This window comes from Burkholderia glumae LMG 2196 = ATCC 33617 (assembly GCF_000960995.1).
Lineage (GTDB): Bacteria > Pseudomonadota > Gammaproteobacteria > Burkholderiales > Burkholderiaceae > Burkholderia > Burkholderia glumae.
This window is the reverse complement of the sequence record NZ_CP009435.1, coordinates 847,677-1,302,335: the sequence shown is the minus strand read 5'-3', so window position 1 is coordinate 1,302,335 and position 454,659 is coordinate 847,677. Positions and strand designations below refer to the sequence as shown.

427 protein-coding genes, 10 tRNA genes, 3 rRNA genes, 6 pseudogenes and 3 riboswitches (2 of these 449 running past the window's edge) are annotated in these 454,659 nt (G+C 67.4%); of the genes and pseudogenes, 249 read left to right on the top strand and 197 right to left on the bottom strand.

Annotated elements, in window-relative coordinates; translation table 11 throughout:
* From rpoB to KS03_RS18390, 18 genes are all read right to left on the bottom strand, one after another.
* Positions 1-1,077: the beginning of a DNA-directed RNA polymerase subunit beta gene (gene rpoB, locus KS03_RS18475; RefSeq protein ID WP_017423778.1), read on the bottom strand. 3,033 nt of this gene lie to the left of the window's left edge; only the first 1,077 of its 4,110 coding nucleotides appear in the window; its start codon is at positions 1,075-1,077; its stop codon lies off the left edge, out of view.
* 371 nt (positions 1,078-1,448) lie between these two features.
* A complete protein-coding gene (gene rplL, locus KS03_RS18470) occupies positions 1,449-1,823 on the bottom strand; it encodes a 50S ribosomal protein L7/L12 (protein WP_012734349.1) in 375 nt (124 codons plus the stop codon).
* Between the two features lie 60 nt (positions 1,824-1,883).
* Positions 1,884-2,381 (bottom strand): 50S ribosomal protein L10, encoded by a 498-nt coding sequence (gene rplJ / locus KS03_RS18465; RefSeq protein WP_012734348.1) that lies wholly within the window; start codon positions 2,379-2,381, stop codon positions 1,884-1,886.
* A 298-nt stretch (positions 2,382-2,679) separates the two neighbouring features.
* Complete coding sequence (gene rplA, locus KS03_RS18460; RefSeq protein WP_012734347.1) at positions 2,680-3,378, bottom strand: 50S ribosomal protein L1; 699 nt, start codon at positions 3,376-3,378, stop codon at positions 2,680-2,682.
* Positions 3,379-3,810 (bottom strand): 50S ribosomal protein L11, encoded by a 432-nt coding sequence (rplK, locus tag KS03_RS18455; RefSeq protein WP_012734346.1) that lies wholly within the window; start codon positions 3,808-3,810, stop codon positions 3,379-3,381.
* 143 nt (positions 3,811-3,953) lie between these two features.
* Positions 3,954-4,511: a transcription termination/antitermination protein NusG gene (nusG, locus tag KS03_RS18450; RefSeq protein WP_012734345.1), complete on the bottom strand. Its 558-nt coding sequence runs from the start codon at positions 4,509-4,511 to the stop codon at positions 3,954-3,956.
* Between the two features lies 1 nt (position 4,512).
* A complete protein-coding gene (gene secE / locus KS03_RS18445) occupies positions 4,513-4,893 on the bottom strand; it encodes a preprotein translocase subunit SecE (RefSeq protein WP_012734344.1) in 381 nt (126 codons plus the stop codon).
* A gap of 39 nt (positions 4,894-4,932) precedes the next feature.
* Positions 4,933-5,008 (bottom strand) — tRNA-Trp (locus KS03_RS18440).
* 57 nt (positions 5,009-5,065) lie between these two features.
* Positions 5,066-6,256 carry an elongation factor Tu gene (gene tuf / locus KS03_RS18435; protein WP_012734343.1) on the bottom strand — a complete coding sequence of 397 codons (1,191 nt, stop codon included), beginning with the start codon at positions 6,254-6,256 and terminating at the stop codon, positions 5,066-5,068.
* Between the two features lie 63 nt (positions 6,257-6,319).
* Positions 6,320-6,394: transfer RNA gene (locus tag KS03_RS18430), tRNA-Thr, on the bottom strand.
* 26 nt (positions 6,395-6,420) lie between these two features.
* Positions 6,421-6,494, bottom strand: a tRNA-Gly gene (locus KS03_RS18425).
* 38 nt (positions 6,495-6,532) lie between these two features.
* Positions 6,533-6,618, bottom strand: a tRNA-Tyr gene (locus tag KS03_RS18420).
* Between the two features lie 789 nt (positions 6,619-7,407).
* Positions 7,408-7,521: ribosomal RNA gene (gene rrf, locus KS03_RS18415) — 5S ribosomal RNA — on the bottom strand.
* A gap of 139 nt (positions 7,522-7,660) precedes the next feature.
* A 23S ribosomal RNA gene (locus KS03_RS18410) occupies positions 7,661-10,541 on the bottom strand.
* 304 nt (positions 10,542-10,845) lie between these two features.
* A tRNA-Ala gene (locus KS03_RS18405) sits at positions 10,846-10,921 on the bottom strand.
* Between the two features lie 40 nt (positions 10,922-10,961).
* A tRNA-Ile gene (locus tag KS03_RS18400) sits at positions 10,962-11,038 on the bottom strand.
* Between the two features lie 64 nt (positions 11,039-11,102).
* A 16S ribosomal RNA gene (locus KS03_RS18395) occupies positions 11,103-12,635 on the bottom strand.
* The 16S, 23S and 5S rRNA genes sit together here with 2 tRNA genes alongside, the layout of an rRNA operon.
* Before the next feature lie 558 nt (positions 12,636-13,193).
* Positions 13,194-14,483 carry an SGNH/GDSL hydrolase family protein gene (locus KS03_RS18390; RefSeq protein WP_012734342.1) on the bottom strand — a complete coding sequence of 430 codons (1,290 nt, stop codon included), beginning with the start codon at positions 14,481-14,483 and terminating at the stop codon, positions 13,194-13,196.
* 186 nt (positions 14,484-14,669) lie between these two features.
* Here KS03_RS18390 and paaA point away from each other — a divergent pair, with 186 nt between their 5' ends.
* From paaA to KS03_RS18350, 8 genes are all read left to right on the top strand, one after another.
* Positions 14,670-15,668, top strand: a complete 999-nt coding sequence (gene paaA / locus KS03_RS18385) for a 1,2-phenylacetyl-CoA epoxidase subunit PaaA (RefSeq protein ID WP_012734341.1) — start codon at positions 14,670-14,672, stop codon at positions 15,666-15,668.
* 38 nt (positions 15,669-15,706) lie between these two features.
* Positions 15,707-15,991, top strand: a complete 285-nt coding sequence (gene paaB, locus KS03_RS18380; protein WP_012734340.1) for a 1,2-phenylacetyl-CoA epoxidase subunit PaaB — start codon at positions 15,707-15,709, stop codon at positions 15,989-15,991.
* 7 nt (positions 15,992-15,998) lie between these two features.
* Positions 15,999-16,805 carry a 1,2-phenylacetyl-CoA epoxidase subunit PaaC gene (gene paaC, locus KS03_RS18375; RefSeq protein ID WP_012734339.1) on the top strand — a complete coding sequence of 269 codons (807 nt, stop codon included), beginning with the start codon at positions 15,999-16,001 and terminating at the stop codon, positions 16,803-16,805.
* A 35-nt stretch (positions 16,806-16,840) separates the two neighbouring features.
* Entirely contained in the window at positions 16,841-17,434 is a 594-nt protein-coding gene (paaD, locus tag KS03_RS18370; RefSeq protein ID WP_012734338.1) for a 1,2-phenylacetyl-CoA epoxidase subunit PaaD, read from the top strand.
* Between the two features lies 1 nt (position 17,435).
* Positions 17,436-18,524 carry a 1,2-phenylacetyl-CoA epoxidase subunit PaaE gene (paaE, locus tag KS03_RS18365; protein WP_012734337.1) on the top strand — a complete coding sequence of 363 codons (1,089 nt, stop codon included), beginning with the start codon at positions 17,436-17,438 and terminating at the stop codon, positions 18,522-18,524.
* 127 nt (positions 18,525-18,651) lie between these two features.
* Complete coding sequence (locus KS03_RS18360) at positions 18,652-19,473, top strand: DUF1835 domain-containing protein (RefSeq protein ID WP_012734336.1); 822 nt, start codon at positions 18,652-18,654, stop codon at positions 19,471-19,473.
* A gap of 63 nt (positions 19,474-19,536) precedes the next feature.
* Positions 19,537-20,169, top strand: a complete 633-nt coding sequence (locus tag KS03_RS18355; protein ID WP_012734335.1) for a TetR/AcrR family transcriptional regulator — start codon at positions 19,537-19,539, stop codon at positions 20,167-20,169.
* Positions 20,170-20,399: 230 nt separating this feature from the next.
* Positions 20,400-21,047 (top strand): GNAT family N-acetyltransferase, encoded by a 648-nt coding sequence (locus KS03_RS18350; protein ID WP_026051342.1) that lies wholly within the window; start codon positions 20,400-20,402, stop codon positions 21,045-21,047.
* Positions 21,048-21,143: 96 nt separating this feature from the next.
* On the opposite strand, the gene KS03_RS18345 is transcribed toward KS03_RS18350, so the two are convergent.
* Positions 21,144-21,650 (bottom strand): Lrp/AsnC family transcriptional regulator, encoded by a 507-nt coding sequence (locus KS03_RS18345; protein ID WP_012734333.1) that lies wholly within the window; start codon positions 21,648-21,650, stop codon positions 21,144-21,146.
* A gap of 166 nt (positions 21,651-21,816) precedes the next feature.
* Between KS03_RS18345 and hppD the strand changes: the two genes are divergently transcribed.
* Positions 21,817-22,914, top strand: coding sequence for a 4-hydroxyphenylpyruvate dioxygenase (hppD, locus tag KS03_RS18340; protein ID WP_012734332.1), 1,098 nt, complete (start codon positions 21,817-21,819; stop codon positions 22,912-22,914).
* A gap of 152 nt (positions 22,915-23,066) precedes the next feature.
* On the opposite strand, the gene KS03_RS18335 is transcribed toward hppD, so the two are convergent.
* A complete protein-coding gene (locus KS03_RS18335) occupies positions 23,067-23,249 on the bottom strand; it encodes a hypothetical protein (RefSeq protein ID WP_012734331.1) in 183 nt (60 codons plus the stop codon).
* Between the two features lie 310 nt (positions 23,250-23,559).
* Here KS03_RS18335 and KS03_RS18330 point away from each other — a divergent pair, with 310 nt between their 5' ends.
* On the top strand, positions 23,560-27,147 hold the full coding sequence (locus KS03_RS18330; protein ID WP_012734330.1) for an indolepyruvate ferredoxin oxidoreductase family protein: 3,588 nt from the start codon (positions 23,560-23,562) through the stop codon (positions 27,145-27,147).
* A 109-nt stretch (positions 27,148-27,256) separates the two neighbouring features.
* Here KS03_RS18330 and KS03_RS18325 read toward each other — a convergent pair whose 3' ends face one another.
* The gene (locus KS03_RS18325) at positions 27,257-29,533 is read right to left on the bottom strand and encodes an NADP-dependent malic enzyme (RefSeq protein WP_012734329.1); all 2,277 of its coding nucleotides are present in this window, start codon (positions 29,531-29,533) and stop codon (positions 27,257-27,259) included.
* Positions 29,534-29,992: 459 nt separating this feature from the next.
* Here KS03_RS18325 and KS03_RS18320 point away from each other — a divergent pair, with 459 nt between their 5' ends.
* The 6 genes from KS03_RS18320 to KS03_RS18295 all read left to right on the top strand — a co-directional run bounded on the left by KS03_RS18320 (position 29,993) and on the right by KS03_RS18295 (position 35,772).
* Positions 29,993-30,679, top strand: a complete 687-nt coding sequence (locus KS03_RS18320; RefSeq protein WP_012734328.1) for an orotate phosphoribosyltransferase — start codon at positions 29,993-29,995, stop codon at positions 30,677-30,679.
* 297 nt (positions 30,680-30,976) lie between these two features.
* Positions 30,977-31,549 carry a YbhB/YbcL family Raf kinase inhibitor-like protein gene (locus KS03_RS18315; RefSeq protein ID WP_167343611.1) on the top strand — a complete coding sequence of 191 codons (573 nt, stop codon included), beginning with the start codon at positions 30,977-30,979 and terminating at the stop codon, positions 31,547-31,549.
* A 212-nt stretch (positions 31,550-31,761) separates the two neighbouring features.
* Positions 31,762-32,709 (top strand): N-acetyl-gamma-glutamyl-phosphate reductase, encoded by a 948-nt coding sequence (argC, locus tag KS03_RS18310; RefSeq protein WP_012734326.1) that lies wholly within the window; start codon positions 31,762-31,764, stop codon positions 32,707-32,709.
* A gap of 458 nt (positions 32,710-33,167) precedes the next feature.
* Positions 33,168-33,578, top strand: coding sequence for a hypothetical protein (locus KS03_RS31530; protein ID WP_127913973.1), 411 nt, complete (start codon positions 33,168-33,170; stop codon positions 33,576-33,578).
* An 84-nt stretch (positions 33,579-33,662) separates the two neighbouring features.
* A complete protein-coding gene (locus KS03_RS18300; protein ID WP_012734325.1) occupies positions 33,663-34,919 on the top strand; it encodes a DUF2957 domain-containing protein in 1,257 nt (418 codons plus the stop codon).
* 16 nt (positions 34,920-34,935) lie between these two features.
* Complete coding sequence (locus KS03_RS18295; RefSeq protein WP_012734324.1) at positions 34,936-35,772, top strand: OmpW/AlkL family protein; 837 nt, start codon at positions 34,936-34,938, stop codon at positions 35,770-35,772.
* 228 nt (positions 35,773-36,000) lie between these two features.
* On the opposite strand, the gene KS03_RS18290 is transcribed toward KS03_RS18295, so the two are convergent.
* The 4 genes from KS03_RS18290 to KS03_RS18275 form a co-directional block, all read right to left on the bottom strand.
* Complete coding sequence (locus KS03_RS18290; protein WP_012734323.1) at positions 36,001-36,636, bottom strand: LysE family translocator; 636 nt, start codon at positions 36,634-36,636, stop codon at positions 36,001-36,003.
* Between the two features lie 62 nt (positions 36,637-36,698).
* The gene (locus tag KS03_RS18285) at positions 36,699-37,568 is read right to left on the bottom strand and encodes an NAD(P)-dependent oxidoreductase (protein WP_012734322.1); all 870 of its coding nucleotides are present in this window, start codon (positions 37,566-37,568) and stop codon (positions 36,699-36,701) included.
* Positions 37,569-37,740: 172 nt separating this feature from the next.
* Positions 37,741-37,884 carry an MFS transporter small subunit gene (locus KS03_RS18280; protein WP_012734321.1) on the bottom strand — a complete coding sequence of 48 codons (144 nt, stop codon included), beginning with the start codon at positions 37,882-37,884 and terminating at the stop codon, positions 37,741-37,743.
* A 10-nt stretch (positions 37,885-37,894) separates the two neighbouring features.
* Positions 37,895-39,298: an L-lactate MFS transporter gene (locus KS03_RS18275; RefSeq protein WP_012734320.1), complete on the bottom strand. Its 1,404-nt coding sequence runs from the start codon at positions 39,296-39,298 to the stop codon at positions 37,895-37,897.
* 444 nt (positions 39,299-39,742) lie between these two features.
* Here KS03_RS18275 and KS03_RS18270 point away from each other — a divergent pair, with 444 nt between their 5' ends.
* From KS03_RS18270 to KS03_RS30180, 10 genes are all read left to right on the top strand, one after another.
* A complete protein-coding gene (locus KS03_RS18270; RefSeq protein WP_012734319.1) occupies positions 39,743-40,156 on the top strand; it encodes a hypothetical protein in 414 nt (137 codons plus the stop codon).
* 564 nt (positions 40,157-40,720) lie between these two features.
* On the top strand, positions 40,721-41,809 hold the full coding sequence (locus KS03_RS18265) for a diguanylate cyclase domain-containing protein (protein ID WP_012734318.1): 1,089 nt from the start codon (positions 40,721-40,723) through the stop codon (positions 41,807-41,809).
* A 616-nt stretch (positions 41,810-42,425) separates the two neighbouring features.
* Positions 42,426-42,713, top strand: coding sequence for an MbcA/ParS/Xre antitoxin family protein (locus tag KS03_RS33210; protein WP_080942764.1), 288 nt, complete (start codon positions 42,426-42,428; stop codon positions 42,711-42,713).
* 883 nt (positions 42,714-43,596) lie between these two features.
* Complete coding sequence (locus KS03_RS30185) at positions 43,597-46,269, top strand: DDE-type integrase/transposase/recombinase (RefSeq protein ID WP_127913974.1); 2,673 nt, start codon at positions 43,597-43,599, stop codon at positions 46,267-46,269.
* A complete protein-coding gene (locus KS03_RS31525) occupies positions 46,269-46,658 on the top strand; it encodes a TniB family NTP-binding protein (protein WP_127913975.1) in 390 nt (129 codons plus the stop codon). Before KS03_RS30185 ends, KS03_RS31525 begins: the two co-directional genes overlap by 1 nt.
* Before the next feature lie 47 nt (positions 46,659-46,705).
* Positions 46,706-47,182 carry an IS66-like element accessory protein TnpA gene (tnpA, locus tag KS03_RS18255; RefSeq protein ID WP_012734051.1) on the top strand — a complete coding sequence of 159 codons (477 nt, stop codon included), beginning with the start codon at positions 46,706-46,708 and terminating at the stop codon, positions 47,180-47,182.
* Complete coding sequence (gene tnpB / locus KS03_RS18250) at positions 47,158-47,508, top strand: IS66 family insertion sequence element accessory protein TnpB (RefSeq protein ID WP_012732753.1); 351 nt, start codon at positions 47,158-47,160, stop codon at positions 47,506-47,508. Before tnpA (KS03_RS18255) ends, tnpB (KS03_RS18250) begins: the two co-directional genes overlap by 25 nt.
* Positions 47,509-47,539: 31 nt before the next feature.
* A complete protein-coding gene (gene tnpC / locus KS03_RS18245) occupies positions 47,540-49,096 on the top strand; it encodes an IS66 family transposase (protein WP_012732752.1) in 1,557 nt (518 codons plus the stop codon).
* 53 nt (positions 49,097-49,149) lie between these two features.
* Positions 49,150-49,926 (top strand): TniB family NTP-binding protein, encoded by a 777-nt coding sequence (locus tag KS03_RS28990; RefSeq protein ID WP_052690860.1) that lies wholly within the window; start codon positions 49,150-49,152, stop codon positions 49,924-49,926.
* Positions 49,916-51,355 carry a TniQ family protein gene (locus KS03_RS30180; RefSeq protein ID WP_080942762.1) on the top strand — a complete coding sequence of 480 codons (1,440 nt, stop codon included), beginning with the start codon at positions 49,916-49,918 and terminating at the stop codon, positions 51,353-51,355. The genes KS03_RS28990 and KS03_RS30180 overlap by 11 nt, the downstream gene beginning before the upstream one ends.
* Positions 51,356-51,459: 104 nt before the next feature.
* On the opposite strand, the gene KS03_RS18235 is transcribed toward KS03_RS30180, so the two are convergent.
* Positions 51,460-51,915: a hypothetical protein gene (locus KS03_RS18235; RefSeq protein WP_045678873.1), complete on the bottom strand. Its 456-nt coding sequence runs from the start codon at positions 51,913-51,915 to the stop codon at positions 51,460-51,462.
* A 190-nt stretch (positions 51,916-52,105) separates the two neighbouring features.
* Here KS03_RS18235 and KS03_RS18230 point away from each other — a divergent pair, with 190 nt between their 5' ends.
* The 5 genes from KS03_RS18230 (at position 52,106) to istB (ending at position 56,143) form a co-directional block, all read left to right on the top strand.
* A complete protein-coding gene (locus KS03_RS18230) occupies positions 52,106-52,393 on the top strand; it encodes a CopG family ribbon-helix-helix protein (protein WP_017432987.1) in 288 nt (95 codons plus the stop codon).
* Positions 52,394-52,522: 129 nt separating this feature from the next.
* Entirely contained in the window at positions 52,523-53,209 is a 687-nt protein-coding gene (locus KS03_RS18225) for a hypothetical protein (RefSeq protein ID WP_017432986.1), read from the top strand.
* A gap of 391 nt (positions 53,210-53,600) precedes the next feature.
* Positions 53,601-53,765 carry a hypothetical protein gene (locus KS03_RS32070; protein WP_017432985.1) on the top strand — a complete coding sequence of 55 codons (165 nt, stop codon included), beginning with the start codon at positions 53,601-53,603 and terminating at the stop codon, positions 53,763-53,765.
* Between the two features lie 118 nt (positions 53,766-53,883).
* Complete coding sequence (gene istA, locus KS03_RS18220) at positions 53,884-55,362, top strand: IS21 family transposase (protein ID WP_390886183.1); 1,479 nt, start codon at positions 53,884-53,886, stop codon at positions 55,360-55,362.
* Positions 55,355-56,143 carry an IS21-like element helper ATPase IstB gene (istB, locus tag KS03_RS18215; protein WP_017432983.1) on the top strand — a complete coding sequence of 263 codons (789 nt, stop codon included), beginning with the start codon at positions 55,355-55,357 and terminating at the stop codon, positions 56,141-56,143. Before istA ends, istB begins: the two co-directional genes overlap by 8 nt.
* Before the next feature lie 53 nt (positions 56,144-56,196).
* Here istB and tnpC (KS03_RS18210) read toward each other — a convergent pair whose 3' ends face one another.
* The 7 genes from tnpC (KS03_RS18210) to KS03_RS18180 all read right to left on the bottom strand — a co-directional run bounded on the left by tnpC (KS03_RS18210) (position 56,197) and on the right by KS03_RS18180 (position 64,551).
* Positions 56,197-57,783 (bottom strand): IS66 family transposase, encoded by a 1,587-nt coding sequence (gene tnpC, locus KS03_RS18210; RefSeq protein WP_012732733.1) that lies wholly within the window; start codon positions 57,781-57,783, stop codon positions 56,197-56,199.
* 99 nt (positions 57,784-57,882) lie between these two features.
* Entirely contained in the window at positions 57,883-58,236 is a 354-nt protein-coding gene (gene tnpB, locus KS03_RS18205) for an IS66 family insertion sequence element accessory protein TnpB (RefSeq protein ID WP_012732734.1), read from the bottom strand.
* A complete protein-coding gene (gene tnpA / locus KS03_RS18200; protein ID WP_012732735.1) occupies positions 58,236-58,691 on the bottom strand; it encodes an IS66-like element accessory protein TnpA in 456 nt (151 codons plus the stop codon). The genes tnpB (KS03_RS18205) and tnpA (KS03_RS18200) overlap by 1 nt, the downstream gene beginning before the upstream one ends.
* A 436-nt stretch (positions 58,692-59,127) precedes the next feature.
* Positions 59,128-59,541: a very short patch repair endonuclease gene (locus tag KS03_RS18195; protein WP_045678872.1), complete on the bottom strand. Its 414-nt coding sequence runs from the start codon at positions 59,539-59,541 to the stop codon at positions 59,128-59,130.
* Between the two features lie 46 nt (positions 59,542-59,587).
* Entirely contained in the window at positions 59,588-60,643 is a 1,056-nt protein-coding gene (locus KS03_RS30175) for a DNA cytosine methyltransferase (protein WP_045678871.1), read from the bottom strand.
* A 61-nt stretch (positions 60,644-60,704) separates the two neighbouring features.
* On the bottom strand, positions 60,705-62,588 hold the full coding sequence (locus KS03_RS30170; protein ID WP_017432251.1) for an ATP-dependent nuclease: 1,884 nt from the start codon (positions 62,586-62,588) through the stop codon (positions 60,705-60,707).
* A 13-nt stretch (positions 62,589-62,601) separates the two neighbouring features.
* Complete coding sequence (locus tag KS03_RS18180) at positions 62,602-64,551, bottom strand: Z1 domain-containing protein (protein ID WP_017432252.1); 1,950 nt, start codon at positions 64,549-64,551, stop codon at positions 62,602-62,604.
* Positions 64,552-65,424: 873 nt separating this feature from the next.
* Between KS03_RS18180 and KS03_RS31520 the strand changes: the two genes are divergently transcribed.
* Positions 65,425-66,156 (top strand): hypothetical protein, encoded by a 732-nt coding sequence (locus tag KS03_RS31520; RefSeq protein ID WP_127913976.1) that lies wholly within the window; start codon positions 65,425-65,427, stop codon positions 66,154-66,156.
* Between the two features lie 311 nt (positions 66,157-66,467).
* Here KS03_RS31520 and KS03_RS18175 read toward each other — a convergent pair.
* The 5 genes from KS03_RS18175 to KS03_RS18155 form a co-directional block, all read right to left on the bottom strand.
* Positions 66,468-66,543: transfer RNA gene (locus KS03_RS18175), tRNA-Ala, on the bottom strand.
* 107 nt (positions 66,544-66,650) lie between these two features.
* Positions 66,651-67,016: a c-type cytochrome gene (locus KS03_RS18170; RefSeq protein WP_012734317.1), complete on the bottom strand. Its 366-nt coding sequence runs from the start codon at positions 67,014-67,016 to the stop codon at positions 66,651-66,653.
* Entirely contained in the window at positions 67,013-67,825 is an 813-nt protein-coding gene (locus KS03_RS18165; RefSeq protein WP_012734316.1) for a BON domain-containing protein, read from the bottom strand. The genes KS03_RS18170 and KS03_RS18165 overlap by 4 nt, the downstream gene beginning before the upstream one ends.
* Before the next feature lie 18 nt (positions 67,826-67,843).
* Positions 67,844-68,428 (bottom strand): SIS domain-containing protein, encoded by a 585-nt coding sequence (locus tag KS03_RS18160; RefSeq protein WP_012734315.1) that lies wholly within the window; start codon positions 68,426-68,428, stop codon positions 67,844-67,846.
* 162 nt (positions 68,429-68,590) lie between these two features.
* Positions 68,591-68,998: a YraN family protein gene (locus KS03_RS18155; RefSeq protein ID WP_035983597.1), complete on the bottom strand. Its 408-nt coding sequence runs from the start codon at positions 68,996-68,998 to the stop codon at positions 68,591-68,593.
* Between the two features lie 241 nt (positions 68,999-69,239).
* On the opposite strand from KS03_RS18155, the gene rsmI reads away from it, so the two are divergent.
* A complete protein-coding gene (rsmI, locus tag KS03_RS18150) occupies positions 69,240-70,142 on the top strand; it encodes a 16S rRNA (cytidine(1402)-2'-O)-methyltransferase (RefSeq protein WP_012734313.1) in 903 nt (300 codons plus the stop codon).
* Positions 70,143-70,306: 164 nt separating this feature from the next.
* Here the strand turns inward: rsmI and KS03_RS18145 are convergent, their stop codons facing one another.
* Positions 70,307-70,936, bottom strand: a complete 630-nt coding sequence (locus KS03_RS18145) for a septal ring lytic transglycosylase RlpA family protein (protein WP_012734312.1) — start codon at positions 70,934-70,936, stop codon at positions 70,307-70,309.
* Positions 70,937-71,589: 653 nt separating this feature from the next.
* Between KS03_RS18145 and KS03_RS18140 the strand changes: the two genes are divergently transcribed.
* From KS03_RS18140 to KS03_RS18130, 3 genes are all read left to right on the top strand, one after another.
* Positions 71,590-72,237 (top strand): MBL fold metallo-hydrolase, encoded by a 648-nt coding sequence (locus KS03_RS18140; protein ID WP_012734311.1) that lies wholly within the window; start codon positions 71,590-71,592, stop codon positions 72,235-72,237.
* Positions 72,234-72,848, top strand: coding sequence for a 3'-5' exonuclease family protein (locus KS03_RS18135; RefSeq protein ID WP_012734310.1), 615 nt, complete (start codon positions 72,234-72,236; stop codon positions 72,846-72,848). Before KS03_RS18140 ends, KS03_RS18135 begins: the two co-directional genes overlap by 4 nt.
* Before the next feature lie 152 nt (positions 72,849-73,000).
* Positions 73,001-73,459: an Lrp/AsnC family transcriptional regulator gene (locus KS03_RS18130; protein WP_025101386.1), complete on the top strand. Its 459-nt coding sequence runs from the start codon at positions 73,001-73,003 to the stop codon at positions 73,457-73,459.
* Between the two features lie 54 nt (positions 73,460-73,513).
* Here KS03_RS18130 and KS03_RS18125 read toward each other — a convergent pair whose 3' ends face one another.
* The 3 genes from KS03_RS18125 to KS03_RS18115 form a co-directional block, all read right to left on the bottom strand.
* Complete coding sequence (locus KS03_RS18125; RefSeq protein ID WP_017423938.1) at positions 73,514-74,674, bottom strand: cation diffusion facilitator family transporter; 1,161 nt, start codon at positions 74,672-74,674, stop codon at positions 73,514-73,516.
* A gap of 267 nt (positions 74,675-74,941) precedes the next feature.
* On the bottom strand, positions 74,942-75,235 hold the full coding sequence (locus tag KS03_RS18120; RefSeq protein ID WP_012734307.1) for an H-NS histone family protein: 294 nt from the start codon (positions 75,233-75,235) through the stop codon (positions 74,942-74,944).
* Between the two features lie 391 nt (positions 75,236-75,626).
* Complete coding sequence (locus KS03_RS18115) at positions 75,627-76,301, bottom strand: HugZ family pyridoxamine 5'-phosphate oxidase (RefSeq protein WP_012734306.1); 675 nt, start codon at positions 76,299-76,301, stop codon at positions 75,627-75,629.
* 194 nt (positions 76,302-76,495) lie between these two features.
* On the opposite strand from KS03_RS18115, the gene KS03_RS18110 reads away from it, so the two are divergent.
* Entirely contained in the window at positions 76,496-77,701 is a 1,206-nt protein-coding gene (locus KS03_RS18110; RefSeq protein WP_012734305.1) for an MFS transporter, read from the top strand.
* Positions 77,702-77,860: 159 nt separating this feature from the next.
* Here KS03_RS18110 and KS03_RS18105 read toward each other — a convergent pair whose 3' ends face one another.
* Positions 77,861-79,003, bottom strand: a complete 1,143-nt coding sequence (locus tag KS03_RS18105; protein WP_012734304.1) for a branched-chain amino acid ABC transporter substrate-binding protein — start codon at positions 79,001-79,003, stop codon at positions 77,861-77,863.
* Positions 79,004-79,672: 669 nt separating this feature from the next.
* On the opposite strand from KS03_RS18105, the gene KS03_RS18100 reads away from it, so the two are divergent.
* Both KS03_RS18100 and KS03_RS18095 read left to right on the top strand, forming a co-directional pair.
* On the top strand, positions 79,673-80,368 hold the full coding sequence (locus tag KS03_RS18100; protein WP_012734303.1) for a dienelactone hydrolase family protein: 696 nt from the start codon (positions 79,673-79,675) through the stop codon (positions 80,366-80,368).
* Between the two features lie 109 nt (positions 80,369-80,477).
* The gene (locus KS03_RS18095) at positions 80,478-81,932 is read left to right on the top strand and encodes an amidase (RefSeq protein WP_012734302.1); all 1,455 of its coding nucleotides are present in this window, start codon (positions 80,478-80,480) and stop codon (positions 81,930-81,932) included.
* Positions 81,933-82,079: 147 nt separating this feature from the next.
* Here the strand turns inward: KS03_RS18095 and metF are convergent, their stop codons facing one another.
* The 24 genes from metF to flhD form a co-directional block, all read right to left on the bottom strand.
* The gene (gene metF / locus KS03_RS18090; protein WP_012734301.1) at positions 82,080-82,910 is read right to left on the bottom strand and encodes a methylenetetrahydrofolate reductase [NAD(P)H]; all 831 of its coding nucleotides are present in this window, start codon (positions 82,908-82,910) and stop codon (positions 82,080-82,082) included.
* Positions 82,911-82,929: 19 nt separating this feature from the next.
* Positions 82,930-83,283, bottom strand: coding sequence for a phage holin family protein (locus KS03_RS18085; RefSeq protein ID WP_012734300.1), 354 nt, complete (start codon positions 83,281-83,283; stop codon positions 82,930-82,932).
* A gap of 150 nt (positions 83,284-83,433) precedes the next feature.
* Positions 83,434-84,852: an adenosylhomocysteinase gene (ahcY, locus tag KS03_RS18080; protein ID WP_012734299.1), complete on the bottom strand. Its 1,419-nt coding sequence runs from the start codon at positions 84,850-84,852 to the stop codon at positions 83,434-83,436.
* A 100-nt stretch (positions 84,853-84,952) separates the two neighbouring features.
* Positions 84,953-85,022: riboswitch (S-adenosyl-L-homocysteine riboswitch) on the bottom strand.
* Positions 85,023-85,149: 127 nt separating this feature from the next.
* The gene (locus KS03_RS18075) at positions 85,150-85,911 is read right to left on the bottom strand and encodes an RNA polymerase sigma factor FliA (RefSeq protein ID WP_017433111.1); all 762 of its coding nucleotides are present in this window, start codon (positions 85,909-85,911) and stop codon (positions 85,150-85,152) included.
* Between the two features lie 25 nt (positions 85,912-85,936).
* Positions 85,937-86,749 (bottom strand): nucleotide-binding protein, encoded by an 813-nt coding sequence (locus KS03_RS18070; RefSeq protein ID WP_012734297.1) that lies wholly within the window; start codon positions 86,747-86,749, stop codon positions 85,937-85,939.
* Positions 86,742-88,466, bottom strand: coding sequence for a flagellar biosynthesis GTPase FlhF (gene flhF / locus KS03_RS18065; protein WP_012734296.1), 1,725 nt, complete (start codon positions 88,464-88,466; stop codon positions 86,742-86,744). Before flhF ends, KS03_RS18070 begins: the two co-directional genes overlap by 8 nt.
* A complete protein-coding gene (gene flhA, locus KS03_RS18060) occupies positions 88,463-90,565 on the bottom strand; it encodes a flagellar biosynthesis protein FlhA (RefSeq protein WP_012734295.1) in 2,103 nt (700 codons plus the stop codon). The genes flhF and flhA overlap by 4 nt, the downstream gene beginning before the upstream one ends.
* On the bottom strand, positions 90,562-91,788 hold the full coding sequence (gene flhB / locus KS03_RS18055) for a flagellar biosynthesis protein FlhB (protein WP_012734294.1): 1,227 nt from the start codon (positions 91,786-91,788) through the stop codon (positions 90,562-90,564). Before flhB ends, flhA begins: the two co-directional genes overlap by 4 nt.
* A gap of 356 nt (positions 91,789-92,144) precedes the next feature.
* Entirely contained in the window at positions 92,145-92,675 is a 531-nt protein-coding gene (locus tag KS03_RS18050; protein ID WP_012734293.1) for a VOC family protein, read from the bottom strand.
* Positions 92,676-92,861: 186 nt separating this feature from the next.
* Entirely contained in the window at positions 92,862-94,139 is a 1,278-nt protein-coding gene (locus tag KS03_RS18045; RefSeq protein ID WP_012734292.1) for a DUF3443 domain-containing protein, read from the bottom strand.
* Positions 94,140-94,155: 16 nt separating this feature from the next.
* The gene (locus KS03_RS18040; RefSeq protein WP_012734291.1) at positions 94,156-94,674 is read right to left on the bottom strand and encodes a DUF2844 domain-containing protein; all 519 of its coding nucleotides are present in this window, start codon (positions 94,672-94,674) and stop codon (positions 94,156-94,158) included.
* A gap of 265 nt (positions 94,675-94,939) precedes the next feature.
* Entirely contained in the window at positions 94,940-95,659 is a 720-nt protein-coding gene (cheZ, locus tag KS03_RS18035; RefSeq protein WP_012734290.1) for a protein phosphatase CheZ, read from the bottom strand.
* A 1-nt stretch (position 95,660) separates the two neighbouring features.
* Entirely contained in the window at positions 95,661-96,056 is a 396-nt protein-coding gene (gene cheY / locus KS03_RS18030; protein WP_012734289.1) for a chemotaxis response regulator CheY, read from the bottom strand.
* A gap of 39 nt (positions 96,057-96,095) precedes the next feature.
* Positions 96,096-97,172 carry a protein-glutamate methylesterase/protein-glutamine glutaminase gene (locus tag KS03_RS18025; RefSeq protein WP_080569281.1) on the bottom strand — a complete coding sequence of 359 codons (1,077 nt, stop codon included), beginning with the start codon at positions 97,170-97,172 and terminating at the stop codon, positions 96,096-96,098.
* Complete coding sequence (gene cheD, locus KS03_RS18020) at positions 97,169-97,864, bottom strand: chemoreceptor glutamine deamidase CheD (protein ID WP_012734287.1); 696 nt, start codon at positions 97,862-97,864, stop codon at positions 97,169-97,171. The genes KS03_RS18025 and cheD overlap by 4 nt, the downstream gene beginning before the upstream one ends.
* Complete coding sequence (locus tag KS03_RS18015) at positions 97,861-98,832, bottom strand: CheR family methyltransferase (protein WP_012734286.1); 972 nt, start codon at positions 98,830-98,832, stop codon at positions 97,861-97,863. The genes cheD and KS03_RS18015 overlap by 4 nt, the downstream gene beginning before the upstream one ends.
* A 10-nt stretch (positions 98,833-98,842) precedes the next feature.
* Positions 98,843-100,855, bottom strand: coding sequence for a methyl-accepting chemotaxis protein (locus KS03_RS18010; protein WP_012734285.1), 2,013 nt, complete (start codon positions 100,853-100,855; stop codon positions 98,843-98,845).
* A gap of 26 nt (positions 100,856-100,881) precedes the next feature.
* Positions 100,882-101,415, bottom strand: coding sequence for a chemotaxis protein CheW (gene cheW / locus KS03_RS18005; RefSeq protein WP_012734284.1), 534 nt, complete (start codon positions 101,413-101,415; stop codon positions 100,882-100,884).
* 34 nt (positions 101,416-101,449) lie between these two features.
* The gene (cheA, locus tag KS03_RS18000; protein WP_045678868.1) at positions 101,450-103,714 is read right to left on the bottom strand and encodes a chemotaxis protein CheA; all 2,265 of its coding nucleotides are present in this window, start codon (positions 103,712-103,714) and stop codon (positions 101,450-101,452) included.
* Positions 103,715-103,780: 66 nt separating this feature from the next.
* Complete coding sequence (locus KS03_RS17995; RefSeq protein ID WP_012734282.1) at positions 103,781-104,155, bottom strand: response regulator; 375 nt, start codon at positions 104,153-104,155, stop codon at positions 103,781-103,783.
* 21 nt (positions 104,156-104,176) lie between these two features.
* Complete coding sequence (motB, locus tag KS03_RS17990) at positions 104,177-105,226, bottom strand: flagellar motor protein MotB (RefSeq protein ID WP_012734281.1); 1,050 nt, start codon at positions 105,224-105,226, stop codon at positions 104,177-104,179.
* 16 nt (positions 105,227-105,242) lie between these two features.
* The gene (gene motA, locus KS03_RS17985) at positions 105,243-106,103 is read right to left on the bottom strand and encodes a flagellar motor stator protein MotA (protein ID WP_012734280.1); all 861 of its coding nucleotides are present in this window, start codon (positions 106,101-106,103) and stop codon (positions 105,243-105,245) included.
* A gap of 224 nt (positions 106,104-106,327) precedes the next feature.
* Entirely contained in the window at positions 106,328-106,894 is a 567-nt protein-coding gene (gene flhC / locus KS03_RS17980) for a flagellar transcriptional regulator FlhC (protein WP_012734279.1), read from the bottom strand.
* A gap of 97 nt (positions 106,895-106,991) precedes the next feature.
* Positions 106,992-107,312, bottom strand: a complete 321-nt coding sequence (flhD, locus tag KS03_RS17975; protein ID WP_012734278.1) for a flagellar transcriptional regulator FlhD — start codon at positions 107,310-107,312, stop codon at positions 106,992-106,994.
* Positions 107,313-107,854: 542 nt separating this feature from the next.
* On the opposite strand from flhD, the gene KS03_RS17970 reads away from it, so the two are divergent.
* On the top strand, positions 107,855-108,919 hold the full coding sequence (locus KS03_RS17970; protein ID WP_012734277.1) for a glycosyltransferase family 4 protein: 1,065 nt from the start codon (positions 107,855-107,857) through the stop codon (positions 108,917-108,919).
* Between the two features lie 114 nt (positions 108,920-109,033).
* On the opposite strand, the gene KS03_RS17965 is transcribed toward KS03_RS17970, so the two are convergent.
* The 3 genes from KS03_RS17965 to KS03_RS17955 form a co-directional block, all read right to left on the bottom strand.
* Positions 109,034-109,330: an H-NS histone family protein gene (locus KS03_RS17965; RefSeq protein WP_012734276.1), complete on the bottom strand. Its 297-nt coding sequence runs from the start codon at positions 109,328-109,330 to the stop codon at positions 109,034-109,036.
* A gap of 393 nt (positions 109,331-109,723) precedes the next feature.
* Entirely contained in the window at positions 109,724-110,545 is an 822-nt protein-coding gene (locus tag KS03_RS17960) for a Cof-type HAD-IIB family hydrolase (protein ID WP_012734275.1), read from the bottom strand.
* Positions 110,546-110,628: 83 nt separating this feature from the next.
* Complete coding sequence (locus tag KS03_RS17955) at positions 110,629-111,531, bottom strand: glucosamine kinase nucleotide-binding domain-containing protein (RefSeq protein ID WP_012734274.1); 903 nt, start codon at positions 111,529-111,531, stop codon at positions 110,629-110,631.
* 211 nt (positions 111,532-111,742) lie between these two features.
* Between KS03_RS17955 and KS03_RS17950 the strand changes: the two genes are divergently transcribed.
* Positions 111,743-112,441: a DNA-3-methyladenine glycosylase I gene (locus KS03_RS17950; RefSeq protein WP_012734273.1), complete on the top strand. Its 699-nt coding sequence runs from the start codon at positions 111,743-111,745 to the stop codon at positions 112,439-112,441.
* Positions 112,442-112,545: 104 nt separating this feature from the next.
* Here KS03_RS17950 and rpsU read toward each other — a convergent pair whose 3' ends face one another.
* A complete protein-coding gene (gene rpsU, locus KS03_RS17945) occupies positions 112,546-112,758 on the bottom strand; it encodes a 30S ribosomal protein S21 (RefSeq protein ID WP_006401410.1) in 213 nt (70 codons plus the stop codon).
* 592 nt (positions 112,759-113,350) lie between these two features.
* On the opposite strand from rpsU, the gene KS03_RS17940 reads away from it, so the two are divergent.
* The 12 genes from KS03_RS17940 to KS03_RS17885 all read left to right on the top strand — a co-directional run bounded on the left by KS03_RS17940 (position 113,351) and on the right by KS03_RS17885 (position 126,352).
* Complete coding sequence (locus tag KS03_RS17940; RefSeq protein ID WP_012733690.1) at positions 113,351-114,505, top strand: flagellin; 1,155 nt, start codon at positions 113,351-113,353, stop codon at positions 114,503-114,505.
* A gap of 235 nt (positions 114,506-114,740) precedes the next feature.
* The gene (gene fliD / locus KS03_RS17935) at positions 114,741-116,297 is read left to right on the top strand and encodes a flagellar filament capping protein FliD (RefSeq protein ID WP_012734272.1); all 1,557 of its coding nucleotides are present in this window, start codon (positions 114,741-114,743) and stop codon (positions 116,295-116,297) included.
* Between the two features lie 21 nt (positions 116,298-116,318).
* A complete protein-coding gene (locus tag KS03_RS17930) occupies positions 116,319-116,627 on the top strand; it encodes a flagellar protein FliT (protein WP_230674527.1) in 309 nt (102 codons plus the stop codon).
* Between the two features lie 258 nt (positions 116,628-116,885).
* The gene (locus tag KS03_RS17925) at positions 116,886-119,258 is read left to right on the top strand and encodes a tetratricopeptide repeat protein (protein ID WP_012734270.1); all 2,373 of its coding nucleotides are present in this window, start codon (positions 116,886-116,888) and stop codon (positions 119,256-119,258) included.
* The gene (gene vioA / locus KS03_RS17920) at positions 119,258-120,403 is read left to right on the top strand and encodes a dTDP-4-amino-4,6-dideoxy-D-glucose aminotransferase VioA (RefSeq protein WP_026051679.1); all 1,146 of its coding nucleotides are present in this window, start codon (positions 119,258-119,260) and stop codon (positions 120,401-120,403) included. Before KS03_RS17925 ends, vioA begins: the two co-directional genes overlap by 1 nt.
* On the top strand, positions 120,403-121,434 hold the full coding sequence (locus tag KS03_RS17915) for a ketoacyl-ACP synthase III (RefSeq protein WP_012734268.1): 1,032 nt from the start codon (positions 120,403-120,405) through the stop codon (positions 121,432-121,434). Before vioA ends, KS03_RS17915 begins: the two co-directional genes overlap by 1 nt.
* Positions 121,435-121,452: 18 nt before the next feature.
* The gene (locus KS03_RS17910) at positions 121,453-121,674 is read left to right on the top strand and encodes an acyl carrier protein (protein ID WP_012734267.1); all 222 of its coding nucleotides are present in this window, start codon (positions 121,453-121,455) and stop codon (positions 121,672-121,674) included.
* A gap of 2 nt (positions 121,675-121,676) precedes the next feature.
* Positions 121,677-122,777, top strand: coding sequence for a ketoacyl-ACP synthase III (locus KS03_RS17905; protein WP_012734266.1), 1,101 nt, complete (start codon positions 121,677-121,679; stop codon positions 122,775-122,777).
* Positions 122,774-123,538: an SDR family NAD(P)-dependent oxidoreductase gene (locus KS03_RS17900; RefSeq protein ID WP_012734265.1), complete on the top strand. Its 765-nt coding sequence runs from the start codon at positions 122,774-122,776 to the stop codon at positions 123,536-123,538. Before KS03_RS17905 ends, KS03_RS17900 begins: the two co-directional genes overlap by 4 nt.
* Positions 123,538-124,218, top strand: coding sequence for an acetyltransferase (locus KS03_RS17895; protein WP_045678867.1), 681 nt, complete (start codon positions 123,538-123,540; stop codon positions 124,216-124,218). The genes KS03_RS17900 and KS03_RS17895 overlap by 1 nt, the downstream gene beginning before the upstream one ends.
* An 8-nt stretch (positions 124,219-124,226) precedes the next feature.
* On the top strand, positions 124,227-125,285 hold the full coding sequence (locus KS03_RS17890) for an aromatic ring-hydroxylating oxygenase subunit alpha (RefSeq protein ID WP_012734263.1): 1,059 nt from the start codon (positions 124,227-124,229) through the stop codon (positions 125,283-125,285).
* Positions 125,286-125,725: 440 nt separating this feature from the next.
* Positions 125,726-126,352 (top strand): LysE family translocator, encoded by a 627-nt coding sequence (locus KS03_RS17885; RefSeq protein ID WP_012734262.1) that lies wholly within the window; start codon positions 125,726-125,728, stop codon positions 126,350-126,352.
* A gap of 173 nt (positions 126,353-126,525) precedes the next feature.
* Here KS03_RS17885 and KS03_RS17880 read toward each other — a convergent pair whose 3' ends face one another.
* Both KS03_RS17880 and KS03_RS17875 read right to left on the bottom strand, forming a co-directional pair.
* On the bottom strand, positions 126,526-128,193 hold the full coding sequence (locus KS03_RS17880) for an acid phosphatase (RefSeq protein WP_039203950.1): 1,668 nt from the start codon (positions 128,191-128,193) through the stop codon (positions 126,526-126,528).
* Between the two features lie 538 nt (positions 128,194-128,731).
* Positions 128,732-129,673 carry a LysR family transcriptional regulator gene (locus KS03_RS17875; RefSeq protein ID WP_012734260.1) on the bottom strand — a complete coding sequence of 314 codons (942 nt, stop codon included), beginning with the start codon at positions 129,671-129,673 and terminating at the stop codon, positions 128,732-128,734.
* A gap of 178 nt (positions 129,674-129,851) precedes the next feature.
* Here KS03_RS17875 and KS03_RS17870 point away from each other — a divergent pair, with 178 nt between their 5' ends.
* From KS03_RS17870 to KS03_RS17860, 3 genes and pseudogenes are all read left to right on the top strand, one after another.
* A complete protein-coding gene (locus tag KS03_RS17870; RefSeq protein WP_012734259.1) occupies positions 129,852-130,775 on the top strand; it encodes a carbon-nitrogen hydrolase family protein in 924 nt (307 codons plus the stop codon).
* 413 nt (positions 130,776-131,188) lie between these two features.
* Positions 131,189-131,521: a hypothetical protein gene (locus KS03_RS17865; RefSeq protein ID WP_017424819.1), complete on the top strand. Its 333-nt coding sequence runs from the start codon at positions 131,189-131,191 to the stop codon at positions 131,519-131,521.
* A 369-nt stretch (positions 131,522-131,890) separates the two neighbouring features.
* Positions 131,891-132,999 (top strand): annotated as a pseudogene (locus tag KS03_RS17860) (tyrosine-type recombinase/integrase).
* A gap of 113 nt (positions 133,000-133,112) precedes the next feature.
* On the opposite strand, the gene KS03_RS17855 reads toward KS03_RS17860, so the two are convergent.
* Both KS03_RS17855 and KS03_RS17850 read right to left on the bottom strand, forming a co-directional pair.
* Entirely contained in the window at positions 133,113-134,159 is a 1,047-nt protein-coding gene (locus tag KS03_RS17855; RefSeq protein ID WP_015877383.1) for an IS481 family transposase, read from the bottom strand.
* A gap of 374 nt (positions 134,160-134,533) precedes the next feature.
* Positions 134,534-135,298 carry a hypothetical protein gene (locus KS03_RS17850; RefSeq protein WP_017432135.1) on the bottom strand — a complete coding sequence of 255 codons (765 nt, stop codon included), beginning with the start codon at positions 135,296-135,298 and terminating at the stop codon, positions 134,534-134,536.
* Between the two features lie 285 nt (positions 135,299-135,583).
* On the opposite strand from KS03_RS17850, the gene KS03_RS31510 reads away from it, so the two are divergent.
* From KS03_RS31510 to KS03_RS17830, 4 genes are all read left to right on the top strand, one after another.
* Positions 135,584-136,228 (top strand): hypothetical protein, encoded by a 645-nt coding sequence (locus KS03_RS31510; RefSeq protein WP_127913977.1) that lies wholly within the window; start codon positions 135,584-135,586, stop codon positions 136,226-136,228.
* Between the two features lie 126 nt (positions 136,229-136,354).
* Entirely contained in the window at positions 136,355-136,882 is a 528-nt protein-coding gene (locus KS03_RS17840; RefSeq protein ID WP_045678865.1) for a PAAR domain-containing protein, read from the top strand.
* Complete coding sequence (locus KS03_RS17835; RefSeq protein WP_017432133.1) at positions 136,879-137,607, top strand: VRR-NUC domain-containing protein; 729 nt, start codon at positions 136,879-136,881, stop codon at positions 137,605-137,607. The genes KS03_RS17840 and KS03_RS17835 overlap by 4 nt, the downstream gene beginning before the upstream one ends.
* A gap of 9 nt (positions 137,608-137,616) precedes the next feature.
* Positions 137,617-138,729 carry a DUF3396 domain-containing protein gene (locus tag KS03_RS17830; RefSeq protein ID WP_017432132.1) on the top strand — a complete coding sequence of 371 codons (1,113 nt, stop codon included), beginning with the start codon at positions 137,617-137,619 and terminating at the stop codon, positions 138,727-138,729.
* Positions 138,730-138,788: 59 nt separating this feature from the next.
* On the opposite strand, the gene KS03_RS31505 is transcribed toward KS03_RS17830, so the two are convergent.
* Positions 138,789-140,132, bottom strand: coding sequence for an FRG domain-containing protein (locus KS03_RS31505; RefSeq protein ID WP_127913978.1), 1,344 nt, complete (start codon positions 140,130-140,132; stop codon positions 138,789-138,791).
* A gap of 376 nt (positions 140,133-140,508) precedes the next feature.
* On the opposite strand from KS03_RS31505, the gene KS03_RS17820 reads away from it, so the two are divergent.
* Positions 140,509-140,973, top strand: coding sequence for a Panacea domain-containing protein (locus tag KS03_RS17820; RefSeq protein ID WP_045678864.1), 465 nt, complete (start codon positions 140,509-140,511; stop codon positions 140,971-140,973).
* Positions 140,973-141,389: a hypothetical protein gene (locus KS03_RS17815; protein ID WP_017432129.1), complete on the top strand. Its 417-nt coding sequence runs from the start codon at positions 140,973-140,975 to the stop codon at positions 141,387-141,389. The genes KS03_RS17820 and KS03_RS17815 overlap by 1 nt, the downstream gene beginning before the upstream one ends.
* A gap of 421 nt (positions 141,390-141,810) precedes the next feature.
* On the opposite strand, the gene KS03_RS17810 is transcribed toward KS03_RS17815, so the two are convergent.
* The gene (locus KS03_RS17810) at positions 141,811-142,863 is read right to left on the bottom strand and encodes a phage portal protein (RefSeq protein WP_017432128.1); all 1,053 of its coding nucleotides are present in this window, start codon (positions 142,861-142,863) and stop codon (positions 141,811-141,813) included.
* Positions 142,863-144,614: a terminase ATPase subunit family protein gene (locus tag KS03_RS17805; protein ID WP_017432127.1), complete on the bottom strand. Its 1,752-nt coding sequence runs from the start codon at positions 144,612-144,614 to the stop codon at positions 142,863-142,865. Before KS03_RS17805 ends, KS03_RS17810 begins: the two co-directional genes overlap by 1 nt.
* Positions 144,615-144,758: 144 nt before the next feature.
* Here KS03_RS17805 and KS03_RS17800 point away from each other — a divergent pair, with 144 nt between their 5' ends.
* The 30 genes from KS03_RS17800 (at position 144,759) to KS03_RS17660 (ending at position 167,577) form a co-directional block, all read left to right on the top strand.
* Complete coding sequence (locus tag KS03_RS17800) at positions 144,759-145,583, top strand: GPO family capsid scaffolding protein (RefSeq protein WP_017432126.1); 825 nt, start codon at positions 144,759-144,761, stop codon at positions 145,581-145,583.
* Positions 145,584-145,619: 36 nt separating this feature from the next.
* Positions 145,620-146,639 carry a phage major capsid protein, P2 family gene (locus KS03_RS17795; protein WP_017432125.1) on the top strand — a complete coding sequence of 340 codons (1,020 nt, stop codon included), beginning with the start codon at positions 145,620-145,622 and terminating at the stop codon, positions 146,637-146,639.
* Complete coding sequence (locus tag KS03_RS17790) at positions 146,636-147,322, top strand: phage terminase small subunit (protein ID WP_017432124.1); 687 nt, start codon at positions 146,636-146,638, stop codon at positions 147,320-147,322. Before KS03_RS17795 ends, KS03_RS17790 begins: the two co-directional genes overlap by 4 nt.
* A gap of 104 nt (positions 147,323-147,426) precedes the next feature.
* Entirely contained in the window at positions 147,427-147,909 is a 483-nt protein-coding gene (locus KS03_RS17785; RefSeq protein ID WP_017432123.1) for a head completion/stabilization protein, read from the top strand.
* Entirely contained in the window at positions 147,909-148,145 is a 237-nt protein-coding gene (locus tag KS03_RS31500) for a hypothetical protein (RefSeq protein WP_034196661.1), read from the top strand. The genes KS03_RS17785 and KS03_RS31500 overlap by 1 nt, the downstream gene beginning before the upstream one ends.
* The gene (locus tag KS03_RS17780) at positions 148,145-148,357 is read left to right on the top strand and encodes a tail protein X (RefSeq protein WP_017432121.1); all 213 of its coding nucleotides are present in this window, start codon (positions 148,145-148,147) and stop codon (positions 148,355-148,357) included. The genes KS03_RS31500 and KS03_RS17780 overlap by 1 nt, the downstream gene beginning before the upstream one ends.
* Positions 148,358-148,359: 2 nt before the next feature.
* Positions 148,360-148,734, top strand: a complete 375-nt coding sequence (locus tag KS03_RS17775; RefSeq protein WP_012327676.1) for a putative holin — start codon at positions 148,360-148,362, stop codon at positions 148,732-148,734.
* The gene (locus KS03_RS17770; protein ID WP_017432120.1) at positions 148,734-149,054 is read left to right on the top strand and encodes a phage holin family protein; all 321 of its coding nucleotides are present in this window, start codon (positions 148,734-148,736) and stop codon (positions 149,052-149,054) included. Before KS03_RS17775 ends, KS03_RS17770 begins: the two co-directional genes overlap by 1 nt.
* A complete protein-coding gene (locus KS03_RS17765; protein WP_017432119.1) occupies positions 149,047-149,847 on the top strand; it encodes an N-acetylmuramidase domain-containing protein in 801 nt (266 codons plus the stop codon). Before KS03_RS17770 ends, KS03_RS17765 begins: the two co-directional genes overlap by 8 nt.
* Positions 149,844-150,335 carry a hypothetical protein gene (locus KS03_RS17760; RefSeq protein WP_017432118.1) on the top strand — a complete coding sequence of 164 codons (492 nt, stop codon included), beginning with the start codon at positions 149,844-149,846 and terminating at the stop codon, positions 150,333-150,335. The genes KS03_RS17765 and KS03_RS17760 overlap by 4 nt, the downstream gene beginning before the upstream one ends.
* Positions 150,332-150,742: a phage tail protein gene (locus KS03_RS17755; protein WP_017432117.1), complete on the top strand. Its 411-nt coding sequence runs from the start codon at positions 150,332-150,334 to the stop codon at positions 150,740-150,742. Before KS03_RS17760 ends, KS03_RS17755 begins: the two co-directional genes overlap by 4 nt.
* Positions 150,742-151,191 (top strand): phage virion morphogenesis protein, encoded by a 450-nt coding sequence (locus KS03_RS17750; protein WP_017432116.1) that lies wholly within the window; start codon positions 150,742-150,744, stop codon positions 151,189-151,191. Before KS03_RS17755 ends, KS03_RS17750 begins: the two co-directional genes overlap by 1 nt.
* Positions 151,192-151,244: 53 nt before the next feature.
* Positions 151,245-152,006: a GIY-YIG nuclease family protein gene (locus tag KS03_RS17745; RefSeq protein ID WP_042967162.1), complete on the top strand. Its 762-nt coding sequence runs from the start codon at positions 151,245-151,247 to the stop codon at positions 152,004-152,006.
* An 85-nt stretch (positions 152,007-152,091) separates the two neighbouring features.
* Entirely contained in the window at positions 152,092-152,799 is a 708-nt protein-coding gene (locus KS03_RS17740; protein WP_017432113.1) for a phage baseplate assembly protein V, read from the top strand.
* On the top strand, positions 152,796-153,161 hold the full coding sequence (locus KS03_RS17735) for a GPW/gp25 family protein (protein ID WP_017432112.1): 366 nt from the start codon (positions 152,796-152,798) through the stop codon (positions 153,159-153,161). The genes KS03_RS17740 and KS03_RS17735 overlap by 4 nt, the downstream gene beginning before the upstream one ends.
* Positions 153,158-154,063, top strand: coding sequence for a baseplate J/gp47 family protein (locus KS03_RS17730; RefSeq protein ID WP_017432111.1), 906 nt, complete (start codon positions 153,158-153,160; stop codon positions 154,061-154,063). The genes KS03_RS17735 and KS03_RS17730 overlap by 4 nt, the downstream gene beginning before the upstream one ends.
* Positions 154,056-154,607, top strand: coding sequence for a phage tail protein I (locus KS03_RS17725; protein ID WP_042967161.1), 552 nt, complete (start codon positions 154,056-154,058; stop codon positions 154,605-154,607). The genes KS03_RS17730 and KS03_RS17725 overlap by 8 nt, the downstream gene beginning before the upstream one ends.
* Before the next feature lie 5 nt (positions 154,608-154,612).
* Positions 154,613-157,720, top strand: coding sequence for a phage tail fiber protein (locus tag KS03_RS17720; protein WP_045678863.1), 3,108 nt, complete (start codon positions 154,613-154,615; stop codon positions 157,718-157,720).
* Complete coding sequence (locus tag KS03_RS17715; RefSeq protein WP_017432109.1) at positions 157,717-158,148, top strand: tail fiber assembly protein; 432 nt, start codon at positions 157,717-157,719, stop codon at positions 158,146-158,148. The genes KS03_RS17720 and KS03_RS17715 overlap by 4 nt, the downstream gene beginning before the upstream one ends.
* A gap of 57 nt (positions 158,149-158,205) precedes the next feature.
* A complete protein-coding gene (locus KS03_RS17710) occupies positions 158,206-158,544 on the top strand; it encodes a hypothetical protein (RefSeq protein WP_017432108.1) in 339 nt (112 codons plus the stop codon).
* A 149-nt stretch (positions 158,545-158,693) separates the two neighbouring features.
* Positions 158,694-158,876, top strand: coding sequence for a Com family DNA-binding transcriptional regulator (locus KS03_RS30165; RefSeq protein WP_080942760.1), 183 nt, complete (start codon positions 158,694-158,696; stop codon positions 158,874-158,876).
* Positions 158,854-159,603, top strand: a complete 750-nt coding sequence (locus KS03_RS17705; RefSeq protein WP_017432107.1) for a DNA-methyltransferase — start codon at positions 158,854-158,856, stop codon at positions 159,601-159,603. Before KS03_RS30165 ends, KS03_RS17705 begins: the two co-directional genes overlap by 23 nt.
* A 111-nt stretch (positions 159,604-159,714) precedes the next feature.
* Positions 159,715-160,887: a phage tail sheath protein gene (locus KS03_RS17700; protein ID WP_017432106.1), complete on the top strand. Its 1,173-nt coding sequence runs from the start codon at positions 159,715-159,717 to the stop codon at positions 160,885-160,887.
* A gap of 29 nt (positions 160,888-160,916) precedes the next feature.
* Positions 160,917-161,426 carry a phage major tail tube protein gene (locus KS03_RS17695; RefSeq protein WP_017432105.1) on the top strand — a complete coding sequence of 170 codons (510 nt, stop codon included), beginning with the start codon at positions 160,917-160,919 and terminating at the stop codon, positions 161,424-161,426.
* A 33-nt stretch (positions 161,427-161,459) separates the two neighbouring features.
* On the top strand, positions 161,460-161,771 hold the full coding sequence (locus KS03_RS17690; RefSeq protein ID WP_017432104.1) for a phage tail assembly protein: 312 nt from the start codon (positions 161,460-161,462) through the stop codon (positions 161,769-161,771).
* Entirely contained in the window at positions 161,771-161,890 is a 120-nt protein-coding gene (locus KS03_RS30160; RefSeq protein ID WP_017432103.1) for a GpE family phage tail protein, read from the top strand. The genes KS03_RS17690 and KS03_RS30160 overlap by 1 nt, the downstream gene beginning before the upstream one ends.
* Positions 161,887-165,138, top strand: coding sequence for a hypothetical protein (locus KS03_RS17680; protein ID WP_045678862.1), 3,252 nt, complete (start codon positions 161,887-161,889; stop codon positions 165,136-165,138). The genes KS03_RS30160 and KS03_RS17680 overlap by 4 nt, the downstream gene beginning before the upstream one ends.
* A gap of 13 nt (positions 165,139-165,151) precedes the next feature.
* The gene (locus tag KS03_RS17675; protein WP_017432102.1) at positions 165,152-165,580 is read left to right on the top strand and encodes a phage tail protein; all 429 of its coding nucleotides are present in this window, start codon (positions 165,152-165,154) and stop codon (positions 165,578-165,580) included.
* A complete protein-coding gene (locus tag KS03_RS17670) occupies positions 165,577-166,731 on the top strand; it encodes a phage late control D family protein (RefSeq protein ID WP_017432101.1) in 1,155 nt (384 codons plus the stop codon). The genes KS03_RS17675 and KS03_RS17670 overlap by 4 nt, the downstream gene beginning before the upstream one ends.
* 465 nt (positions 166,732-167,196) lie before the next feature.
* Positions 167,197-167,577, top strand: coding sequence for a helix-turn-helix domain-containing protein (locus KS03_RS17660; protein WP_042967159.1), 381 nt, complete (start codon positions 167,197-167,199; stop codon positions 167,575-167,577).
* On the opposite strand, the gene KS03_RS17655 is transcribed toward KS03_RS17660, so the two are convergent.
* A complete protein-coding gene (locus KS03_RS17655) occupies positions 167,568-168,059 on the bottom strand; it encodes a helix-turn-helix domain-containing protein (RefSeq protein ID WP_017432098.1) in 492 nt (163 codons plus the stop codon). The two genes, KS03_RS17660 and KS03_RS17655, sit on opposite strands and share 10 nt — an antisense overlap.
* A 75-nt stretch (positions 168,060-168,134) precedes the next feature.
* Here KS03_RS17655 and KS03_RS17650 point away from each other — a divergent pair, with 75 nt between their 5' ends.
* The 13 genes from KS03_RS17650 (at position 168,135) to KS03_RS17600 (ending at position 175,159) form a co-directional block, all read left to right on the top strand.
* A complete protein-coding gene (locus tag KS03_RS17650; RefSeq protein ID WP_017432097.1) occupies positions 168,135-168,362 on the top strand; it encodes a hypothetical protein in 228 nt (75 codons plus the stop codon).
* Between the two features lie 16 nt (positions 168,363-168,378).
* Positions 168,379-168,570 carry a hypothetical protein gene (locus tag KS03_RS17645; RefSeq protein WP_017432096.1) on the top strand — a complete coding sequence of 64 codons (192 nt, stop codon included), beginning with the start codon at positions 168,379-168,381 and terminating at the stop codon, positions 168,568-168,570.
* A gap of 28 nt (positions 168,571-168,598) precedes the next feature.
* Positions 168,599-168,790 (top strand): hypothetical protein, encoded by a 192-nt coding sequence (locus tag KS03_RS30155; protein WP_012734469.1) that lies wholly within the window; start codon positions 168,599-168,601, stop codon positions 168,788-168,790.
* A 27-nt stretch (positions 168,791-168,817) separates the two neighbouring features.
* Positions 168,818-169,066 carry an Ogr/Delta-like zinc finger protein gene (locus KS03_RS17635; RefSeq protein ID WP_017432095.1) on the top strand — a complete coding sequence of 83 codons (249 nt, stop codon included), beginning with the start codon at positions 168,818-168,820 and terminating at the stop codon, positions 169,064-169,066.
* Positions 169,067-169,154: 88 nt separating this feature from the next.
* Positions 169,155-169,349: a hypothetical protein gene (locus KS03_RS17630; protein WP_012734468.1), complete on the top strand. Its 195-nt coding sequence runs from the start codon at positions 169,155-169,157 to the stop codon at positions 169,347-169,349.
* A gap of 4 nt (positions 169,350-169,353) precedes the next feature.
* Entirely contained in the window at positions 169,354-169,548 is a 195-nt protein-coding gene (locus tag KS03_RS17625; RefSeq protein ID WP_017432094.1) for a hypothetical protein, read from the top strand.
* Between the two features lie 43 nt (positions 169,549-169,591).
* Complete coding sequence (locus KS03_RS17620) at positions 169,592-169,786, top strand: hypothetical protein (protein WP_017432093.1); 195 nt, start codon at positions 169,592-169,594, stop codon at positions 169,784-169,786.
* A 3-nt stretch (positions 169,787-169,789) separates the two neighbouring features.
* Positions 169,790-170,152 carry a hypothetical protein gene (locus tag KS03_RS17615; RefSeq protein WP_045678860.1) on the top strand — a complete coding sequence of 121 codons (363 nt, stop codon included), beginning with the start codon at positions 169,790-169,792 and terminating at the stop codon, positions 170,150-170,152.
* Positions 170,149-170,397, top strand: coding sequence for a hypothetical protein (locus KS03_RS17610; RefSeq protein ID WP_017432092.1), 249 nt, complete (start codon positions 170,149-170,151; stop codon positions 170,395-170,397). The genes KS03_RS17615 and KS03_RS17610 overlap by 4 nt, the downstream gene beginning before the upstream one ends.
* A gap of 2 nt (positions 170,398-170,399) precedes the next feature.
* Entirely contained in the window at positions 170,400-173,192 is a 2,793-nt protein-coding gene (locus tag KS03_RS17605) for a toprim domain-containing protein (RefSeq protein ID WP_017432091.1), read from the top strand.
* A 320-nt stretch (positions 173,193-173,512) separates the two neighbouring features.
* Positions 173,513-173,809: a hypothetical protein gene (locus KS03_RS32880; RefSeq protein ID WP_232252218.1), complete on the top strand. Its 297-nt coding sequence runs from the start codon at positions 173,513-173,515 to the stop codon at positions 173,807-173,809.
* A complete protein-coding gene (locus KS03_RS32875; protein WP_232252219.1) occupies positions 173,802-174,215 on the top strand; it encodes a helix-turn-helix domain-containing protein in 414 nt (137 codons plus the stop codon). The genes KS03_RS32880 and KS03_RS32875 overlap by 8 nt, the downstream gene beginning before the upstream one ends.
* Entirely contained in the window at positions 174,128-175,159 is a 1,032-nt protein-coding gene (locus tag KS03_RS17600) for a tyrosine-type recombinase/integrase (RefSeq protein WP_232252293.1), read from the top strand. Before KS03_RS32875 ends, KS03_RS17600 begins: the two co-directional genes overlap by 88 nt.
* A 54-nt stretch (positions 175,160-175,213) precedes the next feature.
* On the opposite strand, the gene KS03_RS17595 is transcribed toward KS03_RS17600, so the two are convergent.
* Positions 175,214-175,289: transfer RNA gene (locus KS03_RS17595), tRNA-Arg, on the bottom strand.
* A 255-nt stretch (positions 175,290-175,544) separates the two neighbouring features.
* On the opposite strand from KS03_RS17595, the gene KS03_RS17590 reads away from it, so the two are divergent.
* Positions 175,545-176,447, top strand: a complete 903-nt coding sequence (locus KS03_RS17590; RefSeq protein ID WP_012734211.1) for a c-type cytochrome — start codon at positions 175,545-175,547, stop codon at positions 176,445-176,447.
* A 105-nt stretch (positions 176,448-176,552) separates the two neighbouring features.
* On the opposite strand, the gene KS03_RS17585 is transcribed toward KS03_RS17590, so the two are convergent.
* Positions 176,553-178,637, bottom strand: a complete 2,085-nt coding sequence (locus tag KS03_RS17585) for a UvrD-helicase domain-containing protein (protein ID WP_012734210.1) — start codon at positions 178,635-178,637, stop codon at positions 176,553-176,555.
* Positions 178,638-179,063: 426 nt separating this feature from the next.
* On the opposite strand from KS03_RS17585, the gene KS03_RS17575 reads away from it, so the two are divergent.
* From KS03_RS17575 to KS03_RS17535, 9 genes are all read left to right on the top strand, one after another.
* Positions 179,064-180,116: an oxidoreductase gene (locus KS03_RS17575; RefSeq protein ID WP_012734209.1), complete on the top strand. Its 1,053-nt coding sequence runs from the start codon at positions 179,064-179,066 to the stop codon at positions 180,114-180,116.
* A 219-nt stretch (positions 180,117-180,335) separates the two neighbouring features.
* Positions 180,336-180,740: a hypothetical protein gene (locus tag KS03_RS17570; protein WP_012734208.1), complete on the top strand. Its 405-nt coding sequence runs from the start codon at positions 180,336-180,338 to the stop codon at positions 180,738-180,740.
* Positions 180,741-181,332: 592 nt separating this feature from the next.
* A riboswitch (glycine riboswitch) is annotated at positions 181,333-181,433 on the top strand.
* Between the two features lie 34 nt (positions 181,434-181,467).
* Positions 181,468-181,586: riboswitch (glycine riboswitch) on the top strand.
* Between the two features lie 96 nt (positions 181,587-181,682).
* A complete protein-coding gene (gcvT, locus tag KS03_RS17565) occupies positions 181,683-182,801 on the top strand; it encodes a glycine cleavage system aminomethyltransferase GcvT (protein ID WP_012734207.1) in 1,119 nt (372 codons plus the stop codon).
* A 58-nt stretch (positions 182,802-182,859) separates the two neighbouring features.
* The gene (gene gcvH, locus KS03_RS17560; protein WP_012734206.1) at positions 182,860-183,240 is read left to right on the top strand and encodes a glycine cleavage system protein GcvH; all 381 of its coding nucleotides are present in this window, start codon (positions 182,860-182,862) and stop codon (positions 183,238-183,240) included.
* A gap of 61 nt (positions 183,241-183,301) precedes the next feature.
* Positions 183,302-186,229: an aminomethyl-transferring glycine dehydrogenase gene (gcvP, locus tag KS03_RS17555; RefSeq protein ID WP_012734205.1), complete on the top strand. Its 2,928-nt coding sequence runs from the start codon at positions 183,302-183,304 to the stop codon at positions 186,227-186,229.
* Between the two features lie 87 nt (positions 186,230-186,316).
* Positions 186,317-187,435: an alginate lyase family protein gene (locus KS03_RS17550; RefSeq protein ID WP_012734204.1), complete on the top strand. Its 1,119-nt coding sequence runs from the start codon at positions 186,317-186,319 to the stop codon at positions 187,433-187,435.
* Between the two features lie 30 nt (positions 187,436-187,465).
* Entirely contained in the window at positions 187,466-188,854 is a 1,389-nt protein-coding gene (locus tag KS03_RS17545) for an L-serine ammonia-lyase (protein WP_012734203.1), read from the top strand.
* Positions 188,855-189,103: 249 nt separating this feature from the next.
* Positions 189,104-190,825: a thiamine pyrophosphate-binding protein gene (locus KS03_RS17540; protein ID WP_012734202.1), complete on the top strand. Its 1,722-nt coding sequence runs from the start codon at positions 189,104-189,106 to the stop codon at positions 190,823-190,825.
* A 206-nt stretch (positions 190,826-191,031) separates the two neighbouring features.
* Positions 191,032-192,108, top strand: coding sequence for a glycosyltransferase family 9 protein (locus KS03_RS17535; RefSeq protein ID WP_012734201.1), 1,077 nt, complete (start codon positions 191,032-191,034; stop codon positions 192,106-192,108).
* A gap of 199 nt (positions 192,109-192,307) precedes the next feature.
* Here the strand turns inward: KS03_RS17535 and KS03_RS17525 are convergent, their stop codons facing one another.
* Positions 192,308-193,369, bottom strand: coding sequence for a helix-turn-helix domain-containing protein (locus KS03_RS17525; RefSeq protein ID WP_012734200.1), 1,062 nt, complete (start codon positions 193,367-193,369; stop codon positions 192,308-192,310).
* A 336-nt stretch (positions 193,370-193,705) separates the two neighbouring features.
* Here KS03_RS17525 and adh point away from each other — a divergent pair, with 336 nt between their 5' ends.
* Positions 193,706-195,226: an aldehyde dehydrogenase gene (gene adh / locus KS03_RS17520; protein ID WP_012734199.1), complete on the top strand. Its 1,521-nt coding sequence runs from the start codon at positions 193,706-193,708 to the stop codon at positions 195,224-195,226.
* Positions 195,227-195,496: 270 nt separating this feature from the next.
* On the opposite strand, the gene eutC is transcribed toward adh, so the two are convergent.
* From eutC to KS03_RS17500, 4 genes are all read right to left on the bottom strand, one after another.
* Positions 195,497-196,285: an ethanolamine ammonia-lyase subunit EutC gene (gene eutC / locus KS03_RS17515; protein ID WP_012734198.1), complete on the bottom strand. Its 789-nt coding sequence runs from the start codon at positions 196,283-196,285 to the stop codon at positions 195,497-195,499.
* Positions 196,282-197,679: an ethanolamine ammonia-lyase subunit EutB gene (locus KS03_RS17510; protein WP_012734197.1), complete on the bottom strand. Its 1,398-nt coding sequence runs from the start codon at positions 197,677-197,679 to the stop codon at positions 196,282-196,284. Before KS03_RS17510 ends, eutC begins: the two co-directional genes overlap by 4 nt.
* Positions 197,680-197,740: 61 nt before the next feature.
* The gene (eat, locus tag KS03_RS17505; RefSeq protein ID WP_012734196.1) at positions 197,741-199,147 is read right to left on the bottom strand and encodes an ethanolamine permease; all 1,407 of its coding nucleotides are present in this window, start codon (positions 199,145-199,147) and stop codon (positions 197,741-197,743) included.
* Positions 199,148-199,655: 508 nt separating this feature from the next.
* Positions 199,656-202,097 carry a heavy metal translocating P-type ATPase gene (locus tag KS03_RS17500; protein WP_012734195.1) on the bottom strand — a complete coding sequence of 814 codons (2,442 nt, stop codon included), beginning with the start codon at positions 202,095-202,097 and terminating at the stop codon, positions 199,656-199,658.
* 82 nt (positions 202,098-202,179) lie between these two features.
* On the opposite strand from KS03_RS17500, the gene cadR reads away from it, so the two are divergent.
* Both cadR and KS03_RS17490 read left to right on the top strand, forming a co-directional pair.
* Complete coding sequence (cadR, locus tag KS03_RS17495; RefSeq protein WP_012734194.1) at positions 202,180-202,611, top strand: Cd(II)/Pb(II)-responsive transcriptional regulator; 432 nt, start codon at positions 202,180-202,182, stop codon at positions 202,609-202,611.
* A gap of 97 nt (positions 202,612-202,708) precedes the next feature.
* Positions 202,709-203,320: a PadR family transcriptional regulator gene (locus tag KS03_RS17490; protein WP_012734193.1), complete on the top strand. Its 612-nt coding sequence runs from the start codon at positions 202,709-202,711 to the stop codon at positions 203,318-203,320.
* Positions 203,321-203,347: 27 nt separating this feature from the next.
* Here KS03_RS17490 and KS03_RS17485 read toward each other — a convergent pair whose 3' ends face one another.
* The 6 genes from KS03_RS17485 to hemE form a co-directional block, all read right to left on the bottom strand.
* Positions 203,348-204,139 carry a transporter substrate-binding domain-containing protein gene (locus KS03_RS17485; RefSeq protein ID WP_012734192.1) on the bottom strand — a complete coding sequence of 264 codons (792 nt, stop codon included), beginning with the start codon at positions 204,137-204,139 and terminating at the stop codon, positions 203,348-203,350.
* 43 nt (positions 204,140-204,182) lie between these two features.
* A complete protein-coding gene (locus tag KS03_RS17480; protein ID WP_012734191.1) occupies positions 204,183-205,337 on the bottom strand; it encodes a pyridoxal phosphate-dependent aminotransferase in 1,155 nt (384 codons plus the stop codon).
* A 520-nt stretch (positions 205,338-205,857) separates the two neighbouring features.
* Positions 205,858-206,997, bottom strand: a complete 1,140-nt coding sequence (locus KS03_RS17475) for a branched-chain amino acid ABC transporter substrate-binding protein (RefSeq protein ID WP_012734190.1) — start codon at positions 206,995-206,997, stop codon at positions 205,858-205,860.
* Positions 206,998-207,082: 85 nt separating this feature from the next.
* Positions 207,083-211,006: a trifunctional transcriptional regulator/proline dehydrogenase/L-glutamate gamma-semialdehyde dehydrogenase gene (gene putA, locus KS03_RS17470; RefSeq protein ID WP_012734189.1), complete on the bottom strand. Its 3,924-nt coding sequence runs from the start codon at positions 211,004-211,006 to the stop codon at positions 207,083-207,085.
* 496 nt (positions 211,007-211,502) lie between these two features.
* Positions 211,503-213,755, bottom strand: coding sequence for a primosomal protein N' (locus tag KS03_RS17465; protein ID WP_012734188.1), 2,253 nt, complete (start codon positions 213,753-213,755; stop codon positions 211,503-211,505).
* A 433-nt stretch (positions 213,756-214,188) separates the two neighbouring features.
* Positions 214,189-215,283 carry a uroporphyrinogen decarboxylase gene (hemE, locus tag KS03_RS17460; RefSeq protein WP_012734186.1) on the bottom strand — a complete coding sequence of 365 codons (1,095 nt, stop codon included), beginning with the start codon at positions 215,281-215,283 and terminating at the stop codon, positions 214,189-214,191.
* Positions 215,284-215,606: 323 nt separating this feature from the next.
* Between hemE and KS03_RS17455 the strand changes: the two genes are divergently transcribed.
* Entirely contained in the window at positions 215,607-216,371 is a 765-nt protein-coding gene (locus KS03_RS17455; RefSeq protein WP_035981929.1) for a transporter substrate-binding domain-containing protein, read from the top strand.
* 612 nt (positions 216,372-216,983) lie between these two features.
* Here KS03_RS17455 and KS03_RS17450 read toward each other — a convergent pair.
* The 15 genes from KS03_RS17450 to mnmG form a co-directional block, all read right to left on the bottom strand.
* Positions 216,984-218,756, bottom strand: coding sequence for an AMP-binding protein (locus KS03_RS17450; protein WP_012734183.1), 1,773 nt, complete (start codon positions 218,754-218,756; stop codon positions 216,984-216,986).
* Positions 218,757-218,924: 168 nt separating this feature from the next.
* On the bottom strand, positions 218,925-219,350 hold the full coding sequence (locus KS03_RS17445; protein WP_012734182.1) for a F0F1 ATP synthase subunit epsilon: 426 nt from the start codon (positions 219,348-219,350) through the stop codon (positions 218,925-218,927).
* 143 nt (positions 219,351-219,493) lie between these two features.
* Positions 219,494-220,888 carry a F0F1 ATP synthase subunit beta gene (gene atpD, locus KS03_RS17440; RefSeq protein ID WP_012734181.1) on the bottom strand — a complete coding sequence of 465 codons (1,395 nt, stop codon included), beginning with the start codon at positions 220,886-220,888 and terminating at the stop codon, positions 219,494-219,496.
* 72 nt (positions 220,889-220,960) lie between these two features.
* The gene (gene atpG, locus KS03_RS17435; RefSeq protein ID WP_012734180.1) at positions 220,961-221,839 is read right to left on the bottom strand and encodes a F0F1 ATP synthase subunit gamma; all 879 of its coding nucleotides are present in this window, start codon (positions 221,837-221,839) and stop codon (positions 220,961-220,963) included.
* Positions 221,840-221,907: 68 nt separating this feature from the next.
* Positions 221,908-223,449 (bottom strand): F0F1 ATP synthase subunit alpha, encoded by a 1,542-nt coding sequence (gene atpA, locus KS03_RS17430; RefSeq protein WP_012734179.1) that lies wholly within the window; start codon positions 223,447-223,449, stop codon positions 221,908-221,910.
* 44 nt (positions 223,450-223,493) lie between these two features.
* Positions 223,494-224,033, bottom strand: a complete 540-nt coding sequence (locus tag KS03_RS17425; protein ID WP_012734178.1) for a F0F1 ATP synthase subunit delta — start codon at positions 224,031-224,033, stop codon at positions 223,494-223,496.
* 2 nt (positions 224,034-224,035) lie between these two features.
* Positions 224,036-224,506: a F0F1 ATP synthase subunit B gene (locus KS03_RS17420; RefSeq protein WP_012734177.1), complete on the bottom strand. Its 471-nt coding sequence runs from the start codon at positions 224,504-224,506 to the stop codon at positions 224,036-224,038.
* Positions 224,507-224,638: 132 nt separating this feature from the next.
* Positions 224,639-224,908, bottom strand: coding sequence for a F0F1 ATP synthase subunit C (gene atpE, locus KS03_RS17415; RefSeq protein ID WP_012734176.1), 270 nt, complete (start codon positions 224,906-224,908; stop codon positions 224,639-224,641).
* A gap of 74 nt (positions 224,909-224,982) precedes the next feature.
* Positions 224,983-225,834: a F0F1 ATP synthase subunit A gene (gene atpB, locus KS03_RS17410; protein WP_012734175.1), complete on the bottom strand. Its 852-nt coding sequence runs from the start codon at positions 225,832-225,834 to the stop codon at positions 224,983-224,985.
* Positions 225,835-225,987: 153 nt separating this feature from the next.
* The gene (locus tag KS03_RS17405) at positions 225,988-226,515 is read right to left on the bottom strand and encodes an ATP synthase subunit I (RefSeq protein ID WP_012734174.1); all 528 of its coding nucleotides are present in this window, start codon (positions 226,513-226,515) and stop codon (positions 225,988-225,990) included.
* A 267-nt stretch (positions 226,516-226,782) separates the two neighbouring features.
* Positions 226,783-227,916 carry an SLC13 family permease gene (locus tag KS03_RS17400; RefSeq protein ID WP_017432178.1) on the bottom strand — a complete coding sequence of 378 codons (1,134 nt, stop codon included), beginning with the start codon at positions 227,914-227,916 and terminating at the stop codon, positions 226,783-226,785.
* A 13-nt stretch (positions 227,917-227,929) separates the two neighbouring features.
* Positions 227,930-228,817 carry a ParB/RepB/Spo0J family partition protein gene (locus KS03_RS17395; RefSeq protein ID WP_012734172.1) on the bottom strand — a complete coding sequence of 296 codons (888 nt, stop codon included), beginning with the start codon at positions 228,815-228,817 and terminating at the stop codon, positions 227,930-227,932.
* A gap of 37 nt (positions 228,818-228,854) precedes the next feature.
* Complete coding sequence (locus tag KS03_RS17390) at positions 228,855-229,625, bottom strand: ParA family protein (protein WP_012734171.1); 771 nt, start codon at positions 229,623-229,625, stop codon at positions 228,855-228,857.
* 54 nt (positions 229,626-229,679) lie between these two features.
* The gene (gene rsmG / locus KS03_RS17385) at positions 229,680-230,372 is read right to left on the bottom strand and encodes a 16S rRNA (guanine(527)-N(7))-methyltransferase RsmG (RefSeq protein ID WP_080569279.1); all 693 of its coding nucleotides are present in this window, start codon (positions 230,370-230,372) and stop codon (positions 229,680-229,682) included.
* On the bottom strand, positions 230,369-232,339 hold the full coding sequence (mnmG, locus tag KS03_RS17380) for a tRNA uridine-5-carboxymethylaminomethyl(34) synthesis enzyme MnmG (protein ID WP_012734169.1): 1,971 nt from the start codon (positions 232,337-232,339) through the stop codon (positions 230,369-230,371). Before mnmG ends, rsmG begins: the two co-directional genes overlap by 4 nt.
* Positions 232,340-232,910: 571 nt before the next feature.
* Here mnmG and KS03_RS32065 point away from each other — a divergent pair.
* A complete protein-coding gene (locus KS03_RS32065) occupies positions 232,911-233,273 on the top strand; it encodes a hypothetical protein (protein WP_153477179.1) in 363 nt (120 codons plus the stop codon).
* 81 nt (positions 233,274-233,354) lie between these two features.
* On the opposite strand, the gene KS03_RS17375 is transcribed toward KS03_RS32065, so the two are convergent.
* The 6 genes from KS03_RS17375 to KS03_RS17350 form a co-directional block, all read right to left on the bottom strand.
* Positions 233,355-234,332, bottom strand: coding sequence for a branched-chain amino acid ABC transporter permease (locus KS03_RS17375; protein ID WP_035982934.1), 978 nt, complete (start codon positions 234,330-234,332; stop codon positions 233,355-233,357).
* 2 nt (positions 234,333-234,334) lie between these two features.
* Entirely contained in the window at positions 234,335-235,219 is an 885-nt protein-coding gene (locus KS03_RS17370; RefSeq protein WP_012734167.1) for a branched-chain amino acid ABC transporter permease, read from the bottom strand.
* A 102-nt stretch (positions 235,220-235,321) separates the two neighbouring features.
* Complete coding sequence (locus KS03_RS17365; protein ID WP_012734166.1) at positions 235,322-236,530, bottom strand: ABC transporter substrate-binding protein; 1,209 nt, start codon at positions 236,528-236,530, stop codon at positions 235,322-235,324.
* Between the two features lie 77 nt (positions 236,531-236,607).
* Positions 236,608-237,402, bottom strand: a complete 795-nt coding sequence (locus tag KS03_RS17360) for an ABC transporter ATP-binding protein (RefSeq protein ID WP_012734165.1) — start codon at positions 237,400-237,402, stop codon at positions 236,608-236,610.
* Positions 237,399-238,163 carry an ABC transporter ATP-binding protein gene (locus tag KS03_RS17355; RefSeq protein WP_012734164.1) on the bottom strand — a complete coding sequence of 255 codons (765 nt, stop codon included), beginning with the start codon at positions 238,161-238,163 and terminating at the stop codon, positions 237,399-237,401. The genes KS03_RS17360 and KS03_RS17355 overlap by 4 nt, the downstream gene beginning before the upstream one ends.
* Positions 238,164-238,536: 373 nt before the next feature.
* Positions 238,537-240,195: a GMC family oxidoreductase gene (locus tag KS03_RS17350; RefSeq protein WP_012734163.1), complete on the bottom strand. Its 1,659-nt coding sequence runs from the start codon at positions 240,193-240,195 to the stop codon at positions 238,537-238,539.
* 165 nt (positions 240,196-240,360) lie between these two features.
* Between KS03_RS17350 and KS03_RS17345 the strand changes: the two genes are divergently transcribed.
* On the top strand, positions 240,361-241,260 hold the full coding sequence (locus KS03_RS17345; protein ID WP_012734162.1) for a LysR family transcriptional regulator: 900 nt from the start codon (positions 240,361-240,363) through the stop codon (positions 241,258-241,260).
* Between the two features lie 214 nt (positions 241,261-241,474).
* Positions 241,475-242,002, top strand: a complete 528-nt coding sequence (locus tag KS03_RS17340; RefSeq protein WP_012734161.1) for a class IV adenylate cyclase — start codon at positions 241,475-241,477, stop codon at positions 242,000-242,002.
* A 56-nt stretch (positions 242,003-242,058) separates the two neighbouring features.
* On the opposite strand, the gene KS03_RS17335 is transcribed toward KS03_RS17340, so the two are convergent.
* Positions 242,059-242,550 carry an Lrp/AsnC family transcriptional regulator gene (locus tag KS03_RS17335; protein WP_012734160.1) on the bottom strand — a complete coding sequence of 164 codons (492 nt, stop codon included), beginning with the start codon at positions 242,548-242,550 and terminating at the stop codon, positions 242,059-242,061.
* A gap of 139 nt (positions 242,551-242,689) precedes the next feature.
* Here KS03_RS17335 and phhA point away from each other — a divergent pair, with 139 nt between their 5' ends.
* Both phhA and KS03_RS17325 read left to right on the top strand, forming a co-directional pair.
* Positions 242,690-243,595: a phenylalanine 4-monooxygenase gene (gene phhA, locus KS03_RS17330; protein ID WP_012734159.1), complete on the top strand. Its 906-nt coding sequence runs from the start codon at positions 242,690-242,692 to the stop codon at positions 243,593-243,595.
* Between the two features lie 112 nt (positions 243,596-243,707).
* Complete coding sequence (locus KS03_RS17325) at positions 243,708-244,019, top strand: 4a-hydroxytetrahydrobiopterin dehydratase (RefSeq protein ID WP_012734158.1); 312 nt, start codon at positions 243,708-243,710, stop codon at positions 244,017-244,019.
* Positions 244,020-244,268: 249 nt separating this feature from the next.
* On the opposite strand, the gene KS03_RS30135 is transcribed toward KS03_RS17325, so the two are convergent.
* Positions 244,269-244,499, bottom strand: coding sequence for a DUF3717 domain-containing protein (locus KS03_RS30135; protein WP_012734157.1), 231 nt, complete (start codon positions 244,497-244,499; stop codon positions 244,269-244,271).
* Between the two features lie 110 nt (positions 244,500-244,609).
* On the opposite strand from KS03_RS30135, the gene KS03_RS17320 reads away from it, so the two are divergent.
* Entirely contained in the window at positions 244,610-245,302 is a 693-nt protein-coding gene (locus tag KS03_RS17320; RefSeq protein WP_012734156.1) for a response regulator transcription factor, read from the top strand.
* Positions 245,303-245,411: 109 nt separating this feature from the next.
* Complete coding sequence (locus KS03_RS17315; protein ID WP_012734155.1) at positions 245,412-246,965, top strand: sensor histidine kinase; 1,554 nt, start codon at positions 245,412-245,414, stop codon at positions 246,963-246,965.
* Positions 246,966-247,016: 51 nt separating this feature from the next.
* On the opposite strand, the gene KS03_RS17310 is transcribed toward KS03_RS17315, so the two are convergent.
* The 8 genes from KS03_RS17310 to KS03_RS31485 all read right to left on the bottom strand — a co-directional run bounded on the left by KS03_RS17310 (position 247,017) and on the right by KS03_RS31485 (position 256,479).
* Positions 247,017-247,574 carry an SET domain-containing protein gene (locus KS03_RS17310; RefSeq protein ID WP_012734154.1) on the bottom strand — a complete coding sequence of 186 codons (558 nt, stop codon included), beginning with the start codon at positions 247,572-247,574 and terminating at the stop codon, positions 247,017-247,019.
* Between the two features lie 311 nt (positions 247,575-247,885).
* Positions 247,886-248,998, bottom strand: a complete 1,113-nt coding sequence (locus KS03_RS17305) for an NADH:flavin oxidoreductase/NADH oxidase (RefSeq protein WP_012734153.1) — start codon at positions 248,996-248,998, stop codon at positions 247,886-247,888.
* Positions 248,999-249,220: 222 nt separating this feature from the next.
* Positions 249,221-249,931 (bottom strand): glutamine amidotransferase, encoded by a 711-nt coding sequence (locus KS03_RS17300; protein WP_012734152.1) that lies wholly within the window; start codon positions 249,929-249,931, stop codon positions 249,221-249,223.
* Positions 249,932-249,968: 37 nt separating this feature from the next.
* Positions 249,969-250,610 carry a MarR family winged helix-turn-helix transcriptional regulator gene (locus tag KS03_RS17295; protein WP_012734151.1) on the bottom strand — a complete coding sequence of 214 codons (642 nt, stop codon included), beginning with the start codon at positions 250,608-250,610 and terminating at the stop codon, positions 249,969-249,971.
* A gap of 511 nt (positions 250,611-251,121) precedes the next feature.
* Positions 251,122-252,237 carry a YbdK family carboxylate-amine ligase gene (locus KS03_RS17290; RefSeq protein ID WP_012734150.1) on the bottom strand — a complete coding sequence of 372 codons (1,116 nt, stop codon included), beginning with the start codon at positions 252,235-252,237 and terminating at the stop codon, positions 251,122-251,124.
* A gap of 49 nt (positions 252,238-252,286) precedes the next feature.
* Positions 252,287-253,501 carry a cation:proton antiporter gene (locus tag KS03_RS17285; RefSeq protein WP_012734149.1) on the bottom strand — a complete coding sequence of 405 codons (1,215 nt, stop codon included), beginning with the start codon at positions 253,499-253,501 and terminating at the stop codon, positions 252,287-252,289.
* A gap of 774 nt (positions 253,502-254,275) precedes the next feature.
* Positions 254,276-256,264: a bifunctional tRNA (5-methylaminomethyl-2-thiouridine)(34)-methyltransferase MnmC2/FAD-dependent 5-carboxymethylaminomethyl-2-thiouridine(34) oxidoreductase MnmC1 gene (gene mnmC, locus KS03_RS17280; RefSeq protein WP_012734148.1), complete on the bottom strand. Its 1,989-nt coding sequence runs from the start codon at positions 256,262-256,264 to the stop codon at positions 254,276-254,278.
* A gap of 5 nt (positions 256,265-256,269) precedes the next feature.
* Positions 256,270-256,479, bottom strand: a complete 210-nt coding sequence (locus tag KS03_RS31485; RefSeq protein WP_127913922.1) for a hypothetical protein — start codon at positions 256,477-256,479, stop codon at positions 256,270-256,272.
* 168 nt (positions 256,480-256,647) lie between these two features.
* Between KS03_RS31485 and KS03_RS17275 the strand changes: the two genes are divergently transcribed.
* A complete protein-coding gene (locus KS03_RS17275) occupies positions 256,648-256,926 on the top strand; it encodes an HU family DNA-binding protein (RefSeq protein WP_006401505.1) in 279 nt (92 codons plus the stop codon).
* Between the two features lie 133 nt (positions 256,927-257,059).
* Here the strand turns inward: KS03_RS17275 and KS03_RS17270 are convergent, their stop codons facing one another.
* Together KS03_RS17270 and KS03_RS17265 are read right to left on the bottom strand one after the other, a co-directional pair.
* Positions 257,060-258,409 carry a GTP-binding protein gene (locus KS03_RS17270; RefSeq protein ID WP_012734147.1) on the bottom strand — a complete coding sequence of 450 codons (1,350 nt, stop codon included), beginning with the start codon at positions 258,407-258,409 and terminating at the stop codon, positions 257,060-257,062.
* Positions 258,410-258,721: 312 nt separating this feature from the next.
* Entirely contained in the window at positions 258,722-259,180 is a 459-nt protein-coding gene (locus tag KS03_RS17265; protein ID WP_012734146.1) for a lytic transglycosylase domain-containing protein, read from the bottom strand.
* A gap of 381 nt (positions 259,181-259,561) precedes the next feature.
* Here KS03_RS17265 and gspD point away from each other — a divergent pair, with 381 nt between their 5' ends.
* From gspD to gspF, 3 genes are read left to right on the top strand one after another with little or no spacing between them, the layout of a single operon-like run.
* Positions 259,562-261,880, top strand: a complete 2,319-nt coding sequence (gene gspD / locus KS03_RS17260; protein WP_035978573.1) for a type II secretion system secretin GspD — start codon at positions 259,562-259,564, stop codon at positions 261,878-261,880.
* A complete protein-coding gene (gspE, locus tag KS03_RS17255) occupies positions 261,877-263,361 on the top strand; it encodes a type II secretion system ATPase GspE (protein ID WP_012734144.1) in 1,485 nt (494 codons plus the stop codon). The genes gspD and gspE overlap by 4 nt, the downstream gene beginning before the upstream one ends.
* A gap of 4 nt (positions 263,362-263,365) precedes the next feature.
* The gene (gspF, locus tag KS03_RS17250; RefSeq protein ID WP_012734143.1) at positions 263,366-264,583 is read left to right on the top strand and encodes a type II secretion system inner membrane protein GspF; all 1,218 of its coding nucleotides are present in this window, start codon (positions 263,366-263,368) and stop codon (positions 264,581-264,583) included.
* 81 nt (positions 264,584-264,664) lie between these two features.
* On the opposite strand, the gene KS03_RS17245 is transcribed toward gspF, so the two are convergent.
* The gene (locus tag KS03_RS17245) at positions 264,665-265,075 is read right to left on the bottom strand and encodes a type II secretion system protein N (protein ID WP_012734142.1); all 411 of its coding nucleotides are present in this window, start codon (positions 265,073-265,075) and stop codon (positions 264,665-264,667) included.
* Positions 265,076-265,224: 149 nt separating this feature from the next.
* Between KS03_RS17245 and gspG the strand changes: the two genes are divergently transcribed.
* The 8 genes from gspG to KS03_RS17205 are packed head-to-tail and all read left to right on the top strand — an operon-like array spanning position 265,225 to position 271,185.
* Complete coding sequence (gspG, locus tag KS03_RS17240; protein WP_012734141.1) at positions 265,225-265,677, top strand: type II secretion system major pseudopilin GspG; 453 nt, start codon at positions 265,225-265,227, stop codon at positions 265,675-265,677.
* Positions 265,678-265,723: 46 nt separating this feature from the next.
* Positions 265,724-266,215 (top strand): GspH/FimT family pseudopilin, encoded by a 492-nt coding sequence (locus tag KS03_RS17235; RefSeq protein WP_012734140.1) that lies wholly within the window; start codon positions 265,724-265,726, stop codon positions 266,213-266,215.
* Positions 266,212-266,631, top strand: coding sequence for a type II secretion system minor pseudopilin GspI (gene gspI, locus KS03_RS17230; protein ID WP_012734139.1), 420 nt, complete (start codon positions 266,212-266,214; stop codon positions 266,629-266,631). Before KS03_RS17235 ends, gspI begins: the two co-directional genes overlap by 4 nt.
* Positions 266,609-267,286, top strand: coding sequence for a PulJ/GspJ family protein (locus tag KS03_RS17225; RefSeq protein ID WP_035978575.1), 678 nt, complete (start codon positions 266,609-266,611; stop codon positions 267,284-267,286). Before gspI ends, KS03_RS17225 begins: the two co-directional genes overlap by 23 nt.
* Entirely contained in the window at positions 267,283-268,419 is a 1,137-nt protein-coding gene (gspK, locus tag KS03_RS17220; protein ID WP_012734137.1) for a type II secretion system minor pseudopilin GspK, read from the top strand. Before KS03_RS17225 ends, gspK begins: the two co-directional genes overlap by 4 nt.
* 24 nt (positions 268,420-268,443) lie before the next feature.
* The gene (gene gspL / locus KS03_RS17215) at positions 268,444-269,856 is read left to right on the top strand and encodes a type II secretion system protein GspL (RefSeq protein WP_012734136.1); all 1,413 of its coding nucleotides are present in this window, start codon (positions 268,444-268,446) and stop codon (positions 269,854-269,856) included.
* Complete coding sequence (gene gspM / locus KS03_RS17210) at positions 269,853-270,356, top strand: type II secretion system protein GspM (RefSeq protein ID WP_012734135.1); 504 nt, start codon at positions 269,853-269,855, stop codon at positions 270,354-270,356. The genes gspL and gspM overlap by 4 nt, the downstream gene beginning before the upstream one ends.
* Positions 270,357-270,408: 52 nt before the next feature.
* On the top strand, positions 270,409-271,185 hold the full coding sequence (locus tag KS03_RS17205) for a type II secretion system protein N (protein ID WP_012734134.1): 777 nt from the start codon (positions 270,409-270,411) through the stop codon (positions 271,183-271,185).
* A gap of 113 nt (positions 271,186-271,298) precedes the next feature.
* On the opposite strand, the gene KS03_RS17200 is transcribed toward KS03_RS17205, so the two are convergent.
* Positions 271,299-272,822, bottom strand: a complete 1,524-nt coding sequence (locus tag KS03_RS17200; RefSeq protein WP_012734133.1) for an efflux transporter outer membrane subunit — start codon at positions 272,820-272,822, stop codon at positions 271,299-271,301.
* Between the two features lie 314 nt (positions 272,823-273,136).
* Between KS03_RS17200 and KS03_RS17195 the strand changes: the two genes are divergently transcribed.
* Positions 273,137-273,598 (top strand): MarR family winged helix-turn-helix transcriptional regulator, encoded by a 462-nt coding sequence (locus KS03_RS17195; protein ID WP_012734132.1) that lies wholly within the window; start codon positions 273,137-273,139, stop codon positions 273,596-273,598.
* A 112-nt stretch (positions 273,599-273,710) separates the two neighbouring features.
* Here the strand turns inward: KS03_RS17195 and KS03_RS17190 are convergent, their stop codons facing one another.
* A complete protein-coding gene (locus KS03_RS17190) occupies positions 273,711-274,655 on the bottom strand; it encodes a LysR family transcriptional regulator (RefSeq protein ID WP_012734131.1) in 945 nt (314 codons plus the stop codon).
* 451 nt (positions 274,656-275,106) lie between these two features.
* Here KS03_RS17190 and fliL point away from each other — a divergent pair, with 451 nt between their 5' ends.
* From fliL to KS03_RS17145, 9 genes are all read left to right on the top strand, one after another.
* Entirely contained in the window at positions 275,107-275,607 is a 501-nt protein-coding gene (gene fliL / locus KS03_RS17185) for a flagellar basal body-associated protein FliL (protein WP_012734130.1), read from the top strand.
* Between the two features lie 18 nt (positions 275,608-275,625).
* Positions 275,626-276,624, top strand: coding sequence for a flagellar motor switch protein FliM (gene fliM, locus KS03_RS17180; RefSeq protein WP_012734129.1), 999 nt, complete (start codon positions 275,626-275,628; stop codon positions 276,622-276,624).
* Positions 276,617-277,051: a flagellar motor switch protein FliN gene (gene fliN / locus KS03_RS17175; RefSeq protein WP_012734128.1), complete on the top strand. Its 435-nt coding sequence runs from the start codon at positions 276,617-276,619 to the stop codon at positions 277,049-277,051. The genes fliM and fliN overlap by 8 nt, the downstream gene beginning before the upstream one ends.
* Positions 277,048-277,641 (top strand): flagellar biosynthetic protein FliO, encoded by a 594-nt coding sequence (gene fliO, locus KS03_RS17170; protein WP_012734127.1) that lies wholly within the window; start codon positions 277,048-277,050, stop codon positions 277,639-277,641. The genes fliN and fliO overlap by 4 nt, the downstream gene beginning before the upstream one ends.
* Before the next feature lie 2 nt (positions 277,642-277,643).
* The gene (gene fliP, locus KS03_RS17165; RefSeq protein WP_012734126.1) at positions 277,644-278,444 is read left to right on the top strand and encodes a flagellar type III secretion system pore protein FliP; all 801 of its coding nucleotides are present in this window, start codon (positions 277,644-277,646) and stop codon (positions 278,442-278,444) included.
* Positions 278,445-278,457: 13 nt separating this feature from the next.
* A complete protein-coding gene (fliQ, locus tag KS03_RS17160) occupies positions 278,458-278,730 on the top strand; it encodes a flagellar biosynthesis protein FliQ (protein ID WP_012734125.1) in 273 nt (90 codons plus the stop codon).
* A gap of 34 nt (positions 278,731-278,764) precedes the next feature.
* Positions 278,765-279,544 carry a flagellar biosynthetic protein FliR gene (gene fliR, locus KS03_RS17155; RefSeq protein WP_012734124.1) on the top strand — a complete coding sequence of 260 codons (780 nt, stop codon included), beginning with the start codon at positions 278,765-278,767 and terminating at the stop codon, positions 279,542-279,544.
* Positions 279,545-279,892: 348 nt separating this feature from the next.
* Positions 279,893-281,905, top strand: coding sequence for a site-specific DNA-methyltransferase (locus KS03_RS17150; RefSeq protein ID WP_085962377.1), 2,013 nt, complete (start codon positions 279,893-279,895; stop codon positions 281,903-281,905).
* 44 nt (positions 281,906-281,949) lie between these two features.
* Entirely contained in the window at positions 281,950-284,994 is a 3,045-nt protein-coding gene (locus tag KS03_RS17145) for a type III restriction-modification system endonuclease (protein WP_045678944.1), read from the top strand.
* Between the two features lie 679 nt (positions 284,995-285,673).
* On the opposite strand, the gene KS03_RS17140 is transcribed toward KS03_RS17145, so the two are convergent.
* Entirely contained in the window at positions 285,674-286,462 is a 789-nt protein-coding gene (locus KS03_RS17140; protein ID WP_012734121.1) for an anti-sigma factor, read from the bottom strand.
* Complete coding sequence (locus KS03_RS17135) at positions 286,459-286,974, bottom strand: RNA polymerase sigma factor (RefSeq protein ID WP_012734120.1); 516 nt, start codon at positions 286,972-286,974, stop codon at positions 286,459-286,461. Before KS03_RS17135 ends, KS03_RS17140 begins: the two co-directional genes overlap by 4 nt.
* Before the next feature lie 202 nt (positions 286,975-287,176).
* Here KS03_RS17135 and KS03_RS17130 point away from each other — a divergent pair, with 202 nt between their 5' ends.
* On the top strand, positions 287,177-288,250 hold the full coding sequence (locus tag KS03_RS17130) for a catalase family peroxidase (protein WP_012734119.1): 1,074 nt from the start codon (positions 287,177-287,179) through the stop codon (positions 288,248-288,250).
* Positions 288,247-288,792 (top strand): cytochrome b, encoded by a 546-nt coding sequence (locus KS03_RS17125; protein WP_012734118.1) that lies wholly within the window; start codon positions 288,247-288,249, stop codon positions 288,790-288,792. The genes KS03_RS17130 and KS03_RS17125 overlap by 4 nt, the downstream gene beginning before the upstream one ends.
* A gap of 53 nt (positions 288,793-288,845) precedes the next feature.
* Here the strand turns inward: KS03_RS17125 and KS03_RS17120 are convergent, their stop codons facing one another.
* Complete coding sequence (locus KS03_RS17120) at positions 288,846-289,202, bottom strand: lysozyme inhibitor LprI family protein (RefSeq protein WP_012734117.1); 357 nt, start codon at positions 289,200-289,202, stop codon at positions 288,846-288,848.
* A 294-nt stretch (positions 289,203-289,496) separates the two neighbouring features.
* On the opposite strand from KS03_RS17120, the pseudogene KS03_RS30125 reads away from it, so the two are divergent.
* The 4 genes and pseudogenes from KS03_RS30125 to KS03_RS31480 all read left to right on the top strand — a co-directional run.
* Positions 289,497-290,621, top strand: a pseudogene (locus tag KS03_RS30125) (IS3 family transposase).
* Positions 290,622-291,396: 775 nt separating this feature from the next.
* A pseudogene (locus KS03_RS32870) lies at positions 291,397-291,907 on the top strand (transposase); the annotation flags it as partial.
* A gap of 99 nt (positions 291,908-292,006) precedes the next feature.
* Entirely contained in the window at positions 292,007-292,231 is a 225-nt protein-coding gene (locus tag KS03_RS17100) for a hypothetical protein (RefSeq protein ID WP_017432601.1), read from the top strand.
* 115 nt (positions 292,232-292,346) lie between these two features.
* A pseudogene (locus KS03_RS31480) lies at positions 292,347-292,484 on the top strand (IS5/IS1182 family transposase); the annotation flags it as partial.
* A gap of 195 nt (positions 292,485-292,679) precedes the next feature.
* Here KS03_RS31480 and gyrB read toward each other — a convergent pair.
* The 3 genes from gyrB to dnaA form a co-directional block, all read right to left on the bottom strand.
* Entirely contained in the window at positions 292,680-295,157 is a 2,478-nt protein-coding gene (gene gyrB, locus KS03_RS17095) for a DNA topoisomerase (ATP-hydrolyzing) subunit B (protein ID WP_012734116.1), read from the bottom strand.
* A gap of 237 nt (positions 295,158-295,394) precedes the next feature.
* Positions 295,395-296,501 carry a DNA polymerase III subunit beta gene (dnaN, locus tag KS03_RS17090; protein WP_012734115.1) on the bottom strand — a complete coding sequence of 369 codons (1,107 nt, stop codon included), beginning with the start codon at positions 296,499-296,501 and terminating at the stop codon, positions 295,395-295,397.
* A 185-nt stretch (positions 296,502-296,686) separates the two neighbouring features.
* A complete protein-coding gene (gene dnaA / locus KS03_RS17085; RefSeq protein WP_012734114.1) occupies positions 296,687-298,291 on the bottom strand; it encodes a chromosomal replication initiator protein DnaA in 1,605 nt (534 codons plus the stop codon).
* 419 nt (positions 298,292-298,710) lie between these two features.
* On the opposite strand from dnaA, the gene rpmH reads away from it, so the two are divergent.
* From rpmH to yidC, 4 genes are all read left to right on the top strand, one after another.
* A complete protein-coding gene (gene rpmH, locus KS03_RS17080) occupies positions 298,711-298,845 on the top strand; it encodes a 50S ribosomal protein L34 (protein WP_004198824.1) in 135 nt (44 codons plus the stop codon).
* Between the two features lie 16 nt (positions 298,846-298,861).
* Positions 298,862-299,335 carry a ribonuclease P protein component gene (gene rnpA / locus KS03_RS17075; RefSeq protein ID WP_015877349.1) on the top strand — a complete coding sequence of 158 codons (474 nt, stop codon included), beginning with the start codon at positions 298,862-298,864 and terminating at the stop codon, positions 299,333-299,335.
* Between the two features lie 68 nt (positions 299,336-299,403).
* Entirely contained in the window at positions 299,404-299,670 is a 267-nt protein-coding gene (gene yidD / locus KS03_RS30100) for a membrane protein insertion efficiency factor YidD (protein WP_015877348.1), read from the top strand.
* A gap of 8 nt (positions 299,671-299,678) precedes the next feature.
* The gene (yidC, locus tag KS03_RS17070; protein WP_015877347.1) at positions 299,679-301,340 is read left to right on the top strand and encodes a membrane protein insertase YidC; all 1,662 of its coding nucleotides are present in this window, start codon (positions 299,679-299,681) and stop codon (positions 301,338-301,340) included.
* A gap of 177 nt (positions 301,341-301,517) precedes the next feature.
* On the opposite strand, the gene KS03_RS17065 is transcribed toward yidC, so the two are convergent.
* Entirely contained in the window at positions 301,518-301,937 is a 420-nt protein-coding gene (locus KS03_RS17065; RefSeq protein WP_015877346.1) for a transcriptional regulator, read from the bottom strand.
* A 417-nt stretch (positions 301,938-302,354) separates the two neighbouring features.
* Positions 302,355-302,771, bottom strand: coding sequence for a transcriptional regulator (locus tag KS03_RS17060; protein ID WP_015877345.1), 417 nt, complete (start codon positions 302,769-302,771; stop codon positions 302,355-302,357).
* 334 nt (positions 302,772-303,105) lie between these two features.
* Here KS03_RS17060 and mnmE point away from each other — a divergent pair, with 334 nt between their 5' ends.
* From mnmE to KS03_RS30090, 19 genes are all read left to right on the top strand, one after another.
* On the top strand, positions 303,106-304,524 hold the full coding sequence (mnmE, locus tag KS03_RS17055; protein ID WP_015877344.1) for a tRNA uridine-5-carboxymethylaminomethyl(34) synthesis GTPase MnmE: 1,419 nt from the start codon (positions 303,106-303,108) through the stop codon (positions 304,522-304,524).
* A gap of 167 nt (positions 304,525-304,691) precedes the next feature.
* Entirely contained in the window at positions 304,692-305,924 is a 1,233-nt protein-coding gene (locus KS03_RS17050; RefSeq protein WP_017432202.1) for a tyrosine-type recombinase/integrase, read from the top strand.
* Positions 305,925-305,949: 25 nt separating this feature from the next.
* On the top strand, positions 305,950-306,138 hold the full coding sequence (locus KS03_RS17045; RefSeq protein WP_017432203.1) for a hypothetical protein: 189 nt from the start codon (positions 305,950-305,952) through the stop codon (positions 306,136-306,138).
* 176 nt (positions 306,139-306,314) lie between these two features.
* On the top strand, positions 306,315-306,911 hold the full coding sequence (locus KS03_RS32450) for a helix-turn-helix domain-containing protein (protein WP_174484818.1): 597 nt from the start codon (positions 306,315-306,317) through the stop codon (positions 306,909-306,911).
* A 150-nt stretch (positions 306,912-307,061) separates the two neighbouring features.
* Positions 307,062-307,355, top strand: coding sequence for a helix-turn-helix transcriptional regulator (locus tag KS03_RS17040; protein WP_042967235.1), 294 nt, complete (start codon positions 307,062-307,064; stop codon positions 307,353-307,355).
* On the top strand, positions 307,355-307,549 hold the full coding sequence (locus tag KS03_RS17035; RefSeq protein WP_017432205.1) for a hypothetical protein: 195 nt from the start codon (positions 307,355-307,357) through the stop codon (positions 307,547-307,549). Before KS03_RS17040 ends, KS03_RS17035 begins: the two co-directional genes overlap by 1 nt.
* Entirely contained in the window at positions 307,542-307,958 is a 417-nt protein-coding gene (locus KS03_RS17030) for a hypothetical protein (RefSeq protein ID WP_045678859.1), read from the top strand. The genes KS03_RS17035 and KS03_RS17030 overlap by 8 nt, the downstream gene beginning before the upstream one ends.
* The gene (locus KS03_RS17025; RefSeq protein WP_045678858.1) at positions 307,951-308,439 is read left to right on the top strand and encodes a hypothetical protein; all 489 of its coding nucleotides are present in this window, start codon (positions 307,951-307,953) and stop codon (positions 308,437-308,439) included. The genes KS03_RS17030 and KS03_RS17025 overlap by 8 nt, the downstream gene beginning before the upstream one ends.
* On the top strand, positions 308,436-310,376 hold the full coding sequence (locus KS03_RS17020; RefSeq protein ID WP_017432207.1) for an AAA family ATPase: 1,941 nt from the start codon (positions 308,436-308,438) through the stop codon (positions 310,374-310,376). The genes KS03_RS17025 and KS03_RS17020 overlap by 4 nt, the downstream gene beginning before the upstream one ends.
* Before the next feature lie 312 nt (positions 310,377-310,688).
* The gene (locus KS03_RS17015) at positions 310,689-311,048 is read left to right on the top strand and encodes a single-stranded DNA-binding protein (protein WP_017432208.1); all 360 of its coding nucleotides are present in this window, start codon (positions 310,689-310,691) and stop codon (positions 311,046-311,048) included.
* Positions 311,049-311,536: 488 nt separating this feature from the next.
* Positions 311,537-311,977, top strand: coding sequence for a hypothetical protein (locus KS03_RS17005; protein WP_017432210.1), 441 nt, complete (start codon positions 311,537-311,539; stop codon positions 311,975-311,977).
* A 14-nt stretch (positions 311,978-311,991) separates the two neighbouring features.
* On the top strand, positions 311,992-312,144 hold the full coding sequence (locus tag KS03_RS17000; protein WP_017432211.1) for a hypothetical protein: 153 nt from the start codon (positions 311,992-311,994) through the stop codon (positions 312,142-312,144).
* Between the two features lie 2 nt (positions 312,145-312,146).
* Entirely contained in the window at positions 312,147-313,973 is a 1,827-nt protein-coding gene (locus KS03_RS28980; RefSeq protein WP_127913923.1) for a phage tail tip lysozyme, read from the top strand.
* Positions 313,974-313,975: 2 nt separating this feature from the next.
* Entirely contained in the window at positions 313,976-314,710 is a 735-nt protein-coding gene (locus tag KS03_RS28975) for a hypothetical protein (RefSeq protein ID WP_017432213.1), read from the top strand.
* Positions 314,707-314,859 carry a hypothetical protein gene (locus KS03_RS32320; RefSeq protein WP_167343609.1) on the top strand — a complete coding sequence of 51 codons (153 nt, stop codon included), beginning with the start codon at positions 314,707-314,709 and terminating at the stop codon, positions 314,857-314,859. Before KS03_RS28975 ends, KS03_RS32320 begins: the two co-directional genes overlap by 4 nt.
* Positions 314,856-315,722, top strand: coding sequence for a baseplate hub protein (locus KS03_RS16985; RefSeq protein WP_045678857.1), 867 nt, complete (start codon positions 314,856-314,858; stop codon positions 315,720-315,722). The genes KS03_RS32320 and KS03_RS16985 overlap by 4 nt, the downstream gene beginning before the upstream one ends.
* Positions 315,712-316,467, top strand: a complete 756-nt coding sequence (locus tag KS03_RS16980) for an oxidoreductase (RefSeq protein ID WP_017432215.1) — start codon at positions 315,712-315,714, stop codon at positions 316,465-316,467. The genes KS03_RS16985 and KS03_RS16980 overlap by 11 nt, the downstream gene beginning before the upstream one ends.
* A gap of 123 nt (positions 316,468-316,590) precedes the next feature.
* Entirely contained in the window at positions 316,591-317,187 is a 597-nt protein-coding gene (locus tag KS03_RS30095) for a hypothetical protein (protein WP_017432216.1), read from the top strand.
* Positions 317,184-318,314, top strand: a complete 1,131-nt coding sequence (locus KS03_RS30090) for a helix-turn-helix domain-containing protein (RefSeq protein WP_080942759.1) — start codon at positions 317,184-317,186, stop codon at positions 318,312-318,314. Before KS03_RS30095 ends, KS03_RS30090 begins: the two co-directional genes overlap by 4 nt.
* Before the next feature lie 420 nt (positions 318,315-318,734).
* Here the strand turns inward: KS03_RS30090 and KS03_RS16970 are convergent, their stop codons facing one another.
* Positions 318,735-319,265, bottom strand: a complete 531-nt coding sequence (locus KS03_RS16970) for a hypothetical protein (protein ID WP_017432217.1) — start codon at positions 319,263-319,265, stop codon at positions 318,735-318,737.
* On the opposite strand from KS03_RS16970, the gene KS03_RS33205 reads away from it, so the two are divergent.
* Entirely contained in the window at positions 319,265-319,696 is a 432-nt protein-coding gene (locus KS03_RS33205; RefSeq protein ID WP_269671292.1) for a beta-ketoacyl synthase N-terminal-like domain-containing protein, read from the top strand. The genes KS03_RS16970 and KS03_RS33205 overlap by 1 nt on opposite strands.
* On the opposite strand, the gene KS03_RS16960 is transcribed toward KS03_RS33205, so the two are convergent.
* Both KS03_RS16960 and KS03_RS33080 read right to left on the bottom strand, forming a co-directional pair.
* Positions 319,693-320,826 carry a site-specific integrase gene (locus KS03_RS16960; protein WP_232252222.1) on the bottom strand — a complete coding sequence of 378 codons (1,134 nt, stop codon included), beginning with the start codon at positions 320,824-320,826 and terminating at the stop codon, positions 319,693-319,695. The two genes, KS03_RS33205 and KS03_RS16960, sit on opposite strands and share 4 nt — an antisense overlap.
* A gap of 111 nt (positions 320,827-320,937) precedes the next feature.
* Positions 320,938-321,072, bottom strand: a complete 135-nt coding sequence (locus KS03_RS33080) for a hypothetical protein (RefSeq protein ID WP_017432220.1) — start codon at positions 321,070-321,072, stop codon at positions 320,938-320,940.
* A gap of 676 nt (positions 321,073-321,748) precedes the next feature.
* On the opposite strand from KS03_RS33080, the gene KS03_RS31465 reads away from it, so the two are divergent.
* Complete coding sequence (locus KS03_RS31465) at positions 321,749-322,138, top strand: hypothetical protein (protein ID WP_124836205.1); 390 nt, start codon at positions 321,749-321,751, stop codon at positions 322,136-322,138.
* Here the strand turns inward: KS03_RS31465 and KS03_RS16950 are convergent, their stop codons facing one another.
* Complete coding sequence (locus KS03_RS16950) at positions 322,139-323,113, bottom strand: LysR family transcriptional regulator (RefSeq protein ID WP_015877339.1); 975 nt, start codon at positions 323,111-323,113, stop codon at positions 322,139-322,141. It abuts the gene before it with no gap.
* Positions 323,114-323,311: 198 nt separating this feature from the next.
* On the opposite strand from KS03_RS16950, the gene KS03_RS16945 reads away from it, so the two are divergent.
* On the top strand, positions 323,312-324,259 hold the full coding sequence (locus KS03_RS16945) for a cupin domain-containing protein (RefSeq protein ID WP_035981175.1): 948 nt from the start codon (positions 323,312-323,314) through the stop codon (positions 324,257-324,259).
* Positions 324,260-324,413: 154 nt separating this feature from the next.
* Here the strand turns inward: KS03_RS16945 and KS03_RS32310 are convergent, their stop codons facing one another.
* Positions 324,414-324,584, bottom strand: a complete 171-nt coding sequence (locus KS03_RS32310; protein ID WP_015877337.1) for a hypothetical protein — start codon at positions 324,582-324,584, stop codon at positions 324,414-324,416.
* On the opposite strand from KS03_RS32310, the gene KS03_RS31460 reads away from it, so the two are divergent.
* The 3 genes from KS03_RS31460 (at position 324,573) to KS03_RS16930 (ending at position 326,090) form a co-directional block, all read left to right on the top strand.
* Entirely contained in the window at positions 324,573-324,842 is a 270-nt protein-coding gene (locus tag KS03_RS31460; RefSeq protein WP_127913924.1) for a hypothetical protein, read from the top strand. The genes KS03_RS32310 and KS03_RS31460 overlap by 12 nt on opposite strands.
* 145 nt (positions 324,843-324,987) lie before the next feature.
* Positions 324,988-325,338: a surface attachment protein Sap1 gene (gene sap1, locus KS03_RS16935; protein ID WP_015877336.1), complete on the top strand. Its 351-nt coding sequence runs from the start codon at positions 324,988-324,990 to the stop codon at positions 325,336-325,338.
* Positions 325,339-325,535: 197 nt separating this feature from the next.
* A complete protein-coding gene (locus tag KS03_RS16930; protein ID WP_015877335.1) occupies positions 325,536-326,090 on the top strand; it encodes a YaeQ family protein in 555 nt (184 codons plus the stop codon).
* A gap of 94 nt (positions 326,091-326,184) precedes the next feature.
* Here KS03_RS16930 and KS03_RS16925 read toward each other — a convergent pair whose 3' ends face one another.
* Complete coding sequence (locus KS03_RS16925) at positions 326,185-326,601, bottom strand: VOC family protein (protein WP_015877334.1); 417 nt, start codon at positions 326,599-326,601, stop codon at positions 326,185-326,187.
* A gap of 509 nt (positions 326,602-327,110) precedes the next feature.
* Between KS03_RS16925 and ada the strand changes: the two genes are divergently transcribed.
* From ada to gshA, 3 genes are all read left to right on the top strand, one after another.
* Positions 327,111-328,199 (top strand): bifunctional DNA-binding transcriptional regulator/O6-methylguanine-DNA methyltransferase Ada, encoded by a 1,089-nt coding sequence (ada, locus tag KS03_RS16920; protein WP_015877333.1) that lies wholly within the window; start codon positions 327,111-327,113, stop codon positions 328,197-328,199.
* Positions 328,196-329,179 (top strand): DNA-3-methyladenine glycosylase family protein, encoded by a 984-nt coding sequence (locus KS03_RS16915; protein ID WP_015877332.1) that lies wholly within the window; start codon positions 328,196-328,198, stop codon positions 329,177-329,179. The genes ada and KS03_RS16915 overlap by 4 nt, the downstream gene beginning before the upstream one ends.
* 149 nt (positions 329,180-329,328) lie before the next feature.
* Positions 329,329-330,942, top strand: a complete 1,614-nt coding sequence (gene gshA / locus KS03_RS16910) for a glutamate--cysteine ligase (protein WP_015877331.1) — start codon at positions 329,329-329,331, stop codon at positions 330,940-330,942.
* A gap of 440 nt (positions 330,943-331,382) precedes the next feature.
* Here gshA and KS03_RS16905 read toward each other — a convergent pair.
* A tRNA-Lys gene (locus KS03_RS16905) sits at positions 331,383-331,458 on the bottom strand.
* Between the two features lie 189 nt (positions 331,459-331,647).
* Between KS03_RS16905 and KS03_RS16900 the strand changes: the two genes are divergently transcribed.
* Positions 331,648-332,052 (top strand): PaaI family thioesterase, encoded by a 405-nt coding sequence (locus KS03_RS16900; protein WP_015877330.1) that lies wholly within the window; start codon positions 331,648-331,650, stop codon positions 332,050-332,052.
* A 10-nt stretch (positions 332,053-332,062) separates the two neighbouring features.
* Positions 332,063-332,947, top strand: coding sequence for a patatin-like phospholipase family protein (locus tag KS03_RS16895; RefSeq protein ID WP_015877329.1), 885 nt, complete (start codon positions 332,063-332,065; stop codon positions 332,945-332,947).
* A 9-nt stretch (positions 332,948-332,956) separates the two neighbouring features.
* Here the strand turns inward: KS03_RS16895 and KS03_RS16890 are convergent, their stop codons facing one another.
* Positions 332,957-333,973 carry a D-2-hydroxyacid dehydrogenase family protein gene (locus tag KS03_RS16890; protein ID WP_015877328.1) on the bottom strand — a complete coding sequence of 339 codons (1,017 nt, stop codon included), beginning with the start codon at positions 333,971-333,973 and terminating at the stop codon, positions 332,957-332,959.
* Between the two features lie 382 nt (positions 333,974-334,355).
* Between KS03_RS16890 and KS03_RS16885 the strand changes: the two genes are divergently transcribed.
* Positions 334,356-335,414: a LysR family transcriptional regulator gene (locus tag KS03_RS16885; RefSeq protein ID WP_015877327.1), complete on the top strand. Its 1,059-nt coding sequence runs from the start codon at positions 334,356-334,358 to the stop codon at positions 335,412-335,414.
* A 160-nt stretch (positions 335,415-335,574) separates the two neighbouring features.
* Here the strand turns inward: KS03_RS16885 and KS03_RS16880 are convergent, their stop codons facing one another.
* The 3 genes from KS03_RS16880 to dprA form a co-directional block, all read right to left on the bottom strand.
* Complete coding sequence (locus KS03_RS16880) at positions 335,575-338,229, bottom strand: DNA topoisomerase III (protein WP_015877326.1); 2,655 nt, start codon at positions 338,227-338,229, stop codon at positions 335,575-335,577.
* Positions 338,230-338,459: 230 nt separating this feature from the next.
* Positions 338,460-338,840, bottom strand: coding sequence for a thioredoxin family protein (locus KS03_RS16875; protein ID WP_015877325.1), 381 nt, complete (start codon positions 338,838-338,840; stop codon positions 338,460-338,462).
* Complete coding sequence (gene dprA, locus KS03_RS16870) at positions 338,828-340,165, bottom strand: DNA-processing protein DprA (RefSeq protein WP_015877324.1); 1,338 nt, start codon at positions 340,163-340,165, stop codon at positions 338,828-338,830. The genes KS03_RS16875 and dprA overlap by 13 nt, the downstream gene beginning before the upstream one ends.
* A 230-nt stretch (positions 340,166-340,395) precedes the next feature.
* Here dprA and def point away from each other — a divergent pair, with 230 nt between their 5' ends.
* From def to KS03_RS16805, 13 genes are all read left to right on the top strand, one after another.
* Entirely contained in the window at positions 340,396-340,899 is a 504-nt protein-coding gene (def, locus tag KS03_RS16865) for a peptide deformylase (RefSeq protein WP_015877323.1), read from the top strand.
* A 23-nt stretch (positions 340,900-340,922) separates the two neighbouring features.
* Positions 340,923-341,906, top strand: coding sequence for a methionyl-tRNA formyltransferase (gene fmt, locus KS03_RS16860; protein ID WP_015877322.1), 984 nt, complete (start codon positions 340,923-340,925; stop codon positions 341,904-341,906).
* 225 nt (positions 341,907-342,131) lie between these two features.
* The gene (locus KS03_RS16855; RefSeq protein ID WP_015877321.1) at positions 342,132-342,776 is read left to right on the top strand and encodes a LysE family translocator; all 645 of its coding nucleotides are present in this window, start codon (positions 342,132-342,134) and stop codon (positions 342,774-342,776) included.
* A 133-nt stretch (positions 342,777-342,909) separates the two neighbouring features.
* Positions 342,910-343,767, top strand: a complete 858-nt coding sequence (gene htpX / locus KS03_RS16850) for a zinc metalloprotease HtpX (protein ID WP_015877320.1) — start codon at positions 342,910-342,912, stop codon at positions 343,765-343,767.
* A 256-nt stretch (positions 343,768-344,023) separates the two neighbouring features.
* A complete protein-coding gene (rsmB, locus tag KS03_RS16845; RefSeq protein ID WP_015877319.1) occupies positions 344,024-345,475 on the top strand; it encodes a 16S rRNA (cytosine(967)-C(5))-methyltransferase RsmB in 1,452 nt (483 codons plus the stop codon).
* Positions 345,472-346,062, top strand: a complete 591-nt coding sequence (locus KS03_RS16840; RefSeq protein ID WP_015877318.1) for a DUF4390 domain-containing protein — start codon at positions 345,472-345,474, stop codon at positions 346,060-346,062. Before rsmB ends, KS03_RS16840 begins: the two co-directional genes overlap by 4 nt.
* Positions 346,052-348,463 carry a sensor histidine kinase EsaS gene (gene esaS, locus KS03_RS16835; protein WP_015877317.1) on the top strand — a complete coding sequence of 804 codons (2,412 nt, stop codon included), beginning with the start codon at positions 346,052-346,054 and terminating at the stop codon, positions 348,461-348,463. The genes KS03_RS16840 and esaS overlap by 11 nt, the downstream gene beginning before the upstream one ends.
* Complete coding sequence (gene esaR / locus KS03_RS16830) at positions 348,464-349,153, top strand: response regulator transcription factor EsaR (protein WP_015877316.1); 690 nt, start codon at positions 348,464-348,466, stop codon at positions 349,151-349,153. It begins immediately after the preceding gene.
* 61 nt (positions 349,154-349,214) lie between these two features.
* Positions 349,215-349,290: transfer RNA gene (locus KS03_RS16825), tRNA-Phe, on the top strand.
* A 310-nt stretch (positions 349,291-349,600) separates the two neighbouring features.
* Complete coding sequence (queC, locus tag KS03_RS16820) at positions 349,601-350,335, top strand: 7-cyano-7-deazaguanine synthase QueC (RefSeq protein WP_015877315.1); 735 nt, start codon at positions 349,601-349,603, stop codon at positions 350,333-350,335.
* A 141-nt stretch (positions 350,336-350,476) separates the two neighbouring features.
* Entirely contained in the window at positions 350,477-351,109 is a 633-nt protein-coding gene (gene queE, locus KS03_RS16815) for a 7-carboxy-7-deazaguanine synthase (protein WP_015877314.1), read from the top strand.
* A gap of 19 nt (positions 351,110-351,128) precedes the next feature.
* The gene (queD, locus tag KS03_RS16810; protein WP_015877313.1) at positions 351,129-351,581 is read left to right on the top strand and encodes a 6-carboxytetrahydropterin synthase QueD; all 453 of its coding nucleotides are present in this window, start codon (positions 351,129-351,131) and stop codon (positions 351,579-351,581) included.
* A 451-nt stretch (positions 351,582-352,032) separates the two neighbouring features.
* Entirely contained in the window at positions 352,033-352,863 is an 831-nt protein-coding gene (locus tag KS03_RS16805) for a tetratricopeptide repeat protein (RefSeq protein WP_035979041.1), read from the top strand.
* Positions 352,864-352,940: 77 nt separating this feature from the next.
* Here KS03_RS16805 and rodA read toward each other — a convergent pair whose 3' ends face one another.
* The 5 genes and pseudogenes from rodA to KS03_RS16780 all read right to left on the bottom strand — a co-directional run bounded on the left by rodA (position 352,941) and on the right by KS03_RS16780 (position 359,337).
* A complete protein-coding gene (rodA, locus tag KS03_RS16800) occupies positions 352,941-354,089 on the bottom strand; it encodes a rod shape-determining protein RodA (protein WP_015877311.1) in 1,149 nt (382 codons plus the stop codon).
* A pseudogene (gene mrdA / locus KS03_RS16795) lies at positions 354,046-356,365 on the bottom strand (penicillin-binding protein 2); the annotation flags it as partial. The gene rodA and the pseudogene mrdA, both read right to left, overlap by 44 nt.
* Before the next feature lie 99 nt (positions 356,366-356,464).
* A complete protein-coding gene (gene mreD, locus KS03_RS16790) occupies positions 356,465-356,977 on the bottom strand; it encodes a rod shape-determining protein MreD (RefSeq protein ID WP_015877309.1) in 513 nt (170 codons plus the stop codon).
* Positions 356,974-358,116 (bottom strand): rod shape-determining protein MreC, encoded by a 1,143-nt coding sequence (gene mreC, locus KS03_RS16785; protein WP_015877308.1) that lies wholly within the window; start codon positions 358,114-358,116, stop codon positions 356,974-356,976. The genes mreD and mreC overlap by 4 nt, the downstream gene beginning before the upstream one ends.
* 177 nt (positions 358,117-358,293) lie before the next feature.
* Complete coding sequence (locus KS03_RS16780) at positions 358,294-359,337, bottom strand: rod shape-determining protein (protein WP_004189550.1); 1,044 nt, start codon at positions 359,335-359,337, stop codon at positions 358,294-358,296.
* Between the two features lie 396 nt (positions 359,338-359,733).
* Here KS03_RS16780 and gatC point away from each other — a divergent pair, with 396 nt between their 5' ends.
* The 5 genes from gatC to KS03_RS16755 all read left to right on the top strand — a co-directional run bounded on the left by gatC (position 359,734) and on the right by KS03_RS16755 (position 364,885).
* Entirely contained in the window at positions 359,734-360,033 is a 300-nt protein-coding gene (gatC, locus tag KS03_RS16775) for an Asp-tRNA(Asn)/Glu-tRNA(Gln) amidotransferase subunit GatC (RefSeq protein WP_017432877.1), read from the top strand.
* Between the two features lie 92 nt (positions 360,034-360,125).
* Positions 360,126-361,616 carry an Asp-tRNA(Asn)/Glu-tRNA(Gln) amidotransferase subunit GatA gene (gene gatA, locus KS03_RS16770; RefSeq protein ID WP_015877306.1) on the top strand — a complete coding sequence of 497 codons (1,491 nt, stop codon included), beginning with the start codon at positions 360,126-360,128 and terminating at the stop codon, positions 361,614-361,616.
* 3 nt (positions 361,617-361,619) lie between these two features.
* On the top strand, positions 361,620-363,092 hold the full coding sequence (gene gatB, locus KS03_RS16765; protein WP_017432876.1) for an Asp-tRNA(Asn)/Glu-tRNA(Gln) amidotransferase subunit GatB: 1,473 nt from the start codon (positions 361,620-361,622) through the stop codon (positions 363,090-363,092).
* Between the two features lie 127 nt (positions 363,093-363,219).
* Positions 363,220-364,059 (top strand): PPK2 family polyphosphate kinase, encoded by an 840-nt coding sequence (locus KS03_RS16760; RefSeq protein ID WP_015877304.1) that lies wholly within the window; start codon positions 363,220-363,222, stop codon positions 364,057-364,059.
* 55 nt (positions 364,060-364,114) lie between these two features.
* Positions 364,115-364,885 (top strand): exodeoxyribonuclease III, encoded by a 771-nt coding sequence (locus KS03_RS16755; RefSeq protein ID WP_015877303.1) that lies wholly within the window; start codon positions 364,115-364,117, stop codon positions 364,883-364,885.
* A 101-nt stretch (positions 364,886-364,986) separates the two neighbouring features.
* Here KS03_RS16755 and KS03_RS16750 read toward each other — a convergent pair whose 3' ends face one another.
* A complete protein-coding gene (locus KS03_RS16750) occupies positions 364,987-366,045 on the bottom strand; it encodes an NAD(P)-dependent alcohol dehydrogenase (protein WP_015877302.1) in 1,059 nt (352 codons plus the stop codon).
* Positions 366,046-366,267: 222 nt separating this feature from the next.
* On the opposite strand from KS03_RS16750, the gene KS03_RS16745 reads away from it, so the two are divergent.
* Complete coding sequence (locus KS03_RS16745) at positions 366,268-367,215, top strand: AraC family transcriptional regulator (protein WP_015877301.1); 948 nt, start codon at positions 366,268-366,270, stop codon at positions 367,213-367,215.
* Here KS03_RS16745 and KS03_RS16740 read toward each other — a convergent pair.
* From KS03_RS16740 to argB, 7 genes are all read right to left on the bottom strand, one after another.
* Positions 367,208-368,161 carry a M48 family metallopeptidase gene (locus KS03_RS16740; RefSeq protein WP_015877300.1) on the bottom strand — a complete coding sequence of 318 codons (954 nt, stop codon included), beginning with the start codon at positions 368,159-368,161 and terminating at the stop codon, positions 367,208-367,210. The genes KS03_RS16745 and KS03_RS16740 overlap by 8 nt on opposite strands.
* Positions 368,151-369,464 carry an AmpG family muropeptide MFS transporter gene (locus tag KS03_RS16735; RefSeq protein ID WP_015877299.1) on the bottom strand — a complete coding sequence of 438 codons (1,314 nt, stop codon included), beginning with the start codon at positions 369,462-369,464 and terminating at the stop codon, positions 368,151-368,153. Before KS03_RS16735 ends, KS03_RS16740 begins: the two co-directional genes overlap by 11 nt.
* Positions 369,465-369,470: 6 nt before the next feature.
* Complete coding sequence (metW, locus tag KS03_RS16730; protein ID WP_015877298.1) at positions 369,471-370,085, bottom strand: methionine biosynthesis protein MetW; 615 nt, start codon at positions 370,083-370,085, stop codon at positions 369,471-369,473.
* Positions 370,082-371,227 (bottom strand): homoserine O-succinyltransferase MetX, encoded by a 1,146-nt coding sequence (gene metX, locus KS03_RS16725; RefSeq protein ID WP_015877297.1) that lies wholly within the window; start codon positions 371,225-371,227, stop codon positions 370,082-370,084. Before metX ends, metW begins: the two co-directional genes overlap by 4 nt.
* Before the next feature lie 255 nt (positions 371,228-371,482).
* Complete coding sequence (slmA, locus tag KS03_RS16720; RefSeq protein WP_017433330.1) at positions 371,483-372,184, bottom strand: nucleoid occlusion factor SlmA; 702 nt, start codon at positions 372,182-372,184, stop codon at positions 371,483-371,485.
* Entirely contained in the window at positions 372,151-372,945 is a 795-nt protein-coding gene (locus KS03_RS16715; protein ID WP_015877295.1) for a pyrimidine 5'-nucleotidase, read from the bottom strand. Before KS03_RS16715 ends, slmA begins: the two co-directional genes overlap by 34 nt.
* Complete coding sequence (argB, locus tag KS03_RS16710; RefSeq protein ID WP_015877294.1) at positions 372,942-373,841, bottom strand: acetylglutamate kinase; 900 nt, start codon at positions 373,839-373,841, stop codon at positions 372,942-372,944. Before argB ends, KS03_RS16715 begins: the two co-directional genes overlap by 4 nt.
* Before the next feature lie 231 nt (positions 373,842-374,072).
* Between argB and KS03_RS33200 the strand changes: the two genes are divergently transcribed.
* Genes KS03_RS33200 through KS03_RS16700 form a run of 3 tightly spaced genes read left to right on the top strand, consistent with a single transcriptional unit; the run spans position 374,073 to position 376,204 of the window.
* Complete coding sequence (locus KS03_RS33200; RefSeq protein WP_080569349.1) at positions 374,073-374,339, top strand: cysteine-rich CWC family protein; 267 nt, start codon at positions 374,073-374,075, stop codon at positions 374,337-374,339.
* 12 nt (positions 374,340-374,351) lie between these two features.
* On the top strand, positions 374,352-375,635 hold the full coding sequence (locus KS03_RS16705; protein WP_015877293.1) for an ATP-binding protein: 1,284 nt from the start codon (positions 374,352-374,354) through the stop codon (positions 375,633-375,635).
* 26 nt (positions 375,636-375,661) lie between these two features.
* Positions 375,662-376,204, top strand: coding sequence for a response regulator transcription factor (locus KS03_RS16700; protein ID WP_015877292.1), 543 nt, complete (start codon positions 375,662-375,664; stop codon positions 376,202-376,204).
* 139 nt (positions 376,205-376,343) lie between these two features.
* Here KS03_RS16700 and hslU read toward each other — a convergent pair whose 3' ends face one another.
* The 9 genes from hslU to KS03_RS16655 all read right to left on the bottom strand — a co-directional run bounded on the left by hslU (position 376,344) and on the right by KS03_RS16655 (position 385,691).
* Positions 376,344-377,687, bottom strand: a complete 1,344-nt coding sequence (gene hslU / locus KS03_RS16695) for an ATP-dependent protease ATPase subunit HslU (RefSeq protein WP_017424738.1) — start codon at positions 377,685-377,687, stop codon at positions 376,344-376,346.
* Positions 377,688-377,697: 10 nt separating this feature from the next.
* Positions 377,698-378,234, bottom strand: a complete 537-nt coding sequence (hslV, locus tag KS03_RS16690) for an ATP-dependent protease subunit HslV (RefSeq protein ID WP_015877290.1) — start codon at positions 378,232-378,234, stop codon at positions 377,698-377,700.
* 343 nt (positions 378,235-378,577) lie between these two features.
* Positions 378,578-378,994: an RNA polymerase-binding protein DksA gene (gene dksA / locus KS03_RS16685; RefSeq protein WP_015877289.1), complete on the bottom strand. Its 417-nt coding sequence runs from the start codon at positions 378,992-378,994 to the stop codon at positions 378,578-378,580.
* Positions 378,995-379,532: 538 nt separating this feature from the next.
* Positions 379,533-380,621 carry a CobW family GTP-binding protein gene (locus KS03_RS16680; RefSeq protein ID WP_039202430.1) on the bottom strand — a complete coding sequence of 363 codons (1,089 nt, stop codon included), beginning with the start codon at positions 380,619-380,621 and terminating at the stop codon, positions 379,533-379,535.
* Between the two features lie 191 nt (positions 380,622-380,812).
* The gene (locus KS03_RS16675; protein WP_015877287.1) at positions 380,813-382,066 is read right to left on the bottom strand and encodes a class I SAM-dependent rRNA methyltransferase; all 1,254 of its coding nucleotides are present in this window, start codon (positions 382,064-382,066) and stop codon (positions 380,813-380,815) included.
* Between the two features lie 86 nt (positions 382,067-382,152).
* Positions 382,153-383,073 (bottom strand): tyrosine recombinase XerC, encoded by a 921-nt coding sequence (xerC, locus tag KS03_RS16670; protein WP_015877286.1) that lies wholly within the window; start codon positions 383,071-383,073, stop codon positions 382,153-382,155.
* 16 nt (positions 383,074-383,089) lie between these two features.
* Entirely contained in the window at positions 383,090-383,818 is a 729-nt protein-coding gene (locus tag KS03_RS16665; protein WP_015877285.1) for a DUF484 family protein, read from the bottom strand.
* Between the two features lie 39 nt (positions 383,819-383,857).
* Positions 383,858-384,724, bottom strand: a complete 867-nt coding sequence (dapF, locus tag KS03_RS16660; RefSeq protein ID WP_015877284.1) for a diaminopimelate epimerase — start codon at positions 384,722-384,724, stop codon at positions 383,858-383,860.
* A gap of 82 nt (positions 384,725-384,806) precedes the next feature.
* Positions 384,807-385,691, bottom strand: coding sequence for a lipid A biosynthesis lauroyl acyltransferase (locus KS03_RS16655; protein ID WP_015877283.1), 885 nt, complete (start codon positions 385,689-385,691; stop codon positions 384,807-384,809).
* A 268-nt stretch (positions 385,692-385,959) separates the two neighbouring features.
* On the opposite strand from KS03_RS16655, the gene metK reads away from it, so the two are divergent.
* Entirely contained in the window at positions 385,960-387,150 is a 1,191-nt protein-coding gene (gene metK / locus KS03_RS16650; protein WP_015877282.1) for a methionine adenosyltransferase, read from the top strand.
* 159 nt (positions 387,151-387,309) lie between these two features.
* On the opposite strand, the gene KS03_RS16645 is transcribed toward metK, so the two are convergent.
* Positions 387,310-387,651, bottom strand: a complete 342-nt coding sequence (locus tag KS03_RS16645) for a hypothetical protein (RefSeq protein ID WP_015877281.1) — start codon at positions 387,649-387,651, stop codon at positions 387,310-387,312.
* Between the two features lie 417 nt (positions 387,652-388,068).
* Between KS03_RS16645 and KS03_RS16640 the strand changes: the two genes are divergently transcribed.
* Entirely contained in the window at positions 388,069-388,839 is a 771-nt protein-coding gene (locus KS03_RS16640; protein ID WP_015877280.1) for a phytanoyl-CoA dioxygenase family protein, read from the top strand.
* Between the two features lie 37 nt (positions 388,840-388,876).
* On the opposite strand, the gene KS03_RS16635 is transcribed toward KS03_RS16640, so the two are convergent.
* The 4 genes and pseudogenes from KS03_RS16635 to KS03_RS16620 all read right to left on the bottom strand — a co-directional run bounded on the left by KS03_RS16635 (position 388,877) and on the right by KS03_RS16620 (position 391,562).
* Positions 388,877-389,083, bottom strand: a complete 207-nt coding sequence (locus KS03_RS16635) for a DUF3185 family protein (RefSeq protein ID WP_015877279.1) — start codon at positions 389,081-389,083, stop codon at positions 388,877-388,879.
* A 426-nt stretch (positions 389,084-389,509) separates the two neighbouring features.
* Positions 389,510-389,695: a hypothetical protein gene (locus KS03_RS16630; RefSeq protein WP_015877278.1), complete on the bottom strand. Its 186-nt coding sequence runs from the start codon at positions 389,693-389,695 to the stop codon at positions 389,510-389,512.
* Between the two features lie 288 nt (positions 389,696-389,983).
* A pseudogene (locus tag KS03_RS32860) lies at positions 389,984-390,175 on the bottom strand (hypothetical protein); the annotation flags it as partial.
* 115 nt (positions 390,176-390,290) lie between these two features.
* Positions 390,291-391,562, bottom strand: a complete 1,272-nt coding sequence (locus KS03_RS16620) for an MFS transporter (RefSeq protein ID WP_015877277.1) — start codon at positions 391,560-391,562, stop codon at positions 390,291-390,293.
* A 374-nt stretch (positions 391,563-391,936) separates the two neighbouring features.
* Between KS03_RS16620 and KS03_RS16615 the strand changes: the two genes are divergently transcribed.
* Both KS03_RS16615 and KS03_RS16610 read left to right on the top strand, forming a co-directional pair.
* Positions 391,937-392,149 (top strand): hypothetical protein, encoded by a 213-nt coding sequence (locus tag KS03_RS16615; RefSeq protein ID WP_006402972.1) that lies wholly within the window; start codon positions 391,937-391,939, stop codon positions 392,147-392,149.
* Between the two features lie 48 nt (positions 392,150-392,197).
* On the top strand, positions 392,198-393,229 hold the full coding sequence (locus KS03_RS16610; protein ID WP_015877275.1) for a serine/threonine protein kinase: 1,032 nt from the start codon (positions 392,198-392,200) through the stop codon (positions 393,227-393,229).
* Positions 393,230-393,272: 43 nt separating this feature from the next.
* On the opposite strand, the gene KS03_RS16605 is transcribed toward KS03_RS16610, so the two are convergent.
* Complete coding sequence (locus KS03_RS16605; protein ID WP_015877274.1) at positions 393,273-394,691, bottom strand: coniferyl aldehyde dehydrogenase; 1,419 nt, start codon at positions 394,689-394,691, stop codon at positions 393,273-393,275.
* 54 nt (positions 394,692-394,745) lie between these two features.
* On the bottom strand, positions 394,746-396,422 hold the full coding sequence (locus tag KS03_RS16600; protein ID WP_015877273.1) for an isovaleryl-CoA dehydrogenase: 1,677 nt from the start codon (positions 396,420-396,422) through the stop codon (positions 394,746-394,748).
* A gap of 229 nt (positions 396,423-396,651) precedes the next feature.
* On the opposite strand from KS03_RS16600, the gene KS03_RS16595 reads away from it, so the two are divergent.
* Positions 396,652-398,328, top strand: a complete 1,677-nt coding sequence (locus KS03_RS16595; protein WP_015877272.1) for a GMC family oxidoreductase — start codon at positions 396,652-396,654, stop codon at positions 398,326-398,328.
* A 181-nt stretch (positions 398,329-398,509) separates the two neighbouring features.
* Here KS03_RS16595 and KS03_RS16590 read toward each other — a convergent pair whose 3' ends face one another.
* The 6 genes from KS03_RS16590 to fliF are packed head-to-tail and all read right to left on the bottom strand — an operon-like array spanning position 398,510 to position 405,307.
* A complete protein-coding gene (locus KS03_RS16590) occupies positions 398,510-399,910 on the bottom strand; it encodes a flagellar hook-length control protein FliK (RefSeq protein ID WP_035980584.1) in 1,401 nt (466 codons plus the stop codon).
* A 19-nt stretch (positions 399,911-399,929) separates the two neighbouring features.
* The gene (fliJ, locus tag KS03_RS16585; protein WP_035980586.1) at positions 399,930-400,394 is read right to left on the bottom strand and encodes a flagellar export protein FliJ; all 465 of its coding nucleotides are present in this window, start codon (positions 400,392-400,394) and stop codon (positions 399,930-399,932) included.
* Between the two features lie 2 nt (positions 400,395-400,396).
* The gene (fliI, locus tag KS03_RS16580) at positions 400,397-401,839 is read right to left on the bottom strand and encodes a flagellar protein export ATPase FliI (protein ID WP_015877269.1); all 1,443 of its coding nucleotides are present in this window, start codon (positions 401,837-401,839) and stop codon (positions 400,397-400,399) included.
* 7 nt (positions 401,840-401,846) lie between these two features.
* Positions 401,847-402,530, bottom strand: coding sequence for a flagellar assembly protein FliH (gene fliH, locus KS03_RS16575; protein ID WP_015877268.1), 684 nt, complete (start codon positions 402,528-402,530; stop codon positions 401,847-401,849).
* On the bottom strand, positions 402,523-403,518 hold the full coding sequence (fliG, locus tag KS03_RS16570; RefSeq protein WP_015877267.1) for a flagellar motor switch protein FliG: 996 nt from the start codon (positions 403,516-403,518) through the stop codon (positions 402,523-402,525). The genes fliH and fliG overlap by 8 nt, the downstream gene beginning before the upstream one ends.
* Positions 403,508-405,307 carry a flagellar basal-body MS-ring/collar protein FliF gene (fliF, locus tag KS03_RS16565; RefSeq protein WP_015877266.1) on the bottom strand — a complete coding sequence of 600 codons (1,800 nt, stop codon included), beginning with the start codon at positions 405,305-405,307 and terminating at the stop codon, positions 403,508-403,510. The genes fliG and fliF overlap by 11 nt, the downstream gene beginning before the upstream one ends.
* Positions 405,308-405,597: 290 nt before the next feature.
* Between fliF and fliE the strand changes: the two genes are divergently transcribed.
* From fliE to KS03_RS16540, 5 genes are all read left to right on the top strand, one after another.
* Positions 405,598-405,936, top strand: coding sequence for a flagellar hook-basal body complex protein FliE (gene fliE, locus KS03_RS16560; protein WP_015877265.1), 339 nt, complete (start codon positions 405,598-405,600; stop codon positions 405,934-405,936).
* A 140-nt stretch (positions 405,937-406,076) separates the two neighbouring features.
* Positions 406,077-406,514 (top strand): flagellar export chaperone FliS, encoded by a 438-nt coding sequence (gene fliS / locus KS03_RS16555; RefSeq protein WP_015877264.1) that lies wholly within the window; start codon positions 406,077-406,079, stop codon positions 406,512-406,514.
* Positions 406,511-406,843 carry a flagellar protein FliT gene (locus tag KS03_RS16550; protein ID WP_015877263.1) on the top strand — a complete coding sequence of 111 codons (333 nt, stop codon included), beginning with the start codon at positions 406,511-406,513 and terminating at the stop codon, positions 406,841-406,843. The genes fliS and KS03_RS16550 overlap by 4 nt, the downstream gene beginning before the upstream one ends.
* Positions 406,844-407,134: 291 nt before the next feature.
* Positions 407,135-408,598, top strand: a complete 1,464-nt coding sequence (gene fliK, locus KS03_RS16545) for a flagellar hook-length control protein FliK (protein WP_015877262.1) — start codon at positions 407,135-407,137, stop codon at positions 408,596-408,598.
* Positions 408,595-408,984 carry an EscU/YscU/HrcU family type III secretion system export apparatus switch protein gene (locus KS03_RS16540; protein ID WP_015877261.1) on the top strand — a complete coding sequence of 130 codons (390 nt, stop codon included), beginning with the start codon at positions 408,595-408,597 and terminating at the stop codon, positions 408,982-408,984. Before fliK ends, KS03_RS16540 begins: the two co-directional genes overlap by 4 nt.
* Before the next feature lie 11 nt (positions 408,985-408,995).
* Here the strand turns inward: KS03_RS16540 and KS03_RS16535 are convergent, their stop codons facing one another.
* Entirely contained in the window at positions 408,996-410,624 is a 1,629-nt protein-coding gene (locus KS03_RS16535) for a rhomboid family intramembrane serine protease (RefSeq protein ID WP_015877260.1), read from the bottom strand.
* 431 nt (positions 410,625-411,055) lie between these two features.
* On the opposite strand from KS03_RS16535, the gene KS03_RS16530 reads away from it, so the two are divergent.
* Entirely contained in the window at positions 411,056-411,784 is a 729-nt protein-coding gene (locus tag KS03_RS16530) for a PepSY-associated TM helix domain-containing protein (protein WP_015877259.1), read from the top strand.
* Positions 411,785-411,837: 53 nt separating this feature from the next.
* On the opposite strand, the gene KS03_RS16525 is transcribed toward KS03_RS16530, so the two are convergent.
* The 6 genes from KS03_RS16525 to KS03_RS16500 form a co-directional block, all read right to left on the bottom strand.
* A complete protein-coding gene (locus tag KS03_RS16525) occupies positions 411,838-413,238 on the bottom strand; it encodes a branched-chain amino acid transporter BcaP (RefSeq protein ID WP_015877258.1) in 1,401 nt (466 codons plus the stop codon).
* A 238-nt stretch (positions 413,239-413,476) separates the two neighbouring features.
* Positions 413,477-414,130 carry a response regulator transcription factor RqpR gene (gene rqpR / locus KS03_RS16520; protein ID WP_015877257.1) on the bottom strand — a complete coding sequence of 218 codons (654 nt, stop codon included), beginning with the start codon at positions 414,128-414,130 and terminating at the stop codon, positions 413,477-413,479.
* A 9-nt stretch (positions 414,131-414,139) separates the two neighbouring features.
* Complete coding sequence (locus tag KS03_RS16515; RefSeq protein ID WP_015877256.1) at positions 414,140-414,979, bottom strand: sensor histidine kinase; 840 nt, start codon at positions 414,977-414,979, stop codon at positions 414,140-414,142.
* A gap of 424 nt (positions 414,980-415,403) precedes the next feature.
* Complete coding sequence (locus KS03_RS16510; protein ID WP_015877255.1) at positions 415,404-416,174, bottom strand: ferredoxin--NADP reductase; 771 nt, start codon at positions 416,172-416,174, stop codon at positions 415,404-415,406.
* A 285-nt stretch (positions 416,175-416,459) separates the two neighbouring features.
* Positions 416,460-417,266, bottom strand: a complete 807-nt coding sequence (locus tag KS03_RS16505; RefSeq protein WP_015877254.1) for an endonuclease/exonuclease/phosphatase family protein — start codon at positions 417,264-417,266, stop codon at positions 416,460-416,462.
* An 11-nt stretch (positions 417,267-417,277) separates the two neighbouring features.
* Positions 417,278-417,808: a hypothetical protein gene (locus KS03_RS16500; RefSeq protein ID WP_015877253.1), complete on the bottom strand. Its 531-nt coding sequence runs from the start codon at positions 417,806-417,808 to the stop codon at positions 417,278-417,280.
* A gap of 356 nt (positions 417,809-418,164) precedes the next feature.
* Between KS03_RS16500 and KS03_RS16495 the strand changes: the two genes are divergently transcribed.
* From KS03_RS16495 to KS03_RS16455, 9 genes are all read left to right on the top strand, one after another.
* Positions 418,165-419,145: an AAA family ATPase gene (locus KS03_RS16495; protein WP_015877252.1), complete on the top strand. Its 981-nt coding sequence runs from the start codon at positions 418,165-418,167 to the stop codon at positions 419,143-419,145.
* 156 nt (positions 419,146-419,301) lie between these two features.
* Positions 419,302-419,610: a high-potential iron-sulfur protein gene (locus KS03_RS16490; RefSeq protein WP_017425038.1), complete on the top strand. Its 309-nt coding sequence runs from the start codon at positions 419,302-419,304 to the stop codon at positions 419,608-419,610.
* Between the two features lie 184 nt (positions 419,611-419,794).
* Positions 419,795-421,093 (top strand): MFS transporter, encoded by a 1,299-nt coding sequence (locus KS03_RS16485; RefSeq protein WP_017924476.1) that lies wholly within the window; start codon positions 419,795-419,797, stop codon positions 421,091-421,093.
* A 392-nt stretch (positions 421,094-421,485) separates the two neighbouring features.
* Positions 421,486-423,102, top strand: coding sequence for an ABC transporter substrate-binding protein (locus KS03_RS16480; RefSeq protein WP_015877249.1), 1,617 nt, complete (start codon positions 421,486-421,488; stop codon positions 423,100-423,102).
* A 114-nt stretch (positions 423,103-423,216) separates the two neighbouring features.
* Positions 423,217-424,227 (top strand): ABC transporter permease subunit, encoded by a 1,011-nt coding sequence (locus tag KS03_RS16475; RefSeq protein WP_015877248.1) that lies wholly within the window; start codon positions 423,217-423,219, stop codon positions 424,225-424,227.
* A gap of 4 nt (positions 424,228-424,231) precedes the next feature.
* On the top strand, positions 424,232-425,143 hold the full coding sequence (locus KS03_RS16470) for an ABC transporter permease subunit (protein WP_015877247.1): 912 nt from the start codon (positions 424,232-424,234) through the stop codon (positions 425,141-425,143).
* Positions 425,144-425,145: 2 nt separating this feature from the next.
* Positions 425,146-426,141 carry an ABC transporter ATP-binding protein gene (locus KS03_RS16465; RefSeq protein WP_015877246.1) on the top strand — a complete coding sequence of 332 codons (996 nt, stop codon included), beginning with the start codon at positions 425,146-425,148 and terminating at the stop codon, positions 426,139-426,141.
* A complete protein-coding gene (locus tag KS03_RS16460) occupies positions 426,138-427,154 on the top strand; it encodes a peptide ABC transporter ATP-binding protein (RefSeq protein ID WP_015877245.1) in 1,017 nt (338 codons plus the stop codon). The genes KS03_RS16465 and KS03_RS16460 overlap by 4 nt, the downstream gene beginning before the upstream one ends.
* Positions 427,147-428,295 (top strand): TraB/GumN family protein, encoded by a 1,149-nt coding sequence (locus tag KS03_RS16455; RefSeq protein ID WP_039202879.1) that lies wholly within the window; start codon positions 427,147-427,149, stop codon positions 428,293-428,295. Before KS03_RS16460 ends, KS03_RS16455 begins: the two co-directional genes overlap by 8 nt.
* 571 nt (positions 428,296-428,866) lie before the next feature.
* On the opposite strand, the gene pxpA is transcribed toward KS03_RS16455, so the two are convergent.
* From pxpA to pxpB, 3 genes are read right to left on the bottom strand one after another with little or no spacing between them, the layout of a single operon-like run.
* Positions 428,867-429,619: a 5-oxoprolinase subunit PxpA gene (gene pxpA / locus KS03_RS16450; protein WP_015877243.1), complete on the bottom strand. Its 753-nt coding sequence runs from the start codon at positions 429,617-429,619 to the stop codon at positions 428,867-428,869.
* A 37-nt stretch (positions 429,620-429,656) separates the two neighbouring features.
* Positions 429,657-430,724, bottom strand: coding sequence for a 5-oxoprolinase subunit C family protein (locus KS03_RS16445; protein WP_015877242.1), 1,068 nt, complete (start codon positions 430,722-430,724; stop codon positions 429,657-429,659).
* Positions 430,721-431,377, bottom strand: a complete 657-nt coding sequence (pxpB, locus tag KS03_RS16440) for a 5-oxoprolinase subunit PxpB (RefSeq protein ID WP_015877241.1) — start codon at positions 431,375-431,377, stop codon at positions 430,721-430,723. The genes KS03_RS16445 and pxpB overlap by 4 nt, the downstream gene beginning before the upstream one ends.
* A 159-nt stretch (positions 431,378-431,536) precedes the next feature.
* Between pxpB and KS03_RS16435 the strand changes: the two genes are divergently transcribed.
* Positions 431,537-432,052, top strand: a complete 516-nt coding sequence (locus tag KS03_RS16435) for a winged helix DNA-binding protein (protein ID WP_015877240.1) — start codon at positions 431,537-431,539, stop codon at positions 432,050-432,052.
* Positions 432,053-432,080: 28 nt separating this feature from the next.
* Here KS03_RS16435 and KS03_RS16430 read toward each other — a convergent pair whose 3' ends face one another.
* The gene (locus KS03_RS16430) at positions 432,081-432,683 is read right to left on the bottom strand and encodes a 5-formyltetrahydrofolate cyclo-ligase (RefSeq protein ID WP_015877239.1); all 603 of its coding nucleotides are present in this window, start codon (positions 432,681-432,683) and stop codon (positions 432,081-432,083) included.
* Between the two features lie 33 nt (positions 432,684-432,716).
* Between KS03_RS16430 and KS03_RS16425 the strand changes: the two genes are divergently transcribed.
* The 4 genes from KS03_RS16425 (at position 432,717) to KS03_RS16410 (ending at position 437,785) form a co-directional block, all read left to right on the top strand.
* Positions 432,717-434,669, top strand: a complete 1,953-nt coding sequence (locus KS03_RS16425; RefSeq protein WP_015877238.1) for a lytic transglycosylase domain-containing protein — start codon at positions 432,717-432,719, stop codon at positions 434,667-434,669.
* Positions 434,670-434,780: 111 nt separating this feature from the next.
* A complete protein-coding gene (locus tag KS03_RS16420) occupies positions 434,781-435,740 on the top strand; it encodes an NAD-dependent epimerase/dehydratase family protein (RefSeq protein ID WP_015877237.1) in 960 nt (319 codons plus the stop codon).
* A 144-nt stretch (positions 435,741-435,884) separates the two neighbouring features.
* Complete coding sequence (locus KS03_RS16415; protein ID WP_015877236.1) at positions 435,885-436,517, top strand: glutathione S-transferase family protein; 633 nt, start codon at positions 435,885-435,887, stop codon at positions 436,515-436,517.
* 20 nt (positions 436,518-436,537) lie between these two features.
* Entirely contained in the window at positions 436,538-437,785 is a 1,248-nt protein-coding gene (locus KS03_RS16410; RefSeq protein WP_015877235.1) for a multifunctional CCA addition/repair protein, read from the top strand.
* 173 nt (positions 437,786-437,958) lie between these two features.
* Here KS03_RS16410 and KS03_RS16405 read toward each other — a convergent pair whose 3' ends face one another.
* The 3 genes from KS03_RS16405 to flgA form a co-directional block, all read right to left on the bottom strand.
* Entirely contained in the window at positions 437,959-438,399 is a 441-nt protein-coding gene (locus KS03_RS16405) for a flagella synthesis protein FlgN (protein WP_015877234.1), read from the bottom strand.
* A 66-nt stretch (positions 438,400-438,465) separates the two neighbouring features.
* Positions 438,466-438,801, bottom strand: coding sequence for a flagellar biosynthesis anti-sigma factor FlgM (gene flgM / locus KS03_RS16400; protein ID WP_015877233.1), 336 nt, complete (start codon positions 438,799-438,801; stop codon positions 438,466-438,468).
* A 128-nt stretch (positions 438,802-438,929) separates the two neighbouring features.
* Positions 438,930-440,462 (bottom strand): flagellar basal body P-ring formation chaperone FlgA, encoded by a 1,533-nt coding sequence (gene flgA / locus KS03_RS16395; RefSeq protein ID WP_015877232.1) that lies wholly within the window; start codon positions 440,460-440,462, stop codon positions 438,930-438,932.
* A gap of 215 nt (positions 440,463-440,677) precedes the next feature.
* Here flgA and flgB point away from each other — a divergent pair, with 215 nt between their 5' ends.
* From flgB to KS03_RS16330, 13 genes are all read left to right on the top strand, one after another.
* On the top strand, positions 440,678-441,166 hold the full coding sequence (flgB, locus tag KS03_RS16390) for a flagellar basal body rod protein FlgB (RefSeq protein ID WP_035984815.1): 489 nt from the start codon (positions 440,678-440,680) through the stop codon (positions 441,164-441,166).
* 43 nt (positions 441,167-441,209) lie between these two features.
* Positions 441,210-441,635 (top strand): flagellar basal body rod protein FlgC, encoded by a 426-nt coding sequence (flgC, locus tag KS03_RS16385; protein ID WP_015877230.1) that lies wholly within the window; start codon positions 441,210-441,212, stop codon positions 441,633-441,635.
* 107 nt (positions 441,636-441,742) lie between these two features.
* Positions 441,743-442,519, top strand: coding sequence for a flagellar hook assembly protein FlgD (locus KS03_RS16380; protein WP_015877229.1), 777 nt, complete (start codon positions 441,743-441,745; stop codon positions 442,517-442,519).
* 31 nt (positions 442,520-442,550) lie between these two features.
* Positions 442,551-443,789, top strand: a complete 1,239-nt coding sequence (gene flgE, locus KS03_RS16375; RefSeq protein ID WP_015877228.1) for a flagellar hook protein FlgE — start codon at positions 442,551-442,553, stop codon at positions 443,787-443,789.
* Positions 443,790-443,820: 31 nt separating this feature from the next.
* A complete protein-coding gene (locus KS03_RS16370; protein ID WP_015877227.1) occupies positions 443,821-444,573 on the top strand; it encodes a flagellar basal body rod protein FlgF in 753 nt (250 codons plus the stop codon).
* Positions 444,574-444,604: 31 nt separating this feature from the next.
* Positions 444,605-445,393, top strand: coding sequence for a flagellar basal-body rod protein FlgG (gene flgG, locus KS03_RS16365; RefSeq protein ID WP_015877226.1), 789 nt, complete (start codon positions 444,605-444,607; stop codon positions 445,391-445,393).
* A gap of 21 nt (positions 445,394-445,414) precedes the next feature.
* Positions 445,415-446,089 (top strand): flagellar basal body L-ring protein FlgH, encoded by a 675-nt coding sequence (flgH, locus tag KS03_RS16360; RefSeq protein WP_015877225.1) that lies wholly within the window; start codon positions 445,415-445,417, stop codon positions 446,087-446,089.
* Between the two features lie 5 nt (positions 446,090-446,094).
* Entirely contained in the window at positions 446,095-447,282 is a 1,188-nt protein-coding gene (locus KS03_RS16355) for a flagellar basal body P-ring protein FlgI (protein WP_015877224.1), read from the top strand.
* A complete protein-coding gene (gene flgJ / locus KS03_RS16350; protein ID WP_015877223.1) occupies positions 447,282-448,271 on the top strand; it encodes a flagellar assembly peptidoglycan hydrolase FlgJ in 990 nt (329 codons plus the stop codon). Before KS03_RS16355 ends, flgJ begins: the two co-directional genes overlap by 1 nt.
* 255 nt (positions 448,272-448,526) lie before the next feature.
* Positions 448,527-449,279 carry a flagellar brake protein gene (locus KS03_RS16345; RefSeq protein ID WP_015877222.1) on the top strand — a complete coding sequence of 251 codons (753 nt, stop codon included), beginning with the start codon at positions 448,527-448,529 and terminating at the stop codon, positions 449,277-449,279.
* 125 nt (positions 449,280-449,404) lie between these two features.
* Complete coding sequence (gene flgK / locus KS03_RS16340) at positions 449,405-451,399, top strand: flagellar hook-associated protein FlgK (RefSeq protein WP_015877221.1); 1,995 nt, start codon at positions 449,405-449,407, stop codon at positions 451,397-451,399.
* Between the two features lie 17 nt (positions 451,400-451,416).
* Positions 451,417-452,646: a flagellar hook-associated protein FlgL gene (flgL, locus tag KS03_RS16335; RefSeq protein ID WP_015877220.1), complete on the top strand. Its 1,230-nt coding sequence runs from the start codon at positions 451,417-451,419 to the stop codon at positions 452,644-452,646.
* A 381-nt stretch (positions 452,647-453,027) separates the two neighbouring features.
* Entirely contained in the window at positions 453,028-454,332 is a 1,305-nt protein-coding gene (locus KS03_RS16330) for a solute carrier family 23 protein (RefSeq protein WP_015877219.1), read from the top strand.
* 21 nt (positions 454,333-454,353) lie between these two features.
* Here the strand turns inward: KS03_RS16330 and KS03_RS16325 are convergent, their stop codons facing one another.
* Positions 454,354-454,659, bottom strand: partial view of a transcriptional regulator GcvA gene (locus tag KS03_RS16325; protein ID WP_015877218.1) — the 3' portion only. It continues 573 nt past the right edge of the window; the window shows 306 of its 879 coding nt (coding positions 574-879); its start codon lies beyond the right edge, outside the window; its stop codon occupies positions 454,354-454,356.

Sequence of the window (454,659 nt, the reverse complement as noted above, 5' to 3'; positions counted from 1 at the left end):
GACGCGCAGCGTCGAGGAGATGTACGGACCCTGATCCAGATCGTTCGTGTAGATCGTCTGGATGTCCTTGATCTTCGCTTCGCGCAGCTTGTCGAGCACGCTTTCCGTGATCTCGTCGTTCGCGTTTGCGATCACTTCGCCGGTGTCGCCGTCGACGACGTTCTTCGCCAGCACGCGGCCGAGCAGATAGTCCTCCGGCACCGAGATGAACTTCGTCTTCGCGGCCTCGAGATCGCGGATGTGCTTCGCGTTGATCCGCTTATCCTTCTGGACGATGACCTTGCCGTCCCGATCGGTGATGTCGAAACGCGCGACTTCGCCGCGCAGACGTTCGGGCACGAATTCCATCTGTGCGCCTTCGTCCATCAGCGTGAAGTTGTCGAACACGAAGAAGTTCGCGAGGATCTGCTCCGGCGTCAGGCCGATCGCCTTCAGCAGGATCGTGACCGGCATCTTGCGGCGACGGTCGACGCGGAAGTACAGCACGTCCTTCGGATCGAATTCGAAGTCGAGCCACGAGCCGCGGTAGGGGATGATCCGTGCCGAGAACAGCAGCTTGCCGGAGCTGTGCGTCTTGCCCTTGTCGTGCTCGAAGAACACGCCCGGCGAACGGTGGAGCTGCGATACGATCACGCGCTCGGTACCGTTGATGACGAACGAGCCGGTCGGCGTCATGAGCGGAATCTCGCCCATGTACACTTCCTGCTCCTTCACTTCCTTGACGACCGGCTTGCTCGGCGATTCCTTGTCGAGCAGCACCAGGCGCACCTTGGCGCGCAGGGCGGAGCAATAAGTGAGGCCCCGCTGCTGGCATTCCTTGATGTTGAATGCCGGCGGCGACAACGCATAGCTCACGAACTCGAGGCGAGCAAAACCGTTGTGCGAGACGATCGGAAACACGGAGGTGAAGGCGGCCTGCAAACCCTCGGACTTACGTTGCGCTGCCGACACTTCAGCTTGCAGAAACGTGCTGAATGATTCAAGCTGAGTAGCCAGCAGGAAAGGAACTTGGTGAACGATGGAGCGCTTCGCGAAACTCTTGCGAATACGCTTCTTCTCGGTGAAGGAATATTGCATACGATCTCCGAATCACGACGGGCGCTATCGAGGCGGGATACCTGGACGTGTCAAACCCGAGTGTTCACCGACTGAGACTCGATGGCCGTGCGGCGGCTCGAGCCGAGAAGCTTGGTGGTTGGCCGCTACCAACCGCTGGCTGACGGCAGCGGATGCCTGTGTTGCCCGCTACCCGACCAAACTTGCCTTCTGCAGTCGCTTCAGAAGACAAAGAGAATCGCCTGGCGCCGTTACCACACCGCGGGACGTTTTTCTTTGGCTTCTGGGGCCCTCCATCTTGACACGTTTATTGAGTGTCAAAACAGCGTCCCCACAAAGCACAAAAAGGCCGGCGGTATAACACCGCCAGCCTTCGCGCAGACTGTCGAACCTTACTTGATTTCGACCTTCGCGCCAGCTTCTTCCAGCTTCTTCTTCGCTTCTTCCGAAGCAGCCTTGTCCACGCCTTCCTTGACGGGCTTCGGTGCGCCGTCGACGAGATCCTTCGCTTCCTTCAGGCCCAGGCCCGTCAGCTCGCGAACGGCCTTGATGACGGAAACCTTGTTGGCGCCGACTTCGGCCAGGATGACCGAGAACTCGGTCTTCTCTTCGACTGCAGCAGCTGCGCCGCCGCCTGCCGGGCCGGCGACGGCCACTGCGGCTGCCGACACGCCGAACTTCTCTTCGAACGCCTTGACCAGCTCGTTCAGTTCCAGAACAGTCATGCCTTCGACTGCTGCCAGGATGTCTTCTTTTGCGATTGCCATGTGAAATACTCCTAAATTGAATGCGGGTACAGCCAGCGATCTGTGACGCGAATGCCGACGTTATGCAGCTTCGGCCTGCTTCTTCTCGGCCAGCGCAGCCAGGGCGCGCGCAAAGCCGGAAACAGGCGACTGCATGACGAACAGCAGCTTCGAGAGCAGTTCTTCGCGGCTCGGAATGGTGGCCAGCGCTTGCACGCCTGCCTTGTCCATTACCTTGCCATCGAACGCACCAGCCTTGATGATCAGCTTGTCATTGCTCTTCGCGAAGTCGTTCACCACCTTGGCGGCGGCAATCGCATCTTCCGAGATGCCATAGATCAGCGGGCCAGTCATCTGCTCTGCCAGCGGAGCAAACGGCGTGCCTTCGACGGCGCGACGCGCCAGCGTGTTCTTCAACACGCGAAGGTACACCTGCTTTTCACGCGCTTGCGCGCGCAGCTTGGTCAGATCGCCAACCGCAATTCCACGATACTCAGCTAGCACAACGGTCTGGGCCTTCGCGACTTGCGCGGAAACCTCAGCGACGACGGCTTGCTTGTCTTCTCTATTAAGCGGCACGGTCAGCCTCCAGAAACGATACGATCGGCGAGCGCCTCTCGTACCTCGTTCAACCACGGCGTCCGAGTCGTCAGGAGTATTTCCACCGCCGGTGCGAATCGATCCGCACCACCGGCTTCATCACTTCAAAACTTGTTCGGGTTCGCCATCTGCGTTGGCCTGTATTAAGGGACGGCCCGACTGCTGCCTCCCACCAACGGTCTTTGATAACCGGTCGCCTTGCGCTCGCGCGCCGGGCAACCGCCCAAAGCCCAGGTTGGGCCGCCACACCACGGGGTGAGCGGCCCGAATGCTTCGCTTACTGCGCCGCGAGCGAGGTCTGGTCGACGCGCACGCCGACGCCCATCGTGCTCGACAGGGCGATCTTGCGCAGGTAGACACCCTTGCTCGTCGCCGGCTTCGATTTCTGCAGCGCTTCGATCAGCGCGGTCAGGTTCGAACGCAGTGCCGCCGATTCGAACGATGCACGGCCGATGGTGGCGTGGATGATACCGGCCTTGTCGACACGGTACTGCACCTGACCGGCCTTGGCGTTCTTGACCGCGGTCGCCACGTCCGGCGTGACCGTGCCGACCTTCGGGTTCGGCATCAGGCCGCGCGGGCCGAGGATCTGACCGAGCGTACCGACGATACGCATCGTATCCGGCGAGGCGATCACGATGTCGAAATCCATCTGACCGGCCTTGATCTGCTCGGCGAGGTCTTCCATGCCGACGATTTCGGCGCCGGCCGCACGCGCCTGCTCGGCCTTCTCGCCCTGTGCGAACACGGCGACGCGCACCGACTTGCCGGTACCTGCCGGCAGCACGACCGAGCCGCGAACCACTTGATCCGACTTCTTCGCGTCGATGCCGAGCTGAACCGACACGTCGATCGATTCGTTGAACTTCGCGCTCGCGCACTCCTTCACGAGTGCCAGTGCGTCTTCGATCGCGTACAGCTTCTGACGATCGACCTTAGCGGCAAATGCCTGACGGCGCTTCGAGATCTTGGCCATTTACACGCCCTCCACGGTGATGCCCATCGAGCGGGCGCTGCCCGCGATGGTACGAACTGCCGCGTCCAGATCCGCTGCCGTGAGGTCAGGCATCTTGGTCTTCGCGATTTCTTCGGCTTGTGCGCGGGTGATCGAGCCGACCTTGTCGGTATGCGGCTTCGCCGAGCCCTTGTCCACCTTCGCCGCCTTCTTGATCAGGACGGTCGCCGGCGGCGTCTTCATCACGAACGTGAAGCTCTTGTCCGCGAATGCCGTGATGACCACCGGCACCGGCAGGCCCGGCTCCATGCCCTGGGTCTGCGCGTTGAACGCCTTGCAGAACTCCATGATGTTCAGGCCGCGCTGGCCCAGTGCCGGACCGACCGGCGGCGACGGGTTGGCTTTACCTGCAGGAATCTGCAGCTTGATAAAGCCGATAATCTTCTTTGCCATTTGAAAACCTCGTTGGAACGCCAGGCAGGCGTTCGGTGAGTGATAACGCGCGTTCACCGGCTCCGGCTACTGACGCTCCTCAACGGTCGATGATGCGGACCGTAAGCGCAATGATGGGCAGCGCGGAGGCTGCCCATCAAAACTCAGACTTTCTCGACCTGGCCAAACTCGAGTTCGACCGGTGTAGCGCGCCCGAAAATGGTGACGGACACGCGGACTCTCGATTTTTCGTAGTTGACTTCTTCGACAGTGCCGTTGAAATCGGTAAACGGACCTTCCTTCACCCGGACCATCTCGCCGACCTCGAACAAGGTCTTCGGGCGCGGCTTCTCCACGCCTTCCTGCATCTGCGACATGATCTTTTCGACTTCCCGCGGGGAAATCGGGCTCGGACGATTGCGCGCACCGCCGACGAAACCGGTGACCTTCGCGGTGTTCTTCACGAGGTGCCACGTTTCGTCCGTCATTTCCATCTCCACCAGCACGTAGCCGGGGAAGAAGCGGCGCTCGGTCACTGCCTTGTGGCCACCCCGGACTTCGACGACCTCTTCGGTCGGCACCAGGATCTGGCCAAACTTGTCTTGCATGCCGGCACGCTCGATGCGCTCTTGAAGCGCACGCTGCACGCTCTTCTCCATCCCGGAGTAGGCGTGCACGACGTACCAGCGTTTTCCGCTCGGAGATGCCGGAGTATCGCTCATATCATTTCCAACCCAGAATCGCCGAGAAAATCACCCATTCGATCGACTTGTCGCTAAGCCAAAGAAAGAGTGCCATAACCAGCACAAACCCGAAAACGACCAGCGTGGTTTGCGTGGCTTCCTTGCGCGTCGGCCAGACAACCTTGCGCACTTCCCGGTAGGAATCCTTGGCAAAGGCGATGAAGCTCTTGCCCGGCAGCGACATCAGGGCGACAGCCACACCGGCGATCACCCCCACTGCCAGCGCAGCGCCGCGGATGTACCACTCCTTGCCACCCAGCAAGAAGAAGCCCGCAAATCCGGCCAAGACCAGCAATACGCCCAGGCCCAGCATCAGCTTATCGCCGGAGGTATTTACAGTTTCGACGGATGGATTCGCCATAACACCTTAAAACAAATGCCACGTCTGGACGTGGCGATTTGGCAGGGGCAGAGGGAATCGAACCCCCAACCTTCGGTTTTGGAGACCGACGCTCTGCCAGTTGAGCTATACCCCTGTACCAATGGGACCGGACAACTCCGGCCCCAAAACTGTCGACCCGGAACTAACTGGCTTAGTCGAGGATCTTGGCGACGACGCCGGCGCCGACGGTACGGCCGCCTTCGCGGATCGCGAAGCGCAGACCTTCTTCCATCGCGATCGGCGCGATCAGCTTCACCGTGATCGACACGTTGTCGCCCGGCATCACCATTTCCTTGTCCTTCGGCAGCTCGATCGAGCCCGTCACGTCCGTCGTACGGAAGTAGAACTGCGGACGGTAGTTGTTGAAGAACGGCGTGTGACGGCCGCCTTCGTCCTTGCTCAGCACGTACACCTCGGCCGTGAAGTGCGTGTGCGGCTTGATCGAGCCCGGCTTCGCCAGAACCTGACCACGCTCCACTTCTTCACGCTTCGTGCCGCGCAGCAGAATACCGACGTTGTCGCCAGCCTGGCCTTGATCCAGCAGCTTGCGGAACATTTCCACGCCCGTGCAGGTCGTCTTCACCGTCGGCTTGATACCGACGATTTCGATTTCCTCGCCAACCTTCACGATGCCGCGCTCGACGCGACCCGTCACCACCGTGCCGCGGCCCGAGATCGAGAACACGTCTTCCACCGGCATCAGGAACGTACCGTCCACCGCACGCTCCGGCGTCGGAATGTACGAGTCCAGCGCGTCGGCCAGGTTCATGATCGCCGTCTCGCCCAGCTCGCCCTTGTCGCCTTCCAGCGCCAGCTTGGCCGAACCCTTGATGATCGGCGTGTCGTCGCCCGGGAAGTCGTACTTCGACAGCAGCTCGCGAACTTCCATCTCGACCAGCTCGAGCAGTTCGGCGTCGTCCACCATGTCGCACTTGTTCAGGAACACGATGATGTACGGCACGCCAACCTGACGCGCCAGCAGGATGTGCTCACGCGTTTGCGGCATCGGGCCGTCGGCTGCCGAGCACACCAGGATCGCGCCGTCCATCTGCGCGGCACCCGTGATCATGTTCTTCACGTAGTCGGCGTGGCCCGGGCAATCGACGTGCGCGTAGTGGCGGTTCGCCGTTTCGTACTCGATGTGTGCGGTGTTGATCGTGATGCCGCGTGCCTTTTCTTCCGGCGCCGCGTCGATTTCGTCGTACTTCTTCGCTTCGCCGCCGAACTTCGACGACAGAACCGTCGCGATCGCCGCCGTCAGCGTCGTCTTGCCGTGGTCAACGTGACCGATCGTGCCAACGTTCACGTGCGGCTTGGTCCGCTCAAATTTTTCCTTGGCCATTTTCAACTCCCGTAAGGAATTTCACATGTTGCGCCGCGCGCAAACAGACACTGACTAACCTGCTGGTGCCCATGGGCAGGATCGAACTGCCGACCTCTCCCTTACCAAGGGAGTGCTCTACCACTGAGCCACATGGGCGAAACAAGTACTTACTGCATGGAACGTGGAGCGGGTGAAGGGAATCGAACCCTCGTCGTAAGCTTGGAAGGCTTCTGCTCTACCATTGAGCTACACCCGCACGGGCTACTTTACGATCCCTTACCGCTCTTTATGTCTTGGTGGAGGAGGTTGGATTCGAACCAACGTAGGCGTAAGCCAACAGATTTACAGTCTGCCCCCTTTAGCCACTCGGGCACCCCTCCGCAGAGAACTGACGATTATGGTGGCATGCCGGCTTTGTGTCAAGCGATCGCCAGAGTTTTTTTGCTCTTCGACCGCTCACTGCTCGACATGCGCGACAAGCCGACCTGCCTGGCATTTCGTAAGCCAGCGCCCTGTAAAAGCGCCGCGTCTTGCCAGGCCGGCGACCGCACGGAAAACGACTTCCGCCCAGACCGTCCTTGCGATTGCCGGGTAAGCTCACCGGAAAATCGGAAGACGTGAATCATAAGGGGTCGCGACGATTAAGCCAATAGAAAAACCACTTTTTTTTAACTTTTTTTGATTTCCGGTTCGGCGAGCTGGCATGACCACGGCAAACGGACAACGGGCTCTGGCTCGTCGGACACGTAACGCCGAGGAGCATTGAAGCGAGGTTCGAGGTGTTGCAGTTAGCCGGAGCGTGGGGCGGGAGTCTCGATGACACGGTTCGAGAACTTTCGCTCTCGCCGCCTCAGAGCCGCGGCAATCCGCTCCCAGGCATGCAATCGACAACTGGCCCGAGTGAAGATGCTACGCGCACCGCCCGTATGCGTCGTCTATGCGGGGGAAGGTCCGCCCCATCGATGCAGGTGAAACAAACGAATGGCGGCCGTTTGGCGGTCAGCTGGGACCACAATTGAACTCGTCCTCGTCCCGGCGCGACGGATCGATCTTCAGCCCTCCTGAACGAGCATGACCGCGGCGAAACTTGTCAGTGGATGGCTCTGGATTTCCGAGCCTTGAAAGACAAAACCCCCACTGCGCTGGCAGCGGGGGTTTCGAATGAGGAAGCCTGACGATTACCTACTTTCACACGGGCAATCCGCACTATCATCGGCGTAGAGTCGTTTCACGGTCCTGTTCGGGATGGGAAGGGGTGGGACCGACTCGCTATGGTCATCAGGCTAAAGGGGTTGTCACGTCGCGACAGCGCGCCATGACCAATCTCGAAGAAGTAGTAGGGGTTGTGCTTGTACACCGGCACATTGCTCACTCAACCGCTGTTCGTCGACCTGTTGGTTCGACATGAAACAGACCGGTTATAGGATCAAGCCTTACGGGCAATTAGTATCAGTTAGCTGAACGCATTACTGCGCTTACACACCTGACCTATCAACGTCCTGGTCTCGAACGACCCTTCAAGGGGATCAAGTCCCCGGGGATATCTCATCTTAAGGCGAGTTTCCCGCTTAGATGCTTTCAGCGGTTATCTCTTCCGAACATAGCTACCCGGCGATGCCACTGGCGTGACAACCGGTACACCAGAGGTTCGTCCACTCCGGTCCTCTCGTACTAGGAGCAGCCCCCTTCAAATATCCAACGCCCACGGCAGATAGGGACCAAACTGTCTCACGACGTTTTAAACCCAGCTCACGTACCTCTTTAAATGGCGAACAGCCATACCCTTGGGACCGGCTACAGCCCCAGGATGAGATGAGCCGACATCGAGGTGCCAAACACCGCCGTCGATATGAACTCTTGGGCGGTATCAGCCTGTTATCCCCAGAGTACCTTTTATCCGTTGAGCGATGGCCCTTCCATACAGAACCACCGGATCACTATGACCTGCTTTCGCACCTGCTCGACTTGTCGGTCTCGCAGTTAAGCACGCTTATGCCATTGCACTATCAGCACGATTTCCGACCGTACCTAGCGTACCTTCGTACTCCTCCGTTACACTTTGGGAGGAGACCGCCCCAGTCAAACTGCCTACCATGCACTGTCCCCGACCCGGATCACGGGCCAAGGTTAGAACCTCAAACAAACCAGGGTGGTATTTCAAGGACGGCTCCACCGAAACTAGCGTTCCGGTTTCATAGCCTCCCACCTATCCTACACAGATCGGTTCAAAGTCCAATGCAAAGCTACAGTAAAGGTTCATGGGGTCTTTCCGTCTAGCCGCGGGGAGATTGCATCATCACAAACACTTCAACTTCGCTGAGTCTCGGGAGGAGACAGTGTGGCCATCGTTACGCCATTCGTGCAGGTCGGAACTTACCCGACAAGGAATTTCGCTACCTTAGGACCGTTATAGTTACGGCCGCCGTTTACCGGGACTTCAATCAAGAGCTTGCACCCCATCATTTAATCTTCCGGCACCGGGCAGGCGTCACACCCTATACGTCCACTTTCGTGTTTGCAGAGTGCTGTGTTTTTATTAAACAGTCGCAGCCACCAGTTTATTGCAACCCCTTCACCCTTCTGGCGCAGGCCAGTCAAGCTACAGGGGCGTACCTTATCCCGAAGTTACGGTACCAATTTGCCGAGTTCCTTCTCCCGAGTTCTCTCAAGCGCCTTAGAATACTCATCTCGCCCACCTGTGTCGGTTTGCGGTACGGTCACTGTTAAACTGAAGCTTAGAGGCTTTTCTTGGAACCACTTCCGATTGCTTCGCTTCCGAAGAAGCTCGCGCCACACCCTTGAATTCCGCGCCCGGATTTGCCTAAGCGCCTTCTCCAATGCAGCGACCGGGACTTCCAACACCCGGACAACCTTCCGCGATCCGTCCCCCCATCGCATTTAACAATGGTGCAGGAATATTGACCTGCTTCCCATCAGCTACGCATTTCTGCCTCGCCTTAGGGGCCGACTCACCCTACGCCGATGAACGTTGCGTAGGAAACCTTGGGCTTACGGCGAGGGGGCCTTTCACCCCCTTTATCGCTACTCATGTCAGCATTCGCACTTCCGATACCTCCAGCACACTTTACAATGCACCTTCGCAGGCTTACGGAACGCTCTCCTACCATGCGAGACTAGCTCGCATCCGCAGCTTCGGTATATGGCTTAGCCCCGTTACATCTTCCGCGCAGGACGACTCGATCAGTGAGCTATTACGCTTTCTTTAAAGGGTGGCTGCTTCTAAGCCAACCTCCTGACTGTTTTAGCCTTCCCACTTCGTTTCCCACTTAGCCATATTTGGGGACCTTAGCTGGCGGTCTGGGTTGTTTCCCTCTTGACACCGGACGTTAGCACCCGATGTCTGTCTCCCGTGATTGCACTCTTCGGTATTCGGAGTTTGCTATGGCGGGGTAATCTGCAATAGACCCCCCAACCATGACAGTGCTCTACCCCCGAAGGTGAGACACGAGGCACTACCTAAATAGTTTTCGGAGAGAACCAGCTATTTCCAAGTTTGTTTAGCCTTTCACCCCTATCCACAGCTCATCCCCTAACTTTTCAACGTTAGTGGGTTCGGACCTCCAGTACGTGTTACCGCACCTTCATCCTGGCCATGGATAGATCACTTGGTTTCGGGTCTACGCCCAGCAACTGAACGCCCTATTCGGACTCGCTTTCGCTACGCCTGCCCTATTCGGTTAAGCTTGCTACTGAACGTAAGTCGCTGACCCATTATACAAAAGGTACGCCGTCACCCCTTACGAGGCTCCGACTGTTTGTATGCATGCGGTTTCAGGATCTATTTCACTCCCCTCCCGGGGTTCTTTTCACCTTTCCCTCACGGTACTGGTTCACTATCGGTCGATCACGAGTATTTAGCCTTGGAGGATGGTCCCCCCATCTTCAGACAGGATTTCACGTGTCCCGCCCTACTTGTCGTACACCTAGTTCTTTCATACTGTTTTCGCCTACAGGGCTATCACCTGCTATGGCCGCACTTTCCAGAGCGTTCGGCTAACAATACAAATAAAGAGTACAGGCTCTTCCCATTTCGCTCGCCACTACTTTGGGAATCTCGGTTGATTTCTTTTCCTGCGGTTACTTAGATGTTTCAGTTCACCGCGTTCGCTTCACATGACCTATGTATTCAGTCATGGATACTCCAAAAGGAGTGGGTTTCCCCATTCGGACATCTACGGATCAAAGCTCGTTTGCCAGCTCCCCGTAGCTTTTCGCAGGCTACCGCGTCCTTCATCGCCTGTGATCGCCAAGGCATCCACCACATGCACTTGTTCGCTTGACCCTATAACGAGTCTGTCTCGCTCTCCCGAAGGAGATGACAGCCGCTACAGGTTGAGTTCTCGCATTTGTGCCGTATTCCAATTGAGCCGAACTTGCGTTCGAATCATCTTGAGATACATCGATACAATCACAACCCGGATAACTTCCACGCCCATCTCAAATAAGCGCTTCCGCTATCCACTTTACTACTTCTTCCAGATTGTTAAAGAACGACAGCCGATAAGCGCTACTTCTCGCTCATCCTCTGACTGGCTCAATCGCCAATGACAACTGCTCAGCATCCCTGAACGTTTGTCATTGAAGATTGGTGGAGGCAGACGGGATCGAACCGACGACCCCCTGCTTGCAAAGCAGGTGCTCTCCCAGCTGAGCTATGCCCCCTTCCCTACAGAGACTACCCAGGTGTTCCGTGTCAGACAATTGGTGGGTCTGGTTGGATTCGAACCAACGACCCCCGCCTTATCAAGACGGTGCTCTAACCGACTGAGCTACAGACCCCTGAGTCTGTCTTGATCAACAGCCGATAAGCGTGAACGCTCAATGTATGCGGAATAAGCTCGAGAAAGGAGGTGATCCAGCCGCACCTTCCGATACGGCTACCTTGTTACGACTTCACCCCAGTCATGAATCCTACCGTGGTGACCGTCCTCCTTGCGGTTAGACTAGCCACTTCTGGTAAAACCCACTCCCATGGTGTGACGGGCGGTGTGTACAAGACCCGGGAACGTATTCACCGCGGCATGCTGATCCGCGATTACTAGCGATTCCAGCTTCATGCACTCGAGTTGCAGAGTGCAATCCGGACTACGATCGGTTTTCTGGGATTAGCTCCCCCTCGCGGGTTGGCAACCCTCTGTTCCGACCATTGTATGACGTGTGAAGCCCTACCCATAAGGGCCATGAGGACTTGACGTCATCCCCACCTTCCTCCGGTTTGTCACCGGCAGTCTCCTTAGAGTGCTCTTGCGTAGCAACTAAGGACAAGGGTTGCGCTCGTTGCGGGACTTAACCCAACATCTCACGACACGAGCTGACGACAGCCATGCAGCACCTGTGTATCGGTTCTCTTTCGAGCACTCCCGAGTCTCCTCAGGATTCCGACCATGTCAAGGGTAGGTAAGGTTTTTCGCGTTGCATCGAATTAATCCACATCATCCACCGCTTGTGCGGGTCCCCGTCAATTCCTTTGAGTTTTAATCTTGCGACCGTACTCCCCAGGCGGTCAACTTCACGCGTTAGCTACGTTACTAAGGAAATGAATCCCCAACAACTAGTTGACATCGTTTAGGGCGTGGACTACCAGGGTATCTAATCCTGTTTGCTCCCCACGCTTTCGTGCATGAGCGTCAGTATTGGCCCAGGGGGCTGCCTTCGCCATCGGTATTCCTCCACATCTCTACGCATTTCACTGCTACACGTGGAATTCTACCCCCCTCTGCCATACTCTAGCCTGCCAGTCACCAATGCAGTTCCCAGGTTGAGCCCGGGGATTTCACATCGGTCTTAGCAAACCGCCTGCGCACGCTTTACGCCCAGTAATTCCGATTAACGCTCGCACCCTACGTATTACCGCGGCTGCTGGCACGTAGTTAGCCGGTGCTTATTCTTCCGGTACCGTCATCCCCGAAGGATATTAGCCCTCAGGATTTCTTTCCGGACAAAAGTGCTTTACAACCCGAAGGCCTTCTTCACACACGCGGCATTGCTGGATCAGGCTTTCGCCCATTGTCCAAAATTCCCCACTGCTGCCTCCCGTAGGAGTCTGGGCCGTGTCTCAGTCCCAGTGTGGCTGGTCGTCCTCTCAGACCAGCTACTGATCGTCGCCTTGGTAGGCCTTTACCCCACCAACTAGCTAATCAGCCATCGGCCAACCCTATAGCGCGAGGCCCGAAGGTCCCCCGCTTTCTTCCGTAGATCGTATGCGGTATTAATCCGGCTTTCGCCGGGCTATCCCCCACTACAGGACATGTTCCGATGTATTACTCACCCGTTCGCCACTCGCCACCAGGTGCAAGCACCCGTGCTGCCGTTCGACTTGCATGTGTAAGGCATGCCGCCAGCGTTCAATCTGAGCCAGGATCAAACTCTTCAGTTCAATACCTGTTACTGTTTTCGGTTCCGTTAAGAACCGGTCGCTCACTCAAAGCTGACAGGTTATGAATTGCTTCATCAACCTGACTTACTTTTGTGTGAGACTCTTGATACTTTTGCTTCCCGATCCGAAGATCAGGTCCGCGTCGATCAAGCGTCCACACTTATCGGCTGTTAATTTTTAAAGAGCATTTCCACCGATCCGACCGAACTGTTCGGCTTTCCCGGCAGCGCTGCGTTGTCAGCAGCAGAGAAGCGAGATTATGATCAACGTTTCGCAGCGCGTCAACTACTTTTTTGCTCGCCGCGATCCACTTCTTCGCTGATCACTTCCCTTCGGCCGGGTCCACTGGCTGCCCAACTTCGGCGCCTTGCTTCTCCCACCTCGCTTCCCTCTCCGCGCCGCGTTTCCGGCAGCGCGAAAGAGGCGTGATTCTAAGCAGCGAAACCCCATCACGCAAGTCATTTCTAAGAAAATTGCCAAGAAAACGGGCGCCGCCACGGCGCCCGTTTCGTCATCCCTCGCGTATCCCTTTGCGCCGGCTTGTCGGCGCCCGAAGCCTCAGTGCCGCTTGGCGGCCGCCAACAGCCGATCGATCGGTACGGCATCGGCCATCGCCGCATAGCCGGCGTCGCTCGGATGAACACCGTCACCGCTGTCGTAGCGACGCTGCAGCACCTGCGGCCGCGCCGGGTCACGCAGCGCCGCGTCGAAATCAACGACGCCATCTAACGCCCCCGAGGTCCGAATCCAGTTGTTCACCTCGGTGCGAATCGCTTCGCGCTCCGGCGGCAACGACGCCGGCGTCAGCGTGGCACCGAACAGGGCAACCCCGTGAGCATGCGCGCTCGCGATCACTCGACGGTAACCGTCTATCAGCATCCGCGCATCGACGCGTGTGTGCGGCGCGTCGCAGTCGAGCCCGGCACGCGGCGGCATCGCGGCGAAATTGATATCGTTGATACCGATCAGCAGCACCGCAGCCTTCACGCCCGAGCGAGCCAGCACGTCGCGATCGAAACGCCGCTCGAGCGCACTGCCGTAGCATGCCGAATCGCTAAGCAGCCGGTTGCCGCTGATGCCGAGATTGACCACGCTCCAGTCACGCTCGCCCGCCGCGTCGAGCCGGCGGGCGAGCCCGTCGGTCCAGCGGCGGTTGCGATTGAGGCTCGAACGCAGGCCGTCGGTGATCGAATCACCAACGGCCGCGATCGCGCCCGTTGCGGCCGAGCTCCCCTCCACCGCCAGTTCGCTGACCCAGGCCGACTGCGTGAAACGGGTACGGAACGCTCCACCATCGACGTCGGCGCTATGGTCGCCGGGCACCGACACGTAATTGACCTGGTTCGCCACGCGGTGCCAAGCCGTCATTTTCTGCTCGCCACGCACGAACAGGCTGATCGCATAGGGGGCGCCCGCCTCGAGCGGCAGCGCGACCGGATCGCTGTCGCGTTCCTCGCCGGCCGGCACCACCAGGTCGCGCCGGCCGCCAAACGTGACGAGCACGGTATCGCCGGGCCGCACCGCGGCGCCGGCCGCAGACCGGCCGATCCGCACGGCGCCGAGCGACAGCGGCGTGCGGCCATAGGCATTGCTGATCCGCAAGCGCAGGCGCGTGCCGCCGACGCTCGGATAGACGATTTGGCGAATCGTGCGGTTCGCGACCTCCGGCGCTCTATATAAGGGAGGCGGCGAAGCGAGCGCAGGAATCGGCTGCAGGGCGCTCGCCCAGGCCGCCACCCATCTCGGCAAACCGCCGGAGCCGGCGGCATCGCCGGCCGCAAACGCCGCGCCGGACAGACACAAGGCAAGACAGCCGGCCCAGACCGGCAAACAACGACGAAAACTCATGATTCGAGGGCGCACACGGAAAAGACTTTGATTGTGCCCGATATCGAGACCACGCCGCGTGTGCCCGGGCGGTAATCCCACCCGATTGGCCCCACGCACCGGCCTTCGCCTTCTCTAAAAATTAATTAACCGACCGGACGGTTGGTTTATACTTTGATCCACCTCATCCCGCACGAGACGTTTGTCATGTACACGCAATCCCTCGATCTTCCCGGCCAGCCCGCCGTCGGCGAGACGGCCAGCGCCGCGCCTGAGCAAGCCCGGTTCGACGCAGTGATCGCCGCCGACGGCAAGATCGAGCCGCAGGACTGGATGCCCGACGCCTATCGCAAAACATTGATCCGCCAGATCTCGCAGCACGCCCATTCCGAGATCGTCGGGATGCTGCCGGAAGGCAACTGGATCACGCGCGCGCCGAGCCTGAAGCGCAAGGCGATCCTGCTCGCCAAGGTGCAGGACGAAGCTGGTCACGGGCTCTATCTTTACAGCGCGGCCGAGACGCTCGGCGTGTCGCGCGACACGCTCGTCGACGCGCTGCACGCCGGCAAGGCCAAGTATTCGAGCATTTTCAACTACCCCACGCCGAGCTGGGCCGACGTCGGCGTGATCGGCTGGCTCGTCGACGGCGCCGCGATCATGAACCAGATTCCCCTTTGCCGCTGCACCTACGGCCCCTATGCGCGCGCCATGATCCGCATCTGCAAGGAGGAATCGTTCCACCAGCGCCAGGGCTTCGACGCGCTGCTGGCGATGATGGCCGGCACGCCGGCGCAGCGCGAGATGGTGCAGCAGGCCGTGAACCGCTGGTGGTGGCCGGTGCTGATGATGTTCGGCCCGAGCGACGCCGACTCCGTTCACAGCAACCAGTCGGCGAAATGGGGAATCAAGCGCATCTCGAACGACGACCTGCGCCAGAAATTCGTCGATGCGGCGGTCGAGCAGGCGAAGGTGCTCGGCGTGACCTTGCCCGATCCGGACCTGAAATGGAACGAGGCGCGCGGCCACCACGATTACGGTGCGATCGACTGGGACGAATTCTGGCGCGTCGTCAACGGCGACGGCCCTTGCAACCGTGAGCGGCTGGCGACGCGCGTCAAGGCCCACGAGGACGGCGCGTGGGTCCGCGAGGCCGCGCTGGCCCACGCCGGCAAGCGCGCCCGCCGGGCCGAGCGCCAAGCCGCCTGACGCCGCGTCCCTTTCGAATCCGATTCAGGAGACATGCAATGAAACAGGAATGGCCGATCTGGGAAGTCTTCGTGCGCAGCAAGCAGGGGCTCGACCACAAGCACTGCGGCAGCCTGCATGCAGCCGACGCGCCGATGGCGCTGCGCATGGCGCGCGACGTCTATACGCGCCGCCAGGAAGGCGTGAGCATCTGGGTGGTGCCGTCGGCCGCGATCACGGCATCCGATCCGAACCAGAAGGCGGAGCTGTTCGAACCGGCCGGCGACAAGATCTACCGCCATCCGACGTTCTACACGCTGCCCGACGAAGTCAACCACATGTGAGCCCGCGATGACGACGCCCCGGCCCTCCCATCTGTCCTACGTGCTGCGCCTCGCGGACAGCGCGCTGATCCTCGGCCAGCGCAACGCCGAGTGGTGCGGGCACGGCCCCATCCTCGAAGAGGACATCGCGCTGACCAACATGAGCCTCGACCTGATCGGCCAGGCTCGGCTGCTCTACGCGCACGCCGCCGACCTCGAACACGCGCTGCACGGCACCACCCGGACCGAGGACGATTACGCGTACTTCCGCAGCGAGCGCGAGTTCACGAACCTGACGCTGGTCGAGCTGCCGCATTACGGGCCGGTCAGCGGCACCGCGCACGCCAGCAAGGACTACGCCGTCACGATCGTGCGCAATTTCCTCTACGCGACGCTGATGCTGCACCTCTGGACGGCGCTCGAAGGCTCGGCCGATCCGCAACTGGCCGCGATCGCCGCGAAGTCGGTCAAGGAAACGCGCTACCACGAGCATCACGCGCGCGAATGGCTGATCCGCTTCGGCGACGGCACCGACGAATCGCACCGTCGCGCGCAGGCCGCGCTCGACTACCTGATGCCCTACACGCGCGAATGCTTCGCGGTCGACGCGGTCGAGCGCGAGGTCGCGGCGGCCGGCATCGCGCCAGCGGCCGACACGCTCGAGGCGGCCTGGCGCGCAGACCTCGATGCCGCACTGGCCGAGGCAACGCTGGCGGCGCCCGCACCGGGCGCCTACGTGCCGGCCGGCCGGCGCGGCGAGCATTCCGAGCACATGGGCTTTCTGCTCGCCCAGATGCAGAGCCTCGCCCGCCAGCATCCGGGCGCCAGCTGGTAATGCCCGCGGCGTCTTCGTTCCGGAGAGAACCCATGATGTCCGCGCCGCCCGCCTCCGTCGCCTCCGTCGCCAGCGTCGATGCCGACGCCGAGCTTGCGCGCGCGCGCGCCGCGCTCGACACGGTGCCGGACCCCGAGATCCCGGTCGTCTCGATCGGCGAGCTCGGCATCCTGCGCGAGGTGCGGCGCGCGGCCGACGCGACGCTCGAGATTGTGATCACGCCGACCTACTCCGGCTGTCCGGCGATGTCGCAGATCGCCGAGGACATCGGCGCCGCGCTCGACCGCGCCGGCGTGCCGGCCTACCGAATCGTCACGGTGCTGTCGCCGGCCTGGACCACCGACTGGATCACCGACGCCGCGCGTGAAAAGCTGCGCGCCTACGGCATCGCGCCGCCGGTTGGCAGCTGCGCGAGCGGCGGCGCGGCAGCTTGCGGCGCCGCAAGCGGAGCCCGCCCCGCCGCCGCGCAGGTGATCCGCTTCGCACCGAAGCCGGGCGCCGCCCCCGCATGCCCGCGCTGCGGTTCGCGCCATACCGAGCGGCTCGCGCAGTTCGCGTCGACCGCCTGCAAGGCGCTGTACCGCTGCCTCGACTGTCGCGAACCCTTCGACTACTTCAAGCCCTACTGACATGGCGACTCCGCAATTCCACCCGCTGCGCATTCGCGACGTGCAACCCGAGACCGCCGACGCGGTGACGGTCGCGTTCGAGGTTCCCGCCGAGCTGCGCGAGCAGTATCGCTTCACGCAGGGTCAGTTCGTGACGCTCAGGGCGCAGATCGGCGGCGAGGAAACCCGCCGCTCGTACTCGATCTGCGTCGGCACCACCGATTACGACCGCGACGGCGAGCTGCGGATCGGCATCAAGCGCGTGCGGGGCGGGCGCTTCTCGAACTTCGCGTTCGACACGCTGAAGGCCGGCGACACGATCGACGTGATGACGCCGGACGGCCGTTTCTTCACGCACCTGAATGCCGAGCACGGCAAGCACTACGTGGCGTTCTCGGGCGGCTCGGGCATCACCCCGGTGCTCGCGATCGTGCGCACCACGCTCGAGCTCGAGCCGCGCAGCACGTTCACGCTGATCTACGGCAACCGTAGCGTCGATTCGATCATGTTCGCCGAGCAGCTGGAGGACCTGAAGAACCGCTTCATGCAGCGCTTCTCGCTCTACCACGTGCTGTCCGACGAGTTGCAGGACGTCGATCTGTTCAACGGCGTGCTCGACCAGGCCAAATGCGCGGCCTTTCTCGACACGCTGGTGCCGGCCGCCTCGATCGACGAAGCGTTCATCTGCGGCCCAGCGCCGATGATGGACGCGGCCGAGGCAGCGCTCGGCGCGGCCGGCGTGGCGCGCGAGCGGATCCATGTCGAGCGTTTCGGCACGCCGCTGCCGCAGGCGGGCGCGCCGGTCGTGGAGATCACCGAGGCGACGCCGGCCGCCGCGCTCGAGATCATGCTCGACGGCAAGACGCGCAAGCTGCGCCTGCCCTACGAGGGCGTGAGCCTGCTCGACGTCGGCCTGCGCGCCGGCCTTGCGCTGCCTTATGCCTGCAAGGGCGGCGTCTGCTGCACCTGCCGCGCGAAGGTGGTCGAGGGCGAGGTGCGGATGGACAGGAACTACACGCTGGAGGAACAGGAGGTGCGCGACGGGTTCGTGCTGACCTGCCAGTGCCACCCGGTCAGCGAGCGCGTGGTGGTGAGCTTCGACGAGCGTTGAGCGACCGGGCGACGCGCCGGCCGCGGGATATCTCGTGGCCGGGCATCTCGCTTACACTAGGGGCCGCTTCTCGAGCCGGATCCGCGAATCCGGGCGAAAGCGGTCCTTTTTCGTTGACCTCTCGCTGATGAGCACTCTTCATGTCACCGTCGGCGGTTCCGCCGCCGAATCGCTGCGCGCCGCGCTGGCCGCAGCCGGCCGCGACAATGCCGTGGTCGAACTCCTCGACGATCTGGCCGTGGGCCCGCTGCGCGGCATCGACGACGCGCCCGAGCCGCGCGCCGCATTTTGGGAACGGATCTTCGCCGACACGCCGCCCGACTGGGACTCACGGCTCGCCGCCGAACTCGACAAGCTCGCAAGGCTCGCCGCCGGCTCCGGCCAGGTGGTGATTTGGCATGCGCAGAGCGCGGCCGACCAGCTGATGCTGCGCCGCGTCGCCTATCACCTGCGCCATGCGCCGCAACGTCTCAACGAGGTCCGGCTGTCGGCCGCCGACCTGGGTCCGCGCACGCATCCGCCCGGCCGCGAGGCCGCGGTCTCGGTCGACATGTTCGGCCCCGAACGGCTCCGCGCGAAGCTGCCGGAGGCGGCGCCGATCTCGGTGCTGCGCATCGGCCGGCTCGCGCTCGAATGGCAGGAGGCCAAGCAGGTCAACGCCGAGTTGCGCTATTGGATCGACAACACCTTCAAGAGCGGGCACTACGCCGACATCGACGCGCTCGCGCTCGAACAGGCCGGCGAAGCCTGGATGCCGGCCGCGCGCGTGGTCGGCGCCATCATCGCGCTCGCCAATCGCGGCCACCTCCGCCTCGGCGACAGCATCGCGTTCTGGCGCTGCCGCGAGCTGGCCGCCGCGGGCCGGCTCGAACTGCGCGGCGGCGCGCCCGGGCCCGACAATCTGCGCGCGGCCTCGCTGCGCGCGGTACCGGCCGCCGCGCCGCGCTGAGCGCCACCGCTGCCTTCGTCCACCGCGGCAGGCCCGCCGCCCCGATCCGACTCCACCAACGCCATGGCCCGCACCCGAGCGCCCGACCACGAATCCCAGCGCGAGCAGATCCTCGATCTCGCCGCCAGCAAATTCGCGCAAACCAGCTACCCGAGCACCTCGATGACCGACCTCGCCGCCGCGAGCGGTACCTCGAAGGCGCGTCTCTACCACTACTACGAAAGCAAGGAAGCGATCCTGTTCGACCTGCTCGACCGCTATACCAAGCGGCTGATGCTGATCATCGCGGAAGTCCAGGGCACCAGCCAGCGGCGCGGGCTCAGCGAGCGCGAGGCGTTCGCCGAACTGATCCGCGCATTCCTCTCCGAATATGAGACGTCGCACAGCCGGCATGTCGCGCTGCTCAACGACGTGAAATATCTGGAAAACACGCAGCGTCAGGTGATCCTCGACCGGCAGCGCGACATCGTCGCCGCGTTCACGCGCCAGATCGAGCGTGCCTATCCCGGGCGCGTGTCGCGCGAGAACCAGACGGCCGTCACGATGATGGTGTTCGGCATGATCAACTGGACCTTCACTTGGCTGAAGCCGGGCGGGCGCCTCGGCTACCGCGACTTCGCCGAGCAGGTGATCGGGTTGATCGAGCGCGGGCTCGGCGGCGAGAACGCGGGCGCGGACCCGACGCGCGCGGCCTGAACGGCGCCGTCCACGCCCAGGCAGGCCGGCGCCGAGCGTTGTGGCGAGGTCACACGCCGAATTTCGGTCGATGAAATAATTGCTTTTAAATCAACAACTTCCTTGATCATTGCGCTTCTCTAGAACGATTGCTCGAGGCTTGTCCGGGTTTTCCCTTATGAGATCGGTACCATTCGGTTAAAATGCTGCTGCATTGCACAACCGGCTGTATGGTCTTTGAGGAACCCACGATGAACGCGCACCCTCTCCGCCCTGCCGCCCCGACCGGCAACGTCGGGCAGGCACCGGTTCTCGTCAGGGAACTGCGATCCGCGGATCGTGAGTCGATGCTCACGCACTTTCTCGCGCTCGACGACGACGATCGTCTGCTTCGCTTCGGCCAGTTGGTGCCGGACCACGTGCTCGACAACTACGTCCGCACCATCGATTTCGGCCGCGATACCGTGTTCGGCGTGTTCGATCACGCGCTCGAGCTGGTCGGCGTCGGCCATCTGGCCTACCTGCCCGACGACGGCGGCAAGCGCACCGCCGAGTTTGGCGTGTCGGTCCTCGAATCGGCGCGCGGCCAGGGCGTCGGCTCGAAGCTGTTCGAGCGCGCAGCGATCCGCAGCCGCAACACGCAGGTTTCGACGCTCTACATGCATTGCCTGTCGCGCAACGCGACGATGATGCATATCGCGAAGAAGTCGGGCATGCGGATCGAATACGCTTATGGCGAGGCCGACGCCTATCTGTCGCTGCCGCCCGCCGACCAGTCGACCATCCTTGCCGAGATGCTGCAGGAGCAGGCGGCCGTGTTCGACTACGCGATGAAGCGTCAGGCGCGCCGCGCGACGCAGATCTTCGAATCGCTGCTGCCGGCAGGCATCGCGGCCTGAGCCGCGCCGCCGCCAGCCGGAATGCCAGCCCGAACGGGCGGCCCGCATCGTCGGGCCGCCCGTTTTGCCTTTGCGGTGCCGCCGGCGCGCGCCGGCTCAGCGGATCGGCAGCGCCGTGGTCTCCTTGAAGCTTTCGAGCGCGAAGCTCGTGCGCACGTCCACCACCGACGGGTGGTGCAGCAACTGGTCCTGCACGAATCGCGAGAAATGCGCCATATCCTCCACCTGCACGCGCAGCAGGTAATCCATCTCGCCCGTCATCGCGTGGCAGGCCACCACCTCGGGCCAAGCCTGCACGGCCACGCGAAACCGGTCGGCGTGAGTGGTGCCGGCCCGGGCGCCGCCGGCCGCCGCCGCCGCGCCGCCGCGCTTCTCGAGCCGCACGCTGATGTAGGCGAGCAGGTCGAGCCCGAGCCGCTTCGGATCGAGCAGCGCGACGTAGCCGGTAATCACCCCCATCTCCTCCAGGCGCCGGATGCGCCGCAGGCACGGGCTCGGCGAGAGACTCACGCGCTCGGCGATCTCCTGGTTCGACAGGCGGCCGTTCTCCTGAAGGATCGCCAGGATGCGGCGATCGATGGTATCGAGCTCGACTCGCGCCATTTTCTATCTCAATCACATTATTTTCGGGGTAGAACTTGCGCCATCGTAGCGATGGACGATTAATTTCGCAAGGAATTGCCGGTGCCGCGCGCCTACACTGTTTCGCATGCGGCACCCTGCCGCCCCCAACGACCGGCGACGCGAGCCAATACCGGAGACGAGCACCATGCAGATTCCCACCTGGGACAACCCCGTCGGCACCGACGGCTTCGAATTCATCGAATACACGGCGCCGGATCCGAAGGCGCTCGGCCAGCTGTTCGAGCGGATGGGCTTCACCGCGATCGCGCGGCACCGGCACAAGGACGTCACGCTGTACCGCCAGGGCGAGATCAACTTCCTCATCAACGCCGAACCGGATTCGTTCGCGCAGCGCTTCGCGCGGCTGCACGGCCCGTCGATCTGCGCCATCGCGTTTCGCGTGCGCGACGCCGCGCTGGCCTACCGGCACGCGCTCGAACAGGGAGCCTGGGGCTTCGACAACAAGACCGGGCCGATGGAACTGAATATTCCGGCGATCAAGGGCGTCGGCGATTCGCTGATCTATTTCGTCGACCGCTGGCGCGGCAAGCATGGCGCAGCGCCGGGCAGCATCGGCGACATCGGCATCTACGACGTCGATTTCGAGCCGATCCCGGGCGCGGACCCGGCACCCGTCGGCCACGGCCTCACCTATATCGATCACCTCACGCACAACGTGCATCGCGGCCGGATGCGCGAATGGGCCGAGTTCTACGAGCGCCTGTTCAACTTCCGCGAAGTGCGCTACTTCGACATCGAGGGCAAGGTGACGGGCGTGAAGTCGAAGGCGATGACGTCGCCGTGCGGCAAGATCCGCATCCCGATCAATGAAGAGGGTTCGGACACGCCGGGCCAGATCCAGGAGTATCTCGATGCGTACCGCGGCGAGGGCATCCAGCACATCGCGCTCGGTACCGAGAACATCTACGCCACGGTGGACGGCCTGCGCGGCAAGGCGGTCACGCTGCTCGACACGATCGACACCTACTACGAACTCGTCGACCGCCGCGTCCCGAACCACGGCGAGCCGCTCGACGAACTCCGCAAGCGCAAGATCCTGATCGACGGCGCCCACGACGACCTGCTGCTGCAGATCTTCACCGAGAACCAGATCGGCCCGATCTTCTTCGAGATCATCCAGCGCAAGGGCAACCAGGGCTTCGGCGAGGGCAACTTCAAGGCCTTGTTCGAATCGATCGAGCTGGACCAGATCCGCCGCGGCGTGGTGCAGGACAAGGCCTGATCGCGAGGCGCCCGCTGCCCGACTGCCGTGCCCCATCGAAGAAAAAGGCGAAAATCGCAGGATTTTCGCCTCTCTTTTGCAGGTATCGGCCAGCCGGCGCCGGCCGCACGCTGCCACGCTTGCGCGCCGGCCCGACGCCGGCGGCCTGGAACTCAGCGCTTCGGCGCGCCCGTGGTGACCGTCACGCCGGCCGGTGCGATCGCGTCACCGGCGATCCGCTGCATCTGCGTGCCCGCCGTGGCCAACGCGCTCGCGCCCTGCGAACGCACGGGCCCGGTCATCGCGAAGAACGCGGCGGACACCATCAGAAAATTCTGGATATTTCTCGTATTCATTGCACCTCCGTTGTCATTGCCGGCTGCGTCTCTGACAGCAGGGTCACTGAGATCCGACCATTACCGGCAGCGCAATAGACTAAACAAGAAGTGTGACAGTAGCTCGTGGCTTTACAGGCTTTTACATGATGTAACGCAAGCAATCGCCAGCCGCTCGGATTCATTAATAACAAAATTTGCAACAAAACGACGGGTTTCCACCAGTGCTACCATCAATGAAAACCCGCCAATATGGCGCCCGGCAGACGCGGCCACAAGACGCCGATGCCGAGAGTTTTGGTGATCCCAAACGGTTGGAGGAGACGCAGCCATGAACGCCCCACTCGATGCCGGCCAGCGCGCGACGCTGGAGGCCGCCCTGCAGTCGGTCACGCTCGACGACAAATACACGCTCGAGCGCGGCCGCGCCTATATGAGCGGCGTGCAGGCGCTGGTCAGACTGCCGATGCTGCAGCAGGCGCGCGACCGCGCCGCCGGCCTCAACACGGCCGGCTTCATCTCCGGCTACCGCGGCTCGCCGCTAGGCGGCCTCGACCAGGCGCTCTGGAAGGCGCAGAAGCACCTCGCCGCCAACCGCATCGTGTTTCAGGCGGGCCTCAACGAGGATCTGGCCGCGACCGCGGTGTGGGGTTCCCAGCAGGTCAATCTCTATCCCGGCGCGAAGTTCGACGGCGTGTTCGGCATGTGGTACGGCAAGGGCCCCGGCGTCGATCGTTCGGGCGACGTGCTCAAGCACGCCAACTCGGCCGGCAGCTCCGTGCATGGCGGCGTGCTGGTGCTGGCCGGCGACGACCATGCCGCGAAATCGTCGACGCTCGCGCACCAGTCCGAGCATCTGCTCAAGGCCTGCGGGCTGCCGGTGCTGTTCCCCGCCAACGTCCAGGAATATCTCGATTTCGGCCTGCACGGCTGGGCGATGAGCCGCTACTCGGGGCTCTGGGTTTCGCTGAAATGCGTGACCGACGTGGTCGAATCGTCGGCCTCCGTCGACCTCGACCCGCAGCGCGCGAGCATCGTGCTGCCGGCGGATTTCATGATGCCCGAGGGCGGCCTGAACATCCGCTGGCCCGATCCGCCGCTCGCCCAGGAAGCGCGGATGATCGACTACAAGTGGTACGCGGCGCTCGCCTACGTGCGCGCCAACCGCCTCGACCGCATCGAGATCGATTCCCCGCAGGCGCGCTTCGGCATCATGACCGCAGGCAAGGCCTACCTCGACGTGCGCCAGGCGCTGACCGACCTCGGCCTCGACGACGCCACCTGCGCGCGGATCGGCATCCGCCTCTACAAGGTCGGCTGCGTCTGGCCGCTGGAGGCGCAGGGCGCCCAGCAGTTCGCGCGCGGCCTGGACGAGATCCTCGTGATCGAGGAAAAGCGCCAGATCCTCGAATACGCGATCAAGGAAGAACTCTACAACTGGCCGGACGGCCAGCGCCCGCGCATCTTCGGCAAGTTCGACGAAAAGGACGGCGCGGGCGGCGAATGGTCGGTGCCGATGGGCAACTGGCTGCTGCCCGCGCACTACGAGCTGTCGCCGGCGATCATCGCCAAGGCGATCGCCACGCGGCTCGACAAGTTCGAGCTGCCGTCCGACGTGCGCGCGCGCATCGCCGCGCGCATCGCCGTCATCACGGCCAAGGAGGCCGCGCTGGCCCGCCCGCACGTCACCGCCGAGCGCAAGCCGTGGTTCTGCTCGGGCTGCCCGCACAACACCTCGACCCAGGTGCCGGACGGCTCGCGCGCGATCGCCGGGATCGGCTGCCACTACATGACGATCTGGATGGACCGCAACACCAGCGGCTTCAGCCAGATGGGCGGCGAAGGCGTGCCGTGGATCGGCCAGGCGCCGTTCACCGACGAGAAGCACGTGTTCGCCAACCTCGGCGACGGTACCTACTTCCACTCGGGGCTGCTCGCGATCCGCGCGGCGATCGCCTCGAAGGCGAACATCACCTACAAGATCCTCTACAACGACGCGGTGGCGATGACGGGCGGCCAGCCCGTGGACGGCACGCTGACCGTGCCGCAGATCACGCACCAGGTGGCGGCCGAGGGCGCGGCGAAGATCGTGATCGTCACCGACGAGCCCGAGAAGTACGAAGGCGCGCGCGAGCGGCTCGCGCCGGACGTGGCGATCCATCATCGCGACCGGCTCGACGCGGTGCAGCGCGAGCTGCGCGAGATCGCCGGCACCACCGTGCTGATCTACGACCAGACCTGCGCGACCGAGAAGCGCCGCCGCCGCAAGCGTGGCAGCTTCCCCGATCCGGCGCGCCGCGTGGTGATCAACGAGGCGGTCTGCGAAGGCTGCGGCGATTGCTCGGTGCAGTCGAACTGCCTGTCGGTCGAGCCGCTCGACACCGAGTTCGGCACCAAGCGGCAGATCAACCAGTCGAGCTGCAACAAGGATTTCTCGTGTGTGAAGGGCTTTTGCCCGAGCTTCGTGACGGTCGAGGGCGCGCAGCTGAGGAAACCCAAGGCCGTGGCGGTGGACGCCGCCTCGCTGCCGGCGCTGCCCGAGCCGACCCTGCCGGCGATCGCGCGCACCTACGGCGTGCTGGTGACGGGCGTGGGCGGCACCGGCGTGGTGACGATCGGCGCGCTGATCGGCATGGCCGCGCACCTGGAGAACAAGGGCGTGACGGTGCTCGACGTCACCGGCCTCGCGCAGAAGGGCGGCGCCGTGATGAGCCACGTGCAGATCGCGCGGGCGCCCGAGGACATCCACGCGACACGCATCGCGATGGGCGAGGCCGACCTCGTGATCGGCGGCGACGCGCTCGTGACCGCCAGCGACGAATGCACCTCGCGCATGCGGCTTGGCGAGACGCGCGTGGTGGTCAACAGCGCGAAGACCCCCACCGCGGATTTCATCAAGCAGCCGCAGTGGTCGTTCCCCGGCGCCAGCGCCGAGCACGACATCCGCGCCTCGGCCGGCGAGGCGGTCGATCTGGTCGATGCCAACCATTTCGCTGTCGCGCTGCTCGGCGACGCGATCTACGCCAACCCGTTCGTGCTCGGCTACGCCTGGCAACGCGGCTGGCTGCCGCTCACGCATGCCTCGCTCACGCGCGCGATCGTGCTGAACGGCGTGCAGGTCGAGAAGAACCTCGCGGCCTTCGAATGGGGCCGCCGCGCCGCACATGATCCGGCCAGCGTGCGGCAGGCCGCATCGTCGCGACAGCCCGGCAAAGGGGCCGACGGCGCGACGGTGATCGCGCTGCACACGAGGAAGGCGGTGGACACGCTGATCGCGACGCGCGTCGCGCAGCTGGGCGCGTACCAGAACGCCGCCTACGCGGCGCGCTACGCGAGCGTCGTCGAGCGCGTGCGCGAGGCCGAGCGCCGGCTCGACGGCGAGCATGCCCAGGAGCCGCTGACCGAGGCGGTGGCGCGCAACCTGTACAAGCTGATGGCCTACAAGGACGAGTACGAGGTCGCGCGCCTGCAGTCCGATCCGGCCTTCCTGGCGAAGCTGGCCGCGCAGTTCGACGGCGAGCTGACGCTGCGCTACCACCTCGCTCCGCCGATCTTCGCGAAGCGCGACGAGCACGGCCGGCTGGTGAAGCGGGCCTACGGCCCCTGGATGCTGAGCGCGTTCCGGCTGCTCGCGAAGCTCAAGGGCCTGCGCGGCACCGCGTTCGACCCGTTCGGCCGCACCGAGGAGCGGCGCACCGAGCGCGCGCTGATCGGCGAATACGTGGCGCTGGTGGATGCGCTCATCGCGCGGCTGACGCCGCAGCGGCTGCCGCTCGCGCTCGAACTCGCTAACCTGCCGGACGGCATTCGCGGCTACGGGCACGTGAAGGAAAACAACCTGCGCGCGGTCCGCGGCAAGTGGGACGCGCTGCTCGCGCGCTGGAACGGCCCCGAAACCGAGACGCGGCACGTGGCGTAAGGCCCTGCGCCGCCGGCCAACGCGCCTGCGGGGGCCGAAAAGAAACGCCACGGCCCGCGAGGACCGTGGCGTTTGTTGTTGCGGCGGAGCCGTGGCGCCCCGCGCGCGCTCAGCGCGCCACGCCGTTCACGTTGGCCGCGGTCACGGCCGTCATGTTGACGATGCGGCGCACCGTGGCGGCCGGCGTCAGGATGTGCACGGGCCGCGCCGCGCCGAGCAGGAACGGCCCGACCGTGACGCCCTCGCCGCCCACCATCTTCAGCAGGTTGTAGGCGATGTTGGCGGCCTCGACGTTCGGCATGATCAGCAGGTTCGCCTCGCCCGACAGCGTGGTGCCGGGGAACGCGGCCTTGCGCACCATTTCCGAGAGCGCCGCGTCGCCGTGCATTTCGCCGTCCACCTCGAGCTGCGGCGCGCGCTCGGCGATCAGCCGGCGCGCCTCGGCCATGCGGCGCGACGACGCCGACGGCGCGCTGCCGAAGTTCGAGTTGGACAGCAGCGCGGCCTTCGGCACGATGCCGAAGCGCTCGATCTCGGCCGCGGCCTGGATCGTCATGTCGGCAAGCTGCTCGGCGCTCGGCAACTCGTTGACGTAGGTGTCGCAAATGAACAGGTTGCGGCCCGGCAGCATCAGCAGGTTCATCGCGGCCAGATGCTCGGCACCCGGCGCATGGCCGAGCACCTGCTCGACGTACTTCAGGTGGCTGTGGAACGTATCGATCATCCCGCAGATCATGCCGTCGGCTTCGCCGAGGCGGACCAGGATCGCGCCGATCAGCGTATTGGCCTTGCGCAGTGCGGCCTTGGCCACCTCGGGAGTGACCCCGTCGCGCGCGCCCAGTTCGTGATAGGCCTGCCAGCACCTCTGGTAGCGCGGATCGTCCTCGGGATCGACGATCTCGAAATCGGTGCCGGCACACAGCTTCGAGCCGATCTTCTTCAGGCGCATCTCGACCACGGCCGGGCGGCCGACGATGATCGGCCGGGCGATCTTCTCCTGCAACACGAACTGCGCGGCACGCAGCACGCGCTCGTCCTCGCCTTCGGCGAACACGATGCGCGCCTGCTTCGCCTTCGCGCTGGCGAACACCGGGCGCATCACCATGCCGGTGCGGTAGACGGTGGCGCCAAGCTCCTCGCGGTAGGCGTCCATGTCGGCGATCGGGCGCGTGGCCACGCCCGAATCCATCGCCGCCTGTGCCACGGCCGGCGCGATCTTGATGATCAGGCGCGGATCGAAGGGCTTCGGGATCAGGTAGTCGGGACCGAACTCGAGCGAATGTCCTTCGTAGGCCTTCGCGACCTCCTCGCTCTGATCGGTTTCCTGGGCCAGCTCCGCGATCGCGCGCACGCAGGCGAGCTTCATTTCCTCGGTGATGGTGGTGGCGCCCACGTCGAGCGCGCCGCGGAAGATGAACGGAAAGCAGAGCACGTTGTTGACCTGGTTCGGATAATCCGACCGGCCGGTCGCGACGATCGCGTCGGGACGCACGGCCTTGGCCGCCTCCGGGCGGATTTCCGGTTCCGGGTTGGCCAGCGCGAGGATCAGCGGCTGCGCGCCCATGGTCTGCACCATCTCCGGCTTCAGCACGCCGGCGCTCGAGCAGCCGAGGAACACGTCGGCACCCTGGATCGCATCGGCAAGCGTGCGCGCCTCGGTGGTCGCGGCGTAGCGCTGCTTCGACGGATCGAGCTGGCCGCGGCCCACGTGGATCACGCCTTTCGAATCGGTGACCAGCACGTTCGCCTTGGTGAGGCCGAGGTTGACGAGCAGGTCCAGGCAGGCGATCGCCGCGGCGCCCGCGCCCGAGCACACCAGCTTGACCTCGGCGAGCGACTTGCCCACCACCTTCAGGCCGTTCAGGATCGCGGCCGAGGCGATGATCGCGGTGCCGTGCTGATCGTCGTGGAACACCGGGATCTTCATGCGCTCGCGCAGCTTCTGCTCGATGTAGAAGCACTCGGGCGCCTTGATGTCCTCGAGGTTGATGCCGCCGAGCGTGGGCTCGAGCATCGCGATCGCCTCGACCAGCTTGTCCGGATCGGACTCGGCCAGTTCGATGTCGAACACGTCGATGCCGGCGAATTTCTTGAAGAGGCACCCCTTGCCCTCCATCACCGGCTTGGCCGCGAGCGGACCGATGTTGCCGAGCCCGAGCACCGCCGTGCCGTTGGTCACGACGCCGACCAGGTTGCCGCGCGAGGTGTACTTCTGCGCGTCGAGCGGTTCGTCGTGGATCGCCATGCAGGCGGCCGCCACGCCCGGCGAATAGGCGAGCGACAGGTCGAGCTGGTTCGACAGCGGCTTGGTCGGCGTGACCGAGATCTTGCCGGGCTTCGGATTCTGGTGATACGCGAGCGCGCTCTGCTTCAGTTGTTCATCCATGATTGATCTGATCTGCGGGAAAGGCGAGGTGAGCGGCCCGGCATTCGGCCACCGGCAGGCGCCGGAACGAGGCAATCGAGGGGATGGTCGATGAGGACGGGCGTCGCGCCGGATCGGTGCGCAGCCGGGCCTGTCTGCGGGATAAGCAAGGAGGCCAAAGTACCGGGCGGATTCTTTGGGCACCAAGTGTACACCTGCCCCGGCACGCGCGATGCCGCAGCACCGGATACCCGATATTGCCGTGACAGCGTGCCGCGCGCGCCGCGCGGCACGCCTTATGCGGCCGGCCCGACGGCGGCGGCCGGGCCGGTTCCGATTCGGGTAAAATGTCGGCCCACGCGCGCAGCGATACGCCTCCGCCGCCGGCCGACCCGCCGGCCCGCCCTTCCGGCAGGAATTCCGTCGCCGCGCCACGGTGCCCCGCGCCCGGCCTCTGAGCTCATCACCCAAGGAATGCCCATGACAGGCTTCGATCGTCAAACGATCTCCGACACCACCGCCAAAATCCTGCTCGAAGTGCAGGCGGTACACTTCAACGCCGAAAAGCCGTTCATCTTCACGTCCGGCTGGGCGAGCCCCGTCTATATCGACTGCCGCAAGCTGATCTCGTATCCGCGCGTGCGCCGCGGCCTGATGGAGATGGCGGAAGCGACGATCCTGCGCGACGTCGGCTTCGAGCAGATCGACGCCGTGGCGGGCGGCGAAACCGCCGGTATTCCGTTCGCGGCCTGGATCGCCGACCGGATGATGCTGCCGATGCAGTACGTGCGGAAAAAGCCGAAGGGCTTCGGCCGCAACGCGCAAATCGAGGGCCATCTCGAGGAAGGGTCGCGCGTGCTGCTGGTGGAAGACCTGACCACCGACAGCCGCAGCAAGGTGAACTTCATCAACGCGCTGCGCACGGCCGGCGCCACGGTGAACCACTGCTTCGTGCTGTTCCACTACAACATCTTCAAGGAAAGCGTCTCGGTCCTGAAGGACATCGATGTCGATCTGCACGCGCTGGCCACCTGGTGGGACGTGCTGCGCGTCGCCAAGGCCTCGGGCTACTTCGAGACGAAGACGCTCGACGAGGTCGAGAAATTCCTGCATGCGCCGGCCGAGTGGTCGGCCGCGCACGGCGGCGCCACCTCGCCGAAGGAGTAAGCGGCCCGGCGCCAGCCGTGGCGCGCCGGCCGACGACGCCCGTCAGCGACGGGCGTTTTTTTTCGCGCATTGCGCACGCCCCGCGCGTAGCCCGTCAGCGGCAGCGGCCTTGCCGCCCGGGCCGCCGCGCCGGGCCGGGCGGCGCGGCGCAGCCCGGCTGAGCCGCGGCGGCGCGCGCCGCCGCCGGCCTCGCTAGGCGGCGCCGGTGCTAGACTGCCGCTTCACTGACACAGGGTCGCAACGCGAATTCGGCCGCGCGCCGCGTGGGGCGACGTGACGGGAGGGTCGCGGAAATGCGTGAAAGCAGGCAGGCGCGGCGTGAGCGCGTGGCGCCTGCTCGCCGTGCTGGCCGCGGCGTTCGCCAGCCTGGCGCGGCCCGGCGCGCAGACGCCGTTCTCGGTGACGAGTCCCGAGCTGCGCGACGGCGGCCGCGTGAGCGCCGCGCAGCGCTACGGGCGCGGCGCCTGCCGCGGCGAGAACCGCTCGCCGGCGCTGGCCTGGCAAAACCCGCCGCGCGGTACGCGCTCCTATGCGATCACGATGTTCGACCTCGACGCGCCGGGCCGCGGCTGGTGGCACTGGGCCGTGGCCGACATTCCGGCCTCGGCCTCCGGCGTGCCCGCGAACGCGAGCGGCTCCGGCTTCCTCGGTAGGCTCGGCGCGGTCGAGGCGCGCAACGACTTCGGCAGCGACGGCTACGGCGGCCCGTGCCCGCCGCCCGGCAAGCCCCACCGCTACGTGATCACCGTCTACGCGCTCGACATCGAGCGCCTGCGCGCGGACCAGGGCCGGCCGCCGCAGTTGTTCGACCATGAGATCAGCGTCTCCGCGCTCGCCTCCGCACGTCTGACCGTCACCGACGAACGCTAGCCGCACGGCCCGCACGCGCGGCTTCGCGGCCCGGTTCGCGTGCCGATGCACGGCCGGTCAATATGCCGTCACGCCGGTCCTGCACGATGAAGCCCGCCCGCCATCGAGGCCGGGCGGCTTTTTTGGCGGCCCCGCTTACGGTGCCGTCCACCAGGTCTTAAAATGACGGCTTTCCGGCGCTCGCGCCGGCCGCCCCGTTCCGTGAGAGCAAGATGACCACGAAAGTTTTTGTCGACGGCCAGGAAGGCACGACCGGCCTGAAGATCTTCGAATACCTGTCGGCCCGCAGCGACATCGATATCCTGCGCATCGACGATGCCAGGCGCAAGGACGTCGAGGAGCGCCGCCGCCTCATCAACGCGTCCGACGTCACGTTCCTGTGCCTGCCCGACGTCGCCTCGCGCGAATCGGCCTCGCTCGTCGACAACGACCGCACCACGCTAATCGACGCGAGCACGGCGTTTCGCACCAGCGCCGACTGGGCCTACGGCCTGCCCGAGCTGACCCGCGCGCAGCGCGAGCGGATCCGCGGCGCGAAGCGGATCGCGGTGCCGGGCTGCCATGCCTCGGCGTTCGTGCTGGCGATGCGCCCGCTCGTCGACGCCGGCATCGTCCCGGCCGAGTTCGCGGCGCACAGCTACTCGATCACCGGCTACAGCGGCGGCGGCAAGAAAATGATCGCCGACTACGAAGCGGGCGGCAACCCGCGCCTAGCCAGCCCGCGCCCCTACGCGCTCGGTCTCGCGCACAAGCACCTGCCGGAGATGGCCGCGCACACGGGCCTCGCTCACGCACCGATCTTCACGCCGATCGTCGGGCCGTTCTACAAGGGCCTGGCCGTCACCACGTATTTCACTCCGGGCCAGCTCGCCAGGCCCGTGACGCCGCAGGACGTGCAGCAGGTGTTCGCCGATTACTACGCGGGCGAGGCGTTCGTGCGCGTCGCGCCGTTCGATGCAGCCGCGAACCTCGACGACGGCTTCTTCGACGTGCAGGCCAACAACGACACCAACCGCGTCGACCTGTTCGTGTTCGGCAACGAGGAGCGCTTCGTCACCGTCGCGCGCCTCGACAACCTCGGCAAGGGTGCCTCCGGCGCCGCGATCCAGTGCATGAACCTCAGCATCGGCGCGGCCGAGGACGCCGGCCTGAATCGCTGATACCCGCTCGCTTGCGCTGCAACCCAAACCGGCCCGCGCGGCCGGTTTTTTGTTACCCGCTTTTCCGCAGTGCCGCATAAAATCGCCGCCCCCCGCCATTCGCAAGGCGGTATTCACACGAATTCACAATCCGTTGATCCGTTAGCGAATCCGGCGTAATTCGATCACTCTCCCAATCGTGAATATCCCGAATAGGGATACACCTGAGCCGCGACGCCCGGGCCTTGCCGAGCAAGCATCGGCGCCTCGCCACGCGGCACCGGAGCGCGCATCGGCCGCCGATTTGGCGCGTCATTTGAAACGCCCATTTCGTTTCAATTTTTCCTCCATGCCCCGTCTTTACAAGGACGCCACGGAAGTCGCTCCGTTTAAATCATGTTTTTTAGACGGTTCCATCAATTGACAGCCGTTTGGCGCGCGGCGAAATTACATCGCACAATTACACCGGAGACGGAGGCATGTCATACGCCTTGTGGGAGGGGCTGGCCGTGGCCAACGTGTCACGCCCCTTGCTGGCCGCGGCAGGAGCCGGGATCGACGCATCCCCGGCCGCCGGCATCGCACCGCGCACGCAGGCGGCGCATCCGATCGCGGGCAGCCCCGCCGCCCGCCGCCCGTTCCCTCCACGCACTCACCAGGATTTGCGCCGGCCCATGGCCAATCACGAGGTATCCGCAACGATGCCCCGCGTGGTCGACCGGCCCGCCGGCGGCGCGCGCTCCGGCAGCATGGCCGCGCACCGCGCCTCGCGCGCCGCGTCGGCGCGCGAGGCGGCAGACGGGATCAACGGGGGCGTGGAGCAGCCGACGACGCCGGATTCGGGAGCGCCGCCGGCGGCCCAAGCCGGCCCCGGCGCGGCAAGCGGCTAGCCGGACGGCTGCACGCAAGGGTCACCAAAGAAGCGGCCGACAGGGAGCCGGCCGCCACCAACAAGACAATCCTGGAGGAGCGAAATGAAGCGGAATCTCTTACTGGTCACGGCGGCGGTCGCCGTGCCGTTGTTGTCGGCCTGCGGGGGCGCGGACGACAAACCGATCACGGCGCTGGCCGCCACCGAGCCGGGGCTCTGCCCGTCGTCGCTCGACTACAGCACGGTCTACACCGGCGGCGGCGGCGACGGCGAACTGGTGAAACTGCAGCTCGACACGCAGAAGCTGACCTGGCAGATTTCCTATATCGAATCGCCGATTCCGGCCACCACGGGCACCGTCACGCCGACGCGCGCGGGCACCACCGTCAGCGGCACGCTCAGCCGCGAAACCGGCCTGCCGACCGCGAAGCTGAACAACTGTGCGTTCCAGCTCAACGGCGCGAGCCTCGACCCGTCACGCCCGGCGCGCGTATTCGTCGGCTTCGGCGTGGCGGGCGGCACCATTCCCGGCGCGCGGATCTCGTTCCCGGGCGTGATCGGCGTGGCGGCCGTGCCCGACACGACGTTCCCCTACTACCCGTTCATCGGCTTCTCGTCGCTCGAGACCAACATCGCGAACGTCGCCGGCGTGTACAGCCAGCTCGGCTACGGGCAGGTGCCTTCGCAGAAGTTCGCGCCGGTCACCATCGACGGCAAGGTCACGATCAACGCGGACGGCTCCTGGCAGCGCTGCGACACGACCGGCGTCAACGCGGGCACCTGCCAGCAGCTCGGCTCGAACTTCACGCAGTCGCCGGACGGCAGCGGCGCGTTCGTGACCAACCACTACCAGGGCCAGGCGAAGCCGACGCTGTCCGCCTCGGGCGCGCAGGGCAAGGGCTATCTGATCGTCGGTAAGCTGCGCAACCAGCTGGTGCCGATCATGATCCGCACCGGCGCGGCGAATCCGAACCCGACGCCGGACGCGAACGGCGTGCCGGGCCTGACCGCCGACGACGAGTCGGGCATCTCGATCATGGCGCCGCAGAACACCGTCGCAGTCGGCTCGCAGAACGGCGAATACATCGGCGTCGACAGCCAGTTCGATTACCGCAGCACCGCGCTCATCAACACCCAGGCCACCCTGCTCGATCCGTTCAACGCCTCGCAGGCCTCGCTCGCGACCGCGCTGAACCTGGACTACACGCAGGCCACCCCGGGCACGGTCACCTCGGTGCACACGGGTGCGACCAGCACCACGCCGACCGGCAAGTTCATCTTCACGGGTGGCGTGTTCGGTTTCCTCGACAACAACAATGCGACGTCGCCGTATTTCACGATCGGCGCGTTCGTCCAATAAGTACGGGGGAGTTACCGTGAACAAGACCCTTCTTCGCGGCGCAGCCGTGCTCGCCGCCGCGCTCGGCGCCAGCGGCGCGCAGGCGCAAAGCGCCGGCAGCAACGTTATCGGCCTCGGCTGGTTCCATATCACGCCGATCCAGAGCAGCACGTCGCTGGTCACCAACGTGGCCCCGACGCCGATCAACACGCCGCTGAGCCTGCCGCCCTCGTTCGACTCGCCGGGCACCGGGTTGCGCACCAACAACTCGGACACGCTCGGCCTGACGATCAGCCACTTCTTCACCGATAACGTCGCCGTCACCTCGGTGGCGGGCGTGCCGCCGGTGTTCCAGGTATCGGGGCACGGCACGATCGTGCCGCCCGGGCCGGCCGGCGCGCTCGGCACGCAGAACATCGGGCTCGACGCGGTCAACCCGATCGTCAAGAGCGTGCGCCAGTGGAGCCCGGCCGTGATCCTGCAGTACTACTTCGCGAACGCCAATTCGAAGCTGCGGCCGTTCGTCGGCATCGGCGTGTCGTACAACTGGTTCAGCGACCTGCAGCTCAGCAACAACTTCATCAAGCAGACGCAGGACAACCTCGGTTCGATCCTCGCGGCCGGCGCCGGCAAGCCCGGCACCACGCAGGTGTCGGCGAAGGCGTCGTCGTCGTGGCAGCCGGTGTTCAACGCGGGTCTGACCTACTCGATCAACCAGCACTGGGGGCTGATTGCCTCGGTAACCTACATCCCGCTGAAGACCACCTCGACCGTGACGATCAAGGCGGCCGACGGCACGACGCTCGCCGAATCGAAGGGCGACCTGAAGGCAAACCCGATCATCAGCTACCTCGCGGTGTCGTACAAATTCTGACGCGGGACGGCCGGGATCGCCGGATGGCGCCCGGCAAAATCATCGGAGGCAATCGGGGGACGAAAAAAAGCCCGCCTGAAGAGGCGGGCTGAATCCATATCAGAGGAGACATGGAGGAGACAAATCCAACTATACCCGAGCCGATGACGCAACGCAACATTTTCGTACGGAAAATCAGGATTTTCCCTTGCGGGTTGTTGCGGAGTCGCCACGACGCCGACGCCCGGCTCAGTGGCGCACCAGCGCCATCGCCGCGCCGAAACCGACGAACACGCCGCCCGTCAGGCGGTTGAAGATCCGCACCACGCGCGCGCTCTTGAGCGTCGCGCCGATCCGCGTGCCGAACCCGCAATAGACCAGATACCAGCTCACCTCGCAGACGGCCAGCGTCACGACCAGCGACGCGAACTGCGGCAGCTTCGGCGCGTTCGGATCGATGAACTGCGGCGTGAGCGCCGCCGCGAACAGCAGCGCCTTCGGGTTGCTGCCCGACACCAGGAAGCCGTTGCGGAACAGCGCGCCCGGCGTCGCGAACCCGGCCGGCACCGCGGCGGCCCCGTCGACGGCCGGCGCCTGCTCGACGCGCGCGCGCCACGCCTTCACGCCGAGCCAGATCAGATAGGCGGCGCCGGCCAGCCGCAGCGCATCGAACATGCGCGGCCACGCGGCCAGGAACACGCCGAGCCCGGCCGCCGAGATCAGGAACATCAGCACCAGCGCGAGCAGCGCGCCGGCCATGGTGGCCGCCGAACGGCGCATCCCGTAGCGGGCCCCGTGCGACATCACCAGCAACATGTTCGGCCCCGGTATCGCCGACACCACGAACATCGTCGCCAGGAACAGGCTCCACGTATGCAGACTCATCGCTACCTCGTCATGAAAGAAAAGCCGCGGCCGCCGGCGCGGCACGGCCCGAAAGCCGCGCTTCAGCGTCCCGCGCGGCGCGCGGCCACCTCGCCCAGCACCGCGAAATCACGCTCGCCGTCGCCGTGCGCGATCGCGTCGATCAGGTTGTCGCGCAGCACGCTGCCGACCGGCATCGGCACCGACACCGCGTCGGCCGCCTCGAGCGCGAGCCGCACGTCCTTGAGCCCGAGCCGCGCCTTGAACATGGCCGGCTCGTAGCGGCGCTCGGCGATCATCGTGCCGTAGCCCTGGTAGACCGGCCCCGGCAGGATGCTGTTGGTGATCACGTCGATGTAGTCGCTGACGGCCACGCCGTGCCCGGCCAGCATCGCGGCAGCCTCGCCCATCGTCTCGATCGCCGAGGCGATCGAGAAATTCGCCGCGAGCTTCACCGCGTTCGCGTGCTGCGGCAGCGAGCCGAGCCGCCAGGTCTTCTTGCCGATCACGTCGAAGGCCGGCTGCACGCGGTCGATCGCCTCGGCCGGGCCGGCCGCGATGATCGTCAGCTGCCCCAGCGCGGCCACGTTCGGGCGTCCGAGCACTGGCGCCGCCACGTAGTGCAGGCCGCGCTCGGCATGCGCGTGCGCGAGCGTTTCGGCCAGCGCGACCGAAATGGTCGCCATGTTCACGTGGATCAGCCCGCGCGACGCCTGCTCGAGCAGCCCCGCGTCGAACACGCCGCGCACGGCCGCGTCGTCGGCCAGCATCGACAGCACCAGGTCGCCGGCGAAGGCGTCCCCGATCGTGGCCGCCGGCTGCGCGCCCTGCGCCACGAGCGGCGCGGCCTTCTCCGGCGAGCGGTTCCAGACCCGCACGCGGTGGCCCGCCTTCAGCAGGTTCGCGGCAATCGCGCTGCCCATTTCGCCGAGCCCGACAAATCCGATATCCATCCGTTCGCTCCTCGATTCCTCAAGCGGGCAAGTAAAGCACAGCTGCGTGATGTTTGCGCGTTCGGGCGAAATCGAACGACGCTCGCCGCCGCCATGAAAAAAGTCCCGCCGCGCGAGCGGGCGGGACTTCATCGGGCGAGGCCGGCCGCGCCGGACCGGCGCGGGGCGCCGCTTACTGGAACAGCTTGAGCGCCTGGGCGAGCGTGTTGAACACACCCCATGCGAGCGGAACCAGCACGTAGAGCCAGAACAGCACGAGCAGGCCCTTGTTGGTCGGGTGCTCGCTGCCGCCGCTGCGGGTCGAGAGTTCGGTCATCACGGTCTCCTTATTTGCCGGCCGCGAGCTGCGCGTCGGTCATGTAGTGTTGATCGGCCACGCGCCGGATCAGCAGGTTGCAGAAGAAACCCACCACCAGCAGCACCGCCATCAGATGAACCGTCATCGTGTAGGCGTCGGCCTTCGCGACGCCGTGGCCCACCTGGTACGCGCGGATGTAGTTGACCAGCACCGGGCCGGCCACGCCGGCCGCCGCCCAGGCCGTCAGCAGGCGGCCGTGGATGCCGCCCACGAACGCGGTGCCGAACATGTCGGCGAGGTAGGCGGGCACCGTCGAGAAGCCGCCGCCATACATCGACAGGATCACGCCGTAGGCCAGCACGAACAGCGCGATATGGCCGCCTGCCGCGAACTGCGGCACGCAGTAGTAGAGCACCGCGCCGAGCAGGAAGAAGATGAAGTAGGTGTTCTTGCGGCCCACCCAGTCCGACGCCGAGGCCCAGACGAAGCGCCCGCCCATGTTGAACAGCGACAGCAGGCCGACGAAGCCGGCTGCGGCCGCGGCCGACACGGTGTCCTTGAAGCTTTCCTGGATCATCACCGAGGCCTGGCCGAGGATGCCGATGCCGGCCGTGACGTTCAGGAACAGCACCAGCCAGATCAGGTAGAACTGCGGCGTCTTCAGCGCCTGGTCGATGTGGACGTGGCGCGAGGTGATCATCTTGTTGGTCGACTGCGCCGGCGGCTCCCAGCCGGCCGGCTTCCAGCCCGGCGCCGGCACGCGGATCGCGAACGCGCCGATCGTCATCGAGATGAAGTAGGCCACGCCGAGCACCACGAAGGTTTCGGCCACACCCACGCTGGTCGCGCTCTTGAAGTGGTTCATCAGCGCCACCGACAGCGGCGCGGCGATCATCGCGCCGCCGCCGAAGCCCATGATCGCCATGCCGGTGGCCATGCCGCGACGGTCCGGGAACCAGCGGATCAGCGTCGAGACCGGCGACACGTAGCCGAGCCCGAGCCCGATCCCGCCGATCACGCCGTAGCCGAGATAGAGCAGCCAGATCTGGTGGACCCAGACGCCGATCGCCGCCACGATGAAGCCGCCGCCGAAGCAGCAGGCCGCCGTCAGCATGGTGCGGCGCGGGCCGACGCGCTCGAGCCACTTGCCGGCGAACGCCGCCGACAGGCCGAGGAACACGATCGCGAGCGAGAAGATCCAGCCGAGCGTGGTGAGCGTCCAGTCGCCGGCGGCCGAGGACGTGATGCCGATCACCTTCGTGAGCGGTCCGTTGAACACGGAGAACGCATAAGCCTGGCCGATGCAGAGGTGGACCGCGAGCGCCGCGGGCGGCACCATCCATCGCGAGAACCCCGGGCGGGCAATCGTCGCCTCCTTGGACAGGAAGGACGGGGTGCCCGCGCTGCCGGCGGGCTCGATGACACTACTCATGGTCGTCTCCGTTGCAAATCTTGTTGTCGCCTGCGCGTGCCGTCGCGCCAGATGGTCTCGACATAGGAATCATTGGTTCATATAGTTGGTTGCCCCGAAAGCGCTACGCCGATTCCGGCGCGCCATTTCGAACGATAGGCATGCTGAAATGCATACGCAATATGAGATATTCCGACATAAGGGAATGCCCAAGCGGCAGCCACGCCGCTGTTTTGCGAGATAAGCGGAAAGCACGTTCGGGGGGCGGATCGGGCCACGATCGCGAACTTCCGATACGCTTACGCGCGCCCGACAAAAGCGGCGCATCCTACGCGAGACGCCGCGCAAACACAATTTTTAACATCCTCGACCCGCCACGCTTGTTAGCCTGCCCCGACATCGCTGGCTGCCGGCCCGCCCGGGGGCGCAAGACAGCGATGCGTTGACGGACCCCGTACCACGAGAATGAAGCCATTGATGAACGTACCGAAACGAATCGCGGACTGCGCGCTGCTGGCCGGCATCGCCGCCGCGCTGGCCGGCTGCGGCAGCAGCAGCGACGGCCCGCGTCCGCTCGCCCAGTCACAGGCCGCTGCGATCGGCGCGCCGCCGGGCGCGATGATCTATGTGTCGTCGGCACTGGGCGCGCCGCAGATCGAGCAATGTCTGTCCAGCCGCCTGTCGCGCGCACGCGTCACCCGGCAGGGCACCGTCGCGACGGTACTGGTCGGCCCGTACTCCGAGGCCGACGACTGGCGCATCACGCTCGAGCGCAACGCGGCAGCCGGCACGACGATTGCGGTCTACCCGCCACGCAGCGGCGACGGCGAACCCGACGAGGCAACGCTGCGCTTCCATCTCGCGCGCTGCGCGGTCTGACCGTGCCACCAAGCGGGCCGCCGCGCGAGGCGTGAGGCGAGCCGCGAACCGTGCGGGCGCGACGCACAGCACTCGTCCACCGGCGGCTGTGGACAGGCACCGTGCGCGAGGCGACGCCGCGGGCCGCCTGCCGCAAAACCGCTGCGGGCTTTTGCCGTGCGGCCTACAATACTTTCCCGACGGCTGTGGAAATTCGCCGAGTATCGCGACCGGACCAACCGAGGAGCGACCGGACCAACCGAGGACGGTCGCGGCGCGGGCGAGCAGCGGCCGCGACGATGCCGGCCGGCGCCGCCGCGGGCACACGGCGCACCGGCCGCCGGCCCGAGGCAGCAATGCTGTCGAATCCGGCACGACGGCGCCCGCGTATATCGGGCATCGATCCACCGGCAACCGGCAGCCGTCCCGATCCTCCCCGGCCGCGTCCACCTGCTACGCCCTTCGTGCCCGGAGCCGGGCACGTGGATGCGCCGGGCCGGCGCGCCGAGCGCCGGTGCCACCCTGGAACTCGACGAGTCGGCCGCCGGACCGGCAACGCATTGCGCATTCTGAAGGAAACCACGCATGGAACTGGAACCGGCCGGTGCACCGAACCACCGGCCCGAGGAATCGGGCACCGGCCCACAGGGCGACGACGCCGCGCTCGAGGCGGCGCGGCGCGCGTTGCCCGCCCATACCGCGACGTCCGACACGGCGGTGGTGCTGCTCGTCGACGATCAGCCGATCGTGCGCGAGGCGGTCCGCCAGGCGCTGGCCGGCGAGGCCGGCATCGAGCTGCGCTACTGCCAGGATGCGACGCAGGCGCTCGACACCGCGCGCCAGACCAGGCCGACGCTGATCCTGCAGGATCTGGTGATGCCCGAGGTCGACGGCCTCACGCTGGTGCAGCAGTATCGCCGCACGCCGGAGCTGCGCGACGTGCCGATCATCGTGCTGTCGACCAAGGAGGAGCCGCGCATCAAGCAGGCCGCCTTCGAGGTCGGTGCCAACGACTACCTGATCAAGCTGCCCGACCGCGTCGAGCTGGTCGCGCGCATCCGCTATCACTCGCGCGCCTATGTGAACCTGCTGCAGCTGAACACCGCGTATCGCGCCCTGCGGCAATCCCAGGAAGAGTTGCTGCTCGCCAATCGCGAGCTCGAGCGGCTCTCGCAGTCGGACGGCCTCACCTCGCTGCCGAACCGGCGCTATCTGGATGCCTATCTCGAAGGAGAGTGGCGCAGGAGCCTGCGCGAGGGAGCCGAGCTGTCGATGCTGATGATCGACGTCGATCGCTTCAAGCAGTACAACGACACCTACGGCCACGTGGCGGGAGACGACGTGCTGCGCCAGGTGGGTGCCGCGCTGCAGCGCTGCATGAGCCGGCCCGGCGATCTCGCCGCGCGCTTCGGCGGCGAGGAGTTCGGTGTCGTGCTGCCCGGCACGCCGGCCGGCGGCGCGCGGCTCGTGGCCGAGAAGATCCGCCTCGCGGTGGCCGCCATGCAGGTGCCGCATTCGGGCGGCGCGGCCGACGGCATCGTCACGGTCAGCATCGGCGGCGCCTGCACCATCGCGACGCCGAGCGGATCGACCACGGCGCTGCTCGAGGCCGCCGACGCCGCGCTCTACGAGGCCAAGCGCGGCGGGCGCAACCGCGCCGTGATCTCGGCCTGAGCCGGGCCGCTGCCGCAGCGCGATGATCACGGCCTGCGGCATGCGCGGTCCGAAGCCGAACAGGAGCAGCGGGCTCCCTGCACCATGCCAGATGCGCGCCCGCTCGCGGTCGAACTTCGCCGCGGGCGACGCCGCCTTGCCCGTGATCTTGTCGCACGCCTAGGGCGGATCGCGCCGTTCGGCATACATCCCGCGATCGGCGGCAAGCGGTTGAAACGCTTCCCTGCAACGTCTGCCCGGACTGTCGCCGGCTTTTTATGAAGACGGAAAAGACCGGGACGGGTATAGAAGAAAAGCCATAAAAAAACCGGCCTTGAAGTGAGACAGGGAGCATCTTTTTACGGTGGACGGAACCATATCTCCACACTGATGCCCCCAATTGTTCTCCGAGATTCTGCCCTCGACGCTTTGAGCCGAACTATATATTTGCACCTTGTTCAAGCGCGAACGAATTCGTTGCACTTTGTTCAGCCCAAGGCGAGTCGTCAATGTGAGCGCGGGTCCCGCAGCATGCGTTGGAAGAACTAGTCTTAGAACGAGATCGGCGCTGCGCCTTGTAGAACTTTGGATCGGAAATCGCCGCGCAGTCCGATGCCAAATCGACTACGAGGTGTACATGCCCACCATTAGAAAGGCCGGCAGCAAGAACTCGCCACCACAGGGTTCATATCCACCAAGCATCCCGCCTGCCGTCATAGAAATGCTTACGGCTCAGGTTCAGAGGATGGTCGACGAATCTGGGAATCCGGATGGCTTTGACGTACAGTCATGGCTCCTCGACTGGCTTCATTCACCAGTTCCGGCTCTCGGCGGGCAACGCCCGGTGGACTACCTTCACACTCCCGAGGGCATAGATCTAATTTCGAGACTGCTGGCGAGCGCCCAAACCGGGGCTTACTGGTAAGCCCTTCAGACAGCCGTGCAGCACCGCCCCAAACCTTCCACGACTCCAAGGTTGCTCCAGCCGGCGACAGCATGATCCGCCTGTACCCAGAGAGCGCGAGCTTGGCACTTATGGACGAGGCGTATGGCTCCGATCAAGTGACGGGTCTTCTTCAACCTGGGCCGGATTCTTCTTCTCCCTCGACTTGGCGAGAATTTGACGGCGCGGCTCGAGCTGACGCGTTGTAGACCTGCGGCGTGCGGTAGCGGGTGTCGTCGTTGCCGATGCCGCCGATTCGACGCCGTAACGCTTCACGTTGCGCCGCCATGTCCGCTTTCACCTTGTCGCGGTGGACCCATTTGACATTTGGATCGTCGGCCTCCCGGATCGCCTTCTCAACTTGTTCTCAATACCAAGCGTCGTAGTCATCGCTCAAGGCCATCGCCCTCTTTCCTCGGCCGCCTCGAAACTCGCGCGAAATTATCCTATAGCACAAATAACTCAATACAATCAAAGGCTTAATTTGACCGCTGATGTTCGGCGCGCTATCGTCTCATCTTCGCGCAATCATGCAAAAGTGCCATGAGTGCCGCGACGCAGAACACTACATAGTCTGCGCAAAACCCACTTCCATTGGACCCCTTATTAATTTGGAGGAAATCCGAAATGGACGTTTGACCTTGTGCGGAAACACAAAGGGCCCAGCCGTTGGCGCGGCTGAGCCCTTCGAAAAACAGTGCATCCATGGAACGTGGATAGGCACATTCTAGCGGCCGACAGCACGCTGTCAAGGCTACTGGGAGTGTTTTTCTCGTCGTTTCCGCCCCCTTTATTTCATCGAGCCCCTCGCCTTGCATGTCGGCAGGCGAGGAGGGGCAACGCGTCCTCTCCATAGGAGGTTTTCGTGTTCAACGACGACGAACTACAAGCGCTATTTGACGCACTGGGTACACCAGTTCAGGGACAGAAAGCAATTCGCTGGATCCGCGCCAACTCCCCAGTTCGAAGGACAGATGGCGGGAGTATCAGCAATTCGGTGAGATATTGCAGCTTGAAGATGGGAACAACGGTGGACTGCGAGGCGTATCACACCGAATATGCTGCCGCGGCGACATGGGATCACGACGACGAAACCATCGAGTTCTATGGGCAACCCTACCACCTGACCATCGTACAAACCGCGCCGAGCGGGCGCCGCTCCAGCTTTCAGTATGTCCCTGATTTTTTGCGCATCACTCGAGCCGGTTTCCAGTTTGTCGAATGCAAGCTCGAGGAAGATCTGGTCAAGCTGGCACGAGAAAAACCTCACATGTACTCGGTTGATCAGTCCGGCGAGTGGCGTCGGATTGCGGCCGAGCAGGCAGCCGCCGAACTCGGCGCGACCTTCGTTATCCGTTCATCGCGCGAAAACGCATGGGCGCTCATCGAGAACCTTGAGTTTTTGCGCGACTACAAAGTGTGGAAGCCCCAGAACGACGTGTCGCAAATTGCAAGTCTCCACGAACGGATCGCGTCTCGTCCGTGGAGCACGATCGCTTCAGTACTCAATGACTTCCCTGATATCGCCGACACGTTGTACTCCGAGATCTCATCTGGGCGGATTGTGTTCGATTTGCCCAGCGATCGCCTAACCAATCCGCAGGAAGCGTTGGTTTTCCGGGACCGATATGCAGCCGTCGCATACCGCTCATTCGCCAAATCCGAAACTACATCGCCCCGTCAATCAATCACGCTCTCGATCAGCCCCGGTACTCGCTTCCAGTGGGACGGACGGCTTTGGGAAGTCCTGAACCGTGGTGATTCATCGATAGCATGTCGCAGTATCGATGAGAAGCCAGGCTCCCACTCACACTTCATTGAGCTTACCCCTGCCGTCCTCGACGAACTTGCTCAGCAGGGAAAGATCATCCCCGCGGTCGTCAAACTCGTCGCCGATCGGCGAGACGCGTTAGCAATCCTCGAACGCGTCAGTGTTCAAAAGCTACAAATCGCAGTGGAGCGTTATCGCGTTCTATTCGAGCCTGACGCCGCCACTACTCTGGCTCATCGTACACTCCGCACACAGAAATACTGGCTCGCCGAATATCGACGAGCCGAACATCACTACGGATACGGGTTCATTGGCCTAGTTCCAAACGTCGCTCAAAGCCAAGGCAATCACTGTCGGAAAATCGCGCAGCCAGTCATCGACGTCATGCAACACGTCTATCAAGAGAAGTGGACGAAGCCGCAACGGAAAACAATGACGGCAATGTATGGCCTGGTCATAAGCCTATGCAATCAGCAGGGATTTCGACCGCCGAGTCGCAAAACGTTCGTGGCTGAAATCAGGAAACTCAGGACGCCCAAAGATGTAGTCAAGCGACTCGGCTCCCGCGCGGCCTATGAATTGGATCCCATCGTTCCATATTGGTGGATTGAGCCGACAACACCTCCGCACGGGACGCACCCATTCCACATTGCGCATATCGACCATACTCCGCTGCCAATAAGATTTCGGGCGCGACTCAATGGCCGTGTTCTGAAGTCAATCTGGCTGACGCTGATGGTGTGCACATTCACACGGCGAATACTAGCGTACTACCTGACATTCGACCCTCCTTCCTATCGCTCATGCATGATGGTCATACGAGAGTGCGTTCGGCGACAAGGAAGAGTTCCTCAGTTCATCGTCGTCGACAGAGGCCCTGAGTTTGATTCGATTTACTTCGAGCAGCTCGCCGCTGCTCTCAAGTGCAACAAAAAACGGCGGAAAACGGCGCGTCCACATGATGGATCGGTGATCGAATCACTATTTGGCACAACCCAAGAGGCGTTCATTCATAACCTGCTTGGCAACACGCAAGCAGAAAGCCAATACAGAAAAGTCACCAAAGAGATATCCCCATCACGCCTGGCCATCTGGACCTACGAAACGTTCAGTCGAAAGTTCGAGGAATACCTTAACAAGGTATACGACAGAAATCACCACACTGTGCTCGGGTGTAGTCCGCTCGAGGCATACAACGCTGGCATCGAGCTAACGGGGCGTCGGCATCACGTTCGGGTTATATACGACGAGGCATTCATCTTGATGACCATGCCATCGACAGCCAAGGGCACCGCAAAAGTGACTGTCCGCGGCATCAAGGTCAACTACTGTTACTACTCGTCGCCAGCACTGCGAATCCTGTCGACGATCGGCGAACGGGTGCCTGTACGGTTCGATCCGTTCAACATGGGAATCGCATACGCGTACATCGAGAACAAGTGGCACGAATGCCACTCCGAGCACTACGTCGTGTTCCGCGGACGTTCACAGCGCGAAGTCCAACTAGCCAGCGAACGGTTACGTGAAAAATTTCGTCTCGCCGGCACCCAAGAATCCGTCAATGCCCAACGCTTGGCCGATTTCCTTACTACCGCAGAAGCTGAGGAAGCGCTCGCGCTTCAACGGCTTCATCAACTCGAAATGGAATCCTCCGCGCCTACGGTAACGAAGGACGTCCTATTGGAATCTACGTCGTCGAACAACGTAGTCGAGCTTGGCACCGACGACTACATCCCCTACCAGCCCAAGATCCTGGAGGAATTCTGATGTTTACATTCCCAGAAGACTCTCCACAATACGCCGCCTTGCTGAAATTCCAGTCAAGACGTGTAATGCATCTTCGGCTGAAGGAAGCACTCGATTCACTCGGCGATGTCGGCAACCCGTCTCGCGCCGATTCGTTCATGGCCCTTGTGGGTCCGTCCGGTGTCGGCAAGTCGGTTGCGGTCGAGGAGTTCATCAAGCGTATCAACATGTCATATGCAACCAAGCTGGAATCGGATCCATCGTTTGTGCCAGCCATATTGGTCCGCCTTCCAGCCCCAATCCGCGGAGATTTCAACTGGAAAGATGCGTTCGTCCGAACGCTTGAGCGATTCAACGAGCCCCTTATTCGTAAGCGCTCTTTGAAGGACGCCATTGCACGACGAGGCTGATTCACCGAGGCTACGTGTCCATGTTCAATGAGCGTGGACAGGTGTGCATGAACGAGCAACACGGAGGTTTGCAGAGCCGGTTGGTGGCCGATCGCAAGCGAGACGGACGGCGCAAGTACGACGAGGATGCGAAGCGCGAGTTGATACAGGCGTGTCTGAAGCCAGGGGTGTCGATCGCGCGGACGGCCATGGAGCACGACATCAATCCGAACCTCGTTCGGACGTGGATTTCCAAGTATCAGCGCGAACAAGCCGCGGGCGAGATAGCCAGCTCCGCGGCGGAGCCGTCACGAGAGGCTCGCGTCGAGTTGTCGACGGCTTCCGTGCCTGAGGAATCAGCCTTCATGCAGGTCGTCACCTCTGCGGCTGCCCCCACTCCGGCTAAATCGGCTGCGGTGTCCTCGCTGAAGGTGCACTTACCAAACGGCGTTTCCTTGGAGCTGAGCCAGGCGAACTTCGATGAACTGACGATGCTCGTCCAGATGCTCGGGAGGCTGCCGTGTTCCGGTTCGACGAAGGGCTGAAGGTCTACCTGCATCGCGATCCGGTCGACTTCCGCATGGGCATCAACGGGCTGTCGATCCTGGTCGAACAGGCGATGCGCCTGAACTCAATGACCTCGGCGCTGTTCGTCTTCGGCAACCGCCGTCGTGATCGAGTCAAGATCCTCGGCTGGGGCGGCAACGGTTTCTGGTTACTGCTCAAGCGACTCGAAGCCGACCGCTTCGTCTGGCCGAACGGTGGCGACACGATCACGATCAGCACCGAGCAGTTGCACTGGCTGCTCGACGGCATCGACCTGGCCGTGATCCAGAAGCATCCCCAGCGATATTACGCGCGGATGAGCTGAACACCACGCAGGTGGCGTGGTCTAATTGGCCATGCCGAACAGCCCCGTCATGCCGAGTGTTGAGCAATACCAGGCACTGCTCGCCGAACGCGATGCGCTGCGCGGTGAGCTTCGGCTCGTGACGGCTCAGCGCGATCTGGCCGAAGAGAAACTGCGGGCCTACAAGCACGAACTGTTCGGCGCCTCGAGCGAGGCGCGCCATGCCGACCAGCTCGGCCTGTTCAACGAAGCCGAGGCGCTGGCGACGACTGCCGACGCGCCCGCGCGCGAGGATATGCCCGGTACATCGGTCGCGGCCCACACGCGAGGCAAGCGCGGGCGCAAACCACTCGATCCGAATCTGCCGCGCGAGGTCGTGCGGCACGAGCTGCCCGAGTCCGAACGGTTCTGCGCCCATGACGGCCAGGCCCTCGTCGAGATCGGCGTGGAAACGAGCGAACAGCTCGACGTGATTCCCGAGCAAGTGCGCGTCGTTCAGCACCAGCGGGTCAAGTACGCGTGCCCATGCTGCGATCTCGGCATCAAGGTCACGCTGGCGCCGACGCGCATCATTCCGCGCGGGCTGCTCACGGAATCCGCGCTGGCGTGGATCATCACCGGCAAGTATCAGTACGGCATGCCGCTGTATCGTCAGGCCACACTGCTGCGTCGCTTCGGCGGTGACATCTCGTCGAATACGCTGGCCGCCAGCGTGGTGCGGGTAGGTCTGGCCACGCAGCCGGTGATCAACCTGATGCGCGACGCGCTGCTCGAATCGAACTTGATCTACGGCGACGAAACCACGTTCCAGGTGCTGAAGGAACCAGGACGAAGGCCGCAGACGAAGAGTTACCTGTGGGCGCAGGTCAACGGCTCGGGGCCGTCCGTGCGGATGTTCTCCTACTCGCCCGGGCGCGGTGCTCAACATGCGCAGAAGCTGTATGCCGGTGTACAGCCCGGCACTGCGCTGATGACGGATGGCTACGAGCTCTATAACGGCATCGCCCACGATCACCAGCTCGTGCATCTCGGATGCTGGGCACACGTGCGCCGCGGCTTCATCAAGGCCGAGGAGTCGGTGCCGAAGGCGGCACGCTCACCGGATCTGCTGGCCACACGCTTCGTGGCACTGATCGGCAAGCTGTTCGCGGCCGAGGCGCGCAGTGCGAAGTGGGAGTCTGAACGTCGGCGACGGCTGCGCGCCCGGTACAGCGCCCGCGTGCTCGTCATCATCGAGCGCATGCTAATCGAGCATCTGCCGGGCGTCGTGCCGTCGAGTTTGCTCGGCAAGGCATTGCAGTACATGAACGGACAGTGGCCCAAGCTGGTCCGCTACGTCGAGAACGGCAACTGGCCGATCTCGAACAACCTGTGCGAGAACGCGATAAGGCCGTTCGTCGTCGGCCGCAAGGGCTGGCTGTTCTCTGATACGGTCGCCGGTGCGCAGGCCAGTGCCAACCTGTACTCCCTCGTCGAGACGTGCAAGGCGAACGGCATCGAGCCGTATCGCTATCTGGTCTGGCTGTTCACCAGGTTGCCGCTCGCTGCAACCGCCGACGACTACGCCGATCTCATGCCTTGGAGAATGTCTGCTGGCCTCAACCGCTGAGGGGCGTCGTTAAAAGACCGCGTACCCTTATTCGACGAAAAGTCATCCAACGAATGCTGGTCGAGCTCGACGGGGAGGTCATCGGCAATCTTCCTTCACTGGTTGCGGAAGAACTGAGGCGTGCCCTAAGAAGCTGCGTCATCCACCGAGGAGCCAAAATCATCGCGTTCGACGAAGCGAGCCATCTGTTCATTGTCCGCTCGAGGTCGCAGCTCTCACTTCAATTGCAGCTAGTCAAGTCTCTCAAAAACGACATCGAAATCCCGATGATTCTAGCCGCCACCTATGAGCTCATCAAACCGGAAAACTTCGATTCACAACTGCTCAGGCGCTCAGATGTTGTTCATTTCAGGCGATACACGGCCGAGGATCTGCTGAGCGGCAACTCATACGGCAACTCATTCCGCGACGCCATACACACGATGCTTCACGCACTCCCAGTCGAATGGGACCAGAGCTTGATGAATCATGCCGATTATTTTCTCATGCGCTCAGTTGGATGTGTAGGCATCCTTAAAACATGGTTGCAGCGAGCACTGGAGCGAGCCCTGCATCACAATCTCCTGGTCGATGGAACGCTGCTCGAGGCAACGGCCTTCTCTAACTACAAGCTGATGACAATGTTGAAGGAGGCAGTGGCTGGAGAGGCTCTGCTCAAGGACATCAAGGAAGACGATCTTGCCCGGGAGCTTGGCTTCGATTACATCCCCACAACTTCATCTCGCAAACCGAGCACCTCCTCGGAGTCACGTCGCCTTGTTAAGAAGCGCCGACCGGGAACAAGGAAGCCCGGTCGAGATCCCATTGGAGGTGAATCAAATGACCTCTGATGACGACCTTTGGCAAGCATCGAATTGGCAAATGCCGGAACGAAGTCGCCTCTATCGGATCGCTCCACTGGGTAGAGATTCCATCATGCGGGAGGCATTGCATAGCGTGTTGATCCGCCTCGCCCTGGCCCACACAGTAAGCCCGCTTGTTCTGATGAGTCGCGAGATCGTTCCGGAGACAAGGATTCGACATACCAAGCATAGTTCAAGCTTCACGGAGTCTCACTTGAAGACCATGAACGGAGTGGGTAAGTATGCAGCGGAGCTCACCCGAAAACTGGAAAACTTGACGAGCCAGCGACAGCTAAGCGAATGCTCCTTCATGCTGTGGTCCGGCCTACTCGACCCGCGAGCACTGGGGTTACTGTCTACGCATCCGAGATGGTGCCCACTGTGCTTCCTCGAATGGCGTGACGCGGGACACGAACCCTATTTGCCGTTGATCTGGCAAGCCGCCCCCATTTTGGTGTGCCCAGTCCATAGCATGGCGCTGCAGTATGAATGCCCAACCTGCCGGCGGGTACAGCCGTTTGTGCCACGCCATGCCCATGTTGATTTTTGTTCTCGGTGCGGCAGTTGGCTAGCGGCAAACTATAAGGAGCTTCGGGGAATCGCCAAAGCCAGTCGTCTCAGCCCACAGCAGCGGTACAACATCGATGCCATCGGCGAGATGATTCTCCGAGGCCCGGAAATCAGCGAGCTGCTCACGGCACAACATCTGCAGACTCGTATTGCCGAGATGGCCGACCATCACTTCGACGGCACCGTCGCGAACATCGAGAGAGCCCTCGGATTCACAAAGAGAGTCATTAGCCAATGGCGTTATCGAGATGTGAAACCGTCACTGCCTGCCTTCCTTCTAATGACACAAGGGTTACGCACTACGCCCGTTGCGTTGCTGCGGAATGGACTCGACGAATCGTTTGCAGCACCTCCGCAACGGCAATTCCGGAAACCTACACGCCGCACCTTAGATCTATCAGTTAGGCAGCGCAACGCTTTGACTGAGGCGCTCCGAACCATCATCGCCAAAGGGTACTCCGAGCACCCGATGAAAGACGTCGCAGAGAAATTGGGTTACAAGTATACGTACCTTCGATACTGGTTCGAGGACGAGTGTCGACAGATCTCAAAACTTCACCAACAGTGGGTTCAGGCTCGGCGTCTGGCGAAGGAAGAGCATGACGCAGAGCTTGCAACGCAGCTCGTACAGACGCTGTATTCAACACAGGCGCATGTCACTCGACGCCATACCGAAAAGTGCTTGCGGGAAGCGGGCTTATCGCTCGCCAACCCAGTTGTACGTGAAGCGGCAAATCGTGTGAAGTTCGATCATTTTTCTGCCAGTCGACCAATTCAGCATAGCGGTCCGAACGAGGTATTCGCCTCTGTCGAACACTGGTCCGAAGATCCACCTCCGCCAGACTGAAGCAGCGTCGTGAGGTGGTTAAGAGCGTTGTAGGTCACCGTCTGCGTCCTCGTGCTGGGTCGATAGCGTCGATGAGCGCGTCACATAAACTGCGATCAACGCCGTTACTCGTTCGCCTGAGTCGGGATCGGTGACCGATGCTTGCTGACAATAAAGCGCTGCAGTTGGTCCCAGGCATCCAGATAACGAAACTTCGGCACTGCGGCCAGTTGTTGATCGTGCAGCACCAGCACCCGTTCGACCACCGTCTGTTCTTGGTCCAGCAACAAGCACGGTTCGCCATGCTCAACGCGAGCGATGCATGCGTTCAAGACGGCCTCCGCCTGCCGATATAGTTCGAGGTCCATGCCGTTTGCAGTCTCGCCGCGCATGTAAAAAGCCAGATAGACCACCCGTAGCAAACAGCAGAGCCGATCCAGATCACCACGACCCGCGCGCACCACCGCCAAAGCAAGGTGGTTCTCAAGCGACAGCGACCGAACCTTCTCCGCGGACAACGGCAGCAACATGGCTTTCGTTCGCGCGGGGCGTGCACTGCGAAGCGAGCTCTGTTTTTTCATCGATCGGTACACTTCGTTCTTGCAACCCGTGAGCGTCAAATACTCGCCCCCCCGCCTGACCTCGTATATCGCCGACGTGGTAAAAGAGAGGGGCACTGAGCGGCACGTCGGCGATGTACGAATAGGACACGTGATTCTACCCACGAGGGTGCTACCATGCATTCATCATATAGCGCACAAGGGTATCGTTATGAGCGAAACCACCTTTACGTTTCGGGTCGATGACGCCCTGAAAACTGCGTTCTCGGCTGCGGCGAAGGCTCATGACCGAACAGGTGCGCAGCTCTTGCGCGACTTCATGCGGGACTACGTAAAGCAGCAACAAGAAGCGATCGAATATGACGCATGGCTGCGCGCCAAGGTCGAGCGGTCGCAAGTCTCAGCCGACATTGGCAATTTAGTGCCGGCTGCCGAAGTCGACACCGAGTTCGCAGCATGTCGGGCTGCAACACGTCGCCGGCTAGAAGCGGCGAAGTAATGGATCCTCTCTGGACGCCAGAGGCACAAGACTGCGCAAACATTTTCGACTACATCGAAGCAGACAACCCGGCAACGTCCCGGCACACCGGCGGCGCCCGTCCCCCCGGAAAAAAACAAGAAACACTCGATGGATGACCTACCCGACAAGCTGCGCCGCAACGTCGTTATGCTCTCGGCCGCGATCGTCGCGATCACCGTGTTTGACCTGTCGTTCAAGCCCACCGGCACGCTGCTCGGCTTTGCCCAGGTCGGCAACGTCACGCCGCTGAAAGTCTGGCTCAGCCTTTTCGCGGTGCTCATCTACGTGTTCCTGCGCTACTGGTTCCATGATGAGACCGACGTCGAGCGCGCGCGGCTCGCGCAGGAGTTTGACAACCGGCGCCACGCGTTGATCTCGCGACACCTGAAGCGCACGGTGGAACGCTATCTTGTTCACAGCCAGACGCCGCGCTACCTCATCGATTTTGACGATCTTGCCGAGGCGCAGCTAGCCCGCTTTGCAGACCGAGGCCCTCTCACGCAGGCCATCGCCAACACGGGCATCGACCGCGATGGGTCTTCCCCGTGGCAAGGCGGAGTCCGGTATGCGTTGGACCTTAAGTGGGCATGCGGCAATCACTATCAAAGCAGTTACGGGTGCTCCTACACATTTCAACTGCCGCGGCAGGTGGTGGCGTGGATTGTCCTGCGCTGTGCGCTGAGCACCGCTACGTATTCAAAAAGCGCGGTCGACACCCTCGTGCCGACGTGCTTGGCCGCGCTCGCCACAGGCATGTGCGTTTTTCAGCTCGTCATGGTGGCGGTGAAACCATGACCGTGCGCATCTCTCATGCGCATCCGGAGGGTCGCCATAATGTTCCCTAGTTTTCTTATAGCTCCATCGACTCCGTGACTGCGACCGCCCCGTTACTATCTTCCCGCCTCGATAATCGGGGCTATGGCCAGCCAGGCCCGGCATGATTCTCGCCCCCAGTCGCAGTCATGATCCGGGGGGGTTGTCACCGGGCCTGGTGGGTGGCTGGTGATCGCTGATATGGGTTTGGCCGGGATATCCCGACGCCGTCCGTAACGTGGATGCCGAGACTTGCCACCGTTGTTGCAGGCCAATCCGTTCACTCTGCATAAACTTCGATGCAAGACACTCAACAACGTGACGCCGTCGATGTCTTTGTCGGCGTCGATGCCTGCCACTGATCGACCGCGGCGTGACCGTTTTTGAGCACGGCTGGGGCACCGTGCGGGGCGATTCAGGGGCTGCCATCAGCGCGGCGATCGCCGCAGTCACTTCCGGGTTGTTCATCGCGAACTTGAACATCAAGTGGCTGAAAGCGCGTAAGTACGGCGCAGTGTTGATGTCCACGCAGAACTGACCCACCTGAGGCAGTAATTTTCATCGAATTTTGACCCACGTGATTGAATGCCCTGCTCAATCTTTGAGCAGGGGATACAGAGGTGATCACGGTGGGCATATTGGCCAAGATCAGGCGGATGTATTTCCGCGAGAAGGTCCCGCTGCGCGAGATTGCGAGGCGCACGGGCCTGTCCCGGAACACGGTGCGCAGCTGGCTTCGGCAAACGGATGCCGTTGAGCCGAAGTACCCGAAGCGCGTCAGCCCGAGCGTCGTCGACGAGTGGGCCGCGCAACTGACGGGCTGGCTGCGGGCAGACAGTCATCGCCCGAAGCGTGACCGGCGCACGGCCCGGTTCATGTTCGAGGCCATCCGCGGCGAGGGCTACGCCGGCAGCTACGGCCGCGTCAGCGCCTTCGTGAGACGCTGGCACGAGGAGCAGGCTGAAGCCCCGCGCAGGAAGGCCTATGTACCGCTGGCCTTCGAACCCGGCGAAGCATTCCAGTTTGACTGGAGCTGCGAATACGCCTTCATCGGCGGGTTGCGGCGACGCCTGGAGGTCGCCCACGTCAAGCTCAATGCCAGCCGGGCGTTCTGGCTGGTCGCCTATCCGACCCAGAGTCACGAGATGCTGTTCGATGCACACGCCCGCGCATTCGCCGCGTTCGGCGGCGTGCCGCGCCGCGGCATCTACGACAACATGAAGACCGCCGTGGACAAGGTCGGCCGAGGCAAGGAGCGCGCGGTCAACGCCCGCTTCGAGGCAATGTGCGGCCATTACCTGTTCGAGCCGGAATTCTGCAACCGTGCCGCCGGCTGGGAGAAGGGCATCGTTGAGAAGAACGTGCAGGACCGGCGCCGCCAGATCTGGCACGAGGCTGCGCTACGACGCTGGGAAACGCTGGAGATTCTGAACGAATGGGTCGCGGGCCAGTGTCGTCAGGCCTGGCAGATGCGGCACCCGCAGTGGCCCGAGCTGACGGTCGAGGACGTGCTGCAGGACGAACGCACCAGGCTGATGCCCAATCCACGCCCGTTCGACGGCTATGTCGAGCAGACCCTGCGGGTGTCGTCGACCAGCCTCATCCACTTCCAGCGCAACCGCTACAGCGTGCCCACCGAGTATACGAACCAGCTGGTGAGCGTGCGCTGCTATCCGGCATATCTCAGCGTCGTCGCCGACGCCCAGGAGATCGCACGCCACGAACGCAGCTTCGAGCGGCACATGACCTTCTACGACTGGCGCCATTACATCACGCTGGTCGAGCGCAAACCCGGCGCGTTGCGCAATGGTGCTCCGTTCGTCACGATGCCACAGCCGCTGCAGCAGTTGCAGCGACACCTACTGAAGCACCCGGGAGGCGATCGCATCATGACGCAGGTGCTCGCCGCGGTGCGCGAACACGGACTCGATGCCGTGCTGCTTGCTGTGCAGGCAGCGCTGGACTCGGGACGCCCCAGTGGGGAGCACGTTCTGAACGTGCTGAGCCGGTTGAAGGCGCCCACCACGAGTACCAACCTCGCGACGACGAAACTCCAGCTTACCGAAGAGCCGGCTGCCGACGTGAGCCGCTACGAAACCCTGCGCGCCAACCCACCGGAGGACCGTCATGTCTAACGACATCGCCGCCCAACTCAAGGGGCTCAAACTGCATGGCATGGCGAGCACCTGGCCAGAGCTGCTGGCGCAGTCGCGTCACACGGAGTTCGACCCGGAGCGCTTCATGAAGCAACTGCTGATGGCTGAGACGGCGGAGCGACAGGTGCGCTCGATCGCCTATCAGATGACCGCCGCTCGCTTCCCGGCTCACCGCGACCTGAAGGGCTTCGACTTCGCGCAGGCACACGTCGACGAAGCGCTGGTTCGAGAACTCAGTGACCTGTCGTTCCTCGCAAGCGCACACAACGTCGTGTTCATCGGTGGCCCCGGCACCGGCAAAACGCACCTCGCCTCAGCGATCGGAATTGAGGCCGTGCAGCGCCACGGCAAGCGCGTGCGCTACTTCTCGACCGTCGAGCTGACCAACGCACTGGAGCAGGAGAAGTCCATCGGCAAACAAGGCCAGATCGCCCATAAGCTGATGTACGTCGACCTGGTAATCCTCGACGAACTGGGCTACCTGCCGTTCAGCCAGACCGGTGGCGCATTGCTGTTCCACTTGCTCTCGAAGCTGTATGAACACACGAGTGTCGTGATCACCACCAACCTCAGCTTCGGCGAGTGGGCGACCGTGTTCGGGGACGCAAAGATGACGACGGCGCTGCTGGACCGCGTCACCCATCACTGCCACATCGTCGAAACGGGCAATGAATCCTGGCGCTTCAAGTCCAGTTCTGCCAAGGCGAAGACAACCAGAAAGAGAGCAGCAAAAGCAGCAGGCAGTGAGGAGTTATCGTAAGCGCTCAATTCGCCACACGTTGACGGTCGGGCCGAAGCTATGCGCTCGATCGATCAAGGCGGCGGCGGTGTAGCCGTTTGCCGTTTCGCGAAGTTGAACGGCAGCAAGTCCGTGATGTCGGCATCCGGGGCTCGCTGAGGCAGTTCGGTGAGCACATGAAGCAGGTAGGCATACGGCTCGACGTTGCATGCGCGGCACGTGAGCATGAGACTGTAGACCATTGCGCTCGCCTTCGCGCCAGCGACCGTGTCGCTGAACAGCCAAGATTTGCGGCCTGTGCAGAAGGGCCTGATGTCGCGTTCGATAACGTTATTGTCGATTGGGGCGCGGCCGTCGATGACGTAGCGGCTCAGATACTCCCATTGATTGCGCGTATAGCTGATCGCCTTGCCCAGCAGACTTTCGGGCAACACGTGTGGCGCCTGCTCGTCCAGCCAGGTCTTGAATGCAGTGAGCAACGGCACGCTATGTTCCTGGCGTAATCGGTACGTGTAATCGTCGCGGGTTTCTCCTTCGGGCAGACCGCCCTTGGCGAGCGTCTCGACCTGATACAACGCCTTGAAGTACTCAAGAGCCTGTGCCGCACGCCCACCGGGCTTCTTCTGACCTTTGAGCGCATCGACGAACGCCCTACGGGCGTGGGCAAGGCAGCCCAAGTGCGTCGCTGCGTCGAGCGTGCGCCACGCAGCGTAGCCGTCACTCATCAGCATGCCCGTGTATCCGGCCAGGAACGCTTGCGGATACTCTTGGCCGCGCCCTGGCTGGTAGTCGAACAGCACCACCGGCTGCTCGCATTGCTCGGCACTGCGATAGACCCACATATACGAGGTGCTTTGCGCGGTCTTGCCCGGTTCTTTGAGAACCTGCACCGTCGTCTCGTCGCCGTGAATCAACTGTTGCGATAGCAGCGTTTGGCGCAAGGCCTCGTACAGTCGGCTGTAGTGCAGTTGAGCGGGCCGGATGATCCAGTTGGCCAGCGTGCCGCGGCCCACCGCGATGTTCGCGCGCGAGAGCGCATCCTCCATGCGGTATAGCGGCGTGCCATCGACATATTTGCCCGCCGTCACGGTGGCGATGAGCGCTGCGCTCGCATTGCTGCCCGGCAGCGGCTGCGCCGGCATCGGGGCGGTCACGATCGGCGTGCTCTCGGCATTGCGCTCGCAGTGGCGACATGCGTACTTGAAGCGAACGTGCTGCAGCACAGAGGCTTTCACTTCGAAGTGCAGTTGCTCGCTGACTTCTTCGCCCATGCGATGCATCGCGCTGCGGCAGCAGGGGCAGACCTTCTCATCGTCGGGTAGATCGTATTCAATGCGCTGGCGCGGCAGCTCGGCCGGCAACGGTTTGCGGCCTCGCTTGCCCCGCTCTGGCTCATCGGGTGCGGGCAGCCCTGTGTCCGGCAACGCGAACGCGTCGTCGTCGGGGTCCTCCGATGGCGCTGCCGCAGCCATCTGCTCGGCCTCGTCGAATACGCGGTCCTTCAGCTTCTCGCTGCTCGGTGCGAAGCGTTTGCTCTGCGCCAAGCGGAACTGCTCCTCCAACTGGGCGATGCGTTCGCCTAGTTGTCGGTTGCGCGCCTCCAGTTCTCGGATATAGGCCTGAGCGGCCGACGGCAATTGCGAGAAGTCATGTTCGTCCATGCCGCTCACCATACCGGAGCGGCGCGCCCAGTGGGTTTACGGAAATGGGCAACAACCGTCGCGCGCGTTGTTTACCGACAACATCAGTTGGCGCCGCCTTCAACTCGCATGACGATACCGGCGCGCCGGGTGTCGCTGCATGGCGTCGATATCGATGCCGTCGAGCAGCCAGTGAAGCTGCTCGGTCGTCAACTCGATCACCGCTTGCTCTCGGTGGGGCCAGACGAAGTGGTCCGCTTCAAGACGCTTTAACATGAGCCAGAAGCCGGTGCGCTCATACAGCAGCAGCTTGACCCGATTGCGCTTGCGATTGCGGAACGCGAATATCGCTCGCGCGAACGGATCGAGCTGTAACGACTGCTCGACCAGCATCACGAGGCTGTTGATGCCGGCTCGGAAATCAATCGCATCGCGGTGCAAGTAGACCCGCAATTCGGCGTCGAGCCGAAACATTAGCGCACTCCCAATGCTTCGATCATCGCTCGCACGAGGGCGGCATCGTGCGCTGCGCATTCGAGTCGCAGCGTCACGCCATTGGGCAACTGCGCCGAAAGTCGAGCCTGCACGGCGGAGCTTATCGAGTGGTTCTTCTTCGGCGATTCAGGCGCGGGTGCGCGCTGCGCCACGGACATCACGTCGTTGACGGTCACGACCGGTACGAATGCCGATGGCGCCGGCTTACGAGTTGTCGTCAGCGCAGTCCCGCTCGTACGCTCGCGCAAGTGAATCCATTTATGCAGTTGGTTCGCGTTGACGCCGGCCTTCAGCGCAAGTCCGGCAATCGACGCACCTGGCTGCATACAGGCCTCGATCAGCTTGCGCTTACCCTCTGGATCAAAGCGTCGCTTGCCGGTGGCGGTCACGCCCGTCACCCGCAGCGGAAAGAAATCAACTTCGTTCTCTGTCATAGGTTGCGTCCGCAAGTTGTGGTTGCGGACGCAAGCCTGCGCGCATTCATCCGGGAATTCTAGGTGCGCTTAAATTCGCGCTTACGAGTTATCCACACCGGAATAGATGTACTACGCTGTCTCGGGGTGGGTCAGATTCAGATGAAAACGGTGGGTCAAGATTCGGTGAAAATCAACACCTAGACGCTGCACTGTCAGGTCGCCATCAAGTTAGACACCCTCGGCGGCCCCTTCACACTCGGCGGTGTGAAGGGGGTTTCCAAGCAACGAGGAACGGAAGCGCGAGTAGCTACGAACGCACCGCAGATGTATACGAACGAGGGCATTCCAAATTTACTGCGAATTTCACCGAAATCCGGCCAAGCCGACGTACAGATTGAGCCGGTCGATAGTCATGTAGCGTTGGAACTCGGGTTCTGCGAACTCCGATGGCCAATCACTCCGGGACGCTGAATGCCTCGGCGAGCCGTCCTCTCAATTGGTCAGGCTTGCGGAGCTCGCACTCCCAAACAATCAGCACGCGCCACCCCTGCTCTAGCAAGCGCCTCTCGTTATCAAGATCACGCTCGCGGTTGCGCTGTAGCTTTGGGATCCAAAACTCACGACGCGTCTCCGGTAACTTCCCTCGCGGACAATCATGTCCATGCCAGAAGCAGCCATGTACAAGTACGACCGTGGCGTGACGCCTAAGCACGATGTCAGGCGTTCCGGGGAGCGTCTTTTGGTGCAACCGGAATCGTAGTCCCAACCTGTGCAGGATGGAACGCACTACTTTCTCTGGTTTTGTATTCGACGAACGAACCGCTGCCATGTTACGGCTGCGCTGCGCTCTGGATACGCTGTCAGTCATTGATCGCGGTGAAGGGTCCGTGAATTCAATTGCACCGTCCGACCGCTTAGCCTTCGCGAGCCTCTTCCAGCCCCTTTCTTAGAGCGTTAGCGTGTGCCGTGATGAAGGGAGGCGGCAAGGCGTTACCGATCATCAGTGCAATCGACTCCTTGCCGTGAGCTACATTGAACTTGTACTTCCGTGGAAACCCCTGGAGGATCGCCGCTTCCCTCAGGGTGATCGTCCTATTTTGGCTCGGATGCAAAAAGCGACCCTTCGACGGATTGTGACAGCCGCTCGTTATTGTTGGCGCAACCTGATCCCAAGCCATACGTCCGTAGACGTCCCGGAATCCGTTGCTGCGCTTGTGGCACTCGAGCTGATATTTTTCAGGCAGGTCAACGCGACTACCGCCATTTTTAGGTATTAGCGCGATGAGTTCACGCACTTCTTTCGATCGGTTTTCTCCCAACGCATGCAGATCATCCTTTGCGTTCTTCGGGCTATCGAGACCACCAAGAGCTTCACGGACGGTTACTCGCTTGCTCGCCTTATCCGCCAGCACAGGTGTGTGGATATTTGAGGCCAGCATTATGAGACGCTTACGTCTCTGCGGCACCGCGTAGTCCGCCGCGTCCAGCACATGCACCACTGTCTCGTAACCCAATGTCTCGAGTTCACAGCGCATTTTGAGAAATCGAGCGTCCTTGGCCAAGGCCGGCACGTTTTCAAGCATTATTGTCTTTGGCTGCATGATCTCAACGAAGCGCAAGAAATCAGCAACAAGATCATTACGCTCGTCCTTGACCGACGTTCGTTGGTTCTTGGTCCGCAGCCGCGAAAACCCCTGACACGGCGGGCACCCGGCAAGAAGGTCGAGCTCGCCAGGCTTCAGCCCCGCTCCACGCAGCACCTCTGCCGGGTCTAATCCGCGAATATCTTGTGCGTAAAGACGAACCTTCGGGTGGTTTAGCCGATAGGTTTCCTGGGCCTTGCGGTCGATTTCAACGGCCGCGGCCACGACGAACCCTGCCTTCTTGAGGCCTAAACTCAGGCCTCCGCACCCACTAAACAGATCTATGGCGTGCAGCGGCTTTGCGTTGGTGTTCTCTTTGCGAATCATCAGCTTAAACTTGAGAGTCCGTGTAGTCTTCCGTATCGGAGCTCCGGATTGACGTTAGGTACTACGGGTGCACAGATGCTAAGTAGCTGGTCAGTTGATCGACCAACTGCGCCAACTCTGCCGAGCCACCTCTAGCGCCCGCAATGAGTGTCTCGCCGTGCGAGTCAGTGCGCTCGTTTGAAACGTTCGGCCCATACAGGCCAACAGCCAGTTCCCTCAACCGGTCCTTGTGATCCTGTGACTTTTGTGCTGCAGGATCGGCCTGTCCCACGGCTCGGAGTATCAATTCCTCAGGGCATAAGGTTGGGATGAAGGCAACGTTCCTTCGCAGCCACGCCAAGTATTTTCGCTGAATTTGTACACGTTGCGCCAAATTCCCGCCACCGGCCCCGCCATCCACTGTCAGCTCTGGATCCACGCCCGTCTGCTCCTTGATCTTCGCAGCGAGCGTGTCATTTTGCGCCACACCAATTGTGTCCGGATCAACGAACTCAGGGACGAGCCGCTTGTCGCCGTCCAGGAGCACTAAAGTATGCCCGGGCGCCGCCATGAGTACAGGCACGTGATACTTCAAAATAGCATCGGCCCCACCACTTGGGAACTCGACCGCAAAGACCTCTCGCGTCGCGGCATCCGCTATAGTCAGGAGTGCCTGCTCCACTACCATCTTCGCCAATCGATCCTCGACTAAAACTCGGATCCGCCCACCGCTCATTGCGCCAAGGCGACGAAAAGCGGCATACGGGTGCGTCGACGCAATCGCCGCAAAACGCCCGTCTTCCAGCTGATGAAACGTCTTGATCGCATCGTCCGGTAGCCCCGCGGTCATATGAGGCGAGTGAGTTGAAAACACGACCTGCAGCTGCCGGACACGCGCCATCTTTACGAGGAACGCAAGCAACCGCTCTTGCGCCCCTGGATGTAGGGACACCTCCGGCTCGTCAAGCAAGACCAAGGTTCCCCTTGCAGCTTTCAGAATCTGTACAACACAGCTCGTTACGGCAACCTCACCGCTGCCTGCGAACGCTTCCGAATACCGCCCGTGCTTTGTCTTAAAAACGATGCTGAGTCCGCCGTCACCCTTGAAGAGGCGATGTCGAATCCAGCGTGCCTCCTCATATTCTCTACCCAGAACAAAACTCACCATTTCCAGCTCAGCCTGAGCGAGTAGCCGATTCTCCGTCGCGACCTTCCGGTTACGATACTCTACAGATGTATCATTCGCTTCAATCACGCGTGCTAGCCATTCAGCATCGTATCGAACCTGATCCATCTTGCTCGTGATGCGACGTGAAAAGGGCTTCTTTGCAACTCCAGCCGCCCCCTTAACTGCCGCCAGTGTCGCGGGTCGCCTTGCTACCGACATCCGATTAGCCGGGTCCTTGCCAAAGTAGAAATACTTGTCGAACGCGCTCAATTCCTTGCGAAAATTTATATAAAGCACGTCGCGAGTTACGGGGTTCCACCGATCCTTGCTTCGCCCCGTGTACGTTTTACCCGGCTTAAGAGTTGGCTCCGCCATGTCGTCGCCCGGACTTTCCTTTGTCGGCTCCCAGTAGTTCGGATCGAGCTTGTCGCCGCGGACCTTTCGCACACGCGCCTTACGCGTCTCGACGATACCCTTCAGTGCAGAATTGTAGTGCCCGTAAATGAACCGGCTTGGGCTACCATCCCCCTCCTCAATTGGGTCAACTTTCGTGCTGAACCAATACTGCCCGGTCGACTTACGTGCAGGAGCGCCGTACAGCGCATTCAAAACTGACGTTTTGCCAGAACCGTTTGATCCGACCAACGCCGTAACGGGGAATGTGAAGTCAATGCGTGTACCGTCTGCAATGTTCTTGTAGCGCGGGAAGCGAATGTGCGAGATGTAGCCGGGGAAAACCATCTCATATTTGTTGCGATTTTCTTCAACGCGCAAGATTTCGTCGTTAAGTTTCAGCATTGTCAAAGCACTGTTAGATGGCGAAGGCCAATGCGTATCGACCTGATGGGAATCGGATCTGGGGCCACCAGACAGACTGATGCTTGCCGTAAGCTTTCGTTCGGATCATAAACACAGTTATGCGATCGTTCGGCACGGACAGAGCTTCACCTCCGGTCAATACACCCTGCGTCTCTCGCCGGCTCTCACGCAGATCACGCCCCCGATCAACATAAACGTAAGCCATGCCGTGCTTCAAAATTTCCGCACATTGCTCCAGCGACTCCGCAACGGCGAGGGGATTCCATACCCGCTCCGAGCTTTCCGGATCTGGAACGGTCAGCTTGATGAGTTCCTTGACATCTGCGATTGAGAACGATTCATGACACTTATCTGCAATGCCGGAAAGCAGCTTATCCAGCTTCGGCGTGTGCTTAGAGCCTACATCGTCCCTTAACACTTGAGCCGGGTTGTAAGTGCCTCCGCCGGTATAGACACCGATAGCGCCAGGAACCAAGACGTTACGTCGCGTCGCCTGGAGACCATTCTCCAGGTAGATACCGCGAAACTCTTCGCCAGAATTTTCGGCAATAAGTTTCCGTAGACTCCGCTCCATCTCGTTGATAGCGCGAAAAACCACGTGCAGCTCGGGCGGGAGCCAGAGTCGTAGCAATCCTATATCTTGACGTCGATATCCGTACATGCGCGCATGCTGAAGCACCGTATCGGCCTGCGGCGTACGTGGATGGCGCCCGTAGTAACTCACAAGCAAGTTCTTGATGGTTACGCCGCGTCCGAGTTTGTTCCCACCGACGAAGAGGTTGTAGGGCGCATGCAAAGCCACGTCTTCGTCGGTCTCCCCGTTCACGAGTTTGACCGTGATGCCCGGGGAAAGAAACTCGATTTTCTCGAGCAAACGATCGAAGTTTGCCTTCGCCAACTGTTTGTGTGTACCTGCGAGATCGTCGAAGGCCTTCCGGAGCCGAGCAATGAGTTTGGCGTTCTTCGCCTTCAGGCCAGATGCCAAGTCAGCCTTATACATGCGCAGCAGGTCGACGATGTGCTTATGGTCGCTTGTCCGTGTACTCACGTGGCACAGAAACGCACATTTTTGATCGGGACTCGCTTCTCGCTTGAATGTCGCACCGATCATGAAAGTATCCAGCGCAGACAACAACGAGGCGGGCATCTGACTGCCCGGTGTGGGTTGGGATCCAGCGGACAAAGTCACGAGGTCCGCTAAGGGAAACTCACGAACGAGGTCGGCGCTGCGTTTGTCGAAAAAGTCGTCCCCCCCGACGTAGTCACCGCCAGGGTGACTTAGCACCGTAAACTTCGGCCGAAAGGCATGCTTGCCTTCTTGGAGGAATAGTGCTCCAGGAGTGGCGGTTACCTGCAAATAAGTATTTTTATCGAAGAACCCACGCAGTTCTTCAATCTGACCATTTATCTTGCTGCGCGAACCGTCGTTCTTGCGAGCCTTGGTATTCAAGCTCGCCTGATCAGCCTCGTCATCAATAATCAGGCATGGAAGTCCCCGAACACCTGCCCCCTTGAAGTTCTCAATCAAAGTGTTGAGGATGCTGCCGTTCTTCGTTACCACAATGGCACAGGTACCGCGCTTGATGCGCTGTAAAAAGGCGTCTTTATCACGAAGATCCGCTTTCCCTAGGATGTCCATGCCCGGAAACGCTTCTTGAATTCGCCCCCGCGTTTGCTCATACAGGGGGTCAATGTCGGACGTGAGAACAATGAGTGTCCGATATCCCTCATCCGCACCCATCGCACCAGTCACGGTCAGGACGCCAGTTTTGCCACTTTGCACAAGACCATAGATGAGCCCGTTCGTCTGCTCCTTGCCTCCGCTCAACGGGTTGACCCACTTACCGACAACTTCGCTCGCCGTGCGTGCGATGTCGTCGACTTCGTTATCGTTACTCACCTGCTGACGAAGCAGATTGAGGATCTCGTCGATATGTCTCATCGTGCCTTGTTTCCCCGTGTACTTAAAAGGTTGGCCCAGTCAGCTGGTGCGATCTTTCCCGGCAAAGTGCCATTGGGGCCGCTGATCTCGAAATGCTCTCGGTGCTTACGTCGGCAAGATACATGCAGTGCTGCATTCCGTGTCGACGCAACGCAAATAAAGTCACTATACGGTAGCGCAGCAACGCCGTCCGCCCCGCAAATCAAACCTATCACGAGCGGCATTACCTCTGCTCGTGCTTGGAGAAGAGACTGCTCGTCGGGCACAAACGTAAAGCTCCACGGACTACGTTTCGCCGTCGAGTATTTTAAGTGGATCTGCAATCGCTCGTTCAATACGAACAACGGTGGGGTATAGGTAACGCTCGCACCGTTCGATCCGCGAATAAGTCGATGAATAGCCGCACCTTCATAGAACTCCTGCTTCTGGATTGGCATTAGACACCTTTGTCAAACATGTGAAGAGTTCTGCACCGGTGCCACGCCAATCAGTCCTGCCAAGGGGGCAGGCGATCGCATCGCCTGACTTACTTGCGAACGACGCTCGCATACATTTAGGTCTCTATAGTTGCCACCGCTTCTTGCGTCAACGTTGCTGTTGCTCGCCGTCCGTCAGTTCTTTTCGTCACGCTATCATATAGTCGCAGAGCGGTTTTCGAAACAGCGATGATATTGGTTCAGATCGTAGCCCCAGCGCCTAGCCAAGCGCAACAGAGGCGCAGCATATGGGCATAGCAAGCCGCTCATGATTTGTTGGTAGCCATCGAGAGGTCATCTCAAGACACGTCAGCGACGCCATAAACTCGCAAACTTGGACACGTTGTCGGGACAGCATGACTTCGCCTTAGAGAAACCACAACTTTAGGCGACAACCTTGACCCAACTAATTTCTGAATCACTGCTCTCGCAAGCTATCGCGAACCAGCAAGAGCGTATGCGCGGCTATGAAGTTCCGTCGGAAGCTCTCACATTCGAGACTGTGCGTGCGCTCGACTATGCATTCTGTCGCGAACTGATACCGCACCTTACCGAACTCCGTCTGTTGTTTCCAGCTCCGCGCTGGCGCTGCGTAGACGGTGTCAAGATAAGGCGAAGAGGTAAGGTCGTCACCGACATCGACTTCGTCGCCTACGATTCAGCATCGCGCACGGCTGCCCTTTTTCAGTTGAAGTGGCAACAGCCTTCTGCAGGCGACGAGAAGACCCGTCGAAACAATGCCAGCAACCTGGTAAGCGAATGCAACAAGTGGATTGCAGCAGTCTCCGAGTGGTTAGCCGAGGAAGGGTTGCCAGTACTCGCACAACGCCTAGGCATTCCTCGCGATGAGTTGACTGACTCGTCGCTATTCGTCCTCGGACGCTACGGCGCGCATTTCTCCGGACACGCGAACGCCGACTTATGCGCAGCTTGGAGCAACTGGGGGCACTTTGAGCGCGAGCGAACGTTGCATCCGTCAGCAACGGTTCGCGAGATGTTCGACAATCTTGTAGAGGGCGTAACCGAAATCAAGCGTACCGTACAGCCCGAGTCCTTGACGTTGCCGCTGCCTGGCTTGGTCCTTGTCGTAAACCCAAACCGACGCCCCGCAGACATGGAGCTACCGTGAAATTTTCCGAGTGATAGCAGCAACAACGCCGTCACTGAAAGAGGTAGGTAAACGCACCAACCCGTTCTGCTACGGCCCACCCGAAAGCCACGCTGTAGTCAAACTACGCTGCCTTGACTCGCTCTGCTTCCCCTATCTCTTGGAGAAGAATCGCACTAATTTGGGACGGGCCATGAGCAAACAAAAAGCCGGCTCGAGGCCGGCTTTGTCTGCGAAGCATAAGGCTGCACTTTGTCAACGGAAGCATAACTTTGCACCCAGTGCAAAATTATGCTTCCTGTCTCAGAAGGCCGGTTTTAAAGGAATTTCGTTGGTGGAGAGGAGGAGGATCGAACTCCCGACCTTCGCATTGCGAACGCGACGCTCTCCCAGCTGAGCTACCCCCCCAACATCTTGGCGATCATACACAACCTGCGTCCGGGATGGCAAGCCACCGTGGAAAAGTTTTTGCGATCCCGGCAGCGGTCGCATCAAGGTTTCGCGACGGTGCCGGCTCAGTTCGACGGCGCGCCCGCCAGCACCCATTTGACCACCGACTTGATGTCGGCATCGCTCATGCCGGGATGGGCCGGCATCGGGATCACGCCCCACACGCCCGAGCCGCCGTCGCGAATCTTCTTCGCGAGCTTGCCCGCGGCGGCCGGGTCGTTCTTGTAGCGCGCGGCCACCTCCTTGAACGACGGCCCGACCAGCTTGCGATCGACGGCATGACAGCCCATGCAGGCGTTGCCGCGCGCCACGCGCAGGCCGTCGTCGGCCGCCCGCGCAGCGGGCGCGGCAAGCAGCGCGGCGCCGATGGCCGCCGTCGCGGCAAGCACGGCAAGGCGCCCGCCACCCTTGCGCTCGATGCGCGCGCTCATTGGCCACCCGCCCGTGCGTTGCCCGGATGGACGTTCGGCGAACTCGACACCGGCGCCGGCGCCTGCAGCGGCGCCGAGGTCACGCTCGAATCGGGCACGGCGCCGACGGTCGGCCCCACATCCACGGCCGGCGCCGGTTGCGCGGCGCCGGCGCCACCGGCAGCGCTGGCCGGCGCGCTCGAGGCAGCAAGGCCCGGCGCATCCATCGGCTTGATGTACTGGAACACCTTCACGACCTGCACGACGCCCGGCACGCGGCTCGCCACGTCGGCGCCGATGTTGCCCTCGTCGACCGTCACGAGCCCGAGCAGATAGATGCTGCCGCGCTCGCAGACCACCTTGAAGTTGTTCGCCGAAATGCCCTTCTCGGCGATCAGCGCGGCCTTCACGCGGCCTTCGAGATACGAATCGTTGGTGCGGTCCGACAGCGAGCTGGCCGGTGCGATCGCGAGCTCGTTGACGATCGCGTTGACGTTGTTGATCGCGCGGACGATCTCCTCGGCGCGCTGCTTCGACGCTTCGTTCGGCACCTCGCCCGTCAGCAGCACGCGGCGGTTGAAGACGGTCACGTTCACATGCGCCTCGTCGGGCAGGCCGCTCTTGATCTGCGAGGCCGCCTTCACCTGGATTTCGCGATCCTCGGTCTGCGCGCCCAATGTACGACGATCTGTCGCAATCAGGGCACCGCCTCCCGCGGCCGCGCCGGCAACGGCCAGCACGCAGCCCTGCAGCGTGGCGGCAAGGCCCGCCGACAGCGCGATCGCCAGCATGGTTCTCACAAGCGCGGGTCCGACGCGGCTCGTATTCATCGACAGCTCTCCTTCGAATCAGTCTTCGCCCAGCAGCATCGCGTCGATGCCGTCGCACAGGCAGTGGATGGTCAGCAGGTGGATTTCCTGGATGCGCAGCGCCCGCTCGGACGGCACGCCGATATGAATGTCGGTGTCGGACAGCGCGCTCACCAGCTCGCCGCCGCTGCCGGTCAGCGCGATCACCGTGATCTCGCGCTCGCGCGCCTCGGCGGCCGCGGCCAGCGCACGCGGCGAATCGCCGGACGGATCGATCACGACCAGCACATCGCCGGTCTGGCCGAGCGCGCGCACCTGTTGCGCGAAAATGTGATCGGCCGCCTCGCCGCCCGTGAACGGGCCGGCACGGCTCGCGTCGGTGGCGAGCGCGAGGCCCGGCAGGCTCGGCCGTTCACGCTCGAAGCCGCCGGTCAGCGCGTTCGCGAGCCGCTCGGCCGGCGCGGCCGACGGTCCGTCGCCGCAGGCGAGGATTTTGTTGCCGTTCGCGAGCGCGGCGAACATCGCGTCGACGGCGGCCGCGATCGGCAGCGACAGCGCATCGAGCACTTCCTGGACGAGCGTTGCGTTGTCGCGAATATGTTGCTGAATACGTTCGACTGACATCGATACCTATCGAATGAAACGCGGAGCGAAGCCGCGCGAGAGCGTGGGTGCGGCGAGTTTACCGCACTCCGCGCACGCCACCGCCGCGTCCTTTACAACTCGACACAACAACCGCGCGCGAATTGCATCCGCTAGCCCGCCCTGCGAGGCCGGCCGATGCGGCTAGACGTCGTCGGCACGAAACGCGTCGCGCAGCCAGACGAGCCGCCCGCCCTCGAACCCGACCACGTCGAAGCGGCACGGACACGCGCCGCCCAGCCGCGCCCAGATCACGCGCGCCGCCTGCACGATGCGCCGCCGCTTGTGCAGCCCCACGCTCGCGAGTGCGCCGCCGTGGCGGTCATGCCGGCGCGCGCGCACCTCGACGAACACCAGGGTGCCGTCGCGCTCGCGCATCACGAGATCGAGCTCGCCGCCGCGCACCACGACATTCGCCGCGACGAACGCGAGGCGCTCGCCCTCGAGGAAACGCCGCGCCTGCCACTCGAAACGCTCCCCGATGCGCTTCGACCCGGAACGGCCGGAAAAGTTGTCGGCCTCGCCCAGGCGCGCGGCATTGCGCGGGCGCACCGGCGAATGGCAGGTCGCGCCGGCAGCCTCGCATGCCGCGCCGCCGGCATCGCCCACGGCGCCATCGCGACCGGCGCGCGCGTGTCCGCGCGCGCGACTGCGGCGCTCGTCTGCATCGCCATCGGCGTGGTCCCCGCGCCGCCCGGCCGCCGTGGTCGGCACCATCAGCGGCGCCTCGCGGCTCGCGTGGCACAATGCCAGCCTTGTTCCGCCCGTCACGCGTTTTCGCGCGTTTCCCGCCATGACTTCCCTCCCCGAACTCGCGCACACGCAGCACTACCCCGCCGGCACGCTCTACGTGGTCGCGACGCCGATCGGCAACGCGGCCGACATCACGCTGCGCGCGCTGCACGTGCTCGCGCTCGTCGATCGCATCGCCGCCGAGGACACGCGCAACACCGGGCAGCTGCTCGCGCGCTACGGCATCTCGAAGCCGCTCGTCGCGGTCCACGAACACAACGAGCGCGAGGCGGCCGGCCGCCTCGTCGAACAACTGCGGGCGGGCGAGCGGATCGCCTATGTGTCCGACGCCGGCACGCCCGGCATCTCGGACCCGGGCGCCAAGCTGGTGGACGCGGTACGCGCAGCCGGCCTGCCAGTCGTGCCGCTGCCCGGCGCGAATGCGGCCGCGACGGCGCTCAGCATCGCCGGCGACTGGGCCGGCCCGTTCACGTTTGCCGGCTTTCTGCCGCCGAAGGCAAAACAGCGCGCGGCGGCACTTGCCACGTTGAAGGCGCATCCCTACGCGCTGGTGTTCTACGAAGCGCCGCACCGGATCGCCGAGACGATCGACGCGCTCGCCGACGCGTTCGGCACGCAGCGGCGCGTGCTGATCGCCCGCGAGTTGACCAAGCTACACGAGGACGTGTTCGCAGGCACCCTGGCCGAAGGGCCGGGGTGGCTGGCCGGCGACCCGAATCGCCAGCGCGGCGAGTTCGCGGTGGTGGTGGAAGGCGCAAGCGCGCCGAGCGGGGAGCACGATCCCCACGCACACGACGCGCTGCTGACGCTGCTGCTCTCGGAGCTGCCGGTGAAAGGCGCGGCGAAACTGGCCGCCGCGCTGACGGGCGCCTCGCGCAGCACGCTCTACGCGCGCGCGCTCGAACTGAAGGAACAAGAAGGACGAGGCGCACGCGACGCGTGAAGCGCCGCTGCCGCCCCGCGGCGGCGGTCACGCCGCCGTGCGCCGATGGCGAACACGACCGCATGGGCGCCATCGAGCCGCAGCAAGGGCAGGCGTCCGGGTTGCGCCGCGGCGGGCCGGGCGCGACACGAGCCGCTCCCGAAGGCCCGCTGCGCGCCCAAGACTCAGTGTGTCGGCGAGGCCGACGCGACCGTTTCGTCGCGCGCGATTCGCGCCTGCTCGGGCGAGAGGCCGACGATCTTCACGCGCGCGGTGCCCGAGCGCACGAGGCCGATCACCTTCGCGGCCGCATAGGACAGATCGAGCACGCGGCCACGCTTGAACGGCCCGCGATCGTTGATCTTCACCACGACGGATTTGCCGTTGGCCTGATTGATGACCTTCACGTACGAGGACAGCGGCAGCGTGCGGTGCGCGGCGGTCAGCTCGTTCATGTCGAAGCGGTCGCCGTTGGCGGTGCGCCGGCCATGGAATGCGCGGCCGTACCACGAGGCGCGGCCGGTCTGCCGAAAGTCGGATATGTCGGCCGCGTCGATCGGCTTCGCGTTCGACAGCGACGCGTGCGACGCGTCGTCGGTGCCGGCGGCCGGCATCGTCGCCAGCGCCGCGTCGAAATCGTCCTGCTTGCCGGCCGCGTCGTCCGACCGGGCTGCCGCCGTGGTCCGAAGTGCGTGCTTCGCCGGGTTGTCGTTGTTGGCCGCCTGTTCGGAGGCCGGATTCGGCGGCATGGCACACCCGGTGAGCGCCGCCACCATCATTACTGAACCGAGTTGCCTCGGTAATCGAAATTTCATCGACGTGTCGCCTATGGGTGCGGGCCGTCGCACAACATGGTCAAGACGGCCCGGACGGATATGCGCGCACGCGCTCGCCCGTCGCGGGCAAGCGGCTTGCACTGGTGCGGCTGTCGTACTCGCCGCGACCGTCCTGTTTAGTTTTCACGTCTGGCGCAACCTGTCCCCGGCAGCCTGACCAGACCCCAAATGCCGCCTTCGAACCGAAGACCAGGTTCGTGCGCGTCGCCTACGGCCAACGAGCAGGAACGGCGGCATAGGCCTCATCCGGCGTTGCGGCAGCAGGGCCGCGGCAGGTGCGCGTTGCGCCTGGCCGGACAAGACGTGAGTACCGATTGAATCGGCACTGGATGCGCCGCCGGTAAGCCGGCGGCTAGTGCAATGACGGCGTCCGGGCACCCGCGGACGGGAGCTTGAACGCCTATGGAACGCGTGGCGCAGCCACGCACAATGGGCCGCATTATACATAAACGAAGTTGCCAGCCCGCGAAACACGCTGTCCCCTTGATTGATTCTCGCTATGACGCCATTCCGGGCACATCCGCTGACGCGCCCGCCATCGCGGGCCGGACCCGCGAGCCGGCCCGGTGCCGGCCGGCTCGCCCGCGCCGGCGAGCCGGTACAATCGAGGTTTTGCCGCCGCCGGTCCGCCCATGAAAGTCACGCTGATTCCCGTCACGCCGTTCCAGCAGAACTGCTCGCTGATCGTCTGCGAGCAGACGGGACGGGCCGCCGTCGTCGATCCCGGCGGCGATCTCGAACGGATTCGCGAGCAGGTCGAGCAACAGGGCGTGCAGGTCGAGAAGGTGCTCGTCACGCATGGCCACCTCGATCACTGCGCGGGAGCGAAGGCGCTGGCCGCACACTATGGCGTGCCGATCGAGGGGCCGCACGAGGACGAGCGGTTCTGGATCGAGCAGTTGCCCTCGCAGAGCGAGCGCTTCGGTTTCGGCGCCAAGGCCGAGGTCTTCGAACCCGATCGCTGGCTCACCGACGGCGACGCGGTGACGGTGGGCGACGAAACGCTCGAGGTCTATCACTGCCCGGGCCACACGCCGGGCCATGTGGTGTTCTTCAGCCGCGCGCACCGGCTCGCGATCGTCGGCGACGTGCTGTTCGCCGGTTCGATCGGCCGCACCGATTTCCCGCGCGGCAACCATGAGGACCTGGTGCGCTCGATCCGCGAGAAGCTCTGGCCGCTCGGCGACGACGTCAGGTTCGTGCCGGGCCACGGCCCGGTGTCGACGTTCGGCAACGAGCGCGCGACCAACCCGTTCGTGGCGGACCGGAGGTTCGGATGAACGGCGAGATCTATGTCAGCACCGACGTCGAGGCCGACGGGCCGATCCCCGGCCCGCATTCGATGCTGAGCTTCGCCTCGGCTGCCTATACCGAGGACAAGCAGTTGATCGCGACATTCTCGGCCAACCTCGAAACACTGCCCAACGCGGCGCCCCATCCGGTGCAGGAAGCCTGGTGGAAGACGCAGCCCGAGGCCTGGGCCGCGTGCCGCCGCGACCTGCAGGCGCCCGACGCGGCGCTCGTCGCCTACGTCGAGTGGGTCGAGGCGCTGCCGGGTAAGCCGGTGTTCGTGGCGATGCCGGCCGGCTTCGACTTCACCTTCATGTTCTGGTACATGATGCGCTTCGCGGGGCGCTGCCCGTTCTCGTGGTCGGCGCTCGACATCAAGACGCTCGCGTTCGCGTTGACCGGCCTGCCCTACCGCAAGGCGATCAAGCCGCGCTTGCCGAAGCACTGGTTCGACGACCATCCGCACACGCACGTCGCGCTCGATGACGCGATCGAGCAGGGTGCGCTGTTTTGCAACATGCTCGCCGAGCTGCGCGTGCGGCAGGCCGCGTTCGCCGCCTCAGCCCCGGCCGGCCCGGACGGCGAGGACGGCCCGGGCTGAGGCGGCGCTCGGCAAGGCCGCGCGCGAGCAACATAAATATTTCCGTCGCGCCGGCACCGCGTAGCGAATCCCGCTCGAATACCGGGCATCGATTGCATGACTTTTCCCGCGCCTCTAACATGGCGGCATGGCAGCCGCCTTCGGAGACGCAGGTGATACTCGATTCTTTCTCGCAAAAAATTCTTCGCCTGTTGCAACTCGACGCACGCCGCTCGGTCCAGGAGATTTCCGACCAGGTCGGCCTGTCGAGCACGCCGTGCTGGCGACGCATCAAGGACATGGAGCAATCGGGCGTGATCCAGCGCTATACGGCACTGCTCGACCGCGAAAAGCTCGGCCTGCATGTCTGCGCGCTCGCCCACGTGCACCTGACGCGCCACAACGAAGGCGGCGTCGAGCAGTTCGAGCGCGAGATCGCGACCTGCCCCGAAGTGACCGAGTGCTACAGCACCACCGGCGAGGCGGACTACATCCTCAAGATCGTCGCGCCCGACATCAAGGCCTACGACGTGTTCCTGCATGAGCGCATCTTCAAGATCCCGGCCGTCTCGCAGGTCCGCACGAGCGTCGTGCTGCGCGAAATCAAGTTCGATACCCAGTTGCCGCTCTGAGGCGGCAGGCCTCGCACCGCCCCGCCCGCTTGGCCGGAGCGCCGCGGCGCGCCGCTAGGACGCGCCGCGCTCGCCCGCCGAAGCCATCGCGCACGCGATACCGATCCGTCTCACACCGAGCCGCTCGCGCAGCGCGGCGGCGTCGGCATCGGTGAGGGGCGGCGTACCCGCGGCGAGCGTCAGGTCGATCTCGAGCCCGCTGCTCAAGTAATGAAGCTGCATGGCCGTGGCACGCAGGCCCGCTTCGCCCAGCATCGCCTCGATCCTCGGCGCGATCTCGCTGCGCGGCGGCAAGGCGAGCGCCGGCTTCAGCCAGATCAGGTCGTTCTCGGTATCGACGTGGATCAGCGCGTCGAGCACGTGCGTATCGCCGAGCAGGCGCGCCCTCGCCGTCTCCGCGATGAAATGCCCTTCGGAGGCCGAAATCATCGGATCGACGAGAATGTGCGCATCGACGAGCGCCGCGTCACCCATCTTGCGCGTGCGCAATTCATGGATGCCGCGCACACCCGGCGTCTCGCTCAGCAGCGCGCGGATGCCGGCGGCGGCCTTCGCGTCGAGCGCGCGATCGGACAGGTCCTGCAGCGCCTCCCAGCCAAAGCTCCAACCCATGCGCGCCACCATGAAGCCGACGATCGCGGCGGCGATCGGATCGAGCAGCCGCACGCCGGCCAGGCTGCCGACCACACCGATCGCGACCACCAGCGACGAGGCCGCGTCCGAGCGCGCATGCCATGCGTTCGCCACCAGCATGGCCGACCGCACGCGCCGCGCCTCGGCCAGCATGTAGCGGAACAGCCCCTCCTTGGACAGCACCACCAGCCCGGCGACGGCCAGCGCGCTCGCATGAACGGCCGGAATCGCCGCCTGCTGCACGAGCCGGTCGCCCGCACGCCATAGCATGCCGACGCCGACCACGATCAGGATCGCGCCCAGCAATAAGGAGGCGACCGTTTCATAACGACTGTGTCCGTAATTATGATCGGCATCCGGCTTCGCGCCACTATGCCGATTGGCCAGCAGCACCACGAAATCCGATATCAGGTCGGATAAGGAATGTACGCCATCCGCAATCAATGCCTGGGAATGAGCAATCAAACCGACAGCAATTTGTAATATGGTAAGCGCGACATTGACTGCAATACTGACCCAGGTGGTCTTGCGGGCCACCGCATGCTTTTCGGCGTCGAGATTGTCGGCGGAGAATGTGGACATGAGGGACTTGTTGGGGGCCGCAATTCGGCGATTCTATCAAGCGCGCCGTCACACCCGCCGCACGATTCGACGAAACGCGCGGCAAATCAATTGCTTCTCAAACCGGCTCGGCCGCGGGGCCGGGCCGCTCGGATCGGATCACGCCGCGCCGCCCGATCGCGGCGCCCGTGTTTCGCCGCCACCGCAGAAAGCAAAAAGGCCACGCATCTCGCCGACGAGATGCGTGACCTTTCTTTCCGCGGGACGGGTTATCCCCGCCGCCGGAAATCAGATCGCGAATTGATCGCGATTCTTGCCGGCGATCCAACGCGGCGGCTTCCCGCGACCCGACCAGGTCGCGCCCGATTCCGGATCGCGATACTTCGCAGCGACACCGGCCCGCGCCCGGCCAGCCTTGGCTGTCTTGGCGCGGCTCAGACCGAGTTCGGCCAGCGAAAAGCCGTAATCCGAAATCTTCTGTTTGACGTCGTTGAGCACATCGGCGTATTCCTTCGCCTTGGCTTCCTCGATTTGCTTCTCCAGCTTTTCTCGCTGCGCGAGAAGGTCCTTGTAAGAAGACATATATTCCCTTTTCTCTGACTAAACAGGACCGGTCTGTGCCGGCTCACCCATTTTCAAGTAACGATGCCTCGGATGATTATGGAGGCAGAGATTAGCACAAAAAACAAACGATGGAATCACCAGCATCACAAATAAATGTGCTTGATTGTAATTAATCTCGAACGAGTCGGAGGGCCGATGATCAATTCAATTGCCACTTAAATGATTGAGACAATCGATTAGGCAGAGTTCGTTCATATATTCATGCTTTCAGACTGCGCAACCGTCGACAACGATGCAGTCGGAAGCTCTCATGCCGAGAAAGGTTTTGTCGAGAAGCGGTGGGAAATCAACGCACCAAAATTGTGCATTTACCTGATACGCCGATATTCTGCGGCTTCGGCATTGTCGATCACGGCGAATCAATAGTGGTCGCCGCGATCTCGACGGCGTCGATGAGTGCGTGGAAATCGGTCGCCGGATTGGCAAAAGCGGTACGTCGCAGCCGTCCGTCAATCCGCCAATCGGCGCCATGCCGGTCGACGCCGATCAATTCCCGCGCGCGCTCATCAGCCGGGTACCGCGCCCATAATGCCTGCTCCTGGTCGAACGAGAGCGGCGGCAGTGCGTCCAGTTCGGCGCCGTCGAGCCAGCCCATTCGACCGAAGCCGCCGATGAAGCGCAGCCGCTCGCATTCGAGCACCCAGAACGCGAAATCACCGAGCCCGAGATAGCGCGCCGCATCGCGGTGATATCGCTGATAACGCGCGGCGAGATGCGGATCGTCGTCGCTTCGCACGAAACGGCCGACGAGCGTGACACGTTCGGCCTCGAGCACCGCGCTCGCGGCGGGCACGACGGCCGGTTCCGGGTCGGCCACCAGAAAGCCGGCGCGCGGGTCGGCGGCCAGATTGCGGGTGTGCTCGGCCAGCGCGCTGACCAGCACCACCGGCCGATGCCGCGCATCGGTGGCGTAGGGCACGATGGTCGGATACGGGAAGCCGGCCGGCTCGCGCGCATGGGTCGCAAGCGTGCCGGTCTGCCCGCGATGCAGCAGGTGGATCGGTAGCGAGACGGACAGCTTCAAGGCATTCTCCTGCGCGGCGTCGCCGCGATCGCGCGCCGGCCCGCGGGCGAGCGGCGCGACGCTCCGTTAGAATCGGTTGCTGCTGCACATTGTCGCGCATCGTCCGCATGAGGCGCGCGACCGCCAACGATAACCCTCCTGGCGCGCGACCGGCGTGATTCCGAACGCCGGCGACGCGCCTCGCCGAGCTCACCGTGTCCGATCCGTCCTCCCGCCTTCCCCCGCAGCCCGCCGCCCACCGCGCCCTGTCCCCGGCGGCACGCCACCGCGCCCGCGCAGCCACCATGGCGCTGTTCTTCGTCGCCGGCATGATGTACGCCTCGTGGGGCGTGCACGTGCCGACCGTGCGCGACCGCTTCGCGCTGAGTCCCGCGCTGCTGTCGCTCGCGCTGCTCGCCGTGGCGATCGGCTCGATCATCGCGATGACCACCAACGCGAAATGGATCGCGCGGGTGGGCACGCGCACCGCCTGCCTGGCCGGCGGCATCGGCATGTCGGTGTGCGGCGCGCTGATCCTGCTCGCGCCGAGCTATCCGCTGCTGATCGTCGTGCTGATGCTGTTCGGCTTCACGATGGCCACGCTCGACGTCGCCATGAACGCCGAGGCGAGCGCGGTGGAGATCGCGTTCGGCAAGCCGATCATCTCGATGCTGCACGGCATGTTCAGCATCGGCGGGCTGAGCGGCGCGGCGCTCGGCGGCGCGCTGCTGTCGGCGGGCATGGCGCCGCCCATGCACCTGGCGCTCGCCTCGCTGGTGTGCGCGGCGATCATCGCGGCGGCCTGCCCGGCGGTGCTGCCGCACGTGCCGCATCAGGCGGCGGAGCACGACTCGTCGCTCAACCGCTGGCGCTCGGCCGCGCTCTGGGCGCTCGGCGCGATCGCCCTCGTCTCGCTGATCGCCGAGGGCGCGATGTACGACTGGGCCACCGTCTACATGCGCGACGTGGTGGCCGCCACGCCGGCGTTCGCGAGCGCCGCCTATGCCGCGTTCTCGGGCGGCATGGCGGGCGGCCGCTTCGCGGGCGACGTCGTGCGCGCGCGCTTCGGCGCGCCGCAGCTGGTGTTCGCGAGCGCGACGTTCGCCTGCATCGGGATGATCGGCGCGCTGCTGCTGCCGTATCCGGCGCCGGCGCTGATCGGCTTCACGATGATGGGCCTGGGCCTGTCCAACATGATGCCGCTGCTGTTCGCCGCGGCCGCGCGCGTGGCCGGGATCTCGCCCGCCGAAGGGCTCGCGCACGTGGCCGGCCTCGCCTATTTCGGGCTGATGTTCGGCCCGGTCGTGATCGGCGGCGTCGCGCAGGCCGCCGGGCTGCCGGTCGGGCTGGCGATCGTCGCGCTGTGCGCGGCGATCGTCGCCGCGTTCGCGCCGCGGGTCATGCGCCGGCTGAACGTCTGACAGGCTGGCGCGCCGCGGGCTCCGGCAGCGGGCCTGCGCGACGCCGGCAGCGGGCATGGCCGCTCACGCCGGCATAGGCGCCCGCGCCTCGGCGTCCGGCAAAAAGAAAGGGCGCCCGTCTTCCGACGGGCGCCCCTTACCCCCTCTGCCGATGCAGATTTACATCTTCACTTGATCGAGGAACGTCTTCTTGCCGCCCTTGTAGTCGTACAGCGAGATCACGCCGTGCTTCAGGTCGCCCTTCGAGTCGAACACGGTTTCACCGATCACGCCCTTGTAGTCGGTCGCCGGCATCGCCGCGAGGATCTTCGCCGGATCGGTCGAATTCGCGCGCTTCATCGCGTCGACGATGATGTACACCGCGTCATACGTGAACGGCGAGTAGATCTGGATCGGCTGGCCGAAGCGCTTCTGGTACTTGGCTTCGAACGCCGCGCCGCCCGGCATCTTCTCGAGCGCCGCGCCGGCTTGCGAGCAGACCACGTTCGACGAGGCGTCGCCGGCCAGGTCCGAGAGTTGCTCGGTACAGACGCCGTCGCCGGCCAGGATCTTCGCGCGCAGGCCGAGCTGCTTGGCCTGCTTGGCGAACGGGCCGCCGGTGGCATCCATGCCGCCGTACATGATCGCGTCCGGGTTTTCGCCCTTGATCTTGGTCAGAATCGCGCGGAAGTCGACGGCCTTGTCGTTGGTCGCGTCATGCGAGAGCACCTTCAGGCCGAGCGCCTTGGCCTTCTTCTCGAACTCGTTCGCGAGGCCCTGGCCGTAAGCGGTCGAATCGTCGACCACCGCCACGCTCTTGTAGCCCTTCGACTGCGCGTAGTTGGCCAGTGCCGGACCTTGCTGCGCATCGGTCGCGACCACGCGGTAGGTGGTCTTGAAGCCCTGTTGCGTATAGGCCGGGTTGGTCGCGGACGGCGAGATCTGCACGATGCCGGCATCGCTGTAGATCTTCGAGGCCGGGATCGTGGTGCCCGAATTCAGGTGGCCGACCACCGCCACGACCTTGTCGTCGACGAGCTTCTGCGCAACCTGGGTGGCGGTACGCGGGTCGGCCGCGTCGTCCTGTGCATCGAGCTGGAGCGTGATCTTCTGGCCGCCGATCGTCAGGCCCTTCGCGTTGATTTCCTCGACCGCGAGGCGAGCACCGTTCTCGTTGTCCTTGCCGAGGTGGGCAATGCCGCCCGTCAACGGCGCAACGTGACCGATCTTCACCACCTGGTCGGCCGATGCGTTCGTCGCCAACGCCGCAAACACCATCGCCGCCGCGCTGATCGGCAACAGCTTTTGCATCTTGATATTCATGGAAGTCTCCCGTTTCGATCCAAAAAATGCCATCGCCGGTGCCCCGCTCCATCCCCGGTGTCAATCACCCTGGAGTTTCGCCGGCCGCATCTGTCATGCACGTGGCTGCAAGCAGGCGACGCTGCCGCTTTTAGCGGACACCTCGCCGTACTTGCGCGCAAGTGTAGGCGATCAAATTAATTTGTGGGGCTTTTTTGAGAAAGTGGGAACAGTACCGATGTCGCGGCCAAGCGACAGTCCCGAGCGGCACGCGAGAATCCTTGATGGTTAAGGGTTTCCGCTGATTCGATCGGGATGCCAAAGGGTTGTTTCAGCAATCGTGCCGCTATCCGGAGCACGTTGCGGATCAATGGCTTCGGTCGAAAACAATTCCGTGGTCCGCGCCGCCTGAATCACGCCCCGCGATATCGAAAATGCGCTTGAATGCGCGCTACCGACGCCGTGTTTGAATACGGATCGAATCGGGCTGAAATGCGCTTGGAATTGGGTCCGACCGTCTATAGAGGGATTGCCGCACCGATAGGCGGACTGCCGTGCCAGCGCGCCGGCGCCGGACCCGACGCTCCGCCGGCGCGCTGCAGCGCGGCACGAACGATGGCACACTGACGCCGCCCTGTTCCCCTCGCGCGTGCCCTTCCCTGCGGCGCGCGCTTCGTCTGGAGACCCGCTATGACTTCGCAATGGATCGACATCCCGGTCGGCAATGAAACGTTCGGTGGCTACCTTGCCCTGCCCAAGGGCGGCAAGGGACCGGCCGTGGTGATCATTCAGGAAATCTTCGGCGTGAACGGCCACATCCGTTCGGTCGCCGAGCAATATGCGGCCGACGGCTACGTCGCGCTCGCCCCGGACATCTTCTGGCGCACCCAGCCGCGCGTGGAGCTCGGTTACGAAGGCGCCGACTTCAACAAGGGCCTGGAGCTGCTGCAGAAGACCGATCCGCACCAGGCCGCGGCCGACATCGGCCACGCGGTCGCCGCGCTGCGCGCGCGCCCCGAGGTGGAAGGCAAGCGTGTGGCCGGGATCGGCTACTGCTTCGGCGGCCGGCTCGCCTACCTGGCCGCGGCGGCCGGCGCGCTCGACGTGGCGGTCGCCTACTATGGCGGCGGCATCCAGAACCATCTCGACGTCGCGAACCACGTCACGCAGCCGATCCAGTTCCACTACGCCGGCCTCGACGACCACATCCCGGCCGAGGCGGTCGAGCAGGTCAGGGCCGCGTTCGGCGGCCGCGCGCACGCGCAGGTGCACTGGTATCCGGATGCCGGCCACGGCTTCAACTGCAACGTGCGCGCCTCCTACAACCAGCGCGCGGCGGCGCTCGCGCACGGCCGCACGCTGACCTTCCTCGCCGAGCAGCTGTAAGCTCGTCGCACCGGCCCGCGCGGGCCGGCGTCCGCACGCGCTGGCCGGCCGCCGGCGCGACGCCGGCGCCGCGCGTGGCCCGATTCCGACTCGAACAACGGGGGCCGCGGTGCAGGACGATTACCCGAACTACGATGCCACTGACCTCGCCGCGCTGATCGCCACCCGGCGGGCCAGCGCGCGCGAGGTGCTCGACGCCGCGATCGCGCGCGCCAACGCACTGAATCCGTCGATCAACGCGATCGTGCTGACCGACTACGACGCGGCCCGCGAGCGGGCCGCCGCGCCGCCGGCCGGCCCGCTCGGCGGCGTGCCCTATCTCGTCAAGGATCTCGCGGCGGCAGCCGGGCTGAGGATGTCGCTCGGCAGCCGCCACTACCGCTACTTCGTGCCCGACGCCGACGCGCCGTTCATCGCGCGTGCGAAGGCGGCCGGCGCCAATGTGTTCGGCAAGACCAGCACCGCCGAATTCGGCCAGATGCCGGTGACCGAGCCCGAGCTGTTCGGGCCGTGCCGCAACCCCTGGAATCTCGATCACACGCCGGGCGGCTCGAGCGGCGGCGCGGCGGCGGCCGTGGCGGCCGGCATCGTGCCGCTCGCGCATGCGTCCGACGGCGGCGGCTCGATCCGCATCCCCGCCTCGTGCTGCGGCCTGTTCGGCTTCAAGCCCGGCTACGATCCGCAACTGGCGGCGCAGCCCGTGCCGGGCGACCTGATCGTCAACCATGCGATCTCGCGCAGCGTGCGCGACAGCGCGCTGCTGTTCGACCTCACCACGGGGCGCGCCGGCACCTCCGAGGCCACGCTCGCGCGGCTCGACGAACCGGTGGGGGCGCTGCGCATCGGCCTCGTCACCGATCCGCTGTTCGCGGCGGCGCTGTCGCCCGACGTGCTGGCGGCGCTCGACGACGCGGCTAGGCTAGCCGAATCGCTCGGCCACGTGGTGGAGCCGATGAGGCTGCCGATCGACCAGGCGCGCGCGGCCGAGACCTTCCTCACCTGCTGGGCCGCCATCGTCGAGCCGCTGGTCCACGACGCGCAGGCGCTCACGGGGCGCCGGCCGCGCGGCGACGAGTTCGAGCCGGCGAGCCGCGCGATGGCGCAGGTCGGGCGGCATCTCGCGCGCGAGCGTCTGCCGCTCGCGCGCGACTGGCAAAAACAGCTGATCGCGCAGGTGGAGAGCGCCACCGCACGCTACGACCTGGTGCTGTGCGCGACGCTGGCGGCACCGCCCGTGCGGATCGGCGAGCTGCGCTCCACGCCGTTCGAGCGCGCGCAAATGCGCCTGCTCGCCGCCCTGCCGGCGCGGCCGCTGCTGCGCATGATGCTCGCGAACACGGCCAAGCGCGCGTTCGCCTGGGCCGGCTGCACCGAGCTGTTCAACCTCACCGGCCAGCCGGCGATGTCGGTGCCGCTGCACTGGAACGCACGCGGCCTGCCGGTCGGCGTGCAGTTCGCCGCGCGCCGCGGCGACGACGCGCGGCTGCTGCGATTCGCGCGCCAGCTCGAACTCGCGCGGCCGTGGTTCGCGCGGCGTCCGCCGCTGGTGCCGGCGGCGCGCTAAAGCACCGGCGCCGCGGCTCGCGCCGACGAGCGCGGGCCGCGCCGGGCCCCGTGCCTGGGGTGGGCGCGGCCGTTGCGGCGGCAACGGCCGTGCATGAAAAAGGCGGACCCGCAGGTCCGCCCTTCGCCGCAGCCGGCCGCGCGCCGCTCAGAAACCGAGCCGCTCGCAGACCACCTTGGTCGCCGTCGCCGCGTTCAGCGTGTAGAAGTGCAGCCCCGGCGCGCCTTCCCGGATCAGCCGCTCGCACATCGCGGTGACCACGTCGGCGCCGAACGCGCGGATCGACTCCTTGTCGTCGCCGAAGCTCTCGAGCCGGCGCGCGACCCAGCGCGGCACTTCGGCGCCGCACATCTCGGAGAAGCGCATCAGCTGCGTGAAGTTGGTGATCGGCATGATGCCCGGCACGATCGGCACGTCCACGCCGAGCTTGCGCGCGTCGTCGACGAAGCGGAAGTAGGCGTCCGCGTTGAAGAAGTACTGCGTGATCGCCGAATTCGCGCCGGCCTTCACCTTCTCGGCGAAGTGCAGCAGGTCGAGCTTCGGCGAACGCGACTGCGGATGGTATTCCGGGTACGCGGCCACTTCGAGCCGGAACCAGTCGCCGTGCTCGGCGCGGATGAAGCTGACGAGTTCCGACGCGTAGCGCAGCTCGCCCACCTCGCCCATGCCCGACGGCAGATCGCCGCGCAGCGCGACGATGTGGCGGATGCCGTGCGAACGGTACTGGTCGAGCACCGCGCGCAGGTTGTCCTTCGAGGCGCCGATGCACGACAGGTGCGGCGCGGCCAGCAGGCCGTCCTTCTGCATGTCGAGCACCGTGTCGAGCGTGCCTTGCTGCGTCGAGCCGCCGGCGCCGAACGTCACGGAGACGAACTTCGGCTTCAGCGGCAGGAGCTGCGCGCGCGTGGCGCGCAGCTTGTCGACGCCCTCCGCCGTCTTCGGCGGAAAGAATTCCAGGGAGAGTTCGATCGGTTTCATGATTCGGATGGGCCCGCGCTCAGCCGATGCTGCGCTGGCCGAAGATCAGGGCGGACAGGAGCCACGACACGATGCTGTACAGGATCGAGCCGAAGAACGCCGACCAGAAGCCGGACACCTCGAAGCCCTTCAGCAGCGACGACGCCAGCCAGAAGCAGAGCGCGTTGACGACGAGGATGAACAGGCCAAGCGTGAGGATCGTCACGGGCAGCGTCAGCAGGATCAGCACCGGCCGGATCACCGCGTTGATCAGCCCGAGCACGACCGCGACGATCAGCGCCGTCCCGAAGCTGCGGATGTGGATCGACGGCACCAGGTAGGTGATGATGAGCAGCGCGAGGGCATTGATGATCCAGGTCAGGATGAGGCTCATGATGGCTCCTGTGCAAGAAAACGGTCCGGGCCGCACGAGCGGCCCGGTGCGGGCCGCGCGGGGCGGCCGGCGCGAAGCGTGTCGCGCGCCGTGCCGGCAGGGCGCGGCGCGCGACACGTCCGTATCCGGCGCGAGGCGCCGGATACGGGATCAGTAACGGTAGTGGTTCGGCTTGAACGGACCGTCCTGCGACACGCCGATGTACGACGCCTGCTCGGGCGAGAGCACCGTCAGGTTCGCGCCGATGCGCGCCAGGTGCAGGCGGGCGACCTTCTCGTCCAGGTGCTTCGGCAGCACGTACACCTTGTTCTCGTACTGCTCGCCGCGCACGAACAGTTCGATCTGCGCGAGCGTCTGGTTGGCGAACGAGTTCGACATCACGAACGACGGATGGCCGGTCGCGCAGCCGAGGTTCACGAGGCGGCCTTCGGCCAGCAGGATCACGCGCTTGCCGTCCGGGAAAATGATGTGGTCGACCTGCGGCTTGATGTTTTCCCACTGGTACTGGCGCGTCGACGCGACGTCGATTTCCGAGTCGAAGTGGCCGATGTTGCAGACGATCGCGTTGTGGCGCATCGCCTTCATGTGGTCATGGCCGATCACGTGGAAGTTGCCGGTGGCCGTCACGAAGATGTCGGCCTTGTCGGCCGCGTATTCCATGGTCACCACGCGGTAGCCTTCCATCGCCGCCTGCAGCGCGCAGATCGGATCGATTTCGGTGACCCACACCGTGGCGCCGAGGCCGCGCAGCGACTGCGCGCAGCCTTTGCCCACGTCGCCGTAGCCGGCCACCACCGCGATCTTGCCCGCGATCATCACGTCGGTGGCGCGCTTGATGCCGTCGACGAGCGACTCGCGGCAGCCGTACAGGTTGTCGAACTTCGACTTGGTGACCGAGTCGTTGACGTTGAAGGCCGGGAACGGCAGGCGGCCGTCCTTTTCCATCTGGTACAGGCGATGCACGCCGGTGGTGGTCTCTTCCGTCACGCCCTTGATGTGGGCGAGACGCTTCGAATACCACTGGCCGTCCACGTCGAGGTGCGCGGCGATCGACTTGTACAGCGCGACTTCCTCCTCGTTGGTCGGCTTGGCGATCACCGAGCGATCCTTCTCGGCCTTGGCGCCGAGGATCAGCAGCAGCGTCGCGTCGCCGCCGTCGTCGAGGATCATGTTGGCGAACTCGCCGTTCGGCCATTCGAAGATGCGGTGCGAGTACTCCCAGTACTGGTCGAGCGACTCGCCCTTGAACGCGAACACCGGCGTGCCGGCCTCGACGATCGCGGCGGCCGCGTGATCCTGCGTCGAGAAGATGTTGCACGAGGCCCAGCGCACGTCGGCGCCGAGCGCCTTGAGCGTCTCGATCAGCACGCCGGTCTGGATCGTCATGTGCAGCGAGCCGGCGATGCGCGCTCCCTTGAGCGGCTGCGCGGCCTGGTACTCGTCGCGGATCTGCATCAGGCCGGGCATCTCGGTCTCGGCGATGGTCAGTTCCTTGCGGCCCCAAGCGGCCAGCGAGAGATCGGCGACGACGTAGTCCTGGGAAGCTTTCGGGTCGATAACGGCGTTCATCACGCCCTCCTTTCTAATCAAAGATTGGTGACGTGAGCGCCGTTCAGAAAGCGGCAAGCCCAGCCGGCGCGGCGAATCGTGCGATCCGCGCTGCGCGCCGGGCGGGCCACCGCCTGGTGAAGATTTCCGAGCCTGGCGGGCCGGTGCCCGTCGCAACGCTCCTCGGAAACGAGCAAGGATTGTAGCAAAGTGTCGAGAAGAATTCCCGCGCGCTTCGCAGAAGGCTGGTGGGCCGATTACGGATCGGAGCCGAATTTCCGAGGCGCACCGGCACGCGCGTCCTCTACGCGCGTCCTCTCAGTGTTCGGCTCCCACCCAGGCCTGCTCGCGCAGCCGCGCGCGCAGGCGCGCCACGGCCTGGCTGTGGAGCTGGCACACGCGCGACTCGCTGACCTCGAGCACGGCGCCGATCTCGCGCAGGTTCAGGCCGCGCTCGTAGTAGAGCGACATCAGCAGCTTCTCGCGCTCGGGCAGGCGGTCGATCGCCTCCACCAGCGCCGCGCGCAGATGCTCGTCGAGCAGCGCGGACAGCGGGTCGGAGTGGTCGACGCGGTAGCGGTCGAGGAACGGCTCGTCGTCGGCCGAACGGTCGAAATCCTCGTAGTAGATCAGCTGGCTGCCGTGCAGGTCCTGCAGCATCGCCTGGTAATCGTCGAGCGGCATCTCCAGGTGGGTGGCGACCTCGCTCTCGTTGGCCGAGCGCCCGAGCCGCTGCTCGACCTGATGAATGGCCTGCTCGACCTCGCGCGAGGTCTTGCGCAGGCTGCGCGGCAGCCAATCGTTGCTGCGCAGCTCGTCGAGCATCGCGCCGCGGATGCGCTGCGTCGCATAGGTCTCGAACTGCGCGCCCTGATCCTCCTTGTAGCGGCTCGCCGCATCGAGCAGGCCGATCATGCCGGCCTGGATCAGGTCGTCGAGATCGACGCTCGCAGGCATTTTCGCGACCAGCTGCAGGCCGAGCCGGCGCACCAGCGGCGCATATTTCGCGAGCACCTCGGCCTGCCCCATCCCGCCCTCGCCCATCGCGGACGTGGACAGCTTTCCTTGAGCGTTGTACATCGGCTCCCTCCTGAGTGCCCTTGGGTCAAACGGCGTGCGCCGCGCCCCGTTCGACGGCCGGATGTCCGGCGAAGGCCCGTCCGGCGGGATTCGTCGGACGCATCGGCCAGTACAGCAGGTCTGAGGCGATCTGCCGGTAGTCGCGCGCGGCGGCTGACGACGGAAACGCATCGACCACGGTGTGCACGAGTTCGCGTGCGCGCGGCACCAGCGGATCGGCGCTCACGTAGCCGCCCTCGGCCAGCGCGACCGTCAGATAGCGGCCTGCCACGCCCGCCAGATTCTCGTAGGCGGCGCGCGCGTCGGACTCGCTCTGCACGTGGTTGACCAGCACGCGGAACTGCGCGAGCGCGTGCGCGTAATGGAGCCGCTTCATGCAGGCATAGGCCTCGGTGATCGCGGAGCCGGCCACGCGCGTCACGATCAGCACGTCGTGAGCGGCACGCGCAAGAGCAGAGAGCGCGCCGTTCGCGTCGCGCTGAGCGTCGACGAGCACGATGTCGGCCGCGCCTTCCAGATAGGCGGCAAGGCGTTCATCGTCGTAGCCGTCGCGCGCGAGGTCGGCGGCGACGCACAGGGAAAAGCCGGCTTCGTGACGCACCGCGTTGCCGCTGCGCAACCGGGCGCTGCCGAGCGTCGCGGCGGCCGAATTGGCGTCGTTGCGCTCGTCGACGACGAGCACTTCCTTGCCGAGCGCGGCGAGCGCGGCGGCCAGGTTGACGACGGCCGAGGTGCAGCCGACCCCGACGGGGCCGCCCGTCACCGCGACGATCCGGTTCGCGCGGCCGGCCAGCAGCCGCCGCAGTCCTTCAGCCTGATCGGTGATTCGTTTATCCAAAGTAGACCTCGTGATGTCCGGAACCCGGACGGCCGCCAGCCAGGGCGGACAGCATGCCGGGCAGATCGTCTTCGAGCGGCACGAACGGCGAGCCGTCTCGCGGTACACAGAACGCGCTCTTGAGCAGGAACTTGCGCGTTGCCACGTATAAGTTCTCCGGCACCTTCTGGCCGGTCGACACGTAATGCACCGGCAGCTGGTAGCGGATCACGGTGTCGAGCACGCCGCCGAGGTTGGTGGCCTCGTCGAGCTTGGTCAGGATGCAGCCGGCCAGATCGGGCTGGTCGGAGCCGCGATAGGCCTGCACCACCTCGTTGAGCGTGTCGCCGTGGCTGGTGGCCGCGAGCAGCAGCAGGCGCTGCACGCGCGCGTCGGCGCCCTGCAGCATCGCGATCTGGTCGGAGACGGTGCGATCGCGCTGGCTCATGCCGATCGTGTCGATCAGCACGATGTGCTTGTTGCGCAGCTCGGAGAGCGCCAGCTGCAGGTCGCCGCCGTCCTTCACGGCATGCACCGGCACGCCGAGGATCCGGCCGAAGATGCGCAGCTGCTCGTGGCCGCCGATCCGGTAGCTGTCGGTGGTCAGCAGCGCGACCTTGCTGGCGCCGAAGCGCATCACGCAGCGCGCGGCCAGCTTCGCCGTGGTGGTGGTCTTGCCCACGCCGGTCGGCCCCATCAGCGCGAACACGCCGCCGCGCTCCATCAGCGCGTCCTCGCTGTCGAGCACCGGCAGGTTGCCGGCCAGCACCGATTCGGCCCAGTCGCAGGCGCCTTCGAAGCTGCCCGCCGAGACCCCGGCCGGCAGGTTGTCGACCACCGTGCGCACCAGCTGGGCCGAGAAGCCGGCCGCGAACAGCCGCTTGGTCAGCGCGCCGTGCAGCGGCGTGCGGCGCTGGCGGTCGTTCCACATCAGGCCGGCGAACTGCTCCTCCATCATGCCGCGCATCGCGCTCAGCTCGTGCATCACCGTTTCGTTGACGATGCGCTCGATGCGCGCGTTGACCTCGTCGGCCAGCGTGGCGGCCGACGCGCCGGCGCGTTCCGCCTGCTTCGGCGCGGCGGCGGCCGCGGCGGTGGCGCGCGCGGCGCTCGCCTCGGCGGACTGGCGCGCGGCCACGTTGCGCACGATGTCGCGCGCCCACTCGGGCGGCTCGCCGTCGTTGCGCGCGGCCGGCGCGATCGGGCTCGCGGCGCCCGGCGACGCCTCGGCGCGCGGCGCCGGCGAGACCAGCGCCTCGTGCTGGCGCGTCAGGCGGCGCGCGTGCTCGACGAGCCACGGCGCGGGGGCCGAGGACGCGGCCGGCTCGTCCTGCACCGGCGCGGCGGCCACGGTGGCGGCCGGCGCTTCGCCGTCGTCGAGCAGCTCGTCGTCGGCGTCGAATGCACCCGCCGGCTCGGCGCTCGCGCCGAACACCGACGAGAACACGTCGGGCAGGCCGCCCGAGGCATACGGATTGTTCGGCGCGGCGGCGCGCGGCATGCCCGTCACGGCGCTAGCCGGACGGCTCGCGGGCGGCAAGGCGCGCATGCTGCCGGCGGCGGCGATGGGCGACTTCGGCGACAGCGCGGCGAGTTCGGCGTCCGCGAGGGCGACGATTTCGACCGAGCCGTCGTCAAGCGTGCGGTTCGACAGCACGACGGCATCGCCGCCGAGCGCCTCACGCACCAGACGCAGCGCGTCGCGGCTCGTTGGGCCGGTGAATTTGCGGATGTTCAAGCGTTACCCCCGATGACGTTCGTGACTTTGATCGTGCGTGTCTCCGGCACTTCGGCGTAAGACAGCACCTTCAATTGCGGCAGGCTGCGGCGCAGGAAGCGCGCGAGCATCGCGCGCAGCGCGTGCTGCACCAGCAGCACGGGCGGCAGCCCCATGTTCTGCTGCCGCAGCATCGCTTCTTGCGTGCCCATCAGCAGCGTCTGCGCGAGTCCGGGCTCGAGGCCCGGGTTCGCGCCGGTGGCGAGCGCCTGCGACAGCACGCGCTCGAGATTCGAATCGAGTCCCATCACCTGCATCTCACCCGAGCCCGGATACCACTGCTGGGTGATCGCGCGGCCGAGCGCGAGCCGCACGGCCGCGGTCAGGTCGTAGGGATCGGTGATGCGGCCGGCCTGCTCGGAGACCGCCTCGATGATGGTGCGCATGTCGCGGATCGGCACGCCTTCCTCGAGCAGGTTCTGCAGCACCCGCTGCAGCGTGGTCAGCGACACCGTCTTCGGCACCAGATCCTCGATCAGCGACGGCGCATCGCGGCCGGTGCGCTCCAGCAGCGCCTGCACTTCCTGGCGGCCGAGCAGCTCGGCGGCGTGCTGCACCACCAGGTGGTTCAGGTGGGTCGCCACCACGGTGCTGGCGTCCACCACCGTGTAGCCGTACACCTGCGCCTGCTCGCGCTGCGACACGTCGATCCAGACGGCCGGCAGCCCGAACGCCGGGTCGCGCGTCTGCGCGCCGGGCAGCGCGGCCGTGACCTGGCCCGGGTTGATCGCGAGCCACTGGCCCGGATAGGCCTCGCCGGTGCCGACTTCCACGCCCTTGAGCGCGATCCGGTAGCCGTTGGGGCGCAGCTCGAGGTTGTCGCGGATATGGATCACCGGCGGCAGGAAGCCGATTTCCTGCGCGAACTTCTTGCGGATGCTCTTGATCCGCTTGAGCAGCTCGCCGTCGCCGCCGGCCTCGACGAGCGGGATCAGCCGGTAGCCGACCTCGAGCCCGAGCGGATCGATCAGCGTGACGTCTTCCCAGGTCGCTTCGTGGCTGTCGGCCGGCAGCGCCGCGGGCGGGGCGATCTCGCTGACCGCGCCCATCGCTTGACGGGCGGCCTCGCGGCGGCGCATGGTGCGCGCCATCCAGATCGCGCCGCCGCCGAGCAGCAGGAACGCGAAGTGGGGCATGTTCGGGATCAGGCCCATCAGCACGATGATGGTGCCGGTGATGGTCAGCACGCGCGGGTTGGCGAACAGCTGGCCCGTGATCTGCGTGCCGATGTCCTCGTCGGTGGCCACCCGCGAGACGATCACGCCGGCCGCGGTCGAGATCACCAGCGACGGGATCTGCGCGACCAGGCCGTCGCCGATGGTCAGCAGCGTGTAGTTCTTGCCGGCCGCGGCGAAGCTCATGTCGTGCTGCACGATGCCCACGATCAGCCCGCCGATCACGTTGATCGCCATGATGACGAGGCCCGCGATCGCATCGCCGCGCACGAACTTCGAGGCGCCGTCCATCGAGCCGTAGAACTCGGCTTCCTGTGCCACCGACACGCGCCGCTTGCGCGCCTGCTCCTCGTTGATGAGGCCGGCGTTGAGGTCGGCGTCGATCGCCATCTGCTTGCCGGGCATCGCGTCGAGCGTGAAGCGCGCCGACACTTCGGCGATCCGCCCCGCGCCCTTGGTGATCACCGTGAAGTTGATGATCATCAGGATCACGAACACGACGATGCCGACCGCGAAATTGCCGCCCACCAGGAAGTGGCCGAACGCCTCGATCACCTGGCCGGCCGCGTCGGGGCCGGTGTGGCCCTCGAGCAGCACCACGCGCGTGGAGGCCACGTTCAGCGACAACCGCAGCAGCGTGGAGAACAGCAGCACGCTCGGGAACGCCGCGAAATCGAGCGGCTTCATGGTGTACATGCTGACCAGCAGCACCATCACCGACAGCGCGATGTTGAACGTGAACAGCAGATCCAGCAGCATCGGCGGCAGCGGCAGGATCATCATGCCGAGGATCATGCAGATCAGGATCGGCCCGGCCAGCGCGCGCAGATTGGCGGCGTCGAAGCGCCCCGCGAGCTTGGTCGACAGCCCGGACGGCGTGCTCATGCGACATCTCCTTCGTTACGTGCGCCGCGGCCCGCCGCGGGTGTGCCGAGTACCTCGGCGGCTTCCTGCAATTCGTCCTCGTCGTCGATCTCGGCGCCCTTGTCGAGCTCGGGCGGCACGTCCAGGTCGACCGGCTCGGCCGGGAACGCCCCGCCCTCGCTGCGAAAGCGCTTGAGCTGGTAGACCCATGCCAGCACTTCGGCGACGGCCGAATAGAGCGAGCCCGGGATCTCGCGCTCGAGGTCCACGTTGTGATACAGGGCGCGCGCGAGCGGCGGCGCCTCGAGAATCGGCACGCGGTGCTCCTCGGCCAGTTCGCGGATGCGCAGGGCCACCAGGTTCACGCCCTTGGCGATCACCTTCGGGGCACGCATCTCGCCGTCGGTATAGCGCAGCGCGACCGCGAAGTGGGTCGGGTTGGTGACCACCACGTCGGCCTTCGGCACGTTGGCCATCATCCGGCGGCGCGCCATCGCGCGCTGCTGCTGGCGAATCCGGCCCTTCACGTGCGGATCGCCCTCGCTCTCGCGGTGCTCGCGCTTGACTTCTTCCTTGGTCATGCGCAGCTTCTTGTTGTACTGCCAGATCTGGTACGGCACGTCCATGCCGGCCACCACCAGCATGCCCGCCACCGTCATGCCGCAGCACACCGCCACCAGGTGCAGGGTGCCGGCCAGCGCCTCGTGCAGCGGCAGGTTGAGCAGGCCGAGCATCTCGTCGTGGCTGCGCCAGATCGCGATGCCGCCGATGCCGCCGACGATCACCGTCTTGGCCAGCGCCATGCCGAGCTGGATCACGCCCTGCGGCGAGAAGATCCGGCCCAGGCCCGAGATCGGGTCGAGCCGGTCGAACTTGAAGCCGATCGCCTTGGTCGAGAGCAGCCAGCCGCCCAGCGCGATCGGCGCCGCGAGCGCGGCCAGGCCGGTCAGCGCCAGCACCGGCGCGATCGCGGACAGCCCCTCCATGCCCGCGCGGCCGGCGCCCGTCAGCATCTGGTGGGTGTCGAAGGCGCTCGCGCGGTCGAACGTGAGCGAGCCGCGCAGCATGGTACGCAGATGTTCGCCGATCGGACCGGACAGCAGCCAGGCTCCATAGAAACCAGCGGCGAGCAGCGCGAACGAAGCGAATTCGCGCGAGCGCGCGACCTGCCCCTCCTCGCGCGCCTTTTCACGGCGCCGGGGAGTGGCATCTTCGGTTTTTTCGAGATCGCTGTCCTCTGCCACTGCAGCCTCCGGTCGGAGACGGCGGGATGCCGTTTCCAGTACAGCGATTATTGATGGAGAGGGCCAGCGGCGATCGGTCGAGGAAAGCGGGGAAACGGGGGTATTTCAGACGATCGGGGTGCGCCGCCGCGGTGAAAACGACGCGACGCGGTCGGCCGGGTAGCCGGGTGGCGGCAGGATCGCCCCGTGCGGCGCCGGGCACCGCGCGCCAGATGGGAGCCCGGGAGCCCGGGAGCCGGGCCTGGCCGCGACGCCGGCACGAGATGGCCGGCCGCTCCCAATGAAACCGGGTGCCGACGGCGGCGGCCGCGGCGGCGCGCCGACGACGCCGCGCCTGCCCGGCTCCGCTGGCCGTCCTATGTCTGGTGTCCAGCCGCAGCGCGTTCGAGCGCCGCCAGGTCGAGCTTCTTCATCGTCATCAAGGCACCCATCACGCGGGCCGCCTGCGCCGCGTCGGCCTCGCCGAGCAGCACGGGCAGCTGCACCGGCACGACCTGCCACGACACGCCGAAGCGGTCCTTGAGCCAGCCGCATTGCTGGGCGCTCTCGTCGCAACCATCGCCGAGGCTCGTCCAGTAGCGGTCGATCTCGTCCTGCGAGCGGCAGTTGACCACGAACGACACGGCCGGCGTGATCCGGAACACCGGCCCGCCGTTGATCGCCGAGAAGGCCTGCCCGGCCAGCTCGAACGCCACCGTCATCACCGTGCCCTCCGCCTGGCCGGCCGCGCGGGCGCCTTCCCTGCCGTAGCGCGCGATCCGCGTGATGCGCGAATCGTCGAACACCGACACATAGAAATTCGCCGCGGCCTCGGCTTCATGATCGAACCACAGGAACGGCGTGATTCGCTGGATCGACGGCAGGGCCGTCGCAGTCGTCTGATGCATCGCGTGCCTCCGGGTGTGCGCGCGCCGGACCGGACGGCGCAAGGCGCCGTGCCGCCGACGCGGCCGAACCCCGATGATAGGCGCCGCGCGCCGGGCCTGCCCGCCATGAAAAAGGGCATGACCACCCGGCCCAACGGGCCGGGCGATCATGCCCTCGTCAGGCGGCGGCCCGCGGGCCGCGTCGCCTCAGAGCGCGACGAACGGCGTCTGCGTGCCGCCGATGCTGCGCTGGTCGATGCCGAAGTAGATGGTGCGGCCGTAGAAATGCGGCAGCCCGAAATCGAGCGTCGAATTCTGGCCGAACGGCCCGCCCAGGTTCGCGATCGCGTATGCGCCGGTGTTGAACAGCGTCTGCGCATTGGCGATCGTGAACGCGACGCTCAGGTTGTTGGTGCCGTCGGTCACCGTCGCCGTCAGGTCCACGTTCGCGCTCGGGCAGTAGAACGAGGTGTTGCGGCTGCAGGTCGGCAGCGAGGCGCCGCCGCTGCTGTCGAAGAAATACGCGTTCGAGCCGGTGTCGAAGAACGCCGCCGAAATCGCGCGGCCCTGGAACGTGCCCGTCAGGTCGCCCGCGGTGGTGGTGGTGAGCCGCGTGACGCCGCTCGGCAGCGCGGCCGGCACGCCGAGCGTGAGCACGCCGGTGGCGATGCCGCCGCTCGGTGCGTTGAGCTGCACCGACACGCCGTTGTTGTTGCTCGGCAGACGCGCCACCGGGTTCGCGACCTGCGCGTTCAGCGCCACCGTGGTGGCCGTGCAGGCGCCGCTCGAGGGGCATGAGTAGTAGTTGCTGAAGGTGGTCGACGACACGCACGCGACGCCGCAATCGAACGGTGCCGGGCCAACCCCCAGGATGCCGTTCGCGCCGAGCGCCGCGACCGTGTTCGCCGAGGTGCTGCCGTTCGAGCAGCTGCTCGGCACGTTCGAGGTGCCGAGGTCGCCGATGATCTGCACCGGCAGCGCGCTCGCGGTGAGCCCGCCGATGGTCACGTCGGCCTGGCGCACCGAGCCCCAGGTGAAGCTCGACACGAACTGCCCGCATTCGGCGAGCGCGCCGCCGTTCGAGGCGCTCTGCGCCGGCAGGTTGCCGAGCACGCCGGAGGCGGCGCTGCTGACGAGGCGCAGCCCGTAGGAGGCGGTGTCGAGCAGCACGTTGTCGATGGTCTGGCAGGTGGCGGTGCCGGGCGCGCACACCTTGACGCTCACGCTCGGCATGTTGACGACGTTCTGCACGCCCGCGTTGACGATGATCGGCATCTGGCCGTTGCTGCCGGTGCCGCCGCTGGTGCCGGAGCTGGAGCCGCCGGAGCTGGAGCCGCTGCTGCTGCCCGCCGTGGACTGCCCGCTGCCGGTGCTGGCGGTGCTGCTGCTGCCGCCGTCGCCGCCGCCGCAGGCCACCAGCAGCGCCGTGATCGCCACCAGGCTCAGCGCGCCGAGCCAGCGAAGAGGATTCGATGAGGTACGCAAGATGGAGCCCCCGGGGTCACTGGATATCATTGCCGGTCACACCGGCCGGCAGCGCCGCCGGCAGCCAGGCCTGGCCGACGAAGGCGCCCATGTGGCCGCCCGCGTGGACCACCAGCGAGCCGGAATCGACCGTGATCGGCGCGCGCAGGCCGTGCGCCGCGTGGGACGCCTCGACGCCGGACATGTATTGCGGCAGATAGCTGCCGAGCAGCGCCGCCAGATCGGGCCGGGTCGGGCCTTGCCAGGCGAGGCCGAACACCGTGCCGCTCGCGTTCAAATACTCGCGAATCACGGTGCCGGAACCCAATTTAGTCTCGCGCACCGTGTAGGCACCGCGGGCCGCCGTGCCCGAACCGGCGAGCTGGGCGCTCGCGTTGACGGTGGGCGACAGGGTGCGCACCACGGCGGCGGTGTCGCCGGCGGGCGGCGGCGTGGGCGCCCCGCCGAGTTCCGCGAACGCGCTGGCCGCGCAGCCCGCAGCCAGCAGACCAACGGCCCATTTCGCGGCCAGGCCGCGCATCTGTATCGATTTCAATCCGTCACCTCTCCTGAGCGACGCCGCGGCACGTGCCTCGGCCGCCGCGAACCAGCACCGGCCCGTCTCGCCGGCCGACGGCCGGCAGCGGGAAGTTCGACCGGTAGTATGCCTTCGACGCGAGTCAAAAACCAACTGGAAAACGGCCGCAACAGGCAATGGTCACGAAGCGCCGGCCGGCCGCCCGAAAATGGGGCGGCGCGGCAGCGGCGACAGCAAGGGGCCGAGGGCCGGGACCGCGAGGCCCCGGGGCCGGCCGCCTCGCTCAGAAGCCCAGGCTGGCCAGCAGGTCGTCGACCTGCGCCTGGTCCTGCACCACGTCGGCCCGGCCTTCGGGCGCGATCTGCGGGCCGTTGAGCAGGGCCTCGGGCACCGCCTCGGCGGCGGCCAGCGCGGCGGCGTTCGCGGCGAACTGCTCGCGGCGCTCCGGCGCGATGTTGTCGACCAGCACGCCGAGCAGCTGCTGCTCGATCATGCAGACCATGTCCATGATCTTCTTGATCACCTGACCGGTCAGATCCTGGAAATCCTGCGCGAGCATGATTTCGAGCAGCTGGGCATTGGTCGCCGAAGTCGCCTCGGGCAGCGCGCCGAGGAACGAACGCGTGTCGTCCATCAGCTCGCGCACCTCGGCACGCTCGATCGGCGCGCGATACCAGGCCTCCCAGCGGGCGTCGAGCGCCTCGGCCTCGGTCTGCATGCGCTCCTGCACCGGCTTGGCGACCTCGATCGCGGTCAGCACGCGCTCGGCGGCCTGTTCGGTCATGGCCGCGACGTAGCGCAGCCGGTCGCGTGCATCGGGCACCGCCTGGGCGGCCTGCTGGACGTGCTTGTCGAGCCCGAGCTCGTGCATCGAATCGCGCAGCGTGCGGGTGAGCTGGCCGATTCTTGCAAGAATCCGGTCGCTCGTCAGATCCGCGCCATCCGCGGATGGCTCGACGGGAGAATCCGCGCCAGCCGGCGCAGCATGAATCGGCTTGTTCATCTCAGCTCCCCGTCTTCGCCAACTTTTCAAGAATCTTGTTCAACTTCTCGTCGAGGGTAGCCGCGGTGAACGGCTTCACGACGTAACCGCTCGCGCCCGCCTGGGCGGCCGCGATGATGTTCTCCTTCTTCGACTCGGCCGTCACCATCAGCACCGGCAGGTGCGAGAGCGCGGCGTCGGCGCGGATCTCCTTGAGCATCGCCAGACCGTCGAGATTCGGCATGTTCCAGTCCGAGATCACGAAGTCGAAGCCGCCGCCCTTCAGGCGCGCGAGCCCGGCGGCACCATCCTCGGCCTCGTCCACGTTGCCGTAGCCAAGTTCCTTGAGCAGGTTGCGAACGATCCGGCGCATCGTCGGAAAGTCGTCCACAACCAGAATTTTCATGTTTTTGTCCATCACCATTCCTCTACGAAATTCAGTCATCCGGCGGCGCCGTCAGACGCGCTGCACCCGCTCGCCCATCGAGGCCAGCACGCGCCGACTCATTTCCGACAGCGGCACCACCTCGTCGGCCCCGCCCAGCGCGATCGCCTCGCGCGGCATGCCGAACACCACGCAGCTCGCCTCGTCCTGCGCGAACGTGTGAGCGCCCGCGCGCTTCATCTCGAGCAGGCCGGCCGCGCCGTCGCGGCCCATGCCGGTCAGGATCACGCCGATCGCATTCTTGCCCGCGTGCGTCGCGGCCGAGCGGAACAGCACGTCCACCGACGGCCGGTGCCGGTTCACGGGCGGCTCGTCCGACAGATGCGCGAGGTAGTTCGCGCCGCTGCGGGCAAGCAACAAATGTGCGTGCCCGGGCGCGATGTACGCATGTCCGGGCAGCACCCGCTCGCCGTGTTCGGCTTCCTTCACGGCGATCCGGCACAGCGTGTTCAGGCGCTGCGCGAACGACTTCGTGAAACCGGGCGGCATGTGCTGCGCGATCAGCACCGCGGGCGCGTCGGGCGGCAGCGGCACCAGCAGCTCGCGAATCGCCTCGGTGCCGCCCGTGGAGGCGCCGACGATCAGCAGCTTTTCGGTACTGACGAGCGGATTGTTCACCAGCGGCGCGCTGGCGTGGCCGCTCGCGGAGGCCGGCCGGGCCGGCGCCGCCTGCCGCACGCGCGCACGCGCCGCGGCGCGCAGCTTATCGGCCAGCAGCTCCGCGTAGTCGAGCATGCCGTCGCGAATCCCGACCCGCGGTTTCGTAACAAAATCAACCGCGCCGAGTTCCAGCGCGCGCAGCGTGATTTCGGAGCCGCGCTCGGTCAGAGACGATACCATCACCACCGGCATCGGACGCAAACGCATCAGGCGCTCGAGGAAATCGAGCCCGTCCATGCGCGGCATCTCGACGTCGAGCGTCAGTACGTCCGGGTTGTGCTGCTTGATCAGTTCGCGCGCGACGAGCGGGTCCGGCGCGGTCGCCACCACCGTCATGTCGGGCTGTCCATTGATGATCTCGGTCATCAGGCTGCGGATCAGCGCCGAATCGTCGACGCACAATACCTTGATTTTCTGCACGGTGCTCAGGCCTCCTGCTTTTTTGTTCCGGCCGCAGCCGATGAGCCGAACAGCTCGACGCGCGGCTTCGGCGATGCCGGCGCGGAAAACAGTTCGACATGGGCGCGCGCACGTTGCGCGCGGGCGGCTTTCGCGTCGGCCGCCGCGCGGGCGAGCTCGGCTTCGCGCTCCGCCACGCCGGGTACCGACAGCCGCAGTTTCTTGACCATCGCCTGGCCCGTGCGGGGCATGAACGCGACCTTGCGCGGATGCACGCCCTGCAGATCCTCGGCGGCGATGCGGATCTTCTCGAGCGCCAGGTAGCGGCGCACGAAATCGGCGTTGCGGTCACCGATATTGATGGTGGTCATGCCGGCCAGCACGGCCGCGCCGCCGAACACCTTCGCCTCGAAGCGCTCGCGCCGCCCGCCCGCCTTGATCAGTTCGTTGATCAGCACTTCCATCGCATAGGCGCCGTAGCGCATCGAGTCGGAGGCGGTGGCGCGCACGTCGGCGCCGTCGTCGGGCAGCATGAAGTGGTTCATGCCGCCGAGCCCCGCGAACGGGTCGTGCAGGCAGGCGGCCACGCACGAGCCGAGCACGGTGACCAGCACCAAGTCCTCGCGCGTGGTGAAGAATTCGTTCGGCAACAGCTTCACGCCGGGACGGCCGAAGTGGTTGTCGAAATAGTGGTTGCTCGCGATCGGCAGTGGCGCGCTCATGCGTCCTCCCCGGCCAGGCTTGGCGCGGCATCGGCGACGGCGGACGGACGCGGCCGGGCGCGCGCCGTGCCGGCCGGCCCCGCGTCGCGCGTGCGCTCGTAGACGGTCTGGCCGCGCAGCCGGAACGCCTGCGTCACGTAGGAGAAATTCTCCGAATGGCCGGCAAACAGCAGGCCGCCCGGCTTGAGCAGCGGCTCGAAGCGCGTCAGCACCTGGGCCTGGGTCGGCTTGTCGAAATAAATCATCACATTGCGGCAGAAGATCGCGTCGAAGCTCTGGCCGCTGATGCCGTAGTCGGCGTCGGTCAGGTTGAGCGGCTCGAAGCGGATCATCTGCTTGAGCTCGGGACGCACCTTCACGCGCCCCGCCTGCGGGCCGGTGCCCTTCAGGAAGAAGCGGCGCAGCCGCTCCTGCGACAGGTGCTTGACCTGGTCGAAGGTGTAGACGCCCAGGCGCGCCTTCTCGAGCACCTGGGTATCGAGGTCGGTCGCGAGGATCGTCGCCGAGCGCGCCGCCGACGGGCCGAGCGCCTCGAGCAGCGTGATCGCGATCGTGTACGGCTCCTCGCCGGTGGAAGCCGCCGAGCACCAGACCGACACCGGCGTGGCGCGCGTCTTCACGAAGTCCGCGAGGATCGGGAAGTGGTGCGACTCGCGGAAGAACGCGGTCAGGTTGGTGGTCAGCGCGTTGGTGAACGCCTCCCATTCGACCGGATCGTTGTCGCGTTCGAGCCGGTCGAGATAATCGCGGAAACTGTCGAGGCCGAGCGTGCGCAACCGCCGCGCGAGCCGGCTGTAGGCCATGTCGCGCTTGTGGTCGGACAGCGAGATGCCCGCGCGCCGGTGGATCAGCGCGCGGATTCGCGCGAAATCCTCACCGGTGAAGGCGAAATCACGTCCGGCCTCCGTCGTGCGCGACGGCGACGACGGAAGCTCGAGTCGGGATGCGGAGCGGGCGGGGGCGTTCATCGCGGATGGCTCAGAAGGTTTCCCAATCGTCGTCGGAACCGGCCGAGGCGGCCAGCGCCGGCTTCGGCTCGCTGCCGAGCGCCGGACGCTTGAGCGCGCCACCGCCGACGGCGGCCGGCTTGGCCGTCCGCGGCGCGTGGGCCGGCTTCGCGGCACCGCCGGCCGGCGCGGCCGTGCTGCCGCGGCGGGCGGCGCCGGCTGCGGGGCGGCGCGGCGCCTTGACGGCAACCGGTTCGGCCGGCACTGCCGGGCTGGCAACGGGCTCGGCCGGCGCGGGTTCTTTCGCCGCGCCGGAGGCCGGCGCGGCAAGCGCGGCCACTGCCGCCGGGACAGGCGCCGCAGCCGGGGCAGCGACCGCCGGCGCGGAGGCCGCACGCACCACCGGCACGGCCGGCTTCGACGGACGCACCGGCTGCGGAGCCGGCGCGCGCAGCACCGGTTCGGCCGCGGCCTGCGCGAGCGCGGCGCTGCCACCCTCCACGCGCCAGCGCGCGACCACGCTCTTCAGCTGGCGCGTCTGGTCCTCGAGCGAGGCCGCGGCGGCCGCGGCCTGCTCGACGAGCGCCGCATTCTGCTGCGTCACGGCGTCCATCTGGCCGACCGCGCGGTTGATCTGCTCGATGCCGGTGGACTGCTCGTGCGACGCGGCGCTGATTTCGCCGATGATGTCGGTCACGCGGCGCACCGCCTGCACGATCTCGGCCATCGTGTCGCCGGCGCGGCCGACCAGCTCGGAGCCGCTCTTGACGCTGTCGGCCGAGTCGCCGATCAACTGCTTGATTTCCTTGGCGGCGCTGGCGCTGCGCTGCGCGAGCGAGCGCACTTCGCCTGCCACCACCGCGAAGCCGCGGCCCTGCTCGCCGGCCCGCGCCGCTTCCACGGCCGCGTTCAGCGCCAGGATATTGGTCTGGAACGCGATGCCTTCGATGGTGCCGATGATGTCGACCACCTTGTTCGAGCTGACCGTGATCGCCTGCATGGTCGAGACCACTTCGCTGACCACCTGGCCGCCGCGCGTGGCGATGTCCGACGCGTTGACGGCCAGCTGGCTCGCCTGGCGCGCGTTCTCGGCGTTCTGGCGCACGGTGCCCGTCAGCTGCTCCATGCTGGAGGCGGTTTCCTGCAGCGAGGCGGCCTGCTGCTCGGTGCGCTGCGAGAGATCCACGTTGCCGCTCGAGATCTCGTGCGCGCCGACGTCGATCGACTCGGCACCGCGGTGCACCGACTTCACCATCTCGATCATCGCCGTCTGCATCCGGCCGATGCCGGCGAACAGGCGTCCGACCTCGTTGGTGCCGTGCTCGCGCACCTGCCCGGACAGGTCGCCCGAGGCGATCCGCTCGAACTGGTCGATGGCGCGCTCGAGCGGCCCGACGATCAGCCGGCGCAGCGTGACGCGCACGCCGAACACCATCAGCACGGCCAGGCCGATGCCGACCGCGATGCAGCTGATCATCAGCCCGATCTGCGTCTGGATGTTCTCGCGGTGCGAGGCCACGCGCTTGCCGAGCGCGCCGAGTACCGACGCCACGGCGCTGTCGTAGGCCACGAACATGGGGCTGATCTGCGAGTCGGCGATCGCATGGTAGGCGGCGATGTCGGAACCCTTGATGGCGGCGAACTCGGCATCGACCGCGGCCGTGAGCGCGCTGTGACGCGTGGCGAGTTCGTCAGCCATGGCGCTGTCCACGCCCACCTTCTTCGCGTCCTGGAATGCCTGCCAGTTCTTCGCCGAGGTGTCGTACAGCTCCGAGGCGCGATTGAGCGCGCTCTGGGTTTCCTCGACATTGCCCGCCTCCGTCAGCGCGCGGACGCGATCCAGCGCGACGCGCGTGCGCAGCAGATAGGACGAGGTGTCGCTGAGCGCCTGGATGGCCGGCATGTCGCCGCCCACGATCTCGTCGAGCGCGCTGCCCGTATGCTTGAGCGCGACGAGGCCGAGCCCGCCGACCACGGCGGTGAGTAGCACGAACGAGAGACTGACCGCGGTCAGCGTCGTGCGAATCGACCAGTTCTGCAGCATTATCAGTCTCCCCCAGGAGGCGCCACTCAGGCGCTGAACTCATCGATGAGCGCCATCTCGCGGCTCGTCATCAGCTTTTCGATGTCCATCAGGATCAGCATCCGGCCGTCCACGGTGCCGAGGCCCGTCAGGTACTCGGTGGTCAGCGTCGCGCCGAATTCCGGCGCCGGCATGACCTGGTCGGCAGTCAGCGTCAGCACGTCGGACACGCCGTCCACCACCATCCCCACCACGCGATGCGCGACGTTCAGGATGATCACCACGGTCTGGTGGTCGTAGTCGATGCGCCCGAGATGGAACTTGATGCGCATGTCGACGATCGGCACGATGATGCCGCGCAGGTTGATCACGCCCTTGATGAACTCGGGCGCGTTGGCGATCCGCGTGACGCTGTCGTAGCCGCGGATTTCCTGCACCTTCAGGATGTCGATGCCGTATTCCTCGTCGCCGAGCGTGAAGACGAGGAATTCCTGGCCGGCCGCATCGGCCTGGGCGGCGTCGCGGCGGTTGCTGGCGCCCGCGCCCGCGGCCGCCGGTTGGATCGAATGGACTTCGGACACGTTGTCCTCCAGTGCGGCCTACGCCGCGTGACGGTTAGAAAGTCGCGAGCGCGCCCGCGCCGTGGGCGGTGCGGGCTTCGCGGTTGAGAGCGGCCACGTCGACGATCAGCGCCACGCTGCCGTCGCCGAGAATGGTCGCGGCCGATATGCCGTGTACCTTGCGGTAGTTGGTCTCGAGGTTCTTCACCACCACCTGCTGCTGGCCCACCAACTCGTCGATGAGCATCGCGAAGCGGCGCCCCTCGGTTTCCATGATGGTGACGATGCCCTGGGTCGGATCGGTGCGCGCATCGTCCACCGAGAACACTTCGTGCAGGGCCACCAGCGGCAGGTATTCGCCGCGCACGCGCACCACGCGCTCGCCGTTGCCGACCGTGTAGATGTCGGCGGCAGCCGGCTGCAGCGACTCCATCACGAAGTTCAGCGGCAGGATGAAGATCTCGTTGCCGACCTTGACGGACATGCCGTCGAGGATCGCCAGCGTGAGCGGCAGCACGATGCGGGTGGTGGTGCCGCGCCCGGCCGTCGACGAGATCTCGACGTGGCCGCCCATCGCCTGGATGTTGCGCTTGACCACGTCCATGCCCACCCCGCGGCCGGACACGTCGGTGATGGTCTCGGCAGTCGAGAAGCCCGGCGCGAAGATCAGGTTCCAGACCTCGTCGTCGCTGGCCGTCTCGGACACCGGGATGCCCTGCTGCGCGGCCTTCTTCAGGATCCGCTCGCGGTTCAGCCCGGCCCCGTCGTCGCTGACCTCGATCACGATGTTGCCGCCGTGGTGCGCGGCCGACAGCACCAGCTGGCCGACCGCGTCCTTGCCCGCCGCGCGGCGCCGCTCGACCGTTTCGATGCCGTGGTCGAGGCTGTTGCGCACGAGGTGGGTGAGCGGATCGATGATGCGTTCGATCAGGCTCTTGTCGAGTTCGGTCGCCTGGCCGAACGTGACCAGTTCCACTTCCTTGCCGAGCTTCGCGGCCAGGTCGCGCACCAGGCGCGGGAAGCGGCTGAACACGTAGTCCATCGGCATCATGCGGATCGACATCACCGCTTCCTGCAGGTCGCGCGCATTGCGCTCGAGCTGCGCCATGCCGTTGAAGAGGCGGTCGTGCAGCGCCGGATCGAACGCGTTGGCGGTCTCGGCCAGCATCGCCTGCGTGATCACGAGTTCGCCGACCAGGTTGATCAGCTGGTCGACCTTCTCCACGCCGACGCGGATCGAGCTGCCCTCGGCGCCGGCGGCGGCCGGCGCGCGCGCGCGCCGGTCTTCCGCGCTGGCGGCCGGCTTGGCCGCGTCGCCGTGATCGGCGTGCGCGGCGGCCGGGGCCGCCGGCGCGGCAGCCGGCGGCGTCGCCGGTGCGCTGGGTGCGGCCGGCTGGGCCTCGGCGGCCGGCGCCGGCGTATCGCGCACCTCTTGCGGCGCGGCCGCCGTGACGATCTCGGCCGGGCCGCCCGCGCTGGGCGCGGTGCCGCGGCCGATCGAGATCTGGCTCTCGTCGATCACGAAGCAGAGCACGGCGACGATGTCGTCGGACGGCACGTCACTTTCGAGCCAGAGCGTCAGGGCGCCGCCCGATTCGCTGCGCTCGACGATGTGGCCCAGATTGCCGAGCTCCTCGACCAGCAGCTCGCGATCCTTCGCGTCCACGCCGCTCAGCACGACCTTCAGGTGCTCACCGTCCTGCGCGCCACCCTCGGCCTCACCGCCCCCGCTGCCCGGATGGGTGGCCTCCACGGCCTGCGTCACGACATGCTCGGGCGCGCCGCCGGTGGCCGAATCGAATTCGGCCGAGGCCGCCGCGAACGCGCTTTCGAGATCGGCGTCCGAGTCAGGCTCCGGCGCGGCGGCCGGCGCGGCCGGCGCGGCCGCCACCGGCTGCGGCGCGGCGGGCCCGGCGGCACCGCCGCCGAGCGCCTCCTTCAGCAGCGACTCGAGCTTGGCGCAGATCGCCGCGGCCGCGGCGGCATCCGGCTCGGCGCTCGCGCGGTAGTCGGCCAGCTGCGCGGAGAGCACGTCCTTGGTCTCGAGGAACGCGTCGATCATCGGCACGGTCAACGTGATCTCGTGATTGCGGGCCCGATCGAGCAGCGACTCCAGGATGTGGGTCGTGTCGGTCAGGGCGGCGAAACCGAAGGTGGCCGCCCCGCCCTTGATCGAATGCGCGGCGCGAAAGATGGCCGCGAGGTCTTCCGGGTCCGGCGAGCCGGCGTCCAGGCCGAGCAGCAGCTGCTCCATCTGCGCGAGCAGCTCGTCGGCCTCGTCGAAGAAGGTCTGATAGAACTGTGTGATGTCGAGAGTCATGCCGGATCCACGTCGAAGTCGTTTGGCGTCGTGTTTGAGGGGGCGGTCGGCCGCTTGCCGGTGGCGCTACGGATGGCTCGGCGCCAGCGCGGCGACGAGACTGAGTAGCGTGTCCGGCTCGAGCGGTTTCTCGATCCAGCCCGTGGCGCCCGCGTCACGCGCGGCCGCCTTGAATGTGTCACTGCTCTCCGTGGTCAGCACCAGGATCGGCGTCTGCCGATAGGTGCCGCGCGCGCGCAGCGCGCGGATCACGTCGAGCCCGTTCTTGCCCGCCATGTGATGGTCGGTCAGCACCAGGTCGAAGGCGATCGCGGCAGCGAGTTCCAGTGCGCGGTCGCCGTCGGCCGCCACGGTCACGTCGTAACCGGCGTCGGCGAGCGTCACCTGCAACAGCCCGCGCATGGTCGCGGAATCGTCGATGGCCAGAATGGAGCGGATCATGTCGTTCGGTCCATAGTCACGTCATTGGGCATGGGCGGCAGGCCGTGCCGGCGCCGCCACGGCAGGCAGCGCCACCGGCGCCGGCGCCGCCGGCTTCGCGGGCTTGGCCGGCGCAGCGATCTGCTGGGACAGCGCCTGCGAACCGGCCGCGTCGTTGGACAGCGTCGTCGTGCTCGCGTCGTCGTGCATCAGCGCGACTTCCGACTTGTGGTTCAACACCAGGATGCTGATCCGGCGGTTCTCCGGATCGAACGGATCGGCCTTGTTCAGGTTCTGCGTGGAGGCCAGGCCGGTCACGCGCAGCACCTTCGCATCGTCCATGCCGCCCGAGATCAGCTCGCGCCGCGACGCGTTCGCGCGGTCCGCCGACAGCTCCCAGTTGCTGTAGCCCTTTTCGCCGCCGGCATAAGGCACCGCGTCGGTATGGCCCTGCACCACGATGCGGTTCGGCACCTCGTTGAGCGTCTTGCCGATCTCGCGCAGGATGTCGCGCATGTAGGGCTCGACCATGTTGCTCGCCGTGGCGAACATCGGGCGCTTCTGGGTATCGACGATCTCGATGCGCAGCCCCGAGAGCGTCGAGTCGATGCGGATCTGCTGCTTGAACTGACGCAGCACCGGATTCGCCTCGATGGCGGCCATCAGCTTGATCTGCAGGTCGTGCAGCCGCGCCTGCTCGGCGCGATCCTGCGAACCCGGATCGGTATCGTGCAGGTCGTCGCGGCCCTTCTGCGCCAGGCGGCTGGCCAGCATGGTGGTGCCGTCGGTGCGGCGCGTGGTGCCGGCGTCGCTGCGCGTGATATCCGAGCCGCCGCCCTGGATGATGCTCGAGTCGTGCGAGCTGCGGTCGCCGTTGCCGAACAGCGCGGCCTTCAGCGGCGTGTTGAAGTAATCGGCGATGCCCTTCAACTGCACCGGCGTGACGGCCGACAGCAGCCACATCAGCAGGAAGAACGCCATCATCGCGGTCATGAAGTCCGCGTAGGCGAGCTTCCAGGCACCGCCGTGGTGCCCCTTCTTCGCTGGCGCGACCCGTTTGACGACGATCGCGCGATCCTTGCCCTTGCTCATCGCCCGGCCGCTCCGCTTACTTAGCCTTCACCCGGCGCACGTGCTCCTCGAGCTCGGCGAACGACGGGCGTTCGGTCGAGAAGAGCACCTTGCGGCCGAACTCCACCGCAATCGCCGGCGCGTAGCCGTTCAGGCTCGCGAGAATGGTGACCTTGATGCACTGGAGCAGCTTCGTCGATTCGGCCACGCGCTGTTCCGCGAGGCTCGCGAGCGGCCCGATCAGCCCGTAGGACAGCAGGATGCCGAGGAACGTGCCGACCAGCGCCTGCGCGATCATCGCGCCGAGCACCGCGGGCGGCTTGTCGGCCGAGGCCATGGTATGGACCACGCCCATCACCGCCGCGACGATCCCGAACGCCGGCATCGCGTCGCCGACGCGCGTGAGCGCGTGGGCCGGGCCTTCGCCCTCCACGTGGTGGGTCTCGATTTCCTCGTCCATCAGGCTCTCGATCTCGAACGCGTTCATGTTGCCGCCCACCATCAGCCGCAGGTAGTCGGTCAGGAACTCGACCATGTGCTTGTCGGCCAGGATCTTCGGGTACTGCGTGAAGATCGGGCTCTTTTCCGGATCGTCGATGTCGGCTTCCAGCGTCAGCGTGCCTTCCTTGCGCGCCTTGGCGAGCAGCACGTAGAGCAGCGCCATCAGTTCCATGTACAGCGCCTTCGTGTATTTCGAGCTCTTGAACAACGGCGGCAGCACGAGCAGCGTCGCCTTGATCGTCTTGACCCCGTTGCCGAGGATGAAGGCGCCCACCCCGGCCCCCACGATCATCAGGATCTCGAGCGGCTGGACCAGGGCGCCCAAGTGGCCGCCCGCGAGCGCGTAGCCGCCAAACACGGACAACAACGTCACGAGAGTTCCCACGATAATCAGCACAGCCTGTCCCTCACGAATGGCCGGCGGGAAAGGCCGCCGATAAGTGGTTTACGGCAGGGGTGTCGAAAACTTTCACCTGCGAGGGCGGGGACTAACCCGACGTGGTCCGGGGCGGCAAACCAGGCCGGATCACGCCCCTCGGGGGCGCCTCGGGCCGGCGCCGGCGGCCGGCGCAATCCCGCGCCCGGCAAGGCATGCGCCGGTGCGGGCGGGGCCGGCCGGGCTCAGACCGCGGCGAGCGCGGCCGCGGGTTCGGCCTCGGCCTTCGCGGCGGCCTTGCGGGTCTTGCCGGCGCGCGACGGCGGCTGGCACAGCCCGCAGACGAAACCGCCCTGCGGGTCGTGGGCGTGCGCGACAAAATGACCACCGCACCGCGTGCAAGGCGTCATCTGCAGCATCCCCGAGTCGAAGAAGCGCACCAGCGTCCAGGCGCGCGTGAGGCTCAGCGCCGCCTCGTCGTCCTCCGACAGGCCGACGTGCTCGAGATAGAGCCGATAGCTCTTCACGATCGACTGGATCGAGTCGCAGCCGCCATGGGCCTGCATGAACCGGTAGATGTTGTAGAACAGCGACGAGTGAATGTTCGGCTGCCAGGTCATGAACCAGTCCGTCGAGAACGGCAGCATGCCCTTCGGCGGCGAAACGCCTTTCAATTCCTTGTACAGCTTGATCAGGCGGTCACGAGACAGGTTAGTCTCGGTTTCCAGCAGTTGCAGTCGGGCACCCAGCTCGATCAGCTCGATCGCCAGGGTGATTTCCTTGACCTCGAGCACCACGCTCTTCGTCGCCATCGCAGTCTCTCCGCGAATTCCGGTATTGAGGCCGACCACGCGCGCCGGGGCGCGCAAGCGCGCACCGGGCCACGGACGGCAGATGATGTAGGGAGTGTTAGCGGAGGCTTTCGACGGGCTGCCCGGCCATCAGGATGGCCGAGTGCGCCTGCGCGACGGCCGAACTGCGCCCTTTGTCGGCAAGCGAGGACAGCAGGGCATGATCGTCGAAACGGAACCGGCACAGCATCTGGTTCGATGCCGCCAGCTTGACCGTCTGGGCGAGCGTCAGATTCGCGAGCACGTCCGCAATCTCTTCCGAGATGCCCATACGAAACATGCCCATCGCCTTGTCCTCACGCAGCAGACGCTGCGCGAGCAACAGGTACGACAGGTTAACTTCCTTGATCTCGGCGAGCATTTCACTGGTCGCGCTCATGATTCCCCCGTAAGAAATCTTGGCCATCTGCTTTGAAAATTTTGCCTGATCGGCTCGCCCCTCGGGGTCGGCAACCGGCGTTTATATTCTTGCAGTCATTGTGGCCAAACGGGTTTTCCGCGGCTATCAGCAAAGGGGAACGCGCAGCGCAGGATTTGTCTGTAAACCGTGTAGGAATTTTTCCGACATCCATGAGGATTTTCGGGATCGGTCGTTTTTACGTAAACCCTTGACTAGCAAGGATTATAACGGCACGCAATCCGCTTTCTTCAGGACATTTTCACGATATTTTTACATTTGACACAATTCGCGCCCAGGCGCTCGAAAAACGGCCGCCCGCCATCCAGAATTTCTCCTATTTCAGGCTGTAACAAGGCTTAAGTGTTTGCAAAACCACTCGATCCACGCGGCCCGATCCCGATAATAGAGTCGAACGGTCGGCTGGCGGTCCCTTGGCCGCCCCTTCCCGGAGCGCCCCACCGCCCGCCGCCATCGGCGCACGGCACGCCGGCCCGGCCACCATACGCACAGGAGAACCACTCATGCGCATCGCCCAAATCGCCCCGCTCTACGAAGCCGTTCCGCCGAAACTGTACGGCGGCACCGAGCGCGTCGTGTCGTACCTGACCGAAGCCCTGGTGGAACTGGGCCACGACGTCACGCTGTTCGCGAGCGGCGATTCCGTCACGTCCGCGAAGCTCGAAGCCTCGTGGCCGCGCGCGCTGCGCCTCGATCCGTCGATCCGTGACTCGATGGCCCCGCACATGCGCCTGCTCGAACAGGTGGCGCGCGTCGCGCATGAGTTCGACATCCTGCACCTGCACCTCGACTACCTGCCGTTCCCGCTGCTCTCGCGCCTGGACGTGCCCTACGTGACCACCCTGCACGGCCGGCTCGACCTGCCCGAGCTGCAGCCGGTGTTCAATGCATTCCCGAACGCGCCGGTGGTGTCGATCTCGAATTCTCAGCGCATTCCGTTGCCGCAGGCGGGCTGGGCCGGCACCGTCTACCACGGCCTGCCCGACACGCTGCTCACGCCGCAGCCTGACCGGAAGCCCGAGTACCTGGCATTCTTGGGCCGGATTTGTCCCGAAAAGCGCGTCGACACCGCCATCCGAATCGCGGCCAAGAGCGGCCTGCCGCTGAAGATTGCCGCCAAGGTCGACAAGGTCGACGCGGAATATTTCAAGACCGAGATCGAGCCGCTGCTCGCCACCGCGAACGTCGAATTCATCGGCGAGATCAACGAGGCGCAAAAGCCCGCGTTTCTTTCCGGTGCCAAGGCGCTGCTGTTCCCGATCGACTGGCCGGAGCCGTTCGGCCTGGTGATGATCGAGGCGATGGCATGCGGCACGCCGGTGGTCGCCTTCAACCGCGGCTCGGTGCCCGAGGTGATCGAGGACGGGCTGACCGGCTTTATCGTCGAGGACGAGCACAGCGCGATCGGCGCCCTGCAACAAATCGATACGCTGTCGCGTGAAGCGATTCGTCAGCGTTTCGAAACGCGATTCAGTGCGAAGACCATGGCGCGCCACTATGTGGAGATTTATGAAACGCTGGGTGCCCATCTGAAGCGGCCGCATTTGACGCGACTCGCCGCCGGCTAAACCCGGCTTGCGCGCGGGATTCGACCGAACCCGCGCGCAATCCGAATTGCAAAAAGAAAGCCGCATCTGACATGCGGCTTTCTTTTGTTACACCATCGTCCACGGCCCGGCCTTTCATTCAACCAGATAACGCTCGCGATTTTTCCCGACGATCCAATTGGGCGGCTTGCCGCGGCCGCTCCAGGTGGCACCCGACTTGGGATCGCGATATTTCGGCGGCAGCGGCGCCTTTTTCGGCGGACGCCCGCGCCGCGCGCGTTCGGCAAAGCCGAGATCCTGCGCCGTCAGGCCGTATTCGGCAATCTTGCGCTGCAAGTCGGTGATTACCGCTTCGACTTCCTGACGGCGCACGTCCTCGGCCTGCGCCTGGAGTTCGGCGATCTGCGCCTTGAGTTTTGCGTATTGAGACATTTTTCACTCCCTGTTCCCGATTCACCGAGCGTGCAGCGCCCCGGCACCATCGCTGCGTTCCGCAATCAGCACTGTGCCGAAGCCGGGCAGCGCCCGTTTCGTATGAAAATTTTATTGCGGATGCGTTATATTACAGTGCGATTTAATTCTAATAAAAATCCTGCGCAGCCTGAGCGGAATTTAACAATCGTTGACTCTTGTCCACGCATTGGAAATCCTATAATCCGATGCAATTGCGGCGGCGTCAATTATTTGCTGCGCAACGGACGAGTTTTTCCCTCTTTTTGAACGCATGGTTTACGAAAATCGCCGCGCGGCCGCGGCGGGTTTCACCAGGCATTCGGCGTCGAACAAAAAGCCGGGAATTGCGAGGCGCGCGGCCGCGGTGCGCGTTCAGCGCATCGGATCGGCGCCGAGTTCGAACAGCGTGCGCAGGTGGCGCGCCACGCCCGCGTCGGCATTGCTGCCGATGCGCGGCACGCGCGGCAGCCTCAGCATCAGGTCCGGGTTGGCGTTGTCCATCATGAACGGGAAGCCGGCGGTTTCGAGCAGGTCGATGTCGTTCATGTTGTCGCCGAATGCGACACAGTGGGCGCGATCGATGCCGAGCCGTTCGAGCACGACGCGCAGCGCCCGCCCCTTCGAGACGTCGGCCGTCATCACCTCCAGGCAATCGGGCAGCGAATAGGTCACGTAGAGCGCGTCGCCGAAACGGTTCGCGAGATTGGCGGCCACCACGGCCAGATCGCGCGGCTCGCCGATATACAGCACCTTCGCGACGCCGGCGCCGTCGTGGGCGAGCATGTCGACCACGCGGTAGCGGAAACCCGAATCCTGATGGAACGCGAGCAGCGCGGGCGCCTCGCGGTCGATCAGCCAGCTGTCGTCGGTAAACAGGTTGACGATCACGCGAGCGTGCGCGCCCGCCACTTCGGGCCGGACCAGTTCGCGCACCAGCGGCGGCGCGATGTCGAGCGCGTGAAGCCGGGTGTCGTCGGGCGCGTGCACGCGCGCGCCGTTCGAGGTAATCAGGTAAGGCCGGATGCCGAGCACGTCGCGAATCCCCGCGACGTCGGCGTGATGGCGACCGGTCGCGATCACGAACGGCACGCCGTCGCCGGCCAGCCGCCGCACCGTCTCGATCGTGTACGGGTCGAGCTGATGATCGCTGTTCAGCAGCGTGCCGTCGAGATCGGTGCAGATGACTTGATACATGGCGGCCGGCAAATGCAGAAACCTTGCATTTTATCGCCGGCCGATGCAGCCCGCGCAACAATCGCCGGCGTGCCCGCCGCCGTTCAACGGGCGCCGGCCAGCCGCGCGGCCTCGCGTTGCGCGAGCCGCAGCGCGCCGTGCGCCGAATCGGCCAGCGGCGCGCGCAGCCGCGCGCGGTGCGGCTCGGGCACGGCAGCCTCGAGGTGGCCGGCCAGCCCGCCGCACAGCGCCACCGGCAGCGTCCGCGCGGGATCGAGCGCGTCGATCATGCGGCCGATCGCGCCGCCCGCCTCGGCGATCAGCCCGGCCGCGACCGGATGCTCGCGATGCGCGAACACGACCGGGGCGAGCATCGCGTAGGCGGTCTGATTCGCCGCGCACGACCAAACCACCAGGCTGTCGCGATCGGTGGCGCCGGTCTTTTCGAGCAGCGCCGCCGCGAACCCATCGGCCGGCACGCGGCCGTCGAGCGCCTGCTGCGCGTGGGCGAGCGCGCGCAACCCGAACCAGGCGCCGCTTGCCTCGTCGCCGGAGGGAAAGCCGTAGCCGCCGGCGATCCGGCAGCGGCCCTGCGCGTCGAGCGCGGCCGCGATGCTGCCGGTACCGAGCGCGACGATCACGCCGGGCGCGCCGCCATGGGCACCGAGCGCAGTGGTGTAGGCGTCGCTCTCGACTGCCAGCGCGGCGGCGGGCGAGCTGGCGGCAAACCCCGCCAGCCACTCCGGATGATTGCTGCCGGCCAGCCCGCAGCCCAGGACGCAGCGCGCCCAGTCGATCCGCAGGCCGGCCTGCGCGAACGCCTCGGCGCAGGCCGCGCCGATCGACGCCCAGGCCGCGTCGATGCCGAGCGCGAGCCCCGAGGGGCCGCCGCTGCCGCGCGCCAGCTCGCGTCCGTGGGCATCGGCGAGCACGGCACGGGTGCCGGTGCCGCCGCCGTCGATGCCGAGCAGATGAATGGGTGCCGTGCCGGCGCGCGTCTGCTGCATGCTGCAATACTCCGGAAGCTGCGGGAAAGGACCAACCGAGGCGAGAGCTTAACCGGATTGCCGCGGCGCGTCGCCCGGCATCGCGCGCCGGGCGAATCGCTGAATCGCTGAATCGCCGAATGGCCGGCTTGCGCGGCCTGGCCGTTCGGCTATGCTGGGCAGCGCCAGATCCGCGGGCCGACAATCGGGCCGCCAACGACGCGAGGAATCGATGGGTAAACGCTGCAACTGGGTCCGCACGGAGGCCGACGCGCATTATCACGACACTGAATGGGGGCGCCCGTCGCGCGACGATCGCCATCTGTTCGAAATGCTGATCCTCGAAGGCGCGCAGGCCGGCCTGTCGTGGTCGACGATTCTGAACAAGCGCGAGAACTATCGCGCCGCGTTCGCGAACTTCGACGCCGACGCGGTGGCCCGCTTCACGCCGGCCCAGGTCGAGGCGCTGATGCAGAACCCGGGCATCGTGCGCAACCGCCTGAAGATCGAATCGGCGATCGCCAATGCGCGCGCGGTCCAGCGCATCCGCGCGGAGCACGGCTCGCTCGCCGTGTTCCTGTGGTCGTTCGTCGGCGACACGCCGGTGCAGAACGGCTGGCATTCGTATCGCGACGCGCCGGCCTCGACCGAGGCGTCCGACGCGCTCAGCAAGGCGCTCAAGCGCTACGGCTGCAAATTCGTCGGCTCGACGATCTGCTACGCGCTGATGCAGGCGATCGGGATGGTCAACGACCACGAATTCGACTGCCCCTGCCGGGCCGCCTGCGCGGCGCTCGGCAAGCCGGCCGCCACGGCGGCCAGGGGCGCGGCCAGCCCGGCGGCCGGGGCGGCAAACACAACAAGAACGGCCAGCCGGCCCGGCGCCGAGCGGCCCGCCGCGAAGCCGAAGAGGACCGCCTCCGCGGCCTGAATTCATACCGCGCCCCGGTCCCGGGCGCGCTGGAGCCGGAAAGCAAAACGGCGGTGCCGCCTCTTGCGAGGTGGCACCGCCGTCGCGATGCGAACTGCGGAAGCTTAGTGGAGCTTCTTCGGCAGCATCTGGCTGCGCAGGCGCTTGTGCAGGCGCTTGACTGCCGCGGCCTTCTTGCGCTTGCGCACCGCCGTCGGCTTTTCGTAAGACTGGCGCTCACGCAGTTCAGCGATCAGGCCGTTCTTTTCGATCGCGCGGCGAAAGCGGCGAATCGCTACTTCGAACGGCTCGTTTTCCTTCAGAAGAATCGTCGTCATGTCGTTCCCAAATTGCTTGATACGGTCAAAAACGTAGCGGCCAAGCGCCACGCACCGGCCTTCCGGGCGTTTCCACGCACAGGCGAAACGAGCGGCTTGGTGGCCTCGGAGGCCGGAAAAGAGAGGCGGAATGCACCGCGAAACGCCCGGCAACCCGCACTAGGCGCCGCGTTTGACTGCCAGCTGGACATGCCGAAAAACGGGCACCGCTTGCAGAAATCTCAATTCAGCCCGCCATGTTAGCAGGTAAACATTCCGGCCGCTAGAGGTTTACCGCTTCGCTGTCGCATGCGCACATCCGGATCGTCCCGGATATTCCCGGCACTTAAGACTCGCCCGCCGCTGCCGACATCCATCTGTGGGCGGAGTCATCCGCGTGCAATCCCGCCATCGGCCGCATGTCGCGTCCGACGGCGGGGCGAAGCGCGATTCGGGCCGATAGGGAATGAAAGATCGGACGAATCGCAACTATCCCTCAAGTTTTTTTTCGAGCCGCCGACATCCTGTTCTGAGGCGGCTAGCAAAGAACGAGTGCATCCGCCGATGCCAACGTTGGCGGATCATAGGTCTCGGCTCTCTTAGGAGAATTTTCATGCTCGGTATTAATACTAATGTCAACTCGCTGGTCGCTCAGCAAAACCTGAACGGCTCGCAGAGCGCTCTGTCGCAAGCCATCACGCGCCTGTCGTCGGGCAACCGCATCAACAGCGCCGCTGACGATGCCGCCGGTCTGGCGATCGCCACGCGCATGCAAACGCAGATCAACGGCCTGAACCAGGGCGTGCAGAACACCAACGACGCCGTCTCGCTGATCCAGACGACGTCGAGCCAGCTCTCGTCGCTGACGAGCAGCCTGCAGCGTATCAGCACGCTGGCGACGCAAGCGGCCACCGGCACGCTGTCGTCGAGCGACCAGGCTGCGGCCGAGAAGGAAGTGGCCCAGCAGATCCAGGAAGTGAACCGGATTGCTGCGCAAACGAACTTCAACGGCAAGAACCTGCTCGACGGTTCGGCCGGGATCGTGACGTTCCAGATCGGCGCGAACGTCGGCCAGACGGTCAGCCTGGACCTGAGCCAAAGCCTGTCGGCGGCGAAGATCGGCGGTGGCCTGGTGCAATCGGGCACCAACGTCGGCACGATCCAGAACATGAGCCTCGACGCGAACGGCGCGGCCACCACGGCGGCACAACCGGCCATCACCTCGGTCAACGTGCTGTCGGACGGCAAGGGCGGCTTCACGTTCACGGATCAGAACGGCCAAGCACTGAGCACGACGGCAGTCGGCGCGATCTTCACGACGGGCACGGCAGCCGGCACGGGTACGGCGGTCACGAACCTGACGCTCGCCACCGGCGCCACCAGCGGCATGACGACGGCCCAGGCCAGCGCGGCGGCCAACATGATCTCGCAGATCAACTCGGTGAACGCACCGCCGACCGTGTCGAGCCTGAACATCAACAACGCGACGAGCGCCAACCAGGCCATCGTGTCGGTCGCCAACGCGCTGTCCACCATCAACAACCTGCAGGCCACGCTCGGTGCGACCCAGAACCGTCTGCAAGGCATCGCGCAGACGCAGCAGGCCAACTCGACGAACCTGTCGTCGGCGCAATCGCAGATCCAGAGCGCGGACTTCGCGCAGGAAACGGCGGCGCTGAGCAAGGCGCAGGTGCTGCAACAGGCCGGTATCTCGGTGCTGGCACAAGCCAACTCGCTGCCGCAGCAGGTTCTGAAGCTGCTGCAGTAAGCGCAGTCATGCTGTAAAACCCGGGCCGCGCCATCACGGGCGGCCCGTTCGTGCGACGGTGCAATCTTCCTCGTGGCCGTCGCGCGCTTTTTGTCTCGTACTCGCCCATTTTCGGAATTGGCGCTGTAACAGCCGCCTTTTCGTTGTACCGTCACGCTACGGTTTGCCGTAGGATCCGCCTCGATCCGCCACTGAATTGCCTGCGCCATCGATGGCGCCTCAACGGAGCTACGCGATGTCCACGATTTCGAGCAGCACTTCCCAAGCCAGCAACAACCAGCTGTCCAGCAACGCCGCGCTGCAGGAAGCCGCCCAGTCGATCATCAGCGGCTCGACCGGCAACACCGGCCTCAACGTCACCACCCTCGTCACCGCGCTCGTCAATTCGAAGACGGCCGCGCAGGCGAGCCTGCTGTCGACCGCGATCGCGCAGAACCAGAACAAGTCGCAGGCCTACACGGCGCTGCAAACGGCGCTGACGACGCTGCAGTCGTCGCTCACCACGCTTTCGGACGGCTCCTTCGCCCAGACCTTCACGGCCACCGCCTCGGGCACCGGCCTGACCGCGACGGCCGGCTCCGGCGCCGTGGCCGGCACCTACCAGATCGGCGTGACGCAGATTGCCCAGTCGCAGTCGCTGTCGTCGCCGGCATTCGGCGCGAACAAGCAGCTCGGCGCCGGCACCCTGACGCTAAGCATCAACGGCAAGTCGTCGACCGTCAACATCAACTCGAACAACAACACGCTGGCCGGCATCAAGGACGCGATCAACAACGCGAGCGACAATCCCGGCGTGACGGCCACCATCGTCAACGGTGCCGACGGCGCCCACCTGGTGCTGAGCTCGGCCAACAGCGGCGCGGCCAACGCCATCAGCGTGAGCGTAAACGCCACCACCGACAACGGCCTGTCGGAGCTCGGCGTCACCTCCAAGTCGAGCACCACCGGCGGCCAGTCGACCATCACCTCGGCCGGCACCACGGCAGCCACCTCGTGGACCCAGTCGACCGCCGCGCAGGACGCGCAATTCACGGTGGGCGGCATCGCGAACTCGAGCGCGACCAACACGGTGACCTCGGCGATCGCCGGCGTCACGCTGAACCTCACGCAGGCAGCGGTCTCGACCGCCACGCCGGCCACCACGCAGACGCTGACCATCGCCGCCGACACCACCAAGCAGACGGCCGCGATCACGACCTTCGTGCAGAACTACAACGCGCTCGTCACGGCGATGCAGACGGTCGGCTCGTACAGCACCACCGCCGGCAGCAGCACGCCCACGGTCGGCACGCTGTTCGGCGATTCGGCGCTCAACTCGATCCAGACGCAGCTGTCGTCGATGCTCGGCGGCTCGGTCAGCAGCAACGGCGTGACCGCCACGCTGAGCTCGCTCGGCATCTCGGTGTCGGACGGCTCCGACGGCGCGACGGCGGGCGACCTGGTGATCAACCAGGCAACGCTGACCACCACGCTGTCGAGCAAACCGGGCGTGGCCGCGTCGCTGTTCAACAGCACCAACGGCCTCGGCGCGAAGATGAACAACGCGATCACGTCGATCATGTCCACCCATGGCGTGCTCACGCAAAGCGAGAACTCCGTCACCTCGACGCTGACGAGCCTGAGCAGCCAGCAGAGCGCGCTGGCCGCCTACGCTAAGACGCTGACCACCCAGTACAACGCCCAGTTCACGCAACTGAACACGGTGCTGGCCGCGATGACGACCAACCAGAACTACCTGACCCAGCTGTTCGGCGGCACCAACAGCGCCGGCGCGCTCGCCACCAACAAGTAAGCGGTCATGGGAGAAACGGACATGGAACAGCACACCCTGGTAAGCCAGGTCCTGGCGATGACGCACGACATCGAGCGCGCGGTGCGCCTGGCCGACTGGGCCAGCGTCGAGCGGCTGGTGGCGGCACGCAACCCCTACCTGATGTCGATCGAGGCCGAGCAGTCGCCCGAGAGCCTGCTGATGATCCGCGAGATCCAGGCCATCGACGCGGCCGTGCTCGCCGAATCGACGCAGACGCGCGACGAGCTGCAGGTCGAATACCGCAGCGCGATCGAGCGCGTCAACGCGGCTCGCCAGTACAGCCAGACCGCCGCCGCGCTGCACTATTGAGCGCGAACCGATCCGAATAAACACAATTCACGCGCACGAGCGCGTGCTCGTTCACCTCCAAGCCCGCCCCGCGCGGGCTTTTTTTTGCTTCGTCACAGGATTCCGGGGCGCTGCGCCGCCCTGATCCGCCCCCCGTGGAGCGACCCGCCCCCTCACATCCATAAAACTGACGGCGGTTTACCAGTCAGTTCCGGGCTTCGGCAGGCCGCGCGCCGCCGGATAATTTCCATCATTCGCTATCTCCGTTCGAATTCCGCCATGTCCGACCCGATGCCGTCCACCCGCTCCGCGCCCGATGATCCGCAGTTCGACGCGGACATCGCGCTCGTGATGCAGAGCGCGATCGCCTGCCATCACAACGGCGAGTTCGCCGATGCCAAGGCCATGTACGAGGTGGTCATCGCGGCCCGGCCGAACCACGCGGACGCACGCTACAACCTGGCGGTGCTGAACGTGCAGACCGGCAACCCGGAGGCGGCGCTGCCGCACTTCGAAGTCGCGCTCGGCGTCGATCCGAACAACGGCCAGTTCTGGGTGGCCTACATCAACGCGCAGATCGAGGCGGGCCGCGCGGCGGCCGCCTGGGCGATGATCGGCATGTGCCAGCAGCGCGGCATCCGCGGCCCGGCGCTCGACGGCCTGATCCAGCGCCTGTCGATCTCGGAGGAGGGACGCGCGGCCACGGTCGGCACCGCCGCCGCCGGCCACACGGTGGCGGCCACGCCCGCGCCCGCCGCCGACGAGGCGCCGGTCAACGCGGACCCGCGCGGCGGCCTCGCGCGCCGGCCGACCCAGCAGGACATCACGCGCTTCACCGCGCTCTACAACAAAGGCCGCTACGCCGACGCGGTCAAGCACGCACGCACCATGACGGAGCGCTATCCGGGTAGCGCCTATGCCTGGAAGTCGCTCAGCAACGCGCTGCACAAGCATGGCGAGTATCTGGCCGCAGCCGAGCCGCTGGCACGCGCCACCACGCTCGATCCCGCCGACGTGGTGCTCGGCACGCTCTATGCGGACGTGCTGCGCCTGGCCAACCGGCTCGCCGATTCCGAGCGCGAAGCGCGCCGCGTGATCGCGGTGGACGACAGCCATGCCGAAGCGTGGCGCGTGCTGAACATGACGTTGCTCGCGCAGGGCCGCAGCACCGAGGCGATCGCGGCCGGCAACCGCTCGGTCGAACTCGCGCCCGATTCGCTGCAGATGTACGGCTCGCTCGGCGTGGCGCTGAGCGAACTGGGCGCCACCCTGGAGGCCGAACAGGCGTTCCGCCGTGCCCACGAGCTGATGCCGCGCGACGCCGCGATGCACAGCAACCTGCTGTTCTGCATGACCCATGATCCGCAGCTCGACAGCGAGACGATCTTCGCCGCGCACCGTCGCTTCGCCGACATTCACGAGGCGCCGGTACGCTCGCGCTGGCCGCGTCACCCCAACAAGCGCGATCCGGAGCGCAAGCTGCGCGTCGGCATCATCTCGGGTGACCTGTTCAATCACGCGGTGTCGTCATACGTCATGCCGATCCTGGAAGTGCTGCACCGCGATCCGTCTCTGTCGCTGCACGTCTACCACAATCACACCACCGAGGACGGCGTCACCGAGCGCATGCGCGGCTGGACCGACAGCTGGCTGCAGGTGGCGGGCCTGACCGACGACCGTCTGGTCGAGCGGATCCGCTCCGACCGTATCGACATCATGCTCGACCTGTCGAGCCACACCGGCCGCAACCGCCTGACCGCACTCGCGCGCAAGCCCGCGCCCGTGCAAATCACCTGGGTCGGCTATCCCGGCACGACCGGGCTCGACGCGATGGACTACTACTTCGCGGACCGCTACGGCGTGCCGTTCGGCGAGATGGAGCGCCAGTACACCGAAAAAATCATCCACCTGCCGGCGGGCGGTACCTTCAAGCCCGTCGACAACGCCCCACCCGTCAACCTCCTGCCCGCGCTGCACAACGGCTTCGTGACGTTCGGCAGCTTTAACCGTCTGAACAAGCTGCGCCGCGAGGTGATCGCAGTGTGGGCGCGGATTCTGCACGCGGTGCCGAACTCGCGCATGCGGGTCGGCTCGGTTCCGCGCGTGGGCGGTGTGGACATGCTGCTCGAATGGTTCACGGCCGAGGGCATCGCACACCAACGGCTCGACCTGCAGCCGCGCGCGCCGGCCGCCGTCTACCTGCAGCAGCATCACCACGTCGATTTCTGCCTCGACACCTTCCCGTACACCGGCTCGACCACCGCGCTCAACGCGCTCTGGATGGGCGTGCCGACTCTGACGATCCGCGGCGGCACGCTGGCGAGCCGCGCAGGCGCGGTCTGGATGTCGTCGGTTGGACTCGAGCAGTTCGTGGCGGACAGCCCCGACGATTTCGTCGCCCGCGGCATCGCGCTCGCCAATGACGTACAAGGACTCGCCGCGGTGCGACGCGGCCTACGCGATCGCTGCCGGCAGTCGCCGGGCTTCCAGCCCGAGCGCATCGCCAACGCGGTGTCCGACGCGTTCCGGATGGCCTGGCGGCGCTGGTGTGCCGACGAGGCGCCGGCCCCGTTCACGGTGCCGGAGCGCGCCGCTACCGGCGCCAGCGCCGATTCCGCGGCCGCCGAGACCGCCCTCACCGGAGACGCATGATGAACGCCCTGCCGTTACGCGTAGTCGAGCCCCAGGCCGATGAACGCATCTATGTGACGCAGCCGCACCTGCCGCCGCTGGCCGAGTTCCTGCCGTATCTGGAACAGATCTGGGACAGCAAGGTGCTCACCAACGGCGGCCCGTTTCATCAGAGGCTCGAGCAGGCGCTCTGCGAGTATCTCGGCGTCAAGCACCTGGCGCTGTTCACGAACGGCACGCTGGCGCTGGTCACGGCGCTGCAGGCGCTGCGCATCACCGGCGAGGTGATCACCACGCCGTATTCGTTCGTCGCCACCGCGCACTCGCTGCTGTGGAACGGCATCAAGCCGGTGTTCGTCGACATCGACCCGCACACGCTGAACCTCGATCCGAAAAAGATCGAGGCGGCCATCACGCCACAGACGGCCGCCATCATGCCGGTGCACTGCTATGGCCGGCCGTGCGACGTGGAGGCGATCCGCCGCATCGCCGACAACTACAACCTGAAGGTGATCTACGACGCCGCGCACGCCTTCGGCGTGCAGATGCACGACAGCAGCGTGCTGGAGCACGGCGACCTGTCGATCCTGAGCTTCCACGCCACCAAGGTATTCAACACCTTCGAGGGCGGCGCGATCATCTGCCCGGACGCGAAGACCAAGCAACACATCGATCACCTGAAGAACTTCGGCTTCGTCGACGAAGTGACGGTGGTAGCCCCCGGCATCAACGCCAAGATGAGCGAGATCAACGCGGCGTTCGGGCTGCTGCAGCTGGAGTACGTCGACGACGCGCTCGCCAGGCGCGCCGCGATCGACGCGCGCTATCGAGAACTGCTGGCCGACGTGCCGGGAATCCGCTGCGTGCCGCCGGTGGACGTTAAGGTGTTCAATCACTCGTACTTTCCGATTCTGGTGGACGAGCCATTCCCGCTCTCGCGCGACGCGCTCTATCAACACCTGCGCGATCACGAGATCTACAGCCGCCGCTACTTCTATCCGCTGATCTCGGATTTCCCGAACTACCGCGGCCAGCCCTCCGCACATCCGGACAACCTGCCGGTGGCGCGCGACACGTCGCGCCGGGTGCTCTGCCTGCCGATCTATCCGGAACTGTCGGACGCCAACGTGGAACGCATCGTCTCTCTGATTGCGGAGGCGCGCTGATGGCCGCACGCGCCACGATCCTCGACATCGCGAGCCACCTGCCCGCCATGGTGCTCGGCAACGACGCGCTCGCGGCGCTGTACCCGGAGTGGCCGGCCGAGAAGATCCTCGCCAAGACCGGGATACGCGAGCGACGCGTGGCGGCCGACGACGAGACCGCCTCGGACCTCGCGTTCGAGGCCGCGCGGCGGCTGTTCGCTCAGGGCAGCGTGCGCGCCGACGAGATCGATTTCGTGATCCTCTGCACCCAGGCTCCCGACTACGTGCTGCCGGCCTCCGCCTGCGTGCTGCAGCACCGGCTCGGGATTCCGACCCACGCCGGCGCGTTCGACGTGAATCTCGGCTGCTCGGGCTATGTGTACGGGCTGTCGCTCGCCAAAGGGCTGATCGAGACGGGTGCGGCGCGCTGTGTGCTGCTGCTGACTGCCGATACCTATTCGAAGTACCTGCACCCGCTCGACAAGAGCGTGCGCACGCTGTTCGGCGACGGCGCGACGGCCACCGCGATCGGCTTGGACGAGCGAGCGGCCGACGCCGAGGCCGAGCACATCGGCCCGTTCGTGTTTGGCACCGACGGGCGCGGCGCGCAGAACCTGATCGTGCGCGCCGGGCTATTCCGCGAGCCGCGCAGCGCCAAGAGCGCTCGCGAGCACGAGGATGCCTCCGGCAACGTGCGCACCGACGAGCATCTCTACATGAACGGCGCCGAGGTGATGGCGTTCTCGCTCGCAGAGGTGCCGCGCGCGGCTGACCGGCTGCTCGAACGCGCTTGCCTCACGCGCGACGACATCGACTGCTTCGTGCTGCACCAGGCGAACCGGTTTATGCTCGAGGCGCTGCGCAAGAAAATGAAAGTTCCCGAGGATCGCTTCCCGATCCTCATGGAGTACACCGGCAACACGGTATCGTCGACGCTGCCGCTCGCGCTCGAGCAGTTGCGCGGCGAAGGCCGGCTCGCACGCGGCACGCGCGCCATGCTGCTCGGATTCGGCGTCGGCTACTCTTGGGCCGGCTGTCTGTTGAACTGTTAGTTTTAGGCAGGAATTCTAATGAACGCATTCTACGAAGGGCTCGCGGAAGTCTTTGAAATCGACACCGCCGAGGTGTCCCCCGCACTGGTACTCGCCGATTACAACTGGGATTCGCTCGCGATCGTCTCGACCATCGCGCTGGCCGACGACTGCTTCGGCGTGCTGCTCAACGGCCAGGCGCTCGGCAACTGCCAGACCGTGGCCGACATCGAAGCGCTGATCGCGGCGCAGAAGGGCTGAGCTTGAACGCGCCGCTCGCCTTCGCCGGCCGGGAGCTGCGCTCCGGCGGCGCACGCATCGCCGGGGTGGTATCGTGCGTGCCCTCGCACGAGCTCGCCAACGACGCCTTCGTCGAACGTTTCGGCGAGGCTGCCGTGCGAGACGTGGTCAAGATGGTCGGCGTCGAGCGCCGCCGCGTGGCCGCCGCCGGCCAAACTGCCGGCGACCTGTGCCGCACCGCCGGCGACCATCTGCTGCGCGGCCTCGGCTGGCAAGCCGAAGAGGTCGACGCGGTGCTGTTCGTCTCGCAGACGCCCGACTACCGGCTACCCGGTACCGCGTTCGTGCTGCAGGCCGCCTGGGGGCTGCCCGCCGCCTCGATCGCGCTCGACATCAATCTCGGCTGCTCGGGCTACCCACAGGCGCTCTGGCTCGGCATGAATCTGATCCGCAGCGGCGCCGCGCGGCGTGTGCTGCTGGCGGTGGGTGACACCATCAGCAAGCTGGTCGATCCCGACGACCGCGCCACCGCCCTGCTGTTCGGCGACGCCGGCACGGTCACCGCGCTCGAGGCCGACGAGACGGCCGAGGACGCCGTATTCGTGATCGGCTCGGACGGGGCCGGCGTGCCGAACCTGATCGTGCCGGGCGGCGGCTGCCGGGAAAGCGTGGTCGCCGGCACTGCGGCCGACGCGCCGCAAGCCGCGCCCGGGGCCGACCCGCAGCTCGCGGGCCGCTCGCGCGCGCACCTGTTCATGAACGGCGGCGAAATCTTCAACTTCACGCTGCGGCGCATACCGCCGCTCGTCGCGCGCACGCTCGAGCTGGCCGGGCACGGCGTGCCGGACTATGACGCGTTCCTGTTCCATCAAGCCAATCTGTTCATGCTCAAGCATCTGGCGAAGAAGGCTGGCCTGCCGGGCGAGCGCGTCCCCGTCAACCTGAACACCTACGGCAACACGAGCTGCGCGTCGATCCCGCTCCTGATGACCACCGAACTGCGCGGGACGCTCGCCACGCAACGCCAGCGTCTGGCCCTGTTCGGCTTCGGGGTCGGCTACTCGTGGGCCTCGGCCTCGCTCGTGGCCGGCCCGCTTGCCGTCGTCGACACCATCGAATCATGACCGTCTTCTCCGATCACGCCCTCGCGGGCGGCACCTACCTCGTCACCGGCGCCTCGTCGGGCCTCGGCCGCGCCACCGCGGTGGCGATCGCGCGCGCCGGCGGCCGCGTGATCGCCGGCGGGCGCGACGCCGCGCGCCTCGCCGACACGTTCGCGGCGCTGCCCGGCAACGGCCATCGCGCCGAAGTGCGCGCGCTCGACGACGCCGACCTCACCGCCGAATGGATCTCGACACTGACCGAGACGCACGGCGCACTGGCAGGCGTGTTCCACGCGGCCGGCATCGAGCTGATCCGCCCCGCACGCATGACCAAGCAGGCGCAGCTCGACGATACGTTCGCCAGCAGCCTGTTTGCGGCGTTCGGCATCGCCCGCGCGGCGGCGAAGAAGGGCGTGCTGGCCGACGGCGCCTCGCTGGTGCTGATGTCGTCGGTGGCCGCCTCGACGGGACAAGTCGGGATGACCGCCTATTCGGCCGCCAAGGCCGGCGTGGAAGGGCTGATGCGCTCGCTCGCCTGCGAACTCGCGCCGCGCCGAATCCGCGTCAACGCGATCGCGGCCGGCGCGGTGCGCACCGAAATGCATGCGCGGCTCACGCGCGGCAGCCCCGACGAGGCGGTGGCCGCCTACGAGTCGAGCCACCTGCTCGGCTTCGGCGAGCCCGAGGACGTGGCTAATGCCGCGCTGTTCCTGCTGTCCGACGCGAGCCGCTGGGTGACCGGCACGGCGCTCGTCGTGGACGGCGGCTACCGGGTACGCTGATGAATGGGCCGACGAGCAGGCAGACAGGTGCGCCGCACGATGCCGGGCCGCCCGCCCGCTACCTCGTGGCCGGCGGCGGCGCGTTCGCGCGCGAGCTGATCAACTGGGCCGAGGACGCCGCCGACGCAGGCCTCGGGCCACGCGTGACGGGCTTCCTCGACGTGAATCCGCAGGCGCTCGACGGCTTTCCCTACGCGCTCGAATGGCGGGGCGACATCGACACCTACCAGCCCGCCGACGGCGACGCGCTGCTGATCGCGATCGGTGAGCCGCAGGCCAAGCGCGAAGTAGTCGCCCGGCTCGCCGCGCGCGGGGCGCGCTTCGCCTCACTGCGTCACCCGAGCGCGGTGGTCGCGCGCAGCGCGCGGCTCGGCACGGGCGTTGTGCTGTGTCCGCAGGCGGTGCTGTCGGCCGACAGCGAGATCGGTGATTTCGTGGCCGTCAACATCCTGTCGAGCGTCGGTCACGACGTCACGGTGGGGGCCTATTCGACGCTCAGTTCGCACGTCGACCTGACCGGCCACGTGCGGGTGGGTGAAGGCGTGTTCTTCGGCTCGGGCGCGCGCGTGCTGCCGCGCGTGGCGATCGGCGCCGACGCCCGGATCGGCGCCGGCGCCGTGGTGATGCGCAAGGTGCCGGACGGCGCCACCCTGTACGCCGCCCCTGCGAAAAAACTGTGAACACGGCGATGGACTTCGATCTCGAACTGATCACGCGCCACTGGCACCTGGTGGGCCACCGGCGCGAGCTGCCGGCTGACGGCGACTTCGTGCGCTTCGACTGCGCGGCCGGCGAGATCGTCGTGTTCAACGACGCAGGCGAACTCGTAGCGTTCGACAACCGCTGCCCGCACCGCGGCGCGCGCATGTACCTCGACGACAGCGGCAACCAGACGGCCAGCTGCGCCTATCACGGCTGGACCTACCGAGAAGGGCAGCTGATCATCCCTGGCCGCGAGCGGTTCCGCCACTGCTCGATCGAGCGCGCCGCGCTCAACACCTACGCGCTCGAATGGTGCGGCGACTTCCTGTTCGTCGGCATCCGTCCCGCCGCCGACCTGGCCACCCAGCTCGGCGAGTTCGAGCCGGTCGTGGCCGACATCTCTTTCAATATCGACCGGCGGCTCGACCTGAACCGCTACGACTACGGCTGCTACTGGCCGCTCGCGGTCGAGAACGCGCTCGAGCCGTACCACATCGGCGCCGTGCATCCGGGCACGCTCGGCGCGCTCGCTCTCGAGGACGGCGAGAACCGCTACGACGGCGTGAACTCGCTCTGGCGCGCGCCGATCGGCGCCTCGCGCCAGCGCAACCAGCTCGCCAAGCTGCGGCGGCTGTTCGCCATCGACTACCAGTACGAAGGTTATCTGAGCCTGTATCTGTTCCCGTTCACGATGATCTCTTCGACCTATGGCTACTCGTACTCGCTGCAGCACTTCCTGCCGGCGGGCGGCGAGGCAGCCGGGCTCACGCGCTTCACGAGCCGGCTGTACGGCGCTCCCACTAAGGGCGCGACGGCCGACGCCATCATCGAGCCATTCTTCGCCTCCACGGCGCGGCTGAACCGCCAGGTGTTCGACGAGGATCACGCGATCTGCCGGCGGCTGCCGCGCGACGCGTGGTCCACCGCGCCGCTCGCGTTCCCGGCCGACACCGAGGCGAAGATCGACCACTTCCGCGCCTCGTGCCGCGCATTCGACGCGACGCTGAAGCCGGGCGCGCAGGCCGCGGCGAGCTCGGCGGCGTGAGGGGCCCCGGGCGCCGAGCAGCCGTCTTGAGAGTCGAGGGATAGGAAAGCCGGGTTCCGGCGCGCTACCCGTCGGCAGCATCCAACCCGGACGCATCGTTGGCCACGCATGGGCCCGAATCACGGGTCAGCGGCGCGACGCCGACCAACGCGGCCATGCGTTTGCGGATGGCCGCCTGCCCAGCTCGGGCAACTCGGCAAGCAACACGGCGACGCTGGTCGAGCCGAACCGGGCACGCTGCGGGGCAGCCGAAGCCGCGCACGATGCCGCCAAGGTAGCGGGAAGCGGCGCGACCGGCGCCGACAGGCGGCGCGCTTAGCCGGCGTGACGGCTCGGCCGGCCCGCCCCGGCGGTCGGTCAATCCTCCGCACCCGGTTCCGCTTGACAACGGGTAGCCGGCCGTGGATCACTGGTGGCTCATCACCGTCACGGAGCTTCCGATGACCTTCGAAACCTGGCTCGCGTTCGCCAGTGCGTGCATCGTGCTGGTACTGATCCCCGGCCCGACCATCCTGCTCGTGATCGGCGATTCGCTGGCGAACCGTCACGGCTCGTCGTGGAGCACCGTGGCCGGCGTGGCGGCCGGCGACACCATCGCGATGGCCGTCTCGCTGGCCGGCGCGGGCGCGCTGCTCGCGCTGTCGGCCACCGCGTTCACGGCGCTCAAGCTGGCGGGCGGCGCCTATCTGATCTATCTTGGCCTGCGCTCGATCCTGCAGGCGCGGGCAGCCGGCCGGCAGACCGTGCCGGCCGAGCCGAAATCGGCCGCGCGCCGCTTCCTGAGCGCATGGGCCGTCACCGCGCTGAACCCGAAGAGCATCGTGTTCTTCGTTGCGTTCGTGCCGCAGTTCGTATCGCCTCACACCAGCTTCCTGTCGCAGTGCGCAGTGCTGGTGCCCACCTTCGTCTGCATCGCGACGCTAAACGCCGCCTGCTACGCGCGCCTCGCACGCTACGCAGCCTCGCGGCTGACAGGCGCCACGGCACACCGCCGCTTCGCCTGTGGCGGCGGCGCCTTGCTGATCGGCGCCGGCGTGCTGACGCTGCGGATGTCGTCCCGGCATTGAGACATTGACGGCAACGGCGGGACGCGCGAGGCCTGTCGCGCGAACGGCACCATGGCGGGCCGATGCGACGCGCGCCACCCGCCGCATGTACAAACGGGCAGCCGCTTCCGGCTGCCCGTTTTGCCTTCCCCGCGCCGATCACGAAGCCTATCGGCTGACTCGCGCCAACCCGCTCAACCGATCGTCAACGCATTGACCAGATCGCCCGGCGGCGTCGCCCCGCGCGCGGCGAACGCGCGGTCGCGCGCCGCCACGCCGTCGAGCGGCGCGAGCCCGTGGACGCGGCTGATGAAGCGCAGGATCGAGTTGGTGTCGTAGAACGTGTGATCGACGTGGCCGCGCCGCGCGAACGGCGAGATCACCAGCGCGGGAATGCGCGAACCCGGCCCCCAGCGGTCGCCCTGCGGCGGCGCGACCGGATCCCACCAGCCGCCGTTCTCGTCGTGCGTCATCACGATCACGGTATTGGCCCATTGCGGGCCGCGGCGAATGTGCTCGATGACGGTCGAGATGTGCCGATCGCCCGATTCGACGTCCGCATAGCCCGCGTGCATGTTCAGGTTGCCCTGCGGCTTGTAGAACGTCACGGCCGGCAGCTTGCCGGCGTCGATGTCGGCCAGCAGCCGGTTGGTGGACGGATCGTCGCCGAGGCCGGCATCGCGCAGATGGCGGCGGCGCGCCTCGGTGCCGGGCGCGTAGTTCACGAAATAGTTGAACGGCTGATGGTGATACTGAAAGTCCGGCACCATGCCGGTGTCGCGGTGGTCGAGCGCGTATTGCCACGCGCCCGAGTACCAGGCCCAGTCGACGCCCTTTTCCGAGAGCCGGTCGCCGATCGTCGCGTAGCGCTGCGGCGGCAGCACGCGCGGGTTGGTCGGATCGGCATAGGCCGGGTTGCCGCCCTCGAGCGGGCGCACGTTGCTAGGCTGGTACGGCGGCGCCATGGTGTTCACCGCATAGCCGTCGGGCGTGAACAGCCCGTCGTTGACGAACTTGGGCGGGCCGTCGAGTGCCGAGGCCGGCGAATCGTCGGCGAGCTTCAGGCGCGTGCCGGCCGGGTCGTCGCCGTCCACCACCGAGACGAGCGACTTGGCAGGACTGGTCGCGATGTCGGGATAGAACGGCGCCTGCGCCGAGATCAGGAAGATGTGGTTCAGCCAGGAGCCGCCGAACGCCGCCATGAAGAAGTTGTCGCAGAGCGTGTAGTCGCGCGCGAGCTGCCAGAGCCGCAGCGTTTCGGCCGAGTTCCGGTAGTGGCCCATCACCAGCCCGCCCGAATCGGCCCAGGCCGCGAACTGGTCGTTGCGGCCGGCGTTGATCTGCATCTGGTTCTGATAGAAGCGATGCCAGAGGTCGCGCGTGATCACGCCGTTGGGCAGCGGCTTGCCGTGCGCGTCGTGGATCCGGAACGGCGCGTTCTTGAGGCCCTGGATGTCGCGCTCGGCGATCATGTAGCGCCTGCCGTCCACCTCCTGCGCCTGCGGCACCAGCCCGCCCCAGATCGCCGGCAGCCGTGCGAGCGGCGTCTTGCCGTCGCGGTCGAGCTGCGTGTAGCGCTCGGCCGGCACCGTCGAGAGCGGCTGCGCGACGCCCGGGAAATCACCGTACAGGTTCGCGAAGCTGCGGTTTTCGGCGTAGATCACGACGATATGGCGGACCTGCTCGCGCAGTGCGCGATCGACGCGCAACTCGGCCTCGCTGCGCGGCGCGGCGGCCTGCACGCCGCCCGGCGGCGCGGCGCAGGCGCCCAGCGCAAAGCTCGCGCCGAGCGCGGCCAGACCGCCCAGCGCGCGGCGGCGCTCCGGATCGTCGGGGCCGGCGGCGCCCGGCTCGCCGGCCATGCCGCGCAATGCGTCGATGTCGGCGCCAGGGCCGCTCGGATTCGATTTCGGGTCGCTCACGTCGTCGTCCTCCTCGGTCGGTGTGGTGTGTCGGTCAACAAACGCGTCGTTACGCCTTCGACGCTGCGCGTGCTGCATGACGCTTTCGTGACACCACGGGATGCCGCGATGGTAACCGGCCCGGCGCGAAACGGCGTGGGAAATCTTGTCCAAGCCAGCGCCGGAACCGGTGCGTGGCGGCTCGAACGGCGCCCGGTGCGCGGGCGCGGCGCCACCTGCGGCATGGCGCCCGAGCAGCTCGATCCCGGTGCGATCGCGGCCCGTCGCGGTCGCGTCGCCGGCCATGTCGCTTGGCCGCCTCGGCTCGCTGCCGGGCGGGCGCCGCGGCGCCCTTCGCCGCGCGCGACTGACGGCCGCGACCGCACCGTTGGGGCGCACTGTCGGGCCGCGCCATTGGCCTGGCCCGCCGGCTCCGCGCACCGCTCGCCCTTCGGCCGCCCACCGGCGGCCCGCGATCGTTCGCGCCCGCCGCCGCCCGCTACGGCCGGCCGCCGGCCAAGCTGGCCGCCGCAAACCCGGCGAAGCTGTCCACGATCGCCTGCCGCAGCTTCGCCACGGCCGCGTCGCGCAGCGTACTGACGCGCCAGCCGAGCGCGACCGGGTAGGCCGGCATCGCGAGCGGACAGGCGACGAGCCCGAGCCCCGTCATGCGCGCGAGCGCCTCGGCAGCGTGATGCGGGATCGTCGCCACGGCCGGCGTGCCGCGCAGCAGGAACGGCAGCGCGGCGAAGTGCGTGGTGGACGCGCGCACCGTGCGGCGGCGCCCGATCTCGGCGAGCGCCTCGTCGACGATCCCGACCACGCCGCCCGACGACACCAGCACATGCTCGCGCGCCAGGAAATCGTCGAGCGTCAGCACGAGCCGGCCCGGCGCGGCGGCCGGATCGACGAGGCATGCATAGCGCCCGTGGCCGAGCGCCATGTGGCCGAGCCCGCGTGTGGCGAAGCCGCCCGCCGCGATCGCCAGATCGACCTCGCGGTTCGCGAGCGCGTCGCCGACGATCTGGCTGTGCGTCTGCCGGAAGATCACGCGCAGGCCCGGCGCGAGCCGAGCGGCGCATTCGATGAGGCGACCGCCGAACGCGATCTCGAAATCGTCCGACATCGCGACCGACACCGCACGCCCCTCGAACGAGGCCGGCGCGGGCGCGCCGAACGCGAGGCTCTGTCGGCAGCGGTCGAGCGCCTCGCCGATCAGCGGCTTCAGTTCGCGCGCACGCGCGGTGGGCGCGAGGCCGCGGCCGGTGCGCACGAACAGCGGATCGCCGTAGAGCGCGCGCAGGCGCCGCAGTGCGGCGCTGACGGCGGACTGCGTGAGGTCGAGCCGGATCGCCGCGCGACTCGCGCCGCCCTCGTCGAACAGCACTTCGAACACTTTCAGCAGGTTCAGGTCGACATCGGCGATATTCATGGCATTCATATCGAAAAGTGGCGCGGCCCGTGCTGGCGGGCGGGGCATCGCGCCATGATACGGGCATCGAAACGCGGCCCGTCATTCACGTCGCGGCGCGTTTCGAAGTGCCTGATCGATAACGCAAACCCCACGAACGCACCCGCCCCTGCGATCCAGCGGCTGCGTCGTCTCACCGGAGTCCGCCATGCCCCAATCCCGCATCGCCGCGCTGCAGATCGGCGCCTCCCCGCTCGGCAAGGCCGAGACCTTGCAGCAGATCCTCGCCTTCGAGGACGCGATCCGCGCCGAGCGGCTGGCGCTGGTGGTGATGCCCGAGGCGCTGCTGGGCGGCTATCCGAAAGGCGAGACGTTCGGCACCCGGCTCGGCTACCGGCTGCCCGAAGGACGCGACGCGTTCGCGCGCTACCACGGCAACGCGATCGACGTGCCGGGGCCGGAGACCGACGCGCTGGCCGGGCTGTCGGCACGCAGCGGCGCCTCGCTCGTGACCGGCGTGATCGAGCGCGCCGGCGCGACGCTGTACTGCACGGCGCTGTTCTTCGACCCGGCCGCCGGCCTCGTCGCGGCCCACCGCAAGCTGATGCCGACCGGCACCGAGCGGCTGATCTGGGGGCAAGGCGACGGCTCGACGCTGCCGGTGGTGGAGACGGCGGCCGGCCGTGCCGGCGCGGCGATCTGCTGGGAGAACCACATGCCGCTGCTGCGCATGGCGATGTACGCGAAGGGCGTAGAGATCTGGTGCGCACCGACCGTGGACGAGCGCGAGATCTGGCAGAGCTCGATGCGCCACATCGCGCACGAGGGGCGCTGCTTCGTGGTGAGCGCCTGCCAGGTGCAACCGTCGCCGGCCGCGCTCGGCATCGAGGTGCCGGGCTGGGACCCGCAGCGGCCGCTGATCAACGGCGGCAGCGTGATCGTCGGGCCGCTCGGCGAGGTGCTGGCGGGGCCGCTCGTCGGCGAGACCGGGCTCGTGATCACCGAGGTCGACACCGCCGAACTCACGCGCGCGCGCTACGACTTCGACGTGGCCGGCCATTACGCGCGCCCCGACGTGTTCACGCTGGCCGTCGACGAGCGCCCGAAGCGCAGCGTGGTGTTCCACCGGTGAGGCGGCGGCCACGCCGCCGCTCGGGCCGCCGGCCGGCTGCGCCCGACCTCGATGGCGCGCCCCGGGCGGCGGAGCGCCCGAACCCGGCCGCCAGCCGGATTGGCCGTTCTCGCGCGCAGGCACGGCATTCGGGACGACGGCGGCCCGCGCCGGCGAGGTCACGCGGCGGGGCGAGCGTGCGGCCGCGTGCTTGCCCTGGAACGTCGCGCGGATGGCCGCGCCGGCCGGCACCCGCGCGGCGACACGCGCGACCGGGTGCCGGCGGCACGCGCCCCGGAGCAGCGCAGGCGGCACGGCCACGGCGCGCAGCAGGCCCGGCGCGCTTGATCCAGTCGGATACGAGCGCGGGCGGTTTCACTACACTGCCCCGATCGGCCGACAACGCCTGCCTACCGTCATCGAGGAGGATCGACATGGTGAACGACATGCGCGCGGTGGTGATTCGTGCACCGATCCGCGAGCTGCGCGGCTTGCCCACCTGGAAGCTGATTCCATTCGCCAGCATCGCGGGCGGCCCGCACGGTGCACGCACCTACTGCGTCAGCAAGCAAGGCGTGGTGATCACGCTCGACGAGACCACGCCCGGCATCACGCAGACCCTGAACGTGATCCCGCACGACCAGAACGACGATCGCGCCGCCGCGAGCCATGCGCTGCGCGATCTCGCCCGCGAACTCGACGCAGCCGGCTTCGACCGCCAGTTGACCGCCTCGGCCGACACGCCCGGGCCGCTCGGTAACGCATGACGAAAGCGCGCAGGCGATGCGTCCCGGCGCCGAGCACGGCCCGTCATGGCCACGGCGGGCCCGGCCCGGCTCGCGGCTGGTGCGCGAAACCGCGCCCGCGGGCGGCGCCGGGCCAAGTGCCTTCCGCCGCCGCTTGCGCCGGGCCAGGTGCCGCGAACGTAGTCTGGCCCTATCCATTTCCACATTCATTTCCGAATCGCCCAAACCAGTCGCGCCCGAGAGCGGAATCAACAACCGGGCCGTCCACCTCAAGCCGCGACCGATACCGCACCGTTGCGGGTGCCGGCTCCGCCCAAGCCCCGGCCATGTGCTTTTCTGCGTGGCGTGGCGGTCAGGCGTAACGGCCCGCCGACGCTGATCGACGCCGGAATCGAATGTGAGGACCAGAAATCCGGTCCCAACTGGCAATACAAGCTGTACCCGCCTAGCGGCGGAACGCCGCTACAAGGCAGCACTGGCACCAGCAACAAAGCCCAGCACGATCGGCTGAAGGTCGATCTGTCGAACCAGGCGCGGCTCGGCCACCAGCCGCGCTACATCTGGAACGACGCCGTCGTGCGCTACATCAGCGACCGCGAGGGGCTGTCGAGCCTGGAAACGTCGAAAACGCACCTGCGCTGGCTTGACCAACACCTGTCCGGCGTCGCGCTGGCCGAAATCGACCGCAACCGCATCGACGCGATCGCCCTCGCCAAACGGAGGGGGCCGAAGGTGATCCGCACGAAGCACGGGATCGTGACCACCGATGAGTGCGTCAGCGCCGGCACCGTGACGCGCGTAATCAGCGTGCTGAAGGCCGTGCTGAACGCGGCGTCGAGTGGGAATGGTTGGATCGCGCGCCGGTGACGAAGCTGGCGAAAACCGTGCAAAAACGGATCCGCTGGCTGACGCCGGCGCAAGCCGAACGATTGCTCGCCGAGCTACCCGAGCACCTGGCCGACATGGCCCGCTTCAGCCTCGAAACCGGCCCGCGGCGCTCGAACGTGACGGGGCTGCAATGGTCGCAGGTCGACATCGTGCGGCGCGTCGCGTGGATTCACCCGGACCAGGCGAAGGCGAAGAAGGCAATCACGGTGCCGCTGTCCGAAACGGCGATCGCGGTCCTGTTGCGCCAGCGCGCGAAGAAGCGCGCGCCCGAGTTCGTCGACAGTGTGTTCGTGTACCACGGTCGGCCGGTCTATCAGACCGTGACCGAAGCCTGGCGCAAGGCGTTGAAGCGCGCCGGCATCAGCGATTTTCGCTGGCACGGCCTGCGTCACACCTGGGCGAGCTGGCACGTGCAGCGCGGCACGCCGTTACAGGTGTTGAAAGAGCTGGGCGGGTGGGAAACGCTGGAGATGGTGCAGCGCTACGCGCATCTGTCGGCGGCACATCTGGCGCAGTGGGTGACGCCGCACTTGCCGGTCGCGCAGGTGATCGAGCGGCCGCGTGAAACAGCGTCAGCGCCGCCGGAAACACTGCTGACCGCAGCCGGCTAACTGTAATTTCACTGTAACGGGGGGAAACGATGAAGTAGCGAAACCGCTGAAAGCCTTATCTGTAGAAGTCGCGACCCGATCTGACAGTTACCCGTTCCGACGGTGCGTGACTGTCAGATCAGATTCAGGTGGCTCACTTTCTCCTTCCACACCTCCTTGCCCGCGATGAGCGTCTGCAAAGGCGTGCGACCACAACACATCTTACCTTGATGCGTTCGCTCGCCGTTGTAGTACATCAGCCAAGTATCGAGATCGACCTGCAGTTCCGCCAGCGTCAGATAGAGCTTGTGGCGGAACGCGACCTGATAAAACTCCTGCAGGATGGTTTTATGGAACCGCTCGCAGATGCCATTGGTCTGCGGATGTCGCGCCTTGGTTTTGGTGTGCTCGATGTCGTTCAGCGCCAGGTACAGCTGATAATCGTGCGATTCCGGCTTGCCGCAATACTCCGTGCCTCGATCGGTCAGCATGCGGATCACACCCATGCCGTGCTCCTCGAAGAACGGCAACACCCGGTCATTGAGCAGATCGGCCGCCGTGATCGGCGTCTTGGTCGTGTACAGCTTGGCCATCGCCACTTTGCTGTAGGTGTCGACGAAGGTCTGCTGGTAAATCCGGCCTACGCCCTTGATCGTGCCCACGTAGAACGTGTCCTGCGAGCCCAGATAGCCGGGATGAGCGGTTTCGATTTCGCCATGAGCCACATCGTCGTCCTGCTTTCTTTCCAGCGCGGCCACCTGGTCCTCGCTCAGCACGATGCCTTTTTCAGCGACCTGCTTCTCCAGCGCCACGAGCCTCAGCTTGAAGGACGACAACGCGTGACGCAGCCAGATCGAACGAACGCCGGATGCAGACACGAAAATGCCGCGCCGGCGTAATTCGTTGCTGACCCGAACCTGCCCGTGGGCGGGCTGCTCGATGGCATAGGCCAGCACGGCGATTTCCGTCGCTTCATCGACTCGATTCTTGGGATTCGGCTTGCGCCGATTGCTGTCGAACAGGGCATCGACGCCGCCCTCGGCCACGGCGTTCTGATAGCGGTAGAACGTATCGCGCGACAGCCCCATCACCTTGCAGGCTTTCGACACGTTGCCCAGCTCGGCGGCCAGATTCAGCAGACCGATCTTGTGGCGGATGACATTTTGGTTGAGACTACTCACGGGGTTACTCCTTGGCGCTTGCGCGCTGTTTTGATGAAGATTCGCACCTCTATCAAAACGGGTAACCCCGCCTCTTGGCAAGGCCTTACTGTCAGATCAAGTCTGAACTTCTACACCTTATCAGACTTGGCGCGCCCGGCTGGGATCGAACCAGCAACCCCTGCCTTCGGAGCTTTACCTGCGCGCAATACATCCTTTTAAATCAAAGCCTTATGCAACTCGCAAACTGCAAAACCAAGGCTGCGCAAGGTCAATCAAGGCCAATCCAGCTCACGCCAGCTGCAATTTAGCTGCACTCAGAGGTGCGCCGCGGCGAACTGAAAGCGCGAAATAGAAGCGGTTACGTACGGCACACGAAGAGCGCCAATTCGCGTTCAAAACGGACGATCAGTGACCCACAGACGCTTCACATCCATCTGGCGGGCGAAGAACTCCAAGATCGGCAACGCCAGCGAAACCGGCTCGGGAAATTTGAATAAATCCTCCCAAACGGTTCCGCGAGCCGGGCCGTTCATGTTGCGATCGGCAGACTTCATGTGAATGATCCGCTCCCGCATGAGCTCGAGCCGATGGAATTCGTCCCAACACTTCTTCCCCTTCGGCGCTTGGATGCTCAGGGCCGCAGGCAGAATTTCCATCATCTTTTTCGATAGCGTTAGTCGACGCTCGATGTCGGCCTTAACCAACCGCTCTTCCGTGTCCTTGTACTTCTGTACGTGGATGTAGCTGTCTGGGATTGTCTCGTTCGCAAAGGCTTCGACTGCCGTATAAGCGCCAACCACGCTGGTCATGAAGCACTCGAGATAGTGAAAGGCATCGGCATCGGCGGCGAACGTGACGTTTTTGCGCACCCCTTTTCGGATGCCGCTGCGATCCAAGACGGCGCGGGCCTCGGCATAGTTTCGATGTGAAATGTTGAGGAACAAAGCGGTCGCGTTCGGAATGTTGAGCGTCAGTTGACGCCCGTCGTGCACTGGGAACTGTCCGGCTTGCTTTATCAGCGACCCTTTCGCATACGTCACTTCCGGATTCCACGGGGGCGTAAACGGCTCCGCGAGTTCCGCCGTGGCCTGCAGTCTCCAGTCCTTCCATAGGGCCGGGTCGTTCAGCGACCCTGCCTCTTCGTCACGATCTGTCATGGTCTCCCGCTTCCGGGTTGATATCTTGCTTTGAATGGTGCTTCCGAACCATCATAGTGCAACACTATTGACGAAATGCAGCATCACGGGGAAAGACGATCAATGGGACAGGCGGCCGAGAGAAAAAGGCGGTTCTTTGCGCAGCATCCGCGATGCTGCTTTTGCGGCGGAGAGGCTCTGGCGACCACACAGGATCATTGGCCACCTCGCAGCTTTTTTGTCGGTCGAATCTGGCCAGAGGAGCATGTCTTCCCCGCTTGCGGACAATGCAACAACGCAAGTCGCGTGCACGAGATGCTGTTTGCGATGATCTGTCGAATTCGCTTCAGTCCCGCGCGGGTAGGTGTCAGCGAAGAAGATGCACAACGAGAGTGGGCGAAAAACGCCCAAGGCGTTGCGCAGGTTCTGCCTGAAACCTACCGCTCAATGCTGATGTCTGTCACGGAAAAGAGAAGCCAAGCCCGCGCGCTCGGCATCCAGCCCGGCCCCGGCGAGACATTCCGGGACCTACCTATCTTGTCGATCGATCATCCTGAGTTTTATGAAGCCTCCAAAACTGTAGCTCGCAAGCTGTTTTGCGCTCTTTACTACATGCGCACCGGGCGTCCGCTAACGTCTCGCGGCGGGATAGTCTTCCTGTGGACGACAAACGCGCACGGGATGGACCAACTTTTGAGCTCCGAAAATTTGAGTCCGTTGCTTGCACAGTTCCCTCCGATTCAACGTGGTAACAGCATGCTGAACGACCAGTTTGCCTGCGCCTACACTCTGATCGACGCGGACCCGCCGTCAGCACTTTTTGCCGTCCAGTTCAACGATGCCGTCGCGATGATTGGCGCCGTGTTCGGCGACATTTCGGGGGTTGGCATCTTCGACCAAATTCCGGACGTCGAGAATCATCGGGTCTATCCGTATCGCTGGCCCGAGTAGCGGAGACTGCATTCGGAGCTTTACCAGGGCGAAACCCGAGCACATTTAGTCTCCCGGTAATTCCTACAGGATTTCCACTTTCCCGTGCGTGCTACATTTCCCGCAGATTTCCTGTGAGGATTGGGCATGAGTTCAGCATTCATCCGCGAAGGCGACACCACCAGTCACGGCGGCCGCGTGCTCGCGTGTACGTCGACCAACATCGTATTCGGGAAGCCGCTGGCGCTCGAAGGTGACATGGTGTCGTGCCCGAAGTGCGGCGGCGTCTATCCGATCATTGGCGTCCGAGTGCGCAGCATGACGTTCGGCGGGCGGGCCGTGGCGACCGATGGGGACAAGACGGCGTGCGGCGCAACGCTGATCGCGTCGCAAGGCCAGGCGACGGTGGAACCTACGTCCGGCGCGGGCGGCTCGATCGGCGCGGGTAAAAGCGTTGTGGCGCAGAACGTCGCGCAGGACGATGGCGCGTATCGCGGACGCTTCCAGCTCGTCGACGACAAGACGCGCGAACCGATCGCGAACCACCCGTACACGGTCACGTCGGCGGACGGCAAGACGGTCCAAGGCACCACCGATGCGAGCGGCCACACTGATTGGCTCAGCAGCCACCAGGCCTCTTCCCTGTCTTTCCAGCAACCGGGGAGCAGTGAATGAGCGGCGGCTACTCCCCGGGCTCGTCACCTGGGGGCATGAGCCCGAGCGGCCAGACGACTCAGGTCGGGGTAAGTGCTGCCAAGCTCTCACCGAAAGACCGCAAAGTTCTATGTCACACGTTCTGCGAGTGCCGGCGCATCGGCGTCGCGACGAAAGCCGGGACCATCCAGCGGCAGCGGTGCGTTGAGATGCGACTCGGGCTGCCGAACGAAGTGTCGAAAATGCAGACGGGCGTTCCGACCGAATACCGCCCGGAACAGCCGTACGATATGACAACGGATCCGCCTGAGCCAATCATGGACTACGACGACCCTCTCGAGCCCAATACCGGGATTCGGCAGTGGATCAAGGACAAGTGGCCGAGCAAGGGCAAGAAGTACGAGAAGGGCGACGTGCGCCGCCCCGACGTCGTCATCGTGAACGACCCGGCCCAGCCGCCTGTGCAGTCGAACATCAAGACCGTCGTGGAGATGAAGTTCCCCGGGGACACGTACGGCCCCGACCAGGAAGACGACTATATCGAGATCGCCGGCGGCCCGTCCAAGTTCGTCCACCTCGGCGCGGCTGACTGCGGATGCGGCGACGACGACGGCCAGAAGAAGACTTCGCGCTCGAGGCAAACCGCCTCACAATCTGACCTGGACGAACTTTACGGGACCAGCCCCAGCGCGCCCGGTGCCCCGCCGCTCCCGCCGCCGCAACTCCAGCCGCTCCCTGCTTTTTAAGCTGACGCCATGACAAACGACGAAATCGCTGCCTGGGCCAAGGATCCGCGCCGAGCGGACACGATGCCCTTCGGCCTGTACGAGCCCGCGCACCAGAAGGGCATCACCGGTGCCGCCTTGGTTGTGCGGGGCGTACTCTACTTCCGCGACGGCTTCACACCCGCCGTCCGCCAAGCCCTGGTGCGCTGCTTCACGCAATACAACACGGCGATCGAGGAATATCACCACGCGCTCGAGGTGGCGGCCGGCGAGCAGCCGTCGAAATCCGGCCCGCTGCGCTGGCTGTACGCCGAGGGCGAAGAGCCGGCCCCATACGACAAGGCGCCGGGATTCGAGAGCATCGCGGCGCGCGTGCCCGCCGACGAAACGCTCGCGGTCGCGATGACGAGCGCCGAGCACAAGCTCGCCACCGGGTTCTACGAATTTACCGTGTTCGCGCTGAGCGAAGGGAAAGCAGCGCGCAAGCGCGGTCTCGACGGCCTGGCCTTCACGGTGCCGCGCGCGTTTCTCGTTCAGCGACCGGGCGTATTCGAAACGCTGTTCAATGCGTTCGCCAAGGATCTACCGACCGTCCACGGGCACGGCGGCCTGGCCGTGAACGTGCCTCCGATGGGACGGCGGCCGAACGAAGCCAGCGAGTATTTCTACGCGCGCCGCTTCGGGCCTGGCATCGACGTCGGCGATCCGATGCGATCGACTGTCCGCAAGCTCTACACGAAGATCAAGACCGTCGACTGGCTGAACGCGCTCGATGGGGATCTCGTTCGCGCGGCTGGTGGCGCATCGTCGCTCATGCTTCCGCCTGACTGGTTCTCCCGCCAGCCATTCGGTGACGGCGGACTACTGATCAAGGCCGGCGTTGCGCCGGAGTCCGGCGTGTCCAACGGACCGGGAATTCCCGTCTCGCCGCCGGCCGCGTACGTCATTCTGAATCGCGCGCTGAAGCCGATCATTGCGGATTCGGTCGATACCCTGCAGGACGGGACGCTCGATAGCACTGCGCCACTGCTCAATACGGTCGTCGCGACCGAAGGATGGCTGAGCCGCTTCAACGTGTCGGATGAACAGCTCAACAACTTCTGGGTCGAGCTGCACAAAACGCCGAAACTGCACGGTGGGTGAGTGAAACCACTCACCCGGCCCGGCCTGCACCGCAGTTGATCCGCTGAGCCACCGTGCTACTAGAGATTCAGCCCCTTGTGTGTGAAGTTCAGCGCATCGACCTGTTTGAATTCCGCGTCTTTCAGAGCGATTTCGAACATGTTCAAAAGTGTGAACTGCAACTCATGCGGCAAGTCGTTATTGCAAGGGCATTGGTCGTCGTTCGGGACTCTCGTCCACACGTCACCGTCCACTCGGTATATCCATCCAGCGGAGACTCCAGCACCGCACACGACGTTGGCCGGATGTTCGACATACAGTGCCCCCACTGACACGAGGTTCCCGTCCATGCGCTCCACATAAATGCCCTTCTCGCACGCGTAGCTATCCAGGAACTCGGGAGGCCGGATCACGCCATCCAGTTCGATCGCAAATCCGCTATTCTCGCGAAGGAGTTTTGTCGTTTCAGGCAACTCGAATGTCCTCGGCACATTCGAATAGTAGGAATCCTCCGCCATACGATAAAATGGCACGAGCTGCAGTGGAGTGGATTCATCCGCCCGATTATCGGCGATCCAAAATTTATCAAACAAGATTGTTTCCGGAGGCAGGTGCTTTACAAACGCCAAATTATATTCCGGCAAATCCAGTCCACGTCGAAACGCGGGAATCGGGTTCATCGCGTCTCGGATACGGAACCAAGGAATAGACAGAAGCGCCCTTAAAACAATATCTGTCCTTTCGCCCGGAAAAAGATCGACAGTATTACAAAACCCGTTGTCCTTGGCGTACGCCTGGAGCACGGCCATATTTACAACGATGTGTGAGACCACCGCCTCTGGCGGCAGCCGTCGCACGCTGCCGGCGAGACAGGCATGCTGCGCATGGAAGCGTATCGGACCGTCCTCGACCTCGATCTCCGTTAGATCAAAAACACCCACATTACCTTGCTTCAGAACTTCGGTATCTACGACATATAGATGCCCGTCACCCTCGCTCACCGCTGTATATGACGCTTCTCGATGTATCAGCCAGACGGGATCCTCCTCGTAGTTTTCGCACATATGAATCCGCATGTCATCGGAGTATTTATGCGATGCAAACCAACATGCAACAGCGAGGGATTTTGTTAAATCAATGTAGAAGGATCGCCAGCCGTAATGCTGCAAAACCGCCTGAACTGTGTCGGATGCAAGCGCGTCATATGCGCCACCGCCGAGCGCCCGGATAATCGCTTTCGCGTAATGAGTCCATTTGAACATGAGTGGCGGTATACAACCGTGGCGCTCAAATGATGTGGGCATATTTGGAGCCCCTGTCGAATCAAAGTAATGCTTTGTTTGGCCTCGAAATAAATACCTTGCTCCGTATTTCTTCGTTATTTCTCGAAGCTCTTCAATCGACTCTATGCGTGTGGTTTCCATGTGGTCCCCTTGTTCTCATGATCTGGCCATGTACCGACGGTTGTAAGCTCACGCGCCCTCAACGCTGCGCACGGGGCGTCCGCCGATCCTCTCACACGAAGGCTAGGGTGCGCCAAGCTGCCCGCTCCTGGCCCAAGGCTACGCAATAGGGCCCTATTTTTTCGGCTAGACCACTGTTCATTTATACAGTATTGTATCTAGCACAAAGTGGCACTATTTGACGTGCATAGTGATGCACTATGGTGTACATTCCGCGTGCGCGGGGGCAGATATAGAGGAAATGTAAGCGACTCACGGTCGCTTTCGGGCCTGTCCGACTGTAGTCGGCCCCGCATCGAGGAAGGTGTCACGTACTCTTACAACGAGGAGGATCGATATGAGCACAAATGCGCTGTCTGTCGCTCGATACATCCTCGAGCGACGCCAAGCCGCGGGGGATGCACTGACCCCAATGCAGTTGATAAAGCTGGTCTACATCGCTCAGGGCCATATGCTGGCCCGTTATGGCCGGCCGCTGTTCAACGAGCAGGTGGAGGCTTGGCAATATGGGCCTGTTGTCCCGAGCGTCTATCACGCCGTGAAGCACTTCAAGAGCTCGCCGGTAATCGGTATCAATGCGTGGGTGCAGCACTTCACGCCGGAAGAATACGAGGTCATGAACCACGTAGCAGACACGTACGGCCCGTACAATGGTGTTGTGCTTTCCGCTGCGACTCATCAACCGGATACTCCATGGGCCCAAACATGGTATGCGTTCGGTCGAAATGCGCCGATCTCGAATGACATCATCGAGAATTTCTATTCGAAGATTCTGCAGCAGCCGACGCATACTTCACTTTGATGGCTACGCCTGAACCATCTGCGGCTGCGCAAGGCTCAGCCCCGCCGGCAAATGACGACGGATCGGACGACCTCCGATCCGTTTTCACGCCTGCCTCCCAGCCGTCCGCCGATGCAATCGCGACGAAGGAGGCAACTTCTCTTGCGGCCGGGATTGACCTCGAAAAGGACGGTGCTAGGCAAGAACACAAGCGCCATCAGACGTTCAGAAATCACATCAACGTTGCAACGATCGGCCTGTTTTGGGTCATATGCCTCGGCCTGTTGATCGGCATCGCCACTTACGCGTGGCATATGGTGACGCCCGACGCGTTGCACTATCTGACCGAAAAGCAGTTGGACAAGCTCCAAACAGTTCTCGGCTCTGCCGTGCTATCGAGCGCACTCACGGGCTACGTCAACAAGCGAATGTCTTGATCGTCCGTCGCCTCGCCAACCTCAATGAACGAGGCTGCATAACCAAGGCGCATAAAAGTGCATAGACGAGTCGGGCCCTCGATCGCCGGGCGGCCCGGCCCAGATGGCCCGGGGCGCCAGGTGCATGAGTGCATAAAAACCGTTCATTTTTGCGGGCAGGTGGGGCGGGGTCACAACTGCGCGCGCCGGGTCTTGATCGTCATCCCAGGGGCAGGGTCCGGCCCTTAGAACGGCGCCTGCGACGCGTCACGCGGCCCGCCACGGCCCTGCGGCGGGCTCGCCCGACCCTTGGGGTGCGTCCAGGCGGCAGCCGCTCTGAGGCGCCCTAATCCGCCCCGACCTCGCACGATCGACAGACGCAAAAAAGCCGCCGGCACCGAAGTGCCCGGCGGCTTTGCTTTGCCTGGTGTGCGGTCGGGCGTCAGCCCTTCGGCATCTCGAAGTCTCTGAACCGCACGACCTCGGTCCCGATCCAGTCGTTCAGCTCCCGGAGCCGCGCCTTCAGCGGCTCGATCTCGAGGCCATTGAATACCCCGGCCGCCTTCTCCACGTCACCGAAGCCGCCCGCGTTCGACGGGATGATCCCCATCAGTTGCGGCGGCACGCGGTGCGCCGCGAGCTGATCCTCGACAGTCACCTTTTTGATGTTCCAGAACTCGTCCTTCGCCGCGACCTCACCGATCGGCAGGAGCTGGATGCCGTCCTTCTTCCCTTTCGGCGCGTACATGAACAGGTTCCGGAAGTTGCCCGGCCCCTTCGCGTTCTTTAGCGCCGTACGCAGATTGTCGACGTCCTCCTGACGCTCGGCCGCATCGGTCATGTACAGGATGAAGCCTGCGTGGCTCCCGTTCTTGTAGTAGCGCCGGCGAAACAGCGTCGCGCTTTCGTTCAGCCAGGTCGAGTTCAACGCAGACAGGTATTCCGGGAGCCCGTAGATCTCCTGGTTCAGGTCGGGCTCGTACAGGTGATAGACCGAGCCCTTCGGGAATTCGTACGGCTCCCGCACATTCGTGACGAACCAGTATTGACCCGGCTCGACGCCGACCCGCGTGTACTTCGCGAGCGACGACTTCAGCGCCATCGGTGCGCCGAGCCGGTTCGTGCGCAGCTCGAGGTAACTGTTGGCGAAGACCAAGTACTCGAGCACGAACCGGCTGAAATCCGCGCGCGGCAGCAGCGGATGCTCGATGTACGACTGCACGAGGATGTTGCGCTTCACGTAGATGGCCGAGCTGTGGTGTGGCGCGGCCCGAAACGAGCGCGCGAGGCCGTCCAGGGGCAGCGGCGGCTCGTACCAGTTCCCCATCCGCATGCATTCAACATACTCGAGCAGCTCGCGACGATCCATTACCTCGATCGGATCGCCAAACGAGAACACCTCCGTGCGCGGCGTCGGCGCCGGCGTGGGTTCGGCGGCCTGCTCGGCACGGCCATGCGTGCGGCGCCCGGCGCCGCGTCGAATCTTGCGTGACATTAGAAAAGCTCCATAAATCCGGTATTGGTGCTCGTCGCGCCCTCGAGCGGCTCGTTCGCGAGCGCGTGCATGCACGCCCAGGCCAGGTCGCCATGGCTCGCCTCTTCGGATCGGCTCGCCTTGTACGTGATCTGCAGCCCGCTGGGCGTGATCGTTTTCTTGATTGCCATGAACGCGGCGGCGAGATCCTTCCAGCCCGTGTCGAACTCGAGCCGGCCTTTGCGGATCACGTTCTGCGCCTTCATCACGAGCGCGGTCTTGATCTCGACCGAGTAGTGGAACGGCGTCGCAGCCGGGAAAAACTTCGTGACGAGCTGATAGACGCCCTGCCCGATCCCGGTCGTGTCGATGCCGATGTAGGTCACGCGGTAGCGCTGGGTCAGCGCCTCGATCTGCGCCGCCTGCGCTTCGAAGTCGAGGCCGTGCCACTGGAACCGCTCGAGCACGCGGAACTTGCCGCCGGGATACTTCGGCGGCGCCAAGACCACGCAGCCCGCACTGTCGCCCGTGTGCGACGGGTCGTAACCGATCCACACCTCTTCGTCGCCGAACGGGCGCATGTACAGCGGCTTGAAGTCGTCCCACACCTCCCACGTGTCGACCATGCACGTCTGCAACGTCGCGAGAGGAAAGACCGACAGCGAATCGTCAATGAACTGGCACAGCAGCAGGTTCGCGTATTCGTCCGCGCTGTATTCGAGCTTCAGGCGCTCGAGGTCGAACAGGTTGCAGCCGCCGCGCACGGCGTCCTCGACGGTCACGATCTGCCGATACTGGCCGTCCGCGCACGCGCGGCCCGCCGCGAGCGCCGCGTTCGAGATGTCGATCGACACGCGCTGATCCTTCGGTCGACCGCGGTTGAACAGCGCCCCGGACCAGAACGGGTATGCGTCGTGCGCCAGGCTCGACGGCGTCGAGAAATACGTCTGTCGCCACTGCGAATGGATTGCCATGCCCGACGCGACCTTGCGCAGGTCCTGGAAGCGCGGCACCCAGAAGTACTCGTCGAAATACAGGTTGCCGTGATAGCTCTGCGCGGTGCGCGCGTTCGTGCCGAGGAAGTACAGCGTCGCGCCGTTCGGCAACACCATCGGATCGCCCTTCAGCTCGACGCCGACCGCGTCCTTCGCGAACTGGACGATGTACTGGCGGAACACGTGCGCCTGCGCCTTGCTGGCCGACAGGAAGATCTGATTGCGGCCCGTGTTCAGCGCATCGAGCAGCGCTTCGCGCGCGAAGTACCAGGTCGCGCCGATCTGCCGGCTCTTCAGGATGTTGCGAATCCGCTCTTTGAAGCCGGCCCGATACCAGGTCCGCTGATAGTCGAAGATCGATTCGAGGAACGCATCGTTCAACTTCTCGATCTGCTCTTCGCTGAACGCGTTGCGGTCGTCCGAGCTGCACGATCGGCGCGTGCCGCCACCACCCCCGGATTCGCTCACCTTTGCATCGTTCGCTGGTCGCGATCGCAACCGGTCGAGCTGACGCGTCAGCAGGTCGATCTCCTTGAAGTCGCGCCCTTCCTTCGCCTCCTTCGTGACGAGCTTTATCAGCTGCGCCTCGATCGTCATGTTGACGCGATCGACCGGCTCGGTCTCGTCCCATCCATCGCGCTTTTTCCAGCTATAGAGCGTGGCCGGCTTCACGCCGAGCAGCTCGGCGATACGCGCGATGCGATACCCCTGCCAGTACAGGTCGCGTGCGCGTCGGCGTGGATCAACGTCGGATGAATCAATGGGAAGTGCAGTCATGCAGCAAGGCTACCGACGCGCGCGCGTAGGCCCTACTGCATACGGTTGTATCGGTTGCGCGCACAACCAACATGCGTTGCGACTCCGGTTCGAACTGCCGAAACTGGAATCCCTGAACACAGCCCCCTCTCAGCGGATTCGCACATGGCACAGGACGCAAAGAAGACGAAGTTTTTCCGGATCGCGACCGAAGGCGCGACGACGGACGGCCGCACGATCGATCGCGCGATGCTCGAACAGATGGCGAGCAGCTACGACCCGAAAACGTACGGCGCACGCATCAACATGGAACACATTCGCGGCTACACCCCGGATAGCACGTTCCGCGCGTATGGCGACGTGATCGCGCTCAAGGCAGAAGAGCAGGACGGAAAGATGCGCCTGCTCGCGCAACTGTCGCCGACCAAAGACCTGGTCGCGCTGACCACCGAGCAGCGGCAGAAGGTCTACACGTCGATGGAAGTCGATCCCGATTTCGCCGGCACGGGAGAGGCGTACCTGGTCGGTCTCGCCGTCACCGACAACCCGGCAAGCCTCGGCACGGAAATGTTGCAGTTCAGTGCGAAGCACAAAGCGTACGACGCACGGAAGCAGCGCCCGGAAAACCTCTTCAGCGCCGCCATCGAAGCCGACATCGAGATCGAAGACGAGGACGCACCGCCGCGTACCGGTGATGCCGGCAAGTCACTGTTCTCGAAGGTACGCGGCCTGCTGAACCGCAAGGAAGCAACCGACGAGCAGCGCTTTTCCGACCTCTCGCAATCGGTCGTCGCGCTCGCGGAAAGCCAGAGCCAGGTGCTCGAGCAGCTCGAGAAATTCAACACGAACGTTGACGAGCTGAAACGCGCGCAGAAGGACGGCGAGAAGCGACACAGCGAACTGGTCCAGAAGCTTTCGCGCACCGACAGCAGCCCGCAACAGCGGCCGACGTCGACGGGCAGCGACAACGGGGCGCAGACCGACTGCTAACCCGCCCTCATCCCAATTCCCCCAGACGGAGAACCCATGCGGAACACTACCCGCGAGCAGTACAACCGGTATCTGGCTCGCATCCAGGAACTGAACGGCATCAGCGATGCCACGAAGAAGTTTTCGGTCGCGCCGAGCGTGCAGCAAACGCTCGAAACAAAGATTCAGGAATCGAGCGCATTCCTCGGCCGGATCAACATCCACGGCGTCGAGGAAATGGAGGGCGAGAAGATCGGCCTCGGCGTATCCGGCCCGATCGCGAGCCGCACCGATACGACCAAGCGAGCGCGTGAAACGCGCGACGTCTCGGCACTCGACAACCAGAAATACCGTTGCGAGAAGACGAACTACGACACGCACATCCGCTATCAGCAGCTCGACGCGTGGGCGAAGTTCCCGGACTTCCAGGCGCGTCTGCGCGATTCCATCATAGTGCGTCAGGCGCTCGATCGCATCATGATCGGCTGGAACGGCGTGAAGGTTGCGGACGATACCGATCTCGCCACGAATCCGCTGCTGCAGGACGTGAACATCGGTTGGCTGCAGCAGTACCGCAACAACGCGAAGCAACGCGTGTTCTCGGGCGTGAAGATCGGCAAGGGCGAAGAATTCAAGAATCTCGACGCTGTCGTTTCGCTCGCGCGCAACGAGTTCCTCGACCCGTGGTACGCCGAAGACCCGAACCTCGTCGTGATCTGCGGCCGCGAGCTGCTCCAGGACAAGTATTTCCCGCTCATCAACCAGGCGCAGCCGTCGACCGAAACTCTCGCAACCGACATCGTCGTATCGCAGAAGCGCGTCGGCAACCTGCCGGCCGTCAGCGTGCCGTACTTCCCGCCGCATGCGCTGATGGTCACTCGCCTGGACAACCTGTCGATCTACTGGCAAACCAGCGCGCGCCGGCGCTCGCTGAAGGAAGTGCCCGAGCGCGATCGCATCGAGAACTATGAAAGCTCGAACGATGCGTACGTGATCGAGCAGTACGGCGCCGGCTGCGTGGTCGAGGGCATCCAGTTTGCCGACGCTGCCCCGGCCGCTCCGCAGGGTGGCGCATGACGAACCAGTTCCGCCAACACTTCCAGCGCACCGTCGCGGCCACGGCCGCGCGCGGTACGCCGACGAGTGTCGGCGGGCTGCGCGACGACTCGGCATATACGCTGATGCTCGCGCAGCTCGACGAACACCGCCGCGCGCTGAAGGCTGTCGAGTCGCTCGAGCGCAAGGCCGACCTGAAGCGGCAGTTCCTGCCTGCATACGACGCGTGGGTCGCGGGCGTGCTCGACGGCGCAGCCGGCGCCCAGGACGACGTGCTGATGACGATCATGGTCTGGCGCATCGACGTCGGCGATTACCAAGGCGCGCTCGAGATCGGCGCGTACGCGCTGCGGCACGCCCTCCCGCTGCCCGACCAGTACAAGCGCAGCACGCCGTGTCTGCTCGTCGAGGAATTCGCCGAGGCCGCGTTGCGCGCCCATCGCGCCGGCGATGCGATCCAGGTCGAACCGCTCGTCGAGATCGAGCGACTCACGGCAGTGGCCGACATGCCCGACGAAGTTCGCGCGAAGCTGCACAAGGCGATCGGCTACGGCCTCTCCGCCTCCGATCCCGCCCGTGCCCTCGACCATCTACGCCGCGCGCTGCAGCTCTTCGCGAACGTGGGCGTGAAGAAGGACATCGAGCGGCTCGAGCGCGAGCTGAAGAATTCCGCCAACGGGGGCCAGTCCGACCCCGGTGGCTGACACCGAGCGTACCCCGCGCACCAGGCGGCACGGGGCCGTAGCCGGCACTGTCCGCGCGAAAGCCCCGTCCACCGCCTCTACCGATCAACCTGACGAACCCGACCATGTCCTTTGTCTCGACCCCGCCGCTGCCGCGTGCGCCGGCGGATGCGGAACCCGCAAAGCCGATCAAAAACGACCCGTTCTATCCGGATGTGTCGCTCGAGCACGCGCGCGACACGATGCGCCTCGACGGGTCGATCACCGGCGCCCGTCTGCGGCACGAGCTGCTCGCCGCGATCGCCGAGGTAAACGACGAACTGCGCAGCGCACGCGCGGTGTGGCGCGAAGCCGGCATCACCTGCCTGGCCGACGTGCCGGCCGACCAGCTCGACGGCGAAAGCGTACGGCTGCAGCACTACCGGCGCGCGGTGTATTGCCTGGCGAAGGCGACGCTTATCGAGCGGTACCGCGACTACGACACGACAGGCGACGGCGCACGCCGCGCAGACGAGCTCGAGCCCCAGGGCGACGAGCTGCGCCGTGATGCTCGGTGGGCAATCAGCGACATCGTTGGCCGGCCACGCGTCACCGTGGAGCTGATCTGATGGCCCGCGCCGTGTTCCGCCTGTGCCATCAGCCCGGCCGTCGCTTCCGCAACGGTCGATCACAACCGCACCGATTGCAACGTCGGTATGCATGGTTCTTCTGGCGCGACATTGACTGGTTCGAATACGTCGAAGATGCGCTGCATTGCATTGCCGGCGAGTGCAGACAACGACGTGAGCGCAGCAAGCCCGATCTCATTGCGACGTTCGACGCCAACGGCCAGGAGCGGACCTGATGGAGGTACGTGCGATACAGGGTGAAACCATCGACGCGCTTTGCTGGCGTGTGCTAGGCCGCACGCGCGGCGTCGTCGAAGCGGTGCTCGACCTCAACCGGGACCTGGCGCAGTACGGCCCGATCCTGCCTCACGGGCTGCTCGTCGAGCTGCCCGACGAAGTACCGCAAGCGGCGCAATCCGGTGCCGAGCGGCTCCAGTTATGGGACTGAGAATGGCTGAACCTATTTCCACGTCGTCCGCGACGGTCGCGGCGCTCGGCGTCGCCACGCTTTCGCTGTTTCCCGGCGTCGACGCCAACGTCGTCATGGGCGCGTTCGCCGGCTCGCTGCTGTTTGTGATGACGGCCGCCGATCCGTCGATTCCGAAGCGCATCGCGTTCTTCGTGATCTCGTTCGTCGCCGGGTGCCTCACAGCCGAGCTGTTCGCCGCCGCGCTCGACGCGGTGCTGCCGGCCCGCGTTGAGGTGCACGCCGGCATCGGCGCGCTGATCGCATCCGCGCTCGTCGTGAAGCTGCTGCTGTGGCTGATCGCCCAGGCCGACGCGCCCGATCGGCTGCTGAACGTGTTCAAGGGGAGGGAAAAGTAATGATCACGACCGTCTATGTGCTGCTGTGTGCGGCGCTCGCGCTGCGCCTCGTGACCTTCCGCCGTGGCACGAGCGCCCACCGGCCGCTCGCGGCATGTCTGGCGTACACGATCGCGGTCGCCGCCGGCGCCGCGCCGATCCGCGCCGCGTTCGGCATGCTGCCGCCAGCGAATCTTGCCGACACGGTGCTGGTCGGCGTCCTGTGCCTCGCCGTGTACGGCGTTCGCGGCAACGTCGTCGAACTGTTCCACCGTGGCAACCCGCGCGACTCCGTGATCGCGCGCGTGCTGCAATTCAAGGTATGGGGGCGCCATGTATAAGACCCTGCGCCTCGGCGACCGCGGCTCCGACGTCAGCTACCTGCAGCGCCAGCTCATCGCAGCCGGCGCGCGTCTCGACACCGACGCGATTTACGGCAGCGCAACCCGTAACGCCGTGGTGGCGTTTCAGGCCACGCACGGGCTGGTCGCAGACGGCATCGCCGGCCCGAAGACCTGGTCGACGCTCTCGGCCGGCCGGCGCGATCCGCGTCACCTCACCGACGCCGACCTGCAGTACGCGGCTGATCGGCTGCAGGTCGATATCGCGGCCGTGCGTGCCGTCAATGAGGTGGAATCGAAAGGCGCCGGGTTCCTGCCTGACGGCCGGCCCGTGATCCTGTACGAGCGGCACATCATGTATCGCCAGCTCGCGGCGGCCGGCCTGGACGCGGACGCGCTGGCGGCGAAATATCCGGCCCTGGTCAACCCGAAGCGCGGCGGCTACGCCGGCGACGCGGCGGAATATGCGCGCCTGGCGAGCGCGTCGCAAATTTCGGCCGCATGCGCGCTCGAAGCGACGAGCTGGGGCGCGTTTCAAATCATGGGCTTCCACTGGAAGGCGCTCGGCTATCCGGACGTGTTCGCATTCGTCGACGCGATGAAGGTCAGCGAGGCCGAGCAGCTCGAGGCATTCGTCCGCTTCGTCCTGGCTGACAAGGTAATGCTCGCCGCGCTGCGCGGTAAGAAGTGGGCGAAGTTCGCCGAGCTGTACAACGGCAAGGCTTACGCAGAGAACCTGTACGACGTGAAGCTCGAACGGGCCTTCGATCGCTACAGCCGGGCGGCCGCGTGACGATCGGCGCCCGTATCTTCGTCGCCGGCGCGATCGCGCTCGCCGTAGCTGTCGTCGTCATCGCGATCCAGCATGCGCGCCTGGTCGACGCCGGCCAGCGCGTCGACGATCTCGCGCGCGACGTGCGCGATCGGACGGCCGAGCGCGACGCGGCACGCCGCGACGTGAAGGTCGTCACGCAGTACGTCGACCGTGTTCAGGTCGTCCGTGGGAAGGGCGACACCATCATCAAGGAGATTCCCGTCTATGTGGATCGCGAAGCGGATCGCGCCTGCGTTGTTCCTGTTGGGTTTGTGCGCGTGCACAACGGCGCCGCCGCCAACGTGCCGGTGGGCGATCCCGGAAGCGCTGATGCGGCCCCCTCGGGCATTGCGCTCTCTGCCGTCGCCGCAACCGTCGCCGGCAACTACACCACCTGTCACGAAAACGCCGAGCAACTGATCGCGCTGCAGACCCGAGTACGCGACACGGAGGAATCGGCGCCATGAAGAAGCCCGATAGCGTGCGCGCGGCGCTCACTGCCGCCCTGCCCGAGTTCGCGCGCGATCCCGACCGGCTGCACGTCTTCATCGAACACGGGTCGATCGCCGTCACCGCTGCGAAGTCACTGTCGTTCGAATATGCGTACACGCTCGACATCGTCGTGACGGACTACGCCGGCGATGCGGATCACCTCATCGTGCCGATCATCGCGTGGCTGAAGATCCACCAGCCTGAGCTGCTACTCAACCGCGACCTCTGCCGCGACGGGTTCAAGTTCCAGGCCGAACTGCTCGACAACGGTAAATCGGACGTCGAGATCCTTCTGAAGCTGACCGAGCGCGTCGGCGTGATCGAGCAACCGGGCGGCTACGAGATTCGCCACTTCGGCGAGCCGCCGATCGCGGGGACCTGATGGTCGATCGACTATCCCGCGCCGAAGACTGGGCGTTCGGCCTGCTCGGTCAGCTCACGGCCGCGCAGCGCGTGATTCTGGCGAAGGGGCTGGCCGTCGAGCTGCGCCGACGCCATTCGCGGCGCATCGCCGAAGCCCGCAACCCGGACGGTAGCCGGTACGCCCCGCGCAAGCCGCAGGCTCGGCGCAAGAAGGGCCGCATCCGGCGCGCGATGTTCGCGAAGCTGCGTACCGCGCGCTTCCTTAAAACCGCGTCGACCGCTGACGCATCGGTCCTACATTTCACGCGACAGGTCGAACGCATCGCACGCGTGCACCAGGAGGGCCTGCGCGATCGCGTTGAGCGCAACGGGCCGGTCGTCCAGTATCCGGTGCGCGAGCTGCTCGGCTTGGCCGATGCCGACATCGACCGGATCGCCGACGTCGTTCTTGACTTCCTGTCGAGCTAGTCCGAGTACGATTGGGCTACCGCCGTCCCAGAGTCATTGGATGTCAACAGCGTATGAAGCGTTTGATTGAACTGACTGCTAGCGCCGCTCTGCCTTCGTTGCACAATCCCGCAACGAGCTGCCTGTTCCTTTACGTCATGCAGAATGAACACGGCCTCATCAAGATCGGGCGTAGCGATGACCCGCACCGTCGAGTGTCCGAGGTCCAAAAGAGCGCTCGTTGTTCGGTCGCCCTGATCGCCACTTTTCCCGGAGCCGGCCATTTCGAGGAATGGATGCATATCCAAATGGCCGATCATCTAATCGGATACGAATGGTTCGAAGGAACGCGCGAAGCGAGGGATGCGCTGGCCGCGCTTCTCGGGCACGAACTGACCTGGGTGTACGAACTCACGGCGCAGAGCGCACGCGCGTGGACAGAGAGGCTGCTCGACAGCGGGGCAGAGCGTTACTGGCGCAAACGCGAACGCGACGTAATCCGCAGAATTAAGGGTGCTGTCACCGGCAATGGGACATATCGCGCTCATGTCGACGGCTCCCTGGATCTCGACGGATACATCGCGCCGCACGTGGGATTCCGTGAACCGCTTCTCGAGGAGGATCGAGATGGCAAACCGGTTCTACTGGCGCGATTCGGCGACAGTGAAGAGATGACTATCGTGCCCGCCTACACGCGCTCGATGGCGGCCGCCCTAAGTCTGTGGCTACCCAATCCTGACCGGCCCATTCAATCCTTCGAGCGCCCGGTGGAATGCTGCTTCTTCGGCCTTTGTGACCGACTTGGATTCGATCCCGAGCGGCTATCGGCTTACTGAGCGAGCGACCAATATTTCGTTGTCGCCCGGCCGTGTACAACCTTTCTAGCGTGCCTCTCTCCCGCGCGCGCGGCATCCTTGCCGCATGGATGATTTTGCTGACCTGAACCGCCGCCTCGAAAGCCTCCTGCGCGAGGGCACCGTGATCGAAGTCGATCACGGTGCCCGCCGCGTACGCGTGGAATCCGGTGGCCTGCAAACCGACTGGATTCGCTGGCTCGCGCAGCGCACCGGCGACAGCGTCACGTGGGACCCGCCGTCCGAGGGCGAGCCGGGGCTGCTGTTCTGTCCGTCCGGCGAACCGACGACGGGCCTCTTTCTCCCTGGCGTGTACTGCGACGGCCACGACTCGCCCAGCTCGAGCCCGACGCAACACGTGCGCGTCTACCGCGACGGCGCACGCGTCCAGTACGACTTCGCCGCGCACGCACTCACCGCCACGCTTCCGGCCGGCGCCACCGTCCAGGTCATCGCGCCTGGCAGCGTCACGGTCGAAACCAAAACCGCAACCGTCAAGGCGAAATCCGTCACGCTCGACGCCGACGATACGACCGTGACGGGCTCGCTGCTCGTGAAGGGACCGCTCACGTTCGAATCGGGCGCGACCGGCAAGGGCGGGGGCGGCACGGGCGGTGGCGGCCCCGTGATCGAGATTCAGGGCAGCGCGCACTTCACGGGCACCGTGACTGCTGACGTCGACGTGAAGTCGCGAGGCGTCAGCCTGGTAGAGCATCCGCACCAGGCGCAGGGCGAATTCGCCAAGACTTCGAAGCCGATCGCAGGTGGCGCATGAACGGCATGAACGCACGCACCGGCCGCGCGATCGCCGGCCAGGTCCACATCGAGCAGTCCGTCGCGGACATCCTATTTACGCCGCTCGGCACGCGCGTGATGCGCCGTGAGTACGGTTCGCTGCTGCCCGAGCTGATCGACGGCCCGGTCAATCCCCTGATGCGCATGCGCGTCATGGCGGCGTCCGTGATGGCGCTGGCCCGATGGGAGCCGCGCATCCAGGTCAACCAGGTGGATTTCGGCAGCACCGGCATCGACGGCGGCGCCGTGCTCGAGCTGCAAGGCGAGCGCACGGACGGCCCGCGCGCGGGCACTGCCTTCTCCATGCGCCTGCCGGCGACGAACGGGCGAGGTGCTGCATGAGAACGACGCCGATAGATCTGTCGCAGCTCCCGGCACCGGACATCGTCGACGAACTCGACTATGAAACGATCCTGGCCGAGAAGAAAGCCCGCTTGGTCTCCCTGTACCCGAAGGAACAGCAAGACGAGATCGCGGCCACGCTCGAGCTCGAATCGGAGCCGATGGTGAAGCTGCTGCAGGAAGGCGCGTACGAAAAAATGCTGCTGCTCGCGCTCATGAACGAGAAAGCGCGCGGCATCCTGCTCGCGTACGCGAAGCGCAGCACGCTCGAGCACATCGGCGCCCTCTTCGACGTCGACCGCCTGCTGATCTCGCCGGGCGATCCCGACCAGGGCATCGATCCTGTCTACGAGGACGACGACAGCCTGCGCGAGCGCATCCAGCTCGCGCCGCGCGGTTTCTCAGTCGCTGGCCCCGACGACGCGTACGTGTTCCATGCGCGCGCCGCTGATGGGCGCGTGAAGGCGGCGACCGCGTATAGCCCGTCGCCGTGCGTGATGATCGTCACGGTTCTGTCGCGCGAAGGCGACGGCACCGCGAGCCAGGAACTGATCGACATCGTGAAGAAGGCGCTCGAGAAGAAGCGGCCGCAGGCCGATGAGGTCATCGTGCAGAGCGCGAAGATCGTGCCGTACGCGATCCGCGCGACGCTGCGCTTCTTCAACGGCCCGGACCGCGCCGTCGCGCTCGCGGAAGCGAAGAAGAAGACGCTGCAGTTCGCCGAATCGATGCACCGGCCGGGTTCCGAGGTCACGAAGGACGGCCTGTACGCGTCGATGCGCGTTGCCGGCGTCCAGAAGGTGCTGCTCGACACGCCGGCCGAAGGCGTGCCGATCGCGATCGACCAGGCGCCGTACTGCACGGGTATCGAGCTGACGGACGGTGGGGTGGCCGATGACTAGCCCGGCCGTCTCCCTGCTGCCGCCGAACGCGACCGTGCTCGAGCGGCGCCTGGCCGAGGCCAACGCGGACGTGCTGGACATCCCGGTCGAGATCGACACGCTGATGGATCCGGATCGAATCCCGCTGCGCTTCCTGCCCTGGCTCGCCTGGCACATGGGCGTTGATACCTGGCGCGACGAATGGCCCGAGCAGGTAAAGCGCGCACGCGTGAAATCCGCGATCCGGATCGCCCGCAAAAAGGGCACGGCCGACGCCGTGCGCGACGTGTGCGCGTCATTCGGCGCGAACGTGGTGATGCGCGAGTGGTTCGAGAAAACGCCGCGAGGCGTGCCAGGCACGTTCGAGATCGTGATGACGGTCGGCGCGCGTGGCGGCGTGCCGGCCACCGCGCAATACGTCAACGACATCCGGGCCGAGGTCGATCGCGCGAAGCGCGGCACCGCCCACTACACCTTCACGCAGGGATTCAGCATGCGCGGCTCGATCGGCGTCGCATGTGGCGTGCGCGCAGCTGTTTATCGCCGCCTCTCTCTCACGGATTAACGAACATGGCTGGAAACCTCATCTACATCACGGACGCCGGCCGCGCCGCACTGGTGGCGCCGGGCAACACCGGGACCACCGCGCGCCAGGTAACGCAGATTGGCCTCGCCACGGCGGCTTTCGTCTTCAAGCCGGACATGACCGCGCTGCCGAGCGAGCTGAAGCGCATCACGACGTTCGGCGGTGATACCGTCGCGAAAGACACGATCCACATCGTGATCCAGGACGACAGCGCGGACCAGTACAAGCTGTACGGATTCGGGCTGTACCTGGACAACGGCGTGCTGTTCGGCGTCTATGTGCAGAACGATCCGATCCTCGAAAAGGCGGCGACCTCGATGCTGCTGCTGGCCGCCGATATCGTGTTCGCGTCGATCGACGTGACGAAACTGGTGTTCGGGCCGACGTCGTTCCTCAATCCGCCGGCGACCACCGAGCGCAAGGGCGTCGTCGAACTGGCGACGCAGGCCGAGGTCGACGACGGTGCCGACGACACGCGCGCCGTGACGCCGAAGACCGCAGCCACGCGATACGCGCCGCTCGTGCGGCCGCAGCTTACCGGCCCGGTCAGCGTCACGTCGACAGCGACGGAACAGGACGCGCAGCTCGCCGTCGCGGCGACGTCGGGCGCTCTCAACCGTGCGGCGAAGATCCGCTTTCACGGTACTTTCGCTTCCGGCACGGCGGACACCAACGCTCGCCTCATCGCATCGATCCGCGCCGGCTACGATGGCGGCACGTGGGGCCGGGAGTACCTCGACTTCTGGATCAACCGCGCGCCCAACGACTCCAACAGCGACGCGAATCAGGTTCGCGCAATGCGGATCACGCACGGCGGCCGCCTTCTTGTCGGCAACCGCGACGATGACGGCACGAGCGTGTTTCAGGTCGCAGGTAACGGCACGTTCTCCGGCGGCATCACCAGTTCGGGCCTCGATGCCGGCGGGGCAAACATTCGACTGCGCAACGGCCGCGATGTCCTGCTGCGCAACGATGGCTCGAACTTCTACCTCCTGCTGACCAACAACAGCGACCCCGGCGCGTCGTGGAACGGTTTTCGGCCGCTGACCGTCAACGTCGTCACGGGCGCCGTGATGCTGGACGATACCGGCGCCGGGACGTATGTCGGTGGCCAACTGGCCGTGAAGGGCATGCTCAACGTCAGCAATGGCCCCAATGAGGCGCGCATGCTGCTCGGCCCGAGCGGCGGATACTTCTTCGGCACCGCGAATGCGGCGGGCTTCTACCTCCCGTCGACGGGCGCGATGTTCGCGTTCGACTTCGCGAAGAAGAATCTGCTCGTCGTCGGGAATGAGGTGTGGAACGCAGGCAATCTGCCGAAGCCGGCCCAGACCACGGGTTTCACCATGTCCGGGCAGATATTGGCCGCCGAGGGAAGTGTCGACAAGCCCGGCATCTCGTTCGTGAACGACGGCGCGCCGGATACTGGCTTCTTCCATATTGCGGACGGCGTGTTCGCGGTCACGAACAACGGGCGCGAAACGATGCGGTTCCTCGCCGGCGAGACCAATCGCGTCCTCATCGGACCGCCAGCCGACGACGGCAGCATGTTGCAGGTCAGCGGCAACGCGGTCACGCGCGGGCTGCATCGGTTCGGCAACGGCAAAACGACCGCATGGGCCAACAGCGGCGGTGATTGGGGTTACTTTCGCTCGAACGGCCACGTATCGGTCGGCAGCGAAGGTTCGACCGGCATGCTGCAACTGCTCGCGGGCAATGCCCAAGCTGCATTGCTGGTTCCCGGCGGTCGGATGACGATCGGCCGGACGGAAGACGACGGTGTCAACGCGGCGCAGGTAGGCGGAAGCGTGCGGGCACTGAACTACTTCATCAACGGCCAGGGTGTCGGTGACTCCGGCCTGATCGGGATCTACAACGGGGCCAACGGGCCGAACATCGGCTTCTACGGCAGCGCGACTGTTGGCGCAGGTGCCGTCACGTTCAGCACGGGAGGAACCGAGCGAGCGCGCATCAGCGCGGCCGGAAACCTCTTGATCGGGACAACAGCTGATGATGGGGCGAACAAGCTGCAAATCGCCGGCGCGGCGAAGCTCGCAGGCGCCTTGTATTCGGCCGCCGCGGTCATCGACAGCGGAGCTGGTTGGAGCACGATCTACCTGAAGAACGGCGGGAAAAACCGCTGGACGATCGGCAAATCCGATACCGACGATTTTGCACTCAGCGCGTTTGACGACGACGGTGTCACGCAGCGTCGCGTACTGGATATTCCGCGCGCCTCGCAGGTGGCCAGTTTCGTGAAGCGTCCGACATGGGCCGGCGCGATACCGTGGGACAGCATGAACGTCACGCCTCTCGACAAGAACGCCGGGGGCCAAGTCAATGCAAACGTGACGCTGTACGGAGCCGGTGACTACGGGTCGCAGCTCGTCTTCAACTCGAACGGGTACACGCCGCGAATTCAGGTGCAGGCGTCGGCGGCGAAGTGGATGGTCACAAACGGCGCGAATACCGTTGCCAACCTGACAGTCACCGAAGCGGGGACGGTCGTCGCGCACGGCGAGTTACAGGCTGCTGATGGCGCCGTCCGCGTTACCACGGATGGAAACCTGTACGGGAGCCTGTGGGGCGGATGGCTATCGAACCACCTACCGAGCAATTACGTCAGCCGCGCCGGCAGCACGATGTGGGGCCGCCTGACGCTCGCGCGGGATGGATGGGATGCGGACCTTGGCCTACGTGCCGCCGATGGCGCACAGACGTACCTGCGCGCGCGGCGCGCCGGCGGCATTGAACTCATCAACAACGCGTACAACGCAGTCACATGGTCGGTAGACGACTGGGGCACGATGTACATGCGCGGCCAGCAGATTCTCAACACGGACGGGAACCTGTTCTGCTCGTATCGCGGCGCGTGGATGAACGCCATCCTCGACGATCTGTACAACCGCGACAACACGAAGGCCAACGCCGGTGCGCGCGTGCAGTGGGATTCCGGCGTGAACAATTTCGGCACGGTCGACCGGCTCAACGGTGCACTACCCGCGCCGTGGGTCGTTTGCGGCCTGAGCGGTCCGGGCAACGGCACGGCCAACGCAATCACTGTCTACGGCGTAGTTTTGAGGAACCAATGACGAACTCGAACACCATGCTTCACGTCGAGCAAGCGGCGTTCATTCTGGCGAAGAAATTTCCGAAGCTTGCCCGCTGCATCGATTACTGGGTCTCGCACCCGGTTGACGAGAAAACACTGAAGCAAACGAAATCGGCATGGGTGCCGATCTGGTACCCGCGCGACATTCCGCAGCCGACACCGATAGACCTGTTGAACTGGTGGCCGGAATTCGAAGCGGAATACGAACGGACGATTGACGCGCCCGAGCGCGTGCGCAAAGAGCGCGACGCGCTGCTCGCCGAAGCCGATCGGTTGGTCGAGCGCGCGGCGGACGCCGGCAACGCCGATCGCGAAGCCGCCCTTCGACGCTATCGCGCTGCCCTGCGGGACGTACCGCAGCAGGCCGGCTTTCCGCTCGACGTCGTCTGGCCGCAGTTGCCCGCGTAGTCACGCATCACCACAAACCGCAGTCCCGTTTCATTTTTTTATTTCCAGGAATCGAACATGGCAATCAAGAAAGCACTCGTTCTCGAATCGACCGGCGCGCAGGCGTCCTATCACGTGGTCAGCAATGTCGCGATCGACGCGGCGTCGAAGTTCACGAGCGGGACGGTCCAGAGCTACGTATCGGAAGCGACGTTCAAGGCAGGGAAACAACCGCTGCAGGGCGGCGTCACGATTTTCGTGTCGGGCATGCCGGAAGCCGATGAGGGTGCGTTCGCATACATCCAGCGGCGACTCGTGGAACCGAAGCCCGATGGTGATGCCGGGAATGCGGACGGGTCGATGATGTACGGCTCGACCGACCGCTACATGCTCGCTGGCGGCGAATACGTCGCGTAACGCGAAATAGGAAGGAAAGGACGCGGCGACGTGCGCGATGCAGGAACATCGCGCACGCCCCGCACCCGCAGAGCACGCCTGCAGGATTGGCCAGGGCCGCGACACCTCTCGAGAGGCGCCGGCATCCTAGCACAGGCAGGAATCACCCCATGCAGGACATCCGATGCGGAAGCTGTAACCGCAAACTCGGCGCCGGCGAATACGTCCGGCTCACCATCAAATGCCCGCGCTGCGGCGCAATGAATATTCTGAGGGCCGCGAGCCCCTTACCCGCAGGCCACCGAGCCTCCGATACAAGGGACTCGCCCCATGCAACACACTCTCTCCGCTGATCTGATCAACCGCGTGCACCAGGCCGACGCCCTGAGCGTCATGCGCGCGCTGCCCGATGCGTGCGTCGACCTGGTCTTTACCGACCCGCCCTACTCGTCCGGCGGCACGACGAGCGCATCGCGCAGCCAGGCGCCGTCGAGCAAGTACATCGGCGGCGACGTGAAGACCGTCTATCCTGAATTCCAGCACGACAGCAAGGACCAGCGATCGTGGACATTCTGGTGCATGACATGGCTCGCGGAAGCCTATCGCGTCTGCCGAAACGAAGCGCACCTGGCCTGCTTCGTCGACTGGCGCCAGTTGCCGAGCCTCACCGATGCGATCCAGGCCGCCGGTTTCACCTGGCGCGGCGTCGCCGTATGGGACAAGACCAGCGGCCGCACGCGGCCGCGCATGGGCGGCTTCGCGCAGCAGACCGAATTCCTGGTCTGGGCGACCAAGGGCGCCGTGCGCCGCGCCGACGTGTATCTGCCTGGCGTCTTCTCAGAGCGCCTAGCTCATCCGAAGCGCCATATGACCGAGAAGCCCGCGCAGCTCGCGCGCGACGTCGTGCGCCTGGCGCCGGCCGGCGGCGTCATCCTGGATCCGTTCGCCGGGTCCGGCACGTTCCTCGCCGCAGCGAAGGAAGCCGGTTTGAACTGGATCGGTTGCGAGCTCGAACCGAGCTATCACCAGGTCGCGACTGCGCGCCTGGCCGAGCTGGACACGCTACCTGTCGCGGCATAGTCACGTCCCACACGGTTCCTGGTTGTACCAGGGCGCCCCACAACCTCCGGCGCGTGATCTCCGCGCGCGCGGAAGGCAATCTTTCGGAAGGCTCACTTCCGGGAGAAAAGCTTGCCTTCTGATTACCACCACGGCGTACGCGTCATTGAGATCAATGACGGTACGCGCCCCATCCGCACGGTCAGTACGGCCGTGATCGGCCTGGTCAGCACCGGCGACGACGCCGATGCGACCACCTTCCCCGAAAACCGTCCCGTCCTCATCACGGACGTGCGGGCCGCAATCGGCCGCGCCGGCACGAAGGGCACGCTCGCGCGTTCGCTCGACGCGATCGCTGCGCAGACCTCGCCGCTGATCGTCGCCGTGCGCGTGCCGACCGGCAAGGACGCTGACGCAACGACCAGCAACGTGATCGGCACGACGACCGCGGACGGCCAGTACACCGGCATGAAGGCCCTGCTCGCTGCGAATACCCGGCTCGGCGTCAAGCCGCGCGTGCTCGGCTGTCCGGGTCTCGATACGTTGCCGGTCGCGACCGAGCTGGCGACGATTGCGCAGAAGTTGCGCGGCTTCGGCTACGTCAACGCGTACGGCGCGAAGACGAAGGAAGAGGCAGTCGCCTACCGCGCGAATTTCGGCCAGCGCGAGCTGATGACGATCTGGCCGGACTTTGTGAACTGGAACACCACGACCAGCGCCGAGGACATCACCTGGGCGACGGCGCGCGCGCTCGGCATGCGCGCAAAGATCGACGAGGAGACCGGCTGGCACAAGACGATCTCCAACGTCGTCGTGAACGGTGTCACCGGCATCAGCCGCGACGTGTTCTGGGACCTGCAGGACCCGAACACCGACGCCGGCTACCTGAACAGTCACGAAGTCACCACGCTGGTGAACGCGAATGGTTACCGTCTGTGGGGATCGCGGACCTGCTCCGAGGACAAGCTGTGGGCGTTCGAGAACTACGTGCGCAGCGCGCAGGTGATCGCCGACACGATGGCCGAGGCCCATATGTGGGCGGTCGACCAGCCGATGAGCCGGACGCTGATTCGCGACATCGTCGACGGCGTGAACGCGAAGTTCCGGATGTGGAAAAACGCCGGCTACGTCATCGACGGCGAGTGCTGGTTCGATCCGGGCGCGAACGACAAGGATTCGCTGAAGGCGGGTAATGGCTTCATCGACTACGACTTCTGCCCGACGCCTCCGCTTGAAGACCTGACGTTCCGCCAGCGCATCACGGACCGCTACCTGCTCAAGTTCGCGGAAAGCATCGCCGTCTGACGGCTCGCCACTCACCATAGGAAAACGCAATGGCTCTGCCATCCAAACTCAAGAATTTCATCGTGTTCGAGGACGGTGTCTCGTACGTCGGCGAGGTGCCGGAAATACAGTTGCCGAAGCTCACGCGCAAGATGGAGGCATATCGCGGCGGCGGCATGAATGGCGAGGTCGACATCGATCTCGGCATGGAGAAGCTCGAGCTGGGCCTCACGATGGGCGGCTTCATGAAAGAGATGTTCAAGACGTGGGGCACGTCGAAGGTCGACGGCGTCACCGTACGCTTCGCCGGCTCCTATCAGCGCGACGACACCGAGGAAGTCGATGCGGTCGAGGTATACGTGCGCGGCCGCTACAAGGAAATCGACCCCGGCAAGGCCAAGGCCGGCGACAACGCCGACCAGACCGGCACGATGTCGCTCGCGTATTACCGCCTCGTCGTCAACGGCGAAACCCTGATCGAGATCGACTTTCCCAACTTCATCGAAATGGTCGGCGGCGTCGATCGCCTCGCCCAGCAGCGCCGCGCGCTCGGCCTGTAATTCCCATTCCACTACCCACTCAGGAAACACACCATGCAATCGAAGCAAGCAAACGTCATCACGCTCGACACGCCGATCAAGCGTGGCGAGCAGGAAATCACCGCAATCACGTTGACCAAGCCGCATTCCGGCGCGCTGCGTGGCGTTGCCCTCACTGATCTGCTGCAGCTCGACGTGATCGCGCTGTCGAAGGTGCTGCCGCGCATCAGCAATCCCACGCTCACCGACCAGGACGTGTTGCGCATGGACCCGGCCGACCTGCTGCAGCTCGGTACGGAGGTGGCCGGTTTTTTGCTGCCGAAGTCGTCGAAGGCGGACGTCTCCCTCGAACCGTCGACGACGTAATGGCCGACATCGCGCTCGTGTTCCACTGGTCGCCCGACGTAATGGCCGCCATGCCGCTGCCAGACCTGATGGCTTGGCGCGAGCGCGCACGTGAACGCTACGAACAAGGCGACGCATGAGCGATCGTTCCCTGCGCCTCGAGGTCGTCCTCAAGGCGCTCGACCAGGCGAGCCGGCCGATCCGCGAGATCGCCGGCCGCAATCGCACGCTCGCGAAGGATCTGCGCGACACCCGCGCGCGGCTCAAGGAACTCAACGATACGCAGCGGCGCATCGGCGAGTTCCGCGAGATGCGCACGGGGCTCGCCAATACCTCGACGAAGCTCGCCGACGCACAGAAGAAGGTCAGGGAACTTGCGAAGTCGTTGCGCGAGTACGGACCGCCGTCGCAGCAGATGACTGCCGAACTCGCGAAGGCGCGGCAAGCCTCATCGAAGCTCGGCGCCGCGTTCAAGAAGCAATCCGCCAGCGTCGACGAGCTGCGCAACCGGCTCGGGCGCGCCGGCGTCGACACGCGTAATCTGTCCCAGCACGAGCGCACGTTGCGCACCGACATCGCCTCAACTACCGGCGCGATCGACGCCCAGTCACGTCGGCTCGACGCGCTGAACACCCGTCAGAAGCGCATCGCGGACGCGCGCGGCAAGATGGGCGCGATGCGCGGCGCGGCGGCCGAGATGGCGATCGGCGGATATGCCGCGCGTGCGACCGGCTCGCACATCCTCAACGATCTGCGCGAGCCGCTGGCCGAGGCGAAGAAGGTGCAGAACGAGCGCGGCCGCATCCAGGCGCTCGGTCTGGGCGACCAGGCAACGCAGGACGCCGAGCGTTACGTTCGATCGATGAAGACGCCGGGCGTCGCGATGGCCGACAACATGACGCTGATGCGCGACGCGATGTCGATCTTCGCGGACGAGCATCATGCACAGATGGTCATGCCGACGCTCGCGAAGATGAAGTTCGCGAACGAGGCGATGTTCGGTGCCGGCCAGGGCCACGAGAACGAAGAAAAGTTCATGAACATGCTGAAGGTGATCGAGCTGCGGGGCGGCACGAAAAGCGAAGCGAAGTTCAAGAGCGAAGCGAACATGGTCCAGCAGGTGCTGTCCGCGACCGGCGGCCGCGTCGGCGGCGACGAGTGGCGCAACTTCATCCAGACCGGCAAGGTCGCCGCGAAGCAGATGCGCCAGGACGCGTTCTATTACCAGATGGAGCCGCTGATTCAGGAAATGGGCGGGCATGCCGCCGGCACTGGCGTGCAGGCCGCCTACAGCAACCTGATGCAGGGCAAAACGACCGTGCGCGCATCGAAGCGCCTGGTCGAGCTGGGGCTCGTCGACAAGAAAGACGTCGAACACACGACGACCGGTACGATCAAGCGTATCAAGCCCGGCGCGCTGCTGCAGGGCGACCTCTTCAACGCGTCGCCGTTCGAGTGGATGGAGAAAGTTCTGCTGCCGAAGCTGAAGGCCAAGGGCATCACGTCCGACGCGAAGATCCTGGAGGAATTCTCCACGATCATGACGAACGGCAACGGCGCGAATCTGTTCGCCACGATGTACATGCAGCGCGAGCAGATTCATAAGAACGAGAAGCTGAACCGGGGCGCGTACGGTATCGACCAGTTGCACAAGCTCGGTCAGGAACAGCCCGAGGGGAAGCAACTCATCGCGCTCGAAAAGGTGCGCAATCTACGCACGGAAATCGGCGAGCAGTTGCTGCCTATCTACAACACGGCGCTCGAGCTGACGGCCGACGTCCTGGAGCGAATTCTGGGCTTCGCGAAGGAATACCCGAATTTCACGCGCGCGGTCGCGATCGGCGCGGCCGGCCTCGGCGTGCTGCTCGCCGTCCTCGGCACGCTGACGATCGCGCTCGCGGGCATCCTCGGGCCGCTGGCGATCGTCCGATTCAGCATGTCGATGCTGGGAATTCGGGGCGGCGCCCTCACGCGCGCGCTCGGTGATAGTGTCGGTGCGCTTCGGCGTCTGCCCGGTGCGGCCTCTGGCGCTGCGTCCGGTGTCGCCTCCGCCGGCAAGGGTGTCCAGTCCACCGCGACGCGCATCCGCCGTGCGCTGTCGACCGCCTGGACCGCGTCGTCGCCTCGAGCTGCAGCGTCATCGCTGCGCGCCTACGTCGCGTCGCTCGGCCAGCGCGTGCCGGCCGCGTGCCAGGCGGCCAAGGCGGCCGTCATGCAATGGGGCGGGTCAGCCGCAACCGCCATGAAAAACGGCGCCAGCGCCGCACGCCAGTACACCGTCCAGGTATGGCGGGCCGCCGCCGCGCAGGCCGCCGCGTCGCGGGCGGCCGTGGCGTCACGCTGGACGGCCGCTCGGCAGTATGTCGCCCGGCGCGGCGCGGCCGGCATGGCTGTCGACACAGCGCGCGGCGGCTTCAACCTGGTCAAGGGCGGCACGATGGGAGCGATCAACGGGGTGCGCGCGGCGCTCGGCGGCCTCGCCCAGACGCTGCTGTTCGTCGGCCGTGTCGCACTCATGAGCCCGATTGGTCTGGTGATCGCCGCCATCGCGATCGCCGCGCTGCTGATCGTGAAGTATTGGGAGCCCATCAAGGCGTTTTTCTCGGGCTTCTGGCAGGGCCTGACTGAGGGCCTGAAGCCGCTCGCGCCGATCTTCAGCCGCGTGTTCGGCGTGCTCGGCGCCGCTTTCGAGCCACTCAAGCCGGTATTCAACTGGCTCGTCAACGCCGTGAAGGGTGCGTGGAACTGGATCACGAAGCTGTTGGGGCCAGTGGATTCCAGCAAGCAAAGCCTCGACAAGGCGACCAACGCCGGCAAGGGGTTCGGTGCCTGGCTCGCGGACATCATCGTCGTCGCGGCGGAAGCTGCAGGGCGCTTCGTCGAGTTCGGCGCCAACCTGATGTCCGGGCTCGTCAACGGCATCAAGAGCGGCCTGGGTTCCGTGAAGGACGCGATCGAGTCGGCCGGCGGCAGCGTGATCGGCTGGTTCAAGGAAAAGCTCGGTATCCATTCGCCGAGCCGCGTGTTTGCCGCACTCGGCGGCTTCACGATGGCCGGCCTCGACCAGGGCCTGCGCGAGGGTCAGGACGGTCCGCTGTCGACCGTGCTCGAGGTCGGCCGCCGCATCGTCGCCGCCGGCGCCGGCGTCGGCATCACCAGCGCGGCGATCGCCGGCGGCGCACCGCTCACCGTCGACAACCGCCCGCCGCTCACGGTCGCGTCGGCCGCTGCCCGCGCGCCGGTCGCGCCGGCGCCGATCACGATCCAGGTGTATGCGGCGCCCGGCATGGATGAGCAGGCGCTCGCGCAGAAGGTGCTGCAGGTGATGCGCCAGGAACAGGCCGCGCAGGCCGCGCGAGAGCGCTCGCGTCTGCGCGACCGGGATTGAAGGAGAGGTTCGCATGATGATGGCGCTCGGGCTGTTCGTGTTCAGCCTGTCGACCCTGCCCTACCAGGAGCTGAAGCGCCGGCGCGGCTGGCGCTTCGCCAGCAATAACCGCGTCGGCAAAAGGCCCGCGCGGCAGTTCGTCAGCGAGGACGACGAAACCATCAGCCTGTCCGGCGTGCTGCTGCCCGAGCTGACGGGCGGCGACATGTCCCTCGCCGTCATTGAGGCAATGGCCGGTCAGCACACCGCCTGGCCGCTGATCGAGGGCACCGGCCACATTTACGGCATGTTCACGATCGACAGCATCGATACGACGCGCACGCTGTTCTTCAGCGACGGCACCGCACGGCGCATCGAGTTCACGATCGCGCTGACGCGTAACGACGAGCTCGACATGCTCGGCATCGTGACCGACGCCATCAAGGGGGCGATCTCGCTATGAACCTGACCGACATCCCCGGCGCCGACCTGGTGCAGAAGGTCGTGATCGCCGACGATCGCGTACCGCGTGCGATCTACTCCATCACGCTGGCCGGCAAGAACATCACGAAGAAATTCGACGGCCGGTTGATCTCGATGACGCTGCAGGACAACCGCGGCTTCGAAGCGGACCAGCTCGATATCAGCCTCGACGATTCTGACGGCGCGCTCGAGATCCCGAGTCGCGGCGTCACGGTGAAGCTGGCGATCGGCTGGGCCGGTGCGGCGAACGGCCTGGTCGACAAGGGCGAATTCATGGTCGATGAGGTTCGGCACACCGGCACGCCGGACGTGTTGACGATCCGCGCGCGTAGCGTCGATCTGCGCGCGGGCCTGTCGATCAAGAAGGAGCGCTCCTGGCATCGGCAAACGGTCGGCGCGATCGTGCGCGCGATCGCCAGTCAGAACAAGGTCGAGGCACGCATCAGCAAGGCGCTCGACGGGCAACTCGTCGACCACATCGACCAGACGGCCGAGTCGGATGCCAATCTGCTGTCGCGCCTGGCGAAGATGTTCGACGCGATCGCCACCGTGAAAAACGGGCTGCTGCTCTTCATCAAGGCCGGCGAAGCGACCACGGCGAGTGGCAAGCCATTGCCGGCCGTCACGATCACGCGCGACGTCGGCGACCGTCACGAGTTCGGCGTCGCCGATCGGGACACGTATTCCGGCGTGCAGGCGTTCTACCTGAACACGCGCACCGCGAAGAAGCAGTCGACCACCGTGAAGCGGCGCCGGCGTCGCACGACAGCGAAAAAGAAGAAGCCGATCGACAAGAGCGGCGATGTGTTGTTCGGCACGGCCGAGAACGTGAAGACGTTGCGGCACACGTACGCGAACAAGGCGAACGCGACGCGCGCGGCGAAAGCGGAATGGGAGAAGTTGCAGCGCGGCGTTGCAGAGTTCAGCATCGTGCTGGCGCTCGGCCGCCCCGAGCTGATGACCGAATTACCTGTAACCGTGCGCGGTTACAAACGTGTCATTGATGATTGCAACTGGATCATTGCGCGCGTTACACATTCGATCGACGGTAACGGCGGATTTACATCGGACCTCGATCTAGAGGTCAAGGCGAGCGAGGTGCCGGAGATCGACACCTCGGAGGCGGGCTGACGTTACGTCAGTAGCAGGTCGCGGATGTTCGATAGGCTCAACATCGCGCTCGTCACCTGCGCGAGCAGCGCCGCTCGCTCACCGGCCGACAAATCGCGCACTGCGCGCGTCTCGCGGTTCCCGGCTACAGTGGAGCTGGCGCGCCCACATTGGGCGGCTATCGTGGCTTCGGTACAGCGTCGGATTACCCCGTCCTCGACTGTTGCGTTTCGGAATTGCTGCTCTTGCGTCTTGTTACTCACAACGGCTTCCTCTTCGGATATTTTGAGAGGCGCTACGACGTGAAACGGCATTCACGCGTGCTGTAACGCGGCCCCATTTTCGTGCTTTTTTCAGACAAATGGAATGAAGGAGAAAGCCCCATGAAAGTTAGGAAAACGCCTAACTTTCGCGGGCTTTCTCCCGCCTCTCGTCCCCCGCCCCTGCGACGCGCGCATTACGGCAACAACAACTACCGCTCGAACCATGGCTTCCCGGACGACTCCCCCTCGGCTCAACTGGAATCTGCTGCGCGCATACAGCGAGATCGCGCGCTATCGCAGCATTTCAGAAGCGGCGCAGGCAATGGGAGTGCAGCGGCCGACCGTCAGCGAGAAGGTGTCCGCGCTCGAGCGCGTCCTCGGCCGCCCGCTGATGGAGCGCCGTTCGGGAAGTGATGGGTTTCGGCTTACCGAATTCGGAGCGCAGCTCCGCACCGTCGTTGCGCGGTTCGATCGTGAACTCGCTGCGTTGTGCGAACTGTCTCGTGAGGAATCGACCGGTATGATCACGATCGACGTGTTGGGGGAAGTCGAAACAGCGATGGCGGCGCTCGAGCGCGCCGCAGAGACACTTCGTCAGTCCTGACCTTTCACGTCGCTCTTGCGCGGCGACCGCGCGCCCTTCGTGCGCTCCCCGTCCTCCTGCGCGTCTCTCAGCGCCTGCAGCGCCGCAGCATCCAATTTCGCCGCTCGGTTTTCAGCAAGACGCGGAAGCCGCTTCGCCGGCGCGCCCGAGATCGTCATCGTGCCCGCGAGCAGGAAGCCATTGATCGACGCCTGCACGGCCGTCCGACCGACGTCGTTCAACTGGCGAAACCCATCGAGCAGCTCGGCTTCGTCGTCCGGCATCGCCCCGCCCTGCGCACGCTCGCCAGTTACGACGTACAGCACGTCGACCCCGACCTTCGAAAGCGCCGCCAGGTAGTTCGCATCTGGCGATCGCGCGTCGGATTCGTAATTGAGCTGCGCCTGCTTACCGAGGCCGCCCAGTGCGGCGAACTCTGCCTGGCTCAGACCGATACGCATCCGCTCCTCCTTCAGCCGGTTTCCGATTGAAATCTCTGACATCTTGCGGTTTCGTTTTGATTACCTTACACTTCACCTATCCCTAGTGAAGCACTATCGAAATTGAGTATACCCGCCATGACTACCCACAAAGGCCCGCGGCGTGCGCCGCCGGGCGTCATGTCCAGCAAGACCGTTTCGCTGCGCCTCCTTCCTGCAGAGCGTGCCCAGCTCGAGCTGCTCGGCCGCGAAGAACGGCGCTCGCTGTCGAGCCTCGCGCGTCTCATCTATCTCGAAGGGCTCCCCCTCTACCTCGCCAAGATGTCCTCGTTTGAGGACACCACGGGCAATGTTTCCGCAAGCTGAACCCGAGGTGATAACCATGTACCCCGATCCCAAGCGCGTCCGCGAAAGACGCCTGATGGTGCGGTTCGATGATTACGAATACGCCCTGATCACTGCACTCGCCAACTACCAGGGCGAGCAAACCGCAACGCTGATTCGCCAGATGGTCCTGCGCGAAGCCGCCGAGGCTCTGTTGCCATCGAGCAATGTAGCCCACGAGCGCGGCTAAAGGCAGCAGCTCAGAAGCAGCCGATTCCATGCCCGAACTCGAAATCACATTCACCGAGCAGGACGCCGAACTGCTCGAGCGCGTGCGACAGCAGGAAGGTCTCGCGACGCTCCAGCAGGCGGCCGAATGGCTCGTGAAGCGACGACTGCGTCTTGGCACACGTCGCCTCACCGGACGAGACCGGGCTCTCTACGTCGTCCACAACAGCAGCCGTTCCTAACGCGGCAGTCTCCGACAGGAAGTCACGATGAAATTGAAGTGTCACCACTGCGGCAGCCGCGCCGTCATTCGAACCAGCCGCACGCTGTCCGCTCTCGTGCGCGAGGCGTACTGCCAGTGCACCAACGTCGAATGCGCGACGACCTACAAGATCCACGTCGCGACCGTCCACACGATCGCGCCGAGCCTCAACCCGAATCCGCACGTGTACGTGCCGATCGGCAAGGTTGATCGGCTCCCGACCGATTCGCGACAGCTCCCGCTGCTCGACGCCTAAGCCCTAACCCGCTGTTTCGCTGAACACCCATCGCGCCCGCTCTGCGGGCGTGAGGGACTCCTTTTGCCTGAAATTTCTTGGAGGCCGTATGCAAACGCTGATCACCACACCGATCGCCGCACTCGCCCAGTCGCTGTCCTACGACGAGCGCGTCGCCTACCTCACGAAGATCTCCGCTGCCGACGTCCGCGCCGACGTGTTCGTCGCGTCCGCCCGCGCCTTGGGCTTCGTCGTGTCGTGGGACCTTGCCCACGGCACGCCGGTGCTCGAGTGGATGCACTGACGCGATGCGCGCGCCCCTCACCGACCTCGACCTGCGCGCGATGTGGCGCCGCCTGCGCATGGTCGGGAATTTCGACGCCCTGTGCCCGGCCGCCCGCCGCGCCTTCGAATGCACGGCGAACGTATGGCGCGATCGAGAACCCGCGCCCGAGTTACCGAACGTCGACGGGAAACGCCGCGCCGCGAACGACTTCGACTGACCCATCCGCGCAGGCCGCCGGCGCACTCACCTGGAATCACACCATGAAGCCATACGTGTTCGGCATCAGCGTGTTGCTGATGCTTTCCCTCTCCCTCACCGGCATCTACTACCTGGCCGCCGACGTGCTGCGCCTGTTCGACGTTCGAAACGCCCGCGCGATCGCTTTCGTGATCGGCGTCGTCGCGATGGTCGTCCTGATCGCGGCCCTGGCATGGTCCGTTCCGCCTCGCGGGTGAAGCATGAATCACGCACCCACCATCCGCTACGAGCTGCTGACGACGGCCGGCCTGCGCACCGTCGCCGGCGATCACGTCGTCATCCCGAACGACGTCGGTGCCGCGTTCGGCATCCACGTCGAGCCGCACCTCCGCGACGGCCATCCAGAAAAATGGGTCGTCACGCACCTTGCCTCTGGCATCCGCATCGGCCATGGCGTGACACACGACGCGGCGCGTGCGAACGCGGCGGCGAACGTCGATCGCATCCGCGATCGCCTGCGCTCCACGCTCGACCAGGCGATGACCTCGCGCTACGAGCTGCAGCACGCCGTTCAACGCCTGCAGCAGAACCATCACGACATCCTCGGAGGTGCAGCAGCATGACGCACACGACTACCCCTCACGACGCCGCGCTCGCGGCGTCCATCGCGGCGGCCGCCGACGTCCTTCGCTTCGACCATGAACCGGGCGGCTTACAGCGCGTCGCGGTGCTCGCGCTGTTCGTCAGCATCCTCGGCGATCGCCTGGCGCTTGCCTTCCCCGCGTCGGCCGACGCGCTTCGCGCGCTCGTCGACAGCCCCGCGACACCCGGCAATCCTGCCGCCCTCTCCCTGCATCAACAGCAATAACGATGGCCTCGATCGACGAACTGAAACAACGCATCGACCTGCACGACCTCGCCGATCGCCTCGGCTTGAAGCGCGGTCGCGGCGGCGACCGCGCGCTGTACCACTCGCCGCAGCACGACGACAAGAGCCCGTCCCTGTCGATCTTCGTGAACCACCCGAAGCACGGCACCGGCTGGCGCGACCACAGCGCCGACGTCGGCGGCTCGTGTATCGACCTGGTCATTCACACGCGCGGCGGCACCGTCGCCGACGCGGTGCGCTACCTGCACGACGCGTACGGCATCCCGCTCGACCGCCAGGGGCCGGCCGAGCGCCGCGAGAAAACGACCGTCGAATACATCGCCGATCGGTGCTTCGCCGAGCGCGACCAGGTGCGCGAATACCTCGTCGGCCGCGGCATTTCCGCAGCCGCGATCGACGCGGCGATCGCCGCGCGCTCGCTCGGCTTCAACACGTGGACCAGCTCGAAGATCGCTGCCGGCGAAGTCGGCCACGCCGGCCCGGCCGCTGCGTTCATCGTGCGCGCACCGGGCGACGCGCGCGTCGTCGCCGTCGACATGCGCTACGTCGATCCCGCGCTCAACGGCGGCGTCAAGACGCAGACCCAGGGCGACAAGGCCGGTTACGGATGGACCGCCGATCCTCGTCGGCTCGAGAAGGCGAAGCGCGTGTTCATCGTCGAAAGCGCGATCAACGCGCTGTCGATCGACACCTGCGCGATGCCTGGCGCCGCCGCACTCGCGCTGCGCGGCCTGGCGAACGTCGACGGTATCGACTTCGCATTCCTGCGCGGAAAACAGGTCGTGATCTGCCTGGACAACGACGAGCCGTTCGCGGACGGCCACCCGCGCGCCGGCCGCCGCCCTGGACCGGAAGCTGCCTGGGCGCTCTACGAACGGCTCACGGCGCTGAACATCAGCGCGGTGCTCGTCGACCAGGCGAATTGGTTCGCCGACCTCGCGGACGGCGAGAAGGCCGTCAAGCCGATCAACGACGTGAACGACTACCTGCAACTGCGCGGCCCGGCCGATCTGCAGCGCGCACTCGACCAGCTCGAGCCGTGGCTCATCGCCGGCCTCGCCGGCGACGCCACGCGTCGCGGCCGGCCGCGCATCTTCCTGCCGTCGCACGACTTCGCGCAGTACTGGCGTTTCCGCGTGCGGCCGGACTTCACCAGCTACATCACGAAGATGGACAAGAACGAGGAAAGCGGCGTCGAAACGCCCGTCATGACGGACCTGTGTGGCTTCCGCATCGCCGGCATCAGCCGCGTATCCGTGGCGAGCGCGACGTCGACGATGACGGGCGACGCTGACCAGGCACCGACCGTCTATTTCGCCGTGTCCGTCCAGGCGCCGCGCCACGGCGCGCAGCTCGTGCGCCGCGTCATGCTCGACGACCAGCTGCACAACGTCGACCAGTGGGGCAAGTTCGGCCCGATCTGGTCGCCGGCGCCGTTCAAGCGCATGGTCAACATCCTCGAGCGCGGCGCTGACCTCGGCGCGCGCCAGGCGGCAAACTTCGTCGGGCTCGCCTGGCGCGACGGCCGCCTGATCGTCAACGAAGGCCCGGACTGCTACTTCACCGAAGCCGACAAGCAGTGCCCGTACCACAACCTGACCTTCCCGACCGGCCCGGCCAGTGACGCACGTCGCGTGATCGCCGCGTACCAGGCGACGTTCAAGCAGAATGCCGCGACGATCCCGCTCGTGTGGGCGCTCGGCGGCCACCTCAAGGCGTTGCTCGGTTTCTGGCCGCACATCACGATCCAGGCGAACAAGGGCGCCGGCAAGTCGACGCTCATCAAGCGCCTCGAGCGCTCGCTCGCGTTCACGATGTTTTCCGGGCAGTCGCTGCAGACCGAGTTCCGCCTGCTGACCAGCATCAGTCACACGAGCCACCCGGTTGGATGGGAAGAGCTGTCCGCGCGCCGGCAGGACGTCATCGACAAGGCTGTCGGCCTGCTGCAGGAGAACTACCAGTACACCGTGACACGTCGCGGGACCGACATGACCGAATATCTGTTGTGCGCGCCCGTGATGCTGGCCGGCGAAGACGTGCCCGTGCGCAGCCTGCTCGGAAAGCTCGTGCGCACGACGCTGACCGGCAAGCGCGGTCCGCTGATGCCCGACGACCTGCCTCGCTTCCCGGTTCGCCAGTGGCTCGAATTCCTCGCCGGCCTGGACAAGCGCGCCGTGTCCGACCAGTACACGACGCTGCGCGACAAGGCGCTGGCCAACTGCCGCGCGAGCGGCGAGGACGACGGCGCGAAGCGGATGGCCGGCAACTATGCGGCCGTCGCGCTCGCCTGGCGCTACCTGTGCGAGTTCGCCGGCATGGATCCGAGCGAAGGCGACTTCCCGCGCGACCTGCTCGCCGAAATGAACGGTCACATCGCCGAGACGAGCGCCGATCGCGAACCGTGGGTCTGGATCATGGAAACCGTGCTGTCCGAGATCGACGGCGGCAACTACAAGCACCCGTTCACGTTCGATACCGTCGACGGCGAGTTCTGCCTGCTGCTGCGCACCGGGCATGTGATGGACCACATCGCCCACACGAGCGCGCTGCGCGACAAATGGAACGGCCTGCCGGTCAAATCCGATCGCGTGTTCAAGGCGCAGCTCAAGCACGCCGGCGTCGTGGTCGGCGAGAAGGAAGTCGAGCGGCGCATCTACACCCGGCGCGTGCCGTACCTCACGCCGATCTCGCTGGACCGCCTGGCCGGCTTCGGGCTGCACGTGTCCATCCGTGAAGATCTGGCGACCGACGCACGACAAGGGGCCGCAGCGTGACGCCCTCTCAGCCGATGCGGCCGCAGCGCGGCCGTACCCCTTTCCTCCTTCTTTCTGGCCGCGTAGCGGCCCTGTATTCGAGTTTCGGATGCGTGCGTCGATGCGCGCAGCAATCGGCGCACGTCGTCACGCGGCCGCCGTGCTGTCCGCTTCCCCCCGTACCCCCCGCAAGTCGAAACGGCCGGGCAACTACGCGAGCCTTGAGGGAGAGGGGGCGCCTGGACCGGTTTTTCCACAGGGAACGGGCAGGCAGCGCATGCGAATCGTGGTTTTCGGGGCTGTCCGCTCGTAAGTCTTTGATTGTTGAGAAGAGTGCCGCCATGAATCGCATTCGAATTGCCACTAGTCGATGCGGTTTTGCCACTAGTCCGGTTTTTGCGCCGGCCGCCGCCGTCCCTTTTTCTCTCCTCTCTAATTCATTGAAAAAGAAGAAGAAAGAATACGTAGAAGGGGCGGAAATTGACCGAAAAGCGATGCCACGAGTCGAGCGCGTTTTGCCACGAGTCGCGGGCGCTGCCTATTTTTTAGGCCACGAGTCGGAAGGGGGTGCCATGTGTTTTTCATGGCAAATGATGGCAAACGAAAACCTTAAAAATCAGATGGTTACGTATGAATAACAGGGCATGCCACGAATCCACGAGTTGTTTTGCCCCTCCCCCCGCCGCGTCGCGCTCGGGAGATAGCCCAGTGCATACCGTCAACCTTGAGCAAGCTGCCGCGTTGCTCGGCGCGCATCCGGAAACCGTGCGCCTGAAGGCAAAGGCCGGCGACGTACCAGGCCGTAAGGTTGGGAAGCGCTGGATGTTTTCGACGGTTGCCCTGCAGCGTTACCTCGCCGGAGAATGGATCCCGCGAGTTGTGCAGGGCGATCGTCCTGGAGAAGTTGAAAAATGTCGCTCTACAAACGGAAGACCAGTCCCAACTGGCAATACAAGTTGTACCCCCCTGGCGGCGGAACGCCGCTACAAGGCAGCACTGGAACCAGCAACAAAGCGCAGGCCCAGGAGTTCCACGATCGGCTGAAGGTCGACCTGTGGAACCAGGCGCGGCTCGGCACCAAACCGCGCTACACCTGGAACGACGCCGTCGTGCGATACATCAGCGACCGGGAAGGGCTGCCGAGCCTGGAAACGTCGAAAACGCACCTGCGGTGGCTCGATCAACACCTGTCCGGCGTCGCGCTGATCGACATCGACCGCGACAAAATCGACGCAATCGCCCAGGCGAAGAGGAGGGAACCGAAAGTCATCCGCACGACGCGCGGCATCGTCACGACCGACCAGCGCGTCAGCGCCGGCACCGTGACGCGCGTGATCGGCGTGTTGAAGGCGGTGCTGAACGCGGCCGTCGAGTGGGAATGGTTGGACCGGGTGCCGGTCACGAAGCGCGCGAAAGTCGTGCAGAAGCGGATCCGCTGGCTGACCCAGGCTGAAGCCGAACGTCTGCTCGCCGAACTGCCCGAGCATCTGGCCGACATGGCGCGTTTCGCGCTCGAGACAGGGCTGCGTCGCTCGAACGTGACCGGATTGCAGTGGTCGCAGGTCGACATCGTGCGACGCGTCGCCTGGATCCACCCGGACCAGGCGAAAGCGAAGAAGGCCATCACGGTGCCGTTGTCCGATACAGCGATCGCCGTGCTTCTGCGCCAGCGCGGGAAGAGGCGAGCGCCCGAGTTCGTCGACAGCGTGTTCGTCTACCACGGCCGGCCGGTGTATCAGACCGTGACCGAAGCCTGGCGAAAGGCGTTGAAGCGTGCACGTATCAGTGATTTCCGCTGGCACGACCTGCGCCACACCTGGGCGAGCTGGCACGTGCAACGTGGCACGCCGCTGCAGGTGCTGAAGGAGCTGGGCGGCTGGGAGACGCTGGAAATGGTGCAGCGGTACGCGCACCTCTCCGCCGATCACCTGGCGCATTGGGTCGCGCCGCTGACAGCCGAGCCGGCGCCGGTGCTAGCTGCAATTTAGCTGCAATGAGTCTGTCCGACGAAGGGAGGAAACCGCTGAGAGCCTGACTAGGCTTGGCGCGCCCGGCTGGGATCGAACCAGCAACCCCTGCCTTCGGAGGGCAGTACTCTATCCATTGAGCTACGGGCGCATCGGGGAGAACCGCGTCACGACCCTGAAAAACCATTCGGCGACGTCGGCAAGAGCGAGAGCATACCTTGTTTCGATGACAGCGTCCACCGGCCCTGCCCGCCGCCGGCGCAGCCCCGGGGTGCGGGTAAACGCGCGCCGCCGCCGGCCCTTTGCGTGGAAAAAGAGACGTCTATAATCATTCGAGCTTCCGTCGTCAGACATTCTGCCGCAGCCGAACCCGAGCACAATTCCTATTCACGGAGACGAGGCCAGCATGAGCGAAGCGCCCCACCACGAAGCGCCCATCAAGACGCCCGGGCAACTGATCGCCGTGATCGTCGCATCGTTCGCGATCCCGATCGCCATCATCGTCCTGCTGGCCGGCTACGCCGATCGCGCGTTCCGCTCCGGAGCCGGCACCGACGGCCTGTCGGACGCGGCCGTCGCGCAGCGCATCGCGCCGCTCGCGCAGGTCGCGGTCAAGGACGCCAATGCACCGAAGACCTACAAGAGCGGCGAGGAGATCTACAAGGCAGTCTGCGTGACCTGCCACGGCACCGGCGCGGCCGGCGCGCCGAAGTTCGGCGACGCCGGCGACTGGGCGCCGCGCATCGCGCAGGGCTATGACACGCTGCTGCAGACGGCGCTGGCCGGCAAGGGCGCCATGCCCGCGCGCGGCGGCACCAGCCCCGACGACGTCAGCGATTTCGAAATTGCGCGCGCCGTCGTTTACATGGCGAACCACGGCGGCGCGAACTTCGCGGAGCCGGCCGAGCCGGCCGAGCCGGCCGCCAACGCGGCACCGGCCTCGGCGGCAGCGGCCGAGGCCGCCTCGGGCGCGAGCGGCGCCGACACCGCGGCCACCCAGGCCGCCGCCGCGATGGCGGCCATCGCGGCGCTGCCCAAGCCGGGCGCCGCGCCGGCCGCGCCCGCCGCAGGCGGCGCCGGCCAGGCGCTCTACAATTCGACCTGCCAGGCCTGCCACGCCACCGGCGTGCTGGGGGCACCGAAGTTCGGCAACAAGGCCGACTGGGCGCCGCGCCTGGCCGATCCGATCGACAAGATCTACGACTACGCGCTGCACGGCAAGGGCTCGATGCCGCCGAAGGGCGGCTCGAACGCCTCCGACGAGGACGTGAAGGCCGCCGTCGACTACATGGTCAACGCGGTGAAATAAGCGACGCGGCGGCAGTCGCCGCGCGATCGGCCCCCAATGGCCCGTGCCCGCCGACGGCGCGGGCCGATTCCGATGCGGCAGGCGTCATGCGTGGCGCGCGCCGGCTCACTTCTGCAGCAGCGCCTTCAGGCTGGCCAGCCGGTCCTTCGGCGTCATCGGCGCCTCCTCGGGGGTGGGCGGCGGCGCCTCGTCGAGCCCCATCTCGGCGATGAAGCGCGACGGCTCGCAGACGATCGTCTCCCTCGCGCGCTTGCGCTTCTTGCACCAGTTCAGATGCAGGCTGCGTTGCGCGCGCGTGATCGCCACGTACATCAGGCGGCGCTCCTCCTCGATCCGCTCGTCGTCGATCGCGTCGTCCTCCGAGCTGCCGCGGTGCGGCATCACGCCTTCCTCGACGCCCACCAGGAATACGTGCGGATATTCGAGCCCCTTCGAGGCATGCACGGTGGACAGCCTCACCGCGTCGGGGTCCTCGTCCTTGCCCTCGAGCATCGACATCAGCGCGACGGTCTGGATCAGCCCGAGCAGGTTCTTGCCGGTGTCGGCAAGCCCGTCGGCGTTGTGGAAGCCTTCGGCCTCGCCGTCCACCGCCTCGGTCTCGGGCTTGGTGCCCTTGCGCTTGAGCCATTCGAGGAATTCCAGCACGTTCTGCCAGCGCGTCTGCGCCTGGCGCTCGTCGAATGCGTCGTAGAGATAGGCCTCGTAGTGGATCGCCTCCATCATGTCGTCGAGCACCACGGAGGCCGGCTCCTTGTCGGCGCGATCGGTGAGGCGCTGGATGAAATCGCAGAACACGCGCAGCGGCTCGACCTGCCGCGCCGACAGCCGCGCCTCGATGCCGCCCATGTAGACGGCCTCGAACAGCGACACCTTGGCCTGCCCCGCGAACGAGCCGAGCGCCTCCAGCGTGGTGTTGCCGATGCCGCGGCGCGGCGTGGTGACGGCGCGGATGAAGGCGGGATCGTCGTCGGGGTTGGCGATCAGGCGCAGATAGGCGCACAGGTCCTTGATCTCGGCCTTGTCGAAGAACGACTGGCCGCCCGACAGCACGTAGGGAATCCGCTCGCGGCGCAGCACCTGCTCGAAGATGCGCGCCTGGAAGTTGCCGCGATAGAGGATCGCGTAGTCGCGGAACTGGGTGCGCCGCTCGAACTTGTGCGCCGACAGCCGGAACACCACCGATTCGGCCTCGTGCTCCTCGTCGTTGCAGGGCGTGACGGTGATCGTGTCGCCCATGCCGTGCTCGGACCACAGCTTCTTCTCGAACAGCTTCGGATTATTGGCGATCACGTTGTTCGCCGCGGTCAGGATCCGCACCGTCGAGCGATAGTTCTGCTCGAGCTTGACCAGGTGCAGCTTCGGAAAGTCCTTGCCGAGCTGGGCGAGGTTCTCCAGCGTGGCGCCGCGCCAGCCGTAGATCGCCTGGTCGTCGTCGCCGACCGCCGTGAACGCCGCGCGCGGGCCGGCCAGCAGCTTGAGCAGCTGGTACTGGCAGGCGTTGGTGTCCTGGTATTCGTCGATCAGCAGATAGCGCAGCTTGTTCTGCCAGCGGTCGCGCACCTGCTCGTTGCTCGCGAACAGCTCGGTGGGCAGGCGGATCAGGTCGTCGAAATCGACCGCCTGATAGGCGTGCAGCGTCGCCACGTAGTTGCGGTAGACGAGCGCGGCCTGATGCTCGTCCTCGTTGGCGGCGATCGTCATGGCCTCCTCGGGCGAGATCAGGCCGTTCTTCCAGAGCGAGATGATGTTCTGGATCTTGCGGATCAGGCCCTTGTCGGTGGTGCCGATCTGCTCCTGCACCATGCCGAAGCAGTCGTCCGAATCCATGATCGAGAACTGCGGCTTGAGCCCGACGTGCTCGGCCTCCTGGCGCAGGATCTGTACGCCGAGCGAATGGAAGGTGCAGACCGTGAGCTGGTTGACGGGCACCTTGCGGCCTTCCTTGCCGGGCGTGGTGAGCGTCTTGCCTTCCAGCAGCTTGCCCACGCGCTCGCGCATTTCGGCGGCGGCCTTGTTGGTGAACGTCACGGCCGCGATGTGGCGCGGCTCGAAACCCTTGTTCTCGATCAGATGGGCGATCTTCTGCGTGATCACGCGCGTCTTGCCGCTGCCGGCGCCGGCGAGCACGAGGCAGGGACCGTCGAGATAGCGCACCGCTTCGCTTTGAGCGGCATTGAGACCTGCGGACATGATGGCGGATGGAATGCGTGCGGATGACGGCGCCGCCGCCGCGCCCCGAGCCTCGGGCGGGCGCGCTGTGCGCGGCGCGAAGGCGGCGCGGTTCGGAAAACGGCGAGCGCGGGAGCCGCATGTTAACACGCCGTCAAGGCGCCGGCCGAGCGCGGCCGGCGCAAAACAGCGAAACCGCGCACGGCCCGACGGCGACGGAAACGGCGCGGCGGCGCGGCGGCGCGGACGCGGCGGCGGCCACAACCGGCCGGAACGGCGGCGAACGGTGAGCGGCCTCCCGGTCGCGATCGGTGCGCGCCATGCGCCGCCCGGTGTTCGTGCCCCGCATGCCGTGCCAGAATAGCCGGTCGCGCAGGCCGCCGCGCGCCGGTGGCGCCGGCCTGCAATCGCGCTCCGTTCGATTTCGCACGCTGACAGGATTCGCTCATGACGTCTTTGCTGAAAATTGGTCTGATGGGTTTCGGTTTCGCCGGCGCGACCTTCCACGCCCCGGTGATCGCGCACAGCGGCCGCACCCGGATCGCCGCGATCGCGACCGGGCAGCCGGACAAGGCGCGGGCCGCGTATCCGGGCGCGGCGGTGGTGGCCGATCTCGACGCGCTGCTCGCGCACGGCGAGGTCGAATGCGTGGTGATCGCCACGCCGAACGACACCCACTTCGACCTCGCGCGCCGCGCGCTCGAGGCCGGCAAGCACGTGGTCGTGGACAAGCCGGTCACGCTCGGCTCGGCCGAGGCGCGCACGCTCGCGCGCCTGGCCCGCGAGCGCGGCCTGGTGTTCGCGCCGTTCCACAACCGCCGCTGGGACGGCGATTTCCTCACCGTGCGCGAGCTGGTGGCGGGCGGCGAGCTTGGCCGCATCACCTGGTTCGAATCGCATTTCGATCGCTTCCGCCCGCAGATCCGCCAGCGCTGGCGCGAGGACGCGACGCGCGGCGGCGGCCTGCTGTTCGATCTCGGCCCGCACCTGATCGACCAGGCGCTCACGCTGTTCGGCGCACCCGAGACGGTCAGCGCCACGGTGCGGGCGCGCCGCGACGGGGCGGAGGCGGCCGATCTCGTCCATCTGCTGCTCGGCTATCCCGACAAGGAGGTGCTGCTGCACGCGAGCGCGCTGGCCGCGATCGAGCCGGCGCGCTTCACGATCCTCGGCACGCGCGGCGGCTATCAGAAGTTCGGCCTCGATACGCAGGAGGACCAGCTGAAGGCCGGGCTCACGCCCGACCATGTCGAGTTCGGCGGCGGCAACCCGCCCGGCGTGCTGCGCCTGCTCGACGGCGAGATCGAGACCGAGCGGCCGGTGCCCACGCTCGACGGCCAGTACGCGGAGTTCTATCGCGCGCTGGCCGCCTCGGTGCAGGACGGAGCGCCGTTCCCGGTGGCCGCGCAGGACGCGGTGGACGTGATGGCGATCATCGAGCTGGCCGATCGCAGCGCGCGCGAGGGCCGCCAGCTGCCGTTCGTGCGCGAAACGTTCTGAGCCGCACCGGCGCGGCGCCGGCGGCGTGACAGGCCGGCCGCTCGCGCCGCCGCCGCCAAAAACAATCCGTTACAAAAGCGTCGGGAACTCGCGCCGGACCCAGGCCGGTCTGAAGCATGCTTCCAAAGGCCGGCCCGCAGCTGGCCCCCGCCGGCATCGCGGGGGTGGGCTTGCGGGCCGGCTTTCGCTTCACCGATACGACCATCAGGAGAATGATCCATGCAACGGTTGATCCGCACGGCCGTCGGCGCCGCCCTCGTCGCCTCGCTGGCCGCGTGCGTCGTCACGCCGCCGCCGGCGAAGCGGCCGGTTCCGCGCCCGCGCCCCGCTCAACCGGCCCCCGTCCAGCCGCCTCCGCCGCCGCAGCCAGCCCCGCCGCCGATCGGCGTCGAACGCATGAACGACATCCTCGGCCGGATCGACAGCCTCGGCCGCCGCATCGACACGCGCGTCAACGGCGGCGACTATCCCCCGCCGCAAGGCCAGGCGCTGCATCGCCGGCTCGAAGTGATCCGCCAGGAGGCGACCGACATGGGCGCGCAGCACGGCGGCGGCCTGACCGGCGACGAGCAGCGCGTGCTGAACCAGGAACTCGACACGGCCGCGCGCGCGATCGGCGTCTGAACCCGGCGCGCCACCGGCGGCCCCGCACGCGCGGGTAGGCCGCCGGTGGCGCGCCGCCCCCGACTCTCCGCGTTTGCACGTTCATGGCGCCGCCGCACGGCGGCCCGGACACGCCGCGGGTCGCCCTGCCCGCGGCGCGTGACGCCCAGCCACCGCCCGTTCACCTCGATTCGCCCCGGTTCACGGTGTCGCCGCCGTGCCGGCGGCCGTCGCCCACGAATTGTCCACTGCCGATCCACGGCTTATCCCGGCGTTATCCCCAGCCTTATCCTCAGCCTTATCCCGCGCTTGCCCTGCACTTTTCCCCCGGTTGTCCCCATGCTTTCCCCTGCCGGTCCACCGCTTTTCCCCAGGCTTGTCCACGCATGATCCACCGGCTTTTCCACCGCAGATCGCCGCTTGTCCCTCGTCAGTCCACTGCCTGTCCACCGCTTATCCACGCCCTTGTCCCCAGTCGGCCAGCCCACCGCGGCCGCGCCCGCTCCAGCGCGCCTGCGGGCTGCCCGCCGGCCGCCGCAAGCGGCCGCGCTTGTCGTGACGCGACGCCAATTTGGTCAAATTGACAAGCCATCCGGCCTCGCGTAAATTCGCCGGCACGCGTCGGGAGAGCGCGCGACGGTTTGTCACCAAGCCAGTTGCGCCGCCGAAGGGGCACACCCACAAACTCTCAGGCAAAAGGACCGAACGCGTCGGATCACCCGCGCCGCGCGTTCGCGTTGCGCAACGGAGTTCGGACTCTGGAGAGCGGCAGTAGCCACGTGCATCGGCAGGCTGCCCACCGAAGGGGCGCGCGCGGGCCGGTCACGGCGGCGCAATCTCTCAGGTATCGAGGACAGAGGGGCTGTCACGAGTCGCAGGCGGCATCACGCGCTTGCGCTTCGTCGCATCGCCGTTTTGTTTTCGTGCTCGCCCGCCATGGGCGAGCGCAACCCCGAGGCCCCGATGACCGCACTCAAACACACCCCGCTGCACGCCGCGCACGCCGCGCTCAACGCCCGCATGGTCGATTTCGGCGGCTGGGACATGCCCGTCAACTACGGCTCCCAGCTCGAGGAACATCGCGCCGTGCGCACCGACGCGGGCATGTTCGACGTGTCGCACATGTGCGTCGTCGATTTCCGCGGCGAGCGCGTCCGCGCCTTCTTCGAACACGCGATCGCCAACCACGTCGGCAAGCTGCGCACGCCCGGCAAGGCTCTCTACTCGTGCCTGCTGAACCCGGAAGGCGGCGTGATCGACGACCTGATCGTCTACTACTTCACCGAGAACTTCTTCCGCGTGGTGGTGAACGCCGGCACCGCCGAAAAGGATCTGGCCTGGTTCGCGCACCTGAACGCCGAAGGCAGCTTCGCGCTCGAGATCACGCCGCGCCGCGATCTCGCGATCGTCGCCGTGCAGGGCCCGAACGCACGCGCCAAGGTGTGGGACACGGTGCCGGCCGTGCGTGCCGCCACCAGCGAGCTGAAGCCGTTCAACGCCGCGCAGGTGGCGGACACGCCGTTCGGCGAGCTGACCGTGGCACGCACCGGCTACACCGGCGAGGACGGCTTCGAGATCATCGTGCCGGCCGCCCACGTCGAGGCCCTCTGGCATGCGCTGGCCGCCCGCGGCGTGCGTCCGGCCGGGCTCGGCGCACGCGACACGCTGCGCCTCGAGGCCGGCATGAACCTCTACGGCCAGGACATGGACGACAGCGTCAGCCCGCTCGACGCCGGCCTGGCCTGGACCGTCGACCTCTGCGCGCCGCGCGAGTTCGTCGGCCGCGCCGCGCTCGAGGCCCGCGGCCAGCGCAGCGCCTTCGTCGGCCTGATCCTCGAGAAGGAGAACGGCAAGGCGGGCGGCGTGCTGCGCGCCCACCAGACGGTGCTGACCGAGCACGGCGAGGGCGAGATCACGAGCGGCACGTTCTCGCCCACCATGCAGGAATCGATCGCGTTCGCGCGCGTGCCGGCCGGCGTCGCCGCCGGCGCGACGGTGCAGGTGCGAATCCGGGACAAGAACCTTCCCGCGCGCGTGGTAAAACTCCCGTTCGTGCGCAACGGCAAGGTGCTGGCCGCCTGACGGCCGCCCGCCCTGCGCACGGCATTCAACGCACCCATCACCATCTCAGGAGCATCCGATGAGCAACGTCCCGGCCGATCTGAAGTACACCGACGAACACGAGTGGATCCGCACCGAGGCGGACGGCACGCTGACGATCGGCATCACCGATCACGCGCAAACCACGCTCGGCGACATCGTCTTCCTCGAACTGCCGCAAGTCGGCAAGCACGCCGACGCGGGCGACCCGGTGGGCGTCGTCGAATCGGTGAAAGCCGCCTCGGACATCTACGCACCGGTGTCGGGCGAGATCATCGCCATCAACGAGGATGCCGTCGACACGCCGGAATCGGTCAACCAGGACGCCTACGACGCCTGGCTCTTCAAGGTCAGGCTCGCGCCGGGCGCCAGCACCGGCGCGCTGCTCGACGCCCAGGCCTACAAGAAGCTGATCGACTAACCCTCTGTCCACCCAGGCGGCGCGCCCAGCCACGGCGCGCGCCGCAACCCGCCGGAACGCCATGAAGCTCGAACACCCGGATCACCTGATGAACCGCACGCCCCTCTCGCTCGCCGCGCTCGAAACCCACGACGCGTTCGCCGAACGCCACATCGGGCCCGACGCCGCCAGCCAGCAGGCCATGCTCGACACGCTCGGCTTCGCCTCGCGCGCCGCGCTGATCGACGCGGTGATCCCCGCCGCGATCCGCCGCGCCGAGACGCTGCCGCTCGGCGCGTTCACGCAGCCCAAGAGCGAGGCCGAGGCGCTCGCCGCGCTGCGCGAGCTGGCCGGCAAAAATCAGGTGTTCCGCTCGTTCATCGGCCAGGGTTACTACCATGCGCATACGCCGGCGGTGATCCTGCGCAACGTGCTCGAGAACCCGGCCTGGTACACGGCCTACACGCCGTACCAACCCGAAATTTCGCAGGGGCGCCTCGAGGCACTCCTGAACTTCCAGCAGATGGTGACCGACCTCACCGGCCTCGCGATCGCCAACGCGTCGCTGCTCGACGAGGCGACCGCCGCGGCCGAGGCGATGACGCTGCTGCAGCGCAACGGCAAGCCGAAGTCGAACCGGTTCTTCGTCGCCGACGACGTGCTGCCGCAGACGCTCGAGGTGATCCGCACGCGCGCCGAACCGATCGGCATCGAGGTGGCGACCGGGCCGGCCTCGCAGGCCGCCCAGGCCGATGCGTTCGGCGTGCTGCTGCAATACCCGGGCGTAAACGGCGACGTGCACGACTACCGCGCGCTCGCCGACGCCGTGCATGCCGCAGGCGGCCACGTGGTGGTGGCGGCCGACCTGCTCGCGCTGACGGTGCTCGCGCCGCCGGGCGAATGGGGCGCGGACGTGGCGGTGGGCAACACCCAGCGCTTCGGCGTGCCGGTGGGCTTCGGCGGCCCGCACGCGGCCTACCTCGCGGTGCGCGACGAATTCAAGCGCCAGATGCCGGGGCGCCTGGTGGGCGTGACCGTCGACGCGCAGGGCAAGCCCGCGCTGCGCCTCGCGCTGCAGACGCGCGAGCAGCACATCCGCCGCGAGAAGGCCACCTCGAACGTCTGCACCGCGCAGGCGCTGCTGGCGATCATGGCCAGCTCCTACGCCGTCTACCACGGCCCGCGCGGCCTGAAGACGATCGCGCTGCGCGTGAACCGGATCGCCGCGCTGCTCGACGCGGGCCTCAAGCAGCTCGGCTACGCCACCGTCAACGCCACCTTCTTCGACACGCTGACGATCGAGGCGGGCGAGCGCGCCGCCGCGCTGCACGAAGCCGCGCGCGCCAGGCGCATCAACCTGCGCCATGCCGGCGCGACGCGCGTGGGCGTGTCGATCGACGAAACCACCACGCGCGCCGACCTGGCCGACCTGCTGGCGATCTTCGCCGAGGTGGCGGGCGCCGCGGCGCCCGGCGTCGACGCGCTGGAAGCCGCGCTGCCCGGCCACGCCACGCTGCCGGCCGGCCTCGAGCGCCAGAGCGCCTACCTCACGCACCCGGTGTTCAATCGCCACCATTCCGAAACGGAAATGCTGCGCTACCTGCGCAGCCTGTCCGACAAGGATCTCGCGCTCGACCGTTCGATGATCCCGCTCGGCTCCTGCACCATGAAGCTCAACGCCACCTCGGAGATGCTGCCCGTGACCTGGCCCGAGTTCGGCCAGATCCATCCGTTCGCCCCCGAGGAGCAGACGCTCGGCTATCGCGAGATGATCGCCCAGCTCGAAGCGATGCTGGTGGCCGCCACCGGCTACGCGGCCGTGTCGCTGCAGCCGAATGCGGGCTCGCAGGGCGAGTACGCCGGCCTGTTGATCATCCACGCCTATCACGCCTCGCGCGGCGAGGGCCATCGCGACGTCTGCCTGATCCCGGCCTCGGCGCACGGCACCAACCCGGCCTCGGCGCACATGGCCGGCATGAAGGTGGTGGTGGTGGCCTGCGACGCGCAGGGCAACGTCGACCTGGCCGACCTGAAGGCCAAGGCCGAGCAGCACTCGGCGAACCTCGCGGCGATCATGATCACCTACCCGTCCACCCACGGCGTGTTCGAGCAGAACGTGCGCGAGATTTGCGAGATCGTGCATGCGCACGGCGGCCAGGTCTACGTGGACGGCGCGAACATGAACGCGATGGTCGGCCTGACGGCGCCGGGCCAGTTCGGCGGCGACGTGTCCCACCTGAACCTGCACAAGACGTTCTGCATCCCGCACGGCGGCGGCGGCCCCGGCGTCGGCCCGGTCGCGGTCGGCCCGCACCTCGCGCAATTCCTGCCGAACCAGCGCTCGACCGGCTACGCGCGCGGCGAGCACGGCATCGGCGCCGTGTCGGCCGCGCCGTATGGCTCGGCCTCGATCCTGCCGATCTCGTGGATGTACGTCGCGATGATGGGCGCGCGCAACCTGACGGCCGCCACCGAGGTGGCGATCCTCAACGCGAACTACATTGCCAAGCGCCTCGCGCCGCATTACCCGGTGCTCTACTCGGGCCCCGGCGGCCTGGTCGCGCACGAATGCATTCTCGACCTGCGGCCGATCAAGGAATCGAGCGGCATCACCGTCGACGACGTCGCCAAGCGCCTGATGGACTACGGCTTCCACGCGCCGACCATGAGCTTCCCGGTGCCGGGCACGCTGATGGTCGAGCCGACCGAATCGGAATCGCAGGAGGAGCTGGACCGCTTCATCGACGCGATGATCGCGATCCGCGAGGAAATCCGCGCCGTCGAGGAGGGCCGCGCCGACCGCGAGGACAATCCGCTGCGCCATGCGCCGCACACCGCCGCGGTGGTTACCGCCAACCAGTGGACGCATGCCTACACGCGCGAGCAGGCCGCATTCCCGGTGGCCTCGCTGGCCGGTAACAAGTACTGGCCGCCCGTCGGGCGCGCGGACAACGTCTACGGCGACCGCAACCTGTTCTGCGCGTGCGTGCCGATGTCCGACTACGCCTGAGTCCTGCGCGCCAGGCGGCGCGTTCGCGTTCGCTTCCAAGTCCGGATAACATCACACACCGCCATTCAGCCAATCGAGGAGTTCCGCATGGTGCGTAAGGTGTTTTCGGACAGAGCGCGCGCGCGCGGGCGAACCTGGCGCGCGCTCGCGCCAGCGCTCGCGGCCTGCCTCGCGCTGGCAGCCGCGGCGCAGGCGCGCGCGGCGATGAACTTTTGCGCGGCGCCCGCGCTGCAGAGCAACGAGGTGACCTCGGCCGAGCCGGGCGTGCAGGCGCTGGTGCGCAGCGTCGAGGCGCGCGTCAACGAGCAGCCGAAGGCGCTCGCCCACCTCCATACCGAGGGCCTGCTGCCGCACGAGGGCATTCGCGACGCGAGCGAGGCCGCGCTCAACGACATGGAGCTGATGCGCGACGCGGCGCTTGCCTGGCGCGTGACCAACGACGCGCGCTATCTCGCGCTCGTGAACCGCTTCCTGCTGGCGTGGACGACCACCTACCAGCCCGATTTCAACCCGATCGACGAGACCCGCTTCGAAAGCCTGATCGTGGCCTACGACATGACCGCGAGCACGCTGCCGGTGAAGACGCGCAACGCCGCCGCCGCGTTCATCGACAAGCTCGGGGCCGGCTACGTCGCGCAGATCGAGGCGCAGAAGCGCCCGCTCACGGGCACCTGGCGCAACAACTGGCAGAGCCACCGGATCAAGCTGATCGCGCTGGCCGCCTTCACGCTCGGCGACCGCAAGATGATGAACGCCGCGCAGCGCCTGTTCGTCGAGCACCTGGCCGACAACATCGCCCCCGACGGCACCACGCTCGACTTCACCGAGCGCGACGCCGTGCATTACGCCGTCTACGACCTGCAGCCGCTCGTGACGGCCGCGCTCGCCGCGCGGCGCTTCAACCGCAACTGGCTGCGCGAGCGCGGCGCCAACGGCGCGACGCTCGAGGCCGCGCTCGACTGGCTGGTGCCATATGCACGCGGCGAGAAGACCCACGAGGAGTTCGTGAACTCCACGGTGGGGTTCGACGCGAAGCGCCGCGAGGCCGGCCTGCCCGGCTACTCGGGGCCATGGTCGCCGAAGAACGCCACCGAACTGTTCTACCTGGCGGCCCGCCTGGACGGCCGCTACACCCGCGTCGCGCAGCTGCTCGCGCCGCAGCCGCCCGCCTGGGTGGCCGCGTGCCTGCCGCTGCCGGCCCGTTAACCCCGCATCCCCCGAATCACAGGAAACCCCATGGCAGTCAGCGTGTTCGATCTTTTCAAAATCGGGATTGGCCCGTCCAGCTCGCACACGGTGGGACCGATGCGCGCCGCGCTGATGTTCGTCCAGGGCCTCGAGCGCGACGAGCTGCTCGAGCGCACCGCCACCGTGAAGGTCGACCTGTACGGCTCGCTCGGCGCGACCGGCAAGGGCCACGGCACCGACCGCGGCGTGATGCTGGGACTGATGGGCGACGCGCCCGATACGGTCGACCCCGACACCATCGACGCGCGGCTCGCCGAGGTGCGCGACACGCGCAAGCTCGCGCTGCTGGGCCGCCATCCGGTGCCGTTCGTGCTCAAGGAGCAGATCGGCTTCTACCGGCAGGCGCTGCCCGAGCATCCGAACGCGATGACGCTGCGCGCGCGCGACGCGGCCGGCGCGCCGCTGCGCGAGACCACCTACCTGTCGGTGGGCGGCGGCTTCGTGGTGACGGCCGGCGCGCCGAACACCAAGGTGCTGAGCGCGGCCGAGCAGATGCCCTACCCGTTTCGCACCAGCGCCGAGCTGCTCGCGCTGACCGCCAGCACCGGCAAGTCGATCGCGCAGCTGATGTGGGACAACGAGCGCGCCTGGCACGACGAGGCCGCCACGCGCGCCGGCCTGCTGAAGATCTGGGAGGTGATGCAGTCGTGCGTGTCGCGCGGCTGCGGGATCGGCAACCCCGACGCGCACGGCACGCTGCCCGGCCCGTTCCAGGTCAAGCGCCGCGCGCCGCAGCTGTATCGCACGCTGACGGGCAATCCCGAGCTGGCGCTGCGCGACCCGCTCTCGATGATCGACTGGATCAACCTCTACGCGATCGCCGTGAACGAGGAAAACGCCGCCGGCGGCCGGGTGGTGACGGCGCCCACCAACGGCGCGGCCGGCATCATCCCCGCCGTGCTGCACTACTACATGCGCTTCACGCCCGGCGCGAACGAGCAGGGCGTGATCGACTTCCTGATGACGGCCGCCGCGATCGGCATCCTCTACAAGCTCAACGCGTCGATCTCGGGCGCCGAGGTGGGCTGCCAGGGCGAGGTGGGGGTGGCCTGCTCGATGGCCGCCGGCGCGCTGGCCGCCGTGCTGGGCGGCACGCCGCGCCAGGTCGAGAACGCCGCCGAGATCGGCATGGAACACAACCTCGGGCTGACTTGCGACCCGGTGGGCGGGATGGTGCAGATCCCCTGCATCGAGCGCAACGCGATGGCCTCGGTGAAGGCCGTCAACGCCGCGCGCATGGCGCTGCGCGGCGACGGCAGCCACTACGTGTCGCTCGACTCGGTGATCAAGACCATGCGCGAGACGGGCGCCGACATGAAGACGAAGTACAAGGAAACCTCGCGCGGCGGGCTCGCGGTGAACATCGTCGAGTGCTGAGCGCCGCCGGCGCGCCGCGCGCGCCGGTGTGAGGCGCTGCGGCGTCCCGCGGCCCGGGCCGCGCCTGCCTGCGGCCCGCCGCCTTCCGCGCGGCCTGCCTTGCGGCGGCGCCTGGCGCCGCGCTTGCCCTGCCGGGCCGCCCCCCTGCCTCGCCTCCGCCGCGTTTGCGGGGCGTCCCGCGCTGCTCCGCCACGCCCCCGCGCATCCGGCGTAAGCTATCCGTCCCGCCACCGAGGGAGCCCGCCAGTCATGTCGATCGTCCCGGAGTCCGCCGTCCCCGCCGCCAGCGCCAGCGTCACCGGCGCCCGCCTGCTCGTCGAGGCCCTGCTCGCGAACCGCGTCGAGCGCGTGTTCTGCGTACCCGGCGAGAGCTTTCTCGCCGTGCTCGACGCGCTGGCCGACGAAACCGAACGGATCGGCACCGTCGTCTGCCGCCACGAGGCCGCCGCCGCGCACATGGCCGAGGCGGTCGGCAAGCTGACCGGCCGGCCCGGCATCGCGCTCGTCACGCGCGGCCCCGGCGCCACCCACGCGTCGATCGGCGTCCACACCGCGTTCCAGGATTCCACGCCGATGATCCTGCTGGTCGGCCAGTGCGCGCGCGGGCATCTCGACCGCGAGGCGTTCCAGGAGATCGACTACCGCCGCATGTTCGGCGAACTCGCCAAGTGGGTCGCGCAGATCGACGACGCGCGCCGCATCCCCGAATATCTGAGCCATGCGTTCCACCTCGCCACTTCGGGCCGGCCCGGCCCGGTGGTGCTCGCGCTGCCCGAGGACGTGCTGTCCGAGCCCTGCGCGCCGCAGCCGGCGCCGCCGGCGGCCAAGCGGATCGCCGCCGCACCGTCCGAGGCGCAGCTCGCCGAGCTGCGCGAGCGGCTCGCGCGCGCCGAGCGGCCGATGGTGATCGCGGGCGGCAGCGGCTGGAGCGTGGACGCCTGCGCCGACCTGCGCCGCTTCGCCGAGGCCTGGCAGCTGCCGGTGGCCTGCGCGTTCCGCTATCAGGACTGCTTCGACAACGAGCATCCGCTCTACGCCGGCGACGTCGGGCTCGGCATCAACCCCGCGCTCGCGCGGCGCATCCACGCGGCGGACCTGCTGCTCGTGCTCGGCCCCCGGCTCGGCGAAGCCACCACCGGCGGCTACGTGCTGCTGGAGATCCCGAAGACGCGGCAGACGCTGGTCCACGTTCACCAGGGCGCCGACGAACTGGGGCGCGTCTACGCCGCCGACCTGCCGATCGTCTCGGGCATGCCCGAAATCGCGTCCCGGCTGGCCGCGCTCGCCCCGCCCGAGCGGCTGCCGTGGGCCGGCAGCGCGGCCGAGGCGCACGCGGCCTGCCTCGCGTGGCGCCGGCCGCTGCCGATGCCGGGCCGCGTCCAGCTCGGCGAGATCATCCAGCAGCTGCGCGAGCGGCTGCCGCACGACGCGATCGTCACCAACGGCGCCGGCAATTACGCGATCTGGCTGCACCGCCACTACGCCTACCGGCAGTTCCGCTCGCAGCTCGCCCCCACCAGCGGCGCGATGGGCTACGGGGTGCCGGCCGCGCTCGCCGCGAAATCGCTCTATCCGCAGCGCGTGGCCGTGGCGCTGGCCGGCGACGGCTGCTTCATGATGGCCGGCAACGAACTCGCCACCGCGATGCAGTACGGGCTCGCGATCGTCGTGATCGTCGTCAACAACGGCCATTTCGGCACGATCCGCATGCATCAGGAGCGTCATTACCCGCACCGCGTCCACGGCACCGCACTGACCAATCCCGATTTCGCCGCCTACGCACGCGCGTTCGGCGCGCACGGCGAGACCGTGGTCGAGACCGCCGGCTTCCTGCCGGCGCTCGAGCGCGCGCTGGCGAGCGGGCTGCCCGCGCTGATCGAGATCCGGGTCCCGCAGGAGGCCTGCACGCCGGCCGCGACGCTCGAGCAGATCCGCGAACAGGGGCGGCGCGCGCGCGGCGAGGCGCCGTGAGGCGGCGCGACGGCGCGCCGGCCGGGCCGCCGCCGCCGGCCGGACGAGGCGCCCGCCCTGGTCCGCCCCTCTCGCCCGCCCCGCTCGCCCGCCGCGCCGCGCGCGCGGCCGCTCACCCGGCGCGGCGCCCCGAATCACGCGCGCGGCGCTAACATCGACGGCGAACGCGCCGGGCCGCCGGCGCCGCCCCGAGGAACACACCGCCCATGCAATCCAACGCGCCCGCCGGCCCAGCCGCGCCGAGCCTGCCCGACGCGCTGCGCCACCCCGGCACGCTGCTCAACCCCGAGCGCCTGCTCGTCGCGCCCTACGACCTGGAACTGGCGGGCCATGCGCCGGCCGGCCACGTCGCGGCCAGCCAGGCCGACGCCGGCATCCTCAACGCGGCCGAACGGCCGTTCCGGCTCGACTATGCTCGGCTCGAGGAAATCCACGTGATCAACGGCATGGGCGTCGCGCTCGGCGATTCGATCATCGGGTTGACCGCGCTGGCCGCGTTGCGCGCCGCGCATCCGGCGCTGCGCATCGTGCTGTACCGGCCGGCGCGTCTGGCGGCCCACGTCGAGGCGCTGTACCGGCTCGCCGGCGGCGAGCCCGCGGCGCCGCGCACGCTGCCCTGGCCGCTCGACGCGCTGCCGCGGGCGGCCACGCGCATCGACGTCGGCAACCAGCTCTATCGGCCCGCGTTCGCGGCGCTGCCGATGATCGACTACTTCCTCGACGCGCTCGGCGCCGATCCGGGCTCGATCCCGGCCGCCGCCAAGCGCAACCGGTGGCTCGCGCGGCTGCCCCTGCCCGCGCTGCCGCCGGGCTGGCGCCGGCGGCCCTACGCGCTGCTGTGCGCCAACGCGAGCACGCCGCTGCGCAGCATCCCGGCGGCCGAACGCGCCGCGCTCGTGGCGCGCATCGCACGGCGCTACGGGCTGCCGGTGGCCGGCTTCGGCCCGGTCGAGCATCGCGACTACACCGACGTGTCCGCGCTGTCGCCCGACACCGCCGCCTATCTCGCCTGGGTCCGCGACGCGCGCCTGCTGGTCGGCGCCGACAGCTCGGCGATCCATGTCGCCGACGGCTTCGGGGTGCCCACGCTGGCCTGCTTCACGAGCATCGCGCCCGAGCTGCGCGTGCGCGACTATCCGCACTGCGTGGCGGCCCGCCTCGAGGTGCCTGCCGCCCTGCGCGACCGGCACGCGAGCGACGAGCCGGCCCACCTCGCCGCCGTGGCGGCGGCCTATCGCGCCTTCGACTGGGACGCGGTCGCGTGGCCGCGGGCGCGCGACTGAAGCGCCGCATTGCCGGTCAAGCGGCAGGCAGCGCAGCGCCCCGAGCGGCGCCGGGCCTGGCCGGCAGCTTGCGCCCGCGGGCCAGCGCCGCGGCCCTGCTGCGCAACGAGCGCGATGCGGCGCGTGGCGCGCGCCGCCGGCGGCCGTCCGCGCTGTGCGCGCTGTCCGCACGAAACCGCGTCGGCCTCGCGTCGGCGCCTCAACCCGCCGAATCGCGCAGCGCCTCGGACGGCCGCATCCCGAACATGCGCCGGTAGTCGTTCGCGAACTGGCTCAGGTGCCAGAATCCCCAGGCGGCGGCCACGTCCTGCACCGAGCCGGCCGCGCGGCCGCACAGGTCGCGCCGCGCTCCGTTCAGCCGCACGGCGCGCAGGTAGGTGGCGGGCGCCATCCCGAGCACGTCCTGAAAGCAGTTCTGCAGCGTGCGGCGGCTCACGTGCAGCTGCTCGCAGAGTTCCGGCACGCCCACCGCGCGGCCGCGATGCGCGAGCACGTAGTCGCGCGCCTGCGCGACGATGCGGCGCCGCCGCGCCGGCGCGATCGCGTCCGGGGCCGCCTGCCGCGCCGCGTCCGGCCCCGCGCAGATGTCGAACAGCGCCGCCAGCACGGCCGCCTGCAGGGCGTGCCGCTCGCAGCCGGACAGCGCCGCGCGCGGGCCGGCCGCGCCGTCCAGCGAGGCGGCCAGCAGCGCACGCAGCCGCGCGAGCCGCTCCGCGCCCACATGGATCATCGGCTGGCGCGGCAGCCGGTCGTCCAGGCCGGCGTGCTCGACCTGCTCGGCATAGCGGCGCAGCACGTCGCCGCGCACCACCACGCCGTAGATCGAGAACGCGGCCGGCGTCAGCAGTTCGAACCCGAGGTTGCCCGGCCGGCAGGCGAAGCCGTCGGCCGCGATCGGCTGCGCATCGATCCGCGCACCGCCGTCCGGCACCGCGGGAATGCCGAACCAGTAAGCGTCGCCGCGCACTTCGCAGGCCTGCCGCAGCGTATGGCTGGTGGTTTCGCGAAACAGCTTCATGGTGTCGAGCGGCAGTTCGGTCAGCGTGCCGACGAAGCGCCCGGCCGCGAGCTGATCGTAGGTCTGGCGCCAGCCCACCAGGTTGCGCGCCTGCTCGTCGGCGTCGTGCGCGACGCTGACCACCGCGCGTCCGGCCGGCGCGTCGGCGCCGCCGGCGGCGCGCCGCGTGTCTTCGGCCGTGTCTTCGGCTTCCGGCACGGCGCCGCCGCCCGGCGCCCGGCTCGCTCCGCTCGCTGCGTTCATCGCTGCCCTCCTCGTCGATCGCGGCAAGAACGCAAGTCCCGTGCCGAAACCTCGCGGCCAGCGAAGCCGAGCGCCCCGCGCAGGTCACGCCTTCGCCGCGGACCCGGCCCCCGGGGCACTGTTCAACCGTGGCACAACGTCGCACATGTGGATCGCGCCAATTTGGCACAGCCGGATGCGGCGGGCGCGGCCCCGGCACCGCCGCACCGGCGCGCGCCGCCCACGCACCGCGGCGCGGCGGGCTGGCACGGTTTTGGCGTATCGAACACGCCCTGCCGGTTCGTTCGACGAGCCGCCGCAGCGTTTCCCTAGATCGAACATGTGAGGAGCGACACGATGAATCACGCCGAGATGCAACACCTGAACATCGAATTCCCGTACCGCAAGCAGTACGGGAATTTCATCGGGGGCAAATGGGTGCCGCCGGTCGGCGGCGACTATTTCGACAACGTCTCGCCCGTCACGGGCAAGCCGTTCACGTCGATCCCGCGCTCGCAGGCAGCCGACATCGAGCTCGCGCTCGACGCGGCGCACGCGGCGCGCGCCGCCTGGGGCGCGACCCCGGCGGCCGACCGCGCGGGCATCCTGCTCAAGATCGCCGACCGCATGGAGGCGAACCTGGCACGCCTCGCGGTGGCCGAGACGATCGACAACGGCAAGCCGCTGCGCGAGACCACCGCGGCCGACATCCCGCTCGCCATCGACCATTTCCGCTATTTCGCGGGCTGCGTGCGCGCGCAGGAAGGTTCGATCGCCGACATCGGCGGCGACCTGGTGGCCTACCACTTCCATGAGCCGCTCGGCGTGGTCGGCCAGATCATTCCGTGGAACTTCCCGATCCTGATGGCCACCTGGAAGCTCGCTCCGGCGCTCGCGGCCGGCAACTGCGTGGTGCTGAAGCCGGCCGAGCAGACCCCGGCCTCGATCCTGGTGTGGGCCGAGCTGATCCAGGACCTGCTGCCGCCCGGCGTGCTCAACATCGTCAACGGCTTCGGGCTCGAGGCCGGCAAGCCGCTCGCCTCCAGCAAGCGGATCGCCAAGGTCGCGTTCACCGGCGAGACCTCCACCGGCCGCCTGATCGCCGGCTACGCGAGCGCGAACCTGATCCCGGTCACGCTCGAACTCGGCGGCAAGAGCCCGAACATCTTCTTCGCCGACGTGATGGACCGCGACGACAGCTACTTCGACAAGGCGCTCGAGGGCTTTGCGATGTTCGCGCTGAACCAGGGCGAGGTCTGCACCTGCCCGTCGCGCGCGCTGGTCGAGGAAAGCATCTACGAGCGCTTCATCGAGCGCGCCGTGCAGCGCGTCGAAAAGATCCGCCAGGGCCATCCGCTCGACGCGCAGACCATGATCGGCGCGCAGGCCTCCGAGGAGCAGATGGAGAAGATCCTGTCGTACATCGAGATCGGCCGCCAGGAAGGCGCCGAATGCCTGACGGGCGGCGCGCGCAACACCATGACGGGCGAACTGGCGAGCGGCTTCTACGTGAAGCCGACCGTGTTCCGCGGCCACAACAAGATGCGCATCTTCCAGGAGGAGATCTTCGGGCCGGTGCTGTCGGTGACCACCTTCAAGAACGAGGCCGAGGCGCTCGAGATCGCCAACGACACGCCCTACGGCCTGGGCGCCGGCCTCTGGACCCGCGACGGCAACCGCGCCTATCACTTCGGCCGCAACATCCAGGCCGGGCGCGTCTGGACCAACTGCTACCACGCCTATCCGGCGCACGCGGCGTTCGGCGGCTACAAGCAGTCCGGCATCGGCCGCGAGACGCACAAGATGATGCTCGACCACTACCAGCAGACCAAGAACCTGCTGGTCAGCTATAGCGACAAGCCGGCCGGCCTGTTCTGAATCGCGTTCGCCCCAGCGCCGCCGCTCGACGGTCACGGGACGGCGGCAGACCCCAGGGGGCTTGGACAAGCGCCGGCGGCGGATCGCCGGCGCTTTTTTTGCGTCTGGCTCGACGCGGCCGGCACCATGAGGCGGACCGCCTACGTCCCGCTTCGTGAGGCCGTCACGCACCGCCCCCGTCCCGCCGGCGGTGCCGGGCGCCGCTTCGGCACGACGCGCCGCCGCCCTCGCGGCCCCTCGCCCGCGTCGCCGTCGCGCCCGGCGTGCGCGTCACCGCCGGTCGATCCGCTCCCGCTCCGGACTTCCCGGCAGCAGCGCGTCGCTGTCGTCCTTGAGCCCCACGCCCGTCAGCCCGAGCCGCCGCGCCTGCGTCAGCAGATAGTGCAGCTTGTGCGCGGCTGCCGCATGCGGCAGCCCCTCGGGCCGCACGTTCGAGATGCAATTGCGCTGCGCGTCGTGGCAGCCCACCCGCGGCGCGTGAGTCAGATACACGCCGAGGCTGTCGGGCGAACTGAGCCCCGGCCGCTCGCCGATCAGCATCGCCACGAAGCGCGCGCGCAGCAGCTCGCCGATCTCGTCGCCGAGCGCGACGCGCGCCTGGCGCGCCACCACCACCGGGCCGAGCGTCCAGCCGTCGGCCTCGAGCCGCCCGCGCACCGCGTTCAGCAGCGGCAGCGCCTGCTTCGCGGCCGCGAACGCCGACAATCCGTCGCCGACCACGAACACCAGGTCGGGCGCGCCCGCCGCGCCGGCGGCCGCCAGCGCCGCGCGGCTCGGCTCCGACAGGCGCCGGCCGAGGTCGGGCCGCCGCAGGTAGTGCTGGCGATCGGGCGCGGCGCTGTCGGCCGCCAGCGTCGCGAAGCCGGCCGCCTCGAGTTCGCCGCGCAGCCGGTCGGCGTCGAGCGGCTGGTGCACGGCGTCGCGCGCCTGCGCGTGCGAGAGGTTGAACGCGAGCAGCGGCGCGGTGGGCAGGCTGCTGCCCGCGCGGCCGAGCGCGATGCGCGCGTTCGTGAACGACTTCAGCGCGCCCCACGGGTCCTTCTCGACCGGGTCCGTCATGCGCCGAGCCCCATCCACCCATCGGCGCCGGCCAGCAGCGGCGTGCGCGGCGAGGCCGGCAGCAGCGCGCCCTTCGCGTCGGCGATCTCCATCGTCTCCAGCCACTCCTCGAACTCGGGCGCGCGCCGCAGCCCGAGCACCTCGCGCACGTAGAGCGCGTCGTGGAACGAGGTGCTCTGGTAGTTCAGCATCACGTCGTCGGCGCCGGGGATGCCCATGATGAAGTTGATGCCGGCCGCGCCGAGCAGCGTCAGCAGCGTGTCCATGTCGTCCTGGTCGGCCTCGGCGTGGTTCGTATAGCAGATGTCGCAGCCCATCGGCACGCCGAGCAGCTTGCCGCAGAAGTGATCCTCGAGCCCGGCGCGGATGATCTGCTTGCCGTCGTACAGGTACTCGGGGCCGATGAAGCCGACCACCGTGTTGACGAGGAACGGCCGGAACCGGCGCGCCACCGCGTAGGCGCGCACCTCGCAGGTCTGCTGGTCCACGCCGTGATGGGCGTTGGCCGACAGCGCGCTGCCCTGGCCCGTCTCGAAGTACATCAGGTTGTCGCCGACGGTGCCGCGCCCGAGCGAGCGCGCGGCCTGGTGCGCCTCGTCGAGCAGCGCGAGCGTGATGCCGAAGCTCGCGTTGGCCTGCTCGGTGCCGGCGATCGACTGGAACACCAGGTCCACCGGCGCGCCTTTCTCGATCGCCGCGATCGTGTTGGTGACGTGGGTCAGCACGCAGGACTGGGTCGGCACCCGGTAGCGCTCGCGGAACGCGTCGATCATCGCGAGCAGCTTCGTGATCGCGGCGAGGCTGTCGGTGGCGGGATTGATGCCGATCATCGCGTCGCCCGAGCCGTACATCAGGCCGTCGAGCATCGAGGCGGCGATGCCCTTCACGTCGTCGGTCGGATGGTTCGGCTGCAGCCGCACCGACAGGCGCCCCGGCAGCCCCACGGTGTTGCGAAAGCGCGTGACCACGCGGCGCTTGCGGGCCGCCGCGATCAGGTCCTGGTTGCGCATCAGCTTCGAGACGGCCGCCACCATCTCGGGCGTCAGGCCGGGCGCCACGCGCTCCAGCGCGGCGCCGTCGGCGGCCGGCGACAGCAGCCAGTTGCGGAACTCGCCCACCGTCAGGTGCGCGAGTTCGGCGAACGCGCCCGCATCATGCGTGTCGACGATCAGCCGCGTGACCTCGTCGCGCTCGTAGGGAATCAGCGCCTCGTTCAGGAACGCCTTGAGCGGCACGTTCGCGAGCGCCATCTTGGCGGCCACGCGCTCCTCCTCGCTGGCCGCGGCGAGCCCGGCCAGCTGGTCGCCCGAGCGCAGCGGGCTGGCGCGCGCGAGCAGCGTCTTCAGGTCCGCGAAGCGGTAGGTCCGCGCGCCGATCGTCTCGGTATGGGCCATCTGCATCCTCTCCTGCAATCGGGCGGCGCGCGCGGCACGGGGCCGGCGCGCGCGCCGTGCGTCATTCCTTGAGCAGCGCCTCGGCCGGCGCGGCCGCGCGCTGCGAGCGCGTCGCGATGAAGTAGCCGTAGCCGAGCGCGACGAACACCAGGAACACCAGCGCGACCAGCGCGTTGAAATAGACCATGGTGGCCAGGCACACCAGCGCGGCGGCCAGCGCGAACGCCGGAAACAGCGGATAGAGCGGCGCACGGAACGGCCGCGCCATCGCCGGCTGGCTGCGGCGCAGCTTGAACAGCGCGGCCATGCTGACGATATACATCACGATAGCGCCGAACACCGACATCGTCACGATGTTCGCGGTCAGGGTCTGGCCGCCGAACTGGATCAGCTCGTCGCTGTAGATCGCCGCGATGCCGACCACGCCGCCCGCCAGGATCGCGCGATACGGGGTGCGAAAGCGCGGGTGGACCTTGGCGAGCCATTCGGGCAGGTAGCCCTCGCGCGCCAGCGCGAAGATCTGGCGCGAATAGCCGAGGATGATGCCGTGAAACGACGCGACCAGGCCGAACAGGCCGAGCCAGACCAGCATGTGCATCCAGCCGCTGTGCTCGCCGACGATGTATTTCATCGCCTGCGGCAGCGGATCGTTGATGTTGGCGAGCTTGGTCCAGTCGCCCGCGCCGCCCGCGAACACCATCACGCCCACGGCCAGCACCACCAGCGTGAGGATGCCGGCCACGTAGGCGATCGGGATCGAGCGCCTGGGATGCTTCGCCTCCTCGGCGGCCATCGCCACGCCCTCGATCGCGAGGAAGAACCAGATCGCGAACGGGATCGCCGCGAACATGCCGTGGAGCGCGCCGGGCGAGAAATGATCGGCACCGCCCCAGCCGCCCTTGGCGAAGTGGTCCCACGAGAAGCCCGGCGACACCACGCCCATGAACACCAGCAGCTCGAAGATCGCCAGCAGCGTGACGATCAGCTCGAAGGTGGCGGCGATCTGCACACCGACGATGTTGAGCGCCATGAACACGAGATAGGCGCCCATCGCCGCGTGCTTGGGCTCCAGCGACGGGAACTGCACGTGCAGGTAGGCACCGATCGCGAGCGCGATCGCGGGCGGTGCGAACACGAACTCCACCAGCGTGGCGACGCCGGCCAGATAGCCGCCCGCCGGGCCGAACGCGCGGCGCGCGTAGGCGAACGGGCCGCCCGCGTGCGGGATCGAGGTGGTCAGCTCGGTGAAGCTGAAGATGAAGGTGGTGTACATCGCCGCGATGAACAGCGCCGTGACCACGAAGCCGAGCGTGCCGGCGCTGGCCCAGCCGTAGCTCCAGCCGAAATATTCGCCCGAGATCACCAGGCCGACCGCGATCCCCCACAGCTGCCAGGTGCCGAGGGTCTGTTTCAGCGCCGGCCCCGGCGCGCCGCCCGCTGCGGGACGGCCGTTCGACTCTGCGTGCATCGCCTGCTCTCCTTGTGAATGGAACCCGTTCGGGCCGGCCGCGCCTGATGCGGCGCGGCGGGAACGGGTGATCGGTGACCGATGCTAGAGAGTCATAAATCCGCGCGTTATCGAAAATCGGCAAACATGGCGCGCGCCACCGCGAGCGGGGCGATCGACGCGGTGCCGGGAGCGGGCCGCCGCGCGACGCGGTGCGCAGCCGCGGCCTTGCCGGCCCGGCCCGCGGCGCGCGCGGCTCAGCGCGAACGCGTGCCGCAATGAACGCACCAGCTCGCGGCCGGGTCGAGCGGGGCGCGGCAGCGCCGGCAGACCGGGGCCGCGCTCGTCCCGCCCGCGCGCGGCCGCCCGAACCGGGGCCGCATGAAGCGGGGCCGCCGGCCCGCGGCGCCGTCCGGGCCGGTCGCGCGGCCGTCGGGTGCGCGGCCGTCGCGTCGGACGTGAAACGCGGGCCCGGCCCCGCGCAGCAGCCGGTCGAGCCATCTCGCGAGCGGCCCCATTTCGCCCGCCGTCAGCGCGAGGCGCGCAGCAGCCGCAGGCCGTTGGCGACGACGATCAGGCTCGCGCCCGCATCGGCGAACACGGCCATCCACATCGTGCCGAGGCCGGCCAGGGTGAGCCCGAGGAACACCAGCTTCACCACCAGCGCGAAACCGATGTTCTGCAGCAGCACGCGATGGGTGGCGCGCGAAAGCCGCACGAACGCGGGGATCTTGCGCAGGTCGTCATCCATCAGCGCGACGTCGGCCGTCTCGATAGCGGTGTCGGTGCCCATCGCGCCCATCGCGAAGCCGATGTCGGCGCGCGCGAGCGCGGGCGCGTCGTTGATGCCGTCGCCGACCATCCCCACCGCGCGGCCCTGCCGGGCCAGCTCGGCGACCGCGGCGAGCTTGTCCTCGGGGAGCTGGCCGCCGCGCGCGTCGTCGATGCCGACCTCGCGCGCGATCGCCGCGGCGGTATGCGCGTTGTCGCCCGTCAGCATCGCCGTGCGGATGCCGAGCGCGTGCAGCTGCGCCACCGCCTCGCGGCTCGTGTCGCGGACCGTGTCGGCCACCGCGAACAGGCCGAGCACGCGCACCGCGTCGCCGAGCATCACCACGGTCTTGCCCTGCGCCTCGAGCTCGGCCACGCGCGCGTCGAGCGCCGCCGAGGCGCGGCCGAGCTCGGCCGCGAGCCGGCGATTGCCGAGCCAGTGGGCGACGCCCTCGATCTCGCCGCGCACGCCGCGCCCGGGCAGCGCCTCGAAGCCGTCCACTTCGGCGAATGCCCGCACGCCCTCGGCCGCCGCCGCGGTTGCGAGCGCCTGCGAGACCGGGTGATCGGAGCGGCTCGCGAGGCTGGCGGCGAGCCATGCGACGCGCGCCGGCTCGACGTCGCGCGCGAACGGCTCGACATCGGTGCGCACCGGCTTGCCGTGCGTGAGCGTGCCGGTCTTGTCGAGGGCGAGCCAGCCGAGCTTGCGGCCTTCCTCGAGATAGACACCGCCCTTCACGAGAATTCCGCACCGCGCCGCGGACGCCAGCCCCGAGACGATCGTCACCGGCGTGGAAATCACCAGCGCGCAGGGGCAGGCGATCACCAGCAGCACCAGCGCGCGATAACACCAGTCGTGCCAGGCGCCGCCCGCCAGCAGCGGCGGCGCGAGCGCCACCACCAGCGCGATCGCGAACACGATCGGCGTGTAGACGCGCGCGAAGCGGTCCACGAAGCGCTGGGTGGGCGCCTTCGCGCCCTGCGCCGCCTCGACCGCGTGGATGATGCGCGCGAGCGTGGTGTTCGAGGCCACCGCCGTGACGCGGTACTCGAACGAGCCGGCCTCGTTGATGGTGCCGGCGAACACGGCGTCGCCGGGCGCCTTCTCGACCGGCAGGCTCTCGCCCGTGATCGGCGCCTGGTTCACCGTGGAGCGGCCGGCCACGAGCTCGCCGTCGAGTCCGACGCGCTCGCCCGGCCGCACGCGCACGATCGCGCCGAGCGCGACCTCGGCGGCCGCCATCGAGGCCCAGCTGCCGTCGGGCCGGCGCACCGTGGCCGTGTCGGGCGCGAGCCGCATCAGGCCCTGGATCGCATTGCGCGCACGGTCGAGCGACTTCGCCTCGATCAGCTCGGCGATCGTGAACAGCACCATCACCATCGCGGCCTCGGGCCACTGGCCGATCAGCATCGCGCCCGTCACGGCGATGCTCATCAGGGCGTTGATGTTCAGGTTGCCGTTGCGGATCGCGATCCAGCCCTTGCGATAGGTGCTCGAGCCGCAGAGCGCGACGGCGGCCACCGCGAGCAGCGCCGCCAGCCAGCTCGGCAGGCCGGCCCAGGTCAGCGCCTCGGAGGCGAGCGCCGCCGCGCCGGCCGTGACGAGCGGCCAGAGCGGCTTCGCCTCGGCCGCGCGCACCGCGCCGGCGGCGGACGCACCGGCGCCGGCCGCCTCCGGCGTCATGCCGAGCGAGCGGATCGCGGCGGCCACCGCGCCGGCTGCGCCCGGCGCATGCACCACCGTCAGCATCCGCTGCATCAGGTTGAAATCGAGGGCGGTGACCGCGGCCATCCCGCCGAGCTTCTTGCGGATCAGCGTCTCCTCGGTCGGGCAGTCCATCTGCATGATGCGAAACGCGGTGCGCTCGCTGCCGTCGGCGAGCCGGCTGGTGTCCGGCAGCGGCGTGAGCGCGCGCGCCGCGGGCGCGCAGCAGTCGGCGCCGTGGTCGTGGTCGTGCGAATGCGCGCGATTCGACGAGTGGTCGTGCGAGTGACCGTGGTCCGACGCGTGCTCGTGCGAATGGCCGTGGCCCGGTGCGTGCCCGTGCGCATGGCCGGCGGCATGGCCGTGATCATCGTGCGCGCACGCGCCCGCCCGCGGCGCCCCGCTTGTCCGCGCGGCGCCGCAGCAGGCCGTTGCCGCGCGCGGCCCGGCCATGTCGGCGTCAGCCGCGTCGGGCAGTTCGTTCACCTGGGCCATGACCCTCTCCTGGTTGCTGGACGGTGTACAGTTAACACCCTGAAGCCACTTCAAGGTCAACCGCTTCCGACAGGAGATTGCAATGAAGATCGGCGAACTCGCGAAAGCCGCCCGCTGCACGCCCGAGACCGTCCGTTTCTACGAGAAGGAGGGCCTGATGCCGGATGCGGAGCGCACCGACGCGAACTACCGGCGCTACACCGAGGTCCACGTCGAGCGCCTGCGCTTCATCCGCAACTGCCGCGCGCTCGACATGACGCACGACGAGATCCGCGCGCTGCTGCGCCTCACCGACGACCCGTCCGACCGCTGCGATTCGATCAACGCGCTGCTCGACGAGCACATCGGCCATGTGAACGCACGGCTCGTCGAACTGCAGCACCTGAAGGCGCAGCTCTCGGACCTGCGCGACCGGTGCCAGGGCGAGCACACGGTAGAGGACTGCGGGATCGTGCACGGCCTGGCCACGATGGAAACGCCCGAGGCGCCGGCCAAGCGCACCCACCTCGGCTGAGCCGGCGGCCCGGTACGGTCGCGGCCGCGTTGTGCCGCGCCACCTCAGGTCATAAAATAACCAGTCATTTTTTGACGATGGCCGTTACGCGGGACACATGCCGAAATTCTCCCCCTTGGCGCTCGCGATACTCGCGATGCTGACCGAAGCGCCGATGCATGCCTACCGCATCCAGCAGCTCATCAAGCTGCGCGGCAAGGACGACGTGATCAACGTGCGCCAGCGCAACAGCCTCTACCAGACGCTCGAGCGGCTGCTGCGCGAACGGCTGGTGGTGGTCCACGACACCGAGCGCGACGGGATGTTTCCGGAACGCACCGTCTACGCGATCACCGACGCGGGCCGCGACTGCGCACGCTCCTGGCTGCGCGACCAGCTCGCGCAGCCGGCGCGCGAATTCCCGGCGTTTCCGGTGGCGCTGTCGGTGCTGCCGCTGCTGTCCGTCGAGGACGCGCGCCGCCAGCTCGAAGCGCGGCTCGGCGCGCTCGAGGAAGAGCTCGAACGCCTCGATGCCGCGCGCAACGCGGCGCTCGCGATGCAGATCCCACGGCTGTTCCTGCTCGAGGGCGAGCTGCTGCAGGCCACCGTCGAGACCGAACTCGGCTGGGTCCGCAGCGTGGTGGAGCACCTGCGGGTGGGCGCGCTGACCTGGAGCGAGGCATGGCTGCGCGAGGTGGCCGAACGCCTCGCCCCACCCGACGCCGAATGAAGCGGACGCGGCGGCCGGCGCCGGCCGTCACTGCGCCGAGATATCGATCGCGCCGAAGTACTTGCGGCCGAGCGCCTGCACGGTGCCGTCGGCCTTGAGCCGTTCGATCGCGCCGTCGAGGCGCGCCTTCAGCGCGTCGTCGCCCTCGCGCAGCCCGAAGCCGATTCCGCTGCCGAGCATCCGGTCGTCGCGCACCGGCTGGCCGACGAAGCCGAAGCCCTTGCCGTCGGGCCGCGACAGGAATCCGCGCTGGCCGGCCGGCGCCAGCACCAGCGTGGCGTCGAGGCGGCCCGCGACGAGGTCCGCATACACCTGGCTCTGATCCTGATAGGCCAGGACCGCCACGCCCGCGTTCGCCCAGTGGGCGTTCGCATAGGCCTCCTGGATCGAGCCCTGCAACACCCCCACCCGCTTGCCCGCGAGCGACGCGGCGGTGGGCAGCAGCCCGCTGGCGGTGCGCGCGATCAACTGCGTCGGCACGCGATAGATGATGGTCGTAAACGCGATCGCCTGGCGGCGCTGCGCGGTGGCGTTCATCGCCGAATTGATCGCGTCGAACTTGCGCCCCTGCAGTGCCGGAATCAGCCCGTCGAACGAGGCCTCGACCCATTGGCACGACAGCTGCGCGAGCCGGCACACGGCATTGCCGAGATCGATGTCGAAGCCCTGCAGCGTGCCGTCGGCCGCCTTCGATTCGAACGGCGCATACTGCGCCTCCACGCCGAAGCGCAGCGTGGCCTGCGGCTGCGCCGCAAAGGCGCCGCCGCAGGCGAGCGCAGCGGCCAGCGCGAGCGCCGCGCGCGGGTTCCATCGGTTCATCGTGATCGCTCCTGCATGGGGTCGGGGTTCGGGGCGGACCGGCTCAGAAGGCGCTCAGGCGCCGCGCGCCTTCCACCAGCGTCGCGTCGTCCTTGGCGAAGCTGAGCCGGATCAAGCCGGTATCGGTGCCGTCGGCATGAAAGGCCGACAGCGGGATGGTGGCGACGCGCGCCTCGCGGATCAGCCGCAGCACGAAATCGCCGTCGCGCTCGTCGCTGAGCCGACGAAAGCGAGCGAGCATGAAGAAGCTGCCCTCGCTCGGCAGCAGCTCGAAGCGCGAGCCGGCCAGCTCGCGCGCGAGCAGGTCGCGCTTGCGCTGGTAGAACGGCGCGAGCCCGAGGTAGCTCTGCGGCTCGGCCAGCGCCTGGGCGAACGCGACCTGCATCGGCGTGTCGGCCGCGAAGGCCATGAACTGATGCACCTTGCGGATCTCGTCCATCAGCAGCGCCGGCGCGAGGCAGTAGCCCACGCGCCAGCCGGTCACGTGGAACGACTTGCCGAACGACGACACGATCACGCTGCGCTCGGCCAGCGCCGGCCGGCTCGCCATGCCGTGATGCGGCGCGCCGTCGTAGACCATGTGCTCGTAGACCTCGTCGGAGAGGATCACGATGCCGGTGTCGCGCGTGAGCCGCTCGAGCCGCGCGAGATCGCCGGCGCCGAACACGGTGGCGGTCGGATTGTGCGGCGTGTTGACGATGATCATGCGCGTGCGCGGCGTGAGCGCGGCGGCCACCTCGTCCCAGTCGATCCGCAGCGTCTCGGGCGAGAGCTTGATCGCCACCGGCACGGCGCCCTGCAGGCGCACGATCGGCGCATAGCTGTCGAACGACGGCTCGAAGTAGAGCACCTCGTCGCCGGGATGCACGAGCGCGCTGATCGTGGCGTAGAGCCCTTCGCTCGCGCTCGCCACCACGGTGACCTCGCTGCCCGGGTCGTAGCGCGCGCCGCTCAGGCGCTCGGTCTTCGCCGCCAGCGCCTCGCGCAATGCCGCCACGCCCGGCATCGGCGCGTACTGGTTGTGGCCGTCGCGCATCGCGCGCGCGACGCGCTCGACGAGCGCGGGATCGGGCGCGAAGTTCGGCGCCCCCTGCGCGAGGTTCAGCGCGTCGTGCTCGGCGGCGAGCCGGCCGATCACGGTGAAGATGTTGGTGCCGACGTCCGGCAGCTTGGAGCGGGGCCTGGTGGCGCTCTGCATGGTCGCCTCGACGGTCGAAGGAGCACGGGCGCCGACGGCATCGGGCGAGCCGCCGCCGCTGCCCGTGCAGGCCCGTGGGGCGGTGAGTCGGTGGGTAAGCGGGTCAGTCAGTAAGGGCCGATTTAGCCAGGGACAATTTCCGCGCGCAATCGAATCGTATGCATGACCGCGATGAGAAAAACGCATGGCAGGCCGGGCGCCGGCATGGCGTGGACGAGCGGGACGCGATACCCGGCCGCGGCAAGGCCTGCGATGACGGCCTCGCATGTCCGGATTACATCCTCCCGCGCGGTTCCCTATCCGCGCTCGCCGACGCCGCGCGGGCTCCTGCCGTCCACGCCAACGTCGAGCAGGCACGGCGGCAGGGCGGATCGAGCGTGAACCGAAGGGCGGCACGCGCCCAACAAAAAGGCCGGCCGCCGGGACGCGCGATGCACGCCCCGGCGGCCGGCCTGGCAAGACGGAGACGGAAGCCGCCGCGCGCGGCGGCGCGCGGGCCCGTCCACCGCTCAACGCGGCCTTACTTGCCGCCGATGCTCTTGAGCGGCACCCACTCGCCCTTCACGACCTTGTACATCGTGATGCCGCCGTTGCGCAGGTCACCCTTCGAGTCGTAGGCGATGTGCGTCGAGGTCACGCCCGCCATGTCGGTCTTCGCCAGCACCGGCAGATACTTGGCCGGGTCGGTGGAGTCGGCCTTCTTCATCGCGGTAAACATCGCGATCGCGCCGTCGTAGGCATACGGCGAGTAGGTCTGCACGTCCTCGCCGAAGCGCTTCTTGTACTTCTCGGCGTAGGCCTTGCCGCCCGGCATGTCGCTCAGCGGCAGGCCCGCGAGCGACGCGATCGTGCCGTCCGCGGCTTCGCCGGCAATCTTCAGGAAGGTCGGCGTGTGCACCATCTCGCCGCTCATCAGCGGCGCCGTGATGCCGAGCGACTTCATCTGCTTGACCATCGGCGCGCCCTGCGAATCGGCGCCGCCGTAATAGATCAGGTCCGGCTTGGCGGCCTTCAGCTTGGTCAGGATCGCCTTGAAATCGACGGCCTTGTCGTTCGTGAACTCGCGATCGACGATGGTCGCGCCGGCCGCCTTGGCGGCTTTCTCGAACTGATCGGCGAGACCCTGGCCGTAGGCGGTGCGGTCGTCCACGATGGCGATCCGCTTCTTGCCCAGGTCCTTCACCGCGAACATGCCCGCCACCGAGCCCTGCTGCGTGTCGGACGTCATCATCCGGAAGGTGGTCTTGTAGCCCTGCTGCGTGTACTCCGGCGCCGTCGCCATGGCGATTTCCGGGATGCCGGCGTTCGCGTAGATGCGCGAGGCCGGGATCGTGGTGCCGGAGTTGAAGTGGCCCAGCATGCCCTTGATACCGTCGTCGACGAGCTTCTGCGCGACCGTGGTGCCCGTGCGCGGATCGGCCTGGTCGTCCTGCGTGTCGAGCACGAACGTCACCGGCTTGCCGCCGATCACGGGCTTCGTCGCGTTGAAGTCTTCGATCGCCAGCACGATGCCGTTCTGCATGTCCTTGCCGTAGTGCGCCTGCGCTCCCGTCATCGGCGCCGCGAAGCCGATCTTCACGTCTTCCGCGTGGGCTGCCCCCGCCAGCGACATGACCGCAACCAACGTCGCGCCTGCCACTTTTTTCATCGTGTGTTGCATAGCTTCTCCTAATACCAGGGTAAGTGGAGCGACTTCGGGTTTGCCTTGCCGCTTCCGTTTCGTCATGCCAACCAGCCGGGATCGCTCAGCCAATCGTCATCAGGTTCGCGTTGCCGCCCGCCGCCGCGGTGTTGACGCTGACCGAGCGCTCGGTCAGCAGGCGCTCCAGCGCGTAATCCTCGTCGCCGTTCTCGAAGGCGCCCGCCGCCACGCCCTGCACCGACACGATCGGCCCGGGGCGCTGCGACACTTCCTTCACCAGCGCCAGCAGCTCGTCGCTGTCGCCCTCGAACAGCACCGCGTCGAAGCCGGCGTCCGGCTGCTTGCGCACGCCCGCATACGGCTTCAGCGCGGCCGGCAGCGCGGCGGCCAGCGCCTCGCCGGCGGCGCCCGCGAACAGCGCGCGGTTGCCGGTGGCCAGCACCGCGGCCAGCTGCGCGCGCGCGCCCTTGGCGGTGGCCGCCACGCACAGCACCGTGCCGCGCGGGCCGAGCGTATAGGTATTGCGTTCGCCGGTCGGCCCCGGCAGTACTGCGGTCGCGCCGGCCAGCACGCGCGCCAGGTAGCCTTCGCAGCGCGCGGCGAGCGCCGGCTCGCGCTGCTCGATCAGCCAGTCGCGCAGCGCGGCGAGCGCCGAGGACGGATTATCTCCCGACTCGCGATCCCCCGGCGCGTCGACCACCAGCGCCGCCTCCAGCGACTTCGGCAGCCCGGCCGGGCGGGTGGCCAGCAGGCGCTGCAGGTAGAGCGCGCCGCCCGCCTTCGGGCCGGTGCCCGACAGGCCCTCGCCGCCGAACGGCTGCACGCCCACCACCGCGCCCACCACGTTGCGGTTCACGTAGATGTTGCCCACGTGCGCGCGGCCGATCACGTGCGCGATGGTCTCGTCGATGCGCGTGTGGATGCCGAGCGTGAGCCCATAGCCGGTCGCGCGCACCTGGTCGAGCAGCTTGTCGAGCCCGCTGCGGCGGTAGCGCAGCACGTGCAGCACGGGGCCGAACACCTCGCGCTTGAGTTCGTCGATGCTGTCGATCTCGATCAGCGTCGGCGGCACGAAGGTGCCGTGCGCGCAGCCTTCCGGCATCGGCAGCTGAGTGACCGCGTGGCCCTTGTCCTTCATCGCGGCCACGTGCGCGTCGATGGTGCGCTTCGCGTCCGCGTCGATCACCGGGCCGACGTCGGTCGACAGCCGGTCCGGGTTGCCCAGCGACAGCTCGTGCATCGCGCCCTTGAGCATCGTCAGGGTGCGCTCGGCCACGTCGTCCTGCAGGCACAGCACGCGCAGCGCGGAGCAGCGCTGGCCGGCCGAGTCGAACGCCGAGTTAAGCACGTCGGCCACCACCTGCTCGGCCAGCGCCGACGAATCGACGATCATCGCGTTCTGGCCGCCGGTCTCGGCGATCAGCGGGATCGGCTTGCCGTCCGGATCGAGCCGGCCGGCCAGCACCTTGTTGATGAGGCGCGCCACCTCGGTGGAGCCGGTGAACATCACCGCGCGCGTGCGCGGGTCCGACACCAGCGCCGCGCCCACCGTCTCGCCGTCGCCCGGCAGCAGTTGCACCGCGCCGGCCGGCACGCCCGCCTCGCGCAGCAGGCGCACCGCCTGCGCGGCGATCAGCGGGGTCTGCTCGGCCGGCTTGGCCAGCACCGTGTTGCCCGCCGCCAGCGCGGCGGCCACCTGGCCCATGAAGATCGCCAGCGGGAAGTTCCACGGGCTGATGCAGACCACCGGCCCGAGCGGGCGATGCGTATCGTTCGAGAACTCGTCGCGGATCTGCGCCGAGTAGTAGCGCAGGAAGTCGATCGCCTCGCGGATCTCGGCCACCGCGTTCGGCAGCGACTTGCCCGCCTCGCGCACCACCAGGCCCATCAGCGTATGCATTTGCGCTTCGAGCAGGTCCGCCGCGCGCGCCAGGCAATCGGCGCGCGCCTCGACCGGCGTGGCCTGCCAGATCGGCGCGGCCGACACCGCGTGCGCGAGCGCCGCGCTCACGTGCTCGGGCGTCGCCTCGCTGACGGTGCCCACCACGTCGCGCTGGTCGGCCGGATTGCGCACCTCGCGCGCCGGCGCGTCGTCCAGCGCCTCGTCGGCCAACAGCGGCGCGGCACGCCACGGATGATGCGCGCTCGTGAGCAGCGCCGACGACAGCGACGCGAGCCGGTGCTCGTTCGACAGGTCGAGGCCCATCGAGTTGGCGCGCGAATCGCCGTACAGCTGGCGCGGCAGCGGGATCTTCGCGTGCGGCGCGCCGAGCGGCACGATGCGCGCCGCTTCCTCGACCGGGTCGGCCACCAGTTCCTTCACGGCCACCGTCTTGTCGGCGATCCGGTTCACGAACGAGGTATTCGCGCCGTTCTCGAGCAGCCGGCGCACCAGGTAGGCGAGCAGCGTCTCATGGGTGCCGACCGGCGCGTAGACGCGGCAGGGCCGGTTCAGCTTGTCGCGGCCCGTCACCTCCTCGTAGAGCGGCTCGCCCATGCCGTGCAGGCACTGGAATTCATACTGGCCCGGATAGTAGTTCTGGCCGGCCAGGTGATAGATCGCCGAGAGCGTGTGCGCATTGTGCGTGGCGAACTGCGGATAGACCGCATCGGGCGCGCCGAGCAGCTTCTTCGCGCAGGCCAGATACGACACGTCGGTGTAGATCTTGCGCGTGTAGACCGGATAGCCCTCCAGGCCGTCCACCTGCGCGCGCTTGATCTCCGAGTCCCAGTAGGCGCCCTTCACGAGCCGGATCATCAGGCGGTGCCGGCTGCGGCGCGCCAGATCGATCAGGTAGTCGATCACGAACGGGCAGCGCTTCTGGTAGGCCTGCACCACGAAACCGATACCGTTCCAGCCGGTCAGCTCGGGATCGAAGCAGAGCGCCTCGAGCAGGTCGAGCGAGATCTCGAGCCGGTCCGCCTCCTCGGCGTCGATGTTCAGGCCGATGTCGTAGCGGCGCGCCAGCAGCGCCAGCGCGCGCACGCGCGGCAGCAGCTCGGTCATGGTGCGCTCCTGCTGCGCGCGCGAGTAGCGCGCATGCAGCGCCGAGAGCTTGATCGAGATGCCGGGGCCTTCGTAGATGCCGCGGCTGCCGGCGGCCTTGCCGATCGCGTGGATCGCCTGCTCGTAGGACGCGTAGTAGCGCAGCGCGTCCTCCTCGGTGGTGGCCGCCTCGCCGAGCATGTCGTAGGAGTAGCGGAAGCCGCGCGCCTCGTACTTGCGGCTGTTGGCGAGCGCCTCCGAGATCGTCTCGCCGGTCACGAACTGCTCGCCCATCAGGCGCATCGCCATGTCCACGCCCTTGCGGATCAGCGGCTCGCCGCCCTTGCCGATCATGCGCGTGAGCGCCGACGAAAGCCCCGCCTCGCTGTTGGTAGTGACCAGCTTGCCGGTGATCATCAGCCCCCAGGTGGCCGCGTTCACGAACAGCGACGGCGCATGGCCGACGTGCGAGCGCCAGTCGCCCTTGCTGATCTTGTCGCGGATCAGCGCGTCGCGCGTGGCGCGATCGGGAATCCGCAGCAGCGCCTCGGCCAGGCACATCAGCGCCACGCCTTCCTGGCTCGACAGCGAAAATTCGTGGATCAGCCCTTCCACGCCGCCGCCCGAACTCTTGGTGCGCAGCGTCTCCACCAGCTTGGCCGCCATCGTCTGGACCGCATCGGCTAGGTGGGCCGGCAGCCGCGCCTGGCCGATCAGGAACGGCACGCACTCCGGCTCCGGGCGACGGTACGCGGCGGTGATCGCCGCGCGCAGCACCGACTGCGGCTGCACGCTCTGCGCGAATTCGAGGAACGGGTGCGGCGCGCCGTCTTCGGCGTCGGACTGGCCGTCGGCCAGTTCGGCAACACCGCTGCGGCCCGACAGCTCGGCCGGCAGCTGGCCGTGCTCGATGCGCTCGAGGTACGCGAAGATGGCCTGCTTGATCAGCCAGTGGGGGGTGCGCTCCAGTCGCGCGGCGGCGTCCTTGAGACGCGCGCGAAGCAGATCGTCGACTTTGACGCCTAGGGTGGTGCTTGCCATGATTCCTTTTGTGCCAGGCTGGAGCCGGCGGTCGCGTGGATGAGACTCGCGACATCCTATGCCACACAATAAAAAGGTGCAACCGAATCGCACGTGCGGTTGCACCTTTCTAAAATTCTTTGGAATCAAAGCATTAGATCATCGCAACCCGGCCTCGCCAAGCATCGGGGCGATCGGTATTTTCCCTTAGGCCGGATTTGCGCCGCAGGCACTCGGCACGGATGCACCGAAGTGGGGACGCGCTGCCGGCGCGCCCGCGCGAGCGCGCCGCGGCGCGGCGGGCGGCCTGCCTGGAGGAGAGCCAATCGCTGCGAGACAGGTGCGACAAGGCGCGGCGGCGGTTTGCTCGTGCTGCGCCGAGGTTGCGCCGGCGGGCGGAAACCCGCACCGTTGCCGGCCGGTGCGCCGCGCTATCGTCGCGGGCGCGGCCGGGTTGCACCACTTCGATGCATCCGCGCCGACCGCGTTGCGACGCGCACCGGCATGGCGGCGGCGCTCAGATGTCGAGCGGATCGACCTCGACGCTCCAGCGCAGCACTCCTTTCAGCTCGCGCAACAGCGGCTGCCACGCGGCGAGCACGCGCTGCAGCACCGCGCGCGACGCGCTCTCGACGAGCAACTGCGCGCGATGCACGTGCATCACCTTTACGATCGTCAGCGGCACCGCGTCGTAGACGGTCACGCGCTCGGCACCGGGCAGGGTGGCGAGCGCGGCCGCGCCGGCCTGCAGGAACGCGATCGCGGCCTCCAGCGTGCGCCCCTCGGCGCGCAGCAATGCCTGATAGACGAACGGCGGCAGATGCGCGTCGCGCCGCTCGGCCAGCGTCGCATTGGCGAAGCCGACGTAATCATGGCGCGCCAGCGCGTGATAGAGCGCGTGACGCGGATAGCGCGTCTGGATCAGCACGTCGCCGGCCAGCCCGGCGCGGCCGGCGCGGCCGCTCACCTGCATCAGCTGCGCGAACAGCCGCTCGGTGGCACGGAAGTCGTGCGAGAACAGCGCGGTGTCGGCGTTCAGCACGCCGACCAGCGAAACGCGCCGGAAATCGTGGCCCTTGGCGATCATCTGCGTGCCGACCAGGATGTCGACCTCGCCCGCGTGGACGTCGGAGAACAGCGCCTGGGCGCTGCCCTTGCGGCGCGTGCTGTCGGCATCGATGCGCAGGATCCGCGCGCCGGGCACCGCCTCGGCGAGCGTTTCCTCGACGCGCTGGGTGCCGCGGCCGAGCGGCGCGAGATCGACGTTGCCGCACTCCGGACAGGCGTGCGGAATCCGCGATTCCCAGCCGCAGTGGTGGCAGCGCAGCGCGCGCTCGGGCTTGTGCAGCACGACATAGGCGCTGCAGCGCGGGCAGCCGGCCACCCAGCCGCAGGCGTCGCAGGCGAGCGCGGGCGCGTAGCCGCGGCGGTTCAGGAAAATCAGGCTCTGCTCGCCGCGTTCGAGCCGCCCCTTCAGCGCCGCCACCAGCGGCCCCGACAGCCCGCCGAGCGAGGCGCGGCCGCGCCGCCGCTCCTCTTCCAGATCGACGAGCCGCACGCTGGGCAGCACGGCGTCGGCCACCGCGCGCCGCGACAGCGTGAGCCGCCGGTAACGCCCCTGCTCGGCGAGCCACCAGCTTTCGAGCGACGGCGTGGCCGAGCCGAGCACCACCGGCACGTCGAGTTGCTTGGCGCGCCACACGGCGAGATCGCGCGCCGAATAACGCAGCCCCTCCTGCTGCTTGTAGGCGGGCTCGTGCTCCTCGTCCACCACGATCATCGCCAGCGACGGCAGCGAGGCCAGCACCGCGAGCCGCGTGCCGAGCACGATCCGCGCGCGGCCGGTGTGCGCGGCGAGCCAGTGCCGCGCCCGCTCGCCCTCGGCGAGCCCGCTGTGCAGCGTGACGATCGCGTCGCCGGGCATCACGGCCGCGAAGCGCGCCCGGAACGCGGACTCGAACTGCGGCGTGAGATTGATCTCGGGCACCAGCACCAGCGCCTGCGCGTCGGGCCGCGCGTCGAGCAACGCGGCCAGCGCGCGCAGGTAGACCTCGGTCTTGCCGCTGCCGGTCACGCCGTGCAGCAGGAACGCCGCGAAGCCGCGCGCCGCGCAGATCGCGTCGAGCGCATCCTGCTGCTCGGCCGTCAGCGCGGGCGGCACAGGCGCGCCGACCCGGTTGTCCACCGGTTGTCCACCGGCGTCGGCGATCGAAATCTCGTCGCGCGCGGCCCAGCCGGCCTCGCACCAGGTGTCGAGCGTCGCCGTCGCCTTCGGGTGCAGCGCGCGCAGTTCGGGCAGGCCGAGCGCGGGCGCCTCGGCGAGCGCCTGTGCGAGCCGGCGCAGCGCCACGGCGCGCGTCGGCAGTGCGCCGGGCAGCGCCTCGCGGCCGGCCGGCAGCAGCCGGTAGCGCACTTCGGGCGCCAGCAGCCGGCCCCAGCGCGACGCGTCGCGCAGCGCCTGGGGCAGAGCCGGCAGCGCCACCTCGCCGCGCCCGCGCTGGTAATAGTCGGCCGCGAACGCGATCAGTTCGAGCCAGGCGTCGGACAGCGGCGGCAGCTCCGAGCAGACCTCGGCCACCTCGCGCAGGCGGTTCGCGGGGACTTCGGTGTGAGTGGCGACTTCGCAGATCAGCCCCACGGCGAGCCGCTTGCCGAACGGCACCTGCACCAGCCTGCCGCGCTCGGGCGGCACCGTCGCGCGATAGCGGTAGTCGAACAGCGTCGCCAGCGGGTGGTCGAGCGCGACGCGGACGAACCAGTCCCCGCTCATCGCCGGCGCGCGGCCGGCGCCGCGAAGTTAAAGTAAAACATCACTTTCGCCGCTAAGTTTCGGATTCTCATTAAGAATCGGGGAACGCCGACTCCACCTGTGGATAACTTTGTTGAGAACTCGCGCCTGTCGGGCCGGAAACGGTGCAGCCGTCTGCGCTTCGCCGCCTTCGGCGCCGTTCTGGCACCGGTCGCGAAGCCTTATCCAGCAAGGCCGCTATCCGTTTTCCGGTGCAATAGCGCGAGCGGTTTGTCGATGCTGCACTCTACCGCGCTGCAACGTGCAAAATGTGTATAAGTCAAGTCTTGACAAGCCGGGAAGTGCCAGCCGGCGGGCGCTGACGTCGTCCGGCGAGCGTGCCGGCGGCGCCCGCGATGCACGAAGCGCGCCAGCCCTCCCCACTGCAGTGCCGCATCGTGTCGACAGTGACCGCTCAGCCCAGCGGGCCGGCGCGCAGCGTCCTGCTGTGCCGATGCACCTCGTCGACCAGTTCCGCGACATGCTCGGGCGGCGTGAACTGCGAGATACCGTGGCCGAGGTTGAACACGTGGCCGGGGTGGTTGCCATAGCTGTCGAGCACCGCGCGCGCTTCCATGCGGATCGTCGCCGGCGGCGCGAACAGGATCGACGGATCGAGGTTGCCCTGCAATGCCACGCTGCCACCCACGCGCTCGCGCGCGCGGCCCAGGTTGACGGTCCAGTCGAGGCCGACCGCGTCCACGCCGCTGCCGGCGATTTCCTCGAGCCAGAGCCCGCCGCCCTTGGTGAAGATGATCACCGGTACGCGCTCACCGTCGTGCTCACGGGCGAGTTGCGCGACGACGCGGCGGATCGGGTCGAGCGAGAGCCGCTGGTAGGCCCCGTCGGCGAGCGCCCCGCCCCAGGTGTCGAAGATCATCACGGCCTGCGCGCCCGCTTGGATCTGCGCGTCGAGATAGGCGGCCACCGCGTCGACGTTCACGTCGAGGATCCGCTGCATCAGGTCGGGCCGCGCGTAGGCCATCGACTTCACGGTGCGGAAATCGTCGGAGCCGCCACCTTCGACCATGTAGCAGGCAAGCGTCCAGGGGCTCCCCGAGAAGCCGATCAGCGGCACGCGCTGGCGACCCTGCGCATCGGTGAGCGCGCGCCGGATCTCGCGCACCGCGTCGGTCACGTAGCCGAGCGTTGCGCCGATGTCGGGCACCGCGAGCCGCGCCACGTCGGCCTCGGTGCGCACCGGATGCGCGAACTTCGGTCCCTCGCCGGCCAGGAACTCAAGGCCGAGCCCCATCGCGTCGGGAATCGTCAGGATGTCGGAGAACAGGATCGCCGCGTCGAGCGGATAGCGTTCGAGCGGCTGCAGCGTCACTTCCGCCGCATACTCCGGATGCTTCGCGAGCCCGAGGAAGCTGCCGGCGCGCGAGCGCGTGGCGTTGTACTCCGGCAGATAACGGCCCGCCTGGCGCATCAGCCAGATCGGCGTGTAATCGGTCGGCTGGCGCAGCAGCGCGCGCAGGAAGGTATCGTTGAGCAGGTTATGAGCCACGGTGGAGGGCGACGGAGCGTGAGCAAACGGGCATTCTACCGGAGCCGCCGCCCAGGGCCGCGCGAGCGCGTCGCCGCGGGCGGGCCGGCGGGCGGGCCGCAACGTCGGTGCGCCCGCTATCATCGAGGGCAGGCGGCCTGCCCGCCGCCTCGATCCCGACATCCATCCCACCAGCCAGCGCGGCCGCCCCTTTGGAGACTTCGATGCCGTTCGCCCGCCCCCGCGCCCAGCGCCCCATCCATCCCGCGCACCGTGCGCGCCGCCCGCTTCGTCCGCTATCGGCCGTCGCGTTCGCGCTGGCGAGCGCGGCCATCGCCGGCGCCATGCCGGCGCGGGCCGCGGACCCGGCCGAAGCCGCCAGTAGCGCCGCCACGCCCCCCACGCCCGCCTCGCGGCTCGACGCGGTGCTGGCGCGCGGCACGCTGCGCGTCTGCACCACCGGTGACTACCGCCCCTACTCCTACTACCGGCCCGACGGCCGCTTCGAGGGCATCGACATCGATCTGGCCGAGTCGCTCGCGCGCTCGCTCGGCGTGCGGGCCGAGTTCGTCAAAACCAGCTGGCGCACGCTGACGGACGACTTCGTCGCGAAGTGCGACGTCGCAGTAGGCGGCATTTCGACCACGCTCGACCGCCAAAAGCGCGTGTTCTTCACGCGTGCGACGATGCAGGACGGCAAGACCCCGATCGTGCGCTGCGCCGATGTCGACCGCTACCGTACCATCGCGCAGATCGACCAGCCGTCGACGCGCGTGATCGTGAACCCGGGCGGCACCAACGAGCGCTTCGCGCGGCAGTTCCTGCCGCATGCGACCCTGACGGTCTACCCCGACAACGTGACGATCTTCAGGCAGATCCTCGACGGCCGCGCGGACGTGATGGTGACCGACGCGTCCGAGACCCGCTGGCAGCAGAAGCTCAATCCCGGGCTCTGCTCGGTCCACCCGGACCAGCCGTTCCAGTTCGGCGAAAAGGCCTACATGCTGCCGCGCGGCGACGTGGTGTTCCAGCAGTACGTCGACCAGTGGCTGCATCTCGCGCGCGAGACCGGCGAATTTCAATCCATTACGGACCACTGGCTGAAGTAAGCCGCGGCGGCCGACGACGGGCGGCAGTCGAGCGTCTCGCCGCCGACACCGCCCCGGTCGGACCGCCCGGAAATCCGTCGCACAATCACCCGCGGCCGCGCCTTTAATCACATCGTCCCTTAATTCAACTATTTTGGCCCGACAAACGCGGCAGTATCGAAATGCGCGAAATCATAACTTTCGTTAAATACGATGCATCCGAAGATCAGGTAAAACGCGCACAAAAAGCCATTCGGAAATGTGGTAAAAATGACGTCGAGCAATCCTTCCGGAAGGGGTAAAAAGTCCCGCTCAGCCTTATCTGACGGGCGTTACAACCTGATACACTTTGTTACCGCGCTACTTTCACAATTCGCCCACAATGGCTCTCACGGTTTCAACACGGATGTGGTCTTTCTAGTGCGGCGTGTGAGCGGATACGATGCACTTCGAATAGTCCGTCGGCTTTGTGCCGAATCCCTTGCCAGGGGCATCCCTGTTGGAATCGTGACCGGCCCACGCCGGTTGCGTTCCACCTTTGGTCTCCTCGCGCTAACCCCGTAGCGTGTGGTTTTTAGCGGGCTCTTAAGCCCGCTTTTTTTCGTCTGCAGAAAACGCAGGCCGCGTCGTTCGTCAGGCTGTTTTCTGCACCGCCAGCCCGAGTTCGTCGATCATCGCCTCGCGCATCACGAACTTCTGCACCTTGCCCGTCACGGTCATCGGCAGCGCCTCCACGAAACGCACATAGCGCGGCACCTTGTAGTGCGCGATCTGTCCGCGGCAGAACTCGCGCAGCGCCTCGGCGTCGAGCGTTTCGCCGGCACGCAGCACCACCCACGCGCACACCTCCTCGCCGTATTTCGCATCGGGCACGCCGAACACCTGCGCGCTCTGGATCTTCGGATGGCGGAACAGGAATTCCTCGATCTCGCGCGGATAGATGTTCTCGCCGCCGCGGATCAGCATGTCTTTCAGGCGCCCGACGATGTTGCAGAAACCCTCCTCGTCGAAGGTGGCGAGGTCGCCCGTATGCATCCAGCCGTCGACGATCGCCGCACGCGTGAGCGCGTCGCCGCCGTCGCCCGCGCCATCGCACCAGTAGCCCGACATCACCGAATAGCCGCGCGTGCAGAGTTCGCCCGTCTCGCCCACCGGCACGATCGCGCCCGTCGCGTCGACGATCTTGGCCTCGAGGTGCGGCTGAATCCGGCCCACCGTGGTGGTGCGCTTTTCGAGCGAGTCGGTGGTGGCGCTCTGGAACGAGACCGGGCTCGTCTCCGTCATGCCGTAGGCGATGGTCACCTCCGCCATGTGCATCTCGGCCACCACGCGCCTCATGATCTCGATCGGGCACGGCGAGCCGGCCATGATGCCGGTGCGCAGCGTGCGCAGATCGAAGCGGCCGAACTCGGGATGGTCGAGCTCGGCGATGAACATGGTCGGCACGCCGTGCAGCGCGGTGCAGCGCTCGGCCTGGACGGCCTCGAGCGTTGCAAGCGGATCGAACGCGGCGCCCGGAAACACCATCTTCGCGCCCGCCGACACGCAGGCCAGCGCCGCCAGCACCATCCCGAAGCAGTGGTAGAGCGGCACCGGGATGCAGAGCGCGTCGTGCGCGCCCAGGTGCATCACGCCGGCGATCGCGATCGCGTTGTTGACGATGTTGCGGTGCGTGAGCGTGGCGCCCTTCGGGCTGCCGGTGGTGCCGCTCGTGAACTGGATGTTGATCGGGTCGGTCTGCGCGAGGCCGGCGCCGAGCACGTCGAGCGCTGCGCGCGCGCGCAGCGTGCGGCCGCGCGCCAGCACCTCGTCGAAGCGGAACATGCCGGCCGGCGCTTGCGCGCTCATCGACACGATCGCGCGCAGCGACGGCACGCGCGCGCAGCGCAGCGCGCCCGGCGCCTGGCTGTCGACCTCGGGCAGCAGCGTGCGCAACATTTGCGTGTAGTGCGAGGACTTGAACGACTCGGCGGCGATCAGCGCCTTGCAGCCCACCTGGTTCAGCGCGTACTCGAGCTCGGCGAGCCGGTAGGCGGGATTGATGTTGACGAGGATCGCGCCGATCCGCGCGGTGGCGAACTGCGTGAGCAGCCACTCGACCCGGTTCGGCGCCCAGATTCCGACGCGCTCGCCAGGCGCGATGCCGAGCGCGACCAGCGCGGCGGCCAGCGCGTCGACCTCGTCGCCGAACTCGCGCCAGTTCCAGCGCACGCCCTGCTCGCGGAACACCACGGCCGGGCGATCGGGATGGCGCGCGATCGTCTCGGCCAGCAGCGCGCCGACGGTGGCGTGGCTGAGCGGCACGTCGGTCGCGCCGCGCACGTACGACAGGCCATCACGCGGCGCGAGCCGCGCACCGTCGATACCGGCCGCCGCGCCACCGCCCGTCCCCGCCATCGTCGCCATGTCGTCTCCACACGCGCAGAATGAGCGGCCCATTCTGCACCGGCCACCCCTCGCCCGACATCGGGATTAGCCGGAATGTACGCGGGGATGCGCGGCGGGCCGCGCGGGCGAAAAAAAAGCAGCCCGAAGGCTGCTTCCTGGTGCCGGCGCGCGAGGCGCTGGCGTGCCTCAGTTCTTGCTGCGAATCTTCGCCAGACGCTGGATCGCCTCGAGCTGCGCCATTGCGGTCGCGAGTTCCGACTGCGCCTTGGCCAGATCGATGTCGGACTTCGCGTTCTGCAGCGTTTCCTCGGCGCGACGCTTCGCTTCCTCGGCCTTGGCGGCGTCGAGGTCGCGGCCGCGAATCGCGGTGTCGGCGAGCACGGTGACCGCGCCCGGCTGCACTTCGAGAATACCGCCGGCGACGAACACGAATTCGTCGGCACCGGCTTCGGACTCGATGCGCACCGCACCCGGACGGATCCGGGTGATGAGCGGCGTGTGGCCGGGCAGAATGCCCAGCTCACCCGATTCGCCCGGCAGCGCGACGAATTTCGCCTGGCCCGAGAAGATTTCCTCTTCCGCGCTGACGACGTCTACTTTGATGGTTGCCATATCGACTCCTGTCGACGGAGCGCGGCGCCTGAGCGTCTCGCCCCGTCCCATGCACGGCGGGTTGAGCGTGTTGCGTGTGGCGCGCGCGGGCCGGTCGCGAAGGTGCCGCGACCGCCTGCCCGCGCAGGCGACTCACCCCACCCTTACTGGATCTTCTTGGCCTTCTCGAAGGCTTCGTCGATCGTGCCGACCATGTAGAACGCCTGTTCCGGCAGGTGATCACACTCGCCGTCGACGATCATCTTGAAGCCGCGGATGGTTTCCTTCAGCGGCACGTACTTGCCCGGCGCGCCCGTGAACACTTCCGCGACGTGGAACGGCTGCGACAGGAAACGCTGGATCTTCCGCGCGCGCGCGACCGTCAGCTTGTCTTCCGGCGACAGTTCGTCCATGCCCAGGATCGCGATGATGTCGCGCAGTTCCTTGTAGCGCTGCAGCGTCTGCTGCACGCCGCGCGTGATCGTGTAGTGCTCCTCGCCGATCACGTTCGGGTCGATCTGGCGCGAGGTGGAATCGAGCGGATCGACGGCCGGGTAGATGCCCAGCGAGGCGATGTCACGCGACAGCACGACGGTGGCGTCCAGGTGGCCGAAGGTGGTGGCGGGCGACGGGTCGGTCAAGTCATCCGCCGGCACGTACACGGCCTGCACGGACGTGATCGAGCCGGTCTTGGTCGACGTGATGCGCTCCTGCAGCTTGCCCATTTCCTCGGCCAGCGTCGGCTGATAGCCCACTGCCGACGGCATCCGGCCCAGCAGGGCCGACACTTCGGTCCCGGCCAGCGTGAAACGGTAGATGTTGTCGACGAAGAACAGCACGTCGAGGCCTTCGTCACGGAAGTGCTCGGCCATCGTCAGGCCGGTCAGCGCGACGCGCAGACGGTTGCCCGGCGGCTCGTTCATCTGGCCGTACACCAGCGCGACCTTGTCGAGCACGTTGGAGTCCTTCATTTCGTGGTAGAAGTCGTTCCCTTCACGGGTCCGCTCGCCCACGCCCGCGAACACGGAGTAGCCGCCGTGCTCCTTCGCGATGTTGTTGATCAGCTCCATCATGTTGACGGTCTTGCCGACGCCGGCGCCGCCGAACAGGCCGACCTTGCCGCCCTTCGCGAACGGGCAGACCAGGTCGATCACCTTGATGCCCGTTTCGAGCAGCTCGGTCGACGGCGACAGCTCGTCGAACGCGGGCGCCTTCTGGTGGATCGAGCGCTGATGCTCGCTCTCGATCGGGCCGGCCTCGTCGATCGGACGGCCGAGCACGTCCATGATGCGGCCGAGGGTCGGCTTGCCGACCGGCACCGAGATCGGCTTGCCGGTGTTCTTCACCAGCACGCCGCGGCGCAGGCCGTCGGAGGCGCCCAAACAGATGGTGCGGACGATGCCGTCACCGAGCTGCTGCTGGACTTCGAGCGTCAGCTCCGTACCTTCCAGCGTCAGCGCGTCGTAGATCTTCGGCATGCTTTCGCGCGGGAATTCCACGTCGATAACGGCGCCGATGCACTGTACGATCTTGCCTTCTACCAAAGCAGTAGTACTCATCGCTTTTCCTTTCAATACCTGATTCTTGACTCGCGCAAGGGCGCAGTTTCGAGGCAACGGTCACGCGGCCGCTTACACCGCGGCGGCACCGCCGACGATCTCCGACAGCTCCTTCGTGATCGCTGCCTGCCGGCTCTTGTTGTACGACAGCTGAAGCTCGCTGATCACGGTCTTCGCATTGTCGGACGCAGCCTTCATCGCGACCATTCGCGCCGATTGCTCGGACGCCATGTTTTCCGCCACGGCCTGATAGACGAGCGCCTCGACGTAGCGCACCAGCAATTCGTCGACCACCGCCTGTGCATCCGGCTCGTAGATGTAGTCCCACGAAGTCGAGGGCGTGCCGTCCGCGCCGTTCTCGAAATGATCGGCCGCGAGCGGCAGCAGCTGCTCGATCACCGCTTCCTGCTTCATCGTGTTGATGAAGCGCGTGTAGGCGATGTACACGGCCGACAGCTTGCCTTCCGAGTACAGGTCGAGCTGGACCTTCACGGCGCCGATCAGCTTGTCGAGGTGCGGCGTGTCGCCGAGCTGGACGACCTGCGAGATCACCTTGCCGCCGACGCGGTTCAGGAAACCCAGGCCCTTGCCGCCGATCGCGGTGGCCTCGAACTTCTGGCCCTGCTTCTCGAGTTCCTTCAGCTTGTTCACCGTCGCGCGCAGCACGTTGGTGTTCAGGCCGCCGCACAGACCCTTGTCGGTCGTCACGAGGATCAGGCCCGCCGTCTTCGCGTCCTTGTTCTCCACCATGAACGGGTGGCGATACTCGGGGTTCGCGCGGCTCATGTGCGCGGCGATCGCGCGGACCTTGTCGGCATACGGACGCGCGGCGCGCATGCGCTCCTGCGCGCGGCGCATCTTCGATGCCGCGACCATCTCCATTGCCTTGGTGATCTTGCGCGTGTTCTGCACGCTCTTGATCTTGCCGCGAATTTCCTTCATTCCAGCCATTGCTTGCTCCTTGACCGAAGCGGCGCGGCGCTACGCGTGCCGCACCGCTTCAGGGTGTCCCTCGCGGATCAATAGGCGCCCGACTTCTTGAAGGACTTCAGCGCTTCGTGCAGCGCGCCGTCGTCTTCCTTCGACAAAGCCTTGGTGTCTTCGATACGCTTGATGAGCTCGGCGTGGCTGGCCTTCAGGTATTCGCGCAGGCCCTTCTCGAAGCCGAGCACGTCCTTGACGTCGATGTCGTCGAGATAGCCGTTGTTCGCCGAGAACAGCGCGACGGCGAGTTCCCACACCTGCAGCGGCTGGTATTGCGGCTGCTTCAGCAGTTCCGTCACGCGGCGGCCGCGCTCGAGCTGCTTGCGCGTCGCGGCGTCGAGATCCGAGGCGAACTGCGCGAACGCGGCGAGCTCGCGATACTGCGCGAGGTCGGTACGGATGCCGCCCGAGAGCTTCTTGACGACGTTGGTCTGCGCGGCGCCGCCGACTCGCGACACCGACACGCCGGCGTTGATGGCCGGCCGGATGCCGGCATTGAACAGGTCGGTTTCGAGGAAGATCTGGCCGTCGGTGATCGAGATCACGTTGGTCGGCACGAAGGCCGTGACGTCGCCCGCCTGCGTTTCGATGATCGGCAGCGCCGTCAGCGAACCCGTCTTGCCCTTCACCTCACCGTTGGTGAACTTCTCGACGTACTCGGCCGACACGCGCGCGGCGCGCTCGAGCAGACGCGAGTGCAGATAGAACACGTCGCCCGGATAGGCTTCACGGCCCGGCGGGCGGCGCAGCAGCAGCGAGATCTGGCGATAGGCCCAGGCCTGCTTGGTCAGATCGTCATAGATGATCAGCGCGTCCTGGCCGCGGTCGCGGAAGTATTCGCCCATCGAGCAGCCCGCATACGGCGCGAGGTACTGCATCGCGGCCGAATCCGAGGCCGAGGCCGACACGACGATGGTGTATTCCATCGCGCCGGTTTCCTCGAGCTTGCGCACCACGTTCATGATCGACGAAGCCTTCTGGCCGATCGCGACGTAGATGCAGATGAGGTCCTTGCCCTTCTGGTTGATGATCGTGTCGAGCGCGACGGCGGTCTTGCCCGTCTGGCGGTCGCCGATGATCAGCTCGCGCTGGCCGCGGCCGATCGGCACCATCGCGTCGATCGACTTGACGCCCGTCTGCACCGGCTGCGACACGCCATGACGCCAGATCACGCCCGGGGCGATCTTCTCGATCGCGTCGGTCGCCTTCGCGTTCACGGGGCCCTTGCCGTCGATCGGGTTGCCGAGCGCATCGACCACGCGGCCGATCAGCTCCGGGCCGACCGGCACTTCGAGAATGCGGCCCGTCGTCTTGACGATGTCGCCTTCCGAGATGTGGCCGTAGTCGCCGAGAATCACCGCGCCGACCGAATCGCGCTCGAGGTTCAGCGCGAGGCCGAACGTGTTGCCCGGAAATTCGAGCATTTCGCCCTGCATCACGTCCGACAGGCCGTGGATGCGCACGATGCCGTCCGTCACGGAGATCACGGTGCCCTGATTGCGAACGTCCGCGCTCGCTTCAAGGCCCTGGATCCGGCTCTTGATCAGCTCGCTGATCTCAGAGGGATTGAGTTGCATATTCGCTCCTGATGTTCAATTCTGTTGCGTGCCGGCAGCGGCGCTCAGGCCGTCAAGGCAGCCTGCATGCTGGCCAGCCGCGCGCGCACCGAGGTATCGAGCACTTCGTCGCCGACCGTCACGCGCACGCCGCCGATCAGCGACGCGTCGACTTCGACCGCGGCCTTCAGCTTGCGGCCGAACTTGCGTTCGAGGCTCGCGACGAGCTCGGCGAGCGGGGCGCCCTCGAGCGGAAACGCGCTGACGATCTGCACGTCGGCGGCGCCTTCGCGCGCGTTCTTCAGTGCGTCGAATTGCACGGCGATTTCCGGCAGCAGCACGATGCGGTGATTGTCGACCAGCATCCGCACGAAGTTCTTCGCCTCGGCGCTGCCCGCGAGCGGCGACTTCACCGCGGCGAGCAGCAACTCGGCGATCTGCTCGCGCGCCACCTTCGGGCTCGACGCGACAGACTTGACTTCGGGCAGTTGCGCAACCTGGGCCAGCTCCTCGACGAGCGTGGACCAGGCGGCGACGTCACCTGCCTCGGCCACGCGGAACAGTGCTTCTGCGTAAGGGCGGGCGATGGTTGCAAATTCGGCCATGATCAGAGCTCGGCTTTCAGTTGATTCAGCAGTTCGGCATGAGCCGTCTGGTCGACTTCGCGCTTCAGGATCTGTTCGGCGCCCTTGACGGCGAGCGTGGCGACGTCGGCACGCAGCGCTTCACGGGCCTTCACGACTTGCTGTTCGGCGTCGGCCTTGGCCTGCGCGACGATGCGGGCCGCTTCGGCCTGCGCGTTCGCCTTGATTTCTTCCGCCACGGCGAGCGCGCGCTTTTCGGCGTCGGCGATACGTTGCTGGCCGTCGGTGCGGGCTTGCGCGAGTTCCTGGTCGGCGCGCTGGTGCGCGGCCTCGAGTTCCGCCTTGCCCTTTTCCGCGGCGGCCAGGCCGTCGGCGATCTTCTTCGCGCGTTCGTCGAGTGCATTGATCAGCGGCGGCCACACGAACTTCATCGTGAACCACGCGAGGATCAGGAACACGACCAACTGCGCAAACAGGGTTGCGTTGAGATTCACGGTGTTTCCTTAGTCTGCTATTCCGGGAAAATGAAACGGTCAGGCGCTCATCGATTGCAGCCGATCAGCGCCCGGTCTCCGTTCCGCCCAGCGTCCCCACCGTCGGTGCGGACGCATCATTTCCGGGGAAACTTAGCCTGCGAGCTTCGACAGGAGCGGGTTCGCGAACGCGAACAGCATCGCCACGCCCACGCCGATCAGGAATGCAGCATCGATCAGGCCGGCCAGCAGGAACATCTTCGTTTGCAGCGGGTTGATCAGTTCAGGCTGACGCGCGCAGGCTTCGATGTACTTGCCGCCCATCAGGCCGATACCGATACAGGCGCCGATGGCACCCAGGCCGATGATGATGCCGATACCGACAGCGGTCAGACCCTGGATGTTGGCGATGAAAGCTTGCATGATCACTCCTATGTGAAAAGACTTGGAACTAGAGATTTAAAAAACAAAAACGAAGACTCGTGGGTCCGGCGCGCTCAGTGCTTCTCGTGCGCCTGACCGAGATACACCAGCGTCAGCATCATGAAGATGAACGCCTGCAGCAGGACAATCAGGATGTGGAAGATAGCCCAGATGCTGCCCGCGATCACGTGACCGATGAAACCGAGCACCGTCGCGTCGCCACCGAAGCTCCACATGCTGCCGAGCAGGGCGATCAGCAGGAACACCAGTTCACCGGCGTACATGTTGCCGAACAGCCGCATGCCGAGCGACACCGTCTTGGCCACGTATTCGACGATGTTCAACGCGAGGTTCGGAATCCACAGCAGCGGGTGCGCGCCGAACGGCGCCGACAGCAGTTCATGCGCGAAGCCGCCCAGGCCCTTGATCTTGATGCTGTAGTAGATCATCAGCACGAAAACGCCGAGCGCGATGCCGAGCGTGCCGTTCAGATCGGCGGTGGGGACGATGCGGTGGTTGGGAATCACGCCGGACAGACCGAGCAGGGCGATCACGCGGCCCGGCAGGTCGACCGGAAGGAAGTCGAGGGAGTTCATCAACAGCACCCAGACGAACACCGTCAGGGCCAGCGGCGCGATGAAGGTGCGATTGCCGTGAACCACGGCCTTCGATTGATCCTCGACCATCTCGACGACCATCTCGATCAGGCACTGGAAGCGGCCGGGCACGCCCGGCGTCGCCTTGCGAGCAGCCAGACGCAGCACCAGGATGGTGACGAGGCCGCAGACGATCGACCAGAACAGCGTATCGAGATTCCACACATGGAAGTCGACGATCGACGTTTGATGCGAGGAGGTGAAGTTCTGCAAGTGGTGCGCAATGTACTCGGACGGATCCAGAGCGTGCGTGCCTTCGCTAGCTGCCATAGTCGTTAATGCACCCAAATTGTCGAAAATCGTTGTTTTACGTATCACCGCAACTGATTATTGCGGAAACACGCGAGCGCAACCTCGGGTCGAATCGCGATACCGACGCCCACGTCAATTCGGAATTCGACAGCCGTTTTGCTGCAATATGCTTTACCGCCAGGCCAGAGCGAGCCAGTAGGTCTTCAGCGCGACGAGGTAGGTGACCAGCAACGGCACCCACTGCACATCCGGAAACCGGAGCGCCACCGCGATGAACATCGCGATCGTCACGCCCAGCTTCAGCGCCTCGCCGAACATCCAGCCCATCACGGTGTTCGCTCCGCCGAATCTCAGTCTCGCTGCGAACACCGCGCTCGGTACCCAGCCGATCGCTCCGCCCATGAACGCGGCTTGCGCAGCGGCGCCCGGCGACCTCGAAAACAGCCACCACGCCAGCGTTGCAACCAGGGACAAGGCCACTTGCGCAATCACCACCCGAAACGGTGTGACGCGAGATGGCCGACTCACCTCGGAACCGAACAGCGCCTGCGCCTCGGCCCGCGTGAGCGGAACGATAAGGTTATCCTGCTGCCCGGCATCCCAGTCGTCATCCGCATGGGGGGCGCCGCGCCGCTGCGCGGCAGCGACCTGCTGCGCATGGTGATCGTCGTGCCTGTCTTCCGGCGCTTGACCCGCCATCGCAATTTTCCGCAAGTTCGCCTTTCTTCCCGTCGGCTTTCCACAAGCTTTCAGGGCTGCCGTGCCAACAAATCCGAGCGATTGTAAGCGATACCTGCAGGCGATTCAAGGTTTTACACAAGACAAAAACACGACGGAAACGCCGTCCGAGTAGAACAAAATCGCGTGAATTTTCGAGGTCAGACAACAGTTGTAAGGTCTGTTTCCATTTCACCTTTCAAACCCGCTTTGGACCGGCCGGCGCGCACCGCGGCACGCCCCGGCGCGCTAGAACCAGCGCAGCCAGACGGCGCCCGCCGCGAACGCGACGAGGCCGAACGGCACGCAGACCAGATGGAACGGCAGCCAGATGCCGCGCGTCTTCGCGAGCCGCACCGCGATCAGATTCGCGAGCGAGCCGATCGCGAAACCGAAGCCGCCGACGCTCACGCCGAACGCCAGCGCGCGCCAGTCGCCGCTGAACTCCGAGAGCAGGATCGCCGCCGGCACGTTGCTGATGCCCTGCGACAGCACCGCACCCGCCGTGTAGAGGCGCAGCGGCGCGTCCAGGCCGGCGCGCGCGAGCGTGTCGTGAACCGCGGGCAGCGCAGCCGCACCGCGCAGCACCACGAACATCAGCACGAAGATCAGCAGCAGCAGCCAGTCGATGCGCAGCACCGCCTCGCGCCGCAGCAGGCCCAGCACCAGGGCCACCACGATCAGGCCCGGCACGACGTAGTGCGCGTCGGCAGCCGCCACGAAGCCGGCAAACAGCAGCGCGGCCGCGATCGCGAGCGGGCGGCGCACCGGGTGCGGCTCGCGATCGCCGGAGAAATCGAGGGGCGCGGAGCGGAACCAGAAGGCCGCCAGCACGAGCAGCATCAGCATCGTCATCAGCGCGAGCGGCCCCATTTCGAGGATGAAGCGACCAAATGACGCACCACTGCGCTGCCAGAGGAACAGGTTCTGCGGATTGCCGAGCGGCGTCGCGATCGACCCGGCGTTGACCGCGATCGCGAGGCAGATCACGAGCCGCTTGAACGGCAACGGCGCGAGCTTCTGCAGCGAGACGACGAGCGGCACCGCGACGAACAGCGCCACGTCGTTGGTGAGCCAGGTGGCGAGCACGGCGGCGAACACGATCAGCAGCATCGCGAGCGAGCGCTCGGTGCGAACGTGGTGGACGATCCGGTGCGCGAGCCACATCAGGAAGCCCGACATCTCGAGCGCCTTCGTCACCATCAGCAGGCCCGCCAGCGTCGCCACCGTCTGCCAGTCGACGAGCCGCGCGAGCGCGTCCACCGGCTGCGGCCGCGCGATCTGCAGCGCGACCAGCGCGACAACGAGGATGGACAGCACCGGCTCGCTCGCAATGAACGCGAGCCACCGACGGGAAGTATTGGACACGTTCAGTTCCGCCATGGGTACGCCCGCCTCAGGCTGCGAGGTTGCCGCGCAATCGCACGAGAATGCCTTCGAGCGCGTCGAGGTCGCCGAAGTCGATCGTCAGTTGCCCGCGCCCGCGGCGGCCCAGCTTGATTTTCACGTTCGAGGCCAGCAAATCGGACAATTCCTCTTCCAGGCGTCGCGTGTCGCGGCCGCCGTCGTCCTTCGACTTCGCCTTCAGCGCCGGCGCTTCCTTGGTGGTCTGCGCGACCAGTTTCTCGGTTTCTCGCACCGACAGCCGCTTGTTGACGACCTGGTGCGCGAGCGTGATCTGGGTCGCCGCATCCACGGCGAGCAGCGCGCGCGCGTGGCCCATGTCGAGGTCACCCGCCAGCAGCATGGTCTGCACCGGCGCGGCCAGATTCAGCAGGCGCAGCAGGTTCGAAACCGCACTGCGCGAGCGGCCGACCGACTCGGCGGCCTGCTCGTGCGTGAAGTCGAATTCGTCGAGCAGGCGCTGGATGCCGTGCGCCTCTTCGAGCGGATTCAGATCCTCGCGCTGGATGTTCTCGATCAGCGCCATCGCCGCGGCGGCCTGGTCGGTCACCTGCCTGACGAGTACCGGCACCTCGGCCAGACCGGCCAGACGCGCGGCCCGGAAGCGCCGCTCGCCGGCAATGATCTCGAAACGATCGGCCCCGACGGGACGCACCAGGATCGGCTGCATCACGCCCTGCGCGCGAATGCTCGCGGCCAGCTCCTGCAGCGCGCCCTCGTCCATCCGCGTGCGCGGCTGGTACTTGCCGGCCTGCAGCCGGTCGAGCGCGAGCGTATTCGGCGCCCCCTCGATCTTCACCGCCTCGGTAATGTCGGCGCTGCCGCCAAGCAAGGCCTCGAGTCCGCGCCCCAACCCCTTCTTCTTTGCTACCGCATTCATTGCATTCCCTCGTTCGCTAGCCCGGAACCCACGGCGCTCACAGCGCGCGCACCCGCTCGATCATCTCGGTGCCGAACTGCAGATACGCCTGCGCGCCGCGCGAGGCGCGGTCGAACACCACGCCCGGCAGCCCGTAGCTCGGCGCTTCAGCCAGCCGCACATTGCGCGGGATCACCGCATCGAACACCTTGTCGCCGAAGTGCGCCTTCAACTGGTCCGACACCTGCTGCTGCAGCGTGATGCGCGGATCGAACATCACGCGCAGCAAGCCGATCACCTTCAGTTCGCGGTTCAGGTTCGCGTGGATCTGCTTGATCGTGTTGACCAGGTCGGACAGACCTTCCAGCGCGAAGTATTCGCACTGCATCGGGATCACCACGCCGTGCGCCGCGCACAGGCCGTTCAGCGTCAGCAGCGACAGCGCCGGCGGGCAGTCGATCAGCACGAAATCGTACTGATCGGCGATCTTGTCGATCGCGGCCTTCAGCTGACGCTCGCGATTCTCCACCTCGACCAGTTCGATCTCGGCACCCGCGAGTTCCCGGTTGGCCGGCAGCACGTCGTAGGCGAGCGCCTCGGGGCGCACGCGTGCCTGCTCGATATCGACGCCATCGACGAGCACCTCGTAGACGGTCGACTCGCAGGCCGCCTTGTCGATGCCGCTGCCCATCGTGGCATTGCCCTGCGGGTCCAGATCGATCAGCAACACGCGCTGCTCCTGGGCAGCGAGGCTCGCGGCGAGATTGACCGTCGTCGTCGTCTTGCCGACGCCCCCCTTCTGGTTGGCCACGCAGAAGATTTTTGCCATCGTTGGTTTGTCCCTCTTTCTAAAACCGTTGGACGCGGAATCCCGCGTCCCATTTCATTGGGCTTCGGCGACGCCGACTTCGATCAGATGCCGCTCCGCGTCGAGCGCCGGCACCGCGAGCCGAATCGTCCGGCGAACCTGCGCGCCTTCCGGCAGCCGCGCAATTTCATCGTCGGGGCGCACGCCCTTCATCGCCCAGATTGCTCCGCCCGGTGCGACCAGGTGGCGAGCCAGCGAGACGAAATCGGCCAGATCGGCAAACGCGCGCGAGACGATCACGTCGAACTGCCCCGGCACCTCGTGGCCGGGGCGCAGCGTCTCGACGCGACCCGTGACGACCGAGAGGTTCGCCAGCTTCAGTTCCGCCTTCGCCTGCGTCTGGAACGCGGACTTCTTGTGGACGATGTCGTTCAGCGTGACCTGCCAGCCCGGAAAAACGATCGCGAGCACGATACCCGGCAGGCCGCCGCCCGAGCCGACGTCGAGCGCCCGGGTGGCCGCGTCGAGCGACCTCAGGTGCGGGACAATGGATAGCGAATCGAGGATGTGCTGAATCAGCATCTGCCGCGGGTCGCGGATCGAGGTCAGGTTGTAGACCGCGTTCCATTTGCCGAGCAAGGCGACGTAGTCGAGCAGCTTTGCCACTTGCGTCTCGTCGAGCGTGAGCCCGAGCGAATCGAGGCCATCGGCCAGCAATGCATGCAGAGCCTCGCGGGACGCGCCCGCTATCGGATGCCGCCCCCTCATTGCTGCGTCGGGACGTGGTTGCTGCCCCCCGCTTCGGCCGTCGTCGTCGATGTCGTGCCGCGCCGGCCGAGACCGCGCTTTAGGTGAACCATCAACAGCGAGATCGCCGCCGGCGTGATGCCCGAGATCCGCGACGCCTGCCCGATCGTCTCCGGACGATGCTGGTTCAGCTTCTGGCGCGCCTCGAACGACAGGCCGCGCACCTCGGCGTAATCGATGCCGTCCGGCAGCCGCGTATTTTCGTGCGCGCCATTGCGCTCGATCTCTCCGGCCTGGCGCTCGATATAGCCCTGGTACTTGATGCCGATCTCGATCTGTTCCTCGATCTGGGCCAGCAGCACCGGATCGTCGGCGAGCGGTTCGGCCGGAGCGCATTCGCCGCCGCGCAGGCCACAGACCCCGGCGTAGCTGACGCCGGGGCGGCGCAGCAATTCGGCCAGACTGTATTCGTGATCGATCGCCTTGCCGAGCAGCGCCGTCGCCTCTTCCACCGCGAGCGTTTTCGGTGTCACCCAGGTAGCGCGCAGCCGCTCTGTTTCACGTGAAACAGCATCGCGCTTGCGGCTGAATGCATCCCAGCGGACGTCGTCGACGACACCGAGTTCACGGCCCATTTCGGTCAGACGCATATCGGCATTGTCTTCGCGCAGGCTCAGGCGATATTCCGCGCGGCTCGTGAACATCCGGTATGGTTCGGACACGCCACGCGTAACCAGATCGTCAACGAGCACCCCAAGGTAGGCCTGGTCACGGCGCGGGCACCAGGCTTCCTTGTCCTGCGCATAACGGCCGGCGTTGATCCCGGCCAACAGACCTTGCGCGGCCGCTTCCTCATAGCCGGTAGTGCCGTTGATCTGGCCGGCAAAGAACAGGCCCTCGATGACTTTCGTTTCCAACGAGGCCTTCAGGCCGCGCGGGTCGAAATAGTCATACTCGATCGCATAGCCGGGACGCAGGATGTGCGCATGCTCCAGGCCCCGCATCGAGTGGACGAGATCGAGTTGCACGTCGAACGGCAGGCTGGTCGAGATTCCGTTCGGATAGAACTCGTTCGTGGTCAGCCCTTCCGGCTCAAGGAAGATCTGATGCGAATCTTTCGACGCAAAGCGGTGGATCTTGTCCTCGATCGACGGGCAATAGCGCGGGCCAACGCCTTCGATGACGCCGGTGTACATCGGCGAACGATCGAGGCCGCTGCGAATGATGTCGTGGGTGCGCTCATTGGTATGCGTGACCCAGCAAGGCAGCTGGCGCGGATGCTGCTCGGCGCGACCGAGAAACGAGAACACCGGGACCGGGTCGAGGTCACCCGGCTGCTCCTCGAGCTTCGAGAAATCGATCGAGCGGCCGTCGATGCGAGGTGGCGTTCCGGTCTTGAGCCGTCCTTGCGGCAGCTTCAACTCCTTCAGGCGTGCAGACAGCGACACGGCCGCCGGGTCCCCTGCCCGGCCACCGGTGTGGTTGTTCAGGCCCACGTGGATCTTGCCGTCGAGGAAGGTGCCGGCGGTCAGCACCACCGCACGGGCACGGAAGCGGATGCCGATCTGCGTGACTGCCCCTACGACGCGCTCGCCCTCGACGATCAGATCATCCACGGCTTGCTGGAACAGCCAGAGGTTCGGCTGGTTCTCGAGACGGCTGCGGATCGCCTGCTTGTACAGCAGACGGTCGGCCTGCGCACGCGTGGCACGCACGGCCGGCCCCTTCGATGAGTTGAGGATTCGGAACTGGATACCGGCCTCGTCGGTGGCGATCGCCATCGCACCGCCCAGTGCATCGACCTCCTTCACCAGATGGCCTTTGCCGATCCCGCCGATCGACGGGTTGCAGCTCATCTGGCCGAGCGTTTCGATGTTGTGGGTCAGCAGCAGCGTTTTCACGCCCATGCGGGCGGCGGCCAAAGCGGCTTCCGTACCGGCGTGACCGCCGCCGACGACGATCACGTCAAATTCAGTGGGATAAAGCATTACGGATTTCGCGTCAGAACGAGCGCGAACCTGAGAGAAAAGTATGGGGCGAATTATAGCGGGTTCGCTTTTGGCCCGAATATCGCCCGAACGGACAGCCAGCAAAAAACCATCTGTTTCACGTGAAACGCACCGCTTTTTTCAACACCCAACTCGGTTGCATGGCCGGATAGATGCTCGAGCGTGCATTCGCCAACCACATCGCTCGCCAGGGCGGGTGAAATTTCGGGCATTTCTGAAAAAGCACGACGTCTGCGAGAACCCCTCGATGCCACGCGATCGCATCTGGGCCGATGGTTTCACGTGAAACCACGGCGCCGTCGATGCTGGCCGCAGACACGCGCCGTTGCAAGCAAACTCGCCCCATCCTGTAGGAAATCGTCGCGCAGTTCCGTGCCGCCCGGTCGTGCCGCTCGCCCAGCGAGGCGCGAATCGCGGCATGCGGAATGACGGCGGTGCGATCCCGTTCGCATTTCCCTCACCGCCCGCGAAATGCGCTCGGCAGATCGCGTGATCGCCGACCCAGTTCCCGCGTCAACGCCGGCTTTCCATGTGTTCGCACGCCCTTTCGATGCGTGGCAAGACCAGCCGTCCCGGGTTGGATGACGATGCCGAGCCGAATGAATATGCGAGCAACCAGGAACAGGGCAACCAGACCGACACACGGCCCGTTGCGGGCCGGCATGAACAAAAAACGGAAAGGACGATCGCGTGGCGCACGCCGAAAATGAAAAAGCGCTGTTGGATTCCGTCCAACAGCGCTTTGGGGCCGGGCACTTTGTGCCTCGATTGTCTCCTCGTTCTCCACCTGCAAAATTTGTTTCGCGGTGCATCAGAACTGAAACGAAGATTAAACAACCCCCGGGTGTGCGACAACCTAGCATTTACCCCTATGGTGCATCGCCGCACGAAAATTGGGCACAAAATCAGCTAACGAAACAGTGAATTGGCGGGCATTCGCCGTCAATTAGCATCACTTGTCCACTCGCGTCGCACCCTGCTTTGCCGCTACGCATCACGACGATGCGCGCAGCGGTTTCACGCGCGCGACGATCTCGCCGACTATGCCGCGCCGAAACGTCAGTACGCAGGCGATGAAGATCAGCCCGGTCACGATCGAGGTGGATTCGCCGAGCGAGCGAAACCAATCCACGCCCGTGGCCGACGCGAGCCAGGTGCCGATGTCGCCGAGCCGCTCCTCGAGCAGTACGATCAACGCCGCGCCGAGCAGCGGGCCGAACAGCGTGCCCATCCCGCCCACCAGCGTCATCAGGATCACGAGCCCCGACATCGTCCAGTACGCGTCGCCAAGCGTCTCGAAACCGAGCACGAGCACCTTCAGCGAACCGGCCAGCCCGGCCAGCGCCGCGGACAGCACGAAGGCGAGCAGCTTGAAGCGGTCGGTGTCATAGCCGAGCGAGATCGCGCGCGGCTCGTTCTCCTTGATCGCCACCAGCACCTGCCCGAACGGTGAATGCACGATTCGCACGATCGACAGCGCGGCCAGCACCACCGCCACCAGGATCACGTAATAGAGCGTCAGGTCCGACGACAGGTCGAGCAGGCCGAACAGGCGCCCGCGCGGCACGCCCTGCAGGCCGTCCTCGCCATGCGTGAACGGCGCCTGCAGGTAGACGAAATACACCATCTGCGCGAACGCCAGCGTGATCATCGCGAAGTAGATTCCCTGCCGGCGGATCGCGAACAACCCCACCACCAGCCCCAACGCCGTGGCGGCCGCCGTGCCGGCCAGCACGCCCAGTTCCGGCGAGAGGCCGAGCGTCTGGATCGCATAGCCGGTCAGATAGCCGGCCGTGGCGAGGAACATCGCATGCCCGAACGACAGCAGCCCGGTATAGCCGATCAGCAGGTTGAAGGCGGCCGCGAACAGCGCGAAGCACATCACCTTCATCACGAACAGCGGATAGACGCCCGCGAACGGTAAGACCGCGAGGCCGGCCAGCAGCACGCCATAGAGCACTTTTCTCTGCATCATCATCGTTCCTTGCCGAACAGGCCCGCCGGACGCACGAGCAGCACGAGCGCCATGATCACGAACACCACGGTGGCGGACGCCTCCGGGTAGAACACGCGCGTGAAGCCCTCGATCACGCCGAGCAGCAGGCCGGTGACGATCGAGCCGAGAATCGAGCCCATCCCGCCGATCACGACCACGGCGAACACGGTGATGATCATCGGCTGTCCCATCAATGGCGAGACCTGAATCACGGGCGCGGCCAGCACGCCTGCGAACGCGGCCAGCGCCACGCCGAAGCCGTAGGTGAGCGTGATCATCAGCGGCACGTTCACCCCGAACGCCTCGACCAGCTTCGGGTTATCGGTACCGGCGCGCAGGTAGGCACCGAGCCGCGTCTTCTCGATCACGAACCAGGTGGCGAGGCAGACGGCGAGCGACGCCACCACCACCCAGGCGCGATAGTTCGGCAGATACATGAAGCCGAGGTCGGTCGCGCCGGCCAGCAGCGCGGGCACGTCGTAGGGCTGGCCCGAGGCGCCGTAGATCGAGCGGAACACGCCCTCCACGACGAGCGTGATGCCGAACGTCAGCAGCAGCCCGTACAGATGATCGAGCCGGTACAGCCAGCGCAGCATGGTGCGCTCGATCAGGATGCCGAATGAGCCGACGACGAGCGGCGCGACCACCAGCATCGCCCAGTACGGCAGCGAGAAGTAGTGGAGCCCCATCCATGCGAGCATCGCGCCGAGCATGAACAACGCGCCGTGCGCGAAGTTGATCACGTTGAGCAGCCCGAAGATCACCGCGAGCCCGAGGCTCAGGATGGCGTAGAACGAGCCGTTGACGAGGCCGAGCAGCAGCTGGCTCAGCATCGCCGACAACGGAATGCCAAAAATGTCCATCGAACCTGCCGTTTGAAGAGGGTGCGCGGCGCATGCTGCACCGGCTCGCCGCCGCTGGCGGGAAGCCGGCGCCGCATGGCGCCGCGCGGGAACGGATTCAGCTCATTTCCATGACGCGCAGCGCGATTCCTGCTTGGTCGCAAACGCCTGCTCGCCCGGAATCGTCGCGAGGATCTTGTAGTAATCCCACGGCTCCTTCGATTCGGACGGCTTCTTCACCTCCATCAGGTACATGTCGTGGATCATGCTGCCGTCCGCACGCACGTAGCCCTTCGCGTAGAAGTCGTCGATCTTCTGCTTCTTCAGCTGCGCCATCACCTTGTCGGCATCGGTCGAGCCCACCGCCTGCACCGCCTTCAAATAGGTCGTCACCGACGAATAGTCGGCCGCCTGCAGGCTGGTCGGCATCTTGCGGGTCTTCGCGAAGAAGCGCTGCGCCCACTTGCGCGAGGCGTCGTCGCGGTTCCAATACCAGCTGTCGGTCAGCACCAGGCCCTGGGTCGTCTCCAGGCCCAGGCTGTGGATGTCGGAAATGAACACCAGCAGCGCGGCCAGCTTCATGGTCTTGGTGATGCCGAATTCCTTGGCGGCCTTGATCGAGTTGACGGTATCGCCGCCCGCGTTGGCAAGCCCGAGGATCTGCGCCTTCGAGGCCTGCGCCTGCAGCAGGAACGACGAGAAATCGGAGGCCGACAGCGGGTGGCGCACCGCGCCGAGCACCTGCCCGCCGTTGGCCTTCACGACCTCGGCGGTGTTCTTCTCGAGCGCCTTGCCGAACGCGTAGTCGGCGGTCAGGAAGTACCAGGTCTTGCCGCCCTGCTTCGTGACGGCCGAGCCGGTGCCCTTGGCGAGCGCCATCGTGTCGTAGGCGTAATGGATCGTGTACGGCGTGCATTGCTCGTTGGTGAGCGTGTCCGCGCCGGCGCCGATGTTGATGTAGACCCGCTTCTTCTCTGCCGCTACCTGGTTCATCGACAGCGCGGTGGCCGAATTGGTGCCGCCCACCAGCAGGTCGAGCCCGTCGCGGTCGATCCATTCGCGTGCCTTCGAGGCGGCGATGTCGGCCTTGTTCTGGTGGTCGGCGTAGACGAATTCGATCGGCTTGCCGTTGACCTTGCCGCCGAAGTCGGCAATCGCCATGCGGATCGCCTCGATGCCGCCGGGGCCGTCGATATCGGCATACAGCCCGGACAGATCGGTGACGAAACCGATCTTCACGACATCGCCGGCCGCCCGCGCGGGAACCGCCGCGACGGCCGTCGCCGCAAGCGCGGCGCCGAAGCACGCGCGCGCGAGGATCTTCAGTTTCATTGACGTCTCCTGAGGTGCTGCGTTGTGGTTATGTCGTCTTGTCGTCGTGTCGTCGTGTCGTCCGGCGCGCGGCGCGTTCAGACGCCGAGCAGCGAATGCAGCACCGGCATCTTGGCGTCGAGTTCCGACGCACCGAAATGCTCGACGATGCGGCCATGCTCCATCACGTAGAAACGGTCGGCGAGCGGCGCGGCGAAACGGAAGTTCTGCTCGACCATCACGATGGTGTAGCCGCGCGCCTTCAGCGCGACGATCATGCGCGCGAGCGTCTGCACGATCACCGGCGCGAGGCCCTCGGAGATTTCGTCGAGCAGCAGCAGGTTGGCGCCGGTGCGCAGGATGCGCGCGACCGCGAGCATCTGCTGCTCGCCGCCCGAGAGCCGCGTGCCCTGGCTGTGCCGGCGCGCGGCAAGGTTCGGAAACAGCGCATAGATCTCGTCGAGCGGCATGGCGTGCTCGCGCGCGCCGACGGCGGGCGGCAGCAGCAGGTTCTCCTCGCACGACAGGCTCGCGAAGATGCCGCGCTCCTCCGGGCAATAGCCGACGCCGTGGCGCGCGATGCGGTGCGTGGCCAGATCGATCGTCTCGCGCCCGCCGATGCGGATCGAGCCCCGCCGCCGGCCGGTCAGGCCCATCACCGCGCGCAGCGTGGTGGTGCGTCCCGCGCCGTTGCGGCCGAGCAGCGTGACCACCTCGCCGCGCGACACGCGCAGGTCCACGCCGTGCAGGATGTGGGATTCGCCGTACCAGGCTTCCAGCCCCGAGATCGCGAGCGCCGGCACGTCGGCCTCGGCCGGCGCCGCGTCCAACGCGGTGGCGCTCGCGTGCTGCGGGGCGTCCGGTTCCGGCTGCCTGCGCTCGCCGCCGCTCATCGGTGCGCTCCCGCGCTCCCCATGTAGGCCTCGATCACGAAAGGATTCTTCGATATTTCGGCATACGTACCTTCGGCCAGCACCTCGCCGCGCTGCAGGACGGTGATCGTGTCGGAGATGCCGGCGATCACGTTCATGTTGTGCTCGACCATCAGGATCGTGCGTCCGCTCGACACCTTGCGGATCAGTGCCGTCACGCGATCGACGTCTTCATGGCCCATGCCCTGGGTCGGTTCGTCGAGCAGCATCAGTTCGGGCTCCATTGCGAGCGTGGTGGCGATCTCGAGCGCGCGCTTGCGGCCGTAGGCGAGCTCGACCGTCGTCACGTGCGCGAAATCGGACAGGCCCACCTGGGTCAGCAGGTCCATCGCACGATCGTCCAGGCGGCGCAGCGAGCGGGCGCTGCGCCAGAAATGGAATTCGCTGCGCAGGCTGCGCTGCAGGCCCACGCGCACGTTCTGCAGCGCCGTGAGATGCGGGAACACCGCGGAAATCTGGAACGAGCGGATGATGCCGCGCCGCGCGATCTGCGCGGGCCGCTCGCGCGTGATGTCGATGCCGTTGTAGACGATTTCGCCGGCCGTGGGCCGCACGAACTTGGTCAGCAGATTGAAGCAGGTGGTCTTGCCGGCGCCGTTCGGGCCGATCAGCGCGTGAATCGAACCGCGCTTCACGCGCAGATCCACGCCGCTCACGGCCGTGAAACCCCGGAACTCCTTGGTAAGCCCGTGCGTCTCCAGAATCGTGTCGCCGAGAATCATGCCCGCTTCCATTCGATGTGACGCGCAACATTCAAAATCTCGCGCGAGCGGCCACGACGCCCTCCGCCGCATGAAGGCTGCCCCCGAGCTCGATGCCGATGCGCCGACGAACCGGGTCGAACGGCGCATGCTGCCTGCTGCGCGCATTGTCGCGCCGTTGATGCAGTGCATTCATCGGGATTTGCACTGAGACCGCGCGCGCCGCGACCGCTGGCGCGCGGCAGGTCCGGCTTGGACCTGCAAAGCGACGGGGGGCTTCGCGCGCCGTTCGTCAGGGTTCGTACCGACCGGCGGAACGCGCATCGGCCCGGGGCGAAGCGCGTGGCGCATCAGGCCGCGGCGGTATCGTCGCGCGCCGGCGCGACGGGCACGGTCACCGGGTCGGCCCGCCCTGCCCCGCGCGGCGATCGGCGCGGATCATCTCGCTCGCGCGCTCGGCGATCATCAGCGTCGGCGAGTTGGTGTTGCCCGAGGTGATGGTCGGCATCACCGAGGCGTCGACGACGCGCAGGCCGTCGATGCCGCGCACGCGCAGCCGGCTATCGACCACGGCGCGCGGATCGTCGGCGCGCCCCATCCGGCAGGTGCCGACCGGATGAAAGATCGTGGTGCCGACCGCGCCGGCCGCGACGGCCAGTTCCTGGTCGGTCTGATAGCGATGCCCCGGCAGCACTTCGTCGGGCCGATAGCGGGCGAGCGCGGGCGCGGCCGCGATGCGCCGCGTCAGACGCAGCGCATTGGCGGCCACGCGGCGGTCCGCCTCCGTCGCGAGATAGTTCGGCGCGATGCGCGGCGCCGAGAACGGATCGGGCGAATCGATGTGGATGCTGCCGCGCGAGGTCGGCCGCAGGTTGCAGACCGAGGCCGTGAACGCGTCGTAGCGGTGCAGCGGTTCGCCGAAGCGGTCGAGCGAGAGCGGCTGCACGTGGTACTCGAGATCGGCGCGCGTGATCGAAGGATCGTGCGGATCGGACTTCGTGAACACGCCGAGCTGGGACGGCGCCATCGACATCGGCCCGCTCTGCCGCAGCAGGTATTCGGCGCCGATCCAGAGCTTGCCCCACCAGTGCGCGGACAGCGTGTTCAGGGTCCGCACGCCGGCCACGCGAAACGCCGTGCGCAGTTGCAGGTGATCCTGCAGGTTCTCGCCCACGCCGGGCAGGTCGCGCACCACCTCGATGCCGAGCCCGCGCAGCCGCGCCGCGTCGCCGACGCCGGATAGCTCAAGCAGCGCCGGCGAATTGACCGCACCGGCCGCGACGATCACCTCGCCGCGCGCACGCGCGACGAACGGCTGGCCGCCGCCGCGATACTCGACGCCCGCGCAGCGCGCGCCGTCGAACGCGAGCCGCTCGACCTGCGCGCCGGTGATGATGGTCAGGTTCGGGCGCGACAGCGCCGGGCGCAGGAACGCCTTGGCCGCATTCCAGCGCACGCCGCGCTTCTGGTTCACCTCGAAGTAGCCGACTCCGCTGTTGTCGCCGCAATTGAAATCGTCGGTGGCCGCGATGCCGCTCTGCTGCGCCGCCTCGGCGAACGCATCGAGGATCTTCCAGCGCAGCCGCTGCCGCTCCACGCGCCATTCGCCGCCAGCGCCGTGTGCGTCGTTGCCGCCGCCGTGGTGATCCTCGCTGCGCCGGAACACCGGCAGCACCGCGTCCCAGGCCCAGCCCGCGTCGCCCGTCAGCTCGGCCCAGCCGTCGTAGTCCTCGCGCTGGCCGCGCATGTAGATCATGCCGTTGATCGACGACGAGCCGCCCAGCACGCGCCCGCGCGGATACGACAGCACGCGGCCGTTCAGCGCCGCCTCGGGCTGCGTCCGGTAGAGCCAGTCGGTGCGCGGATTGCCGATGCAGTAGAGATAGCCGACGGGAATGTGGATCCAGTGGTAGTCGTCCTTGCCGCCCGCCTCGAGCAGCAGCACCGAGACGTCGGGATCCTCGCTGAGGCGATTCGCGAGCACGCAGCCCGCGGTGCCCGCGCCGACGATCACATAATCGAATTCGCCCTCGAGCGTGCGTTCGGATGTCACGATTCGTCTCCTTCCATGTCGTCCCCGCATCGATGGCCGGGCCGTATTCGTGATGGCCGGGGTACGCCGCCCGGCCGAGTATGGAATCGAAGCGTACCCGTGCCGCGCGCTCGCGATCCAATGAGTTATGCTCAACCGCATCATAAGCCGCGCAAATATTGCTCGATGGATCTGATCCTGCTTCGCGCCTTCGCCGCGGTGGCCCGTGAAGGCAACCTGACGCGCGCGGCCGCGCAGCTCTGCCTCACGCAGCCCGCCGTCAGCCTGCAGATCAAGCATCTGCAGCAGGCGCTCGGCGTGGCGCTGTTCGCGCGCACCTCGCGCGGCCTGGGACTCACGCGCGACGGACAGGCGCTGCTGCCGCATGCCGAACGCGCGCTGGCGGCGGCCGGCGAGGTGCTGCGCGCGGCCAGCGCGCTGCGCCAGGAGGTGCGTGGCCGGCTGCGGATCGGCACGGTGCTCGATCCCGAATTCCTGCGGCTCGGCGGTTTCCTGCGCCAGCTCGTCGAAACCCACCCGCGGCTCGAGACCGAGCTGCGGCACGGCATGTCCGGCTGGGTGCGCGACGCGGTGCGCACGCGCGAACTCGATGTCGGCTATTCGATCGGCCGCCCCGACGACGACGATCCGCACCACGGTGCGCTGTTTCACACCCGCACGCTCACCCGCTACCAGTATCGCGTGCTCGCGCCGGCCGGCTGGAAGGAGCGCGTGCAGCGCGCCCGCGACTGGCGCGCGCTGGCAGCGCTGCCGTGGATCTGGACCCCGCCGTCCTCGGCGCATCACCGGCTGCTGTCGCGCCGCTTCGCCGAGGCCGGCGTGCAGCCGATGAAGGTGGCCGAGGTCGATCAGGAGCCGTCGATGCTCGATCTCGTGAAGTCCGGCGTGGGGCTCACGCTCGCGCGCGATTCGATCGCGCTGCGCGAGGCGCACGCGCATGCGCTCGTGATCGTCGAGGCGGTGACGGTGCCCACCGAGCTGACCTTCGTCACGCTGGCCGCGCGCCGCGAGGAGCCCGCGATCGCGGCCGCACTGCGGCTCGTCGAGGCGCAGTGGGCCGGCTGACACATCAATGCGGCCGCGCCGCGCGGACTTATCAACAGACGACGGGCTTTTCGACGGTGAACCCTGCGCTTCGCGCACGCTCACCGCACCCCGCCGCCGCCGGCCGGCCCGGCGTCAAGCCAAGTGCACGCGTCACGCCACGGTCGCCGAGTTTTTGCTAGATTGGCTCTCCCAACCCAAGCGATTTCGCATCGCCAAGACTGAGGAGAACGGCATGGCACGCAACATCGAGATCAAGGCTCGCGCCCGCGACTTTGACGGCCTGCGCGACAAGGCGGCATCGCTCGCCACCGAGGAACCGCTTTTTTATCGGCAGCAGGATTTCTTCTACGACGTGCCGCGCGGCCGCCTCAAGCTGCGCCGCTTCGAGGACGGCACGCCGGCGGAACTGATCTTCTACCAGCGCGACGACCGCGACGGCCCGAAGGCCTCGTACTACACGCGCAGCCCCGTGACCAACCCGGACGCGATGCATGCGCTGCTCGCCACCGCGCTGACCACGCGCGGCATCGTGACGAAGGAACGCCACGTCTATCTGGCCGGCCGCACGCGAATCCACCTGGACCGCGTGGACGGGCTCGGCGATTTCGTCGAACTCGAGGTGGTGCTGGCCGAGGGCGACGACGAAGCGGGCGGCGAGGCCGAGGCGCACGAGGTGTTCGCGAAGCTCGGCGTGGCCAGCGAGGATCTGGTGGCGGTGGCCTACGTCGATCTGCTGGCCCACGAGCCCACGGCCGCCTGAGCCGGCTGGCCGCGCACCGGGCAGAATTGCCCCTTCCTCGCCTTGGCCGGCGCCGCTCAGGCCGGCGCCGCTCCCGGCTCCAGATGCGACAGCGGCAGCGGGCCGCTGCGCTTGAAGGTGGTCAGCACGATGTTCGAGCGCACGCTGTCCACGCCGGGCACGCGCATCAGCTTCTTCATCACGAACGACGACAGCGCGTTCAGATCAGGCGCCACGATCCTCAGCAGATAGTCGGCATCACCCACCACCGCATGGCATTCGAGCACCTCGGCCAGCACGTCGATCTGCTGCTGGAACTGCTCGATGATCGAATCGCCGTGGTGCTTGAGCTTCAGGCTGGTGAACGCGGTCACGCCGAGCCCGAGCCGCTCCGGGCGCAGCACCACGCGATAGCCGTCGATCACGCCGGCCGCCTCGAGGCGCTGCAGGCGCCGGCCGATCTGCGACGGCGACAGCGGCACCTGCTCGCCGAGCTGCTGGTGGGTCGCGCGTCCGAAGCGCTGCAGCACGTCCAGCAGCGCCAGATCGAAGTGATCGAGTTCCAACATGAATAATCTCCGCGTGATTTAGTAAATTGATGCGAAATTATCGCATTAAAAGTTCCACAAGCGTCGAAATTGCGCCCTTCCCGCGCGTTACCCGCTCTACACTGGCATCCATCGTCACCGCAGCCGTGCCCAGCCAGCCATGTCCAACGTCGTCACCGCGATGCTTCAGGAGCAGTTCGACGCGGGTCTCGAGACCCGCCAGGATTTCACCATCGATCAGCCGCTCGAGCGCTACACGCGCGTCGATCACGCAGTCTGGTCGCAGCTCTACGCGCGGCAGACGGCGCTGCTCGAGGGCCGCGCGGCCGACGCATTCGTGGCCGGCATGAAACGCCTCACGCTGCCGGCCGACCGCGTGCCGTCGTTCGAGGACGTGAACCGGCAGCTGCAGCCGGCCACCGGCTGGGAAATCGTCGCGGTGCCGGGGCTCGTGCCGGCCGACGTATTCTTCGCACACCTTGCGAGCCGCCGCTTTCCCGTCACTTGGTGGATGCGCCGCCCGGACCAGCTCGACTACCTGCAGGAGCCGGACTGCTTCCACGACCTGTTCGGCCACGTGCCGCTGCTGATCGATCCGGTGTTCGCCGACTACATGCATGCCTACGGCCAGGCCGCGCTCGCCGTCTCCGACGACCCGTTCGCGCTGTCGCTGCTGGGCCGGCTCTACTGGTACACGGTGGAATTCGGCCTGATCCGCAGCCGGCACGATCGCGACCAGCTGCGCATCTATGGCGCCGGCATCGTGTCGAGCCGCGGCGAATCGGTCTACAGCCTCGAAAGCGCCGCGCCGAACCGGATCGGCTTCGATCTCGACCGCGTGATGCGCACCGCCTATCGCATCGACACGTTCCAGAAGACCTACTTCGTGATCGACGATTTCGAGCAGTTGTTCGCGCTCGCGAAGGTGGACGCGCGCGCGCTGGCCAGGCGGCTCGCCGGGCTCGCCGAGCACCCGGCCGGCGCCGTGCTGGCCGGCGACCGGGTCCTGCATCGCGGCACCGGCGAAGGCTGGGCCGGTGACGACGACGCCACCGGCCGCGCCTGAATCAACGTCGTCTGGCCGCAAATATGGAAGAATGTCCCGATGGCGCGCCGACGCTTCGCGCGGCTCGCGCGACGGCGGCCAGGCGCGCGTCACTGCACACGAGGGCACTGCCATGATCCACAAGCTCACATCGGAAGCACGCAAGACGCAGCTCGAGACGCTGCCGCACTGGTCGGCCGTACCCGGCCGCGACGCGATTCAGCGCAGCCTGCGCTTCACCGACTTCAACGCCGCGTTCGGGTTCATGACCCGCGTGGCGATCAAGGCGCAGGAAATGGATCACCATCCAGAGTGGTTCAACGTCTACAACCGCGTCGACATCACGCTGTCCACGCACGACGCGAACGGGCTGACCGAACGCGACATCCAACTCGCGCGCTTCATCGACGAAGTCGGCCGCGACGCTCACGCGCAGCTCGGCTGAGCCGCACGCCACGACGGGCGGCATTGCGCATCGCCGGCGTGATGCGGCCCGTTTATTTCGCGTTCATCGCTCTTGCCACGCCTCGTTCCGGCGCCCCGCCTGTCGCCCGTCGCGCCCGCCACCTTCGCTGGGTCGGGCGCTCGTCACGAATCGCAAGCCAATGGCCACGGACAAACCCGTAGCCGCGTCAACGTTTCGGCGCCGCCGCACGTTGCTTGATGCAGAACCCGGCACGAAGCGCGCGAGCCTTCAGCTTTCCAAGCCGTTCTTAAGGCGCGCGTAAGACTCCCAGGCACAACGTGCGATGGGGTCCAAACCTTCCAGTTTTAGCGCGCTTTGCCGCTGTACAATCAGCAATGCATACGGCTTGGAAAGCGCGCTCGCCTCTTCGCAAAGCTTGAGTTCATCACCGCTCGATGGTGAGCGGGCGCGCCAGAAATTGATCGCGGCTTCGAGTTCGTGGATCGAGATGTCGGACATATAGTTGGAATTTCGTTCGCTAGCCGCCTTGCCTGTCGTCGGCCACGCGACATGCTGTTGGAAACGGCGTCGTGATGTCCCAGCCAACCCATTGTACTTGAGCGAATCTCATGCGACTCCTCCTCATCGAAGACGACCGCCCCATCGCACGCGGCATCCAGAGCAGCCTCGAACAAGCAGGTTTCACCGTCGACATGGTCCACGACGGCATTTTCGCCGAGCAGGCGCTCGCGCAGAATCGCCATGAACTCGTGATCCTCGACCTGGGCTTGCCCGGCATCGACGGCATGACGCTGCTGTCGCGCTTTCGCCAGACGAATCGGCACACGCCGGTGATCGTGCTGACCGCGCGCGACGAGCTCAACGACCGCGTTCAGGGCCTCAATTCCGGCGCCGACGACTATATGCTGAAGCCGTTCGAGCCGGCCGAGCTCGAGGCACGCATTCGTGCGGTGATGCGCCGCAGCGGCCCGCACAGCGACATGCCGCGTCCGGAGGTTTCGCTCGGCGGCGTGCGCCTGTCGGGCGTCGATCGCCGCATCTTCAACGACGACAAGCCGCTCGAATTGTCGCCGCGCGAATTCGCCGTGCTCGAGATGCTGCTGCTGCGCCACGGCCGCGTGGTCAGCAAGGCGCAACTGCAAGACCATCTGACGCACTTCGGCGGCGATCTCGGCGACACCGCGATCGAAGTCTACGTGCACCGCGTGCGCAAGAAGCTCGAACAGTGCCGCGTGGAGATCGTCACGGTGCGCGGCTTCGGCTACCTGCTGCAGGAAATCCGCCAGCCGGCGAGCGTCTGAGGCGAAGCCCGGCCACGGCCGGGCCGCCGCCGGACGGCGCGCCCGCGCCGGCACCTTCCACGTCTCGCCCGGCTTCGGCCGGGCGCTGCTTTTTTCGATGGTTGACGCGATGTCCTCCGAACCGGCCGCCACCAGCTTGCGCCGCTCGCTGCTCAGGCGGCTCGCCGCCCCCCTGTCGATGCTCGCGCTGATGAGCGGCCTGATCGCCTACTGGCTCGCCTGGCAATACACGCAGCACGTGATCGATCGATCGCTCGCCGATCTCGCCACCGCGATCTCCAAGCAGATCCAGATCGCCGGCCCCGACGCGCCGTTCACGGTGCCGCCGCTCGCGCAGGCGATGTTCTCCGACCCGACCGAACAGCTGATCTACCGGATCAGCGACGGCGAGCACGAGCTGGCCGGCGATCCGAAGCTGCCGCTGCAGGGCACGAGCGTGCGGCGCATGCATTACGCCTACGTGTTCGAGGCCGACTACGAGGGCCAGGCCGTGCGCGTCGCGCAGGTGCGCGTCGAGCAGACCGATGACGGCAATCCGATGATCGTCGAGGTGGCCCAGCCGGTACGCCATCGCTACCAGATCGCGGCCGAGTTCCTGATCGCGATCATGATGCCCCTATTGCTGCTGCTGCTGGCCGGCTGGGGCATCGTCTGGCGTGTGGTGAACCAGCAGCTCGGGCCGCTCACGCATCTGGCCGATTCGCTGAACCGGCAGACCCACACCTCGCTCGAACCCGTCGACGAAACCGACGTGCCGCTCGAGATCCGGCCGCTGACGAGCGCGATGAACGCGCTGCTGGGCCGGCTCAAGACCGCGCTCGACGCGCAGCGCAAGTTCATCGCCGACGCCGCGCACCAGCTGCGCACGCCGCTGACGGCCGTGAAGCTGCACGCCGAACACGCCGCCGTGGCGCGCGACCCGCAGCAGACGCTGGCCGCAGTCCACGAGCTGCGCGCGGCCGCCGACCGCGCGGTGCGGCTGTCGAACCAGTTGCTGTCGCTGGCGCGCGCCGAGCCGGGCGAGCAGGCCGCGCGCTTCGTCGATGTCGATCTGGCCGCGCTCGCGTTCGAGACCGGCGCCGAATGGGTGCCGCGCGCGCTGGCCGCGCACGTCGATCTCGGCTTCCAGACCAGCGACGATCCGGGCAGCGCCGAATCGCTCGCGAAACGCGCAAAGTCCGGCGACGACGAGCTGCCCGAGGATTTCGATCTCGCCAGCGTGCCGCCGCTGGTGGTGCGGGGCAACCCGGTGCTGTTGCGCGAGGTGATCGCGAACCTGCTCGACAACGCACTGAAATACGTGCCGCTCGCCCGCCCCGAGGGCGCGCGCATCACCGTGAACGTTTCGCAGGTGGCGCTCGAGGACGGCCGCGCGGCCGGCGAGATCGTGGTGGAGGACAACGGCCCCGGCGTGCCGTCGGGCCAGCAGGCAGACCTCTTCAAGCGCTTCTTCCGCGGCGACGCGCAAAGCGGCAACGGTGTGGAGACGGGCGCGGGCCTCGGCCTCGCGATCGTCCACGACATCGTCGCGATGCATGACGGCGAGGTGCTCTATGCCGACGCGCCCGAAGGCGGCTCGCGCTTCATCGTGCGGATTCCGCTGGCCGCGAAGCCGGCCGAAGCGGCCGCCGGCGCGTGCGAGCCCGAGACGCTGCAAACCTGAGGCGCCCCGCGGCGGACGCGACCGCTGTTGCGGATCGCGCCCGCCGCGGCCTCATTTCTTCTTCCTGCCGTCCTTGCCCTTGCGGTCGGCCTTCTCCGCCTTCTCCGCCTTCCGGGCCTTGCCATCCTTGCGGGCCGGCTTCTTTTTCTTCCCGCCCGATTCCTCCTTGACGGCCAGCATCGTGCCGCGGCAAGTGCTTGCGCCGCAATGGCAGGCATAGTCGCGCTTGAGCTGCTTGGTCAGCTTCGCGTCGATCACGAGCCCGTAGTCGTAGAACAGCTCCTCGCCGGCCTCGATGTCGCGCAGCGCGTGGATGAAGACGCGGCCCGCGGTTTCCTCGGCCTCGCAGTTCGGCGCACACGCGTGGTTGATCCAGCGCGCGCTGTTGCCGTCGACCTTGCCGTCGATCACGCCGCCCTCTTCGAGCGCGAAATAAAACGTGTGATTCGGATCGTTCGGGTCGTGCGGATGGCGGCGCAGCGCCTCCTTCCAGGAGATCCGCTCGCCCTTGTATTCGACCACGCGCTCACCCGCCTTGATCGGCGCGACTGCGAATACGCCCTTGCCGTGAACGCCGGAACGGCGCACCACGATCCTGCGTGAACTCATCGATGAATCCTTGTGAAGACGATGGGATGGCGCGATACCGGCGGCCAGCACGCCGCGGTTCGCTTGCGACGCGCACGATGCCGCGCGCGTGCGGGGACGCCCCGGGCACGCACCCGCGACGGATCAACCGAATGCTACACGCTCGGCAATGCTTCGTTCAACCGATCAGGTGCAGCAAGCGTCGATGTCCCCGCAGCTGCGGTGAGGAAATCGGCGGAAACCGGCCGAAGCCACCGTAGCGCCACGCTCCGGACCGGGCCGCCGCGTCGTGCCGCGCCTCGCCGGCCGCGCGCCCGGCGCGCGCGAGCGCCTCAACGCTGGCCCGACGACACCTCGCCGAACAGCGCTTTTTGTTCGCGCGGCTGCGAGCGCCAGTATTGCGGCGGCGCCGTCACCGTGGCGCCGAGCTCGGCCGCCGCATGCCAGGGCCAGCGCGGATCGTAGAGCATCGCGCGGGCCAGCGCCACGCAATCGGCATCGCCGTCCGCCACGATCTTCTCGGCCTGCGCGGGCTCCGTGATGAGGCCCACCGCGAACGTCGTCAGCGCCACCGCATGGCGCACCGCGCGCGCGAACGGCACCTGGTAGCCGGCCGACAGCGGGATCTTCTGCAACGGCGAGACGCCCCCCGAGGACACGTCGATCCAGTCGCAGCCGCGTGCCTTCAGCGCCTTGGCGAAGGCGATCGTCTCGTCGAGCGTCCAGCCGCCGTCGACCCAGTCGGTGGCCGACACGCGCACGCCCACCGGCCGCTCGGCCGGGAACGCCGCACGCACGATTTCGAAGATCTCGAGCGGAAAGCGCATGCGGTTCTCGAGCGAGCCGCCGTATTCGTCGGTACGATGGTTCGCGAGCGGCGAGAGAAACTGGTGCAGCAGGTAGCCGTGCGCGGCATGCACCTCGAGCGCGTCGATGCCGAGCCGCGCGGCCCGCTTCGCGGTCGCCTCGAACGCGCGCCGCAGCCGGTTCAGCCCGGCCGCGTCGAGCGCGAGCGGCGGCGTTTCCCCCTCCTTGTGCGGCACCGCCGACGGCGCGTGGGGCAGCCAGCCGCCGTCGGCCACCTCGATCAGCGCGCCGCCTTCCCACGGCGCGCGGCTCGACGCCTTGCGCCCCGCGTGGCCGATCTGCATCGCGACGCGGATCGGCGAATGCCGGCGGATCGCGGCGAGCAGCGGCCGGTAGGCGGCTTCGGTCGCGTCGTCCCATAGCCCGAGATCGCCCGGCGTGATGCGCCCCTCCGGCTCGACGGCCACCGCTTCGGTGCAGAGCAGCGCGGCGCCGGACAGCGCGAGATGGCCGAGGTGGATCGTGTGCCAGGCGGTCGGCTCGCCGCGCTCGGCCGAGTATTGGCACATCGGCGACACGACGATCCGGTTCGGCAGCGTCAGGCTGCGCAGCGTCAGGGGAGAGAACAGGGCGCTCATCGGGTGGGGCTCGCGACAGAGGGAACGGGAGCGCACGAGGTTAGCACGCGGCGTGCAGCGCTGCTGACGGCGCACGCGCCCCGGCCCCGCCGGCGATTCGCGAATATTGCACCGGGAACACGTCAACGGCAGGCCAGCCATGCCGTTCGTCCGTCCGCCTAGCCTTCCCTGCCTGCGCCGCGCGCGGAACACGGAACGGCCGTGGCGCGCTGCGCGCCGCGCTCAGAGCCCGACCGAAGCGAGCCACTCGCCGAACATGCGCGCGGCGGCCAGCTCCAGCTGCGGCCCGAAGCGCGCGGTGTCGGCACGCAGTTGCCGCGCATCCACCCCGGGGGTCGCGGCGATCTCGCCGGCATGGCCGATCAGCCAGGCCTCGAAGCTCTCGACCGCCACCTCGGGGTGGCATTGCAGCGCGAGCACGTGCTGGCCCCAGGAGAACGCCTGATGCGCGCAGGCGGGCGTGGAGGCGAGATGGATCGCGCCGGGCGGCAGATCGAAGGTGTCGCCGTGCCAGTGCAGCATCGAGGTGGCGCTGCCCGCCAGATGGCGCAGCGGCGAGGCGTGCCCGGCCGCGGTCAGCGCAAGCGGGCTCCAGCCGAGCTCCCGAGCGTCGCCGGCATAGACGCGCGCGCCGAGCGCGCGCGCGATCAACTGCGCGCCGAGGCAGATCCCGAGCGTGGGCAGGCCGGCATCGATGCGCCGCCGAATCAGCTCGACGAGCGGCGCGATGGTGGGGTAAAGCTCGTCGTCATAGGCGCTGATCGGGCCGCCCAGCACCACCAGCAGCGACGGGCCGCAGGCGTCGAGCACCTCGACGCGCGAGGTGCCGACGTCGACGTAACGTACGCGCCGGCCGCGTTCCCCGAGCACGCGCTCGAAGCTGCCGAGATCCTCGAAGTGAACGTGGCGGATCGCTACGACTTCTGCATTCATCAACCGGACTCCGTCAGACGCGTCACGCGTGGCGAATTTACAGCTGCGAGAAAACCTTCCAGGTCTTCTTCTGCGTCAGCGCATCGGCTTCCTCGTGCACCGAGCAGTCGAGACGCAGATCGCTGTCGGCCATCGACAGCTCGAGCAGCGAGCAGCGGTACGACGGCTTCCTGACCGCCTTGCCGGGCTGGAAATGCTTGCAGGTCACGCACATGCGGTGCTGAGGCGCCTCGCCCGCCACCTGCAGCTCGCGCAGCACCTTCAGCAGCGAACGGTACAGCGCGCCCTGCTCGTCATTGCCGAGCACGCGGATCGCCTTCGACAGGAAATCCGGCCACTGCAGCGCCTTCTTCGCGGCGGTGCGGCCGCGCCCGCTCAGGCGCACGGCCAGCGCGCGGCCGTCGTCGAGCGCGCGGCGCTTCTCCACCAGGCCCTTGCCTTCGAGCGTGCTGACCGCATCGCTGGTAGTCGCCGCGGTGAGCTGGGTTTCGCGTGCGATCTCACCGAGCCGCATCGGCCCCTTGCGCTGGAGCAGCAGCACCAGGATCTCGCCCTGCGTCGGCGTCAAGCCGGCACCTTCCGCCCAATCCCATGCCTGGCTGCGCATGGCCGTACTTAATCGCAACAGGCTGTGGGTCACACGACCCGCCGCCTCGTTCCCGTAAACACCTTCGCTCATAGTCTTTTCGCTGTTGCCGGCCTCGGATCCATCCGACGGCCTTTGTGGGGAGATCCGTGTCCGGTCTCTGTCATCCAGACTGCGTACCCGGAACGGCGCACCGACGCCGGCTCACCGTGACCAGATTCGCCACGCACCGGCGTGCGAGCGCGGCACTATCCGGTGCCGTCGATCGCAAAGCCGACATTCTAAGCGAGAGCGGAAAATCGCACAGCTAAGTTATCCAAATAAGTCTGTGGATAAACATGGGATAAGCAAGGGCTTGCGCTGCGCTTTTCAGTAACGAATCTCAAGTACGGCCATCAAGACGCTTTCATTCGACAAACAACGCCGCCTCCGCGGCCGGCCGCCCGGCCCCGGAGACATCGTCCCAGGTCTTTGACTTTGCACGTAAACCTCTGATTATCCACAGCAGCGAAACGACAATTGTTTGCGACTACTATATTTGTTCGCACCGCCCGGCTGGGCGACGGCAATTCGACAGGCATCGCTGGCACCGAAACAATCTTTTTCATTCGCGCCAGCGCAGGCACTGCTGGCGAACCGTCTCGTTAAGCGATTTTTCCTGTTTGAAAACGGTGCGCAGCCATGAGGCGTCGTTGACGCGCGCCCGGGCCAGCGAGCCGATCTCGTCGAGCGCCGCCCGCGAGCCGAGCGCGGCCGCGTGCGGCGCGAGCCGGTCGAGCGTGGCGAGGATGTCCTCGGCGATGGTGCGGCGCTCGCCCGTCTGCGGGTTCACGCAGGTGCCCTCCAGGCCGAAGCGGCAGGCCTCGAAGCGGTTGAAGGTGTAGACCAGGTAATCGTCCTCGGACAGCGTGAGCGGCTTGTCGAGCAGCAGGTAGCGCGCGAGGGTCTGGATGTAGCAGGCGATCGCGGCCGCACGGTCGACCGACAGCGGCGTGTCCATCACGCGCACCTCGATCGTGCCGAAACCGGGCTTCGGCCGGATGTCCCAGTAGAAATCCTTCATGCTGTTGACCACGCCGGTATTGACCATCTTCGAGAAATATTCCTCGAAACCGTCCCAGGTCAGCGTGTACGGGGCGCGGCCCGACATCGGGAACGCGAACACCGAATTCAGGCGTGCCGAATGAAAGCCCGTGTCGACGTTCTGCACGTAGGGCGAGGACGCCGACAGCGCGATGAAATGCGGGATGTAGCGCGACATCGAATGCAGCAGGAACAGCGCGCTGTCCGCGTCGGGACAGCCGATGTGGACGTGCTGGCCGAATACCGTGAACTGCTTGGCCAGATAGCCGTATAGCTCGGACAGGTACTGGAAGCGCGGCGCGTCGTAGATCTGCCGGTCGCTCCACTGCTGGAACGTATGGGTGCCGCCGCCGCACAGCCCGACGTTCAGGTGATCGGCCGCCTTCACGAGCACGTCGCGGATCGCATGCAGCTCGCCGAGCGCCTGGTCGTGCGAATGACAGATGCCGGTGGACAGCTCGATCATGCTCTCGGTGATCTCGGGCGTGATGTTGCCGGGATGCGGCTCGTCCTCGACCAGCCGCATCAGGTCGGAGGCCGCTTTGGTCAGATCGTAGTTGTGGGTGTTGACGATCTGGATTTCCAGCTCGACACCGAACGTAAACGGCTCGGAATTGTTGAAGGTTTCGAGTGCCATGGCGAATTCCGGGTAACGGGTGGGACGCCGCCGCGCGCGGCGGCGCCGGTCAGCTCTCGTCGCGTCGCTCGCCGACGGCCGACAGGCTGCGATAGACGAACAGCGGCCCGACGATCTGCAGGATCACGATCGCGCAGAGCACGACCGAGCGCAGCCGCGGATCGAAGCCGGGATAGAGCTGGTAGGTCTCGTCGACGAGCAGGTAGGCGAGCGCAGACATCGGCGCGAGCGACAGGCCGAGGGCCACGCCCTGCTTCACGCCGATGCCGCTCTTCCTGGCGAACGCCACCACGCCGATCAGCTTCGCCACGCTGCGCGTGACGATCAGCACGATGGCGATCAGCCCGCCCGCCGCAAGGTCGCGCCAACTGAACGAGGTCAGCGTCAGCACGAACAGAATCACCGTCAGCAGCCAGCCGGCGGTGCCGAAATGCTCGGGCCAGAGCTGCGGGCGCGCCTCGAGGTTCTTCACGATGATGCCGGCCAGCAGCAGCGTGAGCACGGTGGAGAGCTTGAGCGCCTGCGCGACCGCGATGGCCAGCACGACCAGGCCGAACAGTGCGACGAACGAATGCTCGTCGCGCATCATCGGAGCGATATGCCGGAACAGATAGTTGCAGGCGCGCGCCAGCAGATAGGCGAGGGCCAGCGAACCGGCGATCAGGTAGACGGGCTGCAGGATGGTGGCGAACACGTTGCCGTATTCCTCCTGGTGCAGCCAGCTGGTGAGCAGCTTGGTCAGCACCACCGAGTAGACGCTGTTGAGCGCGGTGAGCGTCAGCAGCCGCTGCGACACCTGCCCTTCCGCGCGCAGTTCGGTCTTCAGCTGGATCGCCATGGCGGGCGAGGTGGCCACCGCGATCGCCGCCAGCACGATCGACGCCATCGCCGGCACCCCGAGCACGAGCAGCACGGTCAGTACCAGCGCGAAGGTCAGCACCGCCTCGGCCACGCTGCTCGCGATCAGCCAGGGGTTGCGCCGGATCCAGCGCAGGTCGAGCCGGCTGCCCAGTTCGAACAGCAGCAGCCCAAGCGCGACATTGATCAACAGGCGCGCGGTGCTGCTGGTACTCGCGTCGATCGCGCCGAACCCGGCCGAGCCCGCGATCATGCCGATCACGCCGTAGCCGCTCACGCGCGGCAGACGCCAGGCGCGGTAACCCAGTTCACCGCACAGGCCCGCGGCGAACAGCGCGATGCCGGCCCAGAACACGGCGTCGGGCACGAACGGCCAATTCGGTAGAAACGAGAATGCCGACTTCATCGTGATGACTGCTCCTTATTCGAAGACAACCGGCAGCGACGCATGAGTCGAGCATCTCGAACGAGTTGGCGCGCTGGCTGGCTGTGGTCGCCCCGTCATGAGGATTCGCCGGTCTAAGGCTTCAGGACGCGGGGCAGTCCGATTCGCGGCGGGCTGACATGCCGCTCGGACCATGGCCGATCTGAGCGCCGGCCTGAGATGTGACGGAAACAGCGCGATCTTTCATCCTCGGATTCCGATACGCACGAACTGTTCCAGGGGTGCCGCCCCGATACCTGACCGGGATGGCGCGGTGGTGTTCGATTGTGCCACATCTATTTCGCTCCGGATCGTATTTCTCCCGGGGCCCGGCCGCCTGGCCGGCGCCCTGCAGTTCATCATCACAGGTTTACCTGTATGTATACGTAGTAGAAGTTAACAAAGGCCTCGGCTTTCTGTGGATAACCCCGGTAAACGCTGACGGCTCAAGGGTTTAAGAAATGCGTAAGCGGTCGCACAGACTGTGCGGACCCACAGCGATTCACAGAACAACTTTTGCCGTCCTGTGCAGCGAAGCCGAGTTACCCCGTTTACGTCCACTGTGACTGCACAGAGAATTCGCCGGCAATCCGTGCGCTTATCCACAGGCGCTGGTGGATAAAAACCTGTGCCCTGCCCCGCTGGCCGGCAAGCAGGGAGGACCGGCCGGCGGGCGGCAACAGGTAAAAAGGTGAAAGGCAGGACAAATTGAAGCAGTCAAGACGGTGGCACGAGCCCCTGCCTGCCGCGGCGGATTCAGCCGGCGCGGCCCTGGCGCAGCGCACGCAGCAGGAAACGCGCGGGATCGATCGCCTCGGCCAGTTCGCGCTCGACCGGCCAGGGCTCGCCTTCGATCTGCGAGGCAATCAGCTCGGCGCAGAGCGAAGCCCAGACGAAGCCTCGCGAGCCGAAACCGAATGCGCCGAAAAGGCCTGCCGCGCGCGGCAGATCGCGCGCCTGCGCGCCCGCCAGGCGGTGCGCGTGGGCGGCCGCCGCGGCTTCGTCGCCGAGCGCGCCGGCCATCGGCAGGCGGTCGCTGGCGACGCAGCGGAACGCGACGCGTCCGGTGAGCATGCCCGCAGCGATTCGCGCACCGGCGGCGGCGTCGAAGCGCGGCAGCAGTGCCGCCAGCCGCGCGAGATTCTCGCGGTGGCCGGCCTCGCTCGGTGCGGCCTCGGTCGCGTCGGGTTCGTAGGTCGCACCGGTCAGCAGCGTGCCATCGGCGAACGGGATCAGATAGCCGTCGCCGATCGCGGGCATCGCGACCAGCGGGGCCGCGCCGGGCGGCAGCATCGTCAGCTGGCCGCGCACGCGCTGCACCGGCGCGTGCCGCAGGCCGGCCACGCGCGGCGCGTCGGCCGCGTTCGCGACGATCGCGATCGCGGCGCTCGCCAGCGTGTTTCCCGCCGCGTCGAGCGCGAGCCAGCCGCCGCCCTCGCGCGGCGCGAGCCGCGCCACCTCGTTGCCGGCAAGCCGCCTGAGCCGCTCGCCGGCGGCCGCGCAGCATGCCCGCGCCAGCGCGGCCGGATCGAGCGAGCCGGCCTGCGGGTACCACCAGCCGCCATGCGCGACCTCGCTGCCCAGGCGCGCGGCCGCCGCTTCGCGCGACACCAGCACGGCCAGCGCGTCGGGCATCGCGAGCGCCTCGGCGGCTGCCTGCATGCGGGCGAATTCGTCGTCGTCGCAGGCCAGCTGTAGCAGGCCGCCGCGGCTGCGCGCGAAGTCGTAGCCTGCCGCCTCGAGCGAGCGCCAGCGCGACAGCGCGTACAGATAACCGGCGCGCGACAGCCGCGCGCCGAAGTTGTCGTCGCGCGCGATGAGCGGATGGAACACGCCGGCCGGATTGCCCGACGCCTCGCCGGCCGGCTGCGCATGACGCTCGATCAGCGTGACGTGCCAGCCGCGCGCGCTCAACCGCTCGACCAGCGCACACCCGGCCAGGCCCGCGCCGATCACGATCGCCTCGCGCGCGGCGGCCTCGGCCGCGCGCGGCGGCTCGTGGCGCCGCACCCTCCAGCGCGGCGCGAATTCGCCGACCAGCATCGCGCGCTTGCCGGCGAAGCCGTCCACCTTGCGCCAAGCGAAACCGGCCGCTTCCAGCGCGCGTTTCACGTCGCCGGCGCTGGTGTAGGTGGCGAACGTGGCGGTCTCGTCGGCCAGCTTCGCGAGCGCGCGGAACACCTCGACGGACCAGAGCCCGGGATTCTTCGCCGGCGCGAAACCGTCCAGATAAAACGCGTCGGCGCGCAGCACGAGCGAGGGCAGCACCGCGAGCGCATCGCCGAACGCGAGCGTCAGCACCACCCGCCCTTCGTCGAATTCGAGACGGTGCAGCCCGGGCGTGAGCATCGGCCACGCATCGGCGAGCGCATCGATAAGCGATGCGAACGATCTGGCGTCGATCGTTGTGTGAGCAACGAGATGGCGAGCCGCCGCGCGCAAGTCCTCGCGCGAGAACGGATGCTTTTCGATCGACACGAAATGCAATCTTTCGCCGCGCGCCGGATCGGCGCGCCATGCGGCCCAGGTCGCCAGGAAGTTGCAGCCGGTGCCGAAGCCGGTCTCGACGATCGTGAAGCGGCGCCGGCCGCGCCAGCGTTCCGGCAGGCCGTTGCCGCGCAGGAATACGTGCTCCGCCTGGGCCAGCGCGCCGGCCGCGCTGTGATAGATGTCGCCGTAGGCGGGCGAGACGAGCGTGCCGTCGTCTCGGAAGACGAGCGAGGCGGGAACGATACGATCGGTCATGCGAACTATTCGAAAAAAGCCGGCTGAGGCGGCCGCATGCCCACCCGGCCTGGACGTTGGCAAAAACCAACGTCGTTGCGAAGCGGCGTTACCGCACGCTTGACAAGCTTGGTGAGCACGCGGCGAAAATGCGGGCGTCGGCCCGGAAATCCGGCAAAATCCGGATGAAAATCTTTGAAACCCTTGTCGTTATTGGGTTTGCGCTGCGCTATCATAGCAAGCGCCGTACTGCGGAAGCGCCTCAGGGCTCACCCGCGCGTACGAGGCGCGGCGCGCACCGAGTGCGCCCTGCCGTCGCCGCGAACTGCGTTGCAACGGCTTGCGTACGTATAATCGGCGCGTCTGCGCTGTTCGTGTCAACTTAACCTGAGAAAGGAACCTTAATGAACAAACAGGAACTGATCGACGCCGTCGCCGCACAGACGGGCGCCAGCAAGGCTCAAACCGGCGAAACGCTGGACACGCTCCTCGAGGTGATCAAGAAGGCCGTGTCGAAAGGCGATGCGGTTCAGTTGATCGGCTTCGGCAGCTTCGGTTCGGGTAAGCGTGCAGCACGTACCGGCCGCAACCCGAAGACGGGCGAAACCATCAAGATTCCGGCAGCCAAGACCGTCAAGTTCACGGCTGGCAAGGCATTCAAGGATGCAGTGAACAAGCGCTGAACGACGCGCTTGTGAGCGAAAAACCCGCCGACAGGCGGGTTTTTTTTCGTCCTCGCTGCGCCCCGCCTGATTCGTGCGGGTGCGGCCGTCGCCGCCGTCGCAGCGTTTTTGAGACAGGCGCGGCCGGCCGCGTTCAGTGGCGATGAACGATTTCCTCGTCCCCGCTTCGGCCGTGATGCTCGTCGTCGTGGTGTTCGTCGTCGTGATCGTGCTCGTCGAGGTCCCAGGCCGGAAACGGATCGGGCAGCGCGCGCCAGGCGCTCTCGCCCGCCGCGTATTCGGCGTCGTCGAGCAGGCAGGCATCGAATTTGGCGCGCCATGCATCGGCGTCCAGGCCTATGCCGATCAGCACCAGTTCCTGGCGGCGGTCGCCGACCGTGGTGTCGCCGGGCTCGCCATGCCAGTCCGCGGCGATCTCGTCGAGCAGCGCGGGATCGTCCTCGGGCCATTCCGCGCGATCCTGCGCGGCCCACCAGAGTCCGGCCGGTCCGTGCCGGCAGACGCCGCCTGCCTGCGACAGCGAGCCGCCGATGTCGTGGCGCGTGGCGAGCCAGAAGAAGCCCTTGCTGCGCAGCACGCCGCGCCATTCCTCGTGCAGCAGCGCCCAGAAACGTTGCGGATGAAACGGCCGCCGCGCGCGATAGACGAAGCTGCCGATACCGAACTCGTCGGGCAAGCCGTGCGCGCGCGCATGCTCGGCATCGCAGGGCGCGTCGCCGTCGTGATCGTGATGATGATGGTGCTCGAGCGAGGCGAGCCAGCCCGGCGCGTTCGCCGCGGCCTCGAAATCGAAGCGCCCGGTGCCGATCACCTCGGCGATCGGCACCTCGCCGAAGCGGCTCACCAGCTGCCGCGCGCGCGGATTGAGGCTCGCGAGAATGCGCTGCAGGCGCGCGAGTTCGTCGGCGTCGACGAGGTCGGCCTTGTTGATGACCAGCACGTCGCAGAACTCGATCTGCTCGATCAGCAGTTCGACCAGCGTGCGGTCGTCCTCGTCGCTCCCGACCAGGCCGCGATCGGCCAGGCCTTCGTCGGAGCCGTAGTCGCGCAGGAAATTGAACGCGTCGACCACGGTGACCATCGTGTCGAGCCGCGCGAGGTCCTCGAGCGAGACGCCCTCGTCGTCGACGAACGAGAAGGTTTCGGCGATCGGCATCGGCTCGGCGATGCCGGTCGATTCGACCAGGATCGCGTCGAGCGGACGCTCGGCGCGCCCGGCCGCGAGCCGGCGGATCTCGACCAGCAGATCGTCGCGCAGCGTGCAGCAGATGCAGCCGTTCGACATCTCGACGAGCCGCGCCTCGGCCTGCGACAGGCCGGCCGCGCCCTTGACGAGCGACGCATCGATATTGACGGTGGCGAGGTCGTTGACGATCACGGCCACCCGCAGGCCCTCGCGGTTGGCGAGGACGTGGTTCAGCAGCGTGGTCTTGCCGGCGCCGAGGAAGCCGGACAGCACGGTAACGGGCAGCGGCGAGTTCATGGCGGTGCGGTCCCAGGAAAATTGACGGTAGCGGCGCTGCCGGCGCCCGGCAAGCGTCGGCGGCCCGGGCATGGCAGCGCGAATGCCGCACATTGTGCATCAAACGGAAAACCCGGCGTGCGCGCCGGGCCGCCAGGGGGCCTGGCCGGTGCCGCCGCCTCTCGGCGGCACCGGCGCTGCGCTTCGTTATGCGTGCCTCGTGGCGTGAGCGGATCGGGCCGGCGCGGGCGGCGGCGCAGCGTCGCGCGACACCGCCGGCTCATGCCCGGCGGCAATCCGCGCAGTCGCGAGGCCTCGAGCTATCGCGGCGCTTCAGCGCGGCGCGTTCTCGGCCGGCAGCAGGTGCCATTTCGAGAGGATCGCGGCGATTTGCCTTGCGTACTTGTCACGCAGCGACGGCGTTTCCGAATGGTACGAGCCGATCGCGGCCCAGGTGTTGCCGTACTTGTTCATCTTCTGGCGCAGGTGCCAGGCGGCGATGTAGACGTTCTTGCACGGCTGCATCAGTGTGTCTTTCGTAATGCCGTATTGGGCCAGACGCGACAGGTGGATCGAGTTGATCTGCATGATCCCGTAATCGGTCGATCCGTTCGCATTCCGGTTGATCGCGTCGGGTGTATTGTGGGATTCCTGCCACGCGATCGCGCGCAGGATCAGCGGATTGACCTTCTGATACCTGGCCGCCTCGTCATAGCAGTCGGCGTGCGCAGGCGCGCTGGCCACGCCGGCGGCCAGCAGCGAGAACACGAGGAGAACAGACCTAATTCGCATTAGGAAGCCATCCAAAGACGGGAAAAGACAGCGATTCAGGGGGGGAAAACCCGCACCACGGTTTTTGCGCCGGGACCGCGCGCCGCCCGTATCATACCGGTGCCTCGTCGCATTGCGCCACCGTCCCCGGACGCCCGCGCAGTGCGCCGGGCAAGCGGCGCTTTCTGACTTTTTATTCCGTTTCCTTGCAAAATCTTTCCAAAATCTGACGTGGCGGCAAGCGGCCGCGCTCGGAATGATGCGTGCGGCTTAAAAAGTAAGAAGGCGCTCGGGCCAATGTGATATTTCGGACACGAAAAGCTGTTAATGTCCGTTTTTTGCTCAATGTTGTTACGCTCCACCGTCGGATACGGCTACACCCCGGCATCGATCACCCACCTCATGACAACCATTCGTTTTGCTATGCGGCGCGCTGCCCAGGCTCTCGTCGTCGCCGGAATCGTCGCCTCGCAGGCCGCGCACGCCCAGGTCACGCTCAACTTCGTCAATGCCGACATCGACCAGGTCGCGAAGGCGATCGGCGCCGCCACGGGCAAGACGATCATTGTCGATCCGCGCGTGAAGGGCCAGCTCAACCTCGTCTCGGAGCACTCGGTGCCCGAGGAGCAGGCGCTCAAGACCCTGCAGTCGGCGCTGCGCATGCAGGGCTTCTCGCTGCTGCAGGACCACGGCGTCCTCAAGGTGGTGCCGGAGGCCGACGCGAAGCTGCAGGGCGTGCCGACCTACGTCGGCAACACGCCGCGGGCCAATGGCGATCAGGTCGTCACGCAGGTGTTCGAGCTGCACAACGAATCGGCCAACAACCTGCTGCCGGTGCTGCGTCCGCTGATCTCCCCGAACAACACCGTGACGGCCTATCCGGCCAACAACACGCTGGTGGTGACCGATTACGCCGACAACATACGCCGCATCGCGCAGATCATCGCCGGCATCGACAACGCGGCCGGCACCCAGGTGGTGGTGGTGCCGCTCAAGAACGCCAACGCGATCGACATCGCCAGCCAGCTCGGCAAGCTGCTCGACCCGGGCGCGATCGGCAATACCGACGCGACGCTGAAGGTCAACGTGAGCGCCGATCCGCGCACCAACTCGATCCTGCTGCGCGCCTCGAACGCCTCGCGCCTCGCCTCCGCGCGGCGCCTGCTCGCGCAGCTCGACGCGCCGAGCGCCGCACCCGGCAACATGCATGTGATCCGGCTGCGCAATGCCGATGCGGTGAAGCTGGCGAAGACCCTGCGCGGCATGATGGGCAAGGGCGACAGCGGCAGCTCGGCGTCCTCGAACGACGCCAATTCGTTCAACCAGGGCAATTCGAGCGGCAGCAGCTTCTCGACCGGCACCTCCGGCACCGCGCCGCTGCCGTCCGGTTCGTCGTCGATGTCGTCGGGGTCGGGCAGCGGCGGCTACGGCAGCGGCAGCGGCAAGAACGACGGCTTCCTCGGCGGCGACAAGGACAAGAGCGACGACAACCAGCCGGGCGGCATGATCCAGGCCGACGCGGCCACCAACTCGCTGATCATCACCGCGTCGGACCCGGTCTACCGGAACCTGCGCGCGGTGGTCGACCAGCTCGACGAGCGGCGCGCGCAGGTCTACATCGAGGCGCTGATCGTCGAGCTGAACTCGAACACCTCGGCGAACCTCGGCATCCAGTGGCAGGTGGCCAACAACGCGCTCTACGCCGGCAGCTCGCTCGGCACCAACGTCTCGGGCCTAGGCAACACGATCACCGGGCTGACCGCCGCGGCGGCCGCCGGCTCGGCGGGCGGCGCCAACGGCGGGGCGGCCGCGGCGGCCTCGCTGACGCCGGGCCTGAACATCGGCTGGCTCAAGAACATGTTCGGCATCACCGGCCTGGGCGCCCTGCTGCAGGCGTTCTCGGGCTCCAGCGACGCGAACGTGCTGTCCACGCCTAACCTCGTCACGCTCGACAACGAGGAAGCGAAGATCGTGGTCGGCCAGAACGTGCCGATCGCCACCGGTTCGTATTCGAACCTGACGAGCGGCAACTCGAGCAACGCGTTCAACACCTTCGACCGCCAGGACGTGGGCCTCACGCTGCACGTCAAGCCGCAGATCACCGAAGGCGGGATCCTCAAGCTGCAGATCTACACCGAGGATTCGGCGGTGGTGCCGTCCACCACGTCCTCGACCGCGGTCGGCGTGCCGACCTTCAGCAAGCGCTCGATCCAGTCGACCGTGCTTTGCGACAACGGCGAGATCATCGTGCTCGGCGGCCTGATGCAGGACAACTATCAGGTCGGCAACAACAAGGTGCCGCTGCTCGGCGATATTCCCTGGATCGGCCAGCTGTTCCGCTCCGAAGGCAAGCAGCGCCAGAAGACCAACCTGATGGTGTTCCTGCGTCCGGTGATCCTGACCGACCACGCCACCACGCAGGCCATCACCGCGAACCGCTACGACTACATCCAGGGCGTGCAGGGCGCATATCGCACCGACAACAACCTGATTCGCGACAAGGACGATCCGGTCACGCCGCCGATGCCGCTCGGCCCCGACGAAGGCGTCGCACCGGCCGCGAACCTGTTCGACCTGACGCGCATGACGCGCCGGCCCGGCTATCCGCCGGTGCCGGCCAGCGCCGGCGCGGCCACGCCGCCGGCCGCCAGCCAGCCCGCGCCGGCCGTGACGACGCCGGTGCCCACGCCGGGCATCGCCTCGCCGGGAGCGCAGCCGTGAGCGAGCTCGCCAGCGCCGCGCCGGGCGAGCCGGCGGCCCCGTCCGCGGTGGCCGCGCGGCTGCTGCCGTACGGCTTCGCGCGGGCCGGCCAGATCCTCGTCGCGCAACAGGACGGCGATGCGCTAGAAGTCTGGATCAGCGAGCGCACCACCGATGCCGCGCTCGCCGAGGTGGCGCGCAACTTCGGCGCGCTGACGGCGCGCCGGCTGCCCGCCGACGAACTGGCGCAGGCCATCAACACCGCTTATGCGCGCCAGGACGGCAGCGCGGCGCAGGTGGTTGGCGAGGTCGAGGGCGAGGTGGACCTGTCGCGGCTGATGCAGGACATCCCCGAGGTGGAGGACCTGCTCGAATCGGAGGACGACGCGCCGATCATCCGCATGATCAACGCGCTGCTCACGCAGGCCGCGCGCGAACAGGCCTCGGACATCCACATCGAGCCCTTCGAGAACGCGTCGGTGGTGCGCTTCCGCGTGGACGGCACGCTGCGCGACGTGGTGCGCCCGAAGAAGGCGCTGCATGGCGCGCTGATCTCGCGGATCAAGATCATGGCGCAGCTCGACATCGCCGAGAAACGCCTGCCGCAGGACGGCCGCATCACGCTGCGCGTCGGCGGCCGTCCGGTGGACGTGCGCGTCTCGACGCTGCCCACCGGGCACGGCGAGCGCGCGGTGCTGCGTCTGCTGGAAAAGGACGCGCAGCGCCTGAACCTCGAGGCGCTCGGCATGGGCCGCGACACCCTGGTGCAGTTCGACAAGCTGATCGCGCGCCCGCACGGCATCGTGCTGGTGACCGGCCCGACCGGCTCGGGCAAGACCACCACGCTCTACGCCGCGATGTCGCGGCTCGAGACCGCGACCACCAACATCATGACGGTCGAGGATCCGATCGAATACGACCTGTCCGGCATCGGCCAGACCCAGGTCAACGAGAAGATCGGCATGAGTTTCGCGCGTGCGCTGCGCTCGATCCTGCGCCAGGACCCGGACGTGATCATGATCGGCGAAATCCGCGATCTCGAGACCGCGCAGATCGCCGTGCAGGCGTCGCTGACGGGCCACCTGGTGCTGGCCACGCTGCACACCAACGACGCGGCGTCGGCCGTCACGCGCCTGACCGACATGGGCGTGGAGCCGTACCTGCTCGCCTCGTCGCTGCTCGGCGTGCTCGCGCAGCGTCTGGTGCGCCAGCTCTGCCCGGTCTGCAAGGAGCCGCGCGAGGAAGACGGGCGCACCCTCTATCACCCGGTCGGCTGCGAGAAGTGCGGCCATTCCGGCTACACCGGCCGGCGCGGCGTATACGAGCTGCTGGTGGTGGACGAGGCGATCCGCGCGCAGATCCACAACAACGCGCCCGACTCGGAAATCCTGCGCGCGGGCCGCGAGAACGGCATGCGCACGCTGCGCGACGACGCCGAGCGCTGGCTCGCGGCGGGCAACACCTCGCTCGAGGAAGTGCTGCGCGTGACGGGAGGCGCATAGCGCGATGCCGGCATTCCGTTTCGAAGCGATCGACGCAGGCGGGCGCCCCCAGAAGGGCGTGATCGAGGCAGACAGCGCGCGCGCCGCGCGCGGCCAGCTGCGCGGCCAGGGGCTCACGCCGCTCGTCGTCGAGCCGGCCGCCAACCGTTCGCGCGGCGAGCGCAAGCAGCGCCTGTCGATCGGCCGCAAGCTCTCGCAGCGCGAGCAGGCAATCCTCACGCGCCAGCTCGCGAGCCTGCTGACAGCCGGGCTGCCGCTCGGCGAGGCGCTCGCGGTGCTGACCGAGCAGGCCGAGCGCGACTACATCCGCGAGCTGATGGCGGCGATCCGCGCCGAGGTGCTCGGCGGCCATTCGCTCGCGAGCGCGCTGACCGAGCATCCGCGCGACTTCCCCGAAATCTATCGCGCGCTGGTGGCCGCGGGCGAGCACACCGGCAAGCTCGGCATCGTGCTGTCGCGCCTTGCCGACTACATCGAGCAGCGCAACGCGCTGAAGCAGAAGATCGTGCTGGCGTTCACCTACCCCGGCATCGTCACGCTGATCGCGCTCGGCATCGTCACCTTCCTGCTCAGCTACGTGGTGCCGCAGGTCGTCAACGTGTTCGCCAGCACCAAGCAACAGCTGCCGTTCCTGACCATCGTGATGATGGCGCTGTCGGCGTTCGTGCGGCACTGGTGGTGGGCGATCCTGCTGGGCGTGGGGCTCGTCGCCTGGCTCGTGAAGGCCACGCTCTCGCGCCCCGGCCCGCGGCTCGCGTTCGACCGCTGGCTGCTCGGCGCGCCGCTCGCCGGCAAGCTGGTGCGCGGCTACAACACGGTGCGCTTCGCCAGCACGCTCGCGATCCTGACCGCGGCCGGCGTGCCGATCCTGCGCGCGCTGCAGGCGGCGGGCGAGACGCTGTCGAACCGCGCCATGAGCGGCAACATCGACGACGCGATCGTGCGCGTGCGCGAGGGCACCTCGCTGTCGCGCGCGCTCAATCACGTCAAGTCGTTCCCGCCCGTGCTGGTCCACCTGATCCGCTCCGGCGAGGCCACGGGCGACGTGACCACCATGCTCGACCGCGCCGCCGAGGGCGAGGCGCGCGAGCTGGAGCGGCGCACCATGTTCATGACGAGCCTGCTCGAACCGCTCCTGATCCTCGCGATGGGCGGCATCGTGCTGGTGATCGTGCTGGCGGTGATGCTGCCGATCATCGAGCTGAACAACATGGTGCAGTGAGGCGCGGCCCGATGCGAATGGGTCGCCGGCAGGCGACCCGTGGCAGGGGCGGCGGCAATGCGTGGCGAGCCGCGGCTCAGCTCAGCGGACGTAGATCGCGGGGCCGGGCGTGTTGGCGGGCAGGAAGATTTCGGTGCGCGCGCCCTTGCGGTCGATGATGATCGAGCGGGCGCGGACCTCGGCGAGCTTGGTGCCCTGCGCGATCTGGTCGCCGATCGTGATGGTGCGGGTGGGATTGTCGCCGATGCCGACGATCGCGGCGGCGCCCTGGCGCAGCGCGAGGATGCCGAACAGGTGGACGTCCTCCACCGGGTTGTGCGTGAGCTGCCCGCCGAACAGCACGGCGGCGTCCTCCGTGCGCAGCGGTGCGCGCACGGCGGCGGCCGGCAGCGGGGCCTGATGCGCGGACAGCGTGATGGCCCAGTAGGTGGCCGTCGCGCACAAGGCCGCGAAGAGGGCGAGGGAGAGGATCCGGATCGAGAGCGCGTTCATGCGGGCTATTGTACGGATGATTATGAATTTTGCGTTGAGTGAATGCCCTCGGCGGGGCCCGTCTTACAATGCGGCTTCGCCGGGCGGGCCAGGGTGTCCGCCGGGCCTCGTCAACGTTATCGATGGTTTTTGAAAGAGAGGTTTCACTCATGCAAACGTGGATCAATCGACGCACGCCGGTCGCACGCCGCCAACGCGGTTTCACGCTGATCGAAATCATGGTCGTGATCGCGATTCTCGGCATTCTCGCGGCGCTGATCGTGCCGAAGATCATGAGCCGCCCCGACGAAGCGCGCCGTGTCGCGGCCAAGCAGGACATCGGCACCATCATGCAGGCGCTGAAGCTCTACCGCCTCGACAACGGCCGCTATCCGACCCAGGAGCAGGGCCTGCAGGCGCTGATCGCGAAGCCCACGGTGGACCCGGTGCCGAACAACTGGAAGGACGGCGGCTATCTCGAGCGCCTGCCGAACGATCCGTGGGGCAACCCGTACAAGTACCTGAACCCCGGCGTGCACGGCGAGATCGACGTGTTCAGCTACGGCGCCGACGCCAAGGAAGGCGGCGAGAACAACGACGCCGACATCGGCTCCTGGCAGTAGCCGTTCGCCCCGTCGCCTGCGATCCTCCGCGCGCCTCACGCCCGACATGCGAGCCCCCGGCACCACCGCGCTGCGTCATCCGCCCTCGCGGATGCGCGGCTTCACGCTGCTCGAGATGCTGGTGGTGCTCGTGATCGCGGGAATCCTGGTCTCGGCGGCGACCCTGACGATGCACCGCAATCCGCGCACCGACCTGCGTGAAGAGGCGCAGCGCGTGGCGCTGCTGCTCGAGAGCGCCGGCGACGAGGCGCAGGTGCGCGCGCGGCCGATCGCCTGGCAGCCGACCGACCACGGCTTCCGTTTCGACATCCGCGGCGAGGACGGCTGGCACACGCTGCGCGACGACCTCTATCGCCCGCGTGACTGGGACGGCGGCGTGACGGGCGCGTCGATCGACTATCCCGGCTCCGACACGCCGGCGACGCGGATCGTGTTCGGCACCGAACCGGTCGACGTGCCGGTGCGCATCACGCTCTATTCCGGGATCGGCAGCGTGACCATCGTCGGCACCGGCAACGGCCGCTACGAGGTGCGCTGACGATGGCCGCGCCGCTCCCCCTCGCACGCCGCGCGCCCCGGGCCGCCGCGCATGGCTTCACGATGATCGAGGTGCTGATCGCGCTGGCGATCATCGCGGTCGCGCTGGCCGCCTCGATCCGCGCGGTCGGCACGCTCGCCAGCAACGCCGGCGCGCTGAACGACCGCCTGCTCGCGAGCTGGAGCGCCGACAACGCGCTCGGCCAGCTGCGGCTCGCGCACGCGTGGCCCGACATCGGCGAGCAGCAGTTCGACTGTTCGCAGGGCAACGTCGCGCTGACCTGCACCGAGCGCGTCAGCAGCACGCCGAATCCGACATTCCGCCGCGTCGAGGTGGCGGTACGCAAGACGGGCGAAGCCAGCGTGCTCGCCCAGATGGTCACGGTGGTCGCGAATGAAACCAACCGCTCGCTTTAAGCGCCGCGGCGCGCGCGCCGATCGCGGCTTCACGCTGATCGAGATGCTGATCGCGATCACGATCCTCGCCGTGCTCGCGCTGCTGTCGTGGCGCGGGCTCGACCAGGTGATCCGCGGCCGCGACCGGATAGCGGCCGTGATGGAGGACGAGCGCACCTTCGCGCAGATGTTCGACCAGATGCGCATCGACGCGCGCCGCGCCGTGACCGACGACGAAGCCGGCCAGCCGCCGGTGCGGGTGGTCGGCAACACGTTGCAGATCGTGCGCGGCTTCGATATGCCGGGCAGCCCGCCGCGCATCCAGGTGGTGCGCTACGTGATTTCCGGCGGCCGCGTGGTGCGCTACGTCTCGCCGCTGATCTCCGACGAGCGCGTGCTGCGCAGCACGCTCGGCGACCCCAGCGTCGACGGCTGGAGCGCCGTGCCGCTGATGCGCGGAGTGGGCGTGATCACCGCGCGCGTCTACGTGCCGAAGATCGGCTGGACCACCAACATGCCCGTCGCCGACGACGCGCTCGGCAAGCAAAACCAGGCGCTCAGGCAGCCGGTGGTGGGCAACGCGCCGCCCGAGCGCTCGGTGACGGGCCTCGAGGTCGGCATCGGCGCGACCTCGCTGCGCGTGCCGGTCAAGCGCGTGTTCATGGTTGGGGAATGACGATGCGCGCATCCGCCTTGCTTCATGATTCGCGCCGCTGCGGCCGCCGGGCTCGCCCGTCGCCGGCCCGCCAGCGCGGCGTGGCGATCATCAGCGCGCTGCTGGTGGTGGCGCTGACGGCGATCCTCGTGTCGGGCATGCTCTGGCGCCAGCAGATCCAGATCCGCCGCATCGAGAACCAGCGGCTGCTGATGCAGGCGCAGTGGATCGCGCGCGGCGCGCTCGACTGGACCCGCATGATCCTGCGCTCCGAGGGCGACACGGCGCCCGGCGTTACCTATCTCGGCGGCATCTGGACGGTGCCGATCGCGAAGACGAAGCTGTCCGACTTCCTCGGCCGGATCGGCGTGACCGACACCTCCGGCGGCGACGATACTTACCTGTCGGGCGAGATCGAGGACGCACAGGCCAAGTACAACCTGCGCAACCTGGTGTCGACGCCGGCGCCGGGCGTGCTGCAGATCAGCGCCAGCCAGGTCGCCACCTTCAAGCGGCTGCTGATGTCGCTCGGCATCGACTCGCAGCTCGCGCTGCGCATCGCGCGGCAGATCCGCGCCGGCCTGCGCTACTCGGCCACCCGCTTTCAGACCGCCAGCGTGCCCGGCTCCGGCAACGTGCCGATTCCGCAGGGCGACAGCGGCAGCAATACCGGCCGTGGCGACCCCGGCTTCGACGACGGCAACGACACCGACGCTAGTTCGGGCGCCGCGCCGCTGGTGCCGACCAGCCTCGATTCGCTGCTCGACGTGAACGGCGTGACGCCCGAGATCATCGAGACGCTGCGCCCGTTCGTGACGGTGCTGCCCACCGTCACGCCGGTCAATCTCAACACCGCGCGCGCCGAGGTGATCGCCGCGCTGATGCCGGGCCTGTCGGTGTCGTCGGCGCAGACCATCGTCGCGCACCGCGACACGGCGTTCTTCCGCAACGTCGGCGACGCACAGCTGGCGATGCAGTCCACCGGCGCGCCGAACGTGATGCTCGATCCGACCCAGATCGACGTGACGACCAGCTATTTCATCGTCCACGGCCGTATCCAGCACGGGCGTGCGGAAATCGACCGCACCTCGCTCGTGTATCGTGATCCGACGACGCACACCACGCGCATCGTCCGGGTTGTCGATCAGCTATAACAACGCCATTCGGGAGAGGAGCTCTTGAGCACGTTGATCGTTGTACTGCCGCCGCGCGAACCCGCCGTGCCGCTGCCGGAATGGCAGTGGCCCGAGCTGTCGTTCGCGCTGCTCGACAAGAGCGGCCATGCGCAGCGCGCCGGCCGCAGTTCGCTCGCGACGCTGCCGCATGCGGCCTCGACGGTGCTCGTCGTGGCCGCCCGCGACCTGCTGCTGCTGGCCGCCGCGGTGCCCGCCGTGAAGGGGCCCAAGCTGCGCCAGGCGCTGCCGAACATCGTCGAGGACTACCTGATCCAGGACCCGCAGAGCTGCCACATCGCCGTCGATCCGGTCGCGCTGCCGGACGGCCGGCGCGTGCTGGCGGTGATCGACCGCGAGTGGTTCCGCTTCGTGGTGGAGGCGTTCAAGGCGGCCGGCCATCGCGCGATCCGCGCCGTGCCGGCCACCCGCTGCCTGCCGGTGCCGGCCGAGATCGCGCTGGCGGCCGACACGGCCGAGCCGGCGCCGCTGCCCGACGGCGAGGCGGGCGAGCCCGGCGCCGCCGGCTCCGTCACCGAAGCCGCGGTGATCTCGCCGGCCGAGCCGCCCGCGCACGGCCTGCAGCCGGCACGCACGCCGATCATCGCCGCGGTCATGGCGCGCATCGAATCGGTGCCGATCGACGGCGAGATCGCGCTCGCCGCCGCGCCGCGCGTCGAACTCGCGATCGCGCGCGGCGCGCTCGGCGAAGGGCTGACCGCGCCGGCCGCCTCGGCCGGCTCGACGCTGGCGGCGCTGACCGCGGACGCGCCGTTCGAGCTCTACACGCTCGGCGCGCCCGGTGCGGAGCCGCAGCTCGCCTCCGTCACCACGCAGGCCGATCCCGACGCGATCCCCGGCACCACGCCGCTGCCGTTCGACGCGTTCGCGCGGCGCGCGCTCGAGACGCGCTTCAATCTCTGCCAGTTCGATTTCGAAGTGGTGCCGTGGCGCTTCGACCGCGCCACGCTCACGCGCCTGAAGCTGCCGGCCGCGCTGGCGGTGGCCACGCTGGTGGTGGCGGTGATCGGCGTGAACCTGCACTGGTGGCGGCTCGCGCGCGAGCGCGACGCGATTTCCGCGCAGATCACCGAAACGCTGCTGACGGCGTTCCCGAAGACCACCACGGTGCTCGATCCACCCGAGCAGATGACGCGTCAGATCGACCAGCTGCGAATCGCGGCGGGCGAGCTATCGCCGAACGATTTCCTCGCGCTGGCGAGCGGCGTGGCGCGCTCGCTCGGGCCGCTGCCCGCCAACGGCATCGCCTCGCTCGACTACCACGACCGCCGGCTCGACGTCGGCTTCAAGCCGCAGGTCAAGGTCGACCCCGATTTCGGCACGCGCCTCGCGCGCAACGGCCTGACCGGCACGATCGACAGCAGCACGGGCAAATGGACCATCCGGAGCGGATCATGAAGTCGGAGTTGAACGAAACGCTGGCGCAGTTCTGGGACGAGCGCAACCCGCGCGAGAAGCTGCTGCTCGGCTGGGGTGGCGCGCTGCTGGTGGTGGTGGTGCTCTATTCGGTGCTGTGGTCGCCCGCGCAGGTGAACAGCGAGAAGATCGCCACCGCGCTGCCGGGCATGCGGCAGCAGCTCGCGCAGATGACCGAGCAGGCCAACGAGGCGCGCTCGCTGGCGGCCGCCGCGCAGGGCGTGGCGCCGACCGGCCTGGCGCTGCGCGACGCGCTGGCCGGCTCGCTGTCCGACCACGGGCTGCAGGGCGCGCAGCTGCAGGTGGTGGGCAGCGGCGTGCAGGTCCAGCTGAAGAACGCGTCGTTCCCGGTCTGGACGCAGTGGCTCGACGATGTGCGCAAGCAGTTCAAGGTACAGGTGGGCGAGCTGCACGCGAGCGCGTTGAAGGAGGACGGCCAGGTGGACCTGAGCGCCGTGATGCAGCCGGCGGGCGCCAAGTGAGCGGCGCCGCGCGAAACACCGACGTGGCCGCCGTCGCGCGGCCCGGGGCGGGGTGCCGATGAGGTTCTGGATGCGATTGCGCGCGAGCCTGCCGTGGGTCGTGACGGGGGCGCTCGCGGTGGCCGTGGTGGTGGTCGCGCTGCTGCCGGCGGCCTGGGTGACGCCGCAGTTCGCGCGCGCGAGCGGCGGCCACCTCAACCTGGTCGACCCCGACGGCTCGCTCTGGCACGGCTCGGCCACCCTGCTGCTGGCGCCGGGGCACGACCTCAGCGCCTCCACGCTGCTGCCGGGCCGGATCGAATGGCAGACTTCGTTCTGGTCCCTGTTCACGGGCCACCTGCGCATGAAGATGCGCCAGACCGAAGCCATGCCCGACCCGATCACCGTCGATGCGACGCTGCGCGGCGCGCTGGTGTCGTCCGGCGCGATGGCGGTGCCGGCCTCGCTGCTGGCCGGGCTCGGCACGCCGTTCAACACGCTCGACCTGCATGGCGACGTGCGGATCGGCTGGAGCGACTGGCGCCTGTTCGGCCAGCAGGTGTTCGGGCAGGTCACGCTGACCATCACCGACATGAGCTCGCGGCTCTCGATCGTCAAGCCGCTCGGATCCTATCGCGCGGTCTGGCAGGCCCAGGGCACGAACTCGACACTCGATCTGTCGACGCTGAAGGGGCCGCTGTTCCTGCAGGGGCACGGCAGCTTCGGGAGCGGCGCTTCGTCGTTCAACGGCACCGCGCGCGCCGACGACGCGCAGCGCGAGAACCTGCTCGGCCTGTTGAACCTGCTCGGCCGCCCGATCGGGCCGGGCCTCGTGTCGTTGACGTTCTGAGGCTTCGCGAGGCGCCGGCGCCCCGCTCGGGCGCCGCGCCGAGGTGACCGGACGAATGCCGGCGCGGGCCCGGCAAGCGCGCACCAGACCGGCGGCCGGCCGGTGCGCCGGGATCAGCGCTGCGCGAGCGGGGCGGCCGCCGCAGCCGGTGCCGAGGCCGGCGCCGGCGCCTCGACACCGCCCGTCTCGCGCGCCATTTGCGAGGCATCCCAGCCGCCGCCGAGCGCCTTCACGAGCCCGACCGAGGACACCATGCGCTGCCCGTCGATCTGCACCAGCTTCTGCTCGGCCGTGAAGGCCGTGGTCTGGGCGGTCAGCACGCTCAGGTAGGCGACCGTGCCGGACTTGTACTGGTTCGTCACGATATCGAGCGCGCGCTGGGCCGAATCGACGGCCTGCCGCTGCACCACCACCTCCTGGTCGAGGATGCGCAGCGAGGCGAGATTGTCCTCCACGTCCTGGAACGCGCTCAGCACCGTGCCGCGATACGCGGCGACGTTCTGGTCGTAGCTCGCGCGCGCGGCGTCGGTCTGCGCGGCGCGCAGGCCGGCGTCGAACAGCGTGGCGGCCAGCTGCGGGCCGACCGTCCAGACCCGCGACGGCAGCGAGAACAGCTGTGACCATGCCGAACTCTGCACGCCGCCCGTGGCGGACAGCGTCAGGGTCGGAAAGAACGCCGCGATCGCCACGCCGATCTGCTCGTTGGCCGCGGCCGCGCGCCGTTCGGCGGCCGCCACGTCGGGGCGCCGCTCGAGCAGCGCCGACGGCACCGCGGCCGGCGTCGCCGGCGGCTCGGCCGCGAGCGGCATCGGCGGCAGCGAGAAGCTCGAGGCCGGCACGCCGATCAGCGTCGCGATCGCGTGCTCGTACTGCGCGCGCGCGATGCCGTTGTCGATCGCCGAGGCCTGCGCCGACTGCAGCTGGGTCTGCGCCTGGATCACGTCCGAGCGCGCGGCCACGCCCTGCGCGTACTGGTTCTGGGTCAGCTGCAGTGCGCGCCGGAACGAGGCCACCGTGTCGTCGAGCAGTTGCTGTGCCGAATCGGCCGCGCGCAGCTGGAAGTAGGTCTGCGCGAGCGTCGATTGCGCAGACAGCCGCGCGTTGGCCAGATCGGCCGCGGCGGCCTGCTCGCTCGCGCGCTGCGAACTGACGTTGCGGCTCACCTTGCCCCACAGGTCGGGCTCCCACGACGCGTCGAGCCCGGCACTGTAGGAGGTGGTGCTCGAGCGGCCGGTCGAGAACCGCGAATTGGCGACGCCCGGGCTCGACGAGCGCGTGTCGCTGGCGGTCGCGCCGAGCGTCGGGAAATACGCGGCGCGCGCCTGCGCGACGAGCGCCCGGGCCTGCCGGTAGGCCGCCGCCGATTGCGCGACGGTCTGGTTCGAGGCGTTGAGCTTCGCGATCAGCTCGTCGAGCTGCGCGTCATGATAGATCTTCCACCACTGGCCGCGGTCGGCGTGGTCGTCGGGCTGCGCCACCTTCCAGCCCGGCGGGGCTTCCTTGTAGGCCGCCGGCACCGCCACGTCGGGCCGGTGGTAGTCGGGGCCGACCGCGCAGCCGGCGACGAGCATCGCCACGGCGGCGGACACGGCGATGCGCAGCGCTTGCGGTGCGCGCAACGGAACAACTGGCTGCATGGCTGGATTCCTGTCTGGGCGCCGCCCGCGCGCGGGCCGACGAACGGTGCGGCCGTCGGCGCGAGTGCGCGCGGCCCGGCCGAAATGGTAACCGACGAACGCGGGAAAAACGAACCGGACAGCCGTAAGGGTAAGGCGCGCCGGCGACCCGATGTGTTACCGGCGCCGGGCGGCCGGTTACCGGCGGTTACGGCGCCGAAAGCCGCCGCGCCGCGCCGGCCGGCGAAATGCCCGTCGCCATGAACATTGACCAAGCAAGCAATTTTCAAGATACTGGCGCGGTTTTTCCCCTGCACACGACGGATCGTCCGCGCATGAACGGCTCCTACGACATCGGCAGCAGCGACCTCGAAACGAGCGTCGGTTATTACCTGACGCGCGCGCGGCAGGCCTTCGTCGAGCGTATGGACCAGGCGCTCGCGCCGCTCGGGCTGACCGCGCAGCAGATCGGCGTGATGCTGCTGCTGGCGCGCGGCGAGGCGCGCACGCCGCTCGAACTGTCGCGGCGGCTCGCCTACGACAGCGGCTCGATGACCCGCATGCTCGACCGGCTCGAACGCAAGGGGCTGCTCGAACGCAGCCGCAGCGCGGCGGACCGGCGCGTGATCGAGATCGGGCTGACGGGGCGCGGGCGCGATGCGGCCGAGGCCCTGCCGGGGCTCGTCGCCGGCGAGATGAACGCGCAGCTGGCCGGCTTCTCGGCCGACGAGGTGCGCACCATGACGGCGCTGCTGCAGCGCTTCATCGCCAACGCCCCGCTGAACGCCGGCGCGTGAGCGGCGCTGAACTGCGCCGTTCCGGGCGCGTCCGGCCTCGCGCTGCCCTGGGCCGCGCCGGTGCCCAAGCCCGGCCCCGCCCGCGGCCGCCGCGCCGGGCGCCCCGGCGCATTCAGCGGCGCGAGGTGTTGGCGCCCCAGGCGCGCAGGTTGTCGAACGCGAGATCGTCGTCGGGATCGACCGGCCCCACTTCGCGCACCACCTCGATCCAGGCGCGCGCCGCGTGCGAGAGATACCCGCGCCGCAGCCAGCCGAGCGCGATCGACCACTCGATCTCGGGCTCGACGATCGGCCGGCAGCTGAACTGCGCGGGATCGAGCCGGCGGCAGTACGGCGCCGGCAGCAGCGCGATGCCAACCCCCGCGTGGACCAGCGCGGCCATGAAGTCCCAGTGGCCGCTGCGGCTGACGATCGACGGCGTGAAGCCGGCTTTCGCGCAGGCGTCGCGGACCGCCTGATGCAGCGCCAGCGATTCGGCATAAAACACGAACGGCTCCTCGGCGAGATCGGCGAGCGGCACGCTGCCCTCGCCGTCCCAGCGCGCGCCGCGCCGCGACACGAGCCACAGCGGCGCATGCACCATCCGCAGCACCTCGAACACGGCCGGATCGACCGGCTCGAGCACCCCGCCCAGCTCGAGTTCGCCGCGCGCGAGCGCGGCCTCGATGGTGCGCGCGCCTTCCTCGAACAGCTTCAGCTCGATGTTCGGATAACGGTGCCGGAACATGGCGATGGCAGGCGTGAACGCGGCGCCGCCGAGCGGCGGGATGCCGATCGTCAGCTCGCCGCGGCCGAGCTCGGCCAGGTCGTCGAGCTCGGCCTGCAGCTGCGCCTGCGCGGCGAGCACGTCCTGGCCGCGCTGAAACACGATCCGGCCGGCGTCGGTCAGCACCATCTGGCGGCTGTCGCGCAACAGCAGCGGCGAGCCGATCTCGTCCTCGAGCGCCTTCACCATCTTGCTGATGGTCGGCTGGGTCACGAACATCTGCTCGGCGGCGGCCGTGAAGCTCTGCTGACGCACCACCTCGATGAAATAGCGCAGCGCGCGCAGCTCCATGACGCCTCCGGAATCGGCAGAAAAGTCCCGCCGCCGGATGCCGGGCGGGAACGGGTTCGACCCAGGCGAGTCGTCTTAATTATGAGACAGCGGCCATCCTATCTCCGCGGCGAGCTCGCGATCAAGCGCCGCGCCGGGTGCCGGCCGGGGCGCGGCGCCCCGCCGGCCGGGCGCCCCGCGGCGATCGCGGCGGCCGCGGGCGTGCCGCGTGCGGCCCGGGTTGGCGCGTGCCACGGCGCCGTGCCTGGCCCCGCCGAGGGCCGGCCGCGCCGCTCCCGGCGGCGCTCGCGCCGTGCCCGCAGCCCGCCGCGCGGCCCGTTTGCCGCGTCCCGCGCGCCGGCCTGGCCGCGACAAACCGGCGAGATGGATGCAAATCCCCCCTCTGTTCTCCCCATCGCAACCGGCTCCGCCCCCCGACAATCAGGCTACAAGTCATCACGTAAGCAAGCATATGGCCACCACGACCGCCTCCGCTTCACCCGAACGCCCGCCGACCGGCAAATTCAAGCGCATCTTCCTGTTCGCGCTGATCGGCCTGCTGATCGCCGCCGCCGGCGGCGCCGCCGCCTGGTTCTTCCTGCTGCACCGCGAAGCGCCGGCCAGTGCCGCGCATGCCGCCCCGCCGCAGTTGGCGACGCCGGTGTTCTTCCCGCTGGAATCGATGACAGTGAACCTGCAGTCCGACGACGACGGCCTGCACTACCTGCGCATCGGCCTGACGCTGAAGCTGACCGATCCGACCGCGCAGGATTACCTGACGCAGCACATGCCGGAGATCCGCAGCCGGATCCTGCTCGCGCTGTCGAACAAGCGCCCCTCGGACCTGGCGACGCTCGACGGCAAGCGCGCGCTGGCCGACGAACTGCGCGCGCTGATCGAGAAACCGACGCAGCCTGGCAATCGCAGCGCACGCGTCGACGCGGTGCTGTTTACCGATTTCGTCGTCCAGTAACGCCGCCAAGGGAGCGCCATGGGCCACGAAGAATTCATGTCGCAGGAGGAGGTCGATGCCCTCCTCAAAGGTGTCACGGGAGAGGTTGACGCCAGCGACGAACCGGTCGAGCAGAAAGGCGTCCGCCCGTACAACCTCGCGACGCAGGAGCGGATCGTCCGCGGCCGGATGCCCGGCCTCGAGATCATCAACGACCGTTTCGCGCGGCTGCTGCGCGTCGGCATCTTCAACTTCATGCGCCGCACGGCCGAAATCTCGGTCAGCCAGGTGAAGGTGCAGAAGTACAGCGAGTTCACGCGCAATCTGCCGATCCCGACCAACCTGAACCTGGTCCACATCAAGCCGCTGCGCGGCACCTCGCTGTTCGTGTTCGATCCGAACCTGGTGTTCTTCGTGGTGGACAACCTGTTCGGCGGTGACGGGCGCTTCCACACGCGCGTGGAAGGCCGCGACTTCACGCAGACGGAGATGCGCATCATCAGCCGGCTGCTGCACCTGGTGTTCGAGCACTACTCGGTGGCCTGGAAGAGCGTGCGGCCGCTGCAGTTCGAGCACGTGCGCTCGGAGATGCATACGCAGTTCGCCAACGTCGCCACGCCCAACGAGATCGTGATCGTCACGCAGTTCTCGATCGAGTTCGGGCCGACCGGCGGCACGCTGCACATCTGCATGCCGTACTCGATGATCGAGCCGATCCGCGACGTGCTGAGCTCGCCGATCCAGGGCGAGGCGCTCGAGGTGGACCGCCGCTGGGTGCGGGTGCTCTCGCAGCAGGTGCAGTCCGCCGAGGTCGAACTCACGGCCAACCTCACCGAGATGCCGAGCACCTTCGAGAAGATCCTCAACCTGCGGGTCGGCGACGTGCTGCCGATCGACGTCGAGGAATCGATCATCGCGAAGGTCGACGGCGTGCCGGTGATGGAATGCGGCTACGGGATTTTCAATGGGCAATATGCGCTGCGGGTGAACCGGATGATCAGCGCGAGCGATACGATGAAGGAAGGTGGATATGACTGAGCTGAACCCGACGCCCGAAGGCAAGCAAGCCGGCCCCGGTGAGGAGTCGTCGCTGGACGATTGGGCCGCCGCGCTCGCCGAGCAGAACGACCAGCCGATCGCCTCCGGCGCGGGTGGCGCGGGCGTGTTCCAGCCGCTGTCGAAGGCGGCCTCGAACGCGACCCACAACGACATCGACATGATTCTCGACATTCCCGTCAAGATGACCGTCGAACTGGGCCGCACCAAGATCGCGATCCGCAACCTGCTGCAGCTCGCGCAGGGCTCGGTGGTGGAGCTCGACGGCCTGGCCGGCGAGCCGATGGACGTGCTCGTGAACGGCTGCCTGATCGCGCAGGGCGAAGTGGTGGTGGTGAACGACAAGTTCGGCATCCGCCTGACCGACATCATCACGCCGTCCGAGCGGATCCGGAAGCTGAACCGATGAGCGACGCCGTGCGTCGCGCCGCATCGGCGCGCGTGTCACGCCCGTCGGGCAGATCGCGCCCGGCCGCCGCGACGACCGCGCTCGCCGCGGCGGGCCTCGTGCTCGCTCCCGCGCTGGCGCGCGCGGCCGACATGAACGCGGTCAACCACGCCTCGAACTACGCCTCGGGCGTGGTGGTCGGCTCCGCCGTGCCCTCGCTCGGCGTCGGCGCGGTGCTGCAGACGCTGGTCGGCCTCGCGATGGTGATCGGCCTGGTGTTCGGCTGCGCCTGGCTCGCGCGCCGCTTCGGGTTCCAGACCGCCAGGCGCGGCGGCGCGCTGAAGGTGGTGGCCAGCGTCGCCGTGGGCGGCAAGGAGAGCGCGACGGTGGTGGAGATCGGCGACACCTGGCTCGTGCTCGGCGTGGCGCCGGGCAACGTGCGGCTGCTGCATACGCTGCCCGCCGGCAGCCCCGGCGTGACGTCCGCCGCGTCCGGCACGCCGGCGCCCGGCGACGACGCGCTGCCCGGCAGTTTCGGCGAGCGCTTTCGCAGCGCCCTGTCCGGCGAGATCGCGAAGCGGCTCGGCGGCCGCCACCGCAAGGATTCCTGACGATGATGCCGTCCCGATCGGGCGCGCGCGAGGCGCGCCGTCCCCGCGTGGCCGCGCTGCTGGCCGTGCTCGCGCCGCTGGCGCTGCTCGCCGCGCTCGCACTGCCCTCGCTCGCGCATGCGCAGGCCGCCGGCCTGCCCGCCTTCAATTCGAGCCCCGGCCCGAACGGCGGCACGACCTATTCGCTGAGCGTGCAGACCATGCTGCTGCTCACGATGCTGTCGTTCCTGCCGGCCATCGTGCTGATGATGACGAGCTTCACGCGCATCATCATCGTGCTGTCGCTGATGCGCCAGGCGCTGGGCACCGCCACCACGCCGCCGAACCAGGTGCTGGTCGGGCTCGCGCTGTTCCTCACGCTGTTCGTGATGTCGCCCGTCATCGACCGTGCCTACAACGACGGCTACAAGCCGTTCTCGGCCGGCACCCTGCCGATGGACCAGGCGGTGCAGCGCGGCCTCGCGCCGTTCAAGACCTTCATGCTCAAGCAGACCCGCGAGGGCGACCTGGCGCTGTTCGCGAAGATCGCCAAGGCGCCGGCGATGCAGGGCCCGGAGGACGTGCCCCTGCCGCTGCTGGTGCCGGCCTTCGTCACCAGCGAGCTGAAGACCGGCTTCCAGATCGGCTTCACGATCTTCATCCCGTTCCTGATCATCGACCTGGTGGTGGCGAGCGTGCTGATGTCGATGGGGATGATGATGGTCTCGCCCACCACCATCTCGCTGCCGTTCAAGCTGATGCTGTTCGTGCTGGTGGACGGCTGGCAGCTGCTGATCGGCTCGCTTGCGCAGAGCTTCACCTAGGAGGGCACGCAAGATGACACCCGAAGCCGTCATGACCCTGGCGCACGGCGCGATGATGATCGGCCTGATGCTGGCCGCGCCGCTGTTGCTGGTCGCGCTGGTGGTGGGCCTCGTCGTCAGCCTGTTCCAGGCCGCCACGCAGATCAACGAATCGACGCTGTCGTTCATCCCGAAGCTGCTCGCGATCGTGGTGACGATGGTGATCGCCGGGCCGTGGATGCTGACCTCGATGCTCGACTACACGCGCACCATCCTGATGCACGTCGCCACGCTCGGCACCAGCTGAGCGGCGCGCACCGGCCCGCCCTTCCCGCTTCCCGATGGTCTCCGTCACCTACGCGCAACTGAACGTCTGGCTGACCGCGTTCCTCTGGCCGTTCGTGCGGATTCTCGCGCTGGTGGCCGCCGCGCCCTTGATCGGCAACGCGGCGGTGCCCGTGCGCGTCAAGATCGGCCTGTCGGCGCTCACCGCGATCGCCGTGGCGCCGGCGCTCGGGCCGCTGCCGCAGGCCACCGTGTTCTCGGCCGAGGGCATCTGGATCCTCGTCAACCAGTTCCTGATCGGCGTGTCGATGGGCTTCGTGATGCAAATCGTGTTCGCCGTGGTGGAAGCCGCGGGCGACTACATCGGCCTGCAGATGGGGCTCGGCTTTGCCACCTTCTTCGATCCGCACGCCGGCACCACGCCGATGATGGGCCGCATCCTGAACGCCTTCGCGATGCTCGCGTTCGTCGCGTTCGACGGCCACCTGCAGCTGATCGCGGCGCTGGTCGAGTCGTTCGCGAGCGTGCCGATCTCGGCCGACCTGCTGCATCCGGCCGGCTGGCAGACGCTGGCCGGCGCCGGCATCAACGTGTTCGCGATGGGGCTGCTGCTGGCGCTGCCGGTGGTGGCGGCGCTCCTGATCGCCAACCTCGCGCTCGGCATCCTGAACCGCGCCGCGCCGCAGATCGGCATCTTCCAGATCGGCTTCCCGGTGCTGATGCTGGTGGGGCTGCTGCTCGTGCAGCTGATGGTGCCCAACATGATGCCGTTCTTCTCGCGCCTGTTCGACAACGGTTACGAGATGATGGGCCGCGTGGCGGCGGGCTTCCGTTAAAATCCGCATCGCGTTGCGCGAACCGGCCCCGGTGCCGGCCGCGCCGTCGCCGCCGCGCGCGCTGCTCGCCTTGCGGCCCCTGCGGGCCGTATCCGGCGCGTCGAAGCCTGGCCGACGGCCATCCCGCCGCCGCCGCGCCTCGGGCCCCGCCCAAGGCCGCGCCGGCAACCGGTTCCGCGCCCCTGAAGGTGTCGTCCGGCTCCCCGTCACGCCCGGGGTCCCCCGTTCTCCTCGCGATCCGCCCTGCCCGTGCGGCCCGCGCCCGTGCCGTGCGGCATGGCGCGGGCCGCGCGGGCGGCGGCGTCGCCCCGGGGCGGCGCACCGATCATGCTTTACATGGAAGACACGATGCGAAAGATCGAATCCGCCAGTCCCGAGGCCCGCTCCGCGGATCTCGCGGCGGACAACCTCGAACGGCTCAAGGCGCTGTTCCCCGAAGCCGTGACCGAAGGCCCCGACGGCGCCGCGCTCGACCTCGACGTGCTCAAGGCACTGGTCGGCGATCGCACGCTCGGCGAGGCCGACGAGAAGTACGGCCTGGCCTGGCACGGCAAGCGCCGCGCGCGCCAGCTCGCGCTCACGCCCTCCACCGGCACGCTGCGGCCCTGCCGCGACGAGAGCCTGGACTGGGACGGCACCCGCAACCTGATGATCGAGGGCGACAACCTCGAGGTGCTCAAGCTGCTGCACAAGAGCTACGCGGGCTCGGTGAAGCTCGTCTACATCGATCCGCCGTACAACACCGGCAGGGAATTCGTCTATCCCGACAACTTCGCCGACAGCCTGCGCCACTACCTCGCGCTGACGGGCCAGGCCGCGGGCGGCGTGAAGCTCAGCAGCCACACCGAGGCGAGCGGCCGGTTCCACACCGACTGGCTCAACATGATGTATCCGCGCCTGAAGCTGGCGTTCGACCTGCTCGCGCGCGACGGCCTGATTGCGATCCACATCGACGAGCACGAACTGCCGGCCCTGGTGCTGGTGATGCGCGAGATCTTCGGCGAGGAGAACGAGCTCGGCGTGGCGGTCTGGGACAAGCGCAACCCGAAGGGCGACGCGCGCGGCCTGGCCTACCAGCACGAGTCGATCGTGCTGTTCGCGCGCGACGCCGAGTGGCTGTACCAGCACGCGCCGTTGAAGCGCCCGAAGCGCAACGCGCAGCGCATGCTCGACGCCGCGCGCGAGGCGATCGCCACCACCGGCGGCATCGCCGAGGCCACCCAGGCCTACCGCGCCTGGCTGCGCGCGCAGACCACGCTGTCGGGCGGCGAGGCGATGTACGACCGGCTCTCGCCCGACGGCCGCGTCTACCGGCTCGTCTCGATGGCCTGGCCGAACAAGAAGCGCGCGCCCGACGACTACTTCATCCCGCTCGTCCATCCCGTCACGGGCAAGCCCTGCCCGGTGCCCGAGCGCGGCTGGCGCAATCCGCCCGCGACCATGCGCGAGCTGCTCGAGCGCGGCCTGATCGAGTTCGGCGCCGACGAGACCACCCAGCCGCAGCGCATCTATTTCCTCGACGAGAACCGCTACGAGAACGTGCCGTCGATCCTGCCGTTCGGCGGCTCCGACGACGCGCGCCTGAAGTCGCTGGCGATCCCGTTCGACCTGCCCAAGCCCACCGACTTCGCGGCCGCGCTGATCGGCTGGCTGACGGGCGGCGAGGACCTGATCGTCGACTGTTTCGCCGGCTCCGGCACCACCGCCCACGCCACGCTGGCGGCCAACGCGGCCGACGGCGCGCGGCGCCGCTACGCGCTGGTGCAGCTGCCCGAGCCGCTCGATGCGTCGAACAAGGACCAGAAGGCCGCCGCCGAGTTCTGCGCGAAGCTCAAGCGCCCCGCCAACCTCGCCGAGATCACCAAGGAACGGCTGCGGCGCGCGGCCGAGCGGATCGCCGCCGAGCATCCCGAGGCCGCGCTCGACGTCGGCTTCCGCGTGTTCCGGCTCGATTCGACCAACGTGGTCGAATGGGACCCGCGCGGCGCGAACGTGCAACAGTCGCTGCTCGACGCGGTCGAGCACGTCAAGTCCGGCCGCACCGACGCCGACCTGCTCGCCGAACTCGCCATCAAGCTCGGCCTCGACCTCTGCGCGCCGATCGACACGCTGCCGATCGCCGGCAAGGCGGTGCACGTGATCGACGGCGCGATCGTGGCCTGCTTCGCCGCGCGCCTCGACCGCGCCGAGGCCGAGGCGCTCGCGCTCGGCATCGTCGGGGTGCTCGACGCGGTCGAGGCGCCGCCCGCGCACGACGTGACCTGCGTGTTCCGCGACGCCGCGTTCGTCGACGACGTCGCGCGCGTGAACCTGTCCGCGATCCTCGAACAGCACGGCATCCGGTCGGTGCGGAGCCTCTGATGACGCGCCAGACCTTCGACGCGAACCTGGCCGGCGCGCCGCTCATGGAGCTGCATTTCGAGGCCGATCTCGACTACCAGCGCGAGGCCGTGGACGCCGTCTGCGACCTGTTCCGCGGCCAGGACGCGCCGCGCGCCGCGTTCAGCGTGACCGCGGCCGGCGGCGGCCATGACGACGGCGAGGGCACCGCCAGCGCCGCGCGCCAGATGCCGCTCGGCGTGGCCGAGACGGCGCTCGCGGTCGGCAACCGGCTCGCGCTCGAGCCCGCCGCGCTCGCGCGCAACCTCGCCGAGGTGCAGGCACGCGGCGGCCTGCCGCCGTCGGGTGCGCTCGTCTCCACCGATTTCACGGTCGAGATGGAGACCGGCACCGGCAAGACCTACGTCTACCTGCGCACCCTCTTCGAGCTGCACCGCCGCTACGGCTTCACGAAGTTCGTGATCGTGGTGCCCTCGGTGGCCATCAAGGAGGGCGTCCACAAGACGCTCGACGTCACGCGCTCGCACTTTCGCCGGCTCTACGACGGCGTGCCGTTCGACTACTTCCTGTACGACTCGACGCGGCTCGGCCAGGTGCGCCGCTTCGCGACCAGCGCCACCGTGCAGATCATGGTGGCCACGGTGGCCGCGATCAACCGCAAGGACGTCAACAACCTCTACAAGCCGAGCGAGAAGACCGGCGGCGAGAAGCCGATCGATCTGATCCGCGCCACCCGTCCGATCCTGATCGTCGACGAGCCGCAGAGCGTGGACGGCGGGCTCGACGGGCGCGGCAAGGAAGCGCTCGAGGCGATGGCGCCGCTCTGCACGCTGCGCTATTCGGCGACTCACGCGGACCCGCACCAGATGGTGTACCGGCTCGACGCCGTGGACGCCTACGAGCGGCGCCTCGTCAAGCAGATCGAGGTGGCCTCGGCCACCGTCGAGGATGCGCACAACAAGCCCTACGTGCGGCTCGTGTCGGTCAGCAACCGGCGCGGCAGCATCGCCGCGCGCGTGGAGCTGGACGTGGCCACCCCGGGCGGCGTCGAGCGCCAGATCGTCAGCGTCGGCGACGGCGACCTGCTCGAACGCGTGACGCGCCGCGCCGTGTACGGCGACTACCGGATCGGCGAGATCGACACCACGCGCGGCGCCGAATTCGTCGAGCTGCGCTATCCCGGCGGCGAGACCTTCCTCGCCGTGGGCGACGCGCACGGCGACGTCGATCCGCTCGCCATCCAGCGCGAGATGATCCGCCGCACGATTCGCGAGCACCTGGACAAGGAGCTGCGGCTGACACCGCTCGGCGTCAAGGTGCTGTCGCTGTTCTTCGTCGACAGCGTCGAGCGCTACCGGCGCTACGATCGCGGCGGCCACGCCGTGAAGGGCCCCTATGCCGCGATCTTCGAGGACGAGTACCGACGCGCCGCGAAGCTGCCCGCCTATCGCGCGCTGTTCGCCGGCTTCGACGCCGAGCGCGACGTGGCGGCCGTCCACGACGGCTATTTCTCGATCGACCGCAAGGGCGGCTGGACCGAGACCAGCGACAGCAACGCCAGCGGCCGCGAGAACGCCGAGCGGGCCTACGGCCTCATCATGCGCGAGAAGGAGCGGCTGCTGTCGTTCGCCACGCCGCTGCGCTGCATCTTCTCGCACTCGGCGCTGAAGGAGGGCTGGGACAATCCGAACGTGTTCCAGATCTGCACGCTGCGCGACATCCGCACCGAGCGCGAGCGCCGCCAGACCATCGGGCGCGGGCTGCGGCTCGCCGTCGACCAGCGCGGCGAACGGGTGCGGGGCTTCGACGTCAACACGCTCACCGTGATCGCGACCGAGAGCTACGAGCAGTTCGCCGCCCATCTGCAGAAGGAGATCGAGGCCGACACCGGGATTCGTTTCGGGGTGGTCGGCACGCACCAGTTCGCGGCCCTGCCGGTGACGCGCGAGGACGGCACGCCCGCACCGCTCGGCGCCGAGCGCTCGGCCGCGTTGTGGACGCATCTGCACGAGGCCGGCTTCCTCGACGCCCAGGGCAAGGTGCTCGACGCGCTGAAGATCGTGCTGAAGGGCGGCGTGCTGCCCCTGCCGGCGGCCTTCGAGCCGCTGCGCCCGCGCATCGTCGAACTGCTGCGCAAGCTGTCGGGCCGGCTCGACGTGCGCAACGCCGACGACCGCCGGCAGCTCGAGCCGCGCCGCGGCGCCGACGGCGAGCCGGTGGTGTTCGGCGAGGCGTTCCGCGCGCTGTGGGCGCGCGTGCAGGCGCGCACCACCTATCGCGTGAGCTTCGACGACGCCGCGCTCGTCGCGGCCAGCGTCGAGGCGCTGCGCGCCGCGCCCGAGGTGCCGCGCGCACGGCTGCAATGGCGCAAGGCCGACATCTCGATCGGCAAGGCCGGCGTGGAGGCCACCGAGACCGCCTCGGCCGGCACCGTGGTGCTCGACGAGGGCGACCTCGCGCTGCCCGACCTGCTCACCGAGCTGCAGGACCGCACGCAGCTCACGCGCCGCACGCTTGCGGCCGTGCTTGCCGACAGCGGCCGGCTCGACGATTTCCGCGTGAATCCGCAGGCGTTCATCGCGCTGGCGGCCGACGCGGTCAACCGCTGCAAGCGGCAGGCGCTGATCGACGGGATCACCTACCAGCGGATCGGCGACGGCGTGGTGTGGCCGCTCGCGCGCTTCGTGGAGGAGCCGGTGATTGCCTACCGCAAGGATTTGCGCGAGGGTCTGCGCAAGTCCGTGTACACCGCGGTGGAGGTGCGCACGGCGGCCGAGCGCGCGTTCGTCGACGCGCTGGAGGCGACCGACGCGGTCAGGCTCTACGCCAGGCTGCCGGCGTGGTTCCGGATTCCGACGCCGCTCGGCGACTACCGGCCCGACTGGCTGGTGCTGGTGGAGACGCCGGGTGCGCCGGGCCAGTGCTACGTCGTCGAGATGGACAACCGCACCGACGATGCCGAGCTGCGCGGCCGCGAGCGCCGCAAGGTGCAGTGCGGCGAGGCGCACTTCCGCGCGATCGCGGGGGCCGATGCGCCGGTGCATTTCGTGCGCGCGCGCACGGTGGATGCACTGCTCGGCTCGACGGGGCAGACCTCGTTCGCGTTCTAGCAGGCAAGCGGCGCGGCACCGGCCCGCGCCGCTTGCCTCACAGCGGGCGACACCCATTTTCGAGGCAGTTGTCCACAGCCGCCCCCGGCGGCCACAAGCACGCCGCGCGTCCGACACGGCCGACCTCCACCGCGCCAGCCGCAAGGCCGCATGCTCGGGGCTTCGCCGCCAGGGCGCGCCGGCAAAGCCCCGGCGCCGATCCCGCCGGCCTTGGCTCACGCACGCCGCACCCGCCCATCCGTGCGCGCACGACAGAGCACCCGACCCCTGCCGGGTATGCGGGCCTGCGTCGCCCACTTCAAGCCGGATCGACATGCGGTGCCGCCCATGGCGCCGGCCCGAAACGAGCGCGCGCCGTTTCGATCACGGCACGCCGGCCTCACAGCGTTCGAAACCGGTTGTGCACGCAGTTATCCACGCGCGGCGCTATCCCCACAGCTTTTGGCCAGCGCGTATACGCAAGTAGTAGTAGTTAACAAAAGGCCGCTGCCGCTGTGGATAAGCCCGATTCCGCCTTTCCGATCAGTGCTGTGCGATCCGCATAACCGGGTGGGAACGGTGCGAACAAGCGCGGCGGGCACAGAACAACTTTCCGCACAGCCGGTGGATAGCCGTGTTTTGCCCAAATTGTCCACAGCGAATCCTCTGTGTTGCGCTGTGCGGCGCGCGGGATGGATGCCTAGCCGCGCGTGACGGCCAGCGCGTTCGCGAGCGCGGCGTCGTCGACGCCGTCGGTGGGCGCGACGAGCGCGTAGTTGTAGCCGCGCTGCGAACCGTATTGGGCCACGAGCGCGCCGTCGCGACGCGAGCCGTCCTTCAGCAGCAGGCGCCGGCCGCCCGGCGGGCGGACGTAGAAGCTGACCGCGCGGCCCGCGCCGTCCTCGTAGAGCACCATCGCCGACGGACCGTCCTCGGTCGCGAACAGGCGCCCGCCCACCGGCGTGAAGCCGGCCCGGCTCAGGTCGGGCAGCCGCACCGTCTTGCCGACCGCGCGGTCGAGCCAGGCCTGCAGATCGGCCGTCCGGTGCGTGGCCAGATCCACGCGCGCGCTGCGCTCCACCACCATCCGGTAGGCGGTCAGCGCGTCGCCCATCGGGGCCGCCGGCATCGCGAGCGAGGCGAGCGGCTGGGAGCCGGCGCCCTGCATCTGCCAGCCGCGCATTTGCCAGCCTGCGCCGCCGCCGAGCCCGACGCTCAACACCAGCGCGGCCGCGATCGCCAGCCGCGTGCGCCGCCGCGCGCCGCGCCGCTCGCGCAGCGCGGCCGGATCGAGCTCGCGCGTGGCCGGCGGCAGCGCGAGGCCGTCGAGCGCCGCGCGCAGCTGCTGCGTATCGCGGCGCCACTGGCGCACCTGCCCGGCGCGCTCGGGATGGTGGTCGAGCCAGCGCTCGAGCGCGGCGCGCTCGTTCGCGTCGAGGCGGCCGTCGACATAGGCATGGAGATCGTGGTCGTCGGGCGGAATGTTCATTTCATCAATCGCAGCGAGGGAGCGGGAGATTGGCCGTCGCCGAGCGCGCGCAACGCGGCGCGCGCGCGCGACAGGCGCGACATCACGGTGCCGATCGGCACCTCGAGCAGTTCGGCCACCTCGCGGTAGCTGAAGCCTTCCACCGCCACCAGCAGCAGCAGGCTGCGCTGCTCGGCCGTCAGCTTGCCGAACGCGCCGAGCATCGAGCGCGCCACCGCCTGATCCTCGGCCGACGGCCATTGCGGCTCGTCGTCCTCGCGGATCCGGCCGAGCAGCCCGGCATAGCGTTTCGCGCTGCGCCGCGAATCGAGGAACTGGCGGTACAGGATCGTGAACAGCCAGCTGCGCAGCGCGTCGTCGTCGCGGCGGTCCGCCCAGTGCGTCAGCGCGCGTTCGAGCGAGGCCTGGACCAGATCGTCGGCCGTGTGCGCATCGCGGGTCAGCCACAGCGCGAAGCGCCGCAGCCGCGGCAGCAGCTCGCGCAGGCAATCGTCTAGGTCGGCTGAGGGCATGGTGGGCCGCCGGGCGGCACGGGTGGATGTCGAGGTGAGACGCCGGTCAGCGCAGTTTATTCCCGAAGTGCCGGCGCGGCCGGCGCTATCTCGGGCCATCCGTCTGCCGGGGCCGCGGAATGCGTGGCGGCCGTGGAATAAACCGCCGGGCCGGTCGTCTCATCCGAGTCCCCTCAACGACCGAAGGTCAGGAGCGAATTCCATGACGCATCCTCCCCCATCGAGCCCGCGCGGCGGCCAGGTCTGGCGCTGGGCCGTGATCGGCGGCACCGTCGCGGCCGCCGCCGCCGCGTTCGGCTACACCGCCGGCTGGCTCGCGCCGCACCGGCTCACGCCGCAGCGCATCGTCGCCGCGCTGCAGGCCAACGGCGGCTTGCATCCCGGCTTCCGCCGCAACCACGCCAAGGGCATCTGCGTGACCGGCTACTTCGAGAGCAACGGCGACGGCGCCGCATGGTCCAGCGCGCCGTTCTTCGGCGCCGGCGTGCGCACGCCCGTGGTCGGGCGCTTCGCGCTGCCCGGCGGCAACCCTTATGCGCCCGACACCAGCGTGCCGATCCGCAGCCTCGCGCTGCGGTTGACCGCGCCCGACGGCGAGCAATGGCGCACCGGCATGAACGCGATGCCGGTGTTCCCGGTCGCGACGCCGCGCGCGTTCTACGAGCAGACCGTCGCGACGCGGCCCGATCCCGCCACCGGCAAGCCCGATCCGAAGAAGGTCGGGGCGTTCTTCGCCGCGCATCCGGAGACCGCCGCGTTCCGCGCCTGGGTGAAGACCGCCAAGCCGAGCGCGAGCTTTGCCACCGAGACCTATTACGGCATCAACGCGTTTTATTTCGTGGACGCGCAGGGCATGAAGCACGCGGTGCGCTGGCGCGTGGTGCCCGAGCAGACCGACGGCGCCGGCGTGGCGAGCGGCGCGAACGTGCTGCAAGCGGATCTGGCCGAGCGGCTCGGCAGCGGGCCGCAGCGCTGGCACTGGCTCGTGACGTTCGCGAACCCAGGCGACCCCGTGAACGACGCGACGCGCAACTGGCCCGCCGATCGCAAGACCCTCGACATCGGCACGCTGGTGCTCGACCGCGCCGAGGCGCAGGACAGCGGGCCGTGCCGCGACATCAACTACGACCCGACGGTACTGCCGACGGGCATCGAGCCGTCCGGCGACCCGCTGCTGGCGGCGCGCTCGGCGGCCTATGCCGATTCGTACAAGCTGCGCACCAGCGAGGAAGCCGGCGTGCCCGGTTATGCCCGCGCCGCGCCGGAGGCACGATGATGAACCCCACTTCCTCTCCTTCGGGATTCAGCCCGCTCGCGCGGGCGCTGCACTGGCTGATGGCCATGCTGATCATCGCGATGCTGTTCATCGGGGTGGGCATGGTGGGCTCGGTGTCGGCCCGGCACACGGTGCTGGTGGCGATTCACAAGCCGCTCGGAATCGCGATCCTGGTGCTGGTGATCGTGCGGCTGGTGGTGCGGCTCAGGCGCGGGGCGCCGCCGCTGCCGGACGATCTGCCTTGGTGGCAGAAGGCGGCCGCGCACCTGTCGCATTGGGTGCTGTATGCGCTGATGGTGGCGATGCCGCTGATCGGCTGGGCCATGCTGTCGGCCGGCGGGTATCCGGTGGTGCTGGGCGGCGGGGTGCGGCTGCCGGCGCTGGTGGCGGCGGACCCGGTGGCGTTTGCGTGGCTGCGCAACGCGCATGAGGTGCTGGCGTTCGTGCTGTTCGCCACGGTACTGCTGCATCTGGCGGCCGCGCTGTTTCATGGGCTGATCCGGCGCGACGGGGTGCTGCGGAGCATGGTGCGGGGGCGGTGATTTTTTCCGGGGCTTGGCCTTTTGCATTGAAAAGGCTCCTTCGGGAGCCTTTCCTACCTCTCGAGAAAACGCTTCAGATAATCAACTCGTTGTCTGGTGATCGTGACGAGGCAGTCCTTGACGATTAAGCCCGGCCCGGCTCCCTGAGATTGCGAAGCCTCGGCCGCAACATAGCCGTTGCATTCTTTTTCCCTGTAGTTGAGCCAAGCTTTCTGGGAACGATCGAGCTCGTCTTTGTACTGCGTCGATGCGTATATTTTCCGGTAGATTTCGTTGAGTTCTTTTTTCGAGGCAACCAAATCCCGGCTGGTGCAGGCTAAGTCATTGTAAACATTTCCGCCGCCAATGAATTCACCAGCAAATGAAATGATGGGGGTTAGCAAGGGGATCAGGAGAATTAATTTCTTCATGATGATTTCGAGAGGTTATTAATTTTATGCTTCCTGAAGCTGTATCATACATTTTCCCGGCATGGGAGGCACCAATCATCGCGTCGTTTCGTGTATGCGAACGGCACGTGCCTTTCGCGCATCTGTAGCCAGTAATGCTGGCTTTTTGAATGACGTCTGCGCGCGGTTGCCGTTGACTCAATCAGGGTACTGGGCCAAGCTCGACAAAGAGGTGGCCGCGCGAATTCGGACAGTCGGGTAAGTGGAATGCCCGGGGCCTGAGCCAGCGATAATGCAGGCAAAGGAACCGAAAAGATGACGAACAGAACCCGACGGACGCACTCAGCGGTGTTCGAAGCGAAAGTGGCCCTGGCGGCGGTCAAGGGCGAGCTCACGCTGGCCGAACTGGCGCAGCAGTTCGATGTGCATCCGAACCAGATCACGGAATGGAAGCGGCAGTTGCAGGAGCGCGCGACGGACGTGTTTGGCGCGGCAGGCGCGCCGCCGAGCGAGCCACCGGTGGATGTACGCTGCATGCAAAGATCGGCCAATTGGCGCAGGAGAATGATTTTTAAGCGGCACGCTCACCAAGTCGGGATTGCTGAGCGTAAAGCGATGATCGACCATACGCATACGCTGCCGGTTTCGCAACAGACGCGGCTGGTTGGCATCGCGAGATCGAGCATGTATTACCCGAGCGCAGCCGGTCAGCGAGGCTGAACAGTTGCTGATGCGCCGCATCGACGAATCGTACATGGAGTTTCCGTTTGCCGACGCACGGATGCTTGCGCGCCTGTTGCGCCGGAAAGGCCGTGAAGTGGGGCGCCGTCGCGTGCGCACGTTGATGAAGCGCATGGGCGTGGAGGCGCTGTATTGCAAACCAACACGAGCCGCCGCAATGCGCAGCACAAAATCTGGCCGTATCTGCTGCGCTGCCTGAAGATCGAGCGGGCTAGCCAGGCGTGGGCACTCGACACGGCGTACATTCCGATGGCAAGTGGTTTCGTGTATCTGCCGGCGGCGGTGGATTGGGCGAGAAGATGCTCTCGCATCGGGGCGCCATCACGCTGGAAGCCGTGCATGCCGTTGACGCACTGGAGAAAGCGTTCGCCCGTTACGTGCTGCCCGACATCGGGGACACCGGCCAGGGCAGCCAGTTCACGGCGGGCGCGTTCACCGGGCCGTGCTGGACCGGGCATCGGGCTACCGATGGACGGCAAGGAAGCTGGCGCGATAACGTGTTCGTCGAGCGGGTTGGGCGCAGCATCACGTACGAAGAGGTCTAACGGAAAGCGTACGAGTCGGTCAGCCATGCCCTGCGTTCCCATCGGCGAATACATCGAGCCGTACAACCGGAAACGGTCCCATTCGAGCTTGGCAGATCGGACGCCAGGCGAGGCATACTTCGCGGCGCTGCCTGCGATCAAATCGGCAGCATGACTGCCTCGGACACTCCACTTAAAAATATCGAGAACCTGTCCGAACGAGCCAGGCGACATCTCGAATCAGATTCATCACGGCGTGTCGTGGCCCATGTAAGTGGTGTGATAGCCCACGAATTTATTTCCTTCCAGCTGGAAGCAGAATTTTCCAGTTCCATTTGCCCTGTAAACTAGAATAGTTCCATATATACACACCTCATTTCTCTGCTTTGAGAATTTCAGTTTGGCACGCCGTTCCGGGACACCGTTTCCCTTTGGCGTATCAAAGTAGGAATCGATCGGCACTGGATAGACCACTCCGCTTCTCTTGTCGATCGCGACCAATGACCTCTCGTCGTCCCATTCCTTGATTGGAAGAAGAATTTAGTTTGAATTGAAGTTCGCGGGTTTTGTTTGAAGCGCTGAATTGTATTCCTTGATATGCTTGTTGTCACAAAAATCGACGGGAGAATATTTGAACGAACATTCGTCTCTGGGATAATCTATTTCAACTTTACTAAAGGCTATCGCAGAATCGGATTCAGCCCATGCGGTTTTGATGGGTGATGCGCTTGCCAGCGACATGACAGTAACGACGATAAGTGATAAATTTTTGCGCTTCATTTTGCTATCGGCTCCTATCAATTTCCTCAAGTACTTCTATAACCATTGCGGTAGATCTGGGGTTCGCATGGTTTTGCTTCGTTTTCTCATAGTAACTCAATGTTCCGGTAATCCTTCCGTTCAGTAAGCGGTATCAGAAGTAGAATTTCCGGCAAAGGGAGTTTTACGCGATGAAGAAGTCGAAATTCACGGATAGCCAGATCATGGATGCGCTCAAGCGTGCGGAAGCTGGGGTGGCGGTGCCGGAGATTTGCCGGGAACCGGGCATCAGCACGGCGACGTTCTATAACTGGCGCAGCAAGTACGGCGAATGGACGTGTCGCTGACGGCGCGGATGAAGGAGTTGGAAACGGAGAACGCGCGACTGCGCAAGGTGTACGTCGAAGAGAAGATCAAGGCGGAGATCGTCGCAGAGGCGCTAGTAAAAAACTGAGGCCATCTACTCGCCGCTAGGTGGCCAGAGCAGCAGTAGCGAGCCGGGGCGTCTCTATCCGGCTCGCATGCGAGGCGTTTGGTGTAAGCCAGACGTGCTACCGCTATGAGCGGCAGCGCAATGCAGAGAACGAGCAGATTGCCGACTGGCTGCTACGGCTGACAGACAGTCATCGCAATTGAGGCTTTGGCCTGTGTTTCCTATACCTGCGCAATGTGAAGAGCTTCGGCTGGAACCATCAGCGCGTGTAACCTTGGGGGGATGGCTGCCGAGGTTGGAAACGACATGTATCAAGAAGAACTACCTGTTTTCATGCACTGGCTGAACGATTAAGCGGAACGCCGAAAATGTCGACGCCAATATTCGTTATTCTTTTTGGGCTCTTCGTCTGCGCTGCCTTGTTGATTACCATCAATCTCACAGGTGACCCGGGCATCGACTACTGGGACCTCGACGGGGAAAACGAGCCGCTGACTTCCAAGCTCGATGTGCTCCGAAACAAGCCGGTGTTCTACGGCGCTGGGGCGGTGCTCATCGGAATCTTCGTTGCATACCTATTGCTACGTGGCTGAATGAAGGTCATCGCGTCCCAGCAGTCCGCCAGGTGGTTTTGACCTGCTCGCCGCGTTTAGTACGGTGACGGTGCAGAGTCCGTTCCAGAGAGGAACGGCAATGAAAAAGCGATTCGTCGAGCGTACGCATGCCTGGTTCGCCGGATTCGGCAAGCTCCGAATTCGCTTCGAACGACGCCTCGATATTCATACCGCTCTGCTTGTCCTGGCTGCCGCCGTCATCTGCTCCAGATTCGTGGATGACTTGTGTTAGCGACTCTTATTGCTGTCCGCGTTTTGTTCACATCGAGCTGAAAGACGTCAATGGCCAGGTTCTCGGAAATATTCGAAGAGCAACTATGCGCGTCGACGAATTCTCGATAAGCCCAATCTACCAATAGAAAAGACCCATAAATTCCTCAACTCATGGGCCTCGTTTTCTCAGGTTATGTGTTTACCTACACACCCCTCAAACATCAATATTCCCCGCCCGCAGCGCGTTCGACTCGATGAACGCCCTTCTCGGCTCCACCTCATCGCCCATCAGCGTCGTGAAGATTCCGTCCGCGGCAATCGCATCCTCGATCTGCACGCGCAGCAAACGCCGCACGTTCGGATCCATCGTCGTCTCCCAAAGCTGCTCGGGGTTCATCTCGCCCAGCCCCTTGTAGCGCTGCTTCGACACGTTGCGCTCCGCATCCGCCATCAGCCACTGCATCGCGCTCTTGAAGTCCTTCACGGCCTGGCTGCGTTCGCCGCGCTTGATCAGCGCGCCCTCGCCGATCAGGTCCTTGAACGTATCGGCGGTGCTGACCAGCTGCTTGTAGTCGGCCGTGAGCAGGAACTCCTCGTCGATCACCGAAATCCGCACGTTGCCGTGGTGCGGTCGCTCGATGCGCAGCGACCAGTGCTCGCGCGCCTCGTCGTAGCGCGTCTTCACACGCACTTCGTTCTTCATCGAATCGCCCGCGAGCATCGCGGCCTGCAGCGCCTCGGCCGAGGCCGTCGCGGCCTGCTCGCCGGCCAGATCGATCGCCACGCCATCCATGATCGCCTCGAGCGCGGCCGGGTCGTACAGGCGCCCCAGCCGCTCCACCACCCCGCGCGACAGCAGGTACGAGCGCGCCAGCGCCCCGAGCGCGTCGCCCGAGATCGCCGCGGCCTCGCCGCCCGGCTGCAGTTCCGAGCCATGCAGCGCGAGCCGCAGCATGTGCGCGTTCAGCTCGCCCTCGTCCTTCAGGTAGCGCTCGTCCTTGCCGGCCTTCACCTTGAACAGCGGCGGCTGCGCGATGTACACGTAGCCGCGCTCGATCATGTCCGGCATCTGGCGATACAGGAACGTGAGCAGCAGCGTGCGGATGTGCGCACCGTCCACGTCCGCGTCGGTCATGATGATGATGCGGTGGTAGCGCAGCTTCTCGAGGTTGTAGTCGTCCTTGCCGATCCCGCAGCCGAGCGCGGTCACCAGCGTGACGATCTGCTCCGACGACAGCAGCTTGTCGTAGCGCGCCTTCTCGACGTTCAGCACCTTGCCGCGCAGCGGCAGGATCGCCTGGAACTTGCGGTCGCGGCCCTGCTTCGCGGAGCCGCCGGCCGAGTCGCCCTCGACGATGTAGATCTCGCACTTGGCCGGATCCTTCTCCTGGCAGTCGGCGAGCTTGCCCGGCAGGCCGACGCCGTCGAGCACGCCCTTGCGGCGCGTCATCTCGCGCGCCTTGCGCGCGGCGTCGCGCGCGCGCGCGGCCTCGACGATCTTGCTGCAGATGATCTTCGCGTCGTTCGGCGTCTCGAGCAGGAATTCCTCGAGCGCCTTGGCCACCACCTCCTCCACCGGCGCGCGCACCTCGGACGAAACCAGCTTGTCCTTGGTCTGCGAGCTGAACTTCGGCTCCGGCACCTTCACCGACAGCACGCATGAGAGCCCTTCGCGCATGTCGTCGCCCGACGTCTCCACCTTGGCCTTCTTGGCGATCTCGTTGTCGACGATGTACTTGTTGATCACGCGCGTCATCGCCGCGCGCAGGCCGGTCAGGTGGGTGCCGCCGTCGCGCTGCGGGATGTTGTTGGTGAAACACAGCACGTTCTCGTTGTAGCTGTCGTTCCACTGCATCGCCACTTCCACCCCCACGCCGTCCTTCTCGCCGATGATGTGGAAGATGGTCGGGTGCAGCACGCTCTTGGTCTTGTTGATGTACTCGACGAAGCCCTTCACGCCGCCCACGAACGCGAAATCGTCTTCCTTGCCGCTGCGCTGGTCGGTCAGGCGGATGCGCACGCCGTTGTTGAGGAACGACAGCTCGCGAATCCGCTTGGCGAGGATGTCGTAGTGGTATTCGACGGTGCCGAAGATGGTCGGATCGGCCATGAAATGCACTTCGGTGCCGCGGTTCTCGGTCTCGCCGACGACCTCCATCGGCGACACTTCCACGCCGTCGCGCGTCTCGAGCACGCGGTTCTGCGCGACGCCGCGGTGGAACTCCATGAAGTGCTTCTTGCCGTTGCGGCGCACCACCAGGCGCAACCAGCTCGACAGCGCGTTCACGCACGACACCCCCACGCCGTGCAGGCCGCCCGACACCTTGTAGCTGTTCTGGTCGAACTTGCCGCCGGCGTGCAACTCGGTCATCACGATCTCGGCGGCGCTGCGCTTGGGCTCGTGCTTGTCGTCGAGCTTCACGTCGGTCGGGATGCCGCGTCCGTTGTCGGTGATGGAGATCGAGTTGTCCGCGTGGATCGTCACGTGGATGTCGTTGCAATAGCCGGCCAGCGCCTCGTCGATCGAGTTGTCGAGCACCTCGAACACGAGATGGTGCAGACCGGTGCCGTCAGACGTGTCGCCGATGTACATCCCGGGCCGCTTGCGGACCGCTTCCAGACCCTCGAGGATCTGGATCGACGAGGCGCCATAGCTGCTGTTGTCGGGCTGCGAATTGTGCTGTTCAGTCATGGATGTCTTCCGGTTCTGCTGGCCGCCACGAAGTGCTGCGGCCCGGTGCTTCTGTCAGGAAAACGAGGCCCGTCGAATGATCCGTTCGCGCCGTTCGGGGTGCGAAACGGGCTGTTCGAAACGGAGAAACGGCCGGAAAACGCCGCGCGAGGCGGCCGGCCGGACGCGGGCCCGTATTTGCCATAAAAACGCCAAAGGGGCGTGCCGCCCCTTGGTGTGTCGATGTGTCGAGCGCGCTCAGATGCGCATCGGCATGACCACGTACTTGAACTCGTCGATCTCGGGAATCGTGATCAGCGCGCTCGAACTGGCGTCGCCGAGGCTCACCTGGATGTTCTCGACCTTCAGGTTCGCGAGCACGTCCAGCAGGTACGTGACGTTGAAGCCGATGTCCACCGTGTCGCCCTGGTACGCGATCTCGAGCTCTTCCTGCGCCTCTTCCTGGTCGGCGTTGGTCGACATGATCTTCAGCTGGCCCGGGGCGACGATGCAGCGCACGCCCTTGAACTTATCGGAGGTCAGGATCGCGGCGCGCTGCAGCGAACGCTGCAGTTCCTCGCGGCCGATCGTGAAGGTGTTCTTGTGCGCCTTCGGGATCACGCGCTGGAAGTCCGGGAACTTGCCCTCGACCAGCTTCGAAACCAGTTCGACCTGGCCGAACGTGAACTTGGCCTGGGTCTGCGCGATGTCGATGTTGACGACGTCGTCGATGTCCTCGAGCAGGCGTTGCAGTTCGAGGATGGTCTTGCGCGGCACGATCACTTCCTGACGCGGGAAGGTGCCGCCGTCGATCTTCATCGACGAGTAAGCGAGACGGTGGCCGTCGGTGGCCACGGCCATCAGCTGGTCGCCGTCCACCACCAGCAGCATGCCGTTCAGGTAATAGCGAATGTCCTGCTGGGCCATCGCGAAGTAGACCATCCCGAGCAGCTGGCGGAACGCCTTCTGCGGCACCGCGAGGCTCGCGCCGAAGTCCTTCGACTGCGCAACGGTCGGGAACTCGTCGGCGGCCAGCGTCTGCAGCGCGAAGCGGCTCTTGCCGGACTGCACCGTCAGGCGCTTGTCGGCGAGCGACAGCGTGACCTGGCCGTCGGGCATGGCGCGCAGGATGTCGAGCAGCTTGCGGGCGGCCACGGTGGTCGCGACCTGCTCGCCGCCGACGCCGAAATCGGCGCGCGTGGTGATCTGGAGTTCGAGGTCGGTCGACAGGAACGATACGTCGGAACCCGTCTTCGTGATCAGCAGGTTCGCGAGGATCGGCAGCGTATGGCGGCGTTCGACGATACCGCTTACGGTTTGCAGCGGCCTGAGGAGAGTGTCTCGTTCGGTCTTGACCAGTTGCATAGAGTTCCTTCGTTGAATTAACGGCCTGCAAGCCACGCAACGCCCACCCGGCGGGCCGCTGCCTTCCCGCCGCCAGGGCGGTCATAAACCTGTATTGTGCCTCAAAACCGAACCGCCCCTTTCAATTCGGCCGGGATCGGCGTATCACATCGCGCGCGCGAAGGCACCCGCACATCGCGCCGCGATCATCCCTTCAGCGTCTGCTCGAGCACGTGCAGCTCGTGGTTCAGCTGGGCATCCTTGCCGCGCTCGTCGGCGATCTTGCGCACCGCGTGCAGCACCGTGGTGTGGTCGCGCCCGCCGAACAGCTCGCCGATCTCGGGCAGGCTCTTCTGGGTCAGCTCCTTGGCCAGGTACATCGCGATCTGGCGCGGCCGCGCGATGTTCGCCGGGCGCTTCTTCGAGTACATGTCGGCGACCTTGATGTTGTAGAAGTCGGCAACGGTCTTCTGGATGTTCTCCACGGAGATCTGCCGGTTCTGCACCGTCAGCAGGTCCTTCAGCGCTTCCTTGGTCAGCTCGATCGAGATCTCGCGGCCGTGGAACTTCGAATACGCGAGGATCTTGCGCAGCGCGCCCTCGAGCTCGCGCACGTTCGAGCGCAGGTGCTTGGCGACGAAGAACGCGACGTCCTCGGACAGGCTCACGCCCTCCGACTGCGCCTTGCGCATCAGGATCGCGACGCGCATCTCGAGCTCGGGCGGCTCGATCGCCACGGTCAGGCCCGAATCGAAGCGCGAGATCAGGCGGTCGTCGATGCCCGAGATTTCCTTCGGATAGGTGTCGCTCGTGATGATCACCTGCGCCTTGTTGGCGACCAGCGCCTCGAACGCGTAGAAGAATTCCTCCTGCGTGCGCGACTTGCCCGAGAAGAACTGGATATCGTCGATCAGCAGCAGGTCGAGCGAGTGGTAGTAGCGCTTGAAGTCGTCGAACGCCTTGCGCTGGTAGGCCTTTACCACGTCCGACACGTATTGCTCGGCGTGGATGTAGCGGATTCGCGCGCCGGACTTGTCGAGCAGCAGCTGGTTGCCGATCGCGTGGATCAGGTGGGTCTTGCCGAGGCCGACGCCGCCGTAGAGGAACAGCGGGTTGTACGACACCCCGGGGTTGTCGGCGACCTGGATCGCCGCGGCGCGCGCGAGCTGGTTGGCCTTGCCGGTGACGAAGTTGTCGAAGGTCAGCACCGGGTTCAGCTTCGAGCGCTCGTAGGTCGAATCGGCCGCGTCGCCGCCGGCCGCGGGTGCGCCGCTGCCGGGCCGCCAGGTGCGACGGCCGGCGGCGGCCTCGTGCGCGGTCAGGCTCGGCAGGTCGAGGTCGGCGGCGTCGTCGGCGTTCAGCGCGGCGGCCTGGGCCGCCGCGTGGGCGGCCGCCTGCGCGGCCTGCGCCGCGGCGACGGCCGGATTCGGCGCGGCCTGGGCGATCACCTCGGGTGCGGCCGCCGGCTTCGCGGCGGGCGCCGCCGGCGCCATGCCGGTGGCCGCAGCGGTCGCGCCCACCGACGGCCGTGGCGCGACCGCCGGAGCGCTGCCGCGCGCGCCGGCCTTCGGGTCGAGCACGAACTGGACGTCGATCGGGGCCTTCCAGAAATCCCGGGCCAGATCGGAGATCCGGCCCGAGAACTGGCTTTTGACCCAGTCGAGCTTGAAGCGGTTGGGGGCGGCAATGGACAGCGTCTGTGCGGTGGCGTCGAACGCCACCGGCGCCAGCGGTTTGATCCACGTCACGTACTGCTGGGGCGTCAATTCACGCTCCAGCAGGGCGGAACAGTGTTGCCAGAAATCGTTCATCGAGTTGCTGTCATTCTTGGGTTGCACCGCGGCCGAGGCCGCCCTTGTCGCGGGTCGCCGACAAGGCCCGTGCGGCCGAGCGAGCAGGCTCCGGAGGCGCGTGCCGCAAGGGGTTTGGGGCACAGGTCGGGCCGGAGCGGCGTGCGGGATTCTTGGAGATAAGGCGAGATTCTAACGCCAAAAGCCGGTGGCGAGGGAGTTATCCACAGGGATGCGTCGTTGGGGCGGGTGGGGGCGGCGGTAGCCGGGCAGGGCGCGCGGATGGGGCTAAAGTATTGACCATCCACAGAAAAACGGTTTAAATAGCGGGTTCCGCGAAAACCAATCCTAGATTTTCGGCGATTGCGTTCGCCCGGTGGCCTGAAGGATCGGGCACGCGGTCCCCTGATTCCGTACATTCTCGAACAAGTGAGAGCAACATGAAACGTACCTACCAACCTTCCGTGACGCGCCGTAAGCGCACCCATGGCTTCCGCGTTCGCATGAAGACGGCGGGCGGCCGCAAGGTCATCAACGCGCGCCGTGCGAAGGGCCGCAAGCGTCTCGCCATCTAAGGCCGGGCGAAGCGCCGTGTCCGCCGTCCGCGGCGAGGCGGGCGAGGCAGTCGCAGGCCCGCGCATCGATCCGTTGCCGGCGGGCGCGACGTTCCCGAAAGCTGCGCGACTTCTGAAAACGGATGAATTCTCATCCGTTTTTCGTTTGCGCCCCTGGCGGCGCTCCGCGCACTTCGTCGTGTACGGCAAGCCGACGGGCGGCGATGCGCGTCTGGGCCTCGTGGTCGGCAAGAAGCAGGCGCCGCGCGCGGTCACGCGCAACCTGGTGAAGCGGCTCGCCCGCGAGGCGTTTCGTCTGCGGCGCGCCGAGTTCGCGGGCTGGGACATCCTGCTGCGCCTGCACGCGCGCTTCGATCGCAAGGCGATGCCGAGCGCGGCCTCCGCGCCGCTCGCGGCGCTCTGCGAAGGCGAGATTCGCGAGCTGCTCGACAAGGCCGCGCGCGAGGTCGCCCGGCGCGGTCCCGGCGGGGCCGGACCGGCGTCCGGCTGAGGTTCCCGAGGTTCGGCTGGCGGGCTGGTCCGGCCGGCCACATGGCGGCGCGCGAAGCGTCGACAGTTATGCAAACGGTATTGATCGCGTTGCTGCGTTTCTACAAGGCTGCCGTGAGCCCGCTGCTCGGCAGCCGTTGCCGTTTTTATCCTTCTTGTTCGGAATACGCGCGCGAGGCAATCCAGTATCATGGCGCCGCGCGCGGCACCTACCTTGCCGCCCGGCGCTTGTGCCGGTGCCATCCGTTTTCCGCGGGGGGCGTCGATCTGGTTCCGCCTCCCAACCCCGATACCCGCGCTCCAACCGAAGCTGAAGCGCCGTCCCATCGACTCTGAGACAACGCATGGATATCAAACGCACCGTCCTATGGGTGATCTTCTTCATGTCAGCGGTCATGCTGTTCGACAACTGGCAGCGTGCCCATGGACGCCAGTCGATGTTCTTCCCGAACGTCACGCAGACCAACGTCGCGGCCTCCAAGGGCGGCGCCGACACCGGCGCTTCGGCGGCGAGCGGCGCGACGGCAGCCCTGCCGGCCGCCTCGACCCAGGCGCCCGCGGCCACCACGCCGATCGCCCAGGCGCAACTCGTGCCGTTCTCGACCGACGTCTATGACGGCGAGATCGACACGCGCGGCGGCACGCTGACGAAGCTGACGCTGAAGAAGGAGGGCGACGGCAAGCAGCCGGACCTGTTCGTCACGCTGTTCGACCACACCAAGGACCACACCTACCTGGCACGCACCGGCGTGACGGGCGGCAACTTCCCGAACCACAACGACCTGTTCACGCCGCTGAGCGGCCCGCGCTCGCTCGCCGCCGGCCAGGACACGCTGAAGCTGTCGTTCGAGTCGCAGGAAAAGGGTGGCGTGAAGGTCGTGAAGACCTACACGTTCACGCGCGGCAGCTACGTGATCGGCGTCGACACGAAGATCGAAAACGTCGGCACCGCCCCCGTCACGCCCACCGTCTACATGGAAATCGTGCGCGACAGCACGCCGGTGGAAACGCCGCTGTTCTCGCATACGTTCCTCGGGCCGGCGGTCTACACCGATCAGAAGCACTTCCAGAAGATCACCTTCAGCGACATCGACAAGAACAAGGCCGAGTACGTCACCTCGGCGGACAACGGCTGGGTCGCGATGGTGCAGCACTACTTCGCGTCGGCCTGGATTCCGCAGGCGGGCGTCAAGCGCGATATCTACGTCGAGAAGATCGACCCGTCGCTGTACCGCATCGGCGTGAAGGAGCCGGTCAAGACGATCGAGCCGGGCCAGTCGGCCGACGTGTCCGCACGCCTGTTCGCCGGGCCGGAGGAGGAGCGCGTGCTCGAGGGCATCGCCCCGGGCCTCGACCTCGTGAAGGACTACGGCTGGGTCACGATCATCGCCAAGCCGCTGTTCTGGCTGCTGCAGAAGATCCACGGCTATGTGGGCAACTGGGGCTGGTCGATCGTGCTGCTGACGGTGCTGATCAAGGCCGTGTTCTTCCCGCTGTCGGCAGCCAGCTACAAGTCGATGGCGCGCATGAAGGAAATCACGCCGCGCATGCAGCAGCTGCGCGAGCGCTTCAAGAGCGATCCGCAAAAGATGAACGCGGCGCTGATGGAGCTCTACAAGACCGAGAAGGTGAACCCGTTCGGCGGCTGCCTGCCGGTGGTGATCCAGATCCCGGTGTTCATCTCGCTGTATTGGGTGCTGCTGGCCTCGGTCGAAATGCGCGGCGCGCCCTGGATTCTCTGGATCCACGACCTGTCGCAGCGTGATCCGTACTTCATCCTGCCGGTGCTGATGGCCGGCTCGATGTTCCTGCAGACGCGCCTGAATCCGACGCCGCCGGACCCGGTCCAGGCCAAGATGATGATGTTCATGCCGATCGCGTTCTCGGTGATGTTCTTCTTCTTCCCGGCGGGCCTCGTGCTGTACTACGTCGTCAACAACGTGCTGTCGATCGCGCAGCAGTACTACATCACGCGGGCGATCGGCAACAAGAAGAAAGCCACCTGATGGCCGCGCGGCGCGGCGGCCTCATGCCGCCTGCCGCCGCGTTTCGCCCCGCATGACGAAAAATGCCCGGCCAGCGCCGGGCGTTTTTTCATGACAGGCGGCAATCGTGAAGGGGCACCCGCGGCGCGCGCGGCCGGCCGGCTCGCGTCGCGCGGACGCGTCTGAAAGCGGGGCGGATCAATGCTCGGAGGCGTCGCCGTAGAACTGTTCGATCAGCTCCTGCACGAGGTAGCGATGGTGCGGCGACAGCGCCTCGATCTTGGTCGCGAGTTCGATCGTCTCGGGCGTGGGCGGATACTTTTCGTCGCGCGGCAGTGGCTTCGGCGTGTTGCGCGCCGTGGCGGGCGGCGGCCCGTAGTGCAGCCAGTGCGGATCGACGCGCAGCCAGTCGGCCAGCGTCGCGAGCTTGTCGGGCGTCGGGATGGTGCGACCGCTCAGCCACTTGTGCGCCGTCTGCGGCGAGACCGGCTGCTCGCCGTGGTGCCGCAGATTGAAATGCAGCGCGAGCTCCGTCGCGCCCGACACTTTTTCCGGGCTGCGCAGCAGGGCGAATTTGAGACGTTCGGAGAACGCCGCTTTTTCCTCGGGCGTAGGCATGCGGACGATTGTGCAAGCGGCATTCGCCGCCAGTGACAACTGGTCGCGCTATATTTATCTCAAATAAGGGTGGATTCAACCAAACCATGATCGACCGCATGGCGCGGTCATCTCGTAAATGCCCGGACGTAGCGGGAGAAAAGCAGGCCGATGGTCTGGCAGGGGCGGGCACGAGCCGTTCGGAATTTAGCGTGTTTGGGAGAATGGCGTGATGCGAAGCCTGCGCGAGAGCGGCATGCCGGGCAGTGGCGAGCGGGCCCGAGGTCTTCGAAGGCGGCGGTGTCGATTCTATTTGGCAGCTCGCTGCCGAGCCCCACGCATCCCCGAACGATACGGCCGCCCGGGATCGATCGGCGCGCGGCATTTTGCAGCAGCCGTCGAGCGGCGGGATGCGCCAGCCGCGGCACGGGGTCGCCCTCAGGGTGCGTCGCCGTAGAACTGCTCGATCAGTTCCTGCACCAGATAGCGATGATGCGACGATAGCGCCTCGATCTTCGTCGCGAGTTCGATGGTTTCGGGCGTGGGCGGATAACGCTCGTCGCGCGGCAGCGGCCGCGGCGTGCCATGCGGGCTGGTGCCCGGCGGCGGCCCGTAGTGAAGCCAGTGCAGATCGACACGCAGCCAGTTGGCGAGCGTCGCGAGCTTGTCCGCGGTCGGGATGGTGCGGCCCGTCAGCCATTTGTGCGTGGTTTGCGGCGAAACCGGATGATCGCCGTGATGGCGCAGGTTGAAATGCAGCGCGAGTTCCGTCGCGCCAGAGACCTTCTCCGGACTACGCAATAGCGCAAATTTGAGGCGTTCCGAAAACGCCGCTTTTTCGTCGAATGTCGGCATGCGCAAATTGTGCAATCCGGGCGCCGGTCAGATGACAACCGGATGCGTCATATCTATCTCATGAGCTTGAACAAGGGTTGGTTGTCTGCCTCCTACTTCCGCGCTTTATCTCATAAATTGACGTGAAAATCCGGAAATGCGCGAGATGGTGTGGCGTCTTCACGCCAGATTTGCCTCACATTTAGCTTAAACTGGCTAAGACCTGCCAGGCGTGATAGGCGGCGAGGGCGTGTCGGCTGCCGTCGGCCGCGTGAAGGCCGGCACGCTACAATGCGGCGTTGCGCCGGCATGGTTGTCACGCCGTCCCGTTTCGTATTCCTCCCGCGATTTTCCGATGCTGACTACCGATTCCGATCCAATCGTTGCCATTGCCACCGCGCCCGGGCGGGGCGGGATCGGGGTGGTGCGAATCTCGTTCGGCCGCGCCGGCGCGAGCGCGGCCGAGGCCTTGATGCAGGCCGTGTGCGGGCAATTGCTGGCCGCGCGCCACGCCAGCTACGTGCCGTTTCTCGACGGCGCGGGCGAGGCGCTCGATCGCGGCATCGCGCTCAATTTCCCGGCACCGAACTCGTATACCGGCGAGCATGTACTCGAACTGCAGGGCCATGGCGGCCCCATCGTGCTGCAGCTCTTGCTGCAGCGCTGCCTCGATGCCGGCCGCGGCCACGGCGTGCGGCTTGCCGAGCCCGGCGAATTTACGCGCCGCGCGTTCCTGAACGACAAGCTCGATCTCGCGCAGGCCGAGGCGGTCGCGGACCTGATCGAGGCCAGCACGGAGGCGGCGGCGCGCTCGGCCGGACGCTCGCTCGACGGCGCGTTCTCGCGCGACGTTCATGCGCTCGTCGACGACGTGATCGGGCTGCGCATGCTGGTCGAGGCGACGCTCGATTTTCCTGAGGAGGAGATCGATTTCCTCGAGGCTGCCGACGCGCGCGGCAAGCTCGCGCGGATTCGCGAACGGCTCGCGCGCGTGCTCGGCGACGCGCGCCAGGGCGCGCTGCTGCGCGAGGGGCTGTCGGTGGTGCTGGCCGGGCAGCCGAACGTCGGGAAATCGTCGCTGCTGAACGCGCTGGCCGGCGCCGAGCTCGCGATCGTCACACCGATCGCGGGGACCACACGCGACAAGGTCGCGCAGACGATCCAGATCGAAGGGATTCCGCTGCATATCGTCGATACGGCCGGGTTGCGCGAAACCGAAGACGAGGTCGAGAAGATCGGCATCGCACGGACCTGGGGCGAGATCGAGCGCGCCGATGTCGTGCTGCATCTGCTCGATGCGCGCGAGGGGCTCGGTGCGGACGATCGCGCGATTGCCGGGCGTTTCCCGGCCGGCGTGCCGGTCGTGCGCGTCTTCAACAAGACCGATCTGACCGACGCGCCGCCGGCGGTCGCGCATCTCGGCGGCCATGCGCAGGCGGACGCGGCCGGCGGGCTCGATCTGAGCGAGGTCAGGCTGTCTGCGAAACGCGGCGACGGCATCGACCTGCTGCGCGCCGAACTGCTGCGAATCGCCGGCTGGCAGGCGGGCGCCGAGAGCGTCTACCTGGCGCGCGAACGGCATCTGATCGCGCTGCGCGCGGCGCAGGCGCACCTCGCGCAGGCGGCGGGCCATGCCGATCAGAACGCCGAGGCGCTCGACCTGTTCGCGGAAGAGTTGCGACTCGCGCAGGAGCAACTCAATTCGATTACCGGCGAATTCACTTCCGATGATTTGCTGGGGGTGATTTTTAGTCGGTTTTGCATCGGCAAATGATCAGCTTCCAACCAATGCCAAAGATCACCAACGGAACCCCCGCGTAGAAAGGGTTTCAGCCAAAATCCTACACAAAATTTCCCCATCATTCCCCATTGACACCAAGGGTTCATTAGTACACATTTCAGTACACGTGACGACCATGTACTGAAAGCCGTGTACTAACCATGCCCAGAATCGTCCAGCCACTGACCGACACCCGAATCAAGGCGCTGCAGCCGAAGGTGTCTCGCTACACCGTTTCGGACGGCGGCGGGCTCGTGCTTGAGGTCATGCCGTCCGCGGCGAAGATCTGGCGCTTCCGCTATTCCCTCCACGGCAAGCAGCAGCCGACCGTGACGATCGGCGACTACCCAGCGGTGTCACTCGCTGCCGCGCGCGAGCGTGCGCGCCGCTACGCTGAGATTGTGGCCGGCGGCGTGTCTCCCGTCGCTGATGCTCGCAAGGATCGGGGCACGACGAAGAGCCTCAACACGGTGCGGGAGTTCGGCGCTTACTGGGTCGAGCAACAGATGGCTGATAAATCCGAGGAGTACCAGCGGACCACGAATCGTGCGCTCGAGAAGGACGTGTACCCGGCCATTGGCGGCAAGCCGGTGTCCGAGGTGACGCCTGGTGACGTCCTGGCGATCTGCGATCGGATCAAACAGCGTGGCGCGCCGAAGATGGCGCTGTCGACGCGGAACGTCCTGAAGCGGATGTATGAGTACGCGATCGCTCGCCAGCTCGTGACGACTAACCCGGCGCAGGCGGTTGTCGCGCGCTTCGTCGCCACGCAGGAAAGCCGCGACCGAGTGCTGTCGCCGGATGAGATTGGGCATGTGCTACGCGCTGTCTATGCGTCGAGCATCCGTCGGCCGCTGAAGCTCGCCATTCATCTGCTGGTACTGACGATGGTCCGCAAGTCTGAACTGATTGAGGCGCGCTGGAGTGAGTTCGACCTCGATGCCGGTGTCTGGCGTATTCCGGCCGAGCGGATGAAGAAGGACCGCGAGCACTGGGTCTACCTCGCACCGCAAGCCGTGTCGATGCTGCGCGAACTGCACGAGAACCGGACAAGCCAGCAGTACGTGTTTCCATCGTCTCGCGGCGCCGATCGGCCGATTGCGAAGAGCACCCTCAATCAGGCGGTGCGCGCGCTCGACATGGAGGTTCAGCACTTCGTGCTGCACGACTTCCGCCGTACAGCTTCAACACACTTGCACGAGATGGGGCAATCCTCCGACGCGATCGAGAAGGCGCTTGCACACTCCATCAGGGGCATCAAGGGCGTCTACAACCGAGCCGAGTATGCCGGCGAACGGCGGCGGATCCTGGCGTTATGGGCGGACTTCGTCGACGCCCAGATTGAGGAGGGGCGCAAGGTCGTTATCGGGAATTTCGGCTCGTCAGCGGCGTGAGCATTCAGTGAAGACAGGATCCAACATGAGGAAGCACGTAATCACCATCGAGGACATGCCTGATGGGGGCGTATCCGTATCGAGCTCACCGTCACTCGCGGAACTCGCCGAGGTGATCAAGACGCCTGACGGCATGACCCGTGCTGACGTGTATGCGGCCCGAGCTCATGCGGCGTTGTTGCGCGAGGCCGAGCATTGGGGCGACTGCCAATGAAAGGTCTGCGCATGCCAGCCTCTGCATGTCACGGGCGTGCCGATTCGGCATAATCGTTCATACCGCGCCTAGGCTGATCCCCGAAAACCCGGCTCCCTTACCGGGCCGGCGCGGTTCCTCATAAGGGATTGCGTGAGGGCGCAATGCGGAATCACTGCTATTGGTCGCAGGCGGCGTTGGCGCTCGCCGAGCGGCAGACTGTCGAAACCGAAACTCAAGCGCGGCAAATTCTGAAGCGTCAAGGCGGCTATCGTGATCCGCTGTCCGGAGAATGGTATCCGTTTCCCGCTCCGGAGGCGCCTGTCGCTTTGCTCTCTAAGTTCCCAGAATTGGCGGAGATGTCGCGCGGCGCGAATGCTCGACTCAAATTGCTCCATCATCGAGCTGCGAGATATGAGCAGCTTTTGACAGAACTGCAAGCGGCTGGCTCGATCGAGTTCTATGAGCCAGGGACGTTATTACCTCTTCATCCGTCAGAGCTGATCACTGATCCCATTGTGGACATGGATCGCATTGCTGAGCAGATCATGGAATACGCAAAGGCTCGAGCAATGGCGCCACCCTCGTTGGCGGCACTGCCTTCTGCCGCATCAAAAGGAAGTTCCAAATTGACTCCCGCACAGCACGCAGAAATTCGTAGGCGTGCGGGCAACGGCGAATCGCAGACGAAATTGGCTGCTGAGTTTGGTGTGTCTCAGCCGGCCATTAGCAAGATATGCCGAGGTAAAAAAACGGCCTCCGGACCAGCTTTGGCATCTTGGATTCCCCGATAGCCATCCGTTCGTAGTTATACCTTGAGTTATATAACTTCCCCAAAACCCTTACTGGTAAAGGCGCCCTGGGCAGCGTCTTGATTGTCGAAAGTTATAGGCTACAACCTGTCGTCATTGCAAACAAAGCCACACAAGGCGCAAGGAATCGCAATGACGACCAACGCAGCAATCGCGGAGACGGCTGGTGGTGCAGGAGGCAATCAGGCAAAACGCACCGCGCTTCCGCCGCTCCCGAACTTGGATGAATTTCCCACGACCGGCTATAGCCGTTGGCGCGACCTGGCGCCGTTCGTGCGCTTCTCGCGCGAATGGGTGCGCTTGCAAGAGGCCGCAGGCCGCTTCCCACGTGGCACGCGTGCGTCGGCAAAGCTTGTTGTCTGGCCGAATGCCGAGATCAAGCGCTGGTTGGCTGATCCTCTGAACTATCGGGCGGAGGGCCAGTGATGATCTCCATCCACGCCCACATCGAAGCGTCAGCGACGCCTGGCTTCGTATTGCTGCGCACGAGCGCCAGCGCCGACCCGGAGCGCAAGCCTGCGATGCTCGTTTCCCGCGCGGCCCTTCCCGGTGTCCTGCTGCTGTTGCTGGACGCTGCGGCACATTTCGATTACGACGTGCTGGAGGTGCCCCATGCATGACGTCATCGTCGCCGACGCCCCGCGCGCGCTCCAGGCTCGGTCGCATGTCAACTCTGATCGCGAACTGCGGCACCCTTCCGGATCCGTTTTCAAATCGGCCGTCGACTGCCATTACCCGCCGGCCGTTCTTGCTACCGACATTCTCCACGTGGACCTCGACACGCAAGCAGTGCGCTCGGACGGCCTTTACCTCGTCGAGATGCTTTCGTCGGATGGGCGGCGCGTCGAATGGCGCGGATGTCGTCGGTTTGCCGTGACGGAAGCCGGCATGCAGGTCGATGTTAGCGGTGCAGGTGAGTGGACAGCCGCCCGCCTCGGTGCGTGGCGGATGCGAGTCGCAGGCAAGGTGCTGGCGGTCTATCGCTCCACCCATATGCCTCAAGTCGGCGCGGAGGTGTGCCATGGGTAACCTCGAGTGGGTCGGCGACGACATCGGTCTCAATCCCGGCGAGGACGTCACAGTGAAGATCCGCGACCCGCTGATGCCCGGCGGCGCGTGGCACGTGTCCCTCGCAAGCGCGTTGTCGATAGTTGACAGGCTTGATGGGCGCGCGCGCCAGCGCCTGGATCAGGTGCTGCCCTTCGCGGCCGCGCATGGCCACCTGAGCGCAGGTGATCTTGCTGCGTGGCAGGAGTATCTGACGGGCATTTCTCCGCAATGGGTGCCTGTCGTGTATCTGCGGATTCAACACGGCGGCGGCGCGGAGGCGTGCACTGAATCCGTGTGTGGCGAGCCGCGCGATACCCATCGCGATGCAATGAATGCTGCCCGACTCCTGTGCGAGGAGCTCGACGGCGACGGATATGCGGCTCGACGCGTCTGCCGACCATCTGGCAAGGCCGGCACGTCCCAACCGCCTACGGCACCCACATCATTTCACCACGCATGAAGAACGGGCACGACGACATCGAGCGGGCTCGCGATGCTTTGCGATCGCTCGATGCGACCTGCAGTCGAGAGGATTGGGTTCGTGCCGGTATGGCGGCGAAGGCGGCCGGGCTGTCCGAGGACGACTTTCTCGACTGGTCGGCAGGCGGTGCCAACTTCGGTGGCGAGCGCGACGCGCGCGCTGTATGGCGAAGCATCGACCCCGACGGCGGTGTCGGAGCCGCGACGCTCTATCACATGGCCGGTGGCATAGGCCGGGGCTCGCAGTCTCTGGCTCGCATCAAGCGCACTGCCGGCCGACCGCCTGCCGTGCGCACCGAACGAAAGTCAGGCGCTGACCTTGAAGCCGTGCTGGCCGGCTACCCGCCGGCGCATGCTGATCATGCTTACATTGCGGCGAAGCGCGGCAGCGCCGGTGGGCTTCGAGTGGTGCCGACCGAGAGCCTACTGACTATCCAAGACTACCGCGTCGCCGGCTGGCTGGCGGTGCCCGTGCGCTCATTCGATGGTGAACTGCGCACGATTCAGTTCATCCCACCGCCGGGTGCCGGCAAGAAACTGAACATGCCGGGTGCGTCGTTTGGTGATGGGCTGTTCGTGGTCGGCGACATTGTCTCCGACGGCGCGGTGTATGTGTGCGAAGGCGTCGGCCAGGCATGGGCGTGCGCCCGAGCCGACTTCAACGGCGCCGCGGTGGTGACGTTCGGCGCGGGCCGCTCTCGGACGGTGGCGACGTTGTTGCGCGAGCGCTATCCGGCGGCGCGTGTCGTGATCGTGCCTGACCGCGGCAAGGAAGTGGATGCTGAGTCGATTGCGCGGGACATCGGCGGCGCGTGGGCGGAGCTGCCTGAGGACAAGCCCACGAACTACGACGCCAACGACTATGAGGCGGAGCACGGGGCCGAAGCACTGGCCGAGCTGCTGCGCGCCGCCCGCGAGCCAGAGGTACGGCTCAGTCTCGATGTGGCGTTTGCTGACGATCTGCCGGACGCCGTGGTCGCGCCTGACGAGTTGGTCCAGGGGCTCCTCACGGCGGGCGGGGGCAGCGTCTTGTACGGCGACTCGAACAGCGGCAAGACGTTCTTCGTGATCGACATGGCTGCGGCTATCGCTCGTGGGGTGCCCTGGATTGACCGACAGACCGAGCCAGGGCTCGTCGTGTATCTCGCCGCGGAATCGCCAACCTCGGTGCTGGTGCGGCTGCAGGCATATCAGCGGCACCACGGTGTACAGGTGCCGAACTTCGCTGTCACACGCAACCCGATCAATCTCTTCGAGGGCGACGCCGATACGGATGCCGTCATCGACACCGTGCGCGCGCTCGAAGCGCGGGTGGGCGTGCCCGTCCGGCTGATCGTCGGTGACACGCTGGCACGCCTGAGCTCTGGTGCGAACGAGAACGCTGGCCAGGACATGGGGCGCGTTATCGAGCGCTTCGATCGGATCCGCACCGAGTGCGATGCGCACTTCATGCTGATCCATCACGCAGGGAAGGCGGTGGCCGCTGGGGCCCGCGGCTGGAGCGGCATCCGTGCTGCGATCGACACTGAGATTGAGGTGACGGACTCCCCATCCGGGCGGTGCGCCGAGATCACGAAGCAGCGCGACCTCGCCAGTAAGGGCGAGCGCATTGGGTTCCGGCTCGACGTCGTGCAACTCGGTCTATCGAAGTGGGGATCACCGATTACATCGTGCGTGGTGCAACCAGAAAACGCACCGGCAGCGCCGATGCCAGGCAAGAAACTGGGCGCGGTCGAGGGCGCTGTGCTGGAGTTCCTCCGAGTTCGCAACGCGGGTGCAAAGGGCGCGGAGGTCGCACGACATTTCGAGGATCAGTACACGCGGCCATCCGTCTATCGGGCCTGCAAGAAACTCGCCGAGGCAGGGCTGTTGCACCACACGGCGGGCATTTTCGCAGCAGCCAGAGGTGTCGAATGAGCGCGCCGATTTTGTCGCGTTTGGCAAAAAAATGGGTCGGTTTCGAGCTGTCCGCAGTTTGTCGCGTTTGCGATGCGCGACATGCGCGACAAATTGGCCGGCGAAGCTTGGCGACATCCCGTCGGATGGCCGGCAGGCATGGGCTTAAGCGAAATCTGTCGATGTTGCGCGTGTCGCATTTGTTCTGCGCGACACGCGCGACAAGGCCCCTTGCAGTTTTGTCGCGTTGTCTCTTCTTCCCTTTAGGGAAGAGACAAACGCGACAAACAGGGTGCATAGGCTCTTTCTGAAACATTCAACCTGGAGCAAATCGTGATCGATGGACTGGTGAGCGGAAAGCTGTTCGGCACGGCGACGAGCCGGCAGGGACGCAACGGTGGGAAGTTCGTGACGTGCAAGGTGCGCGCCGCGGTGGACGGTGGTGAGGCGATGTTCGTGAACGTGATCGCATTCAGCACGACGGTGGGTGATGCGCTGTTGGCACTCGAGGACGGTGACTCGGTGGCGCTGGCCGGCACGCTGACGCCGAAGGTGTGGACGGACAAGCACGGCGACGCGAAGCCGGCGCTGGACATGGTGGCCCATGCGGTGGTGACGGCCTACCACGTGAAGCGGAAACGCGCCGCCATGCGCGACAGTGCATCGGCGGACGACATGAACGACGACCTGTGACCGTGGTAACGGTCCGGATAACGGTGGGAGAGGTGGATATGGCAACGACGGCAGAGCGCTTGAAGGCGCACGGCAAGCGGATGCGGAAAGCTGGTTTCGTGCAGATCACGGCGTGGGCCAGCCGCGATTTGGTGGCGCTGCTCAAAAAGGAAAAGCGGGCTGGGGAGTGCCGAGGCAGGACGCTGGAGCGCTTGCTTCTCGGGGCGGCATGTGAGCGGCCGGACTACTGGAGCGAGGCGGAACGGGCAGAGATGACGCCGGCCAGCGGAAGGAAGGGCCGGATGCGGACGCGTCGAAGGCTCGCCGGATTGATGGAGCGGGCTGCGCAGATCGGCGTGCCGTCAGCGGAATCTGGGGGCGGAAGTCTACAGGAGTGCGCACGTGAGTCTAGAAACGCAGAGGGCGGTTCGTGAGGCGCTCGGACAGGGTTGCGTCGGCCAGGTGGCCGGATGGCATCGGGGTAATTCCACATTCATTGGAGAAACAGCATGGCTCGCAAAACCACCAACTTCACGGCGACTGAGGGTCGTGACGCCGGCAAACGCTTCCTGATCACCGAGATGTCGGCCGCACGGTCGGAGGACTGGGCGGCGCGGGCGCTTTTCGCGGTCATGGGCGCCGGGGTGCAAATCCCGGACGAGGTCTTGTCCATGGGAATGGCTGGCGTGGCCGCGATTGGCATCAAGTCGATCACCAAGGTTCCCTTCGAACAGGCGAAACCGCTGCTCGACGAGATGATGACCTGCGTTCAGTTCGCGTTCGGCGACGGCACCGCCGGCGGCGCGCGGGCGCTGATTGACGACGACACCGAGGAAGTCTCGACGCGCCTGCGCCTGCGAAAGGTCGTGCTCGACCTGCACCTCGAGGGTTTTCTCGGCGCCGCCCAATCCGCGCAGGCCACTGGGGCGGCGCCGACACCGGGCGCCTGATCAACTACCCGAACGTGCCGCGCACTATCGGCGCGGTCGTTTCCCGCCGGCTGGCCACCCTGGCCGAGCTGCAAACCAACTTGGGGCAGACCGACTTGCATGGCCTGCTCGAAATAATCGCCGTCGACAGCTACAACGAGCGCGTCGCGGCAGAACGGAGGAAGTGACCGTGGGCACCACCATCGTCGACGCACTTGTCGTCACCCTCGGCCTCGACGCCGCCGCGTTCAAGCGCGGCAAGGCGGAGGCCGGCCAACTGACAAAGAAGCTCACCGCCGAGGAGCTGGCGGCGGCCAAGCAGATCGAGGAGCGGAACAAGCGCGCCGCCGACTCGTTCCGCGCCTTTCGCACCGAGCTGCTCGCCATCGTTGGTCTGTTCGCCGCCGGGATCGGCATCAAGGAGTTCGCTGAGCAGACCATTAAGGGCGCGATTGCGACCGGCCAACTTGCTCGAGATCTGGGCATGGTGCCCGGTCAAGTGCGTGCCGTCGAGCAGTCGTTCGATCGCCTGGGAGCCTCGGCGGCCGATGCCGACGACGCGATGCGGGGCATCCAGGAGCAAGCCGCCAAGCTGAAGAACGGTGACTTCGACGATCGCCTGCAGGCCTACCTGATGAACGCCAGCCGGGCCGGCGTAAAGGGTGCCAGCGTGCGCGACGTGGACGATCCGATCAAGAAGCTGCAGCAGGACGCGGAGATTTCCCAGCGGCTCGCGCAAACCCAAGGGCGCGGCTTCGCGATTCTGGCCATGCAGCAAGAGGGGTACAGCCGAGCCATGGCTGACGCCCTGATGAGCGGGCCGGCTGCACTGCGGGCCGAGATGGACCGCCAGTCGAAGCTCAACCAGCTAGCGCAAGAAGAAGCCGACCGCTTGCGTGCGCTCGACAACCGCTGGAAGGATTTAAAGGAGGGCATTGTGCTGTCAGCGCAGCGCGCGGTCATCGGCATGACGCCGGCGTTCGAGGCGATCATGAAGCTGCTGACGCCGCTGTCCGATTGGTTCGCGGCGCACGCGGACCAGATCGGGAAGCAGATCGTGGCGCTCGCGGAGCGGTTCGCGGCGTGGGTGAAAGACATCGACTGGAAGCAGGTCACCACCAATGTGAAATCGTTCTTTGCTGAGCTCGATGGTGGCATCAAGACGATTGGACGGCTTGGAAATGCGTTCTCCGAGCTCGGGGAGGTCATCAACGCGTTGGTGCAGCGACGCTGGGGTGACGTCATCAAGCACGGCAAGCAGTTTCTCGCGGACATCAACGACGTCGGCAGCGATGGAGCCGACGCTGGCGGATCGTCCTCAAGTTCTACCGCTGCAGGCGGCTCCAGCGCGTATGGCAACGGTGCTGATCTCGCCAAGGATATGCGTTCCGCTGCGGCAGTCTCCCGTCTGATGGAGATGGGATGGTCCAAAGAGCAAGCAGTGGGCCTCGTTGCAAACTTCTGGCGGGAAAGCCAACTGAATCCGACTGCTATTGGCGACAACGGGCGGGCCTACGGAATCGGTCAGTGGCACCCGGACCGACAGGACGCGTTCAAGAAGCTGTTCGGGACTGACATCCGAAGTTCCACGCTCGATCAGCAATTGCAGTTCGCGAACTACGAGCTTCGCAGTGGCGGCGAGCGGGACGCCGGGCGTCGGCTGCTGGCGTCGACCAATGCACTCGATGCGGCGGCTATTGCGTCTCGCTACTACGAGCGTCCCAAAAACGCCGATTCGGAGGCCCAGCAGCGCGCGTTGTACGCGTCCGATCTATATGGGGCGCTCGGTCGAGCCAACGCGGCGCAGATTGCGCGGCAGACCGCCGTAGCGACTCTGCCTGGGCTTTCGAGCAGTGTTTCGAATACGACGAACTCGAACGAGACCAGTTTCTCTGGCCCGATCCATATTCATTCGAGTGCCACTGACGGCGCGGGCCTGGCGCGCGACTTCATCGACGAGGTGGGGCGCCGGCAGTTTCAGTTCGACGTCAGCCAGGCCAACACGGGGATGTCCTGACCATGCCGCTCCCGAATCTCCCGGTCCCCGACTTCCCCAACGTGCCGCCGCTGCCTGGCGTGCCGGCCCTGCCGCGCGCGCCCGGCGAGTCGTTGGGCTCGTTCGCGATCAGCACCGTCCTGTCCGACGCCGTCGACTTCCTGCAGTCGATTCTTCGGCCGCAGTGGGGCATCTTCGACAGCCGCGGCGTGCCGGTGGCGCCGGCCGACACCGCGCTGTCGATCGAGTACCGCGGCGACTCGCATATCTCCGGTTACCCACAGGAAGAAGGCGGGTTTGCCTCCTACAACAAGGTGCAGGTGCCATACCAGGCGCGCGTGCAGCTCGTCTGCGCGAAATCGGAGGCAGCCCGCCAAGAATTCCTCGCGCAGATCGAGGCGGCCAAGCAATCGACCATGCTGTTCCGCGTCGTGACGCCGGATGTCACCTACGAGAACGCCAACGTCATCGCCTACGACTATCGCCGCACGTCGCGCGCTGGCGTGACGCTGCTCGTCGTCGAGGTGTTCGTCGAGGAGGTGCGGCAGACGGTGGTTGCAAAGTTTGCATATCAGGACAACACGCCATCTAGCACCGTAACTGGTGCTGTCCGCATCAACACGTTCTCGAATGTCGCGAGTCCAGCATCGGCGGATCCGGTGTCTCTTGGGCAGGTTCAAACCGTCACGCCGACCGCTGGTCAAGCTGCTCTATTCGGGCCGGTGGGAGTAAGCGGAACGTTCGGCGGGGTGCTGTGATGCAGAGCATTCCGCCAAGCGCCGTGGCCTCGCAGAAGCTGAATGCTCTTATCCGCTTCGCCTACCTGGGATTCGTCGACGACCCGGATTACCCCGGCCTCGGCGCGCGCTTCCAACTCGTCTACCTCGAGGGATCAGACCTGTCATGAGCTTCACGAAAAAACGAATCGACGTCACGCTGTCGCTCGGCACCGGAACCTTCGGTGAGAGCGGGGCGAGCACCGTTACGCTGACTGGACTACGGGTGCAGGCAATGATCCGGGCGGTGCCCGGCGACTCCATGCCGCACGCTCAGGTTCGCATCTACGGTCTGTCGTTGTCGATGATGAACCAGCTCACGTCCGTTGGGCTGATCAACGCCTCGGTGCGCATGAACAACACGATCCTGGTGGCCGCCGGTGACGACGAGGATGGCCTGGCGTCGATCTACGACGGCTCGATCAAGGAATCCTGGGGACAGTTCGAGGGAATGCCCGATGTGGCGCTGAATGTGATCGGCGTTGCTGGCGGCGCGGCTGCCCTGAAGCCGGCCGCTGCGTCCAGCTTCACCGGCCCGGCCGACGTCGCGACGATCATGCAGGGCTTCGCGCAAGCGATGGGCGTCCAGTTCGAGAACAACGGCGTGAACGTCCAGCTCTCGAACCCCTACTTTCCCGGGACGACGCTGATGCAGGTGAAGGCATGCGCGCGCGCAGCCGACATCTACTACACGCTCGATCGCGGCACGCTCGCCATCTGGCCGAGAACCGGCGCGCGCGCGACGCCCGACATTCCGGTCATCTCGCCGGCCACCGGCATGGTGGGCTATCCGACGCTCTCCAGCAACGCGATTCAGGCGACCACCGAGTTCAACCACAGCATCATCCCGGGAGGGTACGTACGGATACAGAGTTCGCTGACGCCTGCTGCCGGCGTCTGGTATGTGTCCGAGGTGATTCATACCCTCGAGAGCGAGACGCCCAATGGGCAATGGTTCACCCGTATAACTGCGAGGCCCACCCATGCTTCCTGACGACAATGCCTATCTTGGGCAGCAAGACCAGACCACGGATCTAACCGGGTTCAATGCCCTGTCATTCATCACCTGGCAGATCCTGCGCCAGATCAGCGGCGCGCGGCTGGTCGCGGTCAAGGCGGTGACGAGCGCCGGCGACGTGGCGCCGGTCGGCTTCGTCGACGTGCAGCCGCTCGTCAGCCAGCTCGACGGCTGGAACAACTCGGTCCCGCACGGCACGATCTACCACCTGCCGTTCTTCCGGCTGCAGGGCGGCGCGAACGCCGTGATCATCGATCCGCAGGTCGGCGATATCGGCGTGGCCGTCATCGAGGACCGCGACATCTCCTCGGCCAAGGCCAACCGCGGCTTCGCGAACCCCGGCTCGAAGCGCATCTTCGACATGGCCGACGGCCTCTACATCGGCGGCTTCCTGAACGGCGCGCCGCAGCAGATCGTCCAGTTCAACGCGGCCGGCATCACGATCTCGTCGCCCACGCAGATCCGCCTGGCCGCGCCGACCATCGTGATCCAGGCGACGCAGACGGTCGGCATCACCGCCGGCCAGGAGATCACGAATTCCGCGCCGATCGTCGAAGTCGACGGCCAGATGACGCAGGGTGAGGGCCCGCTTGGCGGGAACGCCGCGATGCAGGGTCCGCTGATCGTCCAGCAGGACGTCACAGCAGCCGGCACCAGCCTGCATTCGCACACGCACCCGGACGTCCAGCCGGGCGACGCCAACACGGGAGCGCCGAACTGAAGGAGCTTGCCGAGCAGTGTGAGCGGTAGGGTAAACGTCACAGCGCATGGCGGTTGACGATCGTCCGAATTTCCGACAATATCTGGTTGACGATTCCGTCATTTACCGAAAAAGTGAGCGCTGATGCACATGCCATTGCCGTGGAAGTCTAAGGCTGCTTTGTCTGAAGACCGCCTTAACCTGATTGCCTCGAATCTGCGTGAAATCTTCTACGGCGTCGAGACGCTTCTCGATTCCGATGACGACTGTAACTACGGTAGAGGTGCATTGTTCTTCAGCCGCTCGCGGCAGCGTCTTATTCGTCTGGCGACCTCGGGCGAGTATTCGTGGCTGAAGCTCACCAACTCGGCGATGGACGTTACGTTGGAGATCGGTGGGCTTCCGTTTCGTTTTTTTCGGGACGATCACGAGACGCCAAAAAAGAAGGGCTTCTGGCGCCGCAATGATTCCGATCGATTATTCGATCCGGACGATCGCGAGCCAGTGATTTTCCGCTTTATCGTCCAACGTCCTCTGACGGACGACGACGAGCTCGAGATCTATTTCGTCGGCTACAACGTCATGCAGGAGGTGGTGTGCGAATGGCGTTACGGCCATGTTCGCGTCCTCAGTGACCTCAATGATCAACTTCCGGAAGAGGTGCCTCAAGCACCCGCGCGTGCAGATATCCCGGAATCCGAGGAGTCTGCTCCGCGTGCAGGTAATGACAACGTGAAATGACTGCCGTATTTGATGGAGCAAACCTTCGCCTCGTTCGCTGCGCACAGGGACTGTCGCTGGCGGACGTTGGCGAGGCTGTAGAGAAGTCCAAGCAATACATCCAGCGTATCGAATCCGGAACCGACACGCCAACACCTCAGTTGGTTCATGCATTAGCGTCCTTCCTCAACGTTGAGCCTGAGTTCTTGTTCGCAGGTGATAGGCAAGCGTTGAGAGAGGACGTGTTTCATTTTCGGAAGTTGATCGGAACAAAGCCGACGGATAAGCAGGCCGCCATGGCTACGGGGGAGCTTTTTCGCAAGATTGTGGATTTCATCGACGGCACGCTTAAGCTGCCGAGCGTTGACTTCCCTGAGCACGATATTGGATCGCCTGAGGCCGCTGAACGTGCAGCGGAGAAGTGCCGAATACACTGGGGGCTAGGTGTTGGTCCGATTGGGAACATGGTTCGAGTCGTCGAAAATGCCGGAGCGGTCGTAACCACGTTCGAGAGTGCTGGGCGCGGGATTGACGCGTTGTCGATTGCAGCGCCCCGGCCGATCGTAGTCACGAATAGCGCTGATGCTTCTGCATGTCGAGTGAGGTTCGATCACGCCCACGAAATCGGTCATCTCGTCGGCCATGTTGGCCGAAGCACCGGAGACAAAGCAACGGAGGCAGAGGCGAATCGTTTTGCGTCGGCATTTCTGCTGCCGCGGAGCTCGTTTGTGAAGGAGTTTCCGGCGTTACGTGGTGGCACGCAAATCAATTGGATCGCGCTTTCAGAAATGAAAATGCGTTGGCGCGTTAGCAAGGCAGCGTTGCTATACCGTGCGCGTCAATTAGGAATTCTGTCCGAGGATTTGTACAAACGCGCGTTGATTGGGCATTTGTTTGCCAAAAGCGAGCGATATACAGAGCGTGAAGATTCTCAGATTCCTCACGAGCGTCCGGAGCTGTTTGACAGCGCCATATCACTTTTGTCCGAACGGCTGGGTATGTCGCTTGAGCAAATTGCTGCGTCGGTAAAGATGAAGAAGTCGCTGTTCTTGTTGGTAGCGCCTCAAGCCCGTGCCTTTGAACGGCGATCACCTAGTACGGTGGTGTCCATGAAGAGCTATCGGAAGCTGACTCCTAGCGCTTGTTGAATGTGGGATGGCGCCGTAAGGCGTCAGCTCAAATCGCATCTGGCCGTGGCGCAGGCGCTCATGCCGTTCCGTCCAGCAGCATGCACGCAACCCGCTAACCGGCCACTTCACGCTGAACCCTAGGGCAGCGTGCTACCGGACGATGGCCTGTTCGTGCTGGCCTGAGTGGGCGAGATGGTGCTGTCGCCGAACGAGGCTTCGCCCGCGCGTCTGCGCGAGGTGCTGTTTTGGCCCGTTCGTCCGTGCTCAACGATGCGGTGCTGCGGACCAGGATGTGCTGGACGGGCTTGACGGCTTGGCTACCTGGACTGCTCGCTTCGAGCTCTACAGCGACGATGCCTATCGCGGATAGATCGAGCAGGCCTGCGTCGATCCTGGCCGTCACGTCGGCCGTGCCGTCCCTGGGCGCACCACGTAAATTCAGCGCCACTTCTGAAAATCTAGATAGCGGCCGAATTTCTCTCGAACTCCGCTTGCTGCCTCGAACGTGAACCAGCGCGTCAGTTCAGTGTGGCGCTCGACTAGATTCGGTGGCGTTACTCCGTTGTTTGCCGCCGTAGCCTGCTCTATCGTCCACAGAGACGCGGAATTCTCAAGGATTTCGTGAACGTAGTCCGCTATTTCAGGGCCAAACAAAAATTGAATCTTCGGCTGTGTGTTAGCAAGATCGATGCGTTGTTCGCCGTGGAGCCAGCCGACTCCGTTGTGCGAGACATGTGACGCGTAATCCCAGACAAGGTCAAACAGTTCGTACCGTCGTTCGAACAGATCCAAGTTCAACTTGGCCTTTGCAACCCGGTACTGCCGGAACGCGATAGTCGCCGCAATAAATGCAGCCAGCAATGCGACTACGGCCGCAGGAAGGCCCTTCGCGTACTCGAAACAAAGCGTGTGCTCTGCGCAGATGGCCGGCGCAATCTGCGGGATCGGCGTAACGGGCGGGATCGGCATTGTCGGCTCCTTATGTGTTGGTATCGCGAAAGGTTACAAGAAGCGATTTCGCGCCGCATTTCTTGCCAGGGCGTTACGCGAAACCGGCGATGCCCGTTATGCGCCGTTTCGCGACCGGCGCCGAGGCTCTCTCGCACCAGCGCAGCACCGGCAATGCGCTGAGCGTGACGGCCGGGCGGCTGGCCTTCGTGCTCGACTGGCAGGGGCCGGCGCTGGCGGTCGACACCGCCTGTTCCTCGTCGCTGATGGCCCTGCACCTGGCGGTGCGCCGCGGCGAGTGCTCGATCGCGCTGGCCGGCGGCGCGGGCCAGGCCAACTACGCGGCCTCCGATGCTCGACGCGCTTGCGCCACACCGAGGGCGTCCGGCGCTGCTGGCCTTCGCCGCAGTGAGAGCGAGCCGGCACGTTCCCTCGACGGCGAGCGTCGCTAGCCGATGAACAGTGCTTCCCCCCGCTTACCCGCGTCTGGCGCGGCGTCGGTGATCCACCGTCCATATCGTTGCTCGATCATCTTGAGGCTGATGTGACCCATCTGGTTGGCTACCCACATCGGCGGCTCGCCGGCCGACAGCATCATGCTCGCGTAGGTGTGTCGCGTCTGGTACGGGCGGCGGTAGCGCACGCGTGATTGCTCGATGGCTCGATTCCAGGCCAGCCAGATCACCTGGTCGCCGCTCCACGGCGCCCCGGTGCGTGGGTTGTGAAACACCTCGGCACCCATGGGCAGCGTGAACTGCTTCTGATCGGCCAGCGCGGCCAGGGCCGGTCCGAGTAACTTCACGTCGCGCCGGCTGGCGCGTGTCTTCGTCTTCTCGACCTTGTTCAGGACGCGTGCCGCACGTGTCTGGCCTCGCCGCACTTGGACTATCCCGCGCGCCCAGTCGATGTCGGTCCACCGTAGCGCAACCATCTCCGATGTGCGCAGGCCTGTCCAGAAAGCGAACTGAAACAGATTGCGGTCTTGTCCGCTCATGGCTCCGAGGATCACGCACTGCTCGTTAGACGTGAACGGATCGATATCGTCGTCGGATTTGAGCCCGTCGTTGCGCTGGTAATTCCAGTTCTTGAGCACATTCCGCGCTACGAGCTCGTCCTCGGTCGCCTCATCGAGCGCGGTGCGCAGGACCGACAACACGTTCGTCATCCGTTTATTGCCGAAGGTCTGCGTGGCCGCCCAGTCACGCGCGTGCGAGCGCTTGAAGCTCGACAGCGCGTGATGGCCGAAGGCCGGCTTCAGCGCGCCGTTGACTATCTTCCGGTAGCCCTCGAGAGTGCTTGCGGCAAGGACGTTGCTCTGTCGTGCGAGCCAAGCATCGAGCAGATCGGCGATCAATACGGGTTCGGCGGCCGGCGTGGTGTACCGCGTGTTCTCTGCGGACTCCGCCCACTTCTCGTATCCGCGGATATCGATGAGCATCTGCCCGTCCGGTGCCTTGATCCATACCTGTCTCTCGCCCCACACACCGTTGTGGCACCTCGATTTCACGGCGTCTTCGGTGTAGCCGGTCATCTCGCAAAACTTGAGCACGGTGACATACCGCGGGGCAAACGATGTGGACATATCGGCGCTTCTCGGAACTGCGTGCAAGGTATTTTGATGCCGAGGACGCCTCCAGCGCGTCAAGAGTGCCGACGGTCCCTCGGTCATCGGCAACTTGGGGATGGCAGCCAGTTAGCGTTTGGCGAGCCGCTCCAGCACCTCGCGATGCTCTTCCATGACTTTGCGCATGGCACGGAGCACCTCGTCTCGCCCTTCCGGGGTGGACATATCGATCACCGCCCGCGGCTTGATGAGCACGCGCGGCATCGTCGATCTCCTGTTGCCAGCGCTACTCCTGAATCGTCAGTTGATGGAAATATCGCCGAGGATTGCCGCACATCCAGCAACTGCAGGGCGTCGGCGTGTCTATGACCGCCCCGGCTTCCCTACCATCTGCGAGCGGCCGCCCCCACCAAAGCCGACGGTTGCGCTTGATTCTCGCGCGATTCGCGCGCCGCTGCGGCGTACCTGCCATTTCTGCACCTCATAATCGAGTGTCGTGTCCCTCGTCGAGCGCGTAGCGTCATGCCCGGCATCGCTCGAGCGTTCAATCGCCGGGCAATGCTGCGTGCCCCCGTGGATAACTCGGGTCACGGTCCGTTTTTAGTACACGAGTTAGTACACGAAATTTGGCGATATGGACGAGGCCTTTGATCTGTAAGGCTAGGACCGTGCTCGCTAGGTTCTGCATCGAAGCGATTGCACGATGTCAAGCCGGCGGCCCGTCTATCACCCGAGGCCGACTCCCGATCCGCTCCCAGGTTGGGTTGCGATCGGTTCGCCGAGCGCGCGGATTAGCCGCTGAAACGGACGACGACCGCAGTCATTGACGAATAGCGGCGAAAACGTCTCGTCCTCCACCATCCGCCGCTGCTGACAGCGTGGCGCCAACGCTGGCCGCTCCGCCAGCCGATCATGCGTTGGCGCTTCCCGAGAAATCGACATGGAATCGAAGCGCCGGGTTCGCGTTTCCGCAGCCGACTTCGGCACCGGCCGGTTGCGGCTCGCCGCGAGTGCTACGGTCATTGCTCGTCCTGCTCGAAACATGACAATGTCCACACCTGTCCCGGCCGTAACGGGTTACCTGGTCCTCGCGCTGTCGCTCGCGTCCACCAGCGCCCTTGCCCTGACTCCGTTCACGAATGACGCGCCGCCCGCGGCCGGCTTGGTTCGCGTCAACGATCAGCAAGACTACGAACGCGCGCAACGCCATTATCAGGAAGAACGCCGCTACGACCGCCTGCGCTACCAGCGGCAGCAGGAGCAACGCATCCACGACGAACGGGTGCGCCAGGAACGACTGTACGAGCAGCGCTTGCAGCGCGGCTACTGATCAAAAGTCCCAGTAGCCGGGGCGCGCGAACACCTCGGCCTGGAAGTCGATAAAGGCACGCACCTTCGACGAAACGGTTTTTTTCGGCGGATAGACGGCCCAGATCGCCGATGCCGCGCGCGTGGCCTGCGCATCCCAGTCAGGCAGCAGATGCAGCAGGCTGCCGTCGCGCAGTGCGCTGCCGATCGCCCAGGTCGGCAGCAGGGCGATGCCGCATCCGGCGATCGCGAGCTGCCGCAGCGCCTCGGCGTCGTCCACGCGCAGCCGGCCGCTCAGCCGCACCGCTACGTCCCTCGCCTTGCCCGGCGCGCTGTCGCCGGCATCGCCGGTTTCCTGCGGCGCCTGCCCGACCCGTGCCTGGCGCCGAATGAACCACCATCGATCGTCGGATACCAACGGAAATCGCAGCGTGGCATGGCCGGCGAGCGCCTCCGGCGTGGCCGGCATGCCGTGCCGTTCCACATAGGCAGGACTCGCGCAGGCCACGCGCCGGTGCGTGGCGAGCCGCCGCGCGATCAACTGCGAATCGGGCAGGGCGCCGATCCGGATCGCCAGATCGATGCCGGCATCGATCAGGTTCAGCGTCGTGTCGGTCATCACCGCGTCGACGTCGATCCCCGGATAGCGCTCGGCGAGTTCGGGCAAGTGCGGGATCACGTGCCGCAACCCGAACGCACGCGGCATCGTCACGCGCAGCAGCCCGCGCGGCGACGCGTTCAGCGACGACGTGGCATCGCGTGCCTCGTCGAGCGCGCTCATCACCACTAGCGCATGTTCGCGGAACAGCCGCCCGCCCTCGGTCAGCACGAGTCCGCGCGTGGAGCGGTTGAACAGTGCGATGCCGAGATCGCGTTCGAGGTCGGCCACATAGCGCGAGACGGTCGAGGTCTTGACCGCGATCCGATGCGCGGCCTTGCTGAAGCTGCCCGATTCGGCGGCGCACAGGAAGGCGCGGATGGCGGAAAAATAGTCCATGGAAGTCGGCCCCGCCCAGCCGCGTGCCGCTGTTTCGTTCCGTGCAGTTTAGGGCAAGCCGGTCGCTCCGGTTATCCCTTTCGTGCAAGGCTCATTTCCGCTGCGGGCGATTCCTCGGCCCGTGGGGCGGCGCCTATAGTCGGTGCCATGCCGGAGACGGCCGCCCACCCCTTCCCCACATTCGACGGAGCCGGAACCATGCTGGACACGACCCTGCCCTTCACGCCGCAGTTCGGCGACGAGCGCGCCATGCTCGACGCCGAGTATTTCGAGTACACGTCGTCGGCGAACCCGATCGGCGCGAAGCTGATTTCGCGCGTGCCGTACCGGAGCTTCGCCGCGTCGCTCTGCGATAGCGGGCCGACGCGCGTCGTCCCGCTCGACCTGTCCGCCGAGCTGGGCTGCGATTATCCGGCCACCGGGCCGTGCCTGTTGGCGAGCTTCGTGCGCATCGTGGCGGGCGAGCAGGTGACGGTCGATCCGAACGCGACTTCGCAGGTGTGCTACGTGATCGACGGCGCGGGCTCGGTCGCGCAGCGCGACAGCGCGTTCCGTTTCGGCCGGGGGGATTTTTTCTCGCTGCCCGGCGGCGCGCCGGCGACACTTCGCGCCGATTCGACCGCGCGCCTCTACTACGTCAGCGATGCGCCGCTGCTCGCCTATCTGGGCGCCCGCGCCGCGCAACCGCGCTTCGCGCCGACGCTCTATCCGGCCGCCCGCGCCAGGGCCGAACTCGACAAGGTGGCGACGGCACCGGGCGCGGCGCGGCGCAACCGCGTGAGCGTGCTGCTCGGCAACCGCCGCTTTCCGCAGACGCGCACGGTCACGCATTCGATGTGGGCAATGTTCGGGACGATCGCGCCGAACAGCGTGCAGAAGCCGCACCGGCACCAGTCGATCGCGCTCGATTTCATCCCGCACTGCCGGCCCGGCGTGTACACGCTGGTCGGCACGGAACTGGACGCGGCGGGCGATATCGTCGACGCCGAGCGCGTGGACTGGGCGCCGGGCATGGCGTTTGTCACGCCGCCCGGTTACTGGCATGCGCACGTCAACGAATCGAACGAGTCTGCCTACGTCATCCCGCTGCAGGATGCGGGGCTGCAAACCTATCTGCGCGCGCTCGACATTCGCTTCGCGCGTTGAGGGCCGGCAAGCCGGACGGCGGCCGCTGCGCGGGCCGAGTCGGGCCGCCCGCGCAGGGCGGCCGGCACGAACCCCCGCAACCCACCGAGGCGGCGATGCGCCAAGCCGGCGAGATGGAAGTGCAGGGTGGGCGCGCCGGCGCCGCCGGCGAGCCTCAGTGCCCGCGCCGCCAGCGCTTGAGTGGATGGCGCCAGTCGATAGGCGCCGCCTGTTCGTCGCGCGGATGCCGGCGGCGATGTTCCTGCCATAGCTCGTCGGAGAACAGCGTCGCCACGATGACGAGTGGCAGCACCAGGAAGATGCCCAGGATCACTTGCTCGACCACGATTGCCCCCGTGCGGCTGACTGGCTGCGTATCGCCATGTTCTTCATTCTAGGTATTGCGCACGCCGCGTGTTCGGTTTTTCTCGAACCCGGCGCGCCGTGCGTGGTGTTGCTACCCTCGATCAGGTCCGGCACGATCGCGTCGCGGGCCGCGAAGGTGCGCCGCAGCACGCAGCGCCGCCGCGGGCCGGGTACCGGGCATCCGGGCGCACCGGCCGTGACGGCGCGCTTTCGTCTGCGGGATGGGCCGGCGCCGTGATGCGCCTGCCGCATCCGCACAACGATTGCACTTGGCGAGCGCGCACGCGTTTTCTAGCATGGAGGGATGCGGTGCGGCCGATGTCTCGATGTCTTCGACCCATTGGCTCAACGAGCCGGCGCGCCGCGCGTCAGGAGGGGACGACATGATCGGACGAATCGGTTTCGCGCTTGCGTTGATGGGCGGTGCGGCCACGGTGGCCCAGGCGGGCGGCGATGTCGTAGTGAAGCCGCGCCAGGAAGTGCATCTGACGAAGGACGCCTGGGGCTGCCTGTCGAAGGACAACCTGGATTCGGTGCTGTCGCACGAGCGTGACGGCCAGGCGCAGGCGAAACAGCAATACTTCGACGACTATCGCTGCGTGAGCGTGCCGGACGGCGCGCGCTTCCGCGTGGTCAGCGTCGATCGTGACGACGTGCAGTTCGTCAGCGCCGACAACAGCGACCAGCAGGGGCTCTGGACCGACGTGCGCTTCGTTCGACCGGTTCGGCCGTAGTCGGTACGCCGTCGCGCCCCGATATCTCGACGCATCGGGCTGCCGCATCGCTTCGCTGCGGATTCCCCGGCTCGCCGCCGCTTAGCCGGCCACGAGCCTGTCTGGCATGCGTGGCATGCCGGGCGCGGCGCGCGCCTCGCGCATTCGGTATCATCACGGCCCGACCGAACCCTTCGCCCGCAGCGGCACGATACCGGATGGCGCTCAAATCGACGATCTACAAGGCTGAACTGCAAATCGCAGACATGGACCGGCACTATTACGCCGACCACTCGCTCACCGTCGCACGTCACCCGTCCGAGACGGACGAGCGGATGATGGTGCGGATCGCCGCGTTTGCGCTGTTCGCGCACGAGCGACTCGAATTCTGCAAGGGGCTGTCGGATACCGACGAGCCCGATCTCTGGCTGAAGGACCTGACGGGCGCGATCGAAGCCTGGATCGACGTCGGCCAGCCCGAGGAGCGGCGCATCGCGAAGGCGAGCGGCCGCTCGGCCGAGGTGGATGTGATCGCCTATGGCGGCCGGACCTCGGAAATCTGGTGGCAGGGCGTGCGCAGCAAGGTGGAGCGCCTGCGCAACGTGCGCGTGCTGTCGCTCGCGGAGGGCACCGCGGAGGCGCTCGGCGCGCTGGCCGAACGCACGATGCGGCTGCAATGCACGATTCAGGACGGCGCCGCGTGGCTGTCGAGCGCCGCGCACGATCCGGTCGCGATCGAATGGACGGTGCTGAAGCCGCGCGCGGAACGCTGATGCCCGCGCGCCGGCCCGGGGTGCCGGCGCGGCTCCTGTCCCCGGCCCTGGTTGTCACCGGCACTGCGGCCGCCGCTGCGGCGCCGAGCGCGCTTCAGCCAGCTGCGGCGCGCGGCGGCCCTTTCAACTCGACCATGTTGCCCTCCGGATCGAACAGGTAGATCGACGGGCCGTAGCCGTCCGCGCCGTAGCGCTCGGCGGTTTCGCCCGGCCGCGCCGCGTGCGCGGCGAGATGGGCGCGCAGCGCGTCGGCGTCGAACGGATCGACGCGCAGGCAGAGATGATCGAGGTTGCGGCCCGTGCCGGGCACGCCGCTGTCCGCGCGGTCGAGCGGCGCGTCGCGGTCGAGCAGGTCGATCAGCGAGGCGCCCGCGCGCAGTTGCACGAGCCCGAGCTCGGGCTGCGTCTTCTCGAGGTGGCAGCCCAGCACGTCGCAATAGAAACGCGTCATCGCCGTCATATCGAGGGTGCGCAGCACGACGTGGTCGATGCCAATAATGCGGGGTGTCATCGGGGGGCCCTCCTGTCGCGCGATGCTTTCGATGCGTCGAGTCTAGTCGATCGGGACAGCCGGCGCGTGGGCGCGGCGTGCCGGACGGGCCGCGCGCGAATGATGCAAAATCGGGGATCGGGAACGATGGACGAAAAAAAGCCCGCTCTAGGGGAGCGGGCTTAATCCATATCAGGAGGAGACATGGAGGAGACAGTTCCAACTATACACACGTGCATGGTGCAACGCAATAATTCGAACGTAAAAAAACGTCAGAGAGTCAATCTGACGCATCGATTGGGCCGGATCACGCGGTGCGGAAAAGCGCGGCGAAATTGGGTGTAGCTTTCGCTTAACGGCCGGCGGTGCGGTGGCCCCGGAGCGGCCGGGCAGCGGCCCCGACCAGGGCGGCGGCAGTCGGACGGCTCGCGCCGCGCCGGCGCGCCGGAATCAGAGCGCAAGATTCCGGCAGGCGGCGCGCGGCTGGGCACGTAGAGTTGAGTCATTCCCACTGTTGTTGCGAGGCGCACATGCAATCTCCCAGGTACTCGACCGATGCCGCGCGCTGGGCCGCCCTCGTCGCACGCGATGCCGAGGCCGACGGCGCGTTTTTCTACGCGGTGAAGACCACCGGCGTGTTCTGCCGGCCGAGTTGCGCATCGCGCATGCCGCGCCGCGAGAACGTGGCGTTCTTCGAGACGCCGGCTGCGGCGCGCGAGGCGGGGTTCCGGCCCTGCAAGCGCTGCCAGCCCGAGCGTGAACCGCGCGAGATCGAAATCGTGCGGCGTGCCTGCGCGGTGCTAGACGCGAGCGACCGCGCGACGCTGGCCGAGCTCAGCGCGGCCGTTCACGTGAGCCCGTTTCATCTGCAGCGGCTGTTCAAGCGCGTGGTCGGCGTGACGCCGCGCCAATACCAGGCGGCGCGGCGCGGCGCCGCCTTGCGCGACGCGCTGCAAGGCGGCGCCGCCGTCACGCGCGCGGCGGTCGATGCCGGCTATCAGTCGGCCTCGCGCGTCTACGAGGCGGTGCCGCGCGAGCTCGGCATGGCGCCGTCCGATTTTCGTCGCAAGGGCGCGGGGCTGCGCATCGCATACGCCACTGCGCCGACGCCGCTCGGCTACGTGCTGGTCGGCGCGACCGAGCGCGGTATCTGCCAGATTGCGTTTGGCGACGCGATCGCGCCGCTCGTCGACGCGCTCGCGGCGGCGTTCGAGAATGCCGAATGCGTGGCAGCGCCAGAGCGGCTCGCGCCGTTCCTTGCGCAGATCGACGCCTATCTGCGCGGCGCGAGCGAGCAGGTGGCGCTGCCGCTCGACATCAGCGCGACGGCGTTCCAGCAGCGCGTATGGGAAGCACTGCAGAAGATCCCCTATGGCCAGACGCGCAGCTACGCGCAGATCGCCGAGGCGGTGGGCTCGCCGCGCGCCGTGCGTGCCGTGGCCAATGCCTGCGCGTCCAACCCCGTCGCGCTGGCGATTCCGTGCCATCGCGTCGTGCAAAAGAGCGGCGCGCTCGCCGGCTATCGCTGGGGTGCCGCGCGCAAGGCGGCGCTGCTCGCGGCCGAGGCGCGCCATGCGGCCGGCTCGCCGGCCGAGCCGTCGCTCGACGACGCGGCATGACGCGCGCTGCAGCGTCCGCCGGCCGCGGCGCAACCGCGCCGGGGGAGAGCCGCGGCGACGGCGATGCTGCCGCGGCGCGCGTCGAGTTCGCGCTGCCGTTCAAATCACCCTACGACTGGCCGCGCGTGCTGCGCTTCCTGGGCGGGCGTGCCTCGCCCGGCGTCGAGACCGCGGCCGACGGCGCCTATCTGCGCGCGATCGATTATCGCGGCGCGAGCGGCGTGCTGACGGTGCGCCGCCATCCGCGGCGGCGTTGCCTAGTTGCGGCGATCGATGGCGAGGCCGCTCTGCAGGCCGACGCCGCGCTGGTCGCGCGGCTGTCGGCGATGTTCGACGTCGGGACCGATCCGCTCGCACTCGGCGCGCACCTGTCGGCCGACGCGTGGTTCGCCCCGCTCGTCGCCGCCGCGCCGGGCTTGCGCGTGCCGGGCGCGTGGTCCGCGTTCGAACTGGTGGTGCGCGCGATCGTGGGCCAGCAGATCAGCGTGAAGGCGGCCACCACGATCATCGGACGGCTGGTGCGCGCCGTCGGCGAGCCGCTCGCCACGCCGCCCCATGCGGCTGTCGGCTGGCGGTTTCCCGAGCCGGCCGCGCTGGCCGCCGCCGATCTGGCCGGCATCGGCATGCCGGGCAAGCGGCTTGCCGCGCTGCAGGGTGTCGCGCGAGCCGTTGCCGCCGGCGAGGTGCCGATCGACGGCACGGCGGCCGATCTGGCGACGCGGCGCGCGGCGCTGCTCGCACTGCCCGGCATCGGCCCGTGGACCGTCGAATACATCGCGATGCGCGCCTGGCGCGACGCCGACGCGTGGCCGGCCACCGATCTGGTGTTGATGCAGGCGATCGCCGCGCGCGATCCGGCACTCGCGCGGCCGGCGAGCCAGCGCCTGCGCAGCGATGCGTGGCGCCCGTGGCGCGCCTATGCGGCGATGCATCTGTGGAATGAAATCGCCGATCGGCTGGGGGCCGCACGCGGCGGCTGAGCCGGCCGGAAGCCCCCTGCAGCAAGGCTCTGGCGCGAATCGGAGGCGCTTCAAGCGAGCCTGACGGCGAGATGTTAAAGTGCCCGCTACCGTCAATCCCGGCGGGCGGCGCGTATGGGAGCGAGCCGCCACGCCGCACCTGTGCATCCATGTCGAACAAGATGACTTCCAGCCACACCGACCTGCTGCAGCAACGTCTCGCCGTCCTGGCCAACGGGCCGACGCGTGAACATCTGGTTGACGGCCTGCGCGGCATCGAGAAGGAAAGCCTGCGCGTGTCGCGCGACGGGATGATCGCGATGACGCCGCATCCGCGCGCGCTCGGGTCCGCGCTCACGCATCCGGCGCTGACCACCGATTATTCGGAGTCGCTGATCGAGCTGATCACACCCGCCGAGCGCGATGCGGCGATCACGCTCGACCGCCTCGACGATCTGCATCGTTTCGTTTATGCCTCGATCGGCGACGAGATGCTCTGGAACGTCTCGATGCCCGGCAAGCTGCCGGCCGACGACGAGATCCCGATCGCCGATTACGGCACCTCGAACATCGGGCGGCTGAAGACGGTGTATCGCCGCGGCCTCGCCTATCGCTACGGCCGCACGATGCAGTGCATCGCGGGGGTCCACTACAACTATTCGCTGCACGAGGACGTCTGGCGGCGCCTGCACGAACATGCGCAATCGGCCGCGTCGCTGGTCGATTACCAGTCCGAACGGTATCTCGCGCTGATCCGCAATTTCCGCCGCACCAGTTGGCTGCTGATGTATCTGTTCGGCGCGTCGCCGGCGCTCGACAAAGCATTCCTGCGCGGGCGCGACAGCACGCTCGAAGCGTTCGACGCCGATACGTTCTACCGGCCCTATGCGACCAGCCTGCGGATGAGCGACCTCGGCTACTCGAACACCACTGCCCAGGCGGCGCTGGTAGCCGACTACAACTCGCTCGATGCCTATCTCGACGCGTTGTCGAAGGCCGTCAGCGAGCCGTATCCGGCCTACGAGGCGATCGGCACGCATCGCGACGGCGAGTGGATCCAGCTCAACACCAACGTGCTGCAGATCGAGAACGAGTTCTACTCGACGATCCGGCCCAAGCGCGTGACGTACTCGGGCGAGCGGCCGCTGCATGCACTGGCCTCGCGCGGCGTGCAGTACATCGAGGTGCGCTGCCTCGACATCGATCCGTTCGAGCCGACCGGGATCGCGCTCGAGACCGCGCGCTTCATGGATGCCTACCTGCTCGTCTGCGCGCTCGACGACAGCGCGAAGCTCGAATGCGAGGCCTACCGCGAGGCGAACGCGAATTTCGGCCGCGTGACCATGGAAGGGCGCAAGCCCGGACTCGAACTGACGCGCGATGGCGTGCCGGTGCCGATGCGGGCCTGGGCCGAGGAAGTGCTCGCGAAGATCGAAACGGCGGCGCGCGTGCTCGACGCCATCCGCGGCGACGACGTGCATGCGCGCGCGGTGGCGGCGCAGCGTGCGAAGCTGGAGGATGCCGACAGGACGCCCTCGGCGCGTGTGTTGCACGAGATGCGCGAGCGCGGCGAATCGTTCCTCGATTTCGCCCGCCGGCATAGCGCGGCGCATGCCGAGTATTTCCGGGCGCGGCCGCTCGATGCCGCGGCACTGGCCGAGGCGCGCGGGCAAGCCGAACGCTCGCTCGCCGAGCAGGCCGAGCTCGAAAGCAAGGATGCCGGATCGTTCGATGCGTTTGTCGCCGCCTATCGCGCTTACACGCTGAACCGTTTCAGCGTCTGACGAGCACAGACGGGATCGTTGCGGGCGCAACGGTCCCGTCTGTCAATCATGGGGCGAGCCGTTGGCCGAGGTTTGCCATCCCGTTTCCGGGCACATCGAGCGGGCCGTCCGGCGCGAACCATTCCCGAACCGAGGTTGGCACGGATCGATATCCGCGAGCCTCGCCCCTGTCTGTTGCCGCGCGTCGGCAATGGACGGGGCCACGGCCGGTGAAAGTCTGCTCACGCCATCATCGTCGTAAAGAGGTTGGATGGGCGGTCGGGCTCGAGAGCGCGCTGGTGATGGGCATCATCCAGGGCGAGACGACGGTGTGGCCGAGGCCAGGCGAAGCTATGGCTAGCCTGTTGATTTGGGGCTGTTCTGGGCGGAACTCGGCACGACACGAAACCCGGAAAGCAAAAAGCCCAGCCGGATAGGCTGGGCCAAGTGCATGAATTCTTTGGTGGGGCGTGAGTGACTCGAACACTCGACCTACGGATTAAGAGTCCGCTGCTCTACCAACTGAGCTAACGCCCCCAACAGAAGAAAGATTATGCATGAGCTTTTTTGGCTTGTCCAGCCCTTTCTCGCGTTTTCTTCGAAAAATCGAAGCGCTCTCGCCCGCGCCCGGCGCGGGTCATGAACTGACGGCCGAGCCGGGCTCCCGGTATCATGTCGCCCACATTCATCGCGCGACGGTCGTGCGATGCCGCCGAGGTGGTCACGATGGACGAAGACGCAATCCGGGCACTGCTCGACCGGCTGCTCGCGCCGTGGGTGAAATCGCTCGGGCTCGCGCCCGTCGCCGTATCGGACGAAGGCGTGACGCTGCGCCTGCCGTTTTCCGGCGAACTACGGCACTCGGGCGGCGTGATCTGCGGCCAGGCATTCATGGCTGCGGCCGATACGGCCATGCTGGCCGCCGTCGCGGCGAAACTCGGCGAATTTCGGCCAATGACGACGGTGTCGCTGAACACGAGCTTCATGCGCGCGGTGCGGTGCGGCGACCTGCTCGTCACGGCGCGCGTGCTGCGCACGGGCCGCAACCTCGTGTTCGGGGAAATCGAGGTGATGGACGAAGACGGCAAGATGGCCGTCCACGCCACCTCCACCTATGCATTGGTCAACTAGGGAGCGCGGGATGTTCGATCAGGTCGTATTCGCCGGCGGTGGCAACCGCTGCTGGTGGCAGGCAGGTTTCTGGGATGTCGCGCAGCCGGCGCTCGGCATCCGCCCGCGCGTGATCACCGGCATCTCGGCCGGCGCGGCCACGGCCTGCATGCTCTATACGCGTGATTCCCGATGGGTGATGCGCTACTACCAAGAAGCGCTGCGCAACAACCCGAAAAACGTCTACTGGGGCAACCTGCTGCGCGGCAAGCCGGTGTTTCCGCACTACCGCATCTACCGGCAGGCGCTCGTCGACATTTACGGCGAGCCGTTCGCGCGCCTGGCCGACGCCCCGGAAATCCGCATCGGCGTGTCGCACGTGCCGCGCTGGCTCGGCGCGCGCAGCGCGGTGGCCGCAGGCCTCGTCGCCTACAACATCGAGAAATACATCCGCAGGACGCTGCACCCGACGCTGGGCCAGTCGTTCGGATTCCGGCCCGAATTCGTTCGGGCACAGGCCTGCGCCGACGTCGACGAACTGGCCGACCTGATCCTGCAGTCGTCCTGCACGCCGCCGTTCACGCCGGTGCTGCGCCGCGCGGGGCGGCCCGTGCTCGACGGCGGGATGGTCGACAACGTGCCGGTGGGCGCGCTCGATCCGGCGCCGGGCAAGGTGCTGGTAATGGTCACGCGGCGCTATCCGCGTCCTCAGACGTTTTCGGTCTCGCATGGCGAGCAGACGCGGCTCTACGTGCAGCCGTCGGTGAAGGTGCCGATCTCGAGCTGGGACTACACGAGCCCGGGCCAGATGCAGCACGCCTACGATCTGGGGCGCCGCGACGGCGAACGCTTCGTGGCGGCGATCTCGGCCCAGGCGCCGCACGCGCCGCCGCCGGGGGCGGCCGTTACCGCGTGAATTCGGCGCCTAGCGCCGATTGCGTCCGCCCGTCAGCGCTTCCGGATTCGCGACGCTCGTCGTGTCGCCGCTGTCGAAGGCGAGGATGTTGCGGAACGCGGCGCCGAAATACAGCTCGTAGCTCTCGCGCTCGACATAGCCGATGTGCGGCGTGCAGATCACGTTCTCCATGCGCAGCAGGCTGTAGCCCTGCAGGATCGGCTCGCTCTCGAACACGTCGATGGCGACCATGCCGGGGCGGTTGTTGGCCAGTGCGTTGACGAGCGCGCTCTCCTCCAGCAACTCGGCGCGGCTCGTGTTCACGAACAGCGAGGTCGGCTTCATCCGCATCAGGTCGTCCTGCTTGACGATGCCGCGCGTGTCGTCGTTCAGGCGCAGTTGCAGCGTCAGGATGTCGGCCTGCTCGAAGAACGCCTCGCGGCTCTCGGCGGCCAGATAGCCGTCGCTGCGCGCGCGTTCGAGCGACGGCTCGCGGCCCCAGATCATCACGTTCATGCCGAACGCCTTGCCGTAGCCGGCCAGCAACTGGCCGATCTTGCCGTAGCCCCAGATGCCGAGCGTCTGGCCGCGCAGCACCTGGCCGAGGCCGAAGTTCGGCGGCATCGCCGAGGTCTTCAGGCCCGATTGCTGCCAGGCGCCCTGCTTCAGATTGGCGACATACTGCGGAATCCTGCGCTGGGCGGCCATGATCAGCGCCCAGGTCAGCTCGGCGGGCGCGACGGGCGAGCCGGTGCCTTCGAGCACGGCGATGCCGCGCTCGGTGCAGGCGTCCATGTCGATATGGCTCGAAACCTTGCCGGTCTGGCTGATCATGCGCAGATGCGGTAGCTTTGCGAGCAGTTGAGAGGTGATGTGAGTGCGTTCGCGGATCAGGACCAGCGCTTCGACTTCGGTGAGCCGGCTGGCGAGCTGGCCAAGCCCGCGCACCGTGTTGTTGAAGACCTTGACTTCGTGATCGGCGAGCAGCTCGAAACAGTTGAGCTTGCGGACGGCGTCCTGATAGTCGTCGAGGATGGCTATTTTCATGAAGTATTCGAGAGCGGCACGGAAAAACGGATGCGCCGGGCGCGCGACCCGGCGGCCCGAGCGGCGGGCCGTCATGATCTTATGCCGCCGCCCCGGCAGGTGTATCGCTTTTTAACAGCTTGTTACGGGCCGCCCCTGCGCCATTGGCCATTCGCGACGGCTGCCACCGTTGGCATTGGCGAGAAAATCGGCGAATTTGGCACCAATTGTTTCTGTTGTCGGAATAATTAGATGAAATTCAGTGGTACGCCCCGTCGGATCGAACATTTTTTATGAAATTTGCAACCTTCGGCGGCAACTGTGCATCAAATGCGCTGTCGTAGGAAAATTACGCATTTGCTAGACAATTTTGAAGCTGTAATGCACAGCGGCGGGAGTGGTTATGGATCATCTGCAGTCGATGCGAGTGTTCGTCAAGGTGGCGGATCTGGGCAGCTTCGCGCGAGCGGCCAGTGCGATGGATATCTCGAACGCCGTGGCCACGCGCCACGTTGCCGATCTCGAAGGCCGGCTCGGCACCCGGTTGCTGAACCGGACGACGCGCAGCCTTTCCCTGACCGAATCCGGCCAGGTCTATCTCGAGCGGGCTCGCCAGATTCTCGACGAACTCGAGGACGTCGAGCAGATGGTGGTCGCGCGCAACCACGAACCGGTCGGCACCTTGCGGATCGTCGCGCCGGTGGTGTTCGGGCTGCACAATCTCGCGCCCGTGCTGCAAACCTATACCCAGCGCTATCCGAAGGTCGTCCCCGACCTCACGCTGGTCGACCGGCAGGTCGATCTGGTCGAGGAGGGCTTCGACGTCGGCGTCGTGATCGCGCGGCAGATGCGCAGCGCTAGCATCGTCACGCGGCGCCTGACCACAGGTTGCATGACGGTCTGCGCGACGCCGGCTTATCTGGAAAAGCATGGCGTGCCAACCCATCCCGAGCATCTGATGGAGCATCCGTCCCTGAGCCTGCCGTCCGAATACTGGGGCGACGAGCGTGTTTTCACGGGGCCGGACGGCGAGGTGCGGGTGCGGCCGACCAACGTGGTGGTTGCCAACAACACCGAAATGCTGCGCCAGTTCGCACTGCTCGGCATGGGCATCGCGATGCTGCCGAGCTATCTGATCGGCGGCGACACGGCACGCGGCAAGCTGGTGCGCCTGCTGCCCGACTACCGTCTGCCGCAGGTCGAGATCAACGTCGCCTACCCGAGCCGCCGCCACCTGCCGGCCAAGGTGCGCACGTTCATCGACCATCTGGTCGAGCACTTCAGCCACTCGCCGGAAACGGCCTTAGGCGAGCAATGGGTCGCGCACGGCGGCCTGCAGCCGCCGTCCGAGCCCGCTGCACCGGGCGCTGCGGTGAGCGGCACGCGTCCGGCCGCCGGCCCGTCGATGCCGGCGCCGCTGCCGAAGGCGCGCCAGCGCGCGACCGCGCCGACTCCGCTGTAAGCCGTGGCGGCCGAATGGCCGCCTGCTGCTCAAGCGAAAACGCACTGCCCGTGAGGGCAGTGCGTTTTTTCATGGCGTCGGTCGGCGAGGCGGCGGAAACCGCCGGCGAGGGCACCGCGCGTTGCAGCAGGGCGCCGCGCGCGGCGCCCTGCTGCGCCCATTAGGAGCCGGTCTTGCGAGCCGGCGTCTTTTTCGCGGCCGGTGCTTTTTTCGCCGCCGGTGCCTTCTTGGCGGCCGGCGCCTTTTTCGCGGCGGTCTTGCCGGCCGGCGCGGCGCCGTCTTCCGTCTCGCGCGCGGCACCGTCCTCGTTCGCAGCGGCCCTGGCCGCGGTCTTCTTCGCGGCCGCGCCGGGCTTCGGCTCCTTCTTCTCGAACTCGAAGCCGATCTTGCCGTCCGGCTGCTTGACGAGGAACGCCTTGAAGTTGCGGCCGGTGCGCGACGACTTGAAGTTCGGCAGCAGGTCGGTACGGCCGTCGGACAGCAGTTTCGCCATCTGCTCGCGCGCGATTTCCTGCTGCAGGATCACCTTGCCGGAGCGGAAGTCGCAGGTCTTCGGGTTCGCGACCGAGTTCTCGCAAACATAGCTCATGCCGTGCTCGAACACGCGAGCCTGGCACTTCGGGCAGGCGCCCACCGGCTCCTGCGTCGAGAAGTCGGGCGCCTCGCCGTCCTCGCCGCCCTGGTCCTGACCGAAATCGAACTCGAGCTTGTAGTTCTTCGTCTCGTCGTCGAACGACAGCTTGAGGATCGCCGAGAACGGCCGCCCCATCTTGCTGCGGAAGCCTGACAGCGGGCCGATTTCCTTTTTCTGCAGCAGCTCCTCGACCTCGGCGATCTCGAACTGGCGGCTGCCCGGGATCTTCGAGATCGAGAAGTCGCACTTCGTGCAGGCGAAGCGGCGATAGTTCTCCTTCACCTGGCCGCCGCAGTTCGGGCATGGCGTCTCGAGCGTCGCGTAGTCGCCCGGGATCGTGTCCGAATCGTATTCCTTGGCGCGCTTGACGATGGTCTGCGTCATGCGCGCGATTTCCTGCATGAACGCGTCGCGCGGAAGGTTGCCGCGCTCCATCTGCGACAGCTTGTACTCCCATTCACCCGTCAGCTCGGGCGCGGTCAGCTCGCGCACGCCGAGCCCGCGCAGCAGCGTCATCAGCTGGAACGCCTTGGCGGTCGGGATCAGCTCGCGGCCTTCGCGCAGCAGGTATTTCTCGCCGAGCAGCCCTTCGATGATGGCCGCGCGCGTGGCTGGCGTGCCGAGGCCCTTGGCGGCCATCGCCTCGCGCAGCTCGTCGTCCTCGACCAGCTTGCCCGCGCCTTCCATCGCCGAGAGCAGCGTCGCTTCCGAGTAGCGCGCGGGCGGCTTGGTGACGAGCGCGTGCGCGGCGATCTTGTCGGTCTTGACCTTCTCGTCCTTCTGCACCGGCACGAGGTTGGCGTCGGCGCCCTCGGCGTCGCGGCCGTACACCTGCAGCCAGCCCGGCTCGACCAGCACCTTGCCCTCGGTCTTGAAGTGATGGCCGGCCACCTCGGTGATGCGCGTCGTGACCTTGTACTCGGCAGCCGGGAAGAACACGGCGAGGAAGCGCTTGACCACCAGGTCGTAGAGCTTCTGCTCGGGCTCGGACAGCGCCTTCGGCGCCTGCAGCGTCGGGATGATGGCGAAGTGGTCGCTGATCTTGGTGTTGTCGAAGATCCGCTTGTTCGGCTTGACCCAGCCCTTGTCGAGCACCTGCTTGGCGTGCGGCAGGTAGTTGTTGCTTTCCTTGAGCATCTCGAGCGTCGACTTCACGGTGCCGAGGTAGTCCTCCGGCAGCGCGCGCGCGTCGGTACGCGGGTAGGTCAGCACCTTGTGCTTTTCATACAAGGCCTGGGCGAGGCCGAGCGTGTTCTTGGCCGAGAAGCCGAAGCGGCTGTTCGCCTCGCGCTGCAGGCTCGTCAGGTCGTACAGCAGCGGCGAGAGCTGGGTCGACGGCTTCGATTCCTCGCTGACCACGCCGATCTGGCCGCGGCAGGCGGCCACGATCGTCTCGGCAGCCGGCAGGCTCCAGAGCCGCGAGTCGCGCTTCTCGGGATCGTGCTCGTCGCGCTTGAATTTGGGGTCGTACCAGCGTCCCTCGTAGAAGCCGCCCGCGCAGACGAACTCGGCGCGCACTTCCCAGTAGTCGCGCGGCACGAAACGGCGGATCTTCTCCTCGCGCTCGACGACGATCGACAGCGTGGGCGTCTGCACCCGGCCGACGGTGGTCAGGAAGAAGCCGCCGCCCTTGCTGTTGAAGGCGGTCATCGCGCGCGTGCCGTTGATGCCGACCAGCCAGTCCGCCTCCGAGCGGCAGCGCGCCGCGTCGGCGAGCGGCTGCATGTCCTCGTCGCTGCGCAGTTTCGCGAACCCGTCGCGGATCGCGGCCGGCGTCATCGATTGCAGCCACAGGCGCCGGACCGGCTGCTTGGCCTTCGCGTGCTGCGCGATCAGGCGGAAAATCAGCTCGCCCTCGCGCCCCGCGTCACAGGCGTTGATCAGCAGGTCCACGTCCTTGCGCTTGATCAGCTTCGTCAGGACCTTCAGCCGCGATTCGCTTTTTGCGATCGGATTGAGGTCGAAATGCGGGGGGATGACGGGCAGATGCGCGAAACTCCACTTGCCGCGCTTGACCTCGTACTCCTCGGGCGCTGCGATCTCGAGCAAGTGGCCGACCGCGGACGACAGGACGTACTCGTCGCTTTCGAAGTATTCGTCATGCTTGGTAAAGCCGCCCAGGGCGCGCGCGATGTCGTTCGCGACAGAAGGCTTTTCCGCAATGATCAGTGCTTTGGACATGACTCGTGTTGGTTGGGTAGACCGGAGGGCCGCCTGACGGCCCATTTACGACGGCTTTATAGCATACGGCGCCGGCCTGTCACGCGGCTCGTGTAAAAAGCGGGTCATCATAAGTGGGGGCCGGAGTGCCGGCAAGCCCGCCGGATTGCCCGGCGGCGCGGGCCTGTCGATCCGGCCGGCGGCCTCGGCGGGGCGGTTTGCGCGGCCTAGGGCCACGGCCCGGCGGCGGCTCAAACGGCGACGTCGAGCAGATTGCGCAGCTTCGGCGCGTGGGCGACGCCCGGGATCGCCGTGAGATCGGCGAGCATCCGCTCGACGATTGCGCCGTGCGGCAGCACCGTGCCGAAGAAACGCACGGCCCTGGCGTCCTCGATCAGGAGCGTCGGGAAATTCTCGACGTCGAATTCGTCGAGCCGGTCGGCATGGGTTTCGATATCGATCCAGACGAAGCAAGCCTGCGGATGCGCGGCCGCGAGCCGTTCGAAGACCCCGGCGTAGTCGCGGCAAGTGCCGCACCACTCGGCGCACAGGCAGGCGACGAGCAGCGCGTCCGGGTCTCGAAGGCGCTCGGCGATCCGATCTGCATCGGTATCGAGATTCAGCGCGGGCATGACGATTCCTTGCGTGAGGGCGGCGGCGCGGGCTGCGCCTTGTCGCCGGAATGTAGCACGGTGGCCGAAACGCCGGACGGGGGCGGATCAAGCCGCTGGTAGCGGTCGCCGGGCAGGCTGGCCACCCGGCCGGCCAGCTCGAGCCGCAGCAGCAGGTGCGGCAGCGTGTCGGCGGCGAGGCCGGCTCGCGAGGCCAGCAGGTCGGCCGGGACCGGGCCGTGGCCGAGCGCGTCGAGCAGCGCGAGCGCCTCGGGTGGCAGCGATTCGACGCCGGCGCAATCAGGCGCGGCGCCAGTGCCGTCACGTCCGGGCGATTGCGCGGCTTCGTTATTATTTGACCCCGTTTTTTCGCGGCGCGGCCGTTTCCCGGCGGCGCGAAAACGCGTGCCCGAATCGGCCGCGGCCGCGGCCGGCCGGGCCAGCTCCTGCACGGTGATGCCGAATTCCTCGAGTATGTCGGACGGGGTTTCGACGAGCTTCGCGCCGTCGCGGATCAGGGCGTGGCAGCCGCGCGCGAGCGGTGCGTGGATCGAGCCGGGCAGCGCGAACACGTCGCGGCCGATGTCGTTGGCCACGCGCGCGGTGATCAGCGAGCCCGAACGCGGCGCGGCCTCGACCACCAGCACGCCGTCGCAGAGCGCGGCGATCAGCCGATTGCGCTGCGGGAAGTTCGCGGCGCGCGCCGGCGTGCCGAGCGGCCATTCGGACAGCACGGCACCGTGCTGCGCGATCGCCTCGGCAAGGAGGTGGTGTGCGGCCGGATAGACACGGTCGACGCCGGTGCCGACGACGGCGACGGTGCCCGCCGCGCTATCGAGCGCGCCGCGATGCGCGGCCGCGTCGATGCCGCGCGCGAGGCCCGAGACGACCACGAGCCCGGCCGCGGCGAGCGCCCGCGCGAACCAGGCGGCGTCGGCGCGGCCCTGAGGCGTGGCGAGCCGGCTGCCGACGATCGCCACCGCGCGCCGCTTGAGCCGTGCCGCGTCGCCCTTTACATATAGCAGCGGCGGCGGATCGTAGAGCATCGCGAAACGCGGCGGATAGTCGGCGTCGTGGCGCGTGACGAGCCGGTGGCCGGGTATCGCGAGCCACGCTCGCACGGCATCCGCCTCGGCGTCCAGCGCGGCGGCGCGCGGCGCGTGGACCGCCCGCGCGGCCGCCTCGCCGGCGAGGCTCGCGAGCGCCGCGTGATCGGCGTCGACGAGTGCCTCGATCGAATCGAAGGCCTGCAGCAGCGTTTCGCGGGCCGGCGCCGGCAGGCCGGATGCGGAGGCCAGATGCAGCCAGGCGGCGAGGGCCTCGCGCGTGAGCGGCGCTGCGCTCATCGGCGCCGCCCGACGCGGCGCCAGCGGCCCGAAAGCCGCCATGCTAGAATTTTCGTCATTCGAAATAAAACGAACGGTCGCGCGCACGAGCCCGCGGCGTTGGGCTGCGCGGTGGATTCCGCGCGACTCCGGCTTCATTTTGCGGATCCCGCTACGGCCCGGCCAGTCGGCCGGACGGCCGAGCCGGCCGGCGCGCAAGGCCGCACCAACCGCTTTCCGAAACGAACATCATGGCGCTTCTGAATATCCTGCATTACCCCGACAAACGGCTGCACAAGGTGGCCAAACCCGTGGCGGTCGTCGACGACCGGATCCGCAAGCTCGTCGCCGACATGGCCGAGACCATGTACGCGGCGCCCGGCATCGGCCTCGCGGCGACCCAGGTCGACGTCCACGAGCGTGTGATCGTGATCGACACGTCCGAGGACAAGAACGAGCTGCGCGTGTTCATCAACCCAGAGATCGTCTGGTCGAGCGACGGCAAGCAGATCTACGAGGAAGGCTGCCTCTCGGTGCCGGGCGTCTACGACGAGGTCGAGCGGCCCGATCACGTGCGCGTGCGCGCGCTCGACGTGCAGGGCCAGCAGTTCGAACTCGACTGCGAGGGCCTGCTGGCCGTGTGCGTGCAGCACGAGATGGATCACCTGCTCGGCCGCGTGTTCGTGCAGTACCTGTCGCCGCTCAAGCAGAACCGCATCAAGTCCAAGATGAAGAAGCTCGAACGCGCGATGTGACGCCCGTGATTGATCGATCCTCCATGACTCATTCGCTGCGCGTCATCTTCGCCGGTACGCCGGAATTCGCCGCGGCGGCGCTCGCCGCCATCCACGAGGCCGGCTTCGCGGTGCCGCTGGTGCTGACCCAGCCCGACCGGCCGGCCGGGCGCGGCATGAAATTGCAGGCGAGCGCGGTCAAGCGCTACGCACTCGATCACGGCATGCCGGTCGCGCAGCCGCCGTCGCTGCGTCGTACCGGCAAGTACCCGGCCGAGGCCGCCGAGGCGCTCGACAGGTTGCGCGCGACGCCGCACGACGTGATGGTGGTGGCCGCCTACGGGCTGCTGCTGCCGCAGGAGGTGCTCGAGATGCCGCCGCGCGGCTGTATCAATATCCACGCGTCGCTGCTGCCGCGCTGGCGCGGCGCGGCGCCGATCCATCGAGCACTCGAGGCCGGCGACGCGCAGACGGGCGTCACGCTGATGCAGATGGACGTCGGGCTCGACACCGGCGCGATGCTGTCCGAGGGGCGCGTCGCGATCGCGGCCGACGAGACCACCGCGTCGCTGCATGACAAGCTCGCGCAAACCGGCGCGCGGCTGATCGTCGAGGCGCTCGTGCAGCTCGAACGCGACGGCGAGCTGGCCGCGACGCCGCAGCCTGCCGACGGCGTCACCTATGCCGAGAAGATCGGCAAGCACGAGGCGGCGCTCGACTGGCGCGAGCCGGCCGCCGTGCTGGCGCGCCGGATCCGCGCGTTCGACCCGTTCCCGGGCGGCGCCGGCACGCTCGACGGCACGGTGATCAAGCTGTGGGCGGCCGAGCCCGTCGTCGCGAGCGGCGCGGCCGAGCCGGGCACGATCGTGGAGGCCGGCGCCGGCGGCGTCGTGATCGCGTGCGGCGAGGGCGCGCTGCGCGTCACGCAACTGCAGAAGCCGGGCGGCAAGCGCCTGCCCGCGCGAGAGTTTCTCGCCGGCGCGCCGCTCGCGGCCGGCCAGCGTTTCGCGCTGCCCGAGGCCGGTTGAAGACGGCCGCGCGGCCGGTGTAGCGCCGCGCCGGCGGCCGCCGCATCGCTCAAGAATCGGCGCACCGCATCGTAATCCGGCCCCGATTCGCGCCGCGGTGCGAAGCCGGCTCCGTGCCGAGCCCGGCGCCGCGCGAATGCGCCGCGTTCGGCTTCCTCCACCTTCATATACCGTCCCGTCCGCGCGTAGAATGCGAACGTCATTCACGCGGCTGCAGGCACCTCCATGCTCGGTATCACCCATTTCGGTTTCTTCTTGCTGGCCGTGTTCCTGCTGAACGTCACGCCCGGCCCCGACACCGCCTACATCATCGGCCGCAGCGTCGCGCAGGGCCGCGGTGCCGGGCTGGTTTCGGCGGCCGGCATCGCCACCGGCTGCGGCATCCACTCGCTCGCCTGCGCGTTCGGGCTGACCGCGCTGATCGCGGCATCCCCGGCCGCGTTCACGGTAATCAAGTTCGCGGGCGCCGCGTACCTGATCTACCTCGGCGTGAGGCTCGCGTTCACGAAGCCCGCCGCGCCCGGCGCGGCTCGGCCGGCGGCGCAATCCGGTCCCGCGCGGCCGCTGCGCCAGCTGTTCGTGCAGGGCGTCACCACCAACCTGCTCAATCCGAAGGTGGTGCTGTTCTTCGTCTCGTTCTTCCCGCAGTTCGTCGCCGCCGACAGCGCCCACAAGACGCTCGCGTTCCTCGTGCTGGGCGGCGTGTTCGTGCTGCAGGGGCTGGCCTGGAGCGCGCTCGTCGCCTGGGCCGCCGGCAGCCTCACGCGCCGTCTCGGCGGCAACGCGGCCGTGAAGAAATGGCTCGACCGCCTGGTGGGCGGCGCGTTCGTGGGCCTCGGGCTGCGCCTCGCGGCCGCCACGCAGCGCTGATTACACGCGTAACGCGCCGCTAATTTCGAGATATTGAATTTTCCGCGCGCAGCCTTATCTAACGAATCGCTTACAATTTCTCGGCGGCGCGCCACGGATGCCGCCGCGTATGGTTTCGATCAAGGAGTCGACTATGTTCAACTGGGTCAAGACGGCAATGCTGATGGCCGCGATCACGGCCCTCTTCATCGTGATCGGCGGGATGATCGGCGGGTCGCGCGGCATGGCGATCGCGCTGCTGATCGCGCTGGGCATGAATTTCTTCTCGTACTGGTTCTCGGACAAGATGGTCCTGCGCATGTACAACGCGCAGGAAGTGGACGAGGCCACGGCGCCGCAGTTCTACCGGATGGTGCGCGAGCTGGCCACGCGCGCGAACCTGCCGATGCCGCGCGTCTACCTGATCGACGAGGCCGCGCCGAACGCCTTCGCGACCGGGCGTGATCCCGAGCACGCGGCGGTGGCGGCCACCACCGGCATCCTGCGCGTGCTGTCCGAGCGCGAGATGCGCGGCGTGATGGCCCACGAGCTTGCGCACGTGAAGCACCGCGACATCCTGATCTCGACGATCTCGGCGACCATGGCCGGCGCGATCTCGGCGCTCGCCAACTTCGCGATGTTCTTCGGCGGGCGCGACGAGAACGGCCGCCCGACCAACCCGATCGCCGGCATCGCGGTGGCGCTGCTCGCGCCGATCGCCGGCGCGTTGATCCAGATGGCGATCTCGCGTGCGCGCGAGTTCGAGGCGGACCGCGGCGGCGCCCAGATCTCGGGCGACCCGCAGGCGCTCGCGACGGCGCTCGACAAGATCCATCGCTATGCGTCGGGCATCCCGTTCCAGACGGCCGAGGCGCATCCGGCCACGGCGCAGATGATGATCATGAACCCGCTGTCGGGTGGCAGCATCCAGAACCTGTTCTCGACCCACCCGGCCACCGAGGAGCGCATCGCGCGCCTGATGGAAATGGCGCGCACCGGCCGCTTCGACTGAGTAGCCGGCGCCGGCAGCCTCGCGGCCCGGCGTCGTGCCGACGGCAGGCGGTATCCGGGCGGCCCGGCGGCGCATCGCGCGTCGCCGGGCCGTCGGCATTTGCGCGGCGCCGGCTCCAGGCAGGCGGGGGGATGCGGCGCGGCCGGCGGTTTTTCCGGCCGGCGCGGTGCGCCCGGCGCGCTACAATGCTCGGCTTGACGCCGTGCTCGTCCGGAGCGCGGCCCGCGTCGTGCCGGCGCGCTCGCTTGCGTACCCGATGACCCAGCCTCGTCCTTCCCGCCCGTCCCGTTCCCGCCAGCCGAAGCCGTCGACGCCGCCGGCGGCCGCATCCGGCGCGCCCGCCGCGCGCGCGCTGCGCCTGTCGCCGCTGCATCTGCCGCCCGATTCACTCGGCTTTGCGCTCGACGGTGCGGCCCGCGCGGTCACGGCGGTCTCGCACGGCACGGCGCTGCCCGCCGCGCTCGCGGCGGTGCAGGCCGCGCAGCCGGCCGCCTCGCGGCCGACCTCGCGCGGCGCGATCCAGGACATCGCGTACCGCACCATGCGCCGGCTCGGCACCAGCGACTGGCTGATCGGCACGCTGGTCGGCAAGGCGCCGCCCGAGCACGTGCGCGCGCTGCTTGCCTGCGCGTTCGCGCTGCTCGTCGACGCGCCCGCCGAGGCTGCCTACACGCCGTTCACGGTGGTCGACCAGGCGGTGAGCGCGATCGGCGCGCGGCGCGAGTTCGCGTTCGCGAAGGGGCTCGTCAACGCGGTGCTGCGCCGTTTCCTGCGCGAGCGCGAAACGCTCGTCGCGCAAGCGCAGGCCGATCGTGTCGCGCGCTGGAACTATCGTCCGTGGTGGATCGAGGCGCTCGAGCGGGCCTGGCCCGATGACTGGCAGGCGATCCTCGCGGCCGGCGACCTGGCCGGCCCGCTGACGCTGCGCGTGAACGCCCGGCAGGCGAGCGTCGCGGCCTATCTCGCGACGCTGCGCGAGCAGGGCATCGATGCGGCCGCGGCCGGCCGCTACGCGGTGCGGCTCGCGGCGCCGCTGCCGGTCGAGCGGATTCCCGGCTTCGCCGACGGCATGGTGTCGGTGCAGGACGCCGGCGCGCAGCTCGCGGCCGAATGGCTCGGCGCGACCGACGGCATGCGCGTGCTCGACGCCTGCGCGGCACCGGGCGGCAAGACCGGGCACTTGCTCGAACTGGCCGACCTCGAGGTGGTGGCGCTCGAGAGCGACGCGTCGCGCGCCACGCGCATCGGCGAGAACCTGGCGCGCCTGAAGCTGGCCGCCGAGGTGCGCGTGGGCGACGCCGGCGCGCCCGAGGGCTGGCACGACGGCCGGCCGTTCGATCGGATCCTCGCCGACGTGCCGTGCTCGGCCTCGGGCATCGTGCGGCGCCATCCCGACATCCGCTGGCTGCGCCGCGAGACCGACATCGCCGCGCTCGTCGCCGAGCAGCGCCGCATCCTGCAGGCGCTCTGGCCGCTGCTGAAGCCGGGCGGCGAGCTGCTGTACGTGACCTGCTCGGTGTTCCCCGAGGAAGGCGAGGCGCAGGCGCGCTGGTTTGAAGGCGCGGTTCAAGATGCGGTACGATTGGACGCGCCCGGGCAGCTGCTGCCGCGGGCCGCCGCGGGCCGGCTGCCGTATCCCGGCCACGACGAGGCCGCGCGGCAGGCCGATCACGACGGATTCTTCTACGCGCGCTTTCAGAAACGGTGACGATCTCCCGCCTCCTTCCACTTCGGTTCGCGGTCGCGCTGCTGGTCGCGATCACGCTGTGCCTCGGCGCCGCCGTGCCCGTCCATGCCGAAACGATCAACGTCCAGCGCGCCTCGCTGCAAGCGGACGGCAGCGGCTGGGCGCTCGACGCGCGCTTCGAGTTCGAGCTGAACGCCAATCTCGAGGATGCCGTCAACAAGGGCATCCCGCTCTACTTCACGACCGACTTCGAGCTGAGCCGCGCGCGCTGGTACTGGTTCGACGAGCAGCCGGTGTCGGTATCGCAGACCATCCGCCTGTCGTTCCAGCCGCTCACGCGCGAATACCGCGTCTCCACGGGCGGGCTCCAGCTCGGCTTCCCGACGCTCAAGGAGGCGCTCGCGGTGGTCCAGCACGTCACCTCGTGGCACGTGATCGACCGCAGCCAGGTGCAGGCGGGCGAGACCTACACCGCCTCGGTGCGCATGCAGCTCGACACGGCGCTGATGCCCAAGCCGTTCCAGGTCGATGCGGTGAACAACCGCGACTGGAGCCTGGTGTCCGAGTGGAAGCGCTTCACCTTCACGGTGGCCGATCATGCGAAATAGCCTGCGCCGGCTCGTGTTCGGCAAGAGCCTGATCGTGCGCGTGATCGTCCTCACGGTGGCGATCACGGCGCTGCTGCTGCTGGTGCTGCTGGCGGCCGCGAGCGCCAATACCGAGTTCTTCGACCGCTACTATTCATGGCTCTACACGGCCAACATCCTGGTCGCGCTGGTGTTCCTGCTGGTGGTGATGGCGCTCGTCGGGATGATCTTCGTGCGGCTGCGGCGCGGCAAGTTCGGCACGCGGCTGCTGGCCAAGCTCGCCGTGTTCTTCGCGCTGGTCGGCGTGGTGCCGGGCGGGATCATCTACATCGTGTCGTACCAGTTCGTCTCGCGCAGCATCGAGTCGTGGTTCGACGTCAACGTCGAGACCGCGCTGACGGCGGGCCTCAACCTGGGCCGCGGCATGCTCGACGCGTCGCTGTCGGACCTGCAGACCAAGGCGCGGCTGATGTCCGAGCAGCTGGCGAGCGCGGACGCCACCACCAACGGCACCACGCTCACGCTGCTGCGGCTGCGCGACCAGTTCGGCGTGCAGGACGCGACCATCGTCGAGCCGGGCCACACCGGCTCGGGCGCGGCGCCCGACCTGCACATCGTGGCGCAGGCCTCGGGCAATTTCGCCGCGCTGATCCCCGACGACATGCCGACCTCGCTGATGCTCGGCCAGGCGCGCGAGCATGGCGGCTACGCGGCGATCGAGGGCGAGGTGGACGGCGATCCGCGCGCGCGCGGATCGAAGGGCGCGCTGCGGCTGCGCGTGGTGCAGCGCATCCCCGATTCGTCGACGGCGCTGCTGCAGCCGGTCGAGCGCTACCTGCAGCTGACGCAGCCGGTCCCGCCCTCGCTCGCGCGCAACGCCGATGCGGTGCAGCGCGCCTACCGCGAGTACCAGGAGAAGTCGCTCGGCCGCAGCGGGCTGCGCAAGATGTACATCGGCACGCTGACGCTCGCGCTGTTCCTCGCCACCTTCATCGCGATGATGATCGCGCTCGCGCTCGGCAACCAGCTCGCGCGGCCGCTGTTCCTGCTCGCGCAGGGCACCAAGGAGGTGGCCGAGGGCGACTACACGCCCAAGCGCGAACTGAAGACGCGCGACGAGCTCGGCTTCCTCACCCAGTCGTTCAACGCGATGACGCGGCAGCTCTCCGAGGCGCGGCTCGCCGTGGAGCGCAACCGCGTCGCGCTCGAACATTCGAAAGCCTACCTCGAGAGCATCCTCGCCAACCTGACGGCCGGCGTGTTCGTGCTCGACCGGCAGTTCCGGCTGACCATCGCGAACCGCGGTGCCGAGCGGATCTTCCGTCAGCCGTTCCAGGCGCAGATCGGCACCGCGCTCGACCGCATCGTGGTGGTGGCCGAGTTCGGCGCGATGGTGAGGAAGGCGTTCGCCGATCGCGAGGCGGCGGGCCAGGGCGGCGGCGAGGATCGCGGCCACTGGCAGCAGCAGTTCGCGGTGGTGGTGCCGGACGAAACCGACCCGCTCACGCTGCTGGTACGGGGCACGCGTCTTGCGTCATCGGTGGCGGGCGAGGCCCACGATCCGCAGACCTCGGGCTACGTCGTGGTGTTCGACGACATCTCCGACGTGATCTCGGCGCAGCGCTCGGTGGCCTGGGGCGAGGTCGCGCGGCGCCTCGCGCACGAGATCAAGAATCCGCTCACGCCGATCCAGCTGTCGGCCGAGCGGCTGCAGATGAAGCTGGCCGACAAGCTCGCCGCGCCCGACGCCGAGGTGCTCAAGCGCGGCGCGACCACCATCGTCAATCAGGTGGCGGCGATGAAGCGCATGGTCGATGATTTTCGCGAATATGCGCGCACGCCGCCCGCGGTGCTCGGCAACCTGCAACTGAACGATCTCGTCAGCGAGGTGCTGACGCTGTACGGTGTGGGCGAAGGCAAGAACATGATCGTGGTCGAGCAGGGGCCGCTGCCGGTGATTCGCGGCGACGCCACGCAACTGCGCCAGGTGATCCACAACCTGCTGCAGAATGCGCAGGATTCGGTGGGCGAGGTCGCGCAGCCCCGTGTGTTGCTCGAAACGAGGGCAGTAGAATATGGCGATCCCGATGCGAACGGCACGAAGCGCATCGCGGTGCGGCTGACGGTGTCCGACAATGGTCCCGGCTTCCCGGCGCGTATCCTCACGCGCGCGTTCGAGCCGTACGTGACGACCAAGGCGAAGGGCACCGGGCTCGGTCTCGCAACGGTGAAGAAGATCGTTGACGAACACGGGGCGCGGATCGATCTGCGCAACCGGATGCAGGGCGAGGTCGTCGAGGGGGCGCAGGTGTCGATCCTGTTCCTGCAACTCGCCGACGACACGACAGGCTCCGAGGGTGGAGCGGACAGCGCAACGGCACCCGCCAAGACAAAAGCAGCAGTGCAGACAAGGGCAGCGTAAATGGCAACCATCCTGGTGGTAGATGATGAAATGGGCATCCGGGAATTGCTCTCGGAAATCCTCGCCGACGAAGGACACGTCGTCGAGGTGGCGGAAAACGCGCAGGCCGCGCGCGAGTATCGCCAGCGTCACGCGCCCGATCTCGTGCTGCTCGATATCTGGATGCCCGATACCGACGGCGTCACGTTGTTGAAGGAGTGGGCGAGCCACGGACAACTGACGATGCCGGTGATCATGATGTCGGGCCACGCGACGATCGACACGGCGGTCGAGGCGACCAAGATCGGCGCGCTCGATTTCCTCGAGAAGCCGATCGCGTTGCAAAAGCTCCTGAAATCGGTCGAGCACGGGCTCGCGCGCGGCGCTGCGCCGGTGCCGCAGCACCCGGCCGTGAAGCCGGCCGCCGGCCCGGCGCCCGTCGCCTCGGCGGCCGCGCTGCCGTCGATCGGCGAGGAAGCGGGCGCCGCGGCCGGGCTCGCGGGCCAGGCCGCCGCGATTCCGTTCGACATCCCGCTGCGCGAGGCGCGCGACGCGTTCGAGCGCGCCTATTTCGAGTACCACCTCGCGCGCGAGAACGGCAGCATGACGCGCGTGGCGGAAAAGACCGGGCTCGAGCGCACGCACCTCTATCGCAAGCTCAAGCAGCTCGGCGTCGAGCTCGGCAAGAAGACGTCCGAAGGCAGCGTTTGAAATTTTTGCGGAAAAGGCTTGCCCTCGATGGGAGGGCTCGCTATAATCTCAATTCTTCGTTGGCCCGGTAGCTCAGTTGGTAGAGCAGCGGATTGAAAATCCGCGTGTCGATGGTTCGATTCCGTCCCAGGCCACCAAGTATTCAAAGGTCCAAAGGCTCCACGGCTTTTGGACCTTTTCCTTTTTCCGGAACGGGAAGCGGGCGCGCGGGTTGCTTGCGCGAGTCGTGGCGCGCCACGCGCGCGGCACCGGGCGCAGGCGCGGGCCGCATGATAAAATCCCTGCCGACTCAAAGACTTGAAGGACTTGAGGACGCAGCTTTCCGGCGCCGCAAGTCCTTTTTTGTTTGGTGTCGAGCCGCCGCATGCGCCGCTCACGCGGCGTCGGCCATGCCGGCGGCGCCTCCGGCATCGCGCGACGCGGGCCTCTTGATACACGGAGTACACGGTGATTCGGACAGACGCTAAGGGCGGCGCGCTCGTGCTGTTTTCCGGCGGCCAGGATTCGGCGACCTGCGTCGCCTGGGCGCTCGAACGCTACCAGACCGTCGAGACGCTCGGCTTCGACTACGGCCAGCGGCATCGCGTCGAGCTCGAGTGCCGCGAAGGCGTCCGCGAAGCGCTGCGCACGAGGTTTCCCCAATGGGCGGGCCGGCTCGGCGACGATCACATGATCGACCTGTCGGTGCTCGGCGCGATCAGCGATACCGCGATGACGCGCTCGATCGAGATCGAGACGGCCGCCAACGGGCTGCCCAACACGTTCGTACCGGGCCGCAACCTGCTGTTCATGACGATCGCGGCGGCGGTGGCCTACCGGCGCGGGCTCAAGGTGCTGGTGGGCGGCATGTGCGAGACCGATTTCTCCGGCTATCCCGACTGCCGCGACGACACCATGAAGGCGCTGCAGGTCGCGCTCAATCTCGGCATGGATACGCGCGTGGTGCTCGAGACGCCGCTGATGTGGCTCGACAAGGCCGACACCTGGCGGCTCGCCGAGCAGCTGGGCGGCGCCGCGCTGGTCGAGCTGGTACGCGTCGAGACGCACACCTGCTACGTGGGCGAGCGCGCCGAGCTGCACGACTGGGGCTTCGGCTGCGGCGCGTGTCCGGCCTGCAAGCTGCGCCGCCGCGGTTACGAGGCATACCGCAACGGCGGGCAGGTGACCGAGGCGCCGCTCTGAGGCCACCCCGGCCCGGCTGCCCGCCCGTGGAGCTTGCGCCGCGCGCGCCCGGGCCTGGCGCCCGACGGGCCGGGCATCAGTCAGTCGCGCGGGCATCCCGCGCATCAACGGAACGGGTGGCATCGAGCCACCGCATGAGCGATGACGTACACGGTCAAGGAAATCTTCTACACGTTGCAGGGCGAGGGCGCGAACGCCGGGCGCCCGGCCGTGTTCTGCCGGTTCGCCGGCTGCAATCTGTGGACCGGCCGCGAGGCGGACCGCGACAGCGCCGTCTGCCGGTTCTGCGACACCGACTTCGTCGGCACCGACGGCGAGAACGGCGGCAAGTTCCGCACGCCCGAGCTGCTTGCCGACCAGGTCGCGGCGCTGTGGCCGGCAGGCGAGGCGCACCGCTTCGTGGTCTGCACGGGCGGCGAACCGATGCTGCAGCTCGACCAGCCGCTCGTGGACGCGCTGCATGCGCGCGGCTTCGAGATCGCGATCGAGACCAACGGCTCGCTGCCGGTGCTCGACACGATCGACTGGATCTGCGTGAGCCCGAAGGCCGACGCGCCGCTCGTGGTGACGCGGGGGCACGAGCTGAAGGTGGTGATTCCGCAGGACAATCAGCGCCTGGCCGACTACGCGCGGCTCGATTTCGAGCACTTCCTCGTGCAGCCGATGGACGGCCCCTCGCGCGAGCTCAACACCAGGCTCGCGATCGACTGGTGCAAGCGCCATCCGCAATGGCGGCTGTCGATGCAGACCCACAAATATCTGAACATTCCCTGAGCCGCGAGCTTCACTCATCGTGCTGATAACCCGAAAACTCGAATTCGACGCGGGGCACCGCATCCCCGACCACCGCAGCCAGTGCCGCAACCTGCATGGTCATCGCTACGTGCTCGAAATCACGCTGCGCGGCGACCTCGTCGACGTCGAGGGCGCGCCGGACCGCGGCATGGTGATGGACTTCGCCGACGTGAAGTCGCTCGCGATGGCGCATCTGGTCGGCAAGTGGGATCACGCGTTCCTCGTCTACGCGCGCGACGACGTGGTGCGCTCGTTCCTCGAAAAGATGGCCGACCACAAGACGGTGGTGCTCGACCGCATCCCTACCGTCGAGAATCTCGCGGCGATCGCGTTCGACATTCTCGCGAACGTCTACGACGCGCACTACGGCGTGAACCTGCGCCTCGAACGCGTGCGGCTCTACGAGACGCCGAACTGCTGGGCCGAGGTGGAGCGCGAGCCGGGCCGCTGAGCGCCGGCGCGTGCCCGTTGCGCAGGCGCCGCTTGCCCCGCTCGCGCACGCCGCTCGGCAGCCGCCGGCCGGCACCGGCAGCGGCTCCACCGGGCCGCGCCGCCGCGCCGGCCGGTCTTTCCCGAACCTTCGTCCCCGCGCTTTTCCCGCCGTCCCGCCTTGCCGCCGCTCGCGGCCGCGTCGCCCGCTTGCCCTCCCGCCGTCGCGGCGGCCTCGCCCGGCCGCTTGCCAGGCCGCGTCCGGCGGCACGATTCCGACCGCTGTATGATCGTCGTGCATGGCGCCGCGGGCCCGATCCACCCGGCCGCCACGCGCCTGTATCCGCTCGGGAGCCGGCAGCCGCCTCGCGCCGCGCACGCCCTTGCCCGATCACAACAACGACTTCGCCGCTCCAAGCGGCGCAACCCGGGTCGCACGCGCGCGGGCCGCGCCTGACGCAGGAGGAAGGGACATGAACGGCTTTGCGATGCGGGCGCGGCGCGCCGCGCAGGAAACGCCCGCGCCTCGGCGCATGGGCGGCGTGCTCGCGCTCGGCCTGGCGCTGGCGTGGTGCGCGGCGAACGGGCCGGCGCAGGCGGCCGATACCGCGGCCGCGGCATCGGCGTCCGCCGGCCGGCCGGCCGCGCAGCCGGCGCGGCACGGCAAGCCGAATGCCGCGCGCGCGATCACCGAATCGGCCGTCGCGGACTACAACGCGGGCGACTATCCGGCCGCGCTGGCCGGCTTTCGGCGCGCGGCCGCGCGCGGCGACCGGCTCGCTCAGTTCGATTACGCGATGATGCTGCTCAAGGGCGAGGGCACGGCCGCGAACCTGCCGGACGGCGTGCGCTGGCTGACCGAGGCGGCCCGGGCCGGCATGACGCAAGCGCAGTACGTGCTGGCGACGATGTACGACGACGGCCAGTTCGTCGCGCGCGATGCGGCGGCGGCCCACGGCTGGTATCTGAAGGCGGCGCGGCAGGGCAATGTGCAGGCCGAACTCGCGCTCGCCAACCAGTTCCTCGACGGCCGCGGCACGCCGCGCGACAACCACGAGGCGTTCATCTGGTATCAGCGGGCGGCCGACGCTGGCGAGCCGGTCGCGCAATACGTGACCGCCTCGTTCTACGAGCGCGGCGGCGACGGCGTGGCGGTGAACCTGAACATCGCGCGCGCCTACTACGCGGCCGCCGCGGCGCAGGGCGACGAGGTGGCCGCGCTGAAGTATCAGGAGCTCAGCGGCTTGTTGCGCGCGCAGGCGGCGGCCTCGCAGGCATCGGGCGCGCAGCCGGCCGCGCAGTGAGCGCGCGCCGCCCTCGCCAATGAAACAGGCCGGCTCACGCGGGCATCCTGCCCGACCACCCGGGCGGGGCTGGACCGCTACGACTTCATCAGCCGCTTCTGCCGCGCGACGCTCATGATCAGGCCGGTCGCCACGCCGAGCGTGATCAGCGCGGTGCCGCCGTAGCTCATGAACGGTAGCGGCACGCCCACCACCGGCAGCACGCCGCTGACCATCCCGACGTTGACGAACGCATAGGTGAAGAAGCCGAGCGAGAGCGAGCCGGCCAGCAATCGTCCGAACAGCGTCGAGCCCTGCGCGGCGATGATCAGCCCGCGCGTGATCAGCGCCATGTAGAGCGTGAGCAGCACCAGGCCGCCCACGAGCCCGAATTCCTCGGAATAGACCGCGAAGATGAAGTCGGTGTGCTTCTCGGGGATGAACTCGAGGTGGGCCTGCGTGCCCTTCAGATAACCCTTGCCGAACGGGCCGCCCGAGCCGATCGCGATCACCGCCTGGATCGTGTGGAAGCCCTTGCCGAGCGGGTCGGTGGTGGGATCGAGCAGGGTGCAGACGCGGTGCTTCTGGTAGTCGTGCATCAGCGGCCAGACCACCTGGGGCTGGCAGATCTTGCCCTCGAAGGTGGCGATCGCGACCACGGCGATCACCCCGGCGACGAGCACCGGCACGATCAGCTTGAACGAGAGCCCGGCCAGATAGATCACGAACAGGCCGGCTGCCAGCACCAGCACGGCGGTGCCGAGGTCGGGCTGCTTGGCGATCAGCCCGACCGGCAGCAGCAGGATGCCGAACGCCACCAGATAGTCGTACCAGCGAATCCCGCCCTCGCGGCGCTGGTAGTACCAGGCGAGCATCAGCGGCGTGGCGATCTTGAGGATTTCCGACGGCTGGATCACGACGCCGATGTTGAGCCAGCGTTTCGCGCCCTTCTTGGTCATCCCGAACAGCGCGACGGCCACCAGCAGCGCGATGCCGAACGAGTAGAGCGGCACCGCGAAGCGCATCAGCGTCTGCGGCGGGATATTCGCGATGATCCACATCAGCACGAACGTCAGCATGATGTTGCGAAGCTGGTCCTCGACGCGGCCGGGCACGTCGATGCTCGCGCTGTAGAGCGTGACGATGCCCACGCAGAGCAGCAGGAACACGATCAGCGCGAGCGGGCGGTCGAAGCCCGCGAACATCTGCTTTGCCTTGTCGAGCCAGGCGCGCTTGTCGAATTGCATGCCTTTCTCCGTTATTCGTCGGTGCCGGCGGCGGGCCGGGCGGGGACGCGCTCGTCGCGCGTCGCGGCGGGGGCGCTCGCCGCGCTCGCGGGCGCGCGGTGCGGCTTGCGCGGCAGCCGTCGCGCGGGCGGCAGGCTGGCCGCGGCGGGCGCGGCCGCGCCGGCGGAGTCGGCCGGGCCGGATGCGCCCGTGGCCGCGCCGTCCGGCAGGCCGCCCGAGGCCGCGTCGGCCGCGCTCGCGGCGGCGGGCGGCACCGGCTGCGGCAGCGCCGTGAAGCCGGCCGCGATGCCCACCGGCTTCGTCGTATCGCCGACCACGGGCGCGCTGACGGGCTCGGTGGCCGAGGCGGCGGCGGCCACGGCGGCCGCCTCGCTGCCCGGCTTCTGGCGGTCGACCAGATAGAAGTCGAGCACCTTGCGCGCGATCGGGCCGGCCGACTGGGCGCCCCAGCCGCCGTTCTCGACGATCAGCGCGAGCGCGATGCGCGGATGGTCGGCCGGCGCGTAGGCGGTGAACAGCGCGTGATCGCGCAGCCGCTCGGCGAGCAGGTGGCCGTGGTAGTTCGAGCCCTGCAGCGAGAACACCTGCGCCGTGCCGGTCTTGCCGGCCGCCGTGTAGGGGGCGCCGCGGAAGATCTTGTAGGCCGTGCCGGCCGGGTTCTCGATGACGTTTTCCATGCCGCGCTTGACCACGTCGATGTTGGCCTGCTTGAGCGGGATCACCGCGCTTTGCTTCGGCACCGTCAGGTGCCGCACGCGCGTGATCGGGTCCTCGATCTCCTTGACCAGATGGGGCTTCATCACGACGCCGTTGTCGGCCAGCGTGGCCACCGCGTGCGCGAGCTGCAGGATCGTGAACGAGTTGTAGCCCTGGCCGATCCCGAGGCTGATGGTCTCGCCGTCGTACCACTTCTGCAGCGCGGGCTTGCGGAACGTCTTGCGCTTCCATTCGGGCGACGGCAGCACGCCGCGCGCCTCGCCCTGCACGTCGATGCCGGTGATCTGGCCGAAGCCGAACGGCTTCATGAAGTTCGCGATGTTGGTCACGCCCAGGTCGCGCGCGAGCATGTAGAAATAGGTGTCGTTCGACACCATGATCGCGCGGTTCATGTCCACCCAGCCCTGGCCCGAGCGCACGTCGTTGCGGAACGTGTGGCCGCCGAACGTGAAGTAGCCGGGATCCTGGAAGCCCCAGCTGGGTGTGCGCTTGCCCAGCTCGAGCCCGGCCAGCGCCATGAACGGCTTGTAGGTCGAGCCGGGCGGGTAGGTGCCGCGCAGCGGGCGGTTCAGCAGCGGCTTGTCGGGCGAGTTGTTGAGCTCGTCCCAGGTCTGCTGGTCGATGCCGTCCACGAACGAGTTCGGGTCGAAGCTCGGCGACGACACGAATGCGAGCACGTCGCCCGTGCTCGGCTCGATCGCCACCAGCGCGCCGCGCTTGCCGGCGAACGCCTGCTCGGCCACCTGCTGCAGCCCGATGTCGATCGACAGCACGAGATTGTCGCCCGGCGTGGCCTGGGTGCGCGACAGGGTGCGCACCGGCCGGCCGCCCGCCGTCACCTCGACTTCCTCGAAGCCCGTCACGCCGTGCAGCTCGGTCTCGTAGCTCTGCTCGACGCCGATCTTGCCGATGTAATCGGTGCCCTTGTAGTTGTTGGCGTCACGGCGCGGGTCGTAGTGCTCGGGATCGCTGTCGTTCGCCTCGCTCATCGCCTCGATGTGATCCTGATCGCGCTTCGAGATCCGGCCGATGTAGCCGATCACGTGCGCGGCCGTCGGGCCGAGCGGGTACTGCCGGAACAGCCGCGCGCGCACCTCGACGCCGGGAAAGCGCCAGCGCTGCGCCGTGAAGCGCGCCACTTCCTCGTCGCTCAAGCGGGTGCGAATCGGCAGGCTTTCGAAATTCTTCGAATCCTCCTGCAGCTTCTTGAAACGGCGGCGATCACGCGCGTCGATCGGGATCACCTCCGAGAGCGCGTTGATGGTGTTGTCGAGCGTGTCGGTCAGCTTCGACGGCGTGATCTCGAGCGTGTACGCCGAATAATTGCGCGCCAGCACCACGCCGTTGCGGTCGGTGATGATGCCGCGATTCGGCACGATCGGCGCGACCGAGATGCGGTTCTCGTCGGCCTGCAGCGCGTACTTGTCGTGCTGCCAGACCTGCAGGTAGAAGAAGCGGACCGCGAGCAGCCCGAAGCAGACGAACACGAACAGCCCCGCCGCCGCGACGCGCAGGCGGAACTTCGAGAGCTGCTGTTGGGTGTCCTTGAATTCGGTCATGCGAGTCTGGAGAAAAGCGGTCGTGCCGGCTGCGCACGGGTGTCGGGGCTCGCGGCGATGGCCGGTGGCGGGGCGCTCGGCATGCGGCGGCCGTGCGGGTCAGATCGGCCGCGTGTCGTCCGGGTCGACCGGGCGGCGTTGCGGCATCAACAGCAGGAGGCTCGCGAGCGGCCAGAGCCCGGCCTCGACGAACCCGTCGACGAGATAGCTCCAGCCCGGGAACGCGGCGCCCATCACGAGGCGGATCATGAACGGCACGAGCTGGGCCACCACCAGCAGCGGCGCCACGTAGAACACCTGCGCGCCGAGCGAAAGCCACAGCACGCGGCGGTGGATCGTGATCGCGCCATACGACAGCAGCGTGTAGGCGAGCGCGTGCTCGCCGAGCAGCCCCGCGTCGTGGACGTCCATCAGGATGCCGAGCAGGAACGCCACGCCCATGCCGACCTTGCGCGGCTGGTGAATGTTCCAGAACAGCAGCACCACGGCGACGAAGTCGGGCACGCCGGGCAGGCGCCCCCACGGCATCAGGTTCAGCAGGAACGCGGCCGAGAGGCTGAAGGCGATGAAATAGGGATTGACCGGCTGCAGGATGTATTGCGGACGGCTCATGGCTGCGCTCCGCGGGACGGGGCGGCGGCCGGGGCCGCGGGGCGCGCTGCCGGTCTGGCGGCGGCCGGCGCGGCGGATTTTCCGGCCGGCTTCTCGCCCGACTTCCCGGCCGGCTTCTCGCCCGGCTTTTCAGCCGGCTTGTCGGTCGGCTTTTCAGCCGGCTTCTCGGCCGATCCGGCGCCGCTGGCCGCGGCCGCCGGCCGGCCGTTCTCGTCGCCCTTGCCCTTGTCGGCGGTTTTCGCGCCCTTTTTACCCTTCGCGTTCTTGTCGGCGGCCGGGTCCGGATCGACCGGGCGCGGCGGCAGGTCGTTCTGGTAATGCAGCACCAGCATCTCGCGCGCGCCGCGCACCGCGGCGATCGGCATGCAGACGACATGCGCGAACGCGGTGTCGGCGAGCTTGTCGATGCGCACCACCTTCGCGACCGGCAGCCCGGGCGGGTAGAGGCCGTCGAGGCCGCTCGTCACGAGTTCGTCGCCGACCAGCAGGTCCGCGCTGGTCGGCACGAAGCGCAAGTCCAGCGAATCGCCCTTGGGGGTGCCGTAGATCACGCTGCGCAGCCCGGTGCGCAGCACCTGCACGGGGATCGCGAGATCGCGGTCGGTGACCAGCGTGATTTCGGCCTGCAGCGGGAACACGCGCGTGACCTGGCCGATCACGCCGTCCTCGGTGACCACCGGCGCGCCGTTCTGGATGTCGTCGTGCGAGCCGCGGCCGATCACCACCTTCTGCGAGAACGGGTCGCTGGTGTCGTACTGGAGCTCGACCGGCGTGGCCTGCACGGCGATGCGCGCGCGCAGGCCGAGCACGGCGCGCAGGTGGGCGTTGTCGGCCGCGAGCTGGGCGGCCTGGTTCGCCTGCAGGGACAGCGCCAGGTTGCGCTGGTGCAGCTGCTGGTTGTCGTGGCGCAGCGACGCATTGGTCGCGGCCAGATCGGCCGCGCCCATGAACAGGTCGCGCGGCACCAGCGCGGCCCGCTGCAGCGGGTAGAGCGCCGTGCCAAGAATGCCCCGGACGATTTCGAGCGTACTGAAGCGCGCGTCCGAAACGAGGAGCGCGATCGCCAGCGCGACGAAGAAGATCAGCCGCGCGAGCGCGGACGGACCTTGCTTGAAGAGGGGCGGCGGACTGTATTCCATGGTCGGCGCCGGGCGCTTGATCGGTTAAATGTTCCTCAGACGCGCAAAACGCGCGGCGGTTCGGCTGATCGTGACAAGCCGTGGCTTCGCGCGCGCGTTATCGGTATCTGCTGCATGCCGGGATGGCGGGCCGGCCGCCGGCCCCCGCGTGCCGGGCCGGCCGCGGCCCGGTGCGCATCACTCGTAGGAGAAGATGCTGCCGAGCTTGTCCATGCGCTCGAGCGCCATGCCGGAGCCGCGCACCACGCAGGTCAGCGGATCCTCGGCAACCAGCACCGGCAGCCCGGTTTCCTCGGCCAGCAGGCGATCCAGGTCGCGCAGCAGCGCGCCGCCGCCCGTCAGCATCATGCCGCGCTCGGCGATGTCGGCGCCCAGTTCCGGCGGCGTCTGTTCGAGCGCGATCTTCACCGACGAGACGATCTGGTTGAGCGGATCGGTCAGCGCCTCGAGGATTTCGTTGCTGGAGATCGTGAAGCTGCGCGGAATGCCTTCCGACAGGTTGCGGCCCTTCACTTCCATCTCCTTGACCTCGGAGCCCGGGAACGCGGAGCCGATTTCCTTCTTGATCGCCTCGGCGGTCTGCTCGCCGATCAGCATCCCGTAGTTGCGGCGGATGTAGTTGACGATCGCCTCGTCGAACTTGTCGCCGCCCACGCGCACCGAGCCCTTGTAGACGATGCCGCCCAGCGAGATCACGCCCACTTCGGTGGTGCCGCCGCCGATGTCGACCACCATCGAGCCGGTCGCCTCGGACACCGGCAGGCCGGCGCCGATCGCCGCGGCCATCGGCTCCTCGATCAGGTAGACCTGCGAGGCGCCCGCGCCGTGCGCGGCTTCCTTGATCGCGCGGCGCTCCACCTGGGTCGAGCCGCACGGCACGCAGATGATGATGCGCGGCGAGGGCGAGAACATCCGCGACTCGTGCGCCGTCTTGATGAACTGCTTGATCATCTGCTCGGTGACGGTGAAATCGGCGATCACGCCGTCTTTCATCGGACGGATCGCCTCGATGTTGCCCGGCACTTTGCCGAGCATCTGCTTGGCTTCCTTGCCGACGGCCTGGATCGTCTTCTTGCCGTTGGGGCCGCCTTCCTGGCGGATCGACACCACGGACGGTTCATCAAGGACGATGCCCTTGCCGCGCATGTAGATGAGGGTGTTTGCGGTGCCGAGATCGATCGCGAGATCGTTGGAGAAGTAGCTGCGCAAAAAACCGAACATTCAGAATCCTGTCTCGCTCTGGGCCGGCCCGGCGGACGGGACGCTGGGCGGGCGGCGGAAAAAATAACAGCCTCGGATCGGGCGGGAGCGGCCGCCTCTGGACCTCGAAGCTGCGAGTGAAATCTACCGGGACCGTCGCGCGTCCCGCTGGCATCGCGCCTGGCAGGCGGCTGACTTGCAGCCGGCTTGCAGCTAACGGTGAGCCTTGCGGGAGGGTCGGTCCGGCGCTGGGTCGAACGCGTAATGATACCTTATAATTTCGGCGTATTCGAACCCAAACGGACCGTCAATCCACCGCTTCGCGCCCGAATTTTGAGGGTTCGAACGAGTCCGCCAACCCCCTGTCGCGACGTGGCTTTCGAGGCGTCGCGCAAGCCCAGTTTCTCCGGTGACCGCATGGCTTTGACCCTGAACGATGTGAAACGCATCGCGCACCTCGCGCGGCTCGAGATGAACGATGCCGAGGCCGAGCACACGCTCGGCCGGCTCAACGATTTCTTCGGCCTCGTCGAGAAGATGCAGGCCGTCGATACGAACGGTATCGCCCCGCTCGCGCACCCGATCGAGCAGATCCAGGAGGTCGCGCAGCGTCTGCGCGACGACGTCGTCACCGAGGCGGTCGATCGCGACGAGAATCAACGCCCGGCGCCGGCCGTCCAGGACGGCCTGTTCCTCGTGCCGAAGGTGATCGAGTAAGCGCGCTTCGGAGCCGCATGGCCGGCCCGCCGTCGTCTGCCCGGGCGCGCGGCCGTGCCGCGCATCCACAAGAATCCAGGAATCCTCCAGCAATGCATGCAAACAGCCTGACCGAACTGCGCGCCGCGCTCGACGCCGGCCAAACCTCGGCCGTCGAGCTCGCGCAGCTCTACCTGCAACGCATCGACGCGGCGCGCGAGCTCAATGCGTTCGTCCATGTCGACGCCGAGCTCACGCTCGCCCAGGCGCGCGAGGCCGACGCCGCGCGCGCGGCCGGCCGTGCCGGCCCGCTCGCCGGCCTGCCGGTCGCGCACAAGGACGTGTTCGTCACGCGCGGCTGGCGCTCCACCGCCGGCTCGAAGATGCTCGCGAACTACACCAGCCCGTTCGACGCGACGGTGGTCGAGCGGCTCGCCGCGGCCGGCATGGTCACGCTCGGCAAGACCAACATGGACGAGTTCGCGATGGGCTCGTCCAACGAGAACTCGGCGTTCGGCGCCGTGAAGAACCCGTGGGACCCCCGGGCCGTGCCGGGCGGCAGCTCGGGCGGCAGCGCGGCGGCGGTGGCCGCGCGCCTCGCGCCCGCCGCCACCGGCACCGACACCGGCGGCTCGATCCGCCAGCCGGCCTCGTTCGCCGGCGTGACCGGCATCAAGCCGACCTACGGCCGGGTGTCGCGCTACGGCATGATCGCGTTCGCTTCCTCGCTCGACCAGGGCGGCCCGATGGCGCAGAGCGCGGCCGACTGCGCGCTGCTGCTCGACGCGATGGCCGGCTTCGACACGCGCGACTCCACCAGCCTGGAGCGCGAGGGCGAGGCGTTCGGCCGCCACCTGGGCGCGCCGTGGACGCCCGACGCGCCGGCCGGCAAGCCGCTGGCGGGCCTGCGCATCGGCCTGCCGGACGAGTATTTCGGTGCCGGGCTGGCCGACGACGTGCGCGCGGCGATCGACGCGGCGCTCAAGCAGTACGAGGCGCTCGGCGCCACGCTGGTGCCGGTGTCGCTGCCGAAGACGGAGCTGTCGATCCCGGTCTACTACGTGATCGCGCCGGCCGAGGCCTCGTCGAACCTGTCGCGCTTCGACGGCGTGCGCTACGGCCATCGCGCGGCCGAGTACCGCGACCTGCTCGACATGTACAAGAAGTCGCGCGCCGAGGGCTTCGGCCCGGAAGTGAAGCGCCGCATCCTGGTGGGCACCTACGTGCTCTCGCATGGCTACTACGACGCGTACTACCTGCAGGCGCAGAAGATCCGCCGCATCATCGCGCAGGATTTCCAGAACGCGTTCGAGCAGTGCGACGTGATCATGGGGCCGGCCTCGCCCACCGTGGCCTGGGATCTCGGTGCCAAGGGCGACGACCCGCTGCAGATGTACCTGGCCGACATCTACACGCTGTCGGTCAGCCTGGCGGGCCTGCCCGGCATGAGCGTGCCGTGCGGCTTCGGCGCCGGCGCGAACGCGCGGCGCCCGGTCGGCCTGCAGATCATCGGCAACTATTTCAACGAAGCCCGGATGCTGCAGGTCGCCGACGCGTTCCAGCGCGCGACCGACTGGCACAAGCAAGTTCCGGCGGGGGTATAAGCAATGACGCAATGGGAAGTCGTTATCGGTCTCGAGACGCACGCGCAGCTGTCGACCGCCTCGAAGATCTTCTCGGGCGCCTCGACGCAGTTCGGCGCCGAGCCCAACACCCAGGCCTGCGCGGTCGATCTCGCGCTGCCCGGCGTGCTGCCGGTCTTGAACCGCGGCGCGGTGGAGCGCGCGATCCGGCTGGGCCTCGCGGTCGACGCGACGGTGGCGCCGCGCAGCATCTTCGCGCGCAAGAACTACTTCTATCCGGATCTGCCCAAGGGCTATCAGATCAGCCAGTACGAGATTCCGGTCGTGCAGGGCGGCCGCATCACGATCCAGGTGCCGGCCAACGAGAAGGCCGGCAAGGCGGCCTACGCGAAGACCATCCATCTCACGCGCGCGCACCTCGAGGAAGACGCCGGCAAGTCGCTGCACGAGGATTTCGCCGGCATGACCGGCATCGACCTGAACCGCGCCGGCACGCCGCTGCTCGAGATCGTCACCGAGCCCGAGATGCGCAGCGCGGCCGAGGCCGTGGCCTACGCGAAGGCGCTGCATGCGCTGGTGGTCTGGCTCGGCATCTGCGACGGCAACATGCAGGAAGGCTCGTTCCGCTGCGACGCGAACGTCTCGGTGCGGCCGCTCGGCCAGGAGACGTTCGGCACGCGCGCCGAGATCAAGAACCTGAACTCGTTCCGCTTCCTCGAGGACGCGATCAACTACGAGGTGCGGCGCCAGATCGAGCTGATCAAGGACGGCGGCCAGGTGGTGCAGGAAACGCGCCTGTACGATCCCGACAAGCGCGAGACGCGCTCGATGCGCAGCAAGGAAGACGCGCAGGACTACCGCTATTTCCCCGATCCCGACCTGATGCCGGTGGTGATCGATCCGGAATGGGTCGAGCGCGTGCGCGGCGAGATGCCCGAACTGCCGGCCGCGATGCAGCAGCGCTTCGCCGACCAGTACGGCGTGACGCCCTATGACGCGGTGGTGCTGACCTCGAGCAAGGCGATGGCCGCCTATTTCGAGGCGGTGGTCGCCAAGGCCGGCGCGGCGAACGCGAAGGCCGCCGCCAACTGGCTGATGGGCGACGTATCGTCCCTGTTGAACCGTGAAGGCATCGAGATCGACGCGTGTCCGGTATCGGCCGCCCAGCTCGCGCTGGTGCTGCAGCGCATCGCCGACGGCACCATCTCGAACAAGATCGCCAAGGAAATCTTCCAGGCGATCTGGGACGAGCAAGCCACCGACGAGGCCGCAGCCGACCGCATCATCGAGGCGAAGGGCCTCAAGCAGATCTCCGACACCGGCGAGCTGGAGGCGATCATCGACGCGGTGCTGGCCGCCAACGCGAAGTCGGTCGAGGAGTTCCGCGCCGGCAAGGAGAAGGCGTTCAACGCGCTGGTCGGCCAGGCGATGAAGGCGACCAAGGGCAAGGCGAACCCGGCCCAGGTCAACGAACTGCTGAAGAAGAAGCTCGGCTGACGGCGGGCCCGAGCGGCGCCGAGCGGCGGCCGCTCGCGTGGGTCGCAGCCGCCGGCCGGCCGCTTGCGTTATGCTCGACGGCTTGGCGCCGCAGCGGCGACTTCCAAATCCCGTTAAGGAGGCATTGATGGCGAAGCCAGCGTCGCTCGACGATTTCCGTGTGCCGTACCACACCGACGAGAAGGCCGCCGCGGCGTTCCGGCTCGAGGCGTTCGAGCCCGGCGCGAAGCCGTTCTCGAGCGGCTCGAAGGAGGCCGATCGCGCGCGTCTGTCCGAGCTGTCGATGAAGATCGACGCGCTGCAGGACATGCTGCACACCCAGCCGCGCAAGCGCCTGCTGCTGGTGCTGCAGGGCATGGACACGAGCGGCAAGGACGGCACCGTGCGCGCCGTGTTCCACGAGGTCGATCCGCTCGGCCTGCGCGTGGTGCCGTTCAAGGCGCCCACCGCGGTCGAGCTCGCGCACGACTTTCTCTGGCGCGTCCACGCGCAGGTGCCGGCCGCCGGCGAGCTGACGATCTTCAACCGCAGCCATTACGAGGACGTGCTGGTGCCGCGCGTGCTCGGCGGCATCGACGAGGCCGAATGCAAGCGCCGCCACCGGCAGATCCGCGAGTTCGAGGCGATGCTGGCCGAGTCGGGCACGACGATCGTCAAATGCTTCCTGCACATCTCGAAGGACGAGCAGCGCGCGCGGCTGCAGGCGCGCGTGGACGATCCGGCCAAGCACTGGAAGTTCGACCTGTCCGACATCGAGGCGCGCAAGGACTGGGACGCCTATCAGCTCGCCTATCGAGACGCGCTGGCCGCCACCTCCGCCCCGCACGCGCCGTGGTACATGATCCCGGCCGACTCGAAGACGCATCGCAACGTGATGATCGCCGAGCTGCTGCTGCGCGAGATGACGGCGATGAAGCTCGCCTATCCGCCCGCCAAGCCCGAGCTGGCGGGCGTGAAGATCGCGTGACGGCGCCGCGTGGGGCGCCATCCATCGAACCCGGAACACTGAACGGAAACACATCATGCTGCGTGTCATTACGGCGAACCTGAACGGCATCCGCTCCGCCGCGAAGAAGGGCTTCTTCGACTGGCTGGGCGACCAGCAGGCCGACTGCGTCTGCGTGCAGGAAATCAAGGTGTCGGCCGACGACCTGCCCGCCGAATTCGCGGCGCCGCACGGCTTCACCGGCTATTTCCACCATGCCCAGAAGAAGGGCTACAGCGGCGCGGGGCTCTACACGCGCCGCGAACCCGACGACGTGATCATCGGCTACGGCAGCAGCGAGTTCGACGCCGAGGGGCGCTACGTCGAGGCGCGCTTCGGCAAGCTGTCGGTGGTGTCGGTGTACGTGCCGTCGGGTTCGAGCGGCGACGAGCGCCAGCAGGCCAAGTACCGCTTCATGAACGAGTTCATGCCGCATCTGGCGGAACTGAAGGCGACGCGCGAGGTGATCGTCTGCGGCGACGTGAACATCGTCCACAAGGAAATCGACATCCGCAACTGGAAGAGCAACCAGAAGAATTCCGGCTGCCTGCCCGAGGAGCGCGCGTGGCTGACCAAGCTGTTCGACGAGGTCGGCTACGTGGACGTGTTCCGCACGCTCGACCCGCGCCCCGACCAGTACACCTGGTGGAGCAACCGCGGCCAGGCCTACGCGAAGAACGTGGGGTGGCGGATCGACTACCAGATCGCCACGCCGGGCGTGGCGGGCACCGCGAAGCAGACCTCGATCTTCCGCGACATCAAGTTCAGCGACCACGCACCGTTGACGGTGGATTACGACTATCAGTAAGCAGCGGCCGCCCGCCAGGTCGCAAAAAAACGCCGCCGGCATGACTCCCGGCGGCGTTTTTTTTCCTGCCGATGCCCCGGCCATCGGCCGGGGCGGCGCGCTTACGCCGCGTCCTTCAGCGAAGCGATGTCGATCACGAAGCGGTACTTCACGTCGCTCTTGAGCATCCGTTCATACGCGTGGTTGATGTCCTGGATCCTGATCAGCTCGATGTCCGACACGATGCCGTGCTCGGCGCAGAAATCGAGCATCTCCTGCGTCTCGGCGATGCCGCCGATCAGCGAGCCGGCCAGGCGGCGGCGCTTGAAGATCAGGTTGAACACGTTCGGCGACGGGTGGTCGTGCTCGGGCGCGCCCACCAGCGTCATCGTGCCGTCGCGCTTGAGCAGGTTCAGGAACGGGTTCAGGTCGTGCTGCGCGGCCACCGTGTTGACGATCAGATCGAAGCTGTTGGCGTGCGCGTTCATCTGCGCCTCGTCCTTCGAGATCACCACTTCGTGCGCGCCGAGCCGCTTGCCGTCCTCGATCTTCGACGGCGAGGTGGTGAACAGCACCACCTGCGCGCCCATCGCGCGCGCGAGCTTCACGCCCATGTGGCCGAGGCCGCCCAGGCCGACGATGCCGACCTTCTTGCCCGGGCCGGCGCCCCACTGGCGCAGCGGCGAGTAGGTGGTGATGCCGGCGCAGAGCAGCGGCGCGGCGGCGGCGAGGTCGAGCGTCTCGGGCACGCGCAGCACGAACGCCTCGTCGACGACGACCTGCGACGAGTAGCCGCCGAAGGTGATGTCGCCCGTCACGCGGTCCTGGCCGTTGTAGGTGCCGACGAAGCCGTTTTCACAGTATTGCTCGAGGCCTTCCGAGCAGCTCGCGCAGGTGCGGCACGAATCGACCAGGCAGCCGACGCCGACCAGGTCGCCCGCCTTGAAGCGGCTGACCTCGGGGCCGACGGCCGTGACGCGGCCGACGATCTCGTGGCCCGGCACCACCGGGTAGATCGAATTGCGCCATTCGTTGCGGGCCTGGTGCAGGTCGGAATGGCAGACGCCGCAGTAGAGGATTTCGATCTGGACGTCGAGCTCGCGCAGCGCGCGGCGCTCGATCTGCATGGGCGCGAGCGGGCTGGTTGCGCTCTGCGCCGCGTAGGCGTAAGTCGTGCTCATGGGGAGGCTCCTTACCGTGGGATTCGAAACATCCGCGCGCGCCCGCCGCAGCGGCCGGCGGCGCGAAACGGGCTTCCATACTAAGCACGGGGGCGTGGCCTCGATATACCTGAAGGTCTTGAAGCTTTGCCTATTCCTCTCGATTTGCGAAAATGCGCCACGCACCGGCCGGGCGCGGTGCTAGATTGCAAGCCTGATCCTATTACCGGCAACGAACGCGCAATGAGCTTCGAACCCCTCATACCGGACGGCGACCTGCGCGTGCAGCGGCGCATGATCGAGCTGATCGACCGGCTCGCGCCGAACAACGGCTCGACCGACGCGGCGCTCGAAGGCGTGCGCTTCCTGCGCGTGGGCGCCCGCGTGCCGCGCTGCCCGGTGCTCTACGAGCCGAGCATCGTGATCGTCTGCCAGGGCCGCAAGGTCGGCTACGTCGGCGAGCGCACGTTCGTCTACGACGAACGCCAGTATCTGGTGCTGTCGGTGCCGCTGCCGTTCGAATGCGAAACCTACACGGCGCCGCACGGCCCGTTCCTGGCGATCTCGGTGCGCATCGACCTCGGCGTGATCGCCGAGCTCGCGATGCTGCTGGAGGAAACCCACGGCGCGTCCGCGAGCGAGCCGGACAGCATCTGCTCGACGCCGCTTGGCGCGCCGCTCGCCGACGCGGTGCTGCGCCTGCTCGAAGCGCTGCAGTCGCCGCACGACACGCGCGTGCTCGGCCCCTCGATCATGCGCGAGATCGGCTACCGCGTGCTGACGGGCGAGCGCGGCGACGCGATCCGCGCGGCGCTCGGCCAGCGACATCACTTCGGGCGCATCGCCAAGGCGCTGCGGCGCATCCACCTCGATCTCGGCGGCGAGCATTCGATCGACGCGCTCGCGGCCGAGGCGGGCATGAGTGCCGCGGTGTTCCACACGCATTTCCGCAGCGTGACGGGCACCTCGCCGATGCAGTACGTGAAGGCCACTCGGCTGCACAACGCGCGGCTGATGATGGTGCAGGAAGGCGTCAGCGCCGCCGCGGCCGCCGCGCGCGTCGGCTATGCGAGCGCCTCGCAGTTCAGCCGCGAGTTCAAGCGCATGTTCGGCCGCAGCCCCGGCGACGAGGTCCGCTGGGTGCAGGCCAACGGCCTCGTCGTGAACGGCGAGCCGGCCGAGATCAACTGACGGGCGAGGCGGGGCGGCGGCGCACCGCGCCGATGCCGGCATAGGGCGGCAGGGCCTCGACGCGCTTGCCGATCGCCTTCGCGTAGACCGGCATCAGGTCGGCGAGCCGCTTCATCAGGTCCTGGCGGCGGCGCGCGTCATAGGGATGCGAGTAGATGAAGCCGCGCCGGCGGTCGCCGCGGGTGGCGGCCGAGAGCTTGCCCCAGAGCGTGATCGCGGCGCGCGGGTCGATGCCGGCGCGGGCCGCGATGTCGCCGCCGATCACATCGGCCTCGGTCTCGTCGGTGGCGCCGTAGCGCAGCGTGGCGAGCCGCTCGGCGATCGCGGGCGGCGCGGGCAGCGGCTCGGCCAGCCCGTACAGCGAGGAAATCGGGTTCGCGCCGGGCGCCGCCGCGGGCGGCATGTCGCCGAGGCAGGCGCGCGCGTGCTCGCGCAGCGCGTGCGCCATCTCGTGCGCGAGCAGCACGCCCAGTTCGTCGTCGTTCAGGCGCAGCCGTGCGAGCAGGCCGCCGTCGACGAGCAGCTTGCCGCCCGGCAGGCCGAGCACGCGGATCTCGCGGCTGCGCACCAGGCTCACGTCCCAGTGCCAGTCCTTCACGCGATCGTTCCACTTGACCGCATACGGCGCCAGTCGCGCGACCAGCGTGCGCAGCCGCCTGACGCGTGCATCGTCGGCCGCCATCAGCGTGCCGGCCTGCGCGGCCGCCTGCACCATCCGCTGGTACTGCGCGCCGGTGATCTGCTCGAGCACCGGCGACGGGATCAGGTTGCGGAACGCGAACGCGTTGCCGTAGCGCATGCCGGCGGCCGGCTGCCCGTAGGCGGCCTCATGCTCGGGCTGCGGCGCGGCGGAGTCGGCCGGCGCGGGCGAGGCGGCCATCGCGGCCGCGCACGCGAGCCCGGCCACGCCCGCCAGCAGCGCGCTGCGCGCGCGCTCAGCCGGCACGGGGGGCCTCGTCGGGTGCGCCGCTGCGCCACGGTGCGACCTTGAACAGCAGCAGCAGGCCCGGGATGCCGAGCATGGCGCAGACCAGGAAATAGTCGAACCAGCCGATCCGCGCGACGATGAAGCCGCTCGATGCCGACGCCAGCGTGCGCGGCACCGAGGCGAGGCTCGTGAACAGCGCGAACTGGGTGGCCGTGTAGCGCGGATCGGTGGTGCTCGCGATATAGGCGGTGAACGCGGCGAGCGTGAGGCCGGTGGCGAACGTCTCGAAGCCGTAGACGCCCGCCATCAGCACCGGATCGGCGCCGGCGCGGGCCAGCCAGGCGAAGCCGAGCGTCGAGGCGATCTGCACCACGCCGAAAATCCACAGGCCGCGCGCGATGCCGATCTTCACCAGCCAGACGCCGCCGATGATGCCGCCGGCAAGGCTGGCCCAGAACGCGGTGGTCTTCGCGATCACGCCGATCTGCGTCTTGTTGAAGCCGATGTCGAGGAAGAACGAGGTGGACAGCGTGGTGGCCATCACGTCGCCGAGCTTGTAGAGGAAGATGAAGCCGAGCACCAGCAGCGCATTGCGCCAGCCGCCGCGCGCCAGGAATTCGCGGAACGGCAGGATCACCGCGTCGCGCAGGTTCTTCGGCGGCAGGCCATGCACCTCGGGCTCGCGCACCATCAGCGTCATCACGATGCCGGGCAGCATGAACGCGCCGGTGACGATGAACACGAGGCTCCACGGCAGGTGGTCGGACAGGATCAGCGCCAGCGAGCCGGGCACCAGCGCGGCGATCTTGTAGGCGTTCACGTGGACCGCGTTGCCGAGGCCCTGCTCGGTGTCGTGCAGCAGTTCGCGCCGGTAGGCGTCGATCACGATGTCGGAGCTCGCCCCGAAGAACGCGACCAGCGTGGTCAGCGCCGCGACGGTCCAGATCGAGTCCCTCGGCGAGACGAAGCCGAGCGCGCCGATCGCCAGGGCCACCAGCAGCTGGGTGGCGAACATCCAGCCGCGCCGGCGCCCCGGGCGCCAGCCCGGCAGGCGCGGCACGAAGCGGTCCATCAGCGGCGCCCAGAGGAACTTCCAGGTGTAGGGAAACTGGATCAGCGCGAACAGGCCGATCTCCTTCAGGTTCACGCCTTCCGAGCGCAGCCAGGCCTGCACCAGATAGACCAGCGTAAACAACGGCAGCCCCGAGGTGAAGCCCAGGAACACGCAGATCAGCATTCGCGTGTTGAGGAAGGCCCGCCAGCCGGGATGGTCTTCGTGGGCGGCGAGCGCGGGCGCGTCGTGCGGCTCGGGTCGGGTCATGGCTCGTCAGGGATGGCTGCGCTTCACGCGATAGACCGCAAGACTACCACGCCAGTTCGCGCCCCAACGGACCGGCTGGCCGCCGTGCAGCACGATCCGGTCGAGGATCTCGATGCCGACTTCGGGCGCCAGCGCCTCGAAATCGCGGATCGTCAGCACCCGCACGTTCGGCGTGTTGTGCCACTGGTACGGCAGCGACTTCGACACCGGCATGCGCCCCTTCAGCACCGACAGCCGGTGCGCCCAGTAGCCGAAGTTCGGGAACGAGACGATGCACTCGCGGCCCACGCGCACCGTCTCGCGCAGGATCGCGGCGGTCTGATGGATGGTCTGCAGCGTCTGCGAGAGGATCGCGAAATCGAAGCTCTGGTCCTCGAACAGGCGCAGCCCGTCCTCGAGATTCTGCTGGATCACGTTGACGCCGTTCTTCACGCAGCCGTGAACGCCCGCGTCGTTGATCTCGATGCCGTAGCCCGACACCTCCAGCTCCTCGGCCAGCAGCGCGAGCAGCGAGCCGTCGGCGCAGCCGAGGTCGAGCACCGTCGCGCGCGGTTCGACCCAGCGCGCGATGGCGCGAAAGTCCGGCCGCGCCGAGAGCATCGTCAAGGCCTGCTGGTTCATGCTCCCACCTCCGCGGCGATTCGTTCGTAATAGGCGCGCACCACGTTGTGATAGCGCGCGTCGTCGAGCAGGAACGCGTCGTGGCCGTGCGGCGCGTCGATCTCCGCATAGCTGACCTGCCGGCGGATGTCGAGCAGCGCCTTCACGAGCTCGCGCGAGCGCGCCGGCGCGAAGCGCCAGTCGGTCGTGAAGCTGGCCACCAGGTATTTCGCCTGGCTGCGCTCGAGCGCGGCGCTCAGGTCGCCGCCGAACGCCTTGGCCGGATCGAAGTAGTCGAGCGCGCGCGTGATCAGCAGGTAGGTGTTCGCGTCGAAGTAGTCGGCGAACTTGTCGCCCTGGTAGCGCAGGTACGATTCGACCTCGAACTCGACGTCGAAGTTGAAGTTGTAGGCATCGAGCGCGCCGTCGGCGCGGCGCAGCGCGCGGCCGAATTTCTCGGCCATGTCGTCGTCCGACAGGTAGGTGATGTGGCCGATCATGCGCGCCACGCGCAGGCCGCGGCGCGGGATCACCTGGTGCGCGTAGTAGTTGCCGCCGTGGAAGTCGGGGTCCGACAGGATCGCCGAGCGCGCCACCTCGTTGAACGCGATGTTCTGCGCCGAGAGCTTCGGCGTGGATGCGATCACCAGGCAGTGGGCGACGCGCTCCGGATACATCAGGCTCCAGGCCAGTGCCTGCATGCCGCCGAGGCTGCCGCCCATCACCGCGGCGAAGCGCGCGATGCCGAACGCATCGGCCACGCGCGCCTGCGCGTTGACCCAGTCCTCCACCGTGACCACCGGGAAGCGCGCGCCGTAGGGCGTGCCGGTGGCGGGGTCGAGGCTCATCGGGCCGGTCGAGCCGAAGCACGAGCCGAGGTTGTTCACGCCGATCACGAAGAAGCGGTTGGTGTCGAGCGGCTTGCCCGGCCCGACCATGTTGTCCCACCAGCCGGTGCTGCGCGGATCGTCCGCGTAGATGCCTGCCACGTGGTGGGAGGCGTTCAGGGCATGACAGACGAGCACCGCGTTCGAGCGCGCGGCATTCAGTTCGCCGTAGGTCTCGACGACGAGCTGGTAGCTGCCGAGCACGCTGCCGCTTTGCAGCTGCAGCGGTTCGGCGAAATGCATGGTCCGTGGAGCGACGATGCCGATCGATTCCATTCGTTGCGCCTCATGACTGGGCGGCTAGACGGTGTCGGCGATGCGCGCAAGAGCGATGGCGCGGCTGACGACCTCTTTAGCCGCATTTATAGTGAACCCGGCCGGTGGTCCGGCAGGCTCGCGCGCCCGCAATCGAGTCAGCAAATCGGCGCGCTTCCTTGGCCGCCGCCGCGTTCAGGCGGCAGCGAGCCGGCAAAGTATAGCGGAAATCGCCGGGCGCGGAAGAGCCGCGGCGCGCGCCGCCGGCCCGCACGCTCAGCAGAGGATCAGCTGCAGCTGGACGTCGGCGTGCTCGACCGGCGATTTGCCGAAGCCGCTGCGCGCGTAGCGATGCCAGCGGCCGAGCACGTGCGTGACGAGCAGGTTGGCGCGCATCGCGGGATCGTAGCCGGGCGGCAGCGCCGTCGCGCCGGCGGGAGACTGCGCGGACTGCGCGGACTGCGCGAGCGCCGTGCGCAGGCACTGCCGCACCGAGGCCTCGACGCGTTCGAGCATGCGGTCGATCCGCTCGATCAGCCGCTCGTGCTCGCCCACCAGCGCCTCGCCCGTCAGCACGCGGGTCATGCCCGGGTTGCGGGCCGCGAAGTTGAGCAGCATCAGGCCGATCGCGCGCGCCTGCAGCAAGCCGTCCGGCTCCTTGTCGACGATCTGGTTGACGAGCCCGAAGATGGTGGTCTCGATGAACTCGATCAGGCCTTCGAACATCTGCGCCTTGCTCGCGAAGTGGCGGTAGAGCGCCGCCTCCGAGATCTCGAGCCGGGCCGCGAGCGCGGCGGTGGTGATTTTCTCGCGCTTGGGCGCCTCGAGCATGCTGGCCAGCGTCTGCAGGATCAGCACCCGCCGCTCGCCGGGCTTCGGCCGCGCGCGCGGGCGCGGCGCGGTGCCGGCCGCCGGAGGTCGGGTGTCGGCCGTGTCGGCCGTGGCTACGGCCGGGTCCCGCGGTTCAGTCGGCTGCATTTGCGTCGCCCCGCTCGTGTGCTCAGTCGCAGCGATTGTAGCGAAGCAATGCGACGATCGACATAGTGCGGGCGGCCGATTCGCGGCAGATGGCCGGGCAGGTGCCCGGTGATCCAGATGGTGCGGATGCCGAGCCCCTTGTAGCGCTTCAGATGGCTGCGGGTGTCCTCGACGAGGATCGCGTCGGCGAGCCGCGCGCGCGCATCGCGGATCGCCCGGCGCAGCATCGCGGCGTCGGGCTTGGCGCGCCAGGCGCGGCGGTCGCGCATCTGCTCGATCGCGATCACGCGCTCGAACAGCCGCTCGATGCCGAGTTCGGCGAGCACCGCGCGCGCGTAAGACTCCGGCGCATTGGTCAGGATCAGCTTGCGGCCCGGCAGCGCCGCCAAGCGGCGCGCGAGCCCGCGTTCGCCGCGCACCATCGAGGGCAGGTCCGTGAAGGTATGCACGACTTTCAGGAAATCGTGCGGATCGATCGGATGGTGGCGTGCGAGCCCGAGCAGGGCGGCGCCGTAGCGGCGCGTGTAGAACGTGCGCAGATGGTCGGCGCGGGCGCGATCGACCTGCAGCGTGTCGATGATGTACTGCGTCATCGCGGCGTTGATGGCCGGGAAGATCGCGTGCGAGGCGTGATGCAGCGTGTTGTCGAGGTCGAACAGCCAGACCGGCCGGCCGGCCTGCGGCCGGACCCGGCGCGCACGGCGCGCCGGCCGCCGCGCCGGTTGGGCCGCGGGCCGGACAGGCGTGCGCGGGCCGCTCAATGCGAGCGGATCATCGTGCCGAACGGCTGTTCGGTCAGGATCTCGAGCAGCACCGAGTGTTCGATGCGGCCGTCGACGATATGGACCGACTTGACGCCGCTCTTGGCCGCGTCGAGCGCCGACGAGATCTTCGGCAGCATCCCGCCCGAGATCGTGCCGTCCTCGAACAGCGCGTCGATCTCGCGCGCGGACAGGTCGGTCAGCAGGTTGCCTTCCTTGTCCATCACGCCCGGGATGTTGGTCATCATCACCAGCTTCTCGGCGTTGAGCACGGTGGCGAGCTTGCCGGCCACGAGGTCCGCGTTGATGTTGTACGACAGGCCGTCCTCGCCGAAGCCGATCGGCGAGATCACCGGGATGAACGCGTCGTCCTGCAGCGCCTTCACCACCGCCGGGTTGATCGCCTCGACCTCGCCGACCTGGCCGATGTCGACATACTGGCCCGGATTGTCGCGGTCCGGCATCATCAGCTTGCGCGCGTGGATCAGCGCGCCGTCCTTGCCCGTCAGGCCGACCGCATGGCCGCCGAAGTGGTTGATCAGCGTGACGATGTCCTGCTGCACCTCGCCGCCGAGCACCCACTCGACGACTTCCATGGTTTCCTCGTCGGTCACGCGCATGCCCTGGATGAAGGTGCCCTGCTTGCCGATCTTCTTCAGCGCCTGATCGATCTGCGGGCCGCCGCCGTGAACGATCACCGGGTTGATGCCGACCAGCTTCAGCAGGATCACGTCGCGCGCGAAACCCTGCTTGAGCCGCTCTTCCGTCATCGCATTGCCGCCGTACTTGATCACCACGGTCTTGCCGTGATACCGGCGGATGTACGGCAACGCCTCCGCGAGGATTTCGGCTTTCAGCGTGGGCGCGATCTGCGAGAGGTCGAGAGGATCGGACATGGCGGACTCGGGTTCGGGACGGTTGATTCTGGACGGGCGAAACGGGGGAATTGTACACAACTGGCGCAGTGCAGCATCGGTTTTTGGCCATTGGGGCCAAGCTTGAGCCAGCGCGGTTTTGCTGCATTTTGGGTGCGACAAAAGGGCGCGATCGCGGACAAACGGACGCGGCACTCGAAGGCCGCCGCGCTATGCTTGCAGCTAGTCTTTCCGATGGATCCATAGGCTTTCATGGCGCCGATCTCACCTGCCGCAACCGCCGTTCCCGCCTCCCGCCGCTGCCCGCGGTGCCGGCGGGCGTCCGGCTGCGGCGCGCCCGCGCCCGATGCGCCGGGGGCGCGCGCGGCGCCGCTGCGGTGCTGGTGCGCGGCCCTGCCGCCGTTGCCGGCCCGGCCCGACGGCGCGCCGCTGGCGGCCGACCGCTGTCTGTGCCCCGATTGCTACGCACGCGCGCTCGCCGGGCAGCCGGCCGGCCGGCGCGTCACGCCGACGGAGTAAACTGCGCCGATCATGTACAGAATCACGACCACCGGCCGCGTCAATCTCGGCAACCTCTTCTGGCTGCGCACGCTCGCGATCCTCGGCCAGGTCGTCACGATTGCCGTCGCGCAGAGCTTCTTCGGCGCGAACCTGCCGCTGCCGGCCATGCTCAGCGTGATCGCGCTCGAGGTCGTGTTCAACGCGCTGACCTGGCTGCGCGTGCTGCGCGCGCGTCCCGAAACCAATTTCGAGCTGATGGGCCAGCTGTGGGTGGATATCGGCGCGCTGTCCGCGCTGCTGTTCCTGTCGGGCGGCACCACCAACCCGTTCGTGTCGCTGTATCTGCCGTCGCTGGCGATCGCGGCCGCGGTGCTGCCGTGGCATCTGATGGTCTGGCTCGCGGCCTTCTCGGTGGCCTGCTATTTCACGCTCGGCTTCAGTTCGGTGCCGCTCAACCTGGACAACCCGGCGAACCTGTTCGACTACTACCGCGCGGGCCAGGGCGTGAACTTCCTGGTGTCGGTCGGCTTGATCGCCTGGTTCGTCGCGCGCATGTCGAACGCGCTGCGCCAGCGCGACGCCGCGCTCGGCGAGGCGCAGCAGCGGCTGCTGCGCGACGAGCGGGCGGTCGCGCTCGGCGTGCAGGCCGCCACCGTCGCGCACGAGATGGGCACGCCGCTGTCGACCATCGCGATGCTGACCGAGGAGTTGCGCGACGCCGCGCGCGCCGATCCGGGCCTCGCGCGCTACGACGCGGACCTGAAGGTGCTCGAGGAACAGATGTCGCAATGCACCTCGGCGCTCGCGCGGCTGCGCAGCCGCGCCTCGGGACCGACGCGCGAGAGCGTCGCCGCCTGGCTCGATACGTTCGGGCGCCACTGGCGGCTGCGCCATCCGCACGTGCAGTTCGAGCAGATCGGTGAGGGGCCGTCGGGCGTCGAGCTCGTCGATTCCGTCGCCGCCGGGCAGATCCTCACGATCCTGCTCGACAACGCGGCCCGCGCGAGCCGCGATCGCGTCACGCTGCAGGCGCGGCTCACGCGCGTGTCGGATCGCGACACGATCGTGTTCGAGGTGGTCGACAACGGTCCGGGCATCCCGCCCGCGCTGCGCGAGTCGCTCGGCACCGCACCCGTCGACAGCACCCAGGGCGGCAACGGCGTCGGTCTGTATCTGGCGTTCAGCGCCGCCGCGCGGCTGGGCGGCACGATCGAACTGCACGACGCGCAGCCGCGCGGCACGCGCGCGCTGCTGCGCTTGCCCGTAGTAAGCAGCACCACGCGGCCGGCCGAGGCGCAGCAACCGGCCGCTTAACATTCGCTGAACCGAAGGAGAAGAAAATGAGCGACAACCATTTCCTCGTGATCGATGACAACGAGGTGTTTGCCGGGACGTTGGCGCGGGGCCTTGAACGTCGCGGCTATCTGGTCGAGCAGGCGCACAGCCGCGAGGCCGCGCTGAAGCTCGCGGGCGCATCGAAGTTCCAGTTCATCACCGTCGACCTGCATCTCGGCGACGATTCGGGGCTTTCGCTGATCGCGCCGCTTTGCGACCTGCAGCCCGATGCGCGGATCCTCGTGCTGACCGGCTACGCCAGCATCGCCACCGCGGTGCAGGCCGTGAAGGACGGCGCCGACAACTATCTGTCGAAGCCGGCCAACGTCGAGTCGATCCTGGCCGCGCTGCAGACCAACGCGAGCGAGGTGCAGGCCGAGGAAGCGCTCGAGCATCCGGTCGTGCTGTCGGTGGACCGGCTCGAATGGGAGCACATCCAGCGCGTGCTGGCGGAGAACCACAACAACATCTCGGCCACCGCGCGCGCGCTGAACATGCACCGGCGCACGCTGCAGCGCAAGCTCGCGAAGCGGCCGGTCCGGCAGTAAGCCCACCCGCACCGGGGCCGGTTCAGGCCGCCGGTGCCTTTTGCGCCCGCGTTATCGCAAAAAACAAAAAAAGCGGGCGGCCCGCCTGCGCAGGGCCGCCCGTCCGGTCCGCCACCTGCCCCGGCGAGTCGCCGCCGGCTTACAGCACGTAGCGCGACAGGTCTTCATCCTTCGACACTTCGCCGAGCGCACGATCGACATACCCCGCGTCGATCGTGACGCTCTGGCCCGCATGATTGCCGGCCGCGAACGACACGTCCTCGAGCAGCTTCTCGATCACGGTATAGAGCCGCCGCGCGCCGATGTTCTCGGTCTTCTCGTTGACCGAGAACGCGACCTCGGCCAGGCGCCGGATGCCGTCTGCGGCGAATTCGAGCTGCACTTCCTCGGTGGCGAGCAGCGCCTGGTATTGCTTGACGAGGCTGGCGTCGGTGGCCACCAGGATCGATTCGAAATCCTCGACCGACAGCGAGTCGAGTTCGACGCGAATCGGAAAGCGCCCCTGCAGTTCCGGAATCAGGTCGCTCGGCTTGGACAGATGGAACGCGCCGCTCGCGATGAACAGGATGTGATCGGTGCGGATCATCCCGTACTTGGTGTTGACCGTGGTGCCCTCCACGAGCGGCAGCAGATCGCGCTGCACGCCCTGGCGCGAGACCTCGCCGCCGCCCCCCTCGTGGTTGCGCGAGGCGATCTTGTCGATCTCGTCGAGGAACACGATGCCGTTCTGCTCGACGTTCTGCACGGCCTTCGTCTTCACTTCCTCGTCATTGAGCAGCTTGCCGGCTTCCTCGTCGGTCAGCAGCTTCAGCGCTTCCTTGATCTTCACCTTGCGGCGGGTTTTCTTGCCGCCGCCGAGATTCGAGAACATCGAGCGGATCTGCTCGGTCATCTCTTCCATGCCCGGCGGCGCCATGATGTCCATGCCGGCCTGCGGCTGCTCGATGTCGAGCTCGATTTCCTTGTCGTCGAGCGCGCCCTCGCGCAGCCGCTTGCGGAAGGTCTGGCGGGTGGCGTTATTGTCCTCGTTGGCGGACTCGGCGTTCGAGCCGAAGCCGACCGCGCGCGGCTGCGGCAGCAGGATGTCGAGGATGCGGTCCTCGGCCTGGTCCTGGGCCTTCGAGCGCACCTTGCGCATCTCCGTCTCGCGCGTCTGCTTGACCGAGATCTCGATCAGGTCGCGCACGATGCTGTCCACGTCGCGCCCGACGTAGCCGACCTCGGTGAACTTGGTCGCCTCGATCTTGATGAACGGCGCGTCGGCGAGCTTGGCCAGGCGCCGCGCGATCTCGGTCTTGCCGACGCCGGTCGGGCCGATCATCAGGATGTTCTTCGGCGTGATTTCCTGGCGCAGCGGCTCGGCCACCTGCTGGCGGCGCCAGCGGTTGCGCAGCGCGACGGCCACCGCCTTCTTCGCCTTGGCCTGGCCGATGATGTGCTTGTCGAGTTCCGAGACGATCTCGGCAGGGGTCATGGTGCTCATGGAAGCGTCCTTACTCGATCGTTTCGATGATGTGGTTGTGATTCGTGTAGATGCACATGTCGCCCGCGATCGTCAGCGCCTTGGCGACGATCTCCTGCGGCGACAGCTCGGTGTTCTCGGCCAGCGCGCGCGCGGCGGCCTGCGCGTACGAGCCGCCCGAGCCGATCGCGCAGATTCCGCCTTCCGGGTCGAGCACGTCGCCGTTGCCGGTGATGACGAGGGTGGTGGTCTTGTCGGCGGCGATCAGCATCGCCTCCAGGCGGCGCAGCATGCGGTCGGTGCGCCAGTCCTTGGCCAGTTCGACGGCCGCGCGCGTGAGGTTGCCCTGGTGCTTCTCGAGCTTCGCCTCGAAGCGGTCGAGCAGCGAGAACGCGTCGGCCGTGCCGCCGGCGAAGCCCACCAGCACCTGGTTGTTGTAGATGCGGCGCACCTTGCGCGCCCCGCCCTTCATGACGATATTGCCGAGCGTGACCTGGCCGTCGCCGCCCAGTGCGACCTGATCGCCGCGGCGCACCGAGACGATCGTCGTGCCGTGATATTGCTCCATCTGCGTTCCTTCAGAAATCCGGGGAGGACGCGGCGATGCGGGACACCACCGCCCTTGTGCGGCGCGCGATGTGGCGAATAGCCCCACGCGCGTCACGGACATGTTAGGGCACGCGCGGCGATATCAAGAGCGAAATCCGGTGAAAGGGGACAAGCGAGGCAGACGCGGCGAGGGCGAGGCCCGGTGCGGGCGGCGAAGGCGGCGGCGGTCGAGCGGGCACTGCACCGAGCGCCGCGGGGCGGCATGCCGGCAACGGCGCGCCGGAAAAAGAAAAGCGCGCGGCAAGCCGCACGCCTTGTCGAAGCAGCGTGAACAGGCGCGGGAAGCCGCCGCGCCGGCGCGATCAGTCGCCGAACAGCTTCTGGCGCAGCTCGCGGCGCTCCTGCGCCTCGAGCGACAGCGTGGCCGTCGGCCGCGCGATCAGGCGCGGGATGCCGATCGGCTCGCCGGTTTCCTCGCACCAGCCGTAGTCGCCGGAGTCGATGCGGGCGAGCGACTGTTGCACCTTCTTGAGCAGCTTGCGCTCGCGGTCGCGCGTGCGCAGTTCGAGCGCGTGTTCCTCTTCGATCGTGGCCCGATCGGCGGGATCCGGCACGATCACCGTTTCGCGAAGGTTCTCGGTCGTCTGGCCCGCATTGCGGAGGATTTCCGCCTGCAGCTGCTCGAGTCGATTTTTGAAGAAGGCGAGCTGATCATCGTTCATGTAATCCTTGTCGCTCATCTTCAGGATTTCGGCTTCGGTCAAGAGTTTGTTCGTCATCTGCTTGCTTCTTCAATGTGCCGCAAATCGCGAGATATTGCCTGCACTTTGGGATTACCCGCAACGGCCTTTGTCATGGTTTGCCAATCATTTGCCGTGTCGGGGCCGAAAGCCTCCGGTACCGTTTCGCCAGGTACCCTGGTGCCGGCCCGCTCGCGCCGTCGCCTCGAAGCGAGGCCTGCCGCGTCCGGTTCGTAACCGGCCGGCGGGGCGATGCCGGTGCGCCCGGCAATTCATGCAAGAACCGGGCCTGCCAACTGCCGTTTCCAGTGGGCACGTATTGTAACTGAATCGCTCGGCCGCCCCGCAAGCGGGAAACGGCACAGCCGTGCCGGCTGGATATCCTAAAAATATAACCTGCAAAGCGCGAAAAAGCGATGATGCGATCGAACCGTATACCCGCCCGCCGCCCGGCCGTGGGCGAGGCCTGCCGCGGCCCGGCGAGCCCGGCGCGGCGGGTGTCGGGCGCGGCCGGGCGCGGGCGCTCGGATGGCGGGCCGGCCAGGTCGCGGCGGCCGCGTGCGAAACCCCGCGGCGCTTACGCGAGACAGGCGTCGAGGCCGTCGGTGATCAGGTCCTGCGGCAGGTCGATGCCGATGAATACCATCTTGTTGGTCTTCTTCTCGGCCGGCAGCCACTTCGAGGCCAGGTCGCTGCCCATCATCTGGTGGACGCCCTGGAACACCACCTTGCGATCGACGCCCTTCATGTACAGCACGCCCTTGTAGCGCAGCAGGCGCTCGCCGTAGATCTGCAGGATGCCGCCGAGGAAGTCCTCGAGCTTGGTCGGATCGAACGGGCGATCGTTGCGATAGACGAACGACTTGATCTTGTCGTCGTGGTGCGCGTGATGGTGGTGATGGCCGTGATCGTGACCGTGGTCGTGGTCGCAGTGGCCGTGGTCGTGATCGCAGTTCGCGTGGTCATGGCCGTGGCCGTGATCGTGATCGTGATCGTGATGCGCGTGATCGTCCTCGACGAGGAAGTCCGGGTCGATCTCGAGCTTCGCGTTGAGGTTGAAGCCGCGCAGGTCGAAGATTTCCTTGATGTCGGCGTCGCCGAAGTTCACCTGGCGCACCGCCGCCTTCGGGTTCATGTGCAGCAGGCGATGCTTGAGCGCGGCGATCGCGGCTTCGTCGACGAGGTCGGCCTTGGTGATGAACAGGCGATCGGCGAAGCCGACCTGGCGCTGCACCACCTCGTGCTCGTCGAGCTGCGCGTTGGCGTGCTTGGCGTCCACCAGCGTGATGATCGCGTCGAGCAGGAATTCGTCGGCGATCTCGCTGTCGATGAAGAACGTCTGCGCCACCGGGCCCGGGTTCGCGAGGCCGGTGGTCTCGATCACGACGCGATCGAAATCGAGCTTGCCGTCGCGCTTGCGGGCGGCCAGGTCGCCGAGCGCGCGCGCCAGGTCGCCGCGGATCGTGCAGCAGATGCAGCCATTGCTCATCTGGATGATCTGCTCGTTGCTGTCCTGCACGAGGATTTCGTTGTCGATGTTCTCTTCGCCGAACTCGTTCTCGATCACGGCGATCTTCATGCCGTGCTGGTCGTTCAGGATGCGCTTGAGCAGCGTGGTCTTGCCGCTGCCGAGGAAGCCGGTGAGGATGGTGACGGGAATGGCCATGTCGATCGCCTTGGTTCGTGAAACGGGGTCAATACGTTGCGGCTTCGCCGGCCGGGTTGCGCGCCGCCGGAGCATGCCATGGCACGCCGGCCGGATGCCGCGCGTGCCGAACCACCTATTGAAACATAGATGTCAAGCGCCCGCGCCCCGGCTGTCCGGCAGGCGCGATGGAACGACTCAGATCGGGGCGCTCAGGCGATTTGCAACAGCAGGCCCTTCAGATATTCGCCCTCCGGGAACGCGGTCAGCAGCGGGTGGTCCACCCCGGCGCCGAGCCGCCTGAGGATCCGCGCGTCGACGCGCGCGTCGGCGGCGGCGCCGGCCACGATCTTCTGGAACAGGTCCATGTCGATCGCCCCCGAGCAGGAGTAGGTGAACAGCAGGCCGCCCGGGCGCAGCAGCCGGAAGCCGCTCAGGTTGATGTCCTTATAGGCGCGCGCGGCGCGGTCCACGTGCTCGCGCGCCGGCGCGAACTTCGGCGGGTCGAGCACCACCACGTCGAAGCGCTCGCCCTCGTCGGCCAGGCGCCGCAGCGTCTTGAACGCGTCGGCGTCGAGCCAGCTCGCGCGAGCCGGGTCGAGCCCGTTGGCGCTCACGTTGCGCTGCGCGAGCGCGAGCGCGTCGCCGGACGAATCGATCGAGACCACGCGGCTCGCGCCGCCGGCCAGCGCCGCCAGCGAGAAGCCGCCCGTGTAGCAGAAGCAGTTCAGCACGTCGCGCCCGTTCGAGACCTGGCCGACCAGCGCGCGGTTGTCGCGCTGGTCGACATAGAAGCCGGTCTTGTGGCCGTTGAACACGTCGACGTGATAGCGCACGCCGTTCTCGCGCGTGACCAGCGTGGCGGGCGGCGCCTCGCCCGCCAGCACGCCGGTGGTCTGCTCGAGCCCTTCCTTCTGGCGGATCGAGACGTCCGAGCGCTCGTAGACGTTCGGGCAGCCGGTCGCGCCGATGAGCGCGGCGACGATGGCCGGCTTCCAGGCCTCGACGCCGGCCGCCATGAACTGGCAGACCAGCTGGCCGCGCCGCGCGCCGGCCGCCGGCGTGGCCTCGGGCGCCTGGCCGGGCGGCAGCTCGCGTGGCAGGCCGTCGTCGACGTAATAGTCGACGATCAGGCCCGGCAGGCCGTCGGCCTCGCCGAACACGAGCCGCACTGCGTCGGTGCTGGTCACCATGGTCTGGCGGTGCGCGACCGCGCGCTGGATGCGCCGCTTGAAGAACGCGTGATCGATCGGCTCGGCCTCGTCGAAGCTCCAGACCCGCACGCGGATCTGGGAATGCGGGCTGTAGGCGCCGCGCGCGAGGAAGCGGCCGTCGTGCGAGCGCACCACCACGGTGGCGCCGGCGGCCGGCTTGCCGTCCACGTGCTCGATCGCGTTTGCGTAGATCCACGGGTGACGGCGCAGCAGGGATTTGTCTTTCGACGGTTTGAGCGTAACGGTTTGCATGTCGGTATCGGTTCGGGCCGCGCGGGGCGCGGCGGCAACAAAGGCTCGCGAAGCAGACGGTGGCGGGGCGGCGTGCCGGGGCGCCGTCAGTCGCGCTTCTTCGCGCGCGGATGCGCGCTGTCGTAGATGCGCGCGAGATGCTGGAAGTCGAGCGAGGTATAGACCTGGGTGGCCGAGATGCTGGCGTGGCCGAGCAGTTCCTGCACGGCGCGCAGGTCGCCGCTCGACTGCAGCACGTGGGTCGCGAACGAGTGGCGCAGCACGTGCGGATGGACGTTGGCGGGAATCCCGGCCACGCGCGCCGCGCGCTTGACGCGCTCGCGCACCACGCCGGGCGCCATGCGGTTGCCGCGCACCGACAGGAACAGCGGGTGCGGATCGCCGCGCACCCAGCCCTCGCGCACCGCGAGCCAGGCGTCGAGCGCCTCCAGCGCCTTGCGGCCCACCGGCACCTTGCGCTCCTTGCCGCCCTTGCCGAGCACGCTGAGCTCGGCCTCGCCGCGATCGAGCCAGCCCGCCGAGCGGTAGCCGTCGGCGTTGACGTAATGGACGTCGAGCCCGACCAGCTCCGCGAGCCGCAGTCCCGACGAATAGAACAGCTCGACGATCGCGCGGTCGCGCAGCCCCTCGGGGGTGTCCGGGAACGCCGACTCCATCAGCGTGTTGGCGTCGTCGACCGACAGCGCCTTCGGCAGCGCGCGCGCGCGCTTGGGCGCGCGCACCGTCGCCACCGGGTTGGCCGGCATCTCGACCCGCTGCGCGTACCAGCGGTAGAACGCGCGCCAGGCCGACAGCCGGTGCGCGATCGAGCGCGCCGACAGCCCGCCCGCGTGCGCGCGCGCCACCGCGCTGCGCATGTCGGCGGCGGTGAGGCTCGCGAGCGGCCGGCCGCTCGCGAACGCGGTGAGCGCGGCGAGTTCGTGCGCGTAGCCGCGCAGCGTGTGCGCCGACAGCTGCCTGACGTGCTGCAGGTACGACAGGTAGGCGGCGATCGGCTCGTCGTTCATGGCGCGGGCGAATGCGTCAGTGCGGCAGCAGGCGCGTGAGCGCGGCGCTCGCGAGCGTGCCGATCTGCGTCAGGAAATCGGTGCCCATGCCGTCGTGAAAGCGTCGCGGGTCCGGCGAGCCCAGCACCAGCAGCCCGAAGGGCGGCGCGCCATCGCCGGCCTCGGGCGCGCGCAGCGCGATCAGCGCGATCGAGGCGGCCACGCCGCTGGCGCTGACGGCGGTGGCGGCTCCGTCGGCGCGGTCGGCCGCCTCGGGCGCGGCCGGCACCGGTGCGAGCCACTGCGCGGCCTCGAAGCCGCTGTTGGCGCCGCAGTAGGGCGTGACGAGACTGTTCGCGAAGAGGCGCACCTCCTCGCCGACGTTGCGCGCGAAATCGGCCTGCGCATAGGCCTCGGCCACGTCCCAGATCCGCAGCGCCGTCTGCGGCACGTCGAACACGTCGGCGAGGCCGCCCGCGATCGCGCGCGGCAGCGCGTGCGCGTCGCGCTCCGCGATCACGCGCGCGGTCCAGCGGCCGAACTTGGCCGCCAGCCCGTCGTTCTCGTGCCCGTAGCGCAGCAACTCGGCCAGGCGCCGTTCGAGCAGCTTGTTCTTGTCGCGCAGCATCTCCATCTGCCGCTCCTGCAGCGAGATCGCGGCCTTGCCGTGCGGGTTCGCGAGCCGGACCGCGGCGAGCAGCTCCGCGTGCCGGGCGAAGAATTCGGGGTTGGCGAGCAGGTAGTCGGCGACGTCGCGATCGTTCATGGAGCAGTGTGGTTCGAGGAGGGCGGTAAGCCGAAAGGGTCAGGCGGTCAGTTCGAAGACACCTTCGAACACGGTGACGGCGGGGCCGGCCATCGACAGCGGCGCGGCGGCGTCGCGCATGCCGTCCCAGGCGATCGTCAGGACGCCGCCGTGAGTCTGCACGGCCACCGGCGAATCGAGCAGGCCGCGGCGAATCCCGGCGGCCACGGCCGCGCAGGCGCCGGTGCCGCAGGCGAGCGTCTCGCCGGCGCCGCGTTCATAGACGCGCAGCTTCACCTCGCGGCGCGACACGATCTGCAGGAAGCCGGCGTTGACGCGCTGCGGGAAGCGCGCATGGTGTTCGACCAAGGGGCCTTCCTCGGCTACCGGGAACGTCTCGACGTCGTCCACCACCTGCACCGCGTGCGGGTTGCCCATCGAGACCACCGAGATCCAGCGCGTCGTGCCGCCCACCTCGAGCGGGAACAGCGTGTCCGCGCCCTCGCGGCGGGCATCGAGGCCGGCGGCGTCGAACGGCACGCGGGCCGGCTCGAACACGGGCGAGCCCATGTCCACCACCACCTCGCCGTTTTCCTGCAGCGTCAGCGTGAGCAGGCCGTGGCTGACCTGCACGCGCACCGTCGTCTTGTCGGTCAGGCCCTTGTCGTGCACGAACCTCACGAAGCAGCGCGCGCCGTTGCCGCAATGCTCGACTTCGCCGCCGTCGCAGTTGAAGATCCGGTAGCGGAAATCGGCGCCGTCGAGCGTCGGCCGCTCGACCAGCAGCACCTGATCGGCACCCACGCCGAAATGGCGGTCGGCGAGCGCGCGCACGCGCTCGGGCGTGAGGCCGAGGTCGCCGGCGGTGCCGTCGAGCACGACGAAGTCGTTGCCGGCGCCATGCATCTTGGTGAACGGAAGTTTCATGGGCGTTATTGTATGCCGCGCCGGGCGCGGCTTGCGAACCTCGGCGGCGGCCGAGCCGGCACCGCCGCGCCCGCGATCACGATCAGTAAAAGCCCGGCTCGCCGGCCGGACGCGTCTTGAAGCGCTTGTGCACCCAGTAATACTGCTCGGGCAGCAGCGGGATCTGCTCCTCGAGGAACGCGTTCATGCGGCGCGCGTCGAGGTCGTCGTCGCCGGTCGGGTATTGCTCCCAGGGCTTGAACACGCGCAGCCGATAGCCCTTGTAGTTCGGCAGCACCTCGCCGATGAACGGCACGACCTGCGCGCGGCCGGCCTTCGCCAGCCGGCCCACCGCGGTCAGCGTGCAGGTGGGGATGCCGAAGAACGGCACGAAGGTGGAGTTGCGCGTGCCGTAGTCCATGTCGGCGCCGAGCATCACGGGCTTGCGCTCGCGCAGCCAGCGCAGCACGATGCGCGCGCTGTCGGCGCGGCTCGCCATCTCGGCGTCGAAGCGCGCGCGCGCGCGCTTGGCCTCGGCCTCGAGCAGCGGGTTTGAAAACGGTTGGTACAACGAACCGCAGGTGCGTTGCAGCGAGCGGTTCAGCCAGATCGAGCCGGCCTCGATGCCGACGAAATGCAGGCCGAGAAACAGCGTGGGCGGCAGGTCCGGATCGGTCAGGTCGATCGCGCTGTCGACCTCGATGAGCCGGGCGAGCTTCTTCTCGGAGCCGAACCACTGGACGCTGCGCTCGACGTAGCTGCGAATCGCATGGCGAAAGTGCCGGCCCGCGACTTCCTCGCGCCGCGCCTCGCTCCACTCGGGAAAGCAGAGCTTCAGGTTCGTATGCACGATGCGCTTGCGGCGGCTCGGGATACGGTACAGCAGCCAGCCCAGCGCGTCGCCGAAACGCGCCGTCAAGCCATACGGCAGCAGCGCGAACAGCTTCAGCAAGAGCAGCGCGAAGCGGGTGCCGAGACGGCCTAGCATGAGCGGCCTCCATGGGGCCGGAAGGCCCGTGCCGTGAGGGGGAAATTCAGGACGTAGCGGTGGGCAACCACGAATGCACCCTTGCGTGACAAGACGGGAAAGCCGCTATAATACGGGCTTCGCCGAGTTAACTGACAACTTGCGGGGCGAAGCCGGCTGGGCGCAGGATGCCTGTCCGGGTCAAGGAATCCGCTAAAGCGTCGCCACTTCATCCGGTTCCGAAGCTGGCTACGTGAATGCAACCGTAACCACCAAGGAGCTTAGCCAAGTGGCAAACGATTATCTCTTCACGTCCGAATCCGTTTCCGAAGGCCATCCGGACAAAGTTGCCGACCAGATCTCCGACGCGATTCTCGATGCCATCCTCACGCAGGACAAATACTCGCGTGTTGCCGCCGAGACGCTGTGCAACACGGGGCTTGTCGTGCTGGCGGGTGAGATCACCACGACCGCCAACATCGACTACATCCAGATCGCGCGCGACACGATCCGCCGCATCGGCTACGACAACACCGACTTCGGCATCGACTACAAGGGCTGCGCGGTGCTCGTCGCCTACGACAAGCAGTCGCCGGACATCGCGCAAGGCGTTGATCGCGCGCATGACAACAACCTCGACCAGGGTGCCGGTGACCAGGGCCTGATGTTCGGTTACGCGTGCGATGAAACGCCCGAACTGATGCCGCTGCCGATTTACCTGGCGCACCGTCTCGTCGAGCGTCAGGCCAATCTGCGCCGCGACGGCCGCCTGAGCTGGCTGCGTCCCGATGCGAAGTCGCAGGTCACGGTCCGCTACGTCGACGGCAAGCCGCACGCGATCGACACCGTCGTGCTGTCGACGCAGCACGCCCCGGACATTGATCTGCCGCAATTGCGCGAAGCCGTGATCGAGGAGATCATCAAGCCGACGCTGCCGGCCGAATTGATCAAGGGCGACATCAAGTTCCTGGTGAACCCGACCGGCCGTTTCGTGATCGGTGGCCCGCAGGGCGACTGCGGCCTGACGGGCCGCAAGATCATCGTCGATACCTACGGCGGTGCCGCGCCGCATGGCGGCGGCGCGTTCTCGGGCAAGGACCCGTCGAAGGTCGACCGCTCGGCCGCCTACGCGGGCCGCTACGTCGCCAAGAACATCGTGGCCGCGGGCCTGGCCTCGCGCGCGCTGATCCAGGTGTCGTATGCGATCGGCGTGGCCGAGCCGACCTCGGTGATGGTCAACACGTTCGGCACCGGCAAGGTCTCGGACGAGACGATCACGAAGCTCGTGCGCGAGCACTTCGACCTGCGTCCGAAGGGCATCGTGCAGATGCTCGATCTGCTGCGCCCGATCTACGAGAAGACGGCGGCCTACGGCCACTTCGGCCGTGCCGAGCCGGAGTTCTCTTGGGAAGCGACCGACAAGGCGCTGGTCCTCGCCGAAGCAGCGGGCGTCGCCCCCGCCGTCGCGCAGCCGGCATGAAACGCGCATGATGCGCCGCGTTCCGATTTGGGCCTGAACGGCCTGAATGCAAAAAACCCCGGCTTGCCGGGGTTTTTTCTTGGGCGCGCGCGGCGTGCAGACGATGAGCCGCGCCGGGATCGGGCGGTGCGCAGGCGGGCAGGCCGACGGCGCGCCGCCTCAACGCGTGCCGAAGGCGAACCAGCCGGCGCTTGCCGCGAGGCGCCGCGGGCGGTTGACGCGGCGGCGCGGGCCGTGCGCGTGGCGCCGCGACGACGGCTTGCGCAGCAGGGCCGCCGGCAGGCCGAGCCGGCGCGCGCCCGCATGGGCGCGCATGGTGGCGAGCAACGAATGCAGCCAGCCGCGCAGGCCGTCCAGCCGCGACGTCGGCGCCGCCGGCCGGGTGGCCAGCGCCCGGGCGCGCGCCTGATGATGGCGCAGGGTGCGGGCGGTGCGGCGGGCGTCGAGCCGGGAGAGGCTTCGGGCCGCGCGGTTGGGGCGGGAGGGGAGGCGCAAGGGCATGACGATGTGACTGGTTCGTAAAAGTGCTGGATCGGTTGCCCGCAACGGGCGGCCGGTATTCCACACCCGAGGAAGGGTGGCGCCGGGCCGGCCCCAACGGCTGGCGCGGCTGGCCCGGGGGCGGCCCGCGCCGGTCGACATGACCGGCGTACTCAGGCTACCGGCGATCCATGACGTCCAGAAGTCGAGACAACCCTGAGACCGCCCCCGCGGGCGGCGTGTGCTGCGCGACATTAGTCAGGTGCGGCGCGCGGCAGTTCCGCGATGGCGGCGCGAGCCAGGCGAACAGGCGCCGGCGGCCTTGCCGCGCCGGCCAGCGGAGCGCGATCCGTGCGCGGTCGTTGACAATGTCGGTTTCCGGATCGATCCCCGCCGTCTTACAATCGACGCATTCATAAGAACGACATCGAGCCCGCCATGTCCCCACAGCATTCGGAGTTGATTCGCGCCCAGATCGACGCATTGCGCGAACACGGTTACGTGGTCGTGCCGGGGCTGGTCGCGCCCGAGACTTGCGCCGCCTTGAAGGCGGTTGCCGAGCGCCAGCTGCGCGAGGCCGCCGAGCCGCTCGAATTCGAGGCGGACCTGCGCTATCCGGGCGCGCCGCAGTCGAAGGACGCACCGGGCGGCCGCACCGTGCGCCGCCTGCTCGACGCCTACCAGCGCGCGCCCGAGTTCGCCGCGCGTGCTACCGCGCCCGAGATCGCCGCCTGGCTGCGGGAGTACTTCGGTGAGGCGGCGCTGCTTTCGCGCGCGCATCACAACTGCATGATGACGAAGCACCCGCGGTACGGCAGCCTGACCGGCTGGCACCGCGACTTTCGCTACTGGGCGTTCGAGCGCGCGGATCTCGTGTCGGTCTGGCTCGCGATCGGCGCGGAGACCGACGGCAACGGCGCGCTGTGGCTCGTGCCCGGCTCGCACAAGGCCGAGCTCGGTGCCGACTGCTTCGACGAGGCGAAGTTCTTCCGCGGCGACCTGCCTGCCAACCGCGCGTTGATCGAGCGCGCGGTGTGCCCCGAACTCGGCCCCGGCGACGTGGTGTTCTTCCACTGCAACACGCTGCATTCGGCCGGCCAGAACCGCAGCGACCAGGTGAAGTTCTCGCTCGTCTACACCTATCACGGCGAGAGCAACCGGCCGGTGCCCGGCTCGCGCTCGGCGTCGAAGCCCGAGGTGAGGCTCTGACGCGCGGCGGCGGATGCGGCGTCGCGGCCGACGGCCGTCAGCGCCGGCCGCCCGGCATCGCCAGGCCGATCAGGCCGGCCAGCGTCGCGACCGCGCCGCCGGCGAACAGCAGGATCGTCTTGGTCGCCGGCGAGCCGGTGAACAATCGCGAGAGGCTGTCGTTGAACGAATGGAAGGACTGGCCGCCGAAGTACAGCAGCACGATGCCGCCGACGATCAACGCCACCGAGATCGCTCGAGTCATGAATTGCTCCGCTATCACGCATCATCAGGAGGCCGCAGTGTAGGGTACCGGCGCCCTGGCGTCCATTGGGCCGGACCGCGGCGGCGCCTCGCGCGCACGGTGCTCTCCATGGGCCTCGTGACGCCCGCAGTTGCTGCGTGCATCGCTTCGATGCCCGCGCGCCGCCCGACGCATGCACGAGGACGCTGCCACGCTGAAGCGGCGCGATTTCACGGTGGGAAAGCCGGCCGGCATCGGTCCGGCCGGGATCGATCGCCAGCGACGAAGGCGCGATCGAGCATGAGGAAACGCCGTCGCAGGATCAGGCGCGGTGACGGCAGGCAGGCCGCGCAGCACGGGACCGCACGGCCTGAGAAAAGCAGGGAAGGCGGCCCACGCCGCAACGCGTGCGCCGTTCACCGGGGTACCGCCGGAGGGGCGAGCGCGCTAGATCAGCGCGGGCAGTCCCTCGACCAGCAGCAGTGCGAGGCCCACCCCGAGCATCGCGCCTAGCACGCGCAGCACGTTGTGCCGCATGTGATGCGTGCCGCACGGCACCGCGCCTAGGAATAGCGCGCCGGCCAGCGCCATGGGAATCAGAAGGATGAAATCGCCGATCGTGAAGTAGTTCATGCTGGTCTCCCGGCTTGATTCGATCCGCTCGTGAAGTGCGGGCGGCTGATTCAAGTATAGGTAACGAAATCGTGAATTTCGCGTTCCGGATTATTACGAATTCGGAGAAACATCGTTCTCGACCGGCCGCAGCGTGCGGCACGATGTTTCGCTTTCCGAAGCATGACGGCAAACTTTCCTTTGCCGCATCGCACGATCGGGCGCCTGCCGCGACACCGGCGCGGGTCCGGCGAGGCTCGCCGCCGTGCCGATGAGTTCGGGCAGCCCGGGCAGGTGGCCGAAGCCGGGCGCGAAGCGCGCGGTCGAGAGCGCGAGCGCCAACGCATCGCGCACGCCGAGTTCGGCGAAGATCGCGCCGCTGCGCCACGGCAGCACGAATGGCGAAGTCGTGAAATGCGCGGTGGCCGCGCGTTGAACGGAACCCGATGCGGCGGCAGCGCGCCGCGGCGCGGCAGACCGCCGGGTTCGGCAACCGTGGATGGGGGGGCGAGCGCCCCGCGTTGGCGCGGGGCGGGGGTGCGCGGCAAGCGCTCGTGCCAGCCTGTCGGCTAGCGGTGCCGACCGGGCTGCCTGCCGGCTCCGGGGCCGCGCCGGCTCAGGCCGCGCCGATGCGTTCCCGCGCGTGCAGCCAGCGCGCCGTGACGAAGCCGGCCGCGAGCAGCACGGCCACCAGCGCCGCCACGCCGGGCCAGCCCGACGCGCTCCAGAAGTGGCCGCCGAGCGAGCCGATCACGCTCGAGCCGACGTAGTACGAGAGCAGGTACAGCGCGGCGGCCTGCCCCTTGCCCTCGATGGCAAGCCGTCCGACCCAGCCGCTCGCGACCGAGTGGCCGGCGAAGAAGCCGAACGTCACGCAGGCGATGCCGGCGGCGATCGCCGCCACCGGCGCGAGCAGCGTCAGCGCGACGCCTGCGCCCATCATCGCGATGCTCATCACCAGCACGCGGCCGCGCCCGATCGAATCGGCCATCCGCCCCGACCATGGCGAGGCGAACACGCCGACCAGATAGACCACGAAGATCGCGCCGATGCTGGCCTGGTTCATCGCATAGGGCGGCGCGAGCAGCCGGTAGCCGATGTAGTTGTAGAGCGTGACGAAGCTGCCCATCAGCACGAAGCCCATCAGGAACAGCGCCGGCAGTTCGCGGCGCCCGGTCAGATGCCGCGCCAGCGCGCTGCGATGATGCGCGAGGCCGAGCCCGCGGCGCGGCGTGAAATGGCGCGAGGCGGGCAGCAGCGCGCGAAACGCCAGCATCGACAGCAGCCCCAGCACGCCGATGCCGGCCACCGCGATGCGCCAGCCGAACCACTCGGCGAGCATGCCGGTGATCACGCGCCCGGCCATGCCGCCGATCGCGGTGCCGCCCACGTAGAGCCCCATCGCGAGCCCGAGCCCGTCCGGATGCACCTCCTCGGCGAGATAGGCCATCGCCACGGCGGGCACCCCGCCGAGCGCGAGCCCGGTGAGCGCGCGCAGCACCAGCAGCTCGTGCCAGTGCGGCACGAACGCGGCCGCGAGCGTGAACAGCGACGAGGCGGTCAGCGAGGCCGTCATCAGCCGGTGCCGGCTCAGGCCTTCGGAGACGAAGCCGGCCACGAAGATCGCGACGGCCAGCGCGGCGGTCGCGAACGACAGCGACAGGCTGCTCTGCGCGGGGCTCACCTCGAACGCGCCCGAAAATGCCGGCAGCAGCGGCTGCACGCAATAGAGCAGCGAGAAAGTGGCGTAGCCGGCGAACAACAGTGCGACGGCCGCGCGCCAGTAGCCGCGCGTGCCGCGTTCGAGATAGGGCGGCGGTGACGGGGCCGACGGCTCGGATTGAGCGGGGCGGCGGCCCGCCTCCGGCGATCCGGGTGAAGCGCTCACGCTGGGGCTCCCTGCAACGAACGAAAACCGCAACGATACGCCGGTTGGCCGCCTCGCGTCGTCGGGGCGTCGTCCGGACGCGTCGTCCGAGCCGGCCTTGCGCGGCGCGCAAGGCCGGTGATCGTGCGTTCTGCTGAGCGTCACATCTGTCGCGGTATGATGGCACTGCGCCGGACGGGGTTCCGATGCGGCCGCGACGCCCTGAAAACAGGGGGCAAGCGGTCGGGCCGTGTTTTCACGGTCTTTTTATTTTCATAAACGCGATTCCCATCCACGCGGGAATCGGTTAACAATGGATGCGCGTCCAGCCCTTCGGGCAGCGCGTCCGGGTATTCGCGGCCGTAACTCCGGCCGGTTTTGAGTGGGGAAACATCATGCATGTCGGTTCGATTGTCTGCACTACCCATATCGCCGTACCGAAGGGTGCCCGGGGCATCGTCCAGCGCATTCTCGGTGACATGGCGATGGTGACTTGGTACGCCGGCGTGCCTGGCGAATCGAAGGAACTGAACACCGAACCCTTCTTTCTCGAGGACCTGATCGATACCGGCGAATCGGTGCTGCCGGCGGGTGCCGCGATTCACTGAGCGGCCAAGCGCTCGTCAAGCGGCTCCGCGCACGGCACAATGCGGGGCATGACCGACGATCATTCCGAATCCTCCGAGGCCGGCGCGAGCGCGGGCCCGCCGTTCGCGGGCCTGACGCCCGAGCGCGTGCTCGACGCGCTCGACAGCGTGCTGATGCCGGCCGGCCTGCGCACCGACGGCCGCCTGCTCGCGCTGAACAGTTACGAGAACCGCGTCTATCAGGTGGGCGTGGAGGACGGCCCGCCGATCGTCGCGAAGTTCTATCGGCCGCGGCGCTGGTCCGACGCGGCGATCCTCGAGGAGCACGCGTTCGTGGCCGAACTCGCCGCGCGCGAGATCCCGGCCGTCCCCGCGCGCGAACTCGACGGCCGCACCTTGCACGCCTTCGCGGGGTTCCGCTTCTCGGTGTTCGAGCGCCGCGGCGGGCGCGCGCCCGAGCTGGATCGGCGCGACACGCTCGAATGGCTCGGCCGCTTCATCGGCCGCATCCACGCGGTGGGCGCCACTGCCGCCTACGTCGAGCGGCCCTCGCTCGATATCCGCAGCTTCGGCTACGACTCGCGCGACACGCTGCTGGCCGGCGGGGTCGTGCCGGACGACGTGCGTCCCGCCTACGAGACGGTGCTGGCGCTGGCGCTCGAAGGCGTGGAGGCCGCGTTCGCGCGCGCGGGCGAGGTGCGCATGCTGCGCGCCCACGGCGACTGCCATCCGAGCAACGTGCTCTGGACCGACGCCGGCCCGCACTTCGTCGACTTCGACGACAGCCGGATGGCCCCCGCGATCCAGGATCTGTGGCTGCTGCTGCCGGGCGATCGCGCCGGCGCCTCGGCCGCGCTGGCCGACCTTCTGGCCGGCTACGAGGACTTCTGCGAGTTCGATCCGCGCGAACTGCATCTGATCGAGGCGTTGCGCACGCTGCGCCTGATCCATTACTCGGCCTGGCTCGCGCGGCGCTGGGACGACCCGGCCTTCCCCGCGGCGTTTCCGTGGTTCAACACGCAGCGCTACTGGGAGGCGCGCGTGCTCGAACTGCGCGAGCAGATCGGCGCGATGCAGGAAGGCCCGCTCTGGCCGGTCTGAGCCAACCCCGGGGCCCGTCCTCGCGCCTGTCGCGCGTGCCGCCTCAGAACCTCAGCATCAGCTTGATCAGCGCCGCGAAGCGCCGGCCGTAGGGCGGCAGCAGCAGGCCGCGCGCGTTCAAGCGTGCCTGGGTGAGCACCGGCTTCATCTTCGAGAACGTGACGAAGCCGTCGTAGCCGTGGTACGCGCCCATCCCGCTCGCGCCGATGCCGCCGAACGGCAGCGAGCCGCAGGCGATGTGCATCAGCGTCTCGTTGATCGACACGCCGCCCGAGATCGTCTCGCGCATCACCCGGTCGATGCTCGCGCGCGATTCCTCGAACAGGTACAGCGCGAGCGGCCGCGGCCGCGCGTTCACGTAGGCGATCGCCTGGTCCAGCGTGTCGTAGGGCACGACCGGCAGTAGCGGCCCGAAGATTTCCTCGCGCATCAGCGCCGCGTCGTCGGGCGCGCAGGTGACGGCTAGCGGCGCGAAGCGGCGCCGCGCCGGATCGGGCGCCGCGTCGGCCAGCGGATGCAGCGTCGCGCCGCCGGCCCGGGCCTCGGCGGCCAGCCGTTCGAGCCGCGCGAAATGACGCTCGGAGACGATCGAGGTGTAGTCGGCGTTGTTGGCGAAGTCGGGATAGAGCTTCGCCACCCGCGCGCGGGCCCGCGCGATGAACGCGTCCTCCTTGCCGCGCGGCACCAGCACGTAGTCCGGCGCGATGCAGGTCTGGCCCGCGTTCAGCGTCTTGCCGGCGACGATCGCGTCCACCGCGTTGTCGAAGCGCGCGCCCGGCCCGACGATCGCGGGCGACTTGCCGCCCAGCTCGAGCGTGACGGGCGTCAGGTGCTCGGCGGCGGCGCGCATCACCTGCCGGCCCACCTGCGTCGAGCCCGTGAACAGCAGGTGGTCGAACGGCAGGGCGCTGAACGCGGCGCCCACCTCGGCGTCGCCGTTCACCACCGCCACGTGCTCGCGCGCGAACGTCTTCGCGATCAGGGCTTCGAACAGCTCGGAGGTGCGCGGCGTCAGCTCCGACATCTTCACGATCGCGCGGTTGCCGGCCGCGAGCGCGCAGACGAGCGGCCCGGCGGCAAGCAGCACCGGGTAATTCCACGGCACCACGATGCCGACCACGCCGAGCGGCTGCGGGATCACGCTGGCGCGCGCCGGCAACAGCCACTTGTTGGTCGGACGGCGGCGCGGGCGCATCCAGCGCCGGCCATGGCGCAGCGCCTCGTCGATCTCTTCCTTGGCCATCCAGATCTCGGAGAGCAGCACTTCCTGCTTGGCGCGGTGGCCGAAGTCGACACTGATGGCCTCGGCGAGCGCGTCGGCATGGTCGAGCAGCATGGCGCGCAGCGCGCGCAGATGGCCCGCGCGCGCCTCCCACGACGGATACGGGGCGCGCAGGCAGGCGGCGCGCTGGTCTTGCAGCAGCGCGTCGAGCGTCGTGAGGCCGGGCAGGTCGTTTTTCATCTCGTCTCCTCGGAGCGGCTGGCGGCCCGGTGTCGGGCCGGCTCGGGCCGCGGGTCAGGCCGGGAACGCGCGCGCCACCAGCGCGCCGTGGTCGAAGCTCGCGGGCAGCGTGCCGTAGACACGTCCCGTCTCGGGGCTCGCCGCGCCGAAGCGCGTCGCGATGAACGCGTCGGCGACCTCGGCGGGCGCGTGGCGTGCCAGCAGCGCGGCCTGCGCGAGCAGCGCGATGCGCTGCGCGATGCGCCGCGCCGAGGCCTCGCGGGTCTCGGCCGGCGCGGCCAGCGTCGCGAGCAGGTCGTCGAGCGCGCGCCGCACCTCGCGGCGTTCGCCGAGATCGGCGCGCCAGGCCGCGGCGAGCGCGGCGGCCGCGTCGGGCTCGCGCTCGATCGCGCGCAGCACGTCGAGGCACATCACGTTGCCGGAGCCTTCCCAGATCGAATTGACGGGCGCCTCGCGATAGAAGCGCGCCATCGGGCCGGTCTCGACGTAGCCGTTGCCGCCCCACACTTCCATCGCCTCGCCGGTGAATTCGAGCGCGCGCTTGCAGACCCAGAACTTCGCGGCCGGCGTGACGATGCGGCGCCAGCCGCGCGCCTCGGCGTCGCGGCCGTCGTCGTGCTCGACCGCGTCGGCGAGGCGCATGAACAGCAGCGTGGCCGCCTCCGATTCGAGCGCGAGATCGGCGAGCACGTTGCGCATCAGCGGCTGGTCGGCGAGCCGGCGGCCGAACGCGTGGCGGTGCCGCGCATGATGGATCGCCTGCACGAGCGCCGCGCGCATCAGCGCGGCGCTGCCGATCACGCAGTCGAGCCGCGTCAGGTTCGCCATCTCGATGATGGTCGGCACGCCGCGGCCTTCCTCGCCCACCATCACGCCGTAGGCATCGAGGAACTCCACCTCGCCGCTCGCGTTCGAGCGGTTGCCGAGCTTGTCCTTGAGGCGCTGGATCTGCACCGCGTTCTTCGCGCCGTCGGGCGTGAAGCGCGGCACGTAGAAACACGAGATGCCGGCGTGCTCGGCGCTGCGCGCGAGCACCAGGTGGGCATCGCATTGCGGCGCCGAGAAGAACCACTTGTGGCCCACCAGCCGGTACGCCTCGCCGCGCCCGGACGCGCCGAGCGCGAACGCGCGCGTCTCGTTGCTGCGCACGTCGGAGCCGCCCTGCTTCTCGGTCATGCCCATGCCGACCATCATCGAGCGCTTGGCCGCCAGCGGCACGTCGCGCGGGTCGTGCTCGCGCGTGTAGAGCCGCTCGCGCAGCGTCGCGAACAGGGCCGGCTCCTTCTGCAGCACGGGAATGCTCGCGAAGGTCATGGTCAGCGGGCACAGCGAGCCCGATTCGAGCTGCGCGTGCAGGAAATAGCCGGCGCAGCGCGCGGCCATCGCGCCGGCGCGCGGCTCCGAAAACGGCAGCGCGTGCAATCCCTCGCCGCGCAGCAGCGCGAGCAACTGGTGCCAGCTCGGGTGGAATTCGAGCGCGTCGAGCCGCTCGCCGCGCGGGCTGTGCGTGGCGAGCTCGGGGGGATGGCGATTGGCGAGTTCGGCCAGCGCGAGCGTGTCGGCCGTGGTCAGCGCCGCGCCGTGGCGCGCCAGCGCCGTTCGATGCCAGGGCGCGCCGTGCCGCTCGACGGCACTCGCGAGCGCGAGGTCGGTTTCAAACGCGTTGTAGTCGGTGAGCGGCGGGGCCTGGTTCGTGACCTGATGCGTGGCCGCCGGTGCCTGCTGATCCATGCCGGTGTCTCCCATTTCGCGGCGCGCAACTGCAAAACCGCCCGCTGCCGCGCGAGGCGAATCCGGCAATCTTACGGCCGGATGCCGCCGGCGTTTAGAGGAATCGCTCTTGATTCCGTGCGCCGCAACACGCGTCGCGTTCCTACAATGCGCGAACATTACAAGCGATAGCGCCGCTCGCCGCATCCGGCGAAGCCGGTCACTGTTCATGACATGAAGGAGACATGACATGCAGTACGACTATCTGATCGTGGGCGGCGGCTCGGGCGGCGCGAGCCTCGCCGCGCGTCTTGCCGACGCCTGCCCCGATGCCACCGTCGCGCTGATCGAGGCGGGCGGCAGCAATCAGCGCAACCTGCTGGTCAATCTGCCGGTCGGCATCGCCGCGCTGGTGCCGTACCGGCTCGGCACCAACTACGGCTACCAGACGGAGCCGCAGGCCGGGCTCGGCGGGCGGCGCGGCTACCAGCCGCGCGGGCGCGGGCTGGGCGGATCGAGCGCGATCAACGCGATGATCTACACGCGCGGCCACCCGCTCGACTACGACGAATGGGCCGCGCTCGGCTGCACCGGCTGGGGCTGGCAGGACGTGCTGCCCTACTTTCGCCGCGCCGAGGGCAACCAGCGCGGCGCGAGCGAATGGCACGGCGCCGATGGCCCGCTGACGGTGTCCGATCTGCGCTTTCGCAATCCGTTCGCCCAACGATTCATCGATGCGGCACACGCGGCCGGCTATCCGCTCAACGACGATTTCAACGGCCCCGAGCAGGAAGGCGTCGGCTTCTACCAGGTCACGCATCGCGACGGCGCGCGCTGCAGCGTCGCGCGCGCCTATCTATATGACCAGCCGCGCCCCAACCTGCAGATCCTGACCGGCGCGACCGCGCTGCGCGTGGCGTTCGACGGCAAGCGCGCGGTCGGCGTCACGCTCGAGCGCGGCGGCAGGATCGAGACGCTCGGCGCGCGCGCCGAGGTGATCCTGGCGGCCGGCGCGTTCAACTCGCCGCAGCTGCTGATGTGTTCGGGCATCGGCCCGGGCGAGTCGCTGCGCGCGCACGGCATCGAGGTGCTTCACGACGCGCCCGAGGTCGGCCGCAACCTGATCGACCATATCGACTTCATCATCAACAAGCGCGTGGATTCGACGGAGCTGGTGGGGATCTGCCTGCGCGGGCTCGCCAAGATGGCGCCGCAGCTGTGGCGCTGGCTCTCGAAACGCGACGGCATGATGTCGAGCAACGTCGCCGAGGCGGGCGGCTTCCTCAAGAGCGAGCCGGGACTCGACCGTCCCGACCTGCAACTGCATTTCTGCACCGCGCTCGTCGACGATCACAACCGCCGCATGCACTGGGGCTTCGGCTATTCGCTGCACGTCTGCGCGCTGCGGCCCTGGAGCCGCGGCACCGTCACGCTGGCGAGCGCCGACGCGCGCGAGGCGCCGCGCATCGACCCGCGCTTCCTGAGCGACGCGCGCGATCTCGAACTGCTGATGAAGGGCGCGAAGGTGATCCGCCGGATTCTGGCGGCCCAGCCGCTCGCCTCGCAGGGCGGGCGCGAACTCTATACCGACCCGGCCGACGACGACGACGCGCTGCGCGCGGCCATCGTCGCGCACGCGGACACCATCTACCACCCGGTCGGCACCTGCCGGATGGGCGGCGACCCGGCTTCGGTCGTCGATCCGCAACTGCGCGTGCGCGGCGTGACGGGGCTGCGCGTGGTCGATGCGTCGGTGATGCCGACGCTGATCGGCGGCAATACCAACGCCCCCTCGGTGATGATCGGCGAGCGCGCGGCCGATTTCATCGCGGCCGCACGACGTGGGAGCGTGCCGCAGCCCATCGAGAGCGTGGCGCCCATGGCGGCCGCCGCGGGCGCGTGGATGTCGCGCGGCGCAGCCGGGTAGGGCGCAGATGGCTGAGTGCGGACCGGGGTGAGGCCGGCGGGTGGCAGGCCGGCGGAGCCGCCGCCCGCAGCGGGCGGGCTGCCGGCGTAACTGCGCGGGCGCAGGCAGAATGGCCGGGCCGGCCCGGCGGGCCGATCGCCTGCCCGGCCCCCCGCTGCCGACCCGCTGATTCCGGAGGTGCTTACGCGAACGTATCGACCATCCCGACGCGCCGCTGCGTCGCGCCGCTGGACGCTGTCGCAGCGATCCCGGCGAGCGCGTCCTCGCCCGTCCCGCCGGCTCCGAACGCACCGCCCGCGCGTCGCGTCGCGCTTGCGTCCGACGCTTGCCGTTGCGCGTCCTGCCGGGCGAATCCGGCGCCGCCGTCGCTGACGTTGGCGCTGCCCAGGCTCAGGCCGCCCGCTTCCATCGCCTCGCGCAGCTTCGGCAGCGCTGCCTCGACCGCCTCGCGCACCTGCGGATGCTGCGACACGAACAGCGCATGCGCGTGGTTGTCGGCCACGTTGAGCACCACCTGCAGCGGGCCGAGATCGGGCGGGTTCAGCGTCAGTGCGGCGCTCTGCTGGTGTGCGTTCGAGAGGAACACCACCTTCTGGCTCAGCGCGTCGCTCCAGTCGGGAGTGCCCACGCGCGGCCCGATCGCCAGTTCCGTGGCGGCCGCGCCGGCGGTGGTGGCGGCCGCCGTCTGCGCGAGCGGCGCGGCCTGCTGCGAGGCGGCGGCGGCCAGCGCGGTCTGGGCCGCGTTCGGATCGGCCGACGTGACGGCCGTGGTGTCGACGTGCTGGGTGTTCGCTGGCGAACTGGCGGCCGCGTTCGCCGCGGCCGCGTAGGCCGACGAGCCGGACGGCGAGACCGCGTTGACCGGGTTGCGATCGGCGCCTGCGGCGCCGTTGCCCGCGGCGGCCAGATGCGCGCCGGCCTGGCCGCCCGCGCCGCCGCCGCTGCCGCCGCGCGCCGCCAGCACGGGGGCGGCCGCGCCGTTCGCGCCGCCGCTTTGCAGATGGTCGAGCGCGGCCTGCAGCGCGCTCGCGATGGAGTTGCCGCCCGCGCCGGCCGGCGCCGCGTCGGCGTCGGTGTTCGCGAGCGCCGCGGCGGCCTTGGCGTCGGCCTGGCCGGCCGCGTTCGCTGCCAGCGCCGCAGCGGCGGTCTGGGCGGCGCTGCCGTCCGCCGGGTTGCCGCTGGCCGCGTCCTGGCGTGCCTGCAGCTGCGCCTGCACGGCCGCGGCCGCCGCGAGCGCGGCCGCCTCGGCCGGCGTGGCCGCGCTCTGCGCATCCTGCGGGTCCGAGCCGTCGTCCTTGTCCGACACGCGGTGGCCGCGGTGCGAGCCCACCGAGCCGTCGCCCGAGGTGTCCTGGGTGGTGGCGGCCGCTGCCTGCTGCTGTTGCGGCGCGCTCGGCTGCGGGTCGGGCTGCGCCGGCTTCGGCTGGTTTTGCTGGCTCGCCACGCTCTGCTGCAAGGTCTGCGAGAACGGCGTCGAGGCCTGCGCGCCGGCGGTGTTCGCCTCGCTCGGGCGCGAGCTCTGGCTGGCGCGGGCGGCGGAGAGGGTGTCGAGCAGCGATGCGCTCAGGGAGGTGGCGGCCATGTCGATGTCCCGTTCCGGATTATTTGGAGGATTGCGCGGCGGCGTCGGCGCGCATGCGCAGCACTTTGGCTGCGTGTTCGTCGGCGTCGCGCTGTTCGCGTTTCGCCGCGCGTTTCTCGTCCTGCGCGACGCCGCGTGCCTGCAGGATTTCATAGGAGCCGAGCGTGCGTTTCTTGGCCTGCCATTCGGGGCGGGTGGCCTCGATGCGGGCGTCGGCCGCGGCGACGATGCGGCGCTGCTGGCCGATCGCCGCGTCGAGCGTGTCGATGAACGACTGGAAGTTGCGCATGCTGCCGGCCGGCATGCCGGCCTGGGCGTCGGCGGCGAACCGCTCGTGGTACTCGTCGCGATAGCGCAGCAGCGAGTCGAGCTGCGCGACCGCGGCGGTGCGGTCGCGCTGCGCGAGACCGAGCTGCTTGGTGGCGTTGTCGAGTTCTTCCTGCGCGCGATCGAGCAGGATCTGCAACGGAAAACCTGTGGCCATCATCAGCCTCCTTCACCCGGGAACAGCGCATCGAGCGCGGCCATGCAGGACGCGAACGGCGCGCACTCGCGAAAGCCCTGCTGCAGGAACGCCTCGATGCGAGGATAGAGCGCGATGGCGCGGTCGAGCTGCGCGTCGCGCCCCGCCGCGTAGGCGCCCACCGCGATCAGGTCGCGGTTGCGCTGGTAGCGCGAGAGCATCTGCTTGAAGCGGCGCACGCGATCGAGATGGCGGTCGTCGATCAGCGCGGTCATCGCGCGGCTGATCGACTGCTCGATGTCGATCGCCGGATAGTGGCCGGCCTCGGCGAGCTGGCGCGACAGCACGATGTGGCCGTCGAGGATCGCGCGCGCCGAATCGGCGATCGGGTCCTGCTGGTCGTCGCCCTCGGTCAGCACCGTATAGAACGCGGTGATCGAGCCGCCGCCCTCGGGGCCGTTGCCGGTGCGCTCGACGAGCGCCGGCAGCTTGGCGAACACCGACGGCGGATAGCCCTTGGTGGCAGGCGGCTCGCCGATCGCCAGCGCGATCTCGCGCTGCGCCATCGCATAGCGCGTGAGCGAATCCATCAGCAGCAGCACGTGCTTGCCCTGGTCGCGGAAGTATTCGGCGAGCGAGGTGGCGTAGGCGGCGCCCTGCATCCGCAACAGCGGCGAGACGTCGGCCGGCGCGGCCACCACCACCGAGCGTGCCAGACCGTCCTCGCCGAGGATCTGCTCGATGAATTCCTTCACTTCGCGGCCGCGCTCGCCGATCAGGCCGATCACGATCACCTCGGCGCTGGTGTAGCGCGCCATGGTGCCGAGCAGCACCGACTTGCCGACGCCCGAGCCCGCGAACAGGCCCATGCGCTGGCCGCGGCCGACCGTCAGCAGCGCGTTGATGGCGCGCACGCCGACGTCGAGCACGTGGTGGATCGGCTCGCGTTCGAGCGGATTGATGGTGGGCGCCGACAGCGGCGCGTCGAGCTCCGAGCCGAGCGGGCCGAGCCGGTCGAGCGGACGGCCCGAGGCATCGACCACGCGGCCGAGCATCTGCCAGCCGACCGGCAGGCGCTTGGCGCCCGTCATCGGGTCGGCCACCGGCGCGCGTTCGAGCGGCCAGACGCGCGCGCCGGGCAGCACGCCGGCGACTTCGGTGGTCGGCATCAGGAACAGGCGGTCGCCGGCGAAGCCCACCACTTCGGCCTCGGCCACCGGCAGCGTGCTGCCGGGCGGCAGCTCGATGATGCATTCCGAGCCCACCGCGAGCCGCAGCCCGGTGGCTTCCAGCACCAGGCCGGCGGCACGCGTGAGGCGCCCGCACGGGCGCAGCGGCAGCGCCAGCGCGCCGAGCTCGCGCAGCGCGCCGAGCCGGCCGCGCCAGTGGGCGATGTGCGGGTTGGCGGCGATCGCGGCGGCGGCCGGAGCCGGGCGGGCGCTGGGCACGGGTGCGGGTGCGGTCATGGCCGGCTCACCATTCGCTCGTGTGGCCGAGCGCGGCCGCCACGCGCTCCCAGCGCGTGGGCAGCGTCGCGTCGATCTCGCCGGAGGCGGCCTGGGCGCGGCAGCCGCCGCGCTCGATGGCCGGATCGGTGCGCACGCTCCAGCCGAGCGCGTCGAGTTCGTCCTGCAGATAGGCCTCGACGACGGGCAGGTCGGCGGGGCTCACCACCAGCTGCGGCGCGCCGGCGAGCGCGGGCTCGGCGGCCAGCGCCTCGCGCGCGGCGGCCAGCACCGTGCTGGGGTCGAGCTGCACGTGCTGGCGCACCACCTGCTGCGCGATGTCGAGGGCGAGCTGGGCGAGCTCGTCGGCCAGGCCGTCGCGCGCGCCCAGCAGCGCCTCGCTGAACGAGGCGGCCAGGGTGGCGAGCTTGACCGCCTCGGCGCGCATTTCGGCGCGGCCGATCTCGAGGCCCTCGGCGTAGCCGGTGTCGTAGCCGGCGCGGTGGCCGAGCGCATGGCCCTCGGCCTGGCCGCTCGCCATGCCTTCGGCGTGCGCGGCGTCGCGCACGCGCTGCAATTCGAGCGCGAGCGCGGCCGCGGCCGCCTCGCCGTTGTCCTCCTCGGACGGCGGCGGTTTCGGATCGAACGATGCCATCTCCCACCGCTGGTACGCGGTGAGCTTGGGGGCACCGGCGCGCGCGCGTTCAGACATACGCGTCTTCCGCCTTGCCGCCGATCACCACCTGGCCCTGCTCGGCCAGCGTGCGCACGATCTGCAGGATCTTGCGCTGCTGCTGCTCGACCTCGGAGACGCGCACCGGGCCGCGCGAGTCGAGATCCTCGGCCAGCAGTTCGGCCGCTCGCTGCGACATGTTGGACAGGAACTTCTGGCGCAGCGGCGGCTGCGCGCCCTTGAGCGCGACGATCAGCGTTTCCGACTCGACTTCCTTCAGCACCAGCTGGATCGCGCGATCCTCGAGGTCGAGCAGGTTCTCGAACACGAACATTTCGTCGATGATCTTCTGCGCCAGGTCGGCGTCGTAGCCCCGCACGTTCTCGAGCACCGATTCCTCGTGCGTGCTGGTCATGAAGTTCAGGATCTCGGCCGCGGTGCGGATGCCGCCCATCGGGCTGCGCTTGAGGTTGTCGCTGCCCGAGAGCAGCGAGGTCAGCACCTCGTCGAGCTCGCGCAGCGCGGCCGGCTGGATGCCGTCGAGCGTGGCAATCCGCAGCAGCACGTCGTTGCGCAGCCGCTCGGTGAAGCACGAGGCGATTTCGGAAGCCTGGTCGCGGTCCAGATGCACGAGGATGGTGGCGATGATCTGCGGATGCTCGTTCTTGATCAGCTCGGCGACCGCGGCCGAGTCCATCCACTTGAGGCCCTCGATGCCGCTGGTGTCGCTGCCCTGCAGGATGCGGTCGATGATCACGCCGGCGCGGTCCTCGCCGAGCGCCTTGGTCAGCACCGAGCGGATGTACTCGCCGGAATCGAGCGAGAGCGCCGAGTGCTTCTCGGCTTCCGAGACGAATTCCTTGAGCACGCCGTCGAGCTGCTCGCGCGTGACGTTCTTCAGCGTGGCCATCGTCACGCCGATCTTCTGGACCTCGCGCGGGGCCAGGAACTTGAATACCTGCGCCGCCTCTTCCTCGCCGATCGACATCAGCAGCAGCGCGCTCTTGGTCAGGCCTTCAGCGCTCATCGGACACCCAATTCTTGACGACCGCCGCGACGATCTTCGGATCCTGCCGAGCGATCATCTTCGCGTAGTCTAGGTTGCGTTCATAGCGGTGCTTGTCGGCCTCGAAGGCCAGCAGCGCCGCTTCGGGCGAATCCTCGGCGACCACCGAGTCGGGCGCCGGCAGGCCGTCGAGCGCGGGCTCGTCGGGGCTGCCCAGCGCGGCTGCCAGCGCCGGGTTGGCGACCGCCGCCTCGGGCGGCGGGAACGCGCGGCGCATGGCCGGGCGCACGAACATGAAGTACAGCGCGGCGGCCGCGGCGGCGATGCCGAGCCACTTCGCGGCGTCCTTGGCCAGCGCGATCATGTCGGGCTGGCGCCACCACGGCAGGTCGGCGAGCGGATCGGCCGTGGTGGTGAACACGCTGTTGACCACGTTCACCGAGTCGCCGCGCTTCGCGTCGTAGCCCATCGCGTCCTTCACGAGCTGCTCGACCTGCTTGAGCTTGTCGGCCGTGAGCGGCTGCATCGTCACGTGGCCCTTGGCGTCGACCACCGGCAGGTTGTTGACCACCACCGCCACCGACAGCCGCTTGATGCCGCCCGTCGGCGCCTCGGTGTGGCGCACCGTCTTGTCCAGCTCGTAGTTGGTGGTCGAGTCCTTGCGGTCGCTGATCGGCGTGGGCGGCGTGCCGGCCGCGCCGCTCGCGCCCGTGATCGGCGCCGAGGCCGGCTGCGGCGGCGTGTTCGACAGCGCGCCCGGCACGCCGCCCGCGCCGCTTTGCGCGCTCTCGACGGACGACGAGGTCTGCTGGCTGCGGATCGCCGCCTGCTGCTGCGTGCCGTTCGGCGCGTAGCTCTCCGAGGTCTGCTCGCTCCTGGTGAAATCGATGTCGGCGCTGACCTGCGAGCGCGTGTTGCCGGCGCCGAACATCGGCGCGAGGATCGCGTCGATGCGCTTCTGGGTGTTGTGCTCGACCTGCTGCACGTACTTGAGCTGGTTCGCGTCGAGCCCGGACGACGACGGCTGCTGGCTCAGCAGGTTGCCGTCCTGGTCGACGATCGTGACGTTCTTGGCCGGCATGTCGGGCACGCCCGAGGCCACCATGCGCGTGATCGCCAGCACCTGGCCGTCGTCGAGCACGCGGCCCGGGTAGAGATCGACGAACACCGACGCGCTCGGCGCCTCGCGATCGCGCACGAACACCGACGGCTTGGGGATCGCCAGATGCACGCGCGCGCTGCGCACCGCGTTGATCGAGGCGATGGTGCGCTCCAGCTCGCCCTCGAGCGCGCGCTGGTAGTTGACCTGCTCGGCGAACTGGCTGATGCCGAACTTCTGGTTGTCCATCAGCTCGAAGCCCACCGAGCCGCCCTTGGGCAGGCCCATCGCGGCCAGCCTCAGGCGCGTTTCGTGGACCTGGCTGGCCGGCACCAGGATCGCGCCGCCGGCGTCGGCGAACTGATAGGGAATATTGGCTTGCTGCAGGGCGGTAATGATCGCGCCGCCGTCGCGGTCCGACAGGTTGCTGTACAGCACCCGGTAGTCGGGGGCGCGGCTCCAGAGCACCAGCGCGACGATCGCGGCGATCGCCAGCGCGGTGATGATCAGGAACGGCAGCTTCGGGTTGGTGCGCATCCGCGACATGCCTGGCAGCCCGGAGAAGCGTTCGGCGAAACCGCCCATGCCGAAGTCTGCGCCGCCCGCGCCGGCGCCCGGCAACGTGCCGGCCGCGGCGGTCGCGTTCGGCGACGTGCCGGCGACGGCGTTGCGCGCGTCTGGGTTGATCAGCGAGTTGGCCTGCGATTCCATGCGTCGGGGTTCTCCACAGCGGGCTGCCGCTCGACGAGCGGACGGACAATGACACCAGGATCGGATTATCCGGACCGCGTCCAGCGGCGATCCGGTGAACAGAGCCGAGTTTTCCCCGTACTTCACCCGCTTCGCGCGCCGGGCGCTTGCTATGCTTGGTCTCGATCCGGCATTTCGCCGCACCCGCGCTCGCCATGACGATCTGACTGCGGCGAGGCGGGCTGGTTCGATGCCGGTCCGGTTTCCGGCCGATGCCGGCCCCTTTTCCCGAATTCTTCTGCGGAGATCCCATGACTGCGCCCGTCAACGGCATTACTTCGGCGCTGCAACAAATGCAGGCGATGGCGGCCCAAGCCGCCGGCGGTACCCCCGGCGTCGCGCTGGCCGGCAACGGCGCGGCCACGGCCAGCAGCTTCGCGGGCGCGCTGAAGTCGTCGCTCGACCGGATCAGCCAGGCCCAGGTCACCGCCGCCGGCGAGGCCAAGGCGTTCGAGCTCGGTGCGCCGAACGTGTCACTGAACGATGTCATGATCGACGGACAAAAGGCCAATATCGGCCTCCAGTTCGGCCTGCAGGTGCGCAACAAGCTTGTCAGCGCCTACAATGACATCATGCAGATGTCGGTCTGACCCCTATACGGCACATCCCCGCGCATCGCCGCGTTAAAGCTTTCCCCCATCCTTACCGATAACGCCGGTAATAGCCCGCGCGACGCAGATCGTCGCGGCGGGTTTCCCGCACAGACCGAATGCTCCACAGGAGGGCCACCATGTTTTCCCCAGGACACGCTGGAGCCAGTGCCTACGCGCGCGTCGGCGTCGAGACAGGGGTGATGGGCGCGTCCCCGCATCGCCTGATCGCGATGCTGTACGAAGGCGCGCGCAAGGCGATCGTGCATGCCCGCCTGCACCTCGCCTCGGGCAACGTGGCCGCGCGCGGCGAATCGATCAGCAAGGCGATGCGCATCATCGAGAGCGGCCTGCAGCAGTCGCTCGACGTGAAGGCCGGCGGCGAGATCGCCGAGCGCCTCAACGCGCTGTATTCGTACATGCTGCGCCGCCTTCTGGAGGCGAACGTGAGCGCCAGTGACGCGATCCTGGTGGAAGTGGACGGTTTGCTCGCGACGCTCGAGGAAGCCTGGGTCGGCATCGGCCCTGAAGTCGCCCGGATGATGACCTCGCAAGCCCAGCCGGAAGTGACTCGATGAATCGCAAGGCAGCCTACCTCGCTCGCTACGAGGCGATCGCCGACGTGTCCGGCCGGATGCTCGCGGCCGCGCGCGGTGCCGACTGGCCGACGGTCGACGGGCTGCAGGCCGAGTATCAGACGCTCGTCGACGGCCTGAAGGCCGCCGAGGAGGGCGTATTGCTGGACTCCGCCGAGCGCGGACGCAAATACGCGCTGATCCGCCGGATCCTCGCCGACGACGCGGCGATCCGCGATCTCGCGAGCCCGGAGGTGGCGCGGCTGTCGGCGCTGTTCGAGGCGGGCCGCTCGACGCGGATGCTGAAGGATATCTACCAGGCGCGTCGCTGAACGCGGCGCCGCCGCCGCGCAGCTGGGCGGGTGGATTCGGCTGGATGGCAGGACCAGTAAGGACCAGTAGCGAGACCGGGCGGTTCGCCGCGCGGTCGCGGCGGCGAGCGGTGCCGCCGGCCATGGCGCCGGCGATGGGGGGCGCAGCGGGCAGCACGGGGGCGGCGCAGGCCGTGGTCGGCGCGCCGCCCGGCCGGCGGCCGCGCGTTGCGTTGGATGGATACGCGTTCGCCGCGCAGACGGCGGCGCCACACCGATAGATGCCGGCCGCGCGCCGCGCGGGGAACCACGATGACCGGGATCGACGCCGTTACCGCCGCCATGCTCGCCAGCCGCATCGACAACCTGCTCGAGGGCGGCGTGTCGGCCGGCGCGCCGGCTACCCAGGTCGGCGTCTCGACGGGCGCCACCCGCGGCGCCACCCAGGTGCCGCTGCCGCCCCCCTCGCCCGGCGCGCCCGCGGCTTCCGCGCAGACCGCGCTGTCGAGCGTCGCGCTGACGCTCGACGCGATTTCCCGTTATGGCGGCGAGGTCACGCCGGCGGTGATCGGCAGCCTGCCGCTGCTGGCCGGGCCGCCCGTGCTCGATCCGGCGGCGCAGGCCGGCGCCGGCACCGGGGGCGCCGCGCCCGGCGCACCGCAGACGGGCGCGGCCGCCGGCTCCGCCGCGACGGCCCCGGCCGCGTCCGGCGCTTCGGCCTCGGGCGCGTCCGCCTCGGCTGCGGGCACGTCCGCCTCGGCTTCTGCCCCGGCCGGCTCGGCCGGCGCGGCATCCGGCGCCGGGCCGGTACTGCCGGGCGTCACCGAGGCGAGCGTCGCCGCGCTGGCCGCGGCGCTCTCTCGCGCGGTCTCCGGCAGCGGCCTTTTCTACGAATCCCATCTCTCGCAATGGCTCTCGGGCCAGCGCACCACCGCCGATCTCGCGCAGGAGCCGCAGGCGCAGCTCACGCGCGGCGCCGCCACGTCGGCGCCCGCCGACGGCAGCCGGCCCGCCGCGCCCGCCGCCGGTGCGCCGGGCCAGCCGCCGGCGCAGGAGGCGCGGCAGGCGGCGCCTGGCCAGTTCAGCGCGAGCGGCGCGCATGCCTATGCCTCGTTCGCGGCCGACGATGCCGCCGGCCGGCTGTTCGCCGCCACTGCGGGCCGGCCCGACGGCACGGCGCCGGGCCAGAGCGGTGCCGACCCAGCGGCGAACACGGCCGCGGCGATGGCCGCCGTGCATCCGGCGACGCTGCCGCTGGTGCGCCAGCAGCTCGATCTGCTCGCCACCGAGCAGTTCCGCTGGGCCGGCGAGGCCTGGCCGGGCGCGCGGCTCGACTGGAGCGTCGAGCCCGATGGCGGCCAGGGCGCCTCGGCCGAAGCGCCGATCGCGTGGCGCACGCGCCTGGTGCTGGCGCTGCCGTCGCTCGGCACGGTCGACGCGGAACTGGTGCTGACCGGCTCGCAGGTGGTGGCGCGGCTGCGCGCCACCGAAGCGGGCGCCGCGAAGCTCAGCGCGCAGGGCGACGCGCTGCGGCAGCGGCTGCTGGCCTCGGGGCTCGAGCTGGGCGGGCTGTCGATCCGCTCGGTCGACCTCGCGCCCGACGCGTTCGACACCGCGGCCACGCGCGCGGCGGCGGCCGCCTACGGGCAGGCCGCCGCCGCGCAGCGCGCCGGCGCGGCCGACGCGAAGCCGCGCGCGTCTTCCTCGGGGTTCGATCTCGGCGATTTCGACGACATCGACGAATTCGGCCTGCACGACGACGGAGCGTGGCTGTGAGCGGCGCCGACAAGCGCCGCACCGCGGCCGCGCTGGTCTACGACCCGAAGGGCGGCGACGCGGCGCCGCGCGTGGTGGCCAAGGGCTACGGGCTGGTTGCCGAGATGATCGTCGCGCGCGCGCGCGAATCGGGCCTGTACGTCCACACGGCGCCGGAGATGGTGTCGCTGCTGATGCAGGTCGATCTGGACGACCGCATTCCGCCGGCGCTGTACCGCGCCGTGGCCGAACTGCTCGCCTGGCTCTACGCGCTCGAACGGGCCGACCTGGCCGGCGGGCAGGGCGCCGAGGCGGGCGCGCAGGGTGACCACGGCGCCGCGGCGGACGGCCGTGCCGGCCCGCCCGCGCCGCCCGCCTTCCCGGCGCTGCCGCCGCCGCGGCGCTGAGCGCCCAGCCGCTACGATTTCGCGGCCGGCCCGCTCGCGGCCGGGCTCGCGACCGCGTCGAGTCCCACCGCCGCCGGCGCGCCTTGCCTGACGAGGCGCGCGCCACGGCGCATCGCCAGCTCGATGCCGGCGGCCGCCTTCGCGTCCGCGCGCCGCTCGGCCGGCACGGGCGGGCGGCTGCCCGCATTGCCGCCGGTGGGCGAGCGCACCAGCATCAGCGCATAGGTGGTCGCCATCCGGCGCGCGTTGTCGAGCATGCCGAGGCCGGTCTCGCGCAGCGCGCGATAGGGCGAGCCGTCCGGCAGCGGCAGGCTGGACAGCACCGCATGGAGGTTGTTCCAGCGCGGCACGATATCGGTCATCACGCGGTTCGACACGGCCTGGCGCTGCGCGTCGGTGTCGAGCGGCGCATGCTGCAGCGCGACCAGCGCGCCGCCGATCTCCGCCGACACGCCCGTCATCGCCATGTACTCGCGCGCAAAGCGCAGCTCCTGGGCGCGCGCGGCGCCCGGATGGGTGAGCGGATAGGCGAGCGCGATCGCGAGCAGCGCGGCCATCCCGGCCGCGCCGGCGAGCTGCGCGCCGGCCGTCGCGTCGCGTGCGGCCGGGTCGGCGGGCGGTGCGAGCGCGAGCCCCAGCAGCAGCCCGGCGATCAGGCCGCCTAGGTGCGCGACATTGTCGATGGCCGGATGCATCAGGCCGTAGTAGAGGCAATAGGCAACGAAGCCGGGCGCGATGAGACCCGGCCGTCCGGCGTCGGTGCCCGGCGCGCGGCGGTGCCGCAGCCGCAGGGCGGCCAGCGCGCCGAACAGCCCGAAGATCGCGCCCGACGCGCCGGCCGAGCACTGCATCGGGTCCTGCAGCAGGCTCGCCATGCCGGCCATCACGCCCGCGAACAGGAACAGCGCCAGCAGGCGCGGGCCGCCGTAGCCGCGCTCGGCGAGCGGCCCGACCCGCGCCAGCACCAGCAGGTTGACGCCCAGGTCGAACACCCCGAGGTGCAGGAACGGGGCGGTCAGCAGCCGCCACCAATCGCCCTCGAGCGTGTCCGGCCCGAAATTGGCGCCCCAGCGGATCATGGCCGGCACGTCAGGACGCAGCGCCGACACGCCGCTCATGGCCATCGCGAGGAACAGCAGCAGGTTGACCGCGATCAGGCCCCAGGTGGCCCAGGCGAGCGGCCCGGCTTGGGCCAGCCCCGTGAAGCGCGCCGGCGCGTCGAGTTCGTGCGAGCAAAACGCGGAGGTGACCTGCATCGGCAGGCGCCCGGCGATCCGGGCGGCGGCCGCCGTGTCGGCGGCCAGCAGCGCGACGCTGCAGACGCCGTCGGGCGTGTGCAGATCGAAGCACACGCGCTCGCCGACGGCGCTCACATCGAAGATCTGGGCGCGCGGCAGCGCCAGGTGGAACGGCGTGGCGCGCAGCAGGCCGCCCGTCATGCCGTCGAGCGAGAGCGCGCCGGTGGCCGCGCCGAAGCTCAGCGTGCCGCTGCCCGGCAAGCCGCCGCGGCGCGCGCGGCGCGGCGTGCCGGCCGGACGCGGCTGCACCGAGAAACGCACGCGGTACGTGTCGCTGGCACCCGGCGCCAAGGCGGCGGGCGCCAGCGGCGGCGTACCCGGCGCGGATGCGATGTCGTTCATGAAGTGTTGGCCCCGATTGTTGTCGTCTTGTCATGCCGGCCGCCATGTGAGTGCCGCCTCGCGACGCGGGCGGTGGCGCGCGTCCGATGCTTCCCCGTCGATCGCGGCACGTCCGGATGTTGTGGCGATTCTAGCGCCGCCAAGGCGAATCCGGGCGCCCGGCAGGCAGCGGGCCACGAATTTCTTCGCGTGCGGCCTCGCTCCCTCACCTCCGCAGGCGAGGATCACGGCCCGCCGGCGCGTCGGGCGGGCCGTCACGGCATGGTCGTGCCGATGCCGGCCGGCGGCCGGGCCGCCGCCGTCCCGGGTGCGCGATGACGTTGAGTCCGCCATGGCTTTATGTGATGATAGCGATTCTCATTTATTGAAAGCCGGGCGGCCTCGCGATCGTGATCGCGGGCCGCCCTTGTTGCTTGGAATAGGAAAACAGCGTGAACGCGCCAGAATCGATCGAACCGACCCTGCCGGCCGGCATCGCGACGCGGTACGCGTCCGTGGCGCGCGCCCTCGACGACACGCAGCGCGCGGCCGGGCGGCAGCGCTCGCGGCGCGCGACGTTCGTCAAGTGGCTGCGCAAGGTGCATGGCTGGGTCGGCCTGTGGGGCGCGGTGCTGGGCCTGATGTTCGGCGTGACCGGTTTCGTGCTGAACCACCGCGCCGGGCCGCTGCGGATCTCGCCGGGCCTGCCGCAGGTGAGCGAGGTGCAGCTCGCGCTGCCGGGCGCGCCGCCCGCCACGCCCGCCAAGCTCGAGGCGTGGCTGCGGCAGCAGTTGCGGTTCGACCACGGCAGCAGCCGGATTCGCAGGGAAGCGGCGCAAGCGGTTGCATGGGGCGATCGCAGCATCGTGCAGCCGGAGCACTGGCAGATCACGCTGTTTCGCCCCGGCGCGAACGTGACCGCCGAATACTGGGTCGGCAGCCGGAGCGTCGCGCTCAAGCGCACCGACAATGCCCTGATGACGACGCTGACCAACCTGCACCGCGGCGTCGGGATGAGCGTCGTCTGGGTGCTGGTGATGGACACGATCGCCGGCGCGATGATCCTGCTTTCGCTGACGGGCGTGCTGCTCTGGACCGAGCTCAACAGGCGCCGCACCATCGGCGCGGTGCTGGTCGGCGCGTCGATCGCGGCGGCGCTGATCGCGGGGCTGTCGTCGTAACGGCCCGCGCCACCGCCGGCGCGCCGCTTGTCGAAGCCGCGGCGAGCGAAACCTCAGTGGGCCTCGCCGTGCGCGACCTTCGCGTGGCGACGCGAGTAGGCGAAATAGACGATCAGGCCGATCGCGAGCCAGATGAGGAACGCCTTCCAGGTGACGGCGTTCAGGTTCAGCATCAGGAACAGGCACGCGGCGACCGCCAGGATCGGCACCGTCGGCACGCCCGGGCAGCGGAACGCGCGCGGCAGGTCCGGACGCGTGCGGCGCAGCACGATCACGGCGATCGACACCATCGAGAACGCGGCCAGCGTGCCGATGTTGATCAGCTCGGCCAGCACGTTGAGCGGGATCAGCGCGGCGATCAGCGCGCACAACAGACCGATGATCCAGGTGGCGACGAACGGCGTCTGGAAGCGCGGATGCACGCGCGAGAGCACCGCGGGCAGCAGCCCGTCGCGCGACATCGCGTAGGTGATGCGGGTCTGGCCGTAGGTCATCACGAGGATCACGGTCAGCATGCCGAGCACGGCGCCCAGGTCGATGAAGCCGGCCACCCACTTCTGGCCGGCCACCTGCAGCGCATACGAGATCGGATGGGTGATGCCCGCGTACTGGGCCGACGGCACGATGCCGGTGGCCACCGCCGCGACGGCCACGTACAGCACCGCGCAGACGCCGAGCGAGGCGATGATGCCGACCGGCAGGTCGCGCTTCGGATTCTTCACTTCCTCGGCCGCCGAGGACACCGCGTCGAAGCCGATGAACGCGAAGAACATCACGGCCGCGGCGCCGAACACGCCCTGCCAGCCGTGCGGCATGAACGGCGTCCAGTTGGCCGGCGTCACGTGGAACACGCCCACCGCGATCACCAGCAGCACCACGGCGATCTTGATGAACACCATGATGTTGTTCACGCGCGTCGATTCGCGGATGCCGACCGACAGCAGCGCGGTGATCGCGAGCATCACCGCGAAGGCCGGCAGGTCGAAATAGGTGGTCACGCCGGGCACCGAACCGGGCGCCGCGGTGAGCACGGCCGGCAGCACCACGCCGAAGCCCTTCAGCAGCGATTGCAGGTAGCCCGACCAGCCCACCGAGACGGCCGATGCCGCGAGGCTGTATTCGAGCATCAGATCCCAGCCGATGATCCAGGCCACCAGCTCGCCGAGCGTGGCATACGAATAGGTGTAGATCGAGCCGGCCACCGGAATCGTCGAGGCGAACTCGGCGTAGGCGAGCGCGGACAGCCCGCACGCGATCGCCGCGACGACGAACGACACCATCAGCGCCGGGCCGGCCTGCACGGCGCCCGTGCCGGTCAGCACGAAGATCCCGGTGCCGATGATGGCGCCGATTCCGAGGAAGGTCAGATCGAGGGCGCCGAGCGCCTTCTTGAGCCCCGCGCGCTGCGCGCCGGCGATCATCTGGTCGACGTTTTTCTTGCGAAGAAGTGACATGCGGATTGATAGGCAGAGAATGCGGCCGACGGCTGCGGTTATGGTTGTAGTCGTTAGAGCCCTGGCATTCTAGCCGATCCATCCAGGTTGCCCATTCGGGTTGCACCTATCATTCATCGGAGGAAATTCGGCGTCTGCACGCGACGCGGCAGCGCAGGCCGCAGCGCGGCCGAGGGGGGGACGCCAGACGGCGTCCGGGCGCCGCAGGTTCAGGCGCCGGCCGGCGGCGACGGCGGCGTCACGGCGACGGCGGCGTCATTTCGAGCAGGCGGTTGCTCATCGCGTAGAACGTCAGTTCGGCGTTGTTCGACAGCTTCATCTTCTCGAGCAGCCGCGTGCGGTAGACGCTGACCGTCTTCACCGACAGCGACAGCGTGAGCGCGATGTCGGTCAGCCGCTTGCCCGAGGCGAGCATGCAGAGCGTCTGGTATTCGCGGTCCGAGAGCTTCTCGTGCGGCATCGGCTCGTTCTCGAACGAGACGTACTCGGCGAGCGCCTCGGCGAGCGCCGGGCTCACGTACTTGCGTCCCGCCACCACCTGCTGGATCGCCGAGATCATCTGCGTCGCGTTGACCGCCTTCGACAGATAGCCGGATGCGCCGGCCTTCAGTGCCCGCACCGCGTACTGGTCCTCGCGGTACATCGAGAACATCAGCACCGGCACCGTCGGCAGCTTGCGCTTGAGGCGCTTGAGCAGCTCGACGCCGTTGATGTCGGGCAGCGAGATGTCGAGCAGGATCACGTCGAAACTGCCCTTGTCCGCGGCCGCGAGCGCCTCGGCGCCGGACTCGGCCTCGGCCACCTCGCGCGCGACGCGGCGGTCGATCAACAGCTGGCCGATGCCCTGGCGCACGATCGCGTGATCGTCGACGAGCAGCAGGGTCAATTCCATCGCCGCGCCTCAGGAAGCCGAAGCCCGCCGGTGCGCGCCGGGCACCGCGAGCAGCGCGTCCCACCCGAAGCTCGCGCGCAGCAGCGTGCCGCCGCCCGCGCGTGCCGCGAGCGCCAGCGTGCCGCCGAACGCGGCGCAGCGCGCGCGCAGATGGCCGAGGCCGCGCCCCTCGCTGCGGCCCGGGCTGCGGCGCAGGCCGGCACCGTCGTCGGCGACCGCCAGCTCCAGATGCGTCGGCCCCGCCTCGAGCGTGAGCTCGACGCAGGTCGCCCGGGCATGCCGGGCGACGTTGGCGAGTGCCTCCTGGGCCACGCGCAGCACGGCGAGCGTGCCGTCCGGGCCCACCAGCGCGAGCCGCGCGTCGGCCGAGCAGACCACGCGCGTGCGCAGCCCGGTGCGCGCGCCGAACCCTTCGCTCCAGGCCGACACCGTGCGGCCGAGGCCCGCGTCGAGCGGCGGCGCCGCGTCGTCGAGCGCGCGCCGGTAAGCATCGAACGCGGCGTCGAGCGCCTGCTGCGCGAGTTCGAGCGCGCGGCGGCAGCCTTCGGGCGCGTCGGCCGGCAGCCAGGTTTCGAGATTGGCGAACGCGAAGCGTGCGCCGGTCAGTTCGGCGCCCAGGCCGTCGTGCAACTCGCGCGCCAGCCGCGCGCGCGCGGCCTCGTCGGCGGCGAGTTCGGCCGACGCGGCAGCCAGCCGCGCCTCGCCAGCGGGGCCGACGGCGTGCGCCGAAGCACAGCGGGTGGGGCCGGACAGCAAACGCGCGGCGGCGGAGGAGGCGGGCCGGGCGGGGTCGCGGCTCGACTTGGTGGAGGCGCTCGCTGGGGTCGGTGCGATACGCGGCGTGTCCATGACGTTCCTTCGTGCAGGAAAACGGACCGATCCGGCCCGCGGGAGCGGGCGGGACCGATTCCAGTCTCGCGTGGTCCACCGCGAGCCGGGTAACAATCGTTACATTCGGTAATGTATGCTTCGACCCTTGTCAAGCCGGCGACGAAATGCCGAAGCGCCGCGAATCATAACCCAGAATGTGGCCAGCAGACGCGCCGGGCGGGCCCGACCTCGGGTAAACCGGCAAAAATCCGGCATCCGATGTCGGAAAAATCCGACAGGTGGAGGGGGCGTGATGGAGGGCTTTTTTTCCGCCGATCCTGTAGCCAAACGCAAGGGTTTGTAACCGTGCCGCCGTACTGTAACCACGCAATATGATGAAAACATAAAAAAACCGGAGCAGCGGCTCCGGTTTTGCTCGGGGGCAACCACGCGAACGCGTCGATCAGTCGACGAATGCGCGTTCGATCACATAGTGGCCCGGCGCGCTGTTCTTGCCTTCGACGAGCCCGGCCTGCTTGAGCAACTCGGTGGTGTCCTTCAGCATCGCGGTGCTGCCGCACAGCATCACGCGGTCGTGCTCGGGCGAGAACGGCGGCACGTCGAGGTCGGTGAACAGCTTGCCCGACGCGATCAGGTCGGTGATCCGTCCTTCGTTGTCGAACGCCTCGCGCGTGACGGTCGGATAGTAGACGAGCTTTTCCTTGATGATGTCGCCAAGGTACTCGTGGCCCGGCAGGTCGTGCTTGATGAAGTCCATGTACGCGAGCTCGCCCTTCAGGCGGCAGGTGTGCGTGAGCACCACCTTCTCGTAGCGTTCGTAGATGTCGGGATCGCGAATGATCGACATGAACGGCGCGAGGCCCGTGCCGGTCGACAGCAGCCACAGGGTCTTGCCCGGCAGCAGGTTGTCGGCCACCAGCGTGCCGGTGGGCTTCTTGCCGATCAGCACGCTGTCGCCGACCTTCAGGTGCTGCAGGCGCGAGGTGAGCGGGCCGTCCTGGACCTTGATGCTGAAGAACTCGAGATGCTCCTCGTAGTTCGGACTGACGATGCTGTAGGCGCGCGCGAGCGGCCGGCCGTCGACCTCGAGGCCCACCATCGTGAATTCGCCGTTGTTGAAGCGCAGGCTTGGTTCGCGGGTGCAGGTGAAGCTGAACAGCGTGTCGGTCCAGTGATGGACGGACAGGACGGTAGCGGTATCGTATTTGCTCATGGGATACGGATGCGAGACGGAAACCGAGGGCACCGGCCCGATCCGCAGACCGGCCGATGGCGGGCGCGCCACTTCTGGAAAGTGCACGCCTACCCGTTAACAGACGTTTGGAGAACCCCGTATTTTACCCTGCCTGGGCATCGAGCGCGTTTGACCCCGGCCGGGTCCAGGGATTGGGGGGCGCCGCGGGCCGCCGGGCCACGTCCGGCGCGCGCCGGACGGCAGCCTTCGCGGCCATGAAGCGCCGCCAGGACCGCGGGAAAGCCATGGGAAAGCGGCGCGCCGTCAGTCGATGCGCAGCCGCGCGATGTAGGGCAGATGGTCGGACAGCCAGGCCGTGTCCTCGCCGGGCGCGCGCCATTCCAGCGGCGTGAAGCCGCGCACGAACATCTTGTCGAGCGCCAGCGCGGGCGAGAACGCCGGGAACGTGCGGCCCGATTCGCCGAGCAGCGTGGCCACCTCGGCGAGCCCGATCTCGCCGAACAGCGGCACCGAATCGTTGCGCCAGTCGTTGAAATCGCCGGCCAGCACGAGCGGGCCTTCCTGCGCGTGATGCTCGATCCAGTGCGCGATCCAGGTCATCTGCCGCAGCCGCGCGGCGCGCGTGAGCGCGAGGTGCGCGCACAGCAGCGTGATCGGCGCGCTGCCGGCCAGCGTGGCGCGCGCCACCAGCAGCCCGCGTCGTTCGAAGCGGTGCGCCGAGATATCCCACCTGCCGCCGAGGTCGAGCGGATGCGGCGAGAGGATCGCGTTGCCGTGCCGCCACGACGGCTTGAACACGTTCGGGCCGAGCGCGATCTGCCAGTCGAGGGCGCGCGCGATCTCGGTGGCCTGGCAATGCCAGACGTCGTCGACGGGGTCGTCCATCGGCGCGCCGAAGCCGGCCGCCAGCACCGGCCGCGGCATGCGCCGCGCCATCGCCTCCTGCAGGAAGTAGATATCCGCATGCGTCGACTCGACCCAGCGGCGCATCGCGTTCCAGGCGGTGAAGCCGAGCGGCGAGCGGCCCTTGTGCAGGTTCCAGCTGACCGCGGTGATCTCGTTCGGGGCCGTTCGCGGCTCGGCGAACGGCAGGGCTCCGGAGGCATGCATCGGCATCGGCCTCAGTTCGCGACGACGTGCGCGCGCACCTGGTAGACCAGCCGCGCGGCCTTGTCGGCGGGCGCCCAGTCGGTCCAGCTGTCGCCATGCACGGCGAGCCCCGGGTGGCTGGCCGAGATCTGGCGCGGCGACAGCGAGCAGCCGTCGCCGTCGTCGACGATCTCCTGCACGTCGAGCGCGAGCGTGACCGTGTTGCCGTCCACGTAGAGCGGGGCGACGGTGACGCTGCGCGTGCGCTCCGGCTTCACGGCCGCGACGGCCGACGCCTCGACGCTCGCCGGGCAGCCGGCCGGCAGCCTGACCGGGTAGGTGTGGCTGTCGGTGCGCGACTGGCCGACCGTGGTGGTGTGGTGGAACGTATCGACGGTCTGGCCCGCGTGCACCACGCGCACCTCCCAGTCGATCGACTGCGGCGCGTCCTGTGCCCGGGCGGCGAGCGTCGCGCCGGTCAGCGCCGCGGCCAGCGCGGCACCGCGTGCAAGGCGCCGCAGCCGGGCGGCGCGCGCCTTGTGCGCGGCGGGCTGGCGAAACATCGCAAGGAGCGCAGGGACGAGCGAACCGGGAAACGTTCTGGCCGCGGACGCGGCGCGCGGTGCGGCGCGCAGGCGACGGGCGGGGCGGGACGGCGGCGAAAGCTCGGTCATCGGCGGTTCCTCGTGGGGGCCGGCGGCGCGGCAAACGGCAGCCGGCGCGCAACGGTGAACCGTTGATGATACGCGCGCTCGCGGCGCCTTGCAGTGCCTGCCGCCTTTAGCAGCAGAGCGGGCCGAGTGCTCGCTTGCGCTGGTCTTTTGTCTGGCCAACACTGGCATCGAGGAGTTTGATGTCGCGCATCCGTATGAGGCGCGGCGGGGTTTCCACGAAGCGGCAGGCGAGCAGGAGGTGTGTTATGACGACGGCAATGGTGCGGCAGGAACTGGCGGTTGCGTCGTTCAGCCGCGTCTACGATCTGGAGCGGGTCGAGACGGCGCTGGGCGATCTGAACGAGGGGGCGAGCGAGGCGCTGCGCTCGACCTACGAGAAGATGCTGAAGACGGGCAACCTGCGCTTCTGCGTGAAGCCCACGCGCATGCCCGCGTTCGACGCGCTGGCCGAGTCGCTGCCGAACTTCTGCGGCCCGCTCGACGACCTGCGCAAGCAGGTGGCGCTGTGCCTCGAGACGGAGGACCGGCTGGAACTGATGCCGATCCTGCTGCTCGGCGCGCCCGGCATCGGCAAGACGCACTTCGCGAAGGCGCTCGCGCAGATGCTCGGTACCGCCTACCACTACGTGCCGATGAGTTCGCTGACGGCGGGCTGGGTGCTCTCTGGGGCGTCCTCGCAATGGAAGAACGCGAAGCCGGGCAAGGTGTTCGACGCGCTCGTGAACGGCAGCTACGCGAACCCGGTGATCGTGATCGACGAGATCGACAAGGCCGGCAACGACGCGCAATACGATCCGCTCGGCGCGCTCTACGCGCTGCTCGAGCACGACACCGCGAGCGCGTTCGTCGACGAGTTCGCCGAGGTGCCGATCGACGCCGGCAACGTGATCTGGATCGCGACCGCGAACGACGCGAAGTCGATTCCCGAGCCGATCCTGAACCGCATGAACGTCTACGAGATTCCGGCGCCCGACGAGGCCGGCGCGCGCCGCATCGCGCAGGCGATCTACACGCAGATCCGCGAGGCGCACGCATGGGGCCTGCGCTTTCCCGAGCAGCTCGGCGAGGCGTCGCTCGCCGCGCTCGCGGCGGTGCCGCCGCGCACCATGCGGCGCGCGCTGCTGCACGCCTTCGGCGCCGCGCGGCTGGACGGCCGCAACGCGGTCGAGCCGCGCGACATCCGTGCCGACGAGGGCATGCCCAAGCGGCGGCCGATCGGCTTCTGACGCGCCGCCCGCGCCCCGCCCCGGCGCGCGGCGGGGCGCGGTGTTTTCTTATGCTCGGGATTCGGGGACGCAGGCTCGCGCGGGCGGCGTTATGCTTGGCGCCCGTGCCGCCGTCAGAGCGGCCGTCCCCACCATATCGAGAAGCTGGAGCGTCCCATGAAAACGTCCCGTCGCAGTTTCCTCATCACCAGTGTCGGCGCGATGTCCGCGCTCGCGTTGTCGCGCGAGGCGCTCGCCGCGCCGATGCTGTCCGAGACCGATCCGACCGCGCAGGCGCTCGGCTACAAGGCCGACGCCTCGAAGGTCGACAAGAGCAAGTTCCCGAAATACGCGGCCGGCCAGGACTGCGCGGCCTGCTCGATGTACCAGGGCAAGAAGGGCTCCGCCTCGGCGGCCTGCCTCGCCTTCCCGGGCAAGGAGGTCGCCGCGAAGGGATGGTGCAGCGCGTTCACGAAGATGGCCTGACGCCGCGCCGCGCGCCGGCGTGAACCGATCCGGCCGGCGAACGCCGGCCGTTTTTTTGGTGCGGCTTGTGTTCGCCGGCGGCGCTCCCTACACTCGCTGCACGATGCGCGCCGCACGGCGCGCACGGGGCACGGCGGGCATGGCGTGCACGGCGCAGACGCAACCGGGCGGGGCTGGCAAACGCATGACGACATGGGCGACGGATTCGACGCAACCGCAGGCGCGCGCACCGGGGCGCCGCGCGGTGATCGCCGCGGTGATCGGCAACGCGCTCGAGTGGTACGACTTCACCGTGTTCAGCTTCATGGTGGTGGTGATCGCCGACCTGTTCTTCCCGGCCACCAGCGAATACGCGTCGCTGCTGCTGACCACGGCCAGCTTCGGCGTGGCGTTCTTCATGCGTCCGGTCGGCGGCATCGTGCTGGGCCTCTACGCCGACCGCGCGGGCCGCAGGGCCGCGCTCTCGCTGGTGATGGTGCTGATGACGCTCGGCATCTTCCTGATCGCGGCCGCGCCGCCCTACGCGGCGATCGGCATCGCCGCCCCGCTGCTGATCGTGCTCGGCAGGCTGCTGCAGGGCTTCTCGGCGGGCGGCGAGTTCGGCAGCGCGACGGCGCTGCTGATCGAGGCGGCGCCGCTCTCGCGCCGCGGCTTCTACGGCAGCTGGCAGATGGCGAGCCAGTCGGCGGCGCTGCTGGTCGGCGCGCTGGTGGGCGCGGCCGTCACGCACGGGCTGTCGGGCGCCGCGCTGCACGCCTGGGGCTGGCGCGTGCCGTTCCTGATCGGGATGCTGATCGGCCCGATCGGCTATTACCTGCGCCGCCATCTGGCCGACTCCGAGGCGTTCCTGTTCGCCAAGGCGCGCGCGCGGCGCGCGACGCTCGGCGAGGTGCTCGCGCAGCACGGCCGCGAGGTGCTCTGCGGGCTCGGCTCGGTGGTCGCGCTGACGGTGACGGTCTACGTGCTGCTCAGCTATCTGCCGACCTTCGCCGTCAAGCAGCTGAAGCTGCCCTACGGCGAGTCGTTCTACGCGACGATCGTGGGCGGCGTGCTGCTGACCGTGCTCTCGCCGGTGGCGGGCGCCTGGTCGGACCGCCTCGGGCGCAAGCGGCTGTCGCTCGCCTCGCTGGTGGCGACGCTGGTCCTGATCTATCCGCTCTTTCTCTGGCTGGACGCGGCGCCGAGCATCGGCCGGCTGGTGCTCGTGCAGGGCATCCTCGCCGTCACGCTGGCGGGCTACTACGGGCCGTTCGGCGCGATGATCGCCGAGCGGTTCCCGGCCAACGTGCGCTCCACCGGGCTGTCGCTTGCTTACAACGTCGCGGTGATGCTGTTCGGCGGGTTCGGGCAGACCATCGTCACCTGGCTGATCCGCGCCACGGGCACGCCGCTTGCGCCGACCTACTACGTGATGGCGGGCCTCGCGCTGTCGGTGGTCGCGATCGCCGCGATGCCGCGCCTCGCGCCCGGCGCCGAGGGCTGAGCCGCGCAGCGGGCCGCGGCGCAGCCGCCGGTGCCGCCGGCCCGCGCGTGCCGTGCCGCAGCCGCCGCGCGGCGCGGGCCTCGCGTCGGGCATTTTGCGGGTGCCTGACGGCCTGCCCGGCCGTCGCGCGCCACCGCTTGGCGGCCGCCCGGCCGGCCTTGCGCCGGCATGACGCGGCCCGCGGCCGCCGCGCGTTGTTTAGCGCTACGACGAAACAGCCCGGCGCGCAATCCGGGCGGCCCGCGCGCTCGCGCAAGCACGCCGGAAATCGGCGCGCAAGCGTTTGCCCGCGGCCTTGCGCGCCAGGGCCGGCCAGCCTTGTTCGTCCTGCGAAAGCTCAAGTAAGATCGCCGCACGCCGGCACGGCCGGCACGAGACCTGGAGAAAACACAATGACATCAGATCGTCTGTTGCGCGCGGCCCTGGCCGCCGTCGCGGCGGCCGCGTTCGGCATCTCGGGTGCCGCGCATGCGCAGATCCCGAACAAGACGCTCGTCTACTGCTCGGAAGGCAGCCCGGCGGGCTTCGATTCGGCGCAGTACACGACCGGCACGGATTTCTCGGCGGCCACCTTCACCATCTACAACCGCCTCGTCGAGTTCGTGCGCGGCGGCACCAAGGTCGAGCCGGGCCTGGCCGAGTCGTGGGACATCTCGCCGGACGGCAAGGTCTACACGTTCCACCTGCGCCATGGCGTGAAGTTCCAGACCACCGACTACTTCAAGCCCACGCGCGAGTTCAACGCCGACGACGTGCTGTTTACGTTCGAGCGCATGCTCGATCCCAACCAGCCGTTCCGCAAGGCCTATCCGGTGAGCTTCCCGTACTTCACCGACATGGGCCTCGACAAGCTGATCACGAAGGTGGAGAAGGTCGATCCGTACACGGTGCGCTTCACGCTCAGCGAGCCGAACGCGCCGTTCATCCAGAACATGGCGATGGAATTCGCCTCGATCCTGTCGGCCGAATACGCCGACCAGCTGCTCAAGGCCGGCCACGCCGCCGACATCAACCAGAAGCCGATCGGCACCGGGCCGTTCATCCTGCGCAGCTACACCAAGGACGCGACGATCCGCTACGACGGCAACCCCGATTACTGGAAGAAGGGCGCGGTGAAGATCGCGAAGCTGATCTTCTCGATCACGCCCGACGCCGGCGTGCGCGTGCAGAAGATGAAGCGCAACGAGTGCCAGGTGATGAGCTATCCGCGCCCGGCCGACATCGCCACGCTGAAGGCCGACCCGAACCTGGACATGCCCTCGCAGGCGGGCTTCAACCTCGGCTACCTCGCCTACAACACCCAGCACAAGCCGCTCAATAAGCTCGAGGTGCGCCGCGCGCTCGACATGGCGATCAACAAGAAGGCGATCCTCGAATCGGTCTACCAGGGCGCCGGCCAGGCGGCCGCCGCGCCGATGCCGCCGACCCAGTGGTCGTTCGACCCGAACCTGAAGTCGGCCCCCTACGATCCGGCGGCGGCCAAGGCGCTGCTCGCCAAGGCGGGCTTCCCGAACGGCTTCTCGATCTCGCTCTGGGCGATGCCGGTGCAGCGCGCCTACAACCCCAACGCGAAGCTGATGGCCGAGATGATCCAGGCCGACTGGGCCAAGCTCGGCGTGAAGGCGAACATCGTCAGCTATGAGTGGGGCGAGTACATCAAGCGCGCTCACGCGGGCGAGCAGGACGCGATGCTGATCGGCTGGACCGGCGACAACGGCGACCCCGACAACTGGCTCGCCACCCAGCTCGGCTGCGAGGCGATCGGCGGCAACAACTTCACGCGCTGGTGCGACAAGTCGTTTGACGCGCTCGTGAAGAAGGGCCGCGAGACCACCGGCCAGGACGCGCGCACCAAGATCTACACGCAGGCGCAGCAGATCTACGCGCAGCAGCTGCCGTACACGGCGATCGCGAACTCCACCGTCTACCAGCCGGTGCGCAAGACCGTGGTCGACCAGCGGATCGAGCCGCTCGGCTTCATCCGCTTCGACGGCGTCAGCGTAAAGTAAGCGGCCGCCGTTCGCGCACCGTTGCACCGACTGCACGATAATTGATCCGGCGACGGGGGGCTTGGCCCCTCGTCGCCGGACGCACTTCACCCCCACGATTTTTCGAGATCCGCCATGCTGCGATTTGTGTTGCGCCGCGTCGGCATGGTGATTCCGACCTTCATCGGCATCACCATCCTCGCGTTCGCGCTGATCCATCTGATCCCGGGCGATCCCATCGAAGTGATGATGGGCGAGCGCGGCGTCGATCCGGCGATGCACGCCGAGGCGATGCACCGCCTCGGCCTCGACCAGCCGCTGCCGCTGCAGTATTTCCACTATATCGGCCGGGCGCTGCACGGCGACCTGGGCCTGTCGATCATCACCAACACCAGCGTGATGGACGAGTTCCTGGCGCGCTTCCCGGCCACCGTCGAGCTGTCGATCTGCGCGCTCGCCTTCGCGCTGCTGGTGGGCCTGCCGGCCGGCGTGTTCGCGGCGCTGCGGCGCGGCACGCTGGTCGACCACGGCGTGATGGGCACCGCCCTCGCCGGCTACTCGATGCCGATCTTCTGGTGGGGCTTGATCCTGATCATGGTGTTCTCGTCGACGCTCGGCTGGACTCCGGTGTCGGGCCGCATCGCCGTCGAATTCGACATCCCGCACGTCACCGGCTTCATGCTGATCGACGCGCTGCTCGCGCCCGACCAGGGCGCGTTCCGCTCGGCGGTGAGCCACCTGATCCTGCCGTCGATCGTGCTCGGCACGATTCCGCTCGCGGTGATCGCGCGCATGACGCGCTCCTCGATGCTCGAAGTGCTGCGCGAGGACTACATCCGCACCGCGCGCGCCAAGGGCCTGTCGCCGGCGCGCGTGGTGGTGGTGCATGCGCTGCGCAACGCGCTGATCCCGGTGGTCACCGTGATCGGGCTGCAGATCGGCACGCTGCTCGCGGGCGCGGTGCTGACCGAGACGCTGTTCTCGTGGCCCGGGGTCGGCAAATGGCTGATCGACGCGATCGGCCGGCGCGACTATCCGGTCGTGCAGGGCGGCATCCTGCTGATCGCCACGCTCGTGATCATCGTCAATCTCGTCGTCGATCTGCTCTACGGCGTGCTCAACCCCCGCATCCGCCATACGAGGTGACCCGATGAGCGAACTCCCCGATGTGCTGCCGGCGGCCCGCGCCGGCGGCCGCGCGCTCGCGCTGCAGGAATTCTGGCGCAACTTCTCGCGCAACCGCGGCGCCGTGGGCGCCGGCCTGATCGTGCTGCTGCTGGTGCTGGTGGCGATCTTCGCGCCGCTCGTCGCGCCGCACAGCCCGATCGAGCAGTACCGCGACTTCGTCAAGATCCCGCCCGCCTGGCTCGACGGCGGCAACTGGCGCTTCGTGCTCGGCACCGACGAGGCCGGCCGCGACATCCTCTCGCGGCTGATGTACGGCGCGCGCCTGTCGTTCTGGATCGGCCTGGTGTCGGTGGTGCTGGCGCTGCTGCCCGGCATCGTGCTCGGGCTGGTCGCCGCGTTCTTCCAGCGCTGGGCCGACACGCCCGTGATGCGCGTGATGGACGTGCTGCTCGCGCTGCCCTCGCTGCTGCTGGCGGTGGCGGTGGTGGCCATCATCGGCCCGGGCCTGACCAACGCCATGTTCGCGATCGCGATCGTGGCGCTGCCCGGCTACGTGCGCCTCACGCGCGCCTCGGCGCTCGGCGAGCTGCAGAAGGAATACGTCACGGCCTCGCGCGTGGCGGGCGCCGGCACGCTGCGGCTGATGTTCTCGCAGGTGCTGCCGAACTGCACCGCGCCGCTGATCGTGCAGGCCACGCTCGGCTTCTCGTCGGCGATCCTCGACGCGGCCGCGCTCGGCTTCCTCGGGCTCGGCGTGCAGCCGCCCGCGGCCGAGTGGGGCGCGATGCTGGCCAGCGCGCGTGACTACATCGACAACGCGTGGTGGATCGTCACCATGCCGGGCCTCGCGATCCTGATCTCGGTGCTGGCGATCAACCTGCTCGGCGACGGCCTGCGCGACGCGCTCGACCCGAAACTGAAACGGATGGCCTGACCATGGACACTCTTCTGACCATCCGCAATCTGGCGGTCAATTTCAACGGCCTCGCCGCCGTCGACCGGATCGACCTGAGCGTCGCGCCGGGCGAGGTGGTGGGCGTGGTGGGCGAATCGGGCTCCGGCAAGAGCGTGACGATGATGGCGCTGATGGGGCTGGTGGACGCGCCCGGCATCGTCAGCGCCGACGAGCTCACCTTCAACGGCGTCGATCTGCTGCGGGCGAGCCCGCGCCAGCGCCGCCGCATCATCGGCAAGGACATCGCGATGGTGTTCCAGGACGCGCTGTCGAGCCTGAACCCCAGCTATACGGTCGGCTATCAGATCCGCGAGGTGCTGAAGCTGCACGAGGGGCTGCGCGGCGATGCGCTGAAGCGTCGGGCCCTCGAGCTGCTCGACCAGGTCGGCATTCCCGACGCGAAGAACCGCATCGACACGTTCCCGCACCAGATGTCGGGCGGCATGAACCAGCGCGTGATGATCGCGATGGCGGTGGCCTGCAACCCGAAGCTGCTGATCGCCGACGAACCGACCACCGCGCTGGACGTGACGATCCAGGCCCAGATCATGGATCTGCTGGTGTCGCTGCAGAAGGAGCGCGGCATGGCGCTGGTGCTGATCTCGCACGATCTGGCCGTGGTCTCGGAGGTCGCGCAGCGCGTCGCGGTGATGTACGCGGGCGAGATCATCGAGACCAACCGCGTGCCCGACATCTTCGCCGCGCCGCATCACCCGTATACTGAGGCGCTGCTCGCGGCGATTCCGGAGCACAACGCGGGCGCCGAGCGTCTTGCCGCGCTGCCCGGGATGGTGCCGGGGCGCGACGACCGGCCCGCCGGCTGCCTGTTCGCGCCGCGCTGCCGCTACGCCGTGGCCGCCTGCGACGCCGCGCGTCCGGCGCTCGCCGAGCTCGCGCCCGGCGACGCCATGATGCGCGCGCGCTGCATCAAGCCCTTGAACCTGCAAGCGATCGAGCCATCGGGAGGGACACGATGAACGCAGTCCACGCTCAGCCACCGGCAGCCGCCCGCGGCGACGCGGTGCTCGTCGCCGACGGGCTCGCGAAACATTATTCGGTGCGCCGCGGCATGTTCGGCCAGGCCACCGTGAAAGCGCTCAACGGCGTCTCGTTCGCGCTCGCGCGCGGCCGCACGCTGGCCGTGGTCGGCGAATCGGGCTGCGGGAAATCGACGCTCGCGCGCCAGCTGACGATGATCGAGACGCCCACCGCGGGCCACCTGCGCATCGACGGCGAGGACGTGGCCGGCGCGAGCCGCGCGACCGTCGCCGCGCTGCGCCGGCGCGTGCAGATGGTGTTCCAGAACCCGTTCGCCTCGCTGAACCCGCGCAAGACCGTCGAGCAGACGCTCGGCGAGCCGCTCGCGATCAACACGCCGCTCGGGGCCGCCGAGCGCGCCGCGCGGATCGCCGCGATCATGCGCACGGTGGGCCTGCGCCCCGAGCACGCCAAGCGCTATCCGCACATGTTCTCGGGCGGCCAGCGCCAGCGCGTGGCGATCGCGCGCGCGATGATCCTCGAGCCGCAGATCGTGGTGGCCGACGAGCCGGTGTCCGCGCTCGACGTGTCGATCCAGGCGCAGATCCTGAACCTGTTCATGGACCTGCAGCAGCAGTTCGGCACCAGCTACGTGTTCATCTCGCACAACCTGTCGGTGGTCGAGCACGTGGCCGACGACGTGATGGTGATGTACTTCGGCGCGGTGGCCGAGCTCGGCGACAAGGCCACGATCTACGCGCGGCCGCGCCACCCGTACACGCGCGCGCTGATGTCGGCGACCCCGGCGATCTTCGAATCGGACCGGCGGATCCAGATCAAGCTGCAGGGCGAGCTGCCGTCGCCGCTCAAGCCGCCGTCGGGCTGCGCGTTCCATCAGCGCTGCCCCTATGCGGTGGAGCGCTGCCGCGCCGAGGTGCCCGCGCTGCGCCAGGTCGATGGACGGCAGGTGGCCTGCCATCGCGCCGAGGAGGTGGGTGACGGGCATGCCTGAAGCCGGGGCGGCGCAGCGGCGCGGCGCGAGCCAGATGGCGCGCCGCCTGCGGGGATGCCGGGTGCGCGGCACGCGCCTGCGCCGGCGTGCCTCGCGACGACGGGCCGGGGCACTCGCGCAGGCGGTGCTGGCGGGCGCCTGCCTGCTGGCCGGGCTCGGCTGGCCGGCCGGCGCCGCGCTGGCCCAGGGCGCCGGCGCCCATGCGCCGCTGAACGGCGCGCGGCTGTCGCCGCCCCTGTCGCTGCCCGGCTTCCACTCGCCGCCGCCCGATCCGACCGTCTCGAGCGGCGCCGTGCGCGCCCAGCCGGCGCGCATGCCGTTCTACGTCGCCACGCGCGGCCGGCTCACCATCTACCTGCTCGGTACGCTGCACGTCGGCGACCCGCGCGACTACCCGCCCGGCGAGCCGTTCCGGCGGCCGATCCTCGCGGCGCTGGCCGCCTCGCCCGTGCTCGCGCTCGAACTCTCGCCCGACGACCTGCTCGAGTCGGCCGACGACGTCTCGCGCTACGGCGTGTGCCGCTATGCCTGCCTGCCGAAGCTGCTGCCCGAGCCGCTCTGGCAGCGGCTCGCGGCGCGCCTGCGCGGCAATCCGGCCGCGCTCGACGGAATTCGCCGGATGCGGCCGTGGCTCGCCGCGCTGGTGGTGGAAACCTACGACTCGCTGTCGGCCGGGCTGCAGACCGAATACGGCACCGAGGCGCAGCTGCAGAACGTGTTTCTCAAGAAGAAGGGCGCGCGCGTGGTGGGCCTCGAGACGCTGGCCGAGCAGATGCGCGCGTTCACCGGCCTCACGCTCGCCGAGCAGCGCGAGATGCTGGCCCAGGACCTGGTGCAGACGCCGGCGCAGAACGCCGCCGACGTGCAGGCGCTGCACCGGCTGTGGCGCATCGGCGACGCCGACGCGCTGGCCGCCTGGGACAGCGCGAAAGCGGAGCGGCTCGCGCGCTCGCGGCCGGTGGCCGAGGCGATGGACAACAAGATCCTCTACGAGCGCAACCGCCGCTTCGCCGCGCGTTCGATCGCGCTGGCCGGGGCGAACCGGCCCCTGTTCGTGGCGATCGGTGCCCTGCACCTTGGCGGCCCGAAAGGTGTGATCGAATTGTTAAAGCGGCAAGGTTTTCGGGTGGACGCCGGTTGATGATGGGGAAAACCCACAGTTTTACCGATTTCTTGCGTTTGCCGATTGACATGAAACATTGTCAAAACTATTCTCCATTCCACAGTCGAGTCAACTGTAAAGAACAGAGCACTACGGGGAAGCAGTACTAAAACAAGCGCGAGGCAGGCGTTGCCGGCACGTAATCGACGTGCCGGCAATGGCCACCGGCAGTACGCGAGGCCAATAGACGAAGAACGACGAGGCACGCTTCGAGCGTGGTAGCAATTGGGCGCTCCGCCGTCCGGCCGTGGTTAGTTTGACGGTTGGCGGCGGACGTGTTTTTTTGGGGTTCCGATTGAATATCGCGTAATTGCACCGGTAAATCATTCTGCCATTATTCAATGACACGATTTGAAAATCGCCTGATTTGAATGCGGATTTGATTTTTATCGATCGGTTGTTTGAAAAAAGCAAAGCGCCGCGGGCGCTTTTTTTATTGTCGGCCGCGGCTGATCGTGCGCCATTAACCGGCCGTCTGGCGGCACCGCATCGGCGCGGCGCATTGCCGATGCGGTGCCGATCCGGCGCGGCCCGCTTCGGTCGCGGCGGTTCAGGCGTGCGTCGCGCCCGGCGCGACCAGCGTGACGCCGGCCTGCCCGAGCGTGTCGCGCAGCCGCCGCGCGAACGCCAGCGCGTGCGGGCCGTCGCCGTGCAGGCAGACGGTCTGCGCATTGAGCGGCACCCACTCGCCCGTCACCGCGCGCACGCGCCGGCCGCGCACCATTTCCAGCGTGCGCGCCAGCATCGCCGCCTCGTCGTCCACCAGCGCGCCCGGTTCGCCGCGCGGCACCAGCGAGCCGTCGGCGCGATAGCCGCGATCGGCGAACACCTCCTCGACGGCCGCCAGGCCGGCGCGCCGCGCGGCCGCCACGAAGCCGCTGCCGGCCAGCCCGTACACGGCCACCGACGGATCGAAATCGTGGATCGCGGCCACCACCGCATCGGCGATGCGCGCATCGCGCGCGGCCTGGTTGTAGAGCGCGCCGTGCGGCTTGACATGGGCGATGCGGCCGCCCTCGGCTTGTGCGATCGCAGATAGGGCGCCGAGTTGATAGAGGACGCCGGCGTAGATCTCGCCCGCCGGCAGGTCCATCTCCTTGCGTCCGAAGTTCTCGGGATCGTGGAAGCTCGGATGGGCGCCGATCGAGACGTGGCGGCGCACCGCCCAGCGCACGCAGTCGCGCATCGCCTGCGCGCCGCCCGCGTGCCAGCCGCACGCGATGTTCGCCGAGGTGACGAGCCCGAGCAGCGCCTCGTCGCTGCCGCAGCCCTCGCCGAGATCGGCGTTCAGGTCGATTTGCATGATGTGTGCGGGTCCTGGGTCGTGAGGGGGCGGGCCGTCAGGCGGCCCGGGAAAGCGTCTCGTCGCGCAGCGCGATCGCCACGTCGATCTGCCGCAGGTAGGCGCGTTCGGCGGCCAGCGCCTCGCGCGCGGCCTCGGCGGTGGTCGCCACGAAGCGGACCGGCAGGTTCAGGCGCGCCTGCGCGAGCTTCCAGAGATCGGCGCGGATCACCGTGCCGATCTGCGGATAGCCGCCGGTGGTCTGCGCGTCGTGCATCAGCACGATCGGCTGGCCGCTCGGCGGCACCTGGATCGCGCCGGGCAGCACCGCGTGCGAGAGCAGTTCGTCGCGCGTCTCGCGCTCGAGCGTCGGGCCGGCCAGCCGGTAGCCCATCCGGTTGCTGTTCGGCGTGACGAGCCATTCGTCGTCCCACAAGGCCTGCCGCGAGGCGGCGGCGAACGCCTCGTACTGCGGGCCGGGCAGCACCCGCACCGGGGTCGCCCACGGCGCGTGGGCATGGGCGTGGCGCGGCCGCCGCGGCGCCTCGTCGAAGCGCATGAACGGCGCGCACCAGGCCGGCGCCTTGACGCCGAACTCGCGCGCCTCGGGCGCGACGCAGCCGCGCTGGCCGGCCGCGAGCGGGCCGATCGGCAGGCGGTCGCCGTCGCGCAGCGCGCGTCCGCCCAGGCCGCCGAAGCGCGAGCCGAGATCGGTGCTGCGCGAGCCGAGCACCGGCAGCACGTCGATGCCGCCCGCCACGCACAGGTAGCCGCGCATGCCGCGCTTGGCCACCGGCACCAGCAGCGTCTCGCCGGCCGCCACCGGCAGGCTCCACCACGCGTGCGCGGGCCGCTCGCCGAGCGTCGCGCCGAACTCGGTGCCGGTGAGCGCGATGCGGGTGGCGCGCGGGAAGCGGAACGCCGCCGGGCCGAGCGTGATCTCGATCGCGGCCGCGTCGGGCCGGTTGCCCACCAGCCGGTTGCCGACCGCGAGCGCGAGCGTGTCGAGCGCGCCGCCCTGCGCCACGCCGAGATGCCGCAAGCCGTGGCGGCCGGCGTCCTGGACCGTGGACAGCGGGCCCGCGCGCAATACTTCGACGGCGGCCTGAGCCGGGCGGGTCGTCATGAGCCGAGTACCTCCGAGATCGTGAAGCGGACCCGGTCGCCGGGCCGCAGCAGGGTGGGCGGCGTGGCGGCGGGATCGAACAGCGTCAGCGCGGTGCGGCCGATCAGCTGCCAGCCGCCGGGCGCGGCGGCCGGGTAGATGCCGGTCTGCGCGCCGCCGATGCCGACCGAGCCGGCCGGCACCTCGAGCCGCGGCGTGGTGCGGCGCGGCGTGTGCAGCGCGGCGTCGAGGCCGCCGAGATAGGCGAAGCCGGGCTGGAAGCCGAGGAAGAACACCACGTAGTTGCCGGCCGCGTGGCGCTGCGCGAGCGCCTCGGCCGTGAGGCCGGTGTGCTTGGCGACCGCCGCCAGATCGGGGCCGCCCGCGCCGCCGTACACCACCGGAATCTCGACCTCGCGGGCCGGCGCGGCGCCGGCGTCGGCGTCCTGCCAGGCCGCCTCCAGGAGCGGCATAAGCCGTTCGGCCGAGCTGTCGAACGGATCGAACACGACGGTGAGGTTGTTCATGCCGGGCACCACGTCGATCACGTGCGGCCAGCCGCGCGCGGCCTCGGCCACGGCCCAGATCCGGCGCTGGCATTCGAGCGTGGCGGGCGGTGGCGCCTCGCAGACGACGGCGGTGTCGCCGAGCGGATAGAGACGGGGAGCGGTCATGGGCGGCTCGCGGGCGGCAGCGGTTTTCGGGGATGATACATCATCGGTAAATTATCGATAAATCGCCGACAAGCATATCCCCGCAAGTCGGTGGGTTTGCGGTTCTGGCGTACACTGCGGCTCATTTCTTTCCGAACCGCTTCTCCCGACGTACCCGACATGCCGCCGCGTCCCGCCACCAAGATCGTCTCGTCCGAACATCTCGTCTCCGAGACGAGCGCCGAATTGTCCGAACTCGAATACGGGCTGATCACGGCGAGCAACGCGTTCAACCGCTGGATGGTGCGCTGCATGGCGGCCGCCGGCGCGAAGGACATGACCGCCATCGAGGTCTCGCTGCTGCACTATGTCGGGCATCGCGACCGCAAGAAGAAGCTGGCCGACATCTGCTTCGTGCTCAATATCGAGGATACGCACGTTGCCACCTACGCGCTCAGGAAGCTGGCAGCGCGCGGCTACGTGGCGGGCGAGAAGTCGGGCAAGGAGGTGCTGTTCTCGGTCACGCCCGAGGGGCGCGTGCTGTGCGAGAAGTACCGCGAGGTGCGCGAGCACTGCCTGATCGAGACGCTCAGGGACAGCGGGCTCACCAACGCGCAGATCGGCGAGGCCGCGCAGCTGCTGCGCCACGCCTCGGGGCTGTACGACACGGCCGCGCGCGCGGCCGCCTCGCTGTAGGCGCGCGGCCGGCCGCGCCGGGGCCGCCTCAGGCCGTCGAGCCCGAGCGGTAGGCGTGGCGCTCGGTGACGATCCAGTCGAGCGGCCGGTCGTGCGATTCGCGCGGCAGCGCGTCGAGCGCGAGCGCCTCGTAGGCGATGCCGATCGTGACGGGCAGCGCGTCGTTCGGCCAGGCGGCCAGCGTGCGGTCGTAATAGCCGCCGCCGTAGCCGAGCCGGAAGCCCTGCCGGTCGAAGCCGACGCACGGTATCAGCAGCAGGTCCGGCACCACCGGCTCGCCGTGCGCGGGCTCGGCAATCCGGTGATGGCCGGTGCGCATCGGCGCCTGCGGCGTCCAGGTATGAAACGACAGCGGCGTGTAGGGCTGCGCGATGACGGGCAGCGCGGCGCGCCGGCGCGCGTCGTCGGCGAGCCATTCGGCGATGGCGGCGCGCGCGTCGAACTCGCCCGGCAGCGGCCAGTAGAAGCCCACCGTGAGGAGCGGATGCTTGCCGAGCAGGTCCAGCACGCGGCGCGCGAGCGCGGCGTTCGCGGCCGCCTCGCCGCTGGCCGCCCGGCGCAGCGGCGCGAGCGTTTCGCGCAGCGCCTGCTTGGCGATGGCGGCGGGGGGGCGTGCTATGCTTTCGCTCACTTCGTGCTCCGGTTCCGTTCCCTGTTCAAATCGATGTCAACCAGCCTCGTCCGAGTATATCGCGCGGCCGCCATGACGCTGTCGGCGCTCGCGCTGGCCGTGGGCGCCGCCGCCTGCGCCGCGCAACCCGTCGACCCGGTCTCGTCGAACGACGACCAGATCTTCGTCCAGCTTCGCGAGGCCGCGCGCGCCAACAACGCCGCGCGTGCCGCGCAGCTGGCCGCGATGATTCCCGGCTACCCGGCGCCGTCCTATCTCGAATACTTCCAGATCAAGCCGCAGCTGTTCGACAGCTCGGGGCGCGCGCGCATCGATGCGCCCGACGCGCCGGTGCTGTCGTTCCTGCAGCGCTACGACGGCCAGGCGATCGCCGACCGGATGCGCAACGACTACCTGCTGGTGCTGGGCGCGCGCCACGACTGGCGCGGCTTCGACGACCAGTACAAGCGCTTCGTGCTCGACGACGACACCCAGGTCAAGTGCTACGCGCTGGAGTCGCGCGCCGCGCGCGGCGAGAAGGTGGCCGACATCGCGCGCGACCTGCTGGTCGATCCGAAATACTACGGCGACGGCTGCGTGGATCTGATCTCGGCGCTCGCCGTGAACCAGCAGTTCTCGTCCGACGACGTCTGGAGGCAGGTGCGGCTCGCGTTCGAGCAGAACTACACCACCACCGCCGGCAAGATCGCCGACGTGCTCGGCCCGCGCCCGGTGGCGTTCGAGCAGGCCGCGAGCGCGCCGCCGCTGTTCCTCGCGCGCGGCGTGGGCGCCGACGCCACCTCGCGCCAGCTCGCGCTGATCGCGATCACGCGCATGGCGCGCAACGATCCGGACCAGGCCGCGGCGATGCTCGCCACGCTCGGTACGCTGTCGAAGCCCGAGCAGGCGATCGCCTGGGGCGAGATCGGCATGCAGGCGGCGATCAAGCGCCTGCCGCTGGCGGTGCAGTATTACAAGCAGTCGGGCGGCGCGCCGCTGTCGACGCCGGGCTACGAATGGCGCGTGCGCGCGGCGCTGCTCGCGGGCGACTGGCCGATGGTGCGCTGGGCGATCGAGCAGATGCCGGCCGACCTGCGCGCGCAGCCGGCCTGGCTCTACTGGCATGGCCGCGCGCTGAAGCAGGCCGGCGACGCCGGCGGCGCGAGCCGCGATTTCGAGCAGGTGGCGGGCCGCTTCGACTTCTACGGCCAGCTCGCGGCCGAGGAGCTCGGCCAGAAGACCGTGATCCCGCCGCGCACCACCGTGACCGACGCCGAGGTGGAGGCGATGAGCCAGGTGCCGGGCTTCGCGCTGGCACGGCGCTTCTATGCGCTGAACCTGCGGCTCGAGGGCAACCGCGAGTGGAACTGGCCGCTGCGCGGCATGACCGACCGCCAGCTGCTGGCCGCGGCCGAATACGCGAAGCGCATCGACCTGCTCGACCGCACCGTCAACACCGCCGACCGCACCACCGCGCTGCACGACTTCACGCTGCGCTACCCCGCGCCGTACCGGCCGATCGTGGAGCGCTACGCGCAGACCAACGGCCTCGACATCGAATGGGCCTACGGCCTGATCCGCCAGGAGTCGCGCTTCATCACCAACGCGCGTTCCTCGGTCGGCGCGGGCGGCCTGATGCAACTGATGCCGGCCACCGCGCAGCTGGTCGCCAAGAAGCTCGGCATGGGCGGCATCTCGCGCGAGCAGATGCACGACATCGACACCAACATCCAGCTCGGCACCTGGTATCTGTCCGACATCTACCAGAAGTTCGACGACTCGGCCGTGCTCGCCACGGCCGGCTACAACGCCGGCCCGGGCCGGCCGCGCCAGTGGCGGCAGGCGCTGACGAAGCCGGTGGAGGGCGCGATCTTCGCCGAGACGATCCCGTTCAACGAGACGCGCGACTACGTGGAGAACGTGCTGTCGAACACCACTTATTACGCGGCGCTGTTCGAAGGCAAGCCCGAATCGCTGAAGGCGCGCCTCGGCTTCATCGCGCCCTGAACCACGCGCACCGGCGGCCCGCGCCGGGCCGCCCGGTGCCGCGCCCGATGCCCTTGCGCTGCGCGCGGCCCGGCCGGCGGCGCGTTTTCGACACCTGACGGGAGTTTCGCCATGGATCGTCCGACCATCGCGCTCGTCGGCGCCACCGGCTTCATCGGCGCGCGCCTCGTCGCGGCCCTGGTGCGCGCCGGCTATCCGGTGCGCGTCGCCGCGCGGCGCCGCGAGCGCGCCCGCCATCTCGCCACCATGCCGGTGGAGGTGGTCGAACTCGAGGGCCTCGACGCCGGCTCGCTCACGCGCGTGGTGGCCGGCGCCGGCGTCGCGATCAATCTGGTCGGCACGCTGCACGGCGGCCACGGCACGCCCTACGGCGAGGGCTTCCGGCAATTGCACGTGGCGCTGCCGGGCGCGCTGGCCGCAGCCTGCGCCGGCGCGGGCGTGGCGCAGCTGGTGCAGGTCAGCGCGCTCGGCGCCGATTCGCAGGGGCCGAGCATGTACCAGCGCTCGAAGGGCGACGGCGAGGCCGCGCTGCACGCGGCGGCGGCCGCCTCGGGCGGGGCGCTCGCCGTCACCGTGCTGCGGCCGTCGGTGGTGTTCGGCCCCGGCGACGCATTCCTGACCACCTTCGCCCGGCTGCAGCGGCTGCTGCCGGTGCTGCCGCTCGCGATGCCCGACGCGCAGTTCCAGCCGGTATACGTCGGCGACGTCGCGCAGGCGCTGCTGGCCGTGGCCGGCAACCGCGCGGCCTACGGGCGGACCTACGAGCTGGGCGGCCCGCGCGTCTACACGCTCGAGCAGCTGGTGCGCTACTGCGGCGCGCTGGTGGGCCGCCAGGCGCGCATCATCCGGCTGCCCGACGCGCTCGCGCGGCTGCAGGCATGCGTGTTCGAGCATCTGCCCGGCGAGCCCGTGATCACGCGCGACAATCTCGACTCGATGCGCGTGCCGAACGTGCTGAGCGGCCCGCTCGCGCCCGAACTCGGGGTGCGGCCCGCGAGCCTCGAAAGCGTCGCGCCCGGCTATCTCGCCGCCGGCGGCACGCGCTACGACGCCTGGCGCTCGCGGCGCTGACGACAGCCGCCGCGACGGCCTAGCCGCGCTGCTTGCCGGGCGGGCCGAGTCGGCTCGCCCCGCGGTGCGGGCACCCGCGCCGGGCGCACCCGTCGCGCGGCCGGCGCGGCGCGCTTCCCTTCGACTGGACGACAAGACGTGACGATGCGATTGATCATTGGTGACAAGAGCTATTCCTCGTGGTCGATGCGGCCCTGGGTGCTGATGCGGCACTTCGGGATACCGTTCGAGGAGACCCTGATCGAGCTGCGCGCGCCCGACACCGAGGCGCGCATCCTGGCACTCTCGCCGTCGGGCCGCGTGCCCTGCCTGATCGACGAGGCCGGCCATGCCGTCTGGGATTCGCTGGCGATCGCCGAGACGCTCGCCGAGCGGTTTCCCGCGCAGCCGATGTGGCCGGTCGAGCCGGTGGCGCGCGCGCGGGCGCGCAGCGTCTCGGCCGAGATGCATGCCGGGTTCGCCGCGGTGCGCGCCGAGATGCCGTTCAGCCTGCGCGCGCCGCAGCCCGGCCGCGAGCTGTCGCCGGCCGCGCTGGCCCAGGTCGCGCGCATCGAGGCGATCTGGCGCGACTGCCTCGCGCGCTCGGGCGGCCCGTTCCTGTTCGGCGCGTTCACGATTGCCGATGCGATGTACGCGCCGGTGGTGATGCGCTTCGTCTGCTACGCGCCGGTGCTCTGCGAGGTCTCGGCCGCCTATGTCGAGCGCATGCTCGCGCTGCCGGCGGTCGCGGCCTGGAACGAGGGCGCGCGCCGCGAGACGCGCATGGTCGAATACTGAGAAGGCCGGGAGGCAAGCGCATGAACATCTATGTGGTAGGCGGTGCGATCCGCGATGCCCTGCTCGGCCTGCCGGTGCAGGACCGCGACTACGTGGTGGTGGGCGCCACGCCGGAGCAGCTGGCCGCGCGCGGCTTCCGCCCGGTGGGCAAGGATTTCCCGGTGTTCCTGCACCCGCAGACGCACGAGGAGTACGCGCTCGCGCGCACCGAGCGCAAGACGGCGGCCGGCTATCACGGCTTCCAGTTCCATTACGCGCCGGACGTGACGCTCGACGAGGATCTGGCGCGCCGCGACCTGACGATCAACGCGATGGCGCGCGAGATCGATCCGGACGGCCGGATCACGGGCGAGCTGATCGACCCGTTCGGCGGGCGCGCCGATCTGGCCGCGAAGCGGTTCCGCCACGTCGGGCCGGCGTTCGTCGAGGACCCGGTGCGGATTCTGCGCGTCGCGCGCTTCGCGGCCCGTTTCGCCGATTTCACGGTGGCGCCCGAGACGCTCGCGCTGATGCGCGAGATGGTGGCGGCGGGCGAGGTGGACGCGCTGGTGCCGGAGCGGGTCTGGCAGGAGGTGTCGCGCGGGCTGATGGAGGCGAAGCCGTCGCGCATGTTCGCGGTGCTGCGCGAGTGCGGTGCGCTGGCGCGCATCCTGCCCGAGGTGGACGCGCTGTTCGGCGTGCCGCAGCGCGCCGACTACCACCCCGAGGTGGATACCGGGGTGCACGTGATGATGGTGATCGATCACGCGGCCAAGCATGCCTATTCGCTGCCGGTGCGGTTCGCCGCGCTGACCCACGATCTCGGCAAGGCCACCACGCCGGCCGAGGTGCTGCCGCGCCACATCGGCCACGAGGGCCGCAGCGTCGATCTGCTCAGGCCGCTCTGCGAGCGGCTGCGCGTGCCGAACGAGTGTCGCGACCTGGCGCTGCTGGTGGCGCGCGAGCACGGCAACCTGCACCAGGTGATGTCGATGAGTGCCGCCGCGCTGGTGCGCCTGCTCGAACGCGCCGACGCGCTGCGCAAGCCGGGGCGCTTCGCCGAGATGCTGCAGGCCTGCGAGGCGGACGCGCGAGGCCGGCTCGGGCTCGAGACGCAGCCGTATCCGCAGGCCGAGCGGCTGCGGCGCGCGCTGGTCGCCGCGCGCGCGGTCGATGCCGGGCAGATCGCGGCCGGCCATCGCGGCAATCCGGACGCGATCCGCGATGCCGTGCAGCGAGCACGCACCGACGCGGTGGCGGCGGCGCTCGCGACCGGCGAGCACGGCTGAGGCTGGGAGGGTAGGACGGCGGGACGAGACGGTGGCCGGTCGGGCGCCGTGACGAGTCGGTCGGACGGCGCCTGCCGAAGCGGCGGCGCCGGGGCGGTCGATACGAGACAGCGGCACAAGCCGCGGCGATCTACGGGAAAACCCGGGTGCGGGCGGCGCCTGCCGCCCGCCGCTCAGCGCACCGGGTTGGAGACGCGCCCGTCGGGGCCGTAGAGACCGGCGCGCGCGGGCTGCGCGCGCAGCACCTGGAGGGTGCGCTCGTTGTAGTCCATGCGGATGCGGATCAGCATGCCGTTGTTCATGTTGGCGTGGCGCGCGCGCTCGGTGGCGTCGCGCAGCAGCTTCCAGCGGCTCGCGATGCCGGGGTCGCGCTCGGCGGCCGCGTCGATGCCGGCCTTGCCGGCCGCGTAGCCGAGCGCCGCGAGCTGCGCGTCGCGCTGCTTTTCCAGCGACGCGAGCCGTTCGACCAGCTCCGTCTTGCGCGCGATGATGTCCGGCAGCGTGTCGGCCGGCGACGCCGCCGTCAGTGCCTTTTGCTCGTAGACGAGCAGCGAAGCGAAGGCCTCGACCGTCGCATGCTCGTCGTTGATCGTCGCCAGCAGGGCTTCTTTCATTGCATCTCGCTCAAAACGACGGCGCACGGACCATCCGCGCGCCCGGGGGCGTCATCCGCGTCGTGCTCAGCCGAGGCTCGCCGGTGTCCGCAGCAGCTCGCTGGCCGTCTGCAGGATGCCGTCCGCGATCTTGCCGGTGTCGATCGTCAGCGATCCATTCTTGATCGCGTCGCGGATCGACTGCACTTTCGCGGTGTCGATGTCGGCCGATCCCGAAGCCGCGAGCAAACGCAGATTCGTGGACAGGGAGGACAGATTCACGTTCGCATCGCCGCCGGCCGGCGCGCTTTCGGCCGGCGCGGCAGCCGCCGGGGCGGTGCTGCTGCTGGCCTGGGTACGCGGCGAAGCGGCGTCGGGGGACGCCGGGCGGACGTTCGTGGCGGGGGTGGTATCGATTTTCACGATGGGCTTCCTGAACGATTTGAGCAAGATAACGGCAGATCAGAGCCGAACTTTAGCGCCTGCTCATCCATAAAGGCTTGCATAAACAAATCTTTGCAAGCTTTCCGGCCGCTTTCAGGCCGCGCCCATCATAACGGAACTTCCACCGTGTTCCCATCCTTCACCACCGCCGTCACGATCTGGCCGGCCGCCAGCCGGACCCGCACCTGCTGTCCCGGCCCCGCGTTGTTCATCACGCTGCCCTCCGACGAAATCGAGAATCCCTGGCCGGCCGCCACCACCCGCACGGTCTGGCCGATGGTGACCGACGAGGCGCTGCGCAGCATGTCCTGGCGCAGCGGCAGCCCGGCCGCGACGCGCACCAGCGAGGTGCCGCCCACCGCCTGCGCCGGATCGGTGATCACGGCGAGCGGCAGCATGGTCAGGTCGCCCTCGTGCGCGACGAGGTCGGCGGCCGTCAGCACGTCGCCCGGCGCGAGCGCGTGCGCGGCGACGTAATAGTTGCCTTGGACCTCGATCTTCGACTGCAGGTAGAGCGTCCACGGCCGCGCGCCGGCGCAGCGCACGCCCACCGTGGTGCGGCCCCAGAGCCGTGCGCCGGTGGGCAGGAACGGTTCGAGCGTGGCGCAAGCCGCGAGCCCGCGCGGGAACGCGGCGGTCACCGTGACGATCGCCTTGCCGGGCAGGCCGGCCGTCTGCTGGCGCAGGAACGCGAGCGCCGCGGCGCGGATCGCTTCCGGGTCCTGCTGGCCGGCCGGCTGGCCGAGCGCGGCGGCCGGGGCCGCGCCGGCGTTGCGGGCCGCGCCGTTCTCGGCCGGCGCGGCAGCCGGAGCGGGCGCCAGGGTGGGCGCCACCACCGCGGCGACGGCGCTCGGCGAGGGCGCGCTCTGGCGCGCCGAGACGCGCATCACGGCCGGCGCCGCGTAGCGCATCGCGCCGCCCGCCGCATCCTGGCCGGCCGGCGCACGTTCCGTCGCGCCCGGTGAATAGACGGCGCGCACGGTGCCGAGCGCCGCGGGCGCCGTAGCGGCCGAGCCGCGCGAGCCGGCCGACGGATGGCGCGGCGCCGCGGCGGCCGGCGCCGGCTGGGCCGCGGCCGCGCGGCGCGCCGCGGCGATGCCGGCCGCATAACCGGCGGCGTAGCCGGCCGCCTCGTTGCCCTGGTTTTCGGTGCGCGGGGCCGCGCGATTCACGGCCGGCCGCGTCGTCGCGCTGCCGGGCATGGGGTAGAGCGGCGGCTCGGGCCGGTTGGCGGGCGTCTCGCCCATCGCGGCGGCACGCAGCGCGCTGTCGCCGCCCGCGCCCGGCACGATGCCGATGGTGCCGGCGGGCGCGGGCGGCGTGCCGCCGCTGCGGGCGCCGGCGCCGTAGGCGTTGCGCAAGTCGGCCGCGCTGTACGAAGCGAGGCTCGACGCGGGCGGGTGCGCGGCCGGGGTGCTCACGCCGTGCGCGTTGGCGTTGGCCAGCGCCGTCTCGGCCGATTCGCCGCGGCCCGGGATCACGATCATGCCGTCGCCGCCGGCCGCCTGCGCGGCGGCCAGATTCGGCAGCAGGCCGGCCAGGCCCAGCGCCAGCAGGGCCAGGCGGCAACGCCGGGAGCGCTCGCGCGCGCCGAAGCCGCGTGCCGCGCCTGCCGCTGCGTTCGCGTTCGTCTGCGCCATCGCCGCCTCCTAGAGAATTCCGTTGGTACGGGATCGCATTCTAGGCAGCCGGGTGAGGCGGCAAACGATGAATAGAGGGGGGCTTTGCCGGTTATTCGCCCGATTGCCGCTTGCCTCTCGCGCCTACGATGGCTGTCATCGAAAAGCGTCTTTTTTGGCCGCCGCACGGCGCGCGGGGAAGAGACGCCGCACCGCTCCCGATGGAGGAACGCACGATGATGGACAAACTCGACGCCGAATTCGCGTTCGGCCGCCAGGCGCTCGACGTTCGCGCATACCGGCAGGAACTGATCTCTTCGAACATCGCGAACGCCGACACGCCGGGCTATCAGGCCCGCGACGTCGACTTCGCCTCGGCGCTCGGCCGCTCGCTCAAGCACCAGGCCGGCCAGGCCGCCGCCGACAACGCCACGCAGCTGCCGCTGGCGCGGCCGGCCGGCGTGACGAGCGGCATGACGCTGGCGGCCACCGAGCCGGGCCACATGAGCGGCAACACGCGCCTGTCGGCCACGGGCGGCCCGAGCGACGACTTCGGCCGTGCCGCGTACCGGATCCCGAACCAGCCCTCGCTGGACGGCAACACGGTCGATCTGGACGCCGAGCGCGTGCAGTTCGCCGACAACACGGTGCACTACGAAGCCGGCATGACGGTGGTGACCGGCCAGATCAAGGCGATGCTCGCCGCGATCACCTCGGGTTCGTAACCCGGCACGCCGCCATTCTTTCAGCCGCAAACGAGGAATTTCCATGCCTTCGCTGATGAACATCTTCGACGTCGCCGGTTCGGCGATGTCCGCCGAATCGCAGCGCCTGAACGTGACCGCGTCGAACCTGGCGAACGCGGACAGCGTGACCGGCCCGGACGGCAAGCCTTACCGAGCCAAGCAGGTGGTGTTCGAGACCCAGCCGCTCGGCGGCGCGCGCACGCGCTCCGGGCAGGGGGTGGGCGGCGTGCAGGTCAAGCAGGTGATCGACGATCCGTCGCCGATGAAGACCAGCTACGACCCGTCGAATCCGACCGCCGACGCCAACGGCTACGTCACGCTGCCGAACGTCGACCCGGTGCAGGAAATGGTGAACATGATCTCGGCCTCGCGCTCGTACCAGGCGAACGTGGAGACGCTGAACACCGCCAAGCAACTGATGCTGAAGACGCTGACGATCGGCACCTGAGTGCCGTGTCGTGAACCGGGGCGTGCTGGTGCGGCCCGTGGTTCACCCCGCGACCGATTCCCAACCCGACCCAGCGTATCCGCGAACTCGCGAAAGGCAACCCGGAGATGAGCTCCACTACCAACTCGATCGGCAGCAACGGCACGAACACGTCCACTCTGCCGGTCGACACGATGAGCAACAACAGCGGCGTGGCGTCGACCTCGGCGTCGGACCTGCAGCAGACCTTCCTGAAGCTGCTCGTCACGCAGCTGCAGAACCAGGACCCGACGAGCCCGGTGGACAGCTCGCAGATGACGTCCCAGCTCGCGCAGATCAATACCGTGAGCGGCATCGCGCAGCTCAACTCGTCGCTGTCCTCGCTGTCCTCGCAGATCACCGCCGGCCAGCAGACCCAGGCGGCGCTGCTGATCGGCAGCAACGTACTGGCCCCCGGCAGCACGCTCAGCGTCTCGGGCGGCGCCGGCACGGGCTTCGGCGTGCAGCTGCCGTCCGCCGCCGCCGACCTGAAGATCACCGTCAAGAATTCGGCCGGCACGGTGGTCAACACGATCGACGCGGGCGCGCAGGCGGCCGGCACGATCCCGATCAACTGGACGCCGACCGACTCGTCGGGCGCGACGCTGCCAGACGGCAAGTACACCATCAGCGCCAGCTACACGGACGGCAGCGGCGCCAGCACCTCGGCGACCACGCTCACGGCCGCGCAGGTGCAGAGCGTGATCCGCCAGTCGGACGGCACCCCGGGCCTGGTGCTTTCGAACGGCACGACGGTCGGCCTGCCGAACGTCGGCGCGATCTTCCCGGGGACCGCCTCGAGCGGCACCAGCAGTTCCGGCAGTGGCTCGGGCACGGCCGACAAGAACAATTCCTCGTCTACCTAACTGATCAGGCCTCGCGCCATCGGAGACCAACATGGGTTATCAACAGGGCTTGAGCGGTTTGCAGGGCGCATCGAGCGACCTCGACGTGATCGGCAACAACATCGCGAACGCGAACACGGTCGGCTTCAAGGCCGCCTCGGCGCAGTTCTCGGACTTGTACGCGAATTCGGTGTCGGGCGCGGTCGCCAACGGCATCGGCATCGGCACGCAGCTGGCGACGGTCGCGCAGGTGTTCCAGCAGGGCGGCTTCGCCACCTCGCAGAACCCGCTGAGCATGGCCATCTCGGGCAACGGCTTCTTCCAGGTGAACTCGAACGGCGTGACCACCTACACGCGCGACGGCCAGTTCAGCCCGAACGCGAGCGGCAACATCACCAACTCGGCCGGCGGCCAGCTGATGGGCTATGGCGTGAACGCCGACGGCAGCATCAACACCTCGGCGATCGTGCCGCTGACCGCGCCGCAGGGCAACATCCCGCCGAAGGCGACTTCGTCGATCACCGGCCAGTTCAACCTGAGCACGACCGACACGGCGCAGACCAACTCGCCGTTCAACTTCAGCGACTCGTCGACCTACACGCTCAAGCAGCCGGTGCAAGCCTACGACTCGCTCGGCAACGCGAAGACGGTGAACCTGTACTTCGTGAAGTCGACCACCGTCGGCAGCTGGGAAGTGTACGCGGGCGCCGACAACACCGCCCCGACCGACCTCGGCACGGCCTCGTTCGACAGCTCGGGCAAGCTGACCGGGCTGACCGCGAAGAGCGCGACGGCTTCGGGCAACAAGTTCACCTTCAGCATAGCCAATACCACCGGCGCGGTGACGCCGCAGTCGGTCTCGCTCGACCTGACCGGCTCGACCCAGTTCGGCGCGACCAAGAGCGGCGTGTCGAACCTGGTGGCCGACGGCTTTGCGTCGGGCGCGCTGCAGAACTACTCGGTGGCCGCCGACGGCACCATCACGGGCAGCTACTCGAACGGCCAGAGCATGAAGCTCGGCCAGGTGTTCGTGGTGAACTTCAACGATCCGCAGGGCCTCACCAGCATCGGCGGCAACCAGTACATCCAGACCGCCGCCTCCGGCGTGCCGCAGATCGGCGTGCCGGGCAGCACCAACCACGGCACCATCAAGGGCAGCACGACCGAGAATTCGACGGTCGACCTGACGGGCGAGCTGGTCAACCTGATCACCGCGCAGCGCAACTACCAGGCCAACGCGCAGACCATCAAGACCCAGCAGACCGTCGACCAGACGCTGCTCAACCTGTAACGCGCGGCGCGCGAAACCGGAACCAACGACCATGGACCGACTGATCTATACGGCAATGACGGGCGCGGATCAGGCGCTCGACCAGCAGTCCGTGATCGCGAACAATCTCGCGAACACGTCGACGACCGGTTTTCGCGCGCAGCTCGCGACCTACCGCGCGGTGCCGATGAATTTCGGCGAGGCCAGCAACCCCGACACCACCCGCACCTTCGTGCTGAGCTCGACGCCCGGCGCCGACTATTCGGCCGGCCCGATCGCGCGCACCGGCAACCCGCTCGACGTGGCGGTGCAGGGCAAGGGCTGGCTCACCGTGCTCGCGCCCGACGGCAGCGAGGGCTACACGCGCGCCGGCAACCTGCACGTGGACGAGAACGGCCAGCTGGTGAACGCCTCGAACCTGCCGGTGGTGGGCACCGGCGGCCCGATCTCGGTGCCGCCGAACGGGCAGGTGACGATCGGCTCCGACGGCACCGTGTCGGTGCTCGCCGCGGGCGATCCGCCCTCGGCGATCGCGATGGTCGACCAGCTCAAGCTCGTCAATCCGGAGCCGGCCAGCATGAAGCGCGGCGACGACGGCCTGTTCCGCACCACCGACGGCAATCCCGCCGAGGTGGACCCGAGCGTCGTGCTCGCGCCCAGCTCGCTCGAGGGCAGCAACGTGAATCCGGTCAGCGCGATGGTGTCGATGCTCGACAACGCGCGCGCCTTTCAGCTGCATACCAAGCTGATCGAAACCGCCGACCAGAACGAGCAGAACGCAAACCAGATCCTCAGCTTCAGCTGAGCCGGTCATCGAATCCGCAGGAGAAACCCCAGTGAACCGATCTCTCTACATCGCCGCGACCGGCATGAATGCGCAGCAGGCGCAGATGGACGTGATCTCGAACAACCTCGCGAACGTGAGCACCAATGGCTTCAAGGGCTCGCGCGCCGTGTTCGAGGACCTGCTGTACCAGACGGTGCGCCAGCCGGGCGCGAACTCGACGCAGCAAACCGAGCTGCCCTCGGGCCTGCAGCTCGGCACCGGCGTGCAGCAGGTCGCCACCGAGCGGCTCTACACGCAGGGCAACCTGCAGCAGACCGGCAACTCGCGCGACGTCGCGATCAACGGCCAGGGCTTCTTCCAGGTGCTGATGCCGGACGGCACCACCGCCTACACGCGCGACGGCTCGTTCCAGGCCAACAACCAGGGCCAGCTCGTCACCTCGGCGGGCTACCAGGTGCTGCCGGCCATCACCGTGCCGCAGAACGCGCAGTCGCTGACGATCGGCGCCGACGGCGTGGTGACGGTCACCCAGCCGGGCTCGACCAACGCGGTGCAGATCGGCTCGATGCAGCTGGCCACCTTCATCAACCCGGAAGGGCTCAACGCGCTCGGCCAGAACCTGTTCGCGGAAACCACCTCGTCGGGCGCGCCGAACGTGACGACGCCGGGCCTGAACGGCGCGGGCTCGCTGAATCAGGGCTACGTCGAGTCGTCGAACGTGAACGTGGTGCAGGAACTGGTCAACATGATCCAGACCCAGCGCGCCTACGAGATCAACAGCAAGGCCGTGACCACGTCCGACCAGATGCTGCAGACCGTCACGCAGATGAAGAGCTAACGGACCGATCGGCACAACGTCATGAAGCAGGTTCGCCTTTCCCGATTCGCGGTGCTGGCTGCCGCGGCCGCCCTCGCCGGCTGCGCGCAGATACCGCGTCAGCCGATCACGCAACAGCCGATGACGGCCGTGCCGCCGGTGCCGCCGTCGATGCAGGCGCCCGGCTCGATCTACAACCCCGGCTACGCGGGCCGGCCGCTCTTCGAGGATCAGCGGCCGCGCAACATCGGCGACATCCTGACGATCATGATCGCGGAGAACGTCAACGCCACCAAGTCGTCGGGCGCGAACGCGAATCGCGGCTCCGCGACCGACTTCAAGGTGCCGACCGCCGGCTTCCTCGGCGGCCTGTTCGGCAAGGCGAAACTGAGCGCGAGCGGCGACAACAAGTTCACCGCCACCGGCGGCGCGAGCGCGGCCAACACGTTTACCGGCACCATCACGGTGACCGTCACCAACGTGCTGCCCAACGGCAACCTGGTGGTGAGCGGCGAGAAGCAGATGCTGATCAACCAGGGCAACGAGTTCGTGCGCTTCTCGGGGGTGGTCAATCCGAACACCATCTCGGGCGCGAATTCGGTGTATTCGACCCAGGTGGCCGACGCGCGCATCGAATACTCGTCGAAGGGCTACATCAACGAAACCGAGACGATGGGCTGGCTGCAGCGTTTCTTCCTCAACGTCGCGCCGTGGTGAGCCGCATGATCGACTTCCTTTCCTCCCGCCGTCTGCCGCGCCTGCTGCGCGGCCTGCGCGCCGCGCTGGCCGTCGGCCTGGCGTTCGCGCTCGGCTGCGCGCTGCCGGCCGCGAGCGCGCGCGCCGAACGCCTCAAGGATCTCGCGCAGATCCAGGGCGTGCGCGACAACCCGCTGATCGGCTATGGCCTGGTGGTGGGCCTCGACGGCACCGGCGACCAGACCACCCAGACGCCGTTTACGACCCAGACGCTGGCGAACATGCTGGCGAACCTCGGCATCTCGATCAACAACGGCACCTCGACGGGCGGCACTGCCTCGCTGTCGAACCTGCAGCTGAAGAACGTCGCGGCCGTGATGGTGACCGCCACGCTGCCGCCCTTCGCGCGCCCCGGCGAGGCGATCGACGTGACCGTCTCGTCGCTCGGCAACGCCAAGAGCCTGCGCGGCGGCACGCTGCTGCTCACGCCGTTGAAGGGCGCCGACGGCCAGGTCTACGCGCTCGCGCAGGGCAACATGGCGGTGGGCGGCGCCGGCGCGAGCGCCAACGGCAGCCGCGTGCAGGTCAACCAGCTCGCGGCCGGGCGCATCACCGGCGGCGCGATCGTCGAGCGCTCGGTGCCGAACGCGCTCGCGCAGATGAACGGCGTGCTGCTGCTGCAGCTCAACGACATGGATTACGGCACCGCCGAGCGCATCGTCACCGCCGTGAACTCGAACCTCGGGCCGGGCATCGCCACCGCGCTGGACGGCCGCACCATCCAGCTGACCGCGCCGTCCGATCCGGCCCAGCAGGTCGCGTTCATGGCGCGGCTGCAGAATCTCGACGTCAATCCGGAGCGCGCCGCGGCCAAGGTGATCCTCAATGCGCGCACCGGTTCGATCGTGATGAACCAGATGGTGACGCTGCAGAACTGCGCGGTCGCGCACGGCAACCTGTCCGTCGTCGTCAACACGCAGCCCGTGGTTTCGCAGCCCGGCGCGTTCTCGAACGGGCAGACCGTGGTTGCGCAGCAGTCGCAAATCCAGCTCAAGCAAGACAACGGCGCGCTGCGCTACGTCAACGCCGGCGCGAACCTCGCCGATGTCGTCAAGGCGCTGAATTCTCTCGGCGCCACACCGGCCGACCTGATGTCGATCCTGCAGGCGATGAAAGCCGCTGGAGCGCTGCGGGCCGACCTGGAGATCATCTGATGGCCAATCTTCCGAATGCCGACCTCGCCGCCGGCACCGACCTTACCCAGCGCTTCGCGCTCGACGTGCAGGGCTTCGACCAGCTGCGCCGGCAGGCCGACGCCTCGCCCGGCGCCGGCATGAAGCAGGTCGCCACGCAGTTCGACGCGATGTTCTCGCAGATGATGCTCAAGAGCATGCGCGATGCGACGCCGCAGGACGGCGTGTTCGACTCGAACACCTCGAAGCTCTACACCTCGATGCTCGACCAGCAGCTCTCGCAGCAGATGGCCTCGCGCGGCATCGGCGTGGCCGACGCGCTGATGAAGCAGCTGATGCGCAACATGAATCCGGCGGCCGGCGCGGCCGCCGCCGGCGGCCCGGCGGGGGCGCTGGGCGCACTCGGCGGCACCGCCGGCAACGAGGGCGGCCTCGCCGCGGCCGGCGCGCTGGCCCAGGCGCTCGCCAACGCGCGCGGCAACAACCGGCTCAGCGGCGTTGCCGGCTACACGGCCTCGAGCGCGCTGACGCCGCCCGTCAAGGGCAACGGCACCTCGCCCGACCAGGACGGCTTCGTCGACAAGCTGGCGGGCGCGGCGCAGGCGGCCAGCGCGGCCACCGGCATCCCGGCGCGCTTCATCGTCGGCCAGGCGGCGCTCGAATCGGGCTGGGGCAAGCGCGAGATCCGCGGCCGCGACGGCAGCACCAGCTACAACGTGTTCGGCATCAAGGCGACCAAGAACTGGACCGGGCGCACCGTGTCGGCCGTCACGACCGAGTACGTCGGCGGCCAGCCGCGCCGCGTGGTGGCGCAGTTCCGCGCCTACGATTCCTACCAGCACGCGATGACCGACTACGCCACCATGCTCAAGAACAACCCGCGCTACGCGAACGTGGTGACCGGCTCGACCACCCCGGAAAGCTTCGCCAACGGCATGCAGCGCGCCGGTTACGCGACCGACCCGCACTACGCGAAGAAACTGATCTCGATCCTGCGCCAGATCGTCTGAGGCCGGCGGCGCGGCGGCGCGCGATCGGTCGACGGGGCGGGCGGTGTCGTTTTTTACCCATTTTCAGGTATCCGGCATTTCGAAATGATGTTTATCTGGAGATATTCGGATCATTTCGATCTACACTCTGCGCTTGACGCAACGGCGCGCCCTTGGGCGCGGCGACGGGGCGTCGAGAGACCAGCGGCCGCGTCCCACAGGCAGGCCATCAGAGCCCGGAGCAACCGGGCGGCAAGCAGACCTAACCGGCAAGCCATGAATAACGAAGCACTGATCGAAGCGTCTGGGGATGACGGTTCGCTCCCTGATTACGGCCGTCGCAACCCGCTCGAAATCGGCGTGCAGTTGCGCAATCTCGTCAACCGGGGCGATTTCCTGACGGTGCGTTATTCGGGCGGACAGCTCGTGACGCGCGTGCTCGAGGTCGACGTGGGCGCCGGCACCTTCGTGTTCGACTGGGGCGCCGTGGAAGGGCAGAACGCCAGCCTGCTGGCCGCGCCCTACGGGGTCTTCGAGGGGATGCCCGACGGGGTGCGCGTCGAGTTCACGATCGAGACGCCGGTGGCCACCGATTTCGAGGGCCGGCCCGCGTTCCGCGCCAAGTTCCCCGACGTGCTCTATTTCGTGCAGCGCCGCGAGTATTTCCGCGTCGATGCGCCGGTGCTCGAGCCCTATCTCGCGCGCGGCACGCTGCCCGAGGGCGAGAGCTTCACGTTCGAGATCGACAATCTCTCGCTGGGCGGCATCGGGCTGCGCACCGGCGACGAACGCGCCGCGGCGCTCGAACCGGGCCTCACGCTGGAAGAGGTCGAACTGAACCTGACCGGCCACGGCAAGCTCGCGCTCGACCTGGAACTGGTCTCGCAGCGCAGCCTCGAGACGCCGAGCGGCGCGCGCCGCTACTACCTCGGGTTCCGCTTCGTGTCGCTGCCCGGCGCCGCCGAAAACACCTTGCAACGTCTCATCACGCAGCTCGAAGTCAAGCGTCGCCAGCTCGCGCGCGCGTAGTCGCGCAAGCGTCTGGTGCGCCGGTCGGCCGCCGCGATTTTTGCCGCGCGCGGCCTCAATTTCCACCGGACGCCGCCGTTATACCGGGTGTCCCTTTCCCGGAGGCCGTTCGCGGCCGGCATCCCATGAGCAACCTTCTGAACCTCGGACTCAGCGGCCTGAACGCTGCGCAGTGGGGCATCAACACGACCGGCCAGAACATCAGCAATCAGGCCACGCCCGGTTACTCGGTCGAGCGCGTGGTGTATGCCGAATCCGATGGCCAATACACCCCGAACGGCTTCCTGCCGTCCGGCGTCACCACCGTCACGGTGCAGCGCCAGTACAGCCAGTACCTGTCCGACCAGCTCAACACGGCGCAGGCCGCCAGCAGCTCGCTGAGCACCTATTCGCAGATGGTCGCGACGCTGAACAACTACATCGGCAGCCCGACGGGCGGCATCGCCTCGGCGATCTCGAGCTACTTCAGCGGCCTGCAGAACGTGAGCGCCAGCGCGTCGAGCGCGGCCTCGCGCGCGACCGCGATCAGCAACGCCGCGACGCTCGCCAACCAGCTGACCTCGGCCGGCTCGGAATTCGACGCGCTGCGCCAGAGCGTCAACACGCAGCTGCAGAGCTCGGTCACGCAAGTCAACTCGCTGACCACGCAGATCGCCCAGCTGAACCAGCAGATCACGGTGGCGAGCCAGGGCGGCCAGCCGCCGAACCAGCTGCTCGACCAGCGCGACCATGCGCTGGCGACGCTGCAGACCGTCGTCGGCGTGCAGGTGGTGCAGAGCAACGGCAACTACAACGTGCAGATGGCCAACGGCCAGCCGCTGGTGGTGGGCAACACCAGCTACACGATGTCGGCGGTGCCCTCGCCGTCGGACCCGAGCGAGCTGACCCTCGGCCTGCAGAACACCGCGGCCGGCTCGGGCGCGGCCGGCCAGATGCAGGTGCTGACCGGCAGCAACATCACCGGCGGCACGATCGGCGGCCTGATTCAGTTCCGCAGCCAGACGCTCGATCCGGCCGAGGCGAAGCTCGGCGCGATCGCGGTCAGCTTCGCCTCGCAGGTGAACGCGCAGAACGCGCTCGGCATCGACGCGAACGGCAACGTGGGCGGCGACCTGTTCAGCGTGGCCACCCCGCAGACCATCGCCAACACCAACAACACCGGCGACGCCACCATCACGGCGAGCTTCGCCAACGGCCAGCAGCCGCCGACGAGCGACTACACGCTGTCCTACGACGGCACCAGCTACACGCTGAAGGACCGCTACTCGGGCGGCGTGATCGGCACGGCCACCTCGCTGCCGGCCACCCTGGGCGGCCTCAAGCTGTCGGTCGACGACGCCACCAAGCTGAAGGCGGGCGATTCGTTCACGCTCGAGCCCACCCGCAGCGCGCTCAACGGCTTCGCCTCGGTCGGCACGCCCTCGACGATCGCGGCCGCCTCGCCGGTGCTGGCCACGGTCGGCACCAGCAACGCCGGCTCGGCCGCCATCACGCCGGGCACGGTCACGGCCGGCTACCAGATGCCGTCGACCACCACGACGCTGACCTACAACGCCGCCTCGAAGTCGCTGACGGGCTTCCCGGCCGGCACCACGGTGACCGTCAACACCACGCCGCCGAGCTCGTACCCGATCACGGGCAGCACCACCCAGGTGCCCTACGACTCGACCGCGGGCGCCTCGCTGACGATCACCAGCACGGTCCAGCCGCCGCCCTCGGGCGTGATGAACAACGTGTCGATGCAGATCACCGGCAGCCCCGTCGACGGCGACACCTTCACGATCGCCCGGGGCGGCGCGAGCAACGACGGCCGCAACGCGCAGGCCCTGTCGAACCTCGTCCGTTCGAAGGTCTTCGACGGCGGCACCTCGACGCTGACCACCGCCTACGGCTCCTACGTGAACGGCGTCGGCAACACCGCCGCGCAGCTCAGCGCGGCGAGCACCGCCCAGACCGCCCTCGTCAGCCAGATCACGCAGCAGCAGCAGTCGGTGTCGGGCGTGAACCAGGACGAGGAAGCAGTAAACCTGATGCAGTACCAGCAGATGTACCAGGCGAACGCGAAGGTGATCCAGACCGCCTCGACGCTGTTCAGCACGCTGCTCGGCATCTTCAACTGACGACGGAATCGATCATCATGCGCATCTCGACCTCGCAGTTCTATACCCAGAACATCGAGCTGATGAACAATCAGCAGTCGCAGCTCTCGGAGCTCTATCAGCAGGTCGCGAGCGGCAACACGCTGCTCACGGCCGCCGACGATCCGCTCGGCGCGGCCCAGGCGGTGCAGCTCTCGGCCTCCTCGGCCACGCTCGCGCAGTACTCGTCGAACCAGTCGTCGGCGCTGTCCTCGCTGCAGCTCGAGGACAAGACGCTGAGCAGCGTGACGAACGTGCTGAACGCGGTGATCCCGTCGCTGTCGGGCGCCATCAACGGCACGCTGTCGGACAGCGACCGCTCGGCGCTCGCCGCCCAGCTGCAAGGCCAGCGCGACACGCTGCTGCAGCTCGCCAACACCACCGACGGCACCGGCAACTACCTGTTCGCGGGCCTGCAGAGCGGCAACCAGCCGTTCACGAACTCGCCCTCGGGCGGCGTGATGTTCTCGGGCGACACCGGCCAGCGCACGGTGCAGCTCTCCGATTCGGTCAGCGTGGCGATCGGCGACAGCGGCGCGCGCGTGTTCACCTCGGTGCCCGCGCTCGGCAGCCTCTCGGTGCCGGCCAGCAACCCGAGCAACACCGGCACCGGCACGATCGGCGTGATCACCGGCGGCACCCCCGGCGACCCGACCAACAACCACGCGTTCACGGTCACGTTCGGCGGCACCACCGGCGCGCCCACCTACACGGTCACCGACAATGCGACCACGCCGCCCACGGTCGGCACCGCGCAGACCTACACGGCGGGCAGCGCGATCAGCATCGGCAGCCAGAGCATGATCATCTCGGGCAACCCGGCGCCGGGCGACAGCTTCACGCTGACGCCGGCCACCCAGGCGGGCGGCGACATGATCGGCGCGCTCGATGCCGCGATCGCGGCGCTCAAGCAGCCGGTGGGCAGCGGCGCGGCGGCCGGCGCCACGCTCAACAACGCGCTGAGCACCGCGCTGACCAAGATGCAGAACGCGGTGGCCAACGTCACCACGGTGCAGGCCTCGGTGGGCGGCCGCGAGCAGGAGGTGAAGTCGATGCAGACCATCACCAGCACCAACTCGCTGCAGATCACCAACAGCCTGACCGACCTGACGCAGGCCAACATGCCGGCCGCGATCACGCAGCTGCTGCAGGTGCAGAATTCGCTGACCGCGGCGCAGCAGGCATTCTCGAAGGTGCAGGGCCTGTCGCTGTTCCAGTATCTGAACTGATCCGGCACCGCCGGGCGTGAACGCGGCGCGGGGCGGACGTCCCGCCCCGCGCCGCCTCGCTCGTCTGCGGCGCCGCTCGCCGCTCCCCTCGCCGCCCGCGCCGGCCCCGCGCCTTGCTGCGCCCCGGCCCGCTGCCGGCCGCCGCGCCCCGCTTCCGGCCGGATCGCCGGATCGCCGCGCCGTTTGTCCGCTTCCCCGCACGCGCTTTTGCCGCCCGCCGTCCGGTCCGGCCGAGCCGCGCCGGCGCATGCGGGCCGCTGCGGCTTGTCAGCCGCCTCGGGGCTTCGTACACTCGCGCCTGATTCGCAGCCGGCGCGCCGGCATCGGCCGCCGCTGCGTCATTCGTCCCGCCACCCACCACGACAACCCGGAGAGCCCGCGATGGCCGATTCCCACTTCCCGCGCTGGCGCCTTGCCGCGCGCGGCGCCACCCGCGTGGTCGCCCCCGACGAACGGCTGCCGTGGCCGCAGATGGTGGCGATGGGCGTGCAGCACGTGGTGGCGATGTTCGGCTCCACCGTGCTCGCGCCGCTGCTGATGGGCTTCGATCCCAACCTCTGCATCTTCATGTCGGGCATCGGCACGCTGCTGTTCTTCGTGCTGGTGGGCGGGCGCGTGCCGAGCTATCTCGGCTCGAGCTTCGCGTTCATCGGCCTGGTGGTGGCCGTGACGGGCTACGGCGGCAGCGGCGCGAACCCGAACATTCCGGTGGCGCTCGGCGGCATCATCGCCTGCGGGGTGGTGTACGCCGTGATCGGCGCGATCGTGTCGGCGGTCGGCACGCGCTGGATCGAGACGCTGATGCCGCCGGTGGTGACCGGCGCGATCGTCGCCGTGATCGGCCTGAACCTCGCGCCGATCGCCGTGAAGGGCGTGAGCGGCAGCACCTTCGACAGCGTGATGGCGCTGGTGACGGTGCTCTGCGTGGGCGCGGTGGCGGTGTTCGCGCGCGGCACCGTGCAGCGCCTGCTGATCCTGGTGGGGCTGCTGATCGCCTATGCGATCTACGCGGTGCTCACCAACGGGCTCGGGCTCGGCCGGCCGATCGACTTCTCGATCGTGGCCAACGCGCACTGGTTCGGCATCCCGGGCTTCACGGCGCCGGTGTTCGAGCCGCACGCGATGCTGCTGCTCGCGCCGGTGGCGGTGATCCTGGTGGCCGAGAATCTCGGCCACATCAAGGCGGTGAGCGCGATGACGGGCCACAACCTCGATCGCTACGTGGGCCGCGCGTTCATCGGCGACGCGCTCGCCACCATCGTCTCGGGCAGCGCCGGCGGCACCGGCGTGACCACCTATGCCGAGAACATCGGCGTGATGGCCGTCACGCGCATCTACTCGACGCTGGTGTTCGGCGTGGCCGCGCTGATCGCCGTCGGGCTCGGCTTCTCGCCGAAGTTCGGCGCGCTGATCCGCACGATTCCGGGGCCGGTGCTGGGCGGCGTGTCGATCGTGGTGTTCGGGCTGATCGCGGTGACGGGCGCGCGGATCTGGGTGGTCAACCGCGTCGATTTCTCCGACAACCGCAACCTGATCGTGGCCGCCGTCACGCTCGTGCTCGGCGCCGGCGACTTCTCGCTGAAGCTCGGCGGCTTCGCGCTCGGCGGGATCGGCACCGCCACGTTCGGCGCGATCCTGCTCTATGCGCTGCTGCGCCGGGAGAAGGAGCCGGGCCCGGTGGTCTGAGCCGGCGCGGCCGGCGGCCGCTCAGGCGCGCCGCGCCTGCGCGTCGAGCCAGGCGCAGAACTGCACGACGGGCGGCGCGGCCTCGCGCGCGGCGATCCACCAGTAGCGGCGCGAGGCGATGCGCGGGCCGTCGAGCGGCAGCACGAGCCGGCCGCCCGCGAGTTCGTCGTCGATCAGCGGCAGCGGGCCGAGCGCCACGCCGAGCCCGTCCACGGCCGCCTGCAGCGCCAGGTAGAAATGATCGAACGACTGCTTCTTGCGGGCCCGCAGCGGCGTGCCGGCCGCCGCGAACCAGTCGCGCCACGCGGTGGGCCGCGTGTCGGAGTG

Coding starts and splice junctions, on each gene's coding strand:
- KS03_RS17265 (WP_012734146.1), bottom strand. CDS start 259,180: ATGCGAATTAGGTCTGTTCTCCTCGTGTTCTCGCTGCTGGCCGCCGGC.
- KS03_RS17340 (WP_012734161.1), top strand. CDS start 241,475: ATGGCACGCAACATCGAGATCAAGGCTCGCGCCCGCGACTTTGACGGC.
- KS03_RS16855 (WP_015877321.1), top strand. CDS start 342,132: ATGCTCGGTATCACCCATTTCGGTTTCTTCTTGCTGGCCGTGTTCCTG.
- KS03_RS16410 (WP_015877235.1), top strand. CDS start 436,538: ATGAACATCTATGTGGTAGGCGGTGCGATCCGCGATGCCCTGCTCGGC.
- KS03_RS16605 (WP_015877274.1), bottom strand. CDS start 394,691: ATGAAAAACGACCTGCCCGGCCTCACGACGCTCGACGCGCTGCTGCAA.
- KS03_RS17790 (WP_017432124.1), top strand. CDS start 146,636: ATGACGAACCAGTTCCGCCAACACTTCCAGCGCACCGTCGCGGCCACG.
- KS03_RS17995 (WP_012734282.1), bottom strand. CDS start 104,155: ATGATCCGCTCCATTCTGGCCATCGACGATTCCGCGACCATGCGCGGG.
- KS03_RS17325 (WP_012734158.1), top strand. CDS start 243,708: ATGATCCACAAGCTCACATCGGAAGCACGCAAGACGCAGCTCGAGACG.
- KS03_RS17830 (WP_017432132.1), top strand. CDS start 137,617: ATGACAAACGACGAAATCGCTGCCTGGGCCAAGGATCCGCGCCGAGCG.
- KS03_RS16640 (WP_015877280.1), top strand. CDS start 388,069: ATGTCCCCACAGCATTCGGAGTTGATTCGCGCCCAGATCGACGCATTG.
- nusG (WP_012734345.1), bottom strand. CDS start 4,511: ATGAGCGATACTCCGGCATCTCCGAGCGGAAAACGCTGGTACGTCGTG.
- KS03_RS32875 (WP_232252219.1), top strand. CDS start 173,802: ATGAATAACAGGGCATGCCACGAATCCACGAGTTGTTTTGCCCCTCCC.
- KS03_RS18100 (WP_012734303.1), top strand. CDS start 79,673: ATGACTTCGCAATGGATCGACATCCCGGTCGGCAATGAAACGTTCGGT.
- pxpA (WP_015877243.1), bottom strand. CDS start 429,619: ATGCAAATCGACCTGAACGCCGATCTCGGCGAGGGCTGCGGCAGCGAC.
- KS03_RS17720 (WP_045678863.1), top strand. CDS start 154,613: ATGGCTGGAAACCTCATCTACATCACGGACGCCGGCCGCGCCGCACTG.
- gspM (WP_012734135.1), top strand. CDS start 269,853: ATGAAGTCGGAGTTGAACGAAACGCTGGCGCAGTTCTGGGACGAGCGC.
- dnaN (WP_012734115.1), bottom strand. CDS start 296,501: ATGCAACTGGTCAAGACCGAACGAGACACTCTCCTCAGGCCGCTGCAA.
- KS03_RS17455 (WP_035981929.1), top strand. CDS start 215,607: ATGCCGGCGCGGGCCGCGGACCCGGCCGAAGCCGCCAGTAGCGCCGCC.
- KS03_RS17390 (WP_012734171.1), bottom strand. CDS start 229,625: ATGGCAAAAATCTTCTGCGTGGCCAACCAGAAGGGGGGCGTCGGCAAG.
- KS03_RS28975 (WP_017432213.1), top strand. CDS start 313,976: ATGCCGCTCCCGAATCTCCCGGTCCCCGACTTCCCCAACGTGCCGCCG.
- mnmE (WP_015877344.1), top strand. CDS start 303,106: ATGCTGACTACCGATTCCGATCCAATCGTTGCCATTGCCACCGCGCCC.
- fliP (WP_012734126.1), top strand. CDS start 277,644: ATGATGCCGTCCCGATCGGGCGCGCGCGAGGCGCGCCGTCCCCGCGTG.
- fliJ (WP_035980586.1), bottom strand. CDS start 400,394: ATGGCCACAGGTTTTCCGTTGCAGATCCTGCTCGATCGCGCGCAGGAA.
- KS03_RS16930 (WP_015877335.1), top strand. CDS start 325,536: ATGGCGCTCAAATCGACGATCTACAAGGCTGAACTGCAAATCGCAGAC.
- KS03_RS17345 (WP_012734162.1), top strand. CDS start 240,361: ATGGATCTGATCCTGCTTCGCGCCTTCGCCGCGGTGGCCCGTGAAGGC.
- KS03_RS30090 (WP_080942759.1), top strand. CDS start 317,184: ATGACTGCCGTATTTGATGGAGCAAACCTTCGCCTCGTTCGCTGCGCA.
- flgL (WP_015877220.1), top strand. CDS start 451,417: ATGCGCATCTCGACCTCGCAGTTCTATACCCAGAACATCGAGCTGATG.
- KS03_RS17525 (WP_012734200.1), bottom strand. CDS start 193,369: ATGAACGCAGCGAGCGGAGCGAGCCGGGCGCCGGGCGGCGGCGCCGTG.
- KS03_RS16735 (WP_015877299.1), bottom strand. CDS start 369,464: ATGACCCGACCCGAGCCGCACGACGCGCCCGCGCTCGCCGCCCACGAA.
- KS03_RS16700 (WP_015877292.1), top strand. CDS start 375,662: ATGAGCGACAACCATTTCCTCGTGATCGATGACAACGAGGTGTTTGCC.
- gspD (WP_035978573.1), top strand. CDS start 259,562: ATGACAACCATTCGTTTTGCTATGCGGCGCGCTGCCCAGGCTCTCGTC.
- KS03_RS17245 (WP_012734142.1), bottom strand. CDS start 265,075: ATGAACGCGCTCTCGATCCGGATCCTCTCCCTCGCCCTCTTCGCGGCC.
- KS03_RS16485 (WP_017924476.1), top strand. CDS start 419,795: ATGACGACATGGGCGACGGATTCGACGCAACCGCAGGCGCGCGCACCG.
- yidD (WP_015877348.1), top strand. CDS start 299,404: ATGCAAACGGTATTGATCGCGTTGCTGCGTTTCTACAAGGCTGCCGTG.
- tnpC (WP_012732752.1), top strand. CDS start 47,540: ATGCCGAACAGCCCCGTCATGCCGAGTGTTGAGCAATACCAGGCACTG.
- gcvT (WP_012734207.1), top strand. CDS start 181,683: ATGACCGCACTCAAACACACCCCGCTGCACGCCGCGCACGCCGCGCTC.
- KS03_RS17060 (WP_015877345.1), bottom strand. CDS start 302,771: ATGCCGACATTCGACGAAAAAGCGGCGTTTTCGGAACGCCTCAAATTT.
- KS03_RS17065 (WP_015877346.1), bottom strand. CDS start 301,937: ATGCCTACGCCCGAGGAAAAAGCGGCGTTCTCCGAACGTCTCAAATTC.
- paaA (WP_012734341.1), top strand. CDS start 14,670: ATGTACACGCAATCCCTCGATCTTCCCGGCCAGCCCGCCGTCGGCGAG.
- fliN (WP_012734128.1), top strand. CDS start 276,617: ATGACTGAGCTGAACCCGACGCCCGAAGGCAAGCAAGCCGGCCCCGGT.
- KS03_RS16980 (WP_017432215.1), top strand. CDS start 315,712: ATGCTTCCTGACGACAATGCCTATCTTGGGCAGCAAGACCAGACCACG.
- flgJ (WP_015877223.1), top strand. CDS start 447,282: ATGGCCAATCTTCCGAATGCCGACCTCGCCGCCGGCACCGACCTTACC.
- KS03_RS17445 (WP_012734182.1), bottom strand. CDS start 219,350: ATGGCAACCATCAAAGTAGACGTCGTCAGCGCGGAAGAGGAAATCTTC.
- KS03_RS17005 (WP_017432210.1), top strand. CDS start 311,537: ATGGCTCGCAAAACCACCAACTTCACGGCGACTGAGGGTCGTGACGCC.
- KS03_RS17625 (WP_017432094.1), top strand. CDS start 169,354: ATGCGCGCGCCCCTCACCGACCTCGACCTGCGCGCGATGTGGCGCCGC.
- KS03_RS31465 (WP_124836205.1), top strand. CDS start 321,749: ATGGAATCGAAGCGCCGGGTTCGCGTTTCCGCAGCCGACTTCGGCACC.
- KS03_RS17295 (WP_012734151.1), bottom strand. CDS start 250,610: ATGAGCGAAGGTGTTTACGGGAACGAGGCGGCGGGTCGTGTGACCCAC.
- KS03_RS30135 (WP_012734157.1), bottom strand. CDS start 244,499: ATGTCCGACATCTCGATCCACGAACTCGAAGCCGCGATCAATTTCTGG.
- KS03_RS32065 (WP_153477179.1), top strand. CDS start 232,911: ATGCGTGGCAAGACCAGCCGTCCCGGGTTGGATGACGATGCCGAGCCG.
- KS03_RS16480 (WP_015877249.1), top strand. CDS start 421,486: ATGACATCAGATCGTCTGTTGCGCGCGGCCCTGGCCGCCGTCGCGGCG.
- KS03_RS18355 (WP_012734335.1), top strand. CDS start 19,537: ATGGCCCGCACCCGAGCGCCCGACCACGAATCCCAGCGCGAGCAGATC.
- motB (WP_012734281.1), bottom strand. CDS start 105,226: ATGAGCAAGGGCAAGGATCGCGCGATCGTCGTCAAACGGGTCGCGCCA.
- KS03_RS17480 (WP_012734191.1), bottom strand. CDS start 205,337: ATGCAGAGCGCCACCAGGCCCCGCTCCAAGCTGCCGGACGTCGGCACC.
- ahcY (WP_012734299.1), bottom strand. CDS start 84,852: ATGAACGCCGTTATCGACCCGAAAGCTTCCCAGGACTACGTCGTCGCC.
- KS03_RS16515 (WP_015877256.1), bottom strand. CDS start 414,979: ATGGACACGCCGCGTATCGCACCGACCCCAGCGAGCGCCTCCACCAAG.
- KS03_RS17805 (WP_017432127.1), bottom strand. CDS start 144,614: ATGACTGCACTTCCCATTGATTCATCCGACGTTGATCCACGCCGACGC.
- yidC (WP_015877347.1), top strand. CDS start 299,679: ATGGATATCAAACGCACCGTCCTATGGGTGATCTTCTTCATGTCAGCG.
- putA (WP_012734189.1), bottom strand. CDS start 211,006: ATGGCAAGCACCACCCTAGGCGTCAAAGTCGACGATCTGCTTCGCGCG.
- KS03_RS18345 (WP_012734333.1), bottom strand. CDS start 21,650: ATGGCGCGAGTCGAGCTCGATACCATCGATCGCCGCATCCTGGCGATC.
- KS03_RS16945 (WP_035981175.1), top strand. CDS start 323,312: ATGCTGGACACGACCCTGCCCTTCACGCCGCAGTTCGGCGACGAGCGC.
- KS03_RS18230 (WP_017432987.1), top strand. CDS start 52,106: ATGAGCGAAACCACCTTTACGTTTCGGGTCGATGACGCCCTGAAAACT.
- KS03_RS18160 (WP_012734315.1), bottom strand. CDS start 68,428: ATGTCAGTCGAACGTATTCAGCAACATATTCGCGACAACGCAACGCTC.
- KS03_RS18325 (WP_012734329.1), bottom strand. CDS start 29,533: ATGGATGAACAACTGAAGCAGAGCGCGCTCGCGTATCACCAGAATCCG.
- KS03_RS16665 (WP_015877285.1), bottom strand. CDS start 383,818: ATGAACGATCGCGACGTCGCCGACTACCTGCTCGCCAACCCCGAATTC.
- KS03_RS16645 (WP_015877281.1), bottom strand. CDS start 387,651: ATGCCCTTGCGCCTCCCCTCCCGCCCCAACCGCGCGGCCCGAAGCCTC.
- KS03_RS18270 (WP_012734319.1), top strand. CDS start 39,743: ATGAAGCCATTGATGAACGTACCGAAACGAATCGCGGACTGCGCGCTG.
- KS03_RS16655 (WP_015877283.1), bottom strand. CDS start 385,691: ATGCTAGGCCGTCTCGGCACCCGCTTCGCGCTGCTCTTGCTGAAGCTG.
- def (WP_015877323.1), top strand. CDS start 340,396: ATGGCGCTTCTGAATATCCTGCATTACCCCGACAAACGGCTGCACAAG.
- fliQ (WP_012734125.1), top strand. CDS start 278,458: ATGACACCCGAAGCCGTCATGACCCTGGCGCACGGCGCGATGATGATC.
- KS03_RS17130 (WP_012734119.1), top strand. CDS start 287,177: ATGACGCATCCTCCCCCATCGAGCCCGCGCGGCGGCCAGGTCTGGCGC.
- KS03_RS30095 (WP_017432216.1), top strand. CDS start 316,591: ATGCACATGCCATTGCCGTGGAAGTCTAAGGCTGCTTTGTCTGAAGAC.
- KS03_RS31505 (WP_127913978.1), bottom strand. CDS start 140,132: ATGGAAACCACACGCATAGAGTCGATTGAAGAGCTTCGAGAAATAACG.
- KS03_RS17705 (WP_017432107.1), top strand. CDS start 158,854: ATGCAACACACTCTCTCCGCTGATCTGATCAACCGCGTGCACCAGGCC.
- KS03_RS18145 (WP_012734312.1), bottom strand. CDS start 70,936: ATGAAATTTCGATTACCGAGGCAACTCGGTTCAGTAATGATGGTGGCG.
- KS03_RS17450 (WP_012734183.1), bottom strand. CDS start 218,756: ATGGCGACGATGGCGGGGACGGGCGGTGGCGCGGCGGCCGGTATCGAC.
- KS03_RS17710 (WP_017432108.1), top strand. CDS start 158,206: ATGGCAATCAAGAAAGCACTCGTTCTCGAATCGACCGGCGCGCAGGCG.
- KS03_RS17765 (WP_017432119.1), top strand. CDS start 149,047: ATGTATAAGACCCTGCGCCTCGGCGACCGCGGCTCCGACGTCAGCTAC.
- fliE (WP_015877265.1), top strand. CDS start 405,598: ATGACTGCGCCCGTCAACGGCATTACTTCGGCGCTGCAACAAATGCAG.
- KS03_RS17320 (WP_012734156.1), top strand. CDS start 244,610: ATGCGACTCCTCCTCATCGAAGACGACCGCCCCATCGCACGCGGCATC.
- KS03_RS17120 (WP_012734117.1), bottom strand. CDS start 289,202: ATGAAGAAATTAATTCTCCTGATCCCCTTGCTAACCCCCATCATTTCA.
- KS03_RS17030 (WP_045678859.1), top strand. CDS start 307,542: ATGCATGACGTCATCGTCGCCGACGCCCCGCGCGCGCTCCAGGCTCGG.
- fliM (WP_012734129.1), top strand. CDS start 275,626: ATGGGCCACGAAGAATTCATGTCGCAGGAGGAGGTCGATGCCCTCCTC.
- KS03_RS31525 (WP_127913975.1), top strand. CDS start 46,269: ATGTTTACATTCCCAGAAGACTCTCCACAATACGCCGCCTTGCTGAAA.
- KS03_RS18280 (WP_012734321.1), bottom strand. CDS start 37,884: ATGACCGAACTCTCGACCCGCAGCGGCGGCAGCGAGCACCCGACCAAC.
- KS03_RS16500 (WP_015877253.1), bottom strand. CDS start 417,808: ATGTTTCGCCAGCCCGCCGCGCACAAGGCGCGCGCCGCCCGGCTGCGG.
- KS03_RS18275 (WP_012734320.1), bottom strand. CDS start 39,298: ATGAGTAGTGTCATCGAGCCCGCCGGCAGCGCGGGCACCCCGTCCTTC.
- KS03_RS16950 (WP_015877339.1), bottom strand. CDS start 323,113: ATGGACTATTTTTCCGCCATCCGCGCCTTCCTGTGCGCCGCCGAATCG.
- cheA (WP_045678868.1), bottom strand. CDS start 103,714: ATGACTCTCGACATCACACAGTTCTATCAGACCTTCTTCGACGAGGCC.
- atpA (WP_012734179.1), bottom strand. CDS start 223,449: ATGCAACTCAATCCCTCTGAGATCAGCGAGCTGATCAAGAGCCGGATC.
- KS03_RS17755 (WP_017432117.1), top strand. CDS start 150,332: ATGAAGAAGCCCGATAGCGTGCGCGCGGCGCTCACTGCCGCCCTGCCC.
- KS03_RS17650 (WP_017432097.1), top strand. CDS start 168,135: ATGACTACCCACAAAGGCCCGCGGCGTGCGCCGCCGGGCGTCATGTCC.
- KS03_RS16525 (WP_015877258.1), bottom strand. CDS start 413,238: ATGTCACTTCTTCGCAAGAAAAACGTCGACCAGATGATCGCCGGCGCG.
- KS03_RS18330 (WP_012734330.1), top strand. CDS start 23,560: ATGAACGCCCCACTCGATGCCGGCCAGCGCGCGACGCTGGAGGCCGCC.
- KS03_RS30175 (WP_045678871.1), bottom strand. CDS start 60,643: ATGATTCGCAAAGAGAACACCAACGCAAAGCCGCTGCACGCCATAGAT.
- atpE (WP_012734176.1), bottom strand. CDS start 224,908: ATGCAAGCTTTCATCGCCAACATCCAGGGTCTGACCGCTGTCGGTATC.
- KS03_RS16615 (WP_006402972.1), top strand. CDS start 391,937: ATGCATGTCGGTTCGATTGTCTGCACTACCCATATCGCCGTACCGAAG.
- KS03_RS17955 (WP_012734274.1), bottom strand. CDS start 111,531: ATGCAGCAGACGCGCGCCGGCACGGCACCCATTCATCTGCTCGGCATC.
- xerC (WP_015877286.1), bottom strand. CDS start 383,073: ATGAACGACGAGCCGATCGCCGCCTACCTGTCGTACCTGCAGCACGTC.
- KS03_RS32880 (WP_232252218.1), top strand. CDS start 173,513: ATGAATCGCATTCGAATTGCCACTAGTCGATGCGGTTTTGCCACTAGT.
- KS03_RS17360 (WP_012734165.1), bottom strand. CDS start 237,402: ATGAGCGGCGGCGAGCGCAGGCAGCCGGAACCGGACGCCCCGCAGCAC.
- flgC (WP_015877230.1), top strand. CDS start 441,210: ATGCCTTCGCTGATGAACATCTTCGACGTCGCCGGTTCGGCGATGTCC.
- KS03_RS17680 (WP_045678862.1), top strand. CDS start 161,887: ATGAGCGATCGTTCCCTGCGCCTCGAGGTCGTCCTCAAGGCGCTCGAC.
- KS03_RS17670 (WP_017432101.1), top strand. CDS start 165,577: ATGAACCTGACCGACATCCCCGGCGCCGACCTGGTGCAGAAGGTCGTG.
- KS03_RS17150 (WP_085962377.1), top strand. CDS start 279,893: ATGCGAAAGATCGAATCCGCCAGTCCCGAGGCCCGCTCCGCGGATCTC.
- KS03_RS17960 (WP_012734275.1), bottom strand. CDS start 110,545: ATGTATCAAGTCATCTGCACCGATCTCGACGGCACGCTGCTGAACAGC.
- KS03_RS17300 (WP_012734152.1), bottom strand. CDS start 249,931: ATGAATGCAGAAGTCGTAGCGATCCGCCACGTTCACTTCGAGGATCTC.
- KS03_RS16895 (WP_015877329.1), top strand. CDS start 332,063: ATGTTCGATCAGGTCGTATTCGCCGGCGGTGGCAACCGCTGCTGGTGG.
- KS03_RS16425 (WP_015877238.1), top strand. CDS start 432,717: ATGTCAACCAGCCTCGTCCGAGTATATCGCGCGGCCGCCATGACGCTG.
- KS03_RS18285 (WP_012734322.1), bottom strand. CDS start 37,568: ATGGATATCGGATTTGTCGGGCTCGGCGAAATGGGCAGCGCGATTGCC.
- pxpB (WP_015877241.1), bottom strand. CDS start 431,377: ATGACCGCTCCCCGTCTCTATCCGCTCGGCGACACCGCCGTCGTCTGC.
- KS03_RS16805 (WP_035979041.1), top strand. CDS start 352,033: ATGAACGGCTTTGCGATGCGGGCGCGGCGCGCCGCGCAGGAAACGCCC.
- KS03_RS17500 (WP_012734195.1), bottom strand. CDS start 202,097: ATGGCCCAGGTGAACGAACTGCCCGACGCGGCTGACGCCGACATGGCC.
- KS03_RS16370 (WP_015877227.1), top strand. CDS start 443,821: ATGGACCGACTGATCTATACGGCAATGACGGGCGCGGATCAGGCGCTC.
- KS03_RS17355 (WP_012734164.1), bottom strand. CDS start 238,163: ATGATTCTCGGCGACACGATTCTGGAGACGCACGGGCTTACCAAGGAG.
- KS03_RS17335 (WP_012734160.1), bottom strand. CDS start 242,550: ATGTTGGAACTCGATCACTTCGATCTGGCGCTGCTGGACGTGCTGCAG.
- KS03_RS16475 (WP_015877248.1), top strand. CDS start 423,217: ATGCTGCGATTTGTGTTGCGCCGCGTCGGCATGGTGATTCCGACCTTC.
- rplA (WP_012734347.1), bottom strand. CDS start 3,378: ATGGCCAAGATCTCGAAGCGCCGTCAGGCATTTGCCGCTAAGGTCGAT.
- flhC (WP_012734279.1), bottom strand. CDS start 106,894: ATGGCGACGAAGAGCGTGGTGCTCGAGGTCAAGGAAATCACCCTGGCG.
- KS03_RS18300 (WP_012734325.1), top strand. CDS start 33,663: ATGAAGCGGAATCTCTTACTGGTCACGGCGGCGGTCGCCGTGCCGTTG.
- cheZ (WP_012734290.1), bottom strand. CDS start 95,659: ATGAACAAGCCGATTCATGCTGCGCCGGCTGGCGCGGATTCTCCCGTC.
- KS03_RS16760 (WP_015877304.1), top strand. CDS start 363,220: ATGGCGAAGCCAGCGTCGCTCGACGATTTCCGTGTGCCGTACCACACC.
- KS03_RS16780 (WP_004189550.1), bottom strand. CDS start 359,337: ATGTTCGGTTTTTTGCGCAGCTACTTCTCCAACGATCTCGCGATCGAT.
- fmt (WP_015877322.1), top strand. CDS start 340,923: ATGACTCATTCGCTGCGCGTCATCTTCGCCGGTACGCCGGAATTCGCC.
- flhA (WP_012734295.1), bottom strand. CDS start 90,565: ATGAGCACGCCGTCCGGGCTGTCGACCAAGCTCGCGGGGCGCTTCGAC.
- KS03_RS18290 (WP_012734323.1), bottom strand. CDS start 36,636: ATGAGTCTGCATACGTGGAGCCTGTTCCTGGCGACGATGTTCGTGGTG.
- KS03_RS33200 (WP_080569349.1), top strand. CDS start 374,073: ATGGCGCCGATCTCACCTGCCGCAACCGCCGTTCCCGCCTCCCGCCGC.
- KS03_RS17940 (WP_012733690.1), top strand. CDS start 113,351: ATGCTCGGTATTAATACTAATGTCAACTCGCTGGTCGCTCAGCAAAAC.
- KS03_RS16330 (WP_015877219.1), top strand. CDS start 453,028: ATGGCCGATTCCCACTTCCCGCGCTGGCGCCTTGCCGCGCGCGGCGCC.
- rsmB (WP_015877319.1), top strand. CDS start 344,024: ATGACCCAGCCTCGTCCTTCCCGCCCGTCCCGTTCCCGCCAGCCGAAG.
- KS03_RS17690 (WP_017432104.1), top strand. CDS start 161,460: ATGCAATCGAAGCAAGCAAACGTCATCACGCTCGACACGCCGATCAAG.
- hppD (WP_012734332.1), top strand. CDS start 21,817: ATGCAGATTCCCACCTGGGACAACCCCGTCGGCACCGACGGCTTCGAA.
- KS03_RS17395 (WP_012734172.1), bottom strand. CDS start 228,817: ATGAATGCGGTAGCAAAGAAGAAGGGGTTGGGGCGCGGACTCGAGGCC.
- gcvH (WP_012734206.1), top strand. CDS start 182,860: ATGAGCAACGTCCCGGCCGATCTGAAGTACACCGACGAACACGAGTGG.
- KS03_RS16465 (WP_015877246.1), top strand. CDS start 425,146: ATGGACACTCTTCTGACCATCCGCAATCTGGCGGTCAATTTCAACGGC.
- KS03_RS17465 (WP_012734188.1), bottom strand. CDS start 213,755: ATGAGCGGGGACTGGTTCGTCCGCGTCGCGCTCGACCACCCGCTGGCG.
- flhD (WP_012734278.1), bottom strand. CDS start 107,312: ATGAGCGCGACCAGTGAAATGCTCGCCGAGATCAAGGAAGTTAACCTG.
- KS03_RS18105 (WP_012734304.1), bottom strand. CDS start 79,003: ATGAATATCAAGATGCAAAAGCTGTTGCCGATCAGCGCGGCGGCGATG.
- flgE (WP_015877228.1), top strand. CDS start 442,551: ATGGGTTATCAACAGGGCTTGAGCGGTTTGCAGGGCGCATCGAGCGAC.
- KS03_RS17810 (WP_017432128.1), bottom strand. CDS start 142,863: ATGTCACGCAAGATTCGACGCGGCGCCGGGCGCCGCACGCATGGCCGT.
- KS03_RS17400 (WP_017432178.1), bottom strand. CDS start 227,916: ATGGCGGAACTGAACGTGTCCAATACTTCCCGTCGGTGGCTCGCGTTC.
- KS03_RS16495 (WP_015877252.1), top strand. CDS start 418,165: ATGACGACGGCAATGGTGCGGCAGGAACTGGCGGTTGCGTCGTTCAGC.
- KS03_RS16510 (WP_015877255.1), bottom strand. CDS start 416,174: ATGAGCAAATACGATACCGCTACCGTCCTGTCCGTCCATCACTGGACC.
- gcvP (WP_012734205.1), top strand. CDS start 183,302: ATGAAGCTCGAACACCCGGATCACCTGATGAACCGCACGCCCCTCTCG.
- KS03_RS18075 (WP_017433111.1), bottom strand. CDS start 85,911: ATGTACAACGCTCAAGGAAAGCTGTCCACGTCCGCGATGGGCGAGGGC.
- atpG (WP_012734180.1), bottom strand. CDS start 221,839: ATGGCTGGAATGAAGGAAATTCGCGGCAAGATCAAGAGCGTGCAGAAC.
- KS03_RS18265 (WP_012734318.1), top strand. CDS start 40,721: ATGGAACTGGAACCGGCCGGTGCACCGAACCACCGGCCCGAGGAATCG.
- KS03_RS17510 (WP_012734197.1), bottom strand. CDS start 197,679: ATGGCCCATACCGAGACGATCGGCGCGCGGACCTACCGCTTCGCGGAC.
- KS03_RS17725 (WP_042967161.1), top strand. CDS start 154,056: ATGACTAGCCCGGCCGTCTCCCTGCTGCCGCCGAACGCGACCGTGCTC.
- KS03_RS17610 (WP_017432092.1), top strand. CDS start 170,149: ATGACGCACACGACTACCCCTCACGACGCCGCGCTCGCGGCGTCCATC.
- gshA (WP_015877331.1), top strand. CDS start 329,329: ATGTCGAACAAGATGACTTCCAGCCACACCGACCTGCTGCAGCAACGT.
- hslU (WP_017424738.1), bottom strand. CDS start 377,687: ATGAGCACCATGACCCCTGCCGAGATCGTCTCGGAACTCGACAAGCAC.
- KS03_RS17145 (WP_045678944.1), top strand. CDS start 281,950: ATGGAGCTGCATTTCGAGGCCGATCTCGACTACCAGCGCGAGGCCGTG.
- KS03_RS17365 (WP_012734166.1), bottom strand. CDS start 236,530: ATGAAACTGAAGATCCTCGCGCGCGCGTGCTTCGGCGCCGCGCTTGCG.
- queE (WP_015877314.1), top strand. CDS start 350,477: ATGACGTACACGGTCAAGGAAATCTTCTACACGTTGCAGGGCGAGGGC.
- KS03_RS16355 (WP_015877224.1), top strand. CDS start 446,095: ATGATCGACTTCCTTTCCTCCCGCCGTCTGCCGCGCCTGCTGCGCGGC.
- eat (WP_012734196.1), bottom strand. CDS start 199,147: ATGCACGCAGAGTCGAACGGCCGTCCCGCAGCGGGCGGCGCGCCGGGG.
- KS03_RS17865 (WP_017424819.1), top strand. CDS start 131,189: ATGGTGAACGACATGCGCGCGGTGGTGATTCGTGCACCGATCCGCGAG.
- istB (WP_017432983.1), top strand. CDS start 55,355: ATGTCTAACGACATCGCCGCCCAACTCAAGGGGCTCAAACTGCATGGC.
- KS03_RS18170 (WP_012734317.1), bottom strand. CDS start 67,016: ATGAGCGCGCGCATCGAGCGCAAGGGTGGCGGGCGCCTTGCCGTGCTT.
- KS03_RS16470 (WP_015877247.1), top strand. CDS start 424,232: ATGAGCGAACTCCCCGATGTGCTGCCGGCGGCCCGCGCCGGCGGCCGC.
- fliH (WP_015877268.1), bottom strand. CDS start 402,530: ATGTCTGAACGCGCGCGCGCCGGTGCCCCCAAGCTCACCGCGTACCAG.
- KS03_RS16435 (WP_015877240.1), top strand. CDS start 431,537: ATGCCGCCGCGTCCCGCCACCAAGATCGTCTCGTCCGAACATCTCGTC.
- KS03_RS16460 (WP_015877245.1), top strand. CDS start 426,138: ATGAACGCAGTCCACGCTCAGCCACCGGCAGCCGCCCGCGGCGACGCG.
- KS03_RS17965 (WP_012734276.1), bottom strand. CDS start 109,330: ATGTCTCAATACGCAAAACTCAAGGCGCAGATCGCCGAACTCCAGGCG.
- KS03_RS17490 (WP_012734193.1), top strand. CDS start 202,709: ATGCCGAAATTCTCCCCCTTGGCGCTCGCGATACTCGCGATGCTGACC.
- tnpB (WP_012732734.1), bottom strand. CDS start 58,236: ATGTTTCGGCTCGACGCCGAATTGCGGGTCTACTTGCACCGCGATGCG.
- KS03_RS17850 (WP_017432135.1), bottom strand. CDS start 135,298: ATGACAGATCGTGACGAAGAGGCAGGGTCGCTGAACGACCCGGCCCTA.
- KS03_RS17575 (WP_012734209.1), top strand. CDS start 179,064: ATGACGTCTTTGCTGAAAATTGGTCTGATGGGTTTCGGTTTCGCCGGC.
- KS03_RS30155 (WP_012734469.1), top strand. CDS start 168,599: ATGCCCGAACTCGAAATCACATTCACCGAGCAGGACGCCGAACTGCTC.
- KS03_RS16445 (WP_015877242.1), bottom strand. CDS start 430,724: ATGACGACCCGCCCGGCTCAGGCCGCCGTCGAAGTATTGCGCGCGGGC.
- KS03_RS16590 (WP_035980584.1), bottom strand. CDS start 399,910: ATGGCCGCCACCTCCCTGAGCGCATCGCTGCTCGACACCCTCTCCGCC.
- KS03_RS30165 (WP_080942760.1), top strand. CDS start 158,694: ATGCAGGACATCCGATGCGGAAGCTGTAACCGCAAACTCGGCGCCGGC.
- KS03_RS17050 (WP_017432202.1), top strand. CDS start 304,692: ATGCCCAGAATCGTCCAGCCACTGACCGACACCCGAATCAAGGCGCTG.
- KS03_RS17660 (WP_042967159.1), top strand. CDS start 167,197: ATGGCTTCCCGGACGACTCCCCCTCGGCTCAACTGGAATCTGCTGCGC.
- dapF (WP_015877284.1), bottom strand. CDS start 384,724: ATGAAACTTCCGTTCACCAAGATGCATGGCGCCGGCAACGACTTCGTC.
- KS03_RS17100 (WP_017432601.1), top strand. CDS start 292,007: ATGTCGACGCCAATATTCGTTATTCTTTTTGGGCTCTTCGTCTGCGCT.
- KS03_RS18125 (WP_017423938.1), bottom strand. CDS start 74,674: ATGTCCACATTCTCCGCCGACAATCTCGACGCCGAAAAGCATGCGGTG.
- KS03_RS17045 (WP_017432203.1), top strand. CDS start 305,950: ATGAGGAAGCACGTAATCACCATCGAGGACATGCCTGATGGGGGCGTA.
- KS03_RS16755 (WP_015877303.1), top strand. CDS start 364,115: ATGCTGCGTGTCATTACGGCGAACCTGAACGGCATCCGCTCCGCCGCG.
- dnaA (WP_012734114.1), bottom strand. CDS start 298,291: ATGAACGATTTCTGGCAACACTGTTCCGCCCTGCTGGAGCGTGAATTG.
- KS03_RS33080 (WP_017432220.1), bottom strand. CDS start 321,072: ATGCCGCGCGTGCTCATCAAGCCGCGGGCGGTGATCGATATGTCCACC.
- mnmC (WP_012734148.1), bottom strand. CDS start 256,264: ATGACCGATCGTATCGTTCCCGCCTCGCTCGTCTTCCGAGACGACGGC.
- KS03_RS16680 (WP_039202430.1), bottom strand. CDS start 380,621: ATGGCCATTCCCGTCACCATCCTCACCGGCTTCCTCGGCAGCGGCAAG.
- KS03_RS16885 (WP_015877327.1), top strand. CDS start 334,356: ATGGATCATCTGCAGTCGATGCGAGTGTTCGTCAAGGTGGCGGATCTG.
- KS03_RS16675 (WP_015877287.1), bottom strand. CDS start 382,066: ATGCAAACCGTTACGCTCAAACCGTCGAAAGACAAATCCCTGCTGCGC.
- KS03_RS17035 (WP_017432205.1), top strand. CDS start 307,355: ATGATCTCCATCCACGCCCACATCGAAGCGTCAGCGACGCCTGGCTTC.
- rqpR (WP_015877257.1), bottom strand. CDS start 414,130: ATGGAATTGACCCTGCTGCTCGTCGACGATCACGCGATCGTGCGCCAG.
- paaE (WP_012734337.1), top strand. CDS start 17,436: ATGGCGACTCCGCAATTCCACCCGCTGCGCATTCGCGACGTGCAACCC.
- KS03_RS16890 (WP_015877328.1), bottom strand. CDS start 333,973: ATGAAAATAGCCATCCTCGACGACTATCAGGACGCCGTCCGCAAGCTC.
- KS03_RS17655 (WP_017432098.1), bottom strand. CDS start 168,059: ATGTCAGAGATTTCAATCGGAAACCGGCTGAAGGAGGAGCGGATGCGT.
- rplL (WP_012734349.1), bottom strand. CDS start 1,823: ATGGCAATCGCAAAAGAAGACATCCTGGCAGCAGTCGAAGGCATGACT.
- KS03_RS16490 (WP_017425038.1), top strand. CDS start 419,302: ATGAAAACGTCCCGTCGCAGTTTCCTCATCACCAGTGTCGGCGCGATG.
- KS03_RS16455 (WP_039202879.1), top strand. CDS start 427,147: ATGCCTGAAGCCGGGGCGGCGCAGCGGCGCGGCGCGAGCCAGATGGCG.
- KS03_RS17950 (WP_012734273.1), top strand. CDS start 111,743: ATGGGTAAACGCTGCAACTGGGTCCGCACGGAGGCCGACGCGCATTAT.
- KS03_RS16610 (WP_015877275.1), top strand. CDS start 392,198: ATGACCGACGATCATTCCGAATCCTCCGAGGCCGGCGCGAGCGCGGGC.
- KS03_RS16900 (WP_015877330.1), top strand. CDS start 331,648: ATGGACGAAGACGCAATCCGGGCACTGCTCGACCGGCTGCTCGCGCCG.
- tnpA (WP_012732735.1), bottom strand. CDS start 58,691: ATGACAGAGAACGAAGTTGATTTCTTTCCGCTGCGGGTGACGGGCGTG.
- KS03_RS17270 (WP_012734147.1), bottom strand. CDS start 258,409: ATGAACTCGCCGCTGCCCGTTACCGTGCTGTCCGGCTTCCTCGGCGCC.
- KS03_RS17225 (WP_035978575.1), top strand. CDS start 266,609: ATGAAACCAACCGCTCGCTTTAAGCGCCGCGGCGCGCGCGCCGATCGC.
- KS03_RS17405 (WP_012734174.1), bottom strand. CDS start 226,515: ATGGCGGGTCAAGCGCCGGAAGACAGGCACGACGATCACCATGCGCAG.
- KS03_RS17820 (WP_045678864.1), top strand. CDS start 140,509: ATGAGCACAAATGCGCTGTCTGTCGCTCGATACATCCTCGAGCGACGC.
- KS03_RS17970 (WP_012734277.1), top strand. CDS start 107,855: ATGCGCATCGCCCAAATCGCCCCGCTCTACGAAGCCGTTCCGCCGAAA.
- fliK (WP_015877262.1), top strand. CDS start 407,135: ATGACCGGGATCGACGCCGTTACCGCCGCCATGCTCGCCAGCCGCATC.
- KS03_RS30160 (WP_017432103.1), top strand. CDS start 161,771: ATGGCCGACATCGCGCTCGTGTTCCACTGGTCGCCCGACGTAATGGCC.
- KS03_RS16535 (WP_015877260.1), bottom strand. CDS start 410,624: ATGAACGACATCGCATCCGCGCCGGGTACGCCGCCGCTGGCGCCCGCC.
- KS03_RS18390 (WP_012734342.1), bottom strand. CDS start 14,483: ATGAGTTTTCGTCGTTGTTTGCCGGTCTGGGCCGGCTGTCTTGCCTTG.
- argB (WP_015877294.1), bottom strand. CDS start 373,841: ATGTCCGATCCTCTCGACCTCTCGCAGATCGCGCCCACGCTGAAAGCC.
- metF (WP_012734301.1), bottom strand. CDS start 82,910: ATGAAACCGATCGAACTCTCCCTGGAATTCTTTCCGCCGAAGACGGCG.
- KS03_RS16505 (WP_015877254.1), bottom strand. CDS start 417,266: ATGCATGCCTCCGGAGCCCTGCCGTTCGCCGAGCCGCGAACGGCCCCG.
- KS03_RS18085 (WP_012734300.1), bottom strand. CDS start 83,283: ATGAGCCTCATCCTGACCTGGATCATCAATGCCCTCGCGCTGCTCATC.
- mnmG (WP_012734169.1), bottom strand. CDS start 232,339: ATGCTTTATCCCACTGAATTTGACGTGATCGTCGTCGGCGGCGGTCAC.
- KS03_RS17285 (WP_012734149.1), bottom strand. CDS start 253,501: ATGAAGTCGGCATTCTCGTTTCTACCGAATTGGCCGTTCGTGCCCGAC.
- KS03_RS17730 (WP_017432111.1), top strand. CDS start 153,158: ATGAGAACGACGCCGATAGATCTGTCGCAGCTCCCGGCACCGGACATC.
- metW (WP_015877298.1), bottom strand. CDS start 370,085: ATGAACCAGCAGGCCTTGACGATGCTCTCGGCGCGGCCGGACTTTCGC.
- flgH (WP_015877225.1), top strand. CDS start 445,415: ATGAAGCAGGTTCGCCTTTCCCGATTCGCGGTGCTGGCTGCCGCGGCC.
- KS03_RS17740 (WP_017432113.1), top strand. CDS start 152,092: ATGGATGATTTTGCTGACCTGAACCGCCGCCTCGAAAGCCTCCTGCGC.
- adh (WP_012734199.1), top strand. CDS start 193,706: ATGAATCACGCCGAGATGCAACACCTGAACATCGAATTCCCGTACCGC.
- KS03_RS18235 (WP_045678873.1), bottom strand. CDS start 51,915: ATGAAAAAACAGAGCTCGCTTCGCAGTGCACGCCCCGCGCGAACGAAA.
- htpX (WP_015877320.1), top strand. CDS start 342,910: ATGTTCAACTGGGTCAAGACGGCAATGCTGATGGCCGCGATCACGGCC.
- KS03_RS18010 (WP_012734285.1), bottom strand. CDS start 100,855: ATGCTGCAGAACTGGTCGATTCGCACGACGCTGACCGCGGTCAGTCTC.
- KS03_RS17695 (WP_017432105.1), top strand. CDS start 160,917: ATGGCTCTGCCATCCAAACTCAAGAATTTCATCGTGTTCGAGGACGGT.
- gatA (WP_015877306.1), top strand. CDS start 360,126: ATGCATGCAAACAGCCTGACCGAACTGCGCGCCGCGCTCGACGCCGGC.
- paaB (WP_012734340.1), top strand. CDS start 15,707: ATGAAACAGGAATGGCCGATCTGGGAAGTCTTCGTGCGCAGCAAGCAG.
- KS03_RS17900 (WP_012734265.1), top strand. CDS start 122,774: ATGACCGTCTTCTCCGATCACGCCCTCGCGGGCGGCACCTACCTCGTC.
- KS03_RS16405 (WP_015877234.1), bottom strand. CDS start 438,399: ATGAAAGAAGCCCTGCTGGCGACGATCAACGACGAGCATGCGACGGTC.
- dprA (WP_015877324.1), bottom strand. CDS start 340,165: ATGAGCGCAGCGCCGCTCACGCGCGAGGCCCTCGCCGCCTGGCTGCAT.
- KS03_RS17835 (WP_017432133.1), top strand. CDS start 136,879: ATGAGCGGCGGCTACTCCCCGGGCTCGTCACCTGGGGGCATGAGCCCG.
- KS03_RS18195 (WP_045678872.1), bottom strand. CDS start 59,541: ATGACTGACAGCGTATCCAGAGCGCAGCGCAGCCGTAACATGGCAGCG.
- KS03_RS17275 (WP_006401505.1), top strand. CDS start 256,648: ATGAACAAACAGGAACTGATCGACGCCGTCGCCGCACAGACGGGCGCC.
- KS03_RS17040 (WP_042967235.1), top strand. CDS start 307,062: ATGACGACCAACGCAGCAATCGCGGAGACGGCTGGTGGTGCAGGAGGC.
- KS03_RS17485 (WP_012734192.1), bottom strand. CDS start 204,139: ATGAACCGATGGAACCCGCGCGCGGCGCTCGCGCTGGCCGCTGCGCTC.
- mreD (WP_015877309.1), bottom strand. CDS start 356,977: ATGAGCCGTCCGCAATACATCCTGCAGCCGGTCAATCCCTATTTCATC.
- rplK (WP_012734346.1), bottom strand. CDS start 3,810: ATGGCAAAGAAGATTATCGGCTTTATCAAGCTGCAGATTCCTGCAGGT.
- KS03_RS17125 (WP_012734118.1), top strand. CDS start 288,247: ATGATGAACCCCACTTCCTCTCCTTCGGGATTCAGCCCGCTCGCGCGG.
- KS03_RS17550 (WP_012734204.1), top strand. CDS start 186,317: ATGGTGCGTAAGGTGTTTTCGGACAGAGCGCGCGCGCGCGGGCGAACC.
- fliL (WP_012734130.1), top strand. CDS start 275,107: ATGGCCACCACGACCGCCTCCGCTTCACCCGAACGCCCGCCGACCGGC.
- hslV (WP_015877290.1), bottom strand. CDS start 378,234: ATGGAGCAATATCACGGCACGACGATCGTCTCGGTGCGCCGCGGCGAT.
- KS03_RS17620 (WP_017432093.1), top strand. CDS start 169,592: ATGAAGCCATACGTGTTCGGCATCAGCGTGTTGCTGATGCTTTCCCTC.
- KS03_RS28990 (WP_052690860.1), top strand. CDS start 49,150: ATGCTGGTCGAGCTCGACGGGGAGGTCATCGGCAATCTTCCTTCACTG.
- KS03_RS17570 (WP_012734208.1), top strand. CDS start 180,336: ATGCAACGGTTGATCCGCACGGCCGTCGGCGCCGCCCTCGTCGCCTCG.
- KS03_RS17745 (WP_042967162.1), top strand. CDS start 151,245: ATGAAGCGTTTGATTGAACTGACTGCTAGCGCCGCTCTGCCTTCGTTG.
- KS03_RS17635 (WP_017432095.1), top strand. CDS start 168,818: ATGAAATTGAAGTGTCACCACTGCGGCAGCCGCGCCGTCATTCGAACC.
- paaD (WP_012734338.1), top strand. CDS start 16,841: ATGTCCGCGCCGCCCGCCTCCGTCGCCTCCGTCGCCAGCGTCGATGCC.
- flgB (WP_035984815.1), top strand. CDS start 440,678: ATGATGGACAAACTCGACGCCGAATTCGCGTTCGGCCGCCAGGCGCTC.
- KS03_RS17875 (WP_012734260.1), bottom strand. CDS start 129,673: ATGAATGCCATGAATATCGCCGATGTCGACCTGAACCTGCTGAAAGTG.
- KS03_RS17605 (WP_017432091.1), top strand. CDS start 170,400: ATGGCCTCGATCGACGAACTGAAACAACGCATCGACCTGCACGACCTC.
- tnpC (WP_012732733.1), bottom strand. CDS start 57,783: ATGGACGAACATGACTTCTCGCAATTGCCGTCGGCCGCTCAGGCCTAT.
- KS03_RS17645 (WP_017432096.1), top strand. CDS start 168,379: ATGTACCCCGATCCCAAGCGCGTCCGCGAAAGACGCCTGATGGTGCGG.
- KS03_RS18335 (WP_012734331.1), bottom strand. CDS start 23,249: ATGAATACGAGAAATATCCAGAATTTTCTGATGGTGTCCGCCGCGTTC.
- KS03_RS17675 (WP_017432102.1), top strand. CDS start 165,152: ATGATGATGGCGCTCGGGCTGTTCGTGTTCAGCCTGTCGACCCTGCCC.
- metX (WP_015877297.1), bottom strand. CDS start 371,227: ATGGAATCGATCGGCATCGTCGCTCCACGGACCATGCATTTCGCCGAA.
- dksA (WP_015877289.1), bottom strand. CDS start 378,994: ATGACGAACAAACTCTTGACCGAAGCCGAAATCCTGAAGATGAGCGAC.
- KS03_RS16750 (WP_015877302.1), bottom strand. CDS start 366,045: ATGAGCACGACTTACGCCTACGCGGCGCAGAGCGCAACCAGCCCGCTC.
- phhA (WP_012734159.1), top strand. CDS start 242,690: ATGTCCAACGTCGTCACCGCGATGCTTCAGGAGCAGTTCGACGCGGGT.
- KS03_RS16345 (WP_015877222.1), top strand. CDS start 448,527: ATGAATAACGAAGCACTGATCGAAGCGTCTGGGGATGACGGTTCGCTC.
- cheD (WP_012734287.1), bottom strand. CDS start 97,864: ATGAGCGCGCCACTGCCGATCGCGAGCAACCACTATTTCGACAACCAC.
- sap1 (WP_015877336.1), top strand. CDS start 324,988: ATGATCGGACGAATCGGTTTCGCGCTTGCGTTGATGGGCGGTGCGGCC.
- KS03_RS18140 (WP_012734311.1), top strand. CDS start 71,590: ATGAAAGTCACGCTGATTCCCGTCACGCCGTTCCAGCAGAACTGCTCG.
- KS03_RS17715 (WP_017432109.1), top strand. CDS start 157,717: ATGACGAACTCGAACACCATGCTTCACGTCGAGCAAGCGGCGTTCATT.
- KS03_RS30180 (WP_080942762.1), top strand. CDS start 49,916: ATGACCTCTGATGACGACCTTTGGCAAGCATCGAATTGGCAAATGCCG.
- KS03_RS17370 (WP_012734167.1), bottom strand. CDS start 235,219: ATGGACATTTTTGGCATTCCGTTGTCGGCGATGCTGAGCCAGCTGCTG.
- KS03_RS17305 (WP_012734153.1), bottom strand. CDS start 248,998: ATGAGCGCCCTGTTCTCTCCCCTGACGCTGCGCAGCCTGACGCTGCCG.
- slmA (WP_017433330.1), bottom strand. CDS start 372,184: ATGCAGCCGACTGAACCGCGGGACCCGGCCGTAGCCACGGCCGACACG.
- KS03_RS17885 (WP_012734262.1), top strand. CDS start 125,726: ATGACCTTCGAAACCTGGCTCGCGTTCGCCAGTGCGTGCATCGTGCTG.
- KS03_RS17545 (WP_012734203.1), top strand. CDS start 187,466: ATGGCAGTCAGCGTGTTCGATCTTTTCAAAATCGGGATTGGCCCGTCC.
- KS03_RS17895 (WP_045678867.1), top strand. CDS start 123,538: ATGAATGGGCCGACGAGCAGGCAGACAGGTGCGCCGCACGATGCCGGG.
- KS03_RS17540 (WP_012734202.1), top strand. CDS start 189,104: ATGTCGATCGTCCCGGAGTCCGCCGTCCCCGCCGCCAGCGCCAGCGTC.
- KS03_RS18360 (WP_012734336.1), top strand. CDS start 18,652: ATGAGCACTCTTCATGTCACCGTCGGCGGTTCCGCCGCCGAATCGCTG.
- KS03_RS17630 (WP_012734468.1), top strand. CDS start 169,155: ATGCAAACGCTGATCACCACACCGATCGCCGCACTCGCCCAGTCGCTG.
- KS03_RS31485 (WP_127913922.1), bottom strand. CDS start 256,479: ATGATAGCGCAGCGCAAACCCAATAACGACAAGGGTTTCAAAGATTTT.
- KS03_RS16875 (WP_015877325.1), bottom strand. CDS start 338,840: ATGCCCGCGCTGAATCTCGATACCGATGCAGATCGGATCGCCGAGCGC.
- paaC (WP_012734339.1), top strand. CDS start 15,999: ATGACGACGCCCCGGCCCTCCCATCTGTCCTACGTGCTGCGCCTCGCG.
- eutC (WP_012734198.1), bottom strand. CDS start 196,285: ATGACGGACCCGGTCGAGAAGGACCCGTGGGGCGCGCTGAAGTCGTTC.
- fliG (WP_015877267.1), bottom strand. CDS start 403,518: ATGAGCGCTGAAGGCCTGACCAAGAGCGCGCTGCTGCTGATGTCGATC.
- KS03_RS16915 (WP_015877332.1), top strand. CDS start 328,196: ATGACGCGCGCTGCAGCGTCCGCCGGCCGCGGCGCAACCGCGCCGGGG.
- KS03_RS17135 (WP_012734120.1), bottom strand. CDS start 286,974: ATGCCCTCAGCCGACCTAGACGATTGCCTGCGCGAGCTGCTGCCGCGG.
- gspG (WP_012734141.1), top strand. CDS start 265,225: ATGCAAACGTGGATCAATCGACGCACGCCGGTCGCACGCCGCCAACGC.
- argC (WP_012734326.1), top strand. CDS start 31,762: ATGACCACGAAAGTTTTTGTCGACGGCCAGGAAGGCACGACCGGCCTG.
- rpsU (WP_006401410.1), bottom strand. CDS start 112,758: ATGACGACGATTCTTCTGAAGGAAAACGAGCCGTTCGAAGTAGCGATT.
- tuf (WP_012734343.1), bottom strand. CDS start 6,256: ATGGCCAAGGAAAAATTTGAGCGGACCAAGCCGCACGTGAACGTTGGC.
- fliI (WP_015877269.1), bottom strand. CDS start 401,839: ATGACCGCACCCGCACCCGTGCCCAGCGCCCGCCCGGCTCCGGCCGCC.
- KS03_RS17795 (WP_017432125.1), top strand. CDS start 145,620: ATGCGGAACACTACCCGCGAGCAGTACAACCGGTATCTGGCTCGCATC.
- gspF (WP_012734143.1), top strand. CDS start 263,366: ATGCCGGCATTCCGTTTCGAAGCGATCGACGCAGGCGGGCGCCCCCAG.
- KS03_RS18180 (WP_017432252.1), bottom strand. CDS start 64,551: ATGAGACATATCGACGAGATCCTCAATCTGCTTCGTCAGCAGGTGAGT.
- KS03_RS17315 (WP_012734155.1), top strand. CDS start 245,412: ATGTCCTCCGAACCGGCCGCCACCAGCTTGCGCCGCTCGCTGCTCAGG.
- KS03_RS17025 (WP_045678858.1), top strand. CDS start 307,951: ATGGGTAACCTCGAGTGGGTCGGCGACGACATCGGTCTCAATCCCGGC.
- KS03_RS17890 (WP_012734263.1), top strand. CDS start 124,227: ATGGACTTCGATCTCGAACTGATCACGCGCCACTGGCACCTGGTGGGC.
- KS03_RS16630 (WP_015877278.1), bottom strand. CDS start 389,695: ATGAACTACTTCACGATCGGCGATTTCATCCTTCTGATTCCCATGGCG.
- KS03_RS16745 (WP_015877301.1), top strand. CDS start 366,268: ATGAGCTTCGAACCCCTCATACCGGACGGCGACCTGCGCGTGCAGCGG.
- KS03_RS17375 (WP_035982934.1), bottom strand. CDS start 234,332: ATGCAGAGAAAAGTGCTCTATGGCGTGCTGCTGGCCGGCCTCGCGGTC.
- istA (WP_390886183.1), top strand. CDS start 53,884: ATGTATTTCCGCGAGAAGGTCCCGCTGCGCGAGATTGCGAGGCGCACG.
- KS03_RS17195 (WP_012734132.1), top strand. CDS start 273,137: ATGAACGGCTCCTACGACATCGGCAGCAGCGACCTCGAAACGAGCGTC.
- KS03_RS17735 (WP_017432112.1), top strand. CDS start 152,796: ATGAACGGCATGAACGCACGCACCGGCCGCGCGATCGCCGGCCAGGTC.
- ada (WP_015877333.1), top strand. CDS start 327,111: ATGCAATCTCCCAGGTACTCGACCGATGCCGCGCGCTGGGCCGCCCTC.
- KS03_RS18120 (WP_012734307.1), bottom strand. CDS start 75,235: ATGTCTTCTTACAAGGACCTTCTCGCGCAGCGAGAAAAGCTGGAGAAG.
- fliF (WP_015877266.1), bottom strand. CDS start 405,307: ATGGAATCGCAGGCCAACTCGCTGATCAACCCAGACGCGCGCAACGCC.
- KS03_RS17785 (WP_017432123.1), top strand. CDS start 147,427: ATGTCCTTTGTCTCGACCCCGCCGCTGCCGCGTGCGCCGGCGGATGCG.
- KS03_RS16635 (WP_015877279.1), bottom strand. CDS start 389,083: ATGACTCGAGCGATCTCGGTGGCGTTGATCGTCGGCGGCATCGTGCTG.
- KS03_RS16705 (WP_015877293.1), top strand. CDS start 374,352: ATGTACAGAATCACGACCACCGGCCGCGTCAATCTCGGCAACCTCTTC.
- KS03_RS17290 (WP_012734150.1), bottom strand. CDS start 252,237: ATGGCACTCGAAACCTTCAACAATTCCGAGCCGTTTACGTTCGGTGTC.
- KS03_RS16970 (WP_017432217.1), bottom strand. CDS start 319,265: ATGCCGATCCCGCCCGTTACGCCGATCCCGCAGATTGCGCCGGCCATC.
- KS03_RS17140 (WP_012734121.1), bottom strand. CDS start 286,462: ATGAACATTCCGCCCGACGACCACGATCTCCATGCCTATGTCGACGGC.
- rpmH (WP_004198824.1), top strand. CDS start 298,711: ATGAAACGTACCTACCAACCTTCCGTGACGCGCCGTAAGCGCACCCAT.
- mreC (WP_015877308.1), bottom strand. CDS start 358,116: ATGGAATACAGTCCGCCGCCCCTCTTCAAGCAAGGTCCGTCCGCGCTC.
- KS03_RS17775 (WP_012327676.1), top strand. CDS start 148,360: ATGGCTGAACCTATTTCCACGTCGTCCGCGACGGTCGCGGCGCTCGGC.
- KS03_RS17235 (WP_012734140.1), top strand. CDS start 265,724: ATGCGAGCCCCCGGCACCACCGCGCTGCGTCATCCGCCCTCGCGGATG.
- gatB (WP_017432876.1), top strand. CDS start 361,620: ATGACGCAATGGGAAGTCGTTATCGGTCTCGAGACGCACGCGCAGCTG.
- KS03_RS17780 (WP_017432121.1), top strand. CDS start 148,145: ATGGAGGTACGTGCGATACAGGGTGAAACCATCGACGCGCTTTGCTGG.
- KS03_RS17915 (WP_012734268.1), top strand. CDS start 120,403: ATGGCCGCACGCGCCACGATCCTCGACATCGCGAGCCACCTGCCCGCC.
- KS03_RS30170 (WP_017432251.1), bottom strand. CDS start 62,588: ATGCTGAAACTTAACGACGAAATCTTGCGCGTTGAAGAAAATCGCAAC.
- esaR (WP_015877316.1), top strand. CDS start 348,464: ATGGCAACCATCCTGGTGGTAGATGATGAAATGGGCATCCGGGAATTG.
- KS03_RS18135 (WP_012734310.1), top strand. CDS start 72,234: ATGAACGGCGAGATCTATGTCAGCACCGACGTCGAGGCCGACGGGCCG.
- KS03_RS17930 (WP_230674527.1), top strand. CDS start 116,319: ATGGAACAGCACACCCTGGTAAGCCAGGTCCTGGCGATGACGCACGAC.
- cheY (WP_012734289.1), bottom strand. CDS start 96,056: ATGGACAAAAACATGAAAATTCTGGTTGTGGACGACTTTCCGACGATG.
- KS03_RS31530 (WP_127913973.1), top strand. CDS start 33,168: ATGTCATACGCCTTGTGGGAGGGGCTGGCCGTGGCCAACGTGTCACGC.
- KS03_RS16600 (WP_015877273.1), bottom strand. CDS start 396,422: ATGGATCAGCAGGCACCGGCGGCCACGCATCAGGTCACGAACCAGGCC.
- gspK (WP_012734137.1), top strand. CDS start 267,283: ATGACGATGCGCGCATCCGCCTTGCTTCATGATTCGCGCCGCTGCGGC.
- fliD (WP_012734272.1), top strand. CDS start 114,741: ATGTCCACGATTTCGAGCAGCACTTCCCAAGCCAGCAACAACCAGCTG.
- KS03_RS17910 (WP_012734267.1), top strand. CDS start 121,453: ATGAACGCATTCTACGAAGGGCTCGCGGAAGTCTTTGAAATCGACACC.
- fliS (WP_015877264.1), top strand. CDS start 406,077: ATGTTTTCCCCAGGACACGCTGGAGCCAGTGCCTACGCGCGCGTCGGC.
- atpB (WP_012734175.1), bottom strand. CDS start 225,834: ATGGCAGCTAGCGAAGGCACGCACGCTCTGGATCCGTCCGAGTACATT.
- KS03_RS17200 (WP_012734133.1), bottom strand. CDS start 272,822: ATGCAGCCAGTTGTTCCGTTGCGCGCACCGCAAGCGCTGCGCATCGCC.
- KS03_RS18225 (WP_017432986.1), top strand. CDS start 52,523: ATGGATGACCTACCCGACAAGCTGCGCCGCAACGTCGTTATGCTCTCG.
- KS03_RS17585 (WP_012734210.1), bottom strand. CDS start 178,637: ATGTCCGCAGGTCTCAATGCCGCTCAAAGCGAAGCGGTGCGCTATCTC.
- rsmI (WP_012734313.1), top strand. CDS start 69,240: ATGACTTCCCTCCCCGAACTCGCGCACACGCAGCACTACCCCGCCGGC.
- flgA (WP_015877232.1), bottom strand. CDS start 440,462: ATGGCGCAGACGAACGCGAACGCAGCGGCAGGCGCGGCACGCGGCTTC.
- esaS (WP_015877317.1), top strand. CDS start 346,052: ATGCGAAATAGCCTGCGCCGGCTCGTGTTCGGCAAGAGCCTGATCGTG.
- rsmG (WP_080569279.1), bottom strand. CDS start 230,372: ATGAGGGGGCGGCATCCGATAGCGGGCGCGTCCCGCGAGGCTCTGCAT.
- KS03_RS17815 (WP_017432129.1), top strand. CDS start 140,973: ATGGCTACGCCTGAACCATCTGCGGCTGCGCAAGGCTCAGCCCCGCCG.
- KS03_RS16550 (WP_015877263.1), top strand. CDS start 406,511: ATGAATCGCAAGGCAGCCTACCTCGCTCGCTACGAGGCGATCGCCGAC.
- KS03_RS31500 (WP_034196661.1), top strand. CDS start 147,909: ATGGCCCGCGCCGTGTTCCGCCTGTGCCATCAGCCCGGCCGTCGCTTC.
- KS03_RS16380 (WP_015877229.1), top strand. CDS start 441,743: ATGAGCTCCACTACCAACTCGATCGGCAGCAACGGCACGAACACGTCC.
- KS03_RS17750 (WP_017432116.1), top strand. CDS start 150,742: ATGGTCGATCGACTATCCCGCGCCGAAGACTGGGCGTTCGGCCTGCTC.
- fliR (WP_012734124.1), top strand. CDS start 278,765: ATGGTCTCCGTCACCTACGCGCAACTGAACGTCTGGCTGACCGCGTTC.
- KS03_RS17925 (WP_012734270.1), top strand. CDS start 116,886: ATGTCCGACCCGATGCCGTCCACCCGCTCCGCGCCCGATGATCCGCAG.
- tnpA (WP_012734051.1), top strand. CDS start 46,706: ATGAACGAGCAACACGGAGGTTTGCAGAGCCGGTTGGTGGCCGATCGC.
- gyrB (WP_012734116.1), bottom strand. CDS start 295,157: ATGACTGAACAGCACAATTCGCAGCCCGACAACAGCAGCTATGGCGCC.
- KS03_RS16595 (WP_015877272.1), top strand. CDS start 396,652: ATGCAGTACGACTATCTGATCGTGGGCGGCGGCTCGGGCGGCGCGAGC.
- KS03_RS17475 (WP_012734190.1), bottom strand. CDS start 206,997: ATGCAACACACGATGAAAAAAGTGGCAGGCGCGACGTTGGTTGCGGTC.
- KS03_RS17615 (WP_045678860.1), top strand. CDS start 169,790: ATGAATCACGCACCCACCATCCGCTACGAGCTGCTGACGACGGCCGGC.
- KS03_RS16960 (WP_232252222.1), bottom strand. CDS start 320,826: ATGTCCACATCGTTTGCCCCGCGGTATGTCACCGTGCTCAAGTTTTGC.
- KS03_RS18350 (WP_026051342.1), top strand. CDS start 20,400: ATGAACGCGCACCCTCTCCGCCCTGCCGCCCCGACCGGCAACGTCGGG.
- rodA (WP_015877311.1), bottom strand. CDS start 354,089: ATGCAATTCGACAAGCGCGCCTGGCTCGACAAGGCAAAGCAGATGTTC.
- KS03_RS18050 (WP_012734293.1), bottom strand. CDS start 92,675: ATGCATCAGACGACTGCGACGGCCCTGCCGTCGATCCAGCGAATCACG.
- KS03_RS16880 (WP_015877326.1), bottom strand. CDS start 338,229: ATGTCCAAAGCACTGATCATTGCGGAAAAGCCTTCTGTCGCGAACGAC.
- cadR (WP_012734194.1), top strand. CDS start 202,180: ATGAAGATCGGCGAACTCGCGAAAGCCGCCCGCTGCACGCCCGAGACC.
- KS03_RS17190 (WP_012734131.1), bottom strand. CDS start 274,655: ATGGAGCTGCGCGCGCTGCGCTATTTCATCGAGGTGGTGCGTCAGCAG.
- KS03_RS18015 (WP_012734286.1), bottom strand. CDS start 98,832: ATGAACGCCCCCGCCCGCTCCGCATCCCGACTCGAGCTTCCGTCGTCG.
- KS03_RS33210 (WP_080942764.1), top strand. CDS start 42,426: ATGCCCACCATTAGAAAGGCCGGCAGCAAGAACTCGCCACCACAGGGT.
- KS03_RS16925 (WP_015877334.1), bottom strand. CDS start 326,601: ATGACACCCCGCATTATTGGCATCGACCACGTCGTGCTGCGCACCCTC.
- KS03_RS16985 (WP_045678857.1), top strand. CDS start 314,856: ATGAGCTTCACGAAAAAACGAATCGACGTCACGCTGTCGCTCGGCACC.
- gatC (WP_017432877.1), top strand. CDS start 359,734: ATGGCTTTGACCCTGAACGATGTGAAACGCATCGCGCACCTCGCGCGG.
- KS03_RS17310 (WP_012734154.1), bottom strand. CDS start 247,574: ATGAGTTCACGCAGGATCGTGGTGCGCCGTTCCGGCGTTCACGGCAAG.
- atpD (WP_012734181.1), bottom strand. CDS start 220,888: ATGAGTACTACTGCTTTGGTAGAAGGCAAGATCGTACAGTGCATCGGC.
- KS03_RS16415 (WP_015877236.1), top strand. CDS start 435,885: ATGCGATTGATCATTGGTGACAAGAGCTATTCCTCGTGGTCGATGCGG.
- secE (WP_012734344.1), bottom strand. CDS start 4,893: ATGGCGAATCCATCCGTCGAAACTGTAAATACCTCCGGCGATAAGCTG.
- KS03_RS17020 (WP_017432207.1), top strand. CDS start 308,436: ATGAAGAACGGGCACGACGACATCGAGCGGGCTCGCGATGCTTTGCGA.
- KS03_RS17590 (WP_012734211.1), top strand. CDS start 175,545: ATGAGCGAAGCGCCCCACCACGAAGCGCCCATCAAGACGCCCGGGCAA.
- KS03_RS17800 (WP_017432126.1), top strand. CDS start 144,759: ATGGCACAGGACGCAAAGAAGACGAAGTTTTTCCGGATCGCGACCGAA.
- KS03_RS16420 (WP_015877237.1), top strand. CDS start 434,781: ATGGATCGTCCGACCATCGCGCTCGTCGGCGCCACCGGCTTCATCGGC.
- KS03_RS18165 (WP_012734316.1), bottom strand. CDS start 67,825: ATGAATACGAGCCGCGTCGGACCCGCGCTTGTGAGAACCATGCTGGCG.
- KS03_RS18320 (WP_012734328.1), top strand. CDS start 29,993: ATGACAGGCTTCGATCGTCAAACGATCTCCGACACCACCGCCAAAATC.
- vioA (WP_026051679.1), top strand. CDS start 119,258: ATGAACGCCCTGCCGTTACGCGTAGTCGAGCCCCAGGCCGATGAACGC.
- KS03_RS17535 (WP_012734201.1), top strand. CDS start 191,032: ATGCAATCCAACGCGCCCGCCGGCCCAGCCGCGCCGAGCCTGCCCGAC.
- KS03_RS17770 (WP_017432120.1), top strand. CDS start 148,734: ATGATCACGACCGTCTATGTGCTGCTGTGTGCGGCGCTCGCGCTGCGC.
- fliO (WP_012734127.1), top strand. CDS start 277,048: ATGAGCGACGCCGTGCGTCGCGCCGCATCGGCGCGCGTGTCACGCCCG.
- flgK (WP_015877221.1), top strand. CDS start 449,405: ATGAGCAACCTTCTGAACCTCGGACTCAGCGGCCTGAACGCTGCGCAG.
- KS03_RS17870 (WP_012734259.1), top strand. CDS start 129,852: ATGCCCCAATCCCGCATCGCCGCGCTGCAGATCGGCGCCTCCCCGCTC.
- KS03_RS17425 (WP_012734178.1), bottom strand. CDS start 224,033: ATGGCCGAATTTGCAACCATCGCCCGCCCTTACGCAGAAGCACTGTTC.
- KS03_RS17840 (WP_045678865.1), top strand. CDS start 136,355: ATGAGTTCAGCATTCATCCGCGAAGGCGACACCACCAGTCACGGCGGC.
- KS03_RS17880 (WP_039203950.1), bottom strand. CDS start 128,193: ATGGCCGGCGAGCCGGGCGCCGCCGGCCCCGACGATCCGGAGCGCCGC.